Annotated in this window: 424 protein-coding genes, 4 pseudogenes and 2 riboswitches (2 of these 430 cut by a window edge); of the genes and pseudogenes, 210 read left to right on the top strand and 218 right to left on the bottom strand. The window is 66.9% G+C overall.

Annotated features, from left to right (window positions below):
- Positions 1-1,136, top strand: partial view of an amidase gene (locus QX204_RS14250; RefSeq protein WP_301907275.1) — the 3' portion only. The gene continues 307 nt to the left of window position 1, outside the view; the window shows 1,136 of its 1,443 coding nt (coding positions 308-1,443); its start codon lies off the left edge, out of view; its stop codon occupies positions 1,134-1,136.
- Between the two features lie 21 nt (positions 1,137-1,157).
- Here the strand turns inward: QX204_RS14250 and QX204_RS14245 are convergent, their stop codons facing one another.
- A complete protein-coding gene (locus tag QX204_RS14245) occupies positions 1,158-1,940 on the bottom strand; it encodes an alpha/beta fold hydrolase (RefSeq protein ID WP_301907997.1) in 783 nt (260 codons plus the stop codon).
- 198 nt (positions 1,941-2,138) lie between these two features.
- Here QX204_RS14245 and QX204_RS14240 point away from each other — a divergent pair, with 198 nt between their 5' ends.
- Positions 2,139-2,888 (top strand): ferritin-like domain-containing protein, encoded by a 750-nt coding sequence (locus QX204_RS14240; protein WP_301907274.1) that lies wholly within the window; start codon positions 2,139-2,141, stop codon positions 2,886-2,888.
- Positions 2,889-2,978: 90 nt separating this feature from the next.
- Positions 2,979-4,175 (top strand): MFS transporter, encoded by a 1,197-nt coding sequence (locus QX204_RS14235; RefSeq protein WP_301907272.1) that lies wholly within the window; start codon positions 2,979-2,981, stop codon positions 4,173-4,175.
- Here QX204_RS14235 and QX204_RS14230 read toward each other — a convergent pair.
- The 5 genes from QX204_RS14230 to QX204_RS14210 all read right to left on the bottom strand — a co-directional run bounded on the left by QX204_RS14230 (position 4,170) and on the right by QX204_RS14210 (position 9,228).
- The gene (locus tag QX204_RS14230; RefSeq protein ID WP_301907996.1) at positions 4,170-5,039 is read right to left on the bottom strand and encodes a class I SAM-dependent methyltransferase; all 870 of its coding nucleotides are present in this window, start codon (positions 5,037-5,039) and stop codon (positions 4,170-4,172) included. The genes QX204_RS14235 and QX204_RS14230 overlap by 6 nt on opposite strands.
- A gap of 10 nt (positions 5,040-5,049) precedes the next feature.
- Positions 5,050-6,507, bottom strand: coding sequence for an amidase (locus tag QX204_RS14225; protein ID WP_301907271.1), 1,458 nt, complete (start codon positions 6,505-6,507; stop codon positions 5,050-5,052).
- A gap of 241 nt (positions 6,508-6,748) precedes the next feature.
- Entirely contained in the window at positions 6,749-7,393 is a 645-nt protein-coding gene (locus QX204_RS14220; RefSeq protein WP_301907270.1) for a GIN domain-containing protein, read from the bottom strand.
- A 123-nt stretch (positions 7,394-7,516) separates the two neighbouring features.
- Positions 7,517-8,035, bottom strand: coding sequence for a pyridoxamine 5'-phosphate oxidase family protein (locus QX204_RS14215; protein WP_301907268.1), 519 nt, complete (start codon positions 8,033-8,035; stop codon positions 7,517-7,519).
- A 116-nt stretch (positions 8,036-8,151) separates the two neighbouring features.
- Positions 8,152-9,228, bottom strand: coding sequence for an epoxide hydrolase family protein (locus QX204_RS14210; RefSeq protein WP_301907267.1), 1,077 nt, complete (start codon positions 9,226-9,228; stop codon positions 8,152-8,154).
- 102 nt (positions 9,229-9,330) lie between these two features.
- Between QX204_RS14210 and QX204_RS14205 the strand changes: the two genes are divergently transcribed.
- Complete coding sequence (locus QX204_RS14205; RefSeq protein ID WP_301907266.1) at positions 9,331-9,810, top strand: MarR family winged helix-turn-helix transcriptional regulator; 480 nt, start codon at positions 9,331-9,333, stop codon at positions 9,808-9,810.
- A 76-nt stretch (positions 9,811-9,886) separates the two neighbouring features.
- On the opposite strand, the gene QX204_RS14200 is transcribed toward QX204_RS14205, so the two are convergent.
- Positions 9,887-10,558, bottom strand: a complete 672-nt coding sequence (locus tag QX204_RS14200) for a methyltransferase domain-containing protein (protein ID WP_301907264.1) — start codon at positions 10,556-10,558, stop codon at positions 9,887-9,889.
- 337 nt (positions 10,559-10,895) lie between these two features.
- On the opposite strand from QX204_RS14200, the gene QX204_RS14195 reads away from it, so the two are divergent.
- Positions 10,896-11,336, top strand: a complete 441-nt coding sequence (locus tag QX204_RS14195; RefSeq protein ID WP_301907263.1) for a hypothetical protein — start codon at positions 10,896-10,898, stop codon at positions 11,334-11,336.
- A gap of 35 nt (positions 11,337-11,371) precedes the next feature.
- On the opposite strand, the gene QX204_RS14190 is transcribed toward QX204_RS14195, so the two are convergent.
- Positions 11,372-12,493 carry an acyl-CoA dehydrogenase family protein gene (locus QX204_RS14190; RefSeq protein WP_301907262.1) on the bottom strand — a complete coding sequence of 374 codons (1,122 nt, stop codon included), beginning with the start codon at positions 12,491-12,493 and terminating at the stop codon, positions 11,372-11,374.
- 91 nt (positions 12,494-12,584) lie between these two features.
- Between QX204_RS14190 and QX204_RS14185 the strand changes: the two genes are divergently transcribed.
- The gene (locus QX204_RS14185; protein ID WP_301907261.1) at positions 12,585-13,283 is read left to right on the top strand and encodes an HxlR-like winged helix-turn-helix transcriptional regulator; all 699 of its coding nucleotides are present in this window, start codon (positions 12,585-12,587) and stop codon (positions 13,281-13,283) included.
- Here QX204_RS14185 and QX204_RS14180 read toward each other — a convergent pair.
- A complete protein-coding gene (locus tag QX204_RS14180; protein WP_301907260.1) occupies positions 13,253-13,831 on the bottom strand; it encodes a hypothetical protein in 579 nt (192 codons plus the stop codon). The two genes, QX204_RS14185 and QX204_RS14180, sit on opposite strands and share 31 nt — an antisense overlap.
- A 128-nt stretch (positions 13,832-13,959) precedes the next feature.
- Here QX204_RS14180 and QX204_RS14175 point away from each other — a divergent pair, with 128 nt between their 5' ends.
- Both QX204_RS14175 and QX204_RS14170 read left to right on the top strand, forming a co-directional pair.
- Positions 13,960-14,199 carry a hypothetical protein gene (locus tag QX204_RS14175; protein ID WP_301907259.1) on the top strand — a complete coding sequence of 80 codons (240 nt, stop codon included), beginning with the start codon at positions 13,960-13,962 and terminating at the stop codon, positions 14,197-14,199.
- A gap of 108 nt (positions 14,200-14,307) precedes the next feature.
- On the top strand, positions 14,308-15,510 hold the full coding sequence (locus QX204_RS14170) for a site-specific integrase (RefSeq protein WP_301907258.1): 1,203 nt from the start codon (positions 14,308-14,310) through the stop codon (positions 15,508-15,510).
- Between the two features lie 43 nt (positions 15,511-15,553).
- Here QX204_RS14170 and QX204_RS14165 read toward each other — a convergent pair whose 3' ends face one another.
- The 3 genes from QX204_RS14165 to QX204_RS14155 all read right to left on the bottom strand — a co-directional run bounded on the left by QX204_RS14165 (position 15,554) and on the right by QX204_RS14155 (position 18,163).
- Entirely contained in the window at positions 15,554-16,396 is an 843-nt protein-coding gene (locus QX204_RS14165) for an SGNH/GDSL hydrolase family protein (protein ID WP_301907257.1), read from the bottom strand.
- A 228-nt stretch (positions 16,397-16,624) separates the two neighbouring features.
- On the bottom strand, positions 16,625-17,557 hold the full coding sequence (locus QX204_RS14160; protein ID WP_301907256.1) for a LacI family DNA-binding transcriptional regulator: 933 nt from the start codon (positions 17,555-17,557) through the stop codon (positions 16,625-16,627).
- 123 nt (positions 17,558-17,680) lie between these two features.
- Positions 17,681-18,163: a nitroreductase family deazaflavin-dependent oxidoreductase gene (locus tag QX204_RS14155; protein ID WP_301907254.1), complete on the bottom strand. Its 483-nt coding sequence runs from the start codon at positions 18,161-18,163 to the stop codon at positions 17,681-17,683.
- A 110-nt stretch (positions 18,164-18,273) separates the two neighbouring features.
- Between QX204_RS14155 and QX204_RS14150 the strand changes: the two genes are divergently transcribed.
- The 3 genes from QX204_RS14150 (at position 18,274) to QX204_RS14140 (ending at position 21,143) form a co-directional block, all read left to right on the top strand.
- On the top strand, positions 18,274-18,819 hold the full coding sequence (locus QX204_RS14150; RefSeq protein WP_301907252.1) for a nitroreductase/quinone reductase family protein: 546 nt from the start codon (positions 18,274-18,276) through the stop codon (positions 18,817-18,819).
- A 240-nt stretch (positions 18,820-19,059) separates the two neighbouring features.
- The gene (locus QX204_RS14145; RefSeq protein WP_301907250.1) at positions 19,060-20,382 is read left to right on the top strand and encodes a family 1 glycosylhydrolase; all 1,323 of its coding nucleotides are present in this window, start codon (positions 19,060-19,062) and stop codon (positions 20,380-20,382) included.
- Between the two features lie 38 nt (positions 20,383-20,420).
- The gene (locus QX204_RS14140) at positions 20,421-21,143 is read left to right on the top strand and encodes a TetR/AcrR family transcriptional regulator (protein ID WP_301907248.1); all 723 of its coding nucleotides are present in this window, start codon (positions 20,421-20,423) and stop codon (positions 21,141-21,143) included.
- Between the two features lie 17 nt (positions 21,144-21,160).
- Here QX204_RS14140 and QX204_RS14135 read toward each other — a convergent pair whose 3' ends face one another.
- The 4 genes from QX204_RS14135 to QX204_RS14120 form a co-directional block, all read right to left on the bottom strand.
- Positions 21,161-22,159 carry an AurF N-oxygenase family protein gene (locus tag QX204_RS14135; RefSeq protein WP_301907246.1) on the bottom strand — a complete coding sequence of 333 codons (999 nt, stop codon included), beginning with the start codon at positions 22,157-22,159 and terminating at the stop codon, positions 21,161-21,163.
- A gap of 121 nt (positions 22,160-22,280) precedes the next feature.
- On the bottom strand, positions 22,281-22,874 hold the full coding sequence (locus QX204_RS14130) for an acetate and sugar kinases/Hsc70/actin family protein (protein WP_301907244.1): 594 nt from the start codon (positions 22,872-22,874) through the stop codon (positions 22,281-22,283).
- An 84-nt stretch (positions 22,875-22,958) separates the two neighbouring features.
- Positions 22,959-23,699: a TetR/AcrR family transcriptional regulator gene (locus QX204_RS14125; protein WP_301907243.1), complete on the bottom strand. Its 741-nt coding sequence runs from the start codon at positions 23,697-23,699 to the stop codon at positions 22,959-22,961.
- 7 nt (positions 23,700-23,706) lie between these two features.
- Positions 23,707-24,423 (bottom strand): MerR family transcriptional regulator, encoded by a 717-nt coding sequence (locus QX204_RS14120; protein WP_301907241.1) that lies wholly within the window; start codon positions 24,421-24,423, stop codon positions 23,707-23,709.
- 99 nt (positions 24,424-24,522) lie between these two features.
- Between QX204_RS14120 and QX204_RS14115 the strand changes: the two genes are divergently transcribed.
- The gene (locus tag QX204_RS14115; protein ID WP_301907239.1) at positions 24,523-26,250 is read left to right on the top strand and encodes a GMC oxidoreductase; all 1,728 of its coding nucleotides are present in this window, start codon (positions 24,523-24,525) and stop codon (positions 26,248-26,250) included.
- A 106-nt stretch (positions 26,251-26,356) separates the two neighbouring features.
- Positions 26,357-27,292, top strand: a complete 936-nt coding sequence (locus QX204_RS14110; RefSeq protein ID WP_301907237.1) for an NAD-dependent epimerase/dehydratase family protein — start codon at positions 26,357-26,359, stop codon at positions 27,290-27,292.
- A 14-nt stretch (positions 27,293-27,306) separates the two neighbouring features.
- Here QX204_RS14110 and QX204_RS14105 read toward each other — a convergent pair whose 3' ends face one another.
- Positions 27,307-28,209 (bottom strand): DUF5995 family protein, encoded by a 903-nt coding sequence (locus QX204_RS14105; RefSeq protein WP_301907235.1) that lies wholly within the window; start codon positions 28,207-28,209, stop codon positions 27,307-27,309.
- 87 nt (positions 28,210-28,296) lie between these two features.
- Here QX204_RS14105 and QX204_RS14100 point away from each other — a divergent pair, with 87 nt between their 5' ends.
- Positions 28,297-29,145: an SDR family oxidoreductase gene (locus QX204_RS14100; RefSeq protein WP_301907233.1), complete on the top strand. Its 849-nt coding sequence runs from the start codon at positions 28,297-28,299 to the stop codon at positions 29,143-29,145.
- 34 nt (positions 29,146-29,179) lie between these two features.
- Here QX204_RS14100 and QX204_RS14095 read toward each other — a convergent pair whose 3' ends face one another.
- The 6 genes from QX204_RS14095 to QX204_RS14070 all read right to left on the bottom strand — a co-directional run bounded on the left by QX204_RS14095 (position 29,180) and on the right by QX204_RS14070 (position 35,890).
- Entirely contained in the window at positions 29,180-30,763 is a 1,584-nt protein-coding gene (locus QX204_RS14095; RefSeq protein WP_301907232.1) for a SulP family inorganic anion transporter, read from the bottom strand.
- Positions 30,764-30,778: 15 nt separating this feature from the next.
- A complete protein-coding gene (locus QX204_RS14090; RefSeq protein WP_301907230.1) occupies positions 30,779-31,462 on the bottom strand; it encodes a cysteine hydrolase family protein in 684 nt (227 codons plus the stop codon).
- Positions 31,459-32,844, bottom strand: coding sequence for an allophanate hydrolase (locus tag QX204_RS14085; RefSeq protein ID WP_301907229.1), 1,386 nt, complete (start codon positions 32,842-32,844; stop codon positions 31,459-31,461). The genes QX204_RS14090 and QX204_RS14085 overlap by 4 nt, the downstream gene beginning before the upstream one ends.
- Positions 32,845-32,901: 57 nt before the next feature.
- Positions 32,902-33,573, bottom strand: coding sequence for a GntR family transcriptional regulator (locus QX204_RS14080; RefSeq protein ID WP_301907227.1), 672 nt, complete (start codon positions 33,571-33,573; stop codon positions 32,902-32,904).
- A gap of 42 nt (positions 33,574-33,615) precedes the next feature.
- Positions 33,616-34,893 (bottom strand): DUF8017 domain-containing protein, encoded by a 1,278-nt coding sequence (locus QX204_RS14075; protein WP_301907226.1) that lies wholly within the window; start codon positions 34,891-34,893, stop codon positions 33,616-33,618.
- 175 nt (positions 34,894-35,068) lie between these two features.
- Positions 35,069-35,890 carry an IclR family transcriptional regulator gene (locus tag QX204_RS14070; protein WP_301907224.1) on the bottom strand — a complete coding sequence of 274 codons (822 nt, stop codon included), beginning with the start codon at positions 35,888-35,890 and terminating at the stop codon, positions 35,069-35,071.
- Positions 35,891-36,085: 195 nt separating this feature from the next.
- On the opposite strand from QX204_RS14070, the gene cysD reads away from it, so the two are divergent.
- From cysD to QX204_RS14045, 5 genes are read left to right on the top strand one after another with little or no spacing between them, the layout of a single operon-like run.
- The gene (cysD, locus tag QX204_RS14065) at positions 36,086-36,991 is read left to right on the top strand and encodes a sulfate adenylyltransferase subunit CysD (protein ID WP_301907223.1); all 906 of its coding nucleotides are present in this window, start codon (positions 36,086-36,088) and stop codon (positions 36,989-36,991) included.
- Positions 36,991-38,865 (top strand): sulfate adenylyltransferase subunit CysN, encoded by a 1,875-nt coding sequence (cysC, locus tag QX204_RS14060; protein WP_301907221.1) that lies wholly within the window; start codon positions 36,991-36,993, stop codon positions 38,863-38,865. Before cysD ends, cysC begins: the two co-directional genes overlap by 1 nt.
- Complete coding sequence (locus QX204_RS14055) at positions 38,862-40,079, top strand: hypothetical protein (RefSeq protein ID WP_301907220.1); 1,218 nt, start codon at positions 38,862-38,864, stop codon at positions 40,077-40,079. Before cysC ends, QX204_RS14055 begins: the two co-directional genes overlap by 4 nt.
- Complete coding sequence (locus QX204_RS14050) at positions 40,076-40,861, top strand: SDR family oxidoreductase (RefSeq protein ID WP_301907218.1); 786 nt, start codon at positions 40,076-40,078, stop codon at positions 40,859-40,861. The genes QX204_RS14055 and QX204_RS14050 overlap by 4 nt, the downstream gene beginning before the upstream one ends.
- Positions 40,862-40,874: 13 nt before the next feature.
- Positions 40,875-42,008: a sulfotransferase family protein gene (locus QX204_RS14045; protein ID WP_301907217.1), complete on the top strand. Its 1,134-nt coding sequence runs from the start codon at positions 40,875-40,877 to the stop codon at positions 42,006-42,008.
- 15 nt (positions 42,009-42,023) lie between these two features.
- Here QX204_RS14045 and QX204_RS14040 read toward each other — a convergent pair whose 3' ends face one another.
- The 9 genes and pseudogenes from QX204_RS14040 to QX204_RS14000 all read right to left on the bottom strand — a co-directional run bounded on the left by QX204_RS14040 (position 42,024) and on the right by QX204_RS14000 (position 50,218).
- Entirely contained in the window at positions 42,024-42,854 is an 831-nt protein-coding gene (locus tag QX204_RS14040; protein WP_301907216.1) for a hypothetical protein, read from the bottom strand.
- A 79-nt stretch (positions 42,855-42,933) separates the two neighbouring features.
- Positions 42,934-44,052, bottom strand: coding sequence for a TerD family protein (locus QX204_RS14035; RefSeq protein WP_301907995.1), 1,119 nt, complete (start codon positions 44,050-44,052; stop codon positions 42,934-42,936).
- A 237-nt stretch (positions 44,053-44,289) separates the two neighbouring features.
- Positions 44,290-44,741 (bottom strand): annotated as a pseudogene (locus QX204_RS14030) (exonuclease domain-containing protein); the annotation flags it as partial.
- Positions 44,742-45,052: 311 nt separating this feature from the next.
- Entirely contained in the window at positions 45,053-45,646 is a 594-nt protein-coding gene (locus QX204_RS14025; RefSeq protein ID WP_301907215.1) for a hypothetical protein, read from the bottom strand.
- Positions 45,647-45,704: 58 nt separating this feature from the next.
- On the bottom strand, positions 45,705-46,340 hold the full coding sequence (locus QX204_RS14020) for a (2Fe-2S) ferredoxin domain-containing protein (protein ID WP_301907214.1): 636 nt from the start codon (positions 46,338-46,340) through the stop codon (positions 45,705-45,707).
- Entirely contained in the window at positions 46,337-47,125 is a 789-nt protein-coding gene (locus tag QX204_RS14015; protein WP_301907213.1) for an ABC transporter ATP-binding protein, read from the bottom strand. Before QX204_RS14015 ends, QX204_RS14020 begins: the two co-directional genes overlap by 4 nt.
- Positions 47,122-48,189, bottom strand: coding sequence for a FecCD family ABC transporter permease (locus QX204_RS14010; RefSeq protein ID WP_301907212.1), 1,068 nt, complete (start codon positions 48,187-48,189; stop codon positions 47,122-47,124). The genes QX204_RS14015 and QX204_RS14010 overlap by 4 nt, the downstream gene beginning before the upstream one ends.
- Positions 48,186-49,184 carry a FecCD family ABC transporter permease gene (locus QX204_RS14005; RefSeq protein ID WP_301907210.1) on the bottom strand — a complete coding sequence of 333 codons (999 nt, stop codon included), beginning with the start codon at positions 49,182-49,184 and terminating at the stop codon, positions 48,186-48,188. The genes QX204_RS14010 and QX204_RS14005 overlap by 4 nt, the downstream gene beginning before the upstream one ends.
- Positions 49,181-50,218, bottom strand: coding sequence for an ABC transporter substrate-binding protein (locus QX204_RS14000; protein ID WP_301907208.1), 1,038 nt, complete (start codon positions 50,216-50,218; stop codon positions 49,181-49,183). Before QX204_RS14000 ends, QX204_RS14005 begins: the two co-directional genes overlap by 4 nt.
- A gap of 28 nt (positions 50,219-50,246) precedes the next feature.
- Positions 50,247-50,439, bottom strand: a riboswitch (cobalamin riboswitch).
- A 158-nt stretch (positions 50,440-50,597) separates the two neighbouring features.
- Here QX204_RS14000 and QX204_RS13995 point away from each other — a divergent pair.
- Positions 50,598-50,822, top strand: coding sequence for a hypothetical protein (locus QX204_RS13995; RefSeq protein WP_367620190.1), 225 nt, complete (start codon positions 50,598-50,600; stop codon positions 50,820-50,822).
- A 245-nt stretch (positions 50,823-51,067) separates the two neighbouring features.
- On the opposite strand, the gene QX204_RS13990 is transcribed toward QX204_RS13995, so the two are convergent.
- Positions 51,068-51,547 carry a MarR family winged helix-turn-helix transcriptional regulator gene (locus tag QX204_RS13990; RefSeq protein WP_301907207.1) on the bottom strand — a complete coding sequence of 160 codons (480 nt, stop codon included), beginning with the start codon at positions 51,545-51,547 and terminating at the stop codon, positions 51,068-51,070.
- Positions 51,548-51,653: 106 nt separating this feature from the next.
- Here QX204_RS13990 and QX204_RS13985 point away from each other — a divergent pair, with 106 nt between their 5' ends.
- A complete protein-coding gene (locus QX204_RS13985; protein WP_301907205.1) occupies positions 51,654-52,784 on the top strand; it encodes a GDSL-type esterase/lipase family protein in 1,131 nt (376 codons plus the stop codon).
- Positions 52,785-52,911: 127 nt separating this feature from the next.
- On the opposite strand, the gene QX204_RS13980 is transcribed toward QX204_RS13985, so the two are convergent.
- Positions 52,912-53,148, bottom strand: a complete 237-nt coding sequence (locus QX204_RS13980; protein ID WP_301907204.1) for a hypothetical protein — start codon at positions 53,146-53,148, stop codon at positions 52,912-52,914.
- Between the two features lie 276 nt (positions 53,149-53,424).
- On the opposite strand from QX204_RS13980, the gene QX204_RS13975 reads away from it, so the two are divergent.
- On the top strand, positions 53,425-53,907 hold the full coding sequence (locus QX204_RS13975) for a P-loop NTPase family protein (RefSeq protein ID WP_301907203.1): 483 nt from the start codon (positions 53,425-53,427) through the stop codon (positions 53,905-53,907).
- Between the two features lie 103 nt (positions 53,908-54,010).
- On the opposite strand, the gene QX204_RS13970 is transcribed toward QX204_RS13975, so the two are convergent.
- Together QX204_RS13970 and QX204_RS13965 are read right to left on the bottom strand one after the other, a co-directional pair.
- Entirely contained in the window at positions 54,011-54,757 is a 747-nt protein-coding gene (locus QX204_RS13970; RefSeq protein ID WP_301907202.1) for a 3-hydroxybutyrate dehydrogenase, read from the bottom strand.
- Positions 54,754-56,127 carry an MFS transporter gene (locus QX204_RS13965; protein WP_301907201.1) on the bottom strand — a complete coding sequence of 458 codons (1,374 nt, stop codon included), beginning with the start codon at positions 56,125-56,127 and terminating at the stop codon, positions 54,754-54,756. The genes QX204_RS13970 and QX204_RS13965 overlap by 4 nt, the downstream gene beginning before the upstream one ends.
- A gap of 99 nt (positions 56,128-56,226) precedes the next feature.
- Here QX204_RS13965 and QX204_RS13960 point away from each other — a divergent pair, with 99 nt between their 5' ends.
- Positions 56,227-57,201, top strand: coding sequence for a LysR family transcriptional regulator (locus QX204_RS13960; protein WP_301907200.1), 975 nt, complete (start codon positions 56,227-56,229; stop codon positions 57,199-57,201).
- Positions 57,202-57,230: 29 nt separating this feature from the next.
- On the opposite strand, the gene QX204_RS13955 is transcribed toward QX204_RS13960, so the two are convergent.
- Together QX204_RS13955 and QX204_RS13950 are read right to left on the bottom strand one after the other, a co-directional pair.
- A complete protein-coding gene (locus QX204_RS13955) occupies positions 57,231-58,673 on the bottom strand; it encodes an MFS transporter (protein ID WP_301907198.1) in 1,443 nt (480 codons plus the stop codon).
- Positions 58,673-59,059, bottom strand: a complete 387-nt coding sequence (locus tag QX204_RS13950) for a helix-turn-helix domain-containing protein (RefSeq protein ID WP_301907196.1) — start codon at positions 59,057-59,059, stop codon at positions 58,673-58,675. Before QX204_RS13950 ends, QX204_RS13955 begins: the two co-directional genes overlap by 1 nt.
- Before the next feature lie 262 nt (positions 59,060-59,321).
- On the opposite strand from QX204_RS13950, the gene QX204_RS13945 reads away from it, so the two are divergent.
- Both QX204_RS13945 and QX204_RS13940 read left to right on the top strand, forming a co-directional pair.
- The gene (locus QX204_RS13945) at positions 59,322-59,978 is read left to right on the top strand and encodes a TetR/AcrR family transcriptional regulator (protein ID WP_301907195.1); all 657 of its coding nucleotides are present in this window, start codon (positions 59,322-59,324) and stop codon (positions 59,976-59,978) included.
- Positions 59,975-60,817 (top strand): LLM class flavin-dependent oxidoreductase, encoded by an 843-nt coding sequence (locus tag QX204_RS13940; protein ID WP_301907194.1) that lies wholly within the window; start codon positions 59,975-59,977, stop codon positions 60,815-60,817. The genes QX204_RS13945 and QX204_RS13940 overlap by 4 nt, the downstream gene beginning before the upstream one ends.
- Here the strand turns inward: QX204_RS13940 and QX204_RS13935 are convergent.
- From QX204_RS13935 to QX204_RS13920, 4 genes are all read right to left on the bottom strand, one after another.
- Positions 60,806-62,431 (bottom strand): dipeptide ABC transporter ATP-binding protein, encoded by a 1,626-nt coding sequence (locus tag QX204_RS13935; RefSeq protein ID WP_301907193.1) that lies wholly within the window; start codon positions 62,429-62,431, stop codon positions 60,806-60,808. The genes QX204_RS13940 and QX204_RS13935 overlap by 12 nt on opposite strands.
- Positions 62,428-63,243 carry an ABC transporter permease gene (locus tag QX204_RS13930; protein ID WP_301907993.1) on the bottom strand — a complete coding sequence of 272 codons (816 nt, stop codon included), beginning with the start codon at positions 63,241-63,243 and terminating at the stop codon, positions 62,428-62,430. The genes QX204_RS13935 and QX204_RS13930 overlap by 4 nt, the downstream gene beginning before the upstream one ends.
- A gap of 89 nt (positions 63,244-63,332) precedes the next feature.
- Positions 63,333-64,286, bottom strand: a complete 954-nt coding sequence (locus QX204_RS13925; RefSeq protein WP_301907192.1) for an ABC transporter permease — start codon at positions 64,284-64,286, stop codon at positions 63,333-63,335.
- A 6-nt stretch (positions 64,287-64,292) separates the two neighbouring features.
- Positions 64,293-65,909 (bottom strand): ABC transporter substrate-binding protein, encoded by a 1,617-nt coding sequence (locus QX204_RS13920; RefSeq protein WP_301907191.1) that lies wholly within the window; start codon positions 65,907-65,909, stop codon positions 64,293-64,295.
- Positions 65,910-66,152: 243 nt separating this feature from the next.
- Between QX204_RS13920 and QX204_RS13915 the strand changes: the two genes are divergently transcribed.
- The 7 genes from QX204_RS13915 to QX204_RS13885 all read left to right on the top strand — a co-directional run bounded on the left by QX204_RS13915 (position 66,153) and on the right by QX204_RS13885 (position 71,977).
- Positions 66,153-66,635, top strand: a complete 483-nt coding sequence (locus tag QX204_RS13915; RefSeq protein WP_301907190.1) for a nuclear transport factor 2 family protein — start codon at positions 66,153-66,155, stop codon at positions 66,633-66,635.
- A gap of 364 nt (positions 66,636-66,999) precedes the next feature.
- Positions 67,000-67,491, top strand: coding sequence for a nuclear transport factor 2 family protein (locus QX204_RS13910; RefSeq protein WP_301907189.1), 492 nt, complete (start codon positions 67,000-67,002; stop codon positions 67,489-67,491).
- Positions 67,492-67,519: 28 nt separating this feature from the next.
- On the top strand, positions 67,520-67,945 hold the full coding sequence (locus tag QX204_RS13905; RefSeq protein WP_301907188.1) for a MarR family winged helix-turn-helix transcriptional regulator: 426 nt from the start codon (positions 67,520-67,522) through the stop codon (positions 67,943-67,945).
- 16 nt (positions 67,946-67,961) lie between these two features.
- Positions 67,962-68,849, top strand: coding sequence for a TIGR03621 family F420-dependent LLM class oxidoreductase (locus QX204_RS13900; RefSeq protein WP_301907187.1), 888 nt, complete (start codon positions 67,962-67,964; stop codon positions 68,847-68,849).
- 40 nt (positions 68,850-68,889) lie between these two features.
- Positions 68,890-70,182 carry a Rieske 2Fe-2S domain-containing protein gene (locus QX204_RS13895; RefSeq protein WP_301907186.1) on the top strand — a complete coding sequence of 431 codons (1,293 nt, stop codon included), beginning with the start codon at positions 68,890-68,892 and terminating at the stop codon, positions 70,180-70,182.
- Between the two features lie 12 nt (positions 70,183-70,194).
- Entirely contained in the window at positions 70,195-71,133 is a 939-nt protein-coding gene (locus QX204_RS13890; protein ID WP_301907185.1) for a PDR/VanB family oxidoreductase, read from the top strand.
- A 76-nt stretch (positions 71,134-71,209) separates the two neighbouring features.
- Entirely contained in the window at positions 71,210-71,977 is a 768-nt protein-coding gene (locus tag QX204_RS13885; protein ID WP_301907184.1) for a methyltransferase domain-containing protein, read from the top strand.
- Positions 71,978-71,989: 12 nt separating this feature from the next.
- Here QX204_RS13885 and QX204_RS13880 read toward each other — a convergent pair whose 3' ends face one another.
- Positions 71,990-72,667: a TetR/AcrR family transcriptional regulator gene (locus QX204_RS13880; RefSeq protein WP_301907183.1), complete on the bottom strand. Its 678-nt coding sequence runs from the start codon at positions 72,665-72,667 to the stop codon at positions 71,990-71,992.
- Between the two features lie 111 nt (positions 72,668-72,778).
- On the opposite strand from QX204_RS13880, the gene QX204_RS13875 reads away from it, so the two are divergent.
- Positions 72,779-73,456 carry a hypothetical protein gene (locus QX204_RS13875; protein WP_301907182.1) on the top strand — a complete coding sequence of 226 codons (678 nt, stop codon included), beginning with the start codon at positions 72,779-72,781 and terminating at the stop codon, positions 73,454-73,456.
- Positions 73,453-74,262 (top strand): SDR family oxidoreductase, encoded by an 810-nt coding sequence (locus QX204_RS13870; protein ID WP_301907181.1) that lies wholly within the window; start codon positions 73,453-73,455, stop codon positions 74,260-74,262. The genes QX204_RS13875 and QX204_RS13870 overlap by 4 nt, the downstream gene beginning before the upstream one ends.
- Before the next feature lie 70 nt (positions 74,263-74,332).
- On the opposite strand, the gene fabD is transcribed toward QX204_RS13870, so the two are convergent.
- The 16 genes from fabD to QX204_RS13790 form a co-directional block, all read right to left on the bottom strand.
- The gene (gene fabD / locus QX204_RS13865; protein ID WP_301907180.1) at positions 74,333-75,286 is read right to left on the bottom strand and encodes an ACP S-malonyltransferase; all 954 of its coding nucleotides are present in this window, start codon (positions 75,284-75,286) and stop codon (positions 74,333-74,335) included.
- Positions 75,287-75,317: 31 nt separating this feature from the next.
- Positions 75,318-76,535, bottom strand: a complete 1,218-nt coding sequence (locus QX204_RS13860; RefSeq protein ID WP_301907179.1) for an MFS transporter — start codon at positions 76,533-76,535, stop codon at positions 75,318-75,320.
- Positions 76,528-77,547, bottom strand: a complete 1,020-nt coding sequence (locus tag QX204_RS13855; protein ID WP_301907178.1) for an LLM class flavin-dependent oxidoreductase — start codon at positions 77,545-77,547, stop codon at positions 76,528-76,530. Before QX204_RS13855 ends, QX204_RS13860 begins: the two co-directional genes overlap by 8 nt.
- A gap of 14 nt (positions 77,548-77,561) precedes the next feature.
- Positions 77,562-77,771, bottom strand: a complete 210-nt coding sequence (locus QX204_RS13850) for an acyl-CoA carboxylase epsilon subunit (protein ID WP_301907177.1) — start codon at positions 77,769-77,771, stop codon at positions 77,562-77,564.
- The gene (locus tag QX204_RS13845; RefSeq protein ID WP_301907176.1) at positions 77,768-79,339 is read right to left on the bottom strand and encodes an acyl-CoA carboxylase subunit beta; all 1,572 of its coding nucleotides are present in this window, start codon (positions 79,337-79,339) and stop codon (positions 77,768-77,770) included. Before QX204_RS13845 ends, QX204_RS13850 begins: the two co-directional genes overlap by 4 nt.
- Positions 79,340-79,374: 35 nt before the next feature.
- On the bottom strand, positions 79,375-81,330 hold the full coding sequence (locus tag QX204_RS13840; protein ID WP_301907175.1) for an SDR family oxidoreductase: 1,956 nt from the start codon (positions 81,328-81,330) through the stop codon (positions 79,375-79,377).
- On the bottom strand, positions 81,311-82,258 hold the full coding sequence (locus QX204_RS13835) for an aromatase/cyclase (protein ID WP_301907174.1): 948 nt from the start codon (positions 82,256-82,258) through the stop codon (positions 81,311-81,313). The genes QX204_RS13840 and QX204_RS13835 overlap by 20 nt, the downstream gene beginning before the upstream one ends.
- A 29-nt stretch (positions 82,259-82,287) precedes the next feature.
- On the bottom strand, positions 82,288-83,070 hold the full coding sequence (gene fabG, locus QX204_RS13830; RefSeq protein ID WP_301907172.1) for a 3-oxoacyl-ACP reductase FabG: 783 nt from the start codon (positions 83,068-83,070) through the stop codon (positions 82,288-82,290).
- A gap of 33 nt (positions 83,071-83,103) precedes the next feature.
- On the bottom strand, positions 83,104-83,367 hold the full coding sequence (locus QX204_RS13825) for an acyl carrier protein (protein WP_056819520.1): 264 nt from the start codon (positions 83,365-83,367) through the stop codon (positions 83,104-83,106).
- 14 nt (positions 83,368-83,381) lie between these two features.
- Positions 83,382-84,605 (bottom strand): ketosynthase chain-length factor, encoded by a 1,224-nt coding sequence (locus QX204_RS13820; RefSeq protein ID WP_301907171.1) that lies wholly within the window; start codon positions 84,603-84,605, stop codon positions 83,382-83,384.
- Positions 84,602-85,879, bottom strand: a complete 1,278-nt coding sequence (locus QX204_RS13815) for a beta-ketoacyl-[acyl-carrier-protein] synthase family protein (RefSeq protein ID WP_301907170.1) — start codon at positions 85,877-85,879, stop codon at positions 84,602-84,604. The genes QX204_RS13820 and QX204_RS13815 overlap by 4 nt, the downstream gene beginning before the upstream one ends.
- Positions 85,876-86,202 (bottom strand): TcmI family type II polyketide cyclase, encoded by a 327-nt coding sequence (locus QX204_RS13810; RefSeq protein ID WP_067445797.1) that lies wholly within the window; start codon positions 86,200-86,202, stop codon positions 85,876-85,878. Before QX204_RS13810 ends, QX204_RS13815 begins: the two co-directional genes overlap by 4 nt.
- Positions 86,203-86,225: 23 nt before the next feature.
- Positions 86,226-87,680 (bottom strand): FAD-dependent monooxygenase, encoded by a 1,455-nt coding sequence (locus QX204_RS13805; RefSeq protein ID WP_301907168.1) that lies wholly within the window; start codon positions 87,678-87,680, stop codon positions 86,226-86,228.
- A 20-nt stretch (positions 87,681-87,700) separates the two neighbouring features.
- Entirely contained in the window at positions 87,701-89,449 is a 1,749-nt protein-coding gene (locus tag QX204_RS13800; protein ID WP_301907167.1) for an acetyl/propionyl/methylcrotonyl-CoA carboxylase subunit alpha, read from the bottom strand.
- A 29-nt stretch (positions 89,450-89,478) separates the two neighbouring features.
- The gene (locus QX204_RS13795) at positions 89,479-90,654 is read right to left on the bottom strand and encodes an acyl-CoA dehydrogenase family protein (protein WP_301907166.1); all 1,176 of its coding nucleotides are present in this window, start codon (positions 90,652-90,654) and stop codon (positions 89,479-89,481) included.
- A gap of 286 nt (positions 90,655-90,940) precedes the next feature.
- On the bottom strand, positions 90,941-92,083 hold the full coding sequence (locus QX204_RS13790; protein ID WP_301907992.1) for a helix-turn-helix transcriptional regulator: 1,143 nt from the start codon (positions 92,081-92,083) through the stop codon (positions 90,941-90,943).
- 802 nt (positions 92,084-92,885) lie between these two features.
- Between QX204_RS13790 and QX204_RS13785 the strand changes: the two genes are divergently transcribed.
- Positions 92,886-93,764 carry a sulfurtransferase gene (locus QX204_RS13785; RefSeq protein WP_301907165.1) on the top strand — a complete coding sequence of 293 codons (879 nt, stop codon included), beginning with the start codon at positions 92,886-92,888 and terminating at the stop codon, positions 93,762-93,764.
- A gap of 132 nt (positions 93,765-93,896) precedes the next feature.
- Here QX204_RS13785 and QX204_RS13780 read toward each other — a convergent pair whose 3' ends face one another.
- The 3 genes from QX204_RS13780 to QX204_RS13770 form a co-directional block, all read right to left on the bottom strand.
- Positions 93,897-94,250: a DoxX family protein gene (locus QX204_RS13780; protein WP_301907164.1), complete on the bottom strand. Its 354-nt coding sequence runs from the start codon at positions 94,248-94,250 to the stop codon at positions 93,897-93,899.
- A 183-nt stretch (positions 94,251-94,433) separates the two neighbouring features.
- Positions 94,434-95,189: a MerR family transcriptional regulator gene (locus tag QX204_RS13775; RefSeq protein WP_301907163.1), complete on the bottom strand. Its 756-nt coding sequence runs from the start codon at positions 95,187-95,189 to the stop codon at positions 94,434-94,436.
- Between the two features lie 141 nt (positions 95,190-95,330).
- Positions 95,331-95,873 (bottom strand): MOSC domain-containing protein, encoded by a 543-nt coding sequence (locus QX204_RS13770; protein ID WP_301907162.1) that lies wholly within the window; start codon positions 95,871-95,873, stop codon positions 95,331-95,333.
- 174 nt (positions 95,874-96,047) lie between these two features.
- Between QX204_RS13770 and QX204_RS13765 the strand changes: the two genes are divergently transcribed.
- Positions 96,048-96,710 carry a HEAT repeat domain-containing protein gene (locus tag QX204_RS13765; protein ID WP_301907161.1) on the top strand — a complete coding sequence of 221 codons (663 nt, stop codon included), beginning with the start codon at positions 96,048-96,050 and terminating at the stop codon, positions 96,708-96,710.
- Positions 96,704-97,723: a MerR family transcriptional regulator gene (locus QX204_RS13760; RefSeq protein ID WP_301907159.1), complete on the top strand. Its 1,020-nt coding sequence runs from the start codon at positions 96,704-96,706 to the stop codon at positions 97,721-97,723. Before QX204_RS13765 ends, QX204_RS13760 begins: the two co-directional genes overlap by 7 nt.
- Positions 97,724-97,980: 257 nt before the next feature.
- Here the strand turns inward: QX204_RS13760 and QX204_RS13755 are convergent, their stop codons facing one another.
- Positions 97,981-98,940 (bottom strand): hypothetical protein, encoded by a 960-nt coding sequence (locus QX204_RS13755; RefSeq protein ID WP_301907158.1) that lies wholly within the window; start codon positions 98,938-98,940, stop codon positions 97,981-97,983.
- Between the two features lie 402 nt (positions 98,941-99,342).
- On the opposite strand from QX204_RS13755, the gene QX204_RS13750 reads away from it, so the two are divergent.
- Entirely contained in the window at positions 99,343-100,191 is an 849-nt protein-coding gene (locus tag QX204_RS13750) for a sulfurtransferase (protein WP_301907157.1), read from the top strand.
- Positions 100,192-100,254: 63 nt separating this feature from the next.
- Here the strand turns inward: QX204_RS13750 and QX204_RS13745 are convergent, their stop codons facing one another.
- The 9 genes from QX204_RS13745 to QX204_RS13705 form a co-directional block, all read right to left on the bottom strand.
- Positions 100,255-101,268, bottom strand: coding sequence for an aldo/keto reductase (locus QX204_RS13745; RefSeq protein ID WP_301907156.1), 1,014 nt, complete (start codon positions 101,266-101,268; stop codon positions 100,255-100,257).
- Positions 101,268-102,641 carry an NtaA/DmoA family FMN-dependent monooxygenase gene (locus QX204_RS13740; protein ID WP_301907155.1) on the bottom strand — a complete coding sequence of 458 codons (1,374 nt, stop codon included), beginning with the start codon at positions 102,639-102,641 and terminating at the stop codon, positions 101,268-101,270. The genes QX204_RS13745 and QX204_RS13740 overlap by 1 nt, the downstream gene beginning before the upstream one ends.
- An 18-nt stretch (positions 102,642-102,659) precedes the next feature.
- A complete protein-coding gene (locus tag QX204_RS13735) occupies positions 102,660-104,108 on the bottom strand; it encodes an NtaA/DmoA family FMN-dependent monooxygenase (protein WP_301907154.1) in 1,449 nt (482 codons plus the stop codon).
- A gap of 19 nt (positions 104,109-104,127) precedes the next feature.
- Positions 104,128-105,798, bottom strand: a complete 1,671-nt coding sequence (locus tag QX204_RS13730) for a dipeptide ABC transporter ATP-binding protein (RefSeq protein WP_301907153.1) — start codon at positions 105,796-105,798, stop codon at positions 104,128-104,130.
- Positions 105,785-106,690, bottom strand: coding sequence for an ABC transporter permease (locus tag QX204_RS13725; protein ID WP_301907152.1), 906 nt, complete (start codon positions 106,688-106,690; stop codon positions 105,785-105,787). Before QX204_RS13725 ends, QX204_RS13730 begins: the two co-directional genes overlap by 14 nt.
- Positions 106,690-107,628 carry an ABC transporter permease gene (locus QX204_RS13720; protein WP_301907151.1) on the bottom strand — a complete coding sequence of 313 codons (939 nt, stop codon included), beginning with the start codon at positions 107,626-107,628 and terminating at the stop codon, positions 106,690-106,692. Before QX204_RS13720 ends, QX204_RS13725 begins: the two co-directional genes overlap by 1 nt.
- 8 nt (positions 107,629-107,636) lie before the next feature.
- Positions 107,637-109,232, bottom strand: a complete 1,596-nt coding sequence (locus QX204_RS13715; protein ID WP_301907150.1) for an ABC transporter substrate-binding protein — start codon at positions 109,230-109,232, stop codon at positions 107,637-107,639.
- Between the two features lie 351 nt (positions 109,233-109,583).
- On the bottom strand, positions 109,584-109,829 hold the full coding sequence (locus QX204_RS13710) for a hypothetical protein (RefSeq protein ID WP_301907149.1): 246 nt from the start codon (positions 109,827-109,829) through the stop codon (positions 109,584-109,586).
- A gap of 32 nt (positions 109,830-109,861) precedes the next feature.
- A complete protein-coding gene (locus tag QX204_RS13705) occupies positions 109,862-110,734 on the bottom strand; it encodes a hypothetical protein (protein WP_301907148.1) in 873 nt (290 codons plus the stop codon).
- Between the two features lie 278 nt (positions 110,735-111,012).
- On the opposite strand from QX204_RS13705, the gene QX204_RS13700 reads away from it, so the two are divergent.
- Entirely contained in the window at positions 111,013-111,582 is a 570-nt protein-coding gene (locus QX204_RS13700; protein WP_301907147.1) for a GNAT family N-acetyltransferase, read from the top strand.
- A 158-nt stretch (positions 111,583-111,740) separates the two neighbouring features.
- On the opposite strand, the gene QX204_RS13695 is transcribed toward QX204_RS13700, so the two are convergent.
- The 3 genes from QX204_RS13695 to QX204_RS13685 form a co-directional block, all read right to left on the bottom strand.
- Positions 111,741-112,577 (bottom strand): hypothetical protein, encoded by an 837-nt coding sequence (locus tag QX204_RS13695; protein ID WP_301907146.1) that lies wholly within the window; start codon positions 112,575-112,577, stop codon positions 111,741-111,743.
- A 28-nt stretch (positions 112,578-112,605) separates the two neighbouring features.
- Positions 112,606-113,433, bottom strand: coding sequence for a CPBP family intramembrane glutamic endopeptidase (locus QX204_RS13690; protein ID WP_301907145.1), 828 nt, complete (start codon positions 113,431-113,433; stop codon positions 112,606-112,608).
- 247 nt (positions 113,434-113,680) lie between these two features.
- Positions 113,681-114,841: a MerR family transcriptional regulator gene (locus tag QX204_RS13685; protein WP_301907144.1), complete on the bottom strand. Its 1,161-nt coding sequence runs from the start codon at positions 114,839-114,841 to the stop codon at positions 113,681-113,683.
- A gap of 251 nt (positions 114,842-115,092) precedes the next feature.
- Here QX204_RS13685 and QX204_RS13680 point away from each other — a divergent pair, with 251 nt between their 5' ends.
- A complete protein-coding gene (locus tag QX204_RS13680) occupies positions 115,093-115,434 on the top strand; it encodes an antibiotic biosynthesis monooxygenase family protein (RefSeq protein ID WP_301907142.1) in 342 nt (113 codons plus the stop codon).
- Positions 115,435-115,735: 301 nt separating this feature from the next.
- On the top strand, positions 115,736-116,446 hold the full coding sequence (locus tag QX204_RS13675) for a hypothetical protein (protein WP_301907141.1): 711 nt from the start codon (positions 115,736-115,738) through the stop codon (positions 116,444-116,446).
- A 36-nt stretch (positions 116,447-116,482) separates the two neighbouring features.
- On the opposite strand, the gene QX204_RS13670 is transcribed toward QX204_RS13675, so the two are convergent.
- On the bottom strand, positions 116,483-117,802 hold the full coding sequence (locus tag QX204_RS13670) for a TerD family protein (RefSeq protein ID WP_301907139.1): 1,320 nt from the start codon (positions 117,800-117,802) through the stop codon (positions 116,483-116,485).
- Positions 117,803-117,986: 184 nt separating this feature from the next.
- On the opposite strand from QX204_RS13670, the gene QX204_RS13665 reads away from it, so the two are divergent.
- Positions 117,987-118,856, top strand: a complete 870-nt coding sequence (locus QX204_RS13665) for a glucosyl-3-phosphoglycerate synthase (protein WP_301907138.1) — start codon at positions 117,987-117,989, stop codon at positions 118,854-118,856.
- A 40-nt stretch (positions 118,857-118,896) separates the two neighbouring features.
- Here the strand turns inward: QX204_RS13665 and QX204_RS13660 are convergent, their stop codons facing one another.
- The 6 genes from QX204_RS13660 to QX204_RS13635 form a co-directional block, all read right to left on the bottom strand.
- On the bottom strand, positions 118,897-120,732 hold the full coding sequence (locus tag QX204_RS13660) for an ATP-binding cassette domain-containing protein (protein ID WP_301907137.1): 1,836 nt from the start codon (positions 120,730-120,732) through the stop codon (positions 118,897-118,899).
- Positions 120,733-120,747: 15 nt separating this feature from the next.
- Entirely contained in the window at positions 120,748-121,917 is a 1,170-nt protein-coding gene (locus QX204_RS13655) for a type III polyketide synthase (RefSeq protein WP_301907136.1), read from the bottom strand.
- Positions 121,918-121,962: 45 nt separating this feature from the next.
- A complete protein-coding gene (locus tag QX204_RS13650; protein WP_301907135.1) occupies positions 121,963-123,429 on the bottom strand; it encodes a fatty acid desaturase in 1,467 nt (488 codons plus the stop codon).
- Positions 123,430-123,681: 252 nt separating this feature from the next.
- A complete protein-coding gene (locus QX204_RS13645; RefSeq protein ID WP_301907134.1) occupies positions 123,682-124,488 on the bottom strand; it encodes an LppX_LprAFG lipoprotein in 807 nt (268 codons plus the stop codon).
- A gap of 229 nt (positions 124,489-124,717) precedes the next feature.
- A complete protein-coding gene (locus tag QX204_RS13640; RefSeq protein ID WP_301907133.1) occupies positions 124,718-125,260 on the bottom strand; it encodes a hypothetical protein in 543 nt (180 codons plus the stop codon).
- A 161-nt stretch (positions 125,261-125,421) separates the two neighbouring features.
- Positions 125,422-126,876 carry a helix-turn-helix domain-containing protein gene (locus QX204_RS13635; RefSeq protein WP_301907132.1) on the bottom strand — a complete coding sequence of 485 codons (1,455 nt, stop codon included), beginning with the start codon at positions 126,874-126,876 and terminating at the stop codon, positions 125,422-125,424.
- Positions 126,877-127,033: 157 nt separating this feature from the next.
- On the opposite strand from QX204_RS13635, the gene QX204_RS13630 reads away from it, so the two are divergent.
- The 5 genes from QX204_RS13630 to QX204_RS13610 all read left to right on the top strand — a co-directional run bounded on the left by QX204_RS13630 (position 127,034) and on the right by QX204_RS13610 (position 132,592).
- Positions 127,034-127,927, top strand: a complete 894-nt coding sequence (locus QX204_RS13630; protein WP_301907131.1) for a helix-turn-helix domain-containing protein — start codon at positions 127,034-127,036, stop codon at positions 127,925-127,927.
- Positions 127,928-127,959: 32 nt separating this feature from the next.
- Positions 127,960-128,784: an SAM-dependent methyltransferase gene (locus tag QX204_RS13625; protein ID WP_301907129.1), complete on the top strand. Its 825-nt coding sequence runs from the start codon at positions 127,960-127,962 to the stop codon at positions 128,782-128,784.
- 55 nt (positions 128,785-128,839) lie between these two features.
- On the top strand, positions 128,840-129,253 hold the full coding sequence (locus QX204_RS13620; protein WP_301907128.1) for a hypothetical protein: 414 nt from the start codon (positions 128,840-128,842) through the stop codon (positions 129,251-129,253).
- 352 nt (positions 129,254-129,605) lie between these two features.
- The gene (locus tag QX204_RS13615) at positions 129,606-131,594 is read left to right on the top strand and encodes an acyltransferase family protein (RefSeq protein ID WP_301907991.1); all 1,989 of its coding nucleotides are present in this window, start codon (positions 129,606-129,608) and stop codon (positions 131,592-131,594) included.
- 86 nt (positions 131,595-131,680) lie between these two features.
- Positions 131,681-132,592 carry an alpha/beta hydrolase family protein gene (locus QX204_RS13610; RefSeq protein WP_301907127.1) on the top strand — a complete coding sequence of 304 codons (912 nt, stop codon included), beginning with the start codon at positions 131,681-131,683 and terminating at the stop codon, positions 132,590-132,592.
- A 733-nt stretch (positions 132,593-133,325) separates the two neighbouring features.
- Here the strand turns inward: QX204_RS13610 and QX204_RS13605 are convergent.
- Both QX204_RS13605 and QX204_RS13600 read right to left on the bottom strand, forming a co-directional pair.
- Positions 133,326-133,973, bottom strand: a complete 648-nt coding sequence (locus QX204_RS13605) for a LuxR C-terminal-related transcriptional regulator (protein WP_301907990.1) — start codon at positions 133,971-133,973, stop codon at positions 133,326-133,328.
- Between the two features lie 78 nt (positions 133,974-134,051).
- On the bottom strand, positions 134,052-135,857 hold the full coding sequence (locus tag QX204_RS13600) for a sensor histidine kinase (RefSeq protein WP_301907126.1): 1,806 nt from the start codon (positions 135,855-135,857) through the stop codon (positions 134,052-134,054).
- Between QX204_RS13600 and QX204_RS13595 the strand changes: the two genes are divergently transcribed.
- The gene (locus tag QX204_RS13595) at positions 135,856-136,266 is read left to right on the top strand and encodes a hypothetical protein (RefSeq protein WP_301907125.1); all 411 of its coding nucleotides are present in this window, start codon (positions 135,856-135,858) and stop codon (positions 136,264-136,266) included. The genes QX204_RS13600 and QX204_RS13595 overlap by 2 nt on opposite strands.
- 51 nt (positions 136,267-136,317) lie before the next feature.
- Here QX204_RS13595 and QX204_RS13590 read toward each other — a convergent pair whose 3' ends face one another.
- Positions 136,318-136,734: a hypothetical protein gene (locus tag QX204_RS13590; protein ID WP_301907124.1), complete on the bottom strand. Its 417-nt coding sequence runs from the start codon at positions 136,732-136,734 to the stop codon at positions 136,318-136,320.
- 85 nt (positions 136,735-136,819) lie between these two features.
- Positions 136,820-137,485, bottom strand: a complete 666-nt coding sequence (locus tag QX204_RS13585; RefSeq protein ID WP_301907123.1) for a DUF6308 family protein — start codon at positions 137,483-137,485, stop codon at positions 136,820-136,822.
- A 731-nt stretch (positions 137,486-138,216) separates the two neighbouring features.
- Here QX204_RS13585 and QX204_RS13580 point away from each other — a divergent pair.
- Positions 138,217-138,555, top strand: a complete 339-nt coding sequence (locus QX204_RS13580; RefSeq protein ID WP_301907122.1) for a hypothetical protein — start codon at positions 138,217-138,219, stop codon at positions 138,553-138,555.
- The gene (locus QX204_RS13575; RefSeq protein WP_301907120.1) at positions 138,552-139,331 is read left to right on the top strand and encodes a hypothetical protein; all 780 of its coding nucleotides are present in this window, start codon (positions 138,552-138,554) and stop codon (positions 139,329-139,331) included. The genes QX204_RS13580 and QX204_RS13575 overlap by 4 nt, the downstream gene beginning before the upstream one ends.
- 535 nt (positions 139,332-139,866) lie before the next feature.
- Here the strand turns inward: QX204_RS13575 and QX204_RS13570 are convergent.
- Positions 139,867-140,967 carry a cutinase family protein gene (locus QX204_RS13570; protein WP_301907118.1) on the bottom strand — a complete coding sequence of 367 codons (1,101 nt, stop codon included), beginning with the start codon at positions 140,965-140,967 and terminating at the stop codon, positions 139,867-139,869.
- A 350-nt stretch (positions 140,968-141,317) separates the two neighbouring features.
- Between QX204_RS13570 and QX204_RS13565 the strand changes: the two genes are divergently transcribed.
- The 3 genes from QX204_RS13565 to QX204_RS13555 are packed head-to-tail and all read left to right on the top strand — an operon-like array spanning position 141,318 to position 144,180.
- Positions 141,318-141,983: a response regulator transcription factor gene (locus tag QX204_RS13565; protein WP_301907117.1), complete on the top strand. Its 666-nt coding sequence runs from the start codon at positions 141,318-141,320 to the stop codon at positions 141,981-141,983.
- Positions 141,947-143,146: a sensor histidine kinase gene (locus QX204_RS13560; protein ID WP_301907116.1), complete on the top strand. Its 1,200-nt coding sequence runs from the start codon at positions 141,947-141,949 to the stop codon at positions 143,144-143,146. The genes QX204_RS13565 and QX204_RS13560 overlap by 37 nt, the downstream gene beginning before the upstream one ends.
- On the top strand, positions 143,143-144,180 hold the full coding sequence (locus tag QX204_RS13555; protein WP_301907115.1) for a DUF8320 family protein: 1,038 nt from the start codon (positions 143,143-143,145) through the stop codon (positions 144,178-144,180). Before QX204_RS13560 ends, QX204_RS13555 begins: the two co-directional genes overlap by 4 nt.
- 45 nt (positions 144,181-144,225) lie before the next feature.
- Here the strand turns inward: QX204_RS13555 and QX204_RS13550 are convergent, their stop codons facing one another.
- The gene (locus tag QX204_RS13550) at positions 144,226-144,417 is read right to left on the bottom strand and encodes a helix-turn-helix domain-containing protein (protein ID WP_301907114.1); all 192 of its coding nucleotides are present in this window, start codon (positions 144,415-144,417) and stop codon (positions 144,226-144,228) included.
- Positions 144,418-144,870: 453 nt separating this feature from the next.
- Between QX204_RS13550 and QX204_RS13545 the strand changes: the two genes are divergently transcribed.
- From QX204_RS13545 to QX204_RS13535, 3 genes are all read left to right on the top strand, one after another.
- Complete coding sequence (locus QX204_RS13545) at positions 144,871-148,695, top strand: BamB-related PQQ repeat family beta-propellar protein (protein ID WP_301907113.1); 3,825 nt, start codon at positions 144,871-144,873, stop codon at positions 148,693-148,695.
- A 489-nt stretch (positions 148,696-149,184) separates the two neighbouring features.
- Positions 149,185-151,308, top strand: coding sequence for a serine/threonine-protein kinase (locus QX204_RS13540; RefSeq protein WP_301907112.1), 2,124 nt, complete (start codon positions 149,185-149,187; stop codon positions 151,306-151,308).
- Positions 151,305-153,236 carry a serine/threonine-protein kinase gene (locus QX204_RS13535; protein ID WP_301907111.1) on the top strand — a complete coding sequence of 644 codons (1,932 nt, stop codon included), beginning with the start codon at positions 151,305-151,307 and terminating at the stop codon, positions 153,234-153,236. The genes QX204_RS13540 and QX204_RS13535 overlap by 4 nt, the downstream gene beginning before the upstream one ends.
- A 434-nt stretch (positions 153,237-153,670) precedes the next feature.
- Here QX204_RS13535 and QX204_RS13530 read toward each other — a convergent pair whose 3' ends face one another.
- Positions 153,671-154,309, bottom strand: a complete 639-nt coding sequence (locus QX204_RS13530; RefSeq protein WP_301907110.1) for a TetR/AcrR family transcriptional regulator — start codon at positions 154,307-154,309, stop codon at positions 153,671-153,673.
- Between the two features lie 266 nt (positions 154,310-154,575).
- On the opposite strand from QX204_RS13530, the gene QX204_RS13525 reads away from it, so the two are divergent.
- The 4 genes from QX204_RS13525 to QX204_RS13510 are packed head-to-tail and all read left to right on the top strand — an operon-like array spanning position 154,576 to position 156,249.
- Complete coding sequence (locus QX204_RS13525) at positions 154,576-154,866, top strand: alpha/beta fold hydrolase (protein WP_301907109.1); 291 nt, start codon at positions 154,576-154,578, stop codon at positions 154,864-154,866.
- The gene (locus QX204_RS13520) at positions 154,827-155,081 is read left to right on the top strand and encodes an alpha/beta fold hydrolase (RefSeq protein ID WP_301907108.1); all 255 of its coding nucleotides are present in this window, start codon (positions 154,827-154,829) and stop codon (positions 155,079-155,081) included. Before QX204_RS13525 ends, QX204_RS13520 begins: the two co-directional genes overlap by 40 nt.
- Positions 155,078-155,485, top strand: coding sequence for a hypothetical protein (locus QX204_RS13515; protein WP_301907107.1), 408 nt, complete (start codon positions 155,078-155,080; stop codon positions 155,483-155,485). The genes QX204_RS13520 and QX204_RS13515 overlap by 4 nt, the downstream gene beginning before the upstream one ends.
- The gene (locus tag QX204_RS13510; protein WP_301907106.1) at positions 155,440-156,249 is read left to right on the top strand and encodes an SDR family NAD(P)-dependent oxidoreductase; all 810 of its coding nucleotides are present in this window, start codon (positions 155,440-155,442) and stop codon (positions 156,247-156,249) included. The genes QX204_RS13515 and QX204_RS13510 overlap by 46 nt, the downstream gene beginning before the upstream one ends.
- 252 nt (positions 156,250-156,501) lie before the next feature.
- On the opposite strand, the gene QX204_RS13505 is transcribed toward QX204_RS13510, so the two are convergent.
- Positions 156,502-157,512, bottom strand: coding sequence for an AraC family transcriptional regulator (locus tag QX204_RS13505; protein ID WP_301907105.1), 1,011 nt, complete (start codon positions 157,510-157,512; stop codon positions 156,502-156,504).
- A gap of 218 nt (positions 157,513-157,730) precedes the next feature.
- On the opposite strand from QX204_RS13505, the gene QX204_RS13500 reads away from it, so the two are divergent.
- The gene (locus QX204_RS13500) at positions 157,731-159,326 is read left to right on the top strand and encodes a DHA2 family efflux MFS transporter permease subunit (RefSeq protein ID WP_301907104.1); all 1,596 of its coding nucleotides are present in this window, start codon (positions 157,731-157,733) and stop codon (positions 159,324-159,326) included.
- A 382-nt stretch (positions 159,327-159,708) separates the two neighbouring features.
- On the opposite strand, the gene QX204_RS13495 is transcribed toward QX204_RS13500, so the two are convergent.
- The 4 genes from QX204_RS13495 to QX204_RS13480 all read right to left on the bottom strand — a co-directional run bounded on the left by QX204_RS13495 (position 159,709) and on the right by QX204_RS13480 (position 162,059).
- The gene (locus QX204_RS13495) at positions 159,709-160,071 is read right to left on the bottom strand and encodes a VOC family protein (protein ID WP_301907103.1); all 363 of its coding nucleotides are present in this window, start codon (positions 160,069-160,071) and stop codon (positions 159,709-159,711) included.
- Between the two features lie 30 nt (positions 160,072-160,101).
- Positions 160,102-160,542: a hypothetical protein gene (locus QX204_RS13490; protein WP_301907102.1), complete on the bottom strand. Its 441-nt coding sequence runs from the start codon at positions 160,540-160,542 to the stop codon at positions 160,102-160,104.
- 97 nt (positions 160,543-160,639) lie between these two features.
- A complete protein-coding gene (locus tag QX204_RS13485) occupies positions 160,640-161,473 on the bottom strand; it encodes an enoyl-CoA hydratase/isomerase family protein (RefSeq protein ID WP_301907100.1) in 834 nt (277 codons plus the stop codon).
- Positions 161,474-161,477: 4 nt separating this feature from the next.
- Positions 161,478-162,059: a TetR/AcrR family transcriptional regulator gene (locus QX204_RS13480; protein WP_301907098.1), complete on the bottom strand. Its 582-nt coding sequence runs from the start codon at positions 162,057-162,059 to the stop codon at positions 161,478-161,480.
- Positions 162,060-162,096: 37 nt separating this feature from the next.
- Between QX204_RS13480 and QX204_RS13475 the strand changes: the two genes are divergently transcribed.
- Complete coding sequence (locus QX204_RS13475; RefSeq protein ID WP_301907096.1) at positions 162,097-162,849, top strand: class I SAM-dependent methyltransferase; 753 nt, start codon at positions 162,097-162,099, stop codon at positions 162,847-162,849.
- A 676-nt stretch (positions 162,850-163,525) separates the two neighbouring features.
- Here the strand turns inward: QX204_RS13475 and QX204_RS13470 are convergent.
- Both QX204_RS13470 and QX204_RS13465 read right to left on the bottom strand, forming a co-directional pair.
- Positions 163,526-163,771: a microaggregate-binding protein 1 gene (locus QX204_RS13470; protein WP_301907094.1), complete on the bottom strand. Its 246-nt coding sequence runs from the start codon at positions 163,769-163,771 to the stop codon at positions 163,526-163,528.
- A gap of 307 nt (positions 163,772-164,078) precedes the next feature.
- Positions 164,079-164,735, bottom strand: coding sequence for a nitroreductase family protein (locus QX204_RS13465; protein ID WP_301907092.1), 657 nt, complete (start codon positions 164,733-164,735; stop codon positions 164,079-164,081).
- Between the two features lie 451 nt (positions 164,736-165,186).
- On the opposite strand from QX204_RS13465, the gene QX204_RS13460 reads away from it, so the two are divergent.
- A complete protein-coding gene (locus QX204_RS13460; RefSeq protein ID WP_301907091.1) occupies positions 165,187-166,695 on the top strand; it encodes a phosphatase PAP2 family protein in 1,509 nt (502 codons plus the stop codon).
- Here the strand turns inward: QX204_RS13460 and QX204_RS13455 are convergent.
- From QX204_RS13455 to QX204_RS13445, 3 genes are all read right to left on the bottom strand, one after another.
- The gene (locus QX204_RS13455; RefSeq protein WP_301907089.1) at positions 166,692-167,171 is read right to left on the bottom strand and encodes a DUF6328 family protein; all 480 of its coding nucleotides are present in this window, start codon (positions 167,169-167,171) and stop codon (positions 166,692-166,694) included. The genes QX204_RS13460 and QX204_RS13455 overlap by 4 nt on opposite strands.
- A 319-nt stretch (positions 167,172-167,490) precedes the next feature.
- Complete coding sequence (locus QX204_RS13450; protein ID WP_301907086.1) at positions 167,491-167,646, bottom strand: DUF6131 family protein; 156 nt, start codon at positions 167,644-167,646, stop codon at positions 167,491-167,493.
- 172 nt (positions 167,647-167,818) lie between these two features.
- Positions 167,819-169,096: a cation:proton antiporter gene (locus QX204_RS13445; protein WP_301907084.1), complete on the bottom strand. Its 1,278-nt coding sequence runs from the start codon at positions 169,094-169,096 to the stop codon at positions 167,819-167,821.
- A gap of 745 nt (positions 169,097-169,841) precedes the next feature.
- Between QX204_RS13445 and QX204_RS13440 the strand changes: the two genes are divergently transcribed.
- The 5 genes from QX204_RS13440 (at position 169,842) to QX204_RS13420 (ending at position 176,038) form a co-directional block, all read left to right on the top strand.
- Positions 169,842-170,204, top strand: a complete 363-nt coding sequence (locus QX204_RS13440; protein WP_301907082.1) for a VOC family protein — start codon at positions 169,842-169,844, stop codon at positions 170,202-170,204.
- A gap of 1,317 nt (positions 170,205-171,521) precedes the next feature.
- Complete coding sequence (locus QX204_RS13435; protein ID WP_301907080.1) at positions 171,522-172,892, top strand: ice-binding family protein; 1,371 nt, start codon at positions 171,522-171,524, stop codon at positions 172,890-172,892.
- Between the two features lie 478 nt (positions 172,893-173,370).
- Positions 173,371-174,432 (top strand): N-acetylmuramoyl-L-alanine amidase, encoded by a 1,062-nt coding sequence (locus tag QX204_RS13430; protein ID WP_301907078.1) that lies wholly within the window; start codon positions 173,371-173,373, stop codon positions 174,430-174,432.
- 351 nt (positions 174,433-174,783) lie between these two features.
- Complete coding sequence (locus tag QX204_RS13425; protein ID WP_301907076.1) at positions 174,784-174,963, top strand: hypothetical protein; 180 nt, start codon at positions 174,784-174,786, stop codon at positions 174,961-174,963.
- A gap of 151 nt (positions 174,964-175,114) precedes the next feature.
- Positions 175,115-176,038, top strand: coding sequence for a hypothetical protein (locus QX204_RS13420; protein WP_301907075.1), 924 nt, complete (start codon positions 175,115-175,117; stop codon positions 176,036-176,038).
- Positions 176,039-176,374: 336 nt separating this feature from the next.
- Here the strand turns inward: QX204_RS13420 and QX204_RS13415 are convergent, their stop codons facing one another.
- From QX204_RS13415 to QX204_RS13405, 3 genes are all read right to left on the bottom strand, one after another.
- Positions 176,375-176,851 carry a hypothetical protein gene (locus QX204_RS13415; protein ID WP_301907073.1) on the bottom strand — a complete coding sequence of 159 codons (477 nt, stop codon included), beginning with the start codon at positions 176,849-176,851 and terminating at the stop codon, positions 176,375-176,377.
- A 146-nt stretch (positions 176,852-176,997) separates the two neighbouring features.
- The gene (locus tag QX204_RS13410) at positions 176,998-177,435 is read right to left on the bottom strand and encodes a hypothetical protein (protein WP_301907072.1); all 438 of its coding nucleotides are present in this window, start codon (positions 177,433-177,435) and stop codon (positions 176,998-177,000) included.
- A 303-nt stretch (positions 177,436-177,738) separates the two neighbouring features.
- On the bottom strand, positions 177,739-178,182 hold the full coding sequence (locus tag QX204_RS13405) for a hypothetical protein (RefSeq protein ID WP_301907071.1): 444 nt from the start codon (positions 178,180-178,182) through the stop codon (positions 177,739-177,741).
- A gap of 274 nt (positions 178,183-178,456) precedes the next feature.
- Here QX204_RS13405 and QX204_RS13400 point away from each other — a divergent pair, with 274 nt between their 5' ends.
- The gene (locus QX204_RS13400; RefSeq protein ID WP_301907070.1) at positions 178,457-179,035 is read left to right on the top strand and encodes a QsdR family transcriptional regulator; all 579 of its coding nucleotides are present in this window, start codon (positions 178,457-178,459) and stop codon (positions 179,033-179,035) included.
- Positions 179,036-179,207: 172 nt separating this feature from the next.
- Here the strand turns inward: QX204_RS13400 and QX204_RS13395 are convergent, their stop codons facing one another.
- Positions 179,208-180,380, bottom strand: coding sequence for an aromatic ring-hydroxylating oxygenase subunit alpha (locus tag QX204_RS13395; protein ID WP_301907069.1), 1,173 nt, complete (start codon positions 180,378-180,380; stop codon positions 179,208-179,210).
- Between the two features lie 118 nt (positions 180,381-180,498).
- Here QX204_RS13395 and QX204_RS13390 point away from each other — a divergent pair, with 118 nt between their 5' ends.
- Positions 180,499-181,101, top strand: a complete 603-nt coding sequence (locus QX204_RS13390; protein WP_301907068.1) for a TetR/AcrR family transcriptional regulator — start codon at positions 180,499-180,501, stop codon at positions 181,099-181,101.
- Between the two features lie 75 nt (positions 181,102-181,176).
- Here the strand turns inward: QX204_RS13390 and QX204_RS13385 are convergent, their stop codons facing one another.
- Together QX204_RS13385 and QX204_RS13380 are read right to left on the bottom strand one after the other, a co-directional pair.
- Complete coding sequence (locus QX204_RS13385; protein WP_301907067.1) at positions 181,177-181,620, bottom strand: hypothetical protein; 444 nt, start codon at positions 181,618-181,620, stop codon at positions 181,177-181,179.
- Positions 181,621-182,011: 391 nt separating this feature from the next.
- Complete coding sequence (locus tag QX204_RS13380) at positions 182,012-182,878, bottom strand: CPBP family intramembrane glutamic endopeptidase (protein WP_301907066.1); 867 nt, start codon at positions 182,876-182,878, stop codon at positions 182,012-182,014.
- Between the two features lie 473 nt (positions 182,879-183,351).
- Between QX204_RS13380 and QX204_RS13375 the strand changes: the two genes are divergently transcribed.
- The gene (locus tag QX204_RS13375) at positions 183,352-184,617 is read left to right on the top strand and encodes a PucR family transcriptional regulator (RefSeq protein ID WP_301907065.1); all 1,266 of its coding nucleotides are present in this window, start codon (positions 183,352-183,354) and stop codon (positions 184,615-184,617) included.
- Positions 184,618-184,670: 53 nt separating this feature from the next.
- On the opposite strand, the gene QX204_RS13370 is transcribed toward QX204_RS13375, so the two are convergent.
- Together QX204_RS13370 and QX204_RS13365 are read right to left on the bottom strand one after the other, a co-directional pair.
- Positions 184,671-185,807 carry a PucR family transcriptional regulator gene (locus QX204_RS13370; RefSeq protein WP_301907064.1) on the bottom strand — a complete coding sequence of 379 codons (1,137 nt, stop codon included), beginning with the start codon at positions 185,805-185,807 and terminating at the stop codon, positions 184,671-184,673.
- A gap of 7 nt (positions 185,808-185,814) precedes the next feature.
- Positions 185,815-186,993 (bottom strand): esterase/lipase family protein, encoded by a 1,179-nt coding sequence (locus QX204_RS13365; RefSeq protein WP_301907063.1) that lies wholly within the window; start codon positions 186,991-186,993, stop codon positions 185,815-185,817.
- Between the two features lie 849 nt (positions 186,994-187,842).
- Between QX204_RS13365 and QX204_RS13360 the strand changes: the two genes are divergently transcribed.
- Genes QX204_RS13360 through QX204_RS13350 form a run of 3 tightly spaced genes read left to right on the top strand, consistent with a single transcriptional unit; the run spans position 187,843 to position 189,820 of the window.
- Positions 187,843-188,061, top strand: coding sequence for a hypothetical protein (locus QX204_RS13360; RefSeq protein WP_301907062.1), 219 nt, complete (start codon positions 187,843-187,845; stop codon positions 188,059-188,061).
- Complete coding sequence (locus QX204_RS13355; RefSeq protein WP_301907061.1) at positions 188,062-188,853, top strand: class I SAM-dependent methyltransferase; 792 nt, start codon at positions 188,062-188,064, stop codon at positions 188,851-188,853. It abuts the gene before it with no gap.
- Between the two features lie 46 nt (positions 188,854-188,899).
- Positions 188,900-189,820, top strand: a complete 921-nt coding sequence (locus QX204_RS13350) for an NAD-dependent epimerase/dehydratase family protein (protein ID WP_301907060.1) — start codon at positions 188,900-188,902, stop codon at positions 189,818-189,820.
- A gap of 160 nt (positions 189,821-189,980) precedes the next feature.
- On the opposite strand, the gene QX204_RS13345 is transcribed toward QX204_RS13350, so the two are convergent.
- A complete protein-coding gene (locus QX204_RS13345; protein ID WP_301907059.1) occupies positions 189,981-190,400 on the bottom strand; it encodes a contact-dependent growth inhibition system immunity protein in 420 nt (139 codons plus the stop codon).
- 367 nt (positions 190,401-190,767) lie between these two features.
- Positions 190,768-191,979, bottom strand: a complete 1,212-nt coding sequence (locus tag QX204_RS13340) for an oxygenase MpaB family protein (RefSeq protein ID WP_301907058.1) — start codon at positions 191,977-191,979, stop codon at positions 190,768-190,770.
- Between the two features lie 76 nt (positions 191,980-192,055).
- Between QX204_RS13340 and QX204_RS13335 the strand changes: the two genes are divergently transcribed.
- A complete protein-coding gene (locus QX204_RS13335; protein WP_301907057.1) occupies positions 192,056-192,679 on the top strand; it encodes a TetR/AcrR family transcriptional regulator in 624 nt (207 codons plus the stop codon).
- A 61-nt stretch (positions 192,680-192,740) separates the two neighbouring features.
- On the opposite strand, the gene QX204_RS13330 is transcribed toward QX204_RS13335, so the two are convergent.
- The gene (locus QX204_RS13330; RefSeq protein ID WP_301907056.1) at positions 192,741-193,022 is read right to left on the bottom strand and encodes a hypothetical protein; all 282 of its coding nucleotides are present in this window, start codon (positions 193,020-193,022) and stop codon (positions 192,741-192,743) included.
- Positions 193,023-193,125: 103 nt separating this feature from the next.
- Here QX204_RS13330 and QX204_RS13325 point away from each other — a divergent pair, with 103 nt between their 5' ends.
- Positions 193,126-194,406 (top strand): cytochrome P450, encoded by a 1,281-nt coding sequence (locus QX204_RS13325; protein ID WP_301907055.1) that lies wholly within the window; start codon positions 193,126-193,128, stop codon positions 194,404-194,406.
- A 6-nt stretch (positions 194,407-194,412) separates the two neighbouring features.
- Here the strand turns inward: QX204_RS13325 and QX204_RS13320 are convergent, their stop codons facing one another.
- Positions 194,413-195,237: an alpha/beta fold hydrolase gene (locus QX204_RS13320; RefSeq protein WP_301907054.1), complete on the bottom strand. Its 825-nt coding sequence runs from the start codon at positions 195,235-195,237 to the stop codon at positions 194,413-194,415.
- Positions 195,238-195,312: 75 nt separating this feature from the next.
- On the opposite strand from QX204_RS13320, the gene QX204_RS13315 reads away from it, so the two are divergent.
- A complete protein-coding gene (locus QX204_RS13315) occupies positions 195,313-195,912 on the top strand; it encodes a TetR/AcrR family transcriptional regulator (RefSeq protein ID WP_301907052.1) in 600 nt (199 codons plus the stop codon).
- An 80-nt stretch (positions 195,913-195,992) separates the two neighbouring features.
- Here QX204_RS13315 and QX204_RS13310 read toward each other — a convergent pair whose 3' ends face one another.
- From QX204_RS13310 to QX204_RS13255, 12 genes are all read right to left on the bottom strand, one after another.
- The gene (locus tag QX204_RS13310) at positions 195,993-196,553 is read right to left on the bottom strand and encodes a hypothetical protein (RefSeq protein ID WP_301907050.1); all 561 of its coding nucleotides are present in this window, start codon (positions 196,551-196,553) and stop codon (positions 195,993-195,995) included.
- A gap of 134 nt (positions 196,554-196,687) precedes the next feature.
- On the bottom strand, positions 196,688-199,054 hold the full coding sequence (locus tag QX204_RS13305; RefSeq protein WP_301907048.1) for a SpoIIE family protein phosphatase: 2,367 nt from the start codon (positions 199,052-199,054) through the stop codon (positions 196,688-196,690).
- Complete coding sequence (locus QX204_RS13300; protein WP_301907046.1) at positions 199,051-203,319, bottom strand: HAMP domain-containing hybrid sensor histidine kinase/response regulator; 4,269 nt, start codon at positions 203,317-203,319, stop codon at positions 199,051-199,053. Before QX204_RS13300 ends, QX204_RS13305 begins: the two co-directional genes overlap by 4 nt.
- Positions 203,320-203,546: 227 nt before the next feature.
- Positions 203,547-204,476: an anti-sigma factor RsbA family regulatory protein gene (locus QX204_RS13295; protein ID WP_301907044.1), complete on the bottom strand. Its 930-nt coding sequence runs from the start codon at positions 204,474-204,476 to the stop codon at positions 203,547-203,549.
- Between the two features lie 382 nt (positions 204,477-204,858).
- Positions 204,859-205,239 carry a DUF732 domain-containing protein gene (locus QX204_RS13290; RefSeq protein WP_301907043.1) on the bottom strand — a complete coding sequence of 127 codons (381 nt, stop codon included), beginning with the start codon at positions 205,237-205,239 and terminating at the stop codon, positions 204,859-204,861.
- A gap of 234 nt (positions 205,240-205,473) precedes the next feature.
- On the bottom strand, positions 205,474-205,977 hold the full coding sequence (locus QX204_RS13285) for a hypothetical protein (protein ID WP_301907042.1): 504 nt from the start codon (positions 205,975-205,977) through the stop codon (positions 205,474-205,476).
- Positions 205,971-206,621, bottom strand: coding sequence for a hypothetical protein (locus tag QX204_RS13280; protein WP_301907041.1), 651 nt, complete (start codon positions 206,619-206,621; stop codon positions 205,971-205,973). Before QX204_RS13280 ends, QX204_RS13285 begins: the two co-directional genes overlap by 7 nt.
- A complete protein-coding gene (locus QX204_RS13275; protein ID WP_301907040.1) occupies positions 206,614-207,237 on the bottom strand; it encodes a hypothetical protein in 624 nt (207 codons plus the stop codon). Before QX204_RS13275 ends, QX204_RS13280 begins: the two co-directional genes overlap by 8 nt.
- Positions 207,234-207,989, bottom strand: coding sequence for an ABC transporter ATP-binding protein (locus QX204_RS13270; RefSeq protein WP_301907039.1), 756 nt, complete (start codon positions 207,987-207,989; stop codon positions 207,234-207,236). The genes QX204_RS13275 and QX204_RS13270 overlap by 4 nt, the downstream gene beginning before the upstream one ends.
- The gene (locus QX204_RS13265; RefSeq protein ID WP_301907038.1) at positions 207,982-209,064 is read right to left on the bottom strand and encodes a FecCD family ABC transporter permease; all 1,083 of its coding nucleotides are present in this window, start codon (positions 209,062-209,064) and stop codon (positions 207,982-207,984) included. The genes QX204_RS13270 and QX204_RS13265 overlap by 8 nt, the downstream gene beginning before the upstream one ends.
- Entirely contained in the window at positions 209,045-210,115 is a 1,071-nt protein-coding gene (locus QX204_RS13260) for an ABC transporter substrate-binding protein (protein WP_301907037.1), read from the bottom strand. The genes QX204_RS13265 and QX204_RS13260 overlap by 20 nt, the downstream gene beginning before the upstream one ends.
- Before the next feature lie 611 nt (positions 210,116-210,726).
- Entirely contained in the window at positions 210,727-210,882 is a 156-nt protein-coding gene (locus tag QX204_RS13255) for a hypothetical protein (protein WP_301907036.1), read from the bottom strand.
- Between the two features lie 70 nt (positions 210,883-210,952).
- On the opposite strand from QX204_RS13255, the gene QX204_RS13250 reads away from it, so the two are divergent.
- Positions 210,953-211,750, top strand: coding sequence for a SigB/SigF/SigG family RNA polymerase sigma factor (locus QX204_RS13250; protein ID WP_301907035.1), 798 nt, complete (start codon positions 210,953-210,955; stop codon positions 211,748-211,750).
- Positions 211,751-211,804: 54 nt separating this feature from the next.
- On the opposite strand, the gene QX204_RS13245 is transcribed toward QX204_RS13250, so the two are convergent.
- Both QX204_RS13245 and QX204_RS13240 read right to left on the bottom strand, forming a co-directional pair.
- Positions 211,805-212,515 carry a transglutaminase-like domain-containing protein gene (locus QX204_RS13245; protein WP_301907034.1) on the bottom strand — a complete coding sequence of 237 codons (711 nt, stop codon included), beginning with the start codon at positions 212,513-212,515 and terminating at the stop codon, positions 211,805-211,807.
- Positions 212,516-212,934: 419 nt separating this feature from the next.
- Positions 212,935-213,957 (bottom strand): hypothetical protein, encoded by a 1,023-nt coding sequence (locus tag QX204_RS13240; protein ID WP_301907033.1) that lies wholly within the window; start codon positions 213,955-213,957, stop codon positions 212,935-212,937.
- Between the two features lie 10 nt (positions 213,958-213,967).
- Here QX204_RS13240 and QX204_RS13235 point away from each other — a divergent pair, with 10 nt between their 5' ends.
- From QX204_RS13235 to QX204_RS13225, 3 genes are all read left to right on the top strand, one after another.
- Positions 213,968-214,576 carry a hypothetical protein gene (locus tag QX204_RS13235; protein WP_301907032.1) on the top strand — a complete coding sequence of 203 codons (609 nt, stop codon included), beginning with the start codon at positions 213,968-213,970 and terminating at the stop codon, positions 214,574-214,576.
- A 25-nt stretch (positions 214,577-214,601) separates the two neighbouring features.
- On the top strand, positions 214,602-215,039 hold the full coding sequence (locus tag QX204_RS13230; RefSeq protein ID WP_301907031.1) for a DUF6086 family protein: 438 nt from the start codon (positions 214,602-214,604) through the stop codon (positions 215,037-215,039).
- Positions 215,040-215,147: 108 nt separating this feature from the next.
- On the top strand, positions 215,148-215,555 hold the full coding sequence (locus QX204_RS13225) for a hypothetical protein (RefSeq protein ID WP_301907030.1): 408 nt from the start codon (positions 215,148-215,150) through the stop codon (positions 215,553-215,555).
- Between the two features lie 48 nt (positions 215,556-215,603).
- Here QX204_RS13225 and QX204_RS13220 read toward each other — a convergent pair whose 3' ends face one another.
- Both QX204_RS13220 and QX204_RS13215 read right to left on the bottom strand, forming a co-directional pair.
- The gene (locus QX204_RS13220) at positions 215,604-215,843 is read right to left on the bottom strand and encodes a nucleoside/nucleotide kinase family protein (RefSeq protein ID WP_301907028.1); all 240 of its coding nucleotides are present in this window, start codon (positions 215,841-215,843) and stop codon (positions 215,604-215,606) included.
- Between the two features lie 480 nt (positions 215,844-216,323).
- Positions 216,324-216,962: a hypothetical protein gene (locus QX204_RS13215; protein WP_301907027.1), complete on the bottom strand. Its 639-nt coding sequence runs from the start codon at positions 216,960-216,962 to the stop codon at positions 216,324-216,326.
- Positions 216,963-216,998: 36 nt separating this feature from the next.
- Here QX204_RS13215 and QX204_RS13210 point away from each other — a divergent pair, with 36 nt between their 5' ends.
- Both QX204_RS13210 and QX204_RS13205 read left to right on the top strand, forming a co-directional pair.
- A complete protein-coding gene (locus QX204_RS13210; RefSeq protein ID WP_301908243.1) occupies positions 216,999-217,190 on the top strand; it encodes a hypothetical protein in 192 nt (63 codons plus the stop codon).
- A gap of 730 nt (positions 217,191-217,920) precedes the next feature.
- The gene (locus tag QX204_RS13205) at positions 217,921-218,775 is read left to right on the top strand and encodes a ribosome recycling factor (RefSeq protein WP_301907026.1); all 855 of its coding nucleotides are present in this window, start codon (positions 217,921-217,923) and stop codon (positions 218,773-218,775) included.
- 311 nt (positions 218,776-219,086) lie between these two features.
- On the opposite strand, the gene QX204_RS13200 is transcribed toward QX204_RS13205, so the two are convergent.
- Positions 219,087-219,518, bottom strand: coding sequence for a hypothetical protein (locus tag QX204_RS13200; RefSeq protein ID WP_301907025.1), 432 nt, complete (start codon positions 219,516-219,518; stop codon positions 219,087-219,089).
- 162 nt (positions 219,519-219,680) lie between these two features.
- Entirely contained in the window at positions 219,681-220,490 is an 810-nt protein-coding gene (locus QX204_RS13195; RefSeq protein WP_301907024.1) for an SAM-dependent methyltransferase, read from the bottom strand.
- 392 nt (positions 220,491-220,882) lie between these two features.
- On the opposite strand from QX204_RS13195, the gene QX204_RS13190 reads away from it, so the two are divergent.
- From QX204_RS13190 to QX204_RS13175, 3 genes are read left to right on the top strand one after another with little or no spacing between them, the layout of a single operon-like run.
- Positions 220,883-221,380, top strand: a complete 498-nt coding sequence (locus QX204_RS13190) for a MarR family winged helix-turn-helix transcriptional regulator (RefSeq protein ID WP_301907023.1) — start codon at positions 220,883-220,885, stop codon at positions 221,378-221,380.
- Positions 221,373-223,970, top strand: a complete 2,598-nt coding sequence (locus QX204_RS34445; RefSeq protein WP_367620189.1) for an MFS transporter — start codon at positions 221,373-221,375, stop codon at positions 223,968-223,970. The genes QX204_RS13190 and QX204_RS34445 overlap by 8 nt, the downstream gene beginning before the upstream one ends.
- Positions 223,967-224,788 (top strand): YceI family protein, encoded by an 822-nt coding sequence (locus QX204_RS13175; protein WP_301907021.1) that lies wholly within the window; start codon positions 223,967-223,969, stop codon positions 224,786-224,788. Before QX204_RS34445 ends, QX204_RS13175 begins: the two co-directional genes overlap by 4 nt.
- A gap of 73 nt (positions 224,789-224,861) precedes the next feature.
- Here the strand turns inward: QX204_RS13175 and QX204_RS13170 are convergent, their stop codons facing one another.
- On the bottom strand, positions 224,862-225,611 hold the full coding sequence (locus QX204_RS13170; protein ID WP_301907020.1) for an SDR family NAD(P)-dependent oxidoreductase: 750 nt from the start codon (positions 225,609-225,611) through the stop codon (positions 224,862-224,864).
- Positions 225,608-225,961, bottom strand: coding sequence for a darcynin family protein (locus tag QX204_RS13165; protein ID WP_301907019.1), 354 nt, complete (start codon positions 225,959-225,961; stop codon positions 225,608-225,610). The genes QX204_RS13170 and QX204_RS13165 overlap by 4 nt, the downstream gene beginning before the upstream one ends.
- Before the next feature lie 39 nt (positions 225,962-226,000).
- Here QX204_RS13165 and QX204_RS13160 point away from each other — a divergent pair, with 39 nt between their 5' ends.
- The 4 genes from QX204_RS13160 to QX204_RS13145 all read left to right on the top strand — a co-directional run bounded on the left by QX204_RS13160 (position 226,001) and on the right by QX204_RS13145 (position 228,568).
- A complete protein-coding gene (locus QX204_RS13160; RefSeq protein WP_301907018.1) occupies positions 226,001-226,579 on the top strand; it encodes a TetR family transcriptional regulator in 579 nt (192 codons plus the stop codon).
- 358 nt (positions 226,580-226,937) lie between these two features.
- Positions 226,938-227,366 (top strand): pyridoxamine 5'-phosphate oxidase family protein, encoded by a 429-nt coding sequence (locus tag QX204_RS13155; RefSeq protein WP_301907017.1) that lies wholly within the window; start codon positions 226,938-226,940, stop codon positions 227,364-227,366.
- A gap of 205 nt (positions 227,367-227,571) precedes the next feature.
- A complete protein-coding gene (locus tag QX204_RS13150; RefSeq protein WP_301907016.1) occupies positions 227,572-227,922 on the top strand; it encodes a histone-like nucleoid-structuring protein Lsr2 in 351 nt (116 codons plus the stop codon).
- A 139-nt stretch (positions 227,923-228,061) separates the two neighbouring features.
- Positions 228,062-228,568 (top strand): pyridoxamine 5'-phosphate oxidase family protein, encoded by a 507-nt coding sequence (locus QX204_RS13145; RefSeq protein ID WP_301907015.1) that lies wholly within the window; start codon positions 228,062-228,064, stop codon positions 228,566-228,568.
- Between the two features lie 90 nt (positions 228,569-228,658).
- On the opposite strand, the gene QX204_RS13140 is transcribed toward QX204_RS13145, so the two are convergent.
- The 5 genes and pseudogenes from QX204_RS13140 to QX204_RS13120 all read right to left on the bottom strand — a co-directional run bounded on the left by QX204_RS13140 (position 228,659) and on the right by QX204_RS13120 (position 231,206).
- Entirely contained in the window at positions 228,659-229,060 is a 402-nt protein-coding gene (locus tag QX204_RS13140) for a hypothetical protein (protein ID WP_301907014.1), read from the bottom strand.
- A 195-nt stretch (positions 229,061-229,255) separates the two neighbouring features.
- Positions 229,256-229,600 carry a hypothetical protein gene (locus QX204_RS13135; RefSeq protein WP_301907013.1) on the bottom strand — a complete coding sequence of 115 codons (345 nt, stop codon included), beginning with the start codon at positions 229,598-229,600 and terminating at the stop codon, positions 229,256-229,258.
- Positions 229,601-230,195: 595 nt separating this feature from the next.
- Positions 230,196-230,362: pseudogene (locus tag QX204_RS13130) on the bottom strand (cold-shock protein); the annotation flags it as partial.
- Between the two features lie 67 nt (positions 230,363-230,429).
- Entirely contained in the window at positions 230,430-230,630 is a 201-nt protein-coding gene (locus QX204_RS13125) for a hypothetical protein (RefSeq protein ID WP_301907012.1), read from the bottom strand.
- 150 nt (positions 230,631-230,780) lie between these two features.
- Positions 230,781-231,206, bottom strand: a complete 426-nt coding sequence (locus QX204_RS13120) for an Hsp20/alpha crystallin family protein (RefSeq protein ID WP_084787175.1) — start codon at positions 231,204-231,206, stop codon at positions 230,781-230,783.
- Between the two features lie 154 nt (positions 231,207-231,360).
- Between QX204_RS13120 and QX204_RS13115 the strand changes: the two genes are divergently transcribed.
- Positions 231,361-231,669, top strand: a complete 309-nt coding sequence (locus QX204_RS13115; protein ID WP_301907011.1) for a MerR family transcriptional regulator — start codon at positions 231,361-231,363, stop codon at positions 231,667-231,669.
- A gap of 154 nt (positions 231,670-231,823) precedes the next feature.
- Here the strand turns inward: QX204_RS13115 and QX204_RS13110 are convergent, their stop codons facing one another.
- Together QX204_RS13110 and QX204_RS13105 are read right to left on the bottom strand one after the other, a co-directional pair.
- Positions 231,824-231,997, bottom strand: coding sequence for a CsbD family protein (locus QX204_RS13110; RefSeq protein ID WP_301907010.1), 174 nt, complete (start codon positions 231,995-231,997; stop codon positions 231,824-231,826).
- 255 nt (positions 231,998-232,252) lie between these two features.
- Positions 232,253-233,635 (bottom strand): glutamate decarboxylase, encoded by a 1,383-nt coding sequence (locus QX204_RS13105; protein ID WP_301907009.1) that lies wholly within the window; start codon positions 233,633-233,635, stop codon positions 232,253-232,255.
- A gap of 437 nt (positions 233,636-234,072) precedes the next feature.
- Here QX204_RS13105 and QX204_RS34440 point away from each other — a divergent pair, with 437 nt between their 5' ends.
- The 3 genes from QX204_RS34440 (at position 234,073) to QX204_RS13095 (ending at position 234,880) form a co-directional block, all read left to right on the top strand.
- Positions 234,073-234,183, top strand: coding sequence for a VOC family protein (locus QX204_RS34440; RefSeq protein ID WP_367620188.1), 111 nt, complete (start codon positions 234,073-234,075; stop codon positions 234,181-234,183).
- Positions 234,180-234,440 carry a VOC family protein gene (locus tag QX204_RS13100; protein WP_367620202.1) on the top strand — a complete coding sequence of 87 codons (261 nt, stop codon included), beginning with the start codon at positions 234,180-234,182 and terminating at the stop codon, positions 234,438-234,440. Before QX204_RS34440 ends, QX204_RS13100 begins: the two co-directional genes overlap by 4 nt.
- Before the next feature lie 80 nt (positions 234,441-234,520).
- Complete coding sequence (locus tag QX204_RS13095) at positions 234,521-234,880, top strand: nuclear transport factor 2 family protein (RefSeq protein WP_301907008.1); 360 nt, start codon at positions 234,521-234,523, stop codon at positions 234,878-234,880.
- Positions 234,881-234,944: 64 nt separating this feature from the next.
- Here QX204_RS13095 and QX204_RS13090 read toward each other — a convergent pair whose 3' ends face one another.
- Positions 234,945-235,427 carry a hypothetical protein gene (locus tag QX204_RS13090; protein ID WP_301907007.1) on the bottom strand — a complete coding sequence of 161 codons (483 nt, stop codon included), beginning with the start codon at positions 235,425-235,427 and terminating at the stop codon, positions 234,945-234,947.
- 57 nt (positions 235,428-235,484) lie between these two features.
- Positions 235,485-235,973 carry a hypothetical protein gene (locus QX204_RS13085; RefSeq protein WP_301907006.1) on the bottom strand — a complete coding sequence of 163 codons (489 nt, stop codon included), beginning with the start codon at positions 235,971-235,973 and terminating at the stop codon, positions 235,485-235,487.
- A 336-nt stretch (positions 235,974-236,309) separates the two neighbouring features.
- Between QX204_RS13085 and QX204_RS13080 the strand changes: the two genes are divergently transcribed.
- Positions 236,310-237,317 carry an AurF N-oxygenase family protein gene (locus QX204_RS13080; protein WP_301907005.1) on the top strand — a complete coding sequence of 336 codons (1,008 nt, stop codon included), beginning with the start codon at positions 236,310-236,312 and terminating at the stop codon, positions 237,315-237,317.
- A gap of 38 nt (positions 237,318-237,355) precedes the next feature.
- Here the strand turns inward: QX204_RS13080 and QX204_RS13075 are convergent, their stop codons facing one another.
- Together QX204_RS13075 and QX204_RS13070 are read right to left on the bottom strand one after the other, a co-directional pair.
- A complete protein-coding gene (locus tag QX204_RS13075; RefSeq protein WP_301907004.1) occupies positions 237,356-238,672 on the bottom strand; it encodes a lipase family protein in 1,317 nt (438 codons plus the stop codon).
- A 167-nt stretch (positions 238,673-238,839) separates the two neighbouring features.
- Positions 238,840-239,397, bottom strand: coding sequence for a TetR/AcrR family transcriptional regulator (locus QX204_RS13070; protein ID WP_301907003.1), 558 nt, complete (start codon positions 239,395-239,397; stop codon positions 238,840-238,842).
- 552 nt (positions 239,398-239,949) lie between these two features.
- Between QX204_RS13070 and QX204_RS13065 the strand changes: the two genes are divergently transcribed.
- On the top strand, positions 239,950-241,206 hold the full coding sequence (locus QX204_RS13065; protein WP_301907002.1) for a PucR family transcriptional regulator: 1,257 nt from the start codon (positions 239,950-239,952) through the stop codon (positions 241,204-241,206).
- Positions 241,207-241,380: 174 nt separating this feature from the next.
- Here QX204_RS13065 and QX204_RS13060 read toward each other — a convergent pair whose 3' ends face one another.
- Genes QX204_RS13060 through QX204_RS13045 form a run of 4 tightly spaced genes read right to left on the bottom strand, consistent with a single transcriptional unit; the run spans position 241,381 to position 246,244 of the window.
- Complete coding sequence (locus QX204_RS13060; RefSeq protein WP_301907001.1) at positions 241,381-242,823, bottom strand: NAD-dependent succinate-semialdehyde dehydrogenase; 1,443 nt, start codon at positions 242,821-242,823, stop codon at positions 241,381-241,383.
- On the bottom strand, positions 242,820-243,944 hold the full coding sequence (locus tag QX204_RS13055; RefSeq protein WP_301907000.1) for an alcohol dehydrogenase catalytic domain-containing protein: 1,125 nt from the start codon (positions 243,942-243,944) through the stop codon (positions 242,820-242,822). The genes QX204_RS13060 and QX204_RS13055 overlap by 4 nt, the downstream gene beginning before the upstream one ends.
- Positions 243,944-245,071: an acyl-CoA dehydrogenase family protein gene (locus QX204_RS13050; RefSeq protein ID WP_301906999.1), complete on the bottom strand. Its 1,128-nt coding sequence runs from the start codon at positions 245,069-245,071 to the stop codon at positions 243,944-243,946. Before QX204_RS13050 ends, QX204_RS13055 begins: the two co-directional genes overlap by 1 nt.
- A 9-nt stretch (positions 245,072-245,080) precedes the next feature.
- Positions 245,081-246,244: an acyl-CoA dehydrogenase family protein gene (locus QX204_RS13045; protein WP_301906998.1), complete on the bottom strand. Its 1,164-nt coding sequence runs from the start codon at positions 246,242-246,244 to the stop codon at positions 245,081-245,083.
- 57 nt (positions 246,245-246,301) lie between these two features.
- Here QX204_RS13045 and QX204_RS13040 point away from each other — a divergent pair, with 57 nt between their 5' ends.
- Complete coding sequence (locus tag QX204_RS13040) at positions 246,302-246,916, top strand: TetR/AcrR family transcriptional regulator (protein ID WP_301906997.1); 615 nt, start codon at positions 246,302-246,304, stop codon at positions 246,914-246,916.
- Here QX204_RS13040 and QX204_RS13035 read toward each other — a convergent pair.
- Positions 246,913-247,497: a QsdR family transcriptional regulator gene (locus QX204_RS13035; RefSeq protein WP_301906996.1), complete on the bottom strand. Its 585-nt coding sequence runs from the start codon at positions 247,495-247,497 to the stop codon at positions 246,913-246,915. The two genes, QX204_RS13040 and QX204_RS13035, sit on opposite strands and share 4 nt — an antisense overlap.
- A 74-nt stretch (positions 247,498-247,571) precedes the next feature.
- Positions 247,572-248,402, bottom strand: coding sequence for an SAM-dependent methyltransferase (locus QX204_RS13030; protein ID WP_301906994.1), 831 nt, complete (start codon positions 248,400-248,402; stop codon positions 247,572-247,574).
- A gap of 176 nt (positions 248,403-248,578) precedes the next feature.
- On the opposite strand from QX204_RS13030, the gene QX204_RS13025 reads away from it, so the two are divergent.
- The 3 genes from QX204_RS13025 to QX204_RS13015 are packed head-to-tail and all read left to right on the top strand — an operon-like array spanning position 248,579 to position 252,815.
- Positions 248,579-250,006 (top strand): MFS transporter, encoded by a 1,428-nt coding sequence (locus tag QX204_RS13025; RefSeq protein ID WP_301906993.1) that lies wholly within the window; start codon positions 248,579-248,581, stop codon positions 250,004-250,006.
- A gap of 44 nt (positions 250,007-250,050) precedes the next feature.
- On the top strand, positions 250,051-251,619 hold the full coding sequence (locus QX204_RS13020; RefSeq protein WP_301906992.1) for a serine/threonine-protein kinase: 1,569 nt from the start codon (positions 250,051-250,053) through the stop codon (positions 251,617-251,619).
- Positions 251,595-252,815: a DUF7373 family lipoprotein gene (locus tag QX204_RS13015; RefSeq protein ID WP_301906991.1), complete on the top strand. Its 1,221-nt coding sequence runs from the start codon at positions 251,595-251,597 to the stop codon at positions 252,813-252,815. Before QX204_RS13020 ends, QX204_RS13015 begins: the two co-directional genes overlap by 25 nt.
- A 1-nt stretch (position 252,816) precedes the next feature.
- On the opposite strand, the gene QX204_RS13010 is transcribed toward QX204_RS13015, so the two are convergent.
- On the bottom strand, positions 252,817-253,308 hold the full coding sequence (locus QX204_RS13010) for a glutathione peroxidase (RefSeq protein WP_063054995.1): 492 nt from the start codon (positions 253,306-253,308) through the stop codon (positions 252,817-252,819).
- Between the two features lie 180 nt (positions 253,309-253,488).
- Between QX204_RS13010 and QX204_RS13005 the strand changes: the two genes are divergently transcribed.
- A complete protein-coding gene (locus QX204_RS13005; protein ID WP_301906989.1) occupies positions 253,489-254,970 on the top strand; it encodes an FAD-dependent oxidoreductase in 1,482 nt (493 codons plus the stop codon).
- 145 nt (positions 254,971-255,115) lie between these two features.
- Complete coding sequence (locus QX204_RS13000; RefSeq protein WP_301906988.1) at positions 255,116-256,705, top strand: GMC family oxidoreductase; 1,590 nt, start codon at positions 255,116-255,118, stop codon at positions 256,703-256,705.
- 45 nt (positions 256,706-256,750) lie between these two features.
- Here the strand turns inward: QX204_RS13000 and QX204_RS12995 are convergent, their stop codons facing one another.
- The gene (locus tag QX204_RS12995) at positions 256,751-257,095 is read right to left on the bottom strand and encodes a DoxX family protein (protein ID WP_301906987.1); all 345 of its coding nucleotides are present in this window, start codon (positions 257,093-257,095) and stop codon (positions 256,751-256,753) included.
- A 121-nt stretch (positions 257,096-257,216) separates the two neighbouring features.
- Between QX204_RS12995 and QX204_RS12990 the strand changes: the two genes are divergently transcribed.
- On the top strand, positions 257,217-258,095 hold the full coding sequence (locus QX204_RS12990; RefSeq protein WP_301906986.1) for a sigma-70 family RNA polymerase sigma factor: 879 nt from the start codon (positions 257,217-257,219) through the stop codon (positions 258,093-258,095).
- Positions 258,096-258,170: 75 nt separating this feature from the next.
- On the opposite strand, the gene QX204_RS12985 is transcribed toward QX204_RS12990, so the two are convergent.
- Positions 258,171-258,647: an HAD-IIIC family phosphatase gene (locus QX204_RS12985; protein ID WP_301906985.1), complete on the bottom strand. Its 477-nt coding sequence runs from the start codon at positions 258,645-258,647 to the stop codon at positions 258,171-258,173.
- Positions 258,648-258,829: 182 nt separating this feature from the next.
- On the opposite strand from QX204_RS12985, the gene QX204_RS12980 reads away from it, so the two are divergent.
- Positions 258,830-260,056, top strand: a complete 1,227-nt coding sequence (locus QX204_RS12980) for a PucR family transcriptional regulator (protein ID WP_056817464.1) — start codon at positions 258,830-258,832, stop codon at positions 260,054-260,056.
- A gap of 69 nt (positions 260,057-260,125) precedes the next feature.
- Here QX204_RS12980 and QX204_RS12975 read toward each other — a convergent pair whose 3' ends face one another.
- The 3 genes from QX204_RS12975 to QX204_RS12965 all read right to left on the bottom strand — a co-directional run bounded on the left by QX204_RS12975 (position 260,126) and on the right by QX204_RS12965 (position 264,358).
- A complete protein-coding gene (locus tag QX204_RS12975) occupies positions 260,126-261,307 on the bottom strand; it encodes an esterase/lipase family protein (RefSeq protein ID WP_301906984.1) in 1,182 nt (393 codons plus the stop codon).
- A 281-nt stretch (positions 261,308-261,588) separates the two neighbouring features.
- Positions 261,589-262,953: a lipase family protein gene (locus QX204_RS12970; RefSeq protein WP_301906983.1), complete on the bottom strand. Its 1,365-nt coding sequence runs from the start codon at positions 262,951-262,953 to the stop codon at positions 261,589-261,591.
- Positions 262,954-263,206: 253 nt separating this feature from the next.
- On the bottom strand, positions 263,207-264,358 hold the full coding sequence (locus QX204_RS12965; RefSeq protein WP_301907988.1) for a lipase family protein: 1,152 nt from the start codon (positions 264,356-264,358) through the stop codon (positions 263,207-263,209).
- A gap of 343 nt (positions 264,359-264,701) precedes the next feature.
- Between QX204_RS12965 and QX204_RS12960 the strand changes: the two genes are divergently transcribed.
- The 4 genes from QX204_RS12960 to QX204_RS12945 all read left to right on the top strand — a co-directional run bounded on the left by QX204_RS12960 (position 264,702) and on the right by QX204_RS12945 (position 266,791).
- The gene (locus QX204_RS12960; RefSeq protein WP_056817475.1) at positions 264,702-264,953 is read left to right on the top strand and encodes a hypothetical protein; all 252 of its coding nucleotides are present in this window, start codon (positions 264,702-264,704) and stop codon (positions 264,951-264,953) included.
- Positions 264,954-265,034: 81 nt separating this feature from the next.
- A complete protein-coding gene (locus tag QX204_RS12955) occupies positions 265,035-265,517 on the top strand; it encodes a DUF2599 domain-containing protein (RefSeq protein WP_301906982.1) in 483 nt (160 codons plus the stop codon).
- A 10-nt stretch (positions 265,518-265,527) separates the two neighbouring features.
- The gene (locus QX204_RS12950) at positions 265,528-266,181 is read left to right on the top strand and encodes an SDR family oxidoreductase (RefSeq protein ID WP_301906979.1); all 654 of its coding nucleotides are present in this window, start codon (positions 265,528-265,530) and stop codon (positions 266,179-266,181) included.
- 355 nt (positions 266,182-266,536) lie between these two features.
- Positions 266,537-266,791: a hypothetical protein gene (locus tag QX204_RS12945; protein WP_056817483.1), complete on the top strand. Its 255-nt coding sequence runs from the start codon at positions 266,537-266,539 to the stop codon at positions 266,789-266,791.
- Between the two features lie 99 nt (positions 266,792-266,890).
- On the opposite strand, the gene QX204_RS12940 is transcribed toward QX204_RS12945, so the two are convergent.
- Positions 266,891-267,775, bottom strand: a complete 885-nt coding sequence (locus QX204_RS12940) for a Sco1979 family transcriptional regulator (RefSeq protein WP_301906977.1) — start codon at positions 267,773-267,775, stop codon at positions 266,891-266,893.
- 18 nt (positions 267,776-267,793) lie between these two features.
- The gene (locus QX204_RS12935; protein WP_301907987.1) at positions 267,794-268,018 is read right to left on the bottom strand and encodes a DUF397 domain-containing protein; all 225 of its coding nucleotides are present in this window, start codon (positions 268,016-268,018) and stop codon (positions 267,794-267,796) included.
- 361 nt (positions 268,019-268,379) lie between these two features.
- Between QX204_RS12935 and QX204_RS12930 the strand changes: the two genes are divergently transcribed.
- From QX204_RS12930 to QX204_RS12905, 6 genes are all read left to right on the top strand, one after another.
- Entirely contained in the window at positions 268,380-268,568 is a 189-nt protein-coding gene (locus tag QX204_RS12930) for a hypothetical protein (protein WP_301906975.1), read from the top strand.
- A gap of 87 nt (positions 268,569-268,655) precedes the next feature.
- Positions 268,656-269,090, top strand: a complete 435-nt coding sequence (locus tag QX204_RS12925) for a CBS domain-containing protein (protein WP_301906973.1) — start codon at positions 268,656-268,658, stop codon at positions 269,088-269,090.
- A 68-nt stretch (positions 269,091-269,158) separates the two neighbouring features.
- Entirely contained in the window at positions 269,159-270,454 is a 1,296-nt protein-coding gene (locus QX204_RS12920; RefSeq protein ID WP_301906972.1) for an aminotransferase class V-fold PLP-dependent enzyme, read from the top strand.
- 40 nt (positions 270,455-270,494) lie between these two features.
- Positions 270,495-271,748, top strand: a complete 1,254-nt coding sequence (locus tag QX204_RS12915; RefSeq protein WP_301906970.1) for a heavy-metal-associated domain-containing protein — start codon at positions 270,495-270,497, stop codon at positions 271,746-271,748.
- Positions 271,745-273,154: an alanine racemase gene (locus QX204_RS12910; RefSeq protein ID WP_301906968.1), complete on the top strand. Its 1,410-nt coding sequence runs from the start codon at positions 271,745-271,747 to the stop codon at positions 273,152-273,154. Before QX204_RS12915 ends, QX204_RS12910 begins: the two co-directional genes overlap by 4 nt.
- Positions 273,154-274,467, top strand: a complete 1,314-nt coding sequence (locus QX204_RS12905) for a pyridoxal-phosphate dependent enzyme (RefSeq protein ID WP_301906966.1) — start codon at positions 273,154-273,156, stop codon at positions 274,465-274,467. The genes QX204_RS12910 and QX204_RS12905 overlap by 1 nt, the downstream gene beginning before the upstream one ends.
- Here the strand turns inward: QX204_RS12905 and QX204_RS12900 are convergent, their stop codons facing one another.
- Positions 274,468-276,006: a condensation domain-containing protein gene (locus tag QX204_RS12900; RefSeq protein WP_301906964.1), complete on the bottom strand. Its 1,539-nt coding sequence runs from the start codon at positions 276,004-276,006 to the stop codon at positions 274,468-274,470.
- A gap of 198 nt (positions 276,007-276,204) precedes the next feature.
- Between QX204_RS12900 and QX204_RS12895 the strand changes: the two genes are divergently transcribed.
- From QX204_RS12895 to ligD, 3 genes are all read left to right on the top strand, one after another.
- Positions 276,205-276,588: a cold shock domain-containing protein gene (locus QX204_RS12895; RefSeq protein WP_301906963.1), complete on the top strand. Its 384-nt coding sequence runs from the start codon at positions 276,205-276,207 to the stop codon at positions 276,586-276,588.
- 174 nt (positions 276,589-276,762) lie between these two features.
- Positions 276,763-277,842, top strand: a complete 1,080-nt coding sequence (locus QX204_RS12890; RefSeq protein ID WP_301906962.1) for an ATP-dependent DNA ligase — start codon at positions 276,763-276,765, stop codon at positions 277,840-277,842.
- On the top strand, positions 277,839-278,837 hold the full coding sequence (gene ligD, locus QX204_RS12885) for a non-homologous end-joining DNA ligase (protein WP_301906960.1): 999 nt from the start codon (positions 277,839-277,841) through the stop codon (positions 278,835-278,837). The genes QX204_RS12890 and ligD overlap by 4 nt, the downstream gene beginning before the upstream one ends.
- 3 nt (positions 278,838-278,840) lie before the next feature.
- Here ligD and QX204_RS12880 read toward each other — a convergent pair whose 3' ends face one another.
- Positions 278,841-279,551 (bottom strand): hypothetical protein, encoded by a 711-nt coding sequence (locus QX204_RS12880; protein WP_301906959.1) that lies wholly within the window; start codon positions 279,549-279,551, stop codon positions 278,841-278,843.
- Between the two features lie 258 nt (positions 279,552-279,809).
- Between QX204_RS12880 and QX204_RS12875 the strand changes: the two genes are divergently transcribed.
- Positions 279,810-280,160, top strand: coding sequence for a hypothetical protein (locus QX204_RS12875; RefSeq protein ID WP_301906958.1), 351 nt, complete (start codon positions 279,810-279,812; stop codon positions 280,158-280,160).
- Here the strand turns inward: QX204_RS12875 and QX204_RS12870 are convergent.
- On the bottom strand, positions 280,157-280,726 hold the full coding sequence (locus tag QX204_RS12870) for a TetR/AcrR family transcriptional regulator (RefSeq protein ID WP_367620185.1): 570 nt from the start codon (positions 280,724-280,726) through the stop codon (positions 280,157-280,159). The two genes, QX204_RS12875 and QX204_RS12870, sit on opposite strands and share 4 nt — an antisense overlap.
- 235 nt (positions 280,727-280,961) lie before the next feature.
- On the opposite strand from QX204_RS12870, the gene QX204_RS12865 reads away from it, so the two are divergent.
- Both QX204_RS12865 and QX204_RS12860 read left to right on the top strand, forming a co-directional pair.
- Positions 280,962-282,392, top strand: a complete 1,431-nt coding sequence (locus tag QX204_RS12865; protein ID WP_301906957.1) for an SDR family NAD(P)-dependent oxidoreductase — start codon at positions 280,962-280,964, stop codon at positions 282,390-282,392.
- Positions 282,393-282,460: 68 nt separating this feature from the next.
- A complete protein-coding gene (locus QX204_RS12860; RefSeq protein WP_301906956.1) occupies positions 282,461-282,835 on the top strand; it encodes a DUF2784 domain-containing protein in 375 nt (124 codons plus the stop codon).
- Here QX204_RS12860 and QX204_RS12855 read toward each other — a convergent pair.
- On the bottom strand, positions 282,816-283,568 hold the full coding sequence (locus QX204_RS12855) for a thioesterase II family protein (protein WP_301906954.1): 753 nt from the start codon (positions 283,566-283,568) through the stop codon (positions 282,816-282,818). The genes QX204_RS12860 and QX204_RS12855 overlap by 20 nt on opposite strands.
- Positions 283,569-283,610: 42 nt before the next feature.
- Here QX204_RS12855 and QX204_RS12850 point away from each other — a divergent pair, with 42 nt between their 5' ends.
- On the top strand, positions 283,611-285,038 hold the full coding sequence (locus QX204_RS12850; RefSeq protein ID WP_301906953.1) for a CoA transferase: 1,428 nt from the start codon (positions 283,611-283,613) through the stop codon (positions 285,036-285,038).
- A 13-nt stretch (positions 285,039-285,051) separates the two neighbouring features.
- Here QX204_RS12850 and QX204_RS12845 read toward each other — a convergent pair whose 3' ends face one another.
- Positions 285,052-285,621 (bottom strand): TetR/AcrR family transcriptional regulator, encoded by a 570-nt coding sequence (locus QX204_RS12845; protein ID WP_301906951.1) that lies wholly within the window; start codon positions 285,619-285,621, stop codon positions 285,052-285,054.
- Positions 285,622-285,727: 106 nt separating this feature from the next.
- Here QX204_RS12845 and QX204_RS12840 point away from each other — a divergent pair, with 106 nt between their 5' ends.
- The 3 genes from QX204_RS12840 to QX204_RS12830 are packed head-to-tail and all read left to right on the top strand — an operon-like array spanning position 285,728 to position 288,916.
- Entirely contained in the window at positions 285,728-286,942 is a 1,215-nt protein-coding gene (locus tag QX204_RS12840) for an FAD-dependent monooxygenase (protein ID WP_301906950.1), read from the top strand.
- Positions 286,943-286,997: 55 nt separating this feature from the next.
- Entirely contained in the window at positions 286,998-288,038 is a 1,041-nt protein-coding gene (locus QX204_RS12835; RefSeq protein ID WP_301906949.1) for a nucleoside hydrolase, read from the top strand.
- The gene (locus tag QX204_RS12830; protein WP_301906947.1) at positions 288,035-288,916 is read left to right on the top strand and encodes an amidohydrolase family protein; all 882 of its coding nucleotides are present in this window, start codon (positions 288,035-288,037) and stop codon (positions 288,914-288,916) included. Before QX204_RS12835 ends, QX204_RS12830 begins: the two co-directional genes overlap by 4 nt.
- Here the strand turns inward: QX204_RS12830 and QX204_RS12825 are convergent, their stop codons facing one another.
- The 3 genes from QX204_RS12825 to QX204_RS12815 all read right to left on the bottom strand — a co-directional run bounded on the left by QX204_RS12825 (position 288,917) and on the right by QX204_RS12815 (position 291,888).
- The gene (locus tag QX204_RS12825; RefSeq protein ID WP_301906946.1) at positions 288,917-289,954 is read right to left on the bottom strand and encodes an alpha/beta hydrolase; all 1,038 of its coding nucleotides are present in this window, start codon (positions 289,952-289,954) and stop codon (positions 288,917-288,919) included.
- A gap of 144 nt (positions 289,955-290,098) precedes the next feature.
- Positions 290,099-290,737: a response regulator gene (locus QX204_RS12820; RefSeq protein WP_301906945.1), complete on the bottom strand. Its 639-nt coding sequence runs from the start codon at positions 290,735-290,737 to the stop codon at positions 290,099-290,101.
- Positions 290,734-291,888, bottom strand: a complete 1,155-nt coding sequence (locus QX204_RS12815; protein ID WP_301906944.1) for a sensor histidine kinase — start codon at positions 291,886-291,888, stop codon at positions 290,734-290,736. Before QX204_RS12815 ends, QX204_RS12820 begins: the two co-directional genes overlap by 4 nt.
- Positions 291,889-292,091: 203 nt before the next feature.
- Here QX204_RS12815 and QX204_RS12810 point away from each other — a divergent pair, with 203 nt between their 5' ends.
- Together QX204_RS12810 and QX204_RS12805 are read left to right on the top strand one after the other, a co-directional pair.
- Entirely contained in the window at positions 292,092-293,582 is a 1,491-nt protein-coding gene (locus tag QX204_RS12810; RefSeq protein ID WP_301906943.1) for a multicopper oxidase family protein, read from the top strand.
- Between the two features lie 58 nt (positions 293,583-293,640).
- Positions 293,641-294,993 carry a TIGR01777 family oxidoreductase gene (locus QX204_RS12805; protein ID WP_301906942.1) on the top strand — a complete coding sequence of 451 codons (1,353 nt, stop codon included), beginning with the start codon at positions 293,641-293,643 and terminating at the stop codon, positions 294,991-294,993.
- Between the two features lie 141 nt (positions 294,994-295,134).
- Here the strand turns inward: QX204_RS12805 and QX204_RS12800 are convergent, their stop codons facing one another.
- Complete coding sequence (locus QX204_RS12800) at positions 295,135-295,971, bottom strand: MerR family transcriptional regulator (RefSeq protein ID WP_301906940.1); 837 nt, start codon at positions 295,969-295,971, stop codon at positions 295,135-295,137.
- A gap of 206 nt (positions 295,972-296,177) precedes the next feature.
- Between QX204_RS12800 and QX204_RS12795 the strand changes: the two genes are divergently transcribed.
- The 6 genes from QX204_RS12795 (at position 296,178) to QX204_RS12770 (ending at position 301,913) form a co-directional block, all read left to right on the top strand.
- Positions 296,178-296,738, top strand: a complete 561-nt coding sequence (locus QX204_RS12795) for a lipocalin family protein (protein ID WP_301907985.1) — start codon at positions 296,178-296,180, stop codon at positions 296,736-296,738.
- Positions 296,735-298,045 carry a cryptochrome/photolyase family protein gene (locus tag QX204_RS12790; protein ID WP_301906939.1) on the top strand — a complete coding sequence of 437 codons (1,311 nt, stop codon included), beginning with the start codon at positions 296,735-296,737 and terminating at the stop codon, positions 298,043-298,045. Before QX204_RS12795 ends, QX204_RS12790 begins: the two co-directional genes overlap by 4 nt.
- A gap of 120 nt (positions 298,046-298,165) precedes the next feature.
- Positions 298,166-298,819 (top strand): fasciclin domain-containing protein, encoded by a 654-nt coding sequence (locus QX204_RS12785; RefSeq protein ID WP_301906938.1) that lies wholly within the window; start codon positions 298,166-298,168, stop codon positions 298,817-298,819.
- Positions 298,820-298,941: 122 nt separating this feature from the next.
- On the top strand, positions 298,942-299,589 hold the full coding sequence (sigK, locus tag QX204_RS12780) for an ECF RNA polymerase sigma factor SigK (RefSeq protein ID WP_301906937.1): 648 nt from the start codon (positions 298,942-298,944) through the stop codon (positions 299,587-299,589).
- The gene (locus QX204_RS12775; RefSeq protein ID WP_301906936.1) at positions 299,586-300,323 is read left to right on the top strand and encodes an anti-sigma factor; all 738 of its coding nucleotides are present in this window, start codon (positions 299,586-299,588) and stop codon (positions 300,321-300,323) included. Before sigK ends, QX204_RS12775 begins: the two co-directional genes overlap by 4 nt.
- Before the next feature lie 48 nt (positions 300,324-300,371).
- On the top strand, positions 300,372-301,913 hold the full coding sequence (locus tag QX204_RS12770) for a molybdopterin-dependent oxidoreductase (RefSeq protein WP_301906935.1): 1,542 nt from the start codon (positions 300,372-300,374) through the stop codon (positions 301,911-301,913).
- Between the two features lie 16 nt (positions 301,914-301,929).
- Here QX204_RS12770 and QX204_RS12765 read toward each other — a convergent pair whose 3' ends face one another.
- Positions 301,930-302,400 (bottom strand): SRPBCC domain-containing protein, encoded by a 471-nt coding sequence (locus tag QX204_RS12765; protein WP_301906934.1) that lies wholly within the window; start codon positions 302,398-302,400, stop codon positions 301,930-301,932.
- A complete protein-coding gene (locus tag QX204_RS12760; RefSeq protein WP_301906933.1) occupies positions 302,397-302,762 on the bottom strand; it encodes an ArsR/SmtB family transcription factor in 366 nt (121 codons plus the stop codon). The genes QX204_RS12765 and QX204_RS12760 overlap by 4 nt, the downstream gene beginning before the upstream one ends.
- 110 nt (positions 302,763-302,872) lie before the next feature.
- Here QX204_RS12760 and QX204_RS12755 point away from each other — a divergent pair, with 110 nt between their 5' ends.
- Positions 302,873-304,000 (top strand): magnesium and cobalt transport protein CorA, encoded by a 1,128-nt coding sequence (locus tag QX204_RS12755; protein WP_301906932.1) that lies wholly within the window; start codon positions 302,873-302,875, stop codon positions 303,998-304,000.
- Positions 304,001-304,013: 13 nt separating this feature from the next.
- Here the strand turns inward: QX204_RS12755 and QX204_RS12750 are convergent, their stop codons facing one another.
- The 4 genes from QX204_RS12750 to QX204_RS12735 form a co-directional block, all read right to left on the bottom strand.
- Complete coding sequence (locus tag QX204_RS12750; RefSeq protein WP_301906930.1) at positions 304,014-304,337, bottom strand: hypothetical protein; 324 nt, start codon at positions 304,335-304,337, stop codon at positions 304,014-304,016.
- Between the two features lie 200 nt (positions 304,338-304,537).
- Entirely contained in the window at positions 304,538-305,536 is a 999-nt protein-coding gene (meaB, locus tag QX204_RS12745; RefSeq protein WP_301907984.1) for a methylmalonyl Co-A mutase-associated GTPase MeaB, read from the bottom strand.
- 95 nt (positions 305,537-305,631) lie between these two features.
- Positions 305,632-307,896, bottom strand: a complete 2,265-nt coding sequence (gene scpA / locus QX204_RS12740; RefSeq protein ID WP_301906929.1) for a methylmalonyl-CoA mutase — start codon at positions 307,894-307,896, stop codon at positions 305,632-305,634.
- Positions 307,896-309,767 (bottom strand): methylmalonyl-CoA mutase family protein, encoded by a 1,872-nt coding sequence (locus QX204_RS12735; protein WP_301906928.1) that lies wholly within the window; start codon positions 309,765-309,767, stop codon positions 307,896-307,898. The genes scpA and QX204_RS12735 overlap by 1 nt, the downstream gene beginning before the upstream one ends.
- Before the next feature lie 173 nt (positions 309,768-309,940).
- Between QX204_RS12735 and QX204_RS12730 the strand changes: the two genes are divergently transcribed.
- The 7 genes from QX204_RS12730 to QX204_RS12700 all read left to right on the top strand — a co-directional run bounded on the left by QX204_RS12730 (position 309,941) and on the right by QX204_RS12700 (position 317,811).
- Positions 309,941-310,627 (top strand): TVP38/TMEM64 family protein, encoded by a 687-nt coding sequence (locus QX204_RS12730; RefSeq protein WP_301906927.1) that lies wholly within the window; start codon positions 309,941-309,943, stop codon positions 310,625-310,627.
- A gap of 50 nt (positions 310,628-310,677) precedes the next feature.
- A complete protein-coding gene (locus QX204_RS12725; RefSeq protein WP_301906926.1) occupies positions 310,678-311,619 on the top strand; it encodes a glycoside hydrolase family protein in 942 nt (313 codons plus the stop codon).
- 281 nt (positions 311,620-311,900) lie between these two features.
- Positions 311,901-313,328, top strand: a complete 1,428-nt coding sequence (locus QX204_RS12720) for a condensation domain-containing protein (protein ID WP_301906924.1) — start codon at positions 311,901-311,903, stop codon at positions 313,326-313,328.
- 2 nt (positions 313,329-313,330) lie between these two features.
- Complete coding sequence (locus QX204_RS12715) at positions 313,331-314,587, top strand: glycosyltransferase (RefSeq protein ID WP_301906922.1); 1,257 nt, start codon at positions 313,331-313,333, stop codon at positions 314,585-314,587.
- Complete coding sequence (locus QX204_RS12710) at positions 314,584-315,546, top strand: efflux ABC transporter ATPase subunit, DrrA-related (RefSeq protein WP_301906921.1); 963 nt, start codon at positions 314,584-314,586, stop codon at positions 315,544-315,546. The genes QX204_RS12715 and QX204_RS12710 overlap by 4 nt, the downstream gene beginning before the upstream one ends.
- Before the next feature lie 29 nt (positions 315,547-315,575).
- A complete protein-coding gene (locus tag QX204_RS12705; protein WP_301906920.1) occupies positions 315,576-316,400 on the top strand; it encodes an ABC transporter permease in 825 nt (274 codons plus the stop codon).
- Positions 316,401-316,410: 10 nt separating this feature from the next.
- On the top strand, positions 316,411-317,811 hold the full coding sequence (locus QX204_RS12700; RefSeq protein WP_301906918.1) for a hypothetical protein: 1,401 nt from the start codon (positions 316,411-316,413) through the stop codon (positions 317,809-317,811).
- A gap of 4 nt (positions 317,812-317,815) precedes the next feature.
- Here QX204_RS12700 and QX204_RS12695 read toward each other — a convergent pair whose 3' ends face one another.
- On the bottom strand, positions 317,816-318,214 hold the full coding sequence (locus tag QX204_RS12695) for a DUF779 domain-containing protein (protein ID WP_301906917.1): 399 nt from the start codon (positions 318,212-318,214) through the stop codon (positions 317,816-317,818).
- Between the two features lie 158 nt (positions 318,215-318,372).
- On the opposite strand from QX204_RS12695, the gene QX204_RS12690 reads away from it, so the two are divergent.
- The 7 genes from QX204_RS12690 to QX204_RS12660 all read left to right on the top strand — a co-directional run bounded on the left by QX204_RS12690 (position 318,373) and on the right by QX204_RS12660 (position 325,875).
- A complete protein-coding gene (locus QX204_RS12690) occupies positions 318,373-319,368 on the top strand; it encodes an MsnO8 family LLM class oxidoreductase (protein ID WP_301906916.1) in 996 nt (331 codons plus the stop codon).
- A 380-nt stretch (positions 319,369-319,748) separates the two neighbouring features.
- Positions 319,749-320,798, top strand: a complete 1,050-nt coding sequence (locus QX204_RS12685) for a 3-oxoacyl-ACP synthase III family protein (RefSeq protein ID WP_301906915.1) — start codon at positions 319,749-319,751, stop codon at positions 320,796-320,798.
- 10 nt (positions 320,799-320,808) lie between these two features.
- Complete coding sequence (locus QX204_RS12680) at positions 320,809-321,708, top strand: beta-ketoacyl-[acyl-carrier-protein] synthase family protein (protein WP_301906914.1); 900 nt, start codon at positions 320,809-320,811, stop codon at positions 321,706-321,708.
- The gene (locus QX204_RS12675) at positions 321,705-323,363 is read left to right on the top strand and encodes a fatty acid CoA ligase family protein (protein WP_301906913.1); all 1,659 of its coding nucleotides are present in this window, start codon (positions 321,705-321,707) and stop codon (positions 323,361-323,363) included. Before QX204_RS12680 ends, QX204_RS12675 begins: the two co-directional genes overlap by 4 nt.
- The gene (locus QX204_RS12670) at positions 323,360-324,400 is read left to right on the top strand and encodes an NAD-dependent epimerase/dehydratase family protein (protein WP_301906912.1); all 1,041 of its coding nucleotides are present in this window, start codon (positions 323,360-323,362) and stop codon (positions 324,398-324,400) included. The genes QX204_RS12675 and QX204_RS12670 overlap by 4 nt, the downstream gene beginning before the upstream one ends.
- Positions 324,401-324,452: 52 nt before the next feature.
- Positions 324,453-325,658 (top strand): peptide synthetase, encoded by a 1,206-nt coding sequence (locus QX204_RS12665; protein ID WP_301906911.1) that lies wholly within the window; start codon positions 324,453-324,455, stop codon positions 325,656-325,658.
- Positions 325,659-325,710: 52 nt separating this feature from the next.
- Positions 325,711-325,875, top strand: coding sequence for a hypothetical protein (locus QX204_RS12660; RefSeq protein ID WP_301906910.1), 165 nt, complete (start codon positions 325,711-325,713; stop codon positions 325,873-325,875).
- 36 nt (positions 325,876-325,911) lie between these two features.
- On the opposite strand, the gene QX204_RS12655 is transcribed toward QX204_RS12660, so the two are convergent.
- From QX204_RS12655 to QX204_RS12625, 7 genes are all read right to left on the bottom strand, one after another.
- Positions 325,912-327,546 carry a copper resistance CopC/CopD family protein gene (locus tag QX204_RS12655; RefSeq protein ID WP_301906909.1) on the bottom strand — a complete coding sequence of 545 codons (1,635 nt, stop codon included), beginning with the start codon at positions 327,544-327,546 and terminating at the stop codon, positions 325,912-325,914.
- Positions 327,547-327,628: 82 nt separating this feature from the next.
- On the bottom strand, positions 327,629-327,829 hold the full coding sequence (locus QX204_RS12650; protein WP_301906908.1) for a hypothetical protein: 201 nt from the start codon (positions 327,827-327,829) through the stop codon (positions 327,629-327,631).
- Entirely contained in the window at positions 327,826-328,533 is a 708-nt protein-coding gene (locus tag QX204_RS12645) for a YcnI family copper-binding membrane protein (RefSeq protein WP_301906907.1), read from the bottom strand. Before QX204_RS12645 ends, QX204_RS12650 begins: the two co-directional genes overlap by 4 nt.
- Positions 328,530-329,984, bottom strand: a complete 1,455-nt coding sequence (locus tag QX204_RS12640; protein WP_301906906.1) for a PLP-dependent cysteine synthase family protein — start codon at positions 329,982-329,984, stop codon at positions 328,530-328,532. Before QX204_RS12640 ends, QX204_RS12645 begins: the two co-directional genes overlap by 4 nt.
- A complete protein-coding gene (locus QX204_RS12635; protein ID WP_301906905.1) occupies positions 329,981-330,832 on the bottom strand; it encodes an ABC transporter ATP-binding protein in 852 nt (283 codons plus the stop codon). Before QX204_RS12635 ends, QX204_RS12640 begins: the two co-directional genes overlap by 4 nt.
- Entirely contained in the window at positions 330,826-331,836 is a 1,011-nt protein-coding gene (locus QX204_RS12630; protein WP_301906904.1) for an ABC transporter permease, read from the bottom strand. The genes QX204_RS12635 and QX204_RS12630 overlap by 7 nt, the downstream gene beginning before the upstream one ends.
- Before the next feature lie 4 nt (positions 331,837-331,840).
- Positions 331,841-332,938: an ABC transporter substrate-binding protein gene (locus QX204_RS12625; protein ID WP_301906903.1), complete on the bottom strand. Its 1,098-nt coding sequence runs from the start codon at positions 332,936-332,938 to the stop codon at positions 331,841-331,843.
- 216 nt (positions 332,939-333,154) lie between these two features.
- On the opposite strand from QX204_RS12625, the gene QX204_RS12620 reads away from it, so the two are divergent.
- The 8 genes from QX204_RS12620 (at position 333,155) to QX204_RS12585 (ending at position 341,473) form a co-directional block, all read left to right on the top strand.
- Positions 333,155-333,895, top strand: a complete 741-nt coding sequence (locus QX204_RS12620; protein WP_301906902.1) for an IclR family transcriptional regulator — start codon at positions 333,155-333,157, stop codon at positions 333,893-333,895.
- A gap of 322 nt (positions 333,896-334,217) precedes the next feature.
- Positions 334,218-335,300 carry an ABC transporter substrate-binding protein gene (locus tag QX204_RS12615; protein ID WP_301906901.1) on the top strand — a complete coding sequence of 361 codons (1,083 nt, stop codon included), beginning with the start codon at positions 334,218-334,220 and terminating at the stop codon, positions 335,298-335,300.
- Positions 335,297-336,160 (top strand): ABC transporter ATP-binding protein, encoded by an 864-nt coding sequence (locus QX204_RS12610; RefSeq protein ID WP_301906900.1) that lies wholly within the window; start codon positions 335,297-335,299, stop codon positions 336,158-336,160. Before QX204_RS12615 ends, QX204_RS12610 begins: the two co-directional genes overlap by 4 nt.
- The gene (locus QX204_RS12605; RefSeq protein ID WP_301906899.1) at positions 336,153-337,046 is read left to right on the top strand and encodes an ABC transporter permease; all 894 of its coding nucleotides are present in this window, start codon (positions 336,153-336,155) and stop codon (positions 337,044-337,046) included. The genes QX204_RS12610 and QX204_RS12605 overlap by 8 nt, the downstream gene beginning before the upstream one ends.
- Positions 337,047-337,059: 13 nt before the next feature.
- Complete coding sequence (locus QX204_RS12600) at positions 337,060-338,400, top strand: LLM class flavin-dependent oxidoreductase (RefSeq protein WP_301906898.1); 1,341 nt, start codon at positions 337,060-337,062, stop codon at positions 338,398-338,400.
- Between the two features lie 108 nt (positions 338,401-338,508).
- Positions 338,509-339,444, top strand: a complete 936-nt coding sequence (locus QX204_RS12595; protein WP_301906897.1) for a TauD/TfdA dioxygenase family protein — start codon at positions 338,509-338,511, stop codon at positions 339,442-339,444.
- A gap of 101 nt (positions 339,445-339,545) precedes the next feature.
- The gene (locus QX204_RS12590) at positions 339,546-341,138 is read left to right on the top strand and encodes an FAD-dependent oxidoreductase (protein WP_301906896.1); all 1,593 of its coding nucleotides are present in this window, start codon (positions 339,546-339,548) and stop codon (positions 341,136-341,138) included.
- A complete protein-coding gene (locus QX204_RS12585; protein WP_301906895.1) occupies positions 341,135-341,473 on the top strand; it encodes a 4Fe-4S dicluster domain-containing protein in 339 nt (112 codons plus the stop codon). The genes QX204_RS12590 and QX204_RS12585 overlap by 4 nt, the downstream gene beginning before the upstream one ends.
- On the opposite strand, the gene QX204_RS12580 is transcribed toward QX204_RS12585, so the two are convergent.
- Positions 341,463-342,182, bottom strand: a complete 720-nt coding sequence (locus QX204_RS12580; protein ID WP_301906894.1) for a 2'-5' RNA ligase family protein — start codon at positions 342,180-342,182, stop codon at positions 341,463-341,465. The two genes, QX204_RS12585 and QX204_RS12580, sit on opposite strands and share 11 nt — an antisense overlap.
- 147 nt (positions 342,183-342,329) lie before the next feature.
- Between QX204_RS12580 and QX204_RS12575 the strand changes: the two genes are divergently transcribed.
- Positions 342,330-342,671 carry an LSm family protein gene (locus QX204_RS12575; RefSeq protein WP_301906893.1) on the top strand — a complete coding sequence of 114 codons (342 nt, stop codon included), beginning with the start codon at positions 342,330-342,332 and terminating at the stop codon, positions 342,669-342,671.
- Here QX204_RS12575 and QX204_RS12570 read toward each other — a convergent pair whose 3' ends face one another.
- Both QX204_RS12570 and QX204_RS12565 read right to left on the bottom strand, forming a co-directional pair.
- On the bottom strand, positions 342,672-343,073 hold the full coding sequence (locus QX204_RS12570; RefSeq protein WP_301906892.1) for a YybH family protein: 402 nt from the start codon (positions 343,071-343,073) through the stop codon (positions 342,672-342,674).
- Between the two features lie 78 nt (positions 343,074-343,151).
- Positions 343,152-343,727 (bottom strand): hypothetical protein, encoded by a 576-nt coding sequence (locus QX204_RS12565; RefSeq protein ID WP_301906891.1) that lies wholly within the window; start codon positions 343,725-343,727, stop codon positions 343,152-343,154.
- A gap of 797 nt (positions 343,728-344,524) precedes the next feature.
- On the opposite strand from QX204_RS12565, the gene QX204_RS12560 reads away from it, so the two are divergent.
- Genes QX204_RS12560 through QX204_RS12540 form a run of 5 tightly spaced genes read left to right on the top strand, consistent with a single transcriptional unit; the run spans position 344,525 to position 350,442 of the window.
- The gene (locus tag QX204_RS12560; RefSeq protein ID WP_301906890.1) at positions 344,525-345,994 is read left to right on the top strand and encodes a condensation domain-containing protein; all 1,470 of its coding nucleotides are present in this window, start codon (positions 344,525-344,527) and stop codon (positions 345,992-345,994) included.
- A gap of 4 nt (positions 345,995-345,998) precedes the next feature.
- Positions 345,999-347,261 carry a glycosyltransferase gene (locus QX204_RS12555; protein ID WP_301906889.1) on the top strand — a complete coding sequence of 421 codons (1,263 nt, stop codon included), beginning with the start codon at positions 345,999-346,001 and terminating at the stop codon, positions 347,259-347,261.
- A complete protein-coding gene (locus QX204_RS12550; RefSeq protein WP_301906887.1) occupies positions 347,258-348,205 on the top strand; it encodes an efflux ABC transporter ATPase subunit, DrrA-related in 948 nt (315 codons plus the stop codon). The genes QX204_RS12555 and QX204_RS12550 overlap by 4 nt, the downstream gene beginning before the upstream one ends.
- Positions 348,206-348,225: 20 nt before the next feature.
- Complete coding sequence (locus tag QX204_RS12545) at positions 348,226-349,062, top strand: ABC transporter permease (RefSeq protein ID WP_301906886.1); 837 nt, start codon at positions 348,226-348,228, stop codon at positions 349,060-349,062.
- A 9-nt stretch (positions 349,063-349,071) separates the two neighbouring features.
- The gene (locus QX204_RS12540; protein ID WP_301906885.1) at positions 349,072-350,442 is read left to right on the top strand and encodes a hypothetical protein; all 1,371 of its coding nucleotides are present in this window, start codon (positions 349,072-349,074) and stop codon (positions 350,440-350,442) included.
- A 12-nt stretch (positions 350,443-350,454) separates the two neighbouring features.
- On the opposite strand, the gene QX204_RS12535 is transcribed toward QX204_RS12540, so the two are convergent.
- From QX204_RS12535 to QX204_RS12510, 6 genes are all read right to left on the bottom strand, one after another.
- The gene (locus tag QX204_RS12535; RefSeq protein ID WP_301906884.1) at positions 350,455-351,828 is read right to left on the bottom strand and encodes an FAD-dependent oxidoreductase; all 1,374 of its coding nucleotides are present in this window, start codon (positions 351,826-351,828) and stop codon (positions 350,455-350,457) included.
- A gap of 58 nt (positions 351,829-351,886) precedes the next feature.
- Entirely contained in the window at positions 351,887-352,216 is a 330-nt protein-coding gene (locus tag QX204_RS12530) for a hypothetical protein (RefSeq protein WP_301906883.1), read from the bottom strand.
- Between the two features lie 58 nt (positions 352,217-352,274).
- On the bottom strand, positions 352,275-352,661 hold the full coding sequence (locus tag QX204_RS12525) for a hypothetical protein (protein WP_301906881.1): 387 nt from the start codon (positions 352,659-352,661) through the stop codon (positions 352,275-352,277).
- A complete protein-coding gene (locus QX204_RS12520; RefSeq protein WP_131817049.1) occupies positions 352,651-352,953 on the bottom strand; it encodes a hypothetical protein in 303 nt (100 codons plus the stop codon). The genes QX204_RS12525 and QX204_RS12520 overlap by 11 nt, the downstream gene beginning before the upstream one ends.
- Before the next feature lie 47 nt (positions 352,954-353,000).
- Positions 353,001-353,804 carry a HEAT repeat domain-containing protein gene (locus QX204_RS12515; protein ID WP_301906879.1) on the bottom strand — a complete coding sequence of 268 codons (804 nt, stop codon included), beginning with the start codon at positions 353,802-353,804 and terminating at the stop codon, positions 353,001-353,003.
- 194 nt (positions 353,805-353,998) lie between these two features.
- Positions 353,999-354,316 carry a GYD domain-containing protein gene (locus QX204_RS12510; RefSeq protein ID WP_301906878.1) on the bottom strand — a complete coding sequence of 106 codons (318 nt, stop codon included), beginning with the start codon at positions 354,314-354,316 and terminating at the stop codon, positions 353,999-354,001.
- Positions 354,317-354,655: 339 nt separating this feature from the next.
- Here QX204_RS12510 and QX204_RS12505 point away from each other — a divergent pair, with 339 nt between their 5' ends.
- The 3 genes from QX204_RS12505 to QX204_RS12495 all read left to right on the top strand — a co-directional run bounded on the left by QX204_RS12505 (position 354,656) and on the right by QX204_RS12495 (position 356,407).
- Complete coding sequence (locus tag QX204_RS12505; RefSeq protein WP_301906877.1) at positions 354,656-355,018, top strand: GFA family protein; 363 nt, start codon at positions 354,656-354,658, stop codon at positions 355,016-355,018.
- A 146-nt stretch (positions 355,019-355,164) separates the two neighbouring features.
- Positions 355,165-355,695: an AAA family ATPase gene (locus tag QX204_RS12500; protein ID WP_301906876.1), complete on the top strand. Its 531-nt coding sequence runs from the start codon at positions 355,165-355,167 to the stop codon at positions 355,693-355,695.
- A gap of 505 nt (positions 355,696-356,200) precedes the next feature.
- Positions 356,201-356,407: a hypothetical protein gene (locus QX204_RS12495; RefSeq protein ID WP_301906875.1), complete on the top strand. Its 207-nt coding sequence runs from the start codon at positions 356,201-356,203 to the stop codon at positions 356,405-356,407.
- A 288-nt stretch (positions 356,408-356,695) separates the two neighbouring features.
- Here QX204_RS12495 and QX204_RS34435 read toward each other — a convergent pair whose 3' ends face one another.
- Positions 356,696-356,860 carry a double zinc ribbon domain-containing protein gene (locus QX204_RS34435; protein WP_367620181.1) on the bottom strand — a complete coding sequence of 55 codons (165 nt, stop codon included), beginning with the start codon at positions 356,858-356,860 and terminating at the stop codon, positions 356,696-356,698.
- Positions 356,861-357,082: 222 nt separating this feature from the next.
- Here QX204_RS34435 and QX204_RS12490 point away from each other — a divergent pair, with 222 nt between their 5' ends.
- The gene (locus QX204_RS12490) at positions 357,083-357,319 is read left to right on the top strand and encodes a hypothetical protein (protein WP_301906874.1); all 237 of its coding nucleotides are present in this window, start codon (positions 357,083-357,085) and stop codon (positions 357,317-357,319) included.
- A gap of 445 nt (positions 357,320-357,764) precedes the next feature.
- On the opposite strand, the gene QX204_RS12485 is transcribed toward QX204_RS12490, so the two are convergent.
- Positions 357,765-358,277: a nitroreductase/quinone reductase family protein gene (locus QX204_RS12485; protein ID WP_301906873.1), complete on the bottom strand. Its 513-nt coding sequence runs from the start codon at positions 358,275-358,277 to the stop codon at positions 357,765-357,767.
- A 162-nt stretch (positions 358,278-358,439) separates the two neighbouring features.
- Between QX204_RS12485 and QX204_RS12480 the strand changes: the two genes are divergently transcribed.
- From QX204_RS12480 to QX204_RS12465, 4 genes are all read left to right on the top strand, one after another.
- Positions 358,440-359,249, top strand: coding sequence for an SDR family NAD(P)-dependent oxidoreductase (locus tag QX204_RS12480; protein WP_301906872.1), 810 nt, complete (start codon positions 358,440-358,442; stop codon positions 359,247-359,249).
- Positions 359,250-359,502: 253 nt separating this feature from the next.
- Positions 359,503-360,642 (top strand): MFS transporter, encoded by a 1,140-nt coding sequence (locus tag QX204_RS12475; RefSeq protein WP_301907983.1) that lies wholly within the window; start codon positions 359,503-359,505, stop codon positions 360,640-360,642.
- Positions 360,643-360,693: 51 nt separating this feature from the next.
- The gene (locus tag QX204_RS12470; protein ID WP_301906871.1) at positions 360,694-361,044 is read left to right on the top strand and encodes a hypothetical protein; all 351 of its coding nucleotides are present in this window, start codon (positions 360,694-360,696) and stop codon (positions 361,042-361,044) included.
- A gap of 287 nt (positions 361,045-361,331) precedes the next feature.
- Positions 361,332-362,258 (top strand): esterase/lipase family protein, encoded by a 927-nt coding sequence (locus tag QX204_RS12465; protein WP_301906869.1) that lies wholly within the window; start codon positions 361,332-361,334, stop codon positions 362,256-362,258.
- An 81-nt stretch (positions 362,259-362,339) separates the two neighbouring features.
- On the opposite strand, the pseudogene QX204_RS12460 reads toward QX204_RS12465, so the two are convergent.
- Both QX204_RS12460 and QX204_RS12455 read right to left on the bottom strand, forming a co-directional pair.
- Positions 362,340-362,579: pseudogene (locus QX204_RS12460) on the bottom strand (methylenetetrahydrofolate reductase); the annotation flags it as partial.
- 150 nt (positions 362,580-362,729) lie between these two features.
- Positions 362,730-363,176, bottom strand: a pseudogene (locus QX204_RS12455) (serine hydroxymethyltransferase); the annotation flags it as partial.
- Between the two features lie 30 nt (positions 363,177-363,206).
- Here QX204_RS12455 and QX204_RS12450 point away from each other — a divergent pair.
- On the top strand, positions 363,207-363,419 hold the full coding sequence (locus QX204_RS12450) for a hypothetical protein (protein ID WP_301906867.1): 213 nt from the start codon (positions 363,207-363,209) through the stop codon (positions 363,417-363,419).
- Between the two features lie 470 nt (positions 363,420-363,889).
- Here the strand turns inward: QX204_RS12450 and QX204_RS12445 are convergent, their stop codons facing one another.
- On the bottom strand, positions 363,890-364,747 hold the full coding sequence (locus QX204_RS12445) for a GNAT family N-acetyltransferase (protein WP_301906865.1): 858 nt from the start codon (positions 364,745-364,747) through the stop codon (positions 363,890-363,892).
- Positions 364,748-365,021: 274 nt separating this feature from the next.
- Here QX204_RS12445 and QX204_RS12440 point away from each other — a divergent pair, with 274 nt between their 5' ends.
- On the top strand, positions 365,022-365,144 hold the full coding sequence (locus tag QX204_RS12440; RefSeq protein WP_301906864.1) for a hypothetical protein: 123 nt from the start codon (positions 365,022-365,024) through the stop codon (positions 365,142-365,144).
- Positions 365,145-365,743: 599 nt separating this feature from the next.
- Positions 365,744-366,487 carry an NAD(P)/FAD-dependent oxidoreductase gene (locus tag QX204_RS12435; protein ID WP_301906863.1) on the top strand — a complete coding sequence of 248 codons (744 nt, stop codon included), beginning with the start codon at positions 365,744-365,746 and terminating at the stop codon, positions 366,485-366,487.
- 922 nt (positions 366,488-367,409) lie between these two features.
- On the opposite strand, the gene QX204_RS12430 is transcribed toward QX204_RS12435, so the two are convergent.
- Positions 367,410-369,587 (bottom strand): malate synthase G, encoded by a 2,178-nt coding sequence (locus QX204_RS12430; RefSeq protein WP_301906862.1) that lies wholly within the window; start codon positions 369,585-369,587, stop codon positions 367,410-367,412.
- 234 nt (positions 369,588-369,821) lie between these two features.
- On the opposite strand from QX204_RS12430, the gene QX204_RS12425 reads away from it, so the two are divergent.
- The gene (locus tag QX204_RS12425) at positions 369,822-370,463 is read left to right on the top strand and encodes a TetR/AcrR family transcriptional regulator (RefSeq protein ID WP_301906861.1); all 642 of its coding nucleotides are present in this window, start codon (positions 369,822-369,824) and stop codon (positions 370,461-370,463) included.
- Positions 370,464-370,465: 2 nt separating this feature from the next.
- The gene (locus tag QX204_RS12420) at positions 370,466-371,755 is read left to right on the top strand and encodes an acyl-CoA dehydrogenase family protein (protein ID WP_301906860.1); all 1,290 of its coding nucleotides are present in this window, start codon (positions 370,466-370,468) and stop codon (positions 371,753-371,755) included.
- A gap of 62 nt (positions 371,756-371,817) precedes the next feature.
- Here QX204_RS12420 and QX204_RS12415 read toward each other — a convergent pair whose 3' ends face one another.
- On the bottom strand, positions 371,818-372,270 hold the full coding sequence (locus tag QX204_RS12415; RefSeq protein ID WP_301906859.1) for a winged helix-turn-helix transcriptional regulator: 453 nt from the start codon (positions 372,268-372,270) through the stop codon (positions 371,818-371,820).
- A gap of 82 nt (positions 372,271-372,352) precedes the next feature.
- Between QX204_RS12415 and QX204_RS12410 the strand changes: the two genes are divergently transcribed.
- The 7 genes from QX204_RS12410 (at position 372,353) to QX204_RS12380 (ending at position 381,673) form a co-directional block, all read left to right on the top strand.
- On the top strand, positions 372,353-373,564 hold the full coding sequence (locus tag QX204_RS12410) for an MFS transporter (protein WP_301906857.1): 1,212 nt from the start codon (positions 372,353-372,355) through the stop codon (positions 373,562-373,564).
- A gap of 10 nt (positions 373,565-373,574) precedes the next feature.
- On the top strand, positions 373,575-375,722 hold the full coding sequence (gene betT / locus QX204_RS12405) for a choline BCCT transporter BetT (RefSeq protein ID WP_301906856.1): 2,148 nt from the start codon (positions 373,575-373,577) through the stop codon (positions 375,720-375,722).
- A gap of 11 nt (positions 375,723-375,733) precedes the next feature.
- Positions 375,734-377,248, top strand: a complete 1,515-nt coding sequence (locus QX204_RS12400) for an aldehyde dehydrogenase family protein (protein WP_301906855.1) — start codon at positions 375,734-375,736, stop codon at positions 377,246-377,248.
- The gene (locus QX204_RS12395) at positions 377,245-378,798 is read left to right on the top strand and encodes a GMC family oxidoreductase (protein WP_301906854.1); all 1,554 of its coding nucleotides are present in this window, start codon (positions 377,245-377,247) and stop codon (positions 378,796-378,798) included. The genes QX204_RS12400 and QX204_RS12395 overlap by 4 nt, the downstream gene beginning before the upstream one ends.
- Positions 378,799-379,074: 276 nt before the next feature.
- Positions 379,075-379,614, top strand: a complete 540-nt coding sequence (locus QX204_RS12390) for an HNH endonuclease (RefSeq protein WP_301907982.1) — start codon at positions 379,075-379,077, stop codon at positions 379,612-379,614.
- Entirely contained in the window at positions 379,611-379,865 is a 255-nt protein-coding gene (locus tag QX204_RS12385; RefSeq protein ID WP_301906853.1) for a WhiB family transcriptional regulator, read from the top strand. Before QX204_RS12390 ends, QX204_RS12385 begins: the two co-directional genes overlap by 4 nt.
- A 140-nt stretch (positions 379,866-380,005) precedes the next feature.
- Positions 380,006-381,673, top strand: coding sequence for a VWA domain-containing protein (locus QX204_RS12380; protein WP_301906852.1), 1,668 nt, complete (start codon positions 380,006-380,008; stop codon positions 381,671-381,673).
- 24 nt (positions 381,674-381,697) lie between these two features.
- Here QX204_RS12380 and QX204_RS12375 read toward each other — a convergent pair whose 3' ends face one another.
- The gene (locus tag QX204_RS12375) at positions 381,698-382,534 is read right to left on the bottom strand and encodes a Vgb family protein (protein ID WP_301907981.1); all 837 of its coding nucleotides are present in this window, start codon (positions 382,532-382,534) and stop codon (positions 381,698-381,700) included.
- A 179-nt stretch (positions 382,535-382,713) separates the two neighbouring features.
- Here QX204_RS12375 and QX204_RS12370 point away from each other — a divergent pair, with 179 nt between their 5' ends.
- Positions 382,714-383,298, top strand: a complete 585-nt coding sequence (locus QX204_RS12370; RefSeq protein ID WP_301906851.1) for a TetR/AcrR family transcriptional regulator — start codon at positions 382,714-382,716, stop codon at positions 383,296-383,298.
- Between the two features lie 12 nt (positions 383,299-383,310).
- Here the strand turns inward: QX204_RS12370 and QX204_RS12365 are convergent, their stop codons facing one another.
- From QX204_RS12365 to QX204_RS12325, 9 genes are all read right to left on the bottom strand, one after another.
- On the bottom strand, positions 383,311-384,087 hold the full coding sequence (locus tag QX204_RS12365; protein ID WP_301906849.1) for an FkbM family methyltransferase: 777 nt from the start codon (positions 384,085-384,087) through the stop codon (positions 383,311-383,313).
- Complete coding sequence (locus QX204_RS12360) at positions 384,087-408,419, bottom strand: non-ribosomal peptide synthetase (RefSeq protein ID WP_301906848.1); 24,333 nt, start codon at positions 408,417-408,419, stop codon at positions 384,087-384,089. Before QX204_RS12360 ends, QX204_RS12365 begins: the two co-directional genes overlap by 1 nt.
- An 876-nt stretch (positions 408,420-409,295) precedes the next feature.
- Positions 409,296-412,106, bottom strand: coding sequence for an aminomethyl-transferring glycine dehydrogenase (gcvP, locus tag QX204_RS12355; RefSeq protein WP_301906847.1), 2,811 nt, complete (start codon positions 412,104-412,106; stop codon positions 409,296-409,298).
- A 164-nt stretch (positions 412,107-412,270) separates the two neighbouring features.
- Positions 412,271-412,370, bottom strand: a riboswitch (glycine riboswitch).
- A 211-nt stretch (positions 412,371-412,581) separates the two neighbouring features.
- The gene (locus QX204_RS12350) at positions 412,582-413,139 is read right to left on the bottom strand and encodes a MerR family transcriptional regulator (protein ID WP_131816826.1); all 558 of its coding nucleotides are present in this window, start codon (positions 413,137-413,139) and stop codon (positions 412,582-412,584) included.
- Positions 413,140-413,311: 172 nt separating this feature from the next.
- On the bottom strand, positions 413,312-413,785 hold the full coding sequence (locus tag QX204_RS12345) for a bifunctional nuclease family protein (protein WP_067446263.1): 474 nt from the start codon (positions 413,783-413,785) through the stop codon (positions 413,312-413,314).
- Between the two features lie 159 nt (positions 413,786-413,944).
- The gene (locus tag QX204_RS12340; RefSeq protein ID WP_301906844.1) at positions 413,945-414,730 is read right to left on the bottom strand and encodes a transcriptional regulator FtsR; all 786 of its coding nucleotides are present in this window, start codon (positions 414,728-414,730) and stop codon (positions 413,945-413,947) included.
- 70 nt (positions 414,731-414,800) lie between these two features.
- The gene (locus QX204_RS12335; protein ID WP_056817657.1) at positions 414,801-415,286 is read right to left on the bottom strand and encodes an oxoglutarate dehydrogenase inhibitor Odhl; all 486 of its coding nucleotides are present in this window, start codon (positions 415,284-415,286) and stop codon (positions 414,801-414,803) included.
- A gap of 177 nt (positions 415,287-415,463) precedes the next feature.
- Positions 415,464-415,877, bottom strand: coding sequence for a glycine cleavage system protein GcvH (gcvH, locus tag QX204_RS12330; RefSeq protein ID WP_056817658.1), 414 nt, complete (start codon positions 415,875-415,877; stop codon positions 415,464-415,466).
- Between the two features lie 27 nt (positions 415,878-415,904).
- Positions 415,905-416,546 (bottom strand): CDP-alcohol phosphatidyltransferase family protein, encoded by a 642-nt coding sequence (locus QX204_RS12325; RefSeq protein WP_301906841.1) that lies wholly within the window; start codon positions 416,544-416,546, stop codon positions 415,905-415,907.
- Between the two features lie 115 nt (positions 416,547-416,661).
- Here QX204_RS12325 and QX204_RS12320 point away from each other — a divergent pair, with 115 nt between their 5' ends.
- The 3 genes from QX204_RS12320 (at position 416,662) to QX204_RS12310 (ending at position 419,627) form a co-directional block, all read left to right on the top strand.
- On the top strand, positions 416,662-418,056 hold the full coding sequence (locus tag QX204_RS12320) for a DUF2252 domain-containing protein (protein WP_301906840.1): 1,395 nt from the start codon (positions 416,662-416,664) through the stop codon (positions 418,054-418,056).
- 96 nt (positions 418,057-418,152) lie between these two features.
- Complete coding sequence (locus QX204_RS12315; RefSeq protein ID WP_301906839.1) at positions 418,153-419,031, top strand: nuclease-related domain-containing protein; 879 nt, start codon at positions 418,153-418,155, stop codon at positions 419,029-419,031.
- A complete protein-coding gene (locus tag QX204_RS12310; RefSeq protein ID WP_301906838.1) occupies positions 418,989-419,627 on the top strand; it encodes a phosphatase PAP2 family protein in 639 nt (212 codons plus the stop codon). The genes QX204_RS12315 and QX204_RS12310 overlap by 43 nt, the downstream gene beginning before the upstream one ends.
- On the opposite strand, the gene QX204_RS12305 is transcribed toward QX204_RS12310, so the two are convergent.
- Positions 419,624-421,555, bottom strand: a complete 1,932-nt coding sequence (locus QX204_RS12305; protein WP_301906837.1) for an acyl-CoA dehydrogenase family protein — start codon at positions 421,553-421,555, stop codon at positions 419,624-419,626. The two genes, QX204_RS12310 and QX204_RS12305, sit on opposite strands and share 4 nt — an antisense overlap.
- Positions 421,556-421,656: 101 nt before the next feature.
- On the opposite strand from QX204_RS12305, the gene QX204_RS12300 reads away from it, so the two are divergent.
- Genes QX204_RS12300 through QX204_RS12290 form a run of 3 tightly spaced genes read left to right on the top strand, consistent with a single transcriptional unit; the run spans position 421,657 to position 424,838 of the window.
- Entirely contained in the window at positions 421,657-422,277 is a 621-nt protein-coding gene (locus QX204_RS12300) for a TetR/AcrR family transcriptional regulator (RefSeq protein WP_301906836.1), read from the top strand.
- Between the two features lie 3 nt (positions 422,278-422,280).
- Entirely contained in the window at positions 422,281-423,210 is a 930-nt protein-coding gene (locus QX204_RS12295) for an ABC transporter ATP-binding protein (protein WP_301906835.1), read from the top strand.
- A complete protein-coding gene (locus tag QX204_RS12290) occupies positions 423,207-424,838 on the top strand; it encodes an ABC transporter permease (RefSeq protein ID WP_301906834.1) in 1,632 nt (543 codons plus the stop codon). Before QX204_RS12295 ends, QX204_RS12290 begins: the two co-directional genes overlap by 4 nt.
- 56 nt (positions 424,839-424,894) lie before the next feature.
- Here QX204_RS12290 and QX204_RS12285 read toward each other — a convergent pair whose 3' ends face one another.
- On the bottom strand, positions 424,895-426,394 hold the full coding sequence (locus QX204_RS12285) for a sugar transferase (protein ID WP_301906833.1): 1,500 nt from the start codon (positions 426,392-426,394) through the stop codon (positions 424,895-424,897).
- Positions 426,395-426,878: 484 nt separating this feature from the next.
- On the opposite strand from QX204_RS12285, the gene QX204_RS12280 reads away from it, so the two are divergent.
- Genes QX204_RS12280 through QX204_RS12265 form a run of 4 tightly spaced genes read left to right on the top strand, consistent with a single transcriptional unit; the run spans position 426,879 to position 430,613 of the window.
- Positions 426,879-428,144: a class I SAM-dependent methyltransferase gene (locus QX204_RS12280; protein ID WP_301906832.1), complete on the top strand. Its 1,266-nt coding sequence runs from the start codon at positions 426,879-426,881 to the stop codon at positions 428,142-428,144.
- A gap of 8 nt (positions 428,145-428,152) precedes the next feature.
- A complete protein-coding gene (locus tag QX204_RS12275) occupies positions 428,153-428,929 on the top strand; it encodes a glycosyltransferase family protein (RefSeq protein ID WP_301907980.1) in 777 nt (258 codons plus the stop codon).
- Positions 428,914-429,576 (top strand): PIG-L deacetylase family protein, encoded by a 663-nt coding sequence (locus tag QX204_RS12270; RefSeq protein ID WP_301906831.1) that lies wholly within the window; start codon positions 428,914-428,916, stop codon positions 429,574-429,576. Before QX204_RS12275 ends, QX204_RS12270 begins: the two co-directional genes overlap by 16 nt.
- Before the next feature lie 2 nt (positions 429,577-429,578).
- A complete protein-coding gene (locus tag QX204_RS12265) occupies positions 429,579-430,613 on the top strand; it encodes an NAD-dependent epimerase/dehydratase family protein (RefSeq protein WP_301907979.1) in 1,035 nt (344 codons plus the stop codon).
- Here QX204_RS12265 and rfbC read toward each other — a convergent pair.
- The gene (gene rfbC, locus QX204_RS12260; RefSeq protein WP_301906830.1) at positions 430,591-431,154 is read right to left on the bottom strand and encodes a dTDP-4-dehydrorhamnose 3,5-epimerase; all 564 of its coding nucleotides are present in this window, start codon (positions 431,152-431,154) and stop codon (positions 430,591-430,593) included. The genes QX204_RS12265 and rfbC overlap by 23 nt on opposite strands.
- 14 nt (positions 431,155-431,168) lie before the next feature.
- Here rfbC and QX204_RS12255 point away from each other — a divergent pair, with 14 nt between their 5' ends.
- Together QX204_RS12255 and QX204_RS12250 are read left to right on the top strand one after the other, a co-directional pair.
- Positions 431,169-432,257, top strand: a complete 1,089-nt coding sequence (locus tag QX204_RS12255; protein WP_301906829.1) for a class I SAM-dependent methyltransferase — start codon at positions 431,169-431,171, stop codon at positions 432,255-432,257.
- A 227-nt stretch (positions 432,258-432,484) separates the two neighbouring features.
- A complete protein-coding gene (locus tag QX204_RS12250; RefSeq protein ID WP_301906828.1) occupies positions 432,485-433,105 on the top strand; it encodes an MspA family porin in 621 nt (206 codons plus the stop codon).
- 66 nt (positions 433,106-433,171) lie between these two features.
- Here QX204_RS12250 and QX204_RS12245 read toward each other — a convergent pair whose 3' ends face one another.
- A complete protein-coding gene (locus QX204_RS12245) occupies positions 433,172-434,008 on the bottom strand; it encodes a glycosyltransferase family 2 protein (RefSeq protein WP_301906827.1) in 837 nt (278 codons plus the stop codon).
- Between the two features lie 221 nt (positions 434,009-434,229).
- Between QX204_RS12245 and QX204_RS12240 the strand changes: the two genes are divergently transcribed.
- The 11 genes from QX204_RS12240 (at position 434,230) to QX204_RS12190 (ending at position 448,860) form a co-directional block, all read left to right on the top strand.
- Complete coding sequence (locus QX204_RS12240; protein WP_301906826.1) at positions 434,230-435,291, top strand: glycosyltransferase family 4 protein; 1,062 nt, start codon at positions 434,230-434,232, stop codon at positions 435,289-435,291.
- A complete protein-coding gene (locus QX204_RS12235) occupies positions 435,288-436,424 on the top strand; it encodes a glycosyltransferase family 4 protein (protein WP_301906825.1) in 1,137 nt (378 codons plus the stop codon). Before QX204_RS12240 ends, QX204_RS12235 begins: the two co-directional genes overlap by 4 nt.
- Before the next feature lie 121 nt (positions 436,425-436,545).
- A complete protein-coding gene (locus tag QX204_RS12230) occupies positions 436,546-437,811 on the top strand; it encodes an oligosaccharide flippase family protein (protein ID WP_301907978.1) in 1,266 nt (421 codons plus the stop codon).
- A complete protein-coding gene (locus QX204_RS12225; RefSeq protein ID WP_301906824.1) occupies positions 437,808-438,824 on the top strand; it encodes a CgeB family protein in 1,017 nt (338 codons plus the stop codon). Before QX204_RS12230 ends, QX204_RS12225 begins: the two co-directional genes overlap by 4 nt.
- Positions 438,821-440,167 (top strand): hypothetical protein, encoded by a 1,347-nt coding sequence (locus QX204_RS12220; RefSeq protein ID WP_301907977.1) that lies wholly within the window; start codon positions 438,821-438,823, stop codon positions 440,165-440,167. Before QX204_RS12225 ends, QX204_RS12220 begins: the two co-directional genes overlap by 4 nt.
- Positions 440,158-441,438, top strand: coding sequence for a Wzz/FepE/Etk N-terminal domain-containing protein (locus QX204_RS12215; protein ID WP_301906823.1), 1,281 nt, complete (start codon positions 440,158-440,160; stop codon positions 441,436-441,438). Before QX204_RS12220 ends, QX204_RS12215 begins: the two co-directional genes overlap by 10 nt.
- Positions 441,435-442,793: a glycosyl hydrolase family 28-related protein gene (locus QX204_RS12210; protein ID WP_301906822.1), complete on the top strand. Its 1,359-nt coding sequence runs from the start codon at positions 441,435-441,437 to the stop codon at positions 442,791-442,793. Before QX204_RS12215 ends, QX204_RS12210 begins: the two co-directional genes overlap by 4 nt.
- On the top strand, positions 442,790-444,127 hold the full coding sequence (locus tag QX204_RS12205) for a GNAT family N-acetyltransferase (RefSeq protein WP_301906821.1): 1,338 nt from the start codon (positions 442,790-442,792) through the stop codon (positions 444,125-444,127). Before QX204_RS12210 ends, QX204_RS12205 begins: the two co-directional genes overlap by 4 nt.
- The gene (locus QX204_RS12200; RefSeq protein WP_301906820.1) at positions 444,124-445,464 is read left to right on the top strand and encodes a glutamate-1-semialdehyde 2,1-aminomutase; all 1,341 of its coding nucleotides are present in this window, start codon (positions 444,124-444,126) and stop codon (positions 445,462-445,464) included. Before QX204_RS12205 ends, QX204_RS12200 begins: the two co-directional genes overlap by 4 nt.
- Positions 445,461-446,573, top strand: a complete 1,113-nt coding sequence (locus QX204_RS12195) for a glycosyltransferase (protein WP_301906819.1) — start codon at positions 445,461-445,463, stop codon at positions 446,571-446,573. The genes QX204_RS12200 and QX204_RS12195 overlap by 4 nt, the downstream gene beginning before the upstream one ends.
- Before the next feature lie 274 nt (positions 446,574-446,847).
- Positions 446,848-448,860, top strand: a complete 2,013-nt coding sequence (locus tag QX204_RS12190; protein WP_301906818.1) for an SDR family oxidoreductase — start codon at positions 446,848-446,850, stop codon at positions 448,858-448,860.
- A gap of 55 nt (positions 448,861-448,915) precedes the next feature.
- Here the strand turns inward: QX204_RS12190 and QX204_RS12185 are convergent, their stop codons facing one another.
- On the bottom strand, positions 448,916-449,800 hold the full coding sequence (locus QX204_RS12185) for an NmrA family NAD(P)-binding protein (protein ID WP_301906816.1): 885 nt from the start codon (positions 449,798-449,800) through the stop codon (positions 448,916-448,918).
- A 108-nt stretch (positions 449,801-449,908) separates the two neighbouring features.
- Between QX204_RS12185 and QX204_RS12180 the strand changes: the two genes are divergently transcribed.
- Entirely contained in the window at positions 449,909-450,409 is a 501-nt protein-coding gene (locus QX204_RS12180; RefSeq protein WP_301906815.1) for a hypothetical protein, read from the top strand.
- A gap of 12 nt (positions 450,410-450,421) precedes the next feature.
- On the opposite strand, the gene QX204_RS12175 is transcribed toward QX204_RS12180, so the two are convergent.
- The gene (locus QX204_RS12175; protein WP_301906814.1) at positions 450,422-451,648 is read right to left on the bottom strand and encodes an alkane 1-monooxygenase; all 1,227 of its coding nucleotides are present in this window, start codon (positions 451,646-451,648) and stop codon (positions 450,422-450,424) included.
- Between the two features lie 149 nt (positions 451,649-451,797).
- Between QX204_RS12175 and QX204_RS12170 the strand changes: the two genes are divergently transcribed.
- Positions 451,798-452,400 (top strand): TetR/AcrR family transcriptional regulator, encoded by a 603-nt coding sequence (locus tag QX204_RS12170; RefSeq protein WP_301906813.1) that lies wholly within the window; start codon positions 451,798-451,800, stop codon positions 452,398-452,400.
- A 6-nt stretch (positions 452,401-452,406) separates the two neighbouring features.
- On the opposite strand, the gene QX204_RS12165 is transcribed toward QX204_RS12170, so the two are convergent.
- Both QX204_RS12165 and QX204_RS12160 read right to left on the bottom strand, forming a co-directional pair.
- The gene (locus QX204_RS12165; protein WP_301906812.1) at positions 452,407-453,060 is read right to left on the bottom strand and encodes a cutinase family protein; all 654 of its coding nucleotides are present in this window, start codon (positions 453,058-453,060) and stop codon (positions 452,407-452,409) included.
- Between the two features lie 183 nt (positions 453,061-453,243).
- Entirely contained in the window at positions 453,244-453,456 is a 213-nt protein-coding gene (locus tag QX204_RS12160; RefSeq protein WP_301906811.1) for a hypothetical protein, read from the bottom strand.
- A 97-nt stretch (positions 453,457-453,553) separates the two neighbouring features.
- Here QX204_RS12160 and QX204_RS12155 point away from each other — a divergent pair, with 97 nt between their 5' ends.
- Complete coding sequence (locus QX204_RS12155) at positions 453,554-455,242, top strand: FAD-binding dehydrogenase (RefSeq protein ID WP_301906810.1); 1,689 nt, start codon at positions 453,554-453,556, stop codon at positions 455,240-455,242.
- Here the strand turns inward: QX204_RS12155 and QX204_RS12150 are convergent.
- From QX204_RS12150 to QX204_RS12140, 3 genes are all read right to left on the bottom strand, one after another.
- Positions 455,239-456,066, bottom strand: a complete 828-nt coding sequence (locus QX204_RS12150) for an IclR family transcriptional regulator (RefSeq protein WP_301906809.1) — start codon at positions 456,064-456,066, stop codon at positions 455,239-455,241. The genes QX204_RS12155 and QX204_RS12150 overlap by 4 nt on opposite strands.
- Positions 456,067-456,190: 124 nt before the next feature.
- Positions 456,191-457,165 carry a LysR substrate-binding domain-containing protein gene (locus QX204_RS12145; RefSeq protein WP_301906808.1) on the bottom strand — a complete coding sequence of 325 codons (975 nt, stop codon included), beginning with the start codon at positions 457,163-457,165 and terminating at the stop codon, positions 456,191-456,193.
- 36 nt (positions 457,166-457,201) lie between these two features.
- Positions 457,202-457,807: a YdcF family protein gene (locus QX204_RS12140; RefSeq protein WP_301906807.1), complete on the bottom strand. Its 606-nt coding sequence runs from the start codon at positions 457,805-457,807 to the stop codon at positions 457,202-457,204.
- Positions 457,808-457,914: 107 nt separating this feature from the next.
- Between QX204_RS12140 and QX204_RS12135 the strand changes: the two genes are divergently transcribed.
- Complete coding sequence (locus QX204_RS12135) at positions 457,915-458,922, top strand: YeiH family protein (protein WP_301906806.1); 1,008 nt, start codon at positions 457,915-457,917, stop codon at positions 458,920-458,922.
- A gap of 25 nt (positions 458,923-458,947) precedes the next feature.
- Here QX204_RS12135 and QX204_RS12130 read toward each other — a convergent pair whose 3' ends face one another.
- Positions 458,948-459,460 carry a hypothetical protein gene (locus tag QX204_RS12130; RefSeq protein ID WP_301906804.1) on the bottom strand — a complete coding sequence of 171 codons (513 nt, stop codon included), beginning with the start codon at positions 459,458-459,460 and terminating at the stop codon, positions 458,948-458,950.
- Positions 459,461-459,735: 275 nt separating this feature from the next.
- Here QX204_RS12130 and QX204_RS12125 point away from each other — a divergent pair, with 275 nt between their 5' ends.
- Positions 459,736-459,996 (top strand): hypothetical protein, encoded by a 261-nt coding sequence (locus QX204_RS12125; protein WP_301906803.1) that lies wholly within the window; start codon positions 459,736-459,738, stop codon positions 459,994-459,996.
- 48 nt (positions 459,997-460,044) lie between these two features.
- On the opposite strand, the gene QX204_RS12120 is transcribed toward QX204_RS12125, so the two are convergent.
- On the bottom strand, positions 460,045-460,075 hold the 3' end of the coding sequence (locus QX204_RS12120; RefSeq protein WP_301906802.1) for a 2-isopropylmalate synthase. It continues 1,715 nt past the right edge of the window; 31 of the gene's 1,746 nt are visible here — the last part of the coding sequence; its start codon lies beyond the right edge, outside the window — the gene reads right to left on this strand; the stop codon is at positions 460,045-460,047.

The following is a 460,075-nucleotide window of genomic DNA, read 5'->3' as shown; positions in this document are numbered from 1 at the left end:
CACGCAAGCACCTGCGTCCTGCGGCCAATGCCACTGTGGTGCAACGGGTCCTGGATGCCGGCGCGATCGTGCTCGGCCTGACGAACACCTCCGAAGGGTGCATGTGGATCGAGTCGACCAACCGGGTCTACGGGCGAACCAACAATGTGCACGACCGGGAACGCACCGCGGGCGGGTCCTCGGGCGGTGAGGGTGCCGCTGTGGGCAGCGGCGGATCACCGCTCGGGTTGGCCACCGACACCCTCGGCTCGATCCGCATCCCCGCCTTCTGCAACGGCGTCTTCGGCCACCGCCCCTCGACCGGCCTGCTCCCGACCACCGGCGCCTGGCCACCGCCTTTCGGGGTCGCCGCCTTGTGCTCCAACGGAGTCATCGCCCGCCGTGCGGCCGACCTCATGCCGCTGTTGCAGATCATGGCAGGCCCCGACGGGACCGATCCGCTGGTACAGCGCGTCACCCTCGGCGATCCGGCGACCACCTCGCTCCGCGGTGTTCGCGTGGTGCTGCTCGACAAGACGTTCGCCCCCGGCGTCGGCCGCGACGTGCTGGCCGCACGTGACCGTGCCGCGGCCGCGCTCGCCGATGTCGGCGCCGAGATCACCCGTGTACCGATGCCCGCTCTGCGGATGATCGGGCTCTTCGCCTCGATCGTGCTGGCCGAGGAAACCGGGATCAGCTTCGCCGAGATCATGCGCAACGAAGGCGCCGACATCCTCGCGCTAGGCCAGCTCACCGCCGCCGGCGGGGACCACACACTCGCCACCCGGCTCCTCGCACTCGGCGAACTGATCGCCGCACGAGTACCAGGCCCGATGGCTCGGCGTATCACCGCTGCCGCGCACAACGCTGCCGACGAGATCACCGAAACCATCGGCGACGGGCTGCTCCTGCATCCCACCCTGACCACGGTCGCACCCCGTCACGGTCGCACCACCGGGCGCCTCTGGCGCACGAACACGGTCGCACCGTTCAGCCTCGCGGGACTACCGGTCACCCAGGTTCCCCTCGGCCGCGGCTCCGGTGGTCTGCCGCTGGGGGTTCAGGTGGTCGCGGGCCCGAACCGCGACCATCTCTCGATCGCCGCGGCCCTCACCCTCGAGAAGGCGTTCGGCGGCTGGGTCAGGCCACGCCACTGATCACACCCGAGTCATCCGGTGTCAGTGCGTGGCGGCCTCTTCGATGACGGCGGCGACAGCAGCGGGGTGCGCGACCAAAGAGGCGTGGGAGGCGGGGATCTCGGTGGTGTGGGCGCCGATACGGTCGGCCATGAAGCGTTGGGAGGAAGGGGGGATCACCCGGTCGGCCCCGGAGACGAGGTACCAGCTCGGCGTGTGGGACCACGAGGTCGGTCCGGAGGGTTCGATGTTCGCCGCTACGGCGATGGAGCGCTGGTGGGCGATCATGTCGGCGGCGGTGGCGTCGCTGACGTCCTGCGCGAACACCTCGTGGAACGACGCCGGGGCGACGTAGCCGTCCAGGTTCTTGCCCGCGATGCCCTGGCTGTCGTCGACGATGGCGAGCTGCAGGACCGGGGGCAGCAATTGGCTACCGGGGAAGCGAATCGGATCCAGGGCCAACTGGGCGGGCTCACCCTGCTGCGGGGCGAATCCGGCGATATAGACCAGCGCGGTCACATCGGGGTCGTCGACGTTGGTGATCACCGCGCCACCGTAGGAATGTCCGACCAGCACGATCGGACCGTCGATCGTGGCGAGTGTGCGTTCGATCGCGGCGGCATCGTTGGCGGGACCGCGCAGCGGATTGTCCGGGACCACCACGCGGTAACCGTCCGCGCGCAGGGCCGCAGCGACACCGTCCCAGCTGGTCGTGTCGGCGAACGCACCGTGAACCAACACCACGGTGGGTGTCTCGGCGGCCAGCGCGGGTGCCGTGGCGCTGAGCGCGCCCGCACCCAGGCCGACCGCGACCGCGACCGCCATGTTCGATCGGAGCCTGCTCGTCATGACTTCGTCCTCTCATCATCAAAGATTTCGGCGAATGCCCACGCAACAGTATTGCCCTGCGCGGCAAATGATCGGCAGGCGCTGGCGGCGACACCGTCTTTCGGGTACGAGTGGAGCTGAACAGAGGGGAAATTCGTGGGGGAACGAAACAGTCCGTCGGCCACGAGCTCGCGGGTGGGTGAGCGTCGAGTGCGCTCCACCGAGGAATGGCTGGACTACTTCCAGCAGAACGCGGCTCGGCAGCGACCGATTCCATGGCAGACGAACGGCATCGGAGCCGATCCGGCGGAACTGGCGTCGATTCGCCGCTCACTGCAGGCCTGGCAGCTCGGCGAGACATCGGACGGCGCTCACCTGGCCGCCTCCGCTGACCGCTACGCCACAGCCACCGGCGACCCCGCGTACCGCGACGTCATCGACCTGTTCATCCGCGAAGAGCAACGCCACGGCGCGCTGTTGGGCCGGGTCCTGGACGATGCGGGAATCCCACGCCGCCGAGCGGATTGGGGCGACACCCTGTTTCGCCGACTCCGGTACAGCATCACCGACATCGAGGTCTGGACCACGCCCGTTGTCATGGTCGAGACCCTGGCGATGGTCTATTACAACGCGATCCGCCGAGCCACCGGCTCACCGGTACTGCGCGCGGTCTGCGCGCAGATCCTCGCCGACGAAGTACCGCACGTGCAGTTGCAGTGCGAGCGTCTGGCCGTGTTGCTACACAACCGATCCCGCGCGCGCTTTCGTCTCACCATGCTCGCCCACCGTGTCCTGTTCCTGGTAGTCATGCTCCTGGTGTGGGCGGGGCATCATCGTGCGCTCCGCGCCGGCGGCTTCACCTGGACCCACTACCGCCGGGCGGCCTACGCCAAAATGCGTCGCGGTTGGCAACGCATGGACCCACAGCGATACGTCTGGACCTGATCCGCCGGGCACACAGTTGTGTCGATTTCCCGCCAGCGTCGGCTACTCGCGCTTTCTACCGTCGGTCGATATGACTACCGATCCCGCCGTATGACTACCGATCCCGCCGTCGAAATCCATGCCGACACCCGATTGCGGGGTTCGGTCGTGCTGCTCATGGCGCTCGCAGCCGCGCTCGGGACCTCCACCATCTACCCCTTGCAGCCCGCGATCGGGGACGTGGCCGATTCCCTGGAGCTACAGATCACGGTGGTCGGACTCGCCCTCGCGTGCGGGCCGATCGGCTACATGGCAGGTCTGGGTCTGCTTGTCCCACTGGTCGATCGGTTCGCGCCGGGGCGGGTGATCGGGACTCAGTTCGCCGTCCTGGCGGTGGCCCTGGCGCTCGGTGCCGCAGTCGGTGACAGGTGGCAGTTGGCGCTGACGACCGCGGTGATCGGAGCCTGTTCGACGGTGGGAGCGAGCCTCAGCTCGGTCGCGGGCAGGCTCGCTCCCCCGCGTCGACGCGCGAAAACCCTCGGTGTCGTGACCGCCGGAATCTCGGTGGGGATCCTGGCGGGCCGGATCTTCGGTGGTTGGCTTGCCGACGAGATCGGCTGGCGTGGAACGCTTCTGACGTTCGCCGCCGGGTGCGCACTCATCGCCGGTTGTTGCCTGGTGATCTTGCCCGCTGGTCAGGGCGCGGGACAACAGCGCGGCTACCTCGCGACTCTGCGTTCGCTTCCCGGGCTGCTCGTGCGCCACGCCACGCTGCGGATCGCGGCCATCGCGGGCGCAGTGTGGTTCTTCGCGTTCTGCGCGACATGGGCAGGTCTGGCCGTCGCGCTGTCGGAGCCTCCCTTCTCGTACTCGTCGGAACGGATCGGTCTGTACGCCTTGGCCGGTCTTTCGGGGATCCTAGCGACACAGGTAGCCGGCGCGTGGACCGACCGAGTGGGCGCCCGGCGCGTGATCATGATCGGTCTGTCGACAGCAGCGGCCTCGTTGGTCATCGCCGGGTTCGCGCTCACCGACCTCTTCGTGACGCTGGTCTGCCTGGCCCTCTTCGATGCCGGTCTCTTCGCCGCGCAGGTGGCCAACCAGAGCACCGTCCTCGCGATCGACCCCGCGGCCCCCGCCCGCTTCAACAGTGCCTACATGCTGGTGTATTTCGTCGGCGGAAGCCTCGGCACCGCTTTCGGCGCGGCATCGGTCGGCTGGTTCGGCTGGCCGACCACAGCGGCGATCACCGCGGCCACCATCGGAGCAGCCGCCGCGATCATCTTTCGGTTCACCCAGCGTCTATGACCGCTTCGTCGCCCGCAGCATCCGGCTCGCGCGCAGTGCCTGGGCCGGTTCGCCGTCGAATTGCGTGGACCCGTCCAGGTAGCTGTCGATGAGGGCTGCGGCGGAGTGGTCTTCGACGTCGGTGAAACCGAGGGCGTGCAACTGTGCGGCGATGTCGTCGGGTGTGAAGTAGCTGAACAGGGGCTCGCCGGCAGCGGCCAGGCGATCCGCGCGCGCTTTCAGGTGTGCGCGGTCCTCGTCGGTAACTGCCGGTTGCAGGTAGTCGAGGATCACCTCGACCGGCTCGGCCTGACCAGCGATGTAGTCGAGGGTCGACTGTGCGGCTCCCGGGGTCAGATAGAAGACCACGCCGAGCCACACGAACACGGCCGGTGCCGACCGGATGAATCCGGCTGACTCCAGTTCCTGTGCCAGCAACTGGGTTTCGAAGTTGACCGGGACGAAGGTCAACGTGTCGGGGCAGTCGATCTCGGCCGCGACGAGACGTTGGCGTTTCCAGGCTTGGGTGGCGGAATGGTCGACTTCGAACACGCGCAGTTCCGGGTGCGGGTTGCGGTAGGCGAAGGTGTCGAGGCCCGCGCCGAGCACCACGACCTGTCGTGTCCCGGCAGCGACTGCCGCTGCTACGCAGTCCTCCGCGAAGCGTGCGCGAGCAGCGAAGAATAACCGTCGCGCCCGATCATCGACCTCGACGCCGCGACGATCACCCGTCGGTTCGGCCCATGCGGTCAGCTCGTCCGCGGTGACGCCGAGCAGACGCGCCGCGACCGGGTCGGTGAGGATCAGTGGCCTATCAGCGATCTGGTGGTAGGCGCGAGCGTAGGCGGTCGTGAGCGCTGTCCGACTGGGTCCCTCGTTGTCCATGGTCTCGAACCTACTCACGCGGGGGTGCTCGGAACCCGCCGATCTTCTGCTCCAGCAATTCGGCCAGCCGCAGCGGGGTGCGGTCTTCGAACATCGGACCGATGAGCTGCACTCCCACCGGCAGCCCCTCGGGTGACAGCCCGGTCGGGATGGCGGTGGCGGGTAGGCCGGGCATGGTGGCCAGACCGGCCCAGACGAGTTGGTCGAGGTAGGGGTATTCGACGCCGTCGATGTCGATGTGGCGTCCCAGCAGATCGGGATCGTGGTCGTGCGGGAATGCGGGAGTCGGGGTGATCGGGCACACCACGGCGTCGAACTCGGCGAAGAGTTCGCGCCAGCCGTGGCGGTGGAGTTCGCGGCGGTTGTTCGCCTCGACCCAGTCGCGGTGGGTGAAGGCCATGCCGCGCAGCCTCGTCGCACCGAGACTCTGGTCGTGGGTGCTCAGTTCGGCGGCCTGGGTCCGAAGTTGTTCGTACGCTTCGACGGGAAGCCCTGCGCCCGAGCCCGCGAACAGCAACTGCATATAGATCGTCGCGGCTTCGGCAAGATCGGGCAGCAACGCGCTGTGCCGTTCGACGCGGGCACCACTGTCGACGAGCGCGTCGGCGACCCGATTCACCCCTGCCCGAACCGCGATCCCGGTCCCGATGAGCGGATGCTCGTCGAGGACAAGAACCCGGAAATCGTCGAGCCGCTCATGGCGCGCGGGCGGCAGCGTCAACTCGTAGGCCTTCCCGAGCGTCAGTGGGTCGGGCCCGGCCATGACATCGAGGAGCATCGTGAGATCGCGGGCGGTGCGCGCCATCGGACCGACAACGGCGAGGTCGAGGTCGACCGGCGAAGCCGGCGCGGGCGGCGCGACCATTCCGCGATTCGCGGCCAGCCCGAGAGTCGGCTTGTGCGCGTAGATGCCGCAGAAATGCGCGGGAGTGCGCAGCGAACCGCCGATGTCGGAGCCGATGGACAGCGCGCCGAATCCCGAGGCCAGAGCCGCCGATGATCCGCCGGAAGATCCACCCGGCGTCCGGCTGTGATCCCACGGGTTGTTGGTGGTGCCGTAGATCTCGTTGAAGCTCTGCACATCTCGCAGTCCCAACGGCACATTGGTCTTGCCTAGCATCACCGCTCCGGCGACTGCCAGCCGCGACACCTGTATCGCGTCCTCGGCAGGCACAAAGTCCTTGTTCTGCGGCACGCCCCAGGTCGTGGGCAGCCCAGCCATGTTGTAGGACTCCTTGACCGTCACCGGAACACCGAGCAGCGGCCGATTCTCACCCCCTGCACGCGCCTGATCGGCCCGACGCGCGGCGACCCGAGCACGCTCGAAGTCCCGCACACAGATCGCGTTGATCGCCTCGTCGTCACGCTCGATTCGGGCGATCGCCTGCTCGGTCAGTTGCACCGATGTCACCTCACCGGCACGCAAGGCGGTCAGGAGTTCTTCGGCCGACGCGAAATTCCAATCCATGAATTCGACGCTAACCGCAGGTCGCGGGAGCCATAAAATGTCTTTTCGCACAACAGGACAGATGTCTCGGCCGTCGGTGGCGATGCGGTTCAGACCAACATGTCGACGACAAACAGCAGCCGACCACCAGAAGATGGTCGGCTGTTGTCGCACCGAACGCGGCGTTCCGGAGCGATGGGTGGCCCATCGTGTGCCTCCGGTCGGCCAGGCGATCACTGCCGAGGTGGCAGTGAAGCCTGCATCACACGAGAGTTCCGTGCCCCACGGTGACGTTCCCGTAGAGGTTGCGCGCGAATACCTGCACAGAATCCCCGCTCCCCTGCGAGGGGCCCACGGGCTCCATCCGGTTCTGCACGCTGCCGTACAGCGCGTTGGTCTCCAGCCGCGCCGCGCTGCCCGGCCGGATCCCCACCTCGAGATCGCCCATCGAGGTCTCCAGTCGGAGCACCCCGCGCGCGGCCTCGTCGACGCGGATGTTGCCCTTGGCGGTCTTCGCGGTCACCGAACCACCCGGGCGCTCGACCACGATGTCGCCGGCGGATACCTCGAGCTCGCACTGGTCGAACTCGCCGGCACTGATCAGGCGACCCATGGCGACGGTCGCGTCGAGCACGGAGCCGATCGGCACCTCGACGGTCACCGAGACCGTCGGGTTGCCGCCGAAGGGCGTGAAGGTCTTCCACTTCTTGGGGGACTCGACCGTCAGCTTGCCACCGGTGAACTCGACCTGAATCTGTTCGGCGGCACGCACATCCGCTTTGCTGGAGGCGTCGGCCGGTCGGACCTCGACTACAGCGTCGGTTCGGTCGGCGGCGACCACGGTGATATCACCGCAGGCCACATCAACGGCGACGGAGATGGGCTGCGACGTCTGGAAAGTGGGCATCTGTACTCCTAGGTTGCGAAGGCTATACGTAGATGTATACGTACATTGTGTGCTCTCACTATAAGTAGATGTATACGTATAGCGCAACCCTGAGTTTCAGCGGAGCTACCGATGCCCCGAAAATCAGGTAGCGAGCCTGGTGATGTCGGGTGCGTAGACGGTCATCCAGTGCGGACGCAGCCGGTAGTAGACCACCTCGCTGTCCCAGTCGAAGGCGTCGTCGCCGTAGAAGTCCTGGAAGTACGCGCGCAGTTCTGGCCACTCTGCGCAAGGCTCACCGACCAGCGGGTTGAGGACCTCGACCGCGCCGTGCGTGAACACACCCAAGTTCTCACCACGTAGGTGCGCGACGCTGGCTGCCGGTCGCGCTGCGAGGTGGCGCGCCTTCGCAGCGGTGCGCGCCGTACCGAAGTGCCACCGTCCGTGCAAAAAGTGTCCGTCCACAGCGCTGATCCGCGGTTCACCCTTCGCTGTCACCGTGGACAGGGCAAGCGTGCACATACCCGTGAGGGTCTGGGCGAGCTGCTCTGCGGTCAGCGTGTTCTCACCAACGATGATCGAGCGCAGGTGCGAGGTGGCGCTGGACAGTGAGGCGTCGAGCAGCGCCTGAAGCTCTGCGAGATCTTCTGAAGTTTCACGCAAGGAGGTCCCTTATCTCTCAGTGGTGTACCAACCGGTGAATCCCATCCTCGACCCATACCCTGACATCTCTTGTCATATTTCTGACCGGAGCGAGTCGCGGCGGTGACGCCTCGAACTCACTGGATGCCGTGCAGGAAGAACTCCCGGATGTCTGCGGCGAGCAGGTCCGGCACCTCCATCGCGGCGAAGTGACCGCCGCGGTCGAATTCCGACCAGTGCCTGATGTCGTAGAGCTGCTCGGCCAGCGGGCGCACCGATTGGGTGATGTCGTGGGCGAATACCGCGACGCCCAGGGGTACCGGACACGGCTCGCTCCCCCGCGCGGACTCCCGATGTAGCCGTGCCGAAGAGGCCGCGGTGGCGGTGAGCCAGTACAGGGAGATGTCGGTGAGCATCCGGTCGTCGTCGATCGGCGAGCGCGGGTCGGTCCACTGCGCGAAACGTTCGGCGATCCAGGCGAGCTGGCCGACGGGCGAGTCGGTGAGCGCGTAGCCGATGGTCTGTGGCGTGGCGGCTTGTAATGCTTGGTAGGGCGGGCGATTCACCATGAGCTGTTTGATCTTGTCGAGTCGCGCTTCGTCGGTGGCAGAGAGTTCGACCTGCGGGTTCGGCCTGGTCGGTAGGTAGTTGACGTGGACGCCCACAACGTTTTCAGGTGCCAGAGCGCCCAGCGACTGGGAGATTCCCGAGCCGAAGTCCCCGCCCTGCGCGCCGTAGCGCTCGTAGCCGAGCCGACGCATCAACTCGGCCCAGGCACGCGCGACGCGGACGATATCCCAGCCGCGTTCCCGGGTCGGACCGGAGAATCCGTAGCCCGGGATGGACGGGATCACCAGGTGGAAGTCGCGCGAGAGCGGTTCGATCACGTCGAGGAATTCGAGAAACGAGCCGGGCCAACCGTGAGTGAGGATCAGCGCAAGCGCATCCGGCTTCGGGGAGCGGACGTGGACGAAATGGATGTTCTGGCCGTCGATTTCGGTGGTGAAGTGCGCGAGTTCGTTGAGTTTCGCCTCGTGCGCTCGCCAGTCGTAGCCGGTGCGCCAATATTCGGCGAGTTCCTTCAGCCGCGCCAGCGGGAAGCCGTAGTCCCAGCCGGCGTCGGCGATTTCGTTGGGCCATCGGGTGCGGGCGAGTCGGTTGTTGAGGTCGTCGATATCAGCCTGTGGGATGTCGACGCGGAACGGTTCGATCATGGTCTCGACTCCTTTGTCGACCCAACGTTGGGTCGACTAACGTTTGTGCAACCAACGATATCTCGATCGTTGGTCGCACAAACGATTTGTTAAAGTTGTCACATGGAACACCCACCCGAGTCGACCCTCGCCAGGTGGGCAAACCTGCCCACCTGGCTACTCACCCAAACCGGCAACCACGCCCACCGCCTGGTCACCGAAGGTTTCGCCGCCGCCGACGCCCGCGGCTACCACTACCGCCTCCTGTCCAGCCTCGACGAATTCGGCCCAGCCAGCCAAGCCGCCCTCGGCCGCCGCAGCGGCATCCACGTCAGCGACATGGTCGCCACCATCAACGAACTCGCCGACCACAACCTCGTCGAACGCACCCCCGACCCCACCGACCGCCGCCGCAACGTCATCTCCCTCACCACCCCGGGCAAACGCCAACTGCGCCGCCTGGAAAAACAACTCGCCCGAAGCCAAGAAGAACTCCTCGAACCGCTGTCGCCCCTGGAACGAGAACACCTGACGGAGTTGCTGTCCAAGCTGTTGGACCACCACAACCGGAGAACGGGCGCCAGCGACGAGCCGTCACACTGAATCGCCCGACCAGACATCGAGATCGACACTGCGCCTAAGTCGGCACCTCGCAGACCAGCATCTCGTGCGCGCCCGCTTAAAACTCGTATTCGACCTCCACGATCCGGCCCCGGATACCGCAGTGCGACAGATCCGCGAGCAACTGATCGAGTTCCGGGTACCGTGCCGACGAACCGATGGGCGTCAAGGGGAACAGTCGGACTTCGGTCGTGGCGACCCGCGCGAGTTCGATGATCGCCTGGTGGTGGAAGGCGTAGTCCAGGTCGTCGGCGTAGCTGAAGAGCAGGTGTGAGCTCAGGGCGAGGTCGAAGGTGTTGTCGGCGAACGGGAGTGTGGGGAGACGAGCCGGGATGTAGCGCTCGGGGGACGTGCGGGTGTGGGTGGCGAAGTGTTGGGCCGACTCGCGGCGGGCGCGGCGGTGTTCGTCGGGGTCGGCGAAGAATGTCCAGCGGTAGGCGTCGGCGTGCCGGCGGACGTAGTCGTTGCCGCGGTCTGCCTCGGCGACCGCCTTGGCCGAAACGCGTTCGACGCCGTTGTCGAAATAGGCTATGTCGCAAGCAGTTACATCACCACCACGTTCCATGACTTCGGCGGCGAACCCCGCAGCACCGCCCGGACAGTCCAGGATTCGGCGCCTGAGGTCGTTGTCGGTGAGCGCGAACATCGCCTGGTACTCGCCGAGTGAGCGCGAGCTGACGAGAATCTCGCCGAATCCGCCGGTTCCCGCGGATTTGTCGTTGTCGATCATGGTCGTCCTCCTGTTTTCGGGACCGCCACGGGGCCGGAACAGCTGTCTTCGCGACAGATTCGGCCACCCTGGGGCGGCCGAGCACAACTCGGTCAGCCGCTAGGTCAGCGGCCACCACGGTTGCGCGAACATCAACACCCGGTGATCGAATCATGTCGATGTGCTGTCGACTATGCGAAATTCGTCGACGTAGCGGATCATATGGCGGTGATTCAAGATCTTCTGCGGTCTCGGGCGGCGGAATTCGCCGCCGAAAACGTGTACATGCCCGACCGAACCCGTCGCGAGCACGCCATTTCGCATCTCGGGAACCGACCGACCCTGGCGGCTGCCTGACATGGAACCCACCGAACTCGCCGCCGATCTGGACGAGCGCCAGTTCGCGCGATACGAATGCCCCTGCTGCGACGAGCCGATCGAGCGCACCTGGAACATGATCACCCGCGACGGTATCGCTTACGCGGCGTACTTCGCCAACAGCTACCACCACACGGGTCAGGCCCATGACACCTGGATCGACGTCATCTTGGGCACCTGGGATTCCGACACCGCCGACGATCACGTGACTTTCGGGTGCCGGGTCGGGCCGGTGCAGAACAATCCGAACCCTGCGGCGACCCTGGTCCAGGCGTGTCTGGACGGATCGGCCGACGACGTCCACGGCGTGGTGCTCTCGCGCGCGGACGGTTTGGTCCATCCTCGCCTGCCGGAGTTCTGGAGCGTCGTCGACTACGTGCTGGCCAACGACCCGACCGTCTCGGATCACCTGTACGGGTAGCCGAGGGGTCATCCACCACAGATGACCCCGTCACCTCAGCCGAGAGGGTTGTGCCCCAACAGAACTCGCCCGCTGAAGCGGGTCTGTTTGGCACGGGGCAGGGGATGGAACTGGCAGCCGTGAATGTCGCGGTAGAGCCGTTCGAGGTCGCAGGCGCGGGAATAGCCTGCGCCGCCGGTGGTTTCGATGGCCAGTCGTACGGTGGTGATGAGGGCGTCGGACGCGACGGTCTTGCGGCTCAGGGTGCGCGCGGCGTAGCTGTCGCTGTTGGGGAAACTCAGGTTCTCGGAGTCGGTGAACATGGCGGTGACCAGGTCCTCGGCGGTGGTGTAGGCGTTGAGCATCTCCCCGGCCGACTGGATCGTGTGGGCCTCGGAACGGCCCGCCAGCAGGTGTGCGGTGAGATCGACGGCCGCGTCCGCGACACCGAGATAGGCTGCCAGCACCAGCGGGAGGGCGGCGCCGATCACCACATTCAGCACCGGCGGCCACGGACCGGCGGGGCGGGTCATCGAGATCGCGGCGTCGGGCACGAAGACGTCGTCGAGGACGACGGTGTGCGAGCCACTCGCACGCAGACCGAACGAATCCCAGGTCTTGTCGATGCTCACCCCCGCGGCGGCCAACGGGATCGCGAAATGCAGCACCTCGTCGTCGTAGCGAACGCTGGTGACGAGCACGTCCCCGACCTCACACCCACTCGCGGGCGCCTTGCGCGCACTCACCCGATACCCACCGTCGACGCGCACAGCCTGCCCGTTGGACTCGACCCAATCCGAGGCCCCGGTGCTGACCAGGATCGCCCCGCCGGCCACCTTCGCGAACACCGCCGAAGCGTCCACCCCATGGTTGTGCCGCCACACCTGCGCGGCCACCAGATGCGAATGCATCGCGAACGCGACAGCTGTCGAGGGATCGTGGCGGCCGAGTTCGCGCAGGATCTGCCCCATCTCCTGATGGGAAGCGCCCCCGCCGCCGAACTCGACCGGCACGAGCGCCGCCGACAGACCGCTCGACCGCAACCGGTCGAACGCGGCGACGGAGATCTCGCCGGTGCGGTCCCGTTCGGGGACCTCGAGACGCAGGGTTTCACCGATCTCGCGGGCCAGTGCGACCCGGTCGGTGCTGGACGTGGTGTCAGAAATTGTGGAAGTCATGTTTCGAAGGTAGGAAGCGCCGCGATAACCAGATAGTCCAGAAAGTGGACTCTCCCGGTCCTGAAAGTGGACCCCGTCGGTGAGGTGACCAATGACAACCACGACCGCAGGCTACGGCCAGTACTGCCCGATCTCGCGCGCGCTCGACGTGCTCGGCGAACGGTGGTCGTTGCTCATCCTGCGCGACCTGTACGTCGGCACCACCCGCTTCAACGACCTCGCTCGCGGCCTACCCGGCCTCTCCCGCAGCCTGCTCGCCAAACGCCTGCGCCAGTTCGAACGCGCCGGACTGATCGAGAAGCTCGGCACCGAGCACCTGCTCACCGAAGCGGGCAGCCAACTCGAGCCGATCCTGTTCGGCCTCGGCGAATGGGGTGCGCGCTGGACCTTCGGCGAACCGCAGGAAGAAGAGCTCGACGCGGCACTGCTGGTGTGGTGGATGCACACCAGGCTCGACACCTCCATGCTGCCCGGACGGCGCCAGGTGCTGCATGTCCGGTTCACCGACGACATCCGCCGGTTCTGGATCGTGGTCGAAGCCGCCGTCGCCTCGGTGTGCGAAACAGACCCCGGCTATCCCGTCGACGTCACCATCAACGCCGACGTCGCGGGCCTGTACGAGGTGTGGTTGGGGCGCATGCCGCTCACCCACGCCCAGCACACCGGACGGATCAGGTTCACCGGCCCACCAGCGATCACCCGACGGATGCCAGCCGTCCTGCGATTGAGCCCGGTCGCCGGATACGTCGCCGCGACGGCTCAACCAGGTCCGGCAGCGCGCGCGTCGTGATCGGGACCGGTACGCGCGGCAATCCCCATCGCCCAGCGGTACAGCTGTGCGGGATCTCCGAGCGTCGCTCGCGCCGCGGGCCGAACCAGGACGCCGTTGGCCGCGGACAACAGGTCGTACAGGCCCAGATGCACCCACTCCCACAACATGCTGTCGAAGTTGTACGACATCATGGCCTGCTCGACGCGCGCCCGGATGTCGGCGACCTCCGGCGGCGCGATCCCCGCCCGATGCAGTCGAGCCTCGGTAGCGCGCTGATCCTCGTCGTCGAACGACGTGTCGAGGAACGGCTCCAGCAGATCGGCCCAGATATCGCCACGACGACGCACAACGATCTCGGTGCGACGACAGAACTGGGCCAGGGCGGGCGCATCGGACGCGAGCACGAACAGCGTCTCCCCCGAGACCGTGCGAAGTTCCGGCGGAAACGCGCGCGGATCGGCATCGGCGATCTCCGAAACCGCCAGCACGCCATCGGGATACACCGATGCGCCCGCGAAAGGATAGTCGACGAACTGAATCTCTGTGTCCCCGATGACCGCCCTCATCGCCCCATGATGGCTGCCGAAAGCACCTGGACCGGGCGTCATGAACTAAATCGAACAAAACGTGGGAGTAATCACTACTTCGCCCGTGATGTTGGCAACGGCCGTAATCAAAACGTTAGGGTTCATCCATGGTACGTACCGGAGCAGTAACCTCAGAGCCGTACGAACCGAGTGTTCCTCTGCCCCAACAACATCCGGTACGACTCGAGCTCGTCAGCCAAGCGCCCGCCACCACCGGCGCACCGACCGAGGAGGTCGACGAGCACTTCCCGCGCCTCGGCGACACCAGTTTCCTCACCGGTGCGGCCCGACACCGGCTCGCCGCCTACATCCACACCCAGCTCGCCGAGCTCGAAGAGATGCCGTGACCTCACGCCGATGACTCCGCGTCACCGCGCCATCACACCCGCGCACGACTAGGCTGCGACGCCAGGAGTCATCGGCGACAGAGCGATTCGGGCGAGGAGTGGCGAGGTTTGAGCGACGCATCGGTGGTGCTTCCCGAACAGGTCCGCACCGAACTACGCCGCGGAGTACGTAGCGTCCTGGTCGACACCGCCGCCCTACGCCTGGTCCGCGAACGCTTCGACGACCACCAAGCAGGCGCGCTGCGACGCTATCTCGAAGCGTCCCAATCGGCGAACACCCTGCGCGCCTATCGAACAGACTGGATCGCCTGGGCGGGCTGGTGCGCGATCGAACAGCGCCAGGCGCTCCCCGCCGACCCACTCGACGTCGCCGTCTACCTGGCCGCCTCCGCCGACGCCCGACGAGAAAACGGCACATGGGCGTTCAGCCCGGCCACCCTCGATCGCAAGTCCGCCGCCATCGCCGCAGTCCACGCCGCCAACGGGCTCCCCTCACCGACCCGTTCCGACGTCGTGCGGCTCACCCTGCGCGGTATCCGTCGCACCCGCCGCACCCCACCGACCCGCAAACGGCCGGTCCTGCTGCACACCCTCGACCAACTCCTCGCCGAGCTCCCCGCACCCGAGTGGCCCACCGAACCCGCGCGCCGCCGCGACGCGCTGGCACTGCTGGTCGGATTCGCCGGCGCCCTGCGGCGCAGCGAACTCGCGGGCCTGCGCATCAGCGACGTGCACGTGCGCACCGACCACACCACCGGCGAACCGCTGCTCGTCGTGCACCTGCCGACAACGAAGACCGACCCGACCGGCGTCGCCGAACAGCGCATCGCCCTACCTCGCGGCCAACACCCACGAACCTGCCCGATCTGCGCCTTCGCCGACTGGGTCCGACTCCTGGAAGTCCACGCCGACACCGGCGACGCGGGCGCACGTACCTGGACGACGAACAACCTCGCGGCCCCCACCACGATCCACCGCTGCCACGGCTTCACCGGAACCCGGCTCAGCACCGACGAGAACCGCCCGCTGTTCCCCACGATCAACCGACACGGCTCGATCAGCGACACCGCCCTGTCCGGCCGAGCCGTCGCCGAACTCGTCAAACGCTACGCCGCGCGCGCCGGCCTGGACCCCGACCTGTTCTCCGGGCACTCCCTGCGCGCCGGCTTCGCCACCCAAGCCGCCCTCGGCGGAGCCAGCGACCGCGAGATCATGCGCCAGGGCCGCTGGTCCAACCCCCGCACCGTCCACGGCTACATCCGCACCGCCAACCCACTCGAAGACAACGCCGTCACCAAACTCGGCCTCTGAATCCGATCGACCCGCAGGCAAACGATCCTTCGCTTTTCACGTATCAATCGGCGGTCAAGGCCGCATACGCTTTCGCGGCCATGTACTCCCGTCCCAGCCGAGTGGGATGGAAGAACGTCCCTCCCTCTCCCGGCTCGAGTCCGACGAACGACACATAGCGTTGCCCGACAGGGGCGCAGATCGAATGATCGCCTTCGGAGGCAGGATCGACAAAGGTGAAGCCCGCTCGGTCCGCGGCCGCCGCGACAGTGTCGTTGAGTGCTTTCTGCGCTCGGATGTTGAAGGCGTTGGCTATCGGGCCCGCGATCGCATCGATGAAGCAGCCGGTGGGGTCCTCGGGCAGGATGCTCAGATAGCCGAGCACGGCGACCTCGGCGTTGGGGGCGTGTTGCCTGATCGCGGCGTACGCGACGTCCAGTCGCGCCGGAAGTCTCGTGAGCGCGTCCGCGGCCTGGTCTAGTACGGCCTGCGTGCAGGTGGCGGCCAAGAAGCAGTTGCTGATCAACGAGACGAACAGGTTCTCGTCGTTGCCGCCGATGGAGACCGCGACGAACTCGGTGGCGGCGGACAACCCCTGCACCTGCGGGCCCATCGGTGAAACCTGCGTGATGTCGGCGGTGCCGGCGCCTCCGCAGCCCCAGTCGCCGAAGCTCGTCTGCGGCATCTTCGCGGCGATGAGTCGTGCGACGCTGTCGGTGGCCTGAATGCACGGTCCGACGATCGAGCCCGCGAAGGAGCCGCTGTCGATGTAGGAGTCGCCGATCGAGACGAATTCGGCGCCGGTGCGGTGAGAAGGGTCCGCCGGTGCGGCGGACGACAGCGCCGCCGGGGACAACAGGAGTCCCGCCGTGGCAAGGAGTAGTGCACGGTATGCAACGTTGCGCATCGTTCGGATCACCTCTGGGTCGAATCGGTTGGGCTACGCAGAATCTGGCGATGGTGGCGTCTACCGATTCCGCAATCAGGGTGCGACAAATCGCCGTTGCCTGATCACAGCGGCAAGATCTACTAATACGTATTAGGTAGAACGAGGCTAACAGTGAGTGAGAATCTTCGAAGGGTGAATTGAGCACGGAACAGCCATGACTGGGCGGTCGTAGTGCTCGCGGGAGGGTTAGGACGACCCGCGGTGAATCAATGTCAGCGCATCCGTCGCGACCGCGCGCACCGTGGCCGCGCCGCCTTGCGCCAGGTCGACGATGGCGCCGGCGAGACTCCTCGCGGGAACCGTCAGATCGATGCCGACAGTGGACAGCGTGGGTACCGTCAGCGTGCCGATCGTCTCGCTGTCTACTCCGATGATCGCCAGATCGCCGGGAACATCGAGGCCACGCAACCGGCACGCACCCATGACCGCCACGGCCACCACGTCGTTGAACGCCGCCACAGCCGTCACCGGCGGCTCGCTCTCGACCCACCGCGTCAACGCGTCAGCGGCACCGTCCAGCGAATAATCCATGCTCGCCACCACCGGCTCCGCGAGCCCGAGCAGCCGGCACTGTTCGCGAGCGCCTTCCAACCGGGGCAGACAGAACGGCTGATCCTGTGGCGCTTCGACCGCGGCGAACCCGATCACCTGATGGCCACGATCAGCCAGGTGCCGCACCTGTACTCGCCCGATCTCGCGCTGATCGAGTCCGGCGATCGAGGCATCCTCGGACCCCGAAACGCCATCGATGACCGGTACCCCCGACTTCACCAACGCCCGCTTGTCCACGTCGGGAAGAGCTGTCGCGGAAACGACGATGGCCGGGTCCAGATGTTGACACACGGCACTCACCCCACCCGCCAGCCCGGTCAACTCGAGGAACACGCACGTGAATCCCTGCGCTTGCAAAGCGCTCGTTACCTCGCGCTTGAAACGCGCGAACGGCTCCGACACCGGAGCATCGGCCAACAGGAACACCACGACTCGGCTGCGGCCACTGCGCAATGCCCGAGCTACCGCCGACGGCGCATAGCCGAGCCGCTGTGCGGTGTCGAGAACCCGTCGCCGCGTGGTCTCCGCGATCCCGAACTCGTTCTTGCCGTTCAGTACGAAACTCACCGTCGTCTGTGAGACTCCGGCTTCGCGAGCGACATCAAGACTGGTGATCCGCGCCAAGGCTCCTCCTGGCCGCCCAAGGTATCAGCTAGCGAACGCCGAGCATGCGGTCCCCGAGGTCTGGGGTCAGGCGATCCGGTCGAGTCGGAAAATGCGGAACTCACGCCCACCCGAGAGCCGGAATTCCATCTCGTAGCCCGGCCAGAACTCGACGGCCTGGTCCCACACGCGTTTGCGCTCGACACCGGTGATCTCGTTGACGGTCACCGGGAACGCGGAGCTGCCGCCGAAGCGGGCCGATGCCGTGCGGGCCGCGCGCAGGTTCGCCGACCACGCAGGATGCTCCGGTTTGCCCCAGTTCGAGCCGACCAGATAGAAGCCGTCACCGTCGGGCACACACAGCAGCGAGGTGGTTCGCGGCTGTCCCGACTTGCGTCCGACCACCGTGATCTCGATCGATGGGAGTCCGGCCAGGTCGAGTACACCCCACCGACCGCCACTGAGCCTGCGCAACAACCTCTCGGTCGGCAGGACCACACCCGCGCCACGCATCACCCAGGGCTGTGTCGCGAACACGCGCGCAAAGCCCGGCAAGGGATTGAAAATCATCCCCGAATCCTGGCTCGAGCGAACCGGGTTCGCCCACTCACGATGCTGCGCTGAGAGGCAACTCACTCCAGGTGCTGGACGAGCGAACACCGCGAGCGGACCATGAAGGCATGGACGAAGCCCGAAACGAAGCTCGGCGTACCGCAGCCGAAGCCGAGATCGGCAAACACGGCCGATTGGTGCGCGGCCCCCGCGACGGCAAGCTGCTCAGCGCGGGCATGGCGCCGTTCTTTCGCCTCCGCACCCCACGCGGGTACGGCATCCTCACCACCACGGGGCGCAAAACCGGGCTACCGCGCCCGAAGTGTGTGCGGGTCTTTCGCGACGGCGACCGGGCGTACCTGGTGCAGTTGATGCCGCCGCACGTGACGGTTCGGCAGCCCGACGCGGTCAATGCCTGGCTCCGCAATGTCCGTGCCGACCCCCGCGTCACCCTGAAGCTGCTCGACGGTACCCACAACGGAACCGCCAGAGAGATCATCGACCCCGACGAACTCGCCACCGCACGTGCCCTGCTGTGCGACACCGTGGTGCTGGTGGACTTCGGCGAATGTGCCCTCCACCTGCGCGGAATGCCCTCGCGGGCGAAGATCCGGGAGTTGCACGAGTACTGGTTCGACACTGGTCGCGCAGTTGCCATTGATTTGACGACCTGACACAGCCCCTGCCCTGTCCTTGCTGGTGAGTAGTTGTTTGGTTTGGACATGTCGTCTTCTGGTTCGGGCGGATTGAAAACGGAGGATGAAACATAGATAGATGCGCATATCTACGTAACTTCATGTAATTTTTTCCTGTGACAGGCTCCAAGCCCGCCGCTCCGCCTCACTTCCCCCGCGCAGCTACCTCGATGTCGCACACTGAACTCCCCTCCCCTCCCCTGAGACGCCAGGAGTGCCATGCCCTCCCCCACTGGTCGCCGAATCCTCGCTGCAGTTGCTCTCACCGCCGCGGCCATGCTCACGACCAGCACCTCCCCCGCCCTAGCCCGACCACCGGCGCCGGCCCAACTGGCACCACTCGGGCCCGAATTCCTCTGGGGAGTGGCAGCTTCCGGATTCCAGGCCGAAGGCGATGCGCCGGACAGCAATTGGCGCCGATATGTCGAATCCGGCGCCACCGACGATCCCTATCTGAATTCGGTCGACTTCCGGAATCGCTACCGCTCCGATATCGCGCTCGCGGCGAATCTCGGTGTGCGCGTGTACCGCATCGGCATCGAGTGGGCCCGAGTTCAACCGCGACCGGGGGTCTGGGACGAGGCGGCACTCGCGTTCTACGACGACGTCGTCCGCGCGATCACCGAGGCGGGGATGCGGCCGATGCTGACGCTCGATCACTGGGTGTACCCGGGCTGGGCGGCCGACCGCGGCGGCTGGCGCGATCCGGAGATCGTCTCCAACTGGCTGTCGAACGCGCGCGTGGTCGTCGACCGGTTCGCCGACGCGGATCCGCTGTGGGTGACGTTCAACGAGCCGACCTTCTATCTGGTCAACGATCTGCGCCACGGCGGCATCGGGGCCGCCGACGTTCTGACCATGGGTGAACGAATCGCCCAAGCGCACAACAGCATCTACGACTACATCCACGCCGTACACCCCGGCGCCCAGGTGACCAGCAATGTCGCCTACATCCCCACCTTCGACGATGCGGTCAGCGGACCACTGCTCGACCGGATCTCGGCGCGCCTGGACTACATCGGCATCGACTACTACTACGGCTTCTCCCCCGCCCAGCTACAGATTCCCGATCCGGGCCGCCTCTGGACCATGCCGCTGCAACCCGAAGGCATCTACTACGCGCTCGACCACTTCGCGCGGAAGTTCCCCGGCCGCCCGCTCTACATCGTCGAGAACGGCATCCCCACCGAGAACGGACTCCCCCGCCCCGACGGCTACACCCGGGCGGATTCGCTGCGCGACACCGTCTACTGGCTCCAACGCGCCGTCGCCGACGGCATCCCGCTGATGGGCTACAACTACTGGAGCCTCACCGACAACTACGAATGGGGCTCCTACACACCACGTTTCGGCCTCTACACGGTCGACGTACTCACCGACCCGGCCCTTACCCGCACGCCCACCGACGCGGTCGCCGCCTACCGCGCGATCACCGCGACGGGCGGCGTCGCCCCCGACTACCGGCCCACGCGGCCCGTCGCGGCGTGCTCGCTCGTCGACGGGCTCGCCAGTTGCACCGATCCGGTGTCGGTCCCCCGGTAGGGGTTTGAACCACCGATGCTTGCTCTACACTCGGGCGGGTGTCGAGCACAGCGTCACACCCCGCCAGCGCCGTGAGCGGCAGGCAAGCCCGATGGCAGCCGCACAACGACAGCCGCCGGGAGCGGATCGTGCTGGCCGCGGTCGAGCTGATCGAACAGGCGCCCGCCGGCGTCGAGGTGCCGATCATCCAGATCGCCGAGCACGCGGGGCTCGCGAAATCGGTGGTCTACCGGCAATTCGCCGGCCGCGACGAGCTCGATCGCCGGATCAGGAGCGAGATCGCAGACCGGTTCGTCGCCGACATCGAGGATGCCCTCGACATCGCCGAGGGATCGATCCACGAAATCCTGGTTCGTACGATCGGCGGCGTCGTCGATTGGATCCAGGACCATCCCCGGCTCCACGAGTTCCTGCGGACGGGTCCATCGGAGACCGATCCCGATATCGACGCGATGAGCGCGCTGATCGACACCCTCGCGGGTTCGACCAGGGCGCTCGTCACCGGCTTGGCCGGGGTCGTGGGCGTGACCGACGAGGCCTCGGCCGACACGATGACCTTCGCCATCGTGTCGATGACCGAGGCCACCGTCACCCGCTGGGCCAACGACCCCGATCCCGCGCTCACCAGGGATCAGCTGATCGAGGAAGTCGCCTCCTACGCCTGGCACGTGGTCGACGGCGTCGCCCGCCGCCACGGCCTGAACCTCGACCCCGACAAGCAACTCACCGAGATCATCACCCAGCTGGTCGCCGGCGACTGATCGCCGGCGACGTCAGCTCAGGCGACGCGTCGAGCGCTGCGTTCGGGCTCGCTGCGGTAGCGCGACACGGGCCCGTCGATGCCGAACTTGCGCCACAGCCACTTGGCGGTCGGGTTCATCAGCCCGAGGTCGTTGGCCAGTTTGCGCATATCGCCGAAGTAGCCCGACAGGATCTGCTGGGAATGCTCCGACTTCCAGAACGCCTGCTCGATGACCTCGCGCGGAATATCGAACTCGCGCTCGAACGAACGCGGTGGCGCCATGATCTCGCTGGCCAGCCAGCGCATCGCGATCGGGAAGGCCACCGAGCAGACGCCACGATTGAACTTGCCCATCCGCCCGATATGCGCGGTGAGGAAGTCGCCGGCGAAGGAGATGTGACGCGCTTCCTCGGCGATGTGGATCTCCATGGTGCGCAACACCATCGGCGGCATGGTCGCGCCCGCACGGATCACGGCCTTCTGATAGTGATCGATCGGTTCCTCGCCGCCGAGGATGCCGATGAACAGGATGGTGTGGGCGTAGCCGCCCGCCACGCCGATCAGCGGTGACATCGCGCGAAACAGCGGCCGCATGCCGGGCACATCGACGTCGATGCGGTTGACCAGCTCCTGGAACATCTGGATGTGGTTGCACTCTTCGGTCATCTCGTGCAAGCAGTACCGGAACTCGGGTGACCCGTTCGGCAGCTTCATGATGTATTGCATCATTCCGCGGATCAGGATGCTCTCGAAAGCGGCGCCCACCTTGATCGAATTGGCTGTGCGCCATTTGCCGATCGCGATGCGCCGGTCCAGGGGTTGATCGCGGTACCACTGTGTCGCGCCGAGCGGGTCGATCTCGGGCGAGAGAACCCACCGCACGTCGTTCGGGTCAAGGGCGAGCTCGGGCGAATCCCAGTCGATATCGAGGTAGGGATCGAAATGGCGGTCGACAGACCCCTGTGACAGGGTTGCCAGCGCCTCTCGGTACTCCTCGGTAATGGGTCCGCCACGGCTCGATTCGGTCAGCGTCATCGGTGCCTCCTCGGTTCGCGTGCGGCGCGCACGGCCCTGTTAGCGCCGTCACACCGTTACCCGAGAATAACTGAGACCGCCAGTCCCACACAACCCTGGCTCGATAACGTTTCCCCACGAGCTATTCGACGAGCAACACCACCATCTGACGGGCCAGCTCGGTATCGCCGGGACCGCCGAGCCAGATCAGCGGGCGACGTTGATCCAGGTGGTCGAGCGCTTCGGGCAGGGAGAGGAACACGCGGTCGGCGCGGACGACGCAGACCTGCGGCATGTCCTCGGAGACGGCTGGTCCGCCGTCGGCATCGAGTGCCAGCGAACCGGTGGACGCGTCACCGGCCACCGCGTCGCGAACCACCGCCTCGCCGGACTCGTTCGAGTCCGAGCCGCTGTGCACGACCCGATGTCCCGGCGCACTGGCCCAGTGGTCCAACCACGCCGGGCCCGGCTCGACCGCGGCGAGTGCCGTCTGCACGCTCATGCCGTAGAGCACGTCGGCGACCGCGGCGGGCAGGCCCGCGATGTCGACGGTGCGCACCAGCGAGCCGTGCTCGCGCAACCGTTCGACGAACCGCTCGAGCACCTCGGCCCGTTCGGCCGGATCCACCAACGCGTGCCTGCCGGAGGATCGACGCATGGGGACCCGGCGCTCGTCCTCGGGTAGGTCGAGCAGCCCGTCACGGACTCGGCGCAAGATCTCCTCGCGGGAATTCACTCGGGCACTCTCCTTCGTTGGCGACGCCGTCGTCGCCGTTCACACATTCCCTCTCCCCACATACCGCGGGAACCCTTCGAATCGCTACCGTACCGACCGGTCCACATCCTCTGGGCGCGGCACGACGAAGCCGAGCAGATGCAGTAATCGATCGATATTCAGGTCGAAGATTTCCCCGCGGTCGGCGAAGGTGTCACGGCCGTACATGTCGAACACGTCGAAGTTCACGGCACCGAACAGCGTGGTCCACGCGGTGAGAGCGGACGCGATCACCGCGTCGGGGGCGAGCAGGCCGAACTGCTCGCGGATCGTCGCGAAATCGGTGGCCGTTCGCGCGCTGATCGCCGGTCCGGTGGCGGGGACGTCGAGCTGCCCCTGACGGTAAGCGCTGTCGACGATGCCGAGCAGGATCGCGATCACCCGGATTCCTGGCGCCTCGGTGTCGGAGGCGGGTGCGTCGTAGCCGGGCACGGGCGTGCCGAACAGCAGGCCGTACCAGGCGGGTTCGGCCAGCGCCCATTCCCGTACTGCCCGCGCGGTGACTCGGAATCGCGTCGCCGGGTCTTCGGGTGCGTCGATCAGTGCCGCGTCGACGGCATCGCCCAACGCGTTGTAGCCGTCGACCACCAGCATGGTCAGTAGTTCGTCGCGGCTGCGCACGTACCGATACACCGCCGAGGACACCACCCCCAGATCGCGCGCGACCGCACGCAACGACAGTGCCGCGGCGCCCTGGGTGGCGAGGTGTTCGCGGCCGATGCGTTTGATGTCGGCGATCGTCTGCGCGCGGGCCAGTGCGCGCGGACCGGGCTGCTCGGAACTCATCCTCCGATCATCGCCCACTGGTGGCGCGGGCCGGAGCATGACGCCCGGCCGCGTCGTCGGCGTCGGCCGCGGCGCGTTCGATCTCGGCGACGAGCGTGGTGCCGCCGACCTCCCATGCCATCGCGAGCAATCGGTCGCGGAAGCGGCTCAGGTCCACACCGACACTCTCCCCGCCGTAGCTCGTGCCCGCGGCATCACGGATCGTGTGCACCACTTCGTCGGCGAGCACGGCGATCCGCGACTGGATCATCGTGCGCAGCACGCCACTCAGCGTGATGTCGATGCCGACGTCGTAGAGGACCAGCGCGGCCTTGAACATCGTCCGGTCCCCGAGGAACCAGCGCTCGTCACGGCGCTCGAGATATCCCGCCGAGACGAGCTCCGCGAGCACATCGGCGCCACGGTCGCCCAGCATGGTCGCGAGCTCGGCATCGTCGATGTAGCACGAGCGTTCGGCGGCCTGGCTCGCACGCGGATCGAACAGCGCGCGCCAATCACCGGCCTGCGGCTCAGCGTCGAACACCTCGCGGATCGCGTCCAGACGCAGCCCGCGCGCCTGCATGGCGACGATGTCGCGCAAGCGGTCCAAGTGCTCGTCGGAGTAGACCACTTCCTTACCCGCGCGACCGGGTTTGGGGAGCACGCCCAGCGAGTGGTAATAGCGGATGGTGCGCGACGCCACGCCGCTGACGTCGGCGAGTTCCGCTCGGGTGTATCGGGCCACCTGAACAGCATAGGTCGAAGCGGAGCCTACGTTGACAGCTCTGGCTGTCGCCATTAGCGTTACCCGCGTCACTGTCGACACCGATCGAGGAGCTCCCCCATGCCCGAGCGCACCACCGATTTCGACGTTCTGATCGTCGGCTCCGGCTTCGGTGGCAGTGTCACCGCGCTGCGCCTGGTGGAGAAGGGCTACAAGGTCGGCGTCATCGAGGCGGGCCGCCGCTTCGCCGATGACGAACTGCCGAAAACCAGTTGGGACCTGCGCAAATTCGTGTGGGCGCCCAAGCTCGGCTGCTACGGCATCCAGCGCATCCACCCGCTGCGCGACGTCCTGATCCTGGGCGGCGCCGGGGTCGGCGGTGGCTCGCTGAACTACGCCAACACCCTCTACGTGCCACCGGAGCCGTTCTTCCAGGACCCGCAATGGCGGGAGATCACCGACTGGCGCACCGAGCTGACTCCCTATTACGAGCAAGCGAAGAAGATGCTCGGTGTCGTGACGAATCCCCATATGACTCCCGCCGACGAGATCTTCAAGTCCGTCGCCGAGGACCTGGGTGTGGGCGACACGTTCGTGCAGACTCCCGTCGGTGTGTTCTTCGGTACGCCGGGTGAGACCGAGGCCGACCCCTACTTCGGTGGTGTCGGTCCCGAGCGCACCGGCTGCGTGGAATGTGGCGACTGCATGGTCGGTTGCAAGTTCGGCGCCAAGAACACCCTGGTGAAGAACTACCTCTACCTCGCGGAGAAGGCCGGCGCGCAGGTCATTCCGATGACCACGGTGTCGTCGCTGCGACCGCTGCCCGACGGCACCTGGGATGTGGCCACCGAGCGCACCGGTGCGTGGGTGCGCAAGGCGCCCAAGACCTTGACCGCCGAGCATGTCGTGCTCGCGGCAGGCACGCTCGGTACGCAGAAGCTGCTGCACGCGATGCGTGATGAGGGTGCGCTGCCGAATCTGTCGGACAAGCTCGGCCTGCTGACCCGCACGAACTCCGAGTCGATCGTCGGTGCGGCGACCAGGACGCTGGGACCGGACCAGGACTTCACCAAGGGTGTCGCGATCACCTCGTCCATCCACCCCACCCCCGATACCCACGTCGAGCCGGTCCGCTACGGCAAGGGCTCCAACTCGATGGGCATGCTGCAAACGCTCATGGTCGACGGCGGCGGGCGGGTGCCACGATGGCTGCGATTCCTGGGCCTGGTGCTGTCCAATCCGCTGACCTTCTTCCGCTTCATGAGCACGAAGAACTGGAGCGAGCGCACGATCATCTCCCTGGTCATGCAGCACCTGGACAACTCGATCACCACCTACACCAAGCGCGGGCTGTTCGGTGGTCGCAAGCTGACCTCCAAACAGGGCCACGGACAACCGAACCCGACGTGGATTCCGGCGGGCAACGATGTCACCCGGCGGGTCGCGGAGAAGATCGGCGGCGTCGCCGGTGGTACCTGGGGTGATGTGTTCAATGTGCCGATGACCGCGCACTTCCTCGGCGGCGCGGCGATCGGCGTCGACCGCGAGCACGGCGTGATCGACGCCTACCACCGCGTGTACGGCTACCCGACGCTCAGCGTCGTCGACGGTGCCGCCGTGTCGGCCAACCTCGGCGTCAACCCCTCGCTCACCATCACCGCCCAAGCCGAGCGCGCGGCCGCCTACTGGCCCAACAACGGCGAGGTCGACACCCGCCCCGAGCAGAGCGCCGGCTACACCAAGATCGCCCCGGTTCGCCCGAACCAGCCGGTCGTGCCCGCGAGCGCGCCCGCCGCCCTTATCCTGCCGATCATCGAGGTGCGCAGCTCGGAGAAGACCGCGGGCTGATCCGACGAAACCAGGCCCCGGCCTTGCGGTTCACGCCGCAGAGCCGGGGCCTGTTCTGTTCGGCGACCCCCCGTAGCATCGGTGCAGACGACGGGGAGGAGTTCCGATGACGGTGCTGGTTGTGGGCGGATACGGAACGGTCGGCGCACATCTGGTGCGATTGCTTCGCGCCGAGGGCGTCTCCGTACAGGTGGCGGGGCGCGATCCCGCCAGGGCGGACCGGGTGGTCGACCTGCGCGACAGCGCCGGTGTCGAGGCGGCGGTGGCAGGAGCGACCATCGTCGTGAACTGCGCGGGCACCGAGGATGTCGGGTTGGCGCAAGCCTGTGTCGGTCGCGGGATCGTCTTCGTCGATATCTCCGCGACGTCGAGCTATGTCCAGGCACTCGAGGACGTCGGCGGCCCCGCGGTGCTCGGCGTCGGGTTGGCTCCCGGACTCACCACCTTGCTCGCCGTCGACGCACTCACACTCCGCAGTGGCCCCGTCGACATCATGACCGGCCTCGGCTCCGGCGAAACCCACGGCCCCGCCGCGACTGCCTGGACCTACCGACTGCTCGGCCAGCGCTTTCCCGACGCCGACGGCACGAGCATCCGCAATTTCACCGGACGACAACGGTTTCCAACGCCCGAGCATGCCGGCTACCGACCGTTTCCCGCACTGCGCGCCGACTTCGCCGATCAGCACCGTCTCACCCGCGAATTCGGTGTTCCGGTGCGCACTTACCTCCGCCTCGACTCCCGACTCGCCACTCTCGGCCTGGCCGCTCTCACCTGGGCGCCGGTCCTGCAATCGCTGGCGCCCGCCCATATGCCCGGCAGCAGTGATCGCTGGGTAGCGCTCGCGCGGGCTGCGGACGGATCCATCAGATCGGCGAGCGGGCGCGGACAATCACTGGCTACGGCCGTGGTCGCCGCTATCACGGTGCGCGCGCTGATCCAGACTCCGGTCTCCGCGCCGACCTGGATCCACCAGCTTCTCGCGCTCGACGACATCTGTCATGACCCGCTCGCGGCGGATATCCGGTTCGACCGAATCTGACGGCACCGACAGGTTCAGAGTGCGTTGATTCGGGCCAATGCCTCGAAAGCCAGATCGGCTGCCTGCCACAACGCGGTGATCTCGGTGCGGACCGCGGGTGCGAGAGCGGGGTCTTGGAGGGCGAGTCCGTTGGTGAAGATCACCGTGTTCGCACCGAGATCGGCGGCGATGAGCATCTGCTCGGTGGCTACGCCCGCGCCGAACAGCTGGTCGAGTCCTTCGCCGACGAAGTAGAACCGCCACAGTGGCCCGAGATCGGCGCCATAGGCCGCCTTCGTGCGGTCGATGATCACGTCGCCGACCGAGGCGATTCCCGCCACGATCTTGAAGTAGTCCGGCGCGTTCTCGGGCTTGGTGGCCACCGCGGCCGCCGAATAGGCCAGGTCGACTGTCAGGTGCGCGTTGTATCCGGCCATGGCGGTGCGAGCGCGTGATGCCCCGCAGTCGCGGGCCAGTGCGAAGTAGTGCGCCCACTGAGGTTCCGCGATGCCTCCGGTGAATTCGGCGTGCAGATTGTCGAGGAACCGGCGCAGCAGTTCGAAGCTGATCGCGTGCGCGTACTCGCGGTTCACGAAGGCCGCCGGATCGCGTTGCATCGGCATCACCGCGGCGTATTCGACGCCGTCGAGCCCGATCGCGAACAGCCCGCGCAGGTCTCGATGCTCGACGAGGATCTCGGTGATCCGATGGTGGCGGGCCACCGCGTCCTCGAGGCCGGCCAGGCTGCCCGCACCGGAGATCGCCGAGGTGTCCGACAGCCGCGCGATTTCGGCGATGTCGGCCTGCGACAGGGTCGACCCGCACGCCGTGTCCTGTACCGCGCCGGCGGCTGGGCCTACCGGCAGGGCCAGTGCCACGACCGCGACACAGGCTGCAATTCCACTCGATACGCGCACGCGCCGATTCCACCACCTCATGCGCGGATCCGCGCATCGACGCGCGCGCCGACCTGCCCGCTGGGCGTGTCGGCACGACCTGTCGCGGCCGACCCATAGCCTGGACCGATGCCGGAGACCATCGCGATTTCAGGAGCCAGTGGACATATCGGCGGCCGCGTGGCCCACCTGCTCGCACCGTCGGGGGTGCGACTGCGACTGCTCGGACGCAACGTCGACCACATCGCGGCCATCGACGGCGCCACCACCGCGACCATCGACTTCCGCGATCCGGCCAGCGTGGGCGTTGCGCTCGACGGCGTGCAGACCTTCTTCTTCGTCTCCGCCACCGAGAGCGCCGACCGGGCAGCCCAGCAGACCGCGGTGGTGAACGCCGCGAAAGACGCGGGCGTGCAACGGATCGTGTATCTGTCGTTCGTCGGCGCGGCGCCCGATGCCACGTTCACCTTCGGTCGCGACCACTGGTACACCGAACAGGCCATCCGCGCGTCCGGGCTCGCGTTCACCTTCCTGCGCGACAACCAGTACCAGGACATCATCCCGCACTTCGCCGATGCCGACGGCGTGATCGAGGGCCCCGCGGCCGACGGAAGGGTCGCCGCGGTCACTCGCGCCGATGTCGCCGATTGCGCTGCGGCAGTGCTCGATTCGACCGACCACCTCGGCGAGACCTTCGACCTCACCGGTCCGCGGGCTTTCAGCCTGAGCACCGCTACCGCCGAGATGACCGAGATCCTCGGTCGTCCGTTCCGCTACGTCGACCAAACCGTCGACGAGGCCTACGCCTCCCGCGCGAAATACGACGCGCCGCGGTGGGAAGTCGACGGCTGGGTCAGCACCTACACCGCGATCGCCGAGGGCGAACTCGAGCACGTCACCGATGCGGTCCCACACCTGACCGGCCACCCCGCCACCGACTTCCGCGATTTCCTCGCGACGCTGCCGAAGAACACCTGACCCGGCTCCTGTGTGCCGAGCCGGGCAGACCACCTCACACGGCGACCTCGTCGGCGACAGGTGTCGCCGTGCTCGGGGACGGCAGCAGCGAGTAGGCCAGACAGACCACGGCGAAGAGCAGATAGCCCAGCGCCACACCGGGCGCGGCAGCCCATTCGACCGCGTGCGCGTGGATCAGCCCGATCCAGCTCAGCCCCGCGCCGATGAGCGCCGCCACGCCGGCCGCCCGGAACCGTTTGTCGAGGATGAACGTGACCATCGCGCCGAGCACCAGACCGGCCAGCACCGCACCGGAACCGAGCACCTTCAGCCCGTCGTAGACCACGCCCGCTTGGCCGAGCGCGTCCGAACCGATCTTCTCCGCCGAGGTCCCGGCGGCGGTCAGCGCGTTGTCGATCTGGGTCACCGCCCATTCCGCCAGATTGGGCAGCAGCGCGGCCACGACCGCGACCGCGTGGATGCGCGGCACCGCCTGGAAGGCTTGCGCGCCGATCAGCAGACCGATATAGAGCAGGATCGGAACGATGGCCGGGATGGGCAGCAGCGTCGCGAGCACACCGAAGAGCCCGAGCAGACACATGATGCCGATGCTCAGGCCACTGGCAAGGGAATAGCCGGTGCGCCCGCCCGCGTCCTTCCACCCCGGATGACCGATGTAGACCGCGGGCGGGAACGGTGAGCCGAAGCCGGCACCGATCACAGCGCCGAAGCCGTCGGCCAGCAGCACGCTGCGCAGGTTGTAGTTGTCGCCCGCCGCGGCCGCGCTCTCCACGTTGCTCATGGCTTCGGTGAAGTTGTAGATGCCGAGCGGGATGGCGGTGGCCAGCAGCGGAGCGAGGTCGCTCAGACCGTCGAAGAGCAGGTCAAGGCGCAGGTCCGGCAAGCCGAGCGCGATATCGCCTGCGGCCTGGGCGACGTCGGGTGCCGACATGTATCCGCCGATCCATCCGATCGCCGTGCCCACCAGCAGCGCGACCAGTCCGACCGGGATATTGCCCGGCACTTTCACGTCGGTGAAGAAGCCGATCAGGATGATGGCCAGCACCGGGAGCCCGATCCAGGCCACCTCCCACATCTGCGCCGCGGGGCGCATGGCGATGAAGGTGATCGAGATGCCGGCCAGGGTGCCCAGCATCGCGGCGCGCGGGGTGACCTTGCGGATGTACGGGCCGACAAAGGCGCCGATCATCACGATGATCCCGATCATGAACGCCCAGGCGAGACCGGCTGCCCACGCCCGCAACGGATCTCCCGTGGCCAGGTAGATCGGCAACATCACCACGAACACGACGATGAACATGTGCGGAACGCTCGGCCCATAGGGCAGGGCGGTGACATCGGAGCGTCCTTCACGCCTAGCCAGGCGCCTGGCCAGCACCATGTAGTAGAGATTGCCGAGCACGAGGGCGATACCGAGAGCCGGGAGCACCGTGCCGAGCACATCGGTGCTGGGGATCTTGACCACCGCGATGGTGAGCGTGGTCAGGGTGAGGACGTTGACCAGGATGTTGAACGCCAGACCGAAGAAGGCGTTGGTGTCTCCCCTGGTCCACCACGGAAGTGCCAGTGGCGCAGGGGGTTCTGGTGCGGTGGTCGGTTTCGAGGTGTCGACGGACATGGTGGATCCTGTTCGCTAGGCCGTGACGGGGGCTGTGGTGGCGAGTGCGGCGATGACATCCGCCGAGTCGGCGACCCAGCCGAAGATCGCGCCCTGGGCGGCGATCATCGCGAGCCCGACGCGTTGGAATTCGGGGAAATAGGAGCCGACACAGTCCGCGACGACGAGGCATTCGTAGCCGCGGTCGTTGGCCTCGCGCACGGTGGTGTGCACGCACACCTCGGTGGTGACGCCGGCGACCAACAGCGTGGTGATCGAATTCTGTTGCAGCACAGCAGCCAGTTCGGTCGCGTAGAACGCTCCCTTGCCCGGCTTGTCGATGACAGTCTCGCCGTCGAGCGGCGCCAGTTCGTCGATGATGTCGTGGCCGTACTCGCCGCGGATCAGGATGCGCCCGAACCGTCCCGGATCGCCGATCCGCTGAGACGGGGTGCCGCGCCGCAGTTTCGCCGGCGGGCAATCGGAGAGATCGGGCAGGTGCCCTTCTCTGGTGTGGATCACGGTGATGCCTGCCGCCCTGGCGGACGTAAGCAGCTCACCGAGCGGTTCGATCACGGTGCGCAGGAGGGCCACGTCGTTGCCGAGGCTTTCGCCGAAGCCGCCGGGGAGCAAGAAGTCTCGCTGCATGTCGATGATGACGAGCGCCGTCGTCGCGGGATCGAAGGGCAAGGGGGTCGGGTCGGCGGGGATTTCGGTCATCGTCGCTCCTGAAGGGATACCGGGCCGAGGTGAGGGGGTAGAGCCGCGGTGCGCGGCTCGTCGAGCAGCCGCGCGGCGGCGGCGAGGACGACGTCGTCGGCGAGCGCCGGGCCGAACACCATGAGCGAGACCGGTCTTCCGTCGCGCGTGGTGCCCGCGGGAACCGCGATGGCGGTCAGATCGAGGAGATTGCCGAAGTGGGTGTAGTGGCCGAGCACGGTATTGGTCGCGATGGGGTCGGCCAGCACTTGGTCGACGGTGAACGTGGTGCCGACGGTCGGCACGATCACCGCGTCGACCTCGTCCCATATGCGGTTGACCTGCGCGCGCAGCGTCTGCAATCGCTGTTGTGCGCGAAACACGTCCACGGCGCTGAACTGTCTTCCGCTGTCGAGGATTTCCCGGATTACGGGCAGGATCGAGTCCGGCCGCTCGGTCAGGAACTCCTCGAATTCGACCAGGCGTTCGGCGACCCACGGGCCCTGGTAGAGCAGAGCGCCTGCGGCGAGGAACGGTGCGAGTGTCGTGTCGACGCAGTCGAACCCTTTGCTCGGCAGCCGGTCTCGCGTGCCGAGATGTGCGGCGCGCATCGCGTCGTCGCCGAAGAACTCGAGCTCCTGTGGTGCCGGTAACCCGAGCCGGATCGGGCCGCCGGGGAATCGCCCGCCCCTGGCACGGGTCCACGGATCCTCGTGATCGACCGCAATGATCACCTCCGCGACCAGATCCAGGTCCTCGACGGTGGTCGCCATCAGGGTGAGGCAGTCCAGCGACTTGCAGGCGGGCACGAGCCCCACGGTGCTGATCAGGCCACGCGACGGCTTCCAGCCGACGATGCCGTTGAGCGCGGCGGGCACGCGGCCCGATCCCGCCGTATCGGTGGCCACACAGAACGGCACCTGGCCGAGTGCGACGGCGAGCGCGGATCCGGAGCTGGACCCGCCGGAGATCAGATCGCCGCCGAAGACGCTGCGCGGCATCGGATACGGGGTCCGTGTTCCGTTGAGGCCGGTCGCGAACTGGTCGAGATTGGTCTTGCCGACGAACAACGCACCCGCGACGAGCAAGCGTTGCACCGCCGGTGCGGTGCGGGTGGCGACATAGGCGTAGTCCGGGCAGGCCAGGGTTGTCGGGTAGCCGGCGACGTCGATACTGTCCTTCACCCCGAACGGCACGCCGTACAGCGGCAGCGTCAGTGCGCCGGGCCTACGTTCGATAGCCGCTGCGGCAGCGAGCAACTCGGCACGCGATACCGGAGTGATCCAGGTGCCGTCGTCGCCGCGCGCGGCGATCGCGTCGGCCACCCGTTGCGCGGTTCTGGTCGGGGAGCCGCTGCCACCCTGATGCTGGGTGAGAATCTCGGTGACCGTAGAGCCTGTCATGTTGTCGATTGTCGACAGAAAGTGTGACGGCGGTGGGATCGATCTGTATCGGATGTGTTAGCAGATACCGAGTTTCAGGTATGTTTGCTCGCCGTGCCTGCGCAGGGCAGCCTCGGCCCGGAGCGGATCATTGGTCTCGAGCGCGGTGAGCAGTTCCTGATGTCTGCGCACGCCCTCGCGGCGAGCGCCCGCCTCGGTTTCCTCACGCAGATTGCGCGCCATCGCGAGCTGAAGCTTCACCAGCACCTGCTCGTACACCAGGTCCAGCTGCCGATTGCCCGCCAGCGCGACGATTTCGACGTGGAAGCGACGGTGCGCGTCGTCGCGGGCGACCCAGTCCGCACGCCGGTCCGCCGTGGTGAGCTGTGCCAACGCGGCACGGACCCGACTCAGCCGTCGCGGCAGATCCGCACACGGGAGCGCGGCGGACAGCGCGTGCTGCTCCAACGCTCGCCGCACCTCGAACAGTTCCACGATGTCGTGCGCCGACCACACGACCACGCGGTATCCGCGCCGCGGCAGGTGCTCGACCAGACCCTGCTCGGCCAAGCGCCGCAATGCCTCACGCACCGGGGCGCGGCTGATACCCAGCCGCGCGCACAGCGCCTCCTCACCGACCCGCTCCCCCGGCGCCAAGGCACCGCCGAGTACCTGCGCACGCACGTGGTCAGCGGTCATCTCCACCAGACTCGCCGGGAGATCGGTCGAATTCGATGCGGCTGCCGTCATGAGTCGAGTCTACGAACACCGAGCGCGGTGGCGCCGACGCCGCTAGACCAGGCGCAGGCTGGCGATCATCTTCTGAGCCTGGTCAGCGGTGAGTTCGCCGGTCGTGCCCCGGTCGACGAGGATGGTCAGCACGAGAGTGGTGTTGGCCGCGTTGCGGAACCCGAAGGCGTACACCGAGTAGGCGTTCGCCGTGCAACCCGGGATCTGCGGGGTCCACGCGCCGGAGGTCTCCACGAATTGGCCGCTGACCCCACTCTGGGTCTTCAGCGACGTAGGCGTGCTCATCTTTCCGCCGGTCGGATCCGAATACCCGCCCGCCGCGGAGATTTTCGCGACGCTCTTGGCGGCGGCGGCGGGGTCGGTTTCCGTGCTCGAGGTGACTGCGGCCATGGCGCGAAAGACCGAGCCGGGGCAGTAGTCGGCTCCCTCGGTGGCCTGACCGCGTCCGTCCACCGAACCGTTCGCGGTGGTGAACGACATGGGGTCGGAGTCGGAGTGGATGGTCCAGGCCGACGGCACGTCGTAGGCGACGCGATAGGTCGCGATGAGCACGCCTTTCGAGCCCGGGGCCAGGGGTGCGGTACTCGTGCCCGACAGTGGCCCCGCCTTCGTGGTGGTGGTCGTACCCGCCGACGCCGAGGACTCATCGGAGGAACGGGCGGCGAACGCGACCGCGACCCCGACTCCGATCACTAGCACCAAGACGACAGCCACCACCGCGATGATCACGCCCGAGCCACCACTGCGACGCGGTGGGGGCGAATATTGCTGTGGCGCGGGAGCATAGCCGTAAGGCTGCTGTCCGTACCCCGGCTGGGCGAACGGCTGCTGGCCTGATCCGTACTGCTGTCCGTACGGTGGTTGGCCTGTTCCCGGCTGGTACTGCTGCCCACTGCCCGGTGGCGGGGCGTACGGGTCCTGGCCCATTCCGGGTTGCTGCCCGTATGTCTGCTGGCCGGTCCACTGCCCCGGGGGCGCGTACGGATGCTGCCCGCCGACCGGTTGCCCCGTCGTGGACGGCTGCCACGGTGGCTGTGGTCCGGTGCCGGGTTGCTGTCCGTACGACTGTTCGCCGGTTCCTGGTTGACCGAACGGGTGCTGCCCGACGACGGTCGGCGGCGCAAGCGGATGCTGGCCGCTACCGGGCTGCTGCCATGGCGACTGCTCCCCCGTTCCGGAGACCGGCTGCGCACCGTGTGCCTGACCCTGGTTGCCGGGAGCTCTGAGAATGGTGGGATCCGAGGCCGGTTGCGCGGCGGAGTCAGGGGTGGAGCCTGAGATTTCGGGCGCCTCCCACCACCGATCACTGTCGTTTGCCACGGTCCGTCCTTCCTCGCCCTCCGCCTCCGCGACCGTCGAGCGGGTCGCATTCGGGCAGATCCACTCTCAGCGTAATGGCGAACCGCCGCTGCCGAGTACTCGAAACCGTAGGAACACAACCCGTTCGGTGCGCGAGGCATCATTCGAATCCAGGTCGTGACCGACAGGACGTGCGTCAGTCCCCTGGTACGCCCGCGGTAATCCGGTCCGCGGCCGCCACCGTCGCCGCACCGAGCTCACTCAGTGCGCGGCTCGACAGCCGGGTGTCGGGGCAGCTGACGACCGCGGCCACTACCGCACCGTCGCGGTCGCGAATGGGGGCGGCGAGGGTCACCACCGCGTTCTCGGGGCCGAGCTCATCGGGCAGGTAGTCGATGGTGATCAGCTCGGTGATGACGGAACCGAGTTGAGCGCGCAGGGCGGCTGTGATCGGTGTATCGCGCAGGCCCGCAAGGACTTCCAGCATCGGTGTCGAGTCGTCGACCAGTCGTTCGACGGAGTAGCCGCGGGTTCGGATCTCGGCGAGTACCCGGGCGAGGCGGTCACGGTGAGCCGAGTCGGCGCTCGCGAGCCATGCCTGCTTGACCGGTTCCGGTGCCCAGGCGATGAATTCGCGGCAGACGGGGGGCGCCAGCGGAAGGCGCCGACCCGGGCGGATCCAGCCCGCCGACGGATGGCCGACGACCTCGGTGACCACGATGCTCTCCCCATCGCGTTCGGCGAGGAACACCGGCACGCCGGCCTGCTCGGACAGCGCTCGCAGGTGCGCCACCGCGGTCCGGCGCAGCGGAAACGCCAATTCGGCACGTCTGGCCACTGTCAGTAGCCGCAAGCCGATGCCGTAGCAACCGTCCTCGTCGCGCACCGTCCAGCCGTCGGCGGTGAGCTGGGTGAGCACGGCGTGTGCGGTGGCGCGCGAGAGCCCCGCTTCGCGCACGATGCGGGCCAGCGACAGTCGTTCGGTTGCCCGCCGTGACAGCAGCTCGAGCACCTTCACCACACGCTGCGTCGGCGGCGACGCAGCGTCGGGAATCTCAACATCACCGGACGAACCTGGGGTCGCCTCTTGACCGGCGAGCTCGGCCCGGCTTATCGTCGGTGTCACAATACCGAACAATAGCGTCGAATATTCGACACCGCAACCCGTCAGGGAAGTTTTCCCGACGAACTGCGCGAACGAAGTGGGTGAACAGTGCAGACGGGGTACGAGTTATCGCATCTGGCGGCCTTGGAGGCCGAGTCGGTGCACATCTTCCGGGAGGTCGCGGCCACACTCGCGCGACCGGCGCTGCTCTTTTCCGGCGGCAAGGATTCCGCCGTGCTGCTGCACCTGGCGCGGCGCGCGTTCTGGCCAGCGCCATTGCCGTTTCCGCTGCTGCACGTGGACACCGGCCACAACTTCGACGAGGTGATCGAGTTCCGCGACCGCACCGCCGAGCGCACCGGCGCCCGCCTGGAAATCGCCCGCGTACAGGACGACATCGACGCGGGCCGCGCCGTGGAACGCCCCGGCGGCACCCGCAATCCGTTGCAGACCACCACCTTGCTGCGCGCCATCGCCGAACACCGTTTCGACGCGGCGTTCGGCGGCGCGCGACGCGACGAGGAGAAGGCTCGCGCCAAGGAACGGGTGTTCAGCTTCCGCAACAGTTTCGGCGAGTGGGACCCGCGAGCGCAGCGGCCCGAGGTGTGGAACCTCTACAACGGTCGCCATCAGCCCGGCGAACACATCCGGGTGTTCCCGCTGTCGAACTGGACCGAGCTCGACATCTGGGAGTACATCGATCGCGAGGCCGTCGAGCTGCCCTCGCTGTACTACGCGCACCGTCGTCAGGTCATCGAACGCGACGGGATGCTGCTGTCGGCGACACGCTTCATCACCGCGGCCCCCGGCGAACGCACCTTCGAAGCCACCGTCCGCTTCCGCACCGTCGGTGACGCCACCTGCACCGGCTGCGTGGAGAGCACCGCCGACACCCCGGCGAAGGTGATCGCCGAGACCGCCGCCACCCGGCTCACCGAACGCGGCGCCACTCGCGCCGACGACCGGATCTCCGAGACCGGCATGGAAGACCGCAAGCGAGAGGGCTATTTCTGATGCGCCGCAATCTGTTACGACTGGCGACCGCGGGCAGCGTCGACGACGGCAAGTCCACCCTCATCGGTCGACTGCTCTACGACTCCAAGTCCCTGTTCGACGATCAACTCGCCGCCATCGAACGAGTCAGCACCGAACGTGGCGGCGCCGCGGCCGATCTCGCGCTGGTCACCGACGGTCTGCGCGCCGAACGCGAGCAGGGCATCACCATCGATGTCGCCTACCGCTACGTGACCACACCACGACGCAAATTCGTCATCGCCGACACTCCGGGACACGTCCAGTACACCCGCAATATGGTGACCGGTGCGTCCACCGCCGACCTCGCGCTGATCCTCGTCGACGCCCGCACCGGCGTGTCCGAGCAGACCCGCAGGCACGCGTTCCTCGCGACTCTGCTCGGCGTGCCGCACCTGGTGGTATGCGTGAACAAGATGGACCTCGTGGACTGGTCGCAGGAGCGTTTCGAGGAGATCCGCGCCGAGTTCGCCGCGTTCGCCGCCAAACTGACGGTGGGCGATCTGAGCTTCGTGCCCGTGTCGGCGCTGCTCGGCGACAACGTCGTCGACGGCTCCACCCACATGGACTGGTATCCGGGCCCGCCGTTGCTGCGCCACCTCGAAGACGTCCACATCGCCTCCGACCGCAATCTCATCGATGCCCGGTTGCCGATCCAGTACGTCATCCGGGCGCAGGAGGGCCTCGACCACCGCAGTTACGCGGGCACTGTCGCGGGTGGCATCTTCAAGCCCGGCGACGAAGTGGTGGTGCTGCCCTCGGGTAAGTCGACCCATGTCAGGCAGATCTGGGGTCCGGGTGGCAGCAAGGTCGACGAGGCGTTCACCGGAATGGCCGTCTCGGTGACCCTCGACGACGACATCGACGTCGGGCGCGGCGACCTGCTCGCCCGGCCGGGCAACCGTCCCCATATCGGCACCGAACTCGACGCGATGGTGTGTTGGTTCTCGGAGAGCGCTCAGTTGCGCGAGGGCGCGCAATACTTGGTGCGCACCGCCGCGCAGACCTCGTCCGCGCAGATCACGGCCATCGACTACCGCCTCGACGTGAACACCCTGCATCGAATCGAGGACGTCACCACGTTGTCGCTCAACGACATCGCGCGCGTTCGACTGCGCAGCCGCCATCCGCTGCTCTCGGATCCGTATCGGGAGAATCGGCGCACCGGCAGCTTCATCCTGATCGATCCGGTCACCGATCAGACCGTCGCCGCGGGAATGGTGACCGGCCGAGAAACCGGGACCGACGCCGTCACCTCGGACCGTGCGCGCGCGGCGTCGTCTGTGGTCTGGCATCGGTCGGCGGTGAGTCGCACCGAACGCGGACACGCGGGTGCGACGGTCTGGCTGACCGGCCTGTCCGGCTCGGGCAAGTCCACGCTGGCCGTGGAGCTGGAGCGTCAGTTGGTCGCGGCCGGCCGCCCTGCCTACCTGCTCGATGGGGACAATTTGCGGCACGGTCTCAACGCGGGCCTCGGCTTCACCCCCGCCGACCGGGACGAGAACGTGCGCCGCGTCGCCGAAGTCGCCGCTCTGTTCGCCGATTCGGGTGCGGTGGCGATCGTGTCGGTGATCAGCCCGTTCGCCGCGCAGCGCACCGACGCCCGCACCACCCACGCCGACCGCGAGCTCCCCTTCCACGAAGTCTTCGTCGACACCCCGCTGGCGGAATGCGAGCGCCGCGACGCCAAGGGCCTCTACGCCAAGGCCCGCGCCGGCGAGCTGCCCGGCTTCACCGGGATCGGTTCCCCCTACGAACGACCCGAGAACGCCGACCTGGTCATCACACCCGACCTCGGCTCCCCTTCCGAGATCGCCGCCCATATCCTCCGAGAGCTAGGAATCGCAGACCGTTGACCCACTCCAGTACCGCCACCGAATCCGGTAGCACCGCGCCACCGGAACCGCTCACCGCGCCGTTCCTCGCCGCGGTGGCCAAGGCCGAAGAACTCATCGCCGCAGCGGAATTCGTCCGCAGTGATCAGGACCTCGCCGAGGGCTACGACTACCTCGCGGCGAGTGTCGCCGCGTGCCTGCGTCTTTCGGGCGCGCACGGCACGTCACATCCGTATTTCGTGTCCTCGACCGGCCCGTACGCCAAAATGGGCCTCGACAACCCCGATACGCTCTACTACCACGCCACTATCGAGCCGACCGCCGAATACGTGGTGAGCGGGGTGCGCGGCAGCACCGTCGACCTGAGCTTCCAAGTGCTCAAAGGTGACTACACCGCGACCGACGTGCCCGGTGGCGCCGACGCGTTCGACGACCGACGCATTCCGATCGCCGCCGACGGCAGCTTCTCGCTGCGCTTCGGCCCCGCGAAACCCGATACGGGCCCGGACTACTTCCCGCTCGGCGAAGGCGCGTCCATGCTGGCCGTGCGCGAGGTCTACAGCGACTGGACCGAGCGCAAGGGCTCGATCCGGATCGAGCGGGTCGACACCATCGGCACCGCACCGGTCGAACCGGACCTCACGCGGATCCGCAAACGGTACGGCGCGGCGGCGAAAATGCTGCTCACCCGCGTGCACACCTGGTTCAACTTCCCGAAGTGGTTCTACCTCGATCTGCCGGTGAACACGCTCACCGCACCCCGGCTCACGCCCGGTGGGCTGAGTACCCAGTACTCCTCGGTGGGACATTTCGATCTCGCCGACGATCAGGCGCTGGTGATCACCGTGCCGAAGTCCGACGCGCCGTACCAGGGGTTTCAGCTGGGCAGTCTCTGGTACATCTCCCTGGACTACGTCAACCACCAGACGAGCCTCAATCACGCTCAGGCCCAAGTTGATCCGGATGGGCTGATCCGGATGGTGGTGAGCAAGCAGGACCCGGGCATCGCGAACTGGATCGAGACCACCGGCCGCACCCGCGGCATTCTGCAGTTCCGGTGGCAGCGCACCGACCGCCCGATGACCGAGGCCGATGGTCCGACGGTCGTCGTCGTGCCGATCGACGACGTCGCACAACACCTTCCACACATCGAAGACAACCGGATCGACGCCGCTGGTTGGCGCGACCGCATCTCGGCCCGCCAGCGGGCCTTCGCCGAAAGGATGCTCGGGTGAGCGGGGTACTGTTGGACGGCAAAGTCGTCGTCGTTTCCGGGGTCGGACCGGGTCTGGGCCGGTCGATCTGTCTGGAAGCCGCCGCGGCAGGGGCGACGGTCGTGCTCGCGGCACGCACCGAATCCCGCCTGCTCGAGGTGGCTGCCGAAATCGAGGCCGCCGGGGGCGCCACGCTGAGCGTGCCCACCGACATCACCGACGAGGCCGCGGTGCAGAATCTCGTGGCGCGCACCGTCGATGCCTTCGGCCGGGTCGACGCACTCGTGAACAACGCGTTCTCGGTGCCGTCGATGAAGCCACTCGACCGCACCGATTTCGACCACATCCGGTCGAGCCTGGATATGACGGTGCTCGGCGGTCTACGGATGACGCAGGCGTTCGCGCCCGCCCTCGCCGAGGCCAAAGGCGCTGTGGTGATGATCAATTCGATGGTCGTGCGCCATTCCGAACCCAGGTACGGCAGTTACAAACTCACCAAGGCGGCGCTGCTGGCCATGTCGCAGACGCTGGCCACCGAGCTCGGCGGCAAGGGCGTGCGGGTCAACAGTGTGCTGCCCGGCTACATCTGGACCGATCAGCTGAAGTGGTATTTCGGTCAGGTCGCCGAGAAGTACGGCATCACCGTCGAGCAGGTCTATGAGCAGACCGCGTCGAAGTCCGACCTGAAACGGTTGCCCGAGCCCGAAGAGATCGCCCGTGCCGTGGTGTTTCTCGCCTCCGACTGGTCCTCGGCGATCACCGGTCAGACCCTCGACGTCAACTGCGGCGAATACCACAACTAGGAGCTTGTCGAAGATGACTGTGCGCACCGATGTCGGCACCGTGGCCGACCTGCACGCCTCAGCCACCAAACTCACCGGTCTCACCGATTTCGGGGCCGACGACTACACCGAGGCGTTGCAGGTCCTGCTCGACTCGTATCGCGACGAGGCCGGGCTCACCGAGCTGGGCTCGAAGATGTCGCGATTCTTTCTACGCGGTGCGCTGGTCGCCCGCGCGCTGAGTGAGGCCGCGTGGGCGGCCAATCCCGGCTACGTCGAAACACCGGTCACCCAGCCGATTTTCGTCACCGGGCTGCCCCGGACCGGTACCACCGCACTGCACCGGCTGTTGGCGGCCGATCCGGCCAATCAGGGGCTGGAGATGTGGCTGACCGATTTCCCGCAGCCACGACCACCGCGCGAGAGCTGGGCCGACAATCCCGCCTACGCGCAGATCGACGCGGGTCTGCGACAGCATCAGGTCCAGAACCCCGAATTCATGGGCCTGCACTACATGAGCGCCGCCGACGTGGAGGAATGCTGGCAGTTGCTGCGCCAATCGGGCACGTCGTACTCCTACGGCTGCCTCGCCCATATTCCGGGCTACACGCAATGGCTGTCCGGTCAGGATTGGACGCCCGCCTACGCACGTCACCGCCGCAACCTGCAGCTGATCGGCATGAACGACACCCGCCGCTGGGTCCTCAAGAACCCCAGCCACCTGTTCTGCCTCGACGCCCTGCTGGCGACCTACCCCGACGCCATCGTCATCCAGACCCACCGCGACCCCGCCACCATCATCCCGTCGGTCTGCAGCCTCAACGAGCACGCCACCCGAGGCTGGTCGACGGTCTTCACCGGCGAAACCATCGGCCGCACCCAGCTCGACCTGTGGGCGCGCGGCCTCCACGAATTCACCGCCGCCCGCACCCGACACCCCGAAGCCACCTTCATCGACATCGATTTCGACGATCTCCGCACTGACCCCCTCGGCGTCGTCGACCGTGTGTACGCCCGTACCGGTGCCACCCTCACACCCGAAGCTCGAACCGCCATCACCGCCCTCGACAACGAAAGCCGGACCGGCGCACGCAAACCCACCCACCACTATTCCCTCGCCGACTACGGCCTCACCGAGAACATGGTCGCCGAAAGCTTCGGCAGCTGATCTCGAACGGTCAGGCTACCGACGCTCGCCGGGCATCCCCGACCGGATGCCGGCGAGCGATGCGATGTCGTGCTTGTCAGCGAGGCCGGCATCGACCGACAGTAGGGAAAGCAAACGCAGTGGTCGACCGGCCTTCGCCGCCGCCTCCAGCTTGTGATGGCCGTCGAGCAGGAAGTGGATCAATGAATAGTGCGTGTAGTAGTCGCGACTTTCATCGGCAACGGCCGGCTGGCACACGTCCAGGATCGACACCGCCACCGCGGTTGGCGTCGAAACGCTGCGAAGCCGCTCGTCGAACTGCGCCACTCGGGTGGCGTCGTTCCACGTCGGTGGAACCATCGGAACAACGAATTCGTACAGGTGCGCGTCAGCGCTCACCGCGGTCTCGAAGGTCCGGTAGTAGATCGTGCGGGGATGGGCGGGCAGCCCCCAGAACGAGTCGATACCCCACGTCTCGACCTGCTCGTGCGCGAAATAGTCGTCGCGATCGAGAGGATGTACGAGCCGCGGCTCAATACCCAGCAACATCGGCTGGTACCGCCCTGCGGGCAGCAATTCGCCGAACGCGTCGATCACTGAATCGTCCAACTCGTCGAGCCCGACAGCCACCCGCGTAGCGAATTCGGGCACCGACAATGTTCTGTTGGCCCCCTCCTTCCGCTCGAACAGCATCGGACAGGTGCCGCACCAAGAGCTCAGCTCGAACGCCGGCCGATCATCGACGAACAACAACCGCTGCCCGGGCGCCCGCGACGGCGCCGCCGCCGATTCCGACCCGAACCGAAGCACGGCGTTCACTGGGTCGGTGCCCATCTCCCGGATCACGCCACTGGCAAGCATCGTCATCAGCCCACGGTAGACCGAACCGGCTGCGCTCGATGGTACGAAAAGATCAGCGCGCGACCGGGCGCCACCTCGTGCGGCTTCATTCGTCGACGTCGACCCCGTACCGCCTGGCCAGTTCGGCGAGATCGGTCTCGTAGCCCTGGCCGACCGCGCGCAGCCGCCAATCTTCACCGCGCAGATACAGCTCGGCGAGCAGCAGGGTGCGCTCCACGGTTGCGGCATCGAGCGTGGAACGTATCGCGGTGCTCGATTCCGTGCCGGCGGCGAAATCCAGCTCGATGGCGCCGACGTCGCCGAAGGTGAGACCGGCACCGTCGAGCGAAGCGGCGATGACAATGCGAGTGCAGTGCTCGGGCAGGTCATCGAGGACCAGGGTGATCGACTGCTCGTTCGGCCCATCCTCGGAAAGCTTCGCGCCCTGCGATTCTGGCTGGTTGTAGAACAGGAAGTCGTCGGAGTCGTCGACCCGCTCATCGCTGCCGAGCAGGAACGCGACGAGATCCACGGTCGGTGCACTGAGCTGGCTCCACGTTGCCCGCAGAGTCCACGTATTGCCGCCCTCGGCGATCGGCACGTCGATCACCTGACCTCGCGACAACACCGTCGGCTCCGCGGGCCGGATTTCAGCACGACCAGGTGCGGTCGATGCCGCGGGGATTGCCGCGGGCGCGATCGCACCCTGCTCGATCAGGTCTGGTCCGTGGACCGCCAGTGCGAGTTCGTCGGCCTTTCGCGCGCGCCGGTCGGATTCCCCACCTGCGAGAAGGAGCAGATCTGTCACTGTCGCGGAGAGATTGACCGCGGCCGAACCACCGAGCTCGACGATCCGCGAGCGCGCCGCCGCGGCCTCGCCGTGGGTTCCGCCCAGAACCAGAATCCGCCGACCGGCCAGCGGGCCCGATTTCGCCCGTGCGGGTGCCGTCGACCGACGTGGCGCCGCAACCTCAGGTACCGCTGCCCCTTTCAGGTGCCCCGGTTCTACCGACTCGAGTAGCGCGGCGAACCGGGCCTCATCGATCACCGGCGTTCCGAACTCGATCGCCTTGCGCGCCTTGCCCGTTTTCGCATGGGCGTTGTTGGTGACCAGCACACTGGTCCGGTTGCTCACCATGCTCGTGACGTCGAGCCCCGCAGCCTCGGCACGGGCAGCGAGCTCTTCCCGTGCGATCCGGGTCTCTCCAGTCAGCGCTACCTTCATCCCCTGGCGCAGCCGGCCGGCCACCGCCAGCTTCCCGGGATAGGCGAAGTCACACGGCTGCTTCGGGCCGCGACGTTCGACCGGCCACCTGGACTGCGCCGGCCTGGCCGAATCAGGTGCGCAGTCGAGAAAAGGGGGTGCGATACCGAGATGGGCCGCGTCGGCGACCAACGCTCGGAGAACATTCGCGAGAACACGGGTGTCGTCGAGCGCATCGTGCGCCTTCTGCTGCGGCACACCGTAATACGTCGCAAGCGTGCCCAACCTGTAGTCGGGTGTCGGCAGCGCGATGCGGCGGGCCAGTGCCAACGTGCACAGTCGGCGCTGCACCGGCAGAGCTCCCCCGGCCCGGGCGAACTCCTGCAGCAGGAACCCGTAGTCGAACAGCGCGTTGTGCGCCACCATCACCCGGCCGTCCAGCATGGCCGTCAATTGGTCGCGCACCTGACCGAACTCGGGCGAGCCCTGCAGCACCTCGGCAGTGAGCCCGTGGATGTGCACGGGACCCGGATCGCAACCGGATCGATCAGGCTGTGGAACTCTCGCGTCACCCGGCCGGTACCGTCCAGCGTCACCGCCGCGACGGACAGCACCCGGTGCTGGTGCGGCCGTAGCCCGGAGGTCTCGACATCCACCACGGTGAACGCACCGAACCCGGCTGTTTGCTGCTGCTCATCGACCTGCGTCATCCCCTGCATGAGCATCGCATCGTTCGCCGGGCCCGGAACGTTGCACTCGACGATCAGTGACGCGCGAGTTGCGGTGCGAGACTTCGGCACCGAGTCGGGGCACCCAGGGCTCGCGTGACTCGTCTCAGGATCGATCAGCCAAGGCAATTCGACTGACACTGTCGCGGTAGATCAGCCGGGTTGCCTTGCTTGTCGCAGGCTTCGAGGGACACACCCAGGTAGGACGCTGAGAGTTCGCCGGGCCAAACGGGGATCATCCGGGTGCCGCCCGCCCTGATAGGCAAGGCAGCGCCGAGGTTCACTCGCCGCGTTCACTCCCCGGTCTGCGCCGAATCCAGGGCTACGAGCAAGGCCACACCGCGAGGTGAGATCCGATACCCGGTGCCCAGGCTGATGGTCAGGCCGAGGTTCTTCAGTTTGCGCACGTTGAGTTTGAAGCGGTGCGGGTCACGCCCGAGTTCCTCGGCCAGGTCGGGGGCCCGGGTCGCGGGGCGTCGCTGGATGATCCGGAGCGTGTCGTGGGTCCAGGGGCCCTCGGCATCGGTTCGGTCCATGCGTGCCAGGCGTGCGGCCAAGGCCGCCGCATCGTCGATCCGGTCGTCGGCGGCCAGCGCGTCGCGCGGATCCTCGTCGGTGAGACAGCGGATCCGGAGCAGATAGATCGGGTCCTGCTCGGCGCCCCGGAGATCGGCGAGCACATCGGCGGGTGCGTCGTATCCCGCGGCGCGTGCGTCCTCGATGCTGATGTGCTCGGCGGTGACCGTCGACAGTTGGTCGACGGCGATACGCCCGGCGCCGGTGCGGTAGACCTTGCCCTCGGTGGCCTGCCGATGACGCCACCGGCGAAAGAGCACCGTCACCGCCCCGCTGCGGATCCCGGCCCAGCGCTGCTTCTCGATCAGCACGCGGGTCTCGGCTGCCGCGCGGCCCGGTCGGGGTGGATCGTGGTCGACTCGTCCTCGATCATTCCGTCAGGCTATCGTGCGCGGCGGCGATGGCGTCACCCCCGCGTACACCGTTGGTGTGCCATTCCCCGTCCGGGTAGGTGATGTAGAGCGGGCCCAGGTTGCACGGGTTGAGGCAGCCGGTCGGGGTGATCAGGGCGTCGGGGTGGTCGCGGCGCAGAGTGCGGTGCAGCTCGCCCGCGCCGTACACGGTGCAGCGGGGGCCTCGACAGACCAGGATGTGCGCGGTGTGGTCGGGTATTTCGGACCAGGCCGGGCTGCGGAAGGCCCGCGGGCTCGCCGTCACCGGTGCGCCGTCCTCGGACATCCGGGAACGCACCACGTCGGCGAATCCGGTGGCGGTGTCGATGCCGTCGGTGATTCGCACGTCGAGGTCGCTCGCGCGGGTCTCCTTCCAGTTCGCTACCGCTCGCGCGATCCAGGTCTCGAGGTAGCGGTCGCGTGGCACGGCGAGCGGGATCAGCGTGACCGGCGATTCGTCGCGGGCGGCGGTATCGAGTGCGGTGTGGATGGTCGGCTCCTGCTGGTCGAGCAGCGCGTAGCCGACCCCGCAGGCCTTCGCCAGAGCTTCGACGGAGGGGAGGTCGACGCCCGACGGAGTCGGCCGGGCGATGAGGACATACCGGCGCGTCATGCGGTGCGCACCGTTCGCCCGGCCGGAATCACCAGCGGTGTGCCCGTCATCGGATCGTCGATCACCGTGCAGTCGATGCCGAAGACTTCCGCGATCAGCTCGGGGCGCACGATCTCGGCGGGTGAACCTTGAGCGACCACGCGACCGTCCTGCACGGCGACGAGATGGTCGGCGTAGCGGGCGGCGAGGTTGAGGTCGTGCAGGACCACGATGATGGTGCGCGGCAACAGGTTTCGCAGGACGTCGAGGACGTCGAGTTGATGCGCCAGGTCGAGAAAGGTCGTCGGTTCGTCGAGCAGCATCACCTCGGGGTCCTGCGCCAACGCGAGCGCGATCCACACCCGTTGTTTCTGGCCGCCGGAGAGTTGATCCACCGGTCGGTCGATCAACTCGAGAGTGTCGGTGGCCACCAACGCTTTTCGCACGGCCGCACCGTCCTGCGCCGACCACTGACGGAACCAGCGTTGGTGCGGATGACGACCGCGGCCGACGAGTTCACCCACGGTGATGCCGTCGGGGACGACGGGTTGTTGGGGCAACATGCCGAGCCGCCGGGCGACGGTGCGCGCGGGCTGCGGCGCGATATCGGCACCGTCGAGCAGCACCGCGCCGGCCGTCGGCGCGATCAGTCGGGCCAGGCCGCGCAGCAGGGTCGATTTGCCGCAGCCGTTGCGGCCGACGATGACAGTGATCGCTCCGGTCGGGAAGTCGACGGTGGCGTCGGTGACGATCGCGGTGTCGCCGTAGCCGAGCGTGAGTCCCTCGGTGGTCAGGTGTGCGGTCATCCAGCGTGTCCGATCCGGGTTGCGCGGGCGAGGAGGTAGACGAGAACGGGAGCGCCGAGGATGGCGGTCACCACCCCGACAGGAAGTTCCGCCGGGAACAGCCGCCGGGCGGCCAGGTCGGCGGCGACCACCAGCAACGCCCCGGTGGCAGCCGCGGGCGCGAGCCCGGCACCGCGTTCGGCGAGCAAGCGTCGTGCGATCTGCGGAGCCACCAGAGCGACGAAACTGATCGGGCCTGCCGCAGCCGTTGCCAGGGTCGCGGCTGCGGCCGCGACGACGATGAGCGTGCGGCGGTCGGGGCCGCGTCGCCCGGCCAGCGAGTTCGCCAGGTCGTCGCCCATTTCCAGCAGCGGCAACGAGCGAGCGAGAACGATCAGCGGCGGCACGACCACTACCAGGGCCCCCGCGGCGAAGCCGACGTGGCTCCAATCGCGGTTGGCCAAGCTGCCGGTGAGCCACATGGCCGCGGTGTGCGCCTGGTAGTTGTCGGCGACGGTCAGGATGAACGCGATGGCCGAGGACAGCATCGCCGTGACGCCGATGCCGACGAGCACGAGTCGGTAGCCGTCGAGTCCGTCCTTGGTGGCCACGACCACGATCAACGCCATAGCCACCCCGGCACCGAGCAACGCGCCGCCGACCAGCCCCAGTCCGGCGCCACCGAGCAACACGCTCACCACCAACGCACCCAGTGAGGCACCCGCGTTGATCCCGATGATCTCGGGACTCACCAGTGGGTTGGTCGCGATCCGTTGCAGGATCGCCCCCGATATCGCGAAGGCCGCCCCGACGCACAATCCGGTGAGCACGCGCGGCAACCGGTCGGCCACCACCACGTCGTACTCGATGAGCGTGCCGCCGCCACCGAGCACCCGGATCACGTCGGTGACGGTGAGCGGGTAGTAGCCGATCGTGAGCGACCACGCCGCCACCGCCATCGCGGCTGCCGTGATCAGCACGGTCAGGACCGCGGAGCGTTTCCCGACGCGAAAGACGATGCGCCGGTCGGGTGTTCGTAGCAACAACGTGCCGCTGGGCAGTACGCCGCCCTCGGTGCGCGTCACAGGGTGGCCACCTTTCGATTGCGCACGAGATAGAGAAAGAACGGCGAGCCCGCGAAGGCGGTGATGATGCCGACCTGGATTTCCTGTGGCCGCACCAGCATCCGTCCGAGAATGTCGGCCGCCAACAGCAGCGTCGGACCCAGCAGCGCACACCACAGCAGAATCCACCGGTAGTCGTGTCCGGCGAAGAATCGGGCGATGTGCGGGATCACCAAGCCGATGAAGGCGATCGGGCCGGCGATCGCTACCGCAGACCCGGCGAGCAGCACCACGCTCGACGCACCGATCGCGCGCGTCGCGACCAGTCGGGTGCCGAGCGTGCGCGCCATGTCGTCACCGATGGCGACGGCGTTCAACGGCCGTGCCACCACGATCGCCAGCACCGATCCGACAGCGATGAACGGCACCGTCCCCCACACGGATTCGATGTCGGCGCGAGCCAACGAGCCGACCACCCAGAATCGGAAGTTGTCGAACAGGGTCCGGTCGAGCAGGGTGATCGCCGTGGTGATCGACCCACACAATGCGGTGCAGGCCGCGCCCGCGAGCGCCAGTTTCACCGGCGTCGCTCCCCCGAACCCCAACGATCCCAGCGTGTAGACGAGCGCGGCCGCGATCGCGGCGCCGAGGAAGCCGAACCAGATGAATCCGCCCGTCGCCGTGAGGCCGAGCGCACCCATCGCGATCACGATGGCCAGCGACGCACCCGCGTTGACGCCGAGCAGGCCCGGCCCGGCCAGCGGGTTGCGGGTGAGACCCTGCATCACCGCGCCGGCCAGCGCCAACGCGACACCCGCGAGCAGGCCCGCGACCGTTCTGGGCAGCCTGATGTAGCGCACGACCCGGTCGGTGTCGGTTCCCTGAAAATCGGTGAACGCGACCGCGGCCTGGTCGAGGGTGAGCGGGTGTGAACCGATCAGGACCGACGCCACACAGGCAGCCGCCAGCGCGGCGCCGGCCAGGAGCAGACCGGTGCCGCGAGCGGTGCGCGTCACCGCTGGAACAGCTCGGGATGGATCAACTCGGCGACCAGTTCGGTCGCGTGCGCGATCCGCACGCCTGCCGCCCGATCGGCGAACAGGAACGGGTGCACGGTCGCGTTGCGCACCGCCGCCAGATTCGCGAATGCCGGGTTTCCGACGATCTTGTCGACCTGGGGACGGCCGTCGGCGCGCGTGTAGGTCGCCTTGCAGCACAGGCTGGTCAGGATGATGTCGGGGTCACGGGCGATGAGCTCTTCCGCGCCGACGGGCACATTGCGCTTGGCGGTGAGGTCGGCGAAGACATTCACTCCACCGGCGGCGTCGATGATCTGGGTGATGAAGTCGATGCCGCCTGCCACGGTATAGGAGCCGTCGTCTTTGGGGGTGACGACAGCGACCCGAGGCTTCGCGGCGTTGCCGACCTTCGCGCGGACCGCGTCGATGCGCGAACTCAGCTGCGTGACAACTTCTTCGGCGCGCTCGGAAGCGCCCCACAGGGCACCGAGATCGCGCAGGTCGGCGTAGACGTTGTCGAAGCGCACGGTGTCGGGGTCGATCGCTTCGTCGGCGAGACCGTCGGCGCTGGGGCACAGCGGACTCAGCACCCAGCTGCGCACACCCAATTCGTTCAGGCTCGCCCTGGTACCGACGCTGTTCTGCGCCGAGGAGGCGAACACCCCGTTGAAACCCGACATGACGAAGTCGGGTCGCTGGGCCAGCAGTTCGTCGCGACTGGGCAGCTTCTCGACGTAGGGCGAGCGCGCCTGCGCGGCGAAATATTCCGGAAGCACGGCGGAGTCCAGGAATGCCGTGCCCACCAGCCGATCGGTGACACCGAGCGCGTGCGCGATCTCGATCGAGGGCTGATACGCCGCGTAGATCCGCTGCGGTGGGCCGTCGACGGCGACGTCGATCCCACAGTTCACGCGGGTGACAGCAGCTGCGCCGCCCGCATCGGAGGTGGGTTGCACACCGCAACCGGTGAGAACAATCGTGCAGGCGAGCAACGCGCCGGAACGTAGGCGCGCGAAAACAGAGCGGGTCAAGAGACGGCCTTCCAGGTCCTCGTGGAATGGGGTACTGCGTAGCCGTGGCCGGTCTCCTGGCTGACGGGATAGTGCGCGGTGAATCCACCTTCCCAGGGCAGGTGCCCCAGTGGCTCCGGACGACAGAGTCGTCCGGATCGATTCACAACTCCCGATCACAGTGGCGAGGGCCGCACCGGTTCTACACCGGTTTCCCGAACACCACGGCTGGTGAACTGTAGCAACGTCGGCTCGATCGAGGGTCGGCGCCGATCCACAGCCGACTCCCAGCCGCGTCCCACCGGGCTCGACAGTTCCGCCGCGAAGATTCAGCTATCGGCCGAGCACTTCGGCCGGCCGATGATCTCGGCAGTGAGATCGACGATCTGGAGGAACGCGCATGAGGATGAAATCGACGCTGGCCAAGACCGCGGTGGCGGGCACCCTGGCCCTCGGGGTGCTCGGCGCGACAGCGACCGCGGCGAGCGCGGATCCGGGCGGGCACGACCAGCAGCGGCCCGAGCAGGGCCAGCAGCACCGGCCGCAGCAACAGCCGCAGCATCACCAGAACGACGCGCCGCAGCACGGCTTCTGGTTCTTCGGCACCTGGGTTCCCCTGCCCTGACCCATTCCCCATCGCAGGCCCGGCACCCTCCGGGCTTGCGGTGAGCCGAGCGGCCATTCGCGCGAGTTATGGTGCGGGACTTCACCATCGCGTGGGAGAACACCCCCATCCGCGCCGTTCGTGTCAACGAATGGGATTGCAGGCGGGTCGGCACCTTAACCGGTTACCATTCACTCCCCTGAAGCCGACCCGCCTGCTTTTCATCAGCAGCGACACCCTCGACGACCGATCCCGCTGCTACCGCGTCACGATCGGTCGGACACAGCGGTAGCGGCCGGGTTCGTGGCATCGCGGATCACGCGCAGGCCGGTGATCAAGCCGTCGAGTTGGGTGGGAGTCAGCAGGCCGGTGAGCCATTGCTCGAGGGCGGCGAGGTAATCGGGAAGGACCTGTTCGAGGCGGCGGACGCCCGAGTCGGTCAAGGCCGCGTAGGCGCTGCGGCGGTCGGTCGGGTCGAGCTGGCGTTCTATCAGCCCCGCGGCGGCAAGGCGATCGACCACGCGGGTGACGCCGCTGGTCGAGAGCTCGGTTTGGGCGGCGAGATCCGACATCCGTAGGCGGCTGTTCGGAGAGCGACTCAGTCTCAACAGGGTGTTGAGCTCCAGCCCGGACAGGCCGTGCGCTTTCCAGGTCGGCTCGAGCTTGGCGATCAGACCGCTGTGCGCCTCGAAGAGCAAGCCGGAAATGGTGAAGCGGGGGTCGTCGAACAGCTCGTGGACGGACATGAAGCCAGCTTAGCCGATACTTGCCACGCGGATAGTTGACATGAGGAATACATCCGAGTAAACCTATGCGCAAGCATTATTCCGCACAGCAAATTTCGGAGAGATCATGCAGCGCAACATCTGGGTCGCCGGGTTCCGGACCGGAGTCATCGCCCCGAACGAACAGATCAAGCTCGCCGAGTCACGGGAGTTCGCCGACGAAACCGTGCGCCACGTCGTCCACATGGCAGGCGGCGGCGAGGCGGTACGCGTGCGGCTGACCAACCGCTACGGTCTCGCGCCGCTGCGGATCGGCGCCGCGCGCATCGCAGCGCGCAAGACCGGCTCGGCGATCATCGCCGATCACGAGATCACCTTCGGCGGCGCGGCACAGGTCACCATCGACGCGGGCGCCGAGCTCGTGAGCGATCCGATCGCGCTGCCGGTCGCCGCGGGCGAAGACCTGCTGCTCAGCCTGTACCTCCCGACGCCGACCGGGCTCGCCACCTTCTCCCACCAACCCGGCGAGATCGCCTACATCGTCCCCGGAGACCACACCGCGGACGTGGAACTCAGTGGTGCGCAAGAGGTTCCGTTCCGCTTCTTCGTCACCGGGATCGACGTGCTGGTCACCGACCCGCCGCCGGTAGCCGTCGCGTTCGGTGACTCCTGGTTCGAGGGCTTCGGTACGACGCAGAGCGCCAATCGCCGCTCGGTCGATGCGCTCAACGCCCGGCTCACCCGGGGTTGGGTGGTCAACAACGGGATCTCCGGCAATCGCCTCACGGCCGATCAGATCGGCGAATCCGGTTCGGGCCGTTTCGATTCCGACGCGTTGCAGGTCCCCGGCGTCACCGACATCCTGATCAATTTCGGTATCAACGACCTCATCCTCGGCGCGATGGGCGGGCAGTCCTCCGCGACCAGCGAGGAATTGATCGCCGGGTTCACCGGCCTGGCCGACCGGGCGCACGTTCTCGGACTGCGTATCCACGCGGCCACCATCGGCCCGTACGCCGGTTGCGTCTACCCCGGCATGCCCCTGCTGGAAACCCAGCCGACCCGCCACGCCGTCAACGCATGGCTGCGCACCACCGATGTCTTCGACTCGGTCTTCGACGTCGACCGTGCCGTGTCCGACCCCGAGCGCCCCGACTACATCCGTCCCGAGTTCGACAGCGGCGACGGCATGCACCTCAACGACGAGGGCGCCGCCGCGATGGCGGCCACCGTCGACCTCGCCGCGCTCTTCCGCTGACCCAACGTCGAGATCACCGTGCTCTCACCGTGCCTTCTTCGGCGAGAGCACGGTGATGCGCCCCCGCCGCTGTCCGGCCGGGGGTAGAACAATCGGTAGCACGCTGCCCATTGTCGAACGAGGGTCGCTACCGCTCGCGGTCGGCCGATCTCGAGGTCACCTCGATGGGCGGGACCAAGGGCTCGGGTAGCTCGTCCAGTTCAGCGAGGGTGGTGTGCACGAACGCCGCGATCCGGTGCCGGGCCGCCGAACTCAGCCGTTCGACACGGTCGGCGGTCAGCGGACTGTCGGCGAGTTCGACCACGGGGAGATCGCCGATGGCCCCCACGGTCGTCTCCGACCCGTTTTCCATGCGTCGCGCCATCTCGTCCCCCACCTTCCGAACAGTGTCGGTGCCACTTCGCCACACCGGTCACGAAGCGCCGCCGACATCCACCAGCAAACATCTGGATTACAACATGAACAAGCGTCCACAACAAGCGCTCTTGCTGGCGAATCTTGCGTAGATCGCTGCTCCGCCCACGATCGACCCCACCTTCTACGCCGCCCCCATCTGCCTGGACAGACGCCACTGCGACGTCCGCTACGTCATGCTGAGGCGAACAGCATCATCGACCGCGGAACCCGACCCGGAGGCAACGTGCGACGAATCGTGATCCTCGGTCGCGGCGGTGCGGGCAAGTCGACCCTCGCCCGCCGACTCGGCGCCGCCCTCGCACTACCGGTCATCGAACTCGACAAGCACTTCTGGCCACCGGACCTGACACCGCTACCCCCTGATCGATGGCGGGCGATCCAGCGCCGGCTCACCGACGCCGAAGGGTGGATTCTCGACGGCGACCTCGGCCCCTTCGACGCACTCGAGGTGCGACTCGAGGCCGCCGACACCATCGTCGTGCTCGACTTCCCCCTCTGGATCTGCGCGTGGCGCGCGCTGCGTCGCTCCCGCGAGAACCTGGCCTTCTGGCGCTGGCTGATCGGCTACCGCCGCCACAGCCTCCCGCTGATCACGACCGCGATCAGCGACCACGCGCCCCATGCCACCCTGCGACGACTCCGACGCCCCGACGACGTCGAGCGGTTCCTCGCCGAAATCCGCGACCGCCCACACCGGACCCCTTGACGAGACCACAGGGACCCACGACGGCCGCGACCCGCCAGTCACATCGTTCGTGGCGACTGACGGGCTACCGGTCAGCATCGTGCCCATCAGGCACCCACCGCGGTCATCGCGCGCTCCACCCTCCGTCCATCACATAGGACGAACCGGTCACCATGCCCGCGATGTCGGAAGCGAGCCAACCGACCAGTGCCGCGACCTCTTCCGGCTCGATCAACCGCTTGATCGCGCTCTCGGTGAGCAGCACCTTCTCGAGTACCTCCTGCGCCGGGAGGCCGTGCGCGGCCGCCTGCTCCGCGATCTGCTTGTCCACCAAGGGCGTTCGCACGTATCCAGGACTGACGCAGTTGCTGGTGACCCCGTGCGGACCACCTTCGAGCGCGGTCACCTTCGACAGCCCTTCCAGCCCATGTTTGGCCGTCACATACGCGACCTTGAACTGGGAGGCACGGATCCCGTGCACCGAGGAGATGTTCACGATCCGCCCGAAACCCTCGGCGTACATGTGGGGCAGGGCGGCGCGGATCAGCAGGAACGGCACTTCCACCATCAGCGTCTGCATGGCGCGGAACCGATGCGGCGCGAAGTCCTCGATGGGGCTCACGCTCTGCACGCCCGCGTTGTTGACGAGGATGTCGACATCGAGACGCAACTCGGCCAGGGTGTCGACCTCGAGCAGATCGACACTCCAGACGTGTCCGCCGATCTCGTGCGCGACCGCTTTCGCCCCGACTCCGTCGATATCGGCGACGGTGACCTCCGCGCCCCGCGCGGCCAATTCGCGCGCGCACGCCGCGCCGATGCCGCTCGCGCCGCCGGTGACCAGCGCCTTGCGCCCCGTGAGATCGGTCATGCGGCAACACCTTTCTCGGCGGAGGCATCGGCGAGGTCCACAGATTCCAGGTCGATACCGCGGGTCTCCTTGGCACACACCACCGCGATCGCCGTGACGGTCGCCGCGAACGCCAGGTACCAGGCGATCGGCACCGACGAACCGAACTCGTCGAGGAGCTTGACCGCGATGATCGGCGCCAGCGAGCCCGCCACGATCGAGGTGACCTGATAACCCAGCGACACACCGGAATAGCGCATCCGCGTCGGGAACATCTCCGCCATGATCGCGGGCTGACCGGCGTACATGAACCCGTGGAACACCAGACCGATGATGATGGCGGACAGGATGATCACGCTGTTGCCGCTGTCCATCATCGGGAAGGCGAAGAAGCCCCAGGTGGCCGCGGCGACGGCACCGGCCAGGTAGACCGGGCGGCGCCCGACACGGTCACCGAGCCTGCCCGCCAACGGAATCACCGCCATGTGCACGGCGTGGGCGATGAGCAGCCACCACAGGATGGTCGTGGTGTCGGCATGCACGTGAACCTTGAGATAGGTGATCGAGAAGGTGACGACCAGGTAGTACATGATGTTCTCGCCGAACCGCAGACCCATCGCGGTGAACACCCCGCGCGGGTACTTGCGCAGCACCTCGAACGGGCTGAACGCCGCGGCCTTGGCCTGATCCATCGTCTGCTGGGCGGCCACGAAGATCGGGGCGTCGGTGACTTTGGTCCGCACGTAGTAGCCGACCAGCACGACCACCGCCGACAGCCAGAACGCCACGCGCCAGCCCCAACTCAGAAACGCCGCGTCCGACAGCGTCGAGGTCAGTACCAGCAGCACGACCGTGGCGAGCAGATTGCCCGCGGGCACACCGGCCTGCGGCCAGCTCGACCAGAAACCGCGACTGCGACTCGGGCTGTGCTCGGCGACCAACAGCACCGCACCACCCCATTCGCCGCCGATCGCGAAACCCTGGACGAAGCGCAGGATCACCAGCATCGCCGGCGCCCAGTAACCGATCTGGGCGAAGGTCGGCAGACAGCCCATCAGGAAGGTCGCCGCGCCGACGAGCACCAGGCTCACCTGCAGCAGCTGTTTGCGGCCGTAGCGGTCGCCGAAGTAGCCGAAGACGATGCCGCCGAGCGGGCGCGCCGCGAAACCGACGGCGTAGGTGACGAAGGCGGCCAGGATGGCGTCGAGGTCGCTGGTCTCCTTGGAGAAGAACACCTTGCTGAACACCAGGGTCGCGGCGGTGCCGTAGAGGAAGAACTCGTACCACTCGACGACGGTGCCCGCCATCGAGGCGGCCACTACCCGCCGTAGTCCTGTGGGGGCCTCGTCCGGGTCGTCGCCGGTCGGTCGTATCGCGTTCCGCACGCTCATCGCACTACTCCTTCGATGTTCCAGGCCACATCACGAGGCAACTGTGACGTGGCCCACAAGCCGTGAGGAGAGTATTCGTGCAGATCCATCTCGGTGACAATGGCCAGTTTCGCAGCAGCAATCTGCGAAACTGCACATGTGAGCCATTCTTCCTCGACGTCGGGACGCAGACCGAGCGCTGACGATCTGCTGGTCCTGCTCGCGGTCGGCAGGTCGGGGCGCTACATCACCGCCGCCGAGGAACTGGGCATCAACCACACGACGATCTCACGGCGCATCGCGGCCCTCGAGCACGCCATGGGCGGGCGGGTACTGACCCGGGTCACCGGTGGTTGGGAGCTCACCGACCTCGGCCGCGAGGCGCTGACCGCGGCCGAAGCCGTCGAGGCCGCCGTCCGATCGCTCGGCTCGAGCGCGGGCGAGCGCACGCTCGAAGGGGTGGTGCGGATTTCGGCCACCGACGGTTTCAGCGCCTACCTGGCTCCGCCGTCCGCCGCTCGCGTGCAGCGCAGACATCCGGGCGTCGCCGTCGACATCATCGCCGCGACCCGCCGCGCATCCACCCAGCGAACCGGCCTCGACATCGAAGTGGTGGTCGGCAAGCCCCAGGTACACCGCGCCGTAGCGATAGAGCTCGGCGACTACTGCCTGCGCCTGTACGCCTCGCGCGACTACCTCGCCGAACACGGCGTCCCGACCACCGTCGCCGACCTCGCCCGCTACCCGCTGGTCTACTTCATCGAGTCCATCCTCCAGGTCGACGACCTCGACCTGGCTCTCGCCTTCGCTCCCACCATGCGCCGATCCGTCTCCTCCACCAACGTCTTCGTCCATGTGGAAGCCACCCGGGCATCGGCGGGCATCGGCCTGTTGCCCTGCTTCATGGCCGACCGCCACTCCGACCTCATCCGCGTTCTACCCGACGAGGTCCGAGTCCAACTCACCTATTGGCTCGTCACTCGCCCGGAAACGCTGCGCCGTCCCGAAGTCGCAGCGGTCGTCGAGGCACTGCGTGCCACCGTGGGCGACCGCCGCGACGACCTACTCGGCGACCGCGTGGAACCATCCGGCTGACCGGCTGTCGCCCACGATTTTCGGCATCGCTATCCGTTGTCTTGCGGCTGGGCAGTCGGGGCGGGCAGAGCGAGGCTGAGCGCCGCACTGACCACCAGCGCCGCGCTGATCGTCAGCGTGCACGCCGTCAGAGCGCCGCGGTAGCCGTCGCCGGCCACCACACCGAAGAAGATAGCGCTCAGCGAGGCGACACCCAGTGCGCCACCGAACTGTTGACCAGTGGTCCAGATCCCCGAGGCCGACCCCGCGTAGCGTGTGGGCACCGTCGACAGGAACAACGTGGTCAACGGCGGCTGGACGAGGTTGATCCCGATGCCGATGACGAACAGACCGGGTGCGAGCAGCCACGGATTGACGTCTGTGGTCGAGGTCAGGGCCGCGCCCAGTACCGCCAGGGTCCCGACGGCGCCGAACAAAGCACCCGCGATGACGGTCGAGCGGCCGAACTGCACGGTGAGGCGACCCACCAGCGGGGCCACCGCCAGTCCGCCGATCGAGAACGCCACGGTCACCACGCCGGCCCGCAAAGCCGTGTAGCCCTGACCTTCTTGGAGCCAGAGCACGAACACGAGCAGGAATCCGCTGAAGGCCGCGAACGCGACCAACTGAACGACGAGTGCGACGCTACTGATACGCGCACGCAGCAGCTCCAACGGCAGCAGCGCACCCGCGCGAGCGTCGGGGTTGCGGTTCTCGCCGATGGCGACCAGAGCCACGAGGGCGACACCGGCGGCCAGCAGCAGCCAGATCCACGGCGCCCAGTCGTAGGTGCGACCTTCCAGCAGCGGGAACACGATGGCCACCAGACCCACGGTCAGACCGATCGCGGCGAGCCATCGTGGCCGCAGCGCACCTTCGGCGCGGCTCTCCGGGATCAGCCACGCGCCGAGACCCGCCAGGATCAGGGCGGCCGGGACGCTGATCCAGAAGATCGCCCGCCAGCCGAGACCGGCGACGTCGGCGGTGACGAGCACACCGCCGAGCAGCAATCCCCCGGCTTGCGCGAGTCCCGCGGCCACACCGAAAATGCCCAGGACAGTGGCCCGTTCGGGTCCGCGGAAGAGAACGAACAGGCTGGACAGAACCTGCGGCGCCAGAATCGCCGCGGCGGCGCCTTGCGCGGCGCGGCTGGCGATCAGTTCGCCCGGAGTGTTCGCGAGCGCGGACCAGGCACCGGCCAACGCGAACAGAACCAGGCCGACGAGAAATACTCGTTTGCGCCCCCACAGGTCGCCCAATCGGGCCGCGGTGATCAGGGCGGCCGCGAAGGCCAGCAGATAGGCCGTGGCGATCCACCCGACTTGTGATGGAGTTCCGCCGAGATCGGCTTGGATCGCCGGTAGTCCGACGTTGACGATCGTGACATTGAGCAGATCGAGGGTGAAGCCGAGCACGAGCACGACCATCGCGGCCCACCGCCGCGGATACGACTTCTCGGTCGTATCGTCCTGCGTGGAAGTCGAAGTAGTCATCAGGTGTAGCTCCCTGCGCGGCTAGGTGTCCGGTGTGTGGTCATCACTTGCTCGGTCGCCGACCCCGCGCCCACCAGGCCGTGGCGGCGCAGAATCGCGTGCACTGTCGACACCGAAGGGACGCGGCCCGAACCGGCTCGCAACAGCTGCGCCCGGATTCTGCGCGCTCCCCACTGCGGGCGGTCGAGCCGTGCTCGCACCACGACGGCCTCGATATCGGCGGAGGTGCGGGCGGGGAAACTCTTCGGCCGTCGCGACCGCGGCGCCAATCCCGCCACCCCGTGTGCCCGGTAGCGCGCGAGATAGCTGTAGTAGCTCTTGCGCGAGATGTTGTACCGACGGCACACCTCGGTCACCGTCAGCCCGTTTCGCTCGGGTGCCTGCAAGATCTCCAGCCACGGCCCGGCCTGGAGACCGACCGCGTTGCTTCGATCGCTCGACCGAGGGCTTCCATTCGGCCGAACACTGTGGCACGCAAGCGGATCGAGGCTGTCTCCTGGGGGTTGCATCATAGATTTCTCCCGATGTGGAACAGATCGATTTGAACTTGCGGGTTCACTTTAATGTTCCCACATGAGCATCGCAACTCGGGTATATAAGAATGAACCCGCAAGTCAAGTTGTGGCGCGATTGCGCTATGGTTCAGGTATGGCAGTAGCAGCAACGCCGACCGGACAGTCGGCCTCGCGAGGACGCATCGACAAGCGGCAGGCGATTCTGGAGGCGGCGTTCGTCGTCTTCGCGCGTCGTGGGTACGCCCAGGCGGGCGTGCAGGAGATCGCCGAGGTGGCCGGCGTCGCCAAACCGACCATCTACAACCACCTCAACGACAAGGAAACGCTGTTCCGGCACACCCTGGCCGCGGTGAGCGACGCGGTGCTCGCCGAGAACCTGGCGGTGGTCGAGCGACTGCGGAATCCCGGTGAGGATCTGCGCGCCACCCTCGAAGACGTGGCGTTCCGCCTGATCCGGTCCTGCTGTACCGAACAGTCGCGGTCACTACGCTGGCTCACCTACGGTCAGGTCGCGCAGTTCCCCGATCTCATCGATGTCGTGGTGAGCCGAACCTCCGATCAGCTCGGCGACGCGCTCGCGGATCGGCTGGCACGCTTGTCGCTGTCGGGTCGGCTGCGCACGAGCGATCCGGCGATCGCCGCCGAGCAGTTCCTCGTGCTGATCACCGGCCCGATGGAGGGCCGCACCCGCCTGGGCACCCGCAAGGTCTCCACCGCCGAGATGCACGCGGTCGCCACCTCGGCCGTCGACACCTTCCTGCGCGCCTACGCGACACCGGAGAACTCGTGAGCCACCATCCTTTCCGGTTCGGCCTCGTCACTGTTTCCCCCGCCGACACCGAGGCATGGACCTCGACCGCGCGCTGGGCCGAGGACACCGGGATCTCGGCATTGCTGCTGCCCGACCTACCCGCACCGGTGCCGGCGCCACTGACCGCGCTCGCCTACGCCGCCGCGGCGACGAGCACTCTCGGGGTGGGAACGTGGGTGCTGGCCAACGACTTCCGCAATCCGTTCGTCCTCGCCCGCGAAGCCGCCACCCTGGACCTGGTGTCGGGCGGCCGCTTCCAGCTCGGGCTCGGCGCCGGTCAAACCGCCATCGGCTACGGCGAACTCGGGATCGCGGCCGAGTCCGACCGGATCAGGTTCGAGCGCCTCGCCGAGTCGGTGGGCATCGTCAACGCACTGTTTCGCGGTGAGCGGGTCGAGGCGACCGGCGCCCACTACGCGAACACCGGAACGACCCTGGTTCCCCCACCACCGAGGAAGGTGCCGCTGCTGCTCGCCGCGGGCGGACGACGGGCGACCGAACTCGCCGCGGCCGAAGCCGACACCATCGCGTTCAGCACCTTCTCCCGCGACCAGCTCGCCCGTCAGGTCGAATGGCTCGAGACTGCGGCGGGCCCCAGGCTTTCCGCAATCGAACGGGCGCTGCGCTTCAGCACCCCGACGAGCACCATCGGTCCGCCGATCCCCGATGACGCCCCGAACCTGCTCACCGGATCGCCCGCGCGGGCGGCCGATCAACTGCGCCGTCTGCGCGACGAGTTCGGTATCTCCTACATCGTTCTCGACGACGACGCGGCGCGCGAGCTGGCGCCCGTGGTGACCCTGCTGTCAGGCACCTGAGCTCCCATCGACGAGGTCGGCGCCGGGGATGGCGGCCAGCAGCTGACGGGTGTATTCGTGAGCCGGCTCGTCGAAAAGCTGCTCGGTGGCGCCGATCTCGACGATGCGGCCTTCTCGCATGACCGCCACCCGGTGAGCGATCTGGCGCACCACCGCCAGATCGTGCGAGATGAACAGGTAGGCCACGCCGGTGTCGGCTTGCAGCTCGGCGAACAGGTCGAGGATCTGCGCCTGCACCGAGACGTCCAGCGCCGAGACCGGTTCGTCGCAGACCACCAGCTCCGGCGACAGGGCCAGCGCCCTGGCGATCGCGACCCGCTGACGCTGTCCACCGGAGAGCTCCGCGGGCCTGCGCCCCAATGTCGACGCGGGAAGCGCGACCCGGTCGAGCAGTTCGCGCGCCCGCGCCGCCCGCGAGGCGCGGTCACCGACGCCGAAAACCCGCAGCGGCTCGCTGATCACGTCCTGGATCGAGAACCGCGGATCCAGCGACTCGTACGGATTCTGATAGATCACCTGGGCGCGCCGCCGCAGCTCCCGCAAGCGCGCGCCCTTGCTGGCGGTCACATCGTCGCCGTCGAACACGACGCGCCCCGACGTCGGTGGGGCCAGGCGCAGAATCATTCTGGCCGTGGTGGACTTGCCCGACCCCGACTCCCCCACCAGTGCCAGGGTCTCCCCCCGATGCAGCGAGAAGCTCACGCCGTCGACGGCACGGACGATCTTCGCGCGGATCTTCGCGCGTGGCAGCGGGAACTCCTTCACCAGGTTCTCGACCGCGAGCAACGGTTCGGTGCCCGGCCGACATGGCCGGGCCCGGACACCGGCCCGTCCGGGCACGCTGCGCAACAGCTGCTGGGTGTACCGATCGCGCGGGTTGTCGAGTATCTCGCGGGTCGGCCCGCTCTCCACGATCCGGCCCCGCGACATCACCGCGATCCGCTGGGCCCGGTCAGCGGCGACTCCGAGGTCATGAGTCACCAGAAGCACTGCGGTGCCGAGGGTTTCGGTCAGGCTCGTGATGTGGTCGAGGATGCGTCGCTGCACGGTGACATCCAGCGCGCTGGTCGGCTCGTCGGCGATGATCAGCGCCGGGTTCGCGGCGATGGCGATCGCGATGAGCGCCCGCTGGCGCATGCCCCCGGAGAGTTCGTGCGGATACTGGTCGGCACGGGTCTTCGGGTCGGGCATCCCGGCCCGCTCGAGCAGGTCCACCACGGCCTCCGGCGCCGAACGCCGGGTCGCCAGGCCGTGGATGAGCAGGACCTCGGCGACCTGTGTGCCGATGCGCTGCACCGGATTCAGCGAGACACCGGGGTCCTGTGGGATCAAGCCGATCTGCGCCCCACGAATCGCGCGCAGCTCCCGGTCGCCCGCTCGCGCCAGGTCCCTGCTGCCGAACTGGATCCGTCCCGCGTCGATGTGCCCGGCGGCCGGTAGCAACCCGGTGATGGCATGCGCGGTCGAGCTCTTGCCCGAGCCGGATTCACCGACCAGCGCGACGATCTCGCCCGGCGCGATGTCCAGGTCGACCGCCCCTACCGCGCGCACCCGCCCCGTGCTGGTGCGGTAGGAGATCGACAGGCCACGCACTTCCAGCAGATTCCCGGTCATCGTCGATTCGCCCACTCTCCATCGAGTGCCCGCGCGATCCGGTTGGTCGCGAGCACGACGAACGCCACCATGAGGCCCGACATCGTCGAGATCCACCACGCGTTGGCGAGATAGTTCCGGCCGCTCGAGATGAGCGAGCCCCACTCCGGCGCCGGTGGCACCGCGCCGTAACCGAGAAAGCTCAGCGACGACACCGCCAGCACGGCGGTTCCGAGATCCAAGGTGGCCAGCACGACCACCGGGCCGATCGCGTTCGGCAGGACGTGCCGACCGAGCACCGTGTACCAGCGCGCCCCCGACGACCACGCGGCCTCGACGAACACCGCTTGCCGTAATCGCAGCACCTCCGCGCGCATCACCCGGGCGAAGCCGGCCACGCTCGCCACACCCACCGCGATCGCCACCTTCACGGTGCCGTAGCCGAGCGCGGTCACCAGCGCCAACGACAGGAACAGCGACGGAATCGACAGCAGCACATCGGCGAAGCGCATCAGCACGTCGTCGACCCAGCGGCCGACGAACCCGGCGATCAGGCCCATCGCGCCCCCGACGAGGAACGCGACGGCCACCGCGATCACCGTCGCCTGCAACGACAGCGCGGTGCCGTGCACGACACGGGTGAACATGTCGCGGCCGAGTTCGTCGGTGCCGAACCAGTGCTGTCCGCTGGGCGGGGCGAAGATCTCCGACGGGACGCCGAAGAGCGGATCGCGGTCGGTGAACAGCGTCGGCCACAGCGCGGCCAGCACCACCAGCACGAGCGTCACCACCGAGAGCACCAGACCCGGCCGGTACAGCAGGAACCGCGGCAGTCTGCGCCAGTCGAAACCCGGACGGTACTCGTCGTCGAACTCGTCGACGACGGTTCGGAGGACGGCCGCCTCGGTCAGCACGGTGTCGGTCACGCGTAACTCCTCGGGCGCGCGACCACGATCCGTGGGTCGAGCACCGGGTAGATCAGGTCGACGATGAGGTTCACCACGACGAAGACGAACGCGCCGAACACCACAACGCCCTGCACGAGCGGAATGTCCTGCACGCTCACCGCGCCCGCCATGACCCGCCCGAGTCCGTTGCGCGAGAACACCGTCTCGATCACCACCGCGCTGGCCACCAGCTGTCCGACGAGCAGTCCGACGATGGTGAGCGCGGGCAGCGACGCACTGCGCAGCGCATGCCGCAGATGGACCCGGATCCGGCTGGCGCCCTTGGCCCGAGCGGTCTGCACGAACGGCGCGTCCAGGGTGGTCAGCAAGCTCTTGGCCAGTACCTGCGCGATCAGCGCGCCGGTCGGAATGGCCAGCGTGATCGCGGGCAACACCAACCCGGCCAGCCCGGCATTGCCGAACGCGGGGAACAGCCGGATCCGAAACGACAGCAGCTGCACCAGCATCAGGCCCGCCCAGAAGGACGGGATCGAGATCGCCAGCGGCGGCAGCGACAGCAGCACCTGCCGCAGCCAGCGCCGCGAGGTGTAGGTGGCCGCCACGGCGAGCCCGCCGCCGAACAGCACGGCGAGCACCAGGGCCGCCGCCGTGAGCTGCAGGGTCGGTGGCAGCGCCGCGGCGATCGTGGCGGTCACCGACCGACCCGTGGCCACCGAATCACCGAAGTCGCCGACCAGTGCCCGGCCCAGATAGTCGAGGTACTGCACCACGATGGGCTTGTCGAAGCCGTACTGAGCCCGCAGTGCGGCGAGCTCGGCCGGGTCGACCGGCGAGGAGTTCAGTCCGCCGCCCGCCATCGCCGACACCGGGTCGCCCGGCAGGAATTCGAGCACGAAGAACGACACGGTGTACGCCGCCCACAACACCCCGACCGCCTGGGCGAGACGGCGTAACACGTACCGTCCCATGCCGGTTCAGCTCCGCCAGGTGTCGTGCAGCCGGGTCCGGCTCGACGACTCGAAGGTCAGGCCGTGCACGGTCGGCGCCGCCGCGAGCACGGTCTCGAGCTCCACCACCGGGATCACATACGCATTGCGCACGACCAGCTGCTGGGCCTGCTCCACGAGGGGCGCGCGCTTGGCCGGATCGGCCTCGGCCGCCTGGGCGGTGAGCAGTCCGTCGAGCTCGCTCGGCGGCAGCCGGTAGGCGTTGACCTGCTGGGTCGAGTACAGCGTGCGCAGGCAATCGGGATCGGCCCGGCTCAGGTCGCCGCCCCACAGTCCGTCGAAGTCACCGGAACCGAGCAGCTGCGGGAACTGGGTGACCTGCAGCTCCTGCAGCTGCAACTCCACCCCGACCACCTTGAGCTGCTGTTGCACCAGTTCCAGCGCGGCCCGGGTGTTCTGGGAGTTGTTGAACCACACCACGGTCAGGCTCAGCCGGGTGTTGTCCTTGCGCCGGATGCCGTCACCGCCCACCTGCCAGCCGGCCGCGTCCAGCAGCGCTTTGGACCGGGCGACGTCCAGGGCCAGATCCGCCGACAGGTCGGTGTAGCCGGGGGTGGTGTGCGAGAGGATGCCCGTAGCGGGCACGGTCCCGCTGGCGAAGACCGCCTCCACGATCTGACGGCGGTCGACGGCGGACTGAATCGCCTTGCGTACCTGCACATCCCGCAGGATCGGCCGAGAGTTGTTGAGGCCGAGGTTGAACACCGCGCCCGGGTGCGATCGCGTCAGCAGGGAGATCCCCGACGCCTTCAATCCCGCTTCGTCGGCGCGGCCGAGACCGGTGGCGACGTCGAGCTGGCCGGACTGCACACTGCCCGCGCGGACCCCTGATTCGGGGATGACGGTGAACTCGATGGAGTCGAGGTAGGCCTCGCCCTGCTTGGTCCACAACGGCGAGCCCCACCCGTAGCCGATCCGCTTGCTGATCGTGATCGACTGGTTGGGCACATATTTCGACAGTACGAAGGGTCCGGAGCCGATCACGCCGTCGCTGCAGCGCTGCTGGGGCGTCTTCGCGGCATCGGCCGCCGAGATCAGGCCGAGCGCGGCGGTCGAGGTCGCCTGCAGGAACTGCGCGTTGGGCTGTTCGAAGGTGATCTTGGCGGTGTGCTCGTCGACGACCTCGGTGCCGACGTAGCCGGTGATATAGCCCTTGGACAGGATGGCGAGTGCGCCCAGCTTCGGGATCGCGTCGAAGTTTGCCTTCACCACCTGCGCGTTCAGCGGGGTGCCGTCGCTGAAGGTCACGTCGTTGCGCAACCGGAAGGTGAACGACCTGGCGTCAGGGCTCACCTCCCAGCTCTGCGCCAGCCACGGCACCGTCTTGCCGGTGGTGGGATCCTGGTCGGTCAGCGAATCGACCGTCTCACGCAGCGAATACAGGGTGTCGCTGCTGCCCACCTGCTGCGGATCGACACAGCCCGCGTCGGAGGCGACCGAGAACTTCAGCGTGCCACCGGATCTCGGTGGACCGGCATCGCCGCCTTGCTCACCACCGGTGCCACAGGCACCGGTGAACAGGGTGACCACCGCCGCCGATGCCACGGCACAACGAATCGACTTCGAACGCACAACACTGCTCACGCAAGAATTCCTCTGTCTACTGCCCGGATTCACGTGGGACTCACGGCGGGCGACACGACGAAACATTCCACACCTTGAAATACCCGGTCAACAATTCGGATCACCTCGCTCGGAATACATCGTCGCACCGAATGGTGCGGTACACCATCGGGTGGTATCGGGCACCGTGCTAGCTTCGCATCGTGTCGATTACCGAACGGCGCGCCGGGCGATGGATTGTCGCCCGGCAGAGAAAGGACCGACGTGACCGCTGTACATGACAATCTGCTCGCCACGATCGAAGCGGAGCGGGCGATCTTCCGAACGTTCTACAAATTCTTCCGGATCGCCGACACCCAGGAGAGCGAGCGGTTCAGCGAGTGCTTCACCCCCGACGCGCTGATCGAGTACCGGATCATGCCCGGCCCGCCGGTGCTGTTCCACGGTCGTGACGAGTTCACCGACCACATGAGCCGGGTACCCAAGTCGCAGCGCTCCCTGGTCGCCCACGTCATCGGACAGGCCACCATCGAGTGGAACGGTGACAAACCCCTGCTCACCGCCTATGCGACCGTGTGGCATTGGTTCTCGAGCACGGCTGCCACCGACGTGGGACGACCGGCCGACTGGGTCGTCATCGGACTGGTCCAAGACGAGTTCGAGCAGTACGAGGGTGAGTGGCTCATCTCCCATCGCGATGTGCGCCATGTCGCGGGCCGGGTCGCCGCGGGGCACGGACCGGGCTGAACACCAGCTCGGAAGAATCGGGCCGGACTCCTCACCGAGTTCGGCCCGATTTTGCGTGCACGGGACTTCGCCGCAGTCGGTCACCGAATTGTTCGGACACATCGGTGACAATATGTTCCGAGCACTTGGGAAACAATTCATCGTGCGAATTGCGGGACCACGATCGAACTGTCACCGATGTGCCTACAACACTTATCCAGCCGCCTCTGCGAAATCGCAACCTCTGCGGGATCGACAGCCGAAACCCTACGGTCGAACCGCAGGGTTTCGGATGCGATCTTGTGACCCCCGAATATCGCGTGCGAAGGTGATTTCGGCCCGGCCCGAGAAACACGACGGCCCGGAAACGAGAGGTGCCACCGCGATGTCAGAAGTCCTGGACCTGGTCGAGCAGGTCGAGCAGCTCACCGAACGACTCGAGACGCTCGAGGCCGTCCGCGCGCTGAACACCTTGCGTCACGACCTACCCCGCTACATCAACGAGGGCAGATGGGACCAGGTCGGCGAACTGTTCAGCGCCGACGCCTATCTCGACTACCGCCATCTGGGCCAAGCCGACGGTCGAGCCGCCATCCAGGCGTACTTCGCCGGGCTGCCGCAGCTCATCGAGGACAACAGCCCGGCGGGTCAGGTGCTGGTCAAGCAGTTCCTGCACGGGCACGACGTGGAGATCCTCGGCGATCGGGCCACCGGCGTGTCGTTCTTCGAGGAGAAGGTCGTCTTCGACACCGAAAGCTCTTTCGTGGCAGGCAAGTTCACCGACGAGTACGTCCGTGAGGGCGGCCGTTGGCGGTTCGCGCGGATCGCCCTCGACCTGTACTGGGTCATCCCGTACTCGCGCGGCTGGCAGCAGTAGCCGACGTTCGACAACAGAGAGGCTCGTCATGCTCCAGAAGAACACGACCAAGCGCATCGGGTACTGGCTGCTGCACCTGCACCAGCGGTTCGACATCGCCACCGGCGCGCTGCTGCACGAGCAGAACCTCACCCGCCGGGACTGGCAGATCCTGCACGCCCTGCAGATCGGTCTGGACAGCGTCGCCGAACTCGACGCGGCGTTCGAGCCGTTCCTGGTCTCCGACGGCGCGCCGACCTACCAGCCGATCGTCGACGACTTCGTCGGCCGCGGCTGGGTCGAGGTCTCGGGGTCGACGCTGCGGCTCACCGCCGCGGGCGAGACGGCGCACGAGCGCGCCGAGGCTCTGGTGAACGCGCACGCCGACGAATCGCTGCGTGGCATCACCGAGGAGGAATTCCTCGCCGCCAACGCGGTGCTGGCCAAGATCGCCGACAACATCGCCACTGAATGAGCTCGCGAGGAGCGCCATGACTTCCCTGTACGACCGACCGTTCCGCTTCGGTCTCTGCCTGTTCACCCCGTCCACCAGGGCGGAATGGATCGCCAAGGTACGCAAGGCCGAGGAACTGGGCTACGACGTCATCTCGGTGTCGGACCACCTCGGCATGCCCGCCCCGATCCCGACCCTGCTGCTGGCCGCGGAGGCGACCGAGCGGATCCGCATCGGCACGCTGGTGTTCAACACCGCCTTCTACCACCCGACGGTGCTGGCCCGCGACCTCGCCACGGTCGACCGGTACTCCGGCGGCCGGGTCGAACTCGGACTGGGCGCCGGCTACGACCGCGCGCAGTTCGACGCGGCCGGAATCACGTTTCCCACTGCGGGCGAACGGGTTTCCCAGCTGGAGCGCACGATCGCCGAGTTCCGCAAACCCGCATCCGAGCTCGACCAGTACGCCCGGTTCGAGCAGCCCGGCGGCCCGCCGATCCTGATCGCCGGTCGCGGGGCGCGGGTCCTGCGGCTGGCGGCCGCCCACGCCGACATCATCGCCTTCACCGGTACCACCGAGGTCCGCGACGGCGACGGGCTGAAGCTGGGCGGCATCACCGAGGTCACCGACCGGATCGACTACGTGCGCGGGCTGCTCGGCGACCGGATCGACCAGGTGGAGTTCAACATTCCCATCCACAAGGTGCTGCCCAAGGGCGCGACCGACGGCGTGACCGATGTCTGGCAGAACCGGCTCGACCTCACGCCCGATGAGCTCTACGAGCTGCCGTCGCTGCTGTTCGGCACACCCGAGGAGAACGCCGAAACCCTGCGCGAACGGCGCAAGACCCTCGGCCTGACCTACTACACCGTGCTCGAACCCGAGATGGAGGCTTTCGCCCCGATCATCCAGGCGCTCCGATAACGGAGCAGCACAACGCCTTTCGCACGCGGAGGAGACCGACATGACCGAACCGACCACGGTGGACACCGGTACCGGGTACGGCCGCAAGGCCCCGTCCTACGACGCACGACTGACCGAGGTGGGCCCCGGCACACCGATGGGCGAGGCGCTGCGACGGTACTGGCACCCGATCGCCACCTCAGCCACCCTCACCGCCGAAGCACCCCATCGCACTCGCGTCCTCGGCGAGGACCTGGTCGTCTTCCGGGACGGAAGCGGCCGCGCGGGCGTGGTTTTCGAGCGTTGCGCGCACCGCGGCGCCAGTCTGTTCTTCGGCCGGATCGAAGACGACGGGCTGCGCTGTGGCTATCACGGCTGGAAATACGATGTGCAGGGGCGATGCCTGGAGCAGGCCGCCGAACTCGATCGCGGCAAGCGCCGCGATGCCGCGCGTCAGCCGTGGTATCCGGTCGAGGAACGCTACGGGCTGGTGTTCGTCTACATGGGCCCGCCCGACCGCAAGCCCGTGCTGCCACGCTACGACGTGCTCGAAGACCTCGCCGAGGGCGAGCAGTACTTCGCCGAGTGGCCGTTCCCCGGTCTGTCGGTGACCGGCGCCGAGCAGGATTTCCACTGGCTGCTGATCTACGAGAACACGATCGACCCGGTGCACATCAACTGGCTGCACTCCCAGCACAGCGGCTACCAGTTCCTCGGCACCGGCACCACCGGCTTCCCCGAGGACTTCTTCGATCCGTACACCCTGCCGGGCCGGGTCAGCTACGACCGCACCGATTTCGGGGCGAAGTACGGCGTCCGGTTCCTGGACAAGGAACGCGACGGGGTGCGGACCGAGCGGGTCTGGGGAGCGGAGTTGCACCTGCCCAATGCCACGGTGCTGCCGGACTGGGTCGAGCTGACCCCCGACACCAAGGCCGACATGGTGATCTGGGCGGTCCCGATCGACGACACCCGTCATCGCGCGTTCTTCTCCATCCGGGCCAGCGATCCCGCACGCGTGCAACGGTTCCTGTTCGGCATCACCCAGGACGGCAAGAACGCCTGGGAGCTGACCGACCAGGAACGTCAGCGCTTCCCCGGCGACGGCGAGGTGATGACCTCGCAGGGTCCGGTCGCGCTGCACTCGGAGGAGACCTTGGCGACGACGGACCGTGGCGTGGTGCTGCTGCGCCGGTTGCTGCGGACGATGATCGACGACGTGGAGGCGGGCCGTGATCCGCAGGGGGTGAGCCTGATCGAGGAACCGGTGCGGCACACCCAAGCCGGCCTGTTCACCCTCGCCGGGGCCACGGCGGACGAGACCGCGGCGGCGGTGCCGGTAGCCGGTGTCTGACCGGGGCACGCCATGACCTGGATCGACGCGGAAGTCCGTGCCCGCACCCTGGCGACCTCTGACATCGTGGTGCTCGACCTCGCCCCGGTCGACGGCACCGAATTCCCTTCCTACACAGCCGGATCCCATATCGACATCCGGCTCGGTTCCGGGACGGTCCGCCAGTATTCACTGTGCGGACCACCCGAGCCGGGCCGGTATCGGCTGGCCGTGCTGAACGCGCCGAACTCGCGCGGCGGATCCCGGGCGATGCACGCGCTCGCGGTGGGTGATCGGGTGCGGATCTCCGCTCCGCGCAACCACTTTCCGCTGGCTACGGCACGCCGTCATGTGCTGATCGCGGGTGGGATCGGGATCACGCCCCTGCTCGCCATGCTCACCGAGCTCGACCGGGCGGGCGCGGAGTACGTGCTGCACTACAGCGCCCGGAGCCGCTCCCACGCCGCCTTCCTCGACGAGCTGACGGCGAACCCTCGCGTCAGTTTCCATTTCGACGACCAGCACATCGGGCTCGATGTGGCTCGCGATCTGGGCGATCCACGGCCGGAAACGGCGGTCTATGTCTGCGGCCCGGACGGTTTCATGGACTACGTCCTCGGCAAGGCCGAGGCGCTCGGCTGGCCGCGCCACACCTTGCACACCGAACGATTCGGCACCGACCGCACCGCACCGACCGACGCGGACCCGGCCGGGTTCGTTGTCCGAGTGGCCTCCACCGGCGCCGAATACGGTGTCGCCGAGGACCAGAGCGTGCTCGATGTCCTTCTGGACAACGGTGTCGACGCGCCTTTTTCGTGCCAGCAGGGCATCTGCGGGGAATGCGTCGTGCGGGTCCTGGCCGGCGAACCCGACCATCGCGACGACGTCCTCACCGACGCCGAACGCGCCGACGGCATGTTCACCACGTGCTCGTCACGAGCCCACTCCCCCGTCCTCGAGGTGGACCTCTGAAGACAGTCAGCCGAGTCTGGGCGCGAATCTCGAAAATGAGTGGCGGCAACCGGTTCCCGAGGGCAAGGTCGGCTGTGTGGTGAGCAGCGATATGTGGGATGCCGCACAGGCCGAACGCTACGACCGCGATTCGGCCTTCATGCGCACGCCCGAAGTGCTCGATCCGACGGTGCGGTTCCTGGCGGACGCGGCAGACGGTGGTGCCGCGCTGGAATTCGCCATCGGGACCGGCCGCGTCGCGATTCCGCTGATCGAGCAGGGCGTCGACGTGAGTGGAATAGAGCTGTCCGCACACATGGTCGACCAGCTGCACCGCAAGCGCCCCGAGGTGCCGGTGATCATCGGCGACATGGCATCGAGCAGGGTGCCGGGCCAATTCTCCCTGGTGTACCTGGTGTGGAACAGCCTCGGGAATCTGCGAACCCAAGCCGAGCAGGTCGAGTGCTTCCGCAATGCCGCACGGCATCTCGCACCCGCCGGCAGATTCGTTGTCGAGCTGTGGGTTCCGGGCATCCGCCGGTTTCCACCCGGCCAAGCGGCGGTGCCGTTCCATGTGGGCAGCCACCACGTCGGGTTCGACACCTACAACCTGAGCACTCAGCAGGGCACATCGCATCACTACCGACACCGTCCGGATGGCACGGTGACGTACGGCGCCAGCCACTTTCGCTACGTCTGGCCCGCGGAGTGCGATCTGATGGCCCAGTTGGCTGGGTTGTCGCTGGAGCGGCGGAGCGCGGACTGGCTCGGTACTCCGTTCACCGACGACAGCGAGAACCATGTGTCGGTCTGGCGTAAGCCGCCGGACCGGACACAGGACCACGACGAGTCGACGGTGAGGTAGCCGACCGCCGACTCAGTGCCGCCCTGGTGCTTCGAGCCTGGAGCGGGCGATACCCGCCGCGCTTTCTCCCACGGCGAGCCACAGCGAAGCGATGTCCTCTACGAGGCTGCTCCGGTCGATGGGCGCGGTCCCGTCCGCCCAGGACAGGATCGCCTGGGCGGTTCCGCCGATGACGAAGGCCGGAGCACTCGCGGCGAGCGAGTCGTTTTCCAGTTCGACACCGTGCACGCTGCGGGCGTGGCCGATGAGAATCGCGGTGAGGCCCTTCATCGCCTCTGCTCGCCGAGCATGGGCAGTAGGACTGTCGGCCACGCCGCCGAGTAGGACCAGCGCCTTCCGCGGGTCGGTCCCCAACGCGGCGACCACCGCATCGACCGCGGCGCGCGCTTGGTCTGCGAGGGGCAGCTCGATCGAGTCCACGTAGGCGGCGACAGCGGCCTGACCCACTTCCACCGCTACCTCATCGATCACCTCGCTCGCCAGCGTGTCGAGATCGACGAAGCTTTCGTAGAAGTACCGCTTGTTGAGTTGCGCCTCGACGCAGAGCCCCGCGACGGTCGCGGACCGCCACCGATTCTCGGCCATCGCAGTCAGGGCCGCATCGATCAACTGGGAGCGCCGCCGCCGGACGCGATCCGGTGCGGACTCTCCCCCGTAGCTGCGTTTACCGGCTGAGGACACGCGCAGCATTCTCCCACCTTCGCGACAGCCGGTTCACCGTTGACATCCGTCGAGCAATTCTGGCACAGTTTCGTACCAGTTGATTCAGGTACCACTACGTACCAGATTGGAAGTCGAGTGATGACCGCAGACCTGAAGGGTGTCGAGATGCCCGAGGAACACCTACCGAACGCCACTGTGATGCTCGATGAGCTCCGCGCGCTGGCCGAGCACAGCCCGACTCGGGCGCGGACGGAGACGTGGTCCTACCTCCGTGCGCTGGGAAGCCGAGACGACCGCGACGCGCTGTCACAGCTCTTCGGCGCGGGCGTCGAACCCCGCGATCTGGACGGCAAGCTCGAAGGCCAGATCGTCGGAAAGCTGTTCGGCATTCCCGAAGCCGTACTCGCCAACCAGCTCATGAAGGTCGACCCGACGTGGCGGGGTAAATCCTTCGATCTGGCGGCGGGCACGGGCTTGAATCGTCTGTCCCCGATCGCGCTGGTGGCGATGCCCCTCGTCACCTTCGGCTACCTAGGACTCCGAATGGTCGGCGGCGAGGCCGAAGGGTTCCACTTCCACCATTCTGTGGACCGGGGTCTCATCGAGCCGCGAGTCACAGTGCGCGCCCTGGACTACGGCGTGCCGCAGCACAAGAACCCCGGCGTCCGCACCTTCCCGATCCGCAAGACGCGCGACGAGATCGTGGAACTGACGCCCGGCGTATATCTCGGCCGCGCACTGTTGTTCACAGGGGCCGAGGAGATCCGTCTCATCGCCTACTTCGCCCTGCGGCACCCCGTGGGCAGCCCGCTGTGATCGGGCTCGACGGCGCCAACGTCTGTGTGACCGGTGGCGCCCGCGGCATCGGACGCGCCACTGTCGCGGAACTGACCCGTCGCGGAGCCACCGTCTGGATCGGTGATCGCGACCTCGCTGCCGCACAGGAGACCGCCGAGACACTCGGTGCCCACGCGCACTACCTCGACGTCACCGACGAATCCAGCTTCCAGGAATTCCTTCGAGCAGCGTCGGAGCGAGCGCCCATCGATATGCTGGTCAACAACGCCGGAATCCAGCTCATGGGCCGTTTCGTCGATCACGACCTCGCCGCGTTACAGCGTGAGCTGGCGATCAACCTGGGAGCGGTGCTGACCGGAACGCACCTCGTCCTACCCGACATGATCCGACGTGGACGAGGACACATCGTGAACGTGTCCTCGATGGCGGGCAAGGTCACCACCCCGGGTATCGCGACCTACTGCGCATCGAAATTCGGCGTGGTCGCCCTCTCCCGGGCCGTCCGAGCAGAACTCGCCGGAACCGGCGTCACCCTGACCACCGTCATGCCGGCCGCCACCCGAACCGACCTGACCGCCGGGGTGTTACTTCGCCTGCAACCCACCCTCGCACCCGAAACCGTCGCCGCTGCCATCGTCGACAGCGCGGGACACGGCCGAGGCGAGGTGACCGTTCCCCGATACCTCGCCCCGATCGGCCTGCTCGAGGAAATCATCCCCGCGCAGATCATGTGGCACCTCAAACGGTTCGTCGGTGGTGCCGATTACGGCGCTTTCGACCCGGTCGGACGACAGGCTTACCTCGAGCGGACCCGATCATCCTGAGAGTGTGCCCGCCGAGACCGCGCCACCGCTTGCGTCAACCCACGACCAGTGACATCTGGTGCGTCATCGGCTAGCCCTGCGCTTCGGGTGTGGATATCGCCGTCGAGCTGACGTCGGGAACGATGCGGCGCGAGAATCCGGTCAGCACCTGGCCCGGTCCCAGTTCGACCAGTTCGTCGTAGCCGTCCTCGGCGGCACGCCGGACGGTCTCCACCCAGCGGACCGGGGCGAGCAGTTGGCCGCGCAGCAGGGCGCGGATCTCGGTGGGGTCGGTGACGTAGTCGGCCGTGACCGCGCTGAGCACCGGAACGAGCGGCGGCCGGAGGGTGTAGCGGTCGAGTTCGGCGCCGAACTCGGCGGCGATATCGGCCATCAACGGTGAGTGGAACGCTCCGGCGACTTTGAGCCGCACCACTTTCGCCGCGCCGGCGGACCGGGCCAGGTCCTCGAGGTCGGCTACGGCGGGGGCGGCGCCGGAGACCACGGTCTGGGTCGGCTGGTTGTAGTTGGCCACGCCGACGACGCCCGAGGTGACGCGGGCGCACAGCGCGTCGACCTGCTCGGCGGGTAAGCCGATTACGGCGCTCATCGCGCCGTCGTAGCGGCGTGAGACCTCGGCCATGAGCTCGCCGCGGCGGCGGACCAGCTCCAGGACGGTGTCCTCGCCGAACACTCCGGCGACGGCCAGGGCGGTGAACTCCCCCAGGCTGTGACCGGCGACCGCCGCGGGCGGCAGCCCCCGCTGTGCGCGGACCGCACTGAGGGCCAGGCTGGTGGCGACGATCGCGGGCTGGGCCACGTCGGTGGCCCGCAACTGCTCGGCGGTGCCGTCGACGCACAGTTGGGTCAACGGGATACCGAGAATGTCGTCGGCGCGGCGGAAGACCTCCTCGGCCACCGGGTAGTCGGTAATCCACGCGGCCATGCCGGGCCGCTGGGAGCCCTGGCCGGGGAACAGTGCCAGGGTTCTCGGGCCCGTCGCCAGCTGGTCGGGCTGTTCTCGGATGAACACGTCGACGGTCATGACTGGGACCTCCTGGATGTGACTGTGGTTGTCATGGAACGACTTTCGCCGGTGCGGATGCCGCGGAGGCGCGAAGTTCGCTGCTCGCGGCGAGCACCGCGAGGAGCCCGGCGACCGCGATCACCGCCGCCGCGGGACGGTAGGCGTCGAAGGCCACCGCCACTCCGACAGTGATCGGCAGCACGAATGCCGCGCCGAACTGGACACCGGTTTGATACAGCGGCACCGCGATCGGGCGGAGTTCGGCGGGCACGGTGGCGGTCGACTGCATGTTCAGTGCGGCGAACGACAGGACGAACCCGGCTTCGATCAGCAGCAGCACCGGCAGCGCGTCGGTCACGTAGTCGTGGATCTCCGGTCGGGCGAACAGCAGCAGATGCCCGGCCAGCGTCGCCACCGCGCCGGCGAGGATCAGGCGCGCGGTGCCGTACCGCTGCACGAAGCGTCCCGCGAACGGAACCGACAGTGCCAGCGGCAGACTCGCGGGCAGCAATCCGACGGCGATCTGCCACGGCGCCCAACCGAGTGACTCGTGCAGTTGCACCGCGATCACCACCAGCAGGGCGAGGTAGCCGCCGTTGAGTGCCCCCGCTCCGAGTGCGGACCGCACCAGGGAACCATTGCGCAACAACGGTTTCGACAGCCGTGGCGGTGTGGCGACCGGTGGGTCGGGGATAACCCGCCACGCGGCGATGAGCAGGGCCAGTGCAATCGGTGCGGGGAACACGAACAGCAGGTGCCAGTTCAGCGCGCTGAGCCACCCCGACAGCAGTAGGCCGGTGGTGAATCCGGCCGCGCCGAAGACCGCGTACACCGAGATCGCGCGGCGCTGCTGGGCACCGGCCGGGAACTCCGCGGCGATCACCGCCAACCCGGCGGGTGCGGTCAGCGCGGCAGCGGCGCCCTTCACCACCCGGGTCGCGACGAGCAGGGTCAGGTCGTCGGTGAGCCCGCCGATCACCGAGGCGACAGCGAACAGCGCCATGGCGACGAGATAGACCTGCCTGCGCCCGAACCGGGCGGCCAGCGCGGGCCCGGCGAGGAGCAGCGCGGCGAACCCCGCCGCGAAACCGCTGAGCAGCCACTGGGTGTGCCCGATCGACCGGTTGAGTTCGGTGGTGAGCACGCCGAGTCCCGGCACCAGGATGGAGCCCTCGATGGCGTCGAGAATCATGTTGCCCGACAGCACCAGCAGCAGCACCCAGCGGCGCCGATCCCAGGTCGGCGCCGCTGGTCGCACGTCAGCCATGGCCGTTGCGCGCCGAGATCGGGCCGCCGGCGCTCACCTGGAACTGCTTGTCCAGCAACGGCGGCAACTGTTCGCTCACCAGCTCGATGTGGCGGGTGACCAGGTCGTCGGGCATACCGGCGATGCTGGCCCAGAAGATCAGATGCCGCACCGGCAGCCCGGCCACCCGTTCGTGGATCCGCGCGGCGGCCTGTTCGGGGGTGAGGATCTCGAGCAGGCCGAAGGACCCGTCCTCCGGACGTTGGCGCAGCTGATCGAGTTCGAGAGCGGGCGGCACCGGTGCGTCGGTGCCCTCCACCGACAGCTGCCGGTAGGAGTTCATCTGGTACGCGAGGTGTGGTGCGACCCGGGCCCACGCGGCCTCGGGGTCATCGGCCAGCAGGATCGGCAGCAGATCCGAGACCCGCGCGGACTCGGGATCGTGACCGCCTTCGATGAGTCCCTCGCGGTAGAGCGGAAACAGCTGGTGCGAGATATGCAGGAACCCGATGCCGAGGCGCCCGGCCAGGCGGGCGCCGCGCGGACCGTAGAACCCGCCCCACAGCGGCACGGGATCCTGGATCGGTCCCGGCGTGATCGCGCCGGTGGCCCACAACCGCTGGATCTCGGCGATGTTGTCGCCGGTGCGGGCGAACCGGCGGCTGAAATCGGTGTCGAAGAGCTGGTATTCGGGCAGGCGGTAGCCGGCGCCGAGACCGAGTTCCAGCCGTCCGCCGCTGATCAGATCGACCAGTGCGGCCTCCTCGGCGAGCTGGGCGGGCTTGCGCAGGGCGGGCAGCACCACGGCGGTGCCGATGCGCACCCGCTTGGTTCTGGCGGCCGCCGCGGCGGCGAAGGTGAGCGGCTGCGGGAGATAGCCGTCCTCGAACAGGTGGTGTTCGGTGAACCAGACTCCGCCCGCGCCGCGCAGGTCGGCCTCCTCACAGAACTCGAGGGTGCGGGCGTAGTGGTCGGCCCACGGGCGCTGCCACTGTGCGGGGTTGCGCAGGTCGAAGAGCAGTCCGACGTCCATGGTGGCTCCGTTCGTCAGCGGGTGGATCCGGTCCACGCGCGGGGGTCGGTGAAGGCGGGTCGGCGTTCCAGACGCCGCCAGCGGGCGACGGGCCTGGTCGGGGTCGGCGCCGCGGCGGCGGCTCGACGCCGGGCGAGCAACAGCAGGAGCAACGCGCCGAGTTCGTCCGGGTCGGCGCTGCCCTTTTCGACGCGAAGGAAGGGCACCGGGTCCGCGGCGCTCATTGCGGTGGGTTCCCGTGCTTGCGACGGGGCAGATCGGTGTCCTTGCCCGCCAGCATGGCGAAGGCGCGGATCAGCACACCACGGGTGTCGCGCGGGTCGATCACGTCGTCGATGAGTCCGCGCTCGGCCGCGTAGTAGGGATGCACGAGTTCCTCGCGGTACTCGGCGATCTTGCGGTCCCGGGTGGCCGCGGGATCCTCCGACGCGGCGATCTCGCGCCGGAACACCACATCGGCCGCGGCCTCGGCGCCCATCACGGCGATCTCGTTGGTCGGCCAGGCCAGCGCGAGATCGGTGCCGATCGACAGCGAGTCCATCACGATGTAGGCGCCGCCGTAGGACTTGCGCAGCACCAACGAGATGCGCGGCACCGTCGCATTGCAGTAGGCGTAGAGCAGTTTCGCACCGCGACGGATGATGCCCGCGTGTTCCTGGCCGACGCCGGGCAGGAACCCCGGCACGTCGACCAGGGTCAGCAGCGGGATGTTGAAGGCGTCGCAGAACTGGACGAACCGCGCGCCCTTCTCGCTGGCGTCGATGTCGAGCACCCCGGCCAGGCTCATCGGTTGGCTGGCCACCACCCCGACCACGTGGCCGTCGAGCCGGGCCAGCGCGCACACCAGGTTCGTCGCCCAGGTGGCCTGTACTTCGAAATAGTCGCCGTCGTCGACGATTTCGGCCAGCACCTCGCGAATGTCGTAGGGGCGGTTGCCGTCCAGCGGCACCAGGTCGGTCAGCGCCGTGGTCTGCCGGTCGGCGGGGTCGGCGGTGAACGCCACCGGCGGCAGCTCCCGATTGTTGGCGGGCAGCATCGACAGCAGCGCGCGGACCTCGGACAGGCACGACTGCTCGTCGTCGTAGACGAAATGCGCCACCCCCGAGACCGAGGCGTGGATGTCGGCGCCGCCGAGTTCGTCGTGGGTCACCTCCTCGCCGGTCACCGTGCGCACCACATCGGGGCCGGTGATGAACATCTGCGCGATATCGCGCACCACGAAGACGAAGTCGGTGAGCGCGGGCGAGTATGCCGCCCCGCCGGCGCACGGCCCGAGCATGACGCTGATCTGCGGGATGACGCCCGAGGCCCTGGTGTTGCGGCGGAAGATCCCGCCGTAGCCAGCCAGTGCCGTCACGCCCTCCTGGATGCGGGCGCCCGCACCGTCGTTGAGCGAGACCAGCGGAGCGCCCGCCGTGACGGCCATGTCCATGATCTTGTGGATCTTCTGGGCGTGTGCCTCGCCGAGTGCGCCGCCGAAGATCCGGAAGTCGCTGGCGTAGACGAAGACCGTGCGCGTGTCCACGGTTCCCCACCCGGTGATCACGCCGTCGGTGTGGGGTCTGCGCGCCTCCAGTCCGAACCCGGTGGCCCGGTGTCTGCGCAGCGGCTCCACCTCGACGAACGAACCGGGGTCGAGGAGCAGGTCGATGCGTTCGCGGGCGGTGAGTTTGCCCTTGGCGTGCTGGCGTTCGGTGGCCGCCGGGTCGGGGCCCTGACGCGCGCCGCGTTTGAGCGCGTCGAGTTCGTCGAGCCGTTGGGCGTACCCGGTGGGTTCTTGCACTGTCGTCATCGGATCTCCTGATGTGGTCGGCGGCGGCCGTGCTGTCAGCCGAGTAGCGTCCCGCCGGTGGCGTCGATGAACGCGCCGGTGATCCAGCGGGCTTCGTCGGTGGCGAGGAAGGTGACGACATCGGCGACGTCGACCGCCTCGCCGACCCGTTTGAACGCCGAGAACTGCGCCATCTGCTCGACCGCCTCCGGGATGTCGAACACGGCGCTGCCGTTGTTGGTGATGCCGGGCGCGACGCTGTTGACGGTGATCCCGCGCGGTGCCAGGTGTCGGGCGAAGTGCAGCGTGATCTGTTCCACCGCGCCCTTGGTCATCGAATAGGCCACCTGGTCGGGGCTGGCGAATCGGGTGAGTCCGGAGGAGATGTTGATGATGCGCCCGCCTTCGGGCAGCAGGCCGAGAGCGCGCTGCACGATGAAGAACGGCGCGCGGACATTGACCGCGAACAGCCGGTCGAAGTCCTCGGGTGTCACGTCCTCGGGGGCGACGCCGGCCGGGGTGGTGACACCGGCGTTGTTGACCAGGATGTCGAGCGTGGTCTCCCCGGTCCGTTCCTTGAGTCCCTGTTCGAGACCGAGGAACAGCTCGTGGACGCCGCCTGTCGTGCCGAGCTCGGCACGCACGGGAAACGCACGGCCGCCGTCGTTCTCGATGACCTCGACGGTCTCGCGGGCGGCGGCCTCGTTGTCCGCGTAGTGCACGGCCACGAGCGCGCCCTTGGCGGCGAGCTGGCGGGCGGTCGCGCGGCCGATGCCGCGGCTGGATCCGGTGACCAGGGCGGTCTTGTTCGTCAGGCTCATCGGTGTCTCCTTGGAATCGGGTGGTGCGGGCGCCGGGTCGCCGGGACCGGGCAGGCCGCTGATCATGCGGGCGAGATGGGATCGGACTTCGCCGAGCCGCAGGAGCTCGGCGAACAGCTGCCTGGCGGGTTCAACCTCCGGTCCGCCCAGCAGCAGCAAGGTCTGGGCGCGGATATTGGTCAGGGTGCGGGCGCCGACGGCGTGGCGGGTGCGGTGATAGCCGTCGAGTTCGGCCTCGCCTGCGGTGCCGGTGATCGCGGCGATCAACCGGCCCGACAGGTCGGCCGCGTCCTGCAGGCCGAGATTGAGGGCTTGGCCGCCCACCGGCATCTGCCGATGGGCCGCGTCACCGGCGAGCAGGACCCGGCCGCGCCGGTACCGGGTGACTTGCAGGCTGGTGTCGTCGAACGCGTTGCGCCACAACGGTGTTCCGTGTCCGATCGACTCGCCGGTCACCCGTTCCCAAGCGTCGGCGATCTCGGCGAGCTCCGGTTCCCCGCCCCCGGCGCGGGGTGCGGCGCCGTAGACGTGCACCATCACCCTGGTGCTGCCGTCGGGCCAGCGCGAGGACACCGCCAGCCCGTGCGGGAGTCGTTCGAATCGACGGGCCGCGATATCGATTCCGGCCACGTCGGCTCGCAGCATCTCCCGCCCGGCCTCGAGACCCGCCAGCTCGAATCCGGCCAGCTCGCGCACGGTGCCGCGTTCCCCATCGCAACCGACGAGGTAGGCGCCCCGGTGGGTGTGCCGTTCGCCGTCCGGGGTGACGGTGTCGATCAGCACAGCGCCCGCCTGCGCGGTCAGGGTGGTGGCGCGGTGCCCGCGCCGGAGCACCGCGCCTGCCTCGAGTGCTCGTTCCTGCAGTACCGCTTCCAGCCGGACCTGCGGGCACTTCCACTGGCCCGAGAACCGGTGGGCCGGATCGGCTTCGGTCAGATCCAGGCGCAGTCCGCCGAAGTGTCCCGGCCCGCCGTCGGGCAGCGGCCCGAGCCGGTCGAGCACGCCCCGCTCGGCGAGCACGTCCATGGTGCGGGCGTGCAGGGTGGAGGCCCGCGATTCGGTGGTGGGGGTGATCCGCTGCTCCACCACCGTCACGCGCACGCCCTGGCCGGCCAGATCGCCCGCGAGGAGCAACCCGACCGGCCCCGCGCCGACGATCAGGACGTCGGTGTCATCTACGGGCTTCGGCATAGTTCTTGGCGTGGTTCAGCGTGGCCCGGCTGTTGCCCCCGAGTGCCTCGCGCAGGAAGTTCCGCGCCTCTGCCACGCCGGCGTCGGGGCCGAGGATCTCGGTGATCCGTGCCGCCTCGACGATCACCGTGTGCTGCGAGGACGCGGTGGTCGTGCCGTCGGGGTTGGTCCGGAACTCCCAGTAGCCGGTGTGCAGGGCCATCAGCGCGGGCAGGGTGGTCTGCTTGTAGGCGATCCGGTGCTGGGGGAAGCAGACCCGCACCGACTCGGTGGTGTGACTCGATCCGTCCTTGGTCAGGGTGTCCATGCGCAGCACCTGCACACCGGGGGTGTTCTCGGTGAGCTGCACCGAGGCCACGTGCGGCAGGCGCTCGGTCCACAGGTTCGCCTCGTTGACGAAGTCGTAGACATCGCTTGCCGCACCGGCGATCTCGACCGAGTCGACGAACGACAGGGTCAGATCGGCGGTGCGCACCACCGACTCCACCGCGGCCTTGAGACCGGGCAGTTCCGCACGGCTGTTGTCGTCGACGGCCTTCTCGATCCACGCCAGCCCGTCGGGATCGTCGTCGATGGCTCGGTAGGAGTGCAGCAGCCGCAGCTCGGTCCCCCCGTCCTCGCGCGGTTCGATGATCCAGGTGCCGCTCATCTGGGCCACCGGGGGCGCGGATACCTCCTGCCAGAAGGTGATCCGCAGCTGCTCGGGATCGAGCACGCGGCGCGAGATCCAGGTCTTGGGCTCACCGTTGGCGGTGGCCCAGATCTGGATGCGTTCCTCGTTGCCCTCGTGTTCGAGGCGGGTCACATACACCGAGGGCGGGAACAGCCGGGGCCAGTTCTCCACCTCGGCCAGAAGGCGATACACCTCGGTCGGCGGGGCCGCCACGGTGATCGTGTGCTCGACCTCGCGGGTGGTCTGCGTCGTCATGGAAGTCTCCTGGTGCTCGTCGGCCGGAATCAGAAGTTGCCGAGTCCGCCGCAGACGTTGAGGGCCTGCGCGGTGATGGAGGCGGCCAGATCGGACGCCAGGTAGCCGACCAGGCCGGCCACCTCTTCGGGGGTGGAGTAGCGGCCGAGTGGGATCTTGGCCTGGAACTTGGTGAGGATCGCGTCCTCGGTGGTGTCGTAGGCTGCGGCATAGCCGGACCGAACCCGTTGTGCCATCGGCGTTTCCACGTAGCCGGGGCACACGGCGTTGACCGTGATCCCCGTCGGGGCCAGCTCGTTGCCGAGCGCCTTGGTGAACCCGACGACGCCGTGCTTGGACGCCGAGTACGGCGCCCCGAGCACCACGCCCTGCTTGCCCGCCGTCGAGGCGATGTTGATGATGCGGCCGCGCTGTTTTTCTCGCATGCCGCCGGTGGTGAGTACCTCGCGGCTGGCGAGGAACACGCTGTTGAGGTTGGTCGCGATCACGTCGGACCACAGTTCCTCGGTGAGGTCGGCGGTGACGCCGCCGCCGGAGCGGCCCGCGTTGTTGACCAACACGTCCACCGGGCCGTACCGGTCGACCGCGGCCCGTACGAACGCCGAGATATCCTCGGCCGCACGGACATCGGCGGTGGTGCCGTCCACGTCGAAGCCCTCGCCCCGCAAGTGCGCGACGGTGTCGGCGACGGCCTCCTTGTTGCGTGCGCACAGGAACACCCGGTGTCCCTGCCCGGCCAGTTGACGGACCGAGGCGAGGCCGATGCCGCTGGTGGCGCCGGTGACCAGAGCCACCTTGTCGTCGTTGGTCATATCTGTTCTCCTGTCGGGCAATCGGTTTCGCGCTCAGCTGGGCTGGGGCGCTTCGAGCAGCTGTTCGTTGACCAGATCGACCAGCGCGCGCGGCGTGGTCACGGCGACGACGGCGTCGTCGTCGAGGGTGACGCCGAATTCGCGTTTGATCCGACCGGTGGTCTCGAGCAGCGCCAGCGACTCGTAGCCGAGGTCTTCGAACTCGATGTCGGCGAATTCGCCGTCGAGGCCGGGGCTGTCGCCGCTGCCTTCTCGTAGGATGCGGCGCAGATCGTCGAGAGTGAACGATGTCGACACGGGCTTTCCTTTCCTCAGGGGCGAAGATGTTCGGGGCCGCGCACGACCATGGCCGAGTTGAACCCGCCCACGCCGCGAGCGAGCACGAGCGCGGTCCGCACGGGTGCGGGCCTGACCTCGGTGACCAGGTCGAGCTGATAGTCCGCAGCGAGATCGGTGCCGATGGTCGGCGGGATCACCCCGCCGCGGATGGACAGGAAGGCGGCGGCCAGGTCCAGCGGTGCCGCGCCCGAATAGAGCCGTCCGGTCATGGTTTTCGGTGCTGTCACCGGCACGCCGCGCGCACCGAACACCGCGACCAGGGCGTCGACCTCGATCCGATCGAGTTCGGCGATGCCGGCGGCATCGGCGAAGACGACGTCGATCTCGGCGGGAGTCACCCCCGCGTCGCCGAGGGCGAGTTCGATCGCCCGGCGCAGACCCGGTTCGCCAGGACCGTCGGGACGCGGGTCCATGGTCGCCGCGTGCCCGGCGATCTCGCCGTAGATCTGGGGCGCATCGCGGCGTCTGGCGTGCTCGGCGTCCTCGAGGACCAACAGCGCGCCACCCTCACCCGGGACGTAGCCGCCCGCCTGCGCGTCGAACGGCAGGTAGGCGCGGTCCGGGTCGGTGACGGTGCTCAGTCCGCCGCCGGCCAGCTGTGCCACCCACCCCCACGGGCAGATCGAAGCGTCGACCGCGCCGGTCACCACCAGCGTGGTGCCGCGCCGAATCTGCCTGCGCGCCTGGGCAACCGCGTCCAGCCCGCCGGCCTGGTCGCTGACCACCACGCTGCTCGGCCCGCGCAGCCCGTTGCGGATGGAGATCTGCCCGCTGTTGACCGCGTAGAACCAGGCGAAGGACTGATAGGCGCTCACGTACTCGCCGCCCTTGCTCCACAGTGCGCGCAGTTCGTTCTGCCCGAACTCGAAGCCACCCGAGCTGCTGGCGGTGATCACGCCCGCGGCGTAATCGGGCAGCTCGTCGGGTCGCACGCCGGCGTCGGCGAAGGCCCAGTCCGCGCTCACCAGAGCCAGCCGCGTCATCCGGTCGGTCTGCGGCAACAGCCGACCAGGCAGATGCTCCTCGGCCTCGAATCCGGTGATCTCCCCCGCCAATTGCGCCGGATAGGACGCGGGGTCGAACCGGGTGACCCGGCGGATTCCGGTGCGCCCCGCCAGCGTGGTGCGCCAGTACTCTTCCAGCCCGAGACCGGTCGGCGCGGCGACGCCGAGCCCGGTCACCACCGCGGCGGTCATCGTCGGCTCCGGAACGGATCGGCGAGCACGACCGCGCTCTGGAAACCACCGAACCCGCTGCCCACCGACAGCACCACGTCGACTTTGTGGTCGCGCGCGGTCAACGGCACATAGTCCAGATCGCATTCGGGGTCGGGATTGTGCAGGTTCGCTGTGGGCGGCACCACGTTGTTGACCAACGCCAGCACCGACGCCGCGATCTCGATCGACCCGATCGCGCCGAGCGAATGCCCGACCATCGACTTGATCGAGCTCATCGGCGTGCGATACGCGTGATCGCCGAGAACGCGTTTGACCGCGGCGGTCTCGTGCCGGTCGTTCTGTTTGGTACCCGAACCGTGCGCGTTGATGTAGTCGATCTCGGTGCCGTCGATCCGTGCCTGACCGAGTGCGGTGCGAATCGCCTCGGCCATCTCCTTGCCGTCCGGGCGCAGACCGGTCATGTGGAAGGCATTGGAACGGGTGGCGTGCCCGGCCAGCTCGGCATAGATCGTCGCGCCGCGTTTGCGCGCGCTCTCCAGCTCCTCGAGCACGAACACCGCCGCGCCCTCGCCGAGGACGAAGCCGTTGCGGCTGGCGTCGAAGGGCCGTGAGGCGTGCGCGGGATCGTCGTTGCGCGGGGTGGTCGCCTTGATCGCGTCGAAGCAGGCCACCGTGATCGGGCTGATCGGCGCGTCGGTGGCGCCGGCGATCATCACGTCCGCGCCGCCTTCGCGCAGCACCTCCGCGGCGTAGCCGACCGCGTCCAGACCGGAGGTGCACCCGGTGGACACCACGGTCGACGGTCCCTGCGCGCCGACCGCCCAGGCTACTTCGGTCGCGAACGAACTCGGGACGAAGTAGTTGTACAGGTGCGGCACCGCGTAGTTGTGATCGACCAGTTCCAGCCGCCCACCGTCACTGACGGTGCGGTACTCCTCATCGAGGCCCATCGTGGCGCCCACCGCACTGCCGATGGTGACACCGGTCCGAAACGGGTCGATATCGTCGAACTCGAGCCCGCTGTCGGCGACCGCCTCACGGGCACTGACCACCGCCAGCTGCGCCGCCCGGTCCATCCGGCGGATCTCCTGCGGGGTCAGGCCGTGTAATTCGGGGTCGAAGTCGATCTCGGCGGCCACCTGGGACCGGAACGGCGCCGGATCGAACAGCGAGATCCGTCCGGTCGCGGTGCGGCCGTTGGAGATCAGGTCCCAGAAACTCTTCGTTCCCACCCCGCCGGGGGCGCTCACACCGACGCCGGTGATCACCACGCGGCGTTCGGGCGCGCTCATCGCGCGTTCCAGTCGTAGAAGCGGTGCGCCATCGCGTCCGCCGGTGAGCGCCAGGTCTTCGGGTCGTAGGCCTCGATGAACGGCTTGAGATCCTGACTGATCCGCACGAAGCGGTCGTCGGTCTTGGCGTCCTCGATCCGTTCGCCGCCGTTGTCTTCGTCGAAGTCCTGCAGGTGGAAGTACAGGCCGCGGTAGTGGAAGAGCTGGCGGCGGCGCGTGCCCATCCGGTGCGGCAGCTCGGTGGTGTCGAATTCCCGGAACAGTCCGGCGACATCGCCCGCGGACGCGAGGTCCATGCGGGCCACGATCAGTGTGCTGAACATTGACTTCCCCTTCTCTCGGATGTTCATCGGGCAGGCCCGAACCAGCGGTCCAGGACGGTCGGCAGGTCGTCGTGCGTGCCGGGGGCGACCCAGGCCACATGGCCGTCGGGCCGCACCAGCAGCGCGGTGGTGCGCGCGTCGGCGTCGATGGGTTCGGCCGCCGTCGCGGTGACCACGTCGATGCGGTCGGTCCACGGCTCGGCCCTGCGGCGCAGCGCCGGGTTGTCGGTGAGGTCGAGCAGAACGCCCCGGCCGGGCCGCAGCAGTGCGGCGGTGTCGGTGGCGTGCGCGCCGCGCACGAGCCTGCGCCGCGGCAGCCGCGCACCCAGTAGCGGATGGGACCCGCCGCCCACGTCGTAGCGGATGTCGAGTCCGGTGACCCGGGCCGCGAGGTGTCGTTCCACCTCCGGATAGGCCACGAGTTCGCGCAGCACCTCACGCAGTGGCCCGACCTCCTCGCCGCCGAGGATGAACAGGCTCTGCGCCTTGGTGTTGGCCAGCAGCCGCTGCCCGACCGGGTGACGTTCCCCGTGGTAGGTGTCGAGCAGGGCGGCCGGTGCCCTGCCGCGGCTCACCGCGGCGAGCTTCCAGCCGAGGTTCACCGCGTCCTGGATGCCGGTGTTCATGCCCTGCCCACCCGCGGGCAGGTGCACGTGCGCCGCGTCGCCCGCGAGCAGCACCCGCCCCCGCCGGCACTCGGTGACCAGACGCGCGGCGTCACCGAAGGCGCTCACCCAGACCGGTTCCGCGTGCGAGATGTCGACATCGGTCAGCCGCTTCCAGACGTCGGCGACCTCGGCGAAATCCGGTGGGCCGGTGCGCCGCCGTGGTGCGGCGCCGCGTTCGCCGACGATGATCCGGTAGGCGCCGCCGGGCAGCGGGGCACTCATCACCATGCCGCCGGATACCTGCTGGCCGATCATCCGCGGCGCGATCTCCACCCCGCGAACATCGGCGAGCAGCAGTTCGGTGGTGGCCGGGGTGCCGGGGAAGTCGAAACCGGCGGCCTTGCGCACCACGCTGCGACCACCGTCGGCGCCGACGAGGTAGCCGGCACGCAACGGCGCGTGCTCCGCGAAGTGCACGGTGACGCCGTCGGCGTCGCTGTCGAGCCCGACGACTTCGTGTCCGCGCCGGATGTCGGCGCCCAGCTCACGCGCCCAGCCCTCCAACACCGCCTCGGTCGTCGACTGCGGCACCACGCGTGGCGCTTCCAGCGGTGCGCCGAGGACCGTGAGGTCGAGTGGAATCCCGCCGAAATGCCCCGCCGAACCGGTCTCCACCGCGCCGAAGCGGCCGAGCAGTCCGCGCTGGTCGAGCACTTCGGTGGTGCGCAGGGTCAACCCGATGCCGCGCGATTCCCCGGTGCGGGCGGGCAGCCGGTCGACGACGATCACGTCGACGCCCGCCAGCCGCAGTTCCCCGGCCAGTGTCAGCCCGGTCGGTCCCGCGCCTGCCACGATGACGGCAGCGTCCATGGTTACCTCCTGAATTCCGTTCATGCCGCATGACTTCCGGAGTCGTCGAGGCGGCACACAGTGGTGCCGGAGCTCACCGTCGTGCCGACGGTGGCGGTCAGTTCGCGCACGATGCCCGCCCGGTGCGCGGTGAGCGGCTGTTCCATCTTCATGGCCTCGAGAACGGCGACGAGGTCGCCGGAATCGACCCATTGCCCTTCTGTCACAGCGATTTTCACGACAGTGCCCTGCATGGGCGCGACCAGTGCGTCGGAAGCGGAGGGGCCGCGTCCACCGCGCGCGGTGCGAGCGCTGCGGCGTGGTGCCGCGCTGCCGATGTGGTCGGGGGCGGGCAGCGAGACCTCCAGCCGGCGGCCGCTGATCTCCACGACCACCGTCTCCCGTCGGGGTTCGGCTGTCGTCTCCCCCGCGATGTCCTGCGCGGGGATGCGATTGTCGAAGTCGGTCTCGATCCAGCGGGTGTGCACGGTGAACGGCGCGCCGGTGAAGGCGGGGTCGTCGAGCATCGCTCGATGGAACGGCAGCGTCGTCGCGACGCCGTCCACGGTGAGCTCGGCGAGCACCCGGCGCGACCGTGCCAGCGCTTGATCGCGGTCGGCGCCGGTGACGATCACCTTGGCCAGCAACGAGTCCCAGGCCGGACCGATCACCGATCCCTGCTCCACGCCGGTATCGACGCGCACCCCCGGACCCGAGGGCGCGGCGAACTTCGTCACCGTGCCCGGCGCGGGCAGGAATCCCCGCCCGGGGTCCTCGGCGTTGATGCGGAACTCCAGCGCGTGCCCGCGCGCGGGCGGGTCGTCGTAGCCGAGGGGTTCACCGCGGGCGATCCGGAACATCTCCCGAACCAGGTCGATCCCGGTCACTTCCTCGCTCACGGGATGTTCGACCTGCAGCCGGGTGTTCACCTCCAGGAACGACAGCGTCCCGTCACGCCCGATCAGGAATTCGCAGGTGCCCGCACCCACATACCCCGCCTCGGACAGGATCGCCTTCGACGCCCGGTACAGCTCGTCGCGTTGAGCGTCGGTGAGAAACGGTGCGGGCGCCTCCTCCACCAGCTTCTGGTGGCGGCGCTGCAACGAGCAGTCCCGCGTCGACACCACCACCACATGCCCGAAGACATCGGCGAGGCATTGGGTTTCCACGTGACGCGGCTGCTCGAGGTAGCGCTCCACGAAGCACTCCCCGCGCCCGAAGGCCGCGGTCGCCTCGCGCACGGCCGCGTCGAACAGTTCGGCGATCTCCGCGCGCTCGTGCACCACCCGCAACCCGCGACCTCCGCCACCGTGGGCGGCTTTGATCGCGATCGGCAGTCCGTGCCGGTCGGCGAAGTCGACCGCCTCGGCCGCGCCACCGATCGGATCGCGCGTGCCCGGTACCAGTGGCGCGCCGACCGCCTCGGCGATGCGCCGCGCCGAGACCTTGTCACCGAGGGCACGGATCGCCGCGGGCGGCGGGCCGATCCAGGTGAGACCCGCGTCGAGCACCGCCTGCGCGAAATCGGCGTCCTCGGAGAGGAATCCGTAGCCGGGGTGAACCGCGTCCGCGCCGGCGGCAGTTGCGGCGCGGAGCAGTTTCGCGGCGTCGAGGTAGCTCGTCGCCGGCGTGTCACCACCCAGCGCGTACGCCTCGTCGGCCAGCCGCACATGGGGTGCGTCCCGATCGGGTTCGGCGTAGACCGCGACCGCGGCCAATCCTTCGTCGCGGCACGCGCGCACGACGCGGACCGCGATCTCGCCTCGATTGGCGATGAGTACCTTGCGCATCGTCGGTGCTCCCTGTCGCTTCGTCACGGTCACAGGTAGACGGTGTTGGGCGGCAGGCCGACCAGCGAACGGCCGTACAGCTCGATGTTCACGCTGGGCGTGATCATCGCGTGCAGCGAGGTCGCGTGGATATCGCGCTGCAACCGCGCGATCGGCACGTCGCGCTGGATCGAGGAACCGCCGCTGGCTTGGGCCAGGATCTCCACCGCCTGCTTGGCCTGGTGGGCCACCCAGCCGATCTGCACCCGCGACCAGACCCGTTCCTGTTCGGTCCACGCCTCGTTCGCCGCGGCCTTCGCATCGATCACGTCGGCGTAGGTGCGCGCCCGCACCTCGGCGTCCTCGATCAGCAAGGCCGCCTCGCCGACCTGCAAATGGGTGACCGGGGCGTCGAGCTGGCTGGGGTAATCGGTGTAGGTTATGGGCCGGCCGGGCAGCCGTTCGACGAACGCCGCCAGCGCCGCCCGCGCCGCACCGACCAGCTGACCGGTCTGGATCGCGGTGACCGGCACCAGCACCGGGGCCGCGTACTTCGGCTTGAGCACGTTCACCGCCGACTTGGACCGATTCTGGTAGAAGTCTTCGCCGGTGATCACCCGATGCTCGGGCACGAAGACGTTCTCGGCGACCGCCGAGACGCTGCCGGAGCCTTCCAGCCCGGAGGTGTACCAGTCGTCGACGATGCGCAGATCAGCCGTCGGCACCAGGGCGAAGATCGGCACCGGCTCGGCGCCGGGCTCGGTCGGCAGCGCCACGGTGACCTTCCAGTGTGCGTGCAGTACACCGCTGTTGAAGCGCCACGTGCCGTTCAGTACCCAACCGCCGTCGACCTTCGTCGCGGTACCGGTGGGCGCGGTGGTGCCCGAGATCCGCACGTTCGGTGTCGCGAAGACCTCGTCGAGTGCGGCGTCGGGCCACAGCGCCGACATCCAGGTGAGCGAGGCGTAGATCGACAGGCAGAAGGCCACCGAGGTGTTGCCGCGGGCGACCTCGGCGAGCACGTCCACGAAATCCCGGGTGTCGGATTCGTATCCGCCGTACTGCGCCGGAACCTGCATGTTCAGCAACGAGGATTCCTCGATCGCTTCGATGACATCGTCGGGCAGGCGGCGGTTCTCGTCGATCCACCGGGCCCGCGAGCGCAATAGCGGCGCCAGCTTGGTGGCGCGCTCGACGAGTTCCTCACGGGACGGGTTGGTAGACATGGTCGATTCCTCTCGCCGAATATCGTGAATACCGAAGCGGTATCGAAGAAGTTCGAGAATTATTCGGCGACAACGCTGCTCACCGATCACCGAAAATCTCGCACAGAATTCGATGATGATTCAAGAGCTGCGGAGCGACTCTACGGTCGACCCGTAGGTTCTGCCCGGGGAAACCACAGGATCAGCACCCGGGCAACATGTTCGGGAACGACGACCCACGCACAAAAGGACGGCAGTCGTGCGGAACACGACTGCCGTCCGAGTAATTCGACTACCGGAAACTACCTCACGCGCACTCCCGCGCATTCATTACCCCGGCCAGTTGACGCCGACCCGCGATACCGAGTTTGCGGTACACATTGGACAGGTGGAACTCCACGGTTCGCACCGTGAGGAACAACTGCTCGGCGATTTCCTTGTTGCTGAGCCCGCGCACCGCGAGGCCGGCGATCTTGCGCTCCTGCCTGGTCAAGCCGGTCTCGCGATGCTGGTTGTCCAGTTCGCCGAGCACCGAGCCCGCGCGCTGCAGTACAGGTCTGATACCGGCGGCGGACGCGAGCTCGGTGGCCGCGGCGACCGCCCACCGTGACCGCTGCGCGTCACCCTCGATCGCGTGCAACTGCCCCAGATCACAGAGTGCGCCCATCAGCTCGTAGCGCGCTTCGGCGAGTTCGAGTAGCTCCACGGCACGTTCGAGCGCGCCCACCGACCGACCGTTGCGCCGGGCCATGCCGACCGCGTGCAGAGCCCGCCCCACCGCTCCCGGTGAGCCCCAGCGCCGGGCCGCCGCGAGCTCGTCGTCGGCCAGTGCCGCCGCGAGGTCGCAGCGACCCAGCGCGGCCGCCACCAGCGCGGCGCGGGATCGCCACGGAATGATCGCCGGATTGGCGACATTCACTGCGGTCAGCACCTTTCCGCAGGCCAGGTAGTCCGCCAGGCTGCGTTCGAGGTCCCCTTCGGCACGGTGCAGCGCGCCTCGGGCGGCGAGCACGTGGGCGTGGTCCGGCATCGTCTCCGCCGCGCTCATCCGGTCCTCGAACAGACACCGCGCGCTGCCGAGATCGCCGACCTGGACCAGCGCCTCCACGAGCCAGGCCAGCGCTATGCCGCGCAGCGCCGGTGTCACACCGCGACGCAGCAGCGGTTCCATCGCCTCGATCGCCGCCGCGGGGCGGCCGGACTGCGCGTCGATTCTGGCGCGAATCAGCGTGAGGGCTTCGAAGACCCGGAACGAGATCTCGCCACGATCAGCCGACAGCCACCGGGTGCAGTACGCGGAAGCCTCCGCACATCGATCCGCGTACACCAGGGCCAGCAGCGACAGCCATAAACACCCCGGGTCCGGCTCGTCGGATTCGGCATCGAGCACGAGTTCCGATCGCCGGACGATGGTCTCGCGGTCCAGGACTCCGCAGTGCAGGAAGAGCATATTCTGCACGCCGCCGCACAAGGTGTCGGCATCGCCGAAACGCAGGCGCGCCTCGGCACGACCGATGCCGGACAGATAGTCGATCTTTTCGGTCAGCCGCGCGTCTCTACGGTCACACCAAGTCGATTCCGCGTGACCACATCTCGCCAGATCGACACATCCCGAGATTCGAGGAGAATTGGTCGACAACACTTTCTGACGTTCCGACATAACATTCACTACGCTCGGTGACGATGCGCCTTCCGAGCGGAACACAGGACGATTGGTCATGAGGTCTCCCTGGTGCAGCAAGCCAAGCTTCCACGCCATCACAGGCCGCGGAAATTCCCCTCCGTTTGCCAAAGTACCAGCGACACAGCGCAATTCAGAGTGATGTTCAACATATGAATCCCATGATCTTATCTCTTGCAGATCACAGCTGAATTACACGCTCGCACAGCCTATTACCGGAACAGAATCGACCATTGCCAGACCCCGGAATGCGATGGTAATCGTGCGCGCAACGGGAAGGACACCGCCGAGGCGCCTGCGCACCGACCTCGGGTCCGGGGACTCGTCTGCGGCCCGGCGCGACCGGGGGCCGGGCGAGTAACCTCCTCGTCTCGTCGAGCAGTCTCGGTATCAACCGTAACTCGACAGTTCAACGATGTCATCTCGGAAGGTCAGCAAACTGTATCCGCCGGTTCAACTCGGCGGCTCGGGAGGATCGGATTCCACTCACGGCGATCGGTGGTCTGGCGACGGACCCGGGATGCTCGCTAGATTCGGGATGCAGTGTCCACCAACGTGATCGGAGGCCCAGATGGCGCAGACTGTCCCCCACTCGGTGTCGGCGTCCTGGCTGCGCGACCATCACGGTGAGCCCGATCTTCTCGTCGTGGACGCGAGCACCGATTTCACCGTGCTCGACGACGGGACGTTCACCCTCGAGTCGGGGCGCACCGCGTACGCGGCAACACATGTCCCAGGTGCCGTCTTCGCGGATCTGCTCACCGACTTCGCCGATCCCGCGTCCGATCAGCCCTGCACCGCACCGGAATCGGAGCGATTCGCCGCTGCCGCGGGCGCGATCGGCATCGGCGACGGGGTCCGTGTCGTCATCTACGACCAGCACGACGGAATCTGGGCCACCCGCTTCTGGTGGCACCTGCGCCTGGAAGGTTTCGACGACGTGGCAGTCCTCGACGGCGGCTTTTCCGCGTGGCGAGCGGCGGGTGGCGAGGTTTCGAATTCCCCGGTGACGCCCACGCCCGCCACCTTCACCGCTCGCCGTCGTCCGGACCTCATCCGGTCCACCGACGAGGTGAAGTCCGCGATCGCCGACGACAGGTTCCGCACTGTCGCAGTCCTCGACGCCGCGATCTACCGGGGCGAGACAGACGTTTTCGCGCGGCCCGGCCACATCCCCGGAAGCATCAACCTGCCCGTCGACCGGATCCGCGATCCCGAGACCGGAGCACTGCGCCCCCTCGAGGAACTGCGAGCATTGTTCGATGCCGAGGGCCTACTCGATCCAGCGATCACGCCTGTCACCTATTGCGGCGGCGGCGTCGCGGCAACGACCGTCGCTCATGCGCTGGCCCTCGTCGGACGCGACGACGTCGCCGTCTACGACGGTTCGCTGACCGCCTGGACCGCCGACCCCGCGCTCCCTCTCGTGGTGGGCGAGCAGCCCGGCTGACCCACCAGCCCGGGTCGCATCGACGACGCGGCCGAGACTTCGACCCAGTTTCATGGACCGAATCACCGAGCCGTCAAAGCCCTTGGGCCGCAGTGAAAGACATACTCGCGATGTCGATGACTGGAAGGCACCTCACCCGAGCCGGTAGTTCAGCGTGACGGCCAGGGTCGCGACGGCGAGCCCCAGGAATACCGAGACAGGTCCCAGCGCGTAGTCGCGGACACGCAGATGCGCTACGACAGCTCCGACGAAGTAGAGCACCAAACCGGTCGCCGCCGCGATCCCCAGCGCCGGAACGACGAACCCGGCGAGAAGTCCGAGCGCACCAGCGCCGAGCAGCGTACCCATCACCACAATCCAGGACTCCGGCACCTGGACGACTTTCGCCGCGGCGACCGGGATGGGATGGCGGATGTAGTTCATCCAGCACCCCAGGCCGGTCGCCGTCGCGGTCAGTAAGGTGAGGACGGCGTACAGAGTGAACATCAGATCCTCCTTCGATGATGAATTCCGTTGCGGTGCAAGAAATCTATCCGGATGGCCATCAAACGAAGCGCTCCGTCTCTATACCGGCCGGCCCACACCACGCTCCACGAACAGCAGCGTGGGCGCTACTGCGGTGCAGCGACGTGGACTACGCAAGCGTCCCGCACGGCCTCGCCGAAACCGCTACCCGCGTGCGGCGTTCGCGGTGGTGATGAACTCGATCTGCGCGGGTGAGGGTCCGCAGTACTCGCTCTCGATGCGCTCGGCCTCCTCGGCTTGCATCCGGTACATGCTGTCGCGCAGGCCCGCGTCACCGCCGTGGAACCCTTCCAACAGTGCCATCCATCGAGCCGCCAGATGCTGCGCCTCCGGTGAGGTCGGGTCCATGCCCGCCGCTATCGCCGCGTCGACCTGTGGGATCAGCACGGCCCAGTCCGCCTCGGCTTGCTGAATACGCTGTTCGCCGAGCTCTTCCCGGCGCAGCGCGAGCTGAGTGACCTGCTCCTCGGTGAAATATTGCTTGATGGTGTCGTCGACCATGACGGTCCTCCTGATCAAATCCAGGAAGTGTTCTGTGGATGCGTCCGAGCGGCTGTCCGCCGTGGCGGCCAGTGCCGCGACCAGAGCATGCAGGTCCCGGGTCGCGGCCAGCTGTGCGGCCAGATAGTCGCGATGAGCAGCCAATACCCGCGACATCGCGACGGCGCCCGCGAGCACATCGGCGATCTGATCCAGCCCGAGGCCCAGCTGACGCAAGGCGAGCACCTGATACAGCCGCTCGACATCTCCCGCGGTGTAGAGCCGGTGACCGGTGCTGCTGCGCTCCGCAGGATGGACCAACCCGATGCGGTCGTAGTGGTGCAGCGTCCGGACGGTCAGCCCGGCCTCGGCCGCGAGCTCACCGACCTTCCACAGACGCCCGGTTCCGCGCTGGTTCATCCGTTCATCCCACTTCCACCGACGCACTGTGCGTCGGCATCGTCGACGGTAGAACCTGACGTTACGTCAGGTGCAAGCCCGAATTCGCCGACCGGATCCACGGGTCTTCGACGACCCCGACTGCCGAAAGATTTCCGTTGCCTAGACCCGGTCCAGCGCCCGCCACGGCTCCGGCGGAAATTCGACGACAATGCTGTCGCCGGGCCTGACCTCACCACCTGCGGTGACCACGCCCATGATTCCGGCCTTGCGCACAACGGTGCCTGCCGCATCGTGATGGACGAGCCGCTTCAACAGCCCTTCCTGGAATCTGTCGATCTGCACGCACGGGTTGCGCAGGCCGGTTACTTCGACCACCGCGTCGGAGCCGATCCGAAGCAGCGTGCCCACCGGTAGTGCGAGCAGATCGATGGCGCTGGTGGTGATGTTCTCACCGAGATCGCCGGGGAACACCTCGAATCCGTGTTCGGCGACTTCGCCGAACAGCTCCTCGTGCATGAGGTGAACCTGCCGCAGGTTCGGTTGGGTCGGGTCCTGCGCGACACGAGACCGGTGTTTGACGGTCGTTCCGGCGTGGACATCGCCTTCTACGCCGAGGCCGGTCAACAGGCGAATGCTGGGCCGGGTCGGCTTGGTGAACGAGTACTCGCCATTGCTGTTCACCGCGATCACTGTGCCGCTCATCGTGTTTCGTGTCCCCTCGTCGTCCGAAACGTCGATTCGAGCGTAACCCGGGGCCGTGGGGACTCTCGGGTGGTTTTCGACTCGCGAGAGGTCTGCCATGCGCGACCTGACACGATCCAGCGCTTGACCCTGACACAGTGACAACGTCTTCACTGGAGGCAGGAGGTGGTTCCCATGAACCCGACACCGGGACAATCGGTAGATCCGCGGCTGCTTGCCGCACTGCGCGCGGAGAACGCGTCGACCCGACTGCAGGCCGCGCTGCTCGCGGGCACACATCCCGGCCCGACGCTGCTCGGAGCCCTGATCGACCGCTGTGCCGTGGAGCCGGACTTCTTCGTCCGCGACATGCTCACCTGGGCGCTGACCAGGCTCCCCGCCGAGTTGACCGTGCCCAGGCTTCGCGCCGAATTGGAATCCGACGGCGCGCAGGCCCGCAGCCAGGCGCTGCACACACTGTCCAAGATCGGCGATCCGGCGGTCTGGCCGGCGATCACCCCGGCGCTGCTGCGCGATCCCGACGACGACGTCGCGCGCAGCGCGTGGCGCGCAGCCGTTGTTCTGGTGCCCGACACCGAGCGCGAGGCGCTGGCCTACGAACTGTCCACCCAATTCGGGCGCGGCGATCGGGAGGTGCGACGCAGTCTGAGCCGGGCGCTGACCACACTGGGCGAGGTGATCCTCGCGGTACTGCACCGGGCGGCGAGCAGCACCGACCCGCACGTGCGAGCGCACGCAGAGGCCACCGAGCAGTTGCTGCGTGACCCGGACGCCGCCTTCGAGCTCGACATCGACGCGGCAAAGCGGGTCGCGGCGCTCGACGGCGCGCCGTGCTGATCGGCGAGGTGGCGCGGCGTTCGGGAGTCAGCACCCGAATGCTGCGCCACTACGACTCACTCGGTTTGGTACGCCCCACCGGGCGCACCGTCGGCGGCTACCGCCAGTACTCCGATGCCGACATCCGCAGCATCTTCCACGTGGAAAGCCTTCGCTCCCTTGGCCTGTCGCTGCGCGAGATCGCCCAGGTACTGGCAGATCAGTCGTTCACGCCGCAGGCCCTGGTCAGCGATCTCATCCGACGCACCGAGGAACGGCTGGTGCGCGAACGCGAACTGCTCGAGCGACTGCGCGCGGTCGAGAACGCCGAGCCCGGAGACTGGCGCGATGTGCTGCGCATCGTGCAACTCGTGCGCACGCTCGGCTCGAGCGACCCGCACCGTCGCCTGCAGGCGGTGCTGAACCCGGCCGACAACGAACCGGTGCCGACCGACCTGCTGGCCGCGGCCGTGCTCGCCGAGGCCGAACCCAACATGGCAGGCGCCCTGCGCTGGGCACTGTCGAGGGCCGGTGACGAAGGGCTGGTCTCGCTCGCGACCGGGCTGACCGTCCCCGACGTCGAGGTCCGGCGCCGGGCCGTGCTGGCGGTGGCCGAGATCCCGGGCGATGCCGCGACCGAGCTGCTCATCGCCGCGATCGACGACCCGGACTCCGCCGTCCGCGGCCCCGCCGCCCTGGCCGCCGGTACCCGCGGGGTGAGTGCGGCCGAACCGGTCCTGGTGGCCATGGTGATCGCGGGCACCAACGATGTCGACGCGGGCGAAGTGCTGGGCGCGCTGTCGGAGGACCCGGACTCCGCGGATCGAATACTGCGCGCGCTGACCGACGCGCTGACCGCACACGAGGACGACGCAGGCATCCGAATCCGGCTCATCCAGGCGCTGGTGGAACTGCCCGGCACCCGTGCGCTGGCGACCTTGCGGGCACTGAGCGAGGACGCCGATCACTCTGTCGCCCTCGTCGCGACCGCCTTCGCCGAACTGGTGGCCTCCCGGGCGAGCCAGGATCGTTGATAACAAATGGTATCGACGCATTCAAAGCTGCCATGGCGAACCTGGGCGATCGACCACAGGAGCACGACGATGAGGCGGGATAGACCGGTCGCATCGCAACGTGTGTTCTGTGCGCCGCCGACGTGAGTCTGCCTGCGCTGCAGTCGATCGCGGGCCGGCAGCCCGGCAACCTGAGTCCTGCCTACGCCCGGATAGGTGGGAGGTCACCGACGGGGCCGAGAGCCCGCCCACTCACCGGCGCGGCATGCGGCCCACGATCACGCACGCGGTCCGAAGAACTCGGCGCGGGCGGCATCGAGGCGGGCCTGAGCCTGGGCAGCGCCTTGGAAGCTGACCGCGGCCGATCCGCCACCGGCGAGCCCCAAGGCTAGGAGACCGCCGATCACCGAGAGAAGATTCGGCTCGGGAAGATCGCCCGTGTCGCTGGTGGGCGTGACCTCGTGGGCCGCGACCGTCGCTCCGCCGCCGGGCGCGGACGCGGGTGGATCACCTACTCCGCCGGGAGCCGGCGGTCCGAGCGACTCTCCGACTCCCCCTGGCACAGATCCGACCGGCGGTGCTGTGCTGCCGCCGGGTGCGTCGCCGCCAGGTGAGTCGCCGCCGGGTTCGGCAGTATCCGGCTGGGCAGCCTGCGGCTCGGGAAGCACGGGTGCCGGCGCTGCATCGGGGGCCGGGACCTCGGGAGCGGATCCCGGGGCAGGCGCCTGGGGCTCCGGGGCATTGCCGGGGTTCGGGTTGTCGCCTTGGTTCCCGCCACCATTTCCCTGGTTGCCGTTACCGCTGCCGGGGTTCTGATTCCCGTTGTTGCCCTGATTCCCGCCACCGTTACCCTGGTTACCGTTACCGCTGCCGGGGTTCTGATTCCCGTTGTTGCCCTGATTCCCGCCACCGTTACCCTGGTTACCGTTACCGCTGCCGGGGTTCTGATTCCCGTTGTTGCCCTGATTCCCGCCACCATTTCCCTGGTTGCCGTTACCGCTGCCAGGGTTCGAGTTCCCGTTGTTCCCGCCATGACCGTGGTCTCCCGGAACCGCGACGAACCGGACGGCGTCGCCGGAACCGGGTCCATCACCCCCCGGAACCTCGGTGGAGCGCAGTCCTGCGACGACAGCGCTCTTTGCACTGGGAGCGACGTTCGGCTGAGCAACCGCGAGTTCTCCGTATCCGAGGAGCCCGAGAACGCCCGCGGCCCCGGCCACCACGGCTGTTCGTCTCATCCGACCGACCGTCATGCGCCCTCCGTCCCGTCCTCGATAGCCCAGCTCACACCCTTGCGGTCGGATCCGGCGCCTCGCGCGTTACGCACCGCCGCGCCCGGGGAACCAGCCACGGCACCTGTTGCACTCCTCCCGGAGCGCGGTCAGTCCGGGCCCGTCACCCCTCGACGGTGGAACAGTGCGTACCGATCGAGAGGGGCAGTGTGGTCGGCGGCGGTCGGATACCACCTGGAGCGCGACCGGTTTCACCGCGATCCGCAGCTGGCGTCTGCTCGCTGTCACGTCAGCTTCGATGCACGTCGCGGGCACCGGGTAAGGATCCCGGCGAGCTCAACGGTTCAGCTGCGGGGTGGGTCGAATTAGCGTCGGGTGAGAAATGTCCTCATCGTCGGAAGGAACACGATGACCGTCGTACCCCCGGTAATTTCCGCTGTCGAACTCGCCGCCGCGCTGGACGCCGGTGCCGATGTCGTCGTCCTGGAGGTCCGCCGGGATCGGGACACCCTTCCGGCGGGCGCGCACCTCGCACTGTCGGACGAGGTGCCCGCCGGGCACCTACCGGGCGCGCACCTCGTCGATTTCGCCGCGCTCGTCGGACCACGGACCGAAACCTCGGGTAACGGTCCACTGCCCCGAGAATCGCAGGTCCAGGAACTGCTGGAACAGTGGGGAGTACACGAGTCCAGCGTGGTCGCGGTGTACAGCCCGGATCATCCGTCCAGCGCGTCCCGTGTGTGGTGGGTGCTGCGATGGGCGGGTCTGGCCGACGTTCGTTTCCTCGATGGCGGGCTGTCGGCATGGCTGGCCGCGGGTCAGGAACTCACCGATACCCGTCCGGCCAGCGGTGGAGGGACCGCGCGGGTGCGGCTCGGATCGCTGCCGACTCTCGATGCCGAAAGCGCCGGCGCCCTCGCCCGCGACGGACATCTGCTCGATGCCAGGGGAATCGGCGCCTACACCGGCTCCGGTGACGACGCCACCAGCGGCCACATCCCCGGCGCGCACAGCCTGCCGGGCGTCGACAATCTGCGCGAGGGCTACCTCGCCGACGCCGACACCCTGCGCGGGCTCTACGCGCCCTATCTCACCGGTGCGCCGATCGGGTCGTATTGCGGCGGCGGCGTGGCCGCGACGCTGGATGTGCTGGCGCTGAGCACAATCGGAGTGACCGCGGCCCTGTATCCCGGTTCGTGGTCGCACTGGACCGCCGATCCGGCCCGCCCGATCGCCACGGGGACACTGCCCGGCTGACCTTCCCACGGCCGAAACGACAAGGGCCGGTTCGCGAATCACGCGAACCGGCCCTTGCCATCGTCAGCCCTTGTCGACCACCCCGGGCCCACCGGAGAGATCCCCGGTGAACAGGCCCCGAAGCTCCCTCTCCTCGTCGGGGCTCGGAACCCAGCGGGTGGCGGTGAGATTCTCGTCGAGTTGTTCGGGCACGGTGACCCCGGCGATGACACTGGTCACCGTCGGCTGGGCCAGCAGCCAGCCCAGCGCCAGCGCCGAGGGCGTCACCCCGCGTTCGGCGGCGAACGCGTCGAAGCGTTCGAGTGCGTCCCACGGGGCGGTCTTCAGCAGGTAGCGCTTGAGATTGGTGATCTTCGCGCCCTCCGGCGCGTCGCCTGCTCGATACTTGCCGGTGAGCAGACCGTTCTGCAGCGGGAAGTACGGGATGAAGCCGAGCCCGTAGTTCCGCAGGGCGGGAATCAATTCCTCTTCCGGCTTGCGCCAGGTGAGGTTGTATTCGTCGGTGGTGGAGACGAACCGGGTGAACCCGTTGCGCGCGGCGACGTGTTCGGCGTCGGCGATCTGCCACGCCTTGAAGTTCGACGCCCCGATATAGCGGACCTTGCCCGACCGGACCAGGGTGTCCAACGCCGCCAGGGTCTCCTCGATCGGCGTGTGCGCGTCGGGGAAATGGATCTGGTACAGGTCGATGTAGTCGGTGTTCAGCCGCCGAAGCGAGTCCTCCACCGAGGCCACGATGTATTTGCGCGAACCGGTCAGCGCGTAGCTCGGCCCACGGTCGGCCAGCAACGAGCGGCCGAATTTCGTTCCGATGATGACACTTTCGCGCCTGCTGCCCAATGCCTTGGCGAACAGTTCCTCACTCAGGCCGGTGCGGTCACCGTAGCCCTCGGCCAGGTCGAAGTAGGTGATGCCCAGATCGATCGCCCGGTCCACGATCGCCTGCACCTGGTCGAAGTCGACAGCGCGCATCCCGGAGCGTCCGGAGGTGCTCGCGCCGATGCCCAGTTCCGACAGGATCAGTCCCGATCGCCCGAGCGGGCGGTAGCCGGTCGGGATTCCCGGTCCCCACGCCATCAGCCGTTGTCCGTATCGAGCAGACCCTGCAGGGTGTCGGCCTCGTACTCGGTGCGGAACAGACCGCGCCGCTGCAACTCCGGCACCACGAGGTCGACCAGCAGGTCAGCCGGGCCGCGGTGATAGGGCGGGAAGAACTGCACGCCGTCGAGCACTCGCTCCACGAAGTTCTCCTCCACCCAGTCGGCGATGGTGGTGGCGTCACCGACGAGGGCGGGCTGGGCAGCCTGCCGAGTGCGCTGCACGTAGTGGTAGAGCTCGCGCAAGGTCAGGTCCTCCCCGATCGAGGAGAGCAGACGGCGGATCGTCTCGCGATCGTCGCGGCCACGGATATGGCGCTTCTCCCGGCCCAGCGAGCCGAGAAATCCGTCGAAGGCGTTGGGCGACACCGTATCCAGGTCGACCACGTCGGCCACCTTCTCGCTGTCGCGCACCCGCGACAGGTCGATGCCCAGCGCGATCGAGAACTGCTCGGGGATCTCCTCGGTGATCTGGAAGTTGTTGACCTGGCGGTAGATCGACTGCGCCTCCCGCTTGGTGCCCGCCAGGTAGAACGTCGCACCCGGGATGATCTTGAACTTCTCCGGGTCGCGTCCGGCGGCCTCGACCCTGGCCTTCTGCGCGCGGTACTCCTCCTTGCCGCGCTCGATCCCGAGATACGGCGAGAAGCGCACTTGCGCGAAGTCGGCGCCGTATTGCAGCGACTCCTCCGAGGTGCCCACGTGCACATTCGGGATGCGCCGCTGCACCGGCGGCGGCACGTTCAGCGGCCCACGGACCTCGAAATGCTCGCCCGCGTGCTCGATCCGGTGCCAGGAGTCCGGCTTGATCAGGACGTTCTTCTCGCGATCGTCGAGCAGGAAGTCCTGATCCCAGCTCTCGTAGAGCAGCCGGTTGACCACCTCGGTGAACTCGCGGGCGCGGGTGTATTTGCTCTGTTCGTCCGGGATGGCGTTCTTGCCGTAGTTGAGCGCCGGATCGCCCTGGCGGTCGATGCCGAACACGACATTGAGCGCGGTGCGGCCCTTGGCGAAGTTGTCCAGGGTCGCGAGCTGGCGGGCGATGGCGTACGGGTGCTCGAACGAGGAGTTCACCGACACCAGGAACCCGAGGTTCTTGGTCACCGCGGCCGCGTAACCGGCATAGATGAAGTTGTCCCAGCGATAGATTCGCTGCAGGTGGTCGGGCTCGCTGCCCAGCGCGGAGCCCGCGAAGACATAGTCGAGCTTGCCGCGTTCGGCCGCGCGGGCCACGTCCACGATGACGCTGGGGTCATGCAGGCCGGAGTTGGTGGCCTGCGGCAGCCGCCAGGCGTCGGCGTCCCAGCCGGTGCCGTAGGCGGCGAGGCCGAGCCGGAGTTTTCTGTCGGTCATCGAATATCCTCGGAGGAGCTAGGAATTGCTGGCGAACTGATTGGGCGGCACCGGCAGGCCGAAGTGCCCGCGGAAGGTGTCGGTGGTGTACTCGGTGCGGAAGACGCCCTTGTCCTGCAGGATCGGCACCACTTCGCCGGTGAACCGCTCGAGCTGGTCCCACAGGTAGGGCGAGTTGATGTTGAAGCCCTCGGCCGCACCCCGGTCGAACCACTCGATGAGCCGGTCGGCCACATCCTGAGCGGTGCCGATCACCTGCGGGAACCCGCCGCCGATGGCGTTGCGCAGCAGATCGCCCGCGCGCACCGCACCTCTCTCGACGGTGCGGTCGGTACGGGCGGCGACGGCATCGAGCAATTTCCTGCCGTAGTCGTTGAACTGCGCGGCGGTCTCGGTGGTGACGAGGGCGTCGATTCCGCCCGCACGCAGGTCGACGCCGACCCGCTCCGACAGCGAGCGCAGGCTGCGCACCCCGCGCGGGAGCGGAAAGCGTGACTGCTGGATGGCCGTCCACGCCTCGCTGGTCCAGAACTGCTCGTCCTTGTCGCCGTCGACGGGGTCCTCGTCCAGCGGCAGACCGGCATTGAGGCGTTCGAAGATCTCGACCGCGTCGGCGCGGGTGTCGCCGATGACCGGAGAGATGCCGGGCAAGAAGAAGATCGGGACGTCGTGGCCGTGGATGCGGCGGGCCCGCGCGCGGATGTCGGTGTTGAACTCGATCGAGTCCTCGATGCTCGCGGGTCCGGTGAAGTTGAGTTCGCAATGGCGCGCGGTCAATTCACGCGACAGCTCCGAGGCGCCCGCGTACAGCAGCGGGATCTGGCCCTGCGGCGGCCTGGCCATCGGCAGCGTGCCCGCGACCTGGAAGAACTCGCCCTTGTGCTCGAGCCGGTGCACTTTGGTCGGGTCCAGGTAGTGCCCGGTGCCCTTGTCCTGCAGGTAGGCGCCGTCCTCGATGCTGTCCCACAGCTGCCGGATCACCCGGATGAACTCGTCGGCGCGCGCGTAGCGGCGCTCGCCGCCCAGGTCGGGCAGGCTGAAGTTGCGCGCCGCCAGATCCGAGGCGCCGAGCACCACGTTCCACGACAGGCGGCCCTTGCTGAGGTGATCCAACGAGGCGGTGAGCCGGGCCAGGATGTAGGGCTCGTAGTAGGTGGGGTGCGCGGTGACGACGAGACCCAGCTTCGAGGTGGTCAGCGCCAATTGTGACGCGAGCGTGAAGGGTTCGAGCCTGCCCGCGTTGTGGGTGGTGCCCCAGTGCTCCTGGTAGACATCGCCGGGCAGGGTGTCGCCGAGGAAGAAGAAGTCGAACTTGGCGTCTTCGACGATCTTGGCGGCCTTGGCGGCGTAGTCGAGCTCGAAAGCGTTGGCGGTGGGCGCCTCGGGCAGGCGCCAGCCACCCCAGTGGGTGCCGTTGAGCCAGTACATATAGCCCAGGTGGAGTTGACGTTTCGCGGGGGTTCCCACGGGACTTCCTTTCGATGGATCAGACGGAGACGGTCGCCGCGCTCGTGCCGGGAATGGAGGCGAGCAGTTCTTTGACGTAGTCCGTCCGTGGAGCGGTGATGATGTCGACCGCGCTGCCTCGCTCGACGATGTCGCCGTGGTGCAGGACGAGGATCTCGTCGGCCATCTCGGCGATCACGCCGAGATCATGGGAGATGAACACGTAGGTGAGCGAGAGATCGTGTTGCAACTCGACCAACAGGTCCAGGATCTGGCGCTGGACGGTGACGTCGAGCGCGGAGACCGGCTCGTCGAGGATCACCAGTTCCGGGTCCGGTGCCAGGGCCCGGGCGATGGCCACTCGCTGACGTTGACCGCCCGACAGTTCGGCGGTGTAGCGGTCGGCGACGTCGGCCGGCAGGCCGGTGCGGTCGAGCAGTTCGGCGACTCGGCGGCGGCGCGTGTCCCGGTCGCCGATCTTGTGGCCGCGCAACGGTTCCTCGATGATGGCGCCGATGGTGGCGCGCGGATTCAGCGAGGCGAACGGATCCTGGTAGACCATCTGGACCTTGCGGTAGAGCTCGGCCTGCCCCGCCCCACGCCGATGGTGCACAACCGGCTCGCCCGCGACCTCGATGGTGCCGGAGTCGGGAGCGGCGAGTCCGGCCAGCAGCCGAACCAGAGTGGTTTTGCCGGAACCCGATTCACCCACGACACCGAGCGTGGTGCCGCGGCGGACCTCGAAGGAGGCGTCGGCGACAGCGGTCACCGATTCCTTTCCTCGATGTGCGACAAAGGTCTTGCGCACATTCTCGGCCCGCACCACGATCGGCGCCTTGCTCGTGGTGGTGCCGAGTAGTTCCTGGCGCCGCGACGCCGCGGCGGCGCCGTCGAACCCCAGCGACGAAGACCGCAGCAGCGCGGTCGTGTACGCGTCGCCGGGATCGGCGATCACTTCCGCGGCCCGCCCCGACCGCGCCAGACGGCCGTCCTCGAGCACCGCGATCTCGTCGGCCCGCTCGGCGGCGACGCCCAGGTCGTGGGTGATGAGCAGGATCGACAGGCCCTCGTCAGCGACCAGTTGGCTCAGCAGATCCAGGATCCGCTTCTGCACGGTCACGTCGAGCGCGGTGGTCGGTTCGTCGGCCACGAGCAGACCCGGGCCGGTGGACATGGCGGCGGCGATCAGCACCCGCTGGCACATGCCACCGGACAGCTCGTGGGGGTAGGAATGGAAGACCTTGTCCGGGTTGCGAAGTCCCACCTTGGCGAACAGATCGAGGACCCGTTCGCGCCGCTCGGCCTTGGTCGCCAGCTTGTGCGCGCGCAGCGGTTCACCGGCCTGCACGCCCACCGGCAGCAGCGGATTCAGTCCGAGCAGCGCGTCCTGCGGGATGTAGCCGATCTCGCGACCACGGATGGCGCGATACTGCTTCTCGGCCAGGCCGTTGAGTTGCCTGCCGCCGAACAGCACGCGCCCACCCGCGACCCGGCCGTTCTCGGCCAGCGTTCCGGTCACCGTGCGCGCGAGAGTGGACTTGCCGGAACCGGATTCGCCGACCAGGGCCAGGACCCGGCCCGCGCTCAGGCTCAGGTTCACCTCGTCGACCACCCGGGCCGGTGGCCTGCCCGGCACGTCGAAATCGACGACGACGTCCTCGAGGCTCAGCAGAGCACCGGTGTCGGTGACGGACGGCTCAGGCGACGACACTGGTTCTCCCTCGGTTCAAGGATCGGCCGATCCGGTAGACGGCGACGACCGAGATGGTGATGACGAGTCCGGGCAGCAGACTCAGCCACCACTGGGTGGCGATGAAGGTGCGCCCCTCCGCGACCAGCAGCCCCCATTCGGGGGTGGGCGGCGGTGCGCCGAGTCCGAGGAAGCTCAGCGCGGCGACGGTGAGGATCGCCGAGCCGATCTCCATGGTCGCGGCGGCCAGGACCGAGCGCGAGGAATTCGGCACGACGTGGCGGAACAGCCGATAGGCGTAGCCGTGCCCGGCGAACACCGAGGCCTCGACGTATTTCGATCCCGAGACCTTCAGCACCTCCGAGCGCATGAGCCGGGCGAACCCGGCCGTGCTGTTGATGCCGATCGCCACCGCGATGTTGACCACGCCGTGGCCGAGCGCGGAGATGATGGCCAGCGACACGATCAGGCTCGGTACCGCCAACATGATGTCCATGACGCGCATGAGCACGCTGTCGACCCAGCCGCCCACCGATCCGGAGACCAGCCCGATCAGCGCACCGCTGACCAGGCCGATGAGCACGGCGACGACCGCGGCCTGCACCGACAGTGAGGTGCCGTGGATCAGCCGGGTGAACTGGTCACGGCCGAGATCGTCGGTGCCGAACAGGTGGTCCGGGCTCGGTGCCAGCAGCAGGGCGTCCGCGTCCTGCGCCAGCGGATCGCGAGAGGTGAACACCCGGGGCGCGACCGCCGCGACGAGCATCAGCACGACCCACACGTAGGCCAGCAGCAGGCTCGGCGATCCCGCGATATGGCGCACCCAGCGCCCGGCCGCGGCGGACCGACCACGCGCGGCGGTGCCGTCGGCGGGTTCGGCGACGAGATCGGGCAGGGCTTCGACAACACTCATCAGGCGTCCAATCGGATTCGCTTGTCGATGACCGGATAGATCAGGTCGACGACGAGATTGACCGTGACGAAGATCAGCGCGCTCGCGGTGACCGCGATCAGCACGATCGGCATGTCCCGGCCGTCCACCGCGTCCACGATGAGCCGGCCGACACCGAGCCGGGAGAACACCGTCTCGGTGAGCACCGTGCCGCCGACCATCACGCCGACAGTGGTGCCCAGCGCGGTCACCACCGGCAGCGCCGAGGCACGCAGCGCGTGCCGCACGACCAGATCGAAACGGCTCAGGCCCCAGTTGCGGGCGGTCTCGATATACGGCGAAGTCAGCGCGGCACGCAGATTGACGGTGAGCAGCTGCGAGATCTGCCCGCCGCCGGCGATGGCGATCGACAGCGCCGCCACCACCAGTCCCAGGGTCGTCTTGTCGCCGAACGCCTTGATCCAGTGCAGCTGGAAGGCGAAGATCTGCACCGCGACCAAGGCCACGATGAACGGGGGCAGCGACACCGCTACCGGCGGCAGCGAGATCAGCAGCTCGCGCGCCCACTTCCAATCGATCAGCTCGATCACCACCGAGAACGTGACACCGAGGAGCACCGCGAGCACCAGCCCCAGCAGCGCCAGTTCCAGTGTCTTGCCGAAGGATTCGAAGAAGACCTCGGTGGCCGGGCGGCGCTGGTAGATGCTCTCGCCGAAGTCGCCGCGCAGCGCGCTGGTGAGCGCGTCGACGTACTGCACATACAGCGGCCGGTTCAGCCCGAGCAGTTCGCGTTGTTCGGCGAGCATCTTCTCGATGTCGCCGCCGCTGGCGCCCATGGTGAGGCCGCCCGCGGCGTCGCCCGGCACGATGTACAACAGGAAGAACGCTCCTGTGAACGCGCCCCAGACCACGACGACGGCGTAGAGCAGCCGCCGCAGGGCGTACCTCACCAGGGTCATCGCAGTCCCTACCGCTCGAGCCAGGTGTTGTACAGGTACTGATCCAGGCCGACGGCCTGCAGACCGTGCACGTTGGGCTGGTAGGCCCACACATCCACGTCGTTGACCACCGGGATCACATACGCCTCGGAGACCAGCAGCTCGGCGGCGCGATCGACGATCTTCTGCCGAGCGTCTTTGTCCAGCACGGTGTTCTGTTCCTGCAGCAGCTTGTCGACCTCGGTACCGTCGGGCAGGAAGGACCGGTTCGATCCGGTGATCTTGCCGTAGTTCGCGCGCAGGACATCCGGGTCCGGCGTCGAGTGGTACCAGTAGGCGATGTCGTACTCACCGGAGAGCAGCTTCTTGTTCGCCTCGGCGGCCAGCGGCGGATCGAGCACCAGATCGACGCCGATCTTGCGCCACTGGCTCTGCAGCACCTGCCAAGCCGCGGTGTCCTGCGGCGCACGCAGCGACAGCCGTTCACCCGCGGCGTTGACGCGGATGCCGTCGGCGCCGACTGTCTTCCAGCCCGCTTCCTCGAGCAGCCCGATCGCCTTGGCCTGGTCGTATTTCAGGAAGCGGCTGACATCGGTGAAGTAGGGATTGGCTTCACTCAGTGGACCTTTGGCCACCTGGTCGTAGCCGTTGGACACGATCTTGACGAACTCGTCGCGGTTGAGGCCCACCTGCAGCGCCTGACGCACCCGCACGTCCTTGAGGAACTTCGAGGAGGTGTTCACCGGCAGTTCGGTGCCCGTGGCGGGATTCAGCGTCTTGGAGATGGTCAGGCCGGCCGCCTTCAACTGGTCGACGTACTTGCCGTTGACCCAGTAGATGAACTGCAGCTCGTCGCCGCCGATGACCGCGCCGTTGCGCACCGAGTCCTCGGGGATGACCTTGTAGACCACCTCGTCCACATGCGCGGGCCCGGTCCGCTTGAAATAGGCGGGTGCCCAGTTGTATTCGGGACGCTTCTTCAGCACGATCTGCTGGTTGGGCACGAACTTGTCGAGATAGAACGGTCCGGAACCGTCGACCGACTTCTGTCGGTCGGCCACCGGCAGCGCGGCGGTCTTGGCCGAGACGATGCCCGCGTGTGCCCGTGAAAGGCTGGTCAGGAACGCCGCGTTGGGCTTCTCGAACTCGACTACCACCTCGTATTCGGAGGGGATCGTGATCGTGCGGATGCCCTCGACGATGGTCTTGGCACTCGAGTGGATGCCGGGACGGTTCAGGCTCTCGAAGTTCTGTTTCACCACCTCACCGGTCAGCTTGGTGCCGTCGTGGAATGTCACGTCCTGACGCAGCTGGAACCGGTAGATCCGAGCGTCGGTGACCTCCCACTTGGTGGCCAGCCACGGCTCGAGTTCCTTGGTGTCGGGGTTGTAGAACACCAGCGAGTCCGACAGAGCGCGCGCCACCGTGCGCCAGGTCTGATTGACCACCGCCGCGTCGACACCGTTGTTGTCACTGGACAACCCGATATTGAGGGTGCCGCCCGACTGTGGCTCACCCGATCCGTCCCCGCCCGACGATCCCCCGCCGCACGCGGTCGCCACCAGTGACACGAGGGTCACCGCGACGGCTACCCGCCATCCTCCCCTCTTCCAACCGACAGACAACTCCGACTCCTTCCGCACGCAGAACCTGACGAGTGACCTCCTCGACAGGTGAAAGTGGCGCACTGGCGCCACATCGACTCGGTGCCGCACTCGGCCGTACGTTCAGGCCAGAGGCGAAGCACGCAACAGTCCGGAGAGAAACCGGGTCGACTGGATCCACCTCCGGCGGCTCGGCGCAATCAGGTGATCCTGTGCGCGAGCCACCCGAAAGCGATCGCTCTCAGAACGTAGACGCACCGGTCAGCGGGCGAAATGGTTTGCCTCAGAGGTGTTCTAATGCCGTCGGCTATCACCGGGCATTCGATATCCGCCGGAGGGGACGGCTCTCGGAACCGATGAACTCGGCGCCGCTCAGTGATGGAACAGCCGCAGCCCGGTGTGCACAAGAGTGATGCCGTGTTCGCGGCAGGCGTCCTCGACATCGGCGGAACGAATGGACCCACCGGGTTCGGCGATATAGGACACGCCGTGGCGGGCAGCGTGGTCGACATTGTCGCGGAAGGGCAGCGCTCCGTCGGAGACGAACGAGATGCCGGTGCGTCCACGCAGCCACTCGGAACGCTGGTCGGGGGCGAAATCGCCTGCGGGCGCGGTCAACGCGGCGGCGAGGCGTTCGGTCTCGTCCGGAGTCAGGTCGCCTTCGATGAAGCGGACCTGCAGTTGATGCGGTCCTGGCGCGTGGTTCCCGCAGCGAACTCGAGCCCACGAACCACCGGATGCCGTCGCAACCACCAGGTATCGGCCTTCGCGCCGGCCAGCCGGGTGCAGTCGACCCGCGACTGCTGGCCCGCGCCGATGCCGAGAGCCATACCGTCGTGCAGGTAGGCCACGGAATTGGACTGGGTGTAGCGCAGCACCACCAGGCCGAGCAGCAGGTCGCGCACCGCGCCCTCCGGCAGCTGGGTCTCGGCCGATGCGAGCAGCTCACGCGAGATCGGCACCGCGTCGCGCTCCTGGGTCAGCCGTACCCCGAACACCTCGCGGGCTTCCCGATCCGGAAGTGCCACGGCGTCATCGGCTTCGATCACCACGAAGCGACCGTTCTTCTTCCTGCTCAGTTTCTCGACGGTGCCCGGTTCGAAGCCGGGTGCGATGATCCCGTCGCAGATGACGCGGGACAACAGGTCGGCGAGTTCCTCGTCGACCGGGTGCGAGACGGCGGCGAAATCCCCGTATGACGACTTCGGATCGCCGTCACGGGCACGCACATAGGCACTGGTGAGGTCGCCGACCGTCTCGCCGACCCCATAGAGCCCGGTGATGACCTCGTCGAGCCGCCCGGCCACGGCCGCACCGGCGGGCGAGACGTGTTTGAACGACGCGGCCGCAGGCGTGTCGAGAGCCAGCGCGGCCTCACGGACGAGCTGCCAGGAATTCAGCGCATCGAGCAGATTGATGAAAGAAGGTTCACCGTTCACCAATCGCACGGGCCAACGGTCCGGAACCACCGGTGCGGACTCGGCGATTCGCTGCTGCGGGTTGATGCCGTAGCGGAGTTCCATGTCGCGACTCCTCGGAAAACACACCGCTGCTGGCGGCTCACTTTCGACACTTCCTGGCAAAAGTGACTCTAGGCCATGTCCGGAAAGGCCACCAACCAACAGGAAACCACTGAGACGCAACGACTCTCGGCACGCGCAGGATGTCATCTGTGTGAACCCGTAGCCGTAGGTCGACCAGTCCTCGCCGCGGGCAACCAGTACGCAATGGCTGCGACGCAGATCGGCTGACCGGTCCCAACAGCCCCACACCGCGGCCTCCACGAGCGGACAATGCAGACATGCCCGAGTTGATGTCGGCCGTGGTCGATCCCAGCACGTTCACCACCGCCCAGCCCACCCTCACCGGCGCCGACGGCCTCGAATTGCGCCCCTGGACCGCCGCCGATGCGCGCACCGTGTACGAAGCATTCCAAGACCCCGCGATCCGCCATTGGCATGTTCGGACCGCCGAGTCCATCGAACAGGTCAGCCGATGGATTCTCGGATGGGCCGCGGCCTGGTCCACCGGCAACGGCCAATGGGCCGTCACCAGCGACGGCGAAGTCGCCGGACGTATCGGACTGCGCCAATCGGACCTTTCCGAGGGTGTCACCGAGCTCGCCTACTGGACCCTGCCCGCCTGGCGCGGGCACTCGATCGCGCCCCGCGCCGCAAACACATTGACCCGCTGGGCTTTCGACGACATCGGGTTCGACCGAATCGAGCTCACCCACTCGGTCCAGAATCCGTCATCGTGCCGGGTGGCAGCGAAATGCGGATTCGCCTTCGAGGGCACGCTGCGCGGAGCCGGTCGCCATAGCGACGGCCGTCACGATATGCACCTCCACGCCCGGCTCCGCACCGACTGAAGCCGGACCCAGCGAGCATCGTGCCGCTGGAGCGCGGCAGTCTTGTCCTCTGTCGGTCTGTTCGACAATGCTGACGGAGCACAGATACGACGGTAAACCGCCAGGAGGCGATGTTGCGTGGACGGGGCGCCGAGCGAACACGCGCGATGCCAGGCCGATCAGATTCCGAGGCTGTTTCGTAGAGCGGCGGTCGGATCTGCGACTCCTCCGACCGCTGCACCCACCAGCAGCACCATGACGAACGTCGTTGCCAGCGCGGCTGCGCCGAGAAACGCGTACATGAACCTGCGACGTGGACGGTCGGCGTCTCGCGCGGCGACATAGCGTCGGTAGCCGATAACGCTCGCTGTGCCGACTGCCGCACTCAGTGCCGTTGCCTCGATGATCATCGTCCAGTGGTAACGACTGATCTGCTCGAGCAGGGTAAGTACAGCAGGAGAGTCGGCCTGTGGGTTTCCTGGTTCGTCGACTGCGCGGCTGATCTGGAGCAGGGTCTGCGCGAGTGCTCCGTCGGCCTGTTCCTCGGGCAGCAGCGGAAGCAACGCCACCAAGGGCACGACGGTCGCTTGAATGTTGAGAACGAGCAGGACCACCGAGAACAGCGCGAGCACCGTCGCGCTCATCGCGGCCACCGCGCACCCGATCGACACCCACCGCTTCCTGATCTCTGTGCCCAGGAACAGATTCCACAACGAGGCGGCAAGCAGGCCGAGGACCACGATGAGCAGCGCCGAGATCACGATCTTGATCGCGTGCCATCGAAACCAGTAGTCACTCAACTCTGCCAACTCCGACGGGAGCGACCGACTCCCGTTCTGCCAGAACACGGTCAAGCTCTCGCCCAGAGCGGCGCTCAACGCTGATTCGTTGTCGAACCGTGGGTACCTCTCACGCAGCAAGGCGGCCGGGCCGAGAACGAATGCTGCGACGAGGCCCGCACCACTGATCGTCAGCAACGCGATACTCGACCGCGTGGGTGCGGACAAGATCTTCATCGGTGAATTCTCCTCGGCCGGAGAACGATCAGTGTGGCGCGGGAGGCACGGATGCCTCGGCGTGCGGTACCGGCTCGATTGCGGCGCGGTAGTTTCGGCGAACTATCAGGGCAGCGATGATAGTTCCGATCAGCACGAACAGTCCGGTGTCGCCCGATAGATACTCGGTCACCACGACAGGATGTTGGGTCTGCACGAGGTAGCCCGTCAGCAGAGCGAAGGTCCAGTTGTGCGCCCAGTGCGCCAACACCGCGGGCCACATACTCGCCGACGCGATCCGCAGATACCCGAACAGGAACGAGAACGCCACCGCACTGGCCGTGAACAGCAGCAGCGTCACTACGCGGTTGCCCTCGGAGTGGTAATACGGTGTGAGCAGGATGTAGGGCAAATGCCAGGCGGCCCACACGACACCGACGACCAGCATCGACGCGGTGACACCCCATCGCTGCACGCGTGGCTGCAGGTAGCCGCGCCATCCGATCTCCTCGGTGAACGCGAGAATCGGACCCGTGATCGCCATCACGACAGCGGCAGAGACGAATTCGGAATCGGGTTCGGTGAAGCTCGCATACCCGAGCACGACCACGGCGACGGTGGCCGTGACGGAAACGAGCATGCTCGATCCCACTGCAACCGGCCACCAAGGCTTTCCCGCACGCAGGATTCCCAGCCGTTCCCATCCGCTCCTGCGCCATCCCTCACGAGTGACGAGGAGCATCATCGCCAGGGTTACCAGCAGCGGAGACAGCGCCAAGACGAGACCGTCGGCGACATTCGCGGTAGCGAGGGAGATTCCCAAGACCGCTGCTATGAAGATCGCGGCGAGGCGACCGTCGGACAGTCCATCCGTCATCGAACTCTCTCCCTCCTGAATGCATCGCGAGCAGTTTCGCGTGTCCACCCCGGTTGGGCATCCAGGTAAACCCGGATCTCGACCCTGACATCGACATCGGAGGCCCCGTCGCGACGGCGTCTCCCGGCGCGCAGACTCCCTCCCATCGAGTCCGTCGAGTCCCGATCGCCAGGCCGGGTACGCCGCGAGCGGCAATTCACCGGCGAGCCCGAACCTGGTCATCCCGACACCCCGCTGAGCCGAGGGTTCAGGCTATTAGTAGGCGAAGCCCGAGATCTGCAGCCTCGAGTTCGGCGAGATCAGCATTGCGCTCGGCCCACCTGCCTGAAGCGAGGTCCTCGCTGAGGCTTCGCACCGCCCGGCGCTCGGCCTCCTGTCCGACCCTGGTCCAAGTCGATACCGCCCGGCGCTCGGCCTCCTGTCCGACCCTGGTCCAAGTCGATACCGCCCGGCGCACATGTTCTTCCAGATACGCGCCCGGTCGGCGCCAGTACACCTCGAATAGACCGTCTGTGCAATCCCATGGAATGGGCACCGGCTCCGTGACAGCCCCGATCGGCTCGGCCATTGCCGCAAGTGAGGGAAAGTCTGCGAGAAGGTCCCCGAACTCGGGCAGATAGTCACGAGTCAGCCAGAACCGGTCCTGCCAACCTGGCTCGCAGGCGTCGAAAGTGAGCACCACTACGCGCCGAGCCACGCGACGCATCTCGCGCAGACCGCCGATGGGGTCGCGCCAATGATGGACGGTGGACACGGCCATCGCCGCGTCGAAGGACTGGTCGGCGAACGGCAGACTCTCGGCGGCGGCAGCCACGCAGGGCGCCGAGCCCGCGGGGCGCTGCGCGCGCATGACCGCCGACGGTTCTACCGCGGTTACATCCCGATCGTAGGGCTCGTAGGATCCGGTTCCCGCCCCGACGTTGAGCACCGTTCGCGCGTTCCCGAGACGGTCCCAGATCTGCGCGGCGATCCGGGGATCAGTACGCCGCGTGGTTGTGTAGGCGCTGCCGATCGCGTCGTATAGCCGCGCACCGAACATTGCCAGTTGCTCCTGAGGACTCACAGTGACTCCCTTCGCCCGTGCCTCGAGTTCCCTATCGATGGCAGCGACCATGGCGTCGGTTCGATCGCGCTGTTCCAGTAGCAGGCCACGTAGGCGGTGCAGGTGAGAAAGCGCGTCGGTGGACGGATCATCGACCAGGTCCGCGATCTCCCGTAGCCCGAAACCCAAGCGTCGGTAAGCCAGTACCTCGCGTAGCCGCTCCACGTCATCTGCCGAGTAGGCCCGGTAGCCGGCTGCAGTTCGCGTCGATGGCTGTACGAGCCCGATCTCGTCGTAGTGATGCAAGGTGCGAACGCTCACGCCCGCCAACTCGGCCACGCGTCCCACGGTCAGGTGCTCCTCCACGGCACCGACTATGCAGCCTGACGCCACGTGAGGGTCAAGTGCCGCAGCGGCAGCCGAAACTCCGCACATGGGTGTCCACGACGCATCAGGCACCCTGGGCTTGTTTGGTCGTAACTATTAGATCGGCAGACGATGAGCTGGCGTCTGACGAGTTCGTAGGCTTCTGAAGAAGAGATGAGTGCAACGTGCCGTCTTGGAGTAACGACTTACCCTTCGTCCGCGGAACTGCTCCGCCGTACTACGCAGCGATCTTGACCACGGCCTTGTCGAGCGATGCCGCGGAGTTGGCTGGATACTTTGAGGCAGCAGCGGAAATGGCCGATCTTGCTGCGCAGATCGATGGTTATCTGGGCATGGAGTTCGCGCGAGACGCAGGCTGCGGCATCACCGTGTCGTATTGGCGTGACTTGGATGCTCTACGGAGCTGGCGCGACAATATCGAACATGTCGCAGTCCAACGCCAGGGTCGTGAACGGTTCTATCTGGGCTACCGGGCGCGGATTTGCCATGTCGAACGCGAGTACGAATGGTCTCGCCCGCTAGAGCCCGGTTCGCAGTCCGCAAGAGACTCTGATTCCACGCCCGGTCGATGACCAACTGAACTGATGTAAACCTCAACGACACGAACGCGCGTCTGTTGACCTGCGCAACCAAGCTGGGGGCAGGCCTTTCGTCGACACCACAGCCCGGTCGGCTGCTCGCTGCTAGCCGGCCGGATCCAGCTCATGGCCAGCCCCGTCGGGTGGCAGCCTTTGCCGAAGCCCCAGCCCTGAAGGCGGGGCCGGTGGTGTTGTCTGGCCGCCGGATCGAAAGTCCAGGAGCTTCCCGGATTTGCGAACCGACATCCTTGTGATTGCCTCGTCAACATGAGGATTGAGTGACACGATCAGTCGCATGATTCGAATCGTCGGCGTCGTCTTATCCGCCGTGCTGATCATGTTGGTGGCCCTGGTTAGCACCAGGCGCCGTAGATTCGTCGGCACTACGACGAGTTCGCGGGCACTCCCGGTGACTGCGCCGACGGCTCGCTTGTCTCCCCCACGGCTCGCCGTCGAACTGGTTCCGAAGACGAGGTGGGGCGCCGACTTGCGGTCGGAGTTGCCCGCGAGGGAGTGGAAGCGGCTTCGGGGAATCGTGTGCGAGGCGGCAGGCAACCGATGCGAGATCTGCGATGGTGTCGGTCGGCGGGCACCGGATTGCAACGAGGTCTGGGAATACGATGACCAGCAGCAGATCCAGCGTTTGGTCCGGCTCGAGGCGCTGTGCGCGGCCTGCTACGCCGTCAAGCACCTAGGCCGGGAGTATGCCGGTGAACAGGCAGAACAAGCCCGTAGTCACCTGGCCGAGGTGAATGGTTGGACCCCGACGCAAACCGATCTGTATCTCGAGCAGCAGTTCGAGCAATGGCGGGTCCGCTCCGAGAAGGAGTGGACGTTCGATTTTTCCGCTCTGTCCCGATACGGTCCTCCGTTGCCGCCGTCGACCCGCAGGAAGCGTTGCGCGAACTGCGCCGAACTCTTTCCCCCGGACCAGCTCACGGCCGTCGAAGTGAAGCGATTGCTCTGCGAGGGCTGCGCGAAGGACGACTCGACCGGCTCGAGCTAGGGATGTAGCCCGACAGGTTTCGGGCCCGGTTTCAGATCAGCGAGGGGTGGGGCACTGACCTTCGTAGCGACTCAAGCCCAGACCGTTGGCCTTCTTACTCCGGCCCACGGGGCCGTTCTTGGCGGAGCGGACCCAGGTGCCATCGGTGTCGAGAACGGGCATGCGTTCGCTGAAGGCTCGGCTGTAGTAGATGGTGCCGTCGACGGTGAGGATGCCGTCGCGGACGTCGATGTGGGCGACGGTGGCCCAGAACGAGCTCTTCCCGTTGCCGATGATGACGGTGATCTGGTCGGCGTCCTTGTCGGGCAGACCGTCGGGACCGGGGCGGCCGTAGCGGACGCGGACTCGGGGATTGCCGAACTTGTCGATGGCGCCGGCACCGTTGTCCACGGATTGGTACACGTTGAGGAGCAGGTCGCCGTTCTCGGTGGGGCGGACGGTGACCTGTTCGGTCGCGGGGAGGTTGTTCGCGCCGGGACCGCGGCTGTCGCCCTGGTGGTGGATGAACGGCCACTGCGTGATGTCACCCTGATGACCCTTCTCGCCGCTGAGGACCACGTAGTCGCCGGTGATCTCGTTGCGACAGAAGAAGTACACGTCCAGATCGCCCGTGCCGAACTCGGTGACGCGACCGTTCGCGTCGTATTTCGCGCCGCGCCCGTCCCATTCGAGGCCGACGGTCAGGACATAGCCGGGATCGCCCTTGCGCAGGTCGATGGTGGCGCGGCGATCCGGCGAATCCTTGGTCAGCACGACATCGACTTTGCGCAGATCGACCGACGCAGTGGGAGGCTGGGGCGCGGCCACTTCGGTCACGTTCGCAGGCGCATCGGTCGGTTCCTCCTCGGCATCGACGACGATGCCGTGATCGGTCGCGAACGCCGCCAGCCCGGCGCTGTAGCCCTGGCCGATCGCGTCGAGCCGCCACCCGCTCCCCCGGCGATACAGCGCGACAGCTTGCAGCACCGTCTCCGAGTCCAGACCCGGCGGCACGAAACTCACCGATTGACTCGCCCCGACAGCCGAGACCCGCAGACCGGTCACCGCACCGAACCGAATCCCCTGCGCTTCGGTGCTTCCGGTGATCACCACTCGATGGATCTCGGCGGGCAGTGCCGAAAGATCGACCGCGACAACAGCATCGGACTCCAACCGGACACCCGACGCCGCTGGATTGTTGAAGAACACGAAGTCGGCATCGGAGCGCACCTTGCCCTCGGCGGTCAGCAACACCGCGGCGATGTCGACGGCGCCGGCCGGGCTGTCGAGATCCAGGCGCACCGTGTACTGCCCGTCGACGAGATCGGTCTTGGACCCTTTGGAAACCTCGACCATCGTTGCCGCACTCCCACTCATGATTCTGCCCCTCCGCCAGTCGACTGAGCACCACGGTACCCGCCGGGACGGCCTGCGGTCCCGCACTCGGTAATCGGCCCGGACCTGTGGGTATGACCAACCCCGGCCGGAAAACCGTTGGAGTCGGTCACAGGATCGGCGCGCACCGGTGGCGACGGGGACGAGTGTGTCGTTCACTGGCCGGATGGACATCCGTGAACTGAACGACCGCAAGTCCGGTCGTCGGGTCTCGGTGGTGGTGCCCGCGCTGGATGACGAGGACACCGTCGCCGGGGTGGTCGCTTCGGTGCAGCCGCTGCTCGGTGGGCTGGTCGACGAGTTGATCGTGCTCGATGCCGGGTCCGCTGATCGCACCATCGCGCGGGCGCGCGCGGCCGGCGCCGAGGTCTACACGCGCGAGCAGGCATTGCCCGGCGTGGCGGTACGGCCGGGCAAAGGTGAGGTGCTATGGCGGTCGATGGCGGTGTGTACCGGGGACCTGATCGTGTTTCTGGACGCGGATCTCATCGAACCCGATCCGATGTTCGTGCCCACGCTGCTCGCACCGTTGCTCACCGACCCGCACATCACCCTGGTCAAGGGTTTCTATCGCAGGCCCATGACAGATGACGCCGATGGCGGCGGCCGGGTCACCCAGTTGGTGGCGCGCCCGCTGCTCACCGCGCTCGCACCCGCACTGGCCGAGATCATTCAGCCCCTCGGCGCCGAATGTGCCGCTACCCGTGCGTTTCTCAGTCAGATCTCCATCGCCAGCGGGTACGGCGCGGAGATCGGGATGCTGCTCGATTGTTGGCAGCGCCGCGGCCTGTCGGCCATCGCCCAGGTCGACCTGGGAATCCGCGTGCACCGCAATCGCCCCACGCACGAACTCGCGGTGATGAGCCGACAGGTCGTGGCGACACTGCTCGACCGACTCGGCATCCGCGACTCCGGCATCGGCCTGGTCCAATTCCTGCCCGAGGAAACCGGCTGGCGACGAACACCGTCCGAGGTGAGCCTCGCCGACCGGCCACCGATGTCACGCCGCATCGCCGAGTACCGCGACATCGCCTGACACGCGTGAACGCCGGCCCCGCAGGACCGGCGTTCACGCTCTATACGGCGACGAGACCGAAGTCGAGTTTCACCAATTGATCGGCGCAATCGAAGTACCGGTCGTCGTGGGTGATCACGATGACGGTCTTTCCGCGCCGCTTCAGATCGGTGAGGATCTCGTGATAGAACACGTCACGGAAGCGTGGCTCCTGATCAGCGGCCCATTCGTCGAAGACATAGATCTGGCGGTCTTCGAGCAGGGCGGTGAGCAGGGCCAGGCGCTTGCGCTGCCCCTGGGACAGATCCACCGTCGACAGCCGCCCATCCTGCACGGTCACCTTGTGCGCGATCTGCAACTCGTCGAGATAACGCTGGACATCGGCGTCGATTCCCGGGCGGTCGAAACCCAGGTAGTCCTCGAACAGATGGAAATCGGTGAACACCGCCGATGAATTCTGCCGGTACCACTCGATGTTGTCGTGGTCGATCCTCTCCCCGTTGAGCGACAACGACCCCGAGCGTGGCACATACAGACCGGTGATCAGCTTGGCCAGCGTCGACTTGCCGCTGCCGTTGCCACCGACGATGAACGTGATCTGGCCCGGTTCGAAAACCAGGTCGATCGGACCGAGCCGGAAACCGGCGTCGTCGGACTCGTCGAGTCCGGGCGGCGGAGCCAGCGGACGCACATCGGTGCCTCCGTGGTCGACCCAGTTCTTGCCGTTGACATCCACCTGCGCCACACCCGGATGCGCACCGGGATGAGCGGGATGCGGATGCGGCGGCCTACCGTTGCCCTCGCGCGGCGGCATCCCCGGACGCGGCGGATGCCCGCCCGGCCCGTGTGATCCCGGCGGCGGTGGCACCTGCGAGGGCGCCTCCGAACGATAGATGTAGCTGACGTTGGTCAGTTCGAGCTTGGCCTCCCCTGCCGCTGGACGCTCCGAGTACGGCAGCGACTCCTCGTCGTGCAGCGTCGTCATCGACAGGTTCATCGCCCGGATCTTGGCCAGCGCCACATCACCGCGCAGCAGGTCGGGGATGCGGTGCATGAAGTTCTGCATCGGCATCGCCAGGAACGTGGTGACCAACACGTAGCCGACCATCGTCTCGCGCGGCAGATCCAGTGCGGCCGCGATGACGAACAGGATCAGCGCCATCGTGCCCAACTGCAACGCCTGGCCGAAGCCTTGGGCGTAGGAGAACTTCGAGCCCGCGTCGGTGTTCTGATCGCGCAATGTGCCCGCCGAACCGAGCAGGTGCCGGTCCATGAAGTCACGACGCCGACCGCGGTGCAGCTTCAGTTCCTTGATGCCGAGGGTCACGGCCTGGAACGACCGCAACAGCGCGTCCTCGTTCTCACGGGCTTCCCGGTAGATACCGCGAACCCGCTTGAGGACCAGTTCCACACACGCGATGCCGATCAATGTGCCGCCCACCGTGACCGCGAAGATCGGTCCCGACACCACCGCCAGGAACACGAAGCAGCCGACGATCGTGGCCACATCCACGCAGATCGACGGGATGGCGGTGACGGCCTGCGACAGCGAACGCACGTCCTCGGTGAGCGTCGCCATCAGGCGATGCATGCCGAGCCGTTCGAGGTGTTCCAGTGGGGCGGAGACGATGCCGGAGCTCAGATCACTGCGCAGCCGGTAGATCGCGTCCTGGGACAGCCGGATCAGCAGAACCTGCGACAGCACACCGCTGACGAGGATCACCAGACCCGCTGCCCCGAAGCGGAGCAGCAGATTGTCCGGTTGCGGGCGCGGCGAGACGACCGCGTTGATCAGCGTGACCAGGTAGGTGTTGGCGACGCCGCAGATCAGGCCCGCGGCGACGACGGCCGCGATCCTGGCCGGCGACAGCGCGGCGAGAAAACGGAGCAGATGCATGACTTGTTTGCGCTCTCAGCTGCGGATGACATCGAACACGATGCCCTCGAGGGTGACACCGGGTGCGAACGAGAACGCCACACCGGTCGAGATCGGTGCCGCCGTCTGCGCGTCGCGGATCATCCGCTCCAACACGAAGATCAGCGAGACACTGAGCATGTTGCCGTGCTCGGCGAGCACCTCCCAGCTCGGCGCCGCCAGTTCGGCGGGGATGCCGAGCGAACGCGCCGACTCTTCGATGATGCGGGGACCACCGGGGTGGATCGCCCACAACTCGATATCGGACTTGCCGAGTCCGTTGCGCGCCAGCACTTCCGAGACCACCGGGTCGACACCGCGGTAGATGTAGTCGGGCAGGCTGGTCGCCAGTTCGCAGGTGATGCCCGCGTCCTTCACACCGAGCACGATGCCGTCTTCGGCGTCGTCGAACAGGTGGGTGAAGCTGTCGCGGATCACGACGCTGCCGGGGGCGAGTGGCTTGTGCACCTGGTTGGCGCCGATCACCACCGCGCCGCAGCCGTCACCGAACAGGCTGTGGGTGATCACGTCGTTGACGTCGTCGTCGAAAACGGCGTTGACCGAACTCAATTCGATGCACAGCACCATCGCCTTCTTGTCCGGATGGGCCCGGACGTAGTCGACGGCGGCGCGAACGCCGTTCATGGCCGCGGCGCAGCCCATGAAGTTGATGACCATCCGGCCGACCTTCGGCGACAGACCCAGCTGCTTGACCACCGCGACGTCGACGCCGGGGGCGATGAAGCCGGTGCTGGTCACGAAGATCAGCTGGCCGATGTCGGCGGCCGGGTCCGCCAGTCCGGCGACCGCGCGCCGTGCCACGTCGACCGCCAGCGGCACCGCGTGCTCGAGGAACAGGTTCATCCGCTCCCGGATGGTGCCGGGCTTGCGGCTGAACTCGAGGAACTCGGGATCGAGCGGGTCGATCACCAGGTGGCGGGTGTCGATCCTGGTCTTGGCGTAGATCCGCGGAATGCGCTGGCGCTGTGCGGGATCGGAGAACATTTCGGCGACCCGGCCCGCGTTCACGGACTGATCGACCACCAGCGAGGGCGAACCGGTGGCGACCGCTTCGATCACGCCGACGGTCGTCGGCGGCGTGGGTGGTAGCAGGTCGTGCCCGCGCTCGACGTCGGGCGTGCGGAGCAGGTCAAAGGAAACAGACACGGGCACTTATCCTTTCGAGACAGATCAGAGGTGGCAACGGCCGGGTCAGACGGTTCCGATGCCGGAGAAGCCCTGCGCGGTGTAGGTGACGCAGGTCTTCAGCGCTGACGGTGCGCAGTGTTCGCGCACGAAACCCCACCGGTTCTCCTCGGCCTCACGAGAAGGCGCGAGCAGATAGGTCCGGCACAGCTTGGGGAAACGATCTCCGAAGAAGCTCTTGGCGGGCAGCCACTCCACGCCGAACTTCGCGGCTTCCTCCCGCACCACGTTCTCCGAGGCGATATTGGCGAACCCGCTGCGCTGGAACGGAAGTACGTGGTGCGCCCGGTGCGAGCTCAGCCCGGCCGAGAGGAAGCAATCGACGTACTTGTTGCCGACCACGGTCAGGTCGTAGGCCTGCTCGAGCTGGTTCACCGCCCAGTCCTCGGTCTCGGTGTGCAGTTCCTCGGTCGGGACCTCGAAGTCGTGGCTGGCCACCACCATGAAGGTGCTGATCCACAGCGTGATCACGAATTGCAGGCCCCAGGCGAGCAGGTCGCCCGCGAAGGCGAAAGCCACGAACTCGGCCACCAGCAGGAACCGCATCCCGAACGAGCCGATGAAGTGTGGCAACGCGCCGCGCCAGCTGCCGTACATGTCCTTGATGCCCACTTTGCGGGTGAGCCGGCAGACATCGAGGAGCCGAATGATCATGCCCGTCAACAGATGTCCGAACTTGTGCACGGTGTGCACCGGCACCCGGTACAGGCGCGGAATCTGCATCATCATCGTGAAGACGTTCTTCTTGATGTCGACTTCACTCTGGGTGTGCGGGTGGTGCAGCAACGCGTGACCGTCGGCGGTGACGAAAGACAGTGCGACATAGTTCATGTCGAAGGCGTTGACCGCGTACTTGTTCAACCCCTTCTGCGCGCGGTGGATCGCGTAGTGGCCGAAGCCCGCCAGCGAGCTGCGCAGCAGCACCATCGCGATCACGAAGGCGGGCAACGGCATCCAGCTCGTGTCGTAGAGACGCAGCGCCTGCACGGCGATGTAGGCGAAGATCAGCACGCCGACGACGATGTCGAACGCGCGGTCCATCCGCTTCAGCCGCGCGGCCAGCTCGGGCTCCTTGAGCCGGGCCTTCACCTGGTGCAGCAGATCGGACTTGTTGTCGAACTTGTACTTCGGGGTGTCGTCCCAGCTGTTGAAGCCGTCCTTGAACAGGAAGTCGGGGGCGTTGTTCTTGGGATGGATGTCCTCGGGCGTGGCATCGCGACCGAGACTGTAACGCTCGATCATCCGCGCGATTTTTTCCGGATCACGGTGGTAGGAACCGATGATCGAGGTGATATCGCGATTTTTCGTGCGACCGATGAAGAATTCACCACCTGGATGCTTGGAGATCCAGTCGCTCAGGTCGTAGGCTCTTCCGTTATAAACCCATACGTTGTTGACGGGAGGACGACCCCCCGGGCCCGGCGGTGGCGGGAGCTCGCGCTCGGCTTCATCAGGTCGATCATCGATCGTCATTAGTTCTTCCTCCGTGTCCGATCGGCGTCCGATGCGTGTTGCCTGCCGACCAGCGTCCCGACACGTATAGTCCTTGTGGCGCCTTGCATCTCGCTGAACATTCTCTTATTGGATGCGCACTCGTGCGTTCGTGATTCGTTTACCGCTGGCGACACCCAGACGACACACCGGCCCGGGGCTGCGGAGGGCACTGCGTGCCAGGTTCCGCTGACCCCGGACCGGTGTGGGTTGATCCGGTATTACCGGCGACTATCAGCCGGCGGGCTTGATGATGTTGACCGGCTTGGCCCAGTTCGACAGGCCGACGGTGACCTCGCCCTGGTCCTTCTTCACTACGGCGCGAACAAGATTGGGGCCGTCTCCGGTGGACGCCGCATCCGAGGGCTTGGTGGAATCGGAGGCCGGCGGGGCGGTGTCCTGGATCCACACGGTGATCGGCATGGTGCCCGCGTTCTGCCCGATACGCGGCACGATCGGATCGATCACCGCGGCGTCGATGGTGCCGGACACCTTGACGGTGTTGATGCCGTCGATCACCTCACGGCCCTCGGTCTTCGCGTTCTGGATATTGGCGATCACATTCGCGATGCCCTTGTCCTTGTCCAGGATGACGCCCGGATCGTAGACCTTCTCGGCCGGACCCGCGGGCACGTAGCGGCCACCGGTCTGGGTGTAGAGGACCTTGTCCACCACAAGGAATTTCGCCTCGGAGAAGGAGGCTTCGGGGGTGAGCTTGACCTTCGCCTCGCCCATCGCGGCGCCCGAGCCCTGGGTCTCGTTGGTGACGTCGGCGGACACGGTTTCCACCGGCAGGTCGGGCAGGTTCTTGACGTTGATCTTCAGGTGCACGTTGTGCAGGGTCTGCGTGGTCTTCGCCGACTCCTTCACGATCTGCGCGCCGTCGGGCAACTGGCCGGTGGGCGCCGGACCCGCCGTGGTGGCCGAATCGTCTTTCGTGCAGCCGGATACGAGGGCCGCGCAGACCGCCGCCGCCGCGACGACCGAAGTGATGCCGGAACGTCGCGCGAAGCGCCGACGCGAGGTGGGGTTCGGTGCCATGTCGATCAAGTTTCATCCCCTGGAGATGGTGGTATATCGGGTACAGGGCAGCCGAAGACCTTCATCTCGTGCTCCCCCGACGGCGATATTACCCGAGGAATTCAAATTGCGAGCCCTCTGCGCGCACTGACTATTTCGGTTGTCCGAGGCCGTGCACTGAACCCCATTACCCCAGGTCAACCACCGCGCGGCAGCGCCGCTGAACCTCGATGCTGTGCTGTTGCGCCCGCTATGGGGCAGGTTGGTTACCCCGACCCAGTGGTAGTGCGACGCGTAAGGCTCGAATGTCGTCGACCAGATCGGCATAGCCTTCCTGGACTTGAGCGAAGCGCAGGACGACATGGTGCTGGTGTTCGGCGCTCTTGGTGTGGCGCAGTGTCCATTGAACCTGGGTGTAGGTGTCGGCTACGTGGCTGATCACCTCGCCGAGGGAATGGGTGTGGCGGCGGCCCGAGGTGGGGCGAGGAAGGTGGCACGACGACCACTCGTCGATCAGACCGATGACGGTGTCGACCCGGCCGCTGGTGACGGTGACATCGAAGTCGGCCGGTCGACGGGTGGTCGACTTCGACGCGGTGAGCAGCGTCGCGTGCAGATCAGCCAGCTCCCGCGCCCACTCGATCAACGGAGAACCGCCCTGCAGATTCCCGGCGACGGCCAGCAGCAACTGGCGGGCTTCGAGCAATCCCTCCGCGGTCCGTGCCCGCGCGCTCGCCACGGCGCGGTTGTCAGGCGCCGCGGTGGATCGGCCTGCGTGCCTCACTCCGTTCATTACCGACACCCGGCGCACTGGAATCTGGCCATGTCCCGCCGGCCACGTCTAGGGGTCGTGGTGATCATTGTTCGATTACAGCGCCAAATATTTTCTGCGACAATGACATTCGACCGGACATGTCATCGGTGGCGTCATGCGTGGCTGACGCGCGTGCCTTGCTACGCGCTCGCAAGGCGGTATCGAGTCGTCGAACGCGGCGCGCGCTGGTCGGTGTGCACTGTCCGCCGGATCACCTGGCATATTTCCCGCACATCCGAACGTGAGGACGCGAGGGTCGCGGTATGCACCAGTTGCCCCAATCGATCGCCGACTCGCCTGCTGTCGACCCGGCCGGTCATCTCCAGCGCAGTCGCCGCGAACGAGACCGCGTCATCGATCTGGCCGAGGCGGAAGGCGCCCGTGGCGACCGTGATGTTGTCGAACAGAATGCTGCGGGCCGGTCGCCCTGGGGCCGACGCCGCCAACGAGGCGCGGGCGGCGTCGACAGCTTCGACTGTGTAGCGTTCGGCGGTCTGTCCGCGGGCCGTGAGGGCGTACTCGTTGTAGATCACCGATCGCATACCGGTGAACTCTCCAGGGGTGAAGAACACCCGGGTCCACGGATCGACAGGGTCTGCGACCCTGACAGTCGCCTCTTCGGCGCGCGAGAGCGCGGTTCGCATCCGGCCGACGTCGCCCATCATGGCATGCGCCCATGCCTCGTTGGCATACAGGCGGGCCGATTCCCCACCGCCGACGGCGTCTTGGGCGGGCAACTGCCCGAGTTGGAACATCCGCAGGGCAACGCGTGGGTCGCGCTCGATCAAGCTGATCCGGCCCAGGACGTAGAGCGTCGACGCCACCAGGCTGTCCACACCCGCCCGCCGCGCCGAAACCAGCGCCAATGTCGCGTATTGGCGGGCGCGATGCTGATCACCGATGTCGTGGTAGGCCCATCCGATCAGCCTGGCCAGGTCGGCCGAGGCGACCAGCAGTGAGTGCGCCAGTGCCGTGTGGCCGCGGTACTGAGCCAGCAGCGCGGTCGTCGATTTCAGGAGATCGACAGCCTTGCGCGCGACCGAGCCGCCCCCGTGTCGCTGGTCTTGTTCGCGCAGTTGCGCGATGGCGCTGCGCACGACATCGAGGTCGAGTTGGGTTGTGTCGCTGACGCTCTCGGGACCGTCGAGGGACGGCAGCCATGGCGTCAGGATGTCGGCAGAACCGACGACGGCGGTCGCGAGGGCTTCCAGCAGCGTCGCGTTCGCGCCGCGATGGGTCCCGGCACCGGGATTTTCGGGAGACTGTGCCACCGCTTTGTCGGCGACCCCGGCGGTCGGGCCCGGGGCCATGGGTACGGAGTCGATCTCGGGTACCGGTGCGCCGAGCACCGCCAGCAGGCTGCGGTAGGTCTTGCTCGGTCGACGGACCTCGCCGAGCTCCCAGCGCGCGACGTGGCGTTCCGAACACGCGACATTGATGCTGTCGCGGCGAGCGCGATCGTTGATCATCTCGGCGAAATCCCCACGGCTGAGCCCTAATCGAGCGCGACGATAGGTCCGAAGTCGCTGTCCCCAGCTGTTCACGGCCCCGACGTCGGGATAGCCGCGCAGGGTTTCGGGGTCGGTGACGTCCATGAGTGGGCCCCACTCTTGTTGCGCCGCAGGGCATGTCACAGTCCGGACTCACCCTCTGACTTGTTCGCCAAATAATCTTGGTTGATAATCTAACCTGATAATCAGGATTGCGAAACTGGTGGCATCCGCCGCCCAGCAGCCCGATACGGTGGGATCCATGGCACGAACCGCACGAAAAGTGCTGCTAGGTCGCGAGATCGACGCTCTCCTGCGCCGGTCTCGAACTACCCAGGCCGACGCGGGGAAGATGATCGGGGTCAGCCAGTCGCGCATCGCGGCGGTGATCAGCGGCACCGGCAACCTGAGCGCCCAGGCGCTCGACGAGCTGGTCAGGAAGCTCGGCGTCACCGACGAGGACTACATCGCGATCCTGCTCGATCTCCGCGAAGACAGCCACCGCCGCGGATTCTGGAACTCCGGTTATCGCCGCGCCTACATCGAGGAGCTACGACTACTCGTCGACCTCGAGGATGTGGCCGATCGCCTGCGCGAGACCGGTGCCGAGATCGTTCCCGGCCTGCTGCAGCACGAAAGCTATATCCGCGCGCTGCACGAACCCCTACAACCCGACCCCGACGACCCTGGCGCGGTCACCGTCGACGACTACGTGCAGGCCCGCATCGCACGGCAGCGAATCCTGCTCAAGCGGGGAGCGCCCGAGTTCCACGCGATCCTGTCCGAGTCCTGCCTGCGCCGCACCTACGGCGGGGACGCGGTGATGCTCGCCCAGATCACCCACCTCCTCGAGCTGTCGGGCCGCCCCAACATCCAGATCCAGATCATGCCTTTCACCCACCAAGCACCCGGCGCGGGCATGGAGGACCGCTACATCCTGGTTCGCGTGCCCTCCCCGGGGGCGGCAGGCGACCTCGAGATGGCCGTCGTCGAAGCCCAGGGCGAGATCCGCTACATCGACGACAAACCCGCCGTCGGCATCCGCGACAAGATCTTCAACCGGCTGACGATGACCGCGTTGAGCCCCCACGACTCCCGTCAGTTCATGCAACACCTCGTCCGCGGCCTCCGCAGCCGCCCGACCATCCAGCGATAGACCGGCCCCACCTCAACCGCAGAGGAAACACGATGTCCGACAGTGACTTCGAGCCCCGCCCCATCGACACCAACAGGCCCAGCTCCGCACGCATCTATCACCACATGGTCACCGGCGAGGTGATCTTCGAATCGGATCTGCCGTTCATCCAGCGGCTCTACGCCGATATCCCCTTCTATCCGTTGTGGGCCCAGCACAATCGCCGGTTCCTCGGCCGCGCCGTTCGCTACATGGCAGGCACCGGAATTCGCCAGTTCCTCGATATCGGGTCCGGCCTGCCGACCGGCGGCAACACCCACGAGGTCGCGCGCGAGCTCGCCCCCGACTCTCGCGTCGTGTACGTCGACAACGACGAAGAAGCGATCAACCGCGCCCGCGACCTGCTGCGCGAACAAGGCGTCACCGACACCGCGACGATGGTCGACGCCGACCTGCGCGAACCCGGGCGCATCCTCGCCCACCCCGACACCCAACGCCTGATCGACTTCAGCGAACCCGTTGGGCTGCTGCTGGTTTCGGTGCTCCCCTGGGTCACCGACGCCAGCGAGCCCGGCAAGATCGTCGCGCAGCTGCGCGACGCGCTGGCCCCCGGCAGCCACATCGCGATGACACATGTGTCCCTCGAAGACGCGGGCCCGGAGATCAAAGCGCAGGTAGCAGCCGGTGCCGCGGTCTTCACCGATGCCAGTACACCGGTCACCCTGCGCACCCGTGCGCAGTTCCAGACGTTCTTCGACGGGTGGACCATCGCCGAGCCTGGCATCACCTACGCCACCGACTGGCGGCCCGAGCAACCGATCGACTACGACGACTATGCCCGCCCCTGCAATTTCGCCGCTATCGGCAGCCTGCCGTAGTGTGCGCCCGCGCTGTCGGCAACGTCGCCGACAGCGCTGTTCGAAAGGATCCACCATGTCGTTACCGACACCGCCCGCTCATCATTTCCGTAAAGCGGCCGCCAGTTCCCCACAACAGGCGTGCGTGATGGTCTACCGCGACAACCACCGCACCATCATCTGGGACGACAAACTCGCCGGCCCCGTCGACACTGCGACACAACCGGTCCCACTCGATGAATGCCTGACCCTCGACCACCACCAGTTCGAGGCCCTCCAAGCCGCGATCCGAGCAGGCAGGCCCATCCGGGGAGCTGTCGTCATCGCTCAAAGATTCGACGGCCTCTACGAATTCAGCGCCGCGCCGGAATGCACAGCATCAGCCGGGACTGCCCGCCTCTTCTTCGACCGCGTCGAATACACCGCCTTCGTCCACGCGGTGCGCCACCGAGAGTTCGAACGATCAACCTTCCTCTCCCCTGCCGCGTGACCGACTCGGCCGTGCGCCACTAGCTGCCGGCAGCAGCTCCACCACACCGTTTTTCCACACCATCGCGACAACAATCGCCGAGGTGGTGTAACTCGTTGCGCACCAGCGCGAATGGACCTGATGGATTCGACCGTGGTAGGAGAGTTGTCATGTCGTCGTCATCGTCCGTTCGCCGGGGAACCGGCTCGCCTGTGCTCGATCTGATCTCGGCAGGGTGGTGTCACCGGTTGTGACCGATATCGACGCGGATTCGACCGAGCAGACTCGCCTCGCCACCGCAACGCGAACCCGCCGTCAGGGCGAGTACCGCGTCGATTTGGACGGCTTGCGGGGACTCGCGATCGGATTGGTCGTGGTCTTTCATGTGTGGTTCGGTCGTGTTTCCGGCGGTGTAGACGTCTTTTTGGTGCTTTCGGGGTTCTTCTTCACGGGCTTGCTGCTGCGTCGGGCGGCGTCGTCGGAGCCGTTCTGGGCGTGGTCGGTCGTGCGCCGCACTCTGCGCCGACTCGTCCCGGCCATGACCGTCGTGCTGGCGGCGGTCGTCGTCGCGTCAGTGTTGTTGCTGCCGTATACGCAATGGTCGACAGGGGCGGCACAGATTCTGTCGTCGCTGTTCTACTACCAGAACTGGCAACTCGCCCTGACCTGGTCGGACTACCTTGCCGCTGATCCCTCGGTCAGCCCGCTGCAACATCTGTGGTCGATGTCGGTGCAGGCGCAGTTCTACTTGGTTGCGCTGCTGGTGGTCGCCGCTGTCGCCTGGTTGTGTGCTCGGCTCGCACGACCGGATCGGGTGCGCCCAGCTGTCGGCGGGATCGTGGTCGCGATGGCCGTGGCCTCGTTCTGCTACGCCGCCGAGGGCACTGCGACCAATCAGGGATGGAACTACTACGACAGCTTCGCCCGCGGGTGGGAGTTGTCGGTCGGCGCCGGACTGGCCGTCGTCGCGCCGTCGCTGGTGTTGTGGCGGCCGGTGCGTGTCGCGCTCGCGCTGTTCGGCGCTCTCGGTGTCGTGCTGTGCGGGTGGCTGATCGTCGACGGCGCCAACCGTTTCCCCGGACCCGCGGCCCTTCTCCCCGTCTGCGCGACGGCTGCTGTGATCCTTTCGGCGGCGCGCCTGCGGTATGCCGACTGGCCGTTGGCGAACCGGCTACTGGCGCACCCGGCCCTGCGGTGGCTCGGCGATATCGCCTATCCCCTGTACCTGTGGCACTGGCCGATCCTGATCTTCTTCCTCACCGATCGCGGAAACACCCATGCCGGGCTCGTGGGCGGCACCGGGGTGATCGGGCTGTCGGTTGTTCTGGCCTGGATGACGCACCGCTGGATCGAACAGCCACTGCGGCAACGCACTGCGCGCATCGACACACCCGATGTCGGGCACTCACGATCGCGCCACCTCGTCGCCTCCACGGTCGCGGTGTTGCTGGTGGCGACCATTACCGTCACCGCCGGTTGGCAGGTCACCGTGGCCCAGGTCCACCCACCGGTCGCGGCCTGGGAGCTCGACCCGGCGAAGTACCCGGGTGCGGAGGCGTTGGCCTCCGGCGCGGCGACACCCGACGAGCCGATGCGGCCCACCGTCTTCGACGCGCCCACCGAAGTCCCCCCGCCCACGGCGGACGGGTGTATCGCGGACTGGGACACCCGCGACGTCGTCACCTGCACCTACGGTGACCCGGAGGCCGATCGGACATTGGCACTCGTCGGGAGCTCCCACGCCGAACACTGGCTGCCCGCACTCGAGGTGCTCGCCACCGAACACTCGTTCCGCATCCAGGTGTACTTGAAGATGGGCTGCCCGCTCACCCTCGCCGAGGACGCCACGTACAAAGGCGAGCCCATCCCCGACTGCCGGTACTGGTCGACCGATGTGATCAACCGCCTCGATGCCGACCGCCCCGACTGGGTTTTCACCACCGGAACACGGCCCAGCGACGAAGGCGGCGACGAGACTCCCGCCGACTATCTCGCCGTCTGGACGGCACTGTCGGATCGTGGTCTCAACGTGGTCGCCATCCGCGACACCCCGTGGCTGCGCCGAGGAACCGTCCGATACAAAGCCACCGATTGTCTGGCAGGCGGCGGAAACCGCCGCAGCTGCGGCATGCACCGCGAAGACGCGCTCGACCCGATCAACCCAGGGCTGGAACCGGCTTCGGCGTTTCCCAGCGTCTTCCCGATCGACATGACGGACGCGGTCTGCGAGCCCACGCTGTGCGCGGTGGCGGAGGGCAACATCCTGATCTATCACGACGAACACCACCTCACCGCGAGCTACTCCCGATCCCTGGCCGGACCACTCGGGCGCGAGCTGCAGCCGATACTCGGGTGGTGGTGAGGCGCGCCCTCGGCCATAGATCACCGTCGGCCGACGGCGGAAACGATACGGTGCAGGTCAGGATGCAGTCGAGAGGAGGCCTGCCGGTGACAGGTGACGGAAAGCGTCGTCTCGTCATTCTCGTCGTGCTTACGGTATTCACCCTCGGCCTCGGATATCGCGCCACCGAGCTGTTCAGTCCGGCCGAGGCGATCGCCGCGGAGGCCGTGACGGTGCCGCGATCCCCGATACGTATCAGCTATGGGGATTCACCCGAGACTTTCGGCGACCTCTACCTTCCGTCGACATCGAATACCCGTCTGCCCGTCGTGGTTTTGATTCACGGTGGCGGATGGGCCCAGAACCGGACTCTCGCACAATTCGACGCCCATGCCCGCACTCTGGCAGGCGACGGCGTCGCGGTGTGGAACATCGAATATCGCCGAGTGGACGGTGGCGGTGGATGGCCGGTCACGCTCACCGATGTCGGTGCCGCCGTCGACGCGCTGGTCGACATCGTCGCACCGCGTCTCGGGAATCTGCTCGACCTACAGCGAGTCCACCTTGCCGGGCATTCAGCGGGCGGTCACCTCGCCGCCTGGGCCGTCGGCCACCGATCCGCTGAAATGCCAACAGATCCCGCGATTCGCATCCGCAGCCTCACCCTCATGGCCGCGGTACTCGACTTGGATCTGGCCGTCATCGACGGCCGCGACCCCTTCGTCGCGAAGCTCCTCGGTGGTACACCTACGGAGGTACCAGACAGGTACCGACACGCCTCCCCCATCCACCATCTCCCACCGAGCGAGACCCGTATCACCGCACTACACGGCGAAAACGACCGAGTCGTAGTTCCGCTGCAGAGCCACCGCTATGTCGAAGCCTTCACCCGGATCGGCGGCATCGCGGACCTCCGAATCCTGCCCGGTACCGGACACGGTGAATTCGCCGACGCCGCGTCTTCTGCATGGAACACAGCGCGCCGCAGCATCATCGGCTACGCGAGCACTATCAACTGACGCCGCGCTCGCTTGCGGAATCCCCGTGGCGCCAAGCCGTCGTCACTGACGGTCCGGCGCTCCCCGCTGTCTCCGTAGCGACGGCGATCGTGTGGTCCGTCGAGAGCGCGCAGTCGCCCTGGCCGCTACCGAGGAGTCTGGATACAACCCGTCCCGAGCCGAATACGACTACAGCACTGCTGACCCGCCACCGCTGCCGAAAACCTTCATAGCGGTCGCTCACAGGCCTCGGTCTGCGAGCGATGGTTGCTTGCCATCCGATTCTGGGTGCTCTGCAGAGGTGAAGTCCTCAGATGTAGCAGCGGATTGGAGCCGAGCCATCTATTCCCGTGCAGCCATTCTTCGATGAGCTGCGCTGACCACGATCCGCCGAACACCTGACAGCGCAATTGGCTCGCATCAGCGCAACACACCCTGCACCTGCGGCACTAACGATGCTGCGCCGAGATTGGAAAGCACTCACCTCCACCCAGGGCGGGGGGCGTTCGCGTTCCGAGCCGCTTTCGCGGCGGAAGATGTGTAGATCTGTCGATGGACCTTGTTCGGGACCACCGGCTTCAAGGTTGCTCGGACCCAGCACAACTATGAAACCTTCTTCGGCACATTCGTCGTTTTGTCGTTGGCACTGGTGCCCGGGCTCGGGTGGCTGGTGACCTACTACGTTACCTCGGCTTGGTGGTTACCGTTCTCAGCGTCGCTGTCGTGGTGGCCGTCGTCAATCGGTAAAGCTCGATCACAGGTCGTTCGGATCGACCAACCCGTCCTGGATGGCTCTGGCGACGAGCGCCGCTTTCGTCGAAGCGGGTCGACCTGCCTGGGCGTACTTCGTCCGAATGCGCTCCAGGTGGGTGTTGACCGTTCCGGTGGTGATGAAGAGACGTTGTCCGACAAGTGCTTTGGACTCGGTCTGAAACCACGCCAGCAGTACTTCCCGTTCCCGTGGCGACAGCGCGGGCCTGCTGGGCCGGGTGTCTTCTGTCATCGCCTGCGCCATGGTCGGGCTCAGGTAGGGACGGTCGGTGCCGGCGGCGTGCAAGGCTGCGACGAGATGGTCTTCACCTTCGAGTTTCGACAGGTAGGTGACGGCACCGAGGTCGAGGCAGTCCAGCACGATGTCGCTGCGAGTGTGCTGGGAAAAGACCACTACTCGAAATCCGCTCTCGCACAGCATCGTCGGCGCCGACAGATCCGCAGTGCGGTCACCGAACTGTAGATCCAGCACCACTGCCGAGACTGTGCTCGGAGTTGCGGCGGGATCAGCGAGCAGCGATGCCGGAGTCTCGTATTTGCCCACCAGGTGGATCGGCGGATCGGCCGCGGCGCACCAGCCGGCGATTCCGGCATGCACGACGGCATGATCGTCCACCACGGCGACCGCCATCGGCTCGCTGCTACAGGTCACACCTTCACCTCGCTCAGCCTCGTCCGAATCGGTATACGTCGGCCTGGCCTGTGCGGGTCAGGACGACGCCACGGTCGCCCACACCAGCGGACCGGAAGAGACAACGCTTCCCTGCGGCGCGACGGCTTCGGCCGCGCGCTGCACTTGTTCGGCACAGTCGCAGGTGATGCTAACTGTCAGCGAAGGTTCTGTGGTGACAACGAGTTTGGCGCGGGTGCGGGCTCCTGTCAGCAAGATTATCGGTACGGTCAGCACTCGGGTGCGTTCTACAGGGTCAAGGTGTGGAATCAGGCCCAGAACGTGCAGCGCTACCGCCACGCCCCGGGATTCGGCGGCGGTGATGGCCGGAGCGAGCTCTTCGAGGAAGGGGCCGGTGGTCGATTCGGTGCCGAAGAGTCGACGCAGCCGCACCGATTCCAACAGACAACCTGCACGAACGCGCGGGTCGGTCGCTGCGTCGGGGTTCTCTGCGAGCTGGGTCAGTAAGGGCACCAGGCCGGTGGAGAGACGGCCGTAGCGATGTCGCTGGTCTTGGAGTAGCGCGTCGGCAAGCTCGGTGCGTATCTGGAGGTCGGTGATTTCGGCGCTGATCTGTTCGGTGCGGGCAACCGCATGGCGAAGGAAGTCACCGAACCCGATCGCGACCGCTTGGACAATGATCACGCTGACCACGGTGTAGACCAGCGAGGACATGACGGCCCAGCTACCCGAAGCCGTCAATGTCACCATGATCCCGGCGACCCATAGGACGCCGAGCAACGCGAAACCTCGTCGGCTGCTGCGGGTAACCGATAACGCCGCGAGCTGCCAGCCCAGCGCGGCCACCGCCCAGTTCCGACTCGTCGCCAGGTCACCGACATCGAGTAGCAGTTCCTGTACCGGACCGAGCGCGACGACAACGCCTGCGGTACTCCACCACACCGCGTCAGGCAGTCCGACTCGGATCTCGACCAACGCGAGCAGCGCCGCCCCGATCGCGACGCCAACAATCGTCGTCTGGGCGACGGGATGGGCAGCAGAGATTGCGTGGTGTCCCTGGAGTCCGGTTACCAGGACCGCGAGCAGCACCAGGCCGTATCCCAATCCTCGAAGTAGTCCACGGGCGTGGTCGACGTCGCTGCGATCGGGCACCGCAGTATTTCGTGGCCAACTGATTTCGACGGTTGTTCCGGCGCCCGGCATGGAGTCCACCTCGACGGTGGCGCCGACCAGGGCCAAGCGACGCTGGATTGAGTGGCGCACACCGAACCGCCCGGCCAATAGGGTCGCATCGTCCTTATCGAAGCCGACGCCGTCATCTCGGATACGCACCAGATCCTGCCCGAGTTCGACAGTCACGCTCCGCGCCCGAGCGTGTCGGTCGACGTTGGTCAAAGCCTCCCCGGCGGCGGCCACCACTGCCTGACGCATGTCCTGGTCGAGGTTGTCGGGCGCGCGACCGGCGAACCGGACCGGTGTCGTGATCCATTTCGCCTGCTCACACAGTTGGCCGGCGAGATCGGACGGCCCGATCAAGGCGGCGCTGTGTTCGACGGCTCGCAGGTCTCGGCGGACCTGGGCCGAAAGTTGCTCAGGTGCGATGACAGCGCCTTGGCCGAGCATCGCCAGCGTCGAGGCTGCCGTGTCGTGCAGCGTCGCCCACTGTTCCATTTCGGCGTGGCTGCGGGCCTCGGCGACCTCGGTGTCGATTCTGGTGGTTGCCAATTCGGCGAAAGCGTCGTCGGTCAGCGACGCCGACCGCAGCACCAGCAGGCGCAAGACCGCGGCCGCTGCCCACTCCACGATCAGGAAGTCCAGGCTGAAAATCGTCCATGGGTGCTCGACCCCGAAAACAAAGGATGCCCCGACTGCCCAGGCACTCATGACCACGATCGTCGCCGGCAACGACCACCGAGCCGGCCATGACATCCCGAACGACACCACCGCGGTTCCGGCAACCGCGAGCATCGGGCTAGCCGCGGTGGTGAACTCGGGTCCATCTACCAGCCAGACAGTGCACAACAGGTATGCGCATACGACAGCCAATTCGCATGTCGGCTGCCATTGCCGTCGCCGCCAGCTATTCACCGCCCACACCAGCAACGCGATATCGACGGCGACACCGATGGCCGACCCGCCGCGCTGGACCGAATACACCACCGCGACGAGGATCTCGACACACCACAGCATGGTTGATGCGATCCGGTCGACACGTGCTCGCACCGCAGCAAGGGTCGAGGGTTGGGTCATGGTCGACATTATCCGCACCCTCGGCGGGCGTGATGTGTGTTGAGCACCAGCGGCATTCGACCTTCTTGCCCGACTGGTGACCCCCGGAGTCTGTTCAGGATGACCCAGCCGATCCGGTCACCAACCCCTGGCCGGGCGAGGTAGGCGCGACACCTCGGTGAGGAGTAGCACCCGTCAACGCGGCTCCACCCACGGTCACCGTCCGCTTGCCCTGCTCGAATCCCCTACAGGCCCAGTTGATCACATAGTTGCCCGCCGGTACGTCCACGAATCCCACCGACGCATGACTGCGCGCGGGGACTCGGGTCGCCGGCGTGCGGAACGACACCGGCCCCGCCGCGTAGGCCTCGCAGGTGGTGATGTCGTTGTCGTTGTTGACGAAGGTGAATGTCAAGCTGTTGGCCCCGGTGTCGGTGTTCAACGGCACCGCAGCCTCTGCGGTCGGCGCGGTGACCATCGAGATGCCAACGACTCCGAGAACAAGACCACCCATAAATGTTGTATTTCGCATGCGGTTGATCGTTGTCGACTCACGCAGGTCGGCATATCTGCCAGACGACCCACAGTGCACATGCCATCTGCAGGAATCGAGCTGATCAATACCGACCATGGCGGCGAAACTGAACGTCTCGGCGACCCACCATCCACACCACGACATCGAAACACCGGATCAGGCTGATGTCCTCGCCCAACCCGGCGTCGATGCGCGCGGCGGCCAGGATTTCGACGAGCGCGCGCTCGTCGTCACGCAGCGCCGAGCGGAGAGTCATCCAATAGCTGTGACGGTCAGGATGATCCAAGACTTGCTTGACCACGGGCAACAACCTCGGCCGCTTTCGTGCGAGCAACTTGCTCGTGGTCACCGGCCCCACACCAACCGACCGCAAGGCACGCCACAGCCGGTCGGCGGGCGAATCCTCGTCGAGGATGTCGATCTCGGCATCCACCAAGTCGAGATCAGCCGGGATCGATCCCAGCAAGCTGCTCAGCCCGGCACGATCGCGCTCCAGCATTCGCAAAGCCGCGCTACCTGGGACTCTCACATTCAACATGGACACGGCCACCACATCCTCGGCCGTGAATACATTCGCGATCTCCGAGCGGTCGCCACCACCGCCGAACCGCTCGAACGCAGCACCCGAATACCTCGGTGAACCATCGGCCTCGACGTCGCAGAAATAGGTACGCAGCAGCGCTGCGGCAGCCGCAGTCTGGCCATGTTCCAACTCGGTGGGAAGAGTCCACCGCACAACCGGTCTCATCGAATCGCTCCTTGGGGCCTGGGCTGGATCAGCGCGCAGCTGACGCACCGCGTGAACGAGTTGTGACTATCCGCAGCGACAAGACCCGGTCACCGGATCGGAAACTACCTCACACGAGGGACACCGCCTGCCATCAGTCATCTTGACCGTAGACCTGAGCACGCGTTGCGGCGTCGGTTGCCGCACAGGGACGGCCTGTGACCGCTGGCACTATGTTTCATCGGCGACGGCTTACGTTGGATGTGTCGGTGCTTCTTCCCTGTCAGCCGTTGGAAGATTCCCGCAATGGCGGCGCGATTGTTGAAGGGTGACCGGCAGCGTGCAGCGCCTGCTGGTATTCCTCGAGGTCGTGTCCGCACTGGCGATGTCGGCGACGATCCGCTCCGGCGAACGGATCACCCCATAGGCAAGGTCGACCAGTTGGGCCTTCGCTTGAGGATTTCGTGCGAATCATGTCCTCGCAAACGCTCTCCAGCGCTGCTGTTTTCGAGCGTCCAGCACAGGCCCGGGGCTCCTTTCGCGCCGCCGACCCGAACCTCTTCTCCCGACAGCGACGCCGAGACCCGCACAGATGATTCGCAGAGAGTGGGTCCGTCACGAGTCCTCACTGCAGTTTGTGAAAGTACGCGTCCGTTGTTCGTCCTACAGACGCGACCTGAGGCTCGCCATATCGTCGATCCAGGCCAGTCCACCTCCGGGCCAACAGTGCTGCGGCCGAAGGGAACCCAACAGTGCGAATACCGTCTCGAATTCTTCCTGCGGTCATTCTCGCCGGAATCACCTGTCTGATAATCGCGATCTTCGCCCGCAAGACCGCGTCCAGCCACGGACCCAACGAGACCTACTTTCCAGACGGGCTCTACCTCGCGACGATCATGTCGCTGACGGTGTCGATCGGCGCCACCTTCGTCGTCGACTACTTACTCGGCAAGTCCGAGCGGGCGCCACGCTGGTACGGAATCGGATTCGCCGCCGGCGTCATCATCTTCCTGTTCGGGTTTCCGTGGGCAAATCTCGACCGGGCGGCGGGCAAGCATTTTCGATTTTCGACTGGTGGTGCGCGCCGATGATCGCGGCTACGGCTTATTCCGTTACCGCGGTGCTCGACGCGCACGCACGCGAGGAACGCGATCGGGCGGCCACGCTCGCACAGCGCCAACGAGAAGCTCAGACCAGAGCCAGCCGTCAGCGTGACCTCGGTAACACACTGCAACGGTGCACCACCGACGCGCTGACAGCATTCGAAGAGCTGCCCGCACACCTGATCGCGGCGCGCGACACCCTCGACCAAGCCGAACAACTCTTCCGTGAGAACGCCTACGCACCATTCTGGTCGGCAGTCGAGGGCGGCACCGCCCACCTCGGCCGATTCAGCGCCACCCTCGTTCGCCTGCGCATGTACGCCGCCGAGTACGCTACCGCCGCAACGGAGTACCAAGGCGCTGCTCCGCCGTTTCCCGTCGAGGTCACCAGCCTCGAATATTTGACCGCCCATGAGGTTCTCCTCGAGCGCCTGCACCAACTCGTCCGGCCGGCCCAGCGGGAATTTCACTTCGCCAGCATCTACGAACAGCGCAAGACGAACACGATCCTCGTCGCCGGATTCGGCACGTTGGCCTCGGCGCTCGACACGATGGGATCGCGCCTGGCAAACGAAATCGTCGAGCTCCGAACAGGTGTCGCCACGATGTCGACCAGCCTGAGCACCGAACTGTCTGGCATGCACTCGAGCATCGCTACCTATCAACGCGAACGAGGCCACATCGACGGTGAACTGCTCCACCGCCACGACCGGGTGGTGTCGATACTGGACAACATCCAACGCGGCCACCGACCTCTGCTGTGAGCCGACCTCGCACACACCGTCGACCACCCGATACGAGAGAAGTAGCGACATGACAAAGTCCAGAATGCCATTCGCGACTATCCTTCTCAGCCTCGTAGTGGCGACAGGATGTTCGTCAAGCCCAACCACGGTCGGCTCGATAGAACCACCACCTACGACGCCGACGACGGCAATGGCGGAAAACCCTGCCAGATCCTCGGTCCCTGCATCGACGGCGAACACTGCGGGCCCGGTTCTTCTCGACTGCCCTGCTGTCGCGGCGACTGACCCCGATTTCTGATCACGCTTTTCGTCCGATCTTCACCAGCCCGAGCGGTGCGGAGGTATGGTTCGTCTCGGGGGATTCTCGAACACTGTATCAAGCGAACAAGGCTTATCCGGATAATCCCATTCTGATCGCGAGAAGTATCGGCCGTGATGTGCCGGGCGGAATAGACACCAACAGGCTTTTCCTCCTTGGTTGGCAGTAGCCACCGAAGTCAGTCTCTTCATTGAGGAGCAGAACGGGGCTCGTTCGACGCTGTCGAAACCCCGCCTACCTCCACTGAATGGCCGGAGACCATCGCCAATTGAAGAATTCAAGGGAGAATGTGCCTGCCTTGGGAGCAGTTGGGCAGTTGACAGTGAATGTACCTGTGCGTGGAATGGTCACCTTTGTTTCACCCAGGTAGTTCTCGGCCCATTTATGCGTGGCGTCGGTGGCGTTCCAACAGCGGATTGCCCGCTCGCCGGCGCCGCCTGCCTCGGTAACGGTCACCGACACGCTCCGGGCTCCAGCCTGAGAAATTGTCACCGATTCCGCCACTTGCTGAGGTGCCGGTACCGGTGCCGGTGTCGGCGGCGTCGTCGTCGGGCCCGCCGGAGACGAGGTCGCTGGTGGAGACGGCGCATTCGGTGCGGACCCCGGTGTAATCAGCCGAGCCGCTTGAACCGCAGTCCAAGTAGCGAAGTCACGCTCACCCTCGAACTTCTGCCCGAGGTAGAGACCATGCATCGACTGGTTGGACCAGGCTTTGAACTTGCCGTCTTGGCCACCCAAGTCAGCGCCATCACACACCGGATCGCCATAAACACACACCGAAACTACCGGATCGTTGTTCGTGAAGTATGCGCGTTGCCCCAGTCCGCCGCCGATCTTCCAATGATCTTGGTCCTGGGTCAGTTTGTTGTCGGAGTAGATCGCTTCAGTGGTTCGCGGCGACGGTCCGTTGTAGGCGGGGTCGGCGAGAAGGATGACCGCCGTGATTCGGGATCGATTTATCGGCCCGTTGCCATGAAATACCGATTGGGCGAGGTCACCCACGATATGAGCCCCTTGCGAATATCCGACGAGCACGAATTTGGCAGTCGCACATTTGGCTGCTCGATCTTTGAGTGCATTGTAGGCAGTCGAGTAGCCGGCGTCCTTGCTCCACTTGTACTGAGACACGTCGTAGATCAATCGCGCATCGATTGCGTGGTCCCAACGCGCCCCGACCGCTGGATATCCGATCGCGATGTCATCGAACTGCACTTTCTGGCGCAAGCCCGCAACCACGGTCGCCACCTCCGCGCCGAAACGAATTTTCGGATCCGACTTGTTCTCGGTGGGCTTCGCGTGCTCGAGTCCCTGGAACGTACCGGGTACGCCGATCAAGACAGTGGGACACGTTGCGGCCGAGGCGGTTCCGCCACCATCGGCCCCTACCATAGCTACACCGAGGAGGGAGCAAACGACGAGGCGTGAAATCCTCATCAGCCTACCGGCACCGAGTACTTGCGCTGGTCGCATAGCTGCCCTCGATTCTGCACCGGTTCTCTTCGGTGCTCGTCTCCATGATCGCAGCGATTTCACCGATTGATGTCGGTTGTTTGTCCGATACCCAACGGCGCTGTCAGTCCAGTTGTTCGGCTCGCACACGAACTCGTCGCACTCTCCGAGGTGGTGAAACCCCTATCGATGCATCACAATTGGCACGATCACACCGCAAGATCACAGGGGGCACGGTGGACGAAGCACCTGAGGTGCACCGCATCGGAGTGGTCGAAGACCACCAGGTCACCATCACCGGACTCCGCCAGGTCCTCGCCGACGAAACCAGCCTCGAGATCGTGGCCACCGCGCCGTCCGTAGCGGAGTTGCTGGCGATCACTACCGACCTGGCGTTGGTGGTGCTCGATCTTCGCCTGCCCGATGGATCGACACCGGCAGAGAATATCGAGCGGTTGCGGGCAGCCGGGATCGAGACGCTGGTGTTCACCTCTGCGGACGAACCGTACTTGGTGCGGGCCGCAGCACGTGCGGGGGTGCTCGGTGTGGTCCGCAAGTCCGAACGTGACGAAGTGGTCGCAGCGGCGGTGCGCGACGCGGCGGCCGGCAAGCAGGTTCCGACCACCGATTGGGCGATCGCGATCGACGGCGACGACGACTTCACCGGTGTCAAACTCAGCCCTCGACAGCGCGAGGTGCTCGCCCTGTATGCCTCCGGTGAGCCCGCGGCACGCGTGGCACGGCTCACCGGCCTCACCGAGGAGACAGTCAATGCCTATCTCGGGCGAATTCGGCTGAAGTATGCCGAGGCCGGGCGGCCGGCGCGCACGAAAACCGAGCTGTTCAAACGGGCATTGGAGGATGGGTGGCTACCGATACCGCGTCGACGTCGCACGTCCTGAGAGCCGCGATTGCGGGAGCGACCGAGTCACGTCTCACGCGGTTGTTCGCCCGGTTCATCGCTTCGGGTTACCTGTTCTATCTGCTTTTGCTGGTACCTACGATTGCCGCCCAGTATTCCGTGTTGGATCCGTGGTGGACGGTCTTCGCGGTGGTGGCCGTTTTCGGGCCACCGATGGTGATGGGCGCGGTGTCGTTTCACCTGGACTTGCGCTGGAGTCGGCGGGTCGCCGCAGTGACTGCGGTGTCGTATCTGGCTGCGGCGCTGACATGGCCGTTGGCCTGGCGTGGCGATTTGATGATCGCGGACGCGTGGATCTCTGGCATCCCCGGACTCGCGGGACTTGCCGCAGCCGTCGCGTGGGGACCGGTGCGCACGATCGGACTGCTGGCCGTCGCGGTGTTCACTGTCCAGTTGATCAATCAGTTCTGCCGCACGCCGGACCACAATGCGGCCTTCCTGCCCGACCTTCTGTTCGGTCTGAGCTTCTGTCTGCTCTACGTCGCAGCCGCATTGATGGCCCTGCACACCGGTCGGCTACTGGACCGCACCCGAACCGAGGCCCACAGCGCCGCGGCGGCGGCTGCTGCAGCGCAAGCCCGTGCCGTGCAGCGTGTTCGGTTCAATGCGCTGCTACACGACTGGGTCATGTCGACTCTGCTCGCGGCTGCCAGGGGAACCCGCCGCGAAGATGTGCGACTCCAGGCGCAACTGACCTTGCACAAACTCGACAACACCCGCCCTGATACCGGCACCAGCTATCCGCTCCCCGCGGCCGCTGCCTACTTCCGGGCGGCACTTACCGACGTCGATGACACGCTGGTCCCGAAGGTCACGATCGGCCCTGGCGAGGTGGTCCTCCCTGGCGACCCAGTCCAGGTCTTGGGTGCCGCCGTCAGCGAGGCTGTGCGCAACAGTGTCCGCCACGCCGGACCGCGGGCCACACGTACTGTCGAGCTCGCATTCTCCGCCGACAGTATTGAAGTCACCTGTGCAGACGACGGTGTCGGGTTCGTACCATCGCAGGTCCCCGAACACCGTCTCGGACTGGCGGTCAGCATCATCGAACGAGTCCGGGGCCTGCCGGGCGGTGCGGTCGAAATTCACACCCGCCCCGGCGCCGGAACAGTCATCAGACTGGGCTGGAAAGAGCCTGCGGCTTGAGCACGAACGCATCGCGCGATGTCCGGGCGCTGCTCGGGATGGACACCCGCGCCGCGGGGGCTTTGGCCGGATTGTTCTTCGTCGCCGAATCGGCCTTGGCGTTGACGTCTTGGCAGTACATGGAGCAGCGCTGGCCGGTCGTGGCCGCGTTGGTCATCGTCGGGGCCGCCATGATCGCTTTGCTGCGTGTCGGCGATGATCCGATTCCCGTGCTCACGACAGTGGCGCTTGCGGTATCCATACCTGTCACGACGCTGCTGACGCTGACCAATATGTCCCTGCCGCAAACCACTTCGGCGCAATTGTGGACGTTCGGCTCGGGGACTGTCACCGCGACATTCATGTGTGTGCGCGGGCGGACCTTCGCCGCTTGGTGCGGAATGCTGGCGGCGATCGGGACCACCGCGGTGTGGTCGGCACGCACGGGGCAAGGCGCTGTTCACGGTGTCTCTATCTCGATCATCAACCTCGGTCCGCTGCTGATGGCGACGTTTTTCGCCTACACCTTGCGTCCGGCGGCGCATGCGATCTTTCAGCTTCGCGCGGAGTCCACCAAGCAGGCCGGCGCCGAAGCGGCCGCTGCGGCGTTGCTCGCCGAACGTCTCGCCCAAGCAGACCGCCTCGATCACCTGGTCCGACCGCTTCTGCAGACCCTGGCCGGGCCCGCTCCGGTGACACCGGCCACGGCCGAGGAATGCAGCCTCGTCGAGGCCTATCTACGCGATACCCTCCGCGCCCCGGCGTTATCGGCAGGTGAGGTGATCGTCGCCGCGCGTGATGCGCGGCGACGCGGTGTCGAGGTGATCCTGGTTGATGACCACGGACTCGACGACGCCGATAGCGTGATCCACACCCGACTTCTCACCGCTGTCACCGATGCCCTCGCCACCTTCGATTCCGGCAGTGTCCACATTCGGATCCTGCCTCCTCACCGGCCGATACTGGCCACCATCGTTGCCAACCATCCCCGCACCGGGATCTGCCGCACCGAGTTCGACCGAACCGGATATCCCGTTCCCGCGGTGGCAGATTGATAGGCGGTATTCCTTGCTGGTTGAGCAGATAGAAACTTGCCGGTATCAAATCTCATCGAGTTGCAGATGGCCGTCTTGCAACGCCCGTGCCAACAACGCCGCTTTCGTCGGCGCGGGCCTGCCCACCTTGCCGTATTTCTCGCGAATCCGGGTCAAATGAGTGTTCACCGTGCCCGGCGCCAAATACAGCGACTTGCAGACCTCGCTTTTCGAGTCGCTGAGGATCCACGCCAGCATCACCTCGAGCTCGCGTGGACTCAGCCCCGGTACCACCCATCGCCTCGTGACCCCGTTCGAAATCCCCTGGTACCGCGGCTGTTCCACCAGATATCGACATCGCCTGATCCTCCGATCCGCACAACACCCTCCTGCGAAAGATTAAGGGTTGAGCGGCTCGGTGGTGAAGGTTGCAGTTTCAGGGCCCCGAAAATAGGGCCTCTGTTTGTTTCCCACAGAAAATAGCGACCGCGCGGTTCTTCGATAGAAGACGCCACCGCCGAGCGCGACGGAGGCACTGAGGATTTCAGAAAGTAGGTGCTGCGCTCGGGAACCTTAGCCGCGCGACCGCGCCCGCGCCGTCCGCCGAACAATCGACAGTGGTCCCCTATCCGCGCGTGTTGATGGCGTGACCTGAGGCTGTCGGTTGAATGACTGATACCGAAGCGCAGCGCGGAAGCGCATTCTGCGCCAATGGCATTCAGTGGTGGGGCGGGCGGCCCCGATCGTCCCGGCCAGATCCAGGGGCTCGCGCGGCAGTTGCTCGACCCTGCGGTTCCGGTCATCCCGATTCGTCCGCTGACGCTTGTCGATATCGTTGTCGGCTCGGCGCGGGCCGTGGCGCGGCACTGGAAAGTCTCGATCGGATTCACGCTGGGTGCGCTCGTCGGCACGGTTGCGATCGTCATGTTCGCGAGCTACGTGCTGATCCAGCTGATGATGTCAGCGCTGGGCGGTTCCGGCGATTCGCTCACCTCCCTGATGGTGGGTTTCGGCGGGATGGTGCTTGTTGTCCTCGGATTGGTCTTCGCGATCGGCATCCCCTGCGATGCGGCGATCAACGGTGTCGCCACAGTCTCGGCGGACCGGGCGATCCGGGGAGCACCGGTGGAGTTCGCCGAGGTGTTCGCGAGCGCGCGGCAACGGTTCTGGCCACTGTGCAGACTGATGATCGCCTTCTACCTGATGTTGGTGGTCCCCGGATGGGTGGTTCCGACCTTGGCGTTGTTGGCGGGTGGGCTGCCCGCGATGCTGGTCTCGATGCCGATCGTCTTGGCGACAGAATTCGTACTCGGCATCCTGTTCAGTTTGGCTCCCGTTGTCCTCGTCTTGGAAGACAAGGGCGTTGCCTCGTCGCTGAAACGCTCTGCGGCCCTGGCAAAGCCGTCGTTCTGGCGCCTCCTGGGACTACACCTGGCCTGGCTGGTGATGGTAGTCGTCGTGTTGATGATGACCTACTGCCCTCTCGGCCTGGTCCTCGGTGTGCTCGGGCAAACCACCCTCGCCTTTCCGCTGTATCTGCTTCTCTACCTGTCGGTGGCCGTGCCGCTGTTCCGTACAGCGCAAACGCTGATCTACACAGATCTGCTGATTCGCGAGGGTACCTACGGGCAGGACTTGATCCGCGAACTGACCGCCAACGCCACCTCGCCGACAAGTGCGCATTCGGCACCCGCACTCGACAGCGCAGCCACAATCGGTGAGCCGGTCTTCGATGTGAAGCCGTTCCATGTGGCACGCGTCGCCGCCGTGGCGGCTCTGATGCTGGCGATTGTCGATCTGCCGGGAATTCCGTGGTTCATCATCGCCGCGGCGTGCGCGGTCGGCGAGTGGCATACCAGGACGAAGGAGGTTCCATGGCCTCCCCAGATCCATGACATCCTCGCTCCGCTACGACTGGCGTCGAACAGATCCTCACCCAACTCGGCTGCCACTGTCTCGGTTTGGTCTCCACCACCCGCTTCGACCGTTTCACTGGCCGAACAGCCGATTGCTACTGCGGCCCCACACCTACCGACGGTCAGCCCTGCCGACAAACCGGGCCCCGATGCTGCCACCGCGGAGTCTCGGGTCGTGGCCGTCGACCTGACCAAACCGTCGACCACAACAGACATCTCGGTCGAACCGACGTCGAGGCCACTGCTCGCGCAGGTGCCGCTTCCGCACTCCGATCTGCCCGCTGTCAGCCTGCTCGAGGACGTGTCGGCCAACACATCTTCGCCTGCGGATCGACCACAGGCTGTCACCATTGCGGAGCAGCCCTATCCCCTACCGACCCCACCTATGGCAGGCGCTGCATCACTAGATCGGCGCAACCTGCTGGCGTTGCTCACCCTTGGCGTCGTCGTGCTACTTGCCGCCGCAGGCGGCATCACCTGGTGGTCCACTCATCAGTCACCTCCGTCCGAGCCTGCTGCGGTCCAGTCCGATGGACAACTTCGCTACACCTTCCCTCGAGCACCCAGCATCACCTGGACACTCGACGCTTCACAGGTATTCGACCGTGCACAGTTCGCGGTACCGACCCCATCCCCGACCGGGATGCCGAAGCCCGGTTTCCTCGACCTCGGCGACACCCTCATCACCACGGCCTACTTGCCGAATTCTGACTACGACCCTGACCTCGTCGCAATCGACGCCGTCAGTGGCCAGCTCCGCTGGACCGCGACCGTCGGTTTCGGCGCCTCCTGCGCCAACCGCACGATCGAGGGTCTTCTGCCCTGCTTCGGCCGAACCGGCAAGGGGCCCGACTATTTCGAGGGTGTGGCGTTTTTCCGCATGTCCGACGGTTCGCTCGATCACCGTCTCGCGGCGGCCAAGATTTCCCGAATCGCCGTGATCGGAGACGACATCGTCACCGCGGGATACGACCGAATCGCGCGCGGAACTTCCGAGGATCTGACTGCCGTTTGGAGTGTGGATAGGAGGTCGGCGCAGCGCTGCCCGGGTTCTGGGGATCAGCAGTACTTCGGTGCGACAGCCGACTTCGTCTACTTCGGCAACGACACCGGCAGTGTGGTCGTCCGAGCAACGGACGGCAAGCAGGTGATCGCCTCTGACGCGATCGCGATCGCGATCTATCCCGGTCACGGTCTCGTAGCGGTTACCTGCCCCGGCGGGTCTACGACCGAACGCAGCACCGTGGTTCTCGACAGCAACGGGACCGTCTTGCGCACCCATGAGGGTCAGGGCGGCTACGCCGCCCCGCTCGTGGTGGCGGACCGACCCGGCAGCTATGTTGTCGACGGGACCGCCTACAACTTCACCGATGGGAAGCGGAGCTGGTCGGGCGTGGCCGGTGTCACCGACATCATCGACGACACCGTGGTCTCGGTCGGCGAAGAAACATTGTCGGCCGTCGATTTTCGAACCGGCGAAACCCGCTGGCGCCAACCCTTCGAGGTCGTCCGGTCCTACACCGTCCCGTTCCAATGGCTCACCGACCGTGAGCACGTGCTCTTCACCAAAGATGGTGCGCTGCAAGCGGTCGACCTCGGCACCGGCGCCACAGCATGGTCGATACCCGACATCGACACCAACCCCCAACGAGCCGGCAACGGCCTGGCGACCACAGACCGCGACCACATCACCTTCTATGGGCCGACAGGTGCACCCGCTACGGGTGCAGCACCCTCGGCCGCGGCTGCCGATCCCGGCCATCCCGTCACTCGCTGCGGGAAAACCCCGCAGCTCACCCCTGTGCAGTACCGCACCGACACCGACGGGCTGATTGTCCGGATGGAGCTGCGGGCCACCTGCCCCAGCGGTGACATCATCTCCACCGATGCGCTGCGTGTTTCGATCACTCGAGCCGACCAATCGGTCGCAGCCGGCGTTTTCGACTTCTCGCGCAGTCCGCTCTATCTGCCCTCGACCGAATCGGATGTCACCGTGGTGTATCACGAGTTCAAGTTCCCGTTCGGCACATTCTGGCGGCTGCCCAATTCCCTCGGCCCGGGCCGCGATCCCAGTGTCCAGCAGATCGCCGACGTCCAGAATCAGATGGTCGCGTGCGTCGATGCCGGGACAAGTCGGGGGCCACGCGAGGGACATTCTCGCACAGGGCCTGTCGGCACATCCGTTGCCGCCGCAGGCGTCTCGGGGCCTGACCAGGAAAGATTCGCTCTCGATGCGTTGCGCGCCCAAGCCGATGCCGATCGCCCTTCGGTCCAGCGCAGCCTGACAGACCGCTGGCTGCCCCAATTGTCGTCAAAGCAGATGGGATTGGTGGCACCGGATACCGACGGACGGCTCCTCACCTGGTCGGCCAGTGAGATTCTCAACCAACACTTGCGTTTGCGAGTGAAATACCCCGAGGTGCGGCTGCTCTGGAGCGACGAGTGGCGGACTTTCGATCTGCGCGGCTGGTGGATCACCATCGCGGGAGCCACTTTCACCGATTCGGTCGGCGCCAACAACTGGTGCGATGCCCGCAACATCGCGACCGACGAGTGCTTCGCCAAGCTGATCAGCAACAGCCGCGATTCCAAAGGAACTACTCGATATCGGACACGGTAGTACCTGCGTCACCCGGCACGACGACGCTGTCTTACGACCCGAGGACGTCAGTTGAGGATCGACCCGAACAGAGAGTAAGAAAAGATGCGAGGCGTTACCGGAGCCGACAGCAACCGGACAAGAAGCTCCCGGCGGCCAGCCCGCATTTTGACCCCTGACTCTGACAAGCCGGTGCCGGGCGCAAGACCACCGTGCAGCCCAATCCGCGCCAGGTGGCAACGCTGGAGGCGCTCATCAGCGTACCGAGGTCACCGAACGACAGCCCATCCACTTCGCCTAGTACCGGGTCTATCCCCCTTTGAACTGGCTGACCTTCGTCACCTACTTTCGAATGACATCAACGAGTGCCCTGGCATCCGGCAGCTCCCTGACCGCTACCGGAATAGACCCCGCTCGGGCCGTCGTGCCGGATCCGGACCAGCCAGACGCCGTGCGATCTTCGGGGCAGTCGGGGGCAGGAACGACACCTCCAGCGCAGACACCATCAGGTTGTCGAAAAACTTTGCGACAAAAGCATATTCCGGGCTATGGTCTCCGAGGTCGCCCCGCTGTGTGCGCGGTTGCGCAGATGGTCGACGCCGGTGGTCCCACCCAGACCGTCGAGTTCGGGAGCGAAAACTCGATGGATCTGCTGCTGCACTAGGTCAGGCACTCGACTTTTGCCTGATGAACGGGGCGGTCGAGAGTTTCGAGGTTGTGCAATACGGGTCCGAGTATGAACACAGTTGGACTGCTCTTGAACTGAGAAAGGGATCTTCGTTGTCGAGACCCCTCGCCGACCACTTCGGGGACTATCGACTCGATCGCCGCCTCGGCGCGGGCGGTATGGGTGAGGTCTGGCTCGCGTTCGACTCACGCCACAAACGCAATGTCGCACTGAAGGTGCTACCCGCCGCGATGTCACGAGATGCCGCCTACCGCCGGCGGTTCGAACGCGAAGCGGCCGCTGCCTCGAGTGTTCACAATCCGCATGTGGTCGCTATCCATGCGCACGGCGAGATCGATGGTCGGCTCTACATCGACATGGAGCTGATCGACGGCATGGATCTGGCGACCCGGCTGCAGCAGGGTCCACTGCCGATCTCCGAAGCAGTCGGGGTCATCGCCCAAATCGCGGATGCCCTCGACGCGGTACACGCTGCCGGGCTGGTCCACCGCGATGTCAAGCCGGCCAACATCGTGATCGATGGCAACGGTTTGGTCCATGTGATCGATTTCGGCATCGCGTGGCGGGAGGATCAAACCAGCCTGACCGCGTCCGGCGCTGCCGTGGGGACCTGGGCGTACATGGCACCAGAACGGTTCTCCGGCAACGTTTCCCAACTGGCCGATGTGTATTCGGTTGCGTGTGTTCTCTATGAATGCCTCACCGCCCGACGCCCGTTCGGTGACGCCGATCCCGCTCGGCAAATGCATGCTCAATTGACGGCACGACCACCTCGCGCCCGTCAGCTCGTACGCACGGTCCCACGGGCGCTCGATGAGGTCATCGCACGGGGTATGGCGAAAGACCCGATCGATCGCCATCCAAGTGCGGGAGCGTTGGCCCGCGCCGCACACGACGCCAGCCGCCCGCGCGGCCTTCGAACGGGGTTGATCGTCGGCACTGCCGTCCTAGTCGCCGTGGCGGGAGCGACGACCGCTCATACCCTTGCGAATTCGGAAGAGACTGCCCGCCCGGGGGTCGTGTCGAGCCAGGCGCAACCTGGGACAACGACGCCCAGGCCGATCGCGAAATTCGCCGTGACGGCAACCATCGTGGTGAACGACGCGCCTCGCGGGATCGCCGTCGACTCCGCAACTGGGGCAGCGTATGTCGTCGGGACAGATTCGGTCGCCGTTGTAGACACACGCCGGACTCTCGTTCGAACGATCCCAGTGAGCGGGCGTCCACGCGATGTGACAGTCGATGCCGCCGCGGGGAAGGCGTTCGTCGGTGACATCGACGGCGGCGTCCACATTGTGGATACCCACACCGACACAATGGCCGGGAAGGTCGCCACCGGCGGCTATTCAGTTGGTATCGCGTCGGATCCGGGTGCCCAGCGGGCCTATGTCACCGACCATGGCGACGACACGGTCGGCGTGATCGACTCCACCACGAACACACTGTTGCGCACTGTGGATGGCATCCGTACCCCGTTGGGGATCGCCGCGTATCCACCCGGCAACACCATTTACGTGACCAACCAATCGCACCGCACGGTGTCGGTGATAGACACCCGCACCGATGCGATCACCGCGACGATTCCGGTCGGTGCCGAGCCGATCGCGGTCGCCGTCGACGTGTCGAAGGGAATTGCTTACGTGGTCAACTACTCGTCGGAATCAGTCTCGGTGATCGACACGAGGGCCAACGCCGTGACCGCCACTATCAAGGTCGGGTACGCCCCGCAGGCAGTGGCGGTCGATACGGTGACCGGCTACGTCTATGTTGCCCAGTACGAAACAGTGACCGTCATCGATTCGTTCGACAACTCCCGAGTCGCCTCGGTGAAGGTCGGCAAATCGACCGCGGGACCATCGATCGCGGTCGACGAGACGACCCACGACGTCTTGGTCACCAACGAAGACGACGACACCGTGTCTCTCATCTCGGCGAACCTGCGGTGACGCAACAGATTTCGTTCGGGCGCTACACCCTCGAGCACCTACTCGGCGAGGGTGGCATGGGACAGGTGTGGGCGGCATTCGACAACCAGACCCGCCGCCGCGTGGCTGTCAAAGTGATGCCCGCGGAATTGGCGCGCGATGACGCCTACCGAACACGGTTCCTGCGTGAAGCGGAGGCAACGGCCAGCCTGCAGGAACCGCATGTGGTCCCGATCCACGGCTTCGGTGAAATCGCGGGACAGCTCTACATCGATATGGCATTGATCGTCGGTGACGACGTCGGCACCATGCTGCGAGAATCCGGCCCGATGACGCTGACCGACACGATCAGCATCATCGAACAGACCGCGGCCGCACTCGACGCCGCACACGCGATCGGCCTCGTTCATCGTGATGTGAAGCCGTCGAACATCGTCATCCACGGGACCGGCTTCGTGTACTTGATCGATTTCGGGATCGCGTGGCGACAGGACCAGCCGACACTGACCGAAAGAGGCGGAGCCGTCGGAACCTGGGCCTACATGGCTCCAGAACGATTCGAGGGCGAACTCTCGACACAAGTCGACATCTATTCGCTGGCCTGCGTCCTGTACGAATGCCTTACCGGCAGTATGCCTTTCGTGCACGCAGATCCCGCTCAGCAAATGGTCGCGCACCTCTTCCACGAACCGCCCCGTGCCGGCGCCGTGAATCCGGAGGTGCCGTCCGTTCTCGACGATGTCATCGCACGGGGAATGGCGAAGCTGCCCTGCGACCGCTACGAAAGCGCCGGTGCGCTGGCAGCGGCCGCGCGCGCCGCCGTACAGATGCCCAGGCGTCTGGCCGTCACCGAGGTCGCTCCCCCGCGACTCATCAGCACACCACCAGGTCCCGCGCCCGCACACCGTCCGCGCCGGAGCATGCGCAGGGCGATAGTCGGCGCGGTCTTGGTGGTGCTCCTCGCGGGTGCGGCGACAGTGATCGGAGTCGCTGCCCTGAACAGCGAGAAACCTAGTGGTACAGCTGCTTCCGCAGGTCCTACAACGCCCCCGGAGCCGCCTGGCTCGATTCTGGCGACCATCGCGACGGGTGCAGGTGCGAATAGTGTCGCGATCGATCCCGCAGGCTTCGCCTACGTCTCGAACGGAACCGACGGTTCGGTAGCCGTGCTCGATACGAACAAGCAGGTGTTGTTGACGACGACGGATGTCGAAGCGGGGCCGATCGGCCTCGCCGTCGACACAGCGGCACACTCGGTGTACGTCGCGAACGCACGCAGCGGCACACTGTCGGTCATCGACACCGGGAGTCGGACCGTTCGCGCGACCGTCGAACTCGACGTCATCGCATTGACAGCGGTCCTCGATCCGGCGGCGAAGACCGCGTACTCGACAACACATGGCAATGGCGACAAGATCTTCGCAGTCGATACCACGAGCAACACAGTCCGGGCGTCCACGACGATCGACTGCGGCCGCGGTTTCCCTTTCGGGCTCGCCGTCGACGCGGAACTCCAGATCGCGCTCGTGGCGTGCGCGAACGACATCGTCACAATCGACATCAGGACGATGTCGGTGACCGATCGTATCCCCACCGGTCCCCGACCGCATGGAATCGTCATCGACACCCACCGACACATTGCCTACGTGGCCAACCGCGAGACCGGCAGCGTCCACGTGATCGACATCCGTTCCAGGACACTGACAGCTACCGTGAAGGTCGGTCGCGACGCGGCACACCTTGCACTCGATAATGCGTCGAACACGGCATACGTCGCAAACCGAGAAGACCACACCGTCTCGATGATCGACACCACATCGAACACCGTCGTCGCGACCATTGATGTCGGCGGCAAACCACAAGGCATTGCCGTTGATCCACGCACACAGGATGTGTATGTGACCGACTCGGAACGAGGCACGGTCATCGTGCTCGCGGGGCGCCGGTAACTGCGTTGCCCCCGAGCCGTCTCTTACGGATGGGAGTCGAGTATGCCCCGATTGGGATGTTCGAAACCACAGTTGCGAGCCGGACTGCCTCGATCGAAACTGCATGTCCTGTCCGGCCGCGGCGGAATCCCTCGTCTGGCTCTTCTGGCAGATTGCTCCTACCGCCCAGTCGACGTCACCGTTCGGCGGATTCAGGAGCATCAACGCGACTGCTGAACGCACTCTTCCGCCGAAGGTACGACAGCGAGCGATTGAATGCTGGGCCCAGAGGCTAGCCGGGTTCGGCGCGCGAGTGAGCGGTATTGCCGCGACCCGCACGATCCCGAGGACTGCAAGCCCGACCGACGAACGGTCCGAAGAATGCCGCTCCCACGTCCAGGACGACCAAAAGCACAAGAAAGATGGGCCGAGCAGCAGAGAACGCGGTGCAGTGATCAGCCAGCAGCGTTCAGAACGGCGCCGACAGCTTCCACCATCAGGTCCGTGGTGCGCTGGAGAACATCGGACAAGGGTTCGGTGAATTCGGTTGCGGCCCAGTGATCAATGCCGGCGAGGTACCCCCAGGCAGCCTGGGCGGCGGCGTAACGGATGGTCAGGTCGATGTCGTCGCGCCCGAGCCGCTGTAGCAGCAGGTGTTGGATCCGATGTTCCAGGCTGTGGATCTGTTGCAGCTCGCCGGTGCGGACTTCTGGTTCCGACGTCATCAGTCGGACTCGGCGCCGGATACGTTGCTCTTCGCCCGCATTCGCAAGGGCCGCAATGACCATCGGCGCAACGGCGACTACCGCGGCCAGTAGCTCGGCCGGCGTGACGATGTCGGTGCCAGCGGTCAGCAGAGTGAGGGCTTGGCTGTCGACATGGTCCCAGACAACCAGTTGCTCCTTGGTTCCGAAGTAGCGGTAGATCGTGCTCGCTGAAACCCCAGCCGCGGCGGCGACCTGCTCCACCGACACCTTGCGGTAGCCGTCGGACTCGAACAGCCCCAGGGCGATGTCCTGGATTTCCAGCATCGCCTGCACCTTGCGGCGCTCGAGCAAGCTGGGAGTTGGTGGTTGACGGACCGGATCGGGCACCCCGAAACGATACGTGAGCGGATTGCCGACGACTGACAGTGACTTGCACACCTTCCCCAAGCGGCGCTAGTCTCTGACAGTCACTGTCAGCTAGATAGTGGCATTCAAATCGCTGGGACGAATCTCGGACCACCGCCAGTGAGAGGGGGAACTCACGGTGGGCACACATTCCACAGTCGGCGTCGGATCTGTGAGCCGACCGAAGCCGCAACGGCACGATCTCGTCGTCGGCGGGCGTCGAGTCGCGTACGTGCAGGTCGGTTCCGGTGAACGTGTACGTCCTCATTCGCGGGCTGGGTGGGCGCTGGCGGCACTGGGCCGCGACAATCCCGGAGCTGGCGCGCACGCATCGGGTTCCCGCGGTCGACCTGCCAGGTTTCGGCGATTCCGAAAAGCCGCAGGTATCGACCATCGGCAACGCCGTGGCGGCGATCGACGCCCTGCGGCAACAGTGCGAGGTCGAGCGGATCGATGTGGTCGGGCATTCGATGGGCACGGTCTTGGCACTCTATCGACGTTGCGCCAGGGATTCGGTGACGACTTCACCGCCGCGCTGAGGCTCACCCGTCCGACGCTACTGATCGGTGGCGAGCTCGACCGGATCGCCCCCGTGTCCGACCTGCGACGCTTCGCCGCCGACAACCCTGCGGTACAGCGGGTGGAAATCCTTTCCGGTGCTGAGCACCTGCCGATGCTCGAACAGCCCGATGAATTCAATCGGCTCGTCGCCGAATTCCTCTCTGCCGAAACAGATATCCAGGTGAACTCGTGACAACGATCCCCGCCGGCGTCGCCGCCGATCTGCGCCGTCTCGTCGAATCCGAAGATCTCGGCTCGTCCTTCTTCGCCGCTGCCGCCGACCACACCTCGTCCTCCCGCCGCCGCACCACCTGGCAAGCGCTGCACGAGTTGGAGATCCGAACCCAGACCGGCGTCAGCGCCTTCCTTGAGCGCGCCCATCTCGCTATTCCTTCGTCCAATGCCATGGCCGACACCGTCGGGCGCATCGGTGGCAGTGGCTTGCACCTTTTGCCCTATGGGCTGCAACTACGCGCGGTCCGCGAAACAACCACCCGGTCCCTCGAATCTGAACCAGCAGTCGATCCCACCAATTCATCGGAGGACGCCCCATGGAACGCAAAACTCATAACAGTGACCTGGAACGAACGGCCCTGATCACGGGGGCCAGCAGCGGCATCGGTGCCGCCTTTGCCCGCATGCTCGCGGGGCAGGGTTGGCACATTGTGGCAGTCGGACGCGATCGCCGCCGCCTCGACATACTCGCCCGCGAGATCGGAGCGGAGGTTCTCGTCGCGGACCTGGTGAACGAACACGACCTCGGAATCGTCGAGAACCGTCTCCGTGATCGCGTGCAACTCCTCATAAACAACGCCGGATACACAACCTACGGAGCCTTCGCAGACCTCGAACTGACACCCGAAGTCGGGCAGCTGATCTTGCACGCGGTCGTACCCCTGCGGTTGTGCCACACCGCCGCGCAGTCGATGCAACCCGGAGGCCGCATCCTCAATATCGCCTCCCTGGCTGGAATCGCCGCCGCCCCCGGACTGGCCTCCTATGGCGCCAGCAAAGCAGCACTGATCTCGCTGAGCGAATCACTGCACCACGAGCTGCGGGACAAGGGAATCACGGTGACCTGCGTCTGCGCCGGATACACCCGAACCGAACTGCAGACCCGCGCTGGAGTCGACGCCTCAGCACTGCCATCAGCGATGTGGACCGACCCGGAATTCGTGGCCGAGAAGGCCCTGCTCGCCAACGAACGGGGCCGTGCTCTCGTTTCTCCCGGTCGTCTCAATACCCTCACAGCAACACTGATGCGACTTCTGCCGCGCGCACTGGCCCGCCGCGCGGCCGCCGGCACCTACGCGAAGGTCGCGCCCGTCGGACTGGAAGAATCAGCAAACAGAACACCCTGAGCGGCGACGCGGACAGCGCACTCCTCACCGAGGTACTTCACAGCGCTGCTGGTCGGTGTGCACGCCGTCCAGGCAACTGGCCCTTTAGTCGCCCGCCGACCCGAACATCGTTGAAAGCAAAGTGGGTTCGCCCACGATCGAATTCGAGCACCCCGAATCATGACTGGACCTTCGATGGCGTGATTCGACGTGCAGATGGTGACTGTACAACGCTTGATGGAGGCGTTCACCGGCGGTAGGTAATGGAGGCGTTCACCGGCGGTAGGTACTCGGAGGGTTGCCCGTCCACCGGGTAAACGACCTGCTGAACGCCGCAGGGCCGGAGTATCCGAGGCGGATTGCGGTCTCCTGCACAGTGAGCCCGAAGACACTGAGCATGTCGATCGCGAGTGTACGGCGGACTTCCTCGTTGAGCGCTCGGAAGCTGGTCCCCTCTCCGGCGAGCCTTCGGTGCAGAGTACGACGGTCTACGTTCAGTCCCCTCGCGATTTCCCGCGCCGTGGGCGTGGTGCCGATCTGCTGGAGAAGCACCGCGCGAATTCTGGTGGCGAGTTGACCACGCTCGCTCCGCTGCTGCAAAACGTCCAGGCAGTGCTTCTCACATAGCGCGGCCGTAGCAGGATCGGGCATCGACATCGGTTCGGCGAGAAAATCGATGGGAAACGTCAGGCCCGTGCTCGAGCGGTCGGCGAAAATCGGGAACCTGTCGATTGGGTTACGCGAAACATCGGAGAGCATCCGGGCCATACCGTCGGTCATGGTGGCCGCGTTGCGGCTGGGCAATGCCAGTTCGAGGCGTGTTTCACCGATACGGTCTACAAGTCGCGGGCTGAGGCAACGCAGCACGATCACACCGAAGATGATCACAATGTCGCGTTCGAGCAGAAAAGCGCGGACGTCGGAGGGAAGGGCGTCGTCCCGGAATTCGATCCGTCCTGTCGTCTGGCTGAGACTGACAGCTATATCGACGAACCGGTTGCCGATCCGCAGTGTCTCCAATGCGACCCGCAGGGCTTCACCGGCAGTGGGGCTGCTGAGCATGGCGAAGCCCAACAGCCCGAAGTTGGACAATGAGAAGCGGTTCGCCACCTCGGTGCCGAGTCCTGGTCTGTCGCCGATGGTCTGCACCAGGTTGCGTGCGACCGACAACTCTTGGATCGCTTCGACTTCCAGATCGTCGGCATCGAGGTCAGCCGGTCGCAAGCCGGTCGAGGCGAGCAGCCGACGCTCCGTGACGCCGTGATCGGTGCCGACCTGCACCATGTGACGGACTCCGATGATGCTACGTCTGAAGTCCCACGATGGTCGCTCCACCGTCCCCAAACTATCAAAGTTCTGTCCCAAAGGGGCATTTCGGCCGCACCCAACGATTCATACAGTGGCGTGAGGCAGGTCGAGGGCCGGCACGGGTGCACAGGTGGCCGACAGGGTTGCCAGTCGCGGCGCGCTGCTGTCCGGCAAACACTAGAAGGGCGCTATAGATGGATTCCCGGGTGATTCGATGGCTCGGTTTGGCTGCATTGTGCTTCGCCGAACTTCTGGTTTTCGTGGACAACACCATTGTGAATGTCGCATTGCCGACAATTGCCACCGATTTAGGTGCGAGCACCTCCGGATTGCAGATGGTCGTAGACGTATACACACTGGTCTTCGCCGCCTTGCTCCTCACCGGCGGCTATTTGGGAGACCGCTTCGGACGCAAGACGATGCTTATCATCGGCATCGTGGGATTCGCGGCGGTGTCGGCACTCGCGGCGACATCGAACAACCTCGGACAATTGATCGCCGCACGAGCAGGCCTCGGACTCTTCGCTGCTCTGGTGTTCCCGGCCACTTTGGCGATCGTGGTGATCCTGTTCGAAGACCTGCGAGAACGCGCGATCGCGGTCGCTGCGTGGGCCGCTGTCGCCGGAGTCGCCGCCGCGATCGGCCCGGTGATCGGCGGCTGGCTGCTCGACCACTACTCGTGGGGTTCGATCTTCTGGATCAATGTGCCCGCCGGTGCTATTGCCCTCATCGGCGCAGTGGTCCTGGTCCCACAGAGTCGGAATCCTGAGGTAAGCCCGTTCGATTTCGGTGGGATGGCGCTGTCGACGATCGGCATCTCGATCTTCGTTTACGCCGTTATCGAGGCGCCGAACCACGGTTGGCTGTCGCCTCGCACTCTCGCCGGGCTGGTGACCGGTTCAGTAGTCATCGGCGCATATGTGGTGTGGGAGAACCGTTCTTCGTCGCCGTTGTTCGATGTGCGACTGTTCCGCGACCGAAACTTCGCTACGGCAGCGATGATGTTGACCTTCGGTATGTTCGCCCTGATGGGATTCGTATTTCTTATGACGCAATATTTCCAGGGTGTCAAAGAGTATATGCCGTTCGAAACGGGTATCCGAACCTTGCCGTTCGCGATTGCGATGGCGGTATTTGCCGGGCCCAGCATGTGGCTGGGTTCGAAGATCGGAGGCGGTCGTGCGGCCGCGATCGGGTCACTGGTAATGGCCGCGGCCTTCTTGCTGACGATCCGCTACGACATGTACACCTCTTATTGGGGAGTCATCGTTCCGGTCATGGTGACACTGGCGCTCGGAGTGGCGCTCGTCTCCGGTCCCGCTACCTTTGCCGTGCTCAACGAGTTGTCGACCGGGCAGGTCGGTGCTGGGTCAGCCGTCAACGACACGAGTCGCGAACTCGGTGGAACGCTCGGTGTCGCGGTACTCGGTTCGGTCCTGGCCTCCGTGTATTCGGGAAAGATGGCCGATGGTCTGGGCGCGGTCCAGCTTCCCGAGGAGGCACGCGCCGCGGCGACGAATTCGATGTTGTCCGGTGTTCATGCGGCGCGGTCGATCCCCGGCCCCAGCGGTATCCAGCTCATCGACCTTGCGAAGGCGGCCTTTCTGGATGGCTTCCACACGGCCTCAATCGTCGCCGGTGGTATCGCAGCAGTTGCTGCGATCGCGGGCGGGCTCCTTCTCCCCACTCGCTCACGCGCGGCTGACAACGGCGATGCGGACCACTTGTCGGCTCCGGAGCAACCGCGCAAAACCACGCAGCCTGAACCGGACGCACCGGCGCGCAGGTGAGGTGTGCCGACAAGCGCATGTGTGGTGTCTCTAGCGATGCGCGTCGACGGCTTCGGCGAGCCATTCGAAGGAGGGCACGCTGGGTTTGCCAGCTGCCCATATCGTTCGACTAGAACCTGGGCGATCCACGGGTCCCGTCACAGGGTCCGGTGGCTGCACCGGCGATATCCCGCGCCCGCAGTAGTTGACGTCCTCGTGGCGGTCCGAACAAACACCCCGACGCCGATCACACTCGCCGAGCAAGGCGTTTTTGATCGCGCTGATTCAGCTGCCGGACTGCCGGTCGTCTATCCCCGTCGTCGCGGCAGGGCCCGCCATGTGATGTGCTCGCGGGGCTGACAACCCGTAGCGGAGGGCATTGTTCCCGAGTTGACGCGAGCGCCTACGCCGGCGGCAGTGTCACGCAGAACGGATGACCTGACGGATCGATGAGCACACGCCATTTGTGCGGACTGGGCTGAGTGTCCGGCTTGCGCGCACCGATTGACAGGGCAAACACTTCCGCGTCGTCGAGATCGTCGACGAACAGGTCGAGGTGCAGCTGCTTCGGAACTCGACCGCTCGGCCAATCAGGGGGCTGGTGGTCGGGGATCATCTCTATCGTGATGAACAAGCTCTCTGTTTGTAGAACCACCAGATCAGGTCTTTCATGAACGATCGGCGCATCGAGTAGTTCGCTATAGAAGCGCGCGAGTTTGCCCGGTTCATCGCTGTCGAGTGAAACCGCACCCAGTCGCGCGGTCATGATGAGGCGCTGCGCTTCTCGAGGTAGATCTTAGCTTTTCGAACCTCGTCTTCGATGTTTCCCGGTAGGTTGCGGCGCAGGATGGGTTCGATTAACCACCGCACCGCTGGCGTGATCTCGGCTGACATCGTCCTGGTGACCAGGATGCCGTTCTCGACTGGTTCGCACGCGAAACTCGCAATTGAATCGCATCAAACGGTGCCATAGCTTGCTGGCCGGCAGCGGCGACAGGCCGACATCGACTCTTTCACCCGGAGTGAGGACACCACGCGCGATCATTTTCGGCGCAGGGCCGGGAATCCCGGGCATCGATGGGCGGAACCTGAACTCGACGACGTTTCCGTTACGACGAACCCAGTCCATCGGACCGAGCTTGTCGTCGACTGATGCGTATCGCTCGACATCCATCGCAAATTCCAGATACTCTTCGGGTGCGCATGCAATGGTCTGTTGCGCTACGGCCGTAACCATGGCCCACTCCCGTCGGAGTCTCCACACCCTGGCCGTGATGTCATCGTTTTCATAGTTGGCTCCTTGGGGTTCTTCGTGTTTGCCATCGGGAGCATTTTCATCCGAGTAGATCGGTGACGCTATCGGCGAACGCAGCTGTCGAGAAGCAACTCGGTTCCGCAAATTCTTCGTAGGTCAGTGACGCGCTCCAGCTGGCGTCGGCCGACGCGCGCAGCAGCGGTTTGGTCATCGCGACCGCGTGGGGCGGCAAGTCCGCTATGCGAGAGCACCATTCGTCGGCCGCTTGGAGTAGCCGTTCGTGTTCGACGACTTCCTGCACCAGTCCGAGCCGCTGAGCGGTGTGGGCGTCGATGTGGTCACCTCGCAGATAGAACGCGAGCGCGCCCTGATCGCCGAGGCGCTGGGTCAACGCCCAGCTCGTGCCGACCTCCGGAATCAACCCGAGCCGCCCGAACGCCGGCACCAAGATCGCTCTATCGCTGGCCAGCACGATGTCGCAGGTGAGCGCCCACGCGAGACCGACGCCCGCCGCAGGTCCGTTTATCGCGGCGACAAAGATTGTGTCCGAGCCGGCGATGGTCTTGGCTATGGCCCCGAACTCGCGGCGAATCCATCTCCACATGTCGGTGACTCCCTCGGCGCCGTGGAGATGTTCAACAGCGGTCCGCATCATCTGGAGGTCGCCACCTGCACTGAAGCCCGGGTCGGCGCCAGTGAGCACAACCGTTCGCACGTCGACGTCGTCGACGAGAGCCGTCAGCGCGCTGCGCAACTGGCGGACCAACGGTCCCGACAGGACGTTGAGGCGATCCGGTTCATCGAGTGTGACCACGGCCCGGTCATCGTGTCGTTCGACGCGAACACGCACCGGCGACTCGGGGTCGTCTGCCTGGGCAACAATAGTGCGGTACAACGAATCTCGACTCTGCATTCGTTCACTCCTGAGTCTGTGTTTTCAGTGCCGCCCACGCGGCCGTTGCGAACGTCTCGACAGTCCTACTCGGGATCTTGGTGGTGGCGCCAGTGATCCAGTACCGGCTGTATTCCTGGGCAGGACCCAGCCACAGGGCGGCAGTGACACCAGGCTCCATCGGGCCCACGAGCCCGTAGGCGTGATGGGGCCGCCACCAGTCCCCGACCGCACCGAAGAAGTCACGGTTCGCCTTTTGCAGTTCCGGGCTGTCGATCCGGTCACCCAGGAGCAACGCCGCCTCGGACTTGTGCTCGACAATCCACCGAAGGTGGTACTTCACGCCACCTCTGATTCCAGCCTCCGCAGTGGCTGTCCTATGCAGAGTTCGAACGAATCCTTCTTGGAACTCGCCTATCAGTTGCGCGAATACCGCCGCGGCCAGCGCCTGCTTGTCCGGAAAATGGTGGTAGAGCGCACCGACACTGACGTCGGCGTCCCGGCGAAGCTCATCAAGGGTGGGAGTCAGTGGACCGTCGGCCGCAAAGCGCCGACGCGCTGAAATCAACAGTCGTTGGCGCGCATCTACACTTCGAGTTCTGGACACGAGGATTACTCTAACAAAACCGAGGTATCCTCTGTCAATGGAGAAGGCGTATTCGGGTTACGACCGAACTGGCACCACATACTCGAGGACGCGCCGACCCGACCCCCGGATCGCAACCTTCATCACCGACGCACTCTCGGACACCGAGTCGGTGGCCAACATCGGAGCCGGTGCCGGTTCATATGAGCCGGCGCAGACCGTGGTCGCAATCGAGCCGAGCAGCGTCATGATTTCTCAGCGTCCGAGGGAGGCCGCAGAGGCGGTCCGCGGCGTCGCCGAACAGTTGCCGCTCGGCAGTGCGTCGGTGGATGCCGCGCTCGCGGTGCTCACGGTTCACCACTGGCATGACGTCGACCGAGGATTGGCCGAGATGGTGCGCATCGCGCGTCGCCGCATTGCGATCCTCACCTGGGATCCCGAGATATTTCAGCGATTTTGGCTGTTGCGAGACTATCTACCCGCCGCCGCGGACACCGACGCCCGCCTTGCCGTACCGATGAGCCGACTCACTGCACTTCCCGGCAAGGTGTCGATCACTCCGATCCCGGTGCCGCATGACTGCGTCGACGGCTTCGGCGGCGCTTTCTGGCGTCGCCCACACCTCTACCTCGACCCGACCGTGCAAGCAGGCATGTCCATGCTCGCACTGACTCCACCTCGGCACCTGGACGCCGGGCTCTCATTGCTGACCGACGATCTCACGAGCGGCCGATGGGCGTCGCGATATGCATCTTTGGCCACCGAAACCGAGTTCGATGTTGGTTATCGCCTTGTGGTGGCCGACTACTGAGCTGATCCGCCTTGCCGCCGATGCCGTGATCCTCGGAAAGGCTTGGGACCTACCGGCAGAGGCATGTGGGCTTTGGTGGTCAACCCGGTGGGCCGGTGCCGGGTCCCTGCGCTGGTCGGCGGTGCGGGCTTGGCGGGTCGGCACCTCGGCGATCACCTCGTCAGGTCGCGAACAGGTGACCTCCGGTATTAGAACTGTCTGAATGCCTTGTAGTTGTGGGCCATTGAGTGGTCAGTTCGCCCGGCGGAAGCCGCCTTCGGTGCAACCTTCTGCTCACACTCGGCGTCTGCGAGCTGTAAGTCCTCGAGTAGCACAGCAGCGGACGGCTGAATTGAGTTGGCGCTCTGGCGATTCGATACGCGAAGGACCAACGTGGCTCGAAACCGGACCTAAGTTTCCGGTAGGCATCGGCCACCGCTTGACTAGCGATATCGGACACCCCGCCACTGCGCCTACCGCGACCGCCGCAGCCATGACTTCAGGAACCGACCCCCCAGACTCGCCAAACCCATGACCGGCGCAGCTCTGACATTCTGAGACCGAATGAGGCTGCTGGCGTAAACCATTCGGGAGGAGGAACGCCCCCAGTCACTACTCGTCGGCAGTATGCATACAACAGGTGGGAGGGGCTCGGACGAATTCGTCCGAGCCCCTCCCACCATGTCAGCAGCCCCAATCAGCGGTCGTGCTGATGCGCTGCTTGGCGCGCCTCGTCGATGTCGGCTCGAGCGCGTGCTTTCTCCGCAGCGGCTTCCTTGCTGGCAGCCTCGCGCTGGGACTCGGCCTTGTCCTGCTGGGCCCGACCCTCTTCTTTGAGGCTGTCGTCGCCGGTAAGCGCACCGGCGGCTTCTTTGGCCTTGCCTTTGACGTCTTCGACGACGCCTTCGACGCCTTCGCGAACTCCGTTACCGTGCTCGGGCATAGTGTGACCTCTCGTCGCAAGGATGAACTGTCGTTTCCGGCATACCCCGACTCCTCCGAACCAATCAGGGTCGGATTCGGCCTTACGCCTCGCGTGATGGGCGCCGTCGGTCGTTACCCCACGGTCGCGCCTTCTCGATATCCGGTCATGTGCGCGGGCGGTCACTGCGTATCCGAGGATCACTGTCACGAGCCGCGCACTATTTCGGGACACCACCACCGCTGAGCTCGGGCTCAAGATGTACGGCCTCGACCTCCGAGGAAGCTGGTGCAGGCGTAGACGAAGCTGCGGGCAAATCGGCGCAGCACTACCATTTGTTGACGTGCAGAACCGTGTCGAGCGGGGCGCGTTTGGCGAGCTTGAAGTCGGTGCCCTTCGTGTAGGCAACAGGCAAGAGCACGCCCTGCCGAATATTCGGGGGAACTCCCAGTGCCTCCGCGACCTCTCGTTCGTACTCCAGATGCAGCGAGGTCCACGCTGACCCGAGGCCGCGCTCACGCAGTGCGAGCGCGAAGCTCCAGGCGGCGGGGAGCAGCGAACCCCACAGACCGGCCTGGTTGCCCTCCGGCATCTGCCCACCCGGAACGTGGATCGCACCGATCACCAGCACCGGTACCTGTTCCATCACCTCCGCCAGATAGGTCGCACTCGAAGCCACCCTCTCCGCGGTATCGGCGTCCTTCGGCGGCTTCGCCTGCCGCGCGGCCGCACCCGCCGCAGCGTAGGCGGTGTAGGACTTGCGGTAGTACTCCGCCACGATCTTCTTGGGCTCGGGATCGGTCAGCACGATCCAATGCCAGCCTTGCTGGTTACTGCCCGACGGCGCCTGGAGCGCCACCTCCAGCGCGTCGGTGACCACCTCCAGCGGCACCGGCCGATCCAGGTCGAGACGTTTGCGCACCGACCGGGTTGTGGTCAGTACCTCGTCGGCGGACAGGTCGAGATGCGGGAACTCGACAGTCATACGTTCTCCCATCTTGCGCTCGGTATCAGGATCGCCCCGTCAGATAGTCGGCGGTGCGCATATCAAAGTAAGCGAAGATCCCTTCACGGGCATCGCCATCGCCCAGCACACCACGAATCCGACTGCCCATCCGGTCGCGGGCTCGGCGCTCCGGCTGCTATCAGAGATGCGGCCCGAGGGGCAGAGAATCAGCGCCCCACGATCCCCGCTCCCACCCTGCCAGCCCTGGCGCGAAGAAATCGCTGTTCACCGATGCGATCAGCTCCTCATGCCAGATCCTGCCCACGACCGCGGCGCGCACGGGGATCGCGCTGGTGATTGCTCGATTGATTGCGACCGCTCGTAACGGGAAACCGTGAACAACAACGATATCCGGCAACCGGAGTTCACTGGTGGCCTGTCGCGGTTCTCGCTGGTCGGCGATGCCGCATGATCGCAGGAGGTGTTTGCATTGTCTGTCGACCAACGCGACGGGGATGTCGCGACGGGCGCTGACAGCTCCGTCGTCGCGCATCACAGCGAGGCCGAGGCCGCCGAACGATTCGCTGTCCGCAGTGCCGTGGCGTTACTCGGCGCTGTGGGCATCGGTATCGGGTTCGGGGTGCTCGCCGCACTGGTCCGGACGCGGTGGGAACCGATGCAGACCGCGGATCAAACGGTCACCGACCACCTGGTCGCCGTGGTGGCGGAGAACAAGGCCCTGCAGAGCATCGTTACCGGCATCACCGAACTCGGAGCGACCAGCACGCTGGTTGTGGTGCTGATCGTCGCCACCATCTGGCTGCTGCTGCGTCGTCTCCCCCGACTTGCCGTCTACGTGGTGATCACCGCCGCGGGCGGCCTGATCCTCAACCCGGTCGTCAAAGAGCTTGTCGCACGGTTGCGTCCGGTGGTGGACGAGCCCGTCTACACCACAGACGGTTGGAGCTTTCCCAGCGGACACGCGATGAGCTCACTGGTGTGCTACGGCGTTGTGCTGCTGGTCTTCACGCCCACCTGGCAAGCGGGCGCACGCCGCGCGGCGACCGTGTTCGCGGTGGGGATCGTGATCGCTATCGGGGTGAGCCGGATAGCACTCGGCGTGCACTACCTCACCGATGTCCTCGGCGGCTGGTTGCTCGGCACTTTGTGGCTCGTTCTGGCAACTGTCGCCTTTCACCGATGGCGTCGCGACGCCCGGATCGACAGCACCGGACCCCTACCCGGCGACGTCGCCCCGGCCGAGGAAGACGACTTGCGACCGGTCCCGGTTCAGCATCCGCCGACGCTGCCGCACCCATGGCGAGGGATCGGCGAGCTCGCGGTCGCGTGGGTGCTGCTCGTCGGCGGGCTGGTGGGAATCGGCTTGCTGGTGCGCACCCTGGACACCGACACCGCTGTCCTGGGGTGGGATCGCCGCGTCGTGGCGATTCTCGCCGAGCACCGCAATTCCACGCTCACGTCGATCCTCGATGTGTTCGGCGAGATCGGAAATACCATCGCGATCATCACGGTCGCTCTGATCGTCGCCGCACTCGCGGTGGGCATCGCGCGCAGCTGGCGACCGGTGTTGTTCCTCGGCACGGCATTGCTGGGCGAGATCACGCTATTCCTCACCACCGCTGCGATCGTCGATCGGGACCGGCCCCGGGTCGCACACCTCAATCCCGACCTTCCCCCCACGGCCAGTTTCCCTTCCGGACACGTCGCCGCCGCACTGACGCTCTACGCCGGCACCGCCGCGCTGGTGTGGGCCACCACACGCCGATGGCAGTACCGGGTCTTCGCCGCCGCGGTGCTTCTGATTCCGGCGCTGGTAGCGGCGCAGCGACTCTATGCCGGAGCCCACCACCCCACCGACGTCATCGGCTCGATCCTGCTGTCCTCGGTATGGACCGCGATCGTCTGGTGGGTCGTGCGCCCCGTCTCGACCGGCGATCGGTCGGCGCTCCCCCAGGCTCGGCGTCCTCGGCTTCGCTAGTGCCGATAAAGGAAAGGCTGGATCACCCAGAGACCGAGAAACAACACAGCCGCGACTATTCCCGCGATGACGCCCGCGGCGGTGTCGATTACCATGTCGAAGATCAGCACCGCCATGCCGGTCAACGCGACACCGAGCAGCGCGATTCCGACGATTGCCAGGCGGTGGGCGCCGATCACGAGCACGTCGAGGCGATGTCGGCGGAACAGTAGTCGGTGCATGGCCACCGGGGCGACCAGCAGCGCGGTCGCGGCGACGGCGGCGGAAACCACCACGAGGTAGACAACACGCAAGGGGGTGCTCAGGGTGTCGAACCTGGATTGGAACGGCAGCGTCAGCAAGAAGCCGGTCAGCACCTGGACGCCGGTCTGCAGGACGCGTAATTCCTGTAGGAGCGAGGACCAGTTCCGATCGAGGCGCTGGGTGGTGTTCTCACCGCGCACTCGCTCGTTCCACGCGGCGTCGTGTCCATCCATCGCCGCTCCTCGCCACCGCGAATAACCTTCGATTTCCTGCCATCTTACTGCGCATTTGCCGAGACACAGCCGCCCGATTCCGGGCAGACAGACCAGCGGCGCACGGGAGATGCCCCGTGCGCCGCTGATGGTCGGAGGTCAATTCACCGCGTAGGGGTACGTGTCGGAGCGAGCCTGGAACGACAGAATCCGCCAGCACCTTCAACGGTGGGTTCGCCTTCAAGGATCCGCTGAGTTGGTCTCGATCTGGCGAGCCGGCGGACACTCAAACCTCAGGGTGCCTTCGTTGATCACCCTGAGGGTCGTGATTCGCCTACCTCTAATACCAGTGCTTCCGGCCGCCGACCGCGCGCCCAGTTGCACCGAGCAGGAAGAGGATCGCTCCGATGACGATAAGGACGATTCCGATCGTCCAGAGGATCGAGATCCCGGTCAGGAAGCCGATTAACAATAATATCAATCCGAGCACGATCATGGTCGTACCTCATTTCACAGAACCTGAGCGAGAACGCTGTCAGGTAACTCCATTAAACACGCATACTCCGACATGCGGAAGACGACGCCCTATGACCGCCGCGGCGCCCTACGGTGGTCGGCGAACTGCTTCGAGCTCGTGTTGGGCGGGGAAACAAGTGTCACAAGTTCGGCTAGGTCGGTGACTTACTTACCCGTGCGTTCTCCAGGTACTGCATCACCCAGCCCGCGCTGGCGCCGTGAACAATCACGGACAGAACGATGGTGAACGCCGCGATCGCCCATAGCGCACCAGCTTCCGAGCGGAGGTCCGCCTGGGTCAGGCCGTAGGCGAGGTAGTAGATCGACCCGATTCCACGGACGCCGAACAAGGCCGTGATGACGCGCTCCTTGGGCTCCATCCCGGCACATCGCTGCAGTGCGAGCCACCCTGCGACAGGCCGAATAACGAAGACCAGCAGCATGCCGACCGCGACTCCCTGCCATGAAAGAGCGGCAAGCAGGCCCGTGGTGAGTGCCGCCCCGAGCAGCAGTAGTACGACCAGGGTGAGGACGTGTTCCAACTGTTCGACCAGACTGTGCATCTGTTCGTGGTATTCGCTGCCGCGCTCGATCCGGCGAATAGCGATCGCGCACGCGAACACCGCGAGAAATCCGTAGCCGCCGACGAGTTCGGTGAGCCCGTAGACGGCGAACACCGCGGCCAAGGCGACGATCGGTTCCCCGCGGTCGGCGAGGCGCGCGTCCTTGATGGGGAATCGGAACAAACCACGACCGAGCAAACTTCCGACGGTCCCGCCGACGAGAGCACCGATCGCGATTTTGCCGATGAGTTCCCAGGTGAACCAGCCGACGATCCAGGTCTGGACCGAGCCTTTGGTCGCGAGAAATATCGCCAGATAGACGAACGGGAAGGCCAGGGCGTCATTGAGGCCCGCTTCCGAGGTGAGCGCGAAACGGACTTCGTCGTCCTCCTCAGCTGAGTCGGCGCCGCCGGGCGTCGGGCCCTCGACCTGCACATCCGAGGCAAGTACCGGGTCTGTGGGTGCCAGCGCAGCTGCCAGCAGAGCTGCCGCGGCGGGAGTCAGCGCTGCCGCCCACCATCCGAACACCGCTACCGCCGCGATGCACAGCGGCATGGTGATCAGCAGCAGGCGCCAGGTCGAGCCCCAGGTGCGCCACTGTAAGGGGCGGTCGATCGCGAGCCCGACACCCATCAGGGCCACGATCACGCACAGCTCTGCGAGATGCTCGATCACGGTGGGATGAGACAAGGGCGATACCGCTTGCAGGTTGCTGGGTCCGATCACGAGTCCACCGATGGCTCCGACTCCCAACATGAGCATCGGCGCGGTGATCGCCCGATCCTTGAAGAGGCGAGGAAGCGTCGCGGCCAAGAGCAGTGCTATTCCGGCTGCAAGGTAGAGGCGTTCGATATTGAAAGTGGTCATCGTTGTCGCTGCATCATCGCGCAAGTCACCTATCATTCGGAAATAATCCGGATCTACCCGGTCGACGCGGTCCGAAACTACGTCGAGGTCTTCTCCCACGACCAATGCTGCGGTGAGTTGCCCTCAGGGGCTCGGTCCGACCTGTCGGCACCGAGCCGGAGGTGCAGCCATGTGGTCGGGCAGTGCAGTGGCGGGTACGAGTCCCGAATGGCCGACTCCGGAGCGCAGGACCGCAATCACAGAGTGAGGTGGCCACCCACTGGTGCTGGACCGGGCTACGCGGACTGGCTGATCGTGCTGCCTGCCGACAGCGCGCACGCCCCTGCGGGAGAACAGGGCGCAGAGGCGATCCATCGCTCAAGCTGGCAACACCGGTTCGGGTTCTCAGTAGCTCGTACGCGGTGCCGGTGAACGGTCGATTTGATCCGCCATGACGATTCTCGATTGCTCGTTGCTCGTTGCGCGGCACGGCTTCGGTCAGCCGTCGGGCAAAGGCCGGACTGAGCCGCGATCAGGGCGTCGACGAGTTCGGTGTGAACCGGCAGCCAGCCGGTCAAGCCGGTGATCTCGACGACGCGGCCGGTGTGCTGGGGTGTAGTTCGTGGCGACGCGGGTGTTCGCGAACGAGGACTTGGAGTTGTCCGCCGCCCGAAAAGCAGTGGAGCCGGGCCACGACAGTGCGGTTGGATGACTACCTGCGCGGCCGCCGCGCGGCCCGCGAACATGGATGACCGAGGAGTCGACGATGCCGATCGCCACACTGCGAGGCGTGACTCTGGACTGCGCCGATCCCCGGGCTCTGGCCCGGTTCTACCAAGACCTGACAGGCATGCAGATCGGTTATGGCGCTGACGATTTCGTCGCCCTGACCGATGGTTCGGGTTGCGACCTGGGCTTCCAACGGGTCGACGGATACCGGCCCCCGTTGTGGCCCGGTCAGGACGTGCCGCAGCAGTTACACCTGGACCTGCGGGTCGAGGACCTCGATGCGGCGGAGAGCTTGGCGCTGGGGTTCGGCGCGGTCAGGCCGGAACACCAGCCGGGCAGCGACCGGTGGCGGGTGCTGCTGGATCCGGCCGGTCACCCGTTCTGCCTGGTCGTCGGCTGATAGCAGAACGATGTGGCCACCCGCACCCGAGGCGGTGAGCGCGTCGATCTGGGAATCAGCCTCTCAGATGCCGATGACACCTGCCTGGTTCCGGCGGTTCCACGATGCGCTTCCCACGGCTGGTCGCCGGGCCACTCAATCGGTGCACAACCGCCCAGATGAGACCCCGGCGCGGCGACCATCTGGCGTCCGACATGACGCATTTAGCAAGGACATCGGAAGAGCCGCCGACCAGGGCCCGAATATTGTGCCCACATCGGATGAGGCTAGCGATGAGGAATGCCGAATTCGCTGTGCGCAGGTCGCCCACAGAGCTTCATCTGTCGCGTGCTCACCGAGCACGGCATCCAGATAGCGCCTCGGACCTACCGGAAGGCCAGATTTCGACCGCCGATACACCTCGGCCATCTTCACCGAATCCTCTGCCTTGCAAGGGCTGTCAGCCTCGATAGGCAGCGTTGGCGATGCCTACGACAATGCACTCGCCGAGTCGATCATCGGCCTGTGCCGGCGGACGACTTCGGTCTTGAAGCCCGTCTCCAACCTGTGACGGATCGCGGTGAGCCGGTCACGGCCGCAGCCGGCCGAGCGACTCGGCGATACCGTTGCCGTCGTCTTCCACCACAGCGCCGCCAGGCCGGCCACCGCTATCAGCTTGCGACGCCGGAGACCAGTTCGTCGCGCAGCGTCGAGGCGAGGTCGCCCCAACATCACGTGATCATGCCGCCTTCGGTGTGATAGATCGTCAACTCCTGGACGCGGACGGTAGCGGAGTTTTCCCGGAAGAGGCCCGTGTGGGTTCCGACACCGAGCAGCTGCGCGGCGATCCATGCGCCGTCTACGAGCAGGTGCCGCAGCTCCCACCTGTAGTCGGCAAATCCGGTACCACCGCTTCGATCCCCACGATGTACTTGTCGATGCCTTCGGCGGTCTAGGAAGCGACGACATCGGGAGCGATCGGCGTCGGGTTGCCGGGTGACGGGTTGATCGCTGCCCAGCCACATCCCTCCAGTGCGCCGATGGGGACGAGGGGCGAGCTGTAAATCTCTGCACAGGAACAGGTGTCGCTGCCGTCGACCGCAATCGTCTTGCTTCGATCTGCAGATCGGGTGCGAGGTCCGAAATTTCAGTGCCTACTGTCTGCACAACAAGATCAGCAATAGCTGACGATCGACTAGAAATACACGATAACGGACGAAAACAGACTGAGATTTCATTGCCGAAGTGCCTCCCCGAGAGGGGTAATGGTATCAGCGGCAAATCAAACGGAAAATCCGTGCCGCTGTACAGAATTACTTCTACTCAGAAAGAAACGAAATGGCACCTGTAATCACCTCGCTGAACCCCTCTTTCGGGCCTCCAGCAGGTTTCAATTCCGTAGTAATCACCGGCTCCGGATTCGCCAACGTCGGTCCGATCAGCGTCCTGTTCGGTTCGACGGCAACGACATTCACGATCGACTCCAATACGCAACTCACGGCCATCGTCCCGCCCGGAACCGGCACGGTGAACGTCACCGTGAAGGTTCTGCTGGACGGCACGAGCAACCCGGTGCCCTACACCTACGGGGTCCCCGCTCCTACCTTGACCAGTGTCAATCCGAGTTCGGGCTCGGCGGCCGGTGGGACGACCGTCGTGCTCACCGGCACGAACCTGACCGGAGTCACGGCGGTGAGTTTCGGTGGAACACCGGCAACCTCGTTCACAGTCAACTCCTCGACACAGGTCACGGCGGTGACCCCGGCCCATGCGGCGGGGGCGGTCCAGGCTACTGTCACCGCTCCCGGCGGGACCAGTAACGGCGTCGCGTTCACCTATATCGCGGTGCCCGCCTTGATCAGCGCCGTTCCGTCTTCGGGCCCGCCCAGCGGTGGGACAGTGGTAATCCTCACCGGCACAGACTTGACCGGCGCCACCGCTGTAAGTTTCGGTGGGACACCGGCGACCCTGTTCACTGCCATCTCCCCCACCCAGATCAGCGTCCTCGCACCAGCTCACGCGGCGGGGGCAGTGCAGGTCACCGTCACCACCCCGGGCGGAACCAGCAACGGTGTCACGTTCACCTACGTTTCGGGTCTACTGCCGGTCAACCTCGGCACGGCCTCGTCTTTCGCAGTACTGGGGGCCGCAACGGTCACCAACACCGGAGCCACGGCAATCACCGGTGACCTGGGTGTCAGTCCGGGCACCGCGATCACCGGATTCCCGCCGGGAACGGTGACCAGCGGAGCGATCCACGCTGGGGACGCGACCGCGGCGCAGGCACACACCGATCTACAGGCCGCCTACCTCGACGCGGCGGGACGGTTACCCACCGCACCCATCACCACCGATCTCGGGGGACAAACCCTTACTTCGGGGGTGTACAACGCAGTCGCAGGGATCGGTCTCAACGGCACCGTCACCCTCGACGGGCAAGGAAATCCGAACGCGGTGTTCATCTTCCAGGCCGCGACGACACTGATCACCGGGGCCAACAGCGCCGTGACCCTCATCAACGGCGCCACTGCGGCCAACGTGTTCTGGCAGGTCGGCAGCTCGGCAACGCTGGGCACCAGCACCGACTTCGCTGGCACCGTCCTGGCCTTCACCTCGGTCACCGTGACCGGCGGCACCACAGCGGACGGGAGGATCCTGGCCCTCAACGGCGCAATCACTCTCGACACCAACACCATCGCTCTCCCCTGAGCCGATGATTCACTGAAAGTACGAACCCTGGGCCGCATGCTCTTCGGCAGGCGGCCCAGGGTCTTTCAGATTTTCTATCGGCTGGTCTGTCAACCCTCGAGCGATGCTCATTGGATGCAGGTAGTTATTCCTGAAAACCATTCACGAGAAACAGGCAAGTTTTAACGCCACCGAATTCGACGCGGACACGGAAACCGCGGTGGCCGACCACCCGTGACAGGGCTGATCGAAACAGCGACTCTACGAGGTCGCACCCTTCACTCGACACGAAGGTGAGATGTCTACTTTCGACAACTACTTGCCGTCGGGAAAATTCCTACCCAGATTGCTGCTCGGATGCTGCCGACATCGAGCGGCTCGAAACGATATTTGGACGGACTCGCATCACGCGACATCGCCTCGAGGCAGGTTCGAAATCCGGAGTGTGCGCGGACCTGGTCACCAGGCATCCGCGCGAAGATCGAGGAGCAGAGCAGCAATGAGCAAACCCATCTACACCGAGCTCGATCGGCTCGGCAACTCTGGTTCTCAGCGGTGGGGAGCGCGCATCACGAACTTCCTGCTACACACGCAGGAAGGCGACGGCACCGCTGAATCGCTCGCCGCCTACCTCGGCAACGGTGCCAACGGCGCGTCCTACCACTACACGCTCGGTGACCGGATCGTCTGCGACGTGGTCGATACCGACTTCGCGTCGTGGTCGGTGCTCGATGCCAACAGCCACACGATCAACCTGTGCTTCGCGGGCAGCCGTGCGAGCTGGACCAAGGCCGAGTGGCTCGCGATCGAGGACGATATCCGGATCGCCGCCTGGCTGGCGGTCGACGACGCGAAGAAGTACCGGTTCAGCCCGGACGTGATCGCGCCGCCGTACACCCACCGCGACGGCATCTCCGATCACAAGTACGTGACCGAATGCCTCGGCATCGGAACCCACACCGACGTCGGCTACAACTTCCCGTGGCGCGAATTCGATTCCCACGTCAGGGAATTCGCGAGTGGCACGCCCGCTGCGCCGCCGCGCCCGGCCGCCATCGATATCGTCGCCGCCACCACACCATGGCTCGGCAAGCGGATCACCGCGGAGGAGGAGCCGACCCGGGACAGCGTCGGTCGGTTCGCGAGGTTCGAGTTCGGCTATGTCTACTGGCATCCGTCCACCGGCGCGTATGCGATCCCCACACACCTGTTCGCGAAGTTCGCCGAGCTGGATTGGGAGAACGGCCCGCTCGGTTACCCGATCACCGTGTCGACGGAGCTGCCGGGCGGCCTTGTCCAAGGCTTCCAGGGCGGTGCCCTGTACTTCCGCGACGGTCACGAAACGGTGTGGATCCACGGTCTGATCCGCGAACGCTGGAACCTCGCCGGTTTCGAGAACGGTCGGTTCGGCTGGCCGGTCCGCGACGAGCAGCTGCTCGAGGGTGGCGAAACGTTCCAGCAGTTCGACAAAGGGCGGATCTTCCGGGCCGGTCGCCGCGACACCATCGCCCTACTGGACGCGGAAGGTCCGGATATTCCCGTCTCGGACCACGGGGGTTAGAAGTCTTCGGCCCAGATTCGAGCGGCCGCACACGGCACGGAGCCTGCCGAATCCTCGATAGCGCTAAGCGACAACAGGATCGGCCGCGTCCGGTACCCGACGCGGCCGACGCCGCACACGGAGGTCGAGCGATGCGGTGTCACGAATCGTCTCTGACACACTGTCGGTCGGGACGTGATCTCGCCGCGCCGACGACTTTCCGACAGAGAACAGAAAACGGACAAAAACGGAACGTCGATGCATTGCCTGTGTGTCGGTCCGGTGTGTTAATGGAAGTACCGGGGGCTGCTCCACCGACGAGCACCCCTCCGTTCGGGGAAATCATCATCATCACGAAAAGGAGGCAGCGCCATGTCTGCCATCACCGCTGCTGCGCCGGCCTCCGGTCCGGCCACCAGCGCCGCGAGCGTCGCGATCACCGGGACCGACTTCGGGTGGCCGACCACGACGCGATTCGCGCGATTCGGTAGCACCGCAACCCCGTTCACCATCGTGTTGGCCGATCGGAGCACCTCAGTCGCTCTCCCCTGAGCGGGCACCGGCGCGGCCTACCCGCCACATCTGAGGCCGCGCTGGACCGGCCCTCGGTGGCGACCGGGTGGTACGTCGCTCGTCGGACCGCGAGCGGCGGGCGTTCATGGAAGTGGATTAGCAAGGGGGGGAGGCACTTTCGGTGCAGACCATGCTGAAACTGCTGCTGGCAGAACGACAGCTCAAGAGTCATTCGGATTTTATGGTCGCCTATGACAGATGTGCCGCGCAACTCGATCCTCCGGTCCCACCAGGATACGGCCCGGCGAAAGCCCAGTATTATCAATGGTTGTCGGGCCGTATGGTCGGGCTGCCCCGCGACTATCATCGCCGGGTCCTACAACGAATGTTTCCCGGTTGGACCATCGAGAGACTGTTCCAGATTGTCGATTCCCTCTCGGCGGACGAGCGCGCTGTCCAGCCCTCCGCACCGATCGACCGCAAGCTGGAAGCATTCCTCGGCGCCGATATGGTCACCCGAGGTGTGACGCTGGTGTATCCCACCCGGCGCGATGCAGTGGTCGTCGTCCCGGAGAACGACCTCCGGGGGCTGCTCTACGTTTCCGCGCTCCTGGGGCACCACACCGGTATTCACGTGGATTTCTGTGGTGACGGGGAGGCCGCCGCCTACACCGACCGCGCGTATATCGGCTTCGGGCTCGGCACCATACCCTCACCCGCGGGAGGCGCCACCCGTCGGTTGTTCACGGTGTCGACAACCGATCCGACAATCGGGCCTGTCGTCGAACATCTCGAGCTGAGCGACGGCACCCGGTACGACTCCAATGGCAAGCACCACATCGGCTTCCTCGCCCGGATCCGGCCGAGCCCCGGCCTACATCCCGATCGGTACTGGTTCCTCTGCGCCGGTCTCGCGCCCCGGGGCGCCGCCGGAGCGGGCTGGTTTCTTGCCAACCATTGGAGTTCCCTCCATCAGTGGGCGGGCGCCAACGAATTCGTCGCGGTGCTCGCCATCCGCAGGTACTCCGACCAGACCTCCGGCCTGGAAAAGCTGATCGTTGGCCCGCCGAACACCGAGTCCCGAGAACAGCCGACCACAGGGAGCGGCGAATGAATTCGACCGAAGGCCCACCCGATATCGAGCCGCCACCGAGGATAAGAACCCGACACCGGAGACTGCTTCGAGCGTCCAACTCAGCGCAAGCATCGAGCGAGCGCCGACAGGCATTAGGGGCGTGCAGTTGTCGAGTAGGCGTCGGCCGAAATAGAAGAGACGCTCGTCCCCGACCCGAAAGATGCCCGACTGCCATCACTTTGGTGAATGCTCCCCCGAACCGTTGGACTACCGCCTTCAGCGCCCCACCACTGTCATCGGCAGAGATCCACCATGGCGACGGGTGGTGCATTTGCAGGCAGCCCTGGTGTCGCACGCCCACGAACCAGTGCGAATTCAGGGCTCCGAGGATCCGACAAGACGGGTGACCCGCAACCGGAGGCGATGGCAGGGCCCGAGCAAGGTGAACTCAATGCTCGGCAGCGGCTTCGACGCATGGCGTCGCCGCGGCACCAGCTCTGACTCGGACAACACTCGCTCAGCGCCCTCCCAGACCCGGTCTTCTTCGCGCCCCGACTCCGCGAGTACGGCCAATTCGGCATCCAGCGCCGCCATTGTGTCGATATCGGTCGGATTGTCTTGTGACGCGGACTCTTTAGAGTTCGGGTCGAGGGTCGGATCGATATCGATCGTGCTGCGCAGCGGACGGTTGGGAAGCCACGCGGTCGCGAGGAGGGCGACGATCGCAGCCCCGGCGGCGATGAGGAAGATCCGACCGGTCGCATCGCCGTAGGCGGCGCGCACGATCGTCGCGATCGGTGCGGGTAGGCCGTGGAGGTTCAGATTGCTGCCGCCGGAGGAACTGGTCGTCACACCGATCTTCGCGAAACCCCTTGTCGACAGCTCACTCCCCCTACCTCAGCGAGCCGGCCGGGAAGCCGGTGGTCGGGCGGTGAGCGCGGGGCGGTCGGTATAGCCGCGGTGGTCCCGCCATAGAAGGTGTGTCCGTTCAGATCGGGTCAGCGAATCGGTGCGCAGCCCTTGGCCTCGAATTCCGCCTTCGACGAGTACTTTCCGTCCGGCAGGTAGGCGCCCATCACGACGTTCTCGTCGCCGGGAGCCTTGGTATTCTGGACAGCGTGCCCGAAACCGCTGGTGGGCAACATGTTCCGCATGATCAAGTACGCGCCTTCGGGGCGGCCCGCGCCGTCACCGGCGCTCGGCAGCGGCACCCACGCGACTCCACAGGCTTCGGTGGCATTGGCCGGGCGGTCCTCGGGCAGACTCGCGACAACGGTGTAGCGGCGGGCCGCGTCGAGGGGCACGTCCTCATCGAACACGCATCCGGTCGCCCGGGTCGTGGCGAGGGATTCATTGCTGCACAACGACCAGTAGCGCATGTCGACGTCTCCGTCGGTGCTCGGCGCATTGTCGATCGTGCGCGGCGTCCGCGGCATGGTCCCCGTCAGCGTCAGTACCTTGCCGAAACCCCGGCTGACATAGGCGTTGACGTAATTGTTGTCGATATTGGAGTACTGCCCGCCGGTCCGGGCCGGGTTCCCTCGTACTTGCCGAGATAGCTACAGCCGAGCCCGAATTGGGTGTTGTAGCAGGTGCGCCACACCGGTTGCTCGGCCGCGGGGAAGGTGGGCGCTTTATCTGGCGCGTCCCGCAGTGCCAGGTACTACCCATCGGCAGGACGTCCACCTTCGGAGTGGTCGTCGCGGCGCCGACTGCCTCGCACAGCTTGTCGCCGGTCATCACCTCGCCGTTGGCCAGGCGCAGCTCCGGTCGCGGCAGGCCGACCCCGCCGGTGATGCCTCGCCCGTTATCGGGCAGGTACAGGGGTAGATGAGGGTGGTCCGTTCCTGGCCAGGAACTCCCGTGTAGAGGGTGTTCGGTGCCGAGGCCGCGCCGGGCGCCTCGTTGCGGACGGTCGCCGTGTACGAGCGGTTATCTTCACCACTTCTCTCGGCACCGGGCAGGTAGGGGTTCGCCGACCCGGCGTCGGGCGCGGTCGACACATCGTTGAGCGCGGCCGTCGGGGTGTTGTCGGTGACGTTGTAGGAGTTGAGCGACTGGTAGCGGGCGTGGGCGTACTCGCCCTTCACTGTCAGCTGGGCGCCTGCGGGGATCGCGAACTGCGCGGCCCAGTACAACGCCCCGGAATCGGGAAACGCGTAGTTGAGTTCCTGGTTGGTCATCGAGAACGTCGGACCGAACCAGAAGCAGCTCGAAGTCTCGTGCTGTTGGGCGGAGTCGACGTCTCCCGGACCGACGAGGTTGTGCAGGCGGCCGCCATCGGCGCCAGCACGGTCAGAGCCGCGACGGTGGCGAACTTGATGAGGGTAGACATCGATCTCCTTATGACGCGAGTTACACCGACTTCGGAGCAAACGTCAAACGGAATGGGACATCTGTAAAGAATGTCCTAAAAGAAGCCAAACTAATAGATGTCCTGGCTGTTACAGTTTCTTTGTGAGTCCCGTACTGCCCGAAGAGGAAATACCCTCCTTTCGTCGCCCGACCGCCGACGACGCGCGGACCGTGGCGGTGCGGCTGTTCCAGCAGGGCGAGCGAGTGGACATGAACACCGTCGCCGCACGTTTGGATATCGGTCGCTCGACCCTGTACCGATGGGTGGGCGACCGCGAAAAGCTCATCGACCACGCTATTCTCGAGTCGATCGGCGATATCTGGCAGCGCGCCCGACATGACGCGCAAGGCGACGGCATCGATCAGGCACTCGATGCTGCCGCGCGATTCATGTACGGCTGCATCGGCTATGAGCCACTGACCGCGTTCGCCCGGCGTGAACCGAACCTCGCACTGCGCGTGCTCTTGGATCCCGACGGCCTGGTCAACTCGGCACTGCAAGCGAACCTGTCCCGCGCAACAGCTTCTGCCGCACCACATCTCGCTGTTCCACTGGAAACCTTCGGCGTCCTGGCGATGACCGCGACCGCATTGGTCTGGGCGAATGTCGCCGCAGGCCGTGAGCCAGACATCGCGGCGACCATCGGCATCATGCGAACCGTCCTGTCCGCACACCAATGAACCCCGCGAGGTGAGCGACTCCCGACCAGAAGGAATGCGGCGAGATGTCAGCCCGAGAACTTCACGTTCCCTGCGGATGTAGCGGCGCAGATCGCGCATGACGTTGTTCGCTTCGTCGTGGATGAAGACCTGCACCCAACCATCGAGCGGCCATCGATGTTCCTGTTCGCTGTCAGTCCAGTGCGATGCCGAGTTCGGCGGCGAGAGTTTTGATCATGTGCTGGACACCGATTTCGTTGCGGCCGATGATCATGTGATCGTGCTGGCCTCGGCAAACTCCTTCGCCGCATTGAGGCAACATGGCGAAGTCCTCGTCGCGGACCGCGGCATGGACTTGGGCGTAGATGTCGTCGTAGACGGCTCGTTGCTCGTCGGTGGTGGCGGGGATCTTGGCCATCCAGCTGTGGCGGACAGTACAGCAGGTCGGGGCGCCCGCGGGCAGCATGTCGAGGATCTCGACACCGACAGGGCTGTTGGCCAGCACGAGGTTCGGGTAGATCCAGTAGATGACACCCATGTTCATCAGCGGGTCCCAGGATCCGCTCGGATCGGCCGCGAGCGCGGTGATCCAGTTGAACGGGAATCCCATTCGGTGATGGCGGCCGAAGGCGTCGTGGGTGGAGGTGTTGGCCACGGTGTTCTGACCGATCACGCTCTGGCCGTGAACGAAGGAAAAGTGGTAGCTCTCGGCGAAGGCCTCTAGTGCGCCTTTCCAGCTGACGTCGGAGGTGAATTCCCGCTCGTCGTGGTAGCCGTAGGAGACGTAGTTCAGTTGCGCCAGTTCTGGTCCCATCGTGCCGAGGTGGGCGTCGATGTCGATCGAGCCCTCGGCAGAGAGCACTGCCCAGATGAACCCGTGACGCTCTTGGCTGGGTAGCTCGACCAATCCGTAGCCGGCGCGGTCCATGCCGGTGAAGCCCTCTTTGCCGGGCACCCCAGCCAGTTCGCCGGTGTTGCGGTAGGTCCAAGCGTGATAGGGGCAGGTGAAGCGGGTGGCATTTCCCGAGCCGCATGCCGGCTGCGCGCCGCGGTGGCGGCAGTAGTTCAGAAACACATGCGCGGTGCCGTCGCGGTCGCGGGTGACCAACAGTGAATCTTCGAGCACGGTGCGCACCACGTAGTCGTTCGGTGCGGGGATACGCGCCGAGGGCACGATCATCAGCGGTGTGCGGCGCAGGATCTGGGACTGCTCGATCTCGGCGATCTTCGGGTCGCGGTAGTAGTGCAACGGCACCCGCAGCGGAGCGGGGGCCATATCGGTGGTGCGGTCGAGCACCAATCCCAAGGCGCGGCGGGTCAGGTCCTCGGTCAGCCCGGCGGCGCCGGGTTCGATCTGAGTGGTCATGAGTTGACCATACATATCTGTCTATCTGTATGGTCAATTTTGATGGAACGGGACGATCGCCGACCTCGGCGCGGACGATAGGGTCGGCAGAACACGATCACCGGCCCGGAAGGAATCGATGCGCACGCACGGCTGGTCGGGGACCACCCCGGCCGATGACACCGAAGCCGTCGCGCGCATCATCGGAGCCGCCCGTGCGGCCATCGAACGCAGCGGCGGGGATTTCACCATGGCCGAGATCGCGCGCGACCTCGGTGTCACCCGGCAAACCGTGTACCGATATTTCGCCAATGCCGACGCTTTGCTGACCGCCACGGCCCTGGCGGAAACGGGTCGGTTTCTCGATGTCCTCGCCGCGCATCTGGACCATCTCACCGATCCCGCCGAGGCCGTGGTCGAAGGGATCGCATACACCCTCGAACGCCTCGCCACCGACCGGTATCTCGGCTTGTTGCTGAACCCTGGCCGCGCGGGCGCATTCTCCCCAGGCGTTACCTCCGATACCGCGTTGACCTTCGGCCGCTCCATTCTCGAACGCTTCGCTGTCGATTGGGGCCGCGCGGGGATCGATGACGCTCGTCTCGATGAACTCGTGGAGCACATGCTGCGGATCGTGCAGTCCTTCGTCATCGACCCCGGTCGTCCACCGCGGCAAGGTGCGCAGCTGCGCGCCTACCTCACGACCTGGGTGGCCCCCGCACTCCGCGCCCTCCAACGCTGAGCCCAGAACGAACGGCAAATTCCCGACGCACCGCCACCGCGCAGAGCGGACGTCGCTCGAAGAGCGGCGACTCGCCTATCCGTCGAAACTGGTGCGCGCACCGAACACAAAGCGAACAGCCGCGATAATCACACCGGCCCAGACGAACGTCCACCAACCATCAACGCCCACACCGAAACCGACCCACTCGCTGAACATGACGAGCATCCAGACCTTCAGTACGTTCGACACGATCTCGCTCAGCCCACCGACGTAGATTCGGACCGGCGACACCACGATCGCGATCAGAAGCACCAGCCCGAGCAGCACGTACACCAGCCCCGCGAACCCGAAGGCCAGAGTGGCCCCCCACCATCCCCGGCCCTCGGGCATGATGAGCCACGCGCTGTCGAGCCAGCCGACAGCGGCCGCGATCGCGACCGCGTTGCTTACCGGCGCAAACAAGCTACTCGGGGTACAACCGACCAGGAAAACTTGCTCACCGACGCCGAATGCCGACCCCTCAGCTGGTCGCTTCATCACCGAATTCTAAGTCTTGCAAGCAATTAGGGCGATTCGATCCAGCAATGCGAACGGATCTCGTTGCGGTTGTGGCGATCGCGATGAACTGGTTCCTGCAATACCAGCGCCAGCCCGCCTCCACTGCGGCACAACACGGGCATCCAGACCGGCGGCGACGCACCGGCCGGCGAGCTGACTGAATGCCGCATCTACGGCCGCTTGATAGTTGCTGTCCCAAGTAAATCCGCGGATCGCTCTGTCAATGGTCGGCCCAGTACCAGGCTTTCGCGAAATTGCACTCGGCGAGCTTTCTCAGTGATTCCGGTCGAACTGTGGGGTATCCATGGGGTGGAGAGCCCAATCTCGGCGAGGTCATCGTCTGGAAACGGCGCTCACCCCGCAGGCTTGGTCAGGGTTGCTGGGATTCTCGCTGTTCGTCGCCGACCTGCGGAAGGGCTTGAGCTGCAGCGGTTCCATGGACGACCGGCGCCGGGCTCGTGCGCATCAGCCACAGTGCCGCGGCGAGCGTCAGTACCCAGCCGATCACTTCGATGAGCAGATGATCTGTCGCATCGGGCACCGATTGCAGCAGGTACACCCGGACGCTGTTGATCGCTCCGTGCGTCATGACTGCCGGCCACACACTCCCCGACCGCCAACGAAGCGCGAGCAGCAGCGGCGCCCACGGCAGCATGCCCGCGAAATAGATGACGATGTCCCACGGTGGGCGGTCTCCGATGACGGCGAGCACCGGCAGGTGCCACACGATCCACACCACACCGCTGACAAAGGCCAGCGGCCAGAATCCCCACGACGCGGCGCGGGTCGCCAGCCAACCGCGCCAGCCGAACTCCTCTCCGATAGCGAAGACCGACTGCAGGAGCAGGACCGGAATGACCCAAACGGTCGCCGCCAAGATCTGGTCGAGCGGGTTGAGCGGCCAGATCCCCGATGCCAGTGCGATGCAGACCTGGATGGCGGCGATCGCGGCGATGATGCCGATGCCGATGCCTGCCCATTCGGGTGTGCCGCGCCACCCGGTAGCGAATGTTTCTCCGAACGTTCCGGGTCGTCGGGCGAGCCACATGATGATCGCGGCGAGCAGCGGGGTCAGTTGCAGGATCGGAACGATCAGGTTGTCGAAGTCGGTGGGGACGAGTCGAAAGACCATCGGAACGGACAGCGTGTAGCAGAGCACGATGGCGATCGCGAAGAACCACGCGACATCGGTGACAGTCGATCCGGGAGTAGCGCAGCGCGCACGGACTGTCGTCATGGCTGCCCGCCAGCTCCGGCTACAGAATTCATGCCTGCCTGTCTTCGCTTCGATCTCGATGCCGACAACGGGCCACACAGACCAGAATTCGTTGTTGAAAGGTAAGCATCATGGTTCATGGACGGACCGTAGCAATAGGTTTCGGTATCCGAATTCCGGAAAGACCCGGAATTTTACCCTGAAAAGGTCCCCCTACCCGGCGTCCTCGGCGCCGATGAATCCGCTGCCGAAAGCACGCACCTGGCACGCGGCTGATAACCGTTCGCCTTCATCCCGGCCGAGGCCGAGCATCGCCGTTGCTAGCGCTTATTCGCCTGCCCGTACTCGGCCGCCCGGAGGGCGAGCATCGGAAGCGACCTGTGTCATTGCCCCGCGGTCTCAGAAAAGCGAGGAAGAATTGTCTCTCGAGACAAGGTGTATGTGTTTTCTCGAGGATTGCCCCTCTCGGCCCTGTCGACAGACACAATCGGGGCATGATCGTTGAACGCCCTGTTTCCGGGTCACTCACTCTGACGGCTCGGCTTCTGGTTCGCTGGCCACAGATCGCCGAGCGGATACTCGCCGACGGCCTCGATGCCACGGCACCCTCCGAACTGCCCGCCGACCATTTCACCGCTGAGGTACTGCCCACGATCTACGCCTGCGGCCGTGCGGTTCTCGAAGCTATCGGTGCCGACCGCGAATTCACTCGCGCCGAGGTGGCAGCTTTCGTCGGACCCGTCGCCGAACGGCACGCCGAGGACAGGTTGCCACTGCCGATGCTGATCGACGCGATCCATGGATCGGCGAAGGCGGTACTGGCAGAGGCGGAACTGATTGCCGAGCCGACCGAGCTGGCTGACTTCGCGCGGGTACTCGGCCGACTGCTCGATCTGTTGCGCCATATCAATATGACCGTCGTGGAGACCTATACCGCGGTCGAGCAGTCGATCTATCACGCCGAGCGCGAGGCGCGGCGCGAGCTGTGCTCGGCCCTCGTGCGCGGGGTGCCAGCCGAGGAACTCGCCGCGCGCGCCGACACGATTCTGGCCGAGCACTACACGGTGCTGGCGATCCGGCTGAGCGAACCCGCTCGTATCGGTAGCGCCGCGAACCTGGTGACGCGGCGCCGGATCCGCGTGCTGCAGCAGGCGCTCGACGATCTCACCAGCACGACCATCCCGGTCACCTTCGACGGCACCAACGGTATCGCGTTGCTGACCAGCAGCCCTGACACCGACATTCTCGACACAGGAAGATTTGACGAGCTCGCCGCCCGGCTGGCTCACCGGTTCGGCGCGATCGTGCATCTGGCCGAATTCTCCGGTGTCGACCGCAATGACATTCCGACCGCAGCGAAAGACGCGACCGAGCTGACCGAGCTGGCTCGGCTCAGCGGCAAGCCGGGCGGTTGTTATCGACTCGACGACCTGCTGCTCGAATACCAGCTCACCCGCCCCGGCCCGGCCCGAGAACGTCTGGCACAGCGGGTGATTCCGCTCTTGAGCAGTCCACACCTGATCGACGCGCTCGAAGCGCATCTCGTTCACGGCGGCGACCGCAAAACGGCGTCACGGCTGATTCACGTACACCCGAACACTTTTACGTACCGCCTGCGCAGAATTGCTGAACTCACCGGACTCGACCCGGCCGAACCGACGGATTCGCGCATGCTTGCCGCGTCGCTCACGGTATATCGACTGGATTCTCCCGACAACGAAAATACCCGCTATTCGACGAGTGTATCGAATAGCGGGTGATTCGTTCCGTGGACGATCGAACACCGATGCCGTACGCAACGGCTGCCCCGAAATCAGCTGGCTGACAGTTCGGCAGTCCGATGATCTGTACCGGCCAACTGGTAGTCACGCACCACCAGCGCAGCTCGCAGTGACCAGATGAGTCGTGGGTCGTGTGCACTGAGTCCGACCAGGGCGTATATGCGCCGGAGCCTGTAGTCGACGGTGTTCTGGTGGATATGCTCCGTGCGAGAGGTGAGTCGGCGATTGAGGCCGTTGTCGATGTGCGCGCGCAGCGTACTGATCAGTTCGGGATGTTGAGCTACCGGTTCGAGGAACAGTTCGAGCTGATCACGCCCGGGGCCCGGACGAGTCAGCTGGTATTCGATGGCGAGATCCGCGAGGCGGTACAGGCCTGGTGGGCGACGCAGCCTCGTCGCCACGTCCAGCAGTTCGTGCACTTCCTCAGCAGCCGAGGGAATTCGGTCGAGGGCTACGGTCACCGCGACGACTGTCAGCGGTGTCCGCGCGACAACACTTCGGATCCTTTCGGTACCGAACGAGGACGGCACCAGGAACGTTCCCCCGAATTCGGAGCACAACCCTGGTATCGGCCACCCGAAACTTCGTGACAACAACGTCAGCAATTCGCGTGGCGATACCGACTCGGGCGAGGACGGGCCTGCTGCTACCGCCAGCACAGTGAATTGCTCGACGTTCAAAGCTTCCAGCTCGCGAATCAACCTCGGGGTGGGACGTCCGCTGAGCAAAACGTGAGCCAAGGTACCGGGACCGCCTCGATCGTCGTCGAACGGCGCGATCTCCGAATATGTTGTCGACACGGTCGTGATCACAGTGTTCATCGCGTTCATCAGGCGCCGTACCGCATCGAACGGCGCGGAATTCGCTTCGAGGTCATCGAGATGCAGTCCGAATCCTGCGTGGACGTGCTTCTGCACTGTTTCGATCGGCACGCCGATACTGGCCCACCGCGCGGCCGCCAGGCGGATTCGCGCCGTTCGGGAGTCGGGGCCCCTGTCCTGGTCGTCGGTCGTCAGCGCCATACAGTCGGCGACGACGGCGCAGATCTCGTCGCGCACTACGTTTCCTCGCCGACTTCGGCGCGGCAGCGATTCCAGAATGTTGTAGGCGATTCGGTCGGTCGCCCGCGACAGCTGTTCGGGCGCTTCGACAGCGAGATAGACGGTCACCGCGGGCTCACAGCTTCCCACCGCCGCCGATCAACCAGGGGTTGAACGCGCAGTTCAGGTTCGGATGCTCGACTGGATCGAGCGCGTTGAGGACCACCGACGCCGCGCGCGGTGAGTACATGAGCGTCAGATGGTCGGAGACGTCCTGTTCGCACCCGTCCTGCAACGTGACGTTACGGACCGTCGCACCATTACCGGCGCGGAGAAACGCCAAGTCGTAGGGGTTGGTCACCTCGTCGTAGCGTGATGCCACCGCGGTGTAGTCGACACCGGGAACAGTGTCGCCCTTGGCATTGAGCGTGGTGTAGAACGGGGAGCCGATTGCCTGCTGGATGTTGGATATCCCGACGATCGGCTCATAGAAACCGAGAATGTCGATGCCGAGGTTGTTGATCGCTCTGCCGAGTGTCGCTATGCCCATCAGCGTGGTGCCGTGGTGGGTGGCACCCAGAGATACCAGCTCGGCGACCTTGTTCGCGCCACCCTCGAACTTCAGGTAGTGGTTGGCGACGGTGCCGCCCTGCGAGTGGCCCACGATGTCGACCTTGTCGGCGCCGGTACTCGTGCGAACCCGGTCGATGAACTCAGCGACCTGACGCGAGGACTCCTCGATCGGTCCCACACCGTAGCGGCCGGGCAGAACACTGCCGAGGCCACCGCCCTCGATGAGCCCGGAACGACCGAAGTTCAGGGCGAATACGCAGAAGCCGGCACGCGCGATCTGCGGCGAGAGGAAGCTGAAAGTGTCGAAGGCGTTGAGCCACGAGCCGTGCAACAACACCACCGGTCGTGGATGCTCGGCGCTGGGTTTGCAATCCCAGTTGTTCGCACCGGCCGGAGCGACGTCCGGACTGGCGAGACCGTAGGCGAACGCGGCCAGCGGCGCGGTCAGCTCCGGCCCTTGACCGACAGGTGTGGCGGCGGTGCTGTGCCCATACGCGGAACCGCTGCCCGAGGCGCTACCGGACGCGCTGCCAGAGCCACCGCTACCGGATCCGCTCCCCGAGTCGACGATCGCCGTGGGTTGCCGGCCGTCTGACGATGGCTTCAACCCGGCGGTGACGGCGTCGGCGAAAGACTGCAACTCCGATGCGACGGCGGGTTCCGCGGCGGCGGAGGTGGTTGCGAGTCCGTGACCGACAGCGACTCCCACGATGAGCGCCGCGGCTACGGCGGACCGGTGCATGTGCTGCTTCGTTGCAAACATTTCCAACAAATCCCATCTGATCGACCGGCCACGACCATCCGAGTGACTCAGGCCATAATTTCGCTGCAATGTGACGCAGATCGCTACGTCGTGGCGGCAATTAGAGTCTGTACCGATCGGCAGGTTCCGTCACTGCACGGAGTTCCATATTCGGCGTGAACGATATGGCGCAGAAGCCAAGCGACGTCAGCTCTGCGCCGAACTTTGCTGTGCCGGACCGGGCTGTTTCGGAAGCCGTATCCGTGCCGCCGGAGACGACTACGGTCGTCGCGGCCCAGTTCGATCGGCCAGAACAAATCTCCGAGACCCACGCGAGGTCTTCCCCGCGGGTTGGATCAAGGACTACATCCAGCACCCGCGCCCGACCTTTGCGACTCAAAGGTCTGCTGCAAAGCAATTTCGCCTCGGCGTATCCCGCGCCTCGCGACGTTGTGGTGGATGCGCCGCCGGTCCCACCACTGTTCAGTACCACCATTTTCGGTGGTGCCGAGGCCGCGCGATATTTCTCCATCAATACATTGGCCACGCGCGATTGTTCGCACCCTGCGCCGGTCGTTACACCGCCGATGGTCTCAGCTCGGCTGAATGCCTATCGCTAACCCCTGCGACCTGTGCCAATATCATGAGAGTCAATTGCTATGACTCGGGCCTATTCAGGAGGTTGATCATGTACGTGCCCGGTTTCAGCGCCGAGTCATCGACGTCGCCTACTACCGCGAGGCGATTACCGTCCTCGCGGCCGGAAATGCCGGACGCACTGCCGGAACTCCCCTGGTCAGTGAAAGAACGATGATTCCGATCGCGTCGCGCGACGCATCCGGTCGACCGATGCCGAATTCGAATCTCAGCGTCTCGATCGGCGGCCATGGGGTGACCGAGCCCAGGTACGGGATCACCAGCATCGAGGACCACCAACCCCATCCGTTCGGTGCGTCGGGCGGCTACTCGAATGGCAGTGGCGCGCTGTTGCGCAGGATCAGCGCGTACCTCGCCCCGGACGAAGCCCCGCCGGTCGAGAAGGACGTTCCGTCGCGGGGCGGGTCGTAGATGGCCGACTGGGACGGCGCGGGCTACGCCCACATCAGTGGACTCCAGCGCGCGATGGCGACGGACGCTGTGGAGTCCGTCCAACTCGCGGGCGGCGAGCACGTCCTCGACGTGGGTTGTGGCGACGGCTATGTGACTCGCCTGATCGCAGCGCGGGTGCCCGCTGGTTCCGTGCTCGGCATCGACCCGTCGCCGCGGATGATCGAGACCGCCCGCACGGCCGACGACCAGCTCACCAATATCGACTTCGGAGTCGGCGACGTCACGACGATGACCTTCCCCTATGGCTTCGACCTCGTTGTCTCGTTCAACGCACTGCACTGGGTGCTCGACCAGGAGACCGCCTACCGCCACATCGCCGCGGCACTCGAACCCAGCGGACGGGTGCTCGTGCAGTATGTCTGCGGCGGGCCTCGCCCGAGCATCGAGGATGCCGCGATGGCGGTCACCAGCGAGGTGCGCTGGTCGACCGCGTTCGCCGGGTTCTCGCGCCCCTTCGTGCATATCGACCCCGGCGCACTGCCCTCGATCGCGGCGAGTGCCGACCTCGAGGTCACCGCACACTCCGTGACCGACCGGGAATGGGACTTCGGCTCACGCGAGGCCTTCGCCCGATGGTGCACGGTCGGGTTCGCCGACTGGACAGCCCGCATTCCCGCCGCCGACATCCCCGCCTTCATCGACGAGGTCGTCGACCGCTACGAAGCCGTCGCCGGCCGGCCAGGACTGTTCCGATTCCTGCAGTTGCGGGCCGAGCTGTCGCGGCGGACCGCCTTCCTGGAACCCGCGTAGAGCACTACTCGATACGTCGACCGCCCCATCACCTCGAGGAGACCAAATGCAGACCGTCCTCGGCGCCGGCGGACCGATCGCCGACGAGCTCGTGAACGAGCTCCACCGCAACTACACCAAGGACATTCGTCTCGTCAGCCGTAAGCCGTCGCGGGTCAATGACACCGATGAACTCCTGGCCGCGGACCTCACCGATGCCGAGGCCACCAGCCGTGCCGTCGCGGGCAGCCAGATCGCCTACCTCACCGTCGGCCTGCCGCTGAACTCGGAGCTGTGGGAGCGTCAGTTCCCCGTCATCATGCGCAACGCCATCGACGCTTGCGCCGAACACGGGACCAAGCTCGTCTTCTTCGACAACACCTACATGTATCCCGGAACGTCGGCTCCCCAGACCGAGTCGACAGTATTCGCACCGGGCGGTCGCAAGGGACGTGTCCGCGGCGAACTCGCCACCACGCTGCTCGAGGCCGTACGGGCCGGTCGGGTTCAGGGCCTCATCGGCCGCGCCCCCGAGTTCTACGGACCCGGTTCGACCAAGAGCTACACGAATTCTTTGGTGTTCGACAGGATCAGGGCAGGCAAGCGGCCGTTCGTGCCGGTCAACGCGCACACCGAGCGCTCCCTGATCTGGACACCCGACGCGAGCCGGGCGCTGGCCCTGCTCGGCAACACCCCGGATGCCTACGGCCAGACATGGCACCTACCGGTCGACCCGAACCGGCAGTCCTACGCCCAGCTCATCGAGATCGCCGGCGAGGTCATCGGCCGCAAGATCGACTACACGGTGCTGCCGATGCTCGCGTTCCGCCTCGGGCGCCACTTCGTCAAGCCGCTGGATGAGATGTATGAGTTGCTCGGCCGCTACCGCCACGACAACATCTTTGACAGCTTGAAGTTCGCGGCCCGCTTTCCCGCCTTCCAAATCACCACCTATCGGGAGGGAGTGCAGCGGATCCTCTCCGACTGACCGGCCGATCAGCCAGTCTGACGACAGCCGCTAACCGGTTCCAGGACATGGTCGTCGACGTGCGGGCGCGTTGGAAAGCACTGTTGGCCAACCGGTTCGGATGGCCGACCACCGCGCGGGTCACGGCATGAGAGCGCGCTCGATATCACTTCGAATCGAATCAGTTCGACAAGAACTCACCGACCAGGCGGCGAAGTTCAGGGGTCTGAGCTCTGTTCAGCTGATTGGTCATGGCATCCGCTCGCTGGACTACGCACCGTGCCCTGGCCAGCAGTCCGATCTGGTCCGACCAGTGGTCACGGCGAAGCCGCAGCATGGCAACCAAGAGATCTCCCGGGTAGAAGTCGCCCTCCGCCAGCGGATTCTCCTCCAGCAGGTCAAGTACCCGAGGCAGGATCGCGACGGTTCCGACGCTCTGCGACAACATAATTCGTAGGTCTTCAATGCTCAGGTCCCCAACTGGAACCCGACGCAACTGGTGGACTCTTCGGATCACGTGGGTGGCATCTGATGCCGGCTCAGGCCAGGCCTCACCCTCGATTTGTTCTAAGGATTGCTGGCCCGATGGGTTGGCAGGCATGGAGTCCACCGTATACAACTGCCCAACTGCCTGCGACTGTGCTCGTCACGCTGGGTCTCGGCTGTGTTCGATGTCGCGATAGGTCCGATCTGTCGTGGCATCGAGGGTCCAACTCGCATCGATGCGGACTTCTTCGACGAACGGCAGCGGCTGTCAGCCGTGCGCCCGCCTCGTCGGGTTCTCGGAGCATGTTCCGCCGCACCAGATCCTGAAATATCACAGCACATTGCCCTCGTTCGAATCGGCGCTGGACTGCGATCGCGGTGGTGGACTTGCCCGAGGCCGAGTTTCCACGGATCACGACCAGTGGTTCATCACCACCATCACCACTACGACCTCGGCCTACCCCGGTCGCCCCGTTGGGGCGCTAGGCCGCGTGGGTGAGTCGCGCGGCCGCCGCGCCGACCGTCGGTCCGGCGCTGACCAGCGTCGACATGAACCGATCCTGTTCTCGCGCACCACGAGTCGCGGCACGGTCGAGCCCGCCGGGCAGCAGCCGGGTGACCGAGCGCGCGACATTGACGGGGATGCGGATCGCCGGGTACCACGGCACGATCGCCGTCGGCAGCCCGAGCGCACGCATGGTGTGGCGGCCGAGGAAGGTCCCCGTCACCGACAGATGCTGGGCATAGGCAAGACGGCGCCGGATCGTGGGCAGCCGGTCGTAGTTCCACGACAACGGGTCTCGTGACATCGGCACCGCGAGCTGACGGGTCGACTCGTCGGGGTCGGCCAAGGCCGACAGTGTGTGCACCAGGACGCGCACGCCGTCGCGGAAGGAGTGCGGCAGCCACTGCTCCTCGACCCCGAGCAGCCAGCCGACGTAGCGGACCAGGTGCGCGACAGCGTCGGTTTCGGCGGGGGTGAGCAACAGGCCAAGGCCCATCCCACCGATCGCCGGTGCGATGAAGGCGCCGACGAGCGTGGCCGCCATATCCGTCTGATTGATGGGCAGGCCCCAGTCCTCGGTCCGCCAATCCGGCATGGCAGCCACGTGCCTGCGGACGAAGGCGTGGATGAGTCGCACCCGGATCGTGGATTGGTAGCCCAGACCCAGCGGGGACAATCCGTCCTCGGACAACACGTCCATCGCCCACTGCATCGTCTCGGCCCACCGCTGGTTGGAGCCCTTCTCCAGCGCTCCTGTGCGCAACAGGGTCTTGTTGAAGCCGGAGAACTGGTAGCCGCCGAGCATGGCGACGTCGCGCGCGATGTACATGCCGTCGGAACCACCGGTGAGCAGGACCTTGGCTCCGCGCACGAGTTTGTCGTGATCGACCCAGGCCGGAACGGTCTCGACCGCGGCGAAGAACTCGCGCAGCGCGTCCGGCGCATCAGGCACCGCGGCGATGCCGTCGGTGAGCGCTCGATCGAACAGCGGGCGCATCTGCTTCGAGCCCGTGGCAACCATCCAGTCCACCAGTTGATCCATCGCGGCGTCACCGACGAGCAAGCCCTCGCCGAGACGCTGCCACTGCTCCGAGTCGGGGCTGTGAACCCCCAGCATCGCCGCGAAGCCACCGACGACGGCGGGAACGTGGTGGGGACGATCGGGGTGACGGGTGGGGACGGTGGTCATCGACACTCCTCGTTGAGCGACAATATTTTGGATAACGACTGATATCCAAAATATGTCGGCTGCTAAAGTCCTGTCAATGGCGCGCGCAGAGGTGGTCCGGTCCTACCGGGGAATCAGCGCGGCGAATCGACGAGACGAACGCCGCGACAAACTCCTCGCCGCGGGTCGCCAGATCTGGGGCGAGGCCGGCCCGAGCGAAGTCACCGTGCGCCGCGTGTGCGCCGCGTCGGGGTTGACGCCGCGCTACTTCTACGAGGATTTCGCCACCCGAGACGCACTGGTCCTCGCCGTCGCCGAGCAGGTGCACGAGCAGCTGTTCACCACCCTTGTCGAGGCGAGCCAGGCCGAGCCCGGCACCCTGAAACGCAAACTCCTGCGGGCACTGACGACCTACCTCGACACGATCGCCGACGACCCCAGCATCCACCGCATCCTCACCAGCGATACCCACAGCGTCGCCGGGCTCGAAGAGTTGCGCTCACGTGCCGTCGGTATCGTGACCGATCTCGTGATGCAGTACAGCGCGGAATTCCTCGGTACCCCCGCGAATCCGGAGATCCGGCGCCAGGAAGCACTTTTCGTCGTCGGCGGGATCAATCAGCTCGTGGCGACCTGGCTGGCCGACCCCGGTCGGCCGACCACCGAAGTCGCCGCCCTGTGCACCGAACTCGCGCTAGCTGTGGTGAACCGAGCGCCCTGACAGTCGGTGCGGTCGAACAGCTCGTTCACCATGACGGTCGAGTCGGCACCGAGCGGCCGAATCAGTAGATAGCAGACCAGTATTCGTTCACGGTCCATGTCACCGCACGGAATTCGGGGTGTTTCGGGTCGTCGGTGACGGTAATCGTCGCGCGCGCCAGGTCGATTTTCATGCCATCAGCCACGAACTGCTGACTATTGGCAGTGAAAGTGAAGAAGGCTCCTTCGAAGGGGTCAGGCCGTAGCGCCGGCGCTGCCGCCCGCATGATCCGGGTGCCGGTCTGGTCCTCGCACACGACGAATCGCTGGTCGCCGCCTACTCGGCTGCCCTGAAAGGTGGTCACCGGGCTCCCAGCGAGGTAGCGAACACGTGGATTTCCAGATCGACGCCCAACTCGAGCAGCCGGGGTTACCGTGGAGTGAGGTATCCAGGAGAGGACCGTCGCCATGTACCCGCCCGGCCCCCGACTACCCGCGATCGCGCAGACGATCCGGTATGTGCAAGCGCGGGAACGGTTCTTGACCGCCACCGCTCGCCGTTACGGCGACACCTTCACCCTGCGCATGGTGCCGCCGTACGCCCGACATCTGGTCGTGTTCACCCGCCCCGAACACGTCCGCGAGATCTTCGCCGCCTCCCCCACCGACCTGCACGCCGGCGAGAGCAACGGCATCCTGCGTCCGCTGCTGGGCGATCATTCGGTGCTCATCACCGACGAAGCCGAGCACGCTCGCGCTCGCCGCCTGCTGATGCCCGCCTTCACCGGGTCCGCCCTGACCGGTTATCGCAAGATGATCGAGCAGATCGCCGCCACCCACGTGGAGACCTGGCAGGCCGGGTCGACCGTCCGCAGCCTGGACGCGATGACCGCGATCACCCTCGATGTCATCGGCGAGGTGGTGCTCGGTGTCGCCGATCCGCGCCGTCGCGACCTACTCGGTCCACCCATGCGCCGCATCACCGACATCGCCCCGCTCACCCTGCTCGGTTCCCGGTACCCAGCCCTACAGACCCGCGGACCATGGAAACGGTTCCACCACGACCGGGCGAGTCTGGACGTCCACCTCTACGCCGAGATCGAGCAGCGCCGCACCGGCAGTGACGCCCCGGGCGCTGATGTGTTGTCGCGACTGATGTCCGCGGGCAGCGGCGACGACACCCCGCTCACCCGAGACGAACTCCGCGATCAGTTGGTCACCCTGCTCGCCGCCGGGCACGAGACGACTTCGGCCGCACTGTCATGGGCGCTCCGCGAACTGGCCGCCGACCCCACCCAGCAGGACCTCGCCCGCCGAGCCGCGCTCGACGGCGACACCGTGTACCTCGAAGCGGTGATGAAGGAAGCACTGCGCTATCACTGGGTCATCGGCGGTGTGGTGCGAAAGCTCACCCGCGACATGATGATCGGCGGCCACGACCTGCCCGCTGGAACCGTCGTCGCGGCCTCGATCCTGCTCGCGCACCAGCGGCCCGAGGCCTTCCCTGACGCGGTGTTCCGGCCCGGTCGCTTCCTCGACGGCAGCGTGGCGCCGAATACCTGGCTGCCGTTCGGCGGTGGGGTGCGCCGGTGCATCGGAGCGGGTTTCGCGCTGATGGAGGGTGCGGCGGTGCTTCAAGAGGTCCTGCGCCGCCACGTCCTGTCCCTGCCTGCGGACGCGACGACGCGGGGCCGGGTCCGCAATATCACGCATGTGCCGTCCGACGGTGCACCGATTCTGGTCAACTGACCGCGATCATCCTACGAACTTCTGCAAGGCCTCTGCCATGGCTCGCGGCTGGTCTTCGGGAATAAGAGTCCACGAATCATCGATGATCAGCTTGGCCGCATCGGGGAACAGCTCAACCAATCGGTCCGCATGCTCGAGCGGCATCATCTGATCCTCGCGTGCCCACACCACGAGCACCGGACGCGTGAATGTCCGCAGTTGATCGGATAATTCGAGCAGTCTGCGTCGAGAGGGCGCCCCGGTGGCGAATTTGACCAGATCCCGGCGGATCGCGGCGTTCTCGATGGCGGGACGAAACCATTCGTCGTACAGCGCGTCCGGCAGCCCTGTCTTGCTCAGCGCACCGTAGGCGCGTCGACTGTGCCGGAAGAACTTCGTCCCGAACATCCTGCTCAGCAGCCAGCCCCCACCGGGCAGGCGGCACAGCAGGGCTGCCGGGCGTGCCGGCTCGGGCGGGTAGTTGTCGAACGCGGTGCACGAGGCGAGCACCAGCCTTCCCACGCGCTGAGCACGCCCCTCGGAGATCAGGAACTGCCCGCCGCCCCAATCGTTGAGGACCAACGTCACCTCCTCGAGTCCTAGGACATCGAGGAAGTCCGCGAGGATGCGAGCCACTCCCTGCTCGGTCAGGTCCACGTCGGGATGCATCGGCTCGACGTGCGCGCCCAGGAGCAACGTCGGTGTGATGCAACGGTATTCGGGCAGCAACGGAATGACTTTGCGCCATTGCCGACCGTCCATGAGCAGGCCGTGGCCGAACACGAGGACGGGCCCCTCTCCGCCGGTGTCCTCATAGGCGATGGGCCCCGCCGGTACCTGCACTGTAGGCATCCCGCACCTCCTAGATAGATCGTTCTACTGGGTCACGATATGCTGTGGCGTACCACCGCGCAAGGAGTGATCGCCATGGCAGATCTCGGCACACGGGAACGGATACTCGAGGCGACAGCGGAGCTGTATCGCCGCCAGGGCATGTCCGCCACCGGCCTCAAACAGATCTCCAGCACAGCCAAGGCACCGTTCGGCTCGATCTACCACCACTTCCCCGGTGGCAAGGAATCGATCAGCGTGGAAGTCATCCGGCGCGAAGGAGTCCGTTACGGCGATTTCGTCGGCACGCAACTGGCCGACGCCGATCCCGCGACCGCGATACCGCAACTCTTCGAGAACGCCGGCAGGCTCATGGAATCTCAGGACTACAGCGAGGCATGTTCGATCGAGACCATCGCACTGGAAGTGGCGAGCACCAACGAACGGCTCAGAATCGAGGCCGCGGAGGTCTTTCAGGACTGGCTGACTCGACTCGCCCGATGGTTCGGACAACTCGACATCACCGAGCAACAGAGTCGTGCTCTGGCGATGTCGACTCTGACTGCCCTCGAGGGAGCGTTCGTGCTGTGTCGCACGCTGCGTTCGATCGAACCCATCATCGTTGCCGGGCAGGGAGTCCAGTCCGCGGTGACCGCTACCCTCGCCCAAGCACAGACGCCGCAATGCTCTCTATAAGGCAAAGGGTCAACGGTGGCACAGCATTTCACCGACGACCGAGGTCGACGGCGTGAGCTTCGGATCCGACTTCGGGATGATCAACCGACGAGTACGACCTGGGTATGCATCGCAGCGAACTCACCACGAGCGGTCTCGACTCCGGCGGTCGGCCACGTGATAGTGCCCATGCTGCCGCGATCTGCCCACGCGCACACCGCTATCGGGTGCTTTCCCTGCCGTGGAGTGTTCTTTGCCCCGCACTTGGCCAGGCCACCCACCGGTCCGGGATCGACGGACCGCACGTCCTCCAGTCCGTCCGTGCCATCGGTCGGCGTGCCCAGGAGAAGCCTGTCCAGTGCCACCTCCATGTTCTCTTCGATAGCGACGGTCGCAGCGATCAGCACGAGCCCGCTGGGAGAGGTGCCTTTGCGATAGAGAGCCGACACAACAGAATTGGCGGTCGGCACCAGGTTGCGGAACCTGGCATGCTCGGCGGCTTCATCGGTCCGGTCCCGGTCATTCGGTGGCCGGACGATTTTCTCGCGGCCCCCCAGAGAATCCGGCACGACCACTGAAATCGGAGCCATGGGCTCGGGTTCGGCATCGGCAGCGCTGCACGCTGCGCTCGCGAACAAGACAACTCCCACCATCACGATCACATCAGCGACACGTCTACCCGCCATTGGTCTCCCCCATCCATAGTCCGCTCTCACTCACAGCGCAGCGATCCCACACACAGAACAACGGTATCGTGGCAGACCGCGGGCGCGCCTCGTCCACGTGAGTGCGACTGTCAGAGGTTCACGGTGGGCGGGCCCTGGCTTGTTCCCACCTGGATGCCGACTACGCAGGTGTCGTCGTCTGTGTCGGCGTCGCTGCTGTCGAGCAGGTGGTCGAGACGCTCGTCCAGGCTTCCGGTGAATGCGGCCGAGATCGTGAGAAGTCGTTCTATGCAGAGGTCGAGATCTAGGTCGCGGCGCTCGATGAGGCCGTCGGTGTAGAGCAGGAGTGTGTCGTCCAATTCGAGCTGGATTTCGCCTTCCTCGTAGCTAGTTTCGGCCAGCGCGCCGAGGATTATGCCTCTGAGTTCAGGCAGGGAGCAGGCGTGGCCGGCTCGGACCAGCACTGGTGGCGGGTGACCTGCGCGAGCCCAGCGCAAGACCCGAGTCAGTGGGTTGTAGACGCCACAGATGGCTGTGGCGAAGATGCTGTCGGTGAGGTGGTGGGCCACTAGATTCAGCCATGCCAGCATCTGGCCCGGTCCGGCACCGGTTGCGGCCAGGCCGCGTAAGGCGTTGCGTAGCACGACCATTCCGGTCGCGGCCGTGATGCCGTGGCCGGTGATGTCGCCGACCGATACCAAGATCTCCTTCGACGGCAGCACGATGGTGTCGTACCAGTCGCCACCGACGAGTTCGTCCTGCTCGGTCGGCCGGTAGCGCACCGCGATGCGCAAACCGAACGCGTCGGTGGACGGCTGCGCGTCGGGCATGATGGCCTGCTGGAGTTGCCTTGCCAGACTGCTCTGCTCGGCGGCGCGCACTTCGGTGTCGGTGAGCCGGTCCCGGGTCGCCGACAGCGCGATCTCGGTCCAGTGTTGGGCCGAGACATCCTGGTACGCACCGCGGATGGCATGTAGGTGTCCGGCCGCGTCGACCACCGGTTCGGCGATGATCCGGACGTGGCGGGTCACGCCGTCGGCTCTGCTCAGCCGGCATGCGGTGGAGGCCGGACGGCGGTAGCGCAGCAGCGTGCGCAGAAACCGTCGCACCGCCTCGGTGTCGGCGTCGTGGACGTGGCCTGGCAGCTGCGCCAGCGGGACGGGGTCGGTGGTCGGCGCCAGCCCGTAGAGCGCGAAAAGCTGTTCGCTCCAGGTGATCTCGCCGGTGGCCGCGTTCTCCTCGAAACCACCGACGCGGCCGAGTCGTTGGGCGTGCTGCAGCAGCGTCGCCAGTCGTCCCGACTCGTCCTCTATCCGCCACACCATGAGCACGGCGTCGCCGTAGCGGCTGATGCTGAGCGCGGCCGCGACGGTCAAGGGGATCTGGTCGACCAGTTCGGTCAGCATGACCCGGTCGGCGCGGTAGGTCTCACCCGTAGCGAAGACATGCTCGATCCGCTCGAACAGTCGTCCCTCGACCGCGGCCATCGGGTACATCTCGAGCAGTGACGAGCCGCTGATCAGGCCGGGAGGTCGACCGGCCGGGTCGACGAAGCAGCTGTTGAGGTGGTGGATGGCGAAGTCGGCGAGCGTGCCCCGCTCGAGTTGGGGTATGAGTACCAGTGCGGGGTCGAACAATCCATCGGCCATGCGCACGAGGTCGGCGACATCGGCGCGTTCGGTGGTCCGTACCGCGGCCGAGTCGGACTCGAGCGTGTGCGCACACAGCTCGGCCAGCGCTTGCAGTTGCTGGTGGATCTGGCGCGGTTGCACCTCGATCGGCCGAGGCCAGCACACCTCGAGCACCCCGAGTATCTTGCCTGCCGCGCCGATCGGGATCGCTGCTCGGCCGCCGGCACGGTCTCCGATCGAGGGCAGCCCCGACACAGTCAGGTCCTCGATCCACTGCGCCGTGCGTTGGATCAATGCCTGCCGCGCGGGGGTCACCACCCCCGGCGGCACATAGCGCCACCGTTGGGCCTCGTGCCCGTCGATCCCGGCGAAACCCGCCAGCGACAGCGACGCGTCGATGCCCGCGGACCAGATCGCGACCGCGGTGGCACCCAGCGGCGACACCGCGTGTTCGAGCACCGACTCCGCTACCCGCTGGGTATCGCCCGCCGCGAGCAGCCCGCTCTCGGCGGTGCGCAGCCGCACGACCGCGGTCGGCCCGCTGGGTGGTGTGGCGGTGGCTTGCAGGAACTCCCCGACCACCGCGCTCATTTTGTCCTGCGCCGCCTGGTTCACCAGGTCGACAGCCAATTCCAGGGGCGCGACCCCGGCTCGGGCGGACAGGATCTCCAATTGGGTTGCCGCCTGCGCGGGCCCGCAGTGCAGCCGTTCGACCAGCACGCCCTTCGCCATCTCGATCAGCGCCCGGCCGTCGGCTGTGGCCTGTGCCTGCCGGATCTGGTTGTTCAGCCGCTCCACTGTGGCCGCGAGACGCGGGACTACCGTGGCTGTCCCGGCATCGGTGTCACCGATTCCGGAGTCGGTCATCTGACGCCGAGCCAATGCACGATGCAGGCCAGGAGCGCGTCCGCGTCGACCGGCTTGGTGACGTAGTCGTTGGCGCCGGAGGCCAGGCTCTTGTCCCGGTCACCCAGCATGGCCTTGGCGGTCACGGCGATGATAGGCAGCTTCTCGTACTGTGGCATCTCGCGGATGGTCGATGTCGCGGTGTAGCCGTCCATCTCGGGCATCATCACGTCCATCAGCACCAGATCCGTTTCCGGGTGCGTGAGCAGGGTGTCGATGCCCTCGCGGCCGTTCTCGGCGTGCAACACGGTGATGTCGTGCAGTTCGAGAATGCTGCTGAGCGCGAACAGATTACGGGCGTCGTCGTCGACGATGAGCACCGTGCGCCCGGCCAGCTCGCCGAGCGGGCGATGCGGTGTGGCGGCTGGTGCCTCGTCCCGGCGAACCAGGGGCAGTACGTCCCCGGGCGCCTCGGCGGTGACGTGCAGGGCGATCCGCTCGCGCAGTTCATCCAGACTCGACAGCAACTCCAACGGCCGTCGCCGCATCCGATCCTGCAGTAGGCGTTCCTGCTCGGCGTCGAGGCGGCGGTTGTGGGCGAGCACCGGCACGCTGCTCAACGCGGCATCGCCGTCCATCGTCTCGAGGAAATCCAGCGCGGCGCTGCCGGGCATGTCCAGCTCCAGCACTACGCAGTGGAACGCCTCGGCGGCGAGTGCTCCGGCCGCTTCCGCCACACCGATCGCGCTGACCACCTGAACCGGTCCGCGCGGGTCGTTGTTGTCGGCGAGGTCGGCCACCGCGCTCTGCGCGACCAGCGACAGCAGGCCCTGCGGCCGCTCCTCCACCACCAACAGCCGACGCTGCTGTGGCGTCGCCGAGCTCGACACGAGTTCCAGACGGTCGGTCTGCTGTCGGTCCACGTGATCGAGCTCGAGCACCTCGTGGAAGTCCGGGCGAGCGACCGGCAGGTAGAGGGTGAAGGTGCTGCCTTGGCCGAGGGTGCTCTCGGCCGCGATGGCCCCGCCGAGCAGGTAGGCGATCTCGCGGCTGATCGACAGACCGAGCCCGGTGCCGCCGTATTTGCGGCTGGTCGTGCCGTCAGCCTGTTGGAAGGCGCCGAAGATCGACTCCAGCTGATGCTGGGCGATGCCGATGCCGGTGTCGATCACTCGCAGGGCGATGGCCATGCCGTGGCGGCGTACCGCGGCGGGCAACTCGTGGGTCTCCGTCGGCTCGATGCGCAATTCCACCGACCCGCTCTCGGTGAATTTGACCGCGTTGGACAACAGATTGCCCAGCACCTGCCGCAGTCGAGAGTCATCGGTGAGCAACTCCAGTGGCAGACCCGCCGTGGTCGTGATCCGGAAACCGAGACTCTTTTGGGTAGTCACCGGCCGGAAGGTCGCCTCGACGTAGTCCAGCAATTTGCGCAGCGGCACCCGCTCGGGGGTGATATCCATCTTGCCCGCCTCGACCTTGGAGAGATCGAGGATGTCGTTGATCAGCTGCAGCAGATCAGAACCCGCCGAGTGGATGATGCCGGCGTATTCGACCTGTTTGGGGGTGAGGTTGCGGGTCGGGTTCTGCGCCAGCAACTGAGCGAGGATGAGCAGACTGTTCAGCGGTGTGCGCAGCTCGTGGCTCATATTGGCCAGGAACTCCGACTTGTACTTCGAGGCGAGCGCCAGTTCCTGGGCGCGGGTCTCGAGTTCTTGCCTGGCCTGCTCGATTTCGAGGTTCTTCGCTTCGATGTCGCGGTTCTGCTGAACCAGCAGCGCCGCCTTCTCCTCCATCTCGACATTGGACAGCTGCAGTTCCTCCTGGCGTACCTGCAGCTCTTCCGAGCGGGCCTGCAACTCAGAAGTCAGGCGCTGCGATTCGACCAGCAGTTCGTCGGTACGAGCGTTGGCCACGATGGTGTTGACGTTCACGCCCACTGTTTCCATGAGCTGATCGAGGAAGTCGAGGTGGATGCGGGTGAAGCGATGCAGGGAGGCCAGCTCGATCACACCGAGCACCTGGTCTTCCACCACGATCGGCAGCACAAGAAGATTGACCGGCGCGGTGCGCCCCAACCCCGAGGAGATGGTGACGTAGTCACCGGGAACGTCGTCCACGGCGATCGTGCGGCGGCTGCGCGCCGCCTGCCCGACCAGCGACTGGCCGAAGGTGAGCCGAGGCGCGCTGCCCCGTCCGTCCGGGCCGCCGTAGGAGCTGATCAACCGCAGCTCCGGCTGCTCGGCGGTTTCGTCGGCCAGGTAGAACGCACCGAACTGCGCCGACACCAGCGGCGCGAGCTCGTCCATGATCAGCTCGGCCACCACATGCAGATCGCGCTGGCCCTGCATCAGGCTCGAGATGCGGGCCAGGTTGCTCTTGAGCCAGTCCTGGTCCTGGTTGGCCATGGTGGTTTCGCGCAACGACTCCACCATGGAGTTGATGTTGTCCTTGAGCTCGGCCACTTCCCCGGAGGCTTCGACGGTGATCGAGCGCGTCAGGTCACCTTCGGCGACGGCGCTGGTGACCTCGGCGATAGCGCGGACCTGGCGGGTCAGGTTGCCCGCCAGCTCGTTGACGTTCTCGGTCAACCGCTTCCAGGTGCCCGAGACGCCCTCGACCTCAGCCTGGCCGCCCAGTCGGCCCTGCGAACCGACCTCGCGGGCGACGCGGGTCACCTCGGCGGCGAAGGCTGACAACTGGTCGACCATCGTGTTGATCGTGGTCTTGAGTTCCAGGATCTCTCCGCGGGCGTCCACGTCGATCTTGCGGGTCAGGTCGCCCTGGGCGACCGCGGTCGTCACCTGGGCGATGTTGCGCACCTGATTGGTCAGGTTGTTGGCCATCGAGTTGACGTTGTCGGTCAGGTCCTTCCAGGTACCCGCCACGTTGGGCACGCGAGCTTGTCCACCGAGCATGCCCTCGGTGCCCACCTCGCGGGCCACGCGGGTGACTTCGTCGGCGAACGCCGACAGTGTGTCGACCATGGTGTTGATCACCCCGGCCAGCGCGGCGACCTCACCCTTGGCCTCCACGGTGATCTTCTGGCTCAGATCACCGCGCGCGACCGCGGTGGCGACCTGGGCGATCGAGCGCACCTGGTTGGTCAGGTTGGAGGCCATCACGTTGACGTTGTCGGTGAGGTCTTTCCAGGTGCCCGAGGCGCCGCGGACGGTCGCCTGTCCGCCGAGGTTGCCCTCGGTGCCGACCTCGCGTGCTACGCGGGTGACCTCGTCGGCGAAGGAGGAGAGCTGGTCGACCATCGTGTTGATGGTCTCCTTGAGCTCGAGGATTTCCCCGCGCGCGTCGACACGGATCTTCTGGGTGAGGTCACCGCCGGCGACCGCCGTGGTGACCTGGGCGATCGAGCGCACCTGCGCGGTGAGGTTGTCGGCCATGACATTGACCGACTCGGTGAGGTCCTTCCAGGTCCCCGAGACGCCCTTGACGTCGGCCTGTCCGCCCAGCCTGCCCTCGGTGCCCACTTCACGGGACACGCGGGTGACCTCGTCGGCGAACGAGGAGAGCTGATCGACCATCGTGTTGATGGTCTCCTTGAGCTCGAGGATTTCTCCGCGAGCATCGACACGGATCTTCTGGGTGAGGTCACCGCCGGCCACCGCGGTAGCGACCTGGGCGATCGAGCGCACCTGCGCGGTGAGGTTGCCGGCCATGAAGTTCACCGAGTCGGTGAGATCTCGCCAGGTCCCGGACACACCTTTGACGTCGGCCTGCCCGCCCAGCCTGCCCTCGGTGCCCACCTCACGGGACACGCGGGTGACCTCGTCGGCGAACGAGGAGAGCTGGTCGACCATCGTATTGATGGTGTTCTTCAGCTCGAGGATCTCCCCGCGCGCGTTCACCGTGATCTGCTGGCTCAGGTCACCGCGCGCTACCGCGGTGGCGACCTGGGCGATATCACGCACCTGGCTGGTCAGGTTGCCCGCCATCGCGTTCACCGAGTCGGTGAGGTCCTTCCAAGTGCCCGACACACCGGGCACCTCGGCCTGCCCGCCGAGGCGTCCGTCGGTGCCGACCTCGCGCGCGACACGGGTGACCTCGGAGGTGAACAGCGACAGCTGGTCCACCATGCCGTTGAACACCGTGGCGATCTCGCCGAGCAGCCCGTCGGCGTCGGTGGGCAACCTGGTGCCGAAATCACCGTCGCGCACCGCGGTCAAACCGGCGAGCAGCCGCCGCAGTTCGACTTCGTCGGTGGCCACCGCGGCCTGCAGCGGCGGGGCCTGCTCGGGCACTGCGCGGGCCGGTGCTGCGGTATCCGTCATAGCTGTCCTCGTTGGTCGACCGGTCCGAATCGAACACCTATCCGATCGGTGTGAGGTATCGCCGACCCGTCGTCACCCACACACGACGCAGCGGTGTGTTGTCGGATTCGGATGACCACCCGCCCGAAGACATTACGCTGCAACCGCTGGGTGTGAATGCGGCTAACCGGGATTGAGCCCGCCAGGGGTCTGTCGACGTCCATGGGGCCGAGTTCGCAGATCCTGCTTCACATATCGAGATAGAAGCGGATCGTCGTGCCGTCCTCGCCGGTGTGTACGCGCACCAGATCTGCGATGTAGTGCACCAGCAGCAGGCCTCGACCGCCGAATTGTCCCTGTTCAGGTGGCCTGCGCCCGGCCAGTGGATCGCTCAGGCACCCGCCGTCGCGAACCTCGAAGACGAGGTGTCCCGGCTCGGACCACATCGAGAAAACGCCCCGGCCGCCGCCGTGTACCACGCTGTTGGTCGTCAGTTCCGCGACCGCCAGCTTGGCGTCTTCGAGCCGTACGGCGTCGAGTCCCCATGTGCTCGCGTGGTCGACGGCGAACTGCCGGACCGATCGAAGCTCGGCTTCACCGAAGGCGAAGACGGCGGCATCGGGCGCCGCCACCAGCGGCTCGTTGTAGCGGGCCACGATCGCCTGCCAGTCGTAGTCGTTGCTGGCCTGCTCGCGCCCCTGACTGATGACGGTGGGGTGGGTGAGCCGCGCATCGGCCAGGGCCGCCGCGTCCAGGTGTGTTTCGTCGTAGGGACACAGGATGGTCACCGCGCGGCCTTCGAAGGCGGCATTGATCAGCGCTTCGTGCTGCGCGCACGCGGGGTATTCCACGGTGCTACGCCCAGCCCAGATCGGCTCGCCGATGATACGCACCCGTCCCTCGGGATGCGCGTCGGCGAACCCTCTGAGCACCTTCGGGATGATCCGCCCCGGGTTGCGGCCGACTTCGGTCATGTCGAGAAACGAGATGCCGCGAGCATCGGCGCCGAGCTCGTCCTTGATCAGCTCGAGGTTGGGCCCCGGTACCGCGACGGCCATCGGCTCACCGGCTGCCAAACCCTCGCGCAGGAATGCGCCCGTCTGCTGGGCGTATTCCTGCGCGTTCGCATAGAAGAGGGCAGGGTGTTCGAACGCCTCGTTGGCAGTCGCTGTACTCATCGGGGCATTACCGTCGATTCGGTTCGGGCGGACAACGTTGATTGACGCGGCCACCGGAAGGGCGTATTCACGCGCGGGCTCCTTCGCCACCGTCGGCCGACTCTCAGCCGGAATCGGCAGAAGGTAGAAGGTAGAAGCCTTCCGGGCGCACAGTCTAGCCCGCCGCGTCGAGCACCGATGATCGGACACGGAGTGCCGGGCCTGCTCGATGCGCGGACACGCGAGTTCGGAACGAAACCGTCGAAGCCGCGGGCGACCACGCAACTGGCCGGCACTTGCGAGTCCGCGTGGACCGGGATTCGCTACCGGCAATCTCGTGACACCACCCGGCGGCAGCTCCGCCGCACCACCGCGGTCGGGCAGGCCTACGGTGCGCACGCAGTCAGGAGAAATCCGGGCACAGGTTCGTGGTCGCGGCGCTGACGAACAGCGGGCCCTGATCGAACTGGTAGGTCTGCTCAACCGCGGACGTCTCGTCCAGAACCGACACGCCGGCACGCAGATGTTCACACGTCACGTGGCCCGCGGCGACCAACTCCTGCTCCGACTTCCCCGGCAGGGCCGCGTCGTTGATCCTGATCTCCTCCAGGAACGACACTTCGTCAGCGCTGAACTCGGCCACTCCGGCGGTGCGGGAAGTGGTGACTTCTACACTGCGGGGACCGGTCGTCGGGTCACAGCCCGCTACTGCGGCACCGAGAACCGCAACAGCCAGACTGACCGCTACCACATTGGCACGCAACTGAATTCGCTCTACGAACATCGTGTTGACCCTGATCTCGAGCAGAGGGACCGATACCCTCGATCGGTCCTCTCCGACACCGTTTCCGGTGTGCCATCAACGATCCCGCAGCAGTCGATTGCCCGGAACCCACCCCAGGGTTGGCACAACCCAACCTATGAGCACTTGGCCGATCCCCACCCCGTTGGCAGGAAAGCAGGCCGGTCAGGAGGGGCGTGAGGGGCGCGATCGAGTGCCACTCGATACCGGCATAACTCAGTGCGTCGGCTGCGGCATCTCTTCGTAGACCTCGCCGACCTCGCCGCCCAGCAGTCGTTCGGTCATCTGCTGTTTCAGCACGGTCAGTCGTTCGTCGTCGGCGGGAGTGCGGTCGCCACGGGCTCCGAGCTCGATGAATTCGTCGGTGACGTATCCCGCGTCGCGCAACCGCACCAGCACGGTCCGATCGCGGTAGCGAAATTCCCAGACGTAGCGAGCCAGGGTGGCGCCGCGGTCGGTCGCGGCGAGTTCGGGTACGACAACGAAACGATCGCCGGTGACCGCACGCAAGGCCATTTCGATCGCGTCCCGGCCGCCGGGGCCGGGGAACGCGGTGCGGACGGTGACCTCGCGGCGCTCGACGGGACCGAGTATCGAGACAGCGTGGCGCATCGCGCAGTAGGCGTGCGCTACCCCGCCGGGGAAGTGCGGCCCGTGGTACTTCATCAGATCGGTGAACGAGATATCGATCGGCGTGCCCGATTCGAGGACTGTCAGCATGTTTTCCTCCGGTCGGCGGTGGCCCAGTACAACGCCGAATAGAGCAATTGCGTTGCGCCGGGCATGAATCCGGACCCGTGGTGGTACACCGGGTCCATGGTCGTGACCAGCAGGCGACCGGGGGTCGACTGCTCGTCGAGATAGAGGATCGAACCGTCGCGGGCGCCGTCCTCGGTGTGTAGATCGACCAGGCTCACCGCGCCGGGCGGGGGTTCGAGCACACCGTGGTAGTGCCAGATCACCGCGCGATCGGCGAAGAAGTCCCAGGCTGGATGGTGCGGGGCGCGGGTGCGGAGCCGGTGGTCCTCGCCGGTTCGCCACCACCAGAACACGGTGGGACGGCTCTGCTGGCGGACACCGGGCACCCAGCCCTCCACGGTGTTCTCGCCGAAGACCAAGACGGTGGCGCCCCGGTCGAGGGCGGCCAGAATGTCCGCGGTCCAGTGCCGCAACAGATCCGGGCGGAGCCGGTCCGACACCACGATCACGTCGATGTCGGCGAGTTCCTCGGGCGCCCCGGTCCGCACATGGATCGGCCGGAGCCGGTAGGGCGCCAGTGCGGGGTCGGCCACAGTAGCCAGTTGTGCGTGGCTGCCGCCGTGTAGCAAGGCGATCGAGCAGGCGGCGCGAACGAGGTCAGTCATCGCGGCCTTCCAGCCATCGGACGAGTTGGGTGCGCAATCGCTGTGTGCCGCGCGCGGGGGTGGCGAACTGCAGCAGATCGTTGCCGCCGTGCACCAGCACCCGGCCGGCGCCGAGCGGGTAGTCGTAGTCGAGCGGGGCATTGGTCGTGCCGAGTGTGTGCACCACTCGGGCGTCGTCGGGCAGGTCGGCATACCAGCCACGGCCGTAGAAGCCGGCGACGCCGATCCGGGCCAGTTCTTCGAACGGCACAGATCCCGGCGTTCCGGTGTTGTACAGGAAGGACTTCGGATCGGTGCCTGCCCACACGGGGTGCTCGTTCACGCGGGTCAACGCGAGATCGCGCGGGTTGCGGAAGTCGAGCTTTCGCCACGTACTCAGGCCGTCCAGGAAGAGACGCTGTACGTGCCCGTTGATGACAATGCGTCCGCCGCCGGTGACGAAGGAATCCAAGAACGGCCGCTGCTCGAGCAAGTACTCCTGATCGACATCGCCGGTCAGATACACCCCGGTGACCGAGTCGTCGCATTCAGCAGGCAGGTCGTAGACATCGATTTCTCGCATGCCGTCGACCACCTGCCGATCGCGTGGGGCCATGTGCGCGTTGAGCACCGTCACGAGATTCCCCTGCCGAAATCGGGCACGGTCAGTCGCCTTATCGCACTGGGTGTTTCGATGTCGGCGGTGACGATCGGCACCCCGTACATCTCGGAAAGTAGTGCACCGGTGAGCAACTCGCGGGTCGGACCGACCCGCTGGTCGTCGGCGCTCACCATCAGCATCGACCGTTCGGACACGTGCAGTGCGTGATCGGGGTGGTGGGTGGTCATCACGACCGCCATTCCTTCGTCGGCGAGCGCGCGGAGCACAGTCAGCACCTGGGCTTGGTTGCGGAGGTCGAGGGCGGCGGCGGGTTCGTCGAGCACGATGGTGTCGCAGTCGGAGACCAATGCCCGGGCGATGAGCACCAATTGGCGCTCGCCGCCGCTGAGTCCGGTGTAGTCACGGTCTGCGAGATGGGGCACGCCGACCCGGTGCAGCGCCTCCCGCGCGGCCTCGCGGTCGGTGGCGGTAGGAGTGCTGTAGATCTTCACCGTCCTGGCCCTGCCCATGAGCACGATATCGAGCACCGAGAACGAGAACACCACCGAATGGCTCTGCGGGACGTAGCCCACGCCACCGGTCGTCGCGACGGAACCGGCTACCGGGCGCGTGATTCCGGCCAGACACTTGAGCATCGTGGTCTTGCCACGGGCGTTCGGCCCGAGCACCGCGAAGACCTGCCCCGGCTCGGCGCGGACCGAAACATCGCGAAAGATCCACGGCCCCTTGGCCGAATAGCGGAACGACAACGAACTGGCCTCAAGCATCCGAACCCCACAGGCGGGTTCGGTTGCGGATCAGCAGCGCCACGAAGAAGGGCGCGCCGATGATCGCGGTGAGGATGCCGATCGGGATCTCGGCGGTGCTGATCGTGCGCGAGAGGGTGTCGATCAGGGTGAGGTAGATGGCTCCGAGCAGTGCGCTGACCGGCAACACCATTCGGTTATCGGTGCCGACCATCATGCGCACCAGGTGCGGGACGACCAGTCCCACCCAGCCGATCACCCCGGCGACCGACACCGATCCCGCGGTGATCAACGCGACGCACACCAGCAGCAGGTTGCGCAGGCGCTGGGGCGAGAGCCCCAGCGCGGTGGCGTCCTCGTCGCCCATCGCGAGGATGTTCAGCCGCCAACGCAGCGCGAGCACCACCAGTCCCGCCGCGACGATCGGGATCGCCGCGGTCAGCACTTTGGTGTAGCTAGCGGTCGCGAGTGAACCCATGAGCCAGAAGACGATCGAGGGAAGTTCGCTGTAGGGGTCGGCGATATAGGTGATGAACGAGACCATCGCCCCGAACATCGCGCCGACCACGGTGCCGCCGAGGATGATCATCAACAGCGGCGCCCCCGGCACTGCCCGGGCGATCGCAACGACCAGCGCCAATGCCGCCACCCCGCCGAGGAACGCCCCGCCCACCAGTGCGGCGCCGCTGAATCCGGCGAGCAGGATCAGCACGCCGCCGAATGAGGCACCCGAGGACACTCCGAGGACTTGGGCGCTGGCGAGCGGGTTGCGGAAGACCGCCTGCATCACGGCACCGGTGAGCGCGAGCCCGGCCCCCAACAGGATCGACAACAGGACGCGGGGAAGTCGCACATCGAGCACCACCGTGGCTTCCTGCGGGTACCAGGTCTGCTCGATCGGCAGGAACTGCCCCAACAGGATTCGAACGATCTCGTTCGGCGGGACGGCGTAGCGGCCGACGGCCAGTGCACCGACCGCCACGACGATCAGCAGCAGCAAGAAGCCCGGAACGGCCAGCATCCGCCGATCGAACCGCGCCCGCCGCGGCGCCGGATCCACCGGCGCCGCGAGCTGATCAACGGAGGAACTGGTCATAACCGGCAGCGTCTTTGTTGAGGTCCAGACGCAGGACCTGGTCGATCTCGTCGTCGGTGATCCGGTAGGCGAACAGATTGTCGAACCCGGCGCGAATGTCCTCGCGCAGTTGTCCATCGCGCGTGCCCGGGTACAGGATCTGGTGCATCCACAGCCACATCAGCGGCGATTCCGCGCCCGGCACCTGCCACCGATAGCCACCCAGTGGGGTCTTGTAGACGCGCTTGTTCTGAACAGCGCTCACATTCGCCAGCCTCGGGTCGGCGTAGATATCGGCAGGAGTGCTCTGGTCGAATCCGCTGAGCATGATGACCTCGGGGTTCCAGGCCAGGATCTGTTCCGGACCCACCTGCCCGGAGTCGGAGACGAAGCCCTTGCTGACCAGATCCCCGCCGACCAGGTCGAACTGGAATCCGTCGTACCCCTTGGCGCTGGTGGTGCTGTAGGTGTCGCCGGTGCGCGACAGGATCATCGCCCGCGGCCGTTGGCCCTGCGTCGAGGCCACCCGGGCGCGCATCTCGGCTTGCTCAGCGCGCTGCCAGTCCACGAGTTGCTGCCCACGTTCCGGCTTACCCGCGATCTGCGAGAACAGCGTGATCCACTGTTCCAGGTCGTCCTGGGTGCCGTATTTCAGCCCGACCACGGGGAAGCCCGCCGACTCGATCGGCGCGATCACGTCATTGCCCCGATCACCCCACTGGACAACGACATCGGGATCGAGTTGCAGCAACGTCTCGACATTCGGCACGAAATCGTTGCCCGCGACAACCGCGGAGTCGGCCGAGGCGGGGAACATGGTCGCGAACATGCCACCGCGATTGGCGACCAGCGTCGACTGGTTGATGCCGACGATGCGGTCGTAGCTGCGGTCTACCGCGGCGAAGATCGAGGGTGCGGGCATCACGGTGAACGCCACCTTGTCGGCGGGTCCATCCAGCGTGACGGTCTGGCCACGCTGGTCGATGATCGTCAGCGCTCGCGCGCCGGCCGCGTTGTCGGCCTGCGCTTCTCGGCTCGAGCACCCTGCCGTCAGAGCGAGGGCTCCGATCATGCCGACGGCCATCCATCGCCGGGCCCGAAGGCTCCGCTTCCGCTGTCGTGCACGCTGCGTATTCGCCATGCGCCGTACCGTCCCACTCTGAAACCATCATCCAATAAGTCAAGTTAGCCTAACCTACATTCTTGGTTAGCTGGGAAGTGTCGCATTGCCCTGGAACCGTGCGAGCCGATGCGCGCACGAGGTTCGGTTGCGGACTCTTTTGCACCATCGTCGGGGTCGATGGCGTGACCGGAGATCACACCCAGGCTGATCAGCACACGCACCACCCACTCAGAGATCTGAGCGAGGTCGCGACCGGAATGAATCTCGCCGCGCGCTGCCGCGACCTCGCGGTAGGAACGCCAGAAGGATGCCGGGTCAGAATCAGGCTGGCAGCCAATGGGAATGCCGAGGACCTGCCGACGTCCGTCGCCCCTCCTCCATGAAGCACTCGGCATGGACTGTCGGCCGCTCGCTCTGCCCGGACGTGAACCGATGCATGCCCACGGGATGAGCATTTCAAACCCGAAACCCCGAACTGCCGCCGTCTCAACATCATCGAAACATTCCGGTTTATTCACCTCCACGACGGTCAACACTGCACTCATGACCGACCCACGTCATCAGGCACCGAACACGCCCAGCACGAACCCGACCAGCACCACCATCATGCTGGCGACCAGCACATTCCTCCCCTTCGGCCGGGCCGCCTCGACCGGGTCGCCGACCGTCGCCTTCCTCGGAGCCGGCCCCGGTGCCGCGATGACGATGTCCTCCAAAATGCCGGGCCACCACAGCCTTTAGTCACCTCCCCCCGTTGAGCGTCACGAACACCAGGAGCTGATCCGCATGTCCACCACCGCGACCCGCCCCACCTACGAACACACAGAACCCCTGTTCGTACACCTGGCGCTGACCGACCCGAACAGCCCCGAACACGACACACTCCGCGACCAGATCATCGAGATCTGCCTCCCACTCGCCGAACACATCGCCCGCAAATACACCGGCCGCGGCGAAGCATTCGACGATCTGCTCCAAACCGCGCGCCTGGGCGTCGTCATGGCGGTCGATCGCTACGACGTGACCAGCGGATCACCGTTCCTGGGTTTCGCGGTCCCCACCGCCATGGGCGAAGTACGCAGACACTTCCGCGACCACATCTGGCCATTGCACGTCCCACGCCGCGAAAAAGAACTCCAAGGCAAAGTCCGCGCCGCAACCGAAGAACTGACCCGCCGACTCCACCGCTCCCCCACCGCCCAAGAACTCGCCACCGAACTCGACGTACCCGTCACCGACATCGCCCGCACCCTGGTCGCGGCCAACGCCTTCCAGACCCGAAGCCTCGACACCCCCACCCGCGACACCGACAGCGACCCCAGCATGACCCTCGCCGACACCTTCGGCGACGAAGACCCCCGCTACCAACTCACCGAAGACACCATCACCGTCGCACCCCTACTCGCACAACTGTCACCCGACGACCGCCAACTACTGATCTGGCGGTTCTACGACACCCTCACCCAAGGCGAAATCGCCCAACGCCTCGGCGTCTCCCAAATGAGCGTCTCCCGCAAACTCACCAGACTGCTCGCCGAACTCCGCACCCAGACCACCGACGACAAACTCGCGCTCGCAAGCTGAACTCCACCTTCGCGTCGGCCGGGCGAGGCCATCCGCAGAGGGCTGGTCGTCGAATCACTGTGTGAGGGGTCGGTTTCCGTAGCGCTCACAACCCTGCGACGGCCCGTCAGCGAAAGCAGCGCCCGGTCGCGGTCGCATCGACCTCGACCGGGCGTGCTCGGATATCGGGCCGCCGAGGTGTGACGGCAGGCCCTGGTCATAGATCGCGAGTATGTCGGTTGCGTTCGACAGTGCGTTGATGATGGCTTCTGCCGGGCTGCGGTGAAGCTCTGGATAGTCGACTTCGCCGAGCTGGGGGTCGACAGGAAATGCGAGCCGTTCCTCGCCCAACGCGAATTCCGCCGAGACATCGGCACGGTTGCCGCGGGGGTCTTGCCGATGCCAGGCCCCCTCGAGGTGCACAGCAACCAGTCCGTGGAGAACGTGGCCGTCACCATGAGTCAATCGCTGATAGCACAGCGCGGTGGGGATTCCATTGCCTCGCAGAATGGCGGCAAGCAAATGAGATTTCGCGTAGCAGAGGCCGACTCGCTGGTCGAGAACTTCCGAAGCGCGCAGCGTCACACGGGGATCACGTGCGTCGAAGGAGTGTGCGACGTTGTCCCGTACCCACTCGAATGCCTTGTGGGCACACTCGGTCTCACTGTCGGATGCCGACCGAAGCTCGGCGCCCAACGCGCGAACCTCCGGGTGGTCGACCTCGATGATCGGGCAGGCTGCCAGATAGGCAGACGGGGCCAACGCGGACAGCGGTGAAAACGACATGACCGCACGATAGGCGACGACAATGGGTGTTCTCGATCGGCGGCGCTGTAGCGCGACCGCCCAGGCAAAGGCCGTATTCCGGGGGCAGGATGGCCACCTGCAGTGCCGCCAATCGGTGCCTGAACTAGCCAACGTTGCAACCCAGAAGCTCCAGGCCAGGCCTACCGAGCTGTAACCAGCCCACCAGCACAAACGCCAGGAACGATGTTCATCATCAACAGGGTGATCAGCGGTTCTACCAGCGCGTGCGGGTCATCCTCGGCGTACTGCTGCAGGTGCCGCAAGCAAGGCTCGATTCCACGCCGGTCACCGAGAACGCGGAAAGCGGCATGTGCGTGCGTCTCGAGCCGCGTCGCGTGCAGCCCTGAATCGGGTCGCGCCCAGCTGCGATCACGGGATGTTCTGTGCCTGAAAGGGTCTTATTCGCTCCCGGGAAGTCGTGATTCCGTGTCGGGTGAAAGCCGTTCGATGCCGGGATCGTCGATCGGCCCCGGGCGGGTGACAACCAAACAATCGATGGCTCGTGACCACGCGTCCTCGGGTGAAAACGGTTCGCTGCCAGGAGGATAGATCGGCTCCGGGCGAGTTCCGAACAAGTAGTCTCGGAAGGCTCGCAGGTACTTGTCCAGGTCACGTTGATCGGCGAACCTGGTTTGGGTCGGGTCGAACCACTCGTCCGGTGTCGGCCGCCACCAGATCATGAAGTCGAGAGCCTCGCGCACCAAGGCCCCGTAGGTCGGATCCGCAGCGCAGGCCCGGCGCAGCGGCGGGGCGGAATGCCGCATTCCATCACCGCGCTCGGCGCGGTGCATGTTCATCAGCGGCCACAGCAGGCCATCGATATGCGGGATTTCGTCCCACCATGTGGTTTTCGTGCGCGGATTCGCGCTGGCCCGCACGCGGCGGTGTGCTGCGGTGACAGGCGCCGGGTAGTCGCAGGGTGCTCCCCGGCGGTCGATGTCGTGGGTCGGCCCGATTCCGAGGTTCACGGGTGGATACCAGACTCCGCGCCACACTGAAACGCCGAAACGGCTGGGATTCACCGGTAGTGGCTCGGCCAGCGAGACGTCGACGGTGATTCGGTACACGGGTGGCAACAGTCCATCGGGGAACAGATCGGCGACCATCGACAAGCAATCCCGCACGTCGAAGCCGGTCACACCGACACCCTGCCGAAACCGGGCGTCAGTGCACTCGTGCGGGTCGAATTCGATCCAAAACCGCTGCGCCGTGGTCATCCGCGATTTCCTCCCACCGGCACTGATGTCGAACGTCGACCCGATGATCCCAGAGCTGATCAGCGTCCACCACTCGATAATCGGCAGTTTAGTGCGTCCGTCGGCTGGCCGCGCCCCCCGGGATTGCGCGGGGCCGCGGCAGGTACGGACGTCGCTAGAATCCAGACGTTCACTCGTGCCTCGCCTTCGACCCCGGTCCGGCACAATGTCGCTGGTGCGAGCCGCCGACCTAGAAATTGCATTCCGCCGGTGCCTGGAGAGCCGCTGCCGCGCCCTCGACGACCTCAACGCGACCACCGCGATCGACGCTATGACCACGTTCTATGCCCATCACCGCGTGACAGATGCCGACCTCGACAGCGACGGCGACATGCTGCTGTTCCAGTGGGGCATTTACGGTGACGACCAGCAAGAGTTTGTTTACGACATCACGCGCCAGGTGATCACTGATGACGGAGACGATGACAATATCCGGCAGCTCTCACTCACCCTGCACTATCCGATGATGCCGACGTCCCCCAACATCGGAAACGGCAGTCAATGGTGTTCTCACCCCGAGCAGGCCGAACATTTTCTGTCGCTGGTCGCCCACCACCCGGCGACATCTCATGTCCTCACCCGCTCACCCGCACCGTACCGAGGTCACCTTCGACCATGCCGGATAGCCGAAGCCAGATCAACGTCCGATGCGCTGAAATCGGCAGAAGCGGACGTTCGTGACCGCGCGCCCAGCGGCATCCGAGTCGAGACGACTGTGCGGCAATCTGGGATCGTGTACGGCCCAGTTGTTGTCGCGAGCGGCTTCGAATTGGATAGACCATAAGTTGTTCAGTGGCAGGCGGTATCGGATGAGTCAGTACTACGAGCTGAACGGGACCACACTGTGGAATCCTTCGAACGGCGCTTCGCGGCTGTTCTTGAATCAGGTGGGATTCTTCGAGGAGGAACTCGGTGTTTCCTCAGGGATCGGCCCGATGGATTCGGACGCGTGTGAGGTCACTCCTGTTGTGCTGGAAGTGTTTTTGGCGACTGTCCTAGCCTGGCGTACCCGTACTGGTCACGCTGTTGTGCAGGCGTTGTCTGACGGGTTTCTCGCCACACTGTTGGTCATCGCCGAGCGGGCTGGCGTCACAAAGGCTCGGGCTGCTCTGGCCGACCGTGGAACCCGTGGGATGCCTGATGAGCAGGTTGGTCCAAGTCCGTTGTCAGGCGACGGCGGCGAGTTCGAATGGAACGCCGCTGTTCGTGAGCACGCACGCCAGCTCGACAGCTTCATGGCGCGCTGACGCCACCGGCCGCACGGTAATCGGCAGATGCGGACGTTCGTGACTGCGCGCCCAGCGGCAATTGAGTGCGTTTCCTCGTTGGTGGCCGTAGGCCGTAATACTGGTCGGATGAGGTGGATTCGCGACTTCTACGCAGATGAGGACATGTGGCTGCTGATCGAGCTCGATGACAATGGCTGGCCGAACCGGCAGGTAGATCTGCGAGGTGCTGACGGTGAACCGGTCACGGCCGCGTCGCTGGAGGAAGTGACAGATGTGCGGGACCACGGGGGACTCGCTGCGGTAGAGGTGTACGAACGTAAATACGGTGTGCTCGCGGAGGGTAGCGCCGACGATTGGGACGTCGAGGCCAGTAGCTTCGAGCAAATGACGGCCGAGGAATTCGAAACGGCCTGGAGGTTGGCTCGTCAAGCGATCGAGCACCGTTTCCTGCAGGTAGCTGAGCGGATCTCGCGGGCGACGACCCACACACTCATCGGCAGGAGCGGATGTTCGTCGGGTGCGGACGTAGGGTGAGATCCCGTGGAGTCGGACAGCACGCTAGAGGACTTACGGTCAGTGCTCTCATGCGTTTTCGAGAAGCTCGGTGCCGAGAGCCTCACTGAGCCCGATCGGGTCGAGTTGGTGACACGGGCTGCGGTCGTTCAAGACCAGATCAACGCGATACAGGATGTCGTCGACGGCGAGGAGCACGTATGCATGCGGACGATGCCCGTGCCTGAGCCTTCGGGTGATCGCCTGTTCTGAGGCGGGTGTCGGACCGCGCGGATCGCAGATTTCAGGATATTTGCTCCCGGTGCTCATTGCTGGCTTGAAGGACAGAAACTCCAGGGTCGGTACCGACAGATGCCATCCCAGTGGGCCTTACCTGATCGCCCGGTGTGCCAGCGGGGGCGTAGTGCACCCCGTCGGGATCGTGGTAATACCGCACCACCTGCATGCGTGACCAGACATCGGCATCGCTTGCCAGTGCTGTCAATTGGGTGCGGCCGGGCTCGAGCCTGACGATCAGCCGCTCGAGCTGCTCGTCGACCGCACCCCCGAGATCGTCGCTGATTCGCCAGCTGTGAAGCTTACAAAACCCGACCCCGTGCGTTCGCAGTTCCCTTGACCGCGAGCTGATCCGGCTCGACACCCAAGCGAATTGTCAGTTCGGCTGCCGACACGATAGTGCTGGCCAACTCGAAGTACGAGTACTGCCGGATCTTCATCACCGTGGGATTGCATCATGACAACCCACCGCGCACGATGAGGTGGTGTCACTCGTGGCGGACGTCGCCGACGTCAGTGGTCGGGGATGTGCACCGTGATTTCCCCGCCGAGGTGATACCCCTCGGCCAATCGCAGGTTGTCGCCACTCCAAAATCTGCCCGGGTCATACCAATTCGGACGTCTGTTCGGCAACAAGCCCATGGCCTCATACGTCATCGCGACGATCTCCGCGCAGTAGGCGTTCTCCAGACCTGCACGATCGGATTCGCGCCTTTTCGCCCGCTTCGGTACCGGCACCCGGCCCAGCAACCAGCGCCCTGCCAGCGCGCCGGTGGAAGGGAAGGGCATGCCGTCCAGCCTCGCCACCACCCGCAGCGCTGCATCCTCCATCTCGTGGGTCACCGGCCGATCCAGCTGACGCATCCACGCCTGTTGCCCGTACTCCTGGGTCCATCGGATGACCGCAGCCCGCAAATCGTGAAGTTGGGCTCCGCGATGATTGCTACCCGACCAGATATCCGGCAGTGCCCGACCGAGTTCGGCGTGCCAGATCAGCGCCGGTAGGTCATCGATGACCACTGCCATGCCGACGTGGTTCACCGGGCTGTTGGTCAACCCCCGGATCGCGCGATCGGCGCGGGAATGCCCGCGAAACAGCCATAGATCTCCCGTTCGCGTGAGCTCTACTGCTTGGTCCAAGTTGATACTCATCGGCGTCTCGCGTGGCACAGCGACTAGCCTAGGCGCATGCGCTGGTGGAAGATATTGGGTCTGGCCGGGACCGCGGGTGTCGCGGCGACCGGGGTGGTCATCGTGCGGGCCGAACGCAAACGTCGCGCATACACCCCGGACCAGGTCCGCGAACGGCTGCACGCGCGCCTCGGCGATCAATCCGACCGACCGGGCGCCACCACGCCAGTTGACGACGGCAAGTCCTGATCGAAGATCGTTCAGGGCCTCCCCTATTCGCCGGGTCGATAACAATCTGCCATCGGCAGAAGAGCGGGTTCAGGCGACCTCATCGAGCCGCCTTGCCGGACAACCGATCAGCGGCATGAGCGCGCGTTTCCTCCGGAACCAGACCTCGGGCGAGCGGGCGTGTTCGCGAATAGGCTCGGTATGTGGAGTACGAGGCCGTCTACTCGGTTACCTATCGCGCGATGGACGAGGGCAGCGATGACCCGGACAGCCCGTATGCCGGTGTGCGATTCGTCAGGGAGGGCGAGCCGCTAGCGCATGCTGCGGCTCCGCCTGGACGCGTTCCCGTTTGTGGCACGACCACAAAATTCATCGTTCCCGGTTTGCCCTGGTCGAACCCTGTTTCGGGTGAGTACAGACGTTGCCCGGAATGTGAGGTGCTGTGCCCGTTGTAGCGGGTGTTCGTATCGGCGTCGGCGAGTTCCCTGGGTGAGTGCTCAATGTCGACCACTGTGCACAAAATTCGTCAGTTGAGTGCGTTCGCCGGCTGGTGCCGCGGCCCCTCGGGGTCGTGCGGGCCGCGGCGAGTGCGGACGTTTCGATCGAGCTCCAGCAGCAGAAGAGTGCGTTCGATACATCGCGCTTCGTCTGAGCCTCTCGCGCTACGCTGCCGTCGAGTGGGTGAAAGGCCATGGGGAACAGCGTCACTCGCCACCAAAACTATCCCGATACCGAGGCCGTGAGGTCACACATGATCAACGATGTACACAAGGATGCCGTTCTACGCACGATTGAGCCCTCCACCGCGTTTTCGAATGCAATGGCGGACTTGCTGGGCACAGGCCCTCTCGACTACATCCTGGTGGATCACTTCGGGTCGAAAGTACCGCTTCCTAGGGTGGCACACGTGAACACCGACGACTCGACTTCTCTGGTCGCTGCCTTCGACGGTGTGAACACCGATGCGGTTGTGCTGGCCATAGCGCAGGCCGGGTTCCAGGTAAGTGTCTCGGCGAGACTGATCAGAGTCACTGCGCTACAGCCGAACCCGCAAGAACTGGTCGCAGTGATCGACGAGCAGGCCGCCCAGGCGCGTGCCCAGGTCCTCGCTGTGTACAGCGACCTCAACGATCAATGCCGCGCCCAGCTGGCGGAGGGAACCTTCAGCGAGGACGATGCGCGGCGCACCCGCTCGGCAGTCGAACGATTCACCGATGAAGCTCTCAGCCACATCCACAGCACTGCGACACTGCACAAGGCCATGGCGACGGGGCGATATCCCGTGCCACCGGCTGACACCACCGCCTCAGAATTCCTCCGATTCGCCTACACCTACGACGGCTACGCCGCAATCAACGACAACTCGATCGAACTCGGCCGGACAGTCGGGCAGATACGGCAATCATGGGATGAGGCAGGCGAGCTACCGAACGACCTGAATCTGTTGCGTACCTGCCTTTTCCTGCAAGCGAGAGCACATAGCCGTCGTGCTGATGGGCAACCGGTCCACGAGCAACCCTTTCTACGAGCCCTGGTGAACCGGATCAGGGACGTCTCAGGCGGCACCGTGCCGTGGCCGGTAATCGACAGAACCGGAGGTTCCTGACCGCAGGATAGCTGTGCGTTGACGACGGCGGTGGTGTCTGCGCGATCTTTTCGTTGATATGGGTGACGTTGCGTATGACAGCACGTGATGGTCGTGCTCCATCAGCCAAAGTCGGAGACATCGACTGCGAACATGGCCGATGCGCGGCGTTACGGGCGGCGATGCGACCAGTTGATTTCGTATCAGCGATGCTCATTGTCGCAGTGAGGTTTTCGGGTGACTCACCTTCAGTGAATCCAGCTCGGCCACCGCACGATCCAGCACCACACCACCGATCTACCAGCACTACTCGCCCGACAGTCGATGCAGTCCTAACTCAGCGATGCCAGCGCGAGCAGGACGATCGGTCCCAAAAAGATGAGGGCGACGGCCAGCAGAAATTCGACACGTTGGAACAGCGGTTTGCCCGGTTGCATGGGGATCCGCGGGCCGCCGGGGATCGGCGGCGGCAGTTTGGTGAGCGTCGAGCGGGAACCGAGATTGATCAGCATGGTGACGGGATTGATCACGGCTGAGAGGAAGCCCCACCAGCCGATCCACATGCTTTCGACTGTCATCTTGCGATAGGTCGCGAGTCCGCAATCGCGACAGAACGGGCCGGAAGACTTCAGGAACTGCATGAAGATGACGAAGCCGCGGTGCCCCCGAATCTCCACCCGCGCCGCCGGCGTCGAACCGCAGTAGGCGCAGTAGACGCCATTGGCGGTAGACGTGAAAGAGCCCGATGATTGTGGTGCCGACATGAATATTCCCCCGGTGCGATGATGTCGCCGTCCCCTGGTCGTGGTCCGACGGCAGTGTGCAGGTTAACGGCTGTGCGAGATGCAGGCAACCCGGTCGCACGCACTGCTGGGCGCGACCGTCAGACCAGAATCTCGCTGTGGCCGCGCGCCACACGAACCGCCTCAGTGCTTATCGGCAATGGCTGCCACGATGAGTTCCTCCCACACCGACAACTCGCCATCAGCCGAACCATCAGCGACTCCGGGGTCCTGATTCCACCGGGCCGCCGGGATCACGCCGGGTTCCCGCACCGCGAGATCGCCGAACAGGGCCGTGATCTCGTCGTCGGTGCGCCAGCGGCCACGCCCGAAAGTCGCCTGCAACTTCGCCTCGGCCTCGACGGTTTCGACATTGTCACCGGAGCGGAAGTGGGAGATGAACACGCTGCTGCCGACGGGCACCTGGTCAGCCCAGTACGCGACCACCGCCTGCGGGTCCTCGTCATCGTTGAGGTGGTGCAGGATCGCACTGAAGATCACCGCGATCGGCTTGTCGAAATCGATGAGCCGCGACACCTCGGGGTCGGCCCGGATGGCGGTGGAATCACGTACGTCGGCGTGGATGACGGTGGTGTTGTCGTTGGTCGCCAGCAGCGCACGCCCGTGCGCGAGCACGATCGGGTCGTTGTCGATGTAGACCACACGTGCGTCGGGATTGATCCCCTGCGCGATCTGATGCACGTTGTCGGCGGTGGGCAGGCCACTGCCGAAATCGAGGAACTGGGTCAGTCCGGCTTCGGCCATGGTGCGCACGGCGCGGATCAGGGCCTGGCGGTTGGTGAACGCGATAGCCACCGATCCGGGCAGAGCCACCTTGAAGTGGTCGCCGATCGCGCGGTCCACTTCGTAGTTGTCCTTGCCGCCGAGAATGTAGTCATAGACCCGGGCGATGCTCGGTTTCGACTGATCGATCACATTCGCGTTGTCGCCCATCGTCATCGACTCCTCGTGTGCGCTGGTATCTGCCGCCGTCCATCGTAGGAGAAACTCCGGTGTGTCGGCGCGGCTTCGATGCGTAGCACGCACGAAATCGGTTCTGGGCGTGACAGTTCCGTAGTTCGGTCGATCGGCCACGGATTGCGGTCGTCTCCTCCGTTCTCGCGGCACCGGCCTCACCGAAGGCCACCGGCGCACAAAGTCACCACGCGAGACAGACCTCAACCGTTCCCGTAGTCGTGGTCCTCGTACCTACCCGCGACGAGTCGATCGGCGCCCCCGAGAACCCCCGACCCTGGCAGGGCCCGCCTTGCAGCCTCGTTGCTTAGCGCAAGTAATCTAATGTATAGTTGCATTCTGCAAGTAAATCTTTTCGTCTGGGAGTAGCCATGGCAGTGTCACCCGATACGGCTCAGAGCCTGATCAGAGAGCTCTATTTCATGGGCCGAGCCATCCGCGCCGCCCTCTCCCACCCGGACGAAGGGGATCTACTCCCGGGCGGCATCGGCGTGCTGGGCTCCCTCGAAGCCAGAGGTCCTAGCCGACAGGTCGATCTCGCCGTGGACTTGTGCATCAGCCCGTCGACACTGAGCAGGCATGTTGCCGAGCTGGTGCGCTCGGGCAACATCGCCCGCCACGCCGATCCCAGCGATGGCCGGGCAACGCTCATTCAGATCACCGACGAAGGACGCGATCTGCTGCGGCGCGTCCGAATATCGCGGGCACGGGGATTACAGACCGCTCTCGCCCATTGGAGCGAGGACGAAGCCGAACAGGCCACCTCGGTTGTTCTGAAGCTCAGGAATTCACTGGCCACGGTCGCGCCCCACACCGCGGTGGGCACGCGCCGGCCGGATTCGACAGAAAGTCAGGAAGCGGATGTCTAATTCAGTCGAGGCGGGGACGCGGACGGCCCCGGTCGCGATGACCCATCGTCAAATTCTGGAAGCCATGACCGGGTTGCTGGCGGCACTGTTCACCGCACTGCTCAGCACCACGATCGTGGCGACCGCGCTGCCCACGATCATCGGCGACCTGGAGGGGTCGCAGACCGCGTACGCCTGGGTTATCACCACAGCATTGCTGGCCAACGCCGCGTCCACCCCGATCTGGGGCAAGTTCGCCGATCTGTTCAACAAGAAGCTGTTGGTCCAGTCGGCCATCGTCATCTTCGTCATCGGTTCGGTGATCGCGGGCTTCGCGGGCAATGTCCCGATGCTGTTGGCGGCACGAGTCGTTCAGGGCATCGGCATGGGCGGATTGACCGCGCTCGTCGTCGCGATCATCGGTTCCATCGTCTCGCCGCGTGAACGCGGACGCTATTCCGGCTACATGGGCGCCGTGATGGCGGTGTCGATGTCGGGTGGACCCATCCTCGGCGGCGTCATCGTCGACAGTCCGCTCGGCTGGCGCTGGTGCTTCTTCGTCTGTGTGCCCCTGGCCGTGATCGCCCTGGTGCTGCTGCAGCGGACCCTGCGGCTGCCGACCGAACGCAAGGATGGCGTCTCGATCGACTGGCTCGGTGCCGCTCTGATGACGGCCGGTGTGTCGGTGCTGCTCATCTGGGTGTCGTTCGCGGGGAAGGCGGATTACTACGCGTGGTTCTCCCGGGAATCGGCCCTGTATGTCGGCGTGGGCGTAGTGCTGCTGCTCGCGACCTTGTTGGTCGAATCCCGAGCCAAGTCGCCGATCATCCCGCTGTCGATCGTCACCGAGCGCACCACCGGTATGGCGATCATCGCCTCGATCGCGGTCGGAATCGGCATGTTCGGAGCGACCACCTTCCTCGGCCAGTACTTCCAGACCGCGCGTGGATTCTCGCCGACGGTGGCCGGGGTGCTGACCATCCCGATGGTCGCGGGCATGCTCGTCGCGTCGACCGGTTCGGGACAGCTGATCACCCGGTTCGGGAAATGGAAGGCGTTCGTCGTCACCGGCGGTGCGCTGTTGGTGGTCGGGTTCGGGCTGCTGTCGACGATCGATCACGCCACCAACCTGTGGCTGGTCGGCACCTACATCGCCGTTGTCGGGCTCGGTGTCGGCATGATGATGCAGAACCTGGTGCTGGCCGTACAGAACACCGTGAGCGTGCACAACATCGGCGCGGCATCGAGCAGCGTCGCCTTCTTCCGCACGTTCGGTGGCGCGATCGGTGTCTCGGTGCTGGGGTCGGTGCTGGCTACCCGTGTGAGCGAGCTGTCGACAGAAGGTTTCGCGAAGATCGGTGTGACGACCAGTTCCTCCGGCGGCAGCAATCTGAACCTCCACGGCCTACCCGCACCGATCGCGACGATCGTGCGCGCCGCCTACGGCGATGCGACCGGTCGGATCTTCCTCATCGCCGCCGGGGCGGCGGCCGTCGCCCTCTTCGCGACCGCGTGGCTTCCGAACCGTCCACTGCGCAGCACGATCGATATCGATCCGACCCTCGACCCGAACACCAAAGAGTCCGCGTCGCAAGACAATCCGACCGATATCGACACAATGGCGGCGCTGGATGCCGAATTGGCCGTACTCGCGGAGTCGGGGCGGGAGGAAGACCGGGTCTGGGAGGGCGCTGAGCGAGTGTTGTCCGAGTCGGAGCTGGTGCCGACCGCTTCGGCCGGACGGCATGCGCCGGCAGATCGGAACGGTCGTCGGGCGTACCAGGTCGATACGTCGTCGCAGTCCACTCCCTCCGTCGGCGAGTTGGCCGGGCCTGGCGTCGGCGGTGGAGCGGTGGACGGTCACGTCCGCCGCGAGGACGGTCATCCGTTGCCGGGTGCGGTGTTGACGTTGATCGATCAGAGTGGCCGTCAGGTCGCACGAGCGAGCAGTGCCGCTGATGGTGGCTATGCGATCAGTGCGCCAGAGTCGGGTGCTCATGTGTTGATCGTGTCGGCGATGGGGCACCAGCCGGCCGCGGTCAATGTGTCGGCCGGTCAGCGGACCCAGCGGATCGATCTGACCCTGGTGGGTTCCGGTGAGTTGTCGGGTGTTGTTCGTACCGCAGGCCGCGGGTCGCCGTTGTCGGGTGCGACCGTCACATTGACCGATATGCGTGGTGAGGTGGTCGGGGCCGCGGTCACGGGCAGCGACGGCGCCTACCTGTGCCACGGCGTGGTGTCGGGTGTCTACACCTTGGTCGCGGCCGCGGAGCACATGCGTCCCAGCGCGATCACCTTGACGGTGCCCGACAGTGGCGTCTTGCGTCATGACATCGAGTTGACCGCGATGGCGGTGCTCGCCGGATCGGCGCAGGCCGATGGGGGGCGTGCGGCGCCGGACGTGCTGGTCACTGTGTTCGATGCTGCGGGTGAGGTGACCGCGTCGGTGCGCACCGACGAGAACGGTCGCTATGTCGTGACCGATCTTCTCGAGGGGCAATACACCGTGGTCGCTCGTGGTTATCCGCCGGTGACCGGGCAGGTCACCGTGACCGGTGGCGAGGCCGCCTACGATGTGCGGCTCGGTTACGACCTCGGGGATCGTCGATGAGTGGATTGACCGGTCGTGTTCGCACCGCGGAGGGGTGGCCGGTGCCGGATGCGGTGTTGACGGTGACGGATATGACGGGCCGCCAGATCGCCCGTGCGGTGGTCGACGAAACCGGAGCGGTGAGCACCGAGCTGTTGCCCGCGGGTATCCATACCGCGGTGCTCACCGCTGTCGGGTTCGAACCGGTGGCGCGGATCGCGCAGATCTCATCCACGGGGACGGGCGCGCTCGGCGAGGTGGTGTTGGTGCCGACGATGGGGGCAGTGGCGCTGCCCCCATCGGGGCCCTGGACGATCGATCCCGCCCATTCGACGGTGATCGCCACCGCGCGCCATCTGGGAATCGCGAGTATCAAAGCCCGATTCGCCGAGGTGAGTGGGCGACTCGATATCGCCGAGTCGTTCGAGCGGTCCACCGGGTACGCGGAGATCAAGGCGGCGGGTATCGATACCGGGATCTCGATGCGTGACAATCACCTTCGCTCGCCGGAGTTCTTGGACGTCGACAGATATCCGATGATCACCTTCACCGGTCACGGGTTGCGTCGTACCGGGGGTGACACCTGGGTGATGCCGGGTGAGCTGGCCATGCACGGGCAGCGCCGCACGGTCGATCTCGAGGTGGCCTTCGGTGGGTTCGGGCCGGATCCGTGGGGTGGTGTACGCGCCGCGTTCCACGCCGAAACACTGTTGCACCGCAACGATTTCGCGATCGATTACAACCCGGTTGTGCGCACGGGAGTGGCCGCCGTCGGCACCACGGTCAAGATCGAACTGGACATCGAAGTCGTACAGGGCGAGCAGCTACCCGCAATCTAGCGGATCGCCCACGCCGAGCCCTCGACCAGCACATCTCGGACGCCGGGCGAGCAGGTCGGCACCATGGCTCCGATCAGTCCGCGACCACGCGCGCCGCGAGGGCGGGTGAGATTCGTTGCATCCCAAGCAATATGCCAACCTTGCCGACTCGGATTCGGCGTACGCGCCTCTTGCGCAGTCCGGACAGAACGGCCGCCGCGGCCGCGTCCGGGCTGATCTTGCCGCGTCCGCGCCCGGCGGTCATGGCGGTGTCGACCAGTGGCAGCATCGCGTCGACGATGCGCACAGTCGGTGCGTCTACAGCGAGCTGGTACCGCAACGAGGTTGTCGCGGCGATCAAGCCCGCCTTGGAAGCGCAGTACACCGGTGCGGAACGCTTGGGCACCAACCCGAGTCCCGAGGTGATGTTGACGATCGTCGCGGCCGGCGCGAGCGCCAGCGTGGGAAGCAGCCGGGCGGTCAGACGCAGCGGTGCTGCCAGGTTCGCTGCCAGTTCCTCGGTCACATCGTCGAGCAGTTCGTCGGCCTCCGATGTCACCCATTGCCGGTCGATTTGGACTCCGGCATTGTTGATGACCAGGTCCAGCCCGGAGATCGCGGCCGCGGTCGCGGCGACGCGATCCACGTCAGCGGGAACTGCCAGATCTGCGCAGATGGTCTGCAGGCCGGGAACGCGGGCGGCCGCGTTCGCCAGGCGGTCGGGGTCGCGGCCACAGATCAGCACGTGACGGCCGGTGGCGGCGAGCTGCTGGGCCAACGCGAAGCCGACTCCGCTGCCACCGCCGGTGACGAGCGCCGCGCGCGCAACGATCTGCTGATTCATTCGGCGGCCCTGTGCCCGTCTTCCACGGACAGAATCAGGTCCTCGAGGCGAAAGTAGGGCGTGGTGAACAGTGCGGAGTCGCGCAGTTGCTCGATCACCAGGTAGTACTCGTCGAGGTCGGTGGTGGCGAACACGGCGATGTCGCTGCAACGGGCGCTGAAGGCCTCGGCGTCGTAGAACCTCATCGTGGTTTTCGTCCGGGCCGCGAGGGCGGTGCCCAGGGTGGTGTCGGCGAGGTGTCGACGCTGCGGTCGGCTCAAATCCAGCCATGCCGGTAGCGCGGTCAACATCATGAACGCGGTGTATTCGGTGGGCTCGACACCCAGCGATGAAGCATTTGTTACATTCATGCCGCAGACCCTAGATGTAACAAATGTTACAGTCAAGGGGTGGCTGACCGAACACCTCCGAATCCCACCCGCCGCGACGAATTGCTCCACGCCGCTCTCGACGATTTCGCCCGTCACGGTCTCGTCGACTTCACGTTGCGGGGCCTGGCAGGCCGCATCGGGACCAGTGCGCGCATGCTCGTGCACTACTTCGGCAGCCGCGAGCAGCTGCTCTCAGCCGCGTTCGCCGAACATCGACAGCAGATGCAGCGCCAACTCGCCGGTGCCGCCGAGCAGTGTCCCGCCGACGCGGCGACGTCGGCATGGGCGGCGATGACCGCAGACGAACAACGCTCGCACTTCACCGTCATGTACCACCTGCTCGCCGCCGGTCTCACCACCGACTCCGCCGAGCACCCCGCCGCCCGTGACGCGATCCTGGCATGGGTGGACTACGCGGCCGAGCTGCTCACCGGCGCAGGACACGATCCCGCGCACGCCCGTATCGATGCGACGGTGCTGGCCTCGGGCTTCAAGGGGATCCTGCTCGACCGACTGGTCACTGATGACAAGCAACGCTGTGACGCCGCCGCACACCGGCTCATCGATGCCCTGCTCAACCGGCCCGACTCACCATGAGTTGAGCGCAACATCGCGGTGGCCGGGTCAGAGCCCACCGGCATCTAGCATTCCAGGGCCGTCTATCATCAATTCTTCTGTGCAGGAACCGGTTAGCTCGGGCAACTCGCGTGTTTGCCGCTGACTCGCAACTTGGATCCTGCGCCGGAACACGCCGAATACGGCATGAGACCGAGGCCAGGATTCGCCGAGGGAGCCGTCTGCCGGTCGACTCCGATTTCACCAGGTCGACCGCGCGTCGGCGATCGTTAGACGAATACACATCGAATCCGGCTTCTCACCTATGGAATTGGCCGCGCCGGCTGCGTTGACTGGGGTCATGATCAGCAACACCTCTCACTCCTCAGAAAGGATCAGGATGGACGCCGCACCACATTCGTTGACCGGCAAGGATATCGAGTTTCTCGAACGCCCCCTCTACGGGTTTCTGTCCGTGGCCGACGGACCCACACCGCCCCAGCCCCGGCCGGTGTGGTTCGAGGTCACCACCGAGGGCACAATTCAGCTGTTCACCGACCCGGATTCGGTGAAGGTCGCGCGATTGCGGAGCGACCCCCGCGCGTCGATCGTCGTCGCTGCCCCCGTCGGTGAACGCGAGCGCTGGGTTTCCATCGCCGGCCACACCACCATCTCGACCGACGGAGCCCACGAGTTGCTCTCCCGCTTGGCCGCTCGCTACTGGGACCTCGACGACGAGAGTCGAGCCGACGAACTCGCGAAGATGCTGGCCGAGAAATGGTTGCTCATCACCATCGAGCCCGAAAGCGTGAGCCGATTCTCGATATGACGGTCGTACTCTGTCAGACGCCTCGACCGAGGATCGTTGCGCCGACCTCGCGAGATCCGCTGTGGCGCTAGCACAGTGAATCCGTCGCCGAATCAGCGCGAAACAGCCCAACCGCTGCCAGTGCGCTGGCACTGGACGCGCTCGACCGGCCTCCAGCTACTAGCATCCGTGTGAAACCTTCCGCACTCGAATGAAAAGGATTCCCATGGCTCGCAAAGTCGTTGTCAGCCTTATCGACGACTTCGACGGCACCTCCGAGGCCGACGAGACCGTTACGTTCGCACTGGACGGTGCCAGCTACGAAATCGACCTGTCCGCGACCAACGCCACCAAACTGCGCGAAACGTTCGACCAGTGGCTCCCCTACGCCCGCCGAATCGGCCGAGCCAAGACTTCCGCCGCTCGCCTCGCCGGAAAGAAATCCACGAGCGCACCCACCCCACGCAACGATCTCACCGCCATTCGCTCGTGGGCCAATGAAAACGGTCACACCGTCTCTACCCGCGGACGGATCTCCGCAGACGTCATCGCCGCGTATGACGCAGCGTCGGCATAGCATTTCCACGCTTACTGCACGATTCGGCATACGCCTACCGATCGGCCCACAGCCGCGCTGACCAGCGAATGATCGCGTTCGGGATCGCCGAGCGCGGTTGCTCGATAAGGTCGGCTCAACGATCGAGCGGGAGGTGAACGTGGGAATCAAACAGCGGGCAACGGTGCAGATGAGCGCGGAGGAGATCGCGCAGTTCCTCGACCACAGCAGGGTGCTCACCTTGGCCACCCTCGACGCCGAAGGGAAACCGCACCTGACAGCGATGTGGTTCGGGCACGTCGACGGCAAGATCTACTTCGAGACCAAGGCGAAGTCGCAGAAGGCGACCAACTTGCGCCGAAACCCGACCCTGACCTGTATGGCAGAGGCAGGTGACACCTACGACCAGTTGCGCGGCGTTTCGATCGAAGGAACAGCGCATCTGATCGAGGACCCCGAGGACGAGGAGTACTGGAGCGCCGGAATCGACGTCTTCCGCCGCTACGTCGGTCCCTACACCGAGCAGGCTCGTCCACTGGTCGAGTCCATGATGCACAAACGCATCGTCGTTCGGGTCGAGCCGACGCGGATCCGCTCCTGGGACCATCGCAAACTCGGTCTGCCCGCCATGCCGCTCGGCGGCAGTACAGCTGACGTCGAACCCTGATCAGCGTTCACCGGGTCGGCCGGGGCGACCAACGTGTCGTCCCGGCCGATGGTCGACCGAGCGATACACCGACTCCGTCGGGACTATCGATCACATGGCGTGCGCCGACCCGTAACCGTAGGTCGAGCGGTCCTCGTCGCGAGCAACCAGTTTGCCGTTCACGTAAATCGCCGCGAACACGTAGTGGGCGTCGGGGTGACTGATCGCCGACCAGACGAACGATTTCTTGGCGAACAGCACGTCGACATTGCGGCACCACCGGTCACCCTCCATGGGCTCGGTCAACGTGACAACCTCGTCGCGCTTGCCGAGAGAGTCGTAGTAGGTGATCTCGTTGCCTGCCTGCACGTCGGAGCAGAAGACGTAGCGGACGCTGCCGTAGGCAGGGACGTCAACGGCGCCGGCAACACCGGCGCCCGCGACAACGGCCCCGGTTAGGGCGCCCGCGGCTCCGATCATCGCAACTGTGCGCCCGATGGCAGACCGTGTCATATCGAGTTGTCCTTTCGCGAAACGATGCGCCGGCGGAATCCTCCCGTCAGCAGCAGTCCGCACGACATCCTCGCGTCGAGCGAACCGATCATTCAATCACACTGTGGCGCTTCCCTTTTCAGGGGCCGTTGGCGCGGACGATCTGCCGACGCGAGGGAACGATCTCAGGGCCGAGGACTGGTCGGAGGTCGGTGATTACAGCGGGGGCGATTGGGGTTGTAGACAACCCTTCGCGAATGCCGCTGTCACGTAGTCGACCAGATGGAGGCGAAGGTTGGACTGCCAATCGGCGGGAATCCCTTCAGGGATCGCGACCAGGGCGGCTTCTATTTCGCGCAGTACCAACGCAAGCGCGATCCCTTCCTGCGCACAGATCTGGACCGCGACTTTCAGGTGGTCCACGACCGCGCGTAGATGGGCAGCCGTGACAGTGTCGCACAGCTCGGCGTCGAACAACAGGTTGCGCTCGAGATTCCGGCGTATCTGATTGCCGTCCTCGTGACACAGCGATCGTGCGGTATTGCCGGTGCGCTCGTCCATCCGATACCCCTACCGTATTCGCGCCGTGGATGCGGCCAACGTACCGAATACACGGAGGCGATGGAGGCGAAATCAGCAATTATGTAGCTATTGTGCAAGTTCCTCCCCCGAGGGTTGTGATCCGCACCCGGCGAATCGAACCTTGCGTTAACACTATGTTTCTCAGCAGATGCATCGACGATCTCCCGCCGCCGGATCCGCAGCTATCCACGGTTATCCAGTGCAGCTACCGGCGGGCAAACGATATGTAGCGGCCAGAACCGGGCGAGCCGCGAGGTGGCGGCGTCCGCTTCGCGCGCGGTGCTCGACGTGGGCGGGGCTTGGTGGTGAAACGCCATCCATGATCTCGGTCCACCATGTGTCGAGAGGGCTGGGTTCGGGCCACCGGATGACGGCCGTCTCGGTCGACATGGTCGGTTGTTGTCGGTCGGTGGCGTAGTCGGTAGGCATTGTTGTTCCTCGCAATAGGTCAGGCTGCGTGCGCTCAGTGGCTGCGGGTCGTGCGAGCCCGGAGCAGCGATCGCACCCAACCCTCAGGTCGGGATGGGGCGGTCGCGGCGTCGGTGCCGGACTCGTCGTAGGTCAGCACTTGACCGGCTTCGGGCCCACGGCCGGTGTCGGTCACGGTGAAGATCACGCGCTGTCCGGCGTGCAGGAGCTTGTAGCCCGGGTGGCGATGGCGGTGTAGTCACAGAACACCGCTGGTCCGCCCCGGTCGGAGCTCAGGAAACCGAACCCTTTCGCCGCGTCGAACCAGCTCACGCGACCGGGCTGCCAGTCTCGGCATTCCCTGGCCTCGTGCTGGTGCGGGTCCGGGTGCGCGCAGTGCTCAGAAGGCAAGACAGGAAAGGTCGTCGTCGGCATCGGAGGCGCTCCAGGCTTGGTCGATACGGTCGGTGGGATGGGCGCCGCGCTCAGGCTCCTCGGCGTACACGGCGGCGACGCCGAGGCCTGATTCGCGGCCCGGATCCGAGACGAAGGTGTCCCGTTCGACGCGATCGGACTCGGAACCACTCGATAAGACGGTCATCGGGTTCTCCTCGAATCGACGGTTGGACGGGGTGGAGGCGGTGGCCGGGTCCACAGACCCGGCCACCGGACTTCAGGGAGTCGAATTCAGCTCATTCGCAAGGGTTTCGGCGATGGTTCGATACGCATCACCTCACTTTCGACTGTGGAATCAGGCGTTGATCACCTGGGGTTCGCGGTCGTGATCGCGGGCGATCTCGATCTTGCGGGGTTTGGCCTTCTCCGCGACCGGGATCGACAGCCGCAACACACCGTTGCGGTAGTCGGCGCGGATCTGGTCGGTGTCGAGGCTCTCGCCGAGGAACAACTGACGGCTGAACACCCCACGTGGGCGCTCCGCGGCGATCATCGACCGATTCGCGTCGAGGCCGGGCCGCGATGCGCGCACGGTCACCACATTGCGTTCGACATCCAAATCCAGGGATTCCGGGTCGATTCCGGGCAGATCGAACTCGACCACGAACTCGTCGCCGTCGCGCCAAGCATCCATCGGCATCGCTGCCGGCTGTGCCGCTGTGCCGAACATCTGCTGGGTCCACCGGTCCAGATCACGGAACGGATCGGTGCGCATCAACATGGTCGCCACCTCCAACTCACTCCATTCTCACTAGGATGATGATCAGATAACCTCTGTCATCTGACATAGATATTTTCTAGCATTCTACCTAGATGAGTGCAAGTACCAGAAACAAGTAATCTGGGAGAGAATCAGTGGAAGCGAGAGGACGCAGATGGTCTCCCCACACAACTCAAGGCCGTCACCAGCGCAGGCGGTGTATGCGATCTCCGTTGCCGCGGAGTTGGCCGGCATCGGGGTCCAGACCCTGCGCCTGTACGAACAGCACGGGCTGGTCACCCCCGCCCGTAGCGCCGGTGGCACCCGCCGCTACAGCGGTGAGGACCTGACCCGCCTGCACCGCATCACCACCCTTACCTGCGATGGGGTCAATCTCACCGCGGTGGCTCGCATACTCGAGCTCGAAGACACTGTCGCTCGCCTCCGCGCGGAACGTGATCGACTACGCGCCGAGTCGACCTAGCCTGCGTACACACCGGCCGGTCGCCAGTGCTCAGCCCTGCCACCTCGCCGCTCCGTGCCCGCGATGCAGCCGATGTCGTCGGATGCGGACACGAACGAGCGGGTGGCACCCAGTAGGGCGCGCACCCGCTCGACGGCAGTGACAGAATTATCGGTCAGCTACGGAAAGCGTCCTTGACCTTCTCACCCGCGGCCTTGAGATTGGACTTGACCTGGTCGCTCTTGCCCTCGTTCTCGAGGTGCTTGTCGTCGACCGCGCTGCCGAACTTCTCCTTCGCCTTACCGGCGAGTTCGTCAGCCTTGTTCTCGGCCTTGTCAGCTGTGCTCATTGTCTAATCCCTTCCGGTCGGGTCCGACCGCCCTGCTTCTGTCGGGCCAGTCAAGTGACGGATAGCCGCCCCGGGCCGAGACAAACACCCACGGGCACTCACCGACGCCGCCGGTAACCCCGGAAGTGTCCCTGAGCTGGGACTCCGGCGTGAGGTTCGAGTTGAAATCGCTTGGAGCGGATTTCATTACGCGTGGCCGCCGGCGTTCGTCGAGTGGGCGTCCCTCACCTGTGGCATGAATTCGCGTGGTGCGTGCTAGTGCGCGAACGGACGGACGCGGTCGAAGTATCCGTTGGGCTTGAGCGCGTCGAGGTGTCCGAGCGCGGTCGTCATGTCATCACTCAACGCCCTGGCCATGTCCGCGGAGAACCCTTCCCGCACCACGATGCGTAATACGGCGATATCGGTGGCGTTGTCCGGCATGGTGTACGCGGGCACCTGCCATCCGTAGGCACGCAACGCTTCCGAGACGTCGAACTCGGTGTAGCCAGGGTTGCCGGACAGCCGGAAGCTGATCACCGGGATCGCCGAACCGTCGGTGATCACCTCGAAGTGCTGGCTCTTGCGCAGCTGGTCGCCGAGCCATCGCGCGGTCTGCGAGAGGGAATGCATGACCTGGCCGTAGCCGGCGCGGCCGAGCCGCAGGAAGTTGTAGTACTGGCCGATGACCTGATTGCCGGGCCGGGAGAAGTTGAGTGTGAAGGTCGGCATGTCGCCACCCAGATAGTTGACCCGGAAGACCAGGTCATCGGGCAGGTATTCGGGGCTGCGCCACACCACGAAGCCGATGCCGGGATAGGTCAGCCCGTACTTGTGACCACTGACATTGATCGACACCACGCGCGGTAGCCGGAAGTCCCACACCAGTTCGGGATGCACGAAGGGCACCACGAAGCCGCCGCTGGCCGCGTCGACGTGCACCGGGATGTCCGGTCCCCCGTCGGCAGCGAGCTTGTCGAGCGCCGCGCATATCTCGCTGATCGGTTCGAGTTCGCCGGTGAACGTCGTGCCCAAGATCGCCACGACGCCGATGGTGTCCTCGTCGACGTTCTCCAGCACCTGCTCGGGTGTGATGACGTAACGGTCCTTCTCCATCGGCAGATACCGCGGCTCGACATCGAAGTAGCGGCAGAACTTCTCCCACACCACCTGCACGTTGGCACCCATCACCATGTTGGGTGTGCGGCCCTTCCACCCGTCGCCGACCTTCTCGCGCCACAGCCACTTCATCGCCAGCCCGGCCAACATCACCGCCTCGCTGGATCCGATCGTCGACACCCCCGTGGCGCTGGTCGGGTCGTCATCGCGCAGGCCCTCAGCGTGGAACAGGTCGGCGACCATGCACACACATCGCTGCTCGATCGCGGCGGTCGCGGGGTATTCGTCCTTGTCGATCATGTTCTTGTCGAACGTCTCAGCCATCAGCTTCTCGGCCTGCGGATCCATCCACGTCGACACGAAAGTGGCCAGGTTCAGCCGGCTGCTCCCGTCGAGCATCAGTTCGTCGTGGATGAATCGATAGGCGACATCCGGATCCATACTGTCCGCGGGCATCCGCAGCGCGGGTACCGGATTCATCGACAGCCGGCCGGTATACGCCGGGGCGATCTGAGGAGCGTGCGTGCGTTTGCGCGACATGGAGATCCCTTCGAGTAGAGACCGGCGATGGCGGCTCGGACGCGCACGAACAACGCCACCACCCGTCGGTTCGCGCGATCTACGAGGCTCCTTCCACCACAGCCACGACACCCAGGCGCCGGATGTGCTTCGAATGATGCCGTCGGCCGGTTGAGGCTTCTTCACCCGATTCGGATGAAATAGCGTGCGTGGTTCACCAGCAGTTCGGGGGCTCAGGGTCGGCCGGAATCGCGAGCGACTGCCTTTGCCATGGACCGTCGTAGACGTCGAAATGATCGAGCGGATACTCGAGCACCTGAGTTCGCGATTCCACCTTCCGCGCCGACCGTCGCGCCGCGGCCGGTGGCGCGACGGTGTCGTTGCTTGTCCCTGTATCGAAAGCAGCTCGCTCGCTTCTGCTGGGGTTTAGCCCGTCCTCCGACGGCAACTCGGGGTGCATGATCGGAAACCTTCGTTCGGTGGTGCTCGACTGCAAGCATCCGGGCGGACTGGCGCGCTTCTACCGGGAACTGCTCGGCGGCACCGTCGAGGACACCGATGAGACCTGACCGATTCGCAGGGGCGGCGGCTCGCGTTCCAGCTCGCGCCCGAACACGAGCCGCCGCTATTCCCGGACCCTCGCGGATCGCAACAGTTCCACCTCGACATCGAAGTCGACGACATCGAGTCGGCGCAGCGAAATGTGTTGAGTCTCGGCGCTACCCGTGTGCCCGATGCCGTCGGTGAAGACAACTTCCGTGTATTCCGTGACCCCGCAGGTCACACGTTCTGCCTCGTATGGGGAACCACGGCAGCCGGCAGCTGACCGGTCGGCATCACCGGACAGTCTCAGCTGAACGCGAACATCGTGGCGGGACTGCCACATTGGCTGGCAGGGTGAGGCGCATGGAAAACTTGCGAGACGCCGAGCGGCGGTTGCAGGCCGCGCAACTTGCTGGGGATGTGCAGGCGCTGGACAGTCTGCTGGATGACCGGTTGATCTTCACCTTCGGCGCAGACGTCTACACCAAGGCCGACGACCTGGAGCTTCACCGCACCCGGACGCAGGTGGTGACAGCCTTGGTCGAGGAAGAGCTGAGCGCACTCACCGACGGAAATACTGGGGTGACCTGGTTTCTCGGGACCGTCGAGGGGACCGTCAACGGCGAGCCTTTCGGAGCCAGGATGCGCTACACGCGTTCCTGGTTGCACGACGATACGCATGGCTGGCGGATTATCGCGGCGCACGCCAGTACGACGGATTGATGGTTCTGTCGCCCGAATTCGCCCTGTGCGGAAGAGTGCGTCCGGAACTCCATTCGGCGTCCCGTCAGACCGAGCTCGGCCGTTCTGGATCCTCGATCGGCTGACCCGGCTTCCTGTCCGGGTCGATCCTGTCCGCGCGTTCCCATTCTTTGTCCAGTTCCGCGCGTGATTCCGCCGCGTCGCTGTGGTGTACCTGCGCCTGCTGGGCGAGCTGTTCGGCATGAGCGGCTTTGGCATCGGCCTCGGCCTGTGCCGCACGGCTTCGGGCGGCGATCTCCTCCGCCCGTGCCTCTCGCTGTCCGACCTCGAATTCCTGTTCCGCCGCCCGATCGCGGATTCCCGCCGCATCGACCCGGCGGCGTTCACGCTGACTACGCATCAAAGCCACGATGACGGCAGCAAGCACGATAACGATGATGACTGCGCCGACGATAGTCACGACTACACTGGTGGTGCTCATTCTGCTACTCCTCGCATCCCCCGGTGTTGTCCTTACTCCATCGGAATACCCTCGATGGGAAAGACAAACGATCAGCTCACCGCTCATTTCCGACGTCGTATCCCGAAAATTTCGATGCGAATAGGACAGGCACGCCGGACGGTGCTACATCGTCGCGGCCGACCAGCTGATGCTGGGCCAGGACTCGGGCAGATGGATGGATCCATCGAGTATCAACCGCACCATATCTTCGTAGCCTTCCCGCATTTCGGCGAGATGGTTCCACGCCCGGTGCCGTTGATCGGCGTCCTCGGTGTTGTGTAGCGCCCATTGAGCGCAGGCAGCGGCCTCGGCGACACGGCCGATTACCCCGCCCACCGAATCGATGCCGCGTGGAACACCTGGGCGCGGGCGCGGAAGCCGGGCGGTAATCCAGGCATCGATGTCGTGCACGACCTCGACGATCTGTTGTCCGACGCGAACAGCGGTGGGTTCAGCCAGCCATTCCCGATACAACGATCCGAGGGTTCGAGCCCATCGCGCCAACGGCAGATCACAGTCGGTACGTCCGTGGATCGCGGCCACCAACTCCTGTGGCGAGAGAAACGGCCCGTGTTTGGAGGAGGGGGAATAGCGCGGAATCGGTGCACTCACCGGCGCGCACCCGACAGACCTGCCCCGGCATGACCGTCCGGGATCTGTACGAAATTCAGATTTCCTTCACTGAACAAAGCAACTCCTGACCAGGCAGCGCGAGCAGACGCATGTCCGCCGGGCCCCGCACCGACGCAACGGGCTTTTGCAGATTGCGACACACGCCACAACAAGCTACCAGCGGGTAGACCAGGGTGGCCGTGACCGGTTCGCACTCTCAACAAACCCTTACATCTGGCGTCGGCCCGGGAACCTCTCCTGGGTTGGCATCGTTACGATTCACCATTTATGGGTAACCGCAAGACACAGCAACACTTTCGAGGAGAGGCAGTGATAATGATGTCTGCGCCCACCACCCCTGACGTCGATCCTGTAGTCGCCCAGGCTCAGGCGTACGCCGAGAAGTTGCTGATGCTGTCCGAGGCATCGGTCGATCGCCACTTCGACCCGTTCGAGGACATCGACTGGGACGCCCCCGACTTCGATCCGAACTGCAAGCCCGAGCGTTGGGTCCTGGTGACCTCGGCCGATCCCATCGGTCGCCACCCCTGGTACCAGGCGCTGCCGCTGGAGAAGAAGATCGAGATCGGCAAGGTCCGTCAGGCCAACGTCGCCAAGGTCGGCCTGCAGTTCGAGGCCATTCTGATCATCGGCATGATGCAGCACATCTTCAACCTGGACAACAACGACCCGGAGTTCCGGTACTGCTCGCACGAGATGATCGAAGAGCACAACCACACTCTGATGTTCCAGGAGATGGTGAACCGCGTCGCCGACGTGCCGGGTATGAACCCGCTCGTGCGTCAGTTGCGTCATCTGGCCGCGCCGGCCGGTGCGTTGTTCCCGAACTTCTTCTTCATGGCCGTGCTCGCCGGTGAGGAGCCGATCGACCATATCCAGAAGGACATTCTGCGTTCGGGTGACGATATCCACCCGATCATGCGTGGGGTGATGGCGATCCATGTGGCCGAGGAAGCTCGTCATATCTCCTTCGCGCATGAGTTCTTGAAGAAGAACGTGCCCGCCCAGCCCGCGGTGAACAAGGCTGTGCTCTCGATCGCTATGCCGATCGTGATGTTCATCCTCGGTCGCGCGATCGCGACGCCGCCGAAGACGTTCTTCAAGCAGTTCGATATGCCCGCCGAGGTGCGCAAGGATCTGTTCTACGGTTCCAAGGAATCGAAGCGGACCTTCGCCGATTACTACGTCGACGTGCGTGCGTTGGCCGAGGAGATCGGGTTGATGAACCCGGTCGCGCGCAGGGTGTGGAAGCTGCTCGGTATCGACGGCCCCTCCAGCCGGTACCGTTCGGAGCCCAAGCGCTCCGCCAAGCACGCCGCTTGACGACAGCTGCCGGTCGCCTGCGACCGGCAGCTGTGACATCACAGATCCGACGTCAGCGGGTTGCCTTCGGGGATCGTCCCGCAGCTCGACCCGGCGGACTCACCCGCGAAGCGGGCATCGATCCACGAGACGGCGCCGACACTCCACGCGGCCAATGTCGGAATGTGGCTGAGCTCGTCGTACTGCCGGTACTCGACGAAAGGGTTTCCGTCCGCGCAATACCGACGGGCCAGGCTGCGGACATCACCGGCGACCATGACACCGTCACCGGCGCCGACCGACGGCTTGCTCCCATCCGTGCCTTCCAGACCTCCGTTGGCACCCTGGGCGATGTAGAGCGGGATGGTCGGTGTCGGTGCGTTCGCGAGGTTGACCTTGCCGACGACTTCTACAAGGGGCGCAACGGAATTGGGGTCGAGGTACTCGGGCTTGACCATCTGCTGCCAGCTCAGGCCGGGGTACTGGAACAGCACGTTGGCGATCGACGCGGACCGGAGTGCGGCGACGACCTGCGCGCCGTAAGGGCTCAGATAGGTCGAGAAATCGATGTCATAGGAGCGGGCGACACCGATGATCGCCATGGCGGCCACACCCGACCAGCCGACGCTGCCACTGACATAGCGCAGGTTGTGCGCGGGATTGACCAGCAGACCACCCTGGGTCGCGCCGACGAGGTTCGCGTTCACTTCGGGGGCGTATTCCGGCGCCAGCGCCGCGGCCCAGTCGGTCGCGATCGCGCCGCCGGAGTAACCGACCAAGCCGATTCGCGTCTGCGCCGTGAGCCCGGTGGCCTCGGAACGCACTGCCGCCCGGATCGAGTCGAGTGTGTTCATGCCGTACTCGGGGCCCGCCGCGAAGTTCGCCTGCTGCCCTTCGGTATCGGCGATGATCACCGTGTAACCGCGGGCGAGGATGTCGGCGATCACCGTGGCCTCCGACGTCAGCACCATGCCACCGAAGCTGACATCACCGGCGATCGATCGCGAGGGACCGTGCTCCGGGTCGAGCGAGTCGTAGAAGGACTGATAGGCGACCGCCCGTGCCGGATCCGCGCCACCGGGCGGGATCAGGATGGAGGTGACGTTGGCACTGGGTCGGTATTGGGCGTCGGTGGTCCGGTACAGCAATTGCACCGCGGTGATCGGTGTGGGGATGCCGACGAGGTGGTAGGTCGTGGTCCGGCTGTCCAGGACAGTTCCGGGCTCGATGTCGGCCAGCGACAAGCTGTCGCGGTAGCTGTAGAACGGGTCCGATACCGCATACACCGGCGGTGCGAACACCGTTGTCGAGGCGAACGCCACCGACAGCGCGGCGATCGCCGACATCATCGGGGCGATCGAGCGTGCATTCTTCAAGAATTTCCCCTGAAATCAGATTCCTGGTACCGGATGAAATCCAGCAGCCATTTCGAACGAGGCCGAGGGCGGGATCGACACGAATGCTCGACCACAACCGGACACAGATATCCGGTTGCTGGAACGTATTCTTGACGCAATCGTCTCGCTAGTCAAGTACGCGAGTTCTAGTCACACAGGGCGCGCTGCAACAGTCCCCAGCATTTACCCGCCACCGACGCTCGTTCCGATTCCGGCGTCTTGTTCAGCAAGGCTCCCAGCATTCCCACGGCCAGGAAGATCTCCTCGGCGGTCACGCCCCGACGCACACTTCCGCGACGACTGTCGTCGGCAAGTTTCTCGTCGAACAAGGCGTACAGCCGACCGATGATGCCCGCCAGGCGCGGGTCACTGCTGTCCGCGAGACGAAACAGATCGAACAGAACCGCGACCTCGACTATCTGGTCGACGATCTCGGCCAGCAGCTCGTCCAGAGTCGAGTCGACATTGGCGACCATCGCCTCCAACTGGCCGAGGTTCTCCTCGAAGACCGCGAGAATGATCGCCTCACGGGTGGGAAAGTGCCGGTAGAGGCTGCCTTGACCCACTCCCGCCGTGCGCGCGATCTGGTTCAGCGGAGCGTCCAGCCCGTGCTCGGCGAACGTGGCCTTCGCCGCGACGAGCAGGGCGACGCGATTTTCGGCGGCGGCGGCGGGTCCCCTGTTGGCGCGACGTGGCGAGCTCATCCGGGCAACGTTACCCATCAGCCGATCCAGTCCGGCGCCGAACGGCGCCGCGACTGCCGGCGCTGCGAGCCCGGGGCCCGGCAGCGCGAACTGATCCACTCGACCATCGAGCCGCTTCCCCGGTTACCTACCGAAGGGCTGTTCGAATACCGAGAATTGGCAGATGGTGAATTAATGCATTTCGAGTATCAGCCAATTGAGCCGACGCCAGACGGAATCCGGTACCACGCTGTCCGGATTTCATAAGCCGCCCGGCGTTGACCGATTCGAATGTAGCAGCGACACCCTGACCTACCAACTGAATATTTGAAATTTGTTCGCCTTTCCAAGCGCGAATGCACGATTCGTACGCTCCCACAATCCCCACCGTCGTACATCCCGGACCGGAAGATATCCGGACACAACAGTCCGGTTGCGCTAAGGTGCCACTATGCTGGTATCCGCTCCCTCCGACACCACATCCGGGCGCCCCGCGCAGCCCGCCCGGCCCGACTATCACCTGACCGTGCGGTGAAGACGGCGATCCCACGCACGGAACGCCACGGTGGCGAGTTGACGCCAACCACGGTGGCGGACAAGGCATCAGCGGTCGAGTGGCTCGCCGCTTTCGCGCTGCGGATGCGGTCGGAGTCCGAGTCCGAACTGGTCCTGTCCGCTGTCGACGCCGCGATCCAGGAGACGTTCCCGCACTACCTCGCCGATGTCGAGGTCCATCGGGAAGTCCGGGCAGCCACCAGAGCCCACTGGTTGGGCTTCCTCGCGGTGATCGGGCGTACGCAGTTCGAGGCGCGCCCACCCACCGAGGCCGTCGATGGCGCGCGGACCGTGGCCCGGCGCGGCTACGGCGTGGACATGCTGCTCAAGACCTACCGAGCCGCGCAGCGGGGGTTATGGCGATACATCACCCAGGTACTCCACCAGCAGATCCCCGATCCCGAGTTGCGCGGGGCCGTCCTGGTCATCTTCTGGGAACACAGCACACAGTGGCTCGATACCTGCCTCGACGGCATCGTCGCCGCGTACATGGACGAGCGTGAGCACCACACCCGCAACTTCGATGCCCAGCGCACCGAGATCGTTCAGGCCATTCTGCGCGGGGAGTCGGCGCCGTCAGCCGACTCGCCCGACTATCTCGGATACCCGATGGACGACTCCCATGTCGCGCTCATTCTCTGGACCGACCGCAAGGTGCCTGCTCGACACGCGACCGGTCTGCTTCGTGAGCACGCGTCCCACATCGCCTACACCCTCGGGACACCACCGCCGCTTCTGATCAGCAGTGGCGTCCACGGCTTGTGGGCCTGGATGGCAACCTCACACGTCCCGAATATCGCCGATGTACCGGTGCCGCCGATCGCACACATCCATCTCGCGGTCGGTACCCCGCGTTCCGGCCTGGAAGGCTTTCGGCGCAGCCACCTGGAAGCCGTTGCCGCACAGCGGATCGCGACCAGCGCGCACAACGCGAGCGCGGTCACCGCCTACCGGGACGTCGACCTGGTCTGCATGCTCACCGGCGACGGAGATATCGAATCGGTGCGCGCGCTCATCGAGCGCGAACTCGGCCAACTCGCCGATCGGAGCGAGCCGACCGCCCGCCTTCGCGACACGGTGCTCGAATTCCTGTGCGCCGGCGGCAATATCGAGATGACCGCGAGCCTGCTCGGAGTACACGGCAACACCGTCCGGTATCGACTCCGACAGGCGGAGCGCCGCCTGGGTCATACGATCGAGAGCCGACGGGTGCACATCGAGCTCGCGCTACGCTGCCTCAGCGTCTACGGCGACGAACTACTCCCAGTGCTGTAGGCCGACAGGTGCCGGGCGGCCTGTTTGATCGAGCTGATCGGCACCGCCATATCGTTGCTCGCCCACAGCGCCGCGAACGCCGGGCTGTCGGTACACAATCCGTTGACCGAGCCCTGCCACGTCGGGTCGTCGAAGTGCTTGGCGTAAGCGCCGGATCGGCGTCGGCGTGGGTTGTCAGCGGGCGATGGCCAGGTACTGGACCTCCTGGTATTCCTCCAGTCCGGTGCTGCCGCCTTCTCTGCCGAGCCCGGAGGACTTCATCCCGCCGAAGGGGGCGGCCGGGTCGGAGATCGCGCCGGTGTTGACGCCGACCATGCCGGTCTGGAGTGCTTCGGCGAAATCGAGGGTGTCACCGAGGTTTTCGCCGAACACGTAACCGGCCAAGCCGGAGTCGGTGTCGTTGGCCAGGTGCAGCGCCTCTGCCGGGTCGGTGAAGGTGCGGATCGCGGTGACGGGGCCGAAAACCTCCGAATTCCACAGGCGGGTCCGGGGGTCGACGTCGGTCAGGACCGCGGGTCGGAGGAAGTGACCTGATCGGTCGATCTCGGCGCCGACGGTGTGCAGATGTGCGCCCTGGCTGACCGCCTCCTCGATGAGCGTGGTGATCCGCTGCACCGCCGCGTCGTCGATCACGGGTCCGATGCGGGTGGATTCATCGAGGCCATCGCCCACCGGCAGCGCGGCAACGGCGGTGCGGAATCGTTCGGTGAACTCCGCTGCCAGCGATCGGTGAACCAGGAAGCGGTCGGCGGCCACGCAGGTCTGCCCGGCGTTGCGCAGTTTGGCGAGCACCGCGCCGTCGACGGCCTTGTCCAGATCGGCGGATTCCAGCACGACGAAGGGGGCATTGCCGCCGAGCTCCATCGAGGTCCGTAGGACTCCCTGCGCGGCTTGCCCGAGCAGGGTGCGGCCGACGGCGGTGGAGCCGGTGAAGGTGATCTTGCGTAGCCGCCGGTCGGCCAGGATCGGCGCCGACACCAGCGGCGCGCGCGAGGTCGTCACACAGTTGACCACTCCCGGTGGCAGTCCTGCTTCCACCAGGATCCGCATGAATTCCAGTGCGGTGAGCGGGGTCTGGGGCGCGGGCTTGAGTACGACGGTGCAGCCCGCGGCGAGCGCGGGGGCCGCCTTGCGGGTGACCATGGCCAGCGGGAAATTCCACGGCGTGATCGCATAGACCGGGCCGACCGGCTGTTTCCGGACAGCGATGCGGCGGCCGCCGCTCGGCGCCGGGAAGTAGGCTCCGCTGCCGCGGGTGGTCTCCTCGGCGAACCAGCGCAGAAACTCGGCGCCGTAGGCGACTTCGCCGCGTGCCTCGGCGAGCGGCTTGCCCATTTCCAGGGTGATCGTGCGCGCGATCCGCTCGGCGTCGGCATGGAGCAGGTGAAACGCGCGCAGCAGAATGTCGCTGCGGTGGCGCGCGTCGGTGGCCGCCCACTGCTGCTGCGCGGCGGCCGCGGCGTCCAACGCGGCCAGGGCTGTCACGTCGTCGCCGTCGGCGACGGTCGCGATCTGCGCGCCGGTGGCCGGGTTGTACACGGGCATCGTCGCCGTGCTGTCCACCCAGTCGCCGCCGAGGAACTGGGCGACCGGGAGGTCGGAAAGAGTGGATGTCATCGTGTGTGCCTTTCCGGGTCGAAGACGATCACCTGGCGCACCGCCGCACCGTCGGCGAGCTGATCCATCGCCTCGTTGAGGTCGTCGAGTCCGATGCGGGCGGAGATCAGTTTCTCGACCGGCAGCCGTCCTGCCCGCCACATCTGCTCGTAGCGAGGGATGTCGCGGGCCGGTACGGCCGAGCCGAGGTAGCTTCCGACCACGGTGCGGGCCTCGGCGGTGAACATCAGCGGTGACAGTGTCACGGTGGCCGACGGGGCGGGCAGGCCGACGGTGACAGTGGTTCCACCGGCGGCGGTGGCCAGAAAGGCGGTTTCGAACGCGGCCGGGTGACCGGCGCATTCGATTACGTAGCGCGCTCGAATTCCTTGCGCCGCAACCTGTTCGGGTGTGTAGGTTTCGGTGGCGCCGAGGTCGCGGGCGGCCTCGAGCTTGGCGGGCAGGCGGTCGACCGCCACGATGCGTCGCACGCCGATCGCGGTCGCGGTGAGCAGCGCGGCCATTCCCACGCCACCGAGCCCGACCACCATCAGGTCGTCGTCGGGCGACGGGTCGGCGACATTGAGGACGGCGCCACCGCCGGTGAGCACGGCGCACCCCAACAGTGCCGCCACCTCCGGCGGCACATCAGGGCCGACCGCGACGACCGAAGCCTGGTCGATCACGGCGTGCGTCGCGAATCCGGAGACGCCGAGGTGATGGCGCACCGGCTGTCCGGCCCGGGTCAGCCTGCCGGGGTGGTGCAGGAGTTCACCGGCGGTGTTGGCTCGGGTTCCTTCGGTGCAGGGCAGCGCCCCGCCGCGGGCGCACGCCGCACAGCGCTCGCAGCGCGGCAGAAACGACATGACCACCCGGTCGCCGACGGCGAGATCGTCGACCTGCTCGCCGAGTGTCACCACGATGCCCGCCGCTTCGTGACCGAGCAGCATGGGTAGCGGCCGCAACCGATTGCCATCGACCACGCTGAGGTCGGAGTGGCACACACCGGCTGCTTCGATGCGGACCAGCACCTCGGTCGGGCCCGGTTCGTCGAGTTCGAGGTCGTAGACCCCGATCGGGCGCGACGACGCGAAGGGCCGCGGCCGGTCGGGGTGGTCGAGGACGGCGCCACGGATGCGCATCAGATCGCCGCCTTCTGATGCTCACCCAGCAGGCTCGACAGGTAACGCAGGTGATCGTTGGTGTCGCCGAGGGTGTGCTCGATGGTGGTGAGCCGCGCGGTGTAGTGGCCGACCGGATATTCGGCGGTCATGCCGATGCCGCCGTGCAGCTGGATCGCCTGTTGGCCGATATGTTTGCCGGAGAGGTCGATCCGCCGCTTCGCGCGGGAGGCCACCGTCGGGTCGACTACCCCGTCCGCCAGCGACATCGCCGCGTACAGGCTCATGCTGCGGGCCAACTCCAGCGAGACGTACATGTCCGCGGCTCGGTGGGTGAGGGTCTGGAAGGTACGCAGCGCGACACCGAATTGCTTGCGGGTCTTCAGATATTCGGTGGTGAGGCGCAGCGCCTCGGCCATCGCGCCCACGGCTTCGGCACCCAGTGCGGCTTGGGTGGTGATCACGGCTTCGTCGATGACCGCACCGGCGTCGAGGCTGGTGCCGAGCAGTTCGGCGGGCGCGCCACGCAATTCGATATCGGCGCCGCGGTGCCCGTCGTAGGTGCGGTAGGCGGTGCGCACGACCGCCGCGTCACGGGCATCGACCAAAAACAGTGCGGTCTCGCCGGTGGGCACCACGGCCGAGACGATCAGCCGGTCGGCCCGATCCCCATACGACACCGGACTTTTGCGACCGGTCAGCGTCCACTGGTTTCCGTGTTCCAGCGCCAGGGTTTCCACCTGCGTGTACGGCCAACGCAGGCCGGGCTCGGCCTGGGCGAAGGCGAACAGCTGCTCGCCGTCGACGATGCCGGGCAGCAGGGCCGCGCGCTGGTCCGGGGTGCCTGCCCGGCCGATGATGAGCGCGGGCAGCAGGGCACAGTCGAAGACCGGTTCCGGCGCCAGCGTTCGGCCCAGTTCCTCCAGGGCGAGCATGGTTTCGATGGGGCCGCCGCCGATGCCGCCGTCCTCGGCCGACACGGTGAGCCCGAGCAGACCGATCTCGGCGAAGGCCGCCCACACCTTCGGATCCCAGCCGGGATCATCGGCGATCACCTCCGCGCGGCGCTCGGGGGTGTAGTGACGGGTGAGCACGCTGCGCACGGTGTCGCGCAGCATGGTCTGTTCAGTGGTGAGGGTGAAATCCATGGCGATTACTCACAGTCCGAGGATGGTCGAGGCGATGATGGTGCGCTGCACTTCGTTCGATCCTCCGTAGATGGAGGTCTTGCGGTAGTTGAGGTATCCGGCGATGGTGCGGCGCGCCCAGTCGTCGGTCTCGCCCACCCGGGCCACGGCGGCGGGGCCCGCGATGTCGACGAGCAGTTCGGTGACGGCCTGCTGCAGTTCGGTGCCTCGCAGTTTGAGAATCGAGGACACGGGGTTCGGGGCGCCGCCGCGCGAACTCGCCGCGACCCTCAGCTGCACCAGCTCCAGTGCCAGCAGCTCGTTGTCGAGGTCGGCGATCCGGGCAGCGAAGGCGGCGTCGTCGAGGAGCGAGCCGGCGCCGAGCCTGGTCTGGGCGGCGTATTCCTTCGCCAACTCCAGGCGAACCTTGGTCTGCCCGACCGCGGCGATGCCGGTGCGTTCGTTGCCGAGCAGGAATTTCGCGTAGGTCCAGCCCTGGTTCTCCTGGCCGACCAGCTGATCGGCCGGGACGCGCACGTTCTCCAGGAACACCTCGTTGACCTCGAAGCCACCGTCGATCAGCTCGATCGGCCGCACCGTCACCCCGGGGGTGTCCATGGCGAACAGCAGCATCGAGATGCCCGCCTGCTTCTTCGGCGCGGTGGGGTCGGTGCGGACCAGGCAGAACATCCAGTCCGCGCTCTGGGCGGCGGTGGTCCAGGTCTTCTGCCCGTTGACCACGTAGTCGTCGCCGTCGCGCACCGCGACGGTGCGCAGCGAGGCCAGGTCGGATCCGGCGTCGGGCTCGGAGAAGCCCTGGCACCACCAGATGTCGAGATTCGCCGTCGCGGGCAGGAATCGCTGCTTGAGCTCGGGCGAGCCGAACTCGGCGAGGACCGGGCCGATCATGTTGGCGTTGAAGGTGAGCGGCTCCGGCACCGAGGCGAGCTGCATTTCGTGATGCCAGATGTGGTGCTGCACCGCCGACCAGTCCCGCCCGCCCCATTCGACCGGCCAGTTCGGCACGGCCAGTCCGGCGCTGTTGAGGATGCGCTGGGTGCAGACGTAGTCGTTCTTGCTCAGCTCGTGCATGTCCCGGTTGCGCCGACGGATGTCTGCGGGGATCTCGCGGTCGAAGAAGGCACGCAGCTCGTCGCGGAAGGCGAGCTCGTCCTCGGTGAAGGCCAGTTGCATGGTCCAGTATGTTACATAGAGTTCCTTGTGTATCAAATGGAGGCTGAGATCCGGCACATGAGCACTTCCTTCGCGACGGCCCGATCCGGCACCCGTCACAGCACCCAGCGCGGTCGACTCGTCACGGCCGCGCGGACGAGCTTCACCGCGCACGGCTATCACGGCACCACGATGGACACCGTGAGCGCGGTCGCCGATGTCACCAAACCCGTTCTCTACCGGTACTTCTCGACCAAGAGCGAGCTCTATCTCGCGATGATCGCGGAATACCTGGCCGAGCTCACCGACCGGCTGAGCGAGGTCCGCGACGCGGCGAGCTCCGACTTCGACCGGGTGTGGCGCACCGTGGAGGTTCTGTTCGACCTCGTCGAGTCCGGCCCGCATTCCACCCCGACGCTGGTTTTCAATTCCGGCGCTCTCGGCGACCACACCGTCGAGGCCCGCATCGCCACGGCCCTGGCCGAATTCGTCGCCACCCTGGCCGCTCATCTTCATCCCGACGACATCGGTCGGCATCGGACCCGGCTGCTCGCCTACGGCCTCATCGGGGCCACTCTGGCGGCGGCGGAGGAATGGCACCGCGCACGGCAACCGATACCGCGGCGGTCGGCGCTGGACGCCATCGCCGGGTGGTACTGCGCGGGCGTGCGGGAGACGAGCAGCTACACCTAGGCCCGCAGCAGGGCGACCTGGACGCGGCTGAGCCGCTCCACATCACCTTGGAAACCCGCCACGGCGTCGTTGTACAGAAACGCCTCCCACAGCCGGACCAGGGCATACGCGAGAGTGGCGCGGTCGATGGGCGGACGATATCCCTGCTGCTCGGCACGTTCGAGCAGACCCTCGACGATCGAGACCGCCGCCGGGTGCACCACCCCGTCGCTGCGGGTGATCACGCGCAACGCCGCCGTGGATTCCTGATCGAAGTAGGTGCGCAGCGAACCGTCCTCGACCAGCCAGTGAATGGCGTTGTCGAGAATCTCGACGAGCCGTTCACCGCCGGTGGCGGTGCTGCGCCGTTCGGCGTAGGCGACCATCCGCTCGAGCTGGCGCGCCAGCGCCGCGCCGACCAGTCCGTCCCTGGACCCGAACCACCGGTAGATACTGGTGCGGCCGAGACCGAGTTGGGCGGCAATGGCATTCGCGTCGACCCGCTTGCCGGCCAGGAAGGCCTCGACGGCCGCGTCGAGCACAGCGTCACGGCTGGCCCCGGCCGGGCGGCCGGGCGCTCGAGTTCCTTCGGTGCGTGCCACGCCCGACAGCATAGGGCGCGCCGCGGCTGTCCGATGTCAGCCCTGCGCCGACCCGGCCCGGATCGCGCCGACGTCTAGGGTTTGCGGCCGACGCCGGCGACGATGCAGTTGCGGACGTCGGAGAGCGGGGTGAGGTGGGGGCCGTCGGACCACCAGTCGTCGCAGCGGACGAGGCCGGGTTCGACCATCTCGAGAGTGCCGAACATCGCCTGGATTTCGTCGCGGGTGCGGAAGCGCCCACTGCCCATCGGGCTGTGGATGAACTTCTCTTCCATCTTCTTGGCGAGCTCGCTGTACTCGGCGGTCTCCGGGTCGTGGAAGTGGGCGATCGCCACGAACGAACCCGAGGGCAGTGCGTCGATGTAGGTCTGCATCAGGGCGGGGCCGTCCTCGCCCAGGTAGTGGTGCAGCGTGCCGATGTGGAACAGGGCCAGCGGTCGGGTGAAGTCGAGTTCGCGGCGCACCGTGGCGTTACCGAGAACTTCCAGGGGCCGGAAGATGTCGGCTTCGGCGATGCGGGTGCGGCTGTTGCTCGCCAATAATGCCTGCGCGTGCACGAGAACCGAGGGGTCGTTGTCGACGTAGACGACCTTGGACCCGGGGTTGACCCGCTGGACCACCTGGTGGGTGTTCTCCGCGGTAGGCAGACCCGATCCGAGATCGAGGAACTGGTCGATGCCCGCCCTGGCCAGGAACCGGCAGGCACGGATGAGGAAATCACGGTTGGCCCAGGCCAGATCGTTGACCTGAGGGGCGACGGTGCGAACCTGTTCCAGCACTTGGCGATCCACGTCGTAGTTGTCTTTGCCGTTGAGCGCGGCGTCGTAGACACGCGCGATACTCGCACGGGTGGTGTCGACCCCGACCGGGACTGCGCTGGGGTAGGCGGCAGAAGAATGCGACATCGGGAGCGCCTTTCGAGCATCGGAGCCGAGCGGACGATTTCAGCCTAAGGCATCGGTTGCGTTGGCAGACAGGCTATTCCGACGCGTACCCGGCCAGGACGCGGAGCCGGGTACCCGGAGTACCCGTATCGGTGGGCTCCTATTCCTTTAGTGCCTGCCGGTCCCACGATCAGAGCATGATCCAGATGCTCAAACCGGTCCCGGCGCCCGATTCGGTGACGGGCAGGCGTTCGATCCCCGTGCTCGTCGTGATCCTCACCGGCCAGTTCATGGCGGTGCTCGACGGCTCTATCGTCAATGTCGCCATTCCGTCCATTCGCTCGGACCTCGATACCGGCGGGGCCGCGCTGCAATTGATCGTCGCCGGCTACGTGATCGCCTACGCGGTGTTGCTGATCGGTGGTGCGCGCCTTGGTGATCGGTTCACTCAGCGGCGCACCTTCATCGCGGGTCTGGTGGTGTTCACCCTGGCCTCACTCGCCTGCGGGTCGGCGTGGAACGAGCAGTCGCTCATCGTATTCCGATTCGCTCAGGGCATCGGTGCTGCCGCGATGGCGCCCCAGGTGATGACGCTGATCCAGCGCACGTTCACCGGAGCGGCACGGGCCAGAGCGCTCAGCATCTATGCGGCGATCGTCTCCGGTGGCCTGCTGGCGGGCCAGATTCTGGGAGGGTTGATCGTCGACGCGAACCTGGGCGGCACTGGCTGGCGCGGGGTGTTCCTGGTGAATGTGCCGATCGGGCTCGCCCTGCTGGTGCTCGCGCCGAGGGTGCTCCCGGTGACCGCCGCGCGTACGGATCGGACGGTCGACGGGATAGGTTTGGCGGCGCTGACGGCCACCGTGCTGTTGTCGGTCGTGCCGCTGGTGCTCGGGCGAGAGCTCGGATTTCCGTTGTGGTCGTGGCTGTGCCTCGGGGCGAGCGCGCTGGGGCTGGTCGTGTTCGTGCTGGTCGAGCGGTCGGTCGCCGGGCGTGGCCGAGATCCGCTGTTCGCGCCGCGGGCCCTCGGCGCGCCCGGTCTGCTCGCGACGGCGGCGACCCTGCTCCTGGTGATGGGGACCTTCGGTGGATGGCTGTTCGTGAGCGCCATTCACATGCAGAGCGACCTCGGTTACAGCGCACTGCGGGCGGGCATGCAGTTCTTGCCGATGGGTGCCACGTTCGCGGTGGTCGGCCTGTCCTGGCATCGGGTCCCGGCACGCCTGCACGCGAGGATGATTCTGTTCGGGCTGGTGGTGAGCGCGGCCTCGCTGGGCTGGCTGGCGTGGTTGCTGGGCGACGGTGCGGGAGTCGGATTCGCGGCGTCGATCGCGTTCGCGCTGTTCGGCCTCGGTAACGGGCTTGCCTTCAGCCCCTTGATGACACGGGCACTGGCCGCCGTGCCGGTGACCCTCGCCGCCGACGCCAGCGGCATTCTCGCCACCAGTGTGCAGCTGGGAACCGTGGTCGGGATCGCGGGCCTCGGGTCGGTGTTCTTCGAATCGGCCGGAACGAGCGCGTCGTCCGCGGCCGACGCGGTCGCGGTCGTCTATCTGATCGGCGTCGCGATCACGCTCGTCGCTGCCGCCTCGGCCGCGTTCGCCGTACGCAGGATCAGCGACTGAAGGTGCCGATCGCGTGGTCACCGGTCCTGAGCTAGCGTGACAGCATGCACGAGCTCGGGCCCGGTGACATCGTCGCCGGTTATCGCATCGAGCGGGTGCTCGGGTCGGGTGGGATGGGCAGCGTCTACGCCGCCCGACATCCGCGACTTCCGCGACTGGTGGCGGTGAAACTGCTGCACTCCTCGTTCACGGCGGATCCGGTGTTCCGTGGACGGTTCGAGCGTGAGGCCGATCTCGCGGGCCGCCTCGATCATCCCAACATCGTGGCGATTCACGATCGGGGCAGCGAGAACGGGCGTCTGTGGATCGCGATGCAGTATGTCGCGGGCGGCGATGCCGAATCAGCGCTGCGAACAGGGGCTTTGGCACCGGATCGGGCGTTGCGGATCGCGCGGGCGACGGCGGACGCGCTCGATTGCGCGCATGCGGCCGGTTTGCTGCATCGCGACGTCAAACCCGCCAATATTCTGCTGAGCGAGAGTGCGGGCGGCAGCGGTGAGCGGGTGCTGCTCACCGATTTCGGGATCGCGAAGGCCATCGATGAGGCCACCGCGCTGACCCGGACCGGGACGCTGGTGGCGACGCTGCGGTACGCGGCGCCCGAACAACTCGACGGTCGCGCCGCGGGCCCGCGCTCGGACCAGTATTCGTTGGCGTGCACGCTGTTTCACCTGCTCGCGGGGCAGCCACCGTATACCGCCACCAACGCGGGCGCGTTGGTCGGCGCGCACTTGATGCAACCGGTGCCGCGGATCAGCGCACTGGTGCCGGGTCTGACCGACGCGGTGGATGTGGTGTTCGCACGGGCGCTGGCCAAGGATCCCGATCACCGATTCGCCAGTTGCGCGCAGATGGTCGCGGCGGTGACCACGGCGCTGAGAACAGGACTCGCTCCGACGCGTCCGGTGACCGACTCCGCCGCGGTCCTCGGGTTCGACGATCGACGGCCCCAACTCACCCCGATGGGTCGATACCCTGTGGCGGAAGCCGGTGTCGCGGGCGGCCGAGTAATCGATGCGCACAATCGAGACGGAGCGGACACTCGCCGAGGGAGCGCGGTGTGGTGGGCCGTGGGCGCGATCGGGTTGGTCACGGTGCTCGCGATCGCGACGGCGGTCCTGCTGAGCCGAGGATCCGGGGGCACCGGAGCGGGGCCGACCACCACGACCGTCGCGCCGACCACCACCACGATCGATGCGTGGGCCGCGGCACGACCGACGATCGCGATGTTCCCCGACCTGTTGCCCGCGAGCCCCGACAGCGAAGGGTATCGGGGGCTGCGGTGCAGTTTCGCGACGAAGAGCCCGCAGGCCGTGTGGGACACGGGGTTCGACTGCTCCGATCGCGAGGGAGTGGCGTTGCAGGTGATGGCGCACGCCGATGCCGAGACCGTCGGGCGGTTCGTCGCGAGCTTGCCCGCCGGGGCGACCCAGCAGTTGCGGTCGAGGTACGGCAGGCCGCTGACCGTGCACAGTTTCAACGGCTCCACCGGACCATGGCTGCTGGTGCGCTTCGACGCCGCGCCGTATTCGACTGTGCTGCTCCAGGTGTACTGGAAGGGCCACACCCATCAGGAGATGATCGACCAATGGTTGAGCACCGCACCCCTGTGACCGCGCGACTGGCTCTGGGCGCCCTCGCGGTTCTGCTCGTCGGCTGCGGCACTGTCGACGGCACCGCCACGCCCGGCGAGATCGACGTCCGATCGCTCGAGGTTGGCAGCTTGACGACGGTGCCTGCCGATATCGAGATCGGCCGAAAGCCGACGGATGGGCCGATTCTGGAAGGTCTGCGGATGGCGGGCGCGGTGGTGTTCCCGCACGAGGTCGATCCGGCGTTGACCCATAACTGGGGCACCGATGTCCTCGACACTCCGCGACGGGCCTCGGACGCCTCGGCGATCTCCAATGTCAATCTCGGTGTGCTGGAACGGCATCGGATGATCGTCGGTTTCGACATCGCCGAGGGCTCCCAGGCTTTCGACAAGGCGAAACCCGCGATCGAGACCGACGCGCGGGTCACCAGGGTCGTGCTGTTGCGGTTTCCCGGCGCGAAGATCGCCGAAGAGGCGGCACGTGATCTCGAGGCGACCGATTTCGGGGTCAGCCCGGACAACCAACCGGTGCAAATCCCGGGTTACCCTGCCGCACACGCGCATTGGCGACCGGGTGTCAAAACGATCGGAGCGACCTTCGCCCACGGCGAGATCGTGGTGAGCCTGTTCCTGCAGCATCCCTCGCCGGACATCGATGCGCTCGCCAAGCGCGTCGCGGCGGTCCTCGATGCCCAGATACCCCTGCTCGACAAGTTCACTCCCACCGCGCCCGACCGGATCGCCGACCTGCCACGCGATCCCGATGATCTGTTGCGGCGCACCCTGATTCCCGGTCCGGCCAATCAGCAGATCGCCATCGCCTCGCGCGAGTTCGCGGCGTGGACGGGCCGCGCCGGCCTGCACTACCGCCCCACCGAACCCGCCGAGCTCGGTGCGGCCTGGGATCGCGGTGGAGTGGACAGCGTGGCGCATTCCTACAGCACCACGCTGTTCCGGTTCCGTGACGATGCCGCGGCCAGCGCGTTCGGCGCCACCTGGCAGGACACGCTCAGCGCGGCCGCGCACCCTGTCGCGGCGCCCGAGGGCTTGCCGCAGGCGCGGTGTGCTGAGCGCCGGGCGGCGGGCGGCGCGCCGGCCCTGACCCGCTGCTATGTGAGCTACCGCCGCTACGGCGCCTTCGTCAGTGGCGCTGAACCCGCGGGGGCTCGACGCCAAGCCGCGGCGCAGTACGCGCTGCTGGCGAACGCTCAGTAGTTCAGAGCTGGGCCTCGATCGCCTGGACGACCTCGGCGGCATCGGGGGTGGTGCGCGGGCGGAATCGGCCTGCGACCGTGCCGTCGCGACCGACGAGGAACTTCTCGAAGTTCCACTGCACATCACCGGCCGCGCCCTCGGCATCGGCCGTCTCGACCAGCGCCGAGTAGAGCGGGTGCCGCTCGTCGCCGTTGACGTCGGCCTTGGCCAGCAGTGGGAAGTCGACGCCGTAAGTGACCGAGCAGAATTCCTGGATCTCCTCGGCGCTGCCCGGCTCCTGACCCATGAACTGGTTGCTCGGGAAGCCGATCACGGTGAAACCGCGCTCGCCGTAGGTCTTCTGCAGCTCCACCAAGGCGCTGTACTGCGGGGTCAGGCCGCACTTGGAGGCCACGTTGACCAGCAGCACCGCCCGCTCGCCCGCCAGCTCGCCCAGTGTGGTGTCCTCGCCCGCCAGGGTCTGCACCGCAATGTCTCGAATGTTCACGCTCATCACATCACCACCAGATCTCGTCTATGTAGGTTCGATCGCCACCGTACCGGAGCCCGAAGGGTGCGCAAGTGTCCCGCTGTGCGGGAGAATCTGTAACACGTTCTTGTTTTGTCGCGCTATTGACGGCACCATTCCAAGGACGGGCGGTGGCGCCCGCACCCCGAGCACCGGAGGAAGCCCGTGAGCAACCAGCCACATCGGATCGACACCGTCCGCCCGCTGCGCGCGAGCGAGGTGACGCACTGGGATTTCGAGGCCGATGTGGTGGTGGCCGGTTTCGGCATCGCGGGCGTGTGCGCGTCGATCGAAGCCGCGCGGGCCGGTGCGAAGGTGCTCATCCTGGAACGAACCGGCGGCTGGGGCGGCGCGGCGGCCTTGGCGGGCGGATTCGTCTACCTCGGTGGCGGCACACCGCTGCAGAAGGCGCTCGGATTCGACGACACCCCGGAGAACATGGCGGCGTTCCTCACCGCGGCGCTCGGGCCCGGCGTCGACGAGGCCAAGATCAACGACTACTGCGCGGGCAGCGTCGAGCACTACAACTGGCTCGTCGACTGTGGCGTGCCGTTCAAGGAGTCGTTCTGGGGTGAACCCGGTTGGGAGCCCCCGCACGACGAAGGACTGATGTACTCCGGCGGCGAGAACTCCGCTCCGTTTCTCGACATCGCCGAACCCGCTCCGCGCGGCCATGTTCCGGAGCTGGCAGGCAAGAAGATCGGTGAGCGCAGCGGCGGCTACATGCTGATGAAGCCGCTGGCCGACACCGTCGCAGAGCTCGACATCGACGTCGAGTACGACACCCGGATCCGTCGGCTCGTCGTCGACGACGCGGACCGGGTGGTGGGCGTACTGGCCACCACCTACGGCAAACTCGTCACCGTGAAGGCCGCGCGCGGTGTGGTGCTGGCGACCGGCAGCTTCGCCTACGACACCGAGATGATCGACCGCTACACCCCGCGTCTGAGCGGCAGGCCCGGTGCGGCCATCGAGGAACACGACGGCATCGGCATCCGGCTGGCCCAAGCGCTCGGCGCCGAACTCGCGCACATGGACGCCAGCGAGGTGGCCATCTTCGGCGATCCGCAGATGATGGCGCGCGGCATCCTCGTCAACGGACGCGGTCAGCGCTATGTCACCGAGGACACCTACCCCGGCCGGATCGGTCAGGCGACACTGTTGCAGAACGACAACCAGGCGTTCCTGATCATCGACGAGACCTCGCTCGAGGAGGCGCTCGCGACCGAGAGCGCCACCCCGTTCTTCCGCTTCCAGCCGAAGTGGGTCGCCGAGACGGTCGCCGAACTCGAGGCCGAGATGGGGCTGCCCGCACAGACATTGCAGACCACCGTCGCCACCTACAACCAGCACGCCGAGCACGGCACCGATCCGGTGCTGGGCAAGAAGCCCGAATGGGTGCGCCCGATCACGGGGGCGCTCGCCTGCTTCGATCTGCGCGGGCTCACCGCCGGGTTCACCCTCGGCGGGCTGCGCACCGACCTGGATTCGCGGGTGCTGCACGTGAGCGGTGAGCCGATCGAGGGCCTGTTCGCGGCGGGTCGCTGTACCTCGGGACTGTGCTCCTACGGCTACGTCAGCGGGGCCTCGCTCGGCGACGGCAGCTTCTACGGCCGGCGCGCGGGCAAAGCCGCCGCGGCGGGCTGAACCACGCACGACCCACCGTCGGCCTTCTGTCAGTACTCTGCTTGCAGCGTCACGCCAGACGACGAGTCCGGCTGGGCTCGCGGTCTTTTCACGCCCGTGAGCAGGCGCGCCGAACGACAGACGCAGTGCAGATCGGAGTTGGACAGTGCAAGCAGGTGGGACGTCCGCGGATTACGTGATCGTCGGCTCCGGATCCGCGGGGGCGGTGCTCGCGAATCGGCTCAGTGCCGACCCGAGCACCACGGTCGTTCTGTTGGAGGCCGGCCCGGCCGACGACGACAAGTTCGCCCATATTCCGGCCGCGTTCTCGAAGCTGTTTCGTAGCGAGCGCGATTGGGACTATCTGACCGAGCCGCAGGCCGAGCTCGGCGACCGCCAGATCTACTGGCCGCGCGGCAAGACCTTCGGCGGCTCGTCATCGATGAACGCGATGATGTGGGTGCGTGGTTTCCGCGCCGACTACGAGGAATGGGGGCTACTGGCGGGCGAGAAGTGGAACTTCGCCGCCGCGGTGGAACAGTTCCGCAAGATCGAGAACGTCCAGGACGCGCAGTTCCCCGACGAAGGTTCCAAGGGACCCCAGTACGTGCAACGCCAGCGCAGCCCGCGCGCGTCGACGCACGCGTTCCTCGAGGCCGCGCGCCAGGCGGGCCACGACCTGGAATCGGCGAATCGGCCCGCGCCCGAGGGCTTTACCCAGACCATGGTGACCCAGCGTGACGGCAGGCGCTGGAGCACCGCCGACGGGTACCTGCACCCTGCGATGAAGCGGCCGAACCTGACCGTACTGGCCGAGTCGCTGGCCACCCGCGTGCTGTTCGAGGGCACCAAGGCCACCGGCGTGGAGTACCGCAACGGCGAGCAGACCCTCACCGTGACCGCGAATCGTGAAGTCATCCTGTGCGGTGGCGCGGTGAACAGTCCTCAGCTGCTGCAGCTTTCGGGCATCGGCGATCAGGACGAGCTGAAGGAACACGGCATCGAGCTGGTCGCCCACTCCCCCGAGGTCGGCGCGAACCTGCAGGACCACCTCATCTCGGCGCTGGGCTACAGCGTGGAATCGGACTCGCTGTTCACCGCGGAGAAGCTCCTCGAACTGGTCAACTACCTGGTCCGCCACCGCGGCATGCTCACCTCCAATGTCGGTGAGGCCTACGGTTTCGTGCGCAGCGAACCCGACCTCGAGCACCCCGATCTGGAGCTGATCTACGCACCGGCGCCGTTCTACCACGAGGGTCTGGTCGAGCCCACCGAACACGGTGTGGTGCTCGGCGCGATCCTGCTTCGCCCGCGCAGCCGCGGCAAGATCAGCCTGGCCTCGGCTGATCCGACCGCCAAGCCGGTGATCGATCCGCGGTATCTGTCCGATCCCGACGGTGCCGACCGGGCCGCGCTGACCACCGGACTTCGGGTGTGTGCCGGACTCGCCGGGCAGCCCGCGCTCAAGAGCACGCTCGGCGCGCTGATCTACCCGCCCGAGGCACCCGAGGATCTCGAGGCCACCATCGCGCTGACCATCGAACAGTTCTCGCACACCCTCTACCACCCGGTCGGCACCTGCCGGATGGGCACCGACGCCGCCAGCGTCGTCACCCCGGAGCTGAAGGTCCGCGGCGTCGAGGGGCTGCGCGTCGCCGACGCCTCGGTGATGCCGCTGATCATCCGCGGCCACACCAACGCCCCCGCCATCTTCATCGGCGAACAGGCTGCCGATTTCATCCTGGCCGAAGCCTGACCCAGGTAGTGGTGGCGCGCCCGCGACGGCGCGCCACCACGTGCCTCATGCCACCGCGAGGCCCAGCGAAGCGGCCGCGAGCAGCAGATACGGCAGCGGGTAGCCAAGATCCGAGTACCGGCGTGAGCGTGCGACCGTGAATTCGGCGGCGACGAAATACAGCACGAGCCCGGCCGCGGCAGCCACCGCCAGCGGCCGATAGGCCAGGCCGGCGAGCAGAGCGAGCCCACCCACCGCCTTGATCAGGGCCAGCGGCGTGAGCGTCCACGCGGCGATGCCGTAGTGGCGCATGTTCTCGCGGACCCAGTCGGCACGAACGACGTCGATCAGCGCGGCTGCCAAAGCAGCCACCGCGGCGAGCACGGTGACGACAACATAGGTGGTGTGCATCGAATCAGGTCCTCCGTTTTCAAGGGTGTCGGCCGCCTCTGCCATCGTGGAGACAGCCGCCGTGATCGGACAGCGAGTGCCGTCCATTCGATAGACGACCGGCGTGAGCGAAAGGTGACCGATGCGCGCGGACCGGACTCGAGCATCGGCGGGCGCATTCGAACAACGGCGCGATCGCCTGCGTGGTGTCGCCTTCCGGATGCTGGGGTCAGGGGCCGAAGCCGAGGACGCGGTCCAGGAGGCATGGTTGCGGTGGGCCGGGACCGAGACCGAGATCGCCGATCTCGACGGCTGGCTCACCACGGTGGTGTCGCGGATCTGTCTCGACACGCTGCGCACCCGTGCTCGCCGGGCCGAGGTCGCGGCACCGGACGCGCCCGCGCGGGCGGCGACCGGCGCGGGCATCGATCCCGAGGCCGAAGCGCTGCTGGCCGATTCCGTCGGACGGGCGCTGCTGGTGGTTCTCGACGCGCTCGGGCCCGAGGAACGGGTCGCCTTCGTGTTGCACGATCTGTTCGCCGTGCCGTTCGCCGAAATCGCGCCGATGCTCGGACGCACGCCCGCCACCACCAAGAAGCTCGCCAGTCGCGCGCGACTGCGGGTGCACGCGCCCGCCCGGATCGAGCCGATCGAACTGCTCGCGCATCAGGCCGCGGTGACGGCGTTCGTGCGGGCTGCGCGCGGGGGCGATCTCGGTGGACTACTGGCGGTGCTCGCGCCGGATGTGGTGCGCACCGCCGATCCGGCGGCGCTCTCGCCCGGGATGGCCGTCGTCGTGCGCGGGGCCAGGGCTGTGGCGGAGGGCGCCCTCGCACTGCGCCGCCGGTCACGCGAAGCGGTGCTGGTCCTCGTCGACGGCAGGCCCGGTCTGGTGGTGACGGGTGCGGGCGGCCCGGTGTTCGCGGTGACGTTCTCGGTGCGCGACGGGCAGATCGCGGCTTACGACGTGGTGGCGTCCCCGCACCGTGTGGCCGCGCTCACGCTCTCGCTGCTGCCGTGATCAGGGCGCCGCTGACCGGATCCCGGCCATTGTGGCAGTCGATGCAATGATGCGGCTGGTGCGGGTTCGCCCCGGTCAGAAGGCAGGAACGCGGGCGAATCCCAACGGCGGGGTCGGTACGGGGCCGGATCGCAGTTCGTGCCGGAAATCGGGCAGCAGCGGAAGCATGTCGACATTGCGGGCGGCATAGCAACGCACCATCGGCAGTGCGCGCGAGACCTCGGCCCGCTCGACCGGCTCGGCATCCACGAACGCGAGCGCGTCGAGGCCGAGTCCGAGAGTTCCCGCGATCCGGACGATCGAGGCGGACTTGCGACCCCAGCCGACCTCGACCGCCGAGAACATCTCGTACAGACCGTGGCGGTAGAGCGTGCGCAGGGTTCTGGCCCGGTCGCCGCGCGCGGCGACAGCGTGCAGCACACCGCGCTCGCTCAGTTTCGTCAGCGTGCGCAGTGCCGGTGGGCGCGGCGTGGTGCCGGTCTCGTCGTGGACGACACCCTCCCACAGGGTCTCGTCCAGTTCCCAGACCAGACAACGGACGGCAGGTCGCATGGCGCTGAACTCTACAACCACTGATAGCTAAGAACCAGACTTGTGACCCGTCACTACGCCGACCTCCAGTGGTGGGCCCCATACCCAGAACCTGACAATCCATTCCGGTTTCGTTTGTAGTTCGTTAGGGTGAGGTTCGCTGGACAGCGGGGGGTACAGCCGAAACTGGCGAAGGGAAATAGATGTCCGTCCACAATCCACCCCGACCGTCGTTGACCGTCTCGGGCAGGCCCATGTCGTTGCCACTCAAGGACGTTCGCGCGCTGTCGCGTCAGATGGTCGGCCATTTCGTCGCCAATGTCGCACCGTGCGGCACGCTACCCGGTGACGCCATCTCCGGTGATGTGACCACGATCACCCGGATCTGCCTGGAATTCGCCGTCGGCATGCTCGATGGGCGCGATGTCCCGAGTCAGCTGCAACGTCTGCAGGATGCCGCCAGCGCGTGGGCCCGCGAGGGCGTGCCGATCGACACGATCCACCACTCGATTGCCGAGGGCTTCAAAATGGGCCTCGACCTGGTGGTATCGAGTGCCTCCGGGAAGGACTTCGACAGTCTTGTCGGCGGCGTCAAGGTCGTGATGGAACTGCTCGACACGATCACCGCCCAGATCTCGATGGCCTATGTTCGTGAGCTCCGGGGGGTGGTCAGCGAACACCACACCGCCGTGCACACCCTCACCTCGGCGCTGCTCGGCGGCCACAGCACCTCGACGATGGCCCGCGAATGCGGCATCACGATCGCCGAGACCTACGCGGTCTTCGCCCTGGCGATCCCCCAGCACCGCGAGGAAGCCAATCCGGCACTGGATTCGAAGGTCGTCGCCCGCCGCAAGCTGCGCCGGGTGCAGGCCGAACTGGCCAAGCGTTGCGGCGACTCGGCATTGTCGCTGCTCAGCGTCGATGGCGGGACCGTGCTCATCCCGGCCGAGACCTTCGACCGCGAGGGTCTGACCGCCCTGGTCGCCCAGCTCTCCCAGGCCGCGCAGGTCGGCATCACCGCCGCGATGGTCGAAACGACCACCACCGGGGTCCCCGATGCCGCCGACCAGGCCCACGAACTGCTGGACATGGTGCAGCGACTCGAGGTGACCTCGGGTCTGTACCGCTTCGACGAACTCGCCCTGGAATACCAGCTGACCCGCCCCGGCCCCGGCCGCGAATTCCTCGGCTCGCTGCTGGATCCGCTGGACCAGTACCCCGAGTTGCTCGAGACTCTGCAGCGCCACATCGCCAACAATCTCAACCGCCAGCGCACCGCTCGCGTACTGCATGTGCACACCAATACGGTCGACTACCGGCTCAAGCGGATCGGCCAGCTCACCGGGTTCGATCCCACCCAGCCTTCGGGGCTGTGGTACCTGCGCTCGGCACTCGTCGCACGCAGCTACCGTTCCGTGCCTGCCTGATCTCGAACACGACGAAGGCGCTGTCCACACGATGTGGACAGCGCCTTCGTCGTTGTCAGTTCGGGCGGGTCAGATCGAACCGCCGCCACCGACGAGCCACGGATTGAACGCGCAGGTCAACTGCGGGTTCTGCACCGGGTCGAGCGCGCGAAGCGCGATCGACAGGGCACGCGGGGAGTACATCATCGTCAAGTGATCGGAGATGTCCTGCTCGCAGCCGTCCTGCAGGGTGATGTTGGTGACGTGCGCCCCCGGGCCCGCCTTCAGGAAGGTCAGCTCGTAGGGGTTGGTGACCTCGTCGTACCGGGTGCCGACCACGGTGTAATCGACGCCGGCGACAGTGTCACCCCCCGCGTTGAGTTTGTTGACGAAATCCGAGCCGATGGTCTGCTGGATACCCGCGTGCCCGACGAAGATCTCGATCGGGCCGAGGATGTCGATACCCAGGTTGTTGATCATGCGACCCAGCGCGCCGATGCCGTCGAGGCTGGTGCCGTGATGCGTGGCGCCGAAGGTGATCAGCTTGTTCACCTTGGCCGCACCGCCCTCGAACTTGGTGTAGTAGTTCGCCATCGACCCACCCTGCGAGTGGGCGACGATGTCGACCTCGTCGGTGCCGGTGGCCGCGAGGACACGGTCGACGAACGCGGCGGTCTGCTTGGCCGAATCCTCGATGTAGCCGGTGCCCATCACACCGGGCAGGAACGAACCGAGGCCGCCACCCTCCATGATGTTGGAGCGACCGTAGTTGAACGTGAACGTGCAGTAGCCTGCGTCCTTGATCGGCTGACCCATGTAGGCGTAACCGTTGTAGGCGTTCATCCAGGTGCCGTGCAGCAGCACGACCGGGCGGGGGTGCGCGGCGGTCGGCTTGCAGTTCCAGTCGTTCGTCCCGGGCGCGGCGGCATCGGGGTTGTTGAGTCCGTAGGCGAACGCGGCGAGGAACGCCGTCGACTCCGGTCCGTACGCGCCGGGATCGGAGGAGTAGCCGCCCGAGGAACCCGAGCTGGAACCCGAACCGCCGTAGCAGTCACCGGACCCGTTACCGGACCCGGCACCACTGCCGGAGGTGCACGCCGAACCGGATCCGGCGACCTGACGGCCTTCCGAGACGATGTTGGCGAGATCCTGCTCGGTCGGCGCCGCGGCAGGAGCCGCGCTCGCCCCCGGCCCGGTGAAAACCATGGAGAGGGCGCCGACTCCGGCGAAGACCGCCGTGTGCAGCGTGCGCCTGCGACTGGGAGATTTCATGTGTTGACTTATCTTCCTGTGCGATTCGAATATTCGTCGCCCATTTCCTGCCGGGAGAACGAATGGCTTGTCGAAACCGCCCAAAACATAAGCCGCGGAATTCCTTACGAGACGACAGTCACGTCCGGTCTGGGCAGGTCACCACGCCTTCTCGAAAACTGCCATGACGAGGCACAGGAAAATGTTCAGCTCCCCGGAATCCCACGAAATCGAGCCGCAGATGCCCGCTGTGTCCGACCATCACGTTCGGCGAAAAGCTCTGTGAAGTATCCTATCGCCGTTCAGCATTCGCTGCGCGCGGCGACCCCGAGGAGTCGTTCGTCGAGCCACACCATCGCTTCCGGATACCCGGTCACCGCACCGATGATGTGTTCACCGAGCACACCCCGGTACACCGCGTTCGCACCGAGTTCGCACTGCTCGGTGTAGAGATTGTGCGCGCCCTCCGCGGGGATCCAGAATTCTTGGTCTCCGTTGTAGATATAGAGCGGAGTAGCCGACCGAAGACCTTGCATCCGGGTGATCTCGTAGATATCGGTGGCCAGTTCCGACCGCAGCGGGTCGGCGATATTGGCGCCGACATCGATCGGCAGGTGCAGAATCCCTGGCACCGCGAACACGCTCGCACACGTATCTTTCATGAACGAGGTCGTGACCCACCGCCCGAGATTGTTCATCGCGGCGAGGATTTCGGGACGCTCGCGGCCGATCGCGAAGGTCGCGGCCATAAATATTCCGGATGCGAGGTTGGCATTCATACTGCGCGAGAGGATTTCGAAGTCGGCCGGTACGCCGCCCAGTGCCGCGCCGACGATCACGTCGGCCAGTTCCGGTGCGTAGGAGTCGATCAGCTTGGCCGCACCGTGGGTGGCGATCGCGCCGCCGGAGTAACCGGTCATCGCGAAGCGGCTCCGGTCGTAGGTCATCGGGTCGATACCGCGCACCGCTCGGATCGAGTCGAGCACCGCATGCCCGGCGACATACGGTTCGGCATAGGCCATCCACGGGCCCTCGTGGTCGGGCACCAGGACCGCGTACCCGCGCAGGACCGCCAGCTGGGTGGTCGGCGGAAGGAATTCCGTTGCACTCGACTGCGATGTCAGACCGTGCGTCAGTGAGTATCCCGGGGTGCACTTGCGCCCGAGCGCGTCGATCGGAAGATTGTTCACCAGCACGGGGCGGTCCCCCGGCCCGGTCCACTCGGTGGCGGGCACGATCAGGGTCGCGGTGGCGTAGGACGGCCTGCCCAGCGCGTCTTCGGTGCGGAACTTCAGCAGCGTCGCCGAGCGGATGGGCACCACGGTCAACCAGGCCGCGGTCGCGGTGATGTCGCGGGATTCGATCAGATCACCGGGCGACAACTCCTCCAGCCCCACAGGCCACTGGTCGAAGATCGGATCACCCACCGCCGAGGGCAGCACCGCCGCGTGCAGCGCCGCGAGTTCGGCGGCCGGATCGGCGGCGTTCGGCTGAATCGGCGAGGGCAGCACCTGGTCGATCCAGCGTTGTAGATCAGGCAGGAAACCGGGTGTGCCCACCTGTGGCACCGGAAATTCCTGGGTCGGCGGCGGATCCGCGGCCGCGGTGCCTGCCGCGAGCGAAGAGAGCAGCAGCATCGAACCGACAAGTACTCGAACAGATCTCATGGCACACACGCCTTCGGGTGGCAACGGATTCGTCGATGACGTGCCACCATGCGGTGCTTCGACCCCCGCCGAAACTCCCCCACCGCGCCGTCGTCAGAGCAATTACGCTACGTGCAGGCGCTCCCCGACCTCGGCGTTGTGCCCGAGTCGTGTGCGCAATGCCGCTGTATCGCAACAAGAATCGACCCGACGCACCACGAATCGGTCCGGATCCGCTTCGGGGCGCGCGGATCCGGACCGATCGAAACCGGACTCAGCAGGTGCTGGGCGCCGGTTCCCCCTGCAGCCGGGCATCGAGCCAACTCAGCGCGGAAGGCAGTCCGAGCACAGCTGCGGTCAGGTGGTCCGGGGTCGGTGTCTGCTGGCTGACGACCTTGGTCCCCGCCGCACACCACCGATGCGTCGTCGAGGTGATCGCATCGACCGGGATGAGTCCGTCGATCGGCGAATGCCATTCGAAGACAGGCATTGTCGGCGCACCGGGATAGAGCTCGAGGCTGTTCTCCTCCACCACGGCGCGCGCTTGGGGATCGCCCACCAGCGAGGTGGTGGCCGCGAAGTCCAGGATGCCGCGCCCCGCGCCCGCGCCGAGAATGTCGTTGGTGCAGGCGTCGCGGATCGACGCGCGGGCCGCCAGGCCACTGGCATTCATCTGATCGCTGATCGGAAACCGTTGCGGGTATTCACGTTCCAGGCCGATCCCCGCCGCCAGCGCGAGCCCGAACACCGGATGCGAACCGAAGCCGAGTCCCTCGAGCATCGACACCAGGTTCATCGGCACCCCGCCCATCGCCGCCCCCGCGATCTCCAACTCGGGTGCGTACTCGGGCTGCAGTGCCGCCGCCCACGCCGTCGCCATGCCGCCGCCGGAGTACCCGGCCATCGCCACCCGGCTGCCGCCGACGCGCAGCTGCTCGACCTGGCGCACCGCCCGGATGCCGTCGAGGGTCACCTGGCCACCCAATTTCGCCGCGCCATACGCGAAATTGGGCCCGAGGTGGTCGGGCACGGCCATCGTCCAGCCACGCTCGAGCGCGTAGTTCCAGGCCACCGCCTCGCGCACCATCAGGTCCGGATCGTCGGTGTAGAGAACTTTGGAGACCGAGCACCGCGTGCCGAGCCCGTTGATGATGTGCTGATAGGACAGCACGGGGGCATCGGTGCGGTGATTGTTCGGCTGCAGCACCGTGGTCGTCGCGGCGATCGGGTCGCCGGCGGAGTTGGTGGAGCGGAATTGGACCAGGGTGATCGTGGTGTCGGGAAACATCGCCAGCGGCGGCATCGGCCGCACACCGAGCACGTCTCCGGGCTGGTGCTCGTCGAGGTCGGCAGGCTGGCTGTAGAAGGGGTCGGGGTCGGCAGTCGGGTACAGGGGTGTGGTGTGGCCCGCGGCGGCGGAGGCCATGGTGAGCACCGCCGCCGCCAGGCAGACCGATAGTGTCCTGCGTAGCCGAGCGCGTCCCCAGATCATGCGGCTGTCCCTCCCGTGTCGCTGCTGTCGAAAGCGATCCTCGCCGGTACCGTGGCTCCCCGTCGACGGGTCGCCGCGAACATCGGCGGAGCTCACAACCTGCTTGCCACCTGGTTGTGACCGGAGGGCAGCGCCCGACATATGGGGGGCGCACCGCCGCGGCGACCGGTGGATTGTGAGATCTCCAAGCGAAATCGGAACGTGTTCCTCTCGATGGTGCAGGCCCTACCGTCGAGTAGGAAGGCGCTCACCAGTGCCGGGGCGAAAGGAGCACGCCATGATTCCCACCGACGAGAACATCGCCGCCACCCTCCACCGCATCGACCCGAACGAGATACCGACCCGGCGGATCACGGTGTACTTCGACGGCCCGACTCCCGAGCAGGCACTGGTCCTCGAATACGCCGCGACCCAGGCCGAGGCGTGGGAGTTCACTTCGGCGGCCGCGCACTCCGGTCTGCAGGTCACCGTCGACGGCCAGGTCGCCCCCGGATTGCGCCGGCTGCCCTGCCGATCCCTGTGGCACTGACGATCGCGACACCACCGCACCGACCGCATTAGGCTGTCCGGGGCGGGCGCTATCGGCCCGCAATGGACAGAAAGGGCGTTCGTGACACGGTGGCAGCTCCCGCTCGTACTCACCGCGGTGGCCGTGCTCACCGGTTGCGGCTCGGCCGACACCGCACAGGTCGCGATCCCGACCAGCACCGCCGCTCCGACAACGACCACCAAACGGGTGCCGGCCACCATCGCACCGCCCACCACGACGGTTGACCCCTATGCCGGCCTTCCACTCATCGATCACGTGAGCTGGACCGAGAACGTCGACGGCCCCCGCCTGCTGGTCGTCCCCACCCAGGCGGGCCGCAGAACAGCCGCTCCCGGCACCGACGAACTGGCCTGGCAAGAAGTGCGCGCTCTCGACGCCGATGCCGACGCGCCCGGCATGCGCGACCAGTTCCTGTGCCACTGGGTGTGGGCGAGGATGGTCGCGCCCGACAAACCGAGCTGGAATCTCGAGCCGTGGCGCCCCGACGTCGGCTATCAGGCTACGGTGGCGGCGAACTGCAATCCCGGAGGTCCCGAACGCTGATAGGAGCACTATGCGCATCGTCATCGCCGGTGGACACGGCAAGATCGCCCTCCTGCTCGCCCAGTCGCTGACTCGGCGCGGTGACCACGTCCACGCGCTCATCCGAGACCCGGACCAGGCCGCCGATATCACCGCGACCGGCGGCGTCCCGGTGATCTACGACATGGAGCGCGACACCCCCGCCGACCTCGCGGCCGCCGTCGCGGGCTCGGACGCGGTGGTATTCGCCGCGGGTGCGGGCGCGGGCAGCGGTGCCGCGCGCAAATACACCGTCGACCTCAACGGTTCGGTGCAACTCGCCGACGCCGCCGCGCAGACCGGCGTGGCGCGGTTCGTGCAGATTTCGACGATGGGCGCGGGCAGCCCACCCGCCGCGGGCACCGACGAGGTGTGGGCTGCCTATATCGACGCCAAGACCCGCGCCGAAGAGGATCTGCGGACCCGCGATCTGGACTGGACGATCCTGCGTCCCGGCCGGCTCACCGACACCGATGGCAACGGTCTGATCACGCTCGGACCGCCGCCGATTCCGCGCGATTCGGTGCCGCGCGCCGACGTCGCCGCGACGCTCGCGTCGATCTTGGTCGCGGACAACACTTTTCGCCGCACTCTCGAGCTGGTCTCCGGATCGCAGCCCATCGACTCGGCCGTCGCCGCGATTTGATAACCAGAAATTAACTATCGCAGTTCATTTCGCCCACTGGACACGATCGCGACCTCCCGCGGACGCTGCGTCGTCACCCCGCGGACACCGTGAACCGCCGGTCACGCCATTATTCGAGCACCGCTCCCGGCGGGGGCGGTGCCGCCACCCCCGATTCGCCGCTCAGAAGCCGGGAAATGCGCTGCATCGAGACGGAATCGATAGTGCAGATGTGCTTGCATCTGAAAGTGTCTCCGTCCTAAACTCAGGGCCGCAACACAATTGAGGGGATAGTCAGGGGAGGCCGCGAGCGGCACACCCGGGGCCAGGATTGCCTTGGGTTTGCCACTGCCTGAGAAGCACAGGGGCATTCATCATGAACAACACCAAGGGCCGGTCCGGCCTCGCTGATCGCGCAGCGGCCACCCACGCCGAGACCACCCAGTGGTCGAGGGAAAGCGCGGTCGCCTTCGTCATCGACGCCGTGGAATCCACCGGCGCGGCGACCCGCAACGATTTCGATATCGACCGGATCGTGACCACCGCACACGACCTGGCCGACGATTGGGATCTGCAAATGCTGACCCCGGATACTTTCTGGCGAATCGCCGCCGGCTGTATCCGATACTGACTATCTAGTCGGTGCCCGACGATCGACTGCCCGATATTCGGTGCAGTCCGATCCAGTTCTCGGTGCCTGATCCGCTCGGCCGTCGATCTTGTTCGGCCGTTACTCCCGCTCGGCGTAGGACAACAGGATCTCGCGCGAGCGATCCGGCCGCTCGGCCTGGACGCTGAGCTGGTCCATCACCGTCAGATACATCGCGAGGTCCTGGCGACGCTCGAGGTAGAGCGCGCTGGTGAGTTGCTCGAGGTAGACGATATCGGGCAGTTCCGGCTCGCCGAAGCGCAGAATGCTGAACGAGCTGCCCGCCGCCGCGTGCCCGCCCGTCGCATACGGCAACACCTGCACCGTCACGTTCGGCAGCTCCGACAGTTCGACCAGATGGCGCAGCTGGGCGCGGTGCACCTCGCGCCCACCGATCGGCCGATGCAACACGGCCTCGTCGATCACCGCCCACACCACCGGCGGGTCGATCCGGCGTAGGACATCCTGGCGCAACTGCCGAACCTGGACCCGACGGTCGGTCTCGGCGTCGTCGAAGCCGAGGCTGACGATCGCCCTGGTGTACTCCGGTGTCTGCAGCAGACCGGGCACCAGCTGTGCCTCATAGGTGCGGATCTGGCTGGCCGCCTGCTCGAGCCCGAGGTAGGTGCTGAACCACGACGGCAGCAGATCGCTGTAGCGGTGCCACCAACCGGGTTCACTTGCCTGCCTGGCCAGTTCGAAGAACGAGGTGCGTTCCACCGGATCGTGCACGCCGTAGAGCGTGAGCAGATCCCGGATGTCGCGTTCCTTGAATCCGGTGCGACCCAACTCGAGTCGACTGATCTTGGCGTGCGAGCCGCGGATCGCATCACCCGCGGCCTCGCGGGTGATGCCTTTGCTCTCGCGTAGCTTGCGCAACTGGCCACCGAGCGCAATGCGCAACACGGTGGGGCCGCGGTCGACCACAGGTTGCACGCGACCGATCTCGTCGGGTTCAGCCGTCATGGACCCAGATCCTACCGATTACCCGGTGAGGTAGTCGAACTCTCCGGCCTTCGCGCCGCGGATGAACGCGTCGATTTCGGGCCGGGTGTAGAAGATCACCGAGCCCTGCGGGTCGCGCGAGTTGCGCACGGCGACCGAGCCGTCGGCGACTTCGGCAACCTCGACGCAATTGCCGCTGGGGTTGCTGTAGGTGCTCTTGCGCCACGCACCGTCCCCCGGACGTTCACGCTGATCATGCTGCATTCCGGACATACCGCACTCCTCCTTCTAGAATGATGCCCATCGGTACGAAATTTGCAGATGCACGCACAAATGTTCTTGCATCTGCTTGCGCGAGGGGGACATTAACACGCGCGACGCCACCGCGCACCGGTCGGTACTTACCCGACGTCATGACCGGGAACCCGCTCAGATAGGGCCGTCCAGTCCCCTGAATTCGTAAGTGCCGCAACCCCATCGCGAGCCGACACGGCCGAAACGAACGTGCAGATGTGCTTGCATTCGAAAACAGCCCGCCCGTAGACTCAGCGCGCAAGATCATCGGAAGGTTCCACGGCACCACCAGCCGGGCAAACCTTCCGTCGCCAGATGGGAGGGGACTTCGATGAGTAGTCCGTTTCAGCATCACGTCGGTGCCGCGGTCGTATCGCCCACCGCGTGTAGCGACGAGCCGAACGGGCTGACCTACCGTCAGGCGCGCGAGATGCTGCGCCAGCACGATATCCACGGCCCACAGTGTCGCCAGTGGCTGGCCGCCGCCGCGTATCTGTCCGCGGGGCTGGACGACGAATAGTCCGGTCGTAACGTCTTCGTGCTGGTCAGGTCGGTTCCGACAGGTCATGCTGGTGGGCGACGATCGATCCGGACAGGTGGTGCGCGTATGCGGATAGCGGAGATCCTGCGCAACAAGGGCACGGCGGTCACCACGGTGACACCGCAGACCACGGTGCGCGATTTGCTGGCGGCACTGGCCGAACACAATATCGGCGCGGTGGTCGTCTCCCCCGATGGCGTGGTGATCGCGGGCATCGTCTCCGAACGCGATGTGGTGCGTCATCTACACGCCCACGGGGCCGCGTTGCTCGATCGGCCGGTCAACGACATCATGACCGCCCGGGTTCGCACCTGTGGGCCCGATGAGGACGTGTCCTCGCTGCGAGATGTGATGACCGAGCACCGGATCCGGCACATGCCGGTGGTGCAGTCGGACCGGCTCGTCGGCATCGTCAGCATCGGTGACGTGGTGAAGAGTGAGATCACCGAACTCGTCGTCGAGCGTGAACACCTCGTCGAGTACCTCCAGGGCAACTACTGAGCCCGACACCACCCCGCGCCGCCGAAAAGCCTTGCGGCTGAGAATTCTTCGCGATCGGTGCCACAAACGTGCGTATCGTTGAGCACGTGCACCCCGCCCGGCCCCAGCTCGCCGCCGCCTCGGTGATCCGGCACGCGCCCACTCCGGTGCCCGCCTCGATTCGCGCGCGGTTCCCCGCCCTGGCCGATCCCTCGGTGGTCTATCTCGACAGTGCCGCGACGACGCAGAAGCCGGACACGGTCATCGCGGCCGTCACCGACTACCACCGCGAGCACACCGCCAACGCGGGCCGCGGCACCTACGGCTGGGCGACCTCGCTGTCCTCGCGAATCGACGCTGTCCGTACCCGAGCGGCCGGTTTCCTCGGCGCACAGCACCGCGACGAAATCGTGTTCACCGGCGGAGCAACGGCCGCGCTCGGCGCCATCGCGCACAGTTGGGGCCTGGCCGCGTTGAACGACGGCGACGAGATCGTCTACAACCCCGCCGATCACGCCGCCAATGTGCTGCCGTGGCATCACCTGCGTGACACCCTCGCCCGGTTCGGCCGACGCATCGTATTGCGCCCCTATCGCAGCACCGCGACCGGCGAGGCCGACATCGAGGACCTCCTCGCCCAGGTCGGTCCGCGCACCCGGCTGATCACCACCAGCCACCTGCATCACGTGTACGGCGGGCTCACCACCCTCGAGGAACTGCACGGCCGCATCGACCCCGAGATCCTGCTGTGCTTCGACTGCTCGCAGAGCGGTGGGCACCTGCCGGTCGACGTGAGCGCGCTGCGCGCCGATTTCGCGGTCTTCGCCGGGCACAAGATGTTCGGTGCGCCCGGTACCGGCCTGCTGTACTGCCATCGCCGGGTGCACGACAGGCTGCGGCCTTTCCTCCCCGGCGGGCAGTCCGGGGTGGTGATCACCGACGCCGGCCTGGTCGGCACCGGGATGCCCGAACTGCTCGAGGGCGGCACCCACAATCTTCCCGGCATCCTTTCGCTGGCCCCGGCTTTCGATCTGCTGGACGAACTCGACCGGTTCGCCGTCGCCGCGCACAACCGGGTGCTCACCCTGCGGTTGATCGATGGTCTGCGCGAGGTCCCCGGGCTGGATTTTCTCCCCGGGCCCGCCCATGCCGCGTGCGCGGTCGGCTACGGGATCGTCTCGTTCACCCTCGACACGCTCACCCACGCCGACCTCGGATTCGTGCTGGCCGATGCCGGGTTCCTGGTCCGCACCGGGGCGCACTGTGTGCCCTCGGCCGATGCCGGGAGCGGTTCGGTGCGGGTGAGTACCCACCTCTACAACACCCTCGACGAGATCGACCGATTCGTCGCCTGTGTATCCGGCATCGCCGGACACGGGCGCTGACCCCGAGCTGTCCACAAGCCCCCGACGCCGAGGAGGAACGATGGGCACGCCCACCGTGCAGCACTACGATCGTCGCGCCGCGTCCCGGGTACTGGCCCGACTGGCCGCCCCTGGACTCTTCGCCTCGACCGCCCCACCGGCGCCGGTGCGAATCACCTTCCGCACCCGCGCATTACAACCCGAACCCGGGGCCACGCTGACGCAGTCCCAGCGGATGTATCTGGAACGGTTCATGCGACCGTGTCGCCCGGACCAGGTGACCAGCGCGACCCACCGCCTCACCTGGACCGACAGTGCGGGCATCCCCAACACCGGGTACTTCCACACCGCGGGATCGGGCCCTGAACTCGCGGTCATCGCGCGCGAAACCGTTCTCGCGCTGTGGCATTCGCTGTCGCAATCCGGTCTCCCGGCGCGGTCCGCGGCCCTGCTCGCCCACGATCGTGGTGTCCTTACCGCGACCACCACCGATCACGATCCGCACGAGATCTTTCGGGTCGGCGTCGAAGCGACGGGACGCGCGCTGGTCCAGCACGGACTGATCGCCGCCGACACCCCCTATCGCGGAGTCGTCGAATTCGCCAGGGGAATACACGATTCCGGCATCTTCACCGCCGTCGCGACCCGCTGGTTCTGGGAGTTGCAGGCCTCGACCTTCCGGCGCGGAATGATCCCGGTGCGCTTGGCCGGCCAGCCCGATGGGTCCGTGCGCTATACCGCTGATTCGATCGCGGTCCTGCGCACGATGAAGGACGCCACCATCGCCGACGCGCACGCGGTGATGGCGCGCGCGACCAGCGAGGAGGGGCTCGCGACCGAGGCCGCCGTCGCGAAGTATCACGACGACCTGGACCTGATCTCGCGGCAGTACGCGCTGCTGCCTGCCGACACCGTGCCCACCTGCCTCGCCGCTACCCAGCACGATATCGACGGCGTCGGCGTGCATGTGCTCGCTACCGTGGCCGACCGGTTCGTCGAGACCTTCGCCGTGTTGGCAGGCTCGGTGGAGGTGGTCGAGGACCTCACCGAGCAGCTACCCGGCACCGAACCGGCAGGCGACGACGGTGTCTTCTATGTGCCCGATATGAGCTGCCGACACTGCGTGCGCACGATCACCGCCCTGCTCGAGTCGATGGACATCCCCGTCGTCGAGATCGACCTGGAGTCCAAGCGCGTGATCGCCCGGATCCGGAGTCCGCGCAACCGGTTCCGCGTGTTCGAGGCCTTGCGCGACGGTGGCTACAACCCGGTCGACGACGTGGCGGCGCAGGTGCCCGGCGCGTCGGTGGGATGATCCCGCCCGCCGTCCCCGCCGCGCTGCATCCGCTCGTCGACGCGTTCCTCAGCGACCGCGACGGCGTGCGTGCGGCGCTGCGCCGCTACGGCTCCCCCCTGCATCTGGTGTTCCCGCAGGTCTTCACCGCCAACCTCGCGGCGCTGCGTACCGTGCTCGACGCCGATCCCGTCCGCTATCGACTCTGCTACGCGCACAAGGTGAATCGTTCGGCAGCGTTCGCCCGTACCGCCGCGCACGCGGGGATCGCGGTCGATGCGGCGTCGGCGCGGGAACTGGATTCGGCGCTGTCTGCCGGATTCTCCGCCGGCCGCATAGAGGTGACCGGGCCCAAGGGCACCGCGATGCTGCGGGCCGCACTCGCCGCGGGAGTGACGGTGAATGTGGACAATCTGTGGGAACTGGCGACCCTGGCCGAGCTGGCGTCGCCGGAACAGCCGGTGCCGGTGTTGCTGCGTGTTTCGGGGTTCTCCGGCAGCTCGCCGAGCCGGTTCGGCATCGATCTCACCGAGGTGGACACCGCGCTGGAGCTGCTGGTGCGGCACCGAGATCGGCTGCGGCTGCTCGGGTTCGCCTTCCACCTCGATACCGCAGCCACCACGGAGCGGGTCAACGCGGTCGGCGACTGTCTCGAACTGATCGAACGCGCCTACGCGCACGGTCTCGCGCCGACCGTGCTCGACATCGGGGGTGGGCTGCGCCAGGTCTTCACCGCCGACGCCGCGGGATACGACTCCTACGACCATGTCCTGCGGGCGGGCCTGCTCGGACGGGGCCCCGCGATGCATTGGGGCAACAACACTTTCGGCTACCACCTCGCCGAGGGAATGGTGCACGGCGGACCGGTGTTCCACAAATACGCCAATACCGAACCCGCCGCCGCCATGCTCGCCGAACTACTCGCCGCCGCGCTGCCCGGACACGGTGGACGGGCACTGGGGACGGTACTCACCGACAATCTCCTCGACCTGTGGCTGGAACCGGGCAAAGCGCTCGTCGACCACGCCGGCATCACGGTGGCCCAGGTGGAATTCGTCAAACAGGCGGGCAACGGCGCGACCCTGGTCCATCTGGATCTCAGCCGCGACACCGTCACCGCCGCCGACCAGGAGGTCCTCATCGATCCGATCGTGCTGGCCGAAGACGTCGAGTCCCGTCCTGTCGGAGTGTTTTTCGCCGGGCACCTGTGCCTCGAGCGCGACCTGATCACCCAGCGGCAGGTGCGGGTCGCGCAGCTGCCCTCCCCCGGCGATCCGGTGGTGTTCGCCAATACCGCCGCCTACCATATGGATCTGTCGGCCGCACAGGCGAGCATGCATCCGGTTCCGGCGAAAGTCGCTGTGCTGCATCGTGACGGACGGTTCGAACTCTGCCCCGACGCCGAGTATCGCCCCGGGGGTCGGTGATGGTCTACACCCACATCACCGAGCTGATCGGCAACACTCCCCTGCTGCGTCTCGACCCCGCCGTTCACGGATTACCCGACGTCGACCTGTACGCGAAACTGGAGTCGCACAACCCTTTCGGTTCGGTGAAGGACCGTGTCGCCTGGGCGATGATCCGCGAGGACCTCGATCACATCACCGCGGACGGACAGTCGTTCATCGAGGCGTCGAGCGGCAACACCGCCAAAGCGCTGCGGGTACTCGGCGCACTGCACGGCATCCCGCTGCGCGCGGTGACCAACCGGATCAGGGTGGGCGAGGTCCGCCAGCTGCTGCAATTGCTCGGCACCGAGATCGTCGAGCTTCCCGGTCTGTCCGAGTGCCCCGATCCCCATGCGGCCGATGATGTTTCGGCCGTCATCGAGCAGACCATCAGCCAGGGGCACGGTCGCTGGTACCACCCCTCGCAGTACACGAACGAGCGCAATGTCGCCGCCCATCACGACGGCACCGGCGCCGAGATCGCCTCCGACCTCGCGGACGCGGGCATCGAGCACCTCGACTATCTGATCGGCGGTCTCGGCACCACCGGCTCCACCCGCGGCACCGCGACCGCATTGCTCGCCGATCATCCCGGGCTGCGCACCATCGGCGTGGTGTCGGACCGATTCGATTTCATCCCCGGTATCCGCTCCGAGCGCGAGATGTGGGAGGTCGGGCTGTTCCGGCCGGATTTCTACGACGAGATCGTCACCGTCGACTCCGCCGCCGCCATCGAGGCGACCCTCGACCTGGTTCGCGGCTACGGCGTCCTCGCCGGACCGACCAGCGGCGCGGGCTATCACGCCGCCCTGGACGCCCTCGCCGCGGCACCGCGCCCCGCGGGCAGGCCGCTGGTGGCGGTCTTGATCGTGTGCGACCGGATGGAGCCGTATCTGTCCTATTTCGCCAAACGCCGGCCCGACTTGTTCGGCAAGCCCACCGCACCGGCGCCCCCGAGCCCCGACGACGCCGCGCCGACACTCTCACCCGCCGAACTCGCCGAGCTCGACCGCACCGGCCGCCCCACTGTCGTCGACACCCGGGGCGCGATGGCCTATCGGGTCGGACATGTCCCCGGCGCGCTCAATATCCGTGACGACCAGCTCGACGAGATGCTCACCCAGGGTGTGCCGTTTCCGCGGTCACGGCCGGTGGTGTTCGTGTGCCCGGTCGGGGAGACCTCGCTGCGCTTCGCCGCACTGGCCCATCGCGCGGGCTATACGGCGTTCAGCCTCGAGGGCGGCATCGTCGCGTGGCGCGATGCCGGATATGCCATGGAGCGCGGCGGCTGATCAGACGAGCACCCTGGTCGCACGTCGAGCGGTGCTCAGCGAACGACCTCGACCGGCCGCCGCCAGCAACGGCGCCAGCGGACCGCGATACCCCTGCGCCAGCAGCCCGACGACGGCACGGAAGCGGGCCACGAAGTGCTGTGCGGTCGTCTCGTCGAACCGGGCTATCGGATAGAGGAACGACCCGTCGATACCGGCGGGCGCGCCGAGCGGATCGTAGTGATCGGTGAGCCCGAACTCGAGATCGTGCTTGGCCCTGACCACCCCGGTCGGGATCTCGGTGATCGAAAGGCCCTGCGCCGGTGGCGGTTCAGCGGCGGTGCGTGGTGCCTCTGCTCGCTGCAGGATGAGCGTCGCCTGGAACAGCGGGAGCGCGGCGTCCTCCAGCAGGCAGCGTTTGAGGCGGGTGTCGGGGGTATCGGGGTGGGCGTAGGCGGCGAGCGCGACGCGGCGGACCTGATCGATGAGCTCCTCGACGTCGCCCGCGCGGTCGAGGCGGATACGCATCAGCACGTCATCGGAGAAGTTGCCGACGAGATCGTCGAGCAGGCGATGCTCGCGTCCCGACACCGCCGTGGCGACAGTGACATCGGCGCTGTGCGCGAAGGCGCCGACGGTGAGGGCGAATGCGGCCTGCAACACCATGAACAGGCTCGCCCGACCGTCGTGCGCCAACCGCAACAGCCCTGCGTGGGTCGCGGCATCCAGCGAAATCGGCAGCAGCGCACCGGCGACAGGGTCGATCGGCGGCGCGGGCTGTTCGCGGGCGGGCAGGGCGAGCAGGGCGGGACGGCCCGCCAGCGCATTGGCCCAGTACCGCAGTTGATGGGTTGCCCGGCTCCACTCGTCGGTGAACTCGCCGAGCTGCTCGTGTTTCCAGAGGGTGTAGTCGATGTAGCTGATCGGCAGTGGCCGCCATTGCGGGGATGCGCCGGCCCGGCAAGCCAGGTAGGCGGTGACCAGATCGCGGATCAGCGGGCCCATCGAGCGGCCGTCGACCGAGATGTGGTGCACGACAAGGGTCAGCACCACATCCTCGGGTCCGAGGACGAACAGCCGCGCCCGCACCGGCAGTTCACCGGCGAGGTCGAAGGGCCGCCCGGCCACCTCGGCGATCGCGGGGGCGAGTTCGGCTGCGCCGACTGCGCATTCGGCCACATCGAGGACCACATCGCCGGGCTCGACCACCCGCTGCGCCGGGCCGAGCTCGGTCGCCGGGTAGCGGGTCCGCAGCGGATCATGGCGGGCGACAAGAAGTTTCAGCGCTTCACGCAGGCCCGACACGTCGACGGACGCGCCGCGCAAGCGTATGGCCCGCGCGACGTTCCAGTCGGCCGACCGGCCCAGCCGCGCGGCCTGCCACATCCGCTCCTGAGCGGGCGCGAGCGGCACGTGCGCCGGACACGGACGCGGAGCGAGCACCGGTGGCGTGGCGGGCCGTGAACGCCCCGGAGCACTCCCGGTGCGCACCGTCGCCGACAACACGCCGCGACCCGCCTCGAATCCCCCCGACCTCATCCCCACGCCGGGGTCCAACACGCGTCTACAACCTCCACACCGTTCCGACAGGTGAGCAACGCTAATGACCGGATGTGAACGCGCAGTTACCGGATCGTGACCATGCTCGGTCGGCCCACCACATCGCGACTCCGAAGATTTCGCCGACTATCCACTTTCCGGGCGAAATCGCCCAAAAGCCGCGTTAGAGTAGCGACGGGAAGCTGAGCGAGGAGTTGGTTGGTGTCCATCGGGAAATTGGTGTCGTTCGACGGTTCACGGGGTTTCGGGTTCATCCGGCCAGATGACGGCGGGCCCGATGTGTTCGTCCACGTCAACGACATCGGCCTCGACGAGGACGAGCTCCGTCAAGGTCGTCTGTTCGAATTCGATGTGACCGAAGGTGATCGGGGACCCAAGGCGATCAACCTGACCGGGGTCGGCCAGGCCCCCGCGGCGGCCAAGTCGCGCAAGAGCGGCGACCAGTTGGGTCCCGAGGAACTGCGTCAGCAGATCACCGAACTGCTGCTGGAAGCCTCCCCCGCGCTCACCGCGGCCGAGATCATCACCATCCGCGACCGGTTCACCACCTTCGCCGACGAACACGGCTGGCTCGACAGCTGACCTCGCGCCGGCGCTCGGCGCCGCGTGTGCTCCACGCGGACAGTCGACCGCGACAGGCGCGCACCCGATGTCCGCGCACGTGTCGGTACCCCGTCCTACGATCGCCTCACACACCGATGAATCGGGCGTGCTCGCATCGTCGATACGGGTGAACACACCCGCGAGGAGGATCGGATGGATCTACCGGTGATGCCGCCAGTGCGCCCCATGCTGGCCAAGTCGACGCCGTCGTTGCCGCGCGAACCCGGACTCAGCTATGAGCCCAAGTGGGACGGCTTCCGCTGCATCGTGTTCCGCGACGGTGACGAGATCGAACTCGGTTCCCGCAACGATCGCCCGCTCACCCGGTATTTCCCCGAGTTGGCCGAGCTGTTGAAGGAGGCGCTGCCGCCGCGCTGTGTCGTCGACGGGGAGATCGTGGTGGTCACCGACCAGGGCCTCGATTTCGATACCTTGCAGCAGCGGTTGCATCCGGCGGCCTCGCGGGTCAACAAGCTCGCGGCCGAGACCCCGGCCAGTTTCGTCGCCTTCGATCTGCTCGCCCTCGGCGATCGCGATCTCACCACCGAACCGTTCGCGCAGCGGCGCCGCGAGCTCGAATCGTTGCTCGACGCCGCGCCCGGCCGGATCCACCTCACGCCGATCACCCAGGATCCCGACGTGGCCCAGGACTGGTTCACCCGGTTCGAAGGCGCGGGCTTCGACGGCGTGATGGCCAAAGCCGACGAGCTGACCTACCTGCAGGACAAGCGCGTGATGCTCAAGATCAAGCACGAACGCACCGCCGACTGTGTGGTCGCCGGGTACCGGATGCACAAGGACGGCGAGGGCGTCGGTTCGCTGCTGCTCGGCCTGTTCGACGACGAGGGCAATCTGCATCATGTCGGGGTGGCGTCGAGTTTCACCGCGGCCCGGCGCCGCGAACTGCTCGGCGAACTGGCGCCGTTGCGCGAGAACGCGCTCGACGATCATCCGTGGCGCAACTGGGCCGACGCCGTCGCGCAGGCGAACGCCGACGGCAAGATGCCGGGCGGGGTGAGTCGGTGGAGCGGGGGCAAGGACCTGTCGTGGGAGCCGTTGCGGCCCGAGTTGGTGGCCGAGGTGCGCTACGAGCACGTGCAGTCGGGACGGTTCCGCCACGGCGGGCGGCTGGCCCGGTTCCGGGCCGATCGCACCCCGGAGTCGTGTACCTACGCCCAACTCGACGAAGTGGCGCCCGCCGAGCTCGACGCGATCTTCGGGGTCGGCCGATGAGCGCCGCGGTGGAACTCGACATCGACGGCCGCGCGCTGACGATCAGCAATCCCGACAAGGTCTACTTCACCAAACGCGGGGAGACCAAGCTCGACCTGGTCAACTACTACCGGGCCGTCGCCGATCCGCTGCTCGGCGTGATCGGTGGCCGTCCACTGTTGCTGGAACGCTATCCCGACGGCGCTTCGGGCAAATCGTGGTTTCAGAAACGCGTGCCGAAGTCGGCGCCGGACTGGTTGCAGACGGTGGAGGTGTCCACCCCGAACGGCACCACCAGCGACGCGCTGGTGGCCCAGGATCTCGCGCACATCCTGTGGGCGGTGAATCAGGGCTGCCTGGGCTTTCACGTGTGGCCCAATCACGTTCCCGATCTGCGGATCGCCGACGAACTGCGCATCGACCTCGATCCCTCGCCCGGCATCGGATTCGACGATCTGCGCCGTGCCGCGGTGCGCACGCGCGAACTGCTGGCCGAACTCGGTATCGACTCCTGGATCAAGACCTCGGGTTCGCGTGGGCTGCACATCTACGCCGCGCTGGAACCGAAGTGGGACGGCTACGAAGTGCGGGCGGCCGCGGTGGCGCTGGCCAGGGAGCTGGAACGGAGGCACCCCGAGGAGATCACCGCGCAGTGGTGGAAAGAGGAGCGCGGCTCGCGGGTGTTCATCGACTTCAATCAGAACGCGCCGCACAAGACCGTGTTCGGTGCCTGGTCGGTGCGGCCGAAGGTCGGCGGTCAGGTGTCGACACCGATCACCTGGGCCGAACTCGACACCGTCGTCCCCGACGAACTCACCCTCGCGACCGTGCCCGCCCGGCTCGCCGAGTCCGGTGATCCGTGGGCGAACCGGGCCGCGCAGTCGATCGAGCCGCTGCTGGAGATGTCGGAGCGCGACATGGCGGCGGGACTGATGGACGCGCCGTGGCCACCCCAGTATCCGAAGATGCCGAACGAACCACCGCGCGTGCAACCGAGCCGGGCCAAGAAGGACTGAGGTCTACTCACTGATCCAGGGCGACCAGACCGCGGCGCTGCCCTTGCCCTCACACACGAGTGCGTGGTTGTCGGAGGTGCGGCCCGACTTGTCCACCGAGGGATCACATTTCGCCCCCGCGGTGTAGTAGGACCCCGACACCTTGAACGGCCCCGACCAGCTGTAACCGCCTGCTCCGCGCAGGCAGAGCAACGTCGCACCGTCTGCGGCGACGCCGAGTAGACCGGCCTTCTCGGCGGCACACTCGGTGCCCTTCTCGACCACGCTGCCCTTCTCGCTGCCGGCCGCGGGGCTCGTCACCGGGACTGCCTCGGTGGTCGTCGGCGTCGCGTGGGAGGTCACCGACACCGGCTTCGGTGTCGTAGTCGACGACCCGGCGAGCGTCGGAACGGACACATCCAACCCGCCGAAAACGGCGAGCCCGATCGCCGCCGCCACCGCCACCTCGGAAATGCCGAGCAACAACGCCAGCAACGCGATTCCCCGCCCACGCGGATGCCCGAACGACAGCAGCCCGAACACGATCGCGATCGGAAACAGCGCCACCAGCGCGGCAGCGAGCGCCACCATCGCATACGGATTCACGCGCGGCTGGTCACCGCGGCGCCCACCACCCGCAGCCTCCGATGGCACCTGCGGCCAGCGCTGGCCGTCCCACCGTCGATCATCGGACTCCTGCTCGGGGTCGTCGTCCCATTCCTCGTACCGTGCCATCAACCCCGGGTCCCTCTCCGATCTCCCCGGGCGCACAACGAAACAGGTATGGCGCCGGGTTACGCGACGAGAATAAGGACTCAGAGCCCGATAGCACAGCTCAAACGCGAAATAGGGTCACAGTGACATAACGTGTGATTGTGCGGTTACCCGCCTGGTAAAGAACCGGCTAACCCATTTGCTTCGCCGGACGGAACAGGTTCATGCTGGTTATCAGGTGGACCACTGCGCGCATCCCTCAGCTCGCGAGGAGGACTCATGTCCGGCAGCACGCCTTCGGCAGACCCAGCCTGGCATGCCCAAGCCGGTGACCTCCTGGCCGACGACTACAACGTCCCCGGCATCATCATGTGCGCGATCGGGGTGGTCGGGCTCGCGTGCACCCTAGTCGCGGCAGGCACCGAACACACCGGATGGGCCGTACTGGCCGGAATAGCGACGGTGCTCTTCCTCGGTGGCGGCGTCGCCGCGCTGATGTTCGAACATCACCGCGAGCAGAAGATCGAACAGACGCTGGGCCGTACCGGCCACGCACCCGGCCACGCCGGACCACAGCGCTACAGTGCCGCGGTCGCCATGCCACCCTCGCGCCGTGGGCTCGATCGCTAACCTTGACCGGGTTCCACGCTCGGTGTCGTCTCGGTGCGCAGGACGCTGGGGATCGTCTCGTTGATGATCGTGAGCAAGGTGTCCGCCAGCAGTCGATGAATCTGGGACCTGGTCAGCGTGCCGCGGGTAATCCATTCGCGGCCGGCGACTTTCACCAGGCCCGCGTAGGCGAGTACCAGCGCGCGCAACGATGCGCTGTCTGCCAGATCGGCGCGTCCGATCATCACCAGCATGCGTTCGGCGGCGGCGTCGTCGGCCTGGTCGAGGATCTGCTGCACCTCGGGGTCGTCACCGACGCCCTCGTGGCTGGTGACCTTCACCCAGGTGGTGCCGTGCTCGGCGATGGTGTCGAGCAGCCAGCCCACGATCGCGTCGACCCGCTCGCCCGCAGTGCCGTCGGGAATGGACACCCTGTCCTGACGCGGCAGGGTCACCATGCGACGCACCACCGCCAGATACAGGTCGCGTTTGTTGCCGAAGTAGTGGTTGATCAAGCCGCGTGCCACCCCCGCGCGCTGGGCCAGCTCCGCGGTCGACACCGCCGCGTAGGGCCGCTCACCGAACATGTCGATGGCACAGGCCAGGATCTGCGCGCGTCGCTCGTCGGGTTCGAGCCTGCGTCTGCGCGGCGCGTCTGCGGTATCAGTGTCCAGCGGGGAAATCGGGCTGCTCCGTCGGGTTCGTCTCGTCGTCGCGCGGTTCGGCGACGGCCCATCACGATACCCAGCGGGTCGCTCGCGCGGCCAATGCGACAATAGATGTCGTCCACCGCTCCCGCACGAAGGAATGTCGCACTCCCCGATGACCGAGAACATGATCGATCCGGATGAGTTGGCGACCTGTCTGCGGGTACTGGAACGCGCCGGGCAGTTGGAGAAGGAACATCCCGATTCCATCGCCGTGCAGCGCGCCGTCGGGCACATGTTCAAAAAGCTCAAGCACCGCCGCCGCATCGAGGCCAGGGAGCAGATCTCCTCGAACGATCGCGCGGTCATCGCCGCGACCGCCACCGGTTCCCCTCAGCGCATCGATGACGAGACCGCGGGCATCCCGATCAGCTCGGCCACCTCAGGGGCGAGCGCAGGCACCCTGCTCAAGGCGCGCCCCTGCTATATCTGCAAGCAGAAGTACACCCAGGTCGACGCGTTCTACCACCAGCTGTGCCCCGAGTGCGCGGCCGCGAGCCACACCAAGCGCGACGCCCGCACCGATCTGTCCGGCAAGCGCGCCCTGCTCACCGGTGGCCGCGCCAAGATCGGCATGTACATCGCGTTGCGTCTGCTGCGCGACGGCGCGCACACCACCATCACCACCCGTTTCCCCAATGACGCGATCCGCCGCTTCGCCGCCATGGAGGACAGCGCCGACTGGCTGCACCGGCTGCGCATCGTGGGCATCGACCTGCGTGACCCCGCGCAGGTCGTCGCACTGGCCGACGACGTCGCCGCGCAGGGCCCCCTCGACATCCTGATCAACAACGCCGCCCAGACCGTGCGCCGCTCGGCAGGCGCCTACAGCGCGCTGGTCGACGCCGAGAACTCCCCGCTGCCCGCGGGCGTGTTGCCGGAGATGGTCACCTTCGGCAAGACAATGCAGGCGCACCCGACCGCGCTCACCGCCTCGCTCACGCCGTCGCTGTCGGCCACCGATGTCGCCGAACTCGCGCTGGTCGCGGGCTCGGCCACCCCGGATCGGATCGCGGCGGGCGTGGCCATCGACGCCGGTGGGCTCGTCCCCGATCTCGCGCACACCAACAGTTGGGTGCAGACCGTCGGCGAGGTGGAGGCCACCGAACTGCTCGAAGTGCAGCTGTGCAACTCGGTCGCGCCGTTCATCCTGGTGTCGCGGTTGCGTCCGGCGCTGGCCGCGGCGGCGGGCAGGCGCAAATACGTGGTCAATGTCTCCGCGATGGAAGGCCAGTTCGGCCGCGGTTACAAGGGCCCGGGGCACCCGCACACGAATATGGCCAAGGCCGCTCTGAACATGCTCACCCGGACCAGCGCGCTGGAGATGTTCGAGGCCGACTCGATCCTGATGACCGCCGTCGACACCGGCTGGATCACCGATGAGCGCCCGCACTTCACGAAGGTCCGCCTGGCCGAAGAGGGCTTCCACGCTCCTCTCGATCTCGTCGACGGCGCCGCCCGCGTCTACGACCCGATCGTGCAGGGTGAGGACGGCGTCGACCTCTACGGCTGCTTCCTGAAGGACTACCGGCCTTCGCCCTGGTGATCCAAGCGATGCCGAACCGGAATGATGATCATGATTCCGGCCGGCGAGCAGGTACATATTCTGAATAGGTGCCGTTCCGGGTGTTGGCCGACGTTCTCGCCGTCACCCACGTCGCGTTCATCGCGTACGTGGTCGTCGGAGGATTCCTCGCGTGGCGATGGCCTCGCACCATCGGCCTGCACGCGATGGCCGTGGCATGGGGTTTCGGCACCATCCTGATCGGCTTTCACTGCCCGCTGACCTACGCCGAGAACTGGGCGCGCAGACGAGCCGGGGTGAGCGAGTTGCCCGAAGCGGGATTCATCGACCACTACCTGACCGGAGTGATCTACCCCGACAGCGCGCTCGGCCTGGTCCGCGCGCTCGTGGCGGTGACGGTGCTGGTCTCCTGGCTCGGCTACGCGCGCCTGTACCAGCGCCGCCTCAGTTCACGTGCCGTGTGATCTCCTGCGCCACCGCGGCGTGCTGGGCGTCGAGATAGAAGTGCCCACCATCGAAGGTGCGCATGCTGAACGGCCCGGAGGTGACCGCACCCCACTGCTCGGCCTGCGCCACAGTGGTCGTGGGGTCCTCGGTGCTGACGAGCGCGACGACCGGGCAGCTCAGTAGCGGTCCCGGCCGCTGCCGATAGGTCTCGACCGCCTGGTAGTCGGCGCGGACGGCGGGCAGCACCAGATCGGCCAGTCCCGGTTCGGTGCGCAGCAGTCGCACCGGGGCCGGGTCGTTCGCCAGCCGCTCCAGATCGTCGATGAGCGCGGCATCCGATGCTCGGTGCAGCCGGGCGGTTTCGACGAACTCCGGCGCGGGACGGCCGGAGACGACGAGGGCGCGAACGGGTTGTCCGGCAGCGGCCAATCGCAGTGCGGTCTCATAGGCCACGGTCGCGCCCATGCTGTGTCCGAACAGCGAACGCGTCGCTGCGGGCCGACGCGCGATGTCGGCGGCGATCCGGTCGGCGAGCAGATGCAGGTCGGTGATCATCGGATCGCCCAGGCGATCCTGTCTGCCCGGATACTGCACCGCTGTCACGTCGACGTTCGGGCCGATGTGTCGCGCCAACTCGCGATAGAAGGTCGCCGAACCACCGCCCGGCGGAAAGCAGATCAATCGCCCACCCGTCGCGGTACCCGGTCGCAGGATTCGAACCCACTCCGTCGCAGCCGTATTCACGCTCACATCACACTCCTCACCGTCGTCACCGCAACTAGGCTGGTCGATGTGACCACCGCGCAGCAGCTCGTCCACGCCTACGAGACGGGAGTAGGACTCCCAGCGTCCGGCGACGCCGACGTGCCCGACCCCGGTGCGCGGTTGGCGGCCACCCTACCGGTGTGGGCGCTCGCGGCGGGTTCGGTGGCGGCGGCGGGCGCGGCCGCCGATCGTGTGCGGGCAGCGCACGGTCTGCCCGCCGGTCCGGTTCGCCTCGACGCCGACCGAGTGACCGCGGCGTTCAGCAGCGAACGACTGTTCCGTCGAGGGGGCAGCGCGCCCGAGTTCTTCGCGGAGCTGTCGGGCTTCTTTCGCACCGCCGACGGCTGGGTCCGCACCCACGCGAACTACCTCCACCACCGTGAGCGATTGCTGCGCGCGCTCGAGCTCGCACCAGACAGTGACGCTGCTCAGCTCACCACCAGGTTGGGCGCGATGAAAGGCGCCGAGGTCGAAGACGCCGCAGCAGCCGCCGGTGCCATCGCCGCGCGAGTCCGCACCGAGGGCGAATGGGCGGACAGTCCGATGGGACGCGCCGCCGCGACAGGACCCTTGGTCGCCGTGGAGACACGTGACGCTCGCACATCCACCGCACAGTGGCCGACAGCCACAGATACCCCGACCGCACTCGATCGACACGCGGTTGCTCGGCTCGGCGTCGGCTCCGCTTCGCCGACGGTCGAGCGACCGCTGACCGGCGTTCGCGTCCTGGACCTCACCCGCGTCCTCGCGGGCCCGGTCGCCACCCGAACACTGGCCCTGCTCGGCGCCGACGTGCTCCGCATCGACCCACCGCAGCTGCCCGAGATCGACTGGCAGTTCTCCGATACCGGCCAGGGCAAACGCTCCACGCTGCTCGACCTCGGCACCGACCTCGCGACCTTCGACGATCTCCTCGCCGCGGCGGACGTGCTGGTCACCGGCTACCGCCCGGGCGCGCTCGCCGCGGCCGGGGTCCACGCGGCCCGACATCCAGGCTTGATCGAGGCATCGGTGTGCGCCTGGGGTACGAACGGGCCGTGGGGTGCGCGCCGGGGGTTCGACAGCATCGTCCAGGCGGCATCGGGCATCTCGCTTCTCGAGGGCACGCCGAATCGGCCCGGGGCGCTACCCGCCCAGGCGCTCGACCACGGTTCGGGCTATCTGCTGGCCGCCGGTGTCATCGACGCCCTGCTGGCTCGCGCCGACGACGGGCTGGCCCGGACCGTTCGGGTTTCCTTGGCCCGCACCGCGTCCTGGCTCCTGGAAGCGGACGACCGCTCCCCCGACCACACCGCCGCCGCACCGCCCGAGGAGGCCGCGACGGTCACCCACGGCGAACTGGTCACGGCCGCACCGGTTTTCGCCGAGTACTCCGACTACCGCTGGCCCGCACCACCGTACGGTTCGGCGCAGCCGTTCTGGGTCGAAGCGACCGACCACTACCATCCCGCGTGACGCGTCGCCCCGGTCATTTTCCGGCCAGCGCCGAGACCGCGGCCGTCAACTGATCGCCGTTGGCGACCACCTCGCCCGGGTTCAGCAACCACAGCACCCCGAGCCCCTGGACGAGTGCGAAGTACATCCGCCCGATGGCCGCGGCCTGGGCGGCGTCGAGTTCGGGGTGTGCTGCCCTGACGTTCGCGGCGAGGTCGTCGAACGCACCGGATAGCTGGTCGCCGAGTTGGGCCCGCGCGTCATCGGAGCGCACGATCCGCACGATGTTCTCCAGACTGGCCAGCATCGCCTCGTGGTTGTCGGCGAAGACCGCGGGCATCCCGTTCCAGAGCTGCGCGAGCCCATCCAGTGGCGTCTTACCCGCGCCGGCGGCGATCAGCCCTTCCATCGCGTCACCGATGGAGTTGCCGAGTGCTTCGCTCAATGCCTCGGTGACCAGGCGGTCCTTCGACCCGAAGTGATAGCCGATCGCGGCCAGGCTCACCCCCGCCGCGGCGGCGATATCGCGCGCGGTCGCCTTCGCGACGCCACGCTCCAAAATCACTTTGCGCGCCCCAGCCAGTAGATCTTCCCTGTTGCCCATACTCAGCAGCCTACCCGATCGTCTCAGACGTTTGTTCTAGACAGACGTGCAAATCTCTGTTAGACATATGTCTAAGACATTCGTACATCTGACGGGAAACACCATCATGAGCACCACCAGCCCCCTGCACGTTCTCGTCTCCGGCGGCGGTATCGCGGGCAACGCGGTCGCACTCCAGTTGCTGCGCAACGGCATTCGCACCACCGTCGTCGAGCGCGCCGCAGTCCCCCGCCCCGGTGGTCAGGCCGTCGATCTGCGTGGCCCGAGCAAGGAGGCCGCACAGCGGATGGGTCTGATGGCGGGCATCGCCGAGTACCAGCTCGACGAGCGCGGGATGTCCTACATCGACGGCGACGGCGAGATCTACGCCAGGATGGCGATGGAGGACTTCGACGGCCAGGGCGCGGTCGCCGAAATCGAGATCACCCGCGGCGATCTCAATCAGGTGCTGCTCGACGCACTGGCCACCGCGGACAACGGCCGGCTCGACTACCGCTACGGCGAGTGGATCGATGAGCTCGTCCCGGACGACGCCGGCGTGGACGTCACCTTCGCCTCCGGGTCCACCGAGCGGTTCGACCTGGTCATCGGCGCCGACGGTATCCACTCGGCGACCCGACGGCTCGTCTTCGGACCCGAAGAGAAGTTCAGCACCAACCTCGGCGGATACGGCGCCTTCTTCACCATGCCGAAGCCGGCCGATGTGGAGCCCGGTTGGTTCAGCATGCGCCTGGTGCCCGGCGCCATGCTCGGTATCCGCCCCGACGCCGACCCGGCCACCGCCAAGGCGATCATCACCGTGCGCACCGAGGTCGACCCGGCGCTGCGCCGCGACACCGACGCCCAGCGCGCGCTCATCGCCGAGGCGATCGGCGACGCGGGCTGGCACGCCCCGGCGGTCCTGGCCGCGATGGACTCCACGCCCGACTTCTACTTCGACGAGATCGCCCGCGTCGACGTGCCCGAGCTGTCCATCGGCCGGGTGACGCTGATCGGCGACGCCGGCTACTGCGGCTCCCCGCTGACCGGCATGGGCACCGCGATGGCCATCGTCGGCGCGTACGTGCTGGCCGCCGAGATCGCCGCCACGCCACACGATCCGGCAGGCGCGCAGCAGCGCTACCAGGACAAGATCTCGCCGTTCCTGGACAAGGCCAAGGAGATCCCCGGCGGCGGTATGGCGATGATGATCCCCAAGTCCGCGCTGTTGACCCGGCTCGCCAAGGCGAACGTGCGACTCATGATGTCTCGCCCGATGCGTCCGCTGACCAAGAAGATCTTCTTCGGCCACACCGAAGAATTCGCCCTGCCGACCTACTGAGCCCACCCACAGACTGGCCGCGGACCCGGTGAGGTCCGCGGCTACGCTCGATCACGTGCCGCAGAAGATCATCCTCGACGTCGATACCGGGATCGACGACTCCCTCGCCATCCTCTACCTGCTGGCCTCCGAGGACGCCGAGATCATCGGCATCGCCGCCACCGCGGGCAACGTCGACGGGGCACAGGTCGCGGCGAACACCCTGGCGATGCTCGACCTGGGCCGCGCACCCGAGATCGAGGTGGCGCTCGGCGCGGCCGAACCGCTGGCCATCCCCTTGCGCACCACCGAGGACACCCACGGTCCGCAGGGTCTCGGGTACGCCGAACTGCCCGTCTCGCCGCGTTCGCTGTCGTCGCGGTCGGCGGCCCAACTCTGGGTCGACCTGGTTCGGGCCGAGCCCGGCGAGGTGACCGGCCTGTGCACCGGGCCGTTGACCAACCTGGCACTGGCCCTGCGCATCGAACCCGAACTGCCGCGCCTGCTGCGCCGTCTTGTCATCATGGGCGGCGCGTTCAACCATCCGGGCAATACGACCCCGACCAACGAGTGGAACATCCACGTCGACCCCGAAGCCGCCAAAGAGGTGTTCGACGCCTTCGCGGCGGCACCGCCGGACCGTAGACCGCTGGTCTGCGCACTCGACATCACCGAGTCCATCGAGATGGTCCCCGAACACCTCGAACTGCTGGCACGGGCGGCACACAGCGCGCCGATCGAGCACGTCGACGCCGGCGATCCCCCCGAATTCCGTTCGGCGGCGAGCAATCCGATCATCCGCTATCTCACCGACGCGGTGCGGTTCTACTTCGACTTCCACCACCAGTACGACCTGGGCTACCTGGCGCACATGCACGACCCCTTCGCCGCCGCGGTGGCACTCGACCCGACCCTGGCGACCACTCGCCCGGCCACCGTCGACGTGGAATTGGCCGGCACCATCACCCGCGCCACCACCGTCGCGGACTGGGCGGGCATGTGGGGCCGAGAACCCAACGCCGACATCGTGATCGGCACCGACCCCGCCGTTTTCTTCGAACGGCTCGTCACCCGCGTCGGTGCCCTGGCCCGCCGCCTCTACCCGGAGCAGTCATGACCGTAGACACCGTTGCCTATCTCGCCGACTTCCGCGCCCGCTACCACCTGCCCGCGATCGTCGACGTCCACACCCACTTCATGCCCGATCAGGTGATGCGCAAGGTCTGGGCGTATTTCGACGCCGTCGGGCCGATGACCGGTCGACCGTGGCCGATCACCTACCGCGACGACGAACAGGTGCGCCTGAAGACCCTGCGCGACTTCGGCGTCCGCGCGTTCACCTCGCTGGTCTACCCGCACAAGCCGGAGATGGGCGCCTGGCTCAACGACTGGACCGCCGAGTTCGCCGCCCGCACCCCCGACTGCCTGCACACGGCCACCTTCTACCCCGAGCCGGACGCGCCACGCTATGTCCGCGAGGCCATCGACAACGGCGCGCGAGTGTTTAAGGTGCACATCCAGGTCGGCGCGTTCTCACCCTTGGACCCCCTGCTCGACCCGGTGTGGGCGATCCTCGCCGAATCCGGCACACCCGTTCTCATCCACTGCGGATCCGGTCCCGCCCCCGGCGAATTCACCGGGCCCGCGCCCATCGCCGAACTGCTGCGGCGCTTCCCGACCCTGCGCTTGATCATCGCGCACATGGGAACCCCCGAATACAGCGAGTTCCTCGATCTGGCCGAGCAATACCCACTGCTCTCTCTCGACACCACCATGGTGTGGACCGACTTCAGCGAAGGCGGTGCGCCCTTCCCGCCCGCCGAACGAGAACGCCTGCGCCGCTTCGGTGATCGCATCCTGTTCGGCAGCGACTTCCCCAACATCCCGTATCCCTACGCCGAGGCGGTGGCCGCCCTGGAGCGCCTCGACCTCGGCCCGGACTGGCTGCGCAAGGTCTGCCACGACAACGCCGTGCGGTTGTTCGAGCTCGACTGATCAGGCGGGGATGCCCATCCCTTCGGCCAGCAGCGGCCACGAGTTCTTGAAGGCCTTCTGCCAGTAGCCCCAGGAGTGGGTGCCCTGGGTCGACACGTCGAAGGTCGCGGGTATATCGAGTTCGTCGAGTCGCTGCTGCAGGTTCTTGGTGCACCACTGGGTGGTGGCCTCGATGACGCCGCCGATGACGATCTGGTTGGCCAATCCGACCGGCCCCCAGGTGACCAGGTGCGAGTCGCCGGGCTTGTCGAATTCGCCGGGCAGGCCGTTGCCGTTGGACACATAGAGCTTGGTCCCGCGCAGACCTTCGGCGTTCACGACCGGATCGTTGGCGGCCCAGGCCGGATCGCCGGGCGGTCCGTACATGTTCGACGCGTCCCCGCCGCCGGTCCCGACGACGACATTGACGAACTGCCTGCCCACCGGGTCGCTGATCTGGGCGCAGCCGCTGTAGGCGGCGACCGAGCGGAACAGTCCCGGCTTGGCGATCGCGAGTTGCAGGACCGAGGTGGCCGTCATCGAGTTCGCCGCGATCGCGTTCTTGCCGGTGGTCGCGAACATCGTGTCGACGATGACGGGTAGTTCGTCGAGGAAGAAGGTGCGCCACTTGTTCACGCCCAACATGGGATCGGGCTCGCGCCAATCGGTGTAGTAGCTCCACGCACCGCCCACCGGCATCACCACGTTGACGTCCTTGCCGGCCAGGAAGTCCACCACGTCGGTGTTCTGCTCCCAGGTGGCTGTGTCCTCACCGCCGCCCGCGCCGTTCACCAGATACAGCGACGGCCGCGGCACCGACGTGTCGGCGGGGCGCTGCACTGTGACGGAGACTTCGCGCCCCATGGCCGCGGAGTGGATCCGCACCGTCACCTGCCGACCGTCGATCGCAGTGACCTCGGCCCGCGACCCTTCGCTGGTCACGACCGGATTCACCACCGCCACAGCGGCTTCCGGACCCTGTGCGTGCACCTCGCCCGCGCTCATCATCGTCGAGCACACCGCGACGAGCACCGCCGACACCGCACTGCGGCACTTCATCGATCCAACCTCCACACCGAAACAGACCGCTCAGTGCGGTCGATCACAGTATCGGGCTAGATCACATCGCCGTTACCGTCCTCATACCATTTCGTCACCAACAGCCCGCTGTGATTGGTCACTGTCACAACGCGACCCGAGTGATCACCCGGTGATCTTGGACGCGTAGACAGCGAGCCGAATCCGGTTGTCGGTACCCGTTTTGTCGAGCAGGTTGGCGATGTGGCTCTTCACAGTGCTCACGCCGAGATGGAGCTCGTCGGCGATCGCTTGATTGCCGTGTCCGGCGCCGACCAGGCGCAGAACATCGAGTTCACGCGGCGTCAGATCGGCAGGCGGGGACGGCGTTTCAGGGACCGATTGCGCTGCAAGAGCCCGCCCGACCAGTCGACGCAGCAGCGCCGGCGAGAACAGCAGATCACCGTCCACCGTGCGCCGGATCGCGTCGAGCAGCACAGCGGGCTCGGTGTCTTTGACGAAATAGCCCGCGGCCCCGGCCGATAGCGCAGGAAACAGGTGTTCGTCGTCGTCGAAGGTGGTGAGCACGAGCACTTTCGCGCGCGGTGTCGAGGCGAGGATCTGCCGGGTCGCCGCGACACCGTCCAGTCCCGGCATGCGCAGATCCATGACGACCAGGTCGGGGGTCAGCTCGGCGTACAGCCGCACCGCTTCGACACCGTCGGCCGCCTCCCCGACGACAACGAGATCGGTGGTGTCCTCGATGAGCATCCGCAGGCCCGCGCGGACGAGCCGCTGATCGTCCACCAACAAGACCGTGATCACGACGCCCCCACTCCCCTCGTGCTGTCGGGCAGCCAGGCGCGCACCGTCCACCTGTCGTCGTCGGCGCCCGTGCCGACCGTGAGGGTGCCACCGGCGAGTTCGGCGCGCTCGCGCATCCCGACGATGCCGTGTCCCGCGACGGCAGTCGCTTCACGAGCGCCGCTGACGACCTCGATGGTGATCCCGTCATCGTGTCTGCCGACCCGGAATCGCACCGGCACACCGTGATCGCCGTGCTTCATCACGTTGGTCAGTGATTCCTGTACCAGCCGCAGCAGGGTGAGCCTGCTGATCGCGTCGAGCCCGCCGAGGTCGGCATCGACCTCGGCCTCCACGGCGAACCCGGCGGCACGAGCCCGGGTGAGCGCGGCGTCGATTTCGGTCGAGACCGCGTCGGTGTCGACCAGGGCGACGGTGCCCAGAGCCGGATCACGCAGGGCAGCGAGCAGCCTGCGGATGTCGGCGAGCGCGTCGGCCGCGGTGCCACGCACGTCGTCGAGGACCGCGACGATGCGCGGATCGGCTTCTCGCACAACATGTCCGGCCACCGAGATCCGCAGGATGATCGATGCCATGTGGTGGGCGACCACGTCGTGCAGTTCCCTGGCCAGTGCGGCGCGCTCGTCGAGACGGGTGCGCGCTTGCGCCTCGACCGCGCGCAGTCGCAAAGTCCGCGCCAGGTCGCGCTGTCCGCGCAGGTACAGCCCGAGCAGCAACGGCAGTCCCACATACGCCGCGGCCTCCACGAGGGTGGACGCGCGCCCGATCGAGTTGTCGTGCAGACCGACCCGCCCGAGCGTCACGGCGGCTGCCCATCCCGCGGTCGCCACCGCCACGATCGACCACCGGTGCGTGCGCGCCACCACATCGACCAGGGCCACCGCGCCGAGATAGGGCACCAGGCCGGAAACGCCCCAGGCCTCCGTGCGCAGCATCGGTACGGCCAACGCCGACAGCACCAGCGAGACCGCGAGCGGCCATCGCGATCCGGCCGCGAACACCACGGCCGCCGTCATCGCCAGCAGCCAGTAGCGCGCGGGCACGCGGTACTGGTCCGGGTAGGTGCTGGCCAGCAGCACCACCGGGATCAGCGCCAGCGGCAGCCACCGCAGCAGTCCGCGCAGGTCGCGGCGGGCACGGATGTCGATCACGCCCCCACGGTAGGCGACCGAGCGGTTCGGACCGCACCAGCAGGCGGTCGGCGCGTCCGCGCCGGAGGGAGCGGCTACCACGCGACCGGCATGTCCGCAAGGGCCGGGCGGGCGGAATCCGGTGGGCCCGATCCGGCTGTTCGGCGGAGTCGCCGCCATCGTCATCGCACCAAGCTGGAGGTTCCCGCACAGAAGGAGCACATGTGGTCTCGCGACGAGGATTTCTCACCGGGCTGGCTCTCACACCGGTGGTGTACGCGGCCGGGTGTTCGATCCGCCCGTCGACACCCGGTCCGGGCACTGGCTCGACCCGCCCGCTGCCCATCCCACCACTGGCCGCCGCGACCGTCGGAGCGGACGGCGTCCGCCGGTTCACCCTGCGGGCACAGCCGGGCACAACCGAGATGATCCAAGGTAAGCACACCCCCACCTGGGGCTACAGCGGGTCGGTTCTCGGGCCGACGGTGCGCGCTCGACGCGGCGAGCAGGTCGCCTTCACCATCACCAACGATCTGCCCGAGCCCACCTCGGTGCACTGGCACGGCATGCACCTGCCCGCGAAGTTCGACGGTGGCCCCCACCAGATGATCGGGCCGGGCGCGATGTGGTCGCCGACGTGGACGGTGCAGCAGCAGGCCGCGACGCTCTGGTACCACCCGCATCCACACGGCGCGACCGAAAAGCATGTCCACCGTGGGCTTTCCGGCTTCTTCCTGATCGACGACGATGCGGCGGACGCACTGGAACTGCCGAAAGACTACGGCGTCGACGATATTCCGTTGGTGATCCAGGATCGTCGGTTCACCGCCGACGGTGCGCTCGACGAATCCGACGCCACCGATGTCGGCCTGCTCGGCGACACGATCGTCACCAACGGCGTCGCCGACGCCCATCTGTCGGTCACCACCGACCGGGTCCGGTTGCGAATCCTGAACGGCTCCTCGGGCCGGCTGTACAACCTCTCCTTCGGCGACGGCAGAACGTTCCAGCTCGTCGCCACCGACGGCGGCCTGCTCCCGAAACCTGTTTCCGCGAACCGGATTCAGCTCAGCCCCGGTGAACGTGTCGAAATGGTGGTCACTGTTGGTGCGGGTGAGAACGTCACGTTACGGTCCCTGCCGATCAGCGAGCGCGCGGGCATCGATCGCGCCACCGAGTTCGGCTTCGACGACACCTTCGACATCCTGACACTGCGTGCCGCCGAATCGCTGCGACCTTCCGCCGCGCTGCCCACGACGCTGATCCCGATGCGCGCCCTCGCCTCCGCGACCACCGCACCGAGCCGCTCGTTCGACCTGCAATGGTTCATGATCAACAACCGCCGCATGGACATGAACCGTATCGACATGAGCATCCCCGTCGACAGCACCGAAGTCTGGACGGTTCGCAACAAGGACAACTGGCCGCACAACTTCCACGTCCACGACGTCCAATTCCAGATCCTCGCCGTCGACGGAACACCCCCTCCCCCAGCACTTTCCGGCTGGAAGGACACCGTCTACACCGCCCCCGACACCACCTACACCCTTGCCATGCACTTCGCCGACCACACCGATCCCACCTATCCGTACATGTACCACTGCCACCTGCTCCACCACGAAGACCAGGGCATGATGGGTCAATTCCTGGTCCTCGCCCCCGGTCAGCAACCAGCCCCGATGCAGATGGACATGGGTGCGATGGGTCACGGCTGATACCGCGTTTCGATGCGTCATCGCTTCACCGATCGCTGATCGTGGCTACAGTCGAGTCATGGGCATCGAGTGTTCTGGCATCGTCGCAACACCCCGGGCCGACGTCTTCGCCTGGTTCGCTCGTCGCGGTGCGTTCGCGCGATTGGCTCCGCCGTGGCAACCGGTCACCCTGCTCGACGAGGCCGATTCGCTGGCCACCGGGCGTGCGGTGCTCGGTCTGCCCGGCGGGCTGCGCTGGGTCGCCGCACACGACCCCGAGCAGTATCTGCCGCCGGAACGGTTCGCCGACGCTGTCGCGGCGGACGGGCTGGCCTCGTTGCCGGTCTCGCGCCTGCTGCCGTGGCGACACGTCCACGAGTTCGCCGAGATCGACGACGCGCACACCCGGGTCATCGATCGGGTGCAGACCCCGATTCCGGAGTCGGTCCTGCGGCCGATGTTCGACTACCGCTACCGCCAGCTGACCAACGATCTGGCCGCCCACCTGCGTGCGAGCCAGTCCGGTTGGCAACCGTCGACGATCGCGATGACCGGCGCGTCGGGACTGGTCGGCTCCGCGCTGAGCGCCTTCCTCAGCACCGGCGGGCATCACGTGGTGCGGTTGGTCCGCCATGACGCGCGTCATCCCGACGAACGACAGTGGGACCCCGCCGCACCCGCCGCCGACCTGCTCGCCGACGTCGACGCCGTGGTTCATCTGGCCGGGGCATCCATCGCGGGACGGTTCACCGCCGCGCACCGGCGCGCGGTGGCCGACAGCCGCATCGAGCCGACCCGGCGGCTCGCCGAACTCGCCGCCGCCTCGGGGGTCGACACCTTCGTCAGCGCTTCGGCCATCGGCTACTACGGATACGACCGCGGCGAACAGACCCTGACCGAGCAGTCCGAGCGCGGTGACGGGTTTCTGGCCGATGTGGTCGAGCAGTGGGAAGACGCCTGCGAGCCCGCCGCGGTGGGCGGAGTCCGTGTCGTGCGGGTGCGCACCGGCATCGTGCAGTCTCCGCAGGGCGGCACCCTGCGGCTGCTTCGACCGTTGTTCAGCGCCGGGCTCGGTGGCCGGATCGGGGACGGCCGACAGTGGTTGTCGTGGATCGGAATCGACGATCTCGTCGACATCTACCATCGCGCGCTTTGGGACCGCACCCTGCACGGACCGGTCAATGCTGTTGCGCCGCAGGCGGTTCGCAACAGCGACTACACCCGCGTGCTGGCACGGGTGCTCCATCGTCCCGCGCTGCTGCCGGTCCCGAGTTTCGGTCCGGCCATCCTTCTCGGCAAACAGGGTGCGCGGGAACTCGCCGAGGCCAATCAGCGGGTGACGCCGACCCGGCTGACGGAGGCCGGGCACAGCTTCCGTACCGAGGGCTTGGAGGAGACGCTGCGCCATCTCCTCGGGCGGACCGCGAGCTGACGGCGTTCGGCGCCAGCCGTCAGCCGAGCGACAGTGTTCGGCGGGTCAGACGACCCCGGCCAGCCGTACCGCCTCCAACGCATCGACTGAGCATCGTTGGCCCGTCGACGCCGAGCCGGAACGTGGCCGATCCGGCGATGTTCAGCGCAGGGCATCGACCGCGAGTGCGAGTCCGCCGATCCGCTCGACCGTCTCGGGCAGCATCACGACCTCCCACCCCGGCCCACCGACGAGCACCCGCGCGCCCGCCCCCGCACACGCCAGCACCGCCGAGGTCAACGCGGTCGACTCCCGTTGCGACCACAGCAGCACCGAGGCCCCGCGCGGATGCCTGGCGAGCGCGTCGGACAGCGCGACGGTCGGCACGTCGGCGCCCAGCATGCGGGCCCCGACCCCGGCCTGCGCCAGGGCGGCACGCAACACGTCGAGCGGGAGTGAATGCGTTTCGCCGCTGGTGCACGCGAGCAGCACGGGCGCGCTGCTCTGCGCCGGTTTCACCTGCTGCATGACTGCCGCGATCGACCACGACAGCAGGTGCTCGACGTCGATGCAGCCCTCGCCACCGCCCTGCCGCGCGACGACATCGGCGAACGCGGGGCGGCACACGGTCTCCCAGGTCTGGACCACGCCGTGCGCCCGCACGTGCGCGTCCAGATGCGCGCAGACGGTGGTGGTATCCAGCGCGAACGCCGCGTCGAGCAGGGCGGTGCGGTCACCGAGCACCGGCGCAGGCCCGCGAGCCGCCGCCGCGGCCCCGGCCGGACTCGCGCCGCCGCCGATGAGCTCGAGCATGTGCTCGAGCACGGCGATATCGGTGTCGGAGTAGAGGCGATGGCGGCCGGGCCGGTCCTGGGCAGGGCCGATGCCGTAGCGGCGGTTCCAGCTCCGCAGGGTCGCGGTCGGGATGCCGAGACGATCGGCCACCGCGCGCACCGTGAATCCGGCCGCGGCGGATTCGGGAGCAAAACCGGCGGACATCGTTTCATTCTGCCCGTAATGCCTTGACCGGCGCGTCACGGCCCGTCCTCCGCGCGTCGGCGGCGTACGCTGCCCGCCGAATCGACCTCCCACCGAACCGACCACACAATGCATCGTTAGTGCATCGTTTGCTGCTAGCATGGTGTGAACACCACCTATCGCGAGGAGTTCCTGTGCGTACCCGTCTCGGCCCGTGGACCACCACCCTGCTGATCGCCGTCGGCCTCTCCGTCGCGGGCACCGCCACCGCGGCCGCCGAACCACCCGCGCCGGTGCCCAGTCTCGAGCTCGACCGCTACCTCGGCGAATGGCGTCAGCTCGCGGCAGTGCCCCAGCCGTTCAACCTCAATTGCGCGCGCGATACCACCGCGACCTACACCCTCGACCCGGCCGGCGACGTCGGCGTGTTCAACCGCTGTCGCACCTGGACCGGCGGCGTCGACGAGATCCGTGGCACCGCGACGGTGAACGACCCGGTCACCAACGCGCAACTGCACGTGAGCTTTCCGGGCGTCCCCGGCCAGGACGGGCGCCAGGGAGACACCAACTACATCGTGACCGCGCTCGGCCCGGACTACTCGTGGGCTCTGGTCACCTCGCCGAGCAGGCTGTCCGGTTTCGTCCTGTCCCGCACTCCGGCACTCGACGACGCCACCTGGCAGCAGATCGACGAGGCGATCAGGATCGCCGGTCAGGACCCGTGCATCTATCTCACCTCGCCCACGACCGGCGGACGTGAGGGCGTGGCGCCCCTCTGCGCACGATGAGCGTCGCCATCGCCCTGTTCACTCGCGACCTGCGCGTGCACGACAACCCGGTGCTCACCGCGGCCGCGCGCGATGCCGACGAGGTGGTGCCGCTGTTCGTCGTCGACGAGGCGCTGGTGCCCGATCGCTGCCCGCCCAATCGCGCGCACTTCCTCGCCGCCGCACTGGCCGAACTCGACAAGGAACTGCGCGCGCTCGGCGGCACGCTGGTCGTGCGCCGCGGCGCGGTGGTCGACGAGGTCGCGCGGGTGGCGAAGGAGACCGGCGCCGCGAGCGTGCACCTTGCCGAGGACGTCAGCGGCTACAGCAGCAAGCGGGAAAAAGCGCTGCGCCGGATCCCCGACGTCACCGTGGTGTGCCATTCCGGTTCCATCACAGCCACTTCCGCCGAGCTGGTCCCGTCGACGGGTCGCGATCATTTCGCCGTTTTCACCCCGTACTTCCGGCGCTGGAGCACGGCCCGTCACCGCACCCCACTGGCGGCGCCGCGTTCATTGGCGGTCCCGACGATCCGGAGCGAGGCGCTGCCGGAGGCACAGACGCTGAGCTCGGGCGAGCCGTCGCCGCAGTTGCAGGTCGGCGGGGAGTCCGCCGGGCGTGCCGTGCTGCAGGATTGGCTCGACGGCCCGATCGCCGACTATGCCCGCGACAACGACTTTCTCGCCGCGGATGCCACCTCCCGTTTGTCGCCCTATATCCATTTCGGATGTGTCTCGCCCACCGAGGTGGTGAGCCGGGTCGACGCGTCGGACGAAGGCGGGCTCGCCTTCGTCCGACAGCTGGCCTGGCGCGACTTCCACCACCAGGTCCTCGCGGCCCGCCCCGATGCCGCCTGGTCGGACTACCGCACCCGCGTGAGCGCGGGCCCCGACGACGAAAAGTCCGTCGCCGCTTGGCGAGACGGGCGAACCGGCTATCCGATCGTCGACGCGGGCATGCGCCAACTGCGCGCCGAGGGCTGGATGCCGGGGCGAGCGCGGTTGATCGCGGCCAGCTTCCTCGCCAAGTCGCTGCACCAGGACTGGCGGGTCGGCGCGGCACATTTCCTGCACTGGCTCGTCGACGGCGACCTCGCGAACAACCAGCTCAACTGGCAGTGGGTCGCGGGCACCGGGACCGACACCAGGCCCAACCGGGTACTCAACCCCCTGCGCCAAGCCGACCGCTACGACCCCGACGGCGTCTACGTGCGCCGCTGGCTGCCCGAGTTGGCCCATCTGCCCGGCGCGAGCATTCACCGTCCGTGGCGCGAAAACGTCGATGCGGCAGACTATCCCGCGCCGATCATCGACTGTGTCGGCAGCTAGCGCGATGTCGGGGAAATCGGTGTCGCTCACGACCAATCCGAGTCACCGAGCCTGCCGAACTCCGTTGCGTCCAGAACCTGTGCGGCACTTCGCCGCCTCGACGGAAGTGACGGAAACACCATGCGATCTCTGCCAAGAACTCTCGTTGCGGCGATGCTCCTCGGCTCGGCGCTCGGCCTCGCGGCCTGTTCCGACGACAGCTCGAGCACCACCGCCGCCTCGTCCTCGTCCGCGCCGATGACCTCGGCACCGGCCACGACCACCGGTGCGTCCGCAGCCTCGGACCTGGTCGGGCCCGGGTGCGCGGCATACGCCGCCCAGGTTCCCAGTGGACCCGGCTCGGTCAGCGGGATGGCCCAGGAACCGGTCGCCGTCGCCGCGTCCAACAACCCGATGCTCACCACCCTGGTTTCAGCGGTCTCGGGCAAGCTCAATCCCGAGGTCAACCTGGTGGATACGCTCAACGGTGGCCAGTTCACCGTTTTCGCGCCCGTCGACTCGGCGTTCGCGAAGATCGATCCGGCCACGATCGAGTCGTTGAAGACCGATTCGGCCACGCTCACCTCGATCCTCACCTACCACGTCGTGCCGGGCCAGATCGCGCCGCAGAACATCGCGGGCACGCACAAGACGGTCCAGGGCGCCGACGTCACGGTCAGCGGCTCGGGGAACACGATCAAGGTCGCCGACGCGAACGTCATCTGCGGCGGCGTCCGCACCGCCAACGCCACCGTGTACATGATCGACAGTGTGCTCATGCCGCCTGCGGCATGATGTCGACGATGGTCGCGCCGGCGCTCAGTCCAGCGTCACTGCAGAAATATCTCGGCGACGCCCATCCGAACCCGAAGGCAGGCCGAAATCCCTCTCATGCTGATTCAAGCAGGGACTACACGATGACGGCCCGGTCGGGCTCCTCACCGATCCGCCTGCGATCGGTGACCGAGCCCGCTCCGGCCTGCCCGGCGGGCGCCCAGCGCGACTATGCCGTGCAAGCGCGGCTGGTCACCTTGCTCGACGATGTCGCGGCGGGTGATCGGTCGGCGTTCGCCGAGTTCTATCGGGCCACCAGCCCGAGGGTGTTCGGGCTCGCGCTGCGCGTGGTGCGCAACCACGGCGCCGCCGAGGACATCGCCCAGGAGGTGTTCCTCCAGGTCTGGTCGCTGGCCGGGCAGTACGACGCGGCCAAGGCCAGCCCGATCGGCTGGTTGATGATGCTGACCCACCGGCGCGCGGTCGACCGGGTACGGGCCGAGCAGTCGGCCACCCGTCGCGACATCGTGTTCGGTCACGCCCACCTCGGCTGCGACCACGACATAGTGGCCGAGGAGGTCACCCAGCGACTCGACGAGCAGTCGGTGCTGGACTGTCTCGAGACCATGACCGACCTCCAACGCGAAGCGGTGGCGCTGGCCTATTACGGCGGGCGCACCTACGTCGAGGTCTCCGAGACCCTGGCGGTGCCGTTGCCGACAGTGAAGAGCCGGATCAAGGACGGCTTGAAAAGGCTCGAGAATTGTTTGACCGGAGGAGGTTCCCGATGAGCGAGACCGATCGGCGAACGCCCTGGTCGTGGATCGACGAGGCCTACCCGTATGCCATCGACGCGTTGGATCCCGAGCAGCGACAGGCGCTCGACGAGTGGCTGGAGGCCGCCGGACCCGACCGGGCGGCCGAATTCCATACCCTCGTACGGCGCATCCAGGAAACGATGGCGGAGCTGACCGTGTTCGACTCGGTTCCCCCACCCGCGCGACTCGAATCCGCGCTGATGCGGGCGCTGGACCGCCACGACCCACAGATACATCCGCTCGCACGGCACCGCACGCTCGGCAAGCGGTGGCAGCTGCGATGGTTGACTGTCGCCGCCGCGGCGATCGTGGCGGTCGGCGCCGGCGTCGGCATCGCGGTGGTGATGGAGCGCGCGGACGACAGCACGGGAGCCGTCACCGCCCAGCAGGTGATCGACCAGCCCGACAGCTCGGAGTCCTCGGTCGCTGTCGCCGGCGGCGGCGCGATGACGGTGTACCAGTCGAAAGCCCTCGGCGCCGCCGCGGTGTCCTTCGACGACATGCCCGCGCTGCCCGCCGATCGCAGCTACCAACTGTGGCGGCTGACCGGCGAGAGCGACCCACCGCAATCGGTGGCGGTGATGGACGGTCCGACTTCGGTCGTCACCACTGTCGACCTCGCCGACACCCTCGCGGTCACCATCGAGCCCGCCGGTGGTTCGCCTGGGCCGACCACCACCCCGATCGTCAGCATGATCGTCGGCTGACCCGCTGCGGCGGGCCGTGCCGACACTCGAAACACCAGGAGTGACAGCATGGTTCGCCGACTAGGTTTCACCCATCGTCATCCGGGCCGTCTCGCTGCGGCGGCCGCGGCTGCGGCCGCCGCGGCCCTCGTCCTCGGGGTCGGACACCTCGTCGCCGTGTTCGTCGATCCGGCCTCATCTCCCTTCTTCGTTCTCGGCGCCACGGTGGTCGATCACACACCGAAGTGGTTGAAAGACAGCGCCATCCGCTGGTTCGGTGCCAACGACAAGCTGGCCCTGGCCATCACGATGGGCCTGGTGATGGCGGTGGCTGCCGCGATGATCGGTCTGGTGGCCCGCCGCAGCCTTGCCTCGGCGGCGGGCCTGCTGGGCGCTCTCGGTGTGGTCGTGGCGGGACTGGCACTGCTCCGCCCTACTGCCACACCGCTTTTCGCCGTTCCTGCGTTGGTCGGGGCGGTGGCGGGGATCGCGGCGCTGTGCGCGTTGTTCCTCGCGCCGTCCGAGAGCGCCCAGCGGGCGGGGCCGACACGACGCGGCTTCCTGCTCGCCCTGACGGCGGTGGCCGCGGGCGCGGCCGCGGCGGGTGCGGCGGGCCGGGTCATCGGTACCCGACTACGCGACATCACCGCCGACCGGGCGGCTTTCGTCCTGCCCCGGGTCGCGGAGTCGGCCCGGCCGGTCACCGCCGAGATGGACCAGGCGATTCCCGGACTGACTCGATTCATCACCCCCGCAACGAATTTCTACCGTGTCGACACCGCGCTACAGCTCCCGTCGTTGACCCGCTCGCAATGGCGGCTACGCATCCATGGGATGGTGGACCGCGAAATACGTCTCGACTTCGACGAATTGAGTGCCAGGCGCGCCGTCGAGTCGCTCATCACGCTCACCTGCGTCTCCAACGAGGTCGGTGGCGATCTCGCAGGCACCGCGCTGTGGACCGGATATCGGCTGTCCGATCTGCTGGCCGAGGCCGGCCCTTCCGCCGACGCCGACATGATCCTCTCGCGCAGCATCGACGGATTCACCGCGGGAACGCCGCTGGCCGCCGTGCTCGGCAACCCCGATGCTTTGCTCGCCGTCGCGATGAACGGCGAAGCGCTGCCCGTCGCCCATGGCTACCCAGCCCGCATGATCGTGCCCGGCCTCTACGGCTACGTCTCGGCCACCAAATGGGTTGTCGACCTGGAACTCACCCGATTCGACCGCGCTCAGGCGTACTGGACCCAACGCGACTGGGCGCCGCGGGCGCCGGTCAAGACCGCGTCCCGCATCGATGTCCCGGCGGCGTTCGCCCACCTCGACGCCGGAGCCGTGACCGTGGCGGGCGTCGCCTGGGCCCAGGGCCGCGGGATCAGCGCCGTGGAGATCCAGGTCGACGACGGCCCGTGGCAGCCCACCACACTCGCCACGGCCTACTCCCTCGATACCTGGCGCCAGTGGACCTGGACCTGGGAGGCCTCGCCGGGCACCCACTCGCTTCGCGTACGCGCGATCGATGCCACCGGCGAGGTGCAGACCGACGCCAGAGCCACCCCGTTCCCCGACGGCGCGACGGGCAGGCATTCGCGCGTTGTCATGGTGCGCTGACCACCGCGCGGACCGCTCAGGCCTGGGCGAGGAGATAGTTCACCAGGGCGTCGACGAGACCGCGGGTGCCCTCCTCACGCAGGGCGCCGGTGTCGAATCCGTCCAGGTGGGCGCCGAATTCGACGAGAGTCAGCTTGGTGCCGGTGGTGGTGGGTTCGAATTCCCAGGTGGCTACCGACGTGGAGATATGGGAGCCGTTCAGCCACATGTCGTAGGTGTAGACGAGGCGTTCGTTGTCGACGATGTCGGTGTAGGTGGCGACGAAGCGGGAAGTCACGTCATGGAAGGTGCCTTCGTTGATCTCGCGGCCGCCTACCGCGAAGTCGACCGAGACCTCGCCCTGTTCCCAACCTTCCTCGCCGCCGAACCACTTCGCCTTGACGGCGGGATCGGCGAAGGCCTGGAAGACGACGGCGGGCGCGACGGGCACCTCACGTTCGATGGTGAACTGGGCGTGGTTGATGGAGCGGGTCACCGTGTCGGTCATTGCTGTTCTCCTTCTGAGGTTTCGGTCGATTCCACGAGCAGTGCCGTGAGCCGGTCCACCTGCCGCTGCGCCGGTGGGCGTTGGCGGTGCAGCCAGTCCATCGCGGTCCCGAACGCGTCCGGCACCAGTTGGTAGGTGCGCACGCGCCCGATCTTCGCCGAGCTGACGAGCCGACCCGCTTCCAGCGCTTTCAGGTGCTGCACGATCGTCGGGAGCGCGACCTCGAACGGTGCGGCGAGATCCGACACCGATGCGGGCCCACGCGCCAACCGTTCGACGATCGCGCGACGAGTCGGATCGGCCAATGCCCGAAAGACACTGTCGAGCCCTCCGTCCGGTTCGTCGCTGGAATACTTAGGCACATACCTAAGTATTCACATTTGCGGCGGTCTGCGCAACCCCTCGGTTCGGTTGCGTCCGTATCGGCCGACGTGGGATGCTGCGCAACGATCGAAGAGAGCGAGGCGAAACGATGGTCGACGACCCTCACATCTCATCGGCTCGCCTCGCGCCCCGGCGCAGCATCGGATCCGTGGTCGCGGGTTCTCCGCTGCTGTCGCGCGGTAGACGCCGGGTGCAAGCCGTCCGCAAACCTTCGGTCCCGACAGCGCGCGCCATCGTCGACTGCGCCGCCTACGTCGACGGCAAACGCCTGCCCGGCCGCTTCACCCCGGAGTCCGCCCTGGCCGAAATCCGCGAGCGCGGAACCGGTTTCGTATGGATCGGGCTGTTCGAACCGGACCTGCGGCAGATGGGCGAGGTCGCCGAGACATTCGGCCTGCACGAACTCGCCGTCGAGGACGCTGTCACCGGCAGGCAGCGCCCGAAGTTCGAACGCTACGACGACACCATGGTCACCGTGATGCGGACCGTCGCCTATGTCGAGCACGATATGCACATCGTCAGCGAGATCGTGCAGACCGGCGAGATCATGGTCTTTCTCGGCGCCGATTTCGTCGTCGCGGTCCGCCACGGCGAACACAACGAACTCACCGCGGTCCGGCGCAGGCTCGAGACCGAACCCGACCGCCTCGCGCTCGGCCCCGGCGTCGTGCTGCACGCGATCGCCGACCACGTCGTCGACTCCTACACCGATGTCACCCAGGCGGTCGAGTTCGACGTCGAGTCGATGGAAGAGGAGCTGTTCAGCCCACGCAGCAAGCTCCCTATCGAGGCGATCTACCAGCTCAAACGAGAAATCGTCGAGCTGCGGCGCGCCGTGCGCCCGCTGGCGAGCCCGCTGCAAACCCTCACCGCGCCGCACACTCCCCTACCCAAGGAGGTGCGGCGCTACCTGCGCAATGTGGCCGACCACCACAGCGGGGTCGCCGAACGCATCAACGACCTCGACGAAACCCTCACCACCCTCGTCGGGGCCGCCGTGGCCAAGATCGCCGTCCAGCAGAACACCGATATGCGCAAGATCTCCGCCTACATCGCCATCCTGGCCGTGCCGACCATGATCGCCGGCATCTACGGCATGAACTTCGATCACATGCCCGAGCTCAGACAAACCTGGGGCTACCCCGCCACGATGATCGTCATGCTCGCCATCTGCACCGCCCTGATCGTCGCCTTCCGGCGTATCCGCTGGTTGTGAGAGTCCGACCCGGTCAGGCGAGTCGGCCCCATCCGGTCGCGACGAAGCCACAGAGCGCGATGGTGGTGATCATCCGCTTCCACAGTCGCACCATCGCGAGCTCGAGAATGATGCCGATGCGGTCGGCGCAGGTGGTGGCCTCCGCCAGCGCCATCCGGTCATAGACCAGGGCTGGGTCACTGAGGATCTCGTCGAGCCGCAATCCTGACATCGCCTGATCGGACGTCAGGCCGAGCTCGGGCAGCCAGGTGAGCCGCCAACGACCGTCGCCCCCGAGAATCGCCCGCTCGGGCGTCCTGTCACTGCTCATCATCTGGTTCGTGCGGAAGATCGTCATCACTGCCTCCTCGGCCGCCAGATCTCGACGTCCACTTCCGAGGATCCTTGAAAATCAGCGCAGACAACAGCTGGCAAAGCAGTCAGAATCGGGCTATCATCCACAAAATCCCACGTGAAGGCCATAGATTCCCGGCGATCACCTCGGATGTGACTCGAAGACTCCGCTAACAGCAACCGATGGGCACCGTTGTGGGTGTCTCAATTCCGGTCGAAGGCCGTGAGGATCTGTTCGGCGGCGAGGGCAGGGGTGAGCGTTCCGTCGCGGACAGCCGATTCCACCTGCGCGCGAACATCTTTGACGTTCGGATTGTCGGCGAGGCGACGCAGGATCTGGTCGTGGACCATGGTCCAGGTCCAGTCGACCTGCTGGCGGCGGCGTTTCTCGGCGAATTCGCCCGCGTCGGTGAGTACCCGCCGGTGATCGAGGACGGTGCCCCAGAACTTGTCCAGGCCAACGCCTTCCAGGCCGCTCATGGTGAGCACCGGCGGCTTCCACAGGGCATCGTGCGGGTGGATCAGGCGCAGCGCCCCCGCCAGTTCCCGAGCCGCGCCTTTGGCCTCGATCTCGTGCTTGCCGTCGGCCTTGTTGACCGCGACGAGTTCGGCCAGTTCCAGCACGCCCTTCTTGATGCCCTGCAACTGATCTCCGGTGCGAGCCAGGGTGAGGAAGCAGAACACATCGACCATATTGGCGACGGTCACCTCGGACTGGCCGACGCCGACGGTCTCCACGAGGATCACGTCGTATCCGGCGGCTTCCAGCAGAACGATCGTTTCGCGCGTCGCCTTGGCGACGCCGCCGAGGGTACCCGCGGTCGGGGACGGCCGAATGAACGCGTCGGCTTCCAGAGACAGCCGGGCCATGCGGGTCTTGTCACCGAGGATCGAACCGCCGGTGCGGGTCGAGGACGGGTCGACCGCGAGGACGGCGACGCGATGTCCCTTGTCCAGCAAGTACATACCGAGCGCGTCGATGAACGTGGACTTGCCGACGCCGGGAACACCGGTGATGCCGACCCGGTTCGAGACGACGCTGCCCGGTTCCGCCGCTACCCGCAGCAGCAGCTGCTGCGCGAGTTCGCGGTGGTCGGAGCGGGTGGATTCGACCAGGGTGATCGCCCGGGCCAGCGCCGAGCGCTGCCCCGCCTCGACCTCCTCGGCGAGCGCGTCGACATCGATCGTCCGGCGAACGCCCACGGCGGTGCGCCCCTCGTTCCGTGGCGAGCCGACGCCCGCGGTGGTCCCGAGCCGAGGATGCGCGTCGGCACCCCCGGCTCCCTGTGCGGCGTCGCTCATTCGCCTGTGCCGCCGCCGATCTCGTGCCCGAGTGCGGCGCCCAGCTTCTTCAGCAGGTCGATGGCCGCGTCGGCGATGACGGTGCCCGGCGGGAAGATCGCCGCGGCACCGGCCTCGTAGAGCTCGTCGAAGTCACCGGGCGGGATCACGCCGCCGACGATGACCATGATGTCGGGCCGACCCACATCGGCCAGTGCCTGCCGCAGGGCCGGCACCAGCGTGAGGTGACCAGCGGCCAGCGAGGACACACCGACGATGTGCACGTCGTTGTCGGCCGCCTGGCGCGCCACCTCTTCGGGCGTCTGGAACAGCGGGCCCACGTCGACGTCCATGCCGAGGTCGGCGAACGCCGTGGCGATCACTTTCTGGCCGCGGTCGTGGCCGTCCTGGCCCATCTTGGCGACCAGGATGCGGGGACGACGCCCCTCGGCCTCGCCGAATTCCTCGACCAGCGCGATGGCGGCGCCGATGTTGGTGGCCTTGCCTGCTTCGTCACGGTACACACCGGACAGGGTACGGATTTCGGCCTGATGGCGACCGTAGACCTTCTCCAGCGCGTCGGAGATCTCACCGACGGTGGCCTTGGCGCGCGCCGCGTCGATGGCGAGCGCGAGCAGGTTGTTCTCCATGCCACCCTCGGTCGCCGAAGCCGCACGGGTCAATTCGGCCAGTGCCTGCTCCACGGCCGCCGAATCACGTTCGGCGCGAAGCCGTTCCAGCTTCTCGATCTGCTCGGCACGCACCCGCGAGTTCTCGACCTTGAGGACCTCGACCGCGTGGTCCTCTTCGACCTGGTACTTGTTCACGCCGATCACCGGCTGCTGGCCGGTGTCGATGCGCGCCTGGGTCCGCGCGGCGGCCTCTTCGATGCGCAGCTTCGGGATGCCTTCCGAAATCGCCTGTGCCATACCGCCGTGCGCCTCGACTTCGGCGATGTGGGCGCGAGCCCGTTCGGCGAGCTGGTGGGTGAGCCACTCGACGTAGTACGAGCCGCCCCACGGGTCGATCGGGCGGGTCGTGTTGGATTCCTGCTGGATGAGCAGCTGGGTGTTGCGGGCGATGCGGGCGGAGAAGTCCGTCGGCAGCGCCAGGGCTTCGTCGAGCGCGTTGGTGTGCAGCGACTGGGTGTGCCCCTGGGTCGCGGCCATCGCCTCGATGCAGGTGCGCGCCACATTGTTGTAGGCGTCCTGCGCGGTCAGCGACCAGCCCGAGGTCTGCGAATGTGTCCGCAGCGACAGCGATTTCGCGCTCTTGGGTTCGAACTTCGACACCAGCTCGCTCCACAGCAGACGCCCCGCGCGCAGCTTGGCGACCTCCATGAAGAAGTTCATGCCGATGGCCCAGAAGAACGACAGGCGCGGTGCGAACTTGTCGACGTCCATCCCCGCGGCGATACCGGCGCGGATGTACTCCACACCGTCGGCGAGGGTGTAGGCCAGCTCCAGATCGGCTGTCGCACCGGCCTCTTGGATGTGGTAGCCCGAGATGGAGATGGAGTTGAACTTCGGCATTTTCGCGCTGGTGAAGGCGAAGATGTCGGAGATGATCCGCATCGAGGGCTTGGGCGGGTAGATGTAGGTGTTGCGGACCATGAACTCTTTCAGAATGTCGTTCTGAATGGTTCCGGCCAGCTGCTCGGGCGTCACGCCCTGCTCTTCGGCGGCGACGACGTAGAGCGCCAGGATCGGCAGCACCGCACCGTTCATGGTCATCGACACCGACACCTGATCCAGGGGGATCTGGTCGAAGAGCTGGCGCATGTCCAGGATCGAGTCGATCGCGACACCGGCCATACCGACGTCACCTTGGACGCGGGGGTGGTCGGAATCGTAGCCACGGTGGGTGGCGAGGTCGAAGGCGACCGAGAGGCCCTTCTGGCCCGCCTGCAGGTTGCGGCGGTAGAAGGCGTTGGAGTCCGCGGCGGTGGAGAAGCCGGCGTACTGGCGGATCGTCCACGGCTGGTTCACGTACATGGTCGGGTACGGGCCGCGAAGGAACGGCGCGACGCCGGGCACGGTGTCGAGGGGATAGCCCTGTGCGACAACAGCATCCCGGTCGGCCTTGGTGAACACCGGCGGAACATCGATGCCCTCGGGGGTCGACCAGACCAACTGCTCGGCAGTGGTGTGGTTGGCCGTCGCGGCGTCGGCCACGAAGGTGCGTACCTGCTCGGCGTCGACGTCGGCAGGCGCGGGCGCGTGGTCGGTCAGCGGCACCTCGGCGAAGCTGCCGATGACGTGCTCGATATCGGATGTGGTCATCAGGCTCCCACCTTCTCCAGCAGCTGCGACAGGACCGCGACCGCGTCGATACGCAGGGCCAGGTACCCGTCGGGACGCTGCGTCCCGCTGAATTGCTCGACCGCCTTCTCGGGTCCGGCCAGCAGCACGGTCTCGATGCCTGCGGCGCGCAGGGCGTCGGTGGCGGCTCCCGCCTGCTCGCCGTAGCGCTTGTCCGCACCGCACAGAACCGCGATGCGCGCACCGGATTCTGCCGCGGCGGCGGCGATCGCGTCGACCGTGAGCGGACCGGGGTTGACCGACTCGATGCCGCCCGAGGCGAGCACGTTCGCGGTGAAGATGGTGCGCGCGTTGTGTTCGGCGACCGGGCCGAGCGGCACGATCAGCGCCTTCGGGCGGGCGCCGTTGGCAGCCAGGTAGGCATCGGAGCGGTTGCGCAGCGCCTCGAAGGCAGCGCCGTAGCGCGCGTTCGGGCCCGGTTCGCGGGCCTGCTCCGACAGCGGGGTCTCGGCGAGGTTGGGGAATTCGTTGACCCCGGTGACCGCGGTCCGGCGATGGGCCACGTCGGCGGCGCGCGTGGCGGCGGTCTCGGCGATCCGGGCCGCGAGCACACCGGCGTCCAGCGCGGCGAGGTAACCACCGGCGGACTCGAGCTCCTGCATGAATTCCCAGGCCTTGGCGGCGAGTTCGTCGGTCAACTTGTCGACATACCAGGAACCGGCGGCCGGGTCCTGCACGTGCCCGAGGCGGGATTCCTCGAGCAGCAGCAGCTGGGTGTTGCGAGCCAGGCGCTGGGAGAACGTTGTCGATACGCCGAGTTCGCCCGCGGGCAGCGCCGCGTCGAAGGGCAGCACGGTCACCGAGTCGGCGCCACCGACACCGGCGCCGAACGCGGCGAGGGTGGTGCGCAACAGGTTCACCCAGGGGTCGCGCTGGGTCATCATGGCGGCCGAGGTGATCGCGTGCTGCGGTGCGGCGCCGAAGGCGGGAGCACCGGAGACCTGGGCGACTCGGGCCCACAGCCGTCGTGCCGCCCGGAACTTCACGATGGTGGCGAATTGATCGTCGGTGGCCGCGAAGCGGAACTCGAGCTGGCCGAACGCGTCGGCGATGTCCACCCCGGCGGCGGTCAGCAGACGCAGGTAGGCCAGACCGGCCGCGACGGCGGCGCCCACTTCCTGTGCGTCGGCGGCACCGGCGTTGTGGAAGGCGATGCCGTCCACCGTGATCGCGCGGACCGTCTCGGGCCGGGCGATCGCTTGCACGGCCAGGGCCACAGTCTCGGCGTGATCGAGGTCTTCGGCACCGGTGAAGGCACTCGTCAGCGGGGCCGCGCCGAGGCCGACGCGGATCTGCGCGCGATCGGCGATCGAGTACGCGTCGAGCAGTCCGTACACCTGCTCGGCGGCGGCGCCGACGGCCGCACCGGCCACCAGCGTCAGCGGAGCCAGCTCGAACAGCACGCCGCGCAGCGCGACAGGGATGTCGTCGACGGGGACGCCATAGGTGCCCGCTCCGAGCGCGATCGCGCTCACGCCGTTCTCCAGACCGGTCAGGATCGCCCGGTTGGTGGCCTCGGCGTCGTCCTCACCGGCGAACGCGCCGACGAACCAGCCGCGCTGCGGATCACGCGTGGCGTCGCCGCCGCGCACATACGGGAAGGCGCCGGGCAGCGGCTGCTCGGGCAGCTCGTCGCGGCGGGTGTAGAGCGGGGCGATCGTCAGCCCGTCATAGCTGGTCTCGTCGAGCAGATGTTCCGGTTCGGCGGGGAGCTCGGAAGCCTCGACCCGTCGCGCTTTCGCCAGCACACCCGCCACACCCTTGCGCCACGCGGCGTACTCGGGCACCGGATCCGGTGCGAGCCCCGCCCCGGACTCTGAACCAATCGGCATAGCTGCTGTTCTCTCTTCCATTCGACGACCGCACCCCGGTGTGCTGCCGGTCCGTGAAATCCCACAAACGGGCCCACAGCGAACCAGGATGTATCCGGTTCCTCGATGATGCTATCTGTGACAGGGTGTCCACCCACTCGGGCCATCCCCTACCGGCCGGTACGCTTACCCGGGTGTCGCGACTGATCCGCTCCCCGCGCCTGCTCATCGCCATGGCCGGGCTCGCCGCGCTGTTCGTCGTGGCGATGCTGGTTCCGTTGCCCGGCCCGCAGCAGATCCGTGACTGGGCCGGCGGCGCCGGGCCGCTGTTGCCTGTGCTGTTCTTCCTCTTCTACGCCGTGGTCGCCGTAGCTCCCGTTCCGCGCACCGTGCTCACCGTGACCAGCGGCGTGCTGTTCGGTCCGATCCTCGGTTCGGTGGTCGCCCTCGGCGCGACCGCAGTGAGCGCGACATTGGCTCTGCTCGGCGTGCGCGCGGTGGGCCGGGACCGAGTCGCCCGACACCTGACACATCCGGCGGTGCGCGGCATCGACGAGCGCCTGGCTCGGCGCGGCTGGCTCGCGGTGGCCGCGCTGCGGATGATCCCACTGGCGCCGTTCTCGATCGTCAATTACTGCTGCGGCCTGTCCTCGGTGCGGGTCCAGCCGTATCTCGTTGCGACGCTGGCCGGTTCGGCGCCGGGCACGATCGCGACGGTGGTGCTCGCCGGTTCGCTGGCCGGCGGCACTCATCCGATCGCGATCACCGTCTCGGCGATCTGCCTGTCGCTCGGCCTGATCGGGCTGATCGTCGACGCCCGCTTGCCGGTAGACCCCTCCCCGATCGGCGCGGACGCCGATCCGGTCGCTGTCACCCGCTGATCGGCGCGCCTCCCCGACCACGGTGCGATTCGACCGGATAATCGCTGGTCATGGCGATCACAGTGGGCCGACGATCCGCACTCGCGCTGCTCGCCGGGCTGCCACTGCTCGCCGCGGGAACGGCGAGGGCACAATCCTCGCTCGGCCCCGGCGTCGGCATCGACCCGCCACGCACCCCGATCCGCTACACGATGACGGCTTTTCGCGCCGACAGCGACACCACGCTCGCAGTGTACGAATCCAGCGACGGTACCGATTTCTCGCCGGTCAGCGAGCACGCGTTCACCCCACCCACCGGCCTGGTCCGCGATCCCAGCGTCCTGTTGCACACCGACGGCGCCTATTACCTCACCTACACGATCGCCGGTGACGCCACCGCGATCGGTCTGGCACGCAGTCGCGACCGAATCACGTGGACGTTCCTCGCCAACGTCCCGATCCTCGTGCCGGGGCGGCTCGAGGGCGCGTGGGCGCCGGAGTGGTATGCCGACGCCGCCGGCCGAGTCGGCATCATCGTCTCGCTCACCTGGGGTCGCGGTTTCACTCCACATCTCCTCATTCCGCTCGATGCCGGACTCACGACGTGGGCGCCGCCGTTGCCCCTGTTGGGCCTCGGCCCGAGCGGACCCGGCTCGCTGGGATACATCGACACCACACTGCAACGACTGGACGGGCGACTTTTCGCGTTCGCGAAGAACGAGGACTCCAAGCTGATCGAACTGGCCGTGGCCGATCGCCCGCTCGGTCCCTACACCTTCGTGGCCACGGGCGACTGGGCGGGCTGGGGTGGTCCACGCGAAGGGCAGTCGGTGGTCCCGCTCCCCGACGGGGGCTATCGCATCTACCTCGACGCCTACACCGACGGTCGGTACTACTTCAGCGACAGCTACGACGGGTTCCGTACGTGGTCGACGCCGACCGAGCTGCCCGGCCTGTCCGGGGTCGTGCGGCACGGCACGGTGCTCCCCGAATTCGGGCCGTCCAGCGACTGATTCGGACCGTGTCGACCAAACGTCCATTACCTGAGGGCACCTGGTTGATGTCGGAAAATCGACACGAAATGAAAGTGATATTCTTCACATCACCTATTAGTGACTAAGTAATATTTCACAAATCTATACAGTTATAAGCTGTAGACTCGCGGATAACCCAGGGTTCGCCGGAAGCATCCGGTGCGGTATCCAGAGCAACATCGGTGACGCTTCTGCGGTCACCCAGTCCCTGTTCGTTCGTGCCGTTCTCGGCCTGCTTTCCCCCCTTGAGGTGACCCGGTATGGAATACACACATCTGTCCGAATTCCGGATTCGCTCCGGCGATCTGTCGATCTGGACCCCCGCCACCATCACTGCCGATACCTGGACTGACGACCAGCGTCCGCTGGCCAGCGTGCACGAGCAGTATCTCGGCTTCCTCGACCCCGAAGACCCCCGTCCGGGTCGTGGTCGTTGGATCGGCACCATCTTCGAAATGGATGCCCCGCTCGACGAGCAGGCGTGGGCGACCACATTGCAACTGTGGCACGATCGCCACGAGGGCTTCCGGACCACCGTCGCCCCCACCGGCGACGGCGGCTACCACCGGGTGACCACCGCCCCGGGCACCGTCCGAGTCACCGGCGTTCCGATCGCCGAGCCGACCGACGGTGACGACATCAACGAATACCTGTGCGAGCTACTGGAACTGCGCCTGTCGCCGCTGGTCTGGCCGCATCTGCTGGTCGCCACCGTCACTCACGAGACCGCCGACTTCACCGTGTTGGTCGGCGCCGATCACTCGGTACTCGACGCCTACTCCCAGGCGGTGCTCATCCTCGAGCTGCGCACCCTCTACGCCGCGGTCACCCACGGCGGCGAGATCCGCGACTCGGCCACCTTCGGCAGTCCCGCCGACTATGCGGTGATCGAGCGCGCCGCGGCCGAGGAGCTGACCCCCGACTCGCCCGCCGTCGCGCTGTGGCGCGAATTCCTGGGTACCCCAGGCTCTCCCATGCCCCGCTTCGCCGCCGACCGGGTCGCCGTGTTGGACGGTGAACACGCTCAGCCCAGCGTCTCGCGCACCCTGCTTTCCCTCGCGCAGCTCGAAGAGGTCGAGGAAGCGCTGGAACGAGTCAAACACCGGCTCTCGGTGACCGTGTTCGCCGCACTGGCCGTCGCCACGCGGGAGACCTTCGGCGAGAACCGATTCCGCACCGTGATGCCGATCGTGACCCGACCCGACCTGACCTGGCTCGAGTCGATGGGCTGGTTCGTCAATGTCGTGCCGGTCGATGTCACCCTGCCCGCCGGTGCCGACATGGCCGTGGCGCTGGAGGAGACCCGCACCGCGCTCAAGCGCTCCCGCCACTGCAACGACGCCTCCTGGGGACGCTCGCTGGCGATGGTCGGCGCGACAGAAGGCCCGGCCTACGGCGCCTCGTTCCTCGACATCCGGATCCTGCCGGACTACGAACTGGTCGCTGACCTGCGCGGACGCACGCTGCGCGCGGTGTCGTACTCCACCGACGAGGTGTATTTCTGGATCGTGCGCGGTCCCGATGGCCTCTATGTGTCCACCCGCTACCCCGCGGGCCTGCCCGCCGAGGTGATGGATACCTTCCTCGCCGAATTCGCCAGGGCGATCTACGCGGTGACCACGATCGCGGTGCCGGTCGCGACCGCGCCTGACATCGATTCCGCGGCGGCGGCGCTGAGCGCGGGCTGACAATGCGCGCACTGCTGGCCTTCACCGGGAGCCGCGGTGATGCTCAACCCGGCATCCTGCTGGCCCGCGAGCTGCTGGCTCGCGGGCACTCGGTGACACTCGCGCTCTCGCCCAATCTCGTCGAATTCGCCGCCACCCACGGCATTCCCGCGGTCGGTTTCGGCCGCGACAGTGCCGAATTGCTGTACACCCAGCACAGCGATCAGCGGTTCCGCAGTCCGGACCCGCGCCAACGAGTGCGCGCCGTGCTGGCCCTGCAGCGCCGCGGGGTGGCCCACGCGCTGCGGGAACTCCATGTCCTCGCACCCGGTCACGATGTACTGGTCACCGGGATGGCGGGCGAGGAGACGGCGGAGAAGGTCGCGCGAAGAGTGGGATTGCCGCTGGCCGCGGTGCACTTCTTCCCGATCCACCCCAATCGCTCGGTCCCGGTGATTCCCACCGCGTGGGGCGCCCGGGTTCCCGGTGCGCTCAACCGTCGCATCTGGTCGGCGCTGAGGTGGGCGCGTGACGCCGCGCTCGCCTTGCCGTTCGCCGAGTTCGGGGTCGTGGAACATCCACTGCCGGAGCGGGTCTCGATCCAGGCATACGACGTCGACCTGTTTCCCGGGTTGGCGGCCGAACTCCCCGATCGGCACCCGATCGTCGGGTTCGCCGTCGACGTCGACGGATACCTCGGCGGTCCGGTCGACGCCGAGCTCGACGCATGGCTCGACGCCGGGCCCGCACCGGTGTATGTGGGCTTCGGCTCGATGGCGGTCGGCGATCCGGCGGCGCTGATGACCGTGCTGCGCGCGGTGTGCGCGCGGCGCGGGCAGCGTCTGCTGCTCGCCGCCGGGTGGGCGGGGATCGAACCCGTCCTGACGCCTGAGGTGGCGATCGTCGAACAGCTCGACCATGCCACGGTGTTCCCACGCTGCGTCGCCGCGGTCCATCACGGCGGCGCCGGAACGACAGCCGCCGCGCTGCGAGCCGGTGTGCCGCAAGTGATCTGCGCGATCCAGGCCGATCAACCGTATTGGGGTCGCGCGCTGGCTCGGCTCGGCCTGGCGGGCACCATGCGCGCTGCCGAGCTCAGTGAGCGTCGGCTCACCGCGCTGCTGGACCTGGTGGCCGCACCGCAGGTGGTGTCACGGGTGGCCGACTATGCGAGCCGGTTCTCCGGCGAGGGCGTGTCCAAGGCTGCCGACGAAGTGGAATGCCTTGTCCGCCAACCATTTCCGACAGCTACCCTCGATCATGCCGGGAGGCTCGGATGAGCACCGATATCGCCGTCCGCACCAGCGGACTCGGCAAGTCCTACGGGGACTTCACCGCGGTCGGCAGCGTCGATCTCGACATCGCGGCCGGCTCGGTGTTCGCGATGCTCGGCCCCAACGGGGCGGGCAAGACCACCACGGTGCGGATGTTGGCGACACTGCTGCGTCCGGATCGTGGCACCGCCGAGGTGTTCGGCTACGACGTCGTCTCCGAGGCCACGGCTGTGCGGTCGATGATCGGGCTCACCGGCCAGTACGCCTCGGTCGACGAAACCCTCACCGCCGGTGAGAATCTACGCCTGTTCGGTCGCCTGCTGGGCCTGTCACGCAAGGCCGCGGCCGGGCGCTGCGACGAACTGCTCGAGCAGTTCGAGCTCTCGTCGGTGGCACGCCGTAGTGTCAGCGCGTTCTCCGGCGGCATGCGGCGACGTCTCGACCTGGCGGCGACCCTGATCACCGTGCCACCGCTGATCTTCCTCGACGAGCCGACCACGGGCCTGGACCCGCACACCCGAGAACGCATGTGGGGCATCGTGCGTGGCCTGGTCGAGCGGGGGGCCACGGTGCTGTTGACCACTCAGTACCTCGACGAGGCCGACGCGCTCGCCGACCGGATCGCGGTCATCGACCGGGGCAATCTCGTCGCCGAGGGCACCCCGTCCGAGCTGAAATCCTCGATCGGCGACCAGGTTCTGCGCCTGGACATCCCCGACACCGCGGACCTGCGACGCGCCGAGGCGCTGATCCAGGACCTCACCGGTGAAATCCCAGACGGGTCGTCGACCGGCACCTTGACCGTCGCCCTGTCCGAGGTCGCTCTCGCCGCCGACATCGTCGCGGCCTGCCGCGACGCCGGCATCGCCCTGCGCGGCTTCGCGGTGGACCGACCCGATCTCAACGAGGTGTTCCTGGCGTTGACCGGACACACCCACACCGCCGACCGAGCCGACGTGGCATGAGCGCCCTACGCGAGAAATCGAGGCCCGCAATGACTCTCGCCGTCGAGACCGCCCCCGCTCCCACTCAGGTCGTGCGCGCGCCGCGCGTGACCCGCGTGAGCCCTCTTGCCGCGCTCCAGCATTCACTGATGATGGCGTGGCGCGGACTGCTGACATTCCGGCACAGCCCACAGCTGCTCTACGACGCCATCCTGCTGCCGATCGTCGGGCCGGTGCTCTTCGGCAGCATCTTCGGCACCGCCATCGCGGGCAGCACGGCGGCCTATCTGCCGATCATGATTCCGGGCGTGCTCGTCCAGATCGTGCTCACCTCCTCGGTCGCGACCGGCGTGCAACTCTCCGAGGACATCCACTCGGGTGTTTTCGATCGCTTCGTCGCCATGCCGATCGCCCGCTCAGCACCGGTTGCTGGAACGTTGCTAGCGGGGGCGGTGCGCTATCTCATCGCGGCCACCACGGTCGTGATAGTCGGATTCTGCATGGGCTATCGACCCGAGCACACCGCCGGATTCCTGGCCGGCGCCGTTTTGGTCGTAGTCGCTACAACCGCTATCAGTTGGTTGTTCGCCTTCATCGGCGCCACGATCGCCCGCCCGGCCGCCGTGCAGGGCATGTCGATGCTGGTTCTGACCTTCCTCGGCTTCGCCTCCAACGCTCTGGTGCCCGAGGAAGCCATGCCGACCTGGATGCGCCACGTGTCCGACCTGAATCCGGTGTCCTACCTGGTCTCGGCAGTGCGCACGCTGGCCACCGAGGGCACCGTCGGCACCGACGCCCTGTGGTCACTGGTCGCCTCGGTAGTCGTGGTCGCCGTTTTCGCGCCGCTGACCGTGCGCACCCTCCGTTCCCGATGAGGAGTACCCGATGACTGTCACTTCCCCTTCCGTCGCTTCCGCCACAGCCGCGGTGGCCGCGGGTCCCACCGGCCTCAACCGGATCACCGCCGACGACGACCTGTTCTTCAAACTGCACAGCCTCTACCCCAACGCCCTGGTCAATCAGCTGGCCTACCGGTTCGACACCCTGCTGGAGCGCGATCTGCTCGAACGGTGGCACGCCCACCTGGCGACCGGGTTCATCGCCCGCCGGGTTCGCACCACCCGGTTCCCGATCGCCCGCGCGCACTGGGAGCCCGCCACCGAATCCCTGCCGCTGCGCTGGTCGGACACGCCGATTCCCGACGACGGGGTACTCGACTGGTTCCTGGAGCAGGCCGCCGTCGAATTCGACCCGGAGCGCGGACTGGTGTGGCAGATGGCCGGCGCGCCGACCGAATCCGGAGGCACCGTGGTCACCCTGGTCGCCTCCCATGTCGCGTGCGACGGCGGCGGCATGATGCATGCGATCGTCGACTCGCTGGACCGGCTCAACCGTGGCGAGTCGCCCGATCGCTCGGCCAGTGCGGGCAGACTCGTCGGCCCGGTCGCGAGCACGGGTCGGTTCGCCGCCGACCTCGCCGATGCCCGCGGTCAGTTGCGTGCGGTGGCTCGCGGGGTGCGCGCGGCTCGCCGGTCCCGCGGCGTCAGCGAACCGGCCCGCAATCCCCGGCCGGCCGCCCCGCGTCTACCGCATGCCGAGACCTGGCAGGCCGCCGAGTCGATCGTCCAGCTCGATCTCGCCGAATGGGACGCCGTCGCGGCCGCACACGGCGGGACCACCAACGGTCTGCTGATCGGCGTCGCCGTCGGCCTGCTCGGCCGCAGTGGCCGGATCGCCGACGGCGCCGAGGTCCGCGTCGACATTCCGCATTCGATGCGCGAGGCCGACGACCGCCGGGCCAATGCCACCACCGGACTACCGATCAGTGTCGGCTACCGCGTCGGCGAACGCGCCGATCTGCCCGCCGTCCGCGCCGCCCTCAAGGCCGCGGGCCTGGCCTACCGTGATCCCGCGACCATCCCGCCGATCCAGCACCTGCAACCGGTGCAGATGCTGCTGCCGAAGGTGGTGCTGCACAAGTTCGCCCGCACCGCCAAGGCGCCGGAGTGCCTGTGCACCAACATGGGTCGCACGGCGCAGAACATCGCGGTCCTCGGCCCGCACCGTGCGCGCGACGTCATCATGCGTCCGGTGGTCAATCCCGGCCCGGTCGAGTTGTTCCGTCAGGTAGAGGTCGGCGTCAATCTCGCCTTCTCCTGCGATGACGACACCGTGACGCTCGTGGTCACCGGCGGCGACCCCGACCGTTTCCCGACCCGTGCGGCTCTGCGCGAGCTGCTGGCCGCGGAGTTCGCCGACTGGGGGCTGACTCCGCGCTTCTGGTGAGCGGCTAGGAGGCCTCCTCGGCGAATTCGGCAGCGGCATCGATGTTGTCGATGTGCAGGGCGAACCGGAATCCGCACGACGCCTCCAGGGAAGCAGAACCTCGCTGCGGCCGGTTGCGCACCTCGATCCGCACATCGAAGTCGTCGAAGCCGACATGGAATCGCTCCGCCATCCACAGCTGTGTGTGCCATGCCGTCTGGCCGGCTAGAACGTCACCCGCGCCGGGACGGAACTCGCTGCGCCGCAAACAGATCGGCGTGTACCCATCGGTGTCGGGCGCGAGGTACAGCACCACCGGGCCGTGCATCTCGAGCAGCAGCCGCAGCACGCGCAGTGCATCATCGCTGGCCTCGACCGCACGGTGGCGATGGTCTACCTTGCGGCCGTCGGGATGTCGAACCATAGTGCACTCCTCGCAGTTTTCTCGCCGGTGATCGCGCTCGGGCCACACTATGGTGGCGAAAGGTTGGTCCAGGGTTGGTACCGGTTCAAACCTGCGAAGATCACCCGCGCGCGTCACCGCCACGGAATCGCCGCGCGTCTGCGACGTTGACTACTGATATGGCACTCGAATCGGTTCGCTTCTCGATCCTGGACCGCTCGCGCGTGCGGCGTGGGCAGACCCACGCCGACGCCCTGCGTGAGACGGTCGCGTTCGCGGCGCTGGCCGAACAGTGGGGCTATCACCGGTTCTGGGTCGCCGAGCATCACAGTGTTCCCGGTGTCGCCGGAACCGCGCCGACCGTGCTCGCCGCCGCGGTCGCGGCGGCGACCTCCCGAATTCGCGTCGGCACCGGCGGGGTGATGCTGCCCAATCATCAACCACTCGTCATCGCCGAGCAGTTCGGCGTGCTCGCGTCGCTGTTCCCCGGACGTATCGACATGGGCCTGGGTCGTTCGGTCGGATTCACCGACGGTGTGCGCCGCGCCCTCGGCCACGATCTCGACGATGCCGACGATTTCGACACGCGCCTGATCGAGGTTCTCGACTATTTCGAGGCGGGCAGGCAGGGTGTGCACGCCGCCTCCGCCGAAGGCGCCGACATGCCGACGTTCCTCCTCGCCACCGGTTCCGGGGCCGAGCGCGCCGCCCGGTTCGGGCTGCCGCTGGTGATCGCCCCGATCGCGGGCACGCAGTCGATGGTGGAGGCGATCGTGCGGTACCGCACGCTGTTCCAGCCCTCCGCTCGGGTGCAGCGACCGTATGTCGTCGTCTCCGCGGCGGTGGTGATCGCCGACTCGACCGAACAGGCACACCGACTCCTGCTGCCTGAGGCGTGGTCGAGTGCCTACTCGCGCACGCATGGCGAGTTCCCGGCGCTGATCCCACCCGAGCAGATCGACCCGGCGACGATGACCGACCGGCAGCGCCGTCTCTTCGAACAGGCGCTCGGCAATCAGATCCACGGCACCGAGGACGAGGTGGCAGAAGCGTTGGAAAACCTGGTGGGCCGCACCGATGCCGACGAAATCCTCGTCCATACCAGCACTTTCGATCGTGCGGCGCGGCTGGATTCGCACCGACGGCTGGCTCGCGTCATCGGCTCGGGAAGTTAGTCCGGCAGACAAACTTCGCGCGGACACTTGTACTCCGAAGACAAGCCCGCTCCGCGCGCAATTTATTCGACGGTGTAAACAATCGTGAGGTCACTCACTACGCGAGCACCGTTCCGCGGTACAGCACGGCCGCGCCGTCGACCTGCGCGATCGATAGCCAATCCTTTGCCGAGACCTCTCGAAGTCGCCTGTCCTGGCAGTATGTGTGCACTCATCGGATTGCCGAGGTTGCCGTAACATGTTGTCGCACACAATGGATCGTGCCGCGCGGTGTGCTGGATCACTGCTCGCAGCGCGTGTTCGAGAGCGGTAGGGTTCGGTTCCACCGGCGATCGAAAATCGTCCGGGACACCATTCTTCGACCGCATCCGGGAGCTCACGTGTCGCATTCGCGTTTCGAATCCATCGGGGCATATCTTCCGTCGAACATATTGTCCACCACCGAATTGATCTCCCGGCTGAAAACGCCACCGGCATTCGATCTGGAGCGCATCACCGGCGTGAAAGAACGCCGCGTGCGCGACACCCGACCGGAATCGGTCGAGGATTCGTTCACCCTCGCCGTCAACGCCGCGCAGGACTGCCTGGCACGCTCGCGCTACGCCCCGGGTGAACTGGAGGTGATCATCTCCTGTTCGATCACCCGCAGCAACGACGGCACCCGCATGTACATGGAGCCCTCGTTCGCTTCGACGATCGCCAAGTCCCTCGGCGCCGAGCGGGCCATCACCTTCGACGTCTCCAACGCCTGCGCCGGAATGCTCACCGGCACCTACATTCTCGATCGGATGATCCGCTCGGGCGTGGTGCGCAACGGCATGGTGGTCAGCGGCGAGGCGATCACCCCCATCGCCGAGACCGCGGTGAACGAGATCTCGGAGAAGTACGATCTGCAGTTCGCCTCGCTGTCGGTGGGCGATTCCGGGTGCGCGGTCGTGCTCGACCAGGCGGTCGACGACGCCGACAAGATCCACTACGTCGAATTGTTCACTGCCGCAGAACATTCGCACCTGTGCCTCGGGATGCCGAGCGACAAGTCCTCGGGCGTCGCGCTCTACACCGACAACCGCAAGATGCACAACGAAGCACGGTTCCTGCTCTGGCCCGACGCCCAGGGCACGTTCCTCGAGCAGCAGGGCCGCGACTTCGCCGGTGAGGAATTCGACTACATCATCCATCACCAGTTCGGCGCTTCGGCGGTGCCGTACATCAACGCGGTGGCCGCCCGCGAGTTCGGCGCCGAGATGCCGCCGGATCTGAATGTGATCGAGAAGTACGGAAACACCTCCACCACATCACATTTCATCGTTCTGCACGATCAGCTGGCCGACGAGAACATCGCGGCGGGATCGAAACTGCTCATGGTTCCGGCCGCGTCCGGCGTAGTAGCGGGCTTCCTGTCCACCACCATCTCCTCCCTGAAGGTCTGAGGTTTTCGCCATGGGCATCCGTATCCGTTCCACCGGAACCAGCAGATCCACCGACACCCACAGCGTCGTAGAACACAGCGGCCGCGCCGCCCGCCTGTGCCTCGAACAGGCCGGTGTGCGCCCCGACCAGGTCGGCGTGCTGATCAACACCGGGATCTTCCGCGACTCGAACACCGTCGAACCGGCGGTGGCCGCGCTGATCCAGAAGGCAGCGGGCGTGGGGCTCGACTACACCAGGTCCGATCCGCGGACATTCTCCTTCGACCTGATGAACGGCGCGGTCGGCGTCGTCAATGCCGTGCAGGTGGCAAGCTCGGTGCTGGCGACCGGCAGTACCGAGCACGTCCTGATCGTCGCGGGCGACACCCATCCCTCGATGACGAGGTCGAGCGCCGACGCCGAATTCCCCTACGCCACCGCGGGTGCCGCGCTGCTGCTCGAGCAGGTGGACGGCCCCGAGGGCTTCGGTCCGGTGCACACCGCCACCGCGCCCGGCACTCCCGCGGGACAGGCCTACGTCGACACCACCGCCATGGGCACCGTCGGCCGCGCACTGATGACCGTCGAACGCGAACCCGACTACGAGGACCGAATCCTCACCGTCGCCACCGACGTCGCACGGTCCGCGCTCGCCGACTTCGAGGGCGCCTTCGTCGCGTTGATCGCCTCCACCCCGAGCCCGCATTTCCCCAAGCGGCTCGCCGACGCACTCGGCATCGACCAGGACGCGGTGCGGGTGCCCGACCTGTCCGAGGGCGACCCGCACACCGCCGCGCTGCCGCTGGCCTACGCGCGCGCGAGCGCCGAGGGCACGCTCGTCGGCTACACCCATGTGCTGTTCGTCGCGGCGGGCGCGGGCCCGTCCGCGGCCGCCACGCTGTACCGACTTCCCGCGGACCCCACCGCGTGAGGACGGCGACCTACTGGCAGACCATCGACCGATTCCGGGAACTCGCGCGCGCGGAGCCCGACCGCGAGGCGGTCATCCATCCCGACGGCTCGACCGTCGACGGGCTACCCGAATACCGCAGCATCACCTACCGTGACCTCGATCGCTGGTCCGACGCCATCGCCGAACACCTCACCGACTCCGGAGTGGGCACCGGCACACGCACGATCGTGCTCGTGCTGCCGAGCCCGGAGCTGTACGCGATCCTGTTCGCGCTGTTGAAGATCGGCGCCGTACCGGTGGTGATCGATCCGGGCATGGGCGTGCGTCGCATGGTGCACTGCCTGCGCGCGGTCGAAGCGGAAGCGTTCATCGGCATCCCGCAGGCGCACGCGCTGCGGGTGCTGTTTGCGCGCAGCTTCCGGCGGGTGCGCACCACCCTGACCGTGGGGCGCCGCTGGTTCTGGGGCGGACCCACACTGGCCTCGTATCACCGCAGCCCGACCGGTGCTCTGCCCGAACGGGTACCCGCCGATCCGGATGAACTGCTGATCATCGGCTTCACCACCGGCAGTACCGGTCCCGCCAAAGCCGTGGAACTGACGCACGGCAATCTCGCCGCCATGGTGGAACAGGTACACGCTGCCCGCGGGCACACACCCCCCGACACCTCCCTGGTGACACTGCCGCTGGTCGGCGTCCTCGACCTGCTCCTCGGATCGCGATGCGTGCTGCCACCGCTGATTCCGAGCAAGGTCGGCTCGACCGATCCGGCGCACGTGGTCGACGCGATCCAGCGCTTCGGCGTGCGCACCATGTTCGCCTCACCCGCGGTGCTCATTCCCTTGCTGGAACGGTTGCGCGCACATCCGGTCGACGTGAACTCGCTGACCAGCATCTTCTCCGGTGGCGCTCCCGTTCCGCACTGGTGTGTCGCGGGGTTGCGTGAAGTCTTGCGCCCCGATGTCGAGATCTACGCCGGATACGGCTCGACCGAGGCCTTGCCCATGTCGACCATCGAATCACGGGAGTTGCTCGCCGGTCTGGTCGAGCGAGCCAAGAGCGGCGAGGGCACCTGCATCGGTCGACCCACCGATCGAGTGCGGGTCCGGCTGCTTGCCATCACCGACGATCCGGTCGCGACCTGGGACGACACCGAACAACTCGGCGCGTGGGAAGTGGGCGAGATCGTGGTCACCGGCCCGAATGTGAGCACGCGCTACTACTGGCCCGCGCACGCCAACACCGCGGGCAAGATCACCGACGGCGAGCAGATCTGGCATCGCACCGGCGATCTGGGATGGCTCGACGAGCAAGGGCGAATCTGGTTCTGCGGACGCAAGAGTCAGCGGATCACCACCGCGCGCGGCCCGATGTTCACGGTGCAGGTCGAACAGGTCTTCAACGCGGTGACGGGAGTCGCGCGCACGGCACTGGTCGGTGTCGGCGCCCCCGGCACCCAGCGCCCGGTGCTGTGTGTAGAACTCGAACCCGGCGCCGACGCGGCGGCCGCACTCACCCGATTGCGCACGCGCGCCGCCGAATTCGACACTCTCGCCCCGATCGCCGAATTCCTCGTACACCCGCGCTTCCCGGTCGACATCCGGCACAACGCCAAGATCGGCCGCGAACAACTCGCCCGCTGGGCCACGAAGAAACTGGACTCGCGACGATGAAGATCCTGGTCACCGGCGCGTCCGGATTCCTCGGCGGCGCCATCGTGCGCGCACTGGTCGCCGAGGGCACCCACGATGTCTCGATCCTGGTCCGGCGCACCAGCGTTCTCGACGATCTCGGCCCCGCCGCGGCGCGCGTCACGGTCGTCTACGGCGATCTCGCCGACGCGGCCTCGCTGAGCCGCGCCACCAGCGGGATGGACGTGGTGATCCACAGCGCCGCACGGGTCGACGAACGCGGCACCAGGGACCGCTTCTGGACCGAGAACGTCCGTGCCACCGAACTGCTGCTCGACGCGGCGCGACGCGGTGGCGCGGGCCGGTTCGTCTTCATCTCGAGTCCGAGTGCCCTGATGGAACGAGACGGCGGCGATCAGGTCGACGTCGACGAATCGCTGCCGTATCCGAGCCGCTATCTCAACCACTACTCCGAGACCAAGGCCGCGGCCGAGCGCGCCGTACTCGCCGCTGACACACCGGAATTCACGACGGTGGCGCTGCGCCCGAGAGCGATCTGGGGCGCCGGGGACCGATCGGGACCGATCGTTCGGCTGCTCGACCGCACGGCCGCGGGATCCCTGCCCGACCTGTCCTACGGTCGCACCATCGAGGCCTCGCTGTGCCACGTGGACAACATCGTGCACGCCTGCCTACTGGCGCTGACCTCGGACACGGTGGGCGGCAAGGCCTACTTCATCGCCGATGCCGAGAAGACCGATGTCTGGGGATTCCTCGGCGAGGTCGCGACCCGGCTGGGGTATCAGCCGCCTTCGCGCCGACCGAACCCTCGCGTCCTGGCGACGGTGGTCGCGGCCATCGAAACCCTTTGGCGCATACCGGCTGTGGCCGACCGCTGGTCGCCTCCCCTGTCGCGCTACGCGGTCGCCTTGATGACGCGCACCGCCACCTACGACACCGGCGCGGCTCGCCGCGATCTCGGCTACACGCCTGTGGTGGATCGCGACACCGGTCTCAGCGATTTCCTCACGTGGCTCGACCGACACGGCGGCATCGAAGCGCTCGCCGACGATCTGTAGTAGCCCCCGGCGCGACCGCGCACCCGAAAAGAACGACTCGCAGAAGGTAATCATGAACGGCAGCAACGTTTTTCGTCGGCCGGTATCGACAACCGAGCGCATGTATTTCCCGATGCGCGAGCTGGCACCGCCGTTACTCATGCAGCTGGTTGTTCCCGGTGAGGGCAACATCGAACCGCAGTCATTGCGCACAGCGGTATCGGCGGCCGCGGCGGTCACTCCCGGCGCGCGACTACGACGCCACGGCGCCGAGTGGATCGACAGCGAGATCGCCCCGGCGGTGCGGGTGGTAGCCGACCACCGCCTGAGCTACCCCACGCTCGAGACCGACCCGGTCCTCACCGGTGAGATCGGGCCGACCCCCGACACCACCGTCGAGGTCCTGTTGCTCAGCGGCGCATCGACGACGCTGATCTTCCGGGTCTTCCACGGCGTGATGGACGGCGTCGGGATGGTCGCGTGGGTGACCAATGTGCTGCGCGCACTGCGCGGCGACGACCCCGTTCCCCACCTCGATCCGGTCGCCGACCAGGAGCTCGTCGCGCGGGTCGGCGCACCGGGCAGGCCGACGCCGATGGTTCCGCGCTACCGCGCGGCCGTCGGGGGAGGCAAGCAGCATCGTGATCTCGCCCCGCATCTGCTGCGTCATCGGCGCATCGATGCCGCGGGCCCCGGCGCGCTGGCCCGCGTCTGTGCCCTGCTGGCCGCCGAGACCCCGGGCATCTCGCGCATCATGATGCCCGTCGACCTCCGTCGCCACGACCCCGCGCTGCGCTCCACCGCCAACCTCGCGCTGCCGCTGTTCCTCGATATCGAACCCGGCCGCGACTGGACTGCGATCAAGGACCAGATCAAGACGGGGCTGCACGAGCGGCGCGAGCTGAATCAACTCGCCAACACCCGCATCACGCTGGTACCCGACCCGATCAACCGCGCCGTGCTGCGCACCACGAACTGGCTCGGTGCCCGCCTCGGCCGCAACCTGGCCTCGGCCACCGTGTCCCACATGGGTCGCTTCACCGCGGCGGAACTCGCGGCGCCCGGCTTCCGCCCGACCGGACTGTTCGTCCTGCCACAGCACAGCGTCGCCATGCCCCTGCTGTTCGGGCTGACCGAATTCGACGGCCACACCCACCTGACCGTGTCAGCACGCAACGGCGCGGGCATCGAGTCCCGCCTCGAAGCCCTACTCGACCGCATCGTCGCCATGCTCGAAGCCGAACTTCGCGCACCGAGCCCGGCAGACCAGCGGCCGTGACCCCGCCGTCCGGCCGAGCGGCCAGGTCGCTACCGCGACTATCCTGAACCTCGTGGGCATCATCGGCGAACTCTTCCCAGGTAAGAAGCTGCAGAACGAAGGCAGCGGCGATTCCAACGGCCAACCCCACCTCGACTTGGACCTCGAGGCGGGCGTCATCCGCCTGTCCGGCACCACCGCCCCGCATCCGACCGAGGACGACGAGTCCGACGCCTGACCTGCCATGTCGCCCGACGCGAGCGATCGAGGTCGGCTACCAGACGCGGTAGGGCACCGTCGCCGCGTAGGCCGTGCCGCGGTCGATGGTGACGGTGAGGCGCAGGCGCCATTCTCCGCTGACCGGGACGCGGGCTTTGGCGAGGAAGTAGTCCGGGGCGAGGTCGCGGGGGGTGACTCGCCGGAACTCGAGGCCGATGGGTAGGGAGTCGTCGTCGCGGGTGAGTCGGCCGGTGAGGTCGAGGACGTCGAGGGGAGTTCCGGTCGTGTCAAGGATCCGCACGGTGAGCTGCTGTTCGCCGGCGCCTGCACCGTCGATGTCGAGCGCGGCGCGTACCGGGCCCAGCGCCACCGTCGAATGCGTCGGCGGGTCGTAGGCGTCTCGGGCCGGGGTGATTCCGGCCAGCACGGCGCTGATCACGAGCACGATGCCCAGGGTCGCCGTTTCCACGCGAAGCGCTATCGGACGGAGTTCGCCGCTGGTCAGGTGGCGGCGGATCAGTGCCGCGAAAACCAGCGCGAGCAGCACCGAGGCGAGTTTGACCAGCAGTAACCGGCCCCAGCTGGTAGTCCACAGCGCGGCTAGCGGTTCCACCGCGCGCAACGCCTGCACGGTGCCGGTCACCGCGAGCACCGCGACGGCGGTGATCGCGAGCGCACCGAAACGACGCAGGGCCGCGAGACGGTCGGCGCCACGCCAGAGGAGAAGGGCCGCGCCGACGCCGCCGCCCCACACCGCCATGGCCGCGATATGTCCGGTCGTACTTGCCACGGCCACAACACGATTCGGGCCCGATACCGCATGACCGGAAGCCGCTGAGGCGATCAGGACTGTCAGCGCGCCCATTGCCGCCGGCAGGAGCGCCCGCACCGAGGCGCCCCGAGGTGGCTGTGCGGCAATCACCTTCGTGATCGGCACGAGTCCGATGCCGAGCAAGATCGCACCGACGGCGCGAACCGACGCCGAGGCGCCGGTCGTCGAGGTGAGCGCGCTGCCCCACACCGACGGGTCCGCCCAGCCCGCCGCTCCCCCGAGCCGACCGGGGGTGATCGCGAAGACCGCGACCGACGTGACGGCGACAGTCGCCGCCCCGGCGACACCGAGCTGCCGAACCAGTTCGGGCGCCGCCGGGCCGCACACCAGCACGACCAGGGGCACCCCGACGCCGAACACGATGCCGAGGTACCCGAGGGCCGCGAGCAAACGGACCATCGTGTCCAGTGCCGCCACCAGTGGATCCGGGGGCGGCGCGGTGAGGGTGGTGTCGGGTGGGACACCGACGCCGAACACGCTCGAGCCGCCGACGGTGTGCCCGTCGGCGGACAGGATCACCCAGCTGAGCAGGTAGGTGCCGTCCGCAAGATCGGCGGGCAGCGCACTGGAGACGGTGTGGTCGTTGTCGGTGTAGCGGATCTCGCCGGTGGCCACCCGCTCGCCGTCGCGGTCGAGCACCGTCAGACCGGACTCCGCCACGGTGACGGCTTCGTCGAACGTGACCGACACCCGGCTCTGCCCGGGCGTCAGGACGGCGCCGTAGCCGGGATCGGTGCCGACGAGCACGGCATGGGCCGCCGCGGTGCCGACCGCACCCAGCGTCCAGACGAGTGCGACGAACACGGTGATCGTCCAGCGCAGCCGATGACGACCCGAGGAACGTCCGGTCAGCGGCACTCGATCCGCCCGTGGCGTGCCGACCGCGAACCGTGCCCGACGATGCCGGGCCGGACTCACACCGCGGTCGGCTCGCGCGGCACTAGCCACCGAGGAAGGCCGTCCACGCGAACACCGAGGCGGCGAGCGCGTTTTCCCATTCCGGTTCCCGCTCGCGCGGCTCGTTCGGCGACCCCGAAGGCGGAACCACCTGCCGATTCGTGAACCCCACGGCGACCCGATCCCACCACCGGCGCCCATTCCAGTGGATGTCCTCGCCGCCCATCGCTACCGTCGCCATCACGACGCCGAGGAAGTGTCGACCGGCGGATGTGTGCGTCGACCACGCAGGAAAGCCGCCCCGGCCGCACCCAGCGCGACCAGCGATACGCCGAGCGCGGTCGAGCCCGCCCAACCGCCGCCCGCCTGCGCCGTCGTCGCGGACCCCGCAGGCGAACTACCGTGTCCCCCTGCGTGTTCGGCACCGGCGAGCCGCACCTCCGGCGCGGGCTTGTCCGCCTCGGTGCCGTCGTGGCTCTGCTCGATCCAGGCCACCACGGTCCCGTCGCTGTAGGTCTGGCGAGTCGGCAGTGTGAGCACACCGGATTCCGGGAACGGCCCGACCAGTAAGCGGAATTCGGCGAACTCACCCGGCGCCACCCCACTGCCCGGTCGCGCGGTGAACGCCACCTTCGACACCACCTCATCGATCTGCTTGCCGTGACCGTTGTCGATCGGTGCCGAGAGACGGCTCCGTCGCAACGCCACATCCCAACCCGGCGTCGTCTCGTTGCGCACCACTGCCAGCGGATGATCGCGCGGCAGATCCACTTCGAGGCCGACGGTGCTCGCGGTCGCGGACTCGGTGGGCACCCGCAGCGTCACCACGGTATAGGCGCCGGGCGCCGCATCCGGGGCGACGGCGGTGACGTGCGCCTGGGCCGGTGCGTACAACAGCACAGACGCACCGGCCAGCGCCCCCAGTACGGCCCATCCAGTGCGCCTCACGACGCACCCGCGCTCACGACAGCGGCAACGAACGCGGCGGCGTCGGCTCCGCCGACCACTCGACCTTCGTGCACCACCAGCACCTCACCGTGATAGTCGGCGAGCCGGGTCACCGCGGTACCCACCGGCTCGGTGGTGCCGACGAACGCGGGCGGCGGGTCCAGATGCGCCTCGATCGGATCCTCGTCGGGTACGCCGACGAGCCGGGCCTGGGTCGCGGTGCCGAGTACCTCGGCGACCACGACCGGCCCGGCGGTCTGCCTGGCGAGGACGACCGGAAGCGATCGGCGCGAGGCGAGTTCCCCGCGCACCGAGGACACGGTCGCTGTCGACGGGAGCAATCGGGCCTCGGCGAGCACCGACGAACCGGTCCCGGCCGACCGGGCGCCCTCGACCACACCGAGCGCCGCACCGACTGTCAGCTCACTGTGTGCCGCGAGCAACGGAAAACCGAACTGCCCCAGCCACCCGTCGTCGAAGTACTTCGACAGGTAGCCGCGTCCGGAGTCGGGCGCGATCACCACCACCACGTCCTCGGGCCCGAGCCCACGGGCCACCCGCAGCGCGGCGGCGATCGCGGTGCCGGAGGAACCGCCGAGCAGCAGGCCCTCCTCCTTGGCCAGGCGGTGCAGCACTCGCAGCGATTCGCCGTCGGTGATCCGCTCGATCCGGTCGATCACCTCGGTGTGGTAGGACTGGGGCCATTCGTCGAGTTCGGTTTCCGGATGCCGGTAGTGGCCCACCGATTCGACGTACCAGGCGCGACCGTCGCCGCCGCCGTACACCGACGTCTCGGGATCGGCCCCGACGACCTGGACCCGACCGCCCGACGCATCCTTGAGGAATTCCCCGGTGCCGCTGACGGTTCCGCCGGTGCCGATGCCCGCCACATAGTGCGTGACGGCGCCGGCGGTCTGGGCCCAGATCTCGGGCCCGGTGGTTTCCCGGTGCGCGGTGGGGTTGGCCGGGTTGTCGTACTGACCCGCGAACCACGCACCGGGGATCTCCTCGGTCAACCGCAGGCCGACGCTGCGCAGGTGCTCGGGGTGCCCGACCGGGCGACCGCCGGGAGTCACATGAACCTCGGCGCCGTAGGCTCGCAACAGCGCGATCTTGTCGCGGCTGGACTTGTCCGGCACGACCACCACCGTGCGATAGCCACGCGCCGCCGCGATGGCCGCCAACCCGATGCCGGTGTTGCCGGAGGTCGCCTCCACCACGACCCCACCGGGCCGTAGCTCCCCGGCGGCTTCGGCGGCGTCGAGCATGAACAGCGCCGCCCGATCCTTCACGCTCCCACCGGGATTGAGATATTCGAGCTTCACGTACACCGTGGCGGTGATGCCGTCGGTGATCCGGTTCAACCGGACCAGCGGGGTGTGCCCGATGGCCTGGTCGATGGAGTCGAACACCGCGGCAGTGCGCCGGGTGTCCTCGATGTCGATGGTCATGCCGCCGACCTTCCTGTCTCGCCGAGCAACCGCAGCACTTCACGCCGCAGTCGCAGATAGTCGGGGTCGTCGTGATCGCGCGGACGCTCCAGCGCCACCGGCAATTCGGCGATCACCTTGCCGGGCCGCGGGGAGAACACCACGATCCGGTCGGCCAGGCGCAGCGCCTCGTCGACGTCGTGGGTGACTAGCACCCCGGTGAAGCCGTCGGCCTGCCACAGCCGGGAGATCTCCTGCTGCAGGGTGGCGCGAGTCAGTGCGTCGAGCTTGCCGAGCGGCTCGTCGAGCAGGAACAGGCGCGGCCGGTTCACCAGGGCCCGCGCCAGTGAAACCCGTTGGGCCATACCGCCGGACAGCTGCGCGGGCAAACTGTCACGGAAGCCCTCGAGTCCGACCAGCCGCAACGCCTCTTCGATGCGCTCGCGGTCGGCGTCGAGCGTGCCACGAGCCTGCGGACCCAGCGCCACGTTCTCGGCCACCGTGCGCCACGGGAACAGCGTCGCGTCCTGGAACATCAACGCCCGGTGTGGATCCGGCCCGCGCACCTCGTCCGCGTCCACCCGCACGCTGCCGCGCGAGGGGCGATCGAGTCCGGCCAGTAACCGCAACAGGGTCGACTTGCCGCAGCCCGACGGGCCGAGGAAGGCGACGAACTCGCCCGGCTCGATGCGCAGGGTGATGTCGGTGACGACCCGCAGCCTGCCGAGTTCCTGAGCACGGGTCGGCGTCGGTGCGGGTCGACCGAGCAACCGGTCGAGCACACCGTGTCGCCGTGGACCCGCGACATCGAACTGGTGGGAGACGCCCTCGATGTCGACCGCGCTGCCCGCGAGGAGACCGTTCACCATCGCACCAGATCCTTCTGCCAGCTCAATGCCCGGTTACGGACCCGGAACAAGATCAACATCAACAGCCGGCAGACCAGCACCATGATGATGATCGCGGCATACATCCGTGGGTAGGCTGCCCAGCCCTTGGTCCACTGGATGTACCAGCCGAGACCGTCACGCACACCCAGCAATTCGGCCACCGCCAACGCTGCCAGCGAGGCGCCCAGACCCATGAACAGTCCGGTGAAGATGCTCGGCAGCGCGCCGGGCACCGCGACCCGCCAGATCAGGAAACGGGGTGTGGCGCCCAGCGTCTGAGCGACATCGAAGTACCCTCGCGCCACCCCGGCGATCCCCGCACGGGTCAATACCGCGACCGGGAACCACACGCCGAACGCGACCATGAACACGCTGCCCGAGTACGTCGACGGTGACAGCACGAGCACCAGCGGCAGCAGGGTCGCCGCGGGCACCGGCCCGAGGAACTGGAGAAACGGATTGCCCCAGTACGACGCGACTTTCGACCACCCCATCGCCAGTCCGGTGCCGAAACCGGCGACAGCGCCGATGGCGAATCCGATCAGCAACAGCAGCACCGAGTGCCAGGTGCTCGACGCCAGGATCCCGGCGTCCTCGTAGAAGGCGAGCAGCAGGTGCTGCGGTGAGGCGAAATGCGGTGGCACCAACCACCCGGTCTTGGCGGTCGTCCACTCCCACACCAGTACCCACGCACCGAGCACGCCGATCCACGGCGTCCATTCCCGCAGCAGCGCCGCGGTGGCGGCACGTCGATAGCCCGCGATCGCCCAGCCCGCGAGGACCACCGTGACACCCGCGAACAGCAACCCGACGGCGAAGGGATCGGCGGCGTCGAGCCGATCGGGGACCGCCGAGGTGAGGGCGGCGGTGAGCGCCCAGATCGCCCAGGTGACAGCGAATCCCGGCGACGGCGGATAGCGCAGCGTCGTCGGGGCCGCCCGCACGGTCGACCCCGCGACCACCGGCGTGGCTGTCGTGGTCAACGGCTCACCACTTCAGGCCGAGATCGACGTAGACCTTGTTCGCCAACGTCTCGGGGTCGGTCTTGCGATCGAGATACCCGGTCTTGGCGAATTTCGCGATACCGGGGGTGATCTCGGCTTTGAGCTTGGCAGCCGACGGGTTGTACCCGTAGGTGGCCAGGATGGACTCCACCACCGGCTGTTCGGCCGCGACGTACTTGTGCTCGACCTGCAGCGCCGCGGCGCCGGCGATATTGGCGCCCACCCATCGGCTGCCCTCCGCCCACGCTGTCACCAGCGCTCGCGCCACATCCGGGTCGTCACGAAGCAATCTGCCGTTGATCGCGGTGGCGCAGCAGTAGTGCTGCTTGTTCACGCCCTGGGAGTTGTTGGTCAGTTCTCGCGCTTTGCCCTTCAGCGTGGGCAGCAGCGCGATGGGGTCACTGGCCGCGATCGCGACGATCTCGCCACGGGCCAGTGCGTCGGGCAGTTGGTCGGTGCCGAAGACCCGCCAGTCCACGTCCTCGCTCGGGTTCAGGCCCGCGTCGAGCAGGTCGAGGGAGAAGAACGACATGGCCGAGTCGCCGATGGCGCCGACGCCGACGGGCTTGCCGCGCAGCTCGGCGACGGATTTGATCGGGCTGTCCGGCGGCACGACGATGCGCAGGCACCCCTCGTGCAGTCCGGCCGCCAGTTTGGCGTCGATGCCCTGCTCGATGGGCTTGAGCCAGGAGAAGAAGATGCCGGGCGCCGCGTCGAGTTTGCCCGCGCCGACCGCGTCCTTGATCTCGCCGCCACCGGTCTTGATGACCTCCACGGTCAGACCGTGTTTGTCGAAGATCCCCTGGTGCAGCGCGGCGAACAGCGGCGCCTCGCAGATGCCGCCGCCGTGTCCGATCTTGATGGCACGGTTCACCCCACCCGTCCCGGGCGTGCGACGAGTCGTCAGCCAGGCGGCGAGCCCGCCACCGGCCACCACTGCCGCGGCCGCGCCTGCCCCGGCGAACAAGGTGCGCCGCGACAGACCAGCGCTCGGCTGCTCGGGCGGCGAGGTCAGATCCTCGTCCTCGGGTGACGTGTCCGCCACGGGAGGTACCGCGTCACCTGGCTCGGTATTGCTCATCGAAAACCTCGTTCTCCGCGCACAATTCGGCGCGGACCCTCAGCCGCGCGTGCACGTTCCAGATTCCCCGCAAGCCCACCGCGCCGACAGGTTTGTTCTCACCCGGATTCGATCGGCCGTCGTGAATTACTCGCACCGGTGCGCCGAATCATTGCGCCTGGATAGCGCGATGGCGATAGTTCTCGGCACGGCGTCGAGTAGGAGTAGGAGGCCGCTATGACCGCGACCGAACCCCCACGTTCCGGCGCACAAGCCGTCGACCGTGCCGTGTACGTGTTGAACTGCTTTCAGGGCGGCGATCCCGAATTGTCGCTGAGCGAATTGGCGCAGCGAGCAGGGCTGCCGGTGAGCACCACCTTCCGGCTGGCGCAGGCACTGGTGCGCGGCAGGCTGTTGGAGCAGGACCCGGCGACCGATCGCTACCGGATCGGGCACGGACTGGCGTGCCTGGCCCGTCCCGCGCTGTCGCGGCTCGGCCTCGACGACGCGGCGCCACACCTGTACGCGTTGGCCGCCGGCATCAAGATCACCGTCAGTCTCAGTGTCGCCGATGCCGACGAGGCGCTCACCGTGTTCCAGGCCCGGCCACCGATCCACTTCTGCCACAACCAGATTCCGCAGGAGCGCAGGCCGTTGAGCACCAGCGCCGTCGGTCACGCGCTGCTCGCGCACACCACCGCGGGACTCGACCGCGGCAACGGCGAACTGTTCGACACCATCCGCCGTCGCGGATTCGCCACCGAGGAGATCGACAGCGACGAACCGATCCGCGCGATCGCCGTTCCGGTCCTCGGGCCGGATCGACAGGTGTGGGGCGCGATCGGCGTGCAGGCGCGCGCGGTGCGTCTGGATCGCGATCTGGTTCGCGCCGTACTGCCTGCCATCCATCAGATCGCGGTGCGTATCGGTCCCTATTTCCATACCGCGGCCGCAGGTGAGGGATTCGACGCACCATGATTTTCACGATGTGGAAACAGTATTGCCGAGTCGTTATCTGTTGACGCACTATTGAATCCAGACGGCGTCCCCTCTGCCGATCCCTTTCACGAAGGTCCAACCATGATCGAATCCCCCGCGCTCGTTCGCCGTCGTACGGTGGACTTGATGCGCCTGTCCCCCGGATTCTGTCGCAGCTGAAATAGCGGCGACATTCCTCCGTCGTCGAACTCCACTTTCTCCCATACCCCGTTAATCCGTCCTTTGTGTGCGGATCGTCGCGGCGTGCGCCCGTTGTGGCCCGTCGTGCGGTTCTCCCACGCCGTAGAAAGAAATCGCGAACATGTTGTCCACTACCTTCCGACGACGTCCGCTGCGTGCGCTCGCCGCCGCGCTCGTCGCACCCGCCGTCCTCGCGGTCGTCACCGCGTGCGGCGGCACCGATGCGGTGACGACCGCCGACGGCAAGACCGTGCTGCGCTACCAGGGACAGACCGGACAGGTCACGCCGTACGAGCTCGCCGACAACCTGGGCTACTTCACCAAGATCAGCTTCCAGTGGGAGGGCGACACCACCAGTGGCCCGGCCAACATCCAGGCGGCCGCCACCAAGCAGGTCGAATTCGGCAGCGCGTTCAACGGCGCGGTGGTCAAGCTCGCCGCGGGCGGCGCGCCGGTACAGGCTGTGCTCAGCTCCTACGGCTCCGACGCCAAGTCGTTCACCGGCTACTTCGTCCGCGACGACGCGGGCATCACCAATGCCCGTGACCTCATCGGCAAGAAGGTCGGCGTCAACACACTCGGTGCGCACCACGAGTTCGTCACCCGCGAATGGCTGCACCAGCAGGGACTGAGCGAGGCCGAGATCAAGCAGGTCCAGCTGATCGTGGTGCCGCCGGTCAACACCGAGGAGGCACTGCGCAGCGGGCAGATCGACGTCGGCGCGCTCAACAGCGTGTACCGCGAGACCGCGGTAGGCCGCGGTGGCCTGCACCCGCTGTTCACCGACACCGGCATCTTCGGCGAATTCGACTACGGCACCTACGTTTTCCGCAAGGACTACATCGCGCAGAACCCCGAGGCGGTCAAGGACTTCGTGCAGGGCACAGCACGGGCAACTCGCTGGTTGCAGCTGACACCGCGCGATGAGGTCGTCGCGAAGTTCACCGAGATCATCAACAAGCGCGGCCGCAACGAGAACCTCAAGTTGCTCGACTACTGGCGCAGCCTCGGCATTCCGGTCCCCGGCGCGGTGATCGCGGACAAGGAGATCCAGATCTGGATCGATTGGCTCGAGCGCAACGGCGAACTGCCCAAGGGCAAGATCGTCGCCAAGGACCTGTTCACCAACAAGGACAACCCCTACGCCAACGGCACCTACCAGCCGACCAGCGGTCCGACCGGAGAGGTGGTGGCCGCGAAATGACCGGCACCCCAGCCAAACTCGCGCTGCGCTCGGTGAGCAAACAGTTCGCCGTGCGCGGCAGCGACGAGAAGTTCACCGCGATCGACGACATCTCCATCGAGGTCGAAGCAGGCGAGTTCCTCGTCCTGGTCGGGCCCAGCGGCTCCGGCAAGTCCACGCTGCTCGATCTGCTGGGTGGGCTGAGCAAGCCCAGCTCCGGACAGATCCTGCTCGACGGCGCCCCGATCACCGGCCCCGGCCTGGACCGCGGCGTGGTGTTCCAGCAGTACGCGCTGCTGCCGTGGCGCACCGCCCGCGCCAATATCCAGTTCGGCCTCGAGGCCAAGGGCATCGCTCGCAAGGAGCGCAAGGCGATCGCCGAGCACTACCTCGAGCTGGTCGGTCTGGCCGGCTTCGGCGACCGGTACCCACACGAGTTGTCCGGCGGGATGAAGCAGCGCGTGGCGATCGCCCGCAGCCTGGCCTTCGATCCCGAGGTGCTGCTGATGGACGAACCGTTCGCGGCGCTCGACGCACAGACCAGGGAGTCGCTCCAAGACGAGCTCCTGCGGATCTGGCGCACCACCGGCAAGACCATCCTGTTCATCACCCACGGTATCGACGAAGCGGTGTATCTGGGCCAGCGCGTCGCGGTGCTCACCTCACGCCCCGGCCGGGTCAAGGCCGTGATCGATATCGACATCGACCGCAGTGGCGATATCGACGTCCGCTCCAGCGAACAGTTCCGCGACTACCGCCATCGGATCTGGACGGAACTGCAGAGCGAGGTGAGCCGGGCCCAGCGCCTGGAACTCGCCGCCGACGACACCACGGCCGCCGCGGCGGTCGCGTCCACCGACAGGAGTCCCGCCCATGTCTAGCGCCGTCCCCCTGCTCGTCCGCCCCGTCGAGGTCGCCGCCGAACCGGCCGCACCCTCGGCTACCCCCATCGCGGCGCCTGCCGCTCGCTCCGCGCTCAGCCGAGCAGCGGGCTCGGCAGGCAGCGCTGTTCTTCGCATCGCCAAACCCTTGCTCGCCTTCGCGCTGCTGCTCGGCGCGTGGGAGTTGGCGCCACGGTTCGGTCTGGTCGACGAGGTCTTCCTCCCGCCGTTCTCCACGGTGGTGCAGGCCTTCTTCGAGCTGGCGGGCAACGGCCAGCTGGCCGAACACACCTCGGCCAGCCTCACCCGATCGGTCACCGGCTTCTCCTTCGCCCTGGTGATCGCCGTCCCGGTCGGCATCGCCATCGCCTGGTACAAGCCGGTGTCGGATTTCCTCAATCCGGTCCTCGAACTGTTCCGCAACACCGCCGCGCTCGCGCTGCTTCCGGTGTTCGTGCTGATCCTCGGCATCGGCGAGACCTCGAAGATCGCGCTGATCGGCTACGCCACGTTCTTCCCGATCCTGCTCAACACCATCACCGGCGTGCGCACCGTCGACCCGCTGCTCGTGAAATCAGCCGTGTCGCTGGGCTTCTCGCCACTGAGGTTGTTCCAGAAGGTGATCCTGCCCGCGGCGATTCCGTCCATCTTCACCGGCATCCGGATGGCCGCGGCCGGCTCGATCCTGGTCCTCATCGCCGCCGAGATGATCGGCGCGCGAGCCGGTCTGGGCTACCTCATCACCGCCGCGCAGCAGAACTTCCAGATTCCGCAGATGTACGCCGGGATCGTGGCGATCTCGCTGATCGGTCTCGGTTTCAATTTCGCCCTCGTCGCCCTGGAACGCCGGCTCTCGCGCTGGCGCACCTCACCGACCAACGCCTGATCAGGAGATCACCATGTCTGGCAGAACCTTTCACCTCAACGCCTTCCTGATGGGCGTCGGGCACCACGAGGCCGCGTGGCGTCATCCGCGCACCGACGAGCAGCGCGTGCTCGATGTGCGCCACTTCCAGGAACTGGCGCGCATCGCCGAGCGCGGCAAGCTCGACTCGGTGTTCTTCGCCGACACCCTCGCCGTGGGCCCTCGGATCGAACGCAACACCCTCACCGTTTTCGAACCGATCACCCTGCTGTCGGCGATCGCCGCGGTCACCGAGCGGATCGGCCTGATCGCCACCGCGTCGACCAGCTACAACGAACCGTTCAATCTCGCACGCAAGTTCGCCTCGCTCGACCACATCAGCGCGGGCCGTGCCGGATGGAACATCGTCACCTCCGGCAATGTCGACGAGGCCTACAACTTCGGGCTCGACGCCATCCCCGAGCACGCCCGCCGCTACGAACGCGCCGAGGAGTTCGTCGACGTGGCCCTGGCCCTGTGGGACAGCTGGGAAGCCGAGGCGATCGTGCTCGACACCGAGACCGGCGTCTTCGCCGACCCGAGCCGGGTGCACACCCTCGACTACGCGGGCGAACGGTTCCGTGTGCGCGGCCCACTGAACTCCCCCCGTGGACCGCAGGGTCGTCCGTTGCTGGTGCAGGCCGGGTCTTCGGAATCGGGCAAGGAGTTCGCCGCGCACCGTGCCGAAGCCGTGTTCACCGCGCAGCGCACCCTCGACGAGGGCGTGCAGTTCTACCGCGATCTCAAGTCGCGCCTGGCGAAATACGGTCGCGCACACGACGACTTGAAGGTGCTGCCCGGTCTGGTGCCGTTCATCGCCGACACTGTCGAGGAGGCCAAGGCCCTCGAGCAGGAGTTCACCGACCTGATCTCGCCCGATTACGCACTGCGCCAACTCTCCTCGATGCTCGGCGTCGACCTGACCGCACACGCGCTGGACGCACCGCTGCCGCCACTGCCCGCCGAGAGCGAGATCGAGGGCGGCAAGAGCCGGTTCACGCTGGTCAAGCAGCTGGCCGAATCCGAGGACCTGACCGTGCGTCAGCTCATCGGCAAGCTGGGCGGCGGGCGCGGTCACCGCACTTTCGCCGGCACCCCCGAACAGGTGGCCGATGAGCTGCAGAGCTGGTTCGACGCGGGCGCGGCCGACGGATTCAACATCATGGCTCCCTACCTGCCCGGCGGCCTGGCCGATTTCGTGGACCGCGTGGTGCCGATCCTGCAGGAGCGCGGCCTGTTCCGCACCGATTACGAATCCACCACACTGCGCGGTCATTACGGGCTCGCTCCGGTGGAAAGCCAGTTCGCCGAACAGGATTCACGGGTGAGCGCCTGATGCGGGCCCGACGACTCGATATCGAGTTCATGCGGGTGGTGAGCAGTTCCTGTCGGGAATGACGACTCCCACAACCCGGCGACAGACTTCACACGAAGGACCACCGACATGACCACCATCGAAAACACCCGCGTCCGCACCGCTCTCGAGATCACCCAGGTCGCAGGCCACATCGGCGCCGAGGTGACCGGCGTCGACCTGCGCGAGGAACTCACCGACGCCCAGGTCGACGAGCTCACCGCGGCGCTGCACCGGCACAAGGTGATGTTCTTCCGCGACCAGCAGATCGGCCACGCCGAACAGATCGCGTTCTCCCGCCGCTTCGGCGCTGTCACCCCGTCGCATCCCTACGACGACGACGCGCCCACCGAGCACCCGGAGATCCTCGCCGTCGACAGTCGTCTCTACGAGAAGAAGTTCGGCCGCAAGAAGTTCAGCTACACCAACCACTGGCACACCGATGTCTCGCCGCTGATCAACCCGCCCGCGGCCTCGATCCTGCGCGCCGAGATCGCACCGGAGACCGGCGGCGACACCCAGTGGACCAACCTGGCCGCGGCCTACGCCGGTCTGCCGGAATCGCTGCGGACCTTCCTCGACGGACTGCGGGCCGAACACCGCTTCGGTGGCCGGATTCCGCCGTGGGAGGCGGGCAGCGAGTACGCCCGCAAGATCGCCGCCGCGCCGCTGGTGACCGAGCACCCTGTCGTGCGCGTGCACCCGGTGACCGGTGAGCGTGTGCTGTTCGTCAACCCCGGCTTCACCACCAGGATCCTCGGCCTGACCCCGCCCCAGAGCGATGCCCTGTTGCAGTTGCTGTTCGACGAGATCTCCCACCCCGCCTACACCGTCCGCTTCCGCTGGGAAAAGGGCAGCATCGCCTTCTGGGACAACCGCGCCACCGCGCACCTGGCCCCCAGCGACCTCGACCACCTCGACGTCACCCGGGTCCTCTACCGCACCACCCTCGAGGGCGACATTCCGGTCGGCGTCGACGGCGCGGCCTCCACTCCGATCGCCGGCGCGAAGTTCACCGGCGCCTGAGAACCGTTGCGGTGCCCGCACCTTCGTGGCGGGCACCGCGCCCCGGCCCTCGGTGGCCACGACCGTGCGCGCGGCGCGCGCCGACACACACAGGAGCACACATGACCGAACCGTGGCACACCAGTACCGACGTGCTCATCATCGGCGGCGGTCCCGCGGCATCCTGGGCCGCGATCCACGCCCGTGAAGCAGGCGCCGAGGTGATCCTGGTCGACAAGGGCTACTGCGGAACCAGCGGCGCCACAGCGCCTTCCGGCACCGGCGTCTGGTACGTGGCCCCCGAAGCCGACGCCCGTGCCAACGCGAAAGCGAGCAGGGAGGCGCTCGGCGGTCACCTCGCCGACCATTATTGGATGGATCGCGTCCTCGACCAGACCTACGCCAACATGAACCGGCTCGCCGTCGAGGGCCGCTACCCGTTCCCGGTGGACCCGGCCACCGGTGCGCAGTTGCGCACCGGCGTGCAAGGACCGGAGTACATGCGCCGAATGCGGGCGTGGCTCACCCGGCTCGGCGTGCAGGTCCACGATCACTCCCCCGCCCTGGAACTGCTCGTCGACGAGACGGGCGCGGTGCGTGGCGCGGCGGGCTATCAGCGTCAGCTGGATCGGGACTACCGGATCACCGCAGGCGCGGTAGTGCTCGCCACCGGCGGCTGCGCGTTCCTCTCCCGCGCACTGGGCACCAATGTCGACACCGGTGACGGCGCGTTGATGGCGGCCGAAGCGGGCGCACGGTTTTCGGGCATGGAGTTCTCCAACGCCTATGCCATCGTGCCCAAGGGTTCCACCATCACCAAGACCGCCTACTACGGCTATGCCACCTTCTTCGGCGAGGACGGCCGGGTGCTCGAGGAAGCCGGGTCGACCAAGGGCCGCTCGGTGATCGCCCGAACCCTCTTGCAGGAGAAGGTGTTCGCACAGCTCGATCGCGCGGATGACACCGTGCAGGCGCAGATGCGGGTGGGTCAGCCGAACTTCTTCTTGCAGTTCGACCGGCGCGGTATCGATCCGTTCACCGACCGATTCGAGGTCGACCTGCTCGCCGAGGGCACCGTGCGCGGCACCGGCGGCATCGATGTCGTCGACGACCACTGCGCGACAACGGTTCCCGGCCTCTACGTCGCGGGCGACGCGGCCACCCGCGAACGGATCTGTGGTGGTTTCACCGGCGGTGGTAGCCATAACGCCGCGTGGGCGATGTCGTCGGGGAGCTGGGCGGGTGCGGGCGCCGCGCACTATGCCACGACAGCAGGCCGGTCCGGTGGTGCGGTGCACGGGATCGGTGGAGTCGGTTTGCGCCCCACCGAATCACCGTCGGTCACCGCGACCGACGTCGTCACCGCCGCGCAGGACGAGTTGATCCCCTTCGAGAAGAACTATCTGCGCCACGGTGACCGGATGCGCCCCGCTCTGGCCCGGCTCGATGAACTGTGGGATGCCGCGTCGGCGGGTCTGGGCGGCGCGACCGGCGACGAACGGGTCAGGGCCCGGCAGGCCGCGGCGATCACCGCGGTCGGGCGCCTCATGTACCGATCCGCGTTGGCACGCACCGAGACTCGCGGGATGAGCAAACGCGCCGATCATCCCGATCTCGATCCGGCACAGCATCACCACCTGCTGTCGGGTGGGCTCGACGAGCCGTGGGTCGACCCGGCGGGCACCCGCAACTCGGGTCTGGCGGTGGCGTCGTGATCGAACTGCTGCGAGCGCAGGACTGCATCGGCTGCGACAAATGCGTGACGGCCTGCCCCACCAATGTCTTCGATCGCGTCGACGGCGGGATCCCGGTTATCGCGCGGCAATCGGACTGCCAGACCTGCTTCATGTGCGAGGCGTACTGCCCGACCGATGCCCTCTATGTCGCGCCCGAGGTCACGCCGCTGCCGCCGGACGCGGCGGTGCCCACCGAGCACATCGGCCGGTATCGCGAGAAACTCGGTTGGGGGCACGGTCGCACCGCGGGCGCCCGGGTCGCGGTGGGGCCGCGACTCCCGCACGGTGCGCCGCCCCCGCGCCTCAACCCTTGAGCGTGGGTGGTATCGGGTCTCGCAGCGCGCCGAACAGCGGGTCGTCGAACACACTCCGTTCGACGACCGGCTCCGGTTCGCGCAGGAGGTCGGCGGTGCTGACATCGGACCAGTCGTATCGTCCGTCCTCGCACTGCAATTCCACCATCGAGACCGCGGACACCGTGTCGTCGAGGGCGAAGTCGGTAAACCCGTCCTCGGCGAGCGCGGTGCGGATCTCGTGGACCGGTGTCGGCTGGGTCGCCTGGGCCAGCGCCAGGTAGGGGCGCAGCGGCTCCCCGTAGTCGGGGATCCGTTCCCGAATCCACACCTGAGTCAGCGCGTCGGTCAGATCCGCGCGCACCCGCAGCAGTTCGTCCGAGACGGTGATGGGCAATCGGATCGACTCGGCGGTGACCTCCGGCGGTCCGAACGCGAGTTGGAACGGCGCGAGCTCGGCGAGTAGATCGCGCGCGCCTGCCACCAGGGCCGCCAGGTGCACCCCTTTGACCCCGTCGGCGAACCCGATGCCCTGCACACCGATCCGCAGCCGCGCGGCGTCGACCTGTTCGAGGCCGGGCAGCCGCGAGAGGGTGGGCGCGAAGATCTCGAGCAGTTTGTCGGCGACCGGCTGGCTCGGCGCGATCTGCCAGTCGTAGAACGAACGACCCGGTGTCCACCCCGGACGCCACCACCAGCGGCTGGCAACGGTCATCTCGCTCGCGATCATGGTGCGCCACCTCCCGATCTCGCCCGGCACGATCGGCATCGCTGCCTGCGATGCCGGCTACCTCACAGCGACGGTATTCCCGGTGTGATCGGCGAGCAACCTGGTGAGACCGTTCCGTTGCGCCTTCGACGCACTACACTGACTGCCATGCCCGTTCGTCGGCTGATCGCGCTTTCCGCGTTCGCCCTCCTGCTTCCTCTCGCCGTTTCCGCGTGCACCATGACCGGACCCGGCTCCACCTCCGAGTGCACCGTGAGCGGCTGCACCGTCACCTTCGACCGGGGCGTGAGCGCCAAGGCCTCGATCCTCGGTATCGACGCCGAACTCGTCGCCGTGAACGGTGACATGGTCACCCTGAGCGTCGGTGGCCAGCAGATCACGGTTCCGGTCGGCCAGTCCCAGGCCAGCAACGGCACCGATGTCCGTGTCAGCGAGGTGACCGACGACAAGGTCGTCGTCGTCTTCGCGACCGGCCTGAACCCGAACTGATCATCCGGGCACGTTCGACCGACTTTCCGGTGCGCCGACCACCCAGGGCGCGTTCGGTTGATCGAGGATCCAGCGCCAGCTGCCGTCGGGCTGCCTGCGTGCCACCTCCACGGTCGCGCCGGGTCCACCGGGCAGACGCGACGATGTCAGAGCCAAATCGCCCGCGAGCAGGGCGGGCGCCTGGTGACCCGGTTGGAACACGGGTCGATCGGCGACCAGTCGCGCGTAGGCTGCCCGGATCTGATCCACCCCGGTCGCGACGACCCCATCCGGCAGCGCGAGCACCGCGTCGGACTCGTACAGCTCGACGAGACCGTCCACATCACCGGCGTTCAATCGCTCGACCACCAGCCGGCTCAGATCTTCCGGGCGCTGCGCACGTTCTCGCACATTCTCGGCCATCGCCACCCTCCCTCGACTCGGGTTGTGCGACAACGGTAACGCCGGGGTACGACACGAATCGGGCACGCGGCACTGCGGTCAGGGGTGCTCGTGCAGCGTCACCGCGAATCGGTACCAATTTCCGTCATAGGGCGTATAGACGGGTTCATATCCCGCACCGCCGTGGTCCGGCGGCGGAGTTCCCGGCGGGAAGTAGGCCAAGCCGCCGACAATCGCCATGTCATCGATAGTGAACTGGCATCCCCCGTCGTCGGGCCTGACGCCAGTGGCCCGAATGACACCGAACCACTGACCCTCCGATTCCCGGCAATTCCGGGCGGCATCGGTCATCGCTGCCGACGACAGCCACCATCCCACTTTCTCCGGCACCCCGAACCACACCAGGCCCAGTCCGACGATCACCACCACCGGGGCGACGACGACGGCCCGAAAAGCCCGGTACCGAGCACACCCGATCGGCGCCAGGATCATCCAGGACAGCCCGCAGGCCAGCAGCAGCACTACCGCGACAACCCAGCCGAGAAGGTCGATGTGGGTGGCGTCGACCACGAGCGTCACCGCGATCGCCACCGCCGCGAACCCGGTGGTGACCCACATCGACACCGACCATCGCCGTGGCACCTGAACCGTCGCGCGCGTCCCCACCGTCGTCATCAGCCCACTCTACGATCGGCTCGCGCGTCGATGAACGGCGAAACCCCCGAAAGCCAACGGCCTCCAGGGGTTTCACAGAAACAGCGTGATCTCAGCCGATCACAGCGGCGGGAATCCCGACGATCCGGTCGCCATCCAGTTCCAGAACTCGGTGACGCGGTTGAGGACCAACGCCATGATGTCGAGGGCAGTGCTTCCCATTGTCTTCCTTCACATTCGGACGAACACTTCGCACCTTCACCCTAGCAACCGGCCTCGAGTGAGCAACGTTGTGATAACAGACAGATGACGACGCCCGCGCTGGTTTCCGACAACGACCCCATACCGGTCACCGACCCCCGCGCGGTGGATATAGCCGGCCGACCGTCAGCGAATGCACCGATCGCCATATAACGAACGGCATATATGAATTGCGGCAGGTGAACGCAAGGGAAACAAAGTCGAAAGACCACCCCCGCCACTGTGATCGTGCATACAGGGATCGTCCCATCCGGAATGAACAAAATATCTGGAGACAATCACGTACCCGAATGTGCGCGCTGCCAACGCCGAAGCACGACAAGAGAACCCGTCATTCGGCGACATAAAACAGCAGGCGGCAGACTTTTGTTCAATGAAACCGTGATGCCCGTCACCGTATTCCTCTCAGCAGAATCACATATACGATCACTCTCGCCGAGCTTCCCGGAAAATGTAATACCGCCGAAGTTCGACGCATCAGGTGACACAGTGCGGTGTTCTCCCGAATCCCACCCTTCCGCCGCTTCGGCATGCATTCGTCACGAGGTGAACCGGTCATGGAATACACCCACCTGTCCGAATTCGAAATCCGTTCAGGCGTTCTGTCGATGTGGACGCCCGAACTCGCCGCAGACGCGTGGCGGCTCGACGATCGTCCGCTGACCAGCGTGCACGCCGATTACTGCGCGAGCGTCGATCCCGCCGATCCGCTGCCCGGTCGCGGGCGCTGGATCGGCACCGTCTTCGAGATGGATGCCCGCCTCGACGCCCCCACCTGGCGCGAGACGCTGCGACGCTGGCACGCCAGGCACGAGGGTCTGCGCACCACGGTGAGCACCGCGGTCTCGGGCGAACCGCGCAGACTCGTCGCCGCGCCCGCCACCGTCGGAATCACCGAGCAGCCGATAGCCGACCTCACCGACGGCACCCGGATCAACGAATTCCTTCGTGGCACGCTCGAAGAGCGTCTGTCGCCGCTGGTGTGGCCACACTGCCTCGCGGCCACGATCGAGCACGCCGACACCGGCGATTTCACGGTGCTCGTCGCCGCCGATCACTCCGTGATGGACGCCTATTCCCAAGCCATTCTGATCCTCGAGCTGCGCACGCTCTACCGCGAGGTCGCGGCAGGCGACCAGGCGCGCGAGTCCGTCACTTTCGGCAGCGCAGCCGACTTCGCCGTCCTGGAACGGGCGAGCGCGGCCGAACTGGATCCGACCTGCCCCGCGGTCGCCACCTGGCGCGAGTTCCTCGCCGACGGTGCGATGCCGCGCTTCGCCCCCCATGCCCAGCGGCCCGCTCCCGCGGACCTCCCCCAGCCCAGCGTGTCGCGGCGGCTGCTCGATCTCGGCGAACTCGAGCAGATCGAAGCGATCCTCGACCAGGTGCGCCACCGGATGTCGGTAGCGGTGTTCGCCGCGTTGGCTGTGGCCAACCAGCGGCGGTTCGGCGCGAACCGGATGCGCACCGCCATGCCCATCGCGACCCGCCCTGACCTGCGCTGGATGGAATCGATGGGCTGGTTCGTCAATGTGGTGCCGGTCGATATCGCCCTGCCCACCGGCTCGGGCATCGCCGAGGCCATGGACCTCGCACGTGCCGCGCTACGTCGTTCGCGCACCGCCAACGACGCTTCCTGGTCGCGGGTGCTCGGCCTGCTCGAGGTCACCGAGACGCCACGATTCGGCATTTCCTTCCTCGATATCCGGGTCCTGCCCGGCTACGAGTTGGTCGCCGACCTGCGTGGGCGGACCTTGCGCGCGGAGTCGTACTCACCCGACGAGGTGTTCCTGTGGGTGGTGCGCGCGGCCGACGGGCTGTACGTGTCGACCCGGTACCCGGCGGGGTTCCCCGCCGAGGTGATGGACGAATTCCTGACCGCGTTCGGGCAGGCCTTGTCGTCGATCACCGCCGCGGTGCACGCGGGTCCAGCTGTCGACGCGCACTCCGAGGTGCCGATGTCCGCCGCGCCGAGGGAAACACCCCGACCTGCCGACGCGCTTCTTGTCCCCGTGCAGGCGGGATGAGCGGATGCGGTCACTGTTGGCTTTCACCGGCAGCCGGGGCGACGCCCAGCCCGGCATCCTGCTGGCCCGTGCGCTGCGCGAGCGCGGTCACGATGTGACGTTGGCGCTCGCGCCGAACCTCGTCGCCTTCGCCCATGCGCACGGTGTCGCCGCGGTTCCGTTCGGCCGCGATACCGCCGATCTCCTGCACGCACAGCGCACCGACCGACGCTTCATCAGCCGCGATCCGCGTGCCTGGCTGCGGGCGCTGTTCGACCTGCAGCGGCGTGGAGTGCTCGAACAAATCGAGGACCTGCGTGCGCTGGCACCCGGACACGAAGTGGTCGTCGCGGGCATGGCGGGCGAGGAAGCCGCCGAGTCGGTGGCGCGGGCGGTCGGACTGCCGTTCGCGGCCGTGCACTTCTTCCCGATCCAGCCCAACAGCGCGGTCCCTGTCGCACCGGTGCGCTGGGCTGCCCACCTGCCCGGGTTCGTGCACCGATGGGGTTGGTCGGTGCTGGCCCGCGCCCGAGCCGCGGCCCTTGCCCCGGTCCTGCCCGTCGTCACCGGGCCGAATCCGGCGAGCGTGCGAATTCAAGCCTACGACCCGCGGCTGTTTCCTGGTGTGGACGAACAGTTGCCTGGGCCGTTCGTCGGGTTTCCGGTCGATTCGAACGGATTCCTCAGCAGTGCAGCGGTTTCCGCGCCCCCGATGCCGTCACCGACTCTGGATTCGTGGCTGGATGAGGGATCCGCGCCGATCTACGTCGGATTCGGCTCCATGGATGTCGGCGATCCGGCCGCCTTCGTCGCGACCCTACGCGAGGTGTGTGCCCGGCGAGGTCGTCGGCTGCTGCTCGCGTCGGGCTGGGCGACGATCGGTCCGGAACTCGAAGACACCGTCGCGATCGTCGGCCAGGTCGATCACGCCCGAGTCCTGCCTCGCTGTGTCGCGGCCGTGCACCACGGCGGCGCCGGAACGACTGCGGCCGCTCTCAGAGCGGGTGTGCCGCAAGTGATCTGCTCAGTCCAGGCAGACCAGCCCTACTGGGGCCAGGCGTTACAGCGACTCGGCCTCGCGGCCACGATTCCCGCGAAGCAGATCACCGGCGAACGCCTCGACGCACTACTCGATCTGGTCTCACGTCCCGACGTAGTCCTGCGCGCGGCATCGTATTCCGCCGATTTCGCCACCGACGGTGTCGAGCGAGCCGCCGATGCCGTCGAGGCGCTGGCGGGTTCGCCGGTCGCCCCTGACCTGCTCCATTCCGCCGGGAGGCAACTGTGAATACCGATATCGCCATCCGCACCACCGGTCTCGGCAAGTCCTACGGCGATTTCACCGCCGTCGGCAGCGTCGATCTCACCATCGCGGCGGGCACCGTCTTCGCCCTGCTCGGTCCCAACGGCGCGGGCAAGACCACCACGGTCCGCATGCTCGCGACCCTGGTCCGTCCCGATCGCGGCAGCGCCGAGATCTTCGGCTACGACATCGCGCGCGACGCCACCGCCGTGCGATCGATGATCGGGCTCACCGGCCAGTACGCATCGGTCGACGAAACCCTCACCGCCGGTGAGAATTTGCGACTGTTCGGCCGACTGCTCGGGCTCTCCCGCCGCGATGCCGCGCGCCGCAGCGTCGAGTTCCTGGAGGAGTTCGAACTGTCGAAGGTCACCGACCGGCCGGTGAATCAGTTCTCCGGCGGCATGCGGCGGCGGCTCGATCTGGCGGCCACCCTGATCACCGACCCACCGCTGATCTTCCTCGACGAACCGACCACCGGCCTCGACCCGCATACCCGCGACAAGATGTGGGGCGTGATCCGGCGACTCGTCGCCCGTGGCGCGACCGTGCTGCTCACCACGCAATACCTCGAAGAAGCCGACGCCTTGGCCGACCGGATCGCCGTCATCGACCGCGGGACGATCGTCGCCGAGGGCACCGCGGCGCAGCTGAAGTCCTCCATCGGCGACCAGGTGCTGCGCCTGGAACTCGCCGATGCCGCACAGTCCGCCCATGCGGAGGCCATCGTCGTCGAGCTCACCGGCGAGGCGCCCGAAGGGTCCTCGGCGGGCATGCTCACCATCGCGCTCACCGATGCCGGCGCCGCCGCCGACATCGTCGCCGCCTGCCGCGCCGCGGGCATCGCGCTGCGCGGTTTCGCTGTCGACCGCCCCGATCTCAACGAAGTATTCCTCGCTCTGACCGGCACCGACCGCGTCGCCGCCTGATCCGAAAGACCGAGGCCATCATGACTGCCACCCTCACTGAGATCGCCGTGGAACACACCACGCCTCCGATGATCGACCGCCGTCCCCGAATCACCCACGTCAGCCTGCGCGCTTCACTCTTCCAGTCGCTGATGATGGCGTGGCGAGGTCTGCTCACCTTCCGGCACAGCCCGCAGTTGCTCTACGACGCGCTGCTGCTGCCGATCGTGGGGCCGCTGCTGTTCGGCAGCATTTTCGGCACGGCCATCGCGGGCAGCACGCAGGCGTACCTGCCGATTCTGATTCCCGGCGTGCTGGTGCAGATCGTGCTCACCTCGTCGGTGGCCACCGGAGTGCAACTGTCCGAGGACATTCGGTGCGGGGTCTTCGATCGGTTCGTCGCCATGCCGATCGCCCGGTCCGCACCGGTCGCCGGGGCGCTGCTGGCCGGAGCCACCCGATATGTCATCGCCGCGACCACGGTGGTGATCGTCGGGTTCGCGATGGGTTATCGCCCGGATCATCCGGTCGGATTCGTCGCCGGTGCGGTGCTCGTGGTCCTGGCCACCACCGCGATCAGTTGGTTGTTCGCGTTCATCGGCGTCACCGTGTCGAGACCCGCCGCGGTGCAGGGCATGTCGATGCTGGTGCTCACCTTCTTGAGTTTCGCCTCCAACGCGCTGGTGCCCGAGTCGGCGATGCCGACCTGGCTTCGCTATATCTCCGACTACAACCCGGTGTCCTACCTCGTGTCCGCGGTGCGCGGGCTCGCCGAGGACGGTGTCGTCGGCACCGACGCGCTCTGGTCGGTGGTGGCCTCGCTCGTGATCGCCGCTGTCTTCGCACCCCTGACCGTGCGCACCCTGCGTGCTCGCTGAGGAGTTCTGATGACGCTCACTGCCCCGGCCATCGTCACCGCGCCCGTCGCCGTCAACCGGCTCACCGCCGACGACGACCTGTTCCTCAAGCTGCACAGCCTCTACGGCAACGCGCTGGTCAATCAGCTCGCCTGGCGGTTCGACGAGCCACTGGCCCCCGAACTGCTCGCCCGCTTCCACGCCCACTTGGCCCAGGGTTTCCTGGCCCGCCGTGTGCATCCGACCCGGGTTCCGTTCGCCCGTCCCTACTGGCTCCCCGCGACGCAATCGATTCCACTGGGCTGGGATCCGGTGCCCGTCGCCGACGAGGAGATCCTCGACTGGTATTTCGCGCAGAGCCGGGTCGACTTCGATCCCGAGACAGGACAGGTGTGGCGGCTGTCCGCGGCGTCGACCACGGCGGGTGGGACGCTGGTGTCGTTGGTGACCTCGCATGTGGCATCCGACGGCGGCGCGGTGCTGTTCGCCGTCGGCGACGCGCTGGCACGGCTCGATGAGCGCCCGGACTTCGCCACCGGGTCGGGCCGGCTGGTGGGGACATCCCCACAGAACTCGTTGCGCGCGAACGTGATCGATGCGGGTCGACAGCTGCGGGCGGTCGCGAAGGGAATCCGTGCGGCGATCGCCACCCGTGGCGTCACCGAGCCGGACCGCACTCTGCGCCCCGCATCCCCGGCACTTCCCCTTCCGGCCCAGTGGTCACCGGCAGACCTGGTGGTCCAGCTCGACCTCGCCGAGTGGAATGCCGCTGCCACACAGTATTCCGGCACCACCAACGGGCTCCTGATCGCGCTGGGCGCCGGCGTCCTCGGTCGCAGCGGGCGCGTCGGCGACACCGCCGATATCCGCGTGGACATCCCCCATTCGATGCGCACGCCCGAGGACCCCCGCGCCAACGCCACCACCGGCCTGCCGATCTCGGTCGCCTACCGGACCGGCGAACGCATCGACCTCGCCGCCGTCCGCTCCGCCGTGAAGCGGGCCGCCACCGCCTACCGAGACCCGGCCACCACGCCCGCCCTGCAACACCTACAACCGTTGCAGATGATCCTCCCCCGCTTCGTCCTGCGCCATTTCGCCCGCACCGCCAGAGCCCCGGAATGCCTGTGCACCAACCTCGGTGAAACTGCCAGCGGCGTAGCCGATTTCGCGGGCCATCACGCCTCCGCCGTGCTCATGCGCCCGGTCGTCTGCACCAACGACACCACCATGTTCCGCCGAGTCGAGGTTGGCGTGAACCTGTCCTTCTCCACCGACGGCCACACGGTCACCCTGGCCGTCACCGGCGCCGACCCCGACCGGTTCCCCACCCGCGCTGCCCTGCGCGAGCTGTTGTCGGCGGAGTTCGAGTCCTGGGGCCTCACACCCAGCTTCTGGTGACTTTCGAGGTGGTCATCGACCCTTTGCCACCGCACGGACCGCCGCCCTGGCGGCGACGAGGACGGGGTCCCACACCGGTGAAAACGGGGGCGCGTAGCCGAGATCGAGGGCGGTGACCTGTTCCACCGTCATTCTCGCGGTGAGTGCCACCGCCGCGATGTCGATGCGCTTGGCGGCGCCGTCGCGTCCGACGATCTGCACACCGAGCAGGCGACCGGTGCGGCGTTCGGCGAGCATCTTCACCGTCATGGGCTCCGCGCCGGGGAAGTACCCCGCGCGGCCGGTGGATTCGATGGTGACGCAGTGGAACTGCAGCCCGGCACGCCGAGCGTCCTTCTCCCCCAGGCCGGTACGCGCCACTTCCAGGTCACACACCTTGCTCACCGCCGTGCCGACCACCCCGGGGAAGGTGGCATAACCGCCGCCGACACCCGATCCGATCACCTGCCCGTGCTTGTTGGCGTGGGTGCCCAGCGGGATGTGGCGGAGCGTGCCCGACACCAGGTCCAGTACCTCCACACAATCACCGCCGGCCCAGATGTCGTCGTACCCGCGCACGCGCTGGGCGAGATCGGTGAGCAGACCATCGTTCTCGCCCAGCGGAAGACCCGCCTGACGGGCGAGATCAGTCGCCGGGCGGACGCCGATCCCCAGCACGACCACAGCGGCCGGATACTCGGTATCGGCGGTGGTGACGGCACAGACCTTGCCATCGGCGGCCGTCCGCATGCCGGTCACCTCGACGTCACGGATGATCCGTATTCCCATCCCCTCCATGGCTTTTCGCACGAGCGCACCCATGTCCGAGTCCAGCGTGGACATGGGTTCGGCGGCTCGGGTGATCATGGTGACCTCGAATCCCCGACGTACCAACGCCTCGGCCATCTCGACACCGATATACCCGGCACCCACCACGACGGCTTCCCGTCCGGTCGCCGACTCCAGCCCGTCGATGAGCGCCTGCCCGTCATCGAGGGTCTGCACGCCGTACACGCCCTCGGCGTCGATACCGGGCAACGGTGGCCGGATCGGCGTCGCGCCGGTGGCCAGCACGAGTTGGTCGTAACCCGTCCACCCCTGCGCACCGGTGTCGAGATCGCGAGAACGCACCCGTCGCCCCACCGGATCGATCTCGGTCACCTCGGTCCGCATCCGCAGATCGATGTCACGAGCGCGGTGTTCGGCCACCGACCGCGCGATCAGATCATCGGCACCGAGAACATCCCCGGCCACCCAGTACGGAATTCCGCACGCCGAGTACGAGGAGTGGTTGCCCTTCTCGAACACCACGATCTCGAGCTCACCGACATCGCGCAACCTCCGCGCCTGCGACGCCGCCGCCATCCCTGTCGCATCCGCACCGACAACCACCATCCGTCCGCCCATGCCACCACCGTACGAGAGCACGCCCCGGTTTCGGCCACCAGCACCGCGAGTCACCGGTTCAGGACGGACGCCGATCTCCGTTCTCGCGGACATACCGCGCGATTTCCTCGATATACCGCCGGGGACCGGACACGCTTCCCTCGTCGATGGAGTCCCAGCGAAACCGGAGCACAGTTCTGCCCCGTTTCAAGTGGACGCGAACGTAATCGACGCCCGCGTCAGGGCCGTCGTACTCGTAGATCCGAGTCCAGCCGTCGCTGAGGTACCTGTCGCGGAGTTCGTTGAAACACGCGGTGGGTATATCCCGTTCCGTCGGCAGTCTGCGCACAGCCTCGGCGAAATCCGAGAGCGTCGCGTAGAGCACACCGTCAATCGCCCTGCGGGTCATAGCATCCACTTCCGAGTCGAGTCGCACCCTACGACGTTGCGGCGAACCCGCAGCGGGGCTAGATCGTGCGCCGCTCCCATTGCAACGCATCGAGTCGACTTCCCTTGCGCTCCAACCACTCCCAGATGAGATCAGCGACCGATTCACCGTCTCGCACGGTCGTCGATGCCAACTCGTCGAGGGGATCGGGTGAGCGGATCTCGAGGTAGTAGTCGGTGTCGCTGTGACGGTAGGTCTGGATGAATTCGGGGTGGTCGGGGCGGGATACCGTCATGAACGGGCCGCCGCGACTGTATTTCAGTTTGCTGATCCAATAGCCGAGTTGGGTGCGGGTGAGTGTGGTCAGGGTGCGCTCGCCAACCGTCACATCCAGATTTCTGTGAATCGTCGGCGCTGTGTCCGGGAGTACGTCGGTCCACTCGTGGCCGGTTTCGTCATTCTTCATCCGGATACCCCCAGTCGAACGCCACGCGGGCCTGCGGGACGAGTGCTGCCACCCGGCGGGTGAGGCGATCTTCGAAAGCCCCACTCCAGCGGAAGAATCCACTGAAGATCACCGGGTAGTCCGATTTCGCGCGGACGAACAGGCCGTCGGCGGTCTCCTCCATCCAGACGAAGACCTCGTCCTCGAGTCGCTCGTCCTTGAAAACCTCGACGAGCAAGTCGGTCATCCCCACCCACTCGCGTTCGTTCGCGAGCCCCCGAACAGTCAGGGCGACATCGATATTCACTGACACCGGACGAGACTATCGTCCGCCACCGACAACAATTCCCGGCTGCGCGCTCAGGATTCGCGGGCCGCGATCGCGGCTTGGATGCGGCGTAGCGTGCGCAGGCCCTTCTTCGCGGCGACGCTCACCATGCCGTCGAAGACGGTGGAGCCACGATCGTCGGCCATCAGTCGTTCCAGAGTCGGCACGGCGCGGTCGTCGCCGGTCGAACCGAGGGCGACGGCCGCCCAGTATCGCTTGTCGGGATCGTCGCCGGCGGCCGCCTCGATCAGTCTCGGGATGATGTCCGGGGCGAATTCCGACAACGCGCTGGCGATATAGCCGATGCGGTAGTAGCGGCGATTCTCGAATTCGTCCCAGAGAACGGCCAGGGCCGCGTCGCCGCCGATCATGCCGAGCGCTTCGGCGGCGCGCTCGCGCATTCCGCTGATCGAGTCCTGCAGCAGGGGCGCGAGCGCCGGGACCACCGATTCGTCGCCGAGTACGCCGAGCGCGATCACCGCCTGGTCTCGGGCGATGTCCTGTGGGTGGTCCAGCATCGCGATCAAGCCGGGAACCGCCTCCTGGATGCCGAGGGCCGCGCAGCCCATCGCCGCCCACGCCTGGCAGTTGTAGCGGGTGTCGGCGAGAGACGCGAGCAGAGGTTCGCGCAGGGTGTCGTCACCGAAGACCTCCGCCCGGTTCAACGCCCTGCTGTAGAGCGAGCGGTGGTAGTCGGGATAGTCACGCACGAGCGCGCGCAATGTCTCCTTGGCCGATGTGTCGCCGCCCTCAGCGCGCACGAGCAGGAGCCGCAGATTGTCCTCGCGGGTCTCGAGATCGCCGTCTTTGAGGAGTCGCACATCAGCTGGGTTCACCGCCCAACGGTACCTGGCGATCCGCCGGATACTCGACACGCCGCAGGTCACAGCCCCGCGCCCCTCGATACGCCCGTCGGCAGCGCACAGTCCACCCGAACACTGGACCGACCTATCCCGCGTCTCTCGAAGGTGCCCTCTCGGGGCCGCCGCTCCGAGAGGTCATCGAGTGAAGTAGATCCACACCACCACAGTTATGCCGGCGGCCGATAGGTCACTTCTCTAGCTACCGCTTCGTCGATCTGCTCAGCAGTCAGCAAACCCACTGTGTGCGATACAGCAGCACCAGCAGCCGCGGTACGAATCGCGAGCGCTGCGGCTGAGACATCGTCCGGCACATCGCCGATAACATAGAGGTCATCCTCGCCGAATGCGAAGTAACACGCTTCTACTCGGCCACCGACACTCTCCACCATCTCGGTGATAGCCGCACGGCGGGCACTGCCGCCCTCCGCGAGGAGACCTTGCGCTCCTTCTTGGAGATAGCTGACCCGCCACATGTATTTCGGCATACCTACCAGCCTCCGCTGCTCAGGGCGATCTCGGCGAGACCGACCCTACGGGCTCCCACCAAGAGACCATGCAGGGCACAGACACCGTCGTCGCTTCGATGCGGCAACGCAACCACAGCGATATCCGAAACCCTGAGCGCGGACCCATGGGACCCCGACGTTTCTGCAACCGAGCCCGACGTCCGAGCTGAATCGGTCTCCGCCGTCGCACCGACGATCGCTCAGCTACGCAGAGCGGCACACCTCGCATGCTCGCCCCTGAGACGCGGTCGATCCGTGGAACAGGTGTGACAGAGTGACCATGCCTGCTCGGTGCCGTGACCAGCGATAAGGAGCGACGTGAACGGTGGCTGCCTCTGCGGCAATATCCGGTTCTCCGCCACCGGCGACCCGGATTTCCCTCACCTGTGCTCGTGCGAGCACTGTCAGAGGCTTTCCGGTGCCCCGGTGATGTCGTGGGTGTCCTTCCCGGAGGAAGGATTCGCGTGGACCGGTCCGGGTGGGGAACCGACCTGGTTCGAGACCTTCCCGCAGATCTGCCGTGGATTCTGCCCGAAGTGTGGCTCCTCGGTCGCGTCCAAGGGAGATGAAGCAGGCTTGGTGGGAGTCACGATCACGGCCCTGGATGATCATGGCGATTTGGTGCCGGTCAAGCAGAGCTTTGCTCACAACGCAGTGCCGTGGATGGTTCCGCTGAGGTGAGCGAACGTTCGCATCTGCCGAGATCCGCGCGATCCCGAGGGCTGCGGCACCGGCCGCCGACCGCGCTCGACTGAACCACACACGCCTGATTTCCGCACGATTCCTTGCAGGACGCATAGTAGTGACAGGCGTGGAAAGGGGCAGAGTTGCGTATAGGGGTTTCCGGACCGCACGGAACCGGCAAGACGACCTTGGTCGAAGAGCTCTGTGCGCGGCTGGAGCGTGGGCACACAGCGGTGCCGGAACCATACGTACTGCTCGAAGAGGAAGGATACGAATTCGCGTATCCGCCCGTGGCCGCGGACTATTGGGTGCAATTGCGTTACGCGATGCGTCTACTCGGTGATCCCGCGCCCACTGCGGTTTACGACAGGACACCGCTCGATTTCCTCGCATATCTGGCAGCAATCGGCGTCGACACGGAAGCCGGGATCGACGAAACCGCCATACGCACCGCACTGGCGACGCTCGATCTACTGGTGATCGTTCCCATCACTACGGAGACCGAACATGTACTACCCACACCGGAGCTGACCGGGCTCCGGCGCAACGTGAATGATGCTCTGCTGGAACTGGTTTACGTCGACGACATGCTGCTACTCGAGAACGTGCCCATCCTCGAGCTGGCCTGCCCGCTCGACGAGCGCGGCCATGCGGTTCTCCGAGCACTGACATAGGGGCAGCCGGCCAACCGCCCCGCACCCGAGTGCGCGGTCCGCGTCGGCAACTCCGGCGGGCGTAGTAGCGGGAGTAGGCCGCGTTCTCCGTAGTCCGGCTCGTGCGGAACAGCTAGGTCCTCAGCCCGCCATCGCCTTCACAGCACAAGCACAAGCACAAGCACCGATGAGTTTGTGCAGGTGGTGGCGTCTGCATTACAGTTCAGGACTGCTGCACGATCCGCTGACCGCTGGCCCGCGCCAGCGCGGCCGAAACATCGAGTAGACCGCGCAGACCGCGGTCCGGCTTTCCTAGCTGACCGAACGTGCAGGCTCACATGGCGGGGCCACCGAGGAGTCGACCTGCGTGGCAATCGATCGGTGTGTAGTCCGCATAATCGCAGCCAGGGAAGTCGTCGACTCGCGATCCGATGTGACTGTGGTGCAACAGATCTCCCGACAGTCCGCGACGCTCTAGAGTTGCCGCTGGGTCGGGCGGACCGACCCGAGATAGGCGGGAGAGCCGATGAGCGACCACGAAGACGACCTCAAACACGCGCTGATCGAGGAGCAGCACAAGAACCGCGAATTGGACGTCAAGGTAGCGGGTCTCGAACGCCAAGTCGGCGAATTGCAAGCCGACCTCGACGCGGCGACCACCCGGTACGAGGAGCTCGACGGCCTCTACAAGAAGGTCCTGACAGAAGCCGCGGACCTGATACCCGAATCCTGAGCCACGCCCGGGTGTGAGTTCGGCACCTGGGCCGATGTCGACGATGGGTATCCGTCATGCCGAGCTCGCCGCCGGTGGCCGCGAGCTCGGCAGCGGGCGAGCACTCCGACCGATCGTCCGAAATGCGTCCGCCGCGTCGGCCTGAGCGAAGCGGCGATCGAGTCCTCTCGAGTCCCGCCGAGCCCGGGGTCGGACAGGCGTGGGCCAGCCGGCGCCTCTACGATCAGGCCGCTGGTGTGTGGGCGCGGGTGTTCTCGCCGGTGGCGTGATCGCACCCGATCGCCGCGCCTATCGGGCGCGACCGCAGTTCGAGCAGAACAGCGCGCCCGGACCGACCTGGGAACCGCAGCCTTGGCAATCGACGCAGGTGTCGAGCGCGCTGCCACAGGATGGGCAGAACCGGCCGCCGTCGGTGGCCCCCGCAGTGGTCGATGTCGATGTCGACCGCAACACGGCTCGGGCAGTTGCCCGCCGCCGGCCTACGTCGGCGCCACACCGGACGCGGCGACGCCTACCGAAGAACCTAGCCGAGCGCTCGCCTGTTTGATGCTGCCGGAAGAGGGAATTCGAGGTTGTGCCACGCCACAACTCTCAATTGTCAGCGCCGACACTTGTATGCCAGCTCGACGGGCTGCACTGCGACGCGCCGTGAGGGTACACACCCCAGGAGCCGTTTTGCAGTTCTCGACCTCACCACAGCAACCCAACCAGCAGACCACGAACGGCAGTGAAACAGCATCCGGTGCGGCGAACTCTTCGCCCGATGACCGCCTCGTCGTTCGATTGCAGGACCCCGGGCTACGTCGACTGTGCACCCGCGCTGCGGGACTGTCCCTGCAAGCACAATGGCGGTTGGAAGCGGTCGCCGAAGCATTGCGCAACACCGAGGTCGTCATCGCACCGCGAGCGTAGCCTCGGCGATCCGAGGACCATCGCCGTTCGTATCCCGTCTATATCGGGTACGGCGCCGACATGCCAGGAACCGTTCTCCCCACCGGCGCGGCACCTGATTCGGTACGTATCTGCAGGTCGGTCAACGCTTCCCCGCTGCCGAACGCTACGCGTTTCCCACCGCAGGTAATCCAATGGTGCGATGAGCTGCATCCCAACTTCGGACTGGCATGCCACGCTGATGACGAAGGTGGGCGGCCGATTCGGGAGCCTGTCGCCAGGCCCCCTGGACCAGATCCTGGCCGGGGTCAGGTCCTGACGCCAGCCGTCAGTCGCGGAATTTAGCGTGTTCGGCTATCCCGTCGAGTGGCCGAGCCAGCCAGTTACCTATTACGCCCCGACCTGCGCGGTCGGCCGACGTGCACGATGGGTCGGCCCTCTACGTGTGAAGGGCTTCCGAGTGGGCTCAACACTCGCTGTCGAGGGTCAGCACGACCAGCGGCACGGGCCGATCGACCTTGGACTGGAAATCCGCCATCAGTGGGTTATTCGCCAGCACCCAAGCCGCGAACTCACGGTAATCCGCGCCTTCGAGCACAGCGCCGGTCGCCTGGTAGGTCTTGTCGCGGAGTTCGACGGTGACCTGCGGATTCGCCTTGATGTTGTACCACCAGGCCGGGTACTTGTCCTCGATGAACGAGCTCACGTACATGGTGTCATCCCGGTACAGCGGGCCCAGCGGGGTCGTGTGGCGCTTGCCGCTCTTGGCTCCGGTGGTGGTGAGCAGAATGAGGTCCCCGCCCGCGTAGGCACCGCCCACCGCACCCGAGTTCTCCCGGAACTCGGTGATCACATCGGCGTTCCAGTTGGCGATACCGCCCTCGCCGTCCCACGCCTGGTTCCACGGCGCGTCCGGATCGTTGTAGTCGGTGATGTCGTGCTGGTCGGGCTGTCCCGCAGTCAGTTCGGCTTCATTCATGAATCCAGCATGCCGGTGATTTAGGACAGTTGATGTCCTAAATCGACGAGAAACGCACTTCTCGAGGCCCGAAAATGCAACAAGGCCAGACGACAGCGCGATTCGACGCCGTGGTCATCCGATTCCGCGGATGGTGCCGCCACTCACCCTAGGCTGGGGCCCATGAGCCTTCCCTCCCCCGCCGCCGACCGCACCGCGATCGTCACCGGCGCGTCCTCTGGCATCGGTGCCGCGCTGGCCCGTGAACTGGCCGCGCGCGGACACCAGGTCACGCTGGTCGCGCGCAGCGCCGACAAATTGGCCGAACTAGCTGCCGAGATCACCGCGACCGGTGTCCGCGCCGATATCCTCGCCGCCGACCTCGGCGACCGCGAGACCCGCGCCGCGCTGCTCGGTCGCGTCGAAGGGCTCGGTCTCGCGCCCTCGATCCTTGTGAATTGCGCCGGAATCTCCACCCTCGGCCCGGTGCACAAGGCCACCCCGGATGCCGAGATCGCGATGGTCGAACTCGATGTCGTCGCGGTAGTCGATCTGTGCACCCGCTTCCTGCCCGCGATGGTGGCCCGTGGCACGGGAGCGGTGCTCAATGTCGCCTCCACCGGCGCGTTTCAGCCGCTCCCCGGCCAGGCCGGGTACGGCGCGAGCAAGGCGTTCGTGCTGTCCTACACCCAGAGCCTGTCCGGCGAACTGCGTGGCACCGGCGTCACCGCGACCGTGCTGTGCCCGGGGCCGGTCGACACCGGTTTCGGCGAGCGCGCGGGCTTCACTTCCGAGCAGGCGCACGCCGCACTGCCGCCTGTCATGTGGGTATCACCGGAGGTGGTGGCCCGCGTCGGCATCAGCGGCCTGGCCAAGGGCACCATGGTGGCTATCCCGGGCCTGGCCAACCGCGCGGCCGCCGCGCTGGTGCCCTTCCTGCCGAAACGACTTCTGGTGCCTATGCTTTCGCGCCAGCACCCCGGGCTGCGCTGAGCCACTGGCAAGGTCTGCCCGCTTGCTTCCGAGTACGCGTTTGGAGACTGCGACGGGGGTTCCTTCCGATAAAAATCAGCTCGAGCGCCATCATACCGAAAACATCCCATGAATAACTAGGCTGACCGCGACGGTGGGCCGATGGGGTCTTCCCGGTCCGCGAAGGGTGTGCGCAGTGGTATCGGTCGAGGTCGGCTCACTACGGCCGCTGCTGTTCACCGTGTATGTGCCCGCCACCGCCTACGGTATCGGCATGGGCGCGGCGGCACCGGTGATGGCGCTGACCGCACTGGATCTCGGCGCGACCCCCGCCATCGCCGGCCTGACCGTCGCCCTGGTCGGGCTCGGACAGGTCCTCGGCGACATCCCGGCCGGCCAGGTGGTGACACGGCTCGGCGAGCGATTGTCGATCATCGTCGCCAGTACAGCGGGTGCGCTCGGCGTGCTGGCGTGCCTGTTCGCGCCGTCGGTGCCGGTCCTGGGCGCGGGCATGGTCGTGGTCGGCCTGTCCAACGCGGTGTGGGGACTGGCCCGGATGAGTTACCTGTCCGAGGTGGTGCCGTTCGAACGCCGAGCCCGGGCGATGTCACTGTTCGGCGGCGCGATGCGGCTCGGTTTCTTCGTCGGACCGTTCCTCGGAGCACTCGCGATCATCGGAATCGGCACCCGCGGCGGTTTCCTGGTCCAGTTGATCGCCATCGCGATCGCGGGCTGGCTGATGGCCCGGCTGCCGGACCCGCAGGGCGCCGGCGGCACCACCACCGGCTTCCCCTCACCTTCGCTCCTCGACATCTCCCGCACCCACCAGCGGCTACTACTCACGCTGGGCGCCGGATCACTGCTGATGGGGGCGGCGCGCTCGTCTCGGGAAGCTGTACTGCCATTGTGGGCCGACCATCTCGGCGTCAGCGCGGCCACCGCGAGCCTGATCTTCGGCATCGGCGCGGGCCTGGACGTGATATGCGCCTACCCGGCCGGACACCTGATGGACCGCTACGGCAGACGGTTCATCGCAGTGCCCTCACTGGTGATCCTGGCCGTGTCCTACACGGCCGTGCCGTTCACCTCCTCGGCACTGACCTTGTGCATCGCCGCGATCGTGATGGGGATCGGTAACGGCATCGGCAACGGCGTGATCATGACCATCGGCGCCGATGTCGCCCCCGCCGCCACCCGCGCGGAGTTCCTGGCAGCCTGGCGGCTCACCCACGACGCCGGCTTCTTCCTCGGCCCACTGGCGATCAGCGGACTCGCGGCGGCGACCACACTCGGCCTCGCGGTGCTGACCGTCGGTGCGCTGGCCGCGCTGGGCGCGGCGGTGATGGCCCGCTTCATCCCCGTCTACATCCCCTGGCCCCGCCCAATCGGAACCTGTTCGGACGCAACCGGATAGGCGCGCGTCTCGCTGCTCCGAGACGAACAGGCTGGTGTAGTGATGCAGCCGATGACCGCACCCATGCACGGCATCGACGCGGCCCGCGAAGAGTTCAGTGGGATCTGGCGACTATATATCCCGATCGACAACCCACCCGACGCGCCAGGAAAGGGCCTCGACCGCTGGATCACCGAATACTGGAATGACGTTGAACATCATTGGGTGCGCATCGACTTCGAGATCGTCGGCCAGTCGATCCTGGAGCACCAGAAGACCTCCGTGCTGAACAGTTCTCAGTGGCGGAGAAGCATGGACCGCCTTTCGAGAGCATCGACGCCGCAACATTCGGTGTTCACGGGACCGCCAATTGGGGACCAGCCGAGATCCGCGGCAACGCGATCAAGGATCTCGCCGCCCTGAATAAAGTCGAGACTCTCCCATGGGACGAAGGGGCGCATGACCGCGTCATACAACGGTGAGACCGGCGCGGACTACGACTCACTCCTCGACACGATCGCCGTCACCGCCGTCGGCGACGACCTCCACGCTGGGAACACGTCGATGACGCGAATGTTGTGCGATAGCACGAAGACCGAAGCTCTCGGGGGTGGTCGGGGTTCAGTGTATCGACTGTGGGAGACCCGCGAGCTATGGTATGACCGACCGGTCGGTCATGGTGCCGGTCAATGCGTGGAAGAGGAGCGAACATGTCAGGCTGGCCAACTCGAATCGCTGTGTTGTCGGTGGCGGCGATCGTCTCGATATCGAGTCCCCCACGCGCCGTCGCCGAGCCGGAAGCGGCGCCGTCCTACAGCTTCCTCGGCGGGGTGGCGGCACAATTCCTCGCGCCGGACACCTCGCCCACCGGCGCGAACGATTGGAGCTGTCGCCCCGATCGGGCACACCCGCAACCGGTGGTCCTGCTGCACGGCCTCAGCAACCAGACCATCACCTGGAACACTCTCGCGCCCGTCCTGGTTTCCGAGGGATACTGCGTTTTCAGCACCACCTACGGCACGGGACCGCTCGGCTCGGTGGGCGCCGTCGCGCCGATCGAGGAGAGTGCCGTTCAGATCGGCGCGTTCATCGACCGCGTCCTGGCCGCCACCGGCGCTCCCCGAGTCGACCTCGTCGGCCATTCGATGGGCGGCGCGATCCCGTTCTACTACATCAACCATCTGGGTGGCGCGTCGGGGATCGACGACTACATCGCGATGGCGGCCCCATTTCACGGCACCACGCTCAGTGGGATCCAGTCGATGTTCGCCCAGGTTCTCGCTGCCGTGCCCGCCATGGACGCGGCGATTACGCCGCACTGTGGGCCGTGCCAATTCGCCTACGGCTCATCGCATCTGCAGAAGCTCAATCCGGACGCCGCCGTGGCGCCCGACATCGATTTCACGACCATCGTCACGCGCTACGACCAGATAGCTACCCCCTACGACACCGGAATGCTCGAAGGCTCCAACGTACGCAATATCCTGGTCCAGGATCTGTGCGCCCAGGACTACACCGAGCACTACGAACTCACTGCGGACCCGGTGGCGATCGGCGTGGTGATCGCGGCCTTGGCGGACCAGGACATCGCACCCGCGACTTGTCGGCCTGTGCTGCCGTTCGTGGGTCCGGTCTAGGCCAGCGGCCGCCACCGTCGAACTGTCATCGAAACCCCGCAAGCTCGGCCGCGCTATCCGCGTCGATGGCAACCGTGCCGCCAGTGACCTCAACTCGACCACACTGTGCCCCACCGCGGTCAGGTGCGTCACCGGCAGCAGCGTCGTCTCCCGTGCCAGTTCGCCGGTGATGCGGACCGTGCGGTCCTTGGTCGAACCGCCTGCTCCGTAAGTCGTCGACACGAACGCGGGATGCATGCGCTCGAACTCCCGCACCGCCCGCCACAACCGGGCCTCCCCGGCAGCATCACGGGGCGGATTGAACTCCACCGAGAACGGCACACCCACGCCCTCACCGACGTGGGTGCGCAGACTCTGTCCACCGAATGCTGTGTGCTGCTAGCAGTTTCGTGACAGTCGGGTCGCTTCGAACCAGTCGTTGTCATCTCTTGGCCTCCTCGGCCCGCGTCGAACCCACCGACACAGTGGCGCTCAGGCCAGCGTCCAGTCCCCGAGGCCCTGGTAGAGCGGGACGCTCTGGGCCAGCTTGGAGACCCGACCACGCAGCGTGTCGGTGTCGGAGGAGCCCGCGAGGGTGGCGGCGATGATGTCGGCCACCTCGGTGAACTCGGTGTCGCCGAAACCACGGGTCGCCAGCGCGGCCGTGCCGATACGCAGGCCCGAGGTGACCATCGGGGGGCGCGGGTCGAAGGGGACCGCGTTGCGGTTGACGGTGATGCCGACCTCGTGGAGGAGGTCCTCGGCCTGCTGACCGTCGAGCTCGGAGTTGCGCAGGTAGACCAGGACCAGGTGTACGTCCGTGCCGCCGGTGAGGACGGAGACGCCCTTGTCCTTGACGTCGGCGCCGGTCAGACGCTCGGCGAGGATGCGGGCACCGGACAGGTTGCGGACCTGGCGGTCGGCGAACTCCTCGGTGGCTTGCTGCTCGGCATCGCCGGCTCGGTCGCGGTGGCGTGTTCTTGCTCGCTGCTCCATGTTCCGTACGCGCTGACCTCCGCGCCCGGCTTCGACGAGCGGCTGCGACCCTTTCAGTCCTGCGGCGCCGAGAAGGTCACCGAGATCCGAATCCTCGCCACCGCCTCGACCCAAGGCACCGAGGCGATGGCCGCGCAACTGCAGGCCGCGCGCGAGGCGACCACGCAGCCGGCCCGCCCACGGTGAGGCAGTGCTGAGTTCGCTTCGCAGGGAACGCCGGTGTGAATTCAGGGCTGTCCCGCGACTGTGGTCGAGGACCGGCACCGCGACCTTTGCTCTGCCGCATAGCTTTCGGCTACCGAAGGCCGCCCAAACGCAAGGACACCAAATCGGTGAGTTGACTGCCGACTTCGTCGAGCGCACGCACCGATCGCGATGAGGCCGAGACGATGGCGGCGCCCTCGACCGCACACACCGCCGTAGTAGCGAGCGACCGGGCGGCAGACTCGTCCAGCCCCGCGCGTAGGAGTTGCGAGGCGAGCAGGTTCGTCCAGTCGTCGAATACCTCAGCGGCGGCGGCGCGCGCTGATGGGCTGCCGGTGCTCGGCCGGCCTGAACAACTGACCACGCGTTGCGACGACCCCTAGAAATCGCCGTTGCGGCGCGCCACACAGGCGCCCGGACGGCCTCACGTAGATCAGATGTGTCCTGTGGCCTCACCCGAGTTCGAGGGAAGTGACACCGAAAACCCTGTCCTGGAGATGGTTTCGGACGCCACCGGTGTACATGCGCGCGGTCTCGAACGTGGGTGTGAGGCCTGCCGTCTCGGCCAGTAGCACCGCCGGTTCGTTACCCAGTGGCACATCAACCGCCAGTGACGCGCCGTCCGAGGCTCGCGCACACGCGGCGAGCAATTGACGCGCGTCGTCGACCGTGTCAGCGAACAGCGGGCCGACCCGCCAACCGTCGCGGGCGGGGCGGACAGTGCAGAATCCAGTGAGGGTCGCGTCGACGATCCGCAGGAAGGTGCGGTGTGTCGGCTCGGTCAGCCAACGCGTCAGAAACATGGGCCGGGCCGCGGGAACGCAACGCGCGTCGTAGGCGAGCACATCACCCACCTCATCGGGCAGCAGGACGCGAACGGTCCCGTCCGGTGCGGGCAAGGTCGCGACACCGCCGAAACGCGCACTACGATAGGCGAGTTCGAATCCGCTGCGGCGATAGTTGTTCTGCTGGTCCACGACCCCGTCGAGCCCGACCACACGGGCACCCGCGTGGGTGAGCCCCTTTCGCCACGTGGCAATCCCGAAGCCACGTCCGCGTAGATCGGGTCGGACCAGGTAGAAGCCGAGGAAGGCATAGGTGTCGCCGTAGTTCACCACCGAGATCGCCGTGGCGGGCTCCCCGTCGACCCGCCCGAGGAAGAATCCGTGCGGATCCTGGGCGAAGAACGCGCCGCGATCAGCCTCCCCCGGATTCCATCCTTCGGCCGCGGCCCATTCGACGACGGTGTCCCACTCGTCCGGCGTGGCCCGGGTGATGACGAGATCTGCGGGGTGCACAGCAGTTGGCATAGCCTCCACGGTAGCTGCGGGGCTCGCCCCGTATCGGCGGGAGCGCCGCCACCGGAGGCGCTCCCGACAGGCAACATCATGGATTCTGTATTCACTTTCGAGGCATCCCCGAGCGACATCGGGAACGCGGCTTCCCGATCGAGAAGCCACATCCAAGTCGCCGTTTCGGACCCGGGTTCAGGGCGAACCAGCCACTGCAGGCCGGTGCGGGAGCATGGCCAGGTGAGCCTGCACAACGACCTCGACCACTCCCATGAACTTGCGGGTACTACCTATGGTCGAGTGGCAGGCCGCAGCGCGTGCGCACCTGGAGCGGCTCGACGGGTTGGTCGGGCAGTATCGCGAGCGGCGTGTGGCGGGCACCGCCCATCCGGTGACGGATTCTCTGTTCACGTAATAGCGTTCGGAGTGCCTGCGATTGGGCTCAACGTGTTCCAAAACTGCCTATTACCAGCATAAATGAGACAAACCTAGCTCCCAACACTTCTCAACGTTTCCGGTCGTTTCCCGCTGAACTCGTGTCGATCGCGTGTCGGACATCAAGCTTCTGTCGGCATCCGGCAAGCCACAAACCCCGGCTTTGCCAGGGCAGCGGTGATACGTCGCAGCAGCCGACGCCGAATCCCCGCCATTCGCAATGAGTTCCTCAGGCATATAGGCCCCGAGTAACCGCGACGCTTGGTTCCGAGGCAGTACCGCCGCATCTTGCTGAGGTCTGCCTGCGCTGGGCACTGGTCGGGAAGCCGCTGTCTTTCGCTGCCGGTTTGGCCGACGCTCAGCTGCCTATCCCCGCTGCCCGGCCAGGGTCGATGTTGGCGCCGCTGCTCGCCCATCGAGTTGCGTTCGATATCGCGTCGACTGGTCGGACCAGCCGTTGTCGACGCACGGGAACAACACTCCCACACCGACGGCCCCGGCCCCGCCCCCGCAACGACGTTGGCGGTGTCGTCGAACGACGCGAATCTGACCATCAACACCTGAGGCGACGGGAAAGGCATGTCAAAGAACCCGATTCAATCTGCGCTTATTCAGCAGGTCACGCGAGACGACAGGCGCACGCACGTCTTCTTCTGGACCGAGCTCTGCATCGCCGCCGGGGTCAGCGTGGTCGGCAACGCGACCCAAGCCGTCCTCCACGAATACGCACTCGGAGGCCTCTACATTCCCAGCGACGGGGCTGCAGACCCGACCGCTGTGACCAACGCTCTAACCGACGCTGCAGAAAGAGACGGCGCCCACTTCCCCTGGAAGACACGCGTCCATGACCTCGAGAGCGAGCAAGGCACGGTCTCCGGAGTACGTGTCGGCGAAGACGGTCAGGTACTGCGGGCCGAACATGTGGTACTCGCAGCCGGGATCTGGAGTCCCGCACTGGCTAGACACGCTGGAATCTGGCTACCCATGGTCAGCGTAGAACACCCCTACATCTACACCACCGAGCTACCCGACCTCGACAACTCCATCATTGACGAACCCATCGTCCGTTACCCAGACCAAGGGGTCTACACCCGGCGCCACGGCCGCCGATATGGCTTGGGCAGAGACTCCCATGCACCACTGCCCATTGACCCCACCGCCGCGTTGGCATCCGCCGGGTACCCCTTTCGAGAGAAAGAATTCGGGGACACCATCGCAAAGGCAATGGATGTTGGCGCCGCCGCTGCATGTTCAGATGCGCATATCTATATTTATACATGCCTACACACGAGTCTTTCAGACCGGATGTCCGAGCGGAGTTGATCTCAGCTCTTTCCACCGCTCAATCCGAAGCCCGTCACCTCGTGCTACAGACAAAAGGTCGCACCGAATCTCTGCGGTCGCACCCACGATCGCGCCGCTGCGCAAAGTGGCATCAGTCGACGCGCTGATTCGGCAGACGTACGCAGAACTGACCACTGCGCTGGATTTCCACCGGGCAAGTTACTCCGCCATCGATATCCACAGCTCTGCGCTCTGGTTGCGCGCCCGCAAGACGACACACCGCAACTGGATAACGCGACACCCCAACCACTGTCACCGGAGGAACGTCGCTGTGCCACTACCCGGCGACCGGCCGTCGTCACACCTCGAAGCCGCCGCCCGGCGACACGATAACGATCCCGCTGGGTCCGCCCAAGTACATCGTGGCACCGGTGCTCTAGCGCTCCTACGGTCAGGATCGATCGCACCGGTATCTCCCAATGACTCCTGTTATCGAGGAAGACACCGCTCGTCCGAGGATGTCCGATCTAGTCGGCGAACAACGCTGCACAGCGATTGAGCGAGAACGCGGATATGGCAATCATCCAGTTAGCCGTCTGATTGCTGGACGCTAAAACTGACCCGCGCGTCGCACTCCGACACGCCGACGGCCGGGCGACTACATGGCGAGCGTCTACATATATGCGCCCGGGTATCGGGCAGTTCGTGAAGAGGTCCGTAGATACACCGGACTGCCGCAAGACCAGGCGGATCACCGCAAGGTCAGCCCCGAAGGAGAGACCCGAATCCACTGGTAGACCACTTCTATGGACGATGTCGACACGGTCCGCGTGTGACCGTTTTGAGCGTGAGGAGCCGGCATCCAAGGTGATCTCGGGTGAGGCCCCGCCTCGGATGTCTCCGACGCGGGGCCTCAGACGAAAAGAGCTGCTACGAGCTACTTTTCAAGGACTCGACACTTCTACTTCTGCGCGGCCTTGAACTCGCGGCGACGCCGGTGCAGGATCGGCTCGGTGTAGCCGTTGGGCTGCGTGGTGCCTTCCAGGACCAGTTCCTTGGCGGCCTGGAACGCGATGTTGTCATCGAAGTTCGGGGCCAGCGGGCGGTAGGTCTTGTCGTTCGCGTTCTGGCGGTCGACGACCGGGGCCATCCGCTCGAGGCTGGCGATCACGTCGGCCTCGGTGACGATGCCGTGGCGCAGCCAGTTGGCGACCAGCTGGCTCGAAATACGCAGGGTGGCACGGTCTTCCATCAGGCCGATGTCGTTGATGTCGGGCACCTTGGAGCAGCCGACACCGTGATCGATCCAGCGGACCACGTAGCCCAGGATGCCCTGGGAGTTGTTGTCCAGCTCCTGACGCTTCTCCTCGTCGGTCCAGTCGGTGGACTGCGCGAGGGGGATCTCGAGGATCTGGTCGACGGTGGCGCGGGGGCCGCCCTTGGCGATCTGCGACTGCTGCTTGAACACGTCCACCAGGTGGTAGTGGGTGGCGTGCAGAGTAGCGGCGGTCGGCGAGGGCACCCACGCGGTGTTGGCGCCGGCCTTGGGGTGGCCGATCTTCTGCTCGAGCATGCCCGCCATCAGGTCGGGCATGGCCCACATGCCCTTGCCGATCTGTGCCTTGCCGGGCAGGCCCTTGGCCAGGCCGGTGTCGACGTTCCAGTCCTCGTAGGAGGTGATCCAGGTCTGGGCCTTCATCTCGGCCTTGCGGACCATCGGCCCGGCCTCCATGGAGGTGTGGATCTCGTCGCCGGTGCGGTCGAGGAAGCCGGTGTTGATGAACACCACGCGGTCCTTGGCGGCCTCGATGGAGCCGGCGAGGTTGACCGTGGTGCGGCGCTCCTCGTCCATGATGCCGACCTTGAGGGTGTTGCGGGTCAGGCCGAGGACGTCCTCGATCCGGCCGAACAGCTCGTTGGTGAACGCGGCCTCGTCGGGGCCGTGCATCTTCGGCTTCACGATGTAGACCGAGCCGGTGCGCGAGTTGAGGCGAGTGTTGTCACCGTTGAGCGAGTGCACGGCGATCAGCGAGGTGATCAGGCCGTCCAGGATGCCCTCGCCGACCTCGTTGCCCTCGGCGTCGATGATCGCGTCGGAGGTCATCAGGTGGCCCACGTTGCGCACGAACAGCAGCGAACGACCGTGCAGGACCAGCTCGGAACCGTCGAGCGCGGTGAACACGCGGTCGGGGTTCATGGTGCGGGTGAAGGTCTTGCCGCCCTTGGAGACTTCCTCGGCCAGGTCGCCCTTCATCAGGCCGAGCCAGTTGCGGTAACAGACGACCTTGTCGTCGGCGTCGACCGCGGCGACCGAGTCCTCGAAGTCCATGATCGTGGTGAGCGCGGACTCCAGGACGATGTCCTTGACACCGGCGGTGTCGGTGGAGCCGATCGGCGAGGTGGGGTCGACCTGGATCTCGATGTGCAGCCCGTTGTGCTTGAGCAGGATCGAGGTCGGGGCCTCGGGATCGCCCAGGTAGCCCACGAGCTGCGACGGGTCGGCCAGGCCGATGTCGGTGCCGTCTTCCAGGCCGATCTCGAGCTCGCCGTCGACGATCTTGTAGTACGACGAACCGATGTGCGAACCGGTGATCAGGGTGACGGCGTCGTCGAGGAAGTTACGGCCCCACTCGATGACCTTGTCGCCGCGCACGCGGTTGTAGCTGCTGCCCTTCTCCGCGCCGTTGGCCTCGGGGATGGCGTCGGTGCCGTAGAGCGCGTCGTAGAGCGAACCCCAGCGCGCGTTGGCGGCGTTGATCGCGAAGCGCGCGTTCATCACCGGCACCACGAGCTGCGGGCCCGCGGTGGTGGCGATCTCGGTGTCGACGTTGCCGGTGCCGATCTGGAACGGCGCGGGCTCGGGCCGCAGGTAACCGATCTCGGTCAGGAACTGCTTGTAGGCGGCCTTGTCGTAGCCGGTGCCCGGGTTCTCGCCGTGCCACGCGTCGAGCTTGCCCTGGAACTCGTCGCGCTCGGCGAGCAGCGCGCGGTTGCGCGGGGCGAGGTCGTTGATGATCTGCTCGGCGCCTGCCCAGAACGCGGCGGAATCTACGCCGGTACCGGGGAGCGCCTCGTTCTCGATGAAATCGTGAAGAACGCTCGCCACCTGGAGCCCGCCGACCTGAATCCGCTCTGTCATCTACTGCCTCACTTTGGTGAAAACCGGGTGGGATAAGTCGATGTCATGTTACCCGTGGGTAGAGGTGACACCTCGTGTGGGTTCGAACGCCCTGCGGGCTTCGTCCATTCCGCCACGCCGAGCCACCGAGGTCGGAGGCATGGGCGCGGCGGATCACCCCTTGATTGTAGGTGCGCGGACAATTAATGTACTGATCGGAACATTAAGTCGGGAGCCGGACCGAACGGAGGCACCGTGACAACCGATCCGGTATCGCCCGTGCGTCGCCGTGGACGTCCCAGGGCCACCGAGCGCGCGGACACGCGCGAGCGGATCAACGACGCGGCACTCGAGCTGTTCGCCGAACGCGGTTTCCATGCCACCGGAGTCGCCGAGATCGGCGCGAAAGCCGACGTCCAGCGGGGTGCGCTGTACTACCACATCGGCTCGAAGGAAGACCTGCTGTGGGCGATCCTGCGTGACTACACCCGGCTGCTGCTCGCCGACGCCGAACGCATCGTCGAGGCAGGCGCCGACCCCGTCGAGACCCTGCGCCTGCTGATTCGCAGCCATGTCGAACTGATCATCACGCATCGGCGCGCGGTGGCGGTCCACCTGCGCGACGCCGACGCGCTCACCCGTGAACACGCGGTCGTCCTGCAGCAGCTGCGCGATCGGCTCCAGCACCTCTGGCAAGACGTCATCGACGCCGGCCACGCGGCCGGGCACCTGCGCACCGCCGACCACATCGTCACCAACGGCATGCTCGGCATGCTCAATTCCCTCGGCTACTGGTACCGCGAGCGCGGCACCCACTCCCCTGCCGAGATCGCCGTCATCCTCACCGACACCGTCCTGTCCGGGCTACGCGCCACAGGCGACAACACGAAAGGCTGACCATGGCTTGGGATTTCGAGACCGATCCGGAGTACCAGCGCAAGCTCGACTGGGTGGCGGAGTTCGTCCGCACCGAGGTCGAGCCCCTGGATCTGCTCTACCCCAACCCCTACGACCGGAACGACCCCGAGATCCGGGCGCTGATGCGGCCGCTGCAACAGCAGGTCAAGGACGCGGGCCTGTGGGCCTGCCATCTCGGTCCCGAGCTGGGCGGGCCCGGGTTCGGTCAGCTCAAGTTGGCGCTGCTCAACGAAGTACTGGGCACCTCGATGTGGGCGCCGCTCGTCTTCGGTTGTCAGGCACCGGATTCCGGTAACGCCGAGATCCTGGCCCATTTCGGCACCGAGGAGCAGAAGGCGAAATATCTGCAGCCCTTGCTCGACGGCGAGATCGGCTCCTGCTACGTGATGACCGAGCCCACCGGCGGCTCGGACCCGACCGCGTTCCGGACCACCGCGGTCCGCGACGGTGACGAGTGGGTGATCAACGGCGAGAAGTGGTTCAACTCCGCCGCCGAGTTCGCCACCTTCCACATCGTGATGGTGGTGACCGATCCCGAGGCCGAACCCCACCAGCGGCTGTCGATGTTCATCGTTCCCGCCGATGCGCCCGGCTTGGAGCTGGTGCGCAACTTCACCGTGCCCGGGTTCAGCGAACACGAAGCACACCTGCGATTCACCGATGTCCGGGTGCCCGCCGATCATCTGCTCGGCGCCGAAGGCGCGGGGTTCGTCGTCGCGCAGACCCGCCTGGGCGGCGGTCGGGTGCACCACGCGATGCGCACGGTCGCGTTGGTACGCAAGGCCTTCGACATGATGTGCGAGCGCGCGGTCTCACGCCCGGCCCGCAAGGGCGTGCTCGGCGGCTTCCAGATGACCCAGGAGCGCATCGCCGACAGCTGGATCCAGATGGAGCAGTTCCGCCTGCTGGTCCTGCGCACCGCCTGGCGTATCGACCAGGCCCAGGACTACCGCGCGGTCCGCAAGGACATCGCCGCCATCAAGATCGCCATGCCGACCGTCATGAACGACATCGCCCGCCGCGCCCTGCATCTGCACGGCGCGATGGGCGTGAGCACCGACCTGCCCTTCCTCGACATGACCACCTACGCCGAGGTCATGGCCATCGCCGACGGCCCGACCGAGGTCCACAAGATCACCCTCGCCAAGGAAGTGCTCAAGAATTACACGCCGGCGGATCCGGTGTACCCCAGCGGGTTCCGACCCAAGCTCGTCGAAGAAGCTCGCGACCTCGTCGCCCGCCGCCTCGAACGCGAGGTCGGCAACCTCTGAGCGTGGGCCGCTGAGAAGTCCGCACGGTCATCGCCGTCGACGGTGCAAGTCGAGGTGTGGATTCAGTCCACGCGGCGCACCTCGGTGGCGTCGGCGGTGACCACAGCACCGGATCGATCGTGGGGAGACAGCTCGGCGAGCTGTCTCCCGTCACGGTCCACCAGCGTCGAGCGGGGTTCGTCGTCGGCGAAGGCATGGCGTTCTCCCCACTGCCGCAGCGCGACGATGGTGGTGAACAGGTCCTGCCCGGCGCGGGTCAGCTCGTAGACGTGACGCTTGCCGCTCGGGGTGGCGCTGGTGCGGAGGATGCCGTCCTCGACGAGTCGGCGGAGTCGGTCGGCGAGGATATTGCGCGCGATGCCGAGCCGCTGCCGGAACTCGGTGAACGAGGCCGGTCCGTCCATGGCGTCACGCACGATGAGCAGGCTCCACCGATCGCCCACCAGGTCGACGGTTCTGGCGACCGGGCACGTGGGGTCGGTCCAGTCATGCTCGGCGCCCGATGCCGGTGCCATGGCCACCTCCTTGTGGGTTGCAATTCGAAACCATTCTGCCTTACCGTCAATTGGTTTCATATTGCTACCAATCGGAGGTCGGATGGCATCGGGAATCACACGATCGCAGCGGTTGGTGCTGGCGTCGGTGTGCGCCGTGGCGGTGTCAACGATCTACGCGATCCAGCCGGTCATCGAGCCGGCAGGCGCCGAACTGGGGCTGTCACCGCAGTCATCAGGGCTGTTGGTCGCCGCTGGGCAGATCGGGTACTTCGCGGGGCTGATGCTGCTGGTACCGCTGGGCGATGTGGTGAATCGGCGTCGGCTCATCGGCGGGCTGCTGGCGCTCACCGCGGTAGGGGCCGCGATCACCGCCGCCGCGCCGAACGGTGTTGTCGCAGTGGCCGGGCTCGCGATGACCGGACTGTTCGCCGTCGTCGTGCAGGTGATGGTCGCCTATGCCGCCGCCGCGTCGGCGCCGGGTGAACGCGGCAGCAACATCGGCGCCGTCACATCAGGTGTGGTGATCGGCATCCTCGGCGCCCGAGTCGTCGCGGGAGTCTTGGGTGACATGCTCGGCTGGCGATCCGTCTACGTCGTGCTCGCCGTGCTCTGCGCGATGCTCGCTCTCGTCACCCGAGGTGGCCTGGACCCCGACGTCAGAACATCCGACAAGCGGTACACCCAGATCCTGCGGTCGATGGGACACCTCGTGGCGACGGATCGACTGTTCCTGAGCCGGGGCCTGATCACCTTTTTCCTGTTCGCGTCCTTCGGTACCCTCTGGAGTGGCCTGGCACTCCCGCTCGGCGCCCAACCCTGGTCTTTCGGCACCACCGAGATCGGGTTGTTCGGGTTGGTGGGACTCGCGGGAGCTCTCGGCGCGCGACGAGCCGGTCGGTGGGCCGATGCCGGTCGCGCCCCAGCGATCACCGGGTGGTCGCTGCTCGCGCTCGCCGCGTCCTGGTTGCTGATCGCTCGGACCGGCCCGACTCTGGCATCGCTGGTCATCGGCATCGTCGTGCTCGACTTCGCCGTCCAAGCGGTGCACGTGAGCAGCCAGCATCTGCTGACCACCGCGCACCCCGACCGCGCGGGCAGCGTCATCGGCGCCTACATGGCCTGCTACTCCCTCGGGTCGGCCCTCGGTGCGATCACGACCGCGTGGGCGTACACCTCGTGGGGGTGGTGGGCCTCCTGCGTGACCGGTGCGTTCTACGCCGTGGCAGGTCTCGTCGTATGGGGTTTCGCGACGGCTGGAACACGAGGTCGGCAACCGGTGAAGGTCCCCGATCTCCGGGCGAGAACGAACTAGCCTGCCTCGCATGGGCGGTGTCAGCAAACCCGGAGACAACGGCACTGAACTTCCACCTTCCGGGACCGCGCAGGACGTGGTCCCGGTAGCTCCCGTAGCCGGGCGGCGCTCGGTCAACAAGCCGGTGTTCGGGCTCGCGGCCGGTACCGTGCTCGCCTTCGGGATCTGGGCGTTGGCCGCACCGGAGAGCGCCGAGACCGTCGTCGGCACGGTCAAGACCTTCATCTCCACCTGGTTCGGCTGGTGGTATTTCGTGCTCGCCACAGCCATCCTCGGCCTCGTCGTTTTTCTCGGCGCCAGTCGATACGGCCGGTATCGGCTGGGGCCGGAGGAATCGCGACCGGAGTACAGCCTGTTCTCCTGGACGTCGATGCTGTTCGCGGCCGGCATCGGCATCGACCTGATGTTCTTCTCGGTTGCCGAGCCCGTCTACAACTACCTGCATCCTCCGCTCGGCGAGCCCGCCACCAACGCGACCGCTCGCAACGCGGTGGCCTGGACGATCTTCCATTACGGCATCACCGGCTGGGCGATGTACGCGCTGATGGGCGGCGCGCTCGCTTACTTCGCGTTCCGGCACAACCTGCCGTTGACGATCCGTGCCGCGCTCTATCCGATCTTCGGCAAGCGCGTGCACGGCCGATGGGGCGACGCGATCGACGTGGCCGCGGTGCTGGGCACCATCTTCGGCATCGCCACTTCGCTCGGTATCGGCATCGTGCAGCTCAACTACGGCCTGAACCAGCTGTTCGGGATTTCCCAGGGCAAGGCCGCCCAGATCGGGCTCATCGCGCTGTCGGTCACCATCACCACGATCTCGGCTACCACCGGAGTCGACAAGGGCATCCGGCGATTGTCGGAGCTCAACGTCATCATGGCGATCGCGCTGCTGATCTACATCCTGGTGGCGGGCAACACCTCGTTCCTGCTCAACGGCCTGGCCCAGAACGCGGGCGACTATCTGTCGACCTTCCCCGACCGGACCCTCGACACTTTCGCCTGGGAACGCAATCCGGAGACGGCGAACAGCCCGACGACCTGGCTGGACAGCTGGACGCTGTTCTTCTGGGCTTGGTGGGTGGCCTGGGCGCCGTTCGTCGGCCTGTTCCTGGCGCGCATCTCGCGCGGGCGCACACTGCGCCAGTTCATCTTCGGGGTGCTCGTGGTGCCGTTCAGCTTCACCCTGATGTGGATCTCGATCTTCGGCAACAGCGCACTCGAGGTCGCCAGAGACGACACAGCCTTCGCCGAGAAGACCGCCGCCCAAGCCGAACTCGGCTTCTACTCCCTGCTCGAGAAATATCCCGGCGCGACGCTGTTGCTCGGCATCGCGACCATCACCGGGCTGCTCTTCTATGTGACAACCGCCGATTCGGGATCGCTGGTCATGGGCAATTTCACCTCGAAACTGCCCGATCCGATGGCCGACTGCGCCACCGGCACCCGGATCTTCTGGTCGGCCGCGATCGGCGTGCTCACCTTGTCGATGCTGTTCGCCGGTGCGGGCGGGTCCATCACGACCCTGCAGAACGCCACCATCATCATGGGGCTGCCGTTCTCGTTCGTCCTGGCGCTGATCGGCATCGCGCTGTTGCGCGCTGTCCACAACGAGTCCTTCAAACTCGACAGCTACCGCACCTCGCTGCCCAAAGCCTTCGCCGCGGGCCGTGGCCCGGCCGAACTCAGCAGTTGGCGTCGCCGGTTGCTCTCGACCATCAACTACCCGGGGGCCGCCGCGACGCGCAAATTCATCACCGGCACCGTCGATCCGGCGATGCACGATGTCGCGGCGGAATTCGAGCACATGGGCATGACGGCGACCATCGACGATTCGCAGTCCAACGAGGGTCTGCCGTCGCCGCGTCTGCTGGTGGATCAGGCCAGTGAGCCCCGGTTCGAGTACGGCATCTGGCCGGTGTCGGCACCGGCCCCGACCTATGCCGTGCTCGCGCAGCGGTCCGACGATCGCTACTTCCGCTGTGAGGTCTACCTCGCCGAGGGATCGCAGGGCTACTCGCTCAACGGCTACAGCCGCGAGCAGATCATCGGCGACATTCTCGACCAGTACGAACGCCACCTGGGTTACCTGCATCTGCGCCGCTCGGCGACAGACCACCACGAGCCCGAAGCCGGCGACAGCACCGACAGCGATCTGTGAAGGGATCCATCATGAGCGAAACCCTCTATATCGACGGCTCCTGGCGCTCGTCGGCGTCCGGGCAGACGCGCGAGATCCGTTGTCCGGCTGACGATTCCCTCGTCGGCATCGTCGCGGAGGCAGACCGAGACGACACCGTCGCCGCGATCGCCGCGGCCCGCCGGGCCTTCGACGACGGGCCGTGGCGCAAGACCACCGCCGCCGAACGAGGCGACCTGCTGCTGCGCGTCGCCGACGCCATCGACGACAGGCGGGCCGAGTTCGTGCGCGCCGAAACCCTCGACACCGGCAAGCGCCCCTACGAGTCCGATATCGACATGTCCGATATCGCGAACTGCTTCCGGTATTTCGGCAAACTCGCCGCCGACGACGCGGGCCGCGTCGTCGACGCGGGCTCACCCGACATCGACTCCCGCGTCGTCTACGAACCGGTCGGCGTCTGCGGATTGATCACGCCCTGGAACTACCCGCTGTTGCAGGCGGCATGGAAGGTCGCTCCGGCATTGGCGGCCGGCAATACGTTCGTGCTCAAACCAGCCGAGCTGACCCCCCACACCGCCATTCTGTTGATGCAGGTGCTCGACGATCTCGACGTGCCCGCCGGGGTAGCGAATCTGGTGCTCGGTGCGGGCGCCAGCGCTGGTGCGCCGCTGTCGGAGCATCCCGATGTCGACCTGGTCTCGTTCACCGGCGGGCTGGCCACCGGCAAGATCATCGCGCGCGAGGCGGCCGCCACGGTCAAGAAAGTAGCGCTCGAGCTGGGCGGCAAGAACCCGAATGTCGTCTTCGCCGACGCCTGCGACACCGACGAGCGCCTCGCCGCGAGCGTCGACAACGCGCTCAACGCCGCGTTCCTGCACTCCGGCCAGGTGTGTTCGGCGGGGGCTCGCCTGGTGATCGAGGAATCGGCACACGACCGTTTCGTCGACGAGTTGGTGCGCCGCGCCGAGCAGATCCGGCTCGGGTTGCCGTTCGCCGAGGGCACCGAGACCGGGCCGCTGATCTCGGCGGCCCACCGCGACAAGGTGCACGCCTATGTCGACCGGGCCCGTGCCGAGGGTGCCGTCATCCGCACCGGCGGTGCGTTCGCCACCGGCGACGAGGGCTCGGGCAACCTCGACAACGGGTGGTTCTACCTGCCGACCGTCATCGACGGCGCCACCCGCGCGATGGCGTGTGTGCACGACGAGGCGTTCGGACCCACCGTGACGGTGGAAACCTTCACCACCGAGGACGAGGCCGTCACCATCGCCAACGACACCGAATACGGTCTCGCGGGCGCGGTGTGGTCCGGCGACGCCGCACGCGCGCGTCGCGTCGCGGCCCGGTTGCGACACGGCACCGTGTGGGTCAACGACTTCGGGCCGTATCTGCCGCAGGCCGAGTGGGGTGGTTTCGGCCGCTCCGGGGTCGGGCGCGAGCTCGGTCCGTCCGGACTGCACGAGTATCGCGAGGCCAAGCACGTCTACGAGAATCTCCGGCCGGGCGTCACCGGCTGGTTCGCCGATCGGGAGGAACAGCGGTGACCACATACGATTACGTGATTGTCGGCGGCGGTTCCGCGGGGGCGGCCGTCGCGTCGCGACTGTCGGAAGACCCGTCGGTGACCGTCTGTCTGCTCGAGGCGGGACCCTCCGATGTCGACGACCCGGCCATTCTGCGACTCGATCGCTGGATGGAACTGCTGGAATCGGGCTACGACTGGGACTACCCCATCGAGCCGCAGGAGAACGGCAATTCGTTCATGCGCCATGCCCGCGCCAAGGTGCTCGGCGGCTGCTCCTCGCACAACAGCTGTATCGCGTTCTGGGCTCCGCGCGAGGATCTCGACTCGTGGGAACGTGAGCACGGCGCCACCGGCTGGGGCGCCGATTCGGTGTACCGGCTCTATCCGCGGATCGAGACCAACGACGCCCCCGGCGAGCACCACGGCCGCAGCGGCCCGGTGCACATCATGACGGTGCCGCCCGACGATCCGTGCGGGGTGGCCTTGCTCGACGCGTGCGAGGCGGCCGGTATCCCGCGGGTCGAGTTCAACTCCGGGCACACAGTTGTCAACGGCGCCAACTTCTTTCAGATCAACCGGCGTTCCGATGGCACGCGATCGTCGTCGTCGGTCAGCTACCTGCACCCGAATCTGGACCGGGCGAACCTCACCGTCCGGACCGGCGCCTGGGCCAAGAAGATCGTGATCGAGAACGGGCGGGCCGTCGGGGTCGACATCACCGACAACGCGTTCGGCCGCACCACCCGGATCACCGCCGACCACGAGGTGATCGTCTGCGCCGGCGCCATCGACTCGCCGAAGCTGCTCATGCTGTCGGGCATCGGACCCACGGTTCACCTGCGAGAGAACGGCATCGAGGTGATCGTCGACTCTCCCGGCGTCGGCGCGAACCTGCAGGATCACCCGGAGGGCGTGATCGGTTTCGAGACGACGCGACCGATGGTGGACAGCTCCACCCAATGGTGGGAGGCGGGCATCTTCACCACGACCGAAGACGGCCTCGACCGACCCGACCTGATGATGCACTACGGCAGCGTCCCCTTCGACATGCACACACTGCGACAGGGCTACCCGACCGCCGAGAACACCTTCTGCCTGACCCCGAACGTCACCCATGCCCGCTCCCGCGGCACCGTGCGGTTGCGCTCGCGCGACTTCCGGGACAAGCCGAAGGTCGACCCGCGTTACTTCACCGATCCCGACGGTCACGACATGCGGGTGATGATCGCGGGTCTGCGCAAAGCACGCGAGATCGCCGCGACCGCGCCGTTGTCGGACTGGGTGCGACGTGAGCTGTATCCGGGGCCGGACGTGCGGACCGATGCCGAATTGGCCGATTACGTCCGCCTGACCCACAACACCGTCTATCACCCGGTGGGCACGGTGCGCATGGGCGCGGTCGACGACCCGATGAGTCCCCTCGACCCCGAGCTGCGGGTCAAGGGCGTCGACGGGCTGCGCGTGGCCGACGCCTCGGTGTTCCCCGCGCACACCACGGTCAACCCGAACATCACCGTGATGCTCGTCGGCGAGCGCTGCGCCGAACTCGTCGCCGCCGACCGAAAATAAATCAGCCGACATTTCGGACGCGGTATGTCACCATGATTTCACGCAGGTGATTCGCATCGGGCGAGGAACCGACGAGCAGCATCGAGAGGAGGAGACGGCCGTGAAAAAGCAAGCGCCACAGCGAGATTCGGAACATACCTATCGCCGCGCGAATTCGGCCCGGAGCGCTCTGCGCTTGGGTATCGATGGCTCCGGCCGTCTCCGGTTCGTGGCCTGACCCGCCGTTCCCTTTCTGCTCCTGACGTTCGTTCTCTTCGAAACATGGTGATTCCCATGATGATTCGTCATGCCGTCGATCCGACGGCGCCCGCATCCGAGGACTGGATACGCACGAGGGTGCTCGTGCTGAATGCCAGCTACGAGGCCCTCGACGAGATCACCGCCGACCGGGCGGTGACATTGCTGATCAGCGGCGCCGCCGAGACCGTGATCGAGCGGGCGCCGCGGTTCCCGATCCGGTCGCAGCATCTGGTCATCGCGATGCCGGAGACGATCCGGTTGGTGCGCTACGTCTACCTGGCCCACGTGGCGCCGATCGGTGACGACAGCCGCGCCACGCTGGCCGGGGTGCTGCGTCGCGACAAGCACCGGTGCGGCTACTGCGCCGACTGGGCCCACACCGTCGACCACATCCGCCCGCGCAGTCGGGGCGGACCGAATACCTGGAGCAATCTCGTCGCCTGCTGCGCACCGTGCAATGCGGGCAAGGCCGACCGCACCCCGGAAGAGGCGGGGATGCGGCTGCTGTGGGAGCCGAAGGCTCCCGACCCGCTCGCGCGCAAGCAGCGCCGGATCTGGAAGGAGTACGCGCCGTGACCACCACCGACCTCGCACTGACCGAACTGCTGACCCTGTCCGATTCGGGGCAATGGCACCGCGCCGCCTGCCGCGGTGACCCCAACCACGAGGCATGGTTTCCGTACCCGTCGCAGGACTTCGACTACGCCCGCCGGATCTGCGCCGGTTGCCCGTTGCTCGCGGGGTGCACCGAGTACGCGGCGCAGACCGGTCAGTCGGGGGTGTGGGGCGGACGTGAGTACGACCGTGGTCGCGTGATTCGTCCATGATCGGCCGGGGCCGGGTGTCCGTCGACACCCGGCCCCGGCTCCGTTCGGCATGCCGGGCTCTTGCCGGGGCTGTGACCTGGGGTGATGCGGACGGGTATGCGCTGTGCCGTGTGGTCGCGTGATGTCCTTAAACTTGCCGCGTGGGTACGCATCGCAACGGGACCAGTTCTCGAAGTATCAGCAAGGGTCCGGTTATCGCGGCATCGGTTCTCGTCCTGGTGATCGTGGCCGTGTTCGCGTGGTTCCAACTCAGCGATCGCGCCGATTCGACAGACGTCGCGGCCGCTGCCGAGTGCGTCGAAGGGGCCGCCTCGCTCGACGTCACGGTCGATCCGGCCATCGCCGGTCCGGTTCGTGCCGCCGCCGAACGGTACAACGCGAGCAAGCCGCGCGTGCGTGACCACTGCGCGCGGGTGGAAGTTTCTGCGCGCCCCTCGACCTCCGTGAGCGCCGGTCTGGCCGATGTCGCGACGTGGGATCCGGCGCTCGGGCCCAAGCCGGGGCTGTGGATCGCCGACTCGAGCCGATCGATCGAGCTGGTCCGGGTGCCCGGTCTCATCGAGGGCACGCCCGCTTCCATCGCGACCAGCCCGATTGTCCTTGCCGTGCCCGATGCCCTGCGCCAGGCGCTCGAACAGCACCAGATCGCCTGGGCCGACCTGCCGCGCTTGCAGCAGGGTTCGCTCGACGAGATCGGTTTGACCGGGTGGGGCGGGCTGCGGATGGCGCTGCCCGTCGGTGACGCGACGACCGCCACCGCGGCGGCGATCGGTTCCTCGATCTCGGGGACCGAGCCGTTGACCGAGCAGGCCGCCGGGTCGGGTCAGGTCGTTGCCGCCATCTCCGGGCTCGCCGCCGCCGCGCAGGCGCCGGCCGATCTGACGACCGCCATGTCGGCGATCAGCGCGAATCCCACCGACGACGAGGTGCACGCGGTCGCCGCGACCCAGCAGCAACTCGGCACCGGCGGACTCACCGCGTTCCGGCCGGTCGGCATCGCACCGCTGGCCGACTACCCCGCGGCACTGCTGTCGGGTCCGTGGGTGGACAAGACCCAGAATCTGATCGCGTTGCGGTTCATCGACTTCCTGCGCGCTCCGGAGCAGGCGGGCGCGCTCGCCACCGAGGGCTTCGGGCCCGCCATCGGCTCGGCGCCGGCGAATCCGGCCCGCGCGGCGCTGGCGAAGGTGCAGTCGACGCTGGCGAACCCCGTCCTCGGCGTGAACGCCACGGTCTTGCTCGACGTGTCCTCGTCGATGGGCACCGCGGAGGGGTCGACGACCCGCCTGTCGAACGCGATAGCCGCCGTCGCCTCGACTCTGCAGGTGATGCCGCCCGACTTCGGGCTCGGCCTGTGGACGTTCGGTAAGAACATCGACGGCACCACCCCGTACAAGGCGCAGGTGACCACCGATCTGCTCACCGACGCCCAACGCAACGCGGTCGGTTCGGCGGTCACCTCGGTGAAACCGAGCCAGCTCACCACGGATCAGGCCTACCCCAGCCTGCTCGCCGCCTACCGCGCCGCGGTGGCCGGGTACTCCCCCGGTCGCACGAACTCGGTTCTGCTGATCACCGACGGCCCCGACGACGACTCGACGCTGACCGGCCCCGCGCTGGTCGAGGAGATCACCGCGGCGACCACAGCGGGCAAACCTGTCCGCATCGATGTCGTGGTGATCGGCGGCCAGGGCACCCAGACCCTGCAGACCCTCGCCGACCAGACGGGCGGCACCTACACCCGCATGCCGACGAGCAACGACCTCGGCTTCGGCACCGCGGTGGTCAAGGCGCTCACCACACCGTAGCCATCGACGCCGACGCTGCCGCCGTCACGGCGAAACCTGCACCAGCGCACCGGATTCCATCGCTACCCAGAGGTTTCCGGCCGCGTCGACCGTGAGCCCGTGCGGTTCGGCGCCGGGTAGGTCGAGGTGGGCGATCTCGCCGTCGATGCTGATCCGACCGAGACGGCAGCTCGCCCACTCGGTGAACCACAGGGCACCGTCGCCGCCTGCCACGATCGCGTGCGGGCGAGCCTCGGTGTCCGGGAGGGTGAACTCGGTGACGGTGCCGTCGAGGTCGATTCGGCCGATGGCACCTGCGCCGATCTCGGTGAACCACAGTGCTCTGTCGGGGCCGGCGGTGATGCCGACCGGCGCTGCCCCTGGCGTGGGCAGCGGGTGGACCCGCAGCGCGAGCTCGGTGTCGATCCGGGCGATCGCGTTGCCCTGGTTCACCGTGAGCCACACGGCCCCATCGGGCCCCGGTGTGATCATCGAGGGCATGCCGTCGACGTCGACACGGGTGATGGCGCCGTCCGCGCCGAGTCGCGCGACCCGACCCGCCTGCAACTCGGTGAACCACAGCGCCCCGTCCGATCCGACGCACGCGCCGTAGGGGCCTTCGGTGGACTGGCTCGTCACCACACCGTCGACGGTGATGCGGCCGAGTCGACCACCTCGGAACTCGGTGAACCACAAGTCATTACCCGTCCCGGCGACGATCACCGTGGGTTGTCCGTCGGACTGCTCGAGCGGATAGGTCCGGACGACCCCGTCGGCGAATCGTCCGATCACGCCCTGCGCGACCAGCGTGAACCACAGCGCCCCATCGGGCCCGACAGTGATTCCATAGGGTGCGCCGGGCACCTCGATCACGTGCACGATCTCAGCCAAGATCTTCGATTCCTTTCTACACTCCCCGAAAACGACGGCGCTACGCCCGATCGTGCGACACCACGACCACCGCTCTGCGGTAGTCGTTGCGTGATCGATCAGTGCCCCAATCGCAACTCATGTAGCTTTAACCTACAAAACTGAGCCGACTAACGCAACGGGAGTAGTTTTTGGAACCGCAACGACGCCCCGGCGGACGGAGTGCCCGGGTCAGGGAGGCTGTTCTCGACGCGACGACGGCCGAGCTCGCCGAGCAGGGCTATCAGGGCCTCACCGTGGACGCGGTCGCCCAGCGGGCCGGGGTGCACAAGACCACCGTCTACCGGCGCTGGCGCGGCCCGGAGGGCTTGGTCGCCGACGCGCTGGAACGCGCCGCGCAGCAGTCGTGGCCGATCCCGGACACCGGCTCCCTCACCGGTGATCTGCGTGAGCTCACCGAACTGGTACGCGCGAGCTTCGCCGATCCCGAATCCGGAACGGTAGCTACGGCTTTCGTCGCGGCGGGCATGCAGCACCCCGATGCCGCGGCCGCGCTGCGCGGTTTCTATGCCGCCCGCCACGACGAGGCGGCACAGATCGTGCGACGGGCGATCGTCCGTGGTGAGGTCGCGCCCGATGTCGACGCGACCGAGATCATCCGGCTGGCCATCGCACCGCTGTTCCACCGGCTGTTCATCACCCACGAACCGGTCACTGTCGAGCAGGCACGCCGCGCCGCGGATATCGCGGCCACCGTCGCGAGAACAGACGCGTGAATCAGCCGGTGGTCACGCGCGAACGGCATACACCTCGTGCAGTTCGGTGCCTGCCAACGAGGGATCCTGGCGACTTCGTGGGGTGAGGCCGTGGAGTTCTAGGATCTCGCAGAATTCGGCGAGGCGGCCCTCGTGGTCGTGCACCTCGGCGACGACGGTGCGGATCCGGGACCAGTCGGATTCGGTGATGCCGAGCAGGACATCGAATTCGGCTCGTTCGACATCGATCTTCAGTACGCCGACCTCGGCGGCGGGGTCCTCCTGGGCCAGGATCGCCGACACCGTCGTGACCTCGACATCGATCTGTTCGCCGTCGTGCAGGCCACGGGTGATGAGGGTGATCGCGTCGTCGGGCAGACCGCTGTTGCGCAGGAAGGTTTTCGTCGCGTCGTCGTCCGCCTCCCGATCGGCGTACAGGCTCGAGTTCGCGGTGGCTCGGGGATACCAGGTGAACGGCAGCACACCGGGTGCGGCGCCCACCGCGACCTCGAGGGCGACACCGTCGGGCACGTGCACCGACATGTTCCGATGCAGGCACTCGTACGTGGCGGGGGCGGGTTCGGCCGCGATCACCCGCACACCGGGGTGCGTTTCGGCGAACACCATCGCGCTCAGTCCGATATTGGCGCCGATGTCGACGACGAGGTCACCGGGTCGCAGGGTGGCGGCGGCTCGGCGGTAGTACCCGTCGGCGATCATCTCGTTCCAGAGCATGCGCGCTTCGGCGGGGCTGGTGCAGGTGACGGTGCGGCCGTCGTCGAGGCGCAATTGCTGCGGTGTCGTCGTCATCAGTGCATGAATCCTTCGAGGATCGGGCCGATCACGGCCAGCGCGGAGGGGTGGGTCAGTTCGAGATGGCGTGCGTCGAGAACAGTGTTGTGAATGCGGCCCGTGACATGGGGTCGCCATGTCTGCGCGACGGCTTCGGTGTCGTCACGGTCCTTCCCCGCGGTGAAGAAGATCAGGTCACCGTCGAAGGTCCGTGGCCGGTAGGCGTCGGCGAGTTCGCCTGCGGTGGAGAAGCTTTCCATCACCCGGTCGATCTGGTCGGCGGTGAACAAACCGGTGCCGGTGATCTGATCGCGGACCACCTGCCAGGCCTGTTCGGTGGTGCTCGCGGTGACGGTGTCGCCGAGGTCGAACAGTTCCCGCCAGCCGCCCAGCAGGTCAGCCATCAACTCGCCCGGTGCGGATTCGGTGTCGGGCGTGATCGGCGGGGCGCCGACCGCGCTGTCCATCATCGCCAACAGCGCGACGTGTTCGCCCTGCTCCTGCAGTCGCGTCGCCACCGCATGGGCGATCTCGCCGCCCAGCGACCAGCCGAGCAGGTGGTAGGGCCCGCTGGACTGGGTTCGGCGGATCTCGTCGACGTAGCGGTGCGCGAGCTCCTCGATCGAGGTGGCGCCGGGTTCGTCGGCGACGACGTGCGGGTCCTGCAAGCCGAATACCGGCCGGTCGCCGCGCAGATTCCCCACCAGTCCGCCGTAGAACCAGGCGAGCCCGCCCGCCGGGTGGATCGCGAACAGTGGTGCGGCGTCACCCGCGGGGCGCAGCGGCAGCAGCACCTGCATGCCCGATCCGCCCTCGGTTTCGTCGACTCTGCGGGCCAGTGCCCGCGGCGTCGCGTCGTCGAACATCCACGGCAGCTCGATCCGGACTCCACGGCCGTGCAGTTCTGCCACGGCCATGGTCGCCAGCAGCGAGTTGCCGCCGAGGTCGAAGAATCCGTCAGCGGCCCCGACCCTGGCCACGTTCAGGGTGTGCGCGAACACCTCGGCGATCGCGATCTCGGACTGTGTTCGCGGGGCGTCGTATTCGCGCTCGGACGGTTCGAAGTCGGGTGCGGGCAGGGCATTTCGGTCGAGCTTGCCGTTGACCGTGATCGGCAGCGCGGGCAGCACCACGATGGCCGAGGGCACCATGTAACCGGTGAGCAGCTCCGCGGCGGTGCCACGAACCTGCGCCGGGTCCAGGTCCTGCCCGTCGACGGGAACGACATAGCCGATCAGCTGGTCGACGTCCTTGGCGTGGCGGTGTACCGCGGCAGCGGCCTGGGCAACGCCGGGATGGCCGAGCAGCGCCGATTCCACCTCACCCAATTCGATACGGAAACCGCGCAATTGGATCTGGGCGTCGGCACGTCCGAGGTAGTCCAGTTCCAGTCGGTGTTCGCCGCGACGCCACCGGCCGACGTCACCGGTCCGGTACAGGCGGCTACCCGGCGTGCCGAACGGATCGGCCACGAATCGGCCCGCGGTGAGCGCGCCCGCGCCGTGATATCCGCGCGAGAGCTGCCCGCCGCCGACATAGAGGTCACCGGCGACCCCGACCGGCACCGGCCGCAACCGTTCGTCGAGCACGTACACCGCCATCCCGGGCAGGGCACGGCCGATCCCGCCGGTGCCGGCCCGATCGACTTCGGCATAGCTGACGTGGACGGTCGTCTCGGTGATGCCGTACATGTTCACCAGTCGCGGCGAGCCCGCCGGGTGCGCGAGCAACCAGCCGGTCAGCCGGGCCGGGTCGAGCGCTTCACCGCCGAACACGATGTAGCGCAACGCCAACTCGTCGCCGCCCGCGCCACGGTAGCGGCGCTCCGCCTCGACGAATCCGTAGAACGCCGACGGCGTCTGGCTCATCACGGTGACCTGCTCGCGCGCCACGAGCTCGACGAAGGCGTCGGGTGTGCGTGTGGTGTCGTAGTCGACGACCACCACCCGTCCACCCGAGAGCAGGGCGCCCCACATCTCCCAGACCGCGAAATCGAACGCGTAGGAATGGAACTGCGTCCACACATCGTCGGCCCCGATGTCGAAATTCTCCGCGGCGTTCGTGAGCAGGGTGACCACATCACGGTGGGTGACCGCGACACCCTTGGGCCGACCGGTGGAGCCGGAGGTGTAGATCATGTAGGCGACATTGTCCGGGCGCGCGGTACTGTCGTGCCCGCCCTCGGCGATCGCGTCATCGTCCGACAGCAGTACCGGCCCGCTGAATTCGGGTACCTGCGAAGACATCGCCGCGGTGGTCAGCATCGCCACCGGTCGCGCGTCGTCGAGTACGAAGCGCAGCCGCTCCGCCGGATACGCCACGTCCAGGGGCAGATAACCCGCACCCGACATGACCACGGCCAACAGTCCGACCGCCAGATCCGCGGTGCGCGGCAACGCCACGGCCACCAGCGTTTCGGGCCCGGCGCCCGCCGCGATCAGGCGGGCGGCGACGGCCTCGGCACGCCGGTTCAGTTCCGCGTAGGTCAGAACGGTCGTCCCATCGGTCACCGCGACCGAATCCGGGGCGGCAGCCACTCGCCGGGCGAACAAACCACCGATCGTTTCCTCGGGAACCTGCGCGCCCGCCACCCCCGCCGCCTCGAGAACCTCGTGGCGCTGCGCCGGTTCCATGAATTCGATGTCGCCGATCACGGCCTGCGGGTCCGCGGTCACCGCTTCCAGGATCCGCACATACCACTGCGCGAACCGCTCCATCGATTCCTCGACGAAAAGGTCGGTGGCGTAGGTCAATCGGCCGAGGGTGCCGCGCGGGTTGCCGTCGGCGTCGAAGCGTTCGACCAGCTTCACGTTGAGATCGGACTGCGCCTGCTCGATGTAGTCCTCGACCGGTTCCACGGAGATCCCCGGCAGTTCGAGGACCACCTGATCGAGGTTCTGGTAATCGATCGTCACCTGATAGAGCGGCAGGTGCGCGGTCGAACGCGTCGGGTTGAGCGCCTCCACGACCTGCTCGAAGGAGACTTCCGCGTGCGCGAGCGCTGCCAGGTCGGCGGCCATGACGTCGGCCAGGAGCGCGTCGAAGGGCTGCTCGGCCGATACCGCTGTCCGCAGAACCACCGTGTTGACGAACATGCCGATCAGATCGTCGAGTTCGCGTTCCCCGCGCCCGGACACCGGTGTGCCGACCGCGATATCGCCGGTGCCCGCCAGCCGCGCGAGCAGCACGGTCAACGCGGCGTGCGCCACCATGAACGGCGTCGCGCCGGCCGCCCGCGCGACCGCGCCGATCCGCTCCTGCAGCCGCGCGTCGATGGCGAAGTCGACGATCCGGCCCCGCATGGACGCGACCGGCGGGCGGGGCATGTCGGTGGGCAGCTCGAGCAGTTCCGGCAGCCCGGCGAGGGTGTCGCGCCAGAAGTCCAACTGCCGCGACAGCAACGACTCCGGATCGTGCTCGTCGCCGAGCAGAGCATGTTGCCACAGTGCGTAGTCGGGGTACTGCACGGTGAGCGGCGGCCATGCGGGCGAGCTCGCGGTGGTCACGGCGTGATAGGCCGCCGCGACGTCGCGGGCCAGGGGAATCATCGAAAGGCCGTCCGCGCTGATGTGGTGGACGGCGATCACCAGTACGTGCTCGTCGGCGCCGAGGTCGAACAGTTCGGCCCGCACCGGCGGCGCCGCGGTGACCTGGAAGCTGGCCGACAGCACCGCCGTGGCGGCCTTGGGCAGCACCGATTCCTCGATCGCGACCGGGATCAGGGCGGGCACCACCTCGTCGGCGTCGACGATCACCTGTTGCGGAATACCGTCGACCACAGGGAATTTCGTGCGCAACGATTCGTGGCGCCCGATCACCATCGCGCAGGCGGTGCGCAGCGCCGCGATATCGAGCTCCCCGCTCAGCCGGATCACCAGGGGCACGTTGTAGGCACCGACCGAGGCGTCGAGCTGGTTGAGGAACCACATCCGCTGCTGGGCGGGTGAGAGCGGCACCGGACCGCTGTCGGGTCGCCGCGTCAGTGCGGGGCGTTCGACGTGGTCGTGGCCGGTGAGCCGGGCGGCGAGGTCGGCCATTGTCGGGTACTCGAACAGGTCGCGCACCGACACCCGGATGCCGAGTGCCGAGCTCAGTCGTGCGGTCAGCCTCGTCGCGGTCAGCGAGTTGCCGCCGAGGTCGAAGAAGTTGTCCCGCATGCCGACTCGGGCCAGGTCGAGCACTTCGGCGCACACCTCGGCGACGAGGCGTTCGGTCGGATCGCCCGGTGCCGAGTAGCCGACGGCGGCGAAGGCGGGCATCGGCAGCGCGCCACGGTCGAGCTTTCCGGTGGTGGTCAACGGCAGCTGTCGCAGAACCACGCAGATGTCGGGCACCATGTGGGCGGGCAGTCGCCGGCGGGCCGAGGCGCGCACCTGCTCGGGGTCGACGGTGTCACCGATGAGGTAACCCACGAGCCGGTCCGTGCCGTGGTCGTCGGTACGCAGCAGCACTACCGCGTGGGCGACGGTGGGATGTTCGGCGAGAACGGCCTCGATCTCGCCGAGTTCGATCCGCTGGCCACGGATCTTGACCTGATGGTCGACACGGCCGACGTAGTCGAGCGTGTGGTCGGCCGTCCAGCGGACGCGGTCGCCCGTCCGGTACATCCGGGTGCCCGGGTCGTAGGGGTTGGCGAGAAATGTCGTGGCGGTGGCGGCCGGCCGGCCGAGGTATCCGCGCGCCAGCTGGATACCGCTGACGTAGAGCTCGCCGGTCACCCCGATCGGCACGGGCCGCAGGTGCGAATCCAGCACCACGGCCGAGGTCCCGCGAATCGGGCCGCCCAGGGTGATGGGCGCGGGCGGCGAAAGGGGCTCGCTGATCGCGACCATGATCGTGGTCTCGGTGGGTCCGTAGCCGTTGAACAGTCGGCGTCCCGGCGCCCAGAGGGCGGCGAGTTCGGCCGGTACCGCCTCACCACCGGCGACCAGTACCGCGAGGCTGTCGAGCCCGTTCGGTGACATGGTCGCGAGCACGGTCGGTGTGAGGAAGGCGTGGGTGACCGCGTTGTCTCGGATGATGTCGGCCAACTCGGTGCCCGCGTAGGTATCGGGCGGTGAGATGACCAGCGTCGCGCCGTGCGGGTGGGCCATCAGCACTTCGAGCATGACCGCGTCGAATCCTGGTGCGGCACACTGCAGCACCCGCGAGTCCGGCGTCACCTGGTACCGATCCCGTTGCTCGGCAGCGAAGTTCGCCATACCCGCCTGGGTGACCGCCACTCCCTTGGGCCTGCCGGTGGTTCCGGAGGTGTAGATGACATAGGCCAGATCGGTGTCGCGGACCGTGCGCGGAACAGCGCGCGCCGGTTGATCCGCGATCTGGCGCGCCGCGGCCGGATCGTCGACGACCAGCCGTGCCCACTCCCCTTCCGGCACTCCGTCGCTCACCTCGTCGACGGTCAACACGACGCGGGCACCGCAGTCCGACAGCATGACCGCGAGCCGCTCATCCGGGTTGCGCGGATCGAGCAGCGCACCCGCGGCCCCGACCTCGGCCAGCGCCCAGATCGTCGTGATCAGCGAGGTCGAACGCGGCATGACCACGCCGACGGTGTCGCCGGTGTCGACGCCGCGCTCGATCAGCCAGTGCGCCAACCGATGTGCTCGAGTATCCAGCTCGGCGAAGGTCACTGTCTCGAACCCGCTCATCACCGCCACACCGTCGGGGTGCCGGGTCACGCCGTGGCGCAAGAGCTCGGTCAACGCCTCGGGCGCCACCCGCTCCGAGCCTCTGGCCGGAACCAGCGCCGCGTGCTCGGCCGCCGACAGCAGGTCGATGTCGCCGACGCGCGCGTTCGGGTCGGCGACGACGGCGCGCAGCACGCGCTCGATACGGTCGGCCAGCCCGGTCGCGGTCGCGTCGTCGACGCGAGCCGCCTGGTACCGCACCCGGATGTGCAAGGTGTCGGTGTGGTGGGCCTGCACGGTGATCGGGTAGTGCGCTGCGTCGGTGCCGACCACGTCGGTGACCCGAACCCCGTCGATGTCGGCGTCGCCGAGTCCGCTGCTGTCGACCGGGTAGGACTCGTACGCCACCAGGGTGTCGAACAGTTGTCCGCCGCCGACCGCGGCCATGATGCCGGACAGTTCGATGTGATGGTGGTCGAGCAGCCGGGTCTTGTTCGCCTGCAATTGTTCCAGCGCGGCCGCGATGGTCTGGTCGCCCTGTACGCGGACCGGGACCGGCAGCGTATTGATGAACAGCCCGATCATCGACTCGATGCCCGGCACCTCGGCCGGCCTGCCGGAGACCGTCTCGCCGAACACGATCCGCTCGCGACCGAGCTGGTTGGCCAGCACCGTCGCCCAGGCGAACTGCACGATCGTCGACATCGTGGCGCCGCACGCGCGGGCCAGCCCGGTCAGGGCGGTGGTGAGGTCGTCGTCGAGATCGATGGTCAGATCGATCGGTACCTCGACGGTTGCCTCGCCCACCGTTTCGGCGATCAGGCTGGGTTCGGTGAAGCCCGCCATGGCCTCGCGCCAGATCTCGACCCCGGCGGTGGTGTCGCGCCGGTCCAGCCAGCCCAGGTAGTCGCCGTAGGACGGTGCGGGAGGCAACAGGCTCGCGTCGGCACCGGCCGCGTACAGCCCGACCAGATCGCGCAGCAGCAACGGCAGTGACCAACCGTCGAGCAGCAGGTGATGAGCGGTCAGGATCAGCCGGAACTCGGCGGGCGCGACCCGGACGAGCACGAAGCGCACCAGTGGCGGATCGGCGGGGTCGAAAGCTCTCTCGCGTTCGGCCGCGAGGATCTCCGGCAACGTCGCCTCAGCGGCCGCGACAGTGCGCCAGTGCACGGTTGAATCCACCGGAACGACTTGCGCGACAACACCATCGATGGTTCGGGTGAACGCGGCCCGCAGGTTCGGATGCCGCCGCAGCAGGTCGGTCGCGGCCTGCCGAAGCCGGGCCTCGTCGACCGGCCCGGTGAGGGTCATCTCCGACTGCGCCGTATACACATCGAGTTCGCCCACGGCCAGCTCGGCATGGAACAACAGTCCGGCCTGCAGGGGCGCCATCGACCAGACCGCGTCGATCGGCCCGTAGCGTTCGGTGAAGATGTCCAGGTCCTGCTGGGTCAGTGCGACCAGCGGGGTATCGGACGGGGACAGACCCCAATCGTCTTCTCGTGCCGACACTTCCGCGATCTCGCGCAGCGACGCGGTCCACTCGTCGAGCAATTCACGAACCTCGCTGCCATCGAGAAGCCTTGTGGCGTAACCGATCTGCGCCGAGAGGGTGGGACCGTCAGGGGTGTCGACGATGCTGGTGTCGATGGACAGTGTCGCCGCGGCGGGCATGTCGGGATCGAAGGCCGCCTGATGATCGAAGTCCTCCCCGGCGGGAATCCAGGCGACACCGGACAGCGCCGCGAGATCGACGCCCGCACGGCCCAGGTTGTTGAAACTGATCTGCGGTCGGGCCGATGCCGCCAGTTGCGGGGCCGTCTCCGCGTGGAGGTACCGCAGCATGCCGTAGCCGATGCCCTTGTCCGGCACGGCCCGCAGCTGTTCCTTGACCGCCTTCACGGCGGCGCGTGGATCGGTGTCGTCGATGTCGAGGTCCACCGGGTAGGCGCTGGTGAACCAGCCGACGGTGCGCGAAAGGTCCGCACCAGGGGCGAGCTGTTCGGCGCGCCCGTGGCTTTCGAGCAGGATGCGCGCGCCGCGGTGCTCGACGCCGCGTTCGGCGCGCCAACGACCCAGTGCCAGGAGCAGACCCGCGAGCAGGGCGTCGTCGGTGGTGGCGTGCGCGGCACGTGGCACCGCGCCCATCAGAGCGGTGGTCAGGTCGACAGGAAGTGTCAGCGTCATCCGCTCGACCGTGGCGTGCACGTCGACAGTCGGGTCGAGTGCGGCCTGCCCGAGCAGCGGTTCGGGACGTGACCCCATTCGCTGCCACAGCGCCAGTTCCTCGACACGGCTGTCGGCTGCCGTTGCGACGGCCTGCGCCCACCGGCGCATCGATGTGCCGACGTCGGGCAGCTCGACCGCTCGTCCCTCACCGAGCTGCTGCCACGCGGAGACGAAGTCGGGGATCAGGATGCGCCAGGACACACCGTCGACCACCAGGTGGTGGATCACGATCAGCGCGCGCCCCCGCGACACCACGCCGGGCTCCGGCACCAGACAGACGACCTGCATCATCGCGGCGTCGACGGGGCGCAGTCGGGCTGACGCTGCCTCGAGCGCCTCCTCGACGAGTGCTGTGAAACCCGCACTGCCAGGCATGTTCTCGGGCCCGAAGGTGCGCACCGACACGACCCGCTCGGCATCGATCGCGCCGTGCGGCAAGACCTCGAGGTGCGCGTCGATCTCCGCGCCGCTCAGCCGCGCGCGCAGCATGTCGTGGCGGTCGAGCACGGCGCCGACCGTGGCGACCACATCGGCCTCCCGTGCGTCGCCGGGCAACTCGACCAGCAACGACTGCGCGAATCGGTCACCGGCCGGCCGATCCAGGTACCAGGAAACGATCGGGGTCGGTGCTACCTCCCCGATGCCACCGCCGGGCAGTTCTTCCAGGGTCACCCGTCCCGCGTCCTCGGCCACGGCGGCCAGTCCGCGAACAGTCCGGTGCTCGAAGATGTCGCGTGCCGTCACGACCACGCCGGCCGTCTTCAATCGCGATGCCAGCTGGATCGACATGATCGAGTCACCGCCGCGCGCGAAGAACGACTCGTCGACCCCCACCGAACCCACCCCGAGCACCTCGGCGAAGATCCCCGCGATGGTCGCTTCCAGTTCGGTCGCCGCGGCCGTGACGACAGAATCCGCCACCTCGGCATCGGGTTCGGGCAGGGCGCGCCGGTTCACCTTGCCGGTCGACGACACCGGCATCTCGTCGAGAACCATGAACACAGCGGGCACCATGTGTTCGGGCAGCGCGCCCGAGATCTGCTCGCGGATCGCGGCCGTATCGATCGTTCGACCCTCGTCGGCCACCAGATAGGCCGCCAGCAGCGGTTGTCCCGCGTTGCCGCGCCTGCTCACGGTGACCGCGGTGGCGACGTTCGGGCAGGCCACCAGCGCCGCGTCGATCTCACCGAGTTCTACGCGCTGGCCGCGGATCTTGACCTGGAAATCGGCGCGACCCACGTATTCGATGGTGTGCTCGGCACTCCAGCGCACCAGGTCACCGGTGCGATACATCCGGGTGCCCTGCGCACCGTACGGATCGGCGACGAACGCGGCAGCGCTCGCCCCCGGCCGATTCAGGTATCCACGCGCCAGCGCCTTACCCGACAGGTACAGCTCACCGACCACGCCCACCGGCACCGGTCGCAACCGAGCGTCGAGCACCACGGCGCGCACCCCGGGGATCGGGCCGCCGATGGTGATCGGATCACCCGGTGCCAACTCGGAGCTGACACAGACCGCGATCGTGGTCTCGGTCGGTCCGTACACATTGTGGAAGCGACGGCCCGGCGCCCACGCGGCGACGAGTTCGGCGGAGAGCGCTTCGCCGCCGATCGTCAGCATCTCCAGCGCGTCGAGGCCCTCGGGCCGCAAGGTCGCCAGCACGCTGGGCGTCATGAACGTGTGCGAAACCCGGTGCGTACGAATCAGTTCGGTCAGTTCCGCACCGGCGAACACCTCGGAGGGCGAGATGACCAGGGCGGCACCCGCGTCATAGGCCATCAGCGTTTCCATCATCACCGCGTCGAACGCGGGCGCGGAGACCTGCAGGACCCTCGACGCTCTCTCCACCTGATAGTGCTGGTGCTTGGCCGCCGCGAAGGCCGACAGACCCCCGTGCGTGACGACCACGCCCTTCGGCTTGCCCGTCGAGCCGGAGGTGTACACCAGGTAGGCGGCATCGTCCAGGCGCGCCGCCGCGAAGCGGTGATCCGGTGACGCGGTGGACAGGTCGGAGATCACCCGCTCGTCGTCGAGGCACATCCAGTCGACGGTGTCGGGCAGCGACGAACGCGCCGCGCTCAGTGTCACACCGAGTGTGACACCGGAGTCCTGGGCCATGTGCGCGAGCCGATCCGCGGGGTAGCGCAGATCCATCGGCACGAACGCCGCACCGGTCTTCGCGATGGCCCACAGCACCACGTGGAAGGCCACCGAGCGCGGGACAGCCAGCGCGACATAGGTTCCCGGCGTCGCACCTGCCCGGGCGAGCAGCACGGCGAGCCGGTCGGATCGCCGGTCGAGTTCGCCGTAGGTCAGGGTTTCGTCGTCACCGATCAGCGCGGTCGCCATCGGGTCGGCGGCAGCGGCGGCGAGCAGGGCGGGCAGCGTTTTCGGCGCCACCGCTGCCTCGCGCCCGAAGGGCAGCAGCTTCGCGGCCTCCTCGGGGCTCAGCAGGTCGATGGCCTCGAGGGTCACGTCCGGCTCTGCGGTGATCGTGGCGAGAACACGCAGTAGGCGCTCGGCGAATCGAGTCGCGGTGGCCTCGGTGAACAGGTCGGCGGCGTAGACGATCTCGCCGTCGATGCCCGCTGCGTCGGCGCGCTCGTTCAGCAGCACCGTGAGGTCGGTTTTGGCTTGTGCCACACCGGGATCGAGAACCTCGACGTCGATATCGTCGAGTTCGAAGCGCGTGGGATCGGCGTTGCGGAAGCCGAGCATCACCTGAAAGAGCGGTGAGTACGCGGTCGACCCGGCTCGGTCGAGCACCTCGACCAGCCGCTCGAACGGCACGTCCGCGTGCGCGAGCCCCTCCAGATCGGTGCCGCGCACCTCCGCCAGGAATTCCCGGAACGACAGGTGCTCGGCGACGCGAGTACGCAGAACCACCGTGTTGACGAACATCCCGACCAGGTCGTCGAGTTCGGGGCGCCCGCGACCGCTCACCGGGGTGCCGATCGTGACGTCGTCGGTGTGGGCGGTGCGCGAGAGCAGGATCGCCAGCGCGGCGTGCAGAACCATGAATACCGTGGCGCCTTCACGGCGGGCGAGGTCGACGACGGCCTCGTGCAACGCCGGCTCGACGGTGAACCCGACACTGCCGCCGTCCATCGTCAGCACCGCGGGTCGTGGACGGTCGGTCGGCAACGCGAGCAGTTCGGGGGAATCGGCGAGAATTCGCTGCCAATAGGTGATTTGGCGCCCCGCCAGGGAAGTGGGGTCGTCCTCGGCGCCGAGCAGCTCACGCTGCCAGACCGCGTAGTCGGCGTAGTCGACCGACAGCGCGGGCCACAGCGGTGGCGTGTCGGTACGACGAGACCGGTAGGCGGCGAACACATCTCGGGCCAGCGGCGCCATCGACGCACCGTCCGCGGCGATGTGGTGCACCACCAGGATCAACACGTGTTCATCGGCGCCCGTGCGATAGAGCCGCGCGCGGACCGGCGTGTCGGTGGCGATGTCGAAGCCCGACTCCACCGCATCACGCAGCCGATCTGCCAGCAGCGCCGGGTCGTCGAGGGAAGCGAGTTCGACATCCGTGGCACCGACCGTGCCCGCCTGGACGAGCTGATGCGGTTGCCCGCCCACCGCGGGATAGATCGTGCGCAGGGTCTCGTGGCGGGTGATCACATCGGTCATCGCCGCACGCAGCGCCGCCACGTCGAGCGGTCCGGTCAGCCTGGCCGCGAATCCGATGTTGTACGCACCGGAGGCGGGGTCGAGCTGGTTGAGGATCCAGATGCGCCGCTGCGCCGCCGCCAACGGAATCTCGGCGAGCTCGTTGCGATGCACCAGCGGCACGCCGGCGTAGCGGTCGCGCACCGCGATCCGTTCGGCCAGCGCCGCGATGGTGAGGGCCTCGAAGATGTCGCGAACACCGACCCGCACCCGCAGGGCGGCTTCGGCCCGGGCAGCGATCTGGGCCGCCGACAGCGAGTTCACCCCGATGTCGAACAGGTCGGCGCCGACGCTGACCCGGTCGGCGCCGACGATCTCGGCGACGATCTTGGCCAGCACGGCTTCCCGGTCGGTGCGCGGAGCGAGGAATTCGTCCGCATCGTCGATGTCCGGGTGGGGAAGCGCGGCGCGGTCGAGCTTGCCGTTCGCATTGAGCGGCAAGGTGTCGAGCACCAGGACCGCGCCGGGGACCAAGTAGGACGGCAGCAGCCGGGTGAGCGTACGGCGTACCTCCGGCCCGTCGAGTGCCTCGCCCGGCATCGGCGTGACATACGCGGTGATCCTGTCCTCGGTGACGATCGCGACCGCACGGGCGACCGTGTCGATCGAGTGCATGGCGGCTTCGATGTCGCCGGGTTCGACGCGCTGGCCGTGGTACTTCACCTGGAAGTCGCTGCGGCCGAAGAACTCCAGGGCGCCGGCGGGTGTCCAGCGGGCCAGGTCGCCGGTGCGATAGAGGCGCTCCCCCGGCGCGCCGAACGGATCGGCGAGGAATACCGCACAGGTGAGATCGGGCCGGTCCTGGTAGCCGCGGGCCAGCTGAGCGCCCGAAACATACAGGTCGCCGACGACCCCGGCGGGGACCGGTCGCAGTCGTGCGTTCAGGACATAGGCGGACATCCCCGAGACCGGGTACCCGATCGGAACGCTCTGCGGCGCAGCGGGATCTGTCGTGCAGCGGTAGGCCGTCACGACCTCGGCTTCGGCGGGACCGTACCAGTTGACCACCTCGGCCCGATCGAAGACCTGCACGGCGCGTTCGGCGGTGCGTTGGGCCAGCGCTTCACCCGCCGGGAAGAGGTAGCGGACCGAGGGCAGCTGGGTCGTGCCCGGGTGCTCGAGCAGCACGTCGAGCATCGACGGGACGAAGTGCACGGTGCTCACCTGTTCGTCCGCGATGACCTCGGCCAGGTAGGCGGGATCGCGGTGGCCGCCGGGTTCGGCGACGACGATCTGCGCGCCGGTCTGCAACGGCCAGAACAACTCCCACACCGCGATGTCGAAGGTGATCGGGGTCTTGTGCAGCACCACATCCGACGTGTCGTGCGGGAATTCGCTTTGTGCCCAAGCCAACTGGTGGGTGGTGGCGGCATGGGAGAGCGCGACGCCCTTCGGCGCACCGGTCGAGCCGGAGGTGAACAGCACATAGGCGGTGTTGTCGGCACGCAGCGGTGCGCGACGCTCGTCGTCGCCGATGGGTCCGGCGGGTTGTGCGCTCAGGTCGAGCTCGTCGAGCCGGACTCGAGACAGCTCGTCGGGAAGTGAGCTCTCGTCTCTCGTGACAGTGACGACCATCAGCGGTCGGGCCACCGCCAAGACGTGGGCCAGCCGGGCGGTCGGGTAGTCGGGATCGAGCGGAACGAAGGCGGCACCGGACTTCACAATGGCGTAGACGGCCGTGATCAGGTCGATCGAGCGATGAATCGCCACCGCCACGGCGGTTTCGGGGCCCGCGCCGAGATCGATGAGGTGACGAGCGAGGCGGTTCACGTTCGCGTCGAACTCGCGGTAGGTGAGGACGCGACCGCCGGGCACTCGGATGGCGGCGGCGTCCGGGGTGCGGGCTACCTGCTCGTCGAAGGCGTCGACGAGCGTGCGGTGCGGGCTCACCAGGGGTGCGTCGTGCGGGCGCAGCAGCCGGGTGCGGGTCGTTTCGTCGGCGAGGTCGATCTCGCCGACGATGGTCTGCGCGTCGGCGGTGACAGCGTCCAGCACGCGGACGAGCTGTTGGGTGAACCGGCGCGCGCTGGTGTCGTCGAACAGATCGGTGGCGTAGGTCAGGCGCAGCTTCATGCCCGTGATCTCGTTGTGCGGGCCGCGGTCCTCGGTGATCATCAGCAGCAGATCGCAGATCGCCGCGTCGGCACCGACATCGATGCCCGCGATCTCGAGCCCCGGCACGTCGAGCTGGGCGGGCGCCATGTTCTGGTAGGCGAGCATCACCTGGAACAACGGCGAATGTGCCGTCGAGCGCGCCGGATTCAGTACTTCCACCAGCTGTTCGAACGGAACGGCGGCATGATCGAACGCTTCGATGTCGGTGCGCCGGGTCAGTTCGATCAGGTCGGCGAACCGTTGCTCCGGGCGGACCCGGGTGCGCAGGACGAGCGTGTTGACGAACATGCCGACGAGGTGGTCCAGCGAACGGTCGCCGCGACCCGCGTACGGGATCCCGATGGCGATGTCGTCGCTGCTCGACAACTGCGCCAGCAGGACGGCCAAGGCGGTGTGCGCCACCATGAACGGGGTCACCCCGCTGCGCCGCGCCGACGCCGCCACGGCTTCGGCGACGTGAGCGGGTACCTCGGCGTGGACTGTCGCGCCGCGATGGGACTGTTCGAGCGGGCGCGGGCGATCGGTGGGCAGCGCGAGCACATCCGGCAGCCCCGCGAGTTGGGTGCGCCAGTACAGCAGGTCGCGGCCCGGCGCGGAATCGGGTGTGGCGAGCTGTTCGCGTTGCCACAGGGCGTAATCAGCGAATTGCACCGGCAGCGGCGCCCATTCGGGTGCCACACCGGCTCTGCGTGCGCGATAGGCCTCGATGATGTCGGCGGCCAACGGCGCCACCGAATAGCCGTCGCAATTGATGTGGTGTACCGACAGTGCCAGTGCGTGCGCGGTTTCGGTGATGCGGAACAGCGCCACCCGCAGCGGGGCGCCCACCGCGACATCGAATCCGACGCCGAAGAACCGAGTCAGCTCCTCGAGCACGGCATCCGCCGATACCGGGCGCACGGCGAGATCGCAGGACGCGACCACGTCCTCGGCACTCAGCACGACCTGCGTAGGGGTGCCGTCGTGGGCCGGATAGGTGGTGCGCAGGATTTCGTGTCGTTCGATCACATCGTGCAGCGCGGCCCTCATGGCCTCGATGTCGAGCTCACCGTCGAGGCTGATCGACAGTGGCACCACGTAACTCGCGGACTCGGGGTCCAACTGGTTGAGCAGCCACATCCGGCTCTGCGCGGGCGAGAGCGGGATGCGCTCGGGTCGCGCCGCCGCCACCGGGCCCGCGACGTCACCGACCGCGCGCTGGCGTTCGACCCACCGAGCCAGCTCGGCCACGGTCGGGGCTTCGAAGATCGCGCGCACGGGAATCGTCACGCCGAGGACTTCGCCGATGCGGCTGAGCACCCTGGTCGCCAGCAGCGAATTGCCACCGAGGGTGAAGAAGTTCTCGTCGGCGCCGATCCACGGTGTCTGCACCAGTTCACCGATCACACCGGCGATCGTTTCCTCGACGATCCCGCTGGGAGCCCGGTAACGGGTCGAACCGACGCGGGTGTCCGGAGCGGGCAGGGCGCGGTAGTCGATCTTGCCGTTGGGCGTGAGTGGGACCTCGTCGATCCGAATCACCTGGGCGGGAACCATATACGCGGGCAGGCGTCCCAGCAGGTACGTCCGCAGCGAGTCGGCCTCGATCGCCTCGTCGCTCACGGTGTAGGCCACCAGCACCTGCCCATCGGCGACCTGATGGACGCGGACGATCGCGGCGCTGATGCGCTCGTGTGCGCGGAACGCGGCTTCGATATCGCCGAGTTCGACGCGCAGGCCGCGAATCTTCACCTGGGAATCGCGGCGGCCGACGTACCGCAGCCGGCCTGTCGTGTCCCAGCGGACCAGGTCACCGGTGCGATAGAGGCGAGCTCCCGGTACCGAGCCGAACGGGTCGGCCACGAAGGCCGCGGCCGTGAGGTCCGCGCGGTCGTGGTAGCCGCGGGCGAGCTGGATGCCACCGAGATAGAGCTCACCGGTGACGCCCGAGGGCACGGGCCGCAGGCGGGCGTCGAGCACGTGCGCGACGACATTGGCTTCGGGCGTGCCGATCGCCACGACGGGTCCGTCGAGCTCGCCGATTTCCTCAGCGGTGACGCTGACGGCCGCTTCCGTCGGGCCGTACAGGTTGTCGATGCGCGCCCGGCTGACCTCGCGGAACCTGGCGACGGTCGCCGAGTCCAAAGCCTCACCGATGCACAGCACTTGGCGGATCGTGGCGAGCTCGTCCGGGCTCGCGAAGTCGAGGAACGCCGACAGCAGCGACGGCACGAAATCGACCACGGTCACGCCGTGACGGGCGATCAGCCCGGCTACGGCGGCGGGGTCGGTGTGATCCTCGCTCCCCGCGACGACCAACGCGGCGCCGGAGGTCGGAGCGGTGAACAACTCCCACACCGACAGGTCGAAAGTGACGGGGGTGCGCAGGAGCAACACGTCGTCGGTGCCGATCCGGTAATGCGCGGTGAGCCAACGGAGTTGGTTGACGACCGCCTCGTGGGTGAGCGCGACGCCCTTCGGGACGCCGGTCGACCCGGAGGTGAAGATGACGTAGGCCAGATCGTTCGGGCGCAGCGGCCTGATCCGATCGGCATCGGTGACCGGCGCGGTATCGGTCGCGGCCGGGCGCAGGTCCGACAGCCGCCAGATCGGCGCCTGTGTCGGCATGTCGATGTCGTCACGGATCAGTACGCCGTCGGGTCGCGCGGCGGTGAGCACGGTGCGCAGCCGGTCGACGGGGTGGTCCGGATCCAGCGGCAGGTAGGCGGCGCCGGTCGCGTGGATGGCGTAGAGCGTGGTGAGCAGATCGACCGAACGGCGCATAGCCACGGCCACAAGACTTCCCGGCCCGATGCCGTGGCCGATCAGTACTCGTGCCAGCGCGTTGACCTCGGCGCCGAACGCGGCGTAGGTGAGCACGTCACCGCTGTCGCCGTCGATGACCGCCGTGTGTTCCGGTGTCGCCGCGACCTGCTCGGCGAACAGATCCGCGATCGTCGAGCCGTCCGTGGGGGCGACCGGACCGGATTCCCGCAGCGACAGTTCGTCGAGTTCACGCGGGCTGAGCAGCGGCAGGTCGCCCACGGGCAAGCCGGGGTCGGCGACGACACCGCGCAGGATCGCGAGGAACCGCTCGAAGATCGGCGCGATGGTGGATTCGTCGAAAAGATCGGTCGCATAGCCGAATTCGACCTGCATGTCGCCGGGAGCACCGTTCGAGTCGATCGTGTCGACCAGGGTCAGATGCAGGTCGTACTTGGCGACACCCGGTTCGACGAGATCAGCGGCCACGGTGAGGCCGCCGAGTTGCAGCGTCGGGATGTCGATGTTCTGGAACGAGAAGCCGACCTGGGTCAACGGCTCGTGCGCGGTGCTACGCGGCGGATTGAGGACCTCCACCAGCTGTTCGAACGGGATGCCCGCATTGTCGAACGCGCCGAGATCGCAGTCGCGGGCGCGGTCGAGCACCTGGGTGAACGGCGCCGCGGGATCTACCTGGACGCGCAAGACCAGCGTGTTGACGAACATGCCGATGAGCGGGTCGAGGGCGGGTTCGCCGCGCCCGGCGACCGGGGTACCGACCGCGATGTCCTCGGTGCCCGACAGCCGTGCCAGCAGGACCGCGAACGCCGCATGGGTCACCATGAACAGTGTCGCGTCGTGGCGACGGGCGAGGGCGATGATGTCGCGATGCAGGTCGGCGGGAATCGTGGCGGACATGGTCGCGCCACGGTAGGACTGGCGCGCGGGTCGGGGGCGGTCGGTCGGCAGATCGAGCATCTGCGGCAGGTCGGCCAGCGCCGCGATCCAGTACCGGATCTGGTCGGCGGTCACGCTCGCGGGGTCGTCCTGGGTGCCGAGGTTTCGCCGTTGCCACAGTGTGTAGTCGGCGTACTGGACCGACAGCGGCGTCAACGCCGGTGTCTCGCCTGCCATCCGGGCCCGGTAGGCCACGGCCAGGTCGGCGGCCAGCGGCGCGAGCGAGGATCCGTCGATGGCGATGTGGTGCACGGTGAGCACCACCGTCCACTCCTCGGCCGCGGTGCGCAGCAACGCGATCCGGAACGGCACCTCCGTGCTCACGTCGAATCCGAGGGCGGTCTCGCGCGCGATCCGATCGGCGATCTCGGCCTCGGCGACCTCGACGTAGGTGAGCCGCGGTTCCGAGGGCGATGCCAGGATTTCCTGCCACGGTCCGCTGTCGCTGTCGGGGTATCGGGTGCGCAGCGTCTCGTGTCTGTCGATCACATCGGCGAGAGCCGACCGCAGCGCGTCGACATCGAGCGGCCCGGAGATCCGCACGACCACCGGCACGTTGTAAACCGCCGCCGAGGTATCGAACTGGTTGAGGAACCACATCCGGGCCTGCGCGGGCGAGAGCGGAATCCGATCCGGCCGTTGCTGCGGCACCAGACGCCGGTGGCCTGTGCCCGAACCGGCCCCCGGGCCGATCGACGCCAACTCGCGGGCGAGCGCGTCGACGGTCGGCGTCTCGAACAGTGCTCGCACCGCGATGTCGGTACCGAACGCGTCGGACAGGCGCGCCGCGACCTTGGTCGCGGTGAGCGAGTTGCCGCCCAGGTCGAAGAAGTTGTCGAGCGCGCTCACTCGCGGTGCGCCGAGCACCTCGCGGTAGGCATCGGCGACGAGTTGTTCGGCGGGGGTGCGCGGCGCGATGTCGGCAGCCGTCTGCGGGAACACCGGCTCCGGCAGTACCGCGCGATCGAGCTTGCCGCTGGCGGTCAGCGGGAATCGGTCGAGCACCATGCACACATCGGGCACCATGTGCGCGGGAAGTCGGTCGCGCGCGGCGGCGCGTACCTGCTCCGCGTCGATGCCCGCGCCGACCAGGTAGCCGACGAGGCGGTCGGCGCCTGTGCTGCCGTGGATCACCACGACGGCGTGGGTCACCGAGGGGTCCTGCGCGAGTACCGCTTCGATCTCCCCCAGCTCGGTGCGCTGGCCGCGGATCTTCACCTGATGGTCGGCGCGGCCCAGGTATTGCAGGGTCCGCTCCGAGGTCCACCGCACCAGATCACCTGTGCGGTACATCCGGGTGCCCGCACCGCGCGGGTCGGCGACGAAACTGGCCGCTGTGACCGTGGGCCGACCGAGATAGCCGCGCGCCAATTGCACGCCGCCAATGTAGAGTTCGCCCGCCGTACCGACCGGCACCGGCTGCATCCGGGCGTCGAGGACCTGCGCGGAGATGCCGCGAATCGGTCCGCCGATGGTGATCGGACCCCGCGGGGGAATCGGGTCGCTGATCGCGACCATGATCGTCGTTTCGGTGGGACCGTAGCCGTTGAACAGCCGACGCCCCGGCGCCCAGGTCGCGGCGAGGTCGGCCGTCAGAGCTTCGCCGCCGGAGACCAGCACCCGCAGGCACCCCAGGTGCTCCGGTGACATCGAGCCGAGGACGGTCGGCGTCAAGAAGGCATGGGTGACCCCTTGTGCCCGAATGAGTTCCGCCAGTTCCGCACCCGCGTAGATCTCGGGCGGGGACACGATCAGCGCGGCGCCACCGGGGTGGGCGAGCAGAATCTCCAGCATCACCGCGTCGAACCCCGGACCCGCGGCCTGCAGGACCCGGACGGAGGGCTCGACGGCATAGCGGTCCTGCTGTTCGGCGGCGAAGTTCGCCAGCCCCTGGTTGGTGACCTCGACGCCCTTCGGTACACCTGTTGTGCCGGAGGTGTAGATCACGTAGGCCACGTCGCCGGGGTGCACCGGCCTGCCTCGATCGATGTCGGTCACCGGCGCCGAGGAGTACCCGGCGGTGACGGCGCGCGAGACCGGATCGGCCACCACGAGCAACGCCCACGGCCCCTCGGGCGCGGCGCCCTCGACCTCGGCACTGGTCAAGACCACCGTGGGTGCGCTGTCGGCGAGCATCGAGCGGATCCGATCCTGCGGATTACGCGGGTCGATCAGCACCAGGGCCGCGCCCGTTTTGGCGACGGCCCACACCACCGCCACGAAATCGAGCGAGCGCGGCAGGACCATCGCCACCACCTCGCCGGGTCGGGCTCCTTCGTCGAGCAGCCGGCGGGCGAACCGATTCGACAGCTCGTCCAGCTGTGTGAAGTCCATCCGCCCGGTGCCGGTGACGACCGCCGGACCGTCCGGCGAGATCGCGACGCCGCGAGCCAGCAGATCCGCCAGCGCTACGCCGGGTACCGCGTCCGCACCCCGAACAGGTTGCAGCGCGCCACGTTCGGCGGTGGACAGCAACTCCACATCGCCGACCGGCACGGAGGGATTCGCCACCACCGCGTCGAGGATGCGGCGCAGCCGTGCGGCCATCTGCTCGATGGTGGCGGGGTCGAACAGGTCGGTCGCGTAGTTGATGCGCAGCGCGACGTCACCGGAGTCCGCGGCGTTGGCGTCGATGGTGACGACGAGGTCGACCTTGGCGGGCTCGGCCCCCGGATCGAGAACGTCCACCGTGAGGCCGGGCAGGGTCAGCCGGGGCAATTCGGTGTTGTCGAAGGACAGATACACCTGACACACGGGTGCATAGGCCGCGGAGCGGCGCGGATCGAGCTCTTCCACGACCCGGTCGTAGGGCAGGTCGCCGTGAGCGAAGGCATCGATGTCGATGTCCTTGACGCGTTCGAGGAAGGCGGTGAAGGATTCGTCGCCGCGAACCGGCGTGCGCAGCGCCACGGTGTTGACGAACATTCCCACCAGCGGCGCGAGGTCCGGCTCGCCGCGACCGCCCAGCGGGGCGCCGATGACGATGTCGCCGGTGCCCGACAGCCGAGCCAGCAGGACCGCGAGTGCGGCGTGGACGACCATGAACGGAGTGAGATCCGCGGCGCGGGCGAGTCGCTCGATGTCGGCATAGGTCCGTGCGGGAAGCTGCGTGGCGACGACCCCGCCGCGCATCGAAGCGCGATCCGGGCGCGGTCGGTCCGACGGCAGCTCGAGCACCGCGGGCGCATCCGCCAATTGGGTTGTCCAGTAGCGCAATTGGTCGGCCGCGAGCGAGTCCGGATCGGTTTCGTCGCCGAGGAGGCGACGGTGCCAGTCGGCGTAGTCGGCGTACTGCACCCTCGGGGGCAGCTGGTCCGGAGCGATCTGCTGCGACCGAGCAGCGTAGGCGGTGGCGAAGTCGACGGCCAGGGGCGCCAGCGACGCACCGTCACAGCAGATGTGATGCAGGACCAGCACCAACACGTGACTGTCGCGGCCGGTCGTGAGCAGGACCGCGCGCAGGGGCGGTCGAGCGCAGACGTCGAAGCCGTCGGCGGTCAGCTCGCGAAGCCGGTCGGTGAGTCGCCGCTCCTCGACGTGTTCGGGGACGAAGGAGAATTCGGTCAGGGTCGCCTCGGCCGACAGGATCTCCTGTGTGCCGTGGCCGTCGTGGGCGGGATAGCGGGTTCGTAGTGATTCGTGGCGTTCGAGAACGTCGCCCAGCGCCGCGCGCAGGGCGGTGGAGTCGAGTCGGCCCGACAATCGCAGCACGAGGGGAATGTTGTAGGCGGCGGACTCCGGATCGACGCGGTTGATCAACCACATCCGGTGCTGCGCGGGGGCCAGCGCCAACAGTCCGTCGCGCGCGATCGGCGCCAGGGCGGACCGCACCCGGCGCCGCGCCCGGCCGACGTAGTCGGCGAACCCGGCCACCGTCGGGTTGGCGAACAGATCACGCACCGACAGTTCGCAGTCGGTGGCATCGGCGACCCGCACGACGGCGCCCGCCGCGGTGAGCGAGTTGCCACCCACCTCGAAGAAGCTGTCGAACGCGCCGATCCGTTCCACACCGAGCACCTCGGCGAAGACCTGCGCGACCGTCTCTTCGGCCTCGGTTCGCGGCGCGACATAGCTGGCCGTGGCCGCCGCTGCCGGTTCGGGCAGTGCGCGCAGGTCGAGCTTGCCGTTGACCGTCAACGGCAGTTCGTCCACGACCATGACGACATTCGGGATCATGTAGTCCGGCAGCAACGAACCCGCCCGGGCGACAACGGCATCGACATCGCAGTCGGTACCGCTCGCCACGACATAACCCACCAGCCGTGCCGCGTCGGTATCGGCGCGATGCACCACCACGGCAGCCGAAGCCACCGCCGGATGGGCAAGCAGCGCGGCACGGACCTCGTCGAGTTCGATGCGGAACCCGCGCAGTTGCACCTGCTGATCCGCGCGGCCCCGGTATTCGAGCTCGCCGTCGTGATTGCGGCGGGCCACATCTCCGCTTCGGTACATCCGCTCCCCCGGCGCACCCCACGGGTCGGCGACGAACCGACCCGCGCTGAGCGCGGGCTGGTCGAGATAGCCGCGCGCCAATTGCGTTCCCGCTACGTAGATCTCACCCCATGCGCCCACCGGCGTCGGCCGCAGGCGCCGATCCAGCACGTAGGTGCGCAGGCCGGGCAGGGCTGTGCCGATCACGCTGGGTGCGCCGGGTACGGCCAGATCAGCACTCATGTCGGTGCGGGTGACGAACACGGTGGTCTCGGTGATGCCGTAGCTGTTGACCAGGACCGGTCCGGTCGGGTTGTCCTGGTACCAGGGCGCCAACGCCGCCGGATCCAGACCCTCACCGGACAGCACGACCACCCGCAGTGCCAGCTCCCCCTCGGGTGTCTCGGCCGCGAGGTGCCGTCGCCGGGCCGCGGCGAATTGATAGAACGCCGAGGGAGTTTGGCTGAACACGGTGACGCCCTCACGGGCGGCCAGGGGCACCAGATCATCCGGGGCGCGCGCTGTCAGCGCATCGACGACCACCACGCGACCGCCGGTGACCAGCGGTCCGAAGACCTCCCAGATCGAGTAGTCGAAGGCCACCGAATGCAGCCATGTCCACACGTCGTCGGCCCGAACATCCAGAGCGGCACACGCGTTCGCCAGGTAGGTGACCACCGCACGGTGGCTGATCACCACACCCTTCGGCCGGCCGGTGGACCCGGAGGTGAAGATGACGTACGCGGCATCGTCGGGTCGCAGTGGCGCGGTGCGCTCATCATCGGTGATCGGGTAGGCGGCACCGTCGAGGTCGTCGCCGGGCTCGAGAACGAGCCGAGCACCGCCCACGGCCAGGGCGGAGTCCTCGACGACGACAACCGCCGGATCAGCCTGACCGACAATGTATTCCAGCCGTTCGGGCGGATGGCCGAGGTCCAAGGGCAGATACGCGGCACCGGATTTCAGCACCGCGAGCATCGCGACGACCAGCCGGGTGCCGCGCGGCAGCGCGAGGGCGACCAGCGCACCCGGACCGGCGCCGCGGGCGATCAAACGCCGGGCGAGCCGAGTCGAACGCTCGTCGAGGTCGCGATAGGTGATCGTCTCGCCCTCGGCGGTGACCGCCTCCGCGAACGGGGTCGAATCAGCCTGTCGCGCCAGCGAATCCACCAGGGTCTCCGCGGGGGCGACGCCCTCGACACCGGCCGACTCCTCGACGATCGCGTCCAGCTGCGCGGACGAGACCAGCGGTAGTTCCACCACGCGCGCGTCGGAGTCGGCCTCGATGAAGCGGCGCAGGAACTCGATGAAACGGTCGGCGTGGGCATCGATATCGCGCCGATGGTAGAGATTTCCGTTGCCGTGCAGCTCGATGAGCAGCGGTGCGTCCGGCCCGGTCCGGTAGAGGTTGATCTGAAGGTCATCGAGCGCGCCCGAGGTGAGCGCGTGGTAGCGACCGACGGCGTCGCCGAGGCGGATCTCGGAGTCGAAGAACAAGATGTTGAGGACGGGCCCGAAAGTGTTGGCGGAGTTGTCGATCGCGGGCGATTCGCGGCGCAGGTCCTCGAAGCGGTAGCGCTGATGACGCAACGCGGAGATCAGCTCGGCGATCGAGGCTTTGACCAACTGCGTCACGGTGGTCGCGTCGTCGATCGCGAAGCGGATCGGCACCATATTGGCCAGCATCGCCGCGGCATTGCGCAGCTTCACGGTGACCCTGGCGCTCATCGGGACAGAGAGCACCACCTCGTCGGCACCGGTCATCCGCGTGAAGAAGGCCGCGAACGCCGCGACGACGACCTGCGCGGCCGACGCGTCGAGCTCGGCCGAGCGCCGATCGAGCAGTGCGCACAGTTCGGCCGGAAGTTCGCGTGTGGCAACCTCGTCCACGGTTCCCGCACGCGCCGAACGACCGGACAGCCCGGTCGGTGCGGGCAGATCGGCGACCTTGTCCAGCCAATACCGACGATCGGCCTCGAACCGTGAACCCTCCCGGTAGGCCTGCTCCTCCGCGGCGATGTCACGCAGGGGAACCGCCATCAGCCGAGCCGGCGGCCTGCCTTCCGACAGCGCGTTGTAGTGCTCGGCGACCCTGCTCAACACGTTGAACGCGCCGTACCCGTCGATGACGAGGTGGTGTGCACGCGCGTACCACAGGTGCAGGTCGTCGCCGATTCTGATCAGTCGAGTGATCGCGAGTTGGTCATGGGAGATGTCGACCCGTCGGGTGTAGTCGTTGCGCATCCATTCCAGCGCCGCCGACATCGGATCTCCGTGCGTGCTGAGATCGAGCACGAGTTCGTTGAACGTGATGGCGCGGTCGACGACCTGATAGGGGCGCCCTTCCACCTCGACCACCCGCACCATGAGGGACTCGGTCTCCTCACACGCCTCGTGCACCGCCCTGTTGAACAGGGCCACATCGAGGGGCCCCTCGATCTCCACGTACTGGGCGATATTGGTCGCCGGTCCACTATGCGCGCCGTCCGCGAACCACATCCCAGTTTGCGCGGAGGAAAGCGGAATCAGATCCCGATTACCGGCACAGCTTTCGACAGACTCCATAATTACCCGACCCCTCGCATGGCTATAGACCTGACACGAAACTCCAAGTACGGAAATCCGTGCGCTTTCCTACCCCGCATATTCACGTGTACCACAACCGCCTCGCGGGCCCATTACCGTCGAGCATCCATCCGTTCCCCCTCGCCGCTTTCAGGACCGAGAGGGATCCCGATGGTCACCGATCCGACATCCCGCGCGTGCGCTACCCAGACGATTCCGATCCGAAACCTGATACCGACATTAGCCTGACAGCAAACATCTGGCATATGATTTTCAGGGAACACCCTAGTAACAATTCAATCCGGGCATACTGTCGATCCAGACATTCCACACGAAACTAATATTCTGTCAACATCACTGGTAGAGGGCCTATAGCTGCCGATCAAGTGCGTACAGCAGCGAGATACCACGGTGGATGCCGATGGAAGCCACGGTCACCATGGTGCACTCTCCCAGCGTAATAGGCAATTCTTGCCAACGTTTCGCCCGAACTGATCAAACGACCGAATATCCCCGACGGCCACCGCGCCAATATTAGACACGTCATGCAATCGTCGGAAGCCATCCATCGGCCCGATTCGAAGGCGAATATACAGATGTTGCCCGAGCCGTGTGGCGATAATTCGATTCGATTCCCACCACTATTCGGGGCTTGACTAATTGACGAGTCCATTTCGCGCCCCGAGACATACTGGACATTCACGGACGAGTCGGAAACAAGGCATCCAGTATGTAACACGCCGAGAGTTCAGCCGATGAGAATTCACTTTTGGCAACTCTGCGTCGACTGCAATCTCGCAGGGCCCGCAAGGACCCGCACCAACGGCAACGGGCCCCGCCGACTGGAGATCGGCGGGGCCCGTTGTCAGGGGCAGGTCAGTCTTCGTAGGCGTCCAATGGCGGGCACGAACACACCAGATTGCGGTCACCGAACGCACCGTCGATGCGCCGCACCGACGGCCACACCTTCGGTCGGGCATGGCCGATTCCACGCGGATACACCGCGGTCTCACGGCTGTAGGGGTGGTTCCACTCGGCGACCAGGCTGGCCGCGGTGTGGGGCGCTCCGCGCAGCGGATTGTCGGTCACCGGCCACACGCCGGCGCCCACCTGGTCGATCTCGCCGCGGATGGCGATCATGGCGGCGATGAACTCGTCGATCTCCTCGAGGTTCTCACTCTCGGTGGGTTCCACCATCAGGGTGCCCGCGACCGGGAAACTCATCGTCGGCGCGTGGAAACCGTAGTCGGCGAGCCGCTTCGCCACGTCGTCGACGGTGACGCCGGTCTGCTTGGTGATCTCGCGCAGATCGAGGATGCACTCGTGGGCGACCATGCCGTTCTCGCCGGTGTAGAGCACCGGGAAGTAGGCGTCGAGGCGGCGGGCGATGTAGTTGGCCGACGCGATCGCGGTCAGGGTCGCCGCGCGCAGGCCCTCGGCGCCCATCATCCGGATGTAGGCCCAGGTGATCGGCAGGATCGAGGCGGAGCCGTAGTTCGCCGCCGACACCGCGTGCGAACCGGCTTCGAGCGGGTCACCGGGCAGGTACTGGGCCAGGTGCGCGCCCACCGCGACCGGGCCGACGCCGGGACCGCCGCCGCCGTGCGGGATGCAGAAGGTCTTGTGCAGGTTCAGGTGGCTCACGTCGCCGCCGAACCGGCCCGGACGGGCAAGGCCGACGAGGGCATTGAGGTTCGCGCCGTCGACGTACACCTGGCCGCCCGCGTCGTGCACGAGCGCGCACAACTCGGCGACCTCGTGCTCGTAGACGCCGTGGGTGGACGGGTAGGTGATCATGATGCAGGCCAGCCGGTCGGCGTGGTCGGCGATCTTGGCGCGCAGATCGTCGAGGTCGACATCGCCGTTCGCGCGGCACTTGACCACCTCGACTCGCATGCCGACCATGGCCGCCGAGGCCGCGTTGGTGCCGTGCGCGCTCGACGGGATGAGGCAGGTGTCGCGGTGGTCGTCGCCGCGATCGAGGTGGTAGCGGCGAATCGCGAGCAGGCCCGCGTACTCGCCCTGGCTACCGGCGTTGGGCTGCAGGCTCACCGCGTCGTAGCCGGTGATCTCGGCCAGCCACTGCTCGAGGTCGGCGACCAGCTTGCGGATGCCCAGGGAATCCTCGAGCGGCGCGAACGGGTGCAGACGAGCGAAGCCGGGCCAGGTGATGGGCTCCATCTCCGCGGTCGCGTTGAGCTTCATGGTGCACGAACCGAGCGGAATCATGCTGCGGTCCAAGGCGATGTCCTTGTCCGAGAGCGCGCGCAGGTAGCGCAGCATGGCGGTCTCGGTGTGGTGGCGGGTGAACGCCGGATGGGTCAGATAGTCCGAGGTGCGCGTCTCGATCGCGGTGAGCTCGGTGCCCGTGCCCGCGTCGGGAGTCAGTGCGGTGCCGAAGGATTCGACGACGGCGGCGACGTGCGCGTCGGTGGTGGCCTCGTCGCAGGCGATGGCGACATGGTCGGCATCGACCAGGCGCAGGTTGATGCCCTTCGACTTGGCCTTGGCGACAACGGCTTCCGCACCGCCGGGCACCTGGGCGAGCACGGTATCGAAGAAGGCGCCGTGCACCAGCGCCCCACCGAGACCGGTCGCGACGGCGGCGGCGTGCTCGTGGACCCGGCGCGCGATGGCGCGCAGGCCGTTGGCGCCGTGGTAGCTCGCGTACATCGCGGCGACGATGGCCAGCAGCACCTGGGCGGTACAGATGTTGGAAGTAGCCTTCTCCCGGCGGATGTGCTGTTCACGGGTCTGCAGCGCCAGCCGGTAGGCGAGCGCGCCGTCGGCATCGACGGACACCCCGACCAGGCGGCCGGGCAACTGACGGGCGAAAGCGGTGCGCACGGCCAGGTAACCGGCGTGCGGGCCACCGAAGCCCATCGGCACACCGAAACGCTGGGTGGTGCCGAAGCAGACATCGGCGCCCTGTTCACCGGGCGGGGTGGTCAGGGTCATGGCGAGCAGGTCGGCGCCCGCGGCCACCAGTGCGCCGCGCTCGTGGGCGGCGGCGAACAGCGACGTCCAGTCGACGATGCGGCCCGACGCACCCGGCGTCTGCACGATCACACCGAAGAACTCACCCTCCGGCAGCTGCCCGGTCGACAGGTCGGCTTCGACGATCTCGATGCCCAGCGGCTCGGCCCTGGTACCGATGATGGTCTTGGTCTGCGGGAACAGATCGGCGTCGATGAGCAGCCGGTTCGACTTCGACTTGCCCGCGCGGCGCAGCAGCGTCATCGCCTCGGCCGCGGCGGTGGCCTCGTCGAGCATGGAGGCGTTCGCGACATCCATGCCGGTCAGATCCGACACCATGGTCTGGAAGTTGAGCAGCGCCTCGAGCCTGCCCTGGCTGATCTCGGGCTGGTACGGGGTGTAAGCGGTGTACCAGGCGGGGTTCTCGAGCAGATTGCGCACCAGCACCGGCGGGGTGAGGGTGTCGTAGTAGCCGAGACCGATCATCGAGGTGGCGACCGTGTTCGCCGCCGCCAGCGCCGCCAGTTCGTCGAGCACCTCGTGCTCGGAGGCCGGCGCGGGCAGGGCGCCGAGGCCGGATTCGTCGAGGATCGTGGCGGGCAGCGCCGTGGTCGCGAGCGCGTCGATGGACTCGACGCCGATGGTCGCGAGAATCCGGGCGAGTTCGTCGGAATCGGGTCCGATGTGGCGGTCGGCGAACGAACGGGTCACGGGCAGCTCCAGGTCGGGCGGGTCGACCTCGTGGTCGACGGGTACCAGCCCTCCCCCTCTGTCTGTGCGCCTGAGAGATTCGGTAACCCGGCCCCGAAGATCGGTGACCGTGCCCCTTTCCCCGTGGGCGGGCAGCCGGATGCCACCGCTTTCCAGAGGCGTCGAATCACCGTGCGGTCCCTGTTGCCTGAGAGATTGACGGGGAGGTGCTGCTCCTTCGGCGCCCCGATTCTCGCGAACCGAGGACTCTCCCGCACGGCGGCGACGCACCACTGATTCTAGATGCAGCAAACCCCCGGTCGCGCCACCAGGGGCACGCCGGGGGTGTAGCGCTGGTCACTGTCCCGCCTCTCCGCGCCTTCAGGCCGGACTCAGGTGCGGGGCTGGGCGGGCAACGCGGCCGAGTGGAGACGAGTCGGCCGGTTAGCCCGTACCCGGTGAGTTACCCATGTGCTTGCGAGATCGCGCGGCACCACTAACCGGTTTTTCGGTTCTCCCTCACCTTGCGTCGAAAAGACAGCTCGTCTTCGGGGCGGTCGGTGATGGCGGTGGCTCGTTCTGCCGGGAAGTCCGCGATCGCGCCGGTCAGCTCACGCATGGCGCCACCGACGGCGATGCCGAAAACGCCCTGCCCGCCCTGCAGTAAATCGACTACCTCCTCGGGCGAGGTGCACTCGTACACCGAGGTTCCGTCGGAGAACAGGGTGATCCCGGCGAGATCGCCGACACCACGGCTACGCAGGTGATCGACGGCGATCCGGATGTTCTGTAAAGAGATGCCCGCGTCCAGCAGCCGCTTCACGATCTTGAGGACAAGGATGTCCTTGAACGAGTACAGCCGCTGACTGCCCGAACCCGCCGCGCCACGGATCGACGGCACGACCAACCCGGTGCGGGCCCAGTAGTCGAGCTGACGGTAGGTGATTCCGGCGACCTGACAGGCGCTCGGCACCCGGTAGCCGACCAGATCATCCGGAACCGAGTCGTCCGGGAACAAGCCAGGCTGTACGACATCCTGCGTTTGTTCTTCCACTGATCGCTCCTTCTGCCGACGTTCTCGGGTCGGAGTCACGACGGATGTTGCCCGACTTTCGAGGTTACTCCTGCCATTGTCGGACCTGCGGGGTTGTCACACCAAGCACCAAACGCCGCGATTCCCTGGACCTCTACTTCAGGTTTAGAAGATTGTGATCAGAAGATCGGGATCAACTGTCGGTCGCCTTGAAGTCGTCGGGCGAGACCGACTCCAGGAACTCCTTGAACTTCTCCACCTCGTCCTCGCGTTCGTCGGGCATCACCAGTCCCGCCTCGGCGAGGACCGGTTCCTCGGCGTAGATCGGGCACCCCACGCGCAAGGCGATCGCCACCGAGTCCGAGGGCCGCGCCGAGACCCGTAGGTCGCCGTCGAAGACCAGGTCGGCGTAGAAGGTGCCCTCCTGCAGATCGACGATCCGCACTTCCTTGAGTGTGTGTCCCAGCTCGGTGATCAAAATCTTGATCAGATCGTGAGTGAGCGGACGGATGGGAGTGACCCCCTCCTGCTCGAGCACGATCGCGGTGGCCTCGGCTTGCCCGATCCAGATCGGCAGATACCGCTCCCCCGATGCCTCCCGCAGCAGCAGCACGGGCTGGTTCTGTGGCTGCTCGACACGGATGCCGATGACACGCATCTCGCTCATGAGTAAGTCCTGCCTCCCATACTCGGCCGCCGGCCGGCACGACAGCTGCACAGCTCGCCGTATCAACGAGTCTAGGCGAATTCTGGGGCGCGCAAGGAAGACGTTCGAGCCGAAATCGGTGTGTAGCCCGGGCGATACCCGATCACCCGGCCGGGTGTGTCAGCCGCCGAGGGCTGTGCGCACCGCGGCTTTCACCAGTGCGGCGTGCAGGTTCAGCGATAGTGCCGCGAGTTCGCGGACGGTCTCTTCCGCGCGTGCGCGCGCGTCGGCATCGCGGCTCTTGGCGATGGGCGCGGCGATCTGCGCGATCAGTGCGGCCTCGCGGTCGGCGGCGAGTTTGAAGGCGCGCAGGTGGCGGGCCTCCAGGCCGAATTCGGCCATGGCTTTCGCCGCGTGTGCCAGGGTCACCGCGTCGGCCTCGAAGAATCCACCGACGCCGGGGACGATGAGTCCCGCGCGCAGTAGATCGTCGAGGAAACGGTCGTCGATATCGGCCTTGGCGAGCAGATCGGCCCTGGTGAGCCGCACGCTGACGTCGACGCGCAGTTCCTCGGGCGAGATCTCGCCGGAGACTATTCCGAGGCGGCGCGGTGGCGGCGCGCTCATCGCCTCGTCGGTGCGCGCGGAGCCGGACACACCGTGCCCGGCGTCCGCGGAACCGTGGTGGGAGTGCGCGCGGGCGCGCGCTTCACGCACGCCCAACGTCGCCGCACCACTGTCGATCGCTTCCAATTGCTCCTTGATCACCTTCAACGGCAAGTACTGATCGCGTTGCGCGGTCAGTACGAAGCGCAGCCGTTCGTAGTCGGAGACCGAGAACCGCCGGTATCCCGACGGTGTCCGCTCCGGCCGGATCAGGCCCTCTGATTCGAGGAACCGGATCTTGGAGATGGTGATGTCAGGAAAATCTGGTCGCAGCAGGTCGAGTACGGAGCCGATCGACATTCCTCCGCGCGCCCACTGCGCCGCCCCTGTCACAGCACTGTGCCTTTCGCGGGCACCAGTACCGTTGGGGTCATCGCGACCCCGCGCCCGACGCCGACTCGTTCGCCTGCGCGCGCGGACCGGTCAGGAAGACCAGCCGGAACTTGCCGATCTGGACCTCGTCGCCGTTCTGCAGCTCCGAGGAGTCCACCGGCTCCCGGTTGACGTAGGTGCCGTTGAGGCTGCCCACATCGACGACCTGAAACGAGTCGTCGTCCTGACGGAACTCGGCATGCCGACGGCTGACAGTGACGTCATCGAGAAAGATGTCACTGTCGGGATGGCGGCCGGCCGACGTGGTCGGCTGATCCAGCAGGAAACGCGAGCCCGCGTTCGGGCCACGCTTGACCACCAGGAGGGCCGCGCCGGCAGGCAGGCCCTCGACGCCCTGAACCGGCTGTTCGCCGGTCGGCTCTGCGGAGCGCGACGCGTCGACCTCGTTGAGGAAGTCCGCGCGGAAGACCGATGTCGTCTCGGCCGCGGTTTCCCCGTAACCCGGGTCCCTGTTCTCGCTCACCGTTTCTCTCCTCCTCGAACCTGATTATCCATGCAAGCAGGTGCTGTATTCGGCGACACGACCGGCGCGATCACATCGCCAGGAAAAGATCCCGGCGTCGATTCCCCGACGTATCCGCTTGGCTTTGACCGTACCCTGCCGGGGCGTGCCCGTGCAGGGAGAACTGTGAAGGCTGAGTCAGCCCCCGATAACTCCTTGGTAACCCGCTGCATCCAGCAGTTCACCGAGGGCGGAATCCAGGGTTGCCTCGTCGTCGAAAGCGAGCTCGAACAACCAGCCCGCGTCGTAGGGATCGGTGTTGAGCGTCTCCGGTGATTGCACCAGATCCTCGTTCACCGCAACGACTTTGCCGCTGAGCGGAGCGTAGATGTCGGACACGCTCTTGGTCGACTCGACCTCGGCGATGCTGTCACCGACGGTCACATCTTTGTCGACGTCGGGCAGTTGGACGAAGACGACGTCACCCAGCTGTGACTGGGCGTAGTCGGTGATGCCGACACGGACCGCCGTGGGGCTGGTCCGCCGCACCCATTCGTGCTCTTCGGTGTAGCGCAGTTCCTCAGGGGTCCGGGTCACAGGACGTCCTTTCATCGTCGACGTTGCACGCAACAGTATCGACTAGCTGCCACGGTGCGGCACAGGCGGTATCGATCGCGCGACCGCGACCGCGAGCCCCGCGTAGAGCACCCCGGTCCAGACATACAGTGCCGTACCCCAGATCAGTAGTGCCCACCCGAAGGCCCACCCGAAACTCGCCCCCGCCCAGTCCATCTCCCCGGTCAGCATCCACGGCAGCGCCGACATCAGCGCGAAAGTGGCCGCTTTTCCCAGGTAGATCACCTCCGGCGCGGGTAGTTCGCGCCGTTTGTATACCGAAAGGGTCGCGGTGAGCACCAGATCACGTGCGATCAAGATCACCGCGAGCCACCACGGGAGCAGCCCTCGCGCGACGAACGCGACCAGAGTCGTCACCAGATACAGCCGGTCCACGAGCGGGTCGAGCAACGCGCCCAGACGCGAGGACTGATCGAGCAACCTGGCGAGTTTGCCGTCGAGGAAATCGGTGAAGCCGCTGGCGATCAGCAGTGCGAACGCCCAGCCGTCGGCGTGGCGAACCAGCATCAGCCACAGGAACACGGGAATGCCGATCAGCCGCACTACGCTCAGCGCATTCGGCACGGTCAGGATGCGGTCGCTGAACACGCCACCGGATTCGGTGTCGTGCGTGCCCGGCGTTCCTGATTCGGTTGCCACGCCCATGCTTACCGCAGCGACCCCCGCTCGCGCCATCCGGCCACGCCGAAACGCCGTCGACTGCGTCGCGGATCGGGCGTGGCGCTGCTCACCGTGGCGCAACCGGCTAACCTGGGCAATCGTGTCCGACAGTGGTATTGATCTGCGCTCCTATGTCTCTGCCGAGGACGCCCGTGAACGTGGTCGGGCTGCCAGGCGACGGGTGCCTGTCACCGAGCGTGACCGCGCCGCGGAGAGCCCCGAGCGGCCGACGGTGCGCGAGTTCATCGATATCAGCAATCGTGGGCGGATCGAGCGCCTGATTCCGCTGCGGATCGGCCGGATGGTCACCTCACCGTTCACGTTCTTCCGCGGCGCCGCCGGCCTGATGGCCGCCGACCTCGCCGCCGGACCGGACAGCGGGTTGGCCGCTCAGATCTGTGGCGACGCCCATGCCGCGAACTTCGGTCTCTATGGGACCCAACGTGGCGAGATCGTGATGGATATCAACGACTTCGACGAGACGGTCACGGGCCCGTGGGAGTGGGATCTGGAGCGCCTGGCGGCGAGCCTGGTGCTGGCCGGGCGAGAAGGCGGCGTCGACGAGGACGATTGCCTGCGCGCTGCACGCGACGCCGCCCGCTCCTACCGCCGCACCGTCGCCGAATTGGCCGACATGCCGTTCATGCAGTCGTGGACGGTGTTGGCCGACGAGTCGATCCTGACCAGCGCCAAGGCCGAGGATCTGCTCGACGACTTCAAGAAGGCCGCCAAGAAGGCCCGCAAGAACACCAGCGCCAAAGTGGTGGCGAAGTGGACCCACCTCGACGATCACGAGACCGACATCCGCAAGCACCGATTCGTCAGCGATCCGCCCGTGCTGACCGCGGTCGATGCCCAGGTGTCGGAGGCGGTGATCGATGGCCTGGAGAGCTACGCGAACACCATCCGGGAGTCCCGGCGCAATCTGCTGGCCCGGTTCGCGGTCTCCGATGTCGCGTTCCGCATCGTCGGGACCGGCAGTGTCGGCCTGCACAGCTATGTGGCGTTGCTGCACGGCAACGACGGCGAGGCGGTGGTGCTGCAGGTCAAGCAGGCGCGTGCGTCCGCACTCGCCCCCTTCCTGCCCCCGACCACACCCCGCCACGAGGGCGAGCGGATCGTGGTCGGCGCGCGGTCCGTACAGTCCGAGACCGATATCCTGCTCGGCTGGACGACCATCGAACTCGACGAATCGCTGCCGTTCATCGTGCGCCAGTTCCGCAATCTCAAGGGCAGTATCGACCCGGCGGCCCTGTCCGCCGACGATCTCGACGACTACGGCAGACTCGCCGGTGCGTTGCTGGCCCGCGCGCATGCCCGCTCGCTGGACCCGCGCGCGCTGGCGGGCTATTTGGAAACCGACGACGACGAGGACGACCGGTTCGAGGAATCGGTGGCCGCCTTCGCGGTCCGCTATGCCGACCGCACCGAGGCCGATCACGCCGAGCTCGTCGCCGCGGTGGACGCGGGCACGATCGCCGCCGAACAGGATTGACCCGGCTACGATGTACGCCAACGGTTCTCGGCGCAGTACAGGTGTGCCGAGTACCGCGCCAACGACCAACGAAGGGCGGTCTCCATGCTCGTGCGCGTGCAGAATGCGGCAGGCAGCGATGCCGAGGCGGCGCTGATCGACTGGTTGCGCACATGGAAGGACCCGTCGAGCCCGCACGGTGTCGCCACGATCAACTGCAGTCTGTTCCATCAGGATCGGCTGCACCAGTTCGACGCGGTGGTCTGGACTCCGACCAGTTGCGTGGTGATCGAGGCGGAGACGTTCACCGCCCCGCAGGACGGCGTGTTGGAGATCCCGCTCAACGGGCCGTGGATGGTCTCCGGTGAGCTGGCCCAGTTCGCGGGTGCGGAGAAGTCCACGCCGCTGGAGCGTTCGCGTGATCACACCTTCGCGCTGCAGGACTATCTCGCCGCTCGCGGGCTCGGCCAGCGCGCGGTGCACGGTCTGGGTCTGATCGTGCCGATGCCCGGCGCCCAGATCGACGTGCACCAGGGCTGGAGCGACCCGAGTTTCGATGTGATCGTCACCGACGACCCGCATCGACTCGAGATGTACTTCGAATTGCTGGCCGAGAAGGAACACAACCTCTGGACCGCCAACGACATCGCCATCGCGTTCCGCGGCCTGGGCATCCTGCCGTTCCTGCCCGCACCGCAGGATCTGCTCAACGAGGGCTTCCTCGGTCCGATCGATGTGACGCTGTGGCACGGCGGGCCCACCCAGGCGGCCGCGGAGGCCTACGCCGAGGAACAGGCCGAGCTCGAACACCAAGCGCAGTCCCGGGGCATGGTGGCGCCGTGGTACAGCCCGTGGAAGCTGTATCCGCGAGTCGGCGGCGATCTCGATTTCGGCCGGGCGTTCCTGCGGATCACCCTCGCCCTCGGCATGATCGTGGCCATCGTGTGGGTGCTGTGGTTCGTGGTCACGGCGGTGCTCACCTACGGTCCCGCCTGAGCGGGGACGGGCGGGGCAGCACCACCGTTGTCCGGGTATCCGCGATCGGCGCCGGTGCCGCACTGACCGCCGCGATTCCGTTGACGTTCCCCGCGAACGGCGGGGCGAGCGAGCTGGATGCCGTGGTGTCCGAGGACACCGTCTCCCCCGGTCTCGCGCAGGCGCTCGTCACCCCGAGCAACGCACCGGTGGTCGTAGCGCTGCTGCTGGCCGCGTGCGCCTGGTTCGCCCTGCGTCGGCAGTGGTGGCAGGCGGTGACCATGCTGGCGGTTCCCGAGATCGCGTTGGCGGTCAACACCTGGTTGCTGAAACCGCTCTGGGATCGCCGACTCGACGACCATCTCGCCTACCCGAGCGGGCACACCGTCCATCTGGTCGCTGTCGCAACAACTTTCGCGTTCCTGGTAACCGACTACCGGATCCGGGTCCTGGTCGCGGCGCTGACCGTGCTCGCGCTGATCGCGATCACCCCCGCCATGGCCGAGTTGGGCTACCACCACCCCACCGATGTACTCGGCGGGGCGGCGGCAGCGGCCGCGATGGCGATCGGGCTGTGCTGGCTCTCCGAGGCCTTGCGGGACCGGAGCAGCGCCTAACGGCGATCGAAAACGCTGGCGTCGTGCAGCATTTCGGCGCGCAGCATCGTCTCCGGCACGCCCATCGCCTCCACCAGGGTCAGCGCGTCGGGGCGCAGGCGGTCGACGAGTTCGTTCACCCCGCGCCGCACGGCCTTCGCCCGCTCCACCGACATGAACCGGTGCATGATGTACCAGGCCAGGTTCTCCTCCAGCGAGGCGTACACGTAGAGGTCGCAGACTGTTTCCGCGAGAGCTTTCGCGTCCGGGTCCTCGATCTCGGCGATGCCGTCGACGAACTCCTCCAGCACGAGGCGATCGATGTGCGCGGTGCCGGCGGCCAGGATGTGGTCCTGGGCGTTGTTGAACGCCTCGAACGGTCCGGTGTCGGTGGCACGGGCGCGCAGCCGGTGCGCGGCGGTCCGCAGCAGGTAGTCCTCGCGGTCGGCGAACAGCTGCAGCTGGACGTCACGTTTGGACAGGTCGCCTTCGTCGACGGTCTCGTCGTTGCGGTCGCGCAGGGTCTGGATCAGCTGACGCACACCGGAGCGTTTGCGCACCACGTCACCGGCCATGGTGGCCGCGAAACGCACCCAGCCGAGCGCGTCGAGGTCGCGGACCTCGTCGGAGTAGGCCGTGAGCAGTTCCTTCGCCACGAGCTGGGTCAACACGACGTTGTCGCCTTCGAAGGTGGTGAACACATCGGTGTCAGCCTTCAGCGTGACCAGGCGGTTCTCGGTGAGGTATCCCGCACCGCCGCAGGCTTCGCGACATTCCTGAATGGCCCGGGTGGCGTGGCGGGTCTGCGCGACCTTCAGACCGGCGGCACGCTTTTCCAGCGCCCGCTGTGAGCTCGGTTCGGTGTTCTCCCCGCGCTGGATCTCATCCATCCGGCGCACGAGGTCGTTCTGGGCGAAGGCCAGCGCGAACGACTTCGCGACCAAGGGCAGCAGCCTGCGCTGATGGCTGCGGTAATCCATCAGCAGGGTCTCGTCGCCGGTGTCGGGATCGGCGAACTGGCGGCGCGCCAGCGCGTACCGCACGGCGATACTCAGTGCCACCCGCGTGCCCGCGGCGGCAGCGCCGCCGACGCTGACCCGGCCACGTACCAGCGTGCCCAGCGTCGTGAAGAAGCGCCGACTCGGGTTCTCGATCTCGGAGTCGTAGGTGCCGTCCGGGGTGACGTCGGCGTAGCGGTTGAGCAGGTTCTCGCGCGGGATCCGCACCTGGTCGAAGACGATCCGGCCGTTGTCGACGCCGGGCAGACCACCCTTGAGGCCGTCGTCGTAGGTGGTCACGCCGGGCAGGTCCGCGCCGAGCTCGTCGCGGATCGGCACCAGCAGACAGTGCACGCCCTTGCTCTCGCCGCCGACGATCAGCTGGGCGAACACCGCGGCCATCCGCGCGTGGACCGCGGCACCGCCGATGTAGTCCTTGCGCGCCGACGGCGTCGGCGTGTCGACGACGAACTCCTGGGTGGCCGGATCGTAGGTGGCCGTGGTCTCCACGTTGGCGACATCGCTGCCGTGCCCGGACTCGGTCATCGCGAAACAGCCGAGCAGATCGAGCGAGATCAGGCGCTTGATGAAGTCGCGGTGCCGTTCGGTGCCCAGGTTCTCCACCGCGCCGCCGAACAGTCCCCACTGCACGCCGGACTTCACCCACAGCGACAGGTCGGTGTAGGCCAGCATCTCCAGTCCGGTGACCGCGCCGCCGGGATCGCCGGTGCCGCCGTTCTCGGGCCGGAAGCCGCGCTCGGGGTAGCCCATGGTGGCGATTGCGCGCATCTGGTCGAGTACACGCGCCCTGGCCGCGTGGATGTCGAGTTCGGGGTCGTCGGTGAATTCCTCACCGGCGAGCTGTGTGCGTGCCTGTTCCCTGACCGCGCGCCACGGTCCGTCCAGCGCTGCGCGGAGATGTTCTGCCGTCGTCGATGTGCCGGTAGCCATGACTTCGACATTAGCTCGCGCGCGAAGTGTCACCCAGGCCCGAAACTCGGTTCGGGCGAAAGTCTTGCCAACGGATTGAACGCGCGTTTAACATATTGAACATGCGTTCAGCCGACCTCACCACCGCCGCCAGGATTCGCGATGCCGCGATCGAATTGTTCGGTGAGCAGGGGTTCGGCGTCGGCGTTCGGGCCATCGCCGCCGCGGCCGGGGTCTCGCCCGGGCTGGTGAACCATCACTTCGGATCCAAGGACGGACTGCGTGCGGTCTGCGACGATCGTGTGCTCGAGATCATCCGCGACGAGAAGCTGCGCGCGATCCAGGCGCCCGGTCCCGCGGGGATCTTGAACGCGATGGCCGAGATCGAGATGTACGCGCCCCTGGTGGCCTACATCCTGCGCAGCTTCCAGGCAGGCGGTCCGCTGTCGGAGTCTTTGCTCGAGCACATGATCACCGACGCGGAGCAGTACATGCAGACCGCCGTCGACGAGGGCAAGGCCAAGCCGAGTCGCGACCACGCGGCCCGCGCTCGCTACATCGTGCTCTGCCATGTCGGCGCGATGAACCTCTATCTCCAGATGCGCATGCAGCGTGAAGGAAAACTCGATTACCGCAAGGCGATCCGTGAGCTGTCCGACGAGATCACCTTCCCGGCGCTCGAGCTCTACACCCAAGGATTACTCACCGATTCCACCATGCTCGACACCCTTTTCGAGGAGTAGACGATGCCCTCCCCCACCGACGACCGGGTCATCGATGTCGCGGACCTGCGCAAGAGGTTCGGCCGCTTCACCGCGCTCGACGGACTCGACCTCCATGTCGCGACCGGCGAAATCCACGGTTTCCTCGGTCCCAACGGCTCAGGCAAGTCCACCACCATCCGCATCCTGCTCGGCGTACTGCGCGCGACCGGTGGCCGAGCCACGGTCTTCGGCCGTGATCCGTGGACCGATGCGGTGGCCCTGCATCGCCGGATCGCCTACGTCCCAGGCGATGTCACCCTGTGGCCGTCGCTGTCGGGGGGCGAGACGATCGATCTCCTCGCCCGCATGCGCGGGGGTCTTGACCGGTCACGTCGCGGTGAGCTGATCGAACGCTTCGAGCTGGACCCGACCAAGAAGGCGCGTACCTACTCCAAGGGCAACCGGCAGAAAATCGCACTGGTGTCGGCCTTTTCGGCGAATGCGGACCTGTTGATCCTCGACGAACCGACCTCGGGTCTCGACCCGCTCATGGAACAGGTCTTCCAGGACTGTGTGCGCGAGGCCGCGGCCCGTGGTGCGACGGTGCTGCTGTCGAGCCACATCCTGTCCGAGGTCGAGCACCTGTGTGACCGGGTCACGATCATCCGGACCGGTCGAACCGTCGAATCCGGATCGCTGAACGACCTTCGCCACCTGAGCCGCACCGCCATCACCGCGGACCTGATCGGCGATCCCGGCGATCTGAGCGCGATGCCCGGCGTCGGCGATGTCGAGCAAGACGGTTCGACGCTGCGCTGCCAGGTCGACGCCGAACACCTCGGCGCGCTGATCCGGGTACTCGGTGACGCGGGCGTGCGCAGCCTGACCAGTGCGCCGCCGACGCTGGAGGATCTGTTCTTGCGCCACTATCACGTCGACAACGCCGAGACCGCGGAGAAGGTGCGGGCATGACCACCACCGCCGCTGTCCCCCGTTTCACCGCGACCTCGCGCACCGCGGGCGAATTCGCCGGCACCGGTCAGATGTTGCGCCTGTATCTGCGCCGCGATCGAGTGGTCGCCCCGCTGTGGTCGCTGTTGATCGGGCTGATGCCCGCACTACAGATCGTCTCGATCAAGGACATCTACACCACCGGAGAACAACTCGACAACTTCGCGGCGACCACGGCGGCGAGTCCGGCGCTGATCGCCATGTACGGACCGGTTTTCAGTTCGGCGCTGGGTTCCATCGGCACCTGGAAGGCCGGGGCGATGTACGCGATGATCGCGATCGCCGCGGTCCTCACGGTCATCCGCCACACCAGGGTGGAGGAGGAGACCGGGCGCGCGGAACTGGTGGGCGCCACCAGCATCGGCCGGTTCGCCGGCCTCACCGGAGCACTCCTGCTCACCTACGGTGCGTCGGTCGTCGCCGGAATCGCTTGCGCGGCTTCACTGATGGCTACCGATCTGCCCGCCGCGGGCTCGGTGGCCTTCGGCGCCGCGCTGGCCGCGTCCGGTGTGGTCTGGGGTGCGGTGGCCGCTGTCGCCGCGCAGGTCAGCACCGGCGCCCGGCTCGCCCGTGGCATCGCGCTCGGAGCGTTGGGCGCGGCGTTCGCGGTGCGTGCGGTCGGCGACGCGGGAAACGGTGTGCTGTCGTGGTTCTCGCCGCTGGGTTGGTGCCTGCAGATCCGCCCGTTCGCCGACGAACGCTGGTGGGTGCTGGTGCCGTTGGCCGCTCTCGGCGCCGGCGCCACCCTGCTCGCCTACCGGTTGCTGCGGACCCGCGATATCGGTGCGGGCCTACTGGCCGAGCGCCCCGGACCGGCCGTCGGCGGTACCGCGCTGTCGGGTCCGGTGGGGCTGGCCTGGCGATTGCAGCGCGGTTCGCTGATCGCCTGGACGACCGGTTTCACCCTGTACGGCCTGCTCATCGGTGGCGCGGTGAACAGTATCGGCGGCATGCTCGACGACAGCGGCACCCTGCAGGACGTGGTCACCTCGCTGGGCGGGTCGGCGGATCTGGAGAAGTCGTTCATCGCCTATGCCGTCACGATGCTCGCCGCCGCGGCCGCCGCCTACTCGGTGTCAGCGGTGTTGCGGCTGCACGAGGAGGAGAACACCGGCCGCGCCGAGACGGTTCTGGCCGGCGCGGTGGGGCGCGTGCGTTTCGCGGCAGGCCACCTGCTGTTCGCGATCGGCGGACCCGCCGTGGCTCTGCTGGCGGCGGGCCTGGCCATCGGAGTCGTCTGGGGTGCCACCGATGGCGATCTGCCCGGCAAAGTCAGCGAATCCGTGGGCGCGGTCGCGGTCCAGCTTCCCGCGGTCTGGGTGATCACCGCTGTCGCGATGCTGTTGTTCGGCGCCCTGCCCAAGTACGCGGCGCTCGCCTGGGGCGTACTGAGCGCGATGATCGTGATCTTCCTGCTGGGCTCGCTGGGCAGCTTCCCCCAGTGGATTCTGGATCTGGTTCCCTTCATCCACCCGCCCAAGCTGCCGGGCGCGGCGTTCGACATCGTGCCGATCGCCTACCTGGTTGCCCTCGCGGGAGCGGGAATCCTGGTGGGGCTCATGGCTTTCCGTCGCCGGGACCTGCGCTGACGGTGGGGCTGGACCGATAGCGAATCGGGGTGGTGAGTCGACTCACCACCCCGTTTTCAGTACGCGCCGTCGCCGCGGGTGACCACGCCGATGGTGCGCGCGATCAACGCCAGATCCAGCACCATCGACCAGTTCTCGACATAGGACAGGTCCAGCCGCACCGAATCCTCGGGTGACAGATCCGACCGACCGCTGACCTGCCACAACCCGGTGACGCCCGGTTTCACCAGCAGTCGCCTTCGCATCTCCCCGTCGTAGCTGTCGACTTCACGTTGCACCTGCGGCCGCGGCCCGACGACGCTCATCTCACCGCGCAGCACATTGAAGAACTGCGGCAACTCGTCGAGGCTGTACTTGCGCAGGAACCGACCCACCGAGGTCACCCGCGGATCGTCTTTGACCTTGAAGAACAACGGATTTCCGCCGTGGTGGTCGATGAGCGCCTCCACCGCGCTGTCGGCATCGACGAGCATGCTGCGGAACTTGATCATCCGGAACGGAATACCGTCGCGCCCGATCCGTTCCGACAGGTAGAACACCGGTCCCGCACTCGTCACCTTCACAGCGATCGCGATAGCGGCCAGGGTCGGCGCGATGAATACCAACACGATCGCGGCGAAGCACAGGTCGAACAGCGCTTTCCGACTCGATTTCGCTCGTCCGTACCGCGGCGGGTCGATGTGCAGCATCGGCATGCCCGCGACGATCCGGTTGGTCAGCCGCACGCCCGCGATGTCGACGACACCGGGCGCCACGATCAGATCGACGCCGAGCGGATCCAAGGCCCAGGCCATCCGCCGCAATTCGGCGGGTCCGAGATGATCGGTCGCGGCCACCGCCACCGAATCGGCGCCACTGCGGCGCACTGCCTCCAGTACCGAGCGATCGTCCCCGAGCACCAACGGACTGTCGGTCGTATCGAATTGTGCGCCGAGAGCTCCCGCGGGCACGCACACGCCGACCACGCGGTAGCCGGAACCGGGATCGCCGCTGAACGCCGACGCCATCGCGTGCGCGGCCTCCGGCGAACCGACCACCAATACGGCGGTGTGGCACCGGCCCTGCGCGCGCCACCGACGCAACCGCCACCGCCACGCCAAGCGCCCCACCACGAGCGCGAGCAGCCCGGCGGGCAACGCGATCGCGAGATAGCCGCGCGCGACCTCCACCCGGAACAGCAGCGCCAGGATCGCCAGCACACCGAACAGGCGCAGCGTCGCCGACACGAGCCTGCGGAATTCCTCACTGCCGGTACCGACCACCTGCGGCGTACGAGTGCCGTACCCGTGCAGCAGCGCCAGCCAGCCGACAGCCAAGGCCAGCGACACCACGGAGTAGCCGACCTCGTAGGACAGGGGCCAGGCCAACGGCGGCGCGGCGGGCCCACCGAAGCGGATCACCTGCGCTGCCCCGACCGCGCCGAATACCGCCACCACATCGGTCACAGCCAACCGCTGGACCAACGCGGTCTGCCAACTCTCACGCTGCGTACGGCGCAGCACCTGGACACCGTTGACAACATCGACGTCGCCACTACCAGTGAGCTCGTAGCTCATGAACCCACACCTCCCCTTCGGGAGACGAATCGTTTCCCGATCCCCGTCGACCGGAAAGCGGCCGTTGAGGCCGTCCTACTTCCCGTCGATTCGATACCCGCCAGCTGATTGTTACAGAGCCCCACCAGGCATTCTTGTCGAAGTCTCACCGCCACAACGGGTTCCAAAAGTTAGCCACGCCACGGCGCAATCGGACAGCTATCACCGAATTGCTATCGCCTTTCGATATGAATGCAGGAAAATCACTTTCACAAGTGATCGGCATCACAGAGGAGTGAGGAATGGTCGCCCTCGCCAGCAATTTGCCGACGCCGGAACGACCTGGTCGAACTCCGAAAATTACCACGAATCTATTTCTGTCCCGGATGTTTCGGGACGCCCCTTCGGGCCCGCTGTAACGTCTGCACCTGTCTATCCGACTTCCGGCATGACCGGCATGAGCCGTGACAGCTTGGGTGATCGTGCAAGAAGGTGTGGGCTCCACGTGCAATGTCGACTCTGTGATTCCGAACAGCTCACGAGTGTCCTCGACCTGGGTGCCACCCCGCCGTGCGAGAGCTTCCTCGCCGTCGAGCAACTCGACCTGCCGGAGTCGACGTACCCGCTGCACCTTCGCCTGTGCGAGGACTGCCTGCTGTTGCAGATCCCGGCGCTGATCACCCCCGAGGACACCTTCACCGAGTACGCGTACTTCTCCTCGTTCTCCGACAGCTGGGTCCGCCACGCCGAGCAGTTCGTCACCACCACCGCCGAGCGGCTCGATCTCGGCCCCGATTCGTTCGTCGTCGAGGTGGCCAGCAACGACGGCTACCTGTTGCGCCACGCGGTCGCCCGCGGCATCCGCTGCCTGGGCATCGAGCCGTCGGTCAATGTCGGCCGCGCGGCCCGCGAGGCCGGCGTGCCGACGGAAACAGCCTTCCTGGAACAGGATTCGGCCGCACGGGTCCGCGCCGAGCACGGTCCGGCCGATCTGGTGGTCGCCAACAATGTCTACGCCCACGTGCCCGACCTGCGCGGGTTCACCCACGCGCTGCGCACCCTGCTCAGCGACGACGGCTGGTGCAGCATCGAGGTGCACCACGCGCTGAACCTGGTCCAGCTCGGCCAGTTCGACACCATCTATCACGAACATTTCCAGTACTACACCGTCCACTCCGCGCAGCGCGCGCTGGCGATCGCGGGCCTGACCGTGGTCGATGTGGAACTGCTCGACACCCACGGCGGCTCGATCCGGCTGTGGGCACGCCCCGACGCCGTCGCCGAACCGACCGCCCGGGTCGGCGAGGTCCTCGACCTCGAGCGGGCGGCGGGCCTGCACGAGCCCGCCGGATACACCGCGCTCGGCGCCCGTGCCGAATCGGTCCGCCACGAGCTGCTGCGTTTCCTGCTCGACTGCCGCGCGGCGGGCAAGCGGGTCGTCGGCTACGGCGCGCCGGGCAAGGGCAACACCCTGCTCAACTACTGCGGCATCCGACCCGACCTGCTCGAGTACACCGTGGACCGCAATCCCTACAAGCACGGCCGCTACACCCCCGGCACCCGGATCCCGATCCATCCGCCCGAGCGCATCGACGCCGACGAACCCGATGTGGTGCTCGTGCTGCCGTGGAATCTGGAAACCGAGATCACCGCCCAGCTCAGCCACGTCGGCCGGTGGGGCGGCGAACTGATCTATCCGCTGCCGGTGCTGCATCGCGGCACCATAATCAGTGAACCGGCCACGGCCGGCGCACACTCCGAAGGAAAGTGAACGAACCGATGAAGGTCGTCCTGTTCTGCGGCGGATACGGCATGCGCATGCGCGGCGGATCCGACGACGTCGTCCCCAAGCCGATGCAGTTGGTCGGCCCACGCCCACTGCTGTGGCACGTGATGCGCTACTACGCGCACTACGGCCACAAGGAATTCGTGCTGTGCCTGGGCTACGGCGCCGAACACATCAAGAACTTCTTTCTCACCTACCAGGAGTCGGCGTCCAACGACTTCGTGATCCGCAACGGTGAAGTGGAGCTGCTGGGCAGCGACATCAGCGACTGGTCGATCACCTTCGTCGACACCGGCGTCGAATCGGCGATCGGGGAACGACTGCGACGCGTGCGCGAGCACCTCGACGGTGACGAGTATTTCCTGGCCAACTACGCCGACGTGCTCACCGACGCCCCGCTCGACACCATGATCGACCGCTTCCACGCCTCGGGTGCTGCCGCGTCGATGATGGTGGTGCCGCCGCAGTCCTCGTTCCACTGCGTGGACATCTCCCCCACCGGCGAGGTGAAGGACATCGTGCCGGTGGCGCAGATGCCCCTGTGGGAGAACGGCGGCTACTTCGTACTCAGCCAGGAGATCTTCGATCTCCTGCCGCCCGGCGGCGATCTGGTGGCCGACGCGTGCGGCGCGCTCGCCGGGCAGGGCAGGCTCTTCGGGTATCAGCACATGGGCTTCTGGAAGCCTGCCGACACCTTCAAGGAACGCGCCGAGCTCGACGACGCCTACCGCAACGGCACCCGGCCGTGGATGGTGTGGGACCGGCCGTGATCGGGCTGTTCACCCGCCCACCACGCCGGATCGCGCTGCTCGGCGCGCACTGCGACGACATCGCGATCGGGATGGGGGCGACACTGCTCGCGCTCACCGGCGCCGATCCCGAGGTCCAGGTGCGGGCCCTGGTGCTCTCCGGCGGCGGCACCGGCCGTGAGTACGAGGAACGTGCGGCGCTGACCGCCTTCTGCTCGGGCACCGAGCCGCAGCTACACGTTCTCGATGTGCCCGACGGCCGCGCACCGGCGCACTGGGACCGGATCAAGAACGCACTCGCGGACTTTCGTCGCGGCGGCGAACCCGACGTGGTGTTCGCGCCGCATCGTGGCGACGCCCATCAGGACCATCGCCTGCTCGCCGAACTGGTGCCTACCGAGTTCCGCGATCACCTGACCCTGGGCTACGAAATCCTCAAATGGGAGACAGACACCCCTACTCCCACGCTCTACCACCCGTTGAGTCATGAACTGGCACAACAGAAGTCGCGACTTTTGCACGAGCACTATCCGTCGCAGACGGGCCGCGACTGGTTCGACGAACAGGCCTTCCTCGGGCTGGCCCGGATGCGTGGGGTGCAGTGCCACGCACCGTACGCCGAGGCGTTCGTGCTCGACAAAGCGATCATCAGATGGGAACAGACGTGAACATGCGGGTACTGGTCACCGGGCACCAGGGCTATCTCGGCACCGTGATGGTGCCGGTGCTGCGGGCGGCGGGCCACCAGGTCACCGGCCTGGACATCGGCTACTTCGCCGACTGCGTGCTCGGTGAGTTCGCCGGCGACCCCGAAGGTTTGGCGGTGGACCTGCGCGAGGTGACCGTCGAGCAGCTGCGCGGTTTCGACGCGGTGATCCATCTTGCCGCGTTGTCGAACGATCCCCTCGGCGCCCTCGCGCCGGAGATCACCTACGACATCAACCATCACGCGTCGGTGCGTCTGGCCCGCCTCGCCAAGGAGGCCGGGGTCTCGCGGTTCCTCTACGCCTCGACCTGCTCGGTCTACGGCGCCGCCGGTGCCGAACTCGTCACCGAGGACGCCCCGCTACGGCCCATCACCCCGTACGCCGAGAGCAAGGTCCGCGTCGAAGACGATGTGGCCGCCCTCGCCGACGACGATTTCGTGCCGGTGTTCCTGCGCAACGCCACGGCTTTCGGTTTCTCGCCGCGACTGCGGGCCGATATCGTGCTCAACAATCTGGTCGGCTACGCGGTACTCACCGGCGAGGTCAAGGTGCTCTCCGACGGCACCCCGTGGCGCCCCCTGGTCCACGCCGCGGACATCGCCACCGCGTTCGCCACCTGCCTCACCGCCCCCGCCGCGGATGTCTCGTGCCGGGCGTTCAATATCGGCACCGAGGTCAACAACCTGACCGTCGCCGAGATCGCCGCCTCGGTCGTCGAGGCGGTACCCGGCTCGCGTCTGCTGATCACCGGCGAGAGCGGCGCGGACCCGCGGTCCTACCGGGTCGATTTCTCCTACGCGCGTGAGGTTCTCGGCTTCGAGGCACAGTGGACGGTGCCCGCGGGCGCGGCCGAGCTGTTCACCGAGTACACCGCGCGCGGGCTCACCTCGGACGCGTTCTTCCGGCGATTCACCCGACTGCCGCATCTGCAGGGCCTGTGCGACTCCGGGGTGCTCGACGCACAGCTGCGCCGGATCAGTGCGTCGGCGTCAGCGTAGCCAGCAGCGCGGGCCAGCTCCCCGCCCGCGCGTCGCGCGCGGAGACCGGGCCGACGGGCAGCGGCCAATCGATGGCCAACTCGGGGTCGTCGTAGGCGACCCCGAGGTCCTCGGTGGGATCGTGCGGGCGGTCGATGCGATAGCAGACGTCGGCGATCTCGGTGAGCGCCTGGAATCCGTGCAGGAAACCCGGCGGCACGTACAGGTGGTGGAACTGTTCGTCGTCGAGCCGAAACGCTTGACGCGCACCGAAAGTCGGCGAACCAGGCCGGATGTCGACGAGCACGTCGTGGACGGCGCCGTGCGCGCACCGCACCAGCTTGGCCTCACCGCGCCCGCCGCGACCGTGCATGCCACGGATCACCCCGCGCACCGACCGCGACTGCGAATCCTGCACGAAGGTCGCCGCCGCGCCCGGCACCCCGAGATGGGCGTCGAACTCGTCCGCGTCGAACGTGCGGGTGAACAGTCCACGCTCGTCCCGGAACGGTTCGGGAACGAGTACCACCACGTCGGCCAATTCGGTCCGCTCGATACGCACGGGGATATCCTGCCATGACCCGCCGATGCCGCGGCTGCGCGAAGACCGCGCTCACTCCCGTTCTCGACCTGGGATCGGTTCCGGCGGCGGACCACTTTCCGCCACGTGACGCTCCGGTCGCCGACATCGAATGCGGCCATCCGCTGCGAATGGACCAGTGCGCGGCCTGCGGGCTGGCCCAACTCGCCGACGACGACACCGTCACGGCCGAACCCCGCGGCGTCGAACCGCAGGCACTGCGCGACCAAGCCGACCACGCAGTGCGCCTGGTGCACGCCGCCGGACTCTTGCGCGGTTCGACCGTCACCGAATTCGGCAGCCCGCACGGTGGCACCTGGCTGCCCCTGCTCGCCGCCCACGGCTTCACCGAGAAGACCAGCGGACCGGCCGATGTGGTGCTCGACTGCTTCGGCATCATGCACGAACCCGATCAGCGGGCGGCCTTCGCGGCACGTGCCGCGGCGACGGCTCCCGATGGCGTGCTGCTGGTGCAGTACCACTCTCTGGCCGCCATCGTCGCGCAGGGGCAGTGGAATGCGTTGCGGCACGGGCACTTCGCGTACTACTCCCTGGACACCCTGCGCACGCTGCTGCGTGCCGCGGGAATGAGCGTGGTCACCGCGTGGGCGTTCGACCTCTACGGCGGGACCGTGCTGCTCGCGGTGCGCCACGGCGAGCACACTCCGGATAGCACCGTCGAGGAACTGCTCGCGACCGAAGCCGATGCGCTCGGCTCCATCGCCGAGCTGCAACACACGGTCGACCGCCACGTCCACGCCCTGCGCGCGTGGTTGGAAGACAACGCCGCACACCATCATCGGGTTTTCGCCTACGGCGCCGCGTCCCGGGCGGTCGCCCTGCTGAGCATGGCGGGCGCGCACCGCGGTCTGCTCGCCGGTGTCGCCGATGCCTCGCCCGGTAAGCAGGGCCGTCGGATGCCCGGCACCGATGTGCCCATCATCTCCCCCGCCGCCCTGGTCGCCGCCGAGCCCGACCTCGTGCTGCTGACGCTGCCGGACCTGTTCGCCGAAGTGAGCGCGGGGCTGCCCACACTCGACGGCCGGTGGATGATCGACGACCCGGCGGGCCCACGTCGGCGATAGACGCCCTCGGCGACTGTGTCATAGGTGACCCTGTGGCGATCGGCACATGATCGGATGGCGTGGGATACTCGGATCGCCCAGCGCCGCACCATGATCGAGTTCAGGTCACCGCTGGACCGTCGCAGTGTCGCGGTGGGCCGGTGCCCGGATCGCAGGGGGCTGCGGCGTCGAACGCACCGTTCGGCGGGCGAGTATCCAGGGGAAGAATTCTGATGAGGGGAACCACCGTGCTTGCACCGCGCGCGCTCCGGATGGTCGCGATGGCATCGGCCATCGCGGTCGGTCTGGTCATGGGAGCGGGCGCTGCCGCTGCCGGAATCGACAGCAGCAGCATCGTTCTCGACGGCAGGAACCGCACCGTCGAAGCTGTCCAGTCCGATACCCGGATCGACTTCGTCGCACCATTGGACGGCAATCCGCTCACCCGCGAGTGGTTCCACAGCGGCGCGGCCTCCTACCTGGTCACCGGCCCCGAGGCCGAGGCCTGGTCCGGCCATCTCATCGTGGGCTACCAGGTCGGCTACCCCGCCACCCTCGACGGCAGGATCAAGTTCGAGTGGTCGACCCCGAGCCTGGGCCTCGAGGTCGGCGCCGAGGGGCCCACCGTCAAGCTCGACGGCCTCATCCCGCGCGCGGGCATCGAACTCGCCGCGGGCTTCGGCCCCGGCATCCAGGAGGTCGAGGTCGCCGGTGGCGAAATCTCCGGAGCCGAAGGCGTGCTGCGTCTTTCGGGCTTCCACGGCACCGTCACCGGTGTGCTCGGCCAGACCAACATCCGCCCGTTCGTGAAGATCGTCGGCTCCACCGGCGACACCGTCGTCACCTACGGCAAGACCTTCTCGATCTGATCGGCGTCACCCCGGCGGGCCGTCACCCGTCGGGGCGCCGAGACCTGACCGGCCGGAGCCGTGGCCTCATTCGCCCGGGCGCACCGCGCCGACCGCGCCCAGTGTCCGCACCCGCACGCGCTCCATGATCTGCCCGACCAGGCGCAGGTCCCCGGTGAGTACATCGGCACGCGTCACCAATTCGGGGTGATCGTCGACGAGGCGATGGTGGAAGCGGTACATGTCGGTGAGCTTGGACTTGGTGGTAGTGCGGCTGCACAGGTTGAACGAGGAGTTGCGCCACGCGGCGACGATCCGTTCCATCCCGACGAAGTGACCGCCGGTGGCGACGCGGGCGAAGAGGTCGACATCCATCGGGAACACCAGGTCGGGGCGCAGACCGCCCACGCGCCGGTAGTCGGCCAGCCGGAACATGGCCGCGGCCGTCGGCCCGAACTCGGCCGGACCGCGACGCACGATGACCTTGGCCAGTTCCCGTGGCGTGCGGCGGCCGAGCAGACCCGGCAGACCGAGGTCGCTCTCGAGCAAGTCGCCCTGCTCATCGATCACATCGAAGCGTCCCGCGCAGATCGCGACCGACGAGTCGGCCATCAGCGCCCACTGTTCGGTCAGCGCGCCGGGGCGCAGGATGTCGTCGGCGCAGACCACTTTCACCAGTTCACCGGAGGCGGCCCGGATCACCCGATCCCAATTGGCCCCGATGGGCAACACCGACTCGTTGCGCAGCACCCGCACGCGGGGATCGCCGGTGGACCGGGCGATCTCGCCGGTGCGGTCGGCGCTGGCGTTGTCGAGGACGAGCAGTTCGAAGTCGGCGTCCTCGGCGAGCACCGATTCCAGGGTCACCGCGAGCGTCCGCTCGGCGTCGTAGGCAGGCACACACACCGTCAACGCGGAAACCATCGTCGCACTCCCTGTCACCGGGTGATGCCCTGTTGCACTCCCGCCTTCCCCGGTGAGGAATCTACCCCACCCCCTGACTGTGTGCCGCCCGGTGGGCCCGAACGTGGTTACTCCCCTACACTGTGGGCCGATAGCGAATTCGCCGGTCGGGATGCACTTCGCGGGACACATGATGAAGGGTGCGGAGGTTGACGACTGCGACCGCAACGGTTGGTGTGCACATGACCGGATCGGAATGGTTCGGTGCCACTCCGGGCGGCCTCAACCGGTATTTCACCGATCTGTATCGAGCACTCGCACAGCAGCCGGAGATGGCGGTGACCGCGGCCGCGTTCGGCACCGCCGACCACGCGGGCGCCGGATCGTGGGGACCGACGGGCGGTTCCACACTGCACCGCACCCGCACCGCGCTGCTCGCCCGCTCCGAACTCGCCCCGGGCACCGTGCTGGACCGGCACTTCTGCCTCTACGGCCCCCTCGCCCGGACCGCGACGTCGAAGCTTCCGCTCGTGGTCCACTTCCACGGACCGTGGGCGCAGGAGAGCGCGATGGCGGGCGAATCAGCCCGTGCCGTGCGAGCCAAGTACCTGTTCGAACGACTGCGCTACCGCGGCGCCGACCGATTCGTCGTGCTGTCGGGCCACTTCCGTGACGTGCTCGAGCGCGACTACCACGTGCCCGCCGACCGGATCTCGGTCATTCCGCCCGGCGTCGATCTCGACCGATTCCACGCCGCGCCGCTCGACACCACCGCCGCCACCCGGACCGTGTTGTGCGTGCGCAGGCTCGAGCGGCGCATGGGCATCGACGTGTTGTTGCGAGCATGGCCGCAGGTTTCGGCCGCCCATCCCGATGCCCGACTCGTCGTCGTCGGCACCGGTACCGCCGAAGCGGAGCTGCGGGCCGCGGCGGCCGAGCTCGGGGGCACCGTCGAGTTCACCGGCCGGGTCGGCGACGACGAACTCACCGACCTCTACGCCGAGGCCACGGTCTCTGTCGTCCCGACCGTCGCGTTGGAGGGCTTCGGGCTGATCGCCCTGGAATCCCTGGCGGCCGGGCGGGCCCCGATCGTCACCGACTGTGGCGGATTGCCCGACGCCGTGCGCGGCCTCGACCCCACCCTCGTCGTCCCCGCGGGCGAGCCCGACGCGCTCGCCGCCCGGCTCGTCACCGCGCTGGACGGCACAGTGCCCGACCCGGCCGCCTGCCGCGCGCACGCGCAGACCTTCACCTGGGACATCGCCGCCGACCGCCACGCTGCGCTCTATCGGGACCTGCTGTGAGCCGAGCTGTCTTTCTCGCACACACCGCGGCACCGTCCGGCGCCGAACTGGCCACCCTGCGGCTGCTCGATGCCTTACGCGCGACGGGCCGCTATCAGGTCACCATGATCTACACCGAGGACGGACCGATGGTGGCCCGGATGCGGGCACGCGAGATCGAGACCCGAGTCGTCACGGGACGATTCGACTCGCGCGCCATGCGTATCGGCACCGGTGTGCTCGGACTGCTCACCGGCTTCCTCGCCCTGCTGCGGTTGGGCTGGGCGGTCGGGGCGGTGGTCGCCGAGACCCGCGCCGATGTCGTCGTCGCCGAGAGCACCAAGGCACTGGTCCTCGGCGCTGTCGCCGCCCGTCGCGCGCGTGTTCCGCTGGTGTGGCAGGTCCACGACCGTGTATCCCCCGACTACTTCGGCCGGATTCCGGCCCTGGCGATCCGGGTGCTGGCCTGGCTCGTGTGCCGCGGACAGCTGGCCAACAGTCGCGCGACCGCCGCGACCCTGCCCGCTGGACTGTCTACCGCGATCGCCTATCCCGGCGTCGAACTGCCCGCGACACCAGCGGATCCGCGCACCCGCTCGGCCGCGGAGGCGGTGGTGGTCGTCGTCGGCAGACTCAGTCCGTGGAAAGGCCAGGACATCTTCCTGCGCGCGATCGCCGCGCTGCGGGTGCAACCTGCCCGGGTGGTTCTGGTGGGCGGTACGTTCTTCGGCGAGCAACCGTATCGCGCACAGCTGGAGAAGCTCGCGGCCGAGTTGGGTGTGGCCGCCGAATTCACCGGCCACGTCGACGATCCCGCCGAATACCTCGCCATCGCGGACGTTCTCGTGCACTGCTCGGTGCTGCCGGAGCCCTTCGGGCAGGTCGTCGTCGAGGGCATGGCCGCGGGCTGCGCGGTGGTCGCGGCGACACCGGGCGGTCCCGCCGAGATCATCGAGACCGGGGTCGACGGCCTGCTCGTCCCCGGTGGCGACGTGGGCGCTCTCACCGCCGCGCTGGACACCCTCCTCCACGACCCCGCCGAGCGTGCCCGCCTGGCACTGGCGGGCCGCGACCGCGCACGCGATTTCGACATCCACACCAGTGCCCGCTCCGTCGCCGACTTCCTCGACACCATGGTGACCCGCGGTGACTGAGCACGATCGCTATCTGGCCACCGTCACCACCGACGTCTTCCCGCACGTGCAGCCGCTCCCCCGCGACAACGGCGCGCCTCGCAGACCAGAGGGCGAACCCGGGTCCGACGAGGGCAACAACATCAAGTCCAGCCCGCTGGCTGTGCTGCGCGACATCGGGTTCGTCAGCTTCGGCAAGTACGGGCAGTATCTGGTCACCTTCATCACGGTGCCGCTGATCGCCCGAGTGCTCGGCGCGCACGGTCTCGGGCTCCTCGCGATGGCGATGTCGGCCTATTTCATCGGTTCGCTGATCGTCGACCTCGGCATCACCTCGTTCATGGCCGCACGGGTGCCCGATGCCGAGGACAACCGCGGTGCCGGGACACGGTTCGCGGCCGTCAACCAGCTGCGCGGCGACTACCTCGCGGTCCGGCTGAGCCTGTTGCTGATACTCGGGGTCGCGCTCGGCGTAGGCCTGGTGTTCGGCGTCCCCGAACCGGTGCAGATGATCCTGCTCGGTTTGTTCGCGGGCGGGTTCTGGTCGATGTCGGAGGACTGGCTGCTGATCGGGCAGGGCCGTTTCGGCGCGTCGACGGTCTATCAGGGCATCGGGCGGCTCGGCTATCTCGCCCTGCTGGTCGGTGTACTGCCACGGCTGCCGAGCGCTCAGGTAGCGGTGTTGTGCCTGCTGGTGTCGTCGGTGCCCACGGTCGTGGCCACCTGGATCGACACCTCCCGGCGGTACGGCCGGCCGTCGCGACCACGCGATGTCGGTGAGTTGCTCCGCACGGGCGCGCCGGTTTTCGCCTCCCGCTTGCTGATCACCACCTACGGCCAGGGTGCCGCCGCGATCTATTCGGTGGTGCTCAACGCGGCCGCCCTCGGCCTGTACTCCGCGGGCGATCGCCTCGTGCGGGCCCTGCAATCGCTGCTCGACCCCATCGGCTTCGCCCTGCTGCCGCGCCTGGCGCGACGCAGTTCCGACGGCAACTTCTGGCGTGACAGCGTGCGGGTTCTCGCGGCCTGCGTCGCGCTGGCCGCACTGGTGAGCGCGCTGGTGTGGGTCACAGCGCCCTTCCTGATCGAAGTGATCTTCGGCACCGAATTCCTCGGCGCGACCTCACTGTTGCGGATCGAGATCCTGATCCTGCCCGCCACCACCGTCACCTCGTTCGTCACCACCGCGATCCTGCCGGTCCGCCAGGACACCTTCGGTGTGCTCACCGGCGCGGTGATCGGCACGGTGATCGCGGCCTGCGCGCTCGGGCTGACCTTCCGCACCCACTCGGTTCACACCCTCGTCTACGGCAGCGTGCTGGTCGAATACACCGTCGCCGCCTGGTATCTCGCGCGGGTCAGGATGCTGGTCCTGCGCGACCGGCGCGACAAGGACGATCACCCATGAGAATTCTCTTCATCGGCGACGACTGGCTCGGCAGCAACGCCCGTTCGCTGGCCGACGGTTTCCGTCAGGCCGGCCACGATGTACTCGTCGTCGACTCGACCGCGATCACGCTGCCGACCCGTTTGTCTCCGCCCTGGATCTATGCCAAAGCGCGCAAGGAACGGGCGCCGTGGCAGGTGCGCGCATTACACGAGCGAATCGAACGTAGCGCCGAGGCCTTCGATCCCGATATGGTCTTCGTGTTCAAGGGAATCCATCTCGACCAGCGCAGATTGCTCGATCTGCCTGCCGCGCTGCACGTGCATTACAGCGCCGACGATGTGGCGAACCCGGAAAATCTCACCTCCTCCTACCTCGCGCACGAATCCGAGTGGGACCTCGTGGTCACCACCAAGCGCCACAATGTGCCCGAGTTGCGGGCGCGCGGGGCCCGCGCCGTCGGTTTCGTTCGCAGTGCCTACGATCCGGCCTGGCATCACCGGACCGCCCGCCGCGACGGGCGTGACTACCTGGTCGGCTTCATCGGTGTGTGCCGTCCCGACCGCCGAGCCGCGATGGTCGAACTGGCCGGACGCTACGGCGATCGCATGCTGGTCCGTGGGCCCGGTTGGCGCCGGGTACCCGAACTGCGCGCCACCGGCGCCCACGTGGGCGGCGCGGTCTACGGCGCCCAGTATTCGGCCGCGGTGGCCCAGGTCGGCGCGAACCTGGTGCTGCTGAACTCCGACAACCGCGACACCCACACCTGCCGCACGTTCGAAGTGCCTGCCGCCGGTGGCCTGTTCGTCGGCGAACGCACCGACGAGCACGCCGAGTTGCTCGACGACGCCACCGAGTGCTTCCTGTTCTCCGACACCGACGAACTCCACGACATCCTCGACCGCTGCGCGGCGGAACCGGACAGGGTCGCCGCGGTGGCCGACGCCGGACACCGCCGCGTGGTGGCCGACGGGCACCGCTACGTGGATCGGGCGCGCGAGATCGTCGCGCGGGCGCAGGAGGTCAGGTCCTGACCGGCTCCGCCACCGTCGCCGCTGTCGCCGCCGCGCTGTTCGTCATCGCGGTCGCCGCCCTCTGGGTGCCCGGCGTCGCCCGAGTGTTCCTCATCGCGCAGGCCGTGTTCTGGTCGCTGTCGTATGTGGCTCGACCGTTGGTGCTGCTCGCGGTGCGGCCCGAACCCCACTTCGGTGACAATGTGCCCGATCCGCGTCTGGCCGATCTCGGCTACGACCGGGGAATCGCGCTGGCCTTGCACCATGTCGTATTCGGACTGTGGGTGTACGCGGCGCTGGTCGTCGCCTACGCGATCTGGTCACATCGTCGGCCGCCGCGCCGCGCCGCCGCCCTCGACGATCCGGATTTCGTGCCCGCGCTGGTCGCGTTGTACGTGCTCGGTATGCTCGGGCGAGCGGCGGGCACCGCGTCCGGATCGGCGGGCACCGCAGGCGAGGTCGACAGTGCCAACCCGATGCTGGCGTTTCTCGCGGTCCCGGCCTCGATCGCCGCGATCGGCCTGATCATCTTCCTGCGACCACCCGACCCGCGCCGCAGCGCGGTCATCCTCGGTGCGCTGTTGGCCGGTGAGCTGTGGTGGTCGTCGGTGGTGCAGTCCAAGACCCCGATCCTGGGCGCCGCCCTGGCACTGGCCATCCGGTTCTCGATGATCGGCTGGAACCGGCGCACCGCCCTCGGTGTCGCGGGCATCGGGGTGGTCGGGGTGATCGGCTTCGGCTGGCTGCAGTCGTTCAAGTCCACCGGCACCGCGGCACGCGATGCGGCGTCGGTGGATTCGATCTACCCGGAGAACGTGCAACCGTTCCTGAGCATCCTGCGCCGGTTCGATCTGCTCGAGGCCGCGACCGACGCGCTGTTCTACGGGCCCGGCGGCTGGCTGACACCGGCCGAGGTGGCTCAACACGCGAGCCTGAGCCTCATCCCCGCACCGCTGCTGGGGCTCGAGAAGTTCCAGTCCGGGACGGCATGGGCGAACGAGGTGCGCGGCGCCTCGGTGGACATGAGCACCGTGACGGTCTCGCTCGCCGAGGGAAATTTCAACGAGGGCTACGTGCTCGGCGGCTACACCGGGGTCGTCGTGTGCGCGGTGTTCACCTTCGCGCTGCTGGTGGCCTGGTCGTATTCGCTGTATTCGCGATGGTTTCCGGTGATCGTGCTCGGCTTGGCGATCACCGGCGCCTCGACACTGTTCGAGCGCGGGATTCTCGGCAGCATGGAGAATCTGGGCAAATTCGTGCAGACCGCCGTCCTGGCGTGGCTGGTGTATCTGGTCGTCGAGGAGTTCCGGCGCACCGAATCATGTGTGGTATCAGGGGAAATGGAGTCCCAGCGATGGGTTTGATCGATATCTGGCGCATCGTACGACAGCGGTGGCTGTTGATCGTGGGTGTCGTGCTGGTGTGCACGGCGGCCGCGTGGACTTACGCGCAGACGCTGCCCAACACCTACGCGGCGTCGAGTTCGATGTATGTGTCGATGGCCACGGGCACCTCGGTGAACGACTCGTATCAGGGTGGGTTGGCCGCGCAGCAGCGCGTGCGGTCCTATCTCGATCTGGCGGCCTCGACGACGGTCGCGGCGCGCGTGGTCGACGAGAAGGGATTGAAGGTCACCCCGGAGGAGATGCGCGCGCGGATCACCGCCAGTTCACCGCCCGCGACCTCGGTCATCGTGATCTCGGTGCAGGATTCGACACCGACCGGCGCCCGCGATCTCACGGATGCGGCGGTGGCGCAGTTCCGCAAGCTCATCGACGAACTCGAGTCCATCCAGCGCGACGCGGCACCGGCCGCGCGGGTCGCCGTGGTCGACCGGGCGCAGGTGCCGAGCGCACCGCTGGGACCGCCGCCGGGCCGGATCGTGCTGCTGGGTCTGATCGCCGGGCTCGCCCTCGGTGGCGGCGCGGCGCTGGTGCGCGAGCGCACCGACCGTTCGCTGCGGACCCCGGATGCGGTGGCGGCGGCGCTGCCCGTTCCGGTGCTGGGCGTGATCGAAGCGGGTGAGCCCGCTGCCGCGGGTGAGACGCGGCGGTTGCGCAGCCGGTTGCTGCAGCACGACCCCGCGAAGTCGGTGCAGTTGACGAGCCTGTCGACGCGGTCGGAGCCGGATGTGGCGATGGCACTTGCCCGTTCGCTGTCCGACAGTGGACAGCACGTGGCGCTCGTCGACGCCGACACCAGTGGTGGCGGCAGCACCGAGTTCATCACCAGCGACAGCCCGGGGCTGGCGGCGGTGCTGCGCGGCACCCTGCCCGCCGCCAAGGCGCTGACGCCGTGGTCGGAGACCGGGATCGCGTTCCTGCCGCTCGGCGCGGCCGATCAGCTGACCCCCGACCTGCTCGTGTCGGCGCGCTTCGCTGACCTGCTCACCGACCTGACGTCGCGTTTCGACCATGTCATCGTGGAGACCGCACCGGTCACCGTCGCCGCGGACGCGATCGGCGTGGCCCCGCTGTGTGATGCCACGGTCGGCGTCGTCGAGCTCGGTGCGCTGTCCGCGCCCCGATTGCGCGGCGCGCTCGCGACTCTCGGCGCCGCGAAACTCACCGGAGCGGTGGTGTACAGCAGACCGTCGGCTCCTCTGGCCCGTTTCCTGGAACGGTTGCCCCTGTGAACGAGGAATCAGTGGGGCGGCGGCGTCTGCTCGCCGCCACCTTCGGCGCGGCGGCAGTGCTGCCGCTGGCCGCGGCGTGTGCCGCCGACCCGGAACCGAGTGCCGAGTTCCGTTCACCGCACGTCAGCGATACCCCCGCGGCGCGCAACGTCCGCGACTTCGGGGCGGTCGGCGACGGTAAGGCCGACGACACCGCCGCCATCGCCGCGGCGGTGGCCGCCACGGATCGACCGATGGTGTTGTACCTGCCCGCGGGCACCTACCGCGTCCGGTCGTGGCCCGCGATGCCCGACTACGCCACGGTGCTCGGCGACGGTGGAGACGCCAGCGTCGTGTTCTGCGAGGAGGATGTGACGCTGATCCGGTTGGAGCAGCGCAACCGGGTTCGCTTCGCCCGCATCGGCTTCTATCTCACCGGGCCGCGCGCCACCGGATTCGTGCTCTCGGAATGCTTCCGCTGCTCGTTCGACAGTGTCGTGATCCGCGGAAATCATCTCAGCGACAACCACCCTCGATTCCTCGCCCAGCGCGGTATCGTGCTGGATCGCAATACCGGTGGCACCGCGTTCATCAACTGCGATATCAACAATTTCGGGGTCGGCCTGGAAACCCAATGCATCCAGAACTACGTCACCTCATCGAAATTCACGAGCAATTACGTCGGCGTGCTCGGCACCGGCAACGACCACAATGCCGGATTGGCCTTGACCAACGTGGAATTCGTTTCCGATCGTGATCCGCGCACCACCGATCGCCATCTCATGGTCGACGGCGCGGCCAACGATTGGTGGCTCACCAATATCTGGTTCGAGGGCGCCGATATCGCGGTCTCGGTCGGGACCCGAGGCAAGGGCGGACCCGCCCAGTTCGGCATGGTCAATTGCAAAGTGGCGGCCCGTTCGGTCGGAGTCGATCTCGCTTACTGCAGGCAGCCGTATCTGGCGAATGTGGTCTTCGATCAGGAATCCGATCGTCCCGCCGTCGAATTGCGCATCGACCCCACCGACTGCGCCGAAGGCACCGCGATCAATCTCATCTCCGGTTCCGCCGAGGACCTGCGCGCCGGGGTGTTTCCCGACGGATGGCAGGTGATCGGGCGAAGCGGGATGCGTACCTCGCGCTTCACCGGCACGGTGATCACCAGGGCCGGACACGGCGACGCCGATCTGTTCCAGGCACAGGGCAACGACGGATCGGTCCGGTCGGCCGTCTTGTCCAGCGGCGCTTGGCTATCCGATCACTCCGACGCCGGACTCGTCCTCAAGGACCCCGGGGGCGGTTACTGGCGGTTGGCCGTCGGTACCGACGGCGCGCTACGCACCGTGGCAATGGGCAAACAACGGCCACGACAATGAGTTCGTCCTATGCCTCGGTTGTCCTGGGACCGGTGCGTCTGCGCGGTGTCACGGTCCGGCTGCGACCACCGGCTTTCGGCGATTTCGCCGAGTGGCGACGTATTCGGCTGCGTGATCGCGCCTGTCTCGAACCGTTCTGGTTTCGTTCGTCGCTGACCTGGGAGCAGCGCCACACCGCGACCCGCTGGGTGCGTGAATGCCTCACCACCCGAGCCGAAGCCGAGGCCGGGCGACGGGTGAGTACGGTGCTCGAGATCGACGGCAGGTTCGCCGGGCAGATCGAGCTGGTCGGTATCGACTCCGGTGCCGCCGAGCTCAGTGTGTGGGTCGACGCCGAGGTCGCCCGACGCGGTGCCAGCGGGCTCGCCGGGTCGATGCTGCTCGACTTCGGATTCGGCACCGCGGGCCTGGAGCGGATCACCGCGCCGATCGCCGTCACCAATGCCGGTGCGCGGCGCGCGGTCCGGCAGCGCTGGACCATGGAGGCGGTGATGGCGGGATACTTCGACATCGGGAGCGGCCGCGTCGACCACGAGCTGTGGTCGGTGACCAGCGATCGGATACCCGCGGGCGGGTTCGCCACCGACTGGCTCAACGGCTATCTCGCCAACCACCCCGCGGTCGAGGGCCCTGCCGACACCACCGGCTCGTCGACCGGTGTCGCGGTATCGAGGTACACGATTCTGCGGGCCCGCACACGCTACTGCCTCGGCACACTGCGGCACCTGGCCGACCCGTTGTGTTCCGCCACCGCCGCAACGGCGCGTGCGCAGCACGGTTCTGTGACGATACGACCATGGCGCAGTGGCGATTTCAGGCGCCGCCGGGCCGCGCGGATCGCCGCTCGGCCGCTGCTCGCGCCGGCGACACCGCCCGAGGACTGGGCCCGGCTGCACACCCGGCGGGAGTGGTGGCGCGCCAGGGCGGCTTCGCGCAGGGGCCTTCGCAGCAAGCACGGCGCGGTCCTGGTCGTCGAGGAATCCGGCCGCTACGTCGGCGAGTGCCGCCTGTTCGACCAGGACATGTTCGATCGCAATGTCCGTGCCGCCGTGTGGGTTTCACCGCAGGCCGCCCCGGAGGTCGCGGTCGGCGCGTTACGTCTGCTGATCGGGCACGCCACCGAGCGGCTCGGCATCTGGCGGGTGGCGCTGGCCGTTCCGTCGACCGACCACGCGGGTGCGGCGGTCGCTCTCGACGCGGGTCTGCGCCACGAGGGCACCATGCACCGCTACCCCGGTGTCGACGGCGAACTCAGCGATCACGAGCTGTGGGCGTTCAGCACCACCCACACCACCGCGGCGTGCGCCCTCGGCGCCGGAGGGGAACACTCATGACAGCCCACCACGGTTTCGATCGCAGCAACGAGCTGCAAGCGCGCCTGCACGATCTGGTTCCCGGCGGTGCGCACACCTACGCCCGCGGCGCCGACCAATACCCCGAGTCCATGGCGCCGATCCTGGTGCGCGGCAGCGGCGCTCACGTCTGGGATGCCGATGGCAATCGATACGTCGAGTACGGGATGGGCCTGCGCGCGGTGACGCTGGGCCACGGCTACGCGCCCGTGCTCGCCGCGGTGTCGCAGGTGATCGGCGACGGCGTGAGCTTCAGCAGGCCCACCGAACTGGAACTACTCGCCGCGCAGGACTTCCTGTCGCTCGTGCCGGGGGCCGACATGGTGAAATTCGCCAAGAACGGCTCCGACGCCACGACCGCCGCGGTCCGCCTGTCCAGAGCGGTGACCGGCCGCACCACCATCGCCGTCTGCGATCAACCGTTCTTCTCCGTCGACGACTGGTTCATCGGCACCACCGAGATGGCGGGCGGCATCCCCGCCGTCGACGTCGTGAAGTTCGCGTACAACGATCTCGACGACCTCGCGGCGACGCTGGCGCAAGGCCGCGTGGCCGCGGTGTTCCTGGAGGCCGCGACCGCGATGGCCGAACCACTGCCGGGCTATCTGGAAGGCGTTCGCGCACTGTGTGATCGGTACGGCACGCTGCTCGTGTTCGACGAGATGATCACCGGCTTCCGCTGGTCGGTCGGCGGTGCCCAAGCTGTCTATGGCGTGACGCCCGACCTGTCGTGCTGGGGCAAGGCGATGGGCAACGGCTTCCCGATCTCCGCGCTCGCGGGCAAGCGCGAGTACATGGAGCGAGGCGGGCTGCGCACCGAGGAAGATCGCGTCTTCCTGCTCTCGACGACGCACGGTCCGGAAACGTCCGCACTGGCCGCGTTCCGGGCGGTGGTGCACGCCTACCGCACCGAGGACCCCGTCGGGCGGATGGAACAGGCGGGCCGCGCCCTGGCCGACGGCGTGAACTCGGTCGCCGCCGACCTCGGCATCGCCGATTTCCTCCAGGTGCGAGGCAGGCCGTCGTGCCTCATCTACCGCACCCTGGATGCCGAAGGTGCTCCCTCACAAGCATTTCGGACTCTGTTCCTGCAGGAACTACTGGTCCGTGGCGTCCTCGGCCAGTCGTTCGTCACCTCCGCCGCCCACGACTCGCAGGCGATCGCCACGACCGTCGCCGCCTGCGCCGAGGCGGCCGAGGTCTATCGCCGGGCGATCGAGCGCGGCACCGTCGACGGGTTGCTACGTGGCCGTCCGGTCGCCCCCGCACTGCGTCGCACCGCGGCGCCCCGACAAATCGAAGCGAGCACCCTCCGATGACCCGTGTCGCCATCGTCCACGAACGTTTCACCGAGTTCGGCGGCTCCGAGGCCGTCGTCGGCGAGTTCGTCGAAACCTGGCCCGATGCCGAGGTCTTCGCGCCGATCGTCGCACCGGGTGGTCTGCGTGAGCCGGTGCGCACCGTCCACGACACCTGGCTGAGCAAGGCGCACACCTACACCGGCGGCAGGCACGCTCCTCTGCTGCCGCTGGTCCCCCGCGCGTTGCGTCGCCTGCCGTTGCGCGACTTCGATGTCGTCGTGATCAGCCATCACGCCTTCGCCACCCAGGCCGCCCTGGCCACCGACGCGCCCGTCATCGCCTACGTGCACTCCCCCGCCCGCTGGGCCTGGGATCGGGAGTTCCGCGCGCAGGAGGCAGGCGGCCGGGTCGGCCAACTCGCCCTCGGCGCGCTGGGCACCCTGGCTCGACGCGGCGAACTGCGGGCCGCGCCGAGACTGACGCACGTCATCGCCAACTCGCACGCGGTCGCCGAACGGGTCACCGACTGGTGGGGCCTGCCCGCCTCGGTGGTCAATCCGCCCGTGCAGGTCGACCGCTTCACCCCCGATCCCACGGTGGAGCGCGAGGACTTCTTCCTGTGCGCGGGCAGGCTGGTGCCGTACAAGCGCGCCGACCTCGCCATTCGCGCCGCGCAGCGGGCCGGGGTTCGACTGGTCGTCCTCGGCGAGGGCCGCTTCCGCGCCCAGCTCGACGAGATCGCCGGATCGGAGACGACCTTTCTCGGCGCCACCTCCGGCGAGATGCTGCAGGACATGTACCGGCGCTGCCAGGCCGTGCTGATGCCGGGCATCGAGGACTTCGGCATCGTTCCGGTGGAGGCGATGGCCTGCGGCACGCCCGTGCTCGCGGTCGGCACGGGCGGAGCCCTCGACACGGTGCGCCCCGGCGTCACCGGCGAATACGTCCCGGCGGGCTCCGATGCGGATGTCGTCGCGGCATTGGCCGAGGTCATGCGCGAATTCCGTTCGGCGGCCTACGATCCCGCCAAGATCCGCGAGCACGCCATCACCTTCGCCCCCGAGGTGTTCCGCACCAGGATCGCGGGCACCGTCGATGACGTCCTGGCGGACCGGCTGCGGGGGTAGCGACAAGTTGTCTGAAACTGTCAGTTACTGAAAATATCTGTCACACATACCCTTTGACCTGCGGCGACAGGTGACAATTCCCACACGGTGATACCACGCCATTCGCTTGCCCGTCTAGGTTACTGGCGAGTACGGTAGGCGTAGCCGGGACGACGATGTGCCCGGTTTCTCTCCAGCCACTGAGCTGCTGGACCTCAACCGTTGATTTCGCATTCACCGCCGCATGCCGATCACTGTTGCGCGACACCGTGTTTCGAGATTTTCAGGAGGAGCGATGGTTTCCTACATCGTGACAGGCGGTACCGGATTTCTGGGTCGGCGTGTGGTGCGGGGGCTGCTCGCAGCCGACCCCACCGCGATCGTGCACGTCCTGGTGCGCCCCGAGTCCCTGACCAAGTTCACCGTGCACAATGCGGAGAATCCCGACAGCGATCGCGTGTTCGCGCTGGTCGGAGACCTGACCGCCGAGGGTCTCGGTCTCGGCGACGGTGCGCCGCGTGCCGATCACGTGCTGCACCTGGGCGCTGTCTACGACATGACCGCCGACGAGGAGACCGCCCACGCGGCCAATGTCGCGGGCACTCGCTCGGTGATCGAGTTGGCTCGCAGCCTCGACGCCACCCTGCACCACGTGTCGTCGGTGGCGGTGGCGGGCGATCACCGCGGCAAGTTCTTCGAGGAGGATTTCGACCTCGGCCAGAACCTGACCTCGCCGTATCACCGCACCAAGTTCGCGGCCGAGAAGCTCGTACGCGAGGCCACCGACCTGCGCTGGCGGGTGTATCGCCCGGCGATCGTGGTCGGCGATTCACGGACCGGCGAGATGGACAAGATCGACGGCCCCTACTACTTCTTCTCCGCCATCTCGACGCTGGCCACCCTGCCGTCCGAACTGCCGCTGCCGCTGCCCGATCTGGGCGCGACCAACGTGGTACCGGTCGATTACGTCTCCGAGGCGATGGTGCGGCTGGTACGGCGCGAGGGTCTGGATGGGCGCACGTTCCACCTGGTCAACCCGCGTCCGCAGCCGTTCGGGGAGATCTACCGCGCGCTGGCCACCGCCGCGGGCGGTCCCGTCGGGATCGGCACCGTGCCGGGCAGCGCCCGTGCGTTGAACGGGCTCGGGCACGTCCCCGGCGCCAACGCGGTGCGCGACTTCCTGTTCGAGCAGGCGGGCATTCCGGCCGAGGTCGCCCCGCATGTCGGTTTCACCGCCGAGTTCGTCGCCGATTCCACCCGGGCGCAACTGCCCGGTCTCACCGTGCCCGCGTTCGATACCTACGCCGCGCGCCTCTGGAATTTCTGGCGCGCCAACCTGGACCCGCACCGCGGTCGTCCCGCCGCCGACGCGCACCCGCTCTCGGGGCGCACGGTGCTGATCACCGGGGCGTCCTCGGGGATCGGCCTGGCCACCGCCCATGCCGTCGCCCGCCGTGGCGCGATCGTGCTGATGATCGCCCGTGGCATCGAAGACCTCACGGCCGCAGCGGAATCCGTGCGGGCCGAGGGCGGCACCGCCTTCGCCTACCCCTGCGACATCACCGACGCGGAGTCGGTCGACCTGCTCGTGAAGACCGTGCTGACCGAACACCACCACGTCGATTACCTGATCAACAACGCGGGCCGCTCCATCCGCCGCTCGGTGGCCAACTCGGTGGACCGCATGCACGACTTCGAACGCACCATGGCGGTCAACTACTTCGGTGCCGTGCGCCTCATCCTGGGGTTGCTCCCGTCGATGCGCGAACGCCACTTCGGCCATATCGTCAACATCTCCTCCATCGCCGTGCAGACCAAGGTCCCCCGCTTCGCCGCCTACGCGGCGAGCAAGTCCGCACTGGACAACTTCAGCGATATCGCCGCGGTCGAGAACCAAGGCGACGGAGTCACTTTCACCTCTATCCGGATGCCACTGGTCCGTACTCCGATGATCGCTCCGACCGAGATCTACCGATCCCTGCCGCTGCCGGACCCGGACCGGGCAGCCGAAATCGTGGTTCGGGCGCTGTTGGAGCGCCCCGATCGCATCGACACCCCCGTGGGCACCTTCGCCCAGGCGGTCGAGATGTTCCTCCCGTCGCTCAAGCGCACGATCCTGCACACCGGCTTCCGCTTCTTCGGTGAATCCACCGCGGCACAGGGAAAGTCGACTCCGCAGGTGGTCACCGAGCCCGCCGAACCGACACGCAACGCTCTCACCGTGCTCGGCCCGGTCCTGGCGCCGCTCATGGTGATGCCGCACTCCGCGGCCCGTATGAGCCGGGTCCTTCCCGGCGTGCACTGGTAACACAACACTGAACGCCCGGCCGGTCACGATGCTTGTCGTGACCGGCCGGTTCTGTTCATCGCAGGGCGGTGCTCGCCCAGGCGGCGAGAGTTGTCGGCGTGGTGGTGAGCGCTGTGCGCGGGTTCTCCGGGACGAAACCGGAACTCAGTCCCGCCGACATCCCCGCGATGCCGTCGATCTGCCCCTGCCCGAGGCCGGCCGATCGCAGTGCGTCGCGGAACTCGTTGTCGGCGAGGTGGATCGGGGTGACCGCATGCCCCAGCTGGCGACCGAGAATCTCGGCGACCTCGGTGAAGGTCAGATCCCGCGGTCCGTGCACCGCCTGGACGACACGCCCCGACCACGCGTCCGACAGGAGCCGGGCGGCAGCGACCTCGCCGATGTCGCGTGGGTCCACCCAGGCCATCGCATGGTCCAACGGCCACGGTGTGGACAGTGTGCCTGCCCGGATCTCGTCGAGCTGGGGCAGCAGGTTGGTGAAGAAATAGCCGCACCGCAGGTGGGTCACAGTCGCGCCGGTCGCGTCGAGCAACTCCTCGGTTCGCGCCAACCCGTCGATCTCGCCGGCCCCACCCCGCTTCTCCGCGCCCCCGCTGCTGAGAAACACCGTCGCCTCGATTCCGTTCTCCACGACAGCGCGCGCCGCCGACGCGCCCATCCGCGCGTATCCCGCCACCGGATCACCGTCCACGAGGGCAGGCGGGTCGACCCAGAACAACCGATCAGCGCCTTCGGTAGCGCGCACCACCGCATCCGCGTCTCCCTGATCAACCCGCGCGACATCGACCGATCCCCGTATCGCGGGATCGAGCCGCCCGGGATCGCGCATCAGCACGGTCGGCCGAACCCCCGCCTGCACCAGTAACTGCACCACCCGAGCACCCACATGCCCCATCGGCGTGGTGACGACAATTCGCTTTTCACCCTGTCGAAGTCCCATAAATGCCACGCTAGAACCCAACGCGGCCAATTCCTGACCGCGATAGACCACCGATCTGTAGGACTACACTGACTTCCTACGGTGCCCCTCGGGTAGATCGGAGTCGACATGTCGAAGTTGCTGAACTCCTTGTCCGAAGACGAATACGTCCTGATTCGCAGTACAAAGAAACGGCAAATGGTCGATCTCGACGAAGAGGCGCTGATCCGGCTGCACACTCGGGTACGACGTGCGCGCAACAAATTCGTCAAGTTGTATCGCCAATCCGGCGCGGCCAAGGTCGAAGCAAAAGGCGCGCGGGGCGCCGGAAAAGCGGCGAACACCCGCAACGCGGGCAAAGCGGAAGTCTTCGAAGGCGCGCTCAGCAGGGTGAGCCGCCAGTTGGCCACGGCCTCGAAGCGCAATGCCCGCAAGTTGAAGGACGAAAGACTCGCTCGCGCCCGCAAGGATGCGCCATCGTTCAGCGACATCGACACCAGCGACGGGAAGGTGCGCTCCGCGGGGAAAACGCGCACCGATGCCACCCGCGAGTCCTCCGGCCGAAAGAAGTACGAGGCCTCGAGCATCGCCGCGGGGGCACGGCGCCAAGCCAAGAAGGACGGGCGCTAGCTACCTAGGCCATCAGTTCACTCCGTACTTCGCCAGGACCTTCGCCCGCTTGCCGGGCTGGATGTTCACCCGGGTGATGTCGCCGCTGTAGTGGGCGAGGACGCGATGGTCCATCACCTTGCGCCACAACGGAGTCACGTACGCCAGGCCGATCAGGCTCGCGTAGCCGCTCGGCAGCTCGGGCGCGCCGTCCATGCTGCGCAGGATCTGGTAGCGGCGAGTGGGATTGGCGTGGTGGTCGCTGTGCCGCTGCAGGTGGTAGAGAAAGATATTGGTGACGATGTGGTCGGAGTTCCAGCTGTGCTCGGGGGTGCAGCGCTCGTAGCGGCCCGAGGCGGTCTTCTGTCGCAGCAGACCGTAGTGCTCGAGGTAGTTCACCGTCTCCAGCAGGGAGAATCCGTAGATCGCCTGGATCAGTAGGAACGGCAGAATCGACGGACCGAACACCGCGACCAACGCCACCCACAGCACGACCGACATGAGCCAGGCGTTGAGCACGTCGTTGCGCAGTGAGAACGGGCTCTTGTCCAGCCGCCGCAGACGTGCGCTTTCCAGCTCCCACGCGGACGTGAGGCTGCCCCACACGCTGCGAGGCAGGAAGGTCCAGAACGACTCGCCGAACCGGGCGCTGGCCGGATCCTCCGGCGTCGCGACACGCACGTGATGGCCGCGATTGTGCTCGATGTAGAAGTGTCCGTAGAGGGTCTGGGCCAGGGTGATCTTCGACAGCCACCGCTCGAGTTCGTCTTTCTTGTGGCCGAGTTCGTGCGCGGTGTTGATGCCGATGCCGCCCATCGCGCCGATGGTGAAAGCCAGTCCGATCTTGGAGACCAGACCGAGTCCGCCGTCGATGCCGAGCCAGGACAGGTTGTCCGCGGTCCACAGGTAGCAGGCGAACACGAGGCTGAACAGTTGCAGCGGAATGTAGGCGTAGGTGCAGTAGCGGTAGTACTTGTCGTTCTCCAGCTGCTCCATCACCTCCTCGGGCGGGTTCTCACCGTCGGCCCCGAAGAACCGGTCCAGGATCGGTAGCAGCACGTACAACAGGATCGGCCCGAGCCACCACCACACGGGCGCGGCGACCTGCCAGCCGAGCCGGTTGAAGACCCAGACGAAACCACTTGCCAGCAGTGTCGCGCTGGGCGCGATGAGGCCGAACAGCCACAGGTAGCGCTTGGGATCTCGCCAGTGCGGCGGTGCGGCGGACGCTTCGTGGTCGCCGATTCGAGACGTCGTCATTGTCGTTCTCCTGATCACCGAGACTTCGGACACCTACTCGCCCGAAGTCGCCTTCGTTTACACATTAGCCCAAACTGTTCTCATTGGATACACAGATCAGAATGCTGTCAATGATCGAGCACATCGGCTAACACATGTACGATGATCACGTGGCCGAACCACCGAACTTTCAGGCAGAAATGCGCCAGCTGCTGCGCGACCGGATGATCGACGCCGCGCGCACGATGGTCGTCACCGAGGGTTGGGGTGCGGTCAACATGTCGCGGGTGGCCAAGGAGGTCGGCATCAGCAGGCCGGTCCTCTACAAGGAGATCGGCACCAAGCAGGCACTCGCGGAGGCGCTCATCGAGCGCGAGACCGGCATCTACCTGGCCGGGATCGCCGAGACGCTGGCCGAACACCCGGCCGATCCGCTCGCCGGCATGACAGCGGCCGCCGAGTACACGCTGCGTACGGCAGGCGACAACACCCTGATCAAGGCTGTGCTGTCGGCTCGCCAAAACGGCGACACCGCTCTGCTGCCCGCCCTGGTGAGCGACCCCGAACCGGTCCTCGGCCGGGCGGTGGCCGCACTCACCGCCACGGTGCGCGAGCAGTACGAATTCGCCGCCATGACCGACGACGAGCTGATCTCGATCGTGGAGATCATGGTCCGGCTCACGCTGAGTCACCTGTTCCAGCCGACAGGAAGCGCCGATCGCGCGGTGGCGCAGATCGGCGCTGTCCTGTCCGGGGTCATGCCCGCCGCCTGAGGCGGCTCACAACCGCGCGTTCACCTGTCCGTTCGCGGCCGCGAACGCCCACTCGTATCTGCCGTGCGCGGCCGGGAAGATCCCGCCCGCGCACACCGGATCGCCTGCGGCGCAATAGTTCGCGGTGCGGTCGGCGTACAACGGCGCTACCGGCACGCCGACGAGTCGCAGCGGGTCGCCGAACAGCAGAACCGCGACGACGCGCGAGGACAGTTCGGGGGGCAGGACCCACGCACCGGGCAGCCACACGGAGCCGAGGGCGCCGTGGGCGACCACCGCGCCCTGGGAGTAGCCGACGAGGACGAAGCGCTGCTCGGGGCAGGCAGCGGCCTGGTCGATCACATGGCCGACCATCGCCCGAGTGCCATCGATCATCGAGGTCGGGACCAGCAGATCGGCTGGGTACTCGACGCGGTGGGCGGTCGTGTCCACCGGTAGTTGCGCGCTCAGTACCGCGTAGAGCGGGTCACCGATAACGGCTCCCAGATAGCCGGGTTCCGCTGTGCCGCGGGCGACGACGACATCGAGCGTGGCGCAGCTCTGCGCCCATGCCGTCAGTCCCGGGGACATCGCTGTCCCGATTCCCGCAGCCAGTAGCAACACCGACAGCGCTCGCGCTGTCTGCCTCGCGACGATACGAATTGCCTTCCGATTGGTCATCGTGCCCACCCACTCACGCCGTTGTGAGAAATAGAGAAAGAGCGATTCGCCTCCTGCCCAACAGCATTCGGCGTGCTCAGTGGTGGAATACCCGCTGACCTGCATCTTCATGGCGCGAAATCAGCATCGGCTGCGCCACGGTTGTATCTCGGATCGCCTGCGCCACAACACCGCTGCCGATTCTCAGTGCTTCTTGGGCTTCTTCTTGTACTTCGGCTTGTCGTGGTCGGGTTCCCACTCGTAGCCCGCGACACCACGTTCGCAATAGGAGTCCGCGACGAGAACGTCGCCCTGATCGCGCTCACACCAGCGCGTCTTCGAGCAGGAGGTGGCGCCGAGGCCGGCCACAACGGCGAGGGCGAGGACGGCAGCGCCGGTACGGGTTCGGACGTTCATGGACTTGTCGAGCCTTTCATCGAATGGAATGTCGCTGGTCAGGGTGTTTTCCAGGACTTTTCCCCGCCCGCCGACGAACCAATGCTACGTTCCAGACATGCCGAGCACAGCGCCTGAGCCCACCGAAGATTTCACCCCCGACGCGATCGTCGTCGGCGCCGGACTGGCGGGCTTGGTCGCCACCCACGAATTGGTGCTCGCCGGACGCAAGGTGTTGGTCCTCGATCAGGAGAATCGCGCCAATCTCGGCGGGCAGGCGTTCTGGTCGCTGGGTGGGTTGTTCGTCGTCGACAGCCCCGAACAGCGCAGGATGGGCATCAAGGACTCCTACGAACTGGCACTGCAGGATTGGCTGGGTTCGGCCGGTTTCGACCGCGAGGACGAGGACCGGATGGGCCGCGAGTGGGCGAAGGCCTACGTGCGCTTCGCCACCGACGAGAAGCGAGATTACCTGCACGCCTTGGGTTTGCGCTTCACCCCGCTGGTCGGCTGGGCCGAGCGCGGCGGCGGTCTCGCCGGCGGACACGGCAACTCGGTGCCACGGTTCCATCTCACCTGGGGCACCGGACCCGAGGTGCTTCGCGTCTTCCGCGATCCGGTCCTGGCCGGTGAGGCGAAAGGGTTGGTGCGCTTCGCATTCCGCCACCGCGTCGACGAGCTGATCGTCGAAGACGGCGCCGTGACCGGAGTCGGCGGCAGTGTTCTCGCGCCCTCCGACACCGAGCGCGGCCAGGCTTCGAACCGGGATGTGGTGGGCGAGTTCAGCTTCTCGGCACCGGCGGTTCTGGTGAGTTCGGGCGGCATCGGTCATGCTCACGACCTCATCCGCCGCAACTGGCCCACCGAACGTCTCGGTCCGTGCCCGGAGACCATGATCTCCGGTGTTCCCGCCTACGTGGACGGCCGGATGCTCGCCATCTCCGAGCAGGCGGGCGCGGCGCTGGTCAACCGCGACCGGATGTGGCACTACACCGAAGGCATCAACAACTGGGATCCGATCTGGCCCGACCACGCCATCCGCATCATTCCCGGCCCGTCGTCGCTGTGGTTCGACGCGAACGGAAACCGGATGCCCGCACCGTGTTTCCCCGGTTTCGACACCAACGAGACCATGCGCCACATCCTGTCGACCGGCTACGACTACTCATGGTTCGTCCTGAACCAGTCGATCATCGAGAAAGAGTTCGCGCTGTCGGGTTCGGAACAGAATCCCGACATCACCGGCAAGGACTTGAAGTTCACCGTGCGCAGCAGGCTCGCCAAGGGCGCGCCCGGCCCGGTGGAAGCGTTCAAGCAGCACGGTGTCGACTTCGTGGTCGCCGATTCGCTGGCCGAGCTCGTCGACGGCATGAACGAGATCGCGCGCGGGCCGAAGCTCGACGTCGCCACCCTCGAACGCCAGATCGTGGGCCGGGACCGTGAAGTCGCGAACGCGTTCTCCAAGGACGCGCAGGTGATCGCGATCAACAACGCCCGCAAGTTCCTCGGCGACAAGGTCCGCGTCGTCAAACCGCACCGCATTCTCGACCCTGCCCACGGCCCGCTCATCGCAGTACGCCTCAATGTGCTCACCCGCAAGACGCTGGGCGGACTGCAGACCGATCTGGATTCGCAGGTACTTCGCCCGGACGGCTCGGTGTTCCCCGGCCTGTATTCCGCCGGTGAGGTCGCCGGATTCGGCGGTGGCGGCGTGCATGGTTACAACGCGTTGGAGGGCACGTTCCTCGGCGGGTGCATCTTCTCCGGTCGCGCGGCGGGTCGGGCGATCGCGCGGCGCAGGTCCTAGTGCGGGTGCCGGGGGGCCAGGGTGCGCGAGGCTTCCTTGGCCACCTCGGCGAGCGCGCGGGCCAGCCGTGCGGTGTCGAGTGCCGTGCGCTCGCCCTTGACCGTCCCCGACAGCGAGATCGCCGCCACCGCGACGCTGCGGCCGCGAATCGGCACCGCGACGCAGCCGACGCCCGGCAGTGATTCCTCGGTGTCGACGGCCACGCCCTGGCGGTTGCGGATGCGGGCGAGTTCGCGGTGCAGTTCGGCCCGGTCGACGATCGTGCGCGCGGTCCGCGCCACGGCGTTGCCACGCAGTGAGGCTTCCGCGATGCCGGGCTCCAGCGTGGCCAGCAGCGCCTTGCCGACCGCGGTGGAGTGCGCGGGCAGTCTGCCCCCGACGCGGGTGGGGATGACCACCCCGCCCCGGCCACCCGAACGATCGAGGAACAACACCTCGCGCCCGTCCAGCACCGCGAGGTGACCGACCAGCCCGGTGCGCTGACTGAGTTCGTAGAGCAGCGGCCCCACCACTTCGCGCAGTTCGTTCTGCTCGGCCGCGAGCCCGCCGAGTTCGAGCACCCGCAGACCCAGTCGGTAGCCGCCGGGGGTGTGCGCGAGCCAGCGCAGCCGGATCATCTGGTCGAGGATGCGATGCACGGTCGAGCGCGGCAGCCCGGTGCGTTCTGCGAGCCCGAGCAGCGTCAGGGTGGGGGTGGCGGAGTCGAACGCGTCCAGGATGAGCGTCATCCGCTCGATCATCGACGTCGGCGGTGTTCCGGTCGCCCGGCCCGGCCCGGACCACAGGCTTTCCGGCGCCGGCTCGGTCACGATCTCGACCGTCATTTGATCCAACCTCCACAGTGCGTAGCGATAACAGACTAGAGCCGTCAGCTCCGCTCACGCACTATTTCGCCGCGAACTCGGGCCGATGCCGGACTGATCGGCGTCACGTGGAGCGGGCGAGGCACTACTGCGGACCCTCCACCTGTGCCGATGCGGCGTCCTCGGGAAGTCCCACCACGACGCCACGGGCGATCTCGAGACGCGCGGCCCGGTCGACGAGGAGTTCGCCGGGGCCCGACGGTGGGGTGTTGCGGCGCCAGATGGCGCGGAATTTGCGGGTCAGGCGAGCCGAGTCGGCCGAAGAGACCTCCACCAGGGTGCCGGTGGCGAGGTCCGGTGCGGCGATCAAGCGGCTCAGGACCGCCGGAGCCATGCCCGTTCGGGCCGCGGCCACGATCGCACCGGTCGAGCCGAGTTCGGCGGCGGGACCGGCTGGGGGTGCCGCCGTGGCCAGCAGGTCCCATACGGTGTCACGGGTGCCCGAACCGGGTTCGCGCCACAGCAGGGCGGTGCCTGCCAGTTCGGTCAGCGTGACGGGGGTCTTGCGTTGCGCCCAGGGATGATTCGGGGCCACGACGACGACCAGGTCGTCGGCGCCGAGCACTCGGCTGCCGAGTCCGGCCGGTGGATGCGGACCTTCCACGAATCCCAGATCGGCGGTGCCGTCGCGCACGAGGCCCGCGACCTGTGTCGAGTTCTCGACTTCGAGCGAGATCACGACTTCGGGGTGATCGGCGCGCAGGGCGGCGAGCCAGTGGGGAATGCGGTGGTCGGCGATGGTCTTGGAGGCGGCGATGCGCAGGCGTGGGGCTTGTGCGGCGCGCAGCCGGGCGACATCGCCTACCAGGTCTTCGACGGCGGCCAGGACGATGCGCGCGTGGGCGACGACGGCGCGACCCGCGTCGGTGAGTTCGGAACCCGTCGGCGCACGGTCGAGCAGCTTCACGTGCATGCGCCGTTCCAGCGCGCTGATCCGCATGCTCGCGGCGGGCTGGCTGATCCCGTGCCTGCGCGCGGCCGCACCCAGGCTGCCCAGCTCGGCCACCGACACGAGGAGATCGAGGACCTCCAGGTCGGGGGTTCCGGGTGGCAGCGTCATGGCCCGATTATGGGTGACCGGCGGCGCGCCACCACATCAGGCACCGTCGCCGCCGTGTTCCGGGCCGAATCGGCGGCCCAGCTTCTTGGCCACCCCGTAGAGGGCGAACACCGGTTTGAGCGGCATCCATTCGCCGAACCGGTACTCCTGTCCGGGGACGAGGCGGACGGCCAGTTCCGGGCTCTGTTCCGCGAGGTAAGCGCGGGCGGTCTCGGCGTGGGTGGGCAGTGAGACGATCTTGATCCGGTCGACATCCTTCAGGTACGGGATCGCGAAAGCGATGTTCTCCCAGGTGGATCGGCTCGATTCCTCCAGGACGAGCTCGCCGTCGTAGCCACACGTTTCCACGGCGTAGCGCCCCATCAGCGCCGCCTCGGTCTGTGGACCCGCGCAGGCGCCCCCGCACAGCACGAGGCGAGTCCCGGTCGCGCTCGGATCGATCGATCGCAGTCCGGCGCGCACTCGCCAGCGGTTCATGCTGTTGGCGCGCGGGCCGGCGTTGCGGTACCCGAGGACCACGACGGCCTCCGACCCGGAGCGCGGGGGGCCGACGCCCCGACGGGACGCGCGACGATTCGCCCATTCACCCCACAGCATCAATCCGACACCGGTGGCGACAGTCAGCCGGGTTCGTTTCCGCACGTCTCCAGGAAACCACACACCCTCTCGGCAAGGCCATAAGCACAAATTATGACCACCTGCGAATTCGGGCTCTACCTCGGAGTCCTCGGTGGCACGAGGGTGAAGGAGTGAACCGCGCACCCGCTCTCGCCCCCGGCCTGATCCTCGCCGCACTCCTGGCTACCGTGGCCACGCCGTTCGGCAAGGCGCTGCCGATGATCGGCACCCCAGTGCTCGCGCTCGGCGCGGGCGCCATCGCCGGGATGGTGCTGCGTCGCAAGGACGTGACGGGCGAGACGTTCGGCCCCGGGCTCGATGTCGCCCGCCAGCGCTTGCTCGGGCTGGCGATCGTGCTGCTGGGGCTCGGCCTCCCGCTGGGGTCGGTCATGAGTGTGGGGCGCGAGACGGCGGTGGTGCTGCTCGGGACGCTGTTCGTCGGCGGGGTGGCGGCGTTCTTCGTCGGACGGATGCTGGCGGTGGACAAGGAGTCCGCGACCCTCATCGCCGTGGGCACCACGATCTGCGGTGCGTCCGCGATCGCCGCGGCCACCGCGGTCCTGCGGCCCGACAAGCAACGGGTCGCCTACGCCCTGTGCACCATCTTCGTCTTCAATGTCACAGCGGTGCTGGTGTATCCGCCGATGGGTCGCGCTCTCGGCCTGTCGCAGGAGGCCTTCGGACTGTGGGCGGGCACCGCGATCAACGACACGTCGTCCGTCTTGGCCGCGGGTGTCATCTTCGGCGCCGGCGCGGCCCAGTTCGCGGTCATCGTGAAAATGGTGCGCAGCCTCGCCATCATCCCGCTCTGTGTCGGCCTGCACGTCGGCCGCCGCCACATCGCCGAGGTGACCGATCTACCCCAGCCCTCGCTGCGTCAGGCGGTCCCGCTCTTCGTGATCCTGTTCCTGGCCGCCTCCGTCATCGCGGGCCTCGGCATCGTCCCGGCCGAACTGACCGCACCACTGGCCGACCTCAGCGGCTGGCTCATCGCCGCCGTCCTCGCCGCCATCGGCACCTCCCTGAGCCTGGCCCGCCTGCGCACCGCGGGTCCGCGCCCCCTGATCCTCGGCGGCACCCTCGGCCTCATCCTCGGCACAACCAGCCTCGGCTTGATGTACCTGACCGGGTGGTGCTGACGGTGGTGATGTCGCCATCGTCGGCTCAACCGGGTATCGCCTCGGCGACGAATCCGATGAGGATCTCGGTGAGCGACAGGGCCCCGGTTCCGAACGCCGCAGCAAGGGCGTAGCCGATGAGTACGTCCTCCGAGGTGGGCACGGGTGGCTCGATCGTCCGATGGAGAACCTTCGTCGGCAACGTCCAGAACACGTCGACGGTCCCATCTGCCTTCAGCGTCAGCTCACCGAAGTCGTTCTCGACCTCGGACGGCTTTCCGTTCACGAACGTGGCCGTCTCGAGGTCCTTGGGGCGCAGGCTGAGGTGACGGCCGTCGATCATCACGGTGACGCGGTAGCTGCGCTTCAGAAGCTTTCCCCGTCCGATGTCCAGCGAAAGAACACGACCATTCGAGGTCGCGGCGACCGCTGACGCATCCCGGCTACCGAGGTGACATCGTTCGCGTGTCCGAGGCCCTCTGCGCTCGATGACGACCGAGACCTCCGTGTTCGATGCCAGGAATGTCCGAACCCTCCCCTCGGAGCGTTCGATCACCAAGATTCCCCACACCTCGGTATCGACCTCGACACGATCGACTTCGGCAATTTCCACGTCGCACCCCATCCCCCGCCACACGCGGTATATCTACAACCCCGCGACTTTACGTGCGGGTGAATCCAATTGCAGCTCAACCGCTTCGCGCAGCGATGCGAACCCACCGGCGCGTTCACCGTGCGCAGACATCGCCGTCTGAGCCCGCGGCTACCCCGACACGCGGTCGTGCGGAGCTAGGATTGCTGGACATCACATGTCGGCGCGGACAGGAGGATGTCATGAACAATGTTTGCCGGATCATCGCCACGGCGGGTGCCGCCGCGGCGTTGACCCTGGTCACCGCCGGTGTCGCAGCGGCCGAAGAAGCCGAGCCGCCCTCGTCGCCGTTGGTCGGATACATCGAGTCGTGGCCGCCCGCACCCGAGGGGTGCAATGCGATCTGGGACCCGATCGAGGATGCCGTCGAGGACTCGATTCCGCCCCAGTACGAGGCGGAGTTCGACGCGTTCGACGACTGGTGCGAGGGCGACGCGGACTGACTGGCCCGGCGACGCGGGGCAGCCGACGGTGCGACTGCCCCGATAGTCCTATCCCGTCGCGTTGACGGCGTTCAGCACC

This window comes from Nocardia sp. PE-7, from assembly GCF_030486425.1.
Lineage (GTDB): Bacteria > Actinomycetota > Actinomycetes > Mycobacteriales > Mycobacteriaceae > Nocardia > Nocardia salmonicida_A.
Note: the sequence above shows the minus strand (reverse complement) of the source record. Positions and strands in the feature narration are given on the sequence as shown.

What these genes read in the sequence shown, in the direction of transcription:
- QX204_RS13860 (WP_301907179.1), bottom strand. Translation starts at nt 76,535, where the DNA reads ATGGCTGACGTGCGACCAGCGGCGCCGACCTGGGATCGGCGCCGCTGG.
- QX204_RS13640 (WP_301907133.1), bottom strand. Translation starts at nt 125,260, where the DNA reads ATGAACGGAGTGAGGCACGCAGGCCGATCCACCGCGGCGCCTGACAAC.
- QX204_RS13495 (WP_301907103.1), bottom strand. Translation starts at nt 160,071, where the DNA reads ATGACCGCGCGACTGGGTGCGGTTTCACTCGACAGCGATGAACCGGGC.
- QX204_RS12975 (WP_301906984.1), bottom strand. Translation starts at nt 261,307, where the DNA reads ATGAAATCTCCCAGTCGCAGGCGCACGCTGCACACGGCGGTCTTCGCC.
- QX204_RS12715 (WP_301906922.1), top strand. Translation starts at nt 313,331, where the DNA reads ATGCGCGCACTGCTGGCCTTCACCGGGAGCCGCGGTGATGCTCAACCC.
- QX204_RS12275 (WP_301907980.1), top strand. Translation starts at nt 428,153, where the DNA reads ATGAAGGTCGTCCTGTTCTGCGGCGGATACGGCATGCGCATGCGCGGC.
- QX204_RS12870 (WP_367620185.1), bottom strand. Translation starts at nt 280,726, where the DNA reads ATGTTCGGTGAGCGGCCCTACGCGGCGGTGTCGACCGCGGAGCTGGCC.
- QX204_RS13355 (WP_301907061.1), top strand. Translation starts at nt 188,062, where the DNA reads ATGGCCGACTGGGACGGCGCGGGCTACGCCCACATCAGTGGACTCCAG.
- QX204_RS13175 (WP_301907021.1), top strand. Translation starts at nt 223,967, where the DNA reads ATGAGTGGATTGACCGGTCGTGTTCGCACCGCGGAGGGGTGGCCGGTG.
- QX204_RS12600 (WP_301906898.1), top strand. Translation starts at nt 337,060, where the DNA reads ATGTCTGGCAGAACCTTTCACCTCAACGCCTTCCTGATGGGCGTCGGG.
- QX204_RS13835 (WP_301907174.1), bottom strand. Translation starts at nt 82,258, where the DNA reads ATGACGACGCAGACCACCCGCGAGGTCGAGCACACGATCACCGTGGCG.
- QX204_RS12945 (WP_056817483.1), top strand. Translation starts at nt 266,537, where the DNA reads ATGAACAACACCAAGGGCCGGTCCGGCCTCGCTGATCGCGCAGCGGCC.
- QX204_RS12785 (WP_301906938.1), top strand. Translation starts at nt 298,166, where the DNA reads ATGCGATCTCTGCCAAGAACTCTCGTTGCGGCGATGCTCCTCGGCTCG.
- QX204_RS13910 (WP_301907189.1), top strand. Translation starts at nt 67,000, where the DNA reads ATGTCAGAAGTCCTGGACCTGGTCGAGCAGGTCGAGCAGCTCACCGAA.
- QX204_RS12575 (WP_301906893.1), top strand. Translation starts at nt 342,330, where the DNA reads ATGCCCGTTCGTCGGCTGATCGCGCTTTCCGCGTTCGCCCTCCTGCTT.
- QX204_RS12180 (WP_301906815.1), top strand. Translation starts at nt 449,909, where the DNA reads ATGTCGAAGTTGCTGAACTCCTTGTCCGAAGACGAATACGTCCTGATT.
- QX204_RS12545 (WP_301906886.1), top strand. Translation starts at nt 348,226, where the DNA reads ATGACTGCCACCCTCACTGAGATCGCCGTGGAACACACCACGCCTCCG.
- QX204_RS13700 (WP_301907147.1), top strand. Translation starts at nt 111,013, where the DNA reads ATGCCCGAGTTGATGTCGGCCGTGGTCGATCCCAGCACGTTCACCACC.
- QX204_RS14015 (WP_301907213.1), bottom strand. Translation starts at nt 47,125, where the DNA reads ATGACCGCACACCTGACCACCGAGGGACTCACGCTCGGCTACGGCGAC.
- QX204_RS13595 (WP_301907125.1), top strand. Translation starts at nt 135,856, where the DNA reads ATGACCACGATCGTCGCCGGCAACGACCACCGAGCCGGCCATGACATC.
- QX204_RS13725 (WP_301907152.1), bottom strand. Translation starts at nt 106,690, where the DNA reads ATGAGTGTTGTCGAAGCCCTGCCCGATCTCGTCGCCGAACCCGCCGAC.
- QX204_RS13315 (WP_301907052.1), top strand. Translation starts at nt 195,313, where the DNA reads ATGGCAGATCTCGGCACACGGGAACGGATACTCGAGGCGACAGCGGAG.
- QX204_RS12195 (WP_301906819.1), top strand. Translation starts at nt 445,461, where the DNA reads ATGACCCGTGTCGCCATCGTCCACGAACGTTTCACCGAGTTCGGCGGC.
- QX204_RS12560 (WP_301906890.1), top strand. Translation starts at nt 344,525, where the DNA reads ATGGAATACACCCACCTGTCCGAATTCGAAATCCGTTCAGGCGTTCTG.
- QX204_RS12390 (WP_301907982.1), top strand. Translation starts at nt 379,075, where the DNA reads ATGATTCGTCATGCCGTCGATCCGACGGCGCCCGCATCCGAGGACTGG.
- QX204_RS12845 (WP_301906951.1), bottom strand. Translation starts at nt 285,621, where the DNA reads ATGGGCAACAGGGAAGATCTACTGGCTGGGGCGCGCAAAGTGATTTTG.
- QX204_RS12445 (WP_301906865.1), bottom strand. Translation starts at nt 364,747, where the DNA reads ATGCCAACTGCTGTGCACCCCGCAGATCTCGTCATCACCCGGGCCACG.
- QX204_RS12245 (WP_301906827.1), bottom strand. Translation starts at nt 434,008, where the DNA reads ATGGTTTCCGCGTTGACGGTGTGTGTGCCTGCCTACGACGCCGAGCGG.
- QX204_RS12530 (WP_301906883.1), bottom strand. Translation starts at nt 352,216, where the DNA reads ATGACCCGCAGGGCGATTGACGGTGTGCTCTACGCGACGCTCTCGGAT.
- QX204_RS12420 (WP_301906860.1), top strand. Translation starts at nt 370,466, where the DNA reads ATGGCTTGGGATTTCGAGACCGATCCGGAGTACCAGCGCAAGCTCGAC.
- QX204_RS13840 (WP_301907175.1), bottom strand. Translation starts at nt 81,330, where the DNA reads ATGCCGAAGCCCGTAGATGACACCGACGTCCTGATCGTCGGCGCGGGG.
- QX204_RS14175 (WP_301907259.1), top strand. Translation starts at nt 13,960, where the DNA reads ATGGTACGTACCGGAGCAGTAACCTCAGAGCCGTACGAACCGAGTGTT.
- QX204_RS12940 (WP_301906977.1), bottom strand. Translation starts at nt 267,775, where the DNA reads ATGACGGCTGAACCCGACGAGATCGGTCGCGTGCAACCTGTGGTCGAC.
- QX204_RS34445 (WP_367620189.1), top strand. Translation starts at nt 221,373, where the DNA reads ATGTCTAATTCAGTCGAGGCGGGGACGCGGACGGCCCCGGTCGCGATG.
- QX204_RS12930 (WP_301906975.1), top strand. Translation starts at nt 268,380, where the DNA reads ATGAGTAGTCCGTTTCAGCATCACGTCGGTGCCGCGGTCGTATCGCCC.
- QX204_RS12960 (WP_056817475.1), top strand. Translation starts at nt 264,702, where the DNA reads ATGATTCCCACCGACGAGAACATCGCCGCCACCCTCCACCGCATCGAC.
- ligD (WP_301906960.1), top strand. Translation starts at nt 277,839, where the DNA reads ATGAGCGCCGCGGTGGAACTCGACATCGACGGCCGCGCGCTGACGATC.
- QX204_RS12465 (WP_301906869.1), top strand. Translation starts at nt 361,332, where the DNA reads ATGTCAGGCTGGCCAACTCGAATCGCTGTGTTGTCGGTGGCGGCGATC.
- QX204_RS13365 (WP_301907063.1), bottom strand. Translation starts at nt 186,993, where the DNA reads ATGCACCGGTCCGCCGTAGCCGCGGCGCTCATCGTGGGAGTCGCTGTC.
- QX204_RS13030 (WP_301906994.1), bottom strand. Translation starts at nt 248,402, where the DNA reads ATGTCGCATTCTTCTGCCGCCTACCCCAGCGCAGTCCCGGTCGGGGTC.
- QX204_RS12690 (WP_301906916.1), top strand. Translation starts at nt 318,373, where the DNA reads ATGGCACTCGAATCGGTTCGCTTCTCGATCCTGGACCGCTCGCGCGTG.
- QX204_RS13375 (WP_301907065.1), top strand. Translation starts at nt 183,352, where the DNA reads ATGATCGTTGAACGCCCTGTTTCCGGGTCACTCACTCTGACGGCTCGG.
- QX204_RS13095 (WP_301907008.1), top strand. Translation starts at nt 234,521, where the DNA reads ATGGAAAACTTGCGAGACGCCGAGCGGCGGTTGCAGGCCGCGCAACTT.
- QX204_RS14105 (WP_301907235.1), bottom strand. Translation starts at nt 28,209, where the DNA reads ATGAGGTGGTGGAATCGGCGCGTGCGCGTATCGAGTGGAATTGCAGCC.
- QX204_RS13645 (WP_301907134.1), bottom strand. Translation starts at nt 124,488, where the DNA reads ATGGCACCGAACCCCACCTCGCGTCGGCGCTTCGCGCGACGTTCCGGC.
- QX204_RS14220 (WP_301907270.1), bottom strand. Translation starts at nt 7,393, where the DNA reads ATGCCCACTTTCCAGACGTCGCAGCCCATCTCCGTCGCCGTTGATGTG.
- QX204_RS13410 (WP_301907072.1), bottom strand. Translation starts at nt 177,435, where the DNA reads ATGCCGCGGACGCCGCGCACGATCGACAATGCGCCGAGCACCGACGGA.
- QX204_RS12295 (WP_301906835.1), top strand. Translation starts at nt 422,281, where the DNA reads ATGCCCTCCCCCACCGACGACCGGGTCATCGATGTCGCGGACCTGCGC.
- QX204_RS13500 (WP_301907104.1), top strand. Translation starts at nt 157,731, where the DNA reads ATGGATTCCCGGGTGATTCGATGGCTCGGTTTGGCTGCATTGTGCTTC.
- QX204_RS13045 (WP_301906998.1), bottom strand. Translation starts at nt 246,244, where the DNA reads ATGCAACTGGCCTTCACCGAGGACGAGCTCGCCTTCCGCGACGAGCTG.
- QX204_RS12345 (WP_067446263.1), bottom strand. Translation starts at nt 413,785, where the DNA reads ATGAGCGAGATGCGTGTCATCGGCATCCGTGTCGAGCAGCCACAGAAC.
- QX204_RS13575 (WP_301907120.1), top strand. Translation starts at nt 138,552, where the DNA reads ATGATCGCGGCTACGGCTTATTCCGTTACCGCGGTGCTCGACGCGCAC.
- QX204_RS12185 (WP_301906816.1), bottom strand. Translation starts at nt 449,800, where the DNA reads ATGGGACTTCGACAGGGTGAAAAGCGAATTGTCGTCACCACGCCGATG.
- QX204_RS12765 (WP_301906934.1), bottom strand. Translation starts at nt 302,400, where the DNA reads ATGACCGACACGGTGACCCGCTCCATCAACCACGCCCAGTTCACCATC.
- QX204_RS12240 (WP_301906826.1), top strand. Translation starts at nt 434,230, where the DNA reads ATGACCGGATCGGAATGGTTCGGTGCCACTCCGGGCGGCCTCAACCGG.
- QX204_RS13450 (WP_301907086.1), bottom strand. Translation starts at nt 167,646, where the DNA reads ATGATCGTGCTCGGATTGATATTATTGTTAATCGGCTTCCTGACCGGG.
- QX204_RS12935 (WP_301907987.1), bottom strand. Translation starts at nt 268,018, where the DNA reads ATGCAGCATGATCAGCGTGAACGTCCGGGGGACGGTGCGTGGCGCAAG.
- QX204_RS12890 (WP_301906962.1), top strand. Translation starts at nt 276,763, where the DNA reads ATGGATCTACCGGTGATGCCGCCAGTGCGCCCCATGCTGGCCAAGTCG.
- QX204_RS13625 (WP_301907129.1), top strand. Translation starts at nt 127,960, where the DNA reads ATGTCCGACAGTGACTTCGAGCCCCGCCCCATCGACACCAACAGGCCC.
- QX204_RS13155 (WP_301907017.1), top strand. Translation starts at nt 226,938, where the DNA reads ATGGACGCCGCACCACATTCGTTGACCGGCAAGGATATCGAGTTTCTC.
- QX204_RS13080 (WP_301907005.1), top strand. Translation starts at nt 236,310, where the DNA reads ATGATGTCTGCGCCCACCACCCCTGACGTCGATCCTGTAGTCGCCCAG.
- QX204_RS12755 (WP_301906932.1), top strand. Translation starts at nt 302,873, where the DNA reads ATGGTCGACGACCCTCACATCTCATCGGCTCGCCTCGCGCCCCGGCGC.
- QX204_RS12570 (WP_301906892.1), bottom strand. Translation starts at nt 343,073, where the DNA reads ATGGCCGAGAATGTGCGAGAACGTGCGCAGCGCCCGGAAGATCTGAGC.
- QX204_RS13960 (WP_301907200.1), top strand. Translation starts at nt 56,227, where the DNA reads ATGGCCAGTTTCGCAGCAGCAATCTGCGAAACTGCACATGTGAGCCAT.
- QX204_RS14115 (WP_301907239.1), top strand. Translation starts at nt 24,523, where the DNA reads ATGCCCGAGCGCACCACCGATTTCGACGTTCTGATCGTCGGCTCCGGC.
- QX204_RS13105 (WP_301907009.1), bottom strand. Translation starts at nt 233,635, where the DNA reads ATGTCGCGCAAACGCACGCACGCTCCTCAGATCGCCCCGGCGTATACC.
- QX204_RS12215 (WP_301906823.1), top strand. Translation starts at nt 440,158, where the DNA reads ATGGGTTTGATCGATATCTGGCGCATCGTACGACAGCGGTGGCTGTTG.
- QX204_RS13115 (WP_301907011.1), top strand. Translation starts at nt 231,361, where the DNA reads ATGGTCTCCCCACACAACTCAAGGCCGTCACCAGCGCAGGCGGTGTAT.
- QX204_RS13665 (WP_301907138.1), top strand. Translation starts at nt 117,987, where the DNA reads ATGGACATCCGTGAACTGAACGACCGCAAGTCCGGTCGTCGGGTCTCG.
- QX204_RS12965 (WP_301907988.1), bottom strand. Translation starts at nt 264,358, where the DNA reads ATGGCCTCCGCCGCCGCGGGCCACACCACACCCCTGTACCCGACTGCC.
- QX204_RS12540 (WP_301906885.1), top strand. Translation starts at nt 349,072, where the DNA reads ATGACGCTCACTGCCCCGGCCATCGTCACCGCGCCCGTCGCCGTCAAC.
- QX204_RS13150 (WP_301907016.1), top strand. Translation starts at nt 227,572, where the DNA reads ATGGCTCGCAAAGTCGTTGTCAGCCTTATCGACGACTTCGACGGCACC.
- QX204_RS13505 (WP_301907105.1), bottom strand. Translation starts at nt 157,512, where the DNA reads ATGGTGCAGGTCGGCACCGATCACGGCGTCACGGAGCGTCGGCTGCTC.
- QX204_RS12555 (WP_301906889.1), top strand. Translation starts at nt 345,999, where the DNA reads ATGCGGTCACTGTTGGCTTTCACCGGCAGCCGGGGCGACGCCCAGCCC.
- QX204_RS13140 (WP_301907014.1), bottom strand. Translation starts at nt 229,060, where the DNA reads ATGACACGGTCTGCCATCGGGCGCACAGTTGCGATGATCGGAGCCGCG.
- QX204_RS13755 (WP_301907158.1), bottom strand. Translation starts at nt 98,940, where the DNA reads ATGAGACGAACAGCCGTGGTGGCCGGGGCCGCGGGCGTTCTCGGGCTC.
- QX204_RS12365 (WP_301906849.1), bottom strand. Translation starts at nt 384,087, where the DNA reads ATGACGACGACACCGCAGCAATTGCGCCTCGACGACGGCCGCACCGTC.
- QX204_RS13795 (WP_301907166.1), bottom strand. Translation starts at nt 90,654, where the DNA reads ATGTCTACCAACCCGTCCCGTGAGGAACTCGTCGAGCGCGCCACCAAG.
- QX204_RS12625 (WP_301906903.1), bottom strand. Translation starts at nt 332,938, where the DNA reads ATGAGCAATACCGAGCCAGGTGACGCGGTACCTCCCGTGGCGGACACG.
- QX204_RS12205 (WP_301906821.1), top strand. Translation starts at nt 442,790, where the DNA reads ATGAGTTCGTCCTATGCCTCGGTTGTCCTGGGACCGGTGCGTCTGCGC.
- QX204_RS12485 (WP_301906873.1), bottom strand. Translation starts at nt 358,277, where the DNA reads ATGAATGAAGCCGAACTGACTGCGGGACAGCCCGACCAGCACGACATC.
- QX204_RS12265 (WP_301907979.1), top strand. Translation starts at nt 429,579, where the DNA reads ATGCGGGTACTGGTCACCGGGCACCAGGGCTATCTCGGCACCGTGATG.
- QX204_RS12435 (WP_301906863.1), top strand. Translation starts at nt 365,744, where the DNA reads ATGTCAAAGAACCCGATTCAATCTGCGCTTATTCAGCAGGTCACGCGA.
- QX204_RS13305 (WP_301907048.1), bottom strand. Translation starts at nt 199,054, where the DNA reads ATGACCGACTCCGGAATCGGTGACACCGATGCCGGGACAGCCACGGTA.
- QX204_RS13845 (WP_301907176.1), bottom strand. Translation starts at nt 79,339, where the DNA reads ATGACGACAGTGCAAGAACCCACCGGGTACGCCCAACGGCTCGACGAA.
- QX204_RS13200 (WP_301907025.1), bottom strand. Translation starts at nt 219,518, where the DNA reads ATGTCGGCACCACAATCATCGGGCTCTTTCACGTCTACCGCCAATGGC.
- QX204_RS13050 (WP_301906999.1), bottom strand. Translation starts at nt 245,071, where the DNA reads ATGGATTTCACCCTCACCACTGAACAGACCATGCTGCGCGACACCGTG.
- QX204_RS13025 (WP_301906993.1), top strand. Translation starts at nt 248,579, where the DNA reads ATGATCCAGATGCTCAAACCGGTCCCGGCGCCCGATTCGGTGACGGGC.
- QX204_RS12175 (WP_301906814.1), bottom strand. Translation starts at nt 451,648, where the DNA reads ATGACGACGTCTCGAATCGGCGACCACGAAGCGTCCGCCGCACCGCCG.
- QX204_RS13935 (WP_301907193.1), bottom strand. Translation starts at nt 62,431, where the DNA reads ATGACCGGGAATCTGCTGGAAGTGCGTGGCCTGTCGATCTCCTACCGC.
- QX204_RS12880 (WP_301906959.1), bottom strand. Translation starts at nt 279,551, where the DNA reads ATGGCACGGTACGAGGAATGGGACGACGACCCCGAGCAGGAGTCCGAT.
- QX204_RS12725 (WP_301906926.1), top strand. Translation starts at nt 310,678, where the DNA reads ATGGCGATCACAGTGGGCCGACGATCCGCACTCGCGCTGCTCGCCGGG.
- QX204_RS12915 (WP_301906970.1), top strand. Translation starts at nt 270,495, where the DNA reads ATGGGCACGCCCACCGTGCAGCACTACGATCGTCGCGCCGCGTCCCGG.
- QX204_RS13800 (WP_301907167.1), bottom strand. Translation starts at nt 89,449, where the DNA reads ATGCGCAAGGTACTCATCGCCAATCGAGGCGAGATCGCGGTCCGCGTC.
- QX204_RS13440 (WP_301907082.1), top strand. Translation starts at nt 169,842, where the DNA reads ATGCCGATCGCCACACTGCGAGGCGTGACTCTGGACTGCGCCGATCCC.
- QX204_RS14190 (WP_301907262.1), bottom strand. Translation starts at nt 12,493, where the DNA reads ATGACTTCCACAATTTCTGACACCACGTCCAGCACCGACCGGGTCGCA.
- QX204_RS12565 (WP_301906891.1), bottom strand. Translation starts at nt 343,727, where the DNA reads ATGACGACGGTGGGGACGCGCGCGACGGTTCAGGTGCCACGGCGATGG.
- QX204_RS12925 (WP_301906973.1), top strand. Translation starts at nt 268,656, where the DNA reads ATGCGGATAGCGGAGATCCTGCGCAACAAGGGCACGGCGGTCACCACG.
- QX204_RS13395 (WP_301907069.1), bottom strand. Translation starts at nt 180,380, where the DNA reads ATGACCACTCAGATCGAACCCGGCGCCGCCGGGCTGACCGAGGACCTG.
- QX204_RS13670 (WP_301907139.1), bottom strand. Translation starts at nt 117,802, where the DNA reads ATGAGTGGGAGTGCGGCAACGATGGTCGAGGTTTCCAAAGGGTCCAAG.
- QX204_RS12950 (WP_301906979.1), top strand. Translation starts at nt 265,528, where the DNA reads ATGCGCATCGTCATCGCCGGTGGACACGGCAAGATCGCCCTCCTGCTC.
- QX204_RS12990 (WP_301906986.1), top strand. Translation starts at nt 257,217, where the DNA reads ATGCGCGCGGACCGGACTCGAGCATCGGCGGGCGCATTCGAACAACGG.
- QX204_RS34440 (WP_367620188.1), top strand. Translation starts at nt 234,073, where the DNA reads ATGATCGGAAACCTTCGTTCGGTGGTGCTCGACTGCAAGCATCCGGGC.
- QX204_RS13770 (WP_301907162.1), bottom strand. Translation starts at nt 95,873, where the DNA reads ATGAGCGGCACAGTGATCGCGGTGAACAGCAATGGCGAGTACTCGTTC.
- QX204_RS13620 (WP_301907128.1), top strand. Translation starts at nt 128,840, where the DNA reads ATGTCGTTACCGACACCGCCCGCTCATCATTTCCGTAAAGCGGCCGCC.
- QX204_RS12510 (WP_301906878.1), bottom strand. Translation starts at nt 354,316, where the DNA reads ATGCCGAAATACATGTGGCGGGTCAGCTATCTCCAAGAAGGAGCGCAA.
- QX204_RS12255 (WP_301906829.1), top strand. Translation starts at nt 431,169, where the DNA reads ATGACCCGCCGATGCCGCGGCTGCGCGAAGACCGCGCTCACTCCCGTT.
- QX204_RS13250 (WP_301907035.1), top strand. Translation starts at nt 210,953, where the DNA reads ATGTCCACCACCGCGACCCGCCCCACCTACGAACACACAGAACCCCTG.
- QX204_RS13270 (WP_301907039.1), bottom strand. Translation starts at nt 207,989, where the DNA reads ATGCTTGAGGCCAGTTCGTTGTCGTTCCGCTATTCGGCCAAGGGGCCG.
- QX204_RS12970 (WP_301906983.1), bottom strand. Translation starts at nt 262,953, where the DNA reads ATGAGATCTGTTCGAGTACTTGTCGGTTCGATGCTGCTGCTCTCTTCG.
- QX204_RS12415 (WP_301906859.1), bottom strand. Translation starts at nt 372,270, where the DNA reads ATGGCACCGGCATCGGGCGCCGAGCATGACTGGACCGACCCCACGTGC.
- QX204_RS12305 (WP_301906837.1), bottom strand. Translation starts at nt 421,555, where the DNA reads ATGGCTACCGGCACATCGACGACGGCAGAACATCTCCGCGCAGCGCTG.
- QX204_RS13650 (WP_301907135.1), bottom strand. Translation starts at nt 123,429, where the DNA reads ATGACGATCGATGATCGACCTGATGAAGCCGAGCGCGAGCTCCCGCCA.
- QX204_RS13040 (WP_301906997.1), top strand. Translation starts at nt 246,302, where the DNA reads ATGAGCACTTCCTTCGCGACGGCCCGATCCGGCACCCGTCACAGCACC.
- QX204_RS14085 (WP_301907229.1), bottom strand. Translation starts at nt 32,844, where the DNA reads ATGACAGGCTCTACGGTCACCGAGATTCTCACCCAGCATCAGGGTGGC.
- QX204_RS13690 (WP_301907145.1), bottom strand. Translation starts at nt 113,433, where the DNA reads ATGACGGATGGACTGTCCGACGGTCGCCTCGCCGCGATCTTCATAGCA.
- QX204_RS14165 (WP_301907257.1), bottom strand. Translation starts at nt 16,396, where the DNA reads ATGCGCAACGTTGCATACCGTGCACTACTCCTTGCCACGGCGGGACTC.
- QX204_RS13335 (WP_301907057.1), top strand. Translation starts at nt 192,056, where the DNA reads ATGGCGCGCGCAGAGGTGGTCCGGTCCTACCGGGGAATCAGCGCGGCG.
- QX204_RS12340 (WP_301906844.1), bottom strand. Translation starts at nt 414,730, where the DNA reads ATGTCGATCGGCTCCGTACTCGACCTGCTGCGACCAGATTTTCCTGAC.
- QX204_RS12580 (WP_301906894.1), bottom strand. Translation starts at nt 342,182, where the DNA reads ATGATCGCGAGCGAGATGACCGTTGCCAGCCGCTGGTGGTGGCGTCCG.
- QX204_RS12695 (WP_301906917.1), bottom strand. Translation starts at nt 318,214, where the DNA reads ATGGTTCGACATCCCGACGGCCGCAAGGTAGACCATCGCCACCGTGCG.
- QX204_RS13815 (WP_301907170.1), bottom strand. Translation starts at nt 85,879, where the DNA reads ATGAGCGCGCCCGAACGCCGCGTGGTGATCACCGGCGTCGGTGTGAGC.
- QX204_RS12160 (WP_301906811.1), bottom strand. Translation starts at nt 453,456, where the DNA reads ATGAACGTCCGAACCCGTACCGGCGCTGCCGTCCTCGCCCTCGCCGTT.
- QX204_RS14080 (WP_301907227.1), bottom strand. Translation starts at nt 33,573, where the DNA reads ATGACGGCAGCCGCATCGAATTCGACCGATCTCCCGGCGAGTCTGGTG.
- QX204_RS12495 (WP_301906875.1), top strand. Translation starts at nt 356,201, where the DNA reads ATGAGCGACCACGAAGACGACCTCAAACACGCGCTGATCGAGGAGCAG.
- QX204_RS13350 (WP_301907060.1), top strand. Translation starts at nt 188,900, where the DNA reads ATGCAGACCGTCCTCGGCGCCGGCGGACCGATCGCCGACGAGCTCGTG.
- QX204_RS13945 (WP_301907195.1), top strand. Translation starts at nt 59,322, where the DNA reads ATGGCAGTAGCAGCAACGCCGACCGGACAGTCGGCCTCGCGAGGACGC.
- QX204_RS13675 (WP_301907141.1), top strand. Translation starts at nt 115,736, where the DNA reads ATGATTCGAATCGTCGGCGTCGTCTTATCCGCCGTGCTGATCATGTTG.
- QX204_RS12190 (WP_301906818.1), top strand. Translation starts at nt 446,848, where the DNA reads ATGGTTTCCTACATCGTGACAGGCGGTACCGGATTTCTGGGTCGGCGT.
- QX204_RS14095 (WP_301907232.1), bottom strand. Translation starts at nt 30,763, where the DNA reads ATGTCCGTCGACACCTCGAAACCGACCACCGCACCAGAACCCCCTGCG.
- QX204_RS13020 (WP_301906992.1), top strand. Translation starts at nt 250,051, where the DNA reads ATGCACGAGCTCGGGCCCGGTGACATCGTCGCCGGTTATCGCATCGAG.
- QX204_RS13010 (WP_063054995.1), bottom strand. Translation starts at nt 253,308, where the DNA reads ATGAGCGTGAACATTCGAGACATTGCGGTGCAGACCCTGGCGGGCGAG.
- QX204_RS13695 (WP_301907146.1), bottom strand. Translation starts at nt 112,577, where the DNA reads ATGAAGATCTTGTCCGCACCCACGCGGTCGAGTATCGCGTTGCTGACG.
- QX204_RS12905 (WP_301906966.1), top strand. Translation starts at nt 273,154, where the DNA reads ATGGTCTACACCCACATCACCGAGCTGATCGGCAACACTCCCCTGCTG.
- QX204_RS13125 (WP_301907012.1), bottom strand. Translation starts at nt 230,630, where the DNA reads ATGACCGTCTTATCGAGTGGTTCCGAGTCCGATCGCGTCGAACGGGAC.
- QX204_RS12155 (WP_301906810.1), top strand. Translation starts at nt 453,554, where the DNA reads ATGCCGAGCACAGCGCCTGAGCCCACCGAAGATTTCACCCCCGACGCG.
- QX204_RS13360 (WP_301907062.1), top strand. Translation starts at nt 187,843, where the DNA reads ATGCCGAATTCGAATCTCAGCGTCTCGATCGGCGGCCATGGGGTGACC.
- QX204_RS14100 (WP_301907233.1), top strand. Translation starts at nt 28,297, where the DNA reads ATGCCGGAGACCATCGCGATTTCAGGAGCCAGTGGACATATCGGCGGC.
- QX204_RS13780 (WP_301907164.1), bottom strand. Translation starts at nt 94,250, where the DNA reads ATGTTCACTCTGTACGCCGTCCTCACCTTACTGACCGCGACGGCGACC.
- QX204_RS13390 (WP_301907068.1), top strand. Translation starts at nt 180,499, where the DNA reads ATGCGCACGCACGGCTGGTCGGGGACCACCCCGGCCGATGACACCGAA.
- QX204_RS12535 (WP_301906884.1), bottom strand. Translation starts at nt 351,828, where the DNA reads ATGGGCGGACGGATGGTGGTTGTCGGTGCGGATGCGACAGGGATGGCG.
- QX204_RS12605 (WP_301906899.1), top strand. Translation starts at nt 336,153, where the DNA reads ATGTCTAGCGCCGTCCCCCTGCTCGTCCGCCCCGTCGAGGTCGCCGCC.
- QX204_RS13970 (WP_301907202.1), bottom strand. Translation starts at nt 54,757, where the DNA reads ATGACCGATCTCACGGGGCGCAAGGCGCTGGTCACCGGCGGCGCGAGC.
- QX204_RS14145 (WP_301907250.1), top strand. Translation starts at nt 19,060, where the DNA reads ATGCCCTCCCCCACTGGTCGCCGAATCCTCGCTGCAGTTGCTCTCACC.
- QX204_RS13055 (WP_301907000.1), bottom strand. Translation starts at nt 243,944, where the DNA reads ATGCGCATCCGTGGCGCCGTCCTCGACCACCCCGACCGGCCGCGGCCC.
- QX204_RS13900 (WP_301907187.1), top strand. Translation starts at nt 67,962, where the DNA reads ATGACTTCCCTGTACGACCGACCGTTCCGCTTCGGTCTCTGCCTGTTC.
- QX204_RS13905 (WP_301907188.1), top strand. Translation starts at nt 67,520, where the DNA reads ATGCTCCAGAAGAACACGACCAAGCGCATCGGGTACTGGCTGCTGCAC.
- QX204_RS12620 (WP_301906902.1), top strand. Translation starts at nt 333,155, where the DNA reads ATGACCGCGACCGAACCCCCACGTTCCGGCGCACAAGCCGTCGACCGT.
- sigK (WP_301906937.1), top strand. Translation starts at nt 298,942, where the DNA reads ATGACGGCCCGGTCGGGCTCCTCACCGATCCGCCTGCGATCGGTGACC.
- QX204_RS13090 (WP_301907007.1), bottom strand. Translation starts at nt 235,427, where the DNA reads ATGAGCGGTGAGCTGATCGTTTGTCTTTCCCATCGAGGGTATTCCGAT.
- QX204_RS13475 (WP_301907096.1), top strand. Translation starts at nt 162,097, where the DNA reads ATGGAGAAGGCGTATTCGGGTTACGACCGAACTGGCACCACATACTCG.
- QX204_RS13585 (WP_301907123.1), bottom strand. Translation starts at nt 137,485, where the DNA reads ATGAGACCGGTTGTGCGGTGGACTCTTCCCACCGAGTTGGAACATGGC.
- QX204_RS13485 (WP_301907100.1), bottom strand. Translation starts at nt 161,473, where the DNA reads ATGCAGAGTCGAGATTCGTTGTACCGCACTATTGTTGCCCAGGCAGAC.
- QX204_RS14210 (WP_301907267.1), bottom strand. Translation starts at nt 9,228, where the DNA reads ATGATCGAACCGTTCCGCGTCGACATCCCACAGGCTGATATCGACGAC.
- QX204_RS13775 (WP_301907163.1), bottom strand. Translation starts at nt 95,189, where the DNA reads ATGAACCAGCGCGGAACCGGGCGTCTGTGGAAGGTCGGTGAGCTCGCG.
- QX204_RS13070 (WP_301907003.1), bottom strand. Translation starts at nt 239,397, where the DNA reads ATGAGCTCGCCACGTCGCGCCAACAGGGGACCCGCCGCCGCCGCCGAA.
- QX204_RS13660 (WP_301907137.1), bottom strand. Translation starts at nt 120,732, where the DNA reads ATGCATCTGCTCCGTTTTCTCGCCGCGCTGTCGCCGGCCAGGATCGCG.
- QX204_RS13985 (WP_301907205.1), top strand. Translation starts at nt 51,654, where the DNA reads ATGCAGCGCAACATCTGGGTCGCCGGGTTCCGGACCGGAGTCATCGCC.
- QX204_RS12980 (WP_056817464.1), top strand. Translation starts at nt 258,830, where the DNA reads ATGTCCGTCCACAATCCACCCCGACCGTCGTTGACCGTCTCGGGCAGG.
- QX204_RS12805 (WP_301906942.1), top strand. Translation starts at nt 293,641, where the DNA reads ATGGGCATCGAGTGTTCTGGCATCGTCGCAACACCCCGGGCCGACGTC.
- QX204_RS13295 (WP_301907044.1), bottom strand. Translation starts at nt 204,476, where the DNA reads ATGAGTACAGCGACTGCCAACGAGGCGTTCGAACACCCTGCCCTCTTC.
- QX204_RS13490 (WP_301907102.1), bottom strand. Translation starts at nt 160,542, where the DNA reads ATGGTTACGGCCGTAGCGCAACAGACCATTGCATGCGCACCCGAAGAG.
- QX204_RS13135 (WP_301907013.1), bottom strand. Translation starts at nt 229,600, where the DNA reads ATGGACGAGCGCACCGGCAATACCGCACGATCGCTGTGTCACGAGGAC.
- QX204_RS14125 (WP_301907243.1), bottom strand. Translation starts at nt 23,699, where the DNA reads ATGAGTTCCGAGCAGCCCGGTCCGCGCGCACTGGCCCGCGCGCAGACG.
- QX204_RS13210 (WP_301908243.1), top strand. Translation starts at nt 216,999, where the DNA reads ATGCGCTGGTGGAAGATATTGGGTCTGGCCGGGACCGCGGGTGTCGCG.
- QX204_RS12480 (WP_301906872.1), top strand. Translation starts at nt 358,440, where the DNA reads ATGAGCCTTCCCTCCCCCGCCGCCGACCGCACCGCGATCGTCACCGGC.
- QX204_RS14235 (WP_301907272.1), top strand. Translation starts at nt 2,979, where the DNA reads ATGACTACCGATCCCGCCGTCGAAATCCATGCCGACACCCGATTGCGG.
- scpA (WP_301906929.1), bottom strand. Translation starts at nt 307,896, where the DNA reads ATGACCACATCCGATATCGAGCACGTCATCGGCAGCTTCGCCGAGGTG.
- QX204_RS13170 (WP_301907020.1), bottom strand. Translation starts at nt 225,611, where the DNA reads ATGAATCAGCAGATCGTTGCGCGCGCGGCGCTCGTCACCGGCGGTGGC.
- QX204_RS12985 (WP_301906985.1), bottom strand. Translation starts at nt 258,647, where the DNA reads ATGCGACCTGCCGTCCGTTGTCTGGTCTGGGAACTGGACGAGACCCTG.
- QX204_RS13165 (WP_301907019.1), bottom strand. Translation starts at nt 225,961, where the DNA reads ATGAATGTAACAAATGCTTCATCGCTGGGTGTCGAGCCCACCGAATAC.
- QX204_RS13380 (WP_301907066.1), bottom strand. Translation starts at nt 182,878, where the DNA reads ATGACGACAGTCCGTGCGCGCTGCGCTACTCCCGGATCGACTGTCACC.
- QX204_RS13195 (WP_301907024.1), bottom strand. Translation starts at nt 220,490, where the DNA reads ATGGGCGACAACGCGAATGTGATCGATCAGTCGAAACCGAGCATCGCC.
- QX204_RS13445 (WP_301907084.1), bottom strand. Translation starts at nt 169,096, where the DNA reads ATGACCACTTTCAATATCGAACGCCTCTACCTTGCAGCCGGAATAGCA.
- QX204_RS13120 (WP_084787175.1), bottom strand. Translation starts at nt 231,206, where the DNA reads ATGTTGATGCGCACCGATCCGTTCCGTGATCTGGACCGGTGGACCCAG.
- QX204_RS13190 (WP_301907023.1), top strand. Translation starts at nt 220,883, where the DNA reads ATGGCAGTGTCACCCGATACGGCTCAGAGCCTGATCAGAGAGCTCTAT.
- gcvH (WP_056817658.1), bottom strand. Translation starts at nt 415,877, where the DNA reads ATGAAAGGACGTCCTGTGACCCGGACCCCTGAGGAACTGCGCTACACC.
- QX204_RS13385 (WP_301907067.1), bottom strand. Translation starts at nt 181,620, where the DNA reads ATGAAGCGACCAGCTGAGGGGTCGGCATTCGGCGTCGGTGAGCAAGTT.
- fabG (WP_301907172.1), bottom strand. Translation starts at nt 83,070, where the DNA reads ATGACCAACGACGACAAGGTGGCTCTGGTCACCGGCGCCACCAGCGGC.
- QX204_RS13205 (WP_301907026.1), top strand. Translation starts at nt 217,921, where the DNA reads ATGATCAACGATGTACACAAGGATGCCGTTCTACGCACGATTGAGCCC.
- QX204_RS12680 (WP_301906914.1), top strand. Translation starts at nt 320,809, where the DNA reads ATGGGCATCCGTATCCGTTCCACCGGAACCAGCAGATCCACCGACACC.
- QX204_RS12830 (WP_301906947.1), top strand. Translation starts at nt 288,035, where the DNA reads ATGACCGTAGACACCGTTGCCTATCTCGCCGACTTCCGCGCCCGCTAC.
- QX204_RS13340 (WP_301907058.1), bottom strand. Translation starts at nt 191,979, where the DNA reads ATGACCACCGTCCCCACCCGTCACCCCGATCGTCCCCACCACGTTCCC.
- QX204_RS13785 (WP_301907165.1), top strand. Translation starts at nt 92,886, where the DNA reads ATGGCGCAGACTGTCCCCCACTCGGTGTCGGCGTCCTGGCTGCGCGAC.
- QX204_RS13285 (WP_301907042.1), bottom strand. Translation starts at nt 205,977, where the DNA reads ATGCTGACAGTCCTCGAATCGGGCACGCCGATCGATATCTCGTTCACC.
- QX204_RS12825 (WP_301906946.1), bottom strand. Translation starts at nt 289,954, where the DNA reads ATGAAGTGCCGCAGTGCGGTGTCGGCGGTGCTCGTCGCGGTGTGCTCG.
- QX204_RS12770 (WP_301906935.1), top strand. Translation starts at nt 300,372, where the DNA reads ATGGTTCGCCGACTAGGTTTCACCCATCGTCATCCGGGCCGTCTCGCT.
- QX204_RS13110 (WP_301907010.1), bottom strand. Translation starts at nt 231,997, where the DNA reads ATGAGCACAGCTGACAAGGCCGAGAACAAGGCTGACGAACTCGCCGGT.
- QX204_RS13290 (WP_301907043.1), bottom strand. Translation starts at nt 205,239, where the DNA reads ATGTTCGTAGAGCGAATTCAGTTGCGTGCCAATGTGGTAGCGGTCAGT.
- QX204_RS14040 (WP_301907216.1), bottom strand. Translation starts at nt 42,854, where the DNA reads ATGACGATGCTTGCCAGTGGCGTGATCCGGGAGATGGGCACCGACCCA.
- QX204_RS14110 (WP_301907237.1), top strand. Translation starts at nt 26,357, where the DNA reads ATGACGGTGCTGGTTGTGGGCGGATACGGAACGGTCGGCGCACATCTG.
- QX204_RS13430 (WP_301907078.1), top strand. Translation starts at nt 173,371, where the DNA reads ATGAGCAAACCCATCTACACCGAGCTCGATCGGCTCGGCAACTCTGGT.
- QX204_RS13265 (WP_301907038.1), bottom strand. Translation starts at nt 209,064, where the DNA reads ATGACCAGTTCCTCCGTTGATCAGCTCGCGGCGCCGGTGGATCCGGCG.
- QX204_RS13550 (WP_301907114.1), bottom strand. Translation starts at nt 144,417, where the DNA reads ATGCTGGCGTGGATCCTCAGCGACTCGAAAAGCGAGGTCTGCAAGTCG.
- QX204_RS13925 (WP_301907192.1), bottom strand. Translation starts at nt 64,286, where the DNA reads ATGGGACGGTACGTGTTACGCCGTCTCGCCCAGGCGGTCGGGGTGTTG.
- QX204_RS14225 (WP_301907271.1), bottom strand. Translation starts at nt 6,507, where the DNA reads ATGGATTGGAATTTCGCGTCGGCCGAAGAACTCCTGACCGCCTTGCGT.
- QX204_RS13465 (WP_301907092.1), bottom strand. Translation starts at nt 164,735, where the DNA reads ATGACTGTCGAGTTCCCGCATCTCGACCTGTCCGCCGACGAGGTACTG.
- QX204_RS12145 (WP_301906808.1), bottom strand. Translation starts at nt 457,165, where the DNA reads ATGACGCTGCCACCCGGAACCCCCGACCTGGAGGTCCTCGATCTCCTC.
- QX204_RS14020 (WP_301907214.1), bottom strand. Translation starts at nt 46,340, where the DNA reads ATGACGCGCCGGTATGTCCTCATCGCCCGGCCGACTCCGTCGGGCGTC.
- QX204_RS14150 (WP_301907252.1), top strand. Translation starts at nt 18,274, where the DNA reads ATGGACGAAGCCCGAAACGAAGCTCGGCGTACCGCAGCCGAAGCCGAG.
- QX204_RS12430 (WP_301906862.1), bottom strand. Translation starts at nt 369,587, where the DNA reads ATGACAGAGCGGATTCAGGTCGGCGGGCTCCAGGTGGCGAGCGTTCTT.
- QX204_RS13605 (WP_301907990.1), bottom strand. Translation starts at nt 133,973, where the DNA reads ATGGCGGTCGCCGTGGTGGACGATCATGCCGTCGTGCATGCCGGAATC.
- QX204_RS13320 (WP_301907054.1), bottom strand. Translation starts at nt 195,237, where the DNA reads ATGCCTACAGTGCAGGTACCGGCGGGGCCCATCGCCTATGAGGACACC.
- QX204_RS13300 (WP_301907046.1), bottom strand. Translation starts at nt 203,319, where the DNA reads ATGACGGATACCGCAGCACCGGCCCGCGCAGTGCCCGAGCAGGCCCCG.
- QX204_RS12705 (WP_301906920.1), top strand. Translation starts at nt 315,576, where the DNA reads ATGACTCTCGCCGTCGAGACCGCCCCCGCTCCCACTCAGGTCGTGCGC.
- QX204_RS13980 (WP_301907204.1), bottom strand. Translation starts at nt 53,148, where the DNA reads ATGGCGCGACGCATGGAAAACGGGTCGGAGACGACCGTGGGGGCCATC.
- QX204_RS12865 (WP_301906957.1), top strand. Translation starts at nt 280,962, where the DNA reads ATGACCGAGAACATGATCGATCCGGATGAGTTGGCGACCTGTCTGCGG.
- QX204_RS14195 (WP_301907263.1), top strand. Translation starts at nt 10,896, where the DNA reads ATGGAACCCACCGAACTCGCCGCCGATCTGGACGAGCGCCAGTTCGCG.
- QX204_RS13805 (WP_301907168.1), bottom strand. Translation starts at nt 87,680, where the DNA reads ATGGACGCTGCCGTCATCGTGGCAGGCGCGGGACCGACCGGGCTGACA.
- QX204_RS14180 (WP_301907260.1), bottom strand. Translation starts at nt 13,831, where the DNA reads ATGAGGGCGGTCATCGGGGACACAGAGATTCAGTTCGTCGACTATCCT.
- QX204_RS13510 (WP_301907106.1), top strand. Translation starts at nt 155,440, where the DNA reads ATGGAACGCAAAACTCATAACAGTGACCTGGAACGAACGGCCCTGATC.
- QX204_RS12700 (WP_301906918.1), top strand. Translation starts at nt 316,411, where the DNA reads ATGACTGTCACTTCCCCTTCCGTCGCTTCCGCCACAGCCGCGGTGGCC.
- QX204_RS12875 (WP_301906958.1), top strand. Translation starts at nt 279,810, where the DNA reads ATGTCCGGCAGCACGCCTTCGGCAGACCCAGCCTGGCATGCCCAAGCC.
- QX204_RS13720 (WP_301907151.1), bottom strand. Translation starts at nt 107,628, where the DNA reads ATGACCCTGGTGAGGTACGCCCTGCGGCGGCTGCTCTACGCCGTCGTC.
- QX204_RS13260 (WP_301907037.1), bottom strand. Translation starts at nt 210,115, where the DNA reads ATGATCGGAGCCCTCGCTCTGACGGCAGGGTGCTCGAGCCGAGAAGCG.
- QX204_RS12840 (WP_301906950.1), top strand. Translation starts at nt 285,728, where the DNA reads ATGAGCACCACCAGCCCCCTGCACGTTCTCGTCTCCGGCGGCGGTATC.
- QX204_RS14090 (WP_301907230.1), bottom strand. Translation starts at nt 31,462, where the DNA reads ATGACCGAAATCCCCGCCGACCCGACCCCCTTGCCCTTCGATCCCGCG.
- QX204_RS12665 (WP_301906911.1), top strand. Translation starts at nt 324,453, where the DNA reads ATGAACGGCAGCAACGTTTTTCGTCGGCCGGTATCGACAACCGAGCGC.
- QX204_RS13855 (WP_301907178.1), bottom strand. Translation starts at nt 77,547, where the DNA reads ATGGACGTCGGACTGCTCTTCGACCTGCGCAACCCCGCACAGTGGCAG.
- QX204_RS12720 (WP_301906924.1), top strand. Translation starts at nt 311,901, where the DNA reads ATGGAATACACACATCTGTCCGAATTCCGGATTCGCTCCGGCGATCTG.
- QX204_RS13880 (WP_301907183.1), bottom strand. Translation starts at nt 72,667, where the DNA reads ATGCTGCGCGTGTCCTCAGCCGGTAAACGCAGCTACGGGGGAGAGTCC.
- QX204_RS13635 (WP_301907132.1), bottom strand. Translation starts at nt 126,876, where the DNA reads ATGGACGTCACCGACCCCGAAACCCTGCGCGGCTATCCCGACGTCGGG.
- QX204_RS13990 (WP_301907207.1), bottom strand. Translation starts at nt 51,547, where the DNA reads ATGTCCGTCCACGAGCTGTTCGACGACCCCCGCTTCACCATTTCCGGC.
- QX204_RS13810 (WP_067445797.1), bottom strand. Translation starts at nt 86,202, where the DNA reads ATGTTCAGCACACTGATCGTGGCCCGCATGGACCTCGCGTCCGCGGGC.
- QX204_RS13245 (WP_301907034.1), bottom strand. Translation starts at nt 212,515, where the DNA reads ATGTCGTTTTCACCGCTGTCCGCGTTGGCCCCGTCTGCCTATCTGGCA.
- QX204_RS12995 (WP_301906987.1), bottom strand. Translation starts at nt 257,095, where the DNA reads ATGCACACCACCTATGTTGTCGTCACCGTGCTCGCCGCGGTGGCTGCT.
- QX204_RS12790 (WP_301906939.1), top strand. Translation starts at nt 296,735, where the DNA reads ATGAGCGTCGCCATCGCCCTGTTCACTCGCGACCTGCGCGTGCACGAC.
- QX204_RS13220 (WP_301907028.1), bottom strand. Translation starts at nt 215,843, where the DNA reads ATGAGCACCGGGAGCAAATATCCTGAAATCTGCGATCCGCGCGGTCCG.
- QX204_RS13545 (WP_301907113.1), top strand. Translation starts at nt 144,871, where the DNA reads ATGGCATTCAGTGGTGGGGCGGGCGGCCCCGATCGTCCCGGCCAGATC.
- QX204_RS13875 (WP_301907182.1), top strand. Translation starts at nt 72,779, where the DNA reads ATGACCGCAGACCTGAAGGGTGTCGAGATGCCCGAGGAACACCTACCG.
- QX204_RS12590 (WP_301906896.1), top strand. Translation starts at nt 339,546, where the DNA reads ATGACCGAACCGTGGCACACCAGTACCGACGTGCTCATCATCGGCGGC.
- QX204_RS13420 (WP_301907075.1), top strand. Translation starts at nt 175,115, where the DNA reads ATGCTGAAACTGCTGCTGGCAGAACGACAGCTCAAGAGTCATTCGGAT.
- QX204_RS13230 (WP_301907031.1), top strand. Translation starts at nt 214,602, where the DNA reads ATGAGTCAGTACTACGAGCTGAACGGGACCACACTGTGGAATCCTTCG.
- QX204_RS13470 (WP_301907094.1), bottom strand. Translation starts at nt 163,771, where the DNA reads ATGCCCGAGCACGGTAACGGAGTTCGCGAAGGCGTCGAAGGCGTCGTC.
- QX204_RS12640 (WP_301906906.1), bottom strand. Translation starts at nt 329,984, where the DNA reads ATGACCATCGACATCGAGGACACCCGGCGCACTGCCGCGGTGTTCGAC.
- QX204_RS12285 (WP_301906833.1), bottom strand. Translation starts at nt 426,394, where the DNA reads ATGAGCTACGAGCTCACTGGTAGTGGCGACGTCGATGTTGTCAACGGT.
- QX204_RS13060 (WP_301907001.1), bottom strand. Translation starts at nt 242,823, where the DNA reads ATGACATCCACTCTTTCCGACCTCCCGGTCGCCCAGTTCCTCGGCGGC.
- QX204_RS12300 (WP_301906836.1), top strand. Translation starts at nt 421,657, where the DNA reads ATGCGTTCAGCCGACCTCACCACCGCCGCCAGGATTCGCGATGCCGCG.
- QX204_RS13895 (WP_301907186.1), top strand. Translation starts at nt 68,890, where the DNA reads ATGACCGAACCGACCACGGTGGACACCGGTACCGGGTACGGCCGCAAG.
- QX204_RS13225 (WP_301907030.1), top strand. Translation starts at nt 215,148, where the DNA reads ATGAGGTGGATTCGCGACTTCTACGCAGATGAGGACATGTGGCTGCTG.
- QX204_RS13890 (WP_301907185.1), top strand. Translation starts at nt 70,195, where the DNA reads ATGACCTGGATCGACGCGGAAGTCCGTGCCCGCACCCTGGCGACCTCT.
- fabD (WP_301907180.1), bottom strand. Translation starts at nt 75,286, where the DNA reads ATGACCGTCGACGTGTTCATCCGAGAACAGCCCGACCAGCTGGCGACG.
- QX204_RS12710 (WP_301906921.1), top strand. Translation starts at nt 314,584, where the DNA reads ATGAGCACCGATATCGCCGTCCGCACCAGCGGACTCGGCAAGTCCTAC.
- QX204_RS14205 (WP_301907266.1), top strand. Translation starts at nt 9,331, where the DNA reads ATGGAACACCCACCCGAGTCGACCCTCGCCAGGTGGGCAAACCTGCCC.
- QX204_RS13765 (WP_301907161.1), top strand. Translation starts at nt 96,048, where the DNA reads ATGAACCCGACACCGGGACAATCGGTAGATCCGCGGCTGCTTGCCGCA.
- QX204_RS13750 (WP_301907157.1), top strand. Translation starts at nt 99,343, where the DNA reads ATGACCGTCGTACCCCCGGTAATTTCCGCTGTCGAACTCGCCGCCGCG.
- QX204_RS13995 (WP_367620190.1), top strand. Translation starts at nt 50,598, where the DNA reads ATGAGGATGAAATCGACGCTGGCCAAGACCGCGGTGGCGGGCACCCTG.
- QX204_RS14200 (WP_301907264.1), bottom strand. Translation starts at nt 10,558, where the DNA reads ATGATCGACAACGACAAATCCGCGGGAACCGGCGGATTCGGCGAGATT.
- QX204_RS12360 (WP_301906848.1), bottom strand. Translation starts at nt 408,419, where the DNA reads ATGGAGTCTGTCGAAAGCTGTGCCGGTAATCGGGATCTGATTCCGCTT.
- QX204_RS13820 (WP_301907171.1), bottom strand. Translation starts at nt 84,605, where the DNA reads ATGACCGCCGCGGTGGTGACCGGGCTCGGCGTCGCCGCGCCGACCGGT.
- QX204_RS12225 (WP_301906824.1), top strand. Translation starts at nt 437,808, where the DNA reads ATGAGAATTCTCTTCATCGGCGACGACTGGCTCGGCAGCAACGCCCGT.
- QX204_RS12775 (WP_301906936.1), top strand. Translation starts at nt 299,586, where the DNA reads ATGAGCGAGACCGATCGGCGAACGCCCTGGTCGTGGATCGACGAGGCC.
- QX204_RS14185 (WP_301907261.1), top strand. Translation starts at nt 12,585, where the DNA reads ATGACAACCACGACCGCAGGCTACGGCCAGTACTGCCCGATCTCGCGC.
- QX204_RS13630 (WP_301907131.1), top strand. Translation starts at nt 127,034, where the DNA reads ATGGCACGAACCGCACGAAAAGTGCTGCTAGGTCGCGAGATCGACGCT.
- QX204_RS12910 (WP_301906968.1), top strand. Translation starts at nt 271,745, where the DNA reads ATGATCCCGCCCGCCGTCCCCGCCGCGCTGCATCCGCTCGTCGACGCG.
- QX204_RS13745 (WP_301907156.1), bottom strand. Translation starts at nt 101,268, where the DNA reads ATGGCGTGGGGACCGGGAATCCCGACCGGCTACCGCCCGCTCGGGCGA.
- QX204_RS13215 (WP_301907027.1), bottom strand. Translation starts at nt 216,962, where the DNA reads ATGAGTATCAACTTGGACCAAGCAGTAGAGCTCACGCGAACGGGAGAT.
- QX204_RS12750 (WP_301906930.1), bottom strand. Translation starts at nt 304,337, where the DNA reads ATGACGATCTTCCGCACGAACCAGATGATGAGCAGTGACAGGACGCCC.
- QX204_RS12610 (WP_301906900.1), top strand. Translation starts at nt 335,297, where the DNA reads ATGACCGGCACCCCAGCCAAACTCGCGCTGCGCTCGGTGAGCAAACAG.
- QX204_RS14155 (WP_301907254.1), bottom strand. Translation starts at nt 18,163, where the DNA reads ATGATTTTCAATCCCTTGCCGGGCTTTGCGCGCGTGTTCGCGACACAG.
- QX204_RS13280 (WP_301907041.1), bottom strand. Translation starts at nt 206,621, where the DNA reads ATGACTGACCTCGTTCGCGCCGCCTGCTCGATCGCCTTGCTACACGGC.
- QX204_RS13850 (WP_301907177.1), bottom strand. Translation starts at nt 77,771, where the DNA reads ATGAGCGCCGCGGACCCGGTGCCCTTCCTTCGCGTCGAAAAGGGCAGC.
- QX204_RS14230 (WP_301907996.1), bottom strand. Translation starts at nt 5,039, where the DNA reads ATGGACAACGAGGGACCCAGTCGGACAGCGCTCACGACCGCCTACGCT.
- QX204_RS12475 (WP_301907983.1), top strand. Translation starts at nt 359,503, where the DNA reads ATGGGCGCGGCGGCACCGGTGATGGCGCTGACCGCACTGGATCTCGGC.
- QX204_RS12800 (WP_301906940.1), bottom strand. Translation starts at nt 295,971, where the DNA reads ATGTCCGCCGGTTTTGCTCCCGAATCCGCCGCGGCCGGATTCACGGTG.
- QX204_RS12470 (WP_301906871.1), top strand. Translation starts at nt 360,694, where the DNA reads ATGACCGCACCCATGCACGGCATCGACGCGGCCCGCGAAGAGTTCAGT.
- QX204_RS13590 (WP_301907124.1), bottom strand. Translation starts at nt 136,734, where the DNA reads ATGCGAAATACAACATTTATGGGTGGTCTTGTTCTCGGAGTCGTTGGC.
- QX204_RS13790 (WP_301907992.1), bottom strand. Translation starts at nt 92,083, where the DNA reads ATGCTCTTCCTGCACTGCGGAGTCCTGGACCGCGAGACCATCGTCCGG.
- QX204_RS13965 (WP_301907201.1), bottom strand. Translation starts at nt 56,127, where the DNA reads ATGAGCGTGCGGAACGCGATACGACCGACCGGCGACGACCCGGACGAG.
- QX204_RS12200 (WP_301906820.1), top strand. Translation starts at nt 444,124, where the DNA reads ATGACAGCCCACCACGGTTTCGATCGCAGCAACGAGCTGCAAGCGCGC.
- QX204_RS13705 (WP_301907148.1), bottom strand. Translation starts at nt 110,734, where the DNA reads ATGGAACTCCGCTACGGCATCAACCCGCAGCAGCGAATCGCCGAGTCC.
- QX204_RS12165 (WP_301906812.1), bottom strand. Translation starts at nt 453,060, where the DNA reads ATGACCAATCGGAAGGCAATTCGTATCGTCGCGAGGCAGACAGCGCGA.
- QX204_RS12670 (WP_301906912.1), top strand. Translation starts at nt 323,360, where the DNA reads ATGAAGATCCTGGTCACCGGCGCGTCCGGATTCCTCGGCGGCGCCATC.
- betT (WP_301906856.1), top strand. Translation starts at nt 373,575, where the DNA reads ATGGGCGGTGTCAGCAAACCCGGAGACAACGGCACTGAACTTCCACCT.
- QX204_RS12325 (WP_301906841.1), bottom strand. Translation starts at nt 416,546, where the DNA reads ATGGGCGTGGCAACCGAATCAGGAACGCCGGGCACGCACGACACCGAA.
- QX204_RS12400 (WP_301906855.1), top strand. Translation starts at nt 375,734, where the DNA reads ATGAGCGAAACCCTCTATATCGACGGCTCCTGGCGCTCGTCGGCGTCC.
- QX204_RS12735 (WP_301906928.1), bottom strand. Translation starts at nt 309,767, where the DNA reads ATGCCGATTGGTTCAGAGTCCGGGGCGGGGCTCGCACCGGATCCGGTG.
- QX204_RS14045 (WP_301907217.1), top strand. Translation starts at nt 40,875, where the DNA reads ATGACTGTGCGCACCGATGTCGGCACCGTGGCCGACCTGCACGCCTCA.
- QX204_RS14245 (WP_301907997.1), bottom strand. Translation starts at nt 1,940, where the DNA reads ATGGCGGTCGCGGTCGCGGTCGGCCTGGGTGCGGGCGCGCTCAGCGCC.
- QX204_RS14035 (WP_301907995.1), bottom strand. Translation starts at nt 44,052, where the DNA reads ATGAAGGTAGCGCTGACTGGAGAGACCCGGATCGCACGGGAAGAGCTC.
- QX204_RS12595 (WP_301906897.1), top strand. Translation starts at nt 338,509, where the DNA reads ATGACCACCATCGAAAACACCCGCGTCCGCACCGCTCTCGAGATCACC.
- QX204_RS13015 (WP_301906991.1), top strand. Translation starts at nt 251,595, where the DNA reads ATGGTTGAGCACCGCACCCCTGTGACCGCGCGACTGGCTCTGGGCGCC.
- QX204_RS13600 (WP_301907126.1), bottom strand. Translation starts at nt 135,857, where the DNA reads ATGAGTGCCTGGGCAGTCGGGGCATCCTTTGTTTTCGGGGTCGAGCAC.
- cysC (WP_301907221.1), top strand. Translation starts at nt 36,991, where the DNA reads ATGCGCCGCAATCTGTTACGACTGGCGACCGCGGGCAGCGTCGACGAC.
- QX204_RS12125 (WP_301906803.1), top strand. Translation starts at nt 459,736, where the DNA reads ATGAACAATGTTTGCCGGATCATCGCCACGGCGGGTGCCGCCGCGGCG.
- QX204_RS12615 (WP_301906901.1), top strand. Translation starts at nt 334,218, where the DNA reads ATGTTGTCCACTACCTTCCGACGACGTCCGCTGCGTGCGCTCGCCGCC.
- QX204_RS12440 (WP_301906864.1), top strand. Translation starts at nt 365,022, where the DNA reads ATGGTCGAGTGGCAGGCCGCAGCGCGTGCGCACCTGGAGCGGCTCGAC.
- QX204_RS13740 (WP_301907155.1), bottom strand. Translation starts at nt 102,641, where the DNA reads ATGACCGACAGAAAACTCCGGCTCGGCCTCGCCGCCTACGGCACCGGC.
- QX204_RS13455 (WP_301907089.1), bottom strand. Translation starts at nt 167,171, where the DNA reads ATGGATGGACACGACGCCGCGTGGAACGAGCGAGTGCGCGGTGAGAAC.
- QX204_RS13955 (WP_301907198.1), bottom strand. Translation starts at nt 58,673, where the DNA reads ATGACTACTTCGACTTCCACGCAGGACGATACGACCGAGAAGTCGTAT.
- QX204_RS13435 (WP_301907080.1), top strand. Translation starts at nt 171,522, where the DNA reads ATGGCACCTGTAATCACCTCGCTGAACCCCTCTTTCGGGCCTCCAGCA.
- QX204_RS12525 (WP_301906881.1), bottom strand. Translation starts at nt 352,661, where the DNA reads ATGAAGAATGACGAAACCGGCCACGAGTGGACCGACGTACTCCCGGAC.
- QX204_RS13405 (WP_301907071.1), bottom strand. Translation starts at nt 178,182, where the DNA reads ATGACCAACCAGGAACTCAACTACGCGTTTCCCGATTCCGGGGCGTTG.
- QX204_RS12150 (WP_301906809.1), bottom strand. Translation starts at nt 456,066, where the DNA reads ATGACGGTCGAGATCGTGACCGAGCCGGCGCCGGAAAGCCTGTGGTCC.
- QX204_RS14135 (WP_301907246.1), bottom strand. Translation starts at nt 22,159, where the DNA reads ATGACGCTGACCGAATCGAGCCGTGGCGGACCCATTACCGAGGAGTAC.
- QX204_RS12635 (WP_301906905.1), bottom strand. Translation starts at nt 330,832, where the DNA reads ATGGTGAACGGTCTCCTCGCGGGCAGCGCGGTCGACATCGAGGGCGTC.
- QX204_RS13345 (WP_301907059.1), bottom strand. Translation starts at nt 190,400, where the DNA reads ATGCCTGCCAACCCATCGGGCCAGCAATCCTTAGAACAAATCGAGGGT.
- QX204_RS12290 (WP_301906834.1), top strand. Translation starts at nt 423,207, where the DNA reads ATGACCACCACCGCCGCTGTCCCCCGTTTCACCGCGACCTCGCGCACC.
- QX204_RS13325 (WP_301907055.1), top strand. Translation starts at nt 193,126, where the DNA reads ATGTACCCGCCCGGCCCCCGACTACCCGCGATCGCGCAGACGATCCGG.
- QX204_RS13425 (WP_301907076.1), top strand. Translation starts at nt 174,784, where the DNA reads ATGTCTGCCATCACCGCTGCTGCGCCGGCCTCCGGTCCGGCCACCAGC.
- QX204_RS12410 (WP_301906857.1), top strand. Translation starts at nt 372,353, where the DNA reads ATGGCATCGGGAATCACACGATCGCAGCGGTTGGTGCTGGCGTCGGTG.